The sequence below is a fragment of the Iodidimonas muriae genome, from assembly GCF_014647255.1.
Classification (GTDB): Bacteria; Pseudomonadota; Alphaproteobacteria; order Sphingomonadales; family Rhodothalassiaceae; genus Iodidimonas; species Iodidimonas muriae.
The window spans coordinates 116275-560831 of the sequence record NZ_BMOV01000001.1 but is presented as its reverse complement, the minus strand read 5'-3'; the positions used below and the strand labels follow the sequence as shown (position 1 = coordinate 560831).

The following is a 444557-nucleotide window of genomic DNA, read 5'->3' as shown; positions in this document are numbered from 1 at the left end:
TTTTGTGTTTTAAATCAGCCAGTTATGGGCTTATATGGCGGATTTCGTCAGAATCCCGGCCAACCCTCAAGAAGGGCTTTGGCCGTGGTGCTCTTGCCGCCGCCCCTTAAGCCTAAAATGAGTCGGCACTCTGCATCCCGTGTCATGCCGCCGTGTCTCCATCTGCGCTATTGGCGGCGGCATTGTCGTTCGCGGCCCTCTTGGCCTCGATGTCGTCACGGATAAGCGCTCGTTCCATGATCAGCGTTCCGGCCACCATTTTCACCAGTTCCACAACGTCTCCCCATTGTTTGTCTGCATCTCCGATCTTGGCCATCCAGACCAGATATTTACGGGTTGCCGGTAGGCCATTGAGGCGCTCGAATAGCTGATCCAGACCGGCCGCCGTCAGGTCGCCATATTGTCTCAAATCAAGGCTATTGAGCGGATAGCCTGTGGTCATTTCATGCGCGAATGATCCGCCCCTCAGCCCGGCAACAACCAGCAGCCTAAATCCCTTTTTCGCCAACGCCGTTTTCGCGTCCTCTGGATCTGGATCATCCTCGCCGTCCGTGTCCATGACGATAGGCCCGGTGTCCAGCCCGTCCCAATCAGGCTCCGGCGAGCCCGGCGCAATAACCTCGCCTTCAAGCGCCTCCTCCGGCTGCTCGTTTTCTGGCGGCAATTCGCTCTCGAAGGCTTCCGCGTCTCGTGCTTCTTCCTGTTTCTTGTTCTTCCTGAATGGCATTTTCTGTGACCTCGGTCTCTGTTTCGGTTTCGGTTGTTGTGTCTTGCTCACGGGCGGCGCGGCTCGCCTCGCGTGTCAGCGTCGCCCAGTCCACCGGGCAAGCGCCGCACCGAACCGTGACGCGGCGAGTTTTGCTGTTGATCCGCGCTAACGCATCTGCACCACACGCCGGGCATTCCATTGTCCATGATGTGCTCACCCCCGCCCCTCCATTCGATCCCGAAGCGCGGAAATTTCGGCTTCATAGGCCCGCATTACCGCGACGGCTTGTCGAAGGGCCTTCTTTGCCAGTGGCGCGGCTTGAAACGGGCTGCTCGCCCCCTCAAGTGCGGCCACGCTGGCGGTAAAATCTCGCAGTGCTTCATGCATTCGCTGTTTCTCCTTGAAGTTTTAGGTATATCTTTCGGCCCATCACGGCGGACATCTCGATCTCGACCAGCCCTAGAAAGTGTCGGCGGATATAGTCAGCCTTGAAGCCGTCTGGATCGACGATAAGCGCGGCCTCATCACCTGCCACGCCAAGAAAAGGGATTTCAGAAAACCACCGCCGCCACGCATCTGGCCCGATCTGCTGGCTGATCCGCTCGGCTGTGGCCTGCCATAACGCTCGGTCCTGATCGGTCACGCTCGGATGGACCGTGAAACTTGGCTCGATTTTAACCGGATTGGCACTATCCGCGCCTGCTCGCCGCGTCCGCCCGGATGCCCTGCGGAACCATCCGCGAGCTAACCCGATTGCCTGCTTTTCGCTTTGGCATTCCATGCCATGCGCCGCCAAATGGTCCACCCAAGCGCTAAACGTGGCATCAAATGTCAAATCTGGCCGGTGCTCATCTGCCCACGCTCTCATGCCCTCGCGAATGGCCTCTGGATCAAAAAAATTCGGCCCCCCGGCGTCAGCCGGGTTAACAGGGCCGCCCTTTTGTTCTTCGGGCGCGCCCGCGCCCGCGCCTTTTTTTTCTTTTAAGGGGTTTTTAAGGGGTGGGGCGCATGTGGTGCGCCCCTTTGTGTCGTCAGGTGCGCCCATGCACGTGGTGCGCCCATGCACGTGGTGCGCCCCTAGCCCGTGCAATATGTCCAGATTTATGCGCCACTCATTCGCTCGCGCACCCTTCGCACCTCGACCACCCGCTTCAACCAAAGCAAGCAAGCCCATATCTTCAAAATCACGTAGTGTCTGTTGGACAAATCGCCGGGATGCACCGCAATCGTTGACGATTGATCCGATTGATGGACGGCAGGACGTTCCATCATCGTTGGCACAATCGGCCAGCTTCAGCAGTACAAGCTTTTTCATGGCTGGCAACTGCGCGCGCCAAGCTGGCGATATCAGGTGAGCGCTCATTACAATCTCCGTTACAGTCAACTGTAATAAGCTATATTGTTAGAATGATTGTCAACCCGACAGTTCATTGCCAGTTCATATGGAAAACCAATATTTTGCCTTAAGGCGATTTTAAGCTATTATAACCGACTAACGGCCAGCAATGAGAGGCTTCAAAATGGATATCAATGCGTATTTAGATCAGGCAAAAGTGCATCAAGGCTTAAGTTCTGATAACCAACTTTCAAAGCGGATTGGAATTAGCCAAGCCACTATCTCCCAGATGCGTACAGGTCGGTCATGGCCGGGTGACGCCACCATGGTCCGCATTGCGGAACTGGCTGGCATTGATGCACGTGAGGCCCTGCTAGATCTGTCTATGTGGCGTTGCCGCGACACCGCAAGCCGGTCTGTCTATCAGGCTCTTATGAAAGACCTTAAACGCTCCCTTCGTGGTCCGGCGACGGCGGCAGGGATAGCGGCTATCTCATTGACAGCCTTAAGCAATCCGACAGCGACAGGCAGTCTTAATGTGGAGCACCAAAAAGCTGATATGGTTTATATTATGTAAAATTATTTGCCTGGATTATAAGGCTGAACGTGATCTGTGCGCACCCTTGGCAACACAGCCCCAATGCCCCCAAAAGCTTCATAGATTCACAACAGCCTCGCAGCGACCACAGGCCACCATTCTCTCAGCAGTTGCTGGCCGGTGCATCATTGGTGACAGTGTCCATCGCTCCGAATCTTGGGCGGAAGCTGGCGCTGGAGCGCAAAGTCTGGGGATCAAAAAAACCAAAGAAAATCCACGGTTCATAATTGAACGAGGCTTCAGCCACGATGGCCATGTCCCCATCGAGTAAATCCAAATTTCCTGGCAAGGTAACATTCCGCGCCCCTTGCGTGCCGATCTGGCTTCTAACGCTTAATTCGCCGCCAGCGCAGCGCTGCCAGTTCACCACATTTCCATTTCCACTGGTCCCGATGACGCCGCTGACGATCACCCGGCCATCGGTGCCTACATCAAAGGGTTTCGATACATGCTCGATGGCACCGAAAACATCATTGATTTCACTTTCGCTGATCCCTTGATCTGCCTGCGAAATCATATCTGCCATTGAAGCCGCCAAGGCCGACACCTTTTGATTTGCCAGCATGAAACGCCCCAATTCAAAAGCCCCGGCCAATAAAAGCAGCAAAATGGGCAGCACCAGCGCCGTTTCCACAAGGATCGAGCCGCTCCGTTGCGCCCAGAGCCACCGAAAGCGAATCGTCAAAGGCTGCATTAACTGCATATGGTTGGCGCTCCTGCGGCATTATTTTGTTGAACGAGACTGAACGGTTCATTTCGCACCGCTGTGGATGCACTCAGCCGAACAGATCCGTTTTGAGAGCCGGTGAACCAAGCAAATGCGGGCGTTAAAAGCCGAAGATTGACATTGGCGGTGTACACCACGATCGCCCCCGCACCACCAAGGCCGGCCATCCCCATATCCGAATCCCATTGACCATTTTGATTGATGTCGGAGAAGCACTCACCCAAATCGTAGCTATCATTGGAGTTTTCGTCGGCAAACGGTTCCGGCTCACCAATATCGCCAAAGCTGTCATAGGTTTGGGTCTCGATTTCCACGGGCCCGTCAAGGGAAAACTTTTCCATCAATTCTATAACCCGCCCGCGAACATAGTCTTCACGGGAGCTGCTATCCGGCGCGAACCCTGTCACCCCCCGGCGCGAGGCTTCCCGGACCGATCCTTCAAGCGTGGCATTGGCAAAAGCGATATGCCCCATTTCAACAATTCCCATGGTCAAACCGATAACGATGGGAAAGGCCAAGGCAAATTCGACTATGGCCGCCCCATTACGATCCTTGATCCAGCGATCGACAAGCCCTCGACAAAAGCATTTGACGCCCGGCATATGCATCATTGTCATATCCAAAATCCCAAGCCCCATATTTCAGTAAATAAGACCCAACAGTTCCACAAAGTCTCTAATATTGTCTTTCTGAATGCTTAAATTTCTTATAAATTCTGATGTTCCTCTTAACGTAGTTTTTAAGAACTGCTGTCAGGGTCACTCTGGGATATTGGCTTAACCTGGAGCGTGATCGTGGCATTGTGGAAAAATATAGGCGGCCTTTTCAAGCAACGCTTCTTGAACACAAGCAGTCTGACGGGGCTTTTACGGCAAAAACCGGACCGAGACCCTTTTGTCAAAAACAAATCCGGGTCCATGCTCACTTGGGTTGCGGTATCGCTGATCCCCCTGGTTGTTTCCGTTGGGGGAGCCACCGATATTGCCCGGGGCTTTGTGCTTCGTTCGCAATTAAGCACAGCACTTGATGCGGCTGCTTTGGCAGGCGGACGGGCCTTTAATCTGCCGACACGTGATGCGGATGTTCAGGCCTATTTCGACGCCAATCTGCCGCAAGGATTGATGGGCGCCGAGATCGGTGAACTTATAATCGAACCGATCCGGATACAAGGCGAGCCGGAACGCTTGCGTGTTTCCGCCTCAGCCTCCCTCCCCACCTTGTTCATGAAACTTGTAGGCATTGACGAGTTTGAAGTGGCCACCAGCTCTGAAGTGACCCGCGAGAATCTTGGCCTTCAGCTTACCATGGTGCTGGATGTTACCGGCTCCATGAATAGTAGTGGGAAAATTGGTGCTCTGCGCCGGGCCAGTCGGGATTTGGTGGATATCTTGTTTGGCGTGGAAACATTAAGCTCGAAACTGTCCATTGCCATTGTACCCTATGCGCAAGCCGTAAATGTAGGGGATCTGGGTGATGATTTTATCGACTGGTCGTATCTTCCCGAAGACTTGCGTACCCATACCGATTGGCGGCGGCGCTGGGGTGGATGTGTACAAGCCCGCTCTACCCCCGGAATTTTAAGCACTGACAAAACCGTTCTGGAAGCCGATGCTTATGATTCCAATCTGGCTCCGGTAGAGGTTGGCGGGAAGTGGAAGCCTTATATCTATCCTCATTGGGATACGGGACGTAATCCGCCAGGTTGGGAGCAAAATAGATATCGGCAACTGCCTTTTGGACCGGATATGGATCCAAGCAATCCCGGCTTCAAAGCTCCTGCTAACATCCCTTATGTAGATGATGACGATGCTTATCGTGATGGTAAAGGAACGGACGGGGATCCACTTAGCTTACCCAATGGAACATCAAGTGGCCCCAATAAAGACTGCCCATCCCGCGTTCTTCCATTTACCGGCACACGGTCTACGCTTGAAAATTATATCGATACGCAATTGACGACAAAACGCTACACAATTGGCAATCAGGGCCTGATATGGGGCTGGCGGATGTTGGACCCCGACCCGCCCTTCCCCAATGCTGTGCCCTATAACGACCCGGAAACCATCAAAGCCCTGATCATGATGACCGATGGAACCAACGAAATAGGCTCAGGTGCTTATACGGCCTATGGCCGTTTATCCGAAAGACGGCTGGGCACCACAAGTCGCAACACGGCCGTTCGCGAATTTGATAAACGTATGGAAAAAATCTGCCACGCCATGAAAGCAGGCGGTAAAAATGGCCGGGATCGTATTGAAGTTTATACGGTTATCTTAGGCACTGTCGCTACAAGCACGAATAGCAATTCCACACGCTTGCGCGGCATTTACCGAGACTGCGCTTCCCGCCCGGCCAATGCCTTTTTGGCGCCCAGCAATGCGGAATTGCAGTCGGCCTTCCGTACGATCGGCAATGATTTGGCCAATCTGCATCTCAGCCGATAAGCAATGATGTTTGAAACAGCTACGGGCGGAGCGTCAGGCGCTCCCCCGTAATTTCAAAGCCACCCAAACGATTAAGAAACGACATGCCCAACAAGGACATGTGCAAATCCCCTTCCGTTACGCTGGCGCGCACATTTTCGATGTGAATATGATCGCCGATAGAGATTTGGGGCAGAATAACCGGTGCGCCCATCACCACCCCATTGGCCGTATAATACCGTTCAAAAAACTGTTCCCGGCGCGGATTGATGCCCAGCTTTTGCGCATCCTTTGGCGATAGCACCACATTGCTTGCCCCGGTATCGACCAAAAAGGTGATTTCTCTGCCTGAAATATCGGCACGCACCAGAAAATGGCCGTTCCGATCACGCTCGAACACCATGGCATCGCCAGCACTATAACCGCGCTCGCTTGTGGCGACCCCCGCCACCCGATCCGCAACCATGCCGATCTCATGGCGAAACGCATAGGCCACCGCCAATACCAAAACAATTCCCGACCAGATGGCCACATTGCGGAAAAAATCCCGATAATGCAGGCGCAGGGAAAGGACAATCAGACCGCCGATGGTCACCAGAGTTGCAACAGCCAACACCTCACCGGTGCTATTGATCGACACGCCGGGAAAAAGCCAGCGCAGCGCAAACAGCAAAAATGCGATACCAAACAGCCAAAAAGCCAATTGCAACGTCATCTTGCCCTTACGAGGCTTGCTGCGCCCACCTGACAGGTGGCGGCTTTTGGGAAGGTGCTCTTGTCTCCATGGATCACTGGGCATCATCAAGATGTAGGAAAGTCTTCACGGCTTTGAAAGCCCAAAGCGATGGCGAAAAAAGAGGCAGGCACCAATATGCCCCACCAAAAATGCACCACCATTTCTATAGTCATTTGTTTTATATATATTTTCTGAAAGATATGTGTTTTTAGACAATATCCAGAACAAATCCGTCATAAGCGGGCTCGACCCCATCAGGCAGGGCATTTCGCAGCTGCGCATAATCCATGTCATTGCTCAAATGGGTGAGAATAGCGCGTTCGGGCTTGATCTGTTCGATCCAGCCAAGAGTTTTGTCCAAATGCGAATGTGTGCGGTGCGGTCTATGGCGCAAGGCATCAACGATCCAGACTTTCACCCCTGCCAACACCTCGAAACTTTCCGGCGGAAACGCATTCACATCGGTGGAATAGGCAATATCCCCAAAGCGAAACCCTAAAGAATAGATCGGCCCGTGTTCCTGCCAGAAAGGAATAGCGGTGATGTCGCCAATGGTTACCGGACCTGTGATTTCATGGCCGCTGCAAATGGATGGATAGCCGTGGCGGGATTTGAAAATATAATCAAAGCGATGACGCAGCCTTTTTAGCGTCTCGGTCGGAGCATAGACAGGGATTTCCGATTTGCGCTCCATATAATAGCCGCGCAAATCATCTATGCCATGGGTATGGTCTGCATGGTCATGGGTGATCAGAACCCCATCCAGATGCTGAACACCCGCCGCCAGTAATTGCGTTCGCATATCAGGGCCGCAATCCACCAGCAGCGTCGTCTCGCCTTGCTCGACCAATATGGAGGCGCGGCTTCGGCGGTTTTTCGGATTTTCAGGGTCGCATGTCCCCCAATCATTGGGCAATCGTGGAACACCGGTAGAGGTGCCGCAGCCAAGGATGGTGATGCGCATGGCTTAAACGCCCCCTCCCCCTTGCGGACGCTCTGCCTTGGAAAACAAACGGAAAAAATTATCGGTGGTTTGTGTGGCCAGCCGGTCAAAATCAACCTCGCGCAAATCGGCTACGAACCGCGCTGTTTTCTCCACAAATGCAGGCTCGCAGGTTTTGCCGCGATAAGGCACAGGGGCAAGGAACGGCGAATCCGTTTCCACCAGCAACCGGTCATCGGGGACCAGTTTTGCCGTCTCTTGAAGATCCGTTGCCTTTTTGAAGGTCACAATGCCCGATAGGGAAATATAAAATCCCAGATCCACCATCTGCTTCATAAAGGGCTGGCTGCCGGTAAAACAATGGATCACCGCTTTAAAGGGGCCTTTTTCAAGCTCCTGCGTCATGATCTCATAGGTATCGGCTTCCGCATCGCGGGTATGCACAATCAGCGGCAATCCGGTTTCACGCGCCGCAGCGATATGTTCCAGAAAACTGATCTTTTGTAGATCCCGTGGGGCGTTATCATAAAAATAATCAAGCCCGGTTTCGCCAATCCCGACGATCTTGGGATGTTGCGTCCGCTCGATCAGGCTTTGCGCGCCTATACCGGTTTCATTCTCTGCTTCATGGGGATGGATGCCCACGGTGCCAAACACATCGGGGAAGCGTTCTACCAGCGCCGTGATTTCTTCATATTCCCGCAACTTGGTGTTGATGCTGAGAAACGTACCAACGCCCGCCCGCCGCGCACGCTCAACCACGGCATCAACATCGTGCTTCAACCCCTCGTAATTCAAGTGACAATGGCTATCTACAAGCATCACATTGCCTCTTTTTCACTCAAGCGTGGGAACACCCCCGAAGGGCTGGGCAAGGGCATGCCCGATTTCAGCCGGCCCTGTTCTCCCAATTGATCAAAACCGCGATCCCGAGAGTCTATGCCAAGCTGATCCAGCAGTTTTTCCATGCTGTCCGGCATCACCGCTTGCGCCAAAATCGCCAGATTCCGCACCGCTTCGGCGGCGACATAAAGGACGGTCGCCATCCGGTCAGGATCGGTTTTCTTCAATGCCCAAGGCTGTTCAGCAGCCACATAACCATTGGCACGGGAAATCTGCCGCCAGATGGCCTCAAGCGCTTGATGAATGGCTTGATCGTCCAGATGCACCCGCACCTCATTCAGAACGGCGTTGATATCGCTCAACAACATCACATCCTGATCGGCAAGCACCGCGGGTGTTGGCACCTTCCCATCGCAGTTTTTGGCGATCATCGACAAGCAGCGCTGCGCCAGATTGCCAAAGTCATTGGCAAGGTCCGCATTGCAACGATTAATGAACCCTTCGCGGGAAAAATCGCCATCATTGCCGAATGGCACTTCCCGCATCAGGAAATAGCGCACAGCATCCAGCCCGAAATCTTCAACTAGGGCAAATGGATCGATCACATTGCCCACGGATTTGGAAATTTTCTGGCCTTCATTGGTCCACCAGCCATGGGCAAACACCCGTTTTGGCGGCTCCAGCCCAGCGGCCATCATGAATGCCGGCCAGTAAACCGCATGAAAGCGCAAAATATCTTTGCCCACCATATGCACATCGGCGGGCCAGAAGCGTTGATAATCGGCGCTTTCCGTATCGGGAAATCCCAAGGCGGTGATATAATTGGTCAGGGCATCGATCCACACATACATGATGTGATCGGGATCATCCGGCACCGGAACTCCCCAATTAAAGCTTGTGCGTGAAATAGACAAATCCCGAAGGCCGCCTTTCACAAAGCTCACCACTTCATTCATACGGCTTTTGGGCAGCACGAAATGCGGATTGTCTTCATAGAATTGCAACAACGGCTCTTGCCATTCGGACAAGCGAAAGAAATAGCTTGGTTCTTCAAGCCATTCCACCGGCGCTCCGCTTGGCGCACATTTTTGCCCATCGGGGCCATCAACCAGTTCGGATTCCGCATAAAACGCTTCATCGCGCACCGAATACCAACCGCTATAAGCGCCTTTATAGATATGGCCATTGGCCTTGATGCGCTGCCAGAGGGCTTGTGCCGACTGGATATGCCGGCTTTCCGTTGTGCGGATGAACTGGTCATTGGAAAAATGCATGCTGGCGGCAAGTTCGCGGAACCGCCCTGATACCCGATCGCAAAAGCTCTGGGGGTCCACCCCTGCAGCGGCGGCGGATTTCTCCACTTTCTGGCCATGTTCATCGGTTCCGGTCAGGAACATCACATCATAGCCATCCAGCCGTTTAAACCGCGCCAGCACATCGCAGGCCAGTGTTGTATAAGCATGGCCGATATGCGGGACGTCATTCACATAATAAATCGGCGTGGTGATATAATAACTTTTGCGCTCCGGCATGGCGGACCCTTGTCTCGATCCGAATGGATGTTACGCAGAGAATCGCCCTTGCGCAGCATCATCCAGCATCATCAGAAGAGAAATCAAAACTTGTTTGCGATCCAGATGCACCGCATCCGCTCGCATAATCAGGCGGCCCATCTTTTCCCACAGCTCTACCCAACGATCAAGGCCAAGTGCAGAGATAAAGCGTTGCCTTATGGCCGCCTCTCCTTCAACGATTTCCAAAGCCGTTTCCCCAATGCCCGCCGCGCGCACCATTGTTTCGACCCACATCAAAAGCAAAGCCGTTACGGTTTTATAATCGGCATCTGCAGATTTCAGGGCAAAACGGCCTGCAAATTTATAGGCATCGGGGATGGAAATCCCCGGCATGGTTTTCAGCAAGGCCACCAGATCACGATAATGGACAAGACCTTTTCCCTGAGCAAGGCTTACGGCCCGCCCCGGCGCTCCCTGAGCCAGGCGGGCCAATGCCAAAGAGTCTGACGGGTCCATATCCGGAAAGGCTTTTTGCAACACAGCCTCGACCCCCGTATCGGGCAAAGGCTGCAGCGCCACCTTGCGGCACCGCGACCGGATTGTGGGCAAAAGCCGACCCGGTGCATGGGCCACAAGCAACAGCAATCCCTTTTCGGGTGGTTCTTCAAGTATCTTCAATAAGGCATTGGCAGCATTACGATTAAGTTCATCCGCGCTATCGACGATACACACCCGCCACCCGTCTTCGGAAGCGGTTCTACCAAACAAGGCCTGCACCTTGCGCACATCATCCACAAGGATATCGCCGCGCCATTGCTTTTTGCGCTCATCCCAGCCGCGCTCTATGCACATGAGATTGCCGTGCCCGCCTTTGGCAATGCGTTGAAACAGCGGATCTTCTGCCGCCATTTCAAGGGATTGGGCTGGTTCCTGGCTTTCTTTGATTGGCTCGTCATCGCCAAACAAGGACGGGCCCATGGCCTGTTGCTGCGCCTGCCCCGTCTGTTTTTGGCTTTCGCGCAAAAGATAACGGGCAATGCGCCACGCCAATGTGGCCTTTCCCACGCCTTTGGGGCCGGTAATAAGCCACGCATGATGCATCCGCCTTGAGGCGAAGGCGTCAAGAAAGGCGCGCTCCGCCTGTTCATGGCCCACCAGATGTTCAGTAAGGCGTGGGTCCAAAGGGTCGAGGTCCGGAACGGCGGTGTGTCGAGGAGCCATTATCGTGTGCTCACCAATGTCTGTATATGGGGCCAGATCGCTTGCGCCACCTGCTCCTCGGTTCCACTGGCATCGATTAAACGGCAGCGCTCATGATGGGTTCGCGCAAGGGCAACAAAGGCATCGCGCAAGCGGGCATGAAAGGCATCGCCCATGCGCTCATAGCGATCCTCATCCCCCAAACGGCGATTGGCGCGGGCCAGTCCTTGTGTACTGGGAAGATCCAGCACAAGGGTAAGATCCGGCATCAAATCCCCAAGAGCAATGCGGTGCAGTTCATCCACCACCGGCCCGCCAATGCCTTGCAAGATCCCTTGATAAACGCGGGTGCTGTCCACATACCGGTCGGTGACCACCACAGCGCCACGATCAAGGGCGGGACGCACGGATTTTGCCACATGCTCCACACGCGCAGCCACATGCAAAAGGGTTTCGCTCATGGGATGCCAACGGCCCGGCTCCCCCGTTACCAGTAAGCGGCGAATATCTTCCGCCCCCGGTGCGCCGCCCGGCTCACGGGTGAGAATGACCTCATGCCCCAATGCACGCAAACGATCCGCAAGGATTCGGCTTTGTGTAGATTTTCCAACCCCCTCGCCGCCCTCAAGCGAAATGAACAAGCCATGGGCATGGGTCATGTGAACATCGTCCAGTGGGCCATAATCATAAAGGCGGCCATTATTGCCCCGCAGACCCAAAGAGAAGATAGCTCAATGCGGCCCCGATTTTACCAAAGCCGCCAATTTGCGCCACATCTGCTCCGGCGACCACGGGAATACGGCGATCTTCCAAGCCGGGTGCCGTGATCACGATGCTGGCCACGGGTTGTCCTTTTACAATGGGCGCAGGGATGGGCGCATCATAGCTCAGGGTCATTTTCAGTCCGGTCCGGTCACGCCGCGACAGGGTCAGCTTCAACGGGGATTCCACCACCAGCGGCACTTTTCCCTGAGAACCAAGCCATACATCCGCTTCACCGATCACATCATTGCCCTTGAACAGGCCATAGGTATCAAACGCCCGAAACCCATATTCCAGCAAGGATTGGCTTTCCCGCGCCCGGGCCGACATGCTGTCCAGCCCCGCCACCACCACGATCAGGCGGCGGCCATCACGAATAGCAGACCCTGTAAGGCCATAACCGGCCGCTTCGGTATGGCCGGTCTTCAAACCATCGGCCCCATCCATCCGATATAAAAGCGGATTGCGGTTCGATTGGGTGATGGGCTTTCCATTCCGGAAATCTGTTCCATGGGTAAAACTTTTCTCGGAATAAAAGCTGTAAAGCTCCGGAAAGTTCCGAACTGTCTGTTCCGCCAACACAGCCAGATCATGGGCCGTGGTATATTGATCCGGTGCCGGCCACCCCGAAGCATTCTGGAATTTGGAATTGTCCATCCCCAGTTCAGCGGCCTTTTCCGTCATCCAAAGAGCAAAGGCATCTTCGGTGCCCGACATCATTTCGGCCAAAACGGTGCAGGCATCATTCCCCGAAGATACGATGATTCCGTGCAGCAATTGGGAAACGCTCACCTCTTCCCCGGCACTTAGAAACATCAAAGAGCCTTCACTGCCGGCCCAACGCCGCCACGCCTCGTCGCTCACCCTTGTAGTATCGTCCAGCGACAATGCGCCTTCCCTGATCTGTTCAAACGCCAGATAAACCGTCATCATTTTTGCCATAGATGCGGGCGGGAACGGCGCATTGGCCTCTTTCTCAAACAGGATATCGCCGGTTTCCACTTCCAGCAAAACGGCATGGCGCGCCGCCGTATCGATCCCCTGCGCTGCAACTGTCAGCGGAAGAAGCAAAAGAACAAAGGCAGCAAGTCGTTTTATAACAATCATTTGAAAGCGCTTTTTCATGTTGGACGTTACAAAGACATTCCGGCGAAAGAGTTTCTGTTTCAGCCAAGCCGGTCTGTGAAGATGCGGGCCCCATAAAAACCGCGCTTGAACACGCGGTCAAGCATCTGTCTGGCATCCCGTTCGGATTTAAAAGGCCCTATACGCACACGGTAAACCACTCCTTCATGGGTGTCAGCCGTTTCAATGGAAATCTTACCGATACCGGAAAGCTGCTGGCGCAGTTTTCGGGCATTGTTCACATCGGAAAAAGAGCCAATCTGTACAAAAAGCGGGCCAAGGACCTGTTCATTGCTGGCAATCTGGCGCGGTTGAACGGTGGGCGCGTTCCTTGCATCGGCAATGCTGCCATCACTGCGCACCAATTGCACGCGCACCTTTGCGGTTCCTTGCTTTTCAAATCCCAAAAGCTGGGCCGCCCGGCGCGACAGATCCAGAATACGCCCCCGTGCAAAGGGGCCTCTATCATTGATGCGCACGGTAATGGCACGCCCATTGTCCAGATTTGTCACGCGGACATGGCTTGGCAAAGGCAAGGTGGGATGGGCCGCACTCACCTTGTTCATATCGAATACCTCGCCATTGGCCGTGGGGCGCCCATGAAATTTGGGTCCGTACCAAGAGGCCGTCCCCACTTCATCATAATCATGGTCATGGGCGGGATAGTACCAGATCCCCGCCACCTGATAGGGTTTGCCTACTTTTTGGGCGCCAGTCGGCGACGGCGGGCTGGAGGGAGCATAGACCCGCGGACCACCCCCACATGCCGCCACAGCAAGCGCCAGTATCAAGGGCGTTGCCAGCTTTGAAACACGAATCACTCCCCCACCCCGCATAGCTTATTCAGCGCTTTTTAAGGCATCGGCAAGATGACCAACAGCCATAGCATATAGATTTGAGCAATTATAACTCAAGATCGCTCGATAGTTCTTATAGGTGAGATAAGCGCGTCCTTCTGTACTACCCGGTTGTACCATCGATGCAGCAAAAGGAGCTTTGGGAAGCGCTTCGCCATTAAGGCGGCGCACACCCAGCTTCTGCCAGTCGGCCAGATCCAGAGATTTGCTGTGCGCCTTCAAGGCCCGGCCACAGGATTTCGGTGGCGTTGTTTGCGCCAGATCCCCTTCGGTGGGTGACATACCGGCAGGGATAAGAACCGCCCGTCCCCATGTCATGTCTCCGCGCCATCCATGGGACGCAAGATAATGGGCGATAGAGGCAAAAACATCGGCCTCGGTGGTCCAGATATCACGCCGTCCATCCCCATCGAAATCCTGCGCATAGGCATTGAAACTGGTGGGCATGAACTGGCTTTGCCCCATGGCTCCGGCCCATGACCCCATCATATCGGCGGCGGCGATATGGCCTTCATCAATGATCGTCAAGGCCGCAAAAAGCTGCTTTCTGAAAAATGCAGCCCGCCTTTGATCATAGGCAAGGGTCGCCAAGGATTGCACCACATTCATGCCGCCGGTATAGGCGCCATAATTGGTTTCAAGCCCCCAAATCGCAGCGATGAAGCGCGGTTGGACGCCATATTTTTCAGCCACCTTACGCAAACTGTCACGGTGCTTTGCCATCATTTCACGACCGCGTTTGATGCGGATATCCGAGACGCGCTTTTCCAGATATTGCTCGAAGGTCTGGGTGAATTCCGGCTGTTTGCGGTCCAGTTCCACCACCCGTTCATTGGGATGAATATCGCTCAACGCTGCATCAATGGTCGCCTGGGAAATGCCGCGCTCACGCGCTTCAAGGCGAACGCCTTCCAACCATTTGGCAAATACCGGGACGGACGGCTTTTCGGCCATGGCTTCTGTCTCGGATTGCGCCCATGCGCCAAGATTTGCGGAAGCGAACACCAAAAATGCGGCGATGCTGGCAAAAATTCTCATATTGGGGCTTTCCTCTCTTATCATTTTACGCCATATGGCGTGGCGATCTTCGTTCCTGCGCAATGGATGCGGCGCTTTTACGGCAGTGTCCACATTGCATAGGGGGATCGCAAGCCTTGTTGGCATTTCCCGACAAGTCTTGGCTCGGAAACATAATGTTGGTCTTGGCAAGTCCACAACATTGGGTTAGTCAGGGCGTCTTGCGGATGGGTGGCAGAGTGGTTGAATGCACCGGTCTTGAAAACCGGCAAGGGTGCAAGCCCTTCGTGGGTTCGAATCCCACCCCGTCCGCCATATTTTCAATAATATCAATAAGTTATGGAAATATCAAAGCACCTTCCCATTAATTTACCCATAAATACGCTTCGCTTCACGTTGGAAAAATTTTATCCCAATTCCATCGAGACGTTGTCCCGTTCGCGGCATAAAGATATTCCAAGCTTTGCTTGGTTCTTTCAGGCTTCAATTTTTGATATGTGAGCATAGGTATGGATGAGAACAATAGGTCTATAAAGGCAACCGATATCGGATCGCGAACGTCAAAGACTTCAAAGCCTAATGTGATAGGCTTCAAGAAACGCTTTGGACATTTTAAGGATATACTCACCTCTGCACGGAAGGCACCAATTATGTCTTCCGTTCTGGCTCTTTCTATCTTCATGCTCGGTATGGTCGGAGAAGAAGTCTGGACCTATCAATTTGATAAATTCAAACCTGAAAGCTGGAAAACAGAAACTGAAATTGCTGCCGATGCACTTTCAGTAAAAACAAATGAGATTGCAGGAACAATCTCCGACATCGAAGATATGATTAAAAAAATAAGCAATGGCGACCAGTTATCGTCCGAAGAGCTGCAAACCAAGATGTCTGAACTCCTTGAAGGAATTGACGGACTGAAACCTCAACTCGACAAAGTTGAAAATCTAAGACGGGACTTTTTCACTGCGACAGCACGGGAAAAATATCAGCAAATCGATCAATTAAGTTACTCAAAAATATCGGACTTTAACCTTCTGATGAACCAAGGGGCGACTGTTTGTAAAGAAAGATATTCTGTCGGTCTGAGTACGACTAGTGGTACGAGTCAGACTGATACGACACCTTACATTACCTTCAGGTCCCCGGAAGGCAAAGAGGTCCATGTTGTTAATATGCGCGTGGGAGACGGACTTCGACTGGAAGACGGTGATCGAATTTTTTCGATAACCTACAACAATTACGAACTAGTAGATGACTTTGGAGTTTACGGAATAAATGTGAACTGCCCATCGTAGAGTTCAGATTCGCGTGATGAAACTAACCTACTATCGCTGGGGACGTGCTCCTTTGAAAAGTCCGGTGTGTAGCTCCCTTTGGTGTGAATAGCCCTTAGATTCGTAGACGCTTTCTTCCCTAAATTTGAGGCAAGGAGGCCATCATGGGCAAGACCAATTTCAGCGACGATTTCAAGCGTGACGCGGTGCTTCAGATCACCGAACGGGGCTATCCGGTTCCGGAGGTTTCGCAGCGCCTGGGGGTAAGCCCTTATTCTCTCTACGCGTGGAAGAAGAAGTTCTCGGAGCCGTCTGGCGGCGGCGACAAGGACGGCGAGATCAGGCGATTGAAGCGCGAACTGACCAGGGTGACCGAGGAACGCGACACCCTAAAAAAGCCACCGCGTATTTCGCCATGGATGCAAAGTGAGATACGCGTTCATTGCCGAGCATCGACCCGTGTTCTCGGTGCGTGCGATGTGTCGCTGCCTGCGCATCCACCCGAGCGGCTTTTACGCCTGGCTCAAAGATCCGCAGAGCCAGCGGGCCCGGAAAGATGTCCGCAAGACCGAATTTATCCGGCAGGCACGGAAGAACAGCGGGAAGGTTTGTGGATATCGCCAACTGCATGATGACCTGCTGGATCAAGGGGAGACATGCTGCCCGAACCGGGTTGCGCGTCTTGCCCGGATGGCCGGCATCAAAGCCCGGATCGGCTACAAGCGCATCTCGAAAAAGAAAATGAATTACTGCGCCGCGAGGGTGAACTGACGGAAGCCGTCGATGTTATGCGGGAGATGTTCGAGGCGGTCGAATCTGGTGAGATGAAAATTGTAAACGGCAAACTGCACATACCCCGCTGGCCGGATATTGTCTCCCGCATTCAAAGAGATGAGCGCGACAGAGTGTCAACGCCCATCCGCAAGCTAATCGCGCTTCGTCTGTCTCGTTGTGCGACTGTCGAAACGGGTACATAACAGCGACGGGCCGGAGGTGGATGAAGACCCAAGGTTTGGTGAGTAGTCGGGCATAAAACTTGTGTGGTGGGCATTCGGGGCCGATTGTGCACCATTGCTGCATGCGCGCAACCTCGAGCAATATGATCCAAATTCGACGTTCTCGTAGAGGCTACAACCAAACATGTTCATCGACAAAAATTAACTGGCAATCGCATCTCGATTTCGCGCGATGGGATGGTGGTTAAGCTATCAACTGCTCTATGACACCCTTTAAATCGTCAGCCATGGCTTGATCCAATCCTGAGGGCACGCATTTTCCAAAACTCGTTTCGCTTTGGTGCCCTTCAGCTTCAGCTTGCTTCCGTATCTTCGTGCAGAGGGTCTTTCCCAAAACAACATGCTGTTGTCCATCTTTCGAATATTCCTGAACAACTTGTTCATCATTGAACGCCCCGATTGCACCTTTTTTACATTCAGCAATCTTATTTCGGATATCATTGCGCTTGGTGTTGCGAGTGGTAACATCAGCGTATTCTTGCTGCGCCGATGTGACCGCCGCGTCAATAAGTTGTTTTGCGGCCTGAACACCTATTCCGAAATGCGCAGCTACTGCCCCGGCATTTGCCCAATACGCTTCCACATCACTGTATTTTGTCAGCCAAACGCCAATGCCAACGTCTAAATACGGTTTCGAAAAAGCTTCCGCTTCTTCAGGCATCATAAAGTCCCGATCGCGGTGGATTGCCACTTTCATACCCTTGCCAAATAATACCTGTAGTGAAGCGCACCCTTTTGGATCAAGTAGCTTTCCTGAACCGTGCAATGGCCACAGTGCAACGTTGCGTTCCAAGTCGGGCCATTGCGACAGCAGAGAGCGCAACATATTGATCTTGGTGTCTTCAGTAAGCAGCAGCACGCGTTTGTCGAGCAAGCCCCATCCCATAAGCTGACGCCCAGAAGTATCTCCGTCGGGTTGGACTGCACCATCCTTCATCCAAATGACGCGCACGTCATTTGGCAAGGCACGCACAACGGACGGGCTATGTGTTGTCAAGATAACCTGCGTTCCGAAATCTTTGGCTGCCTTTGCCAAAACTCCAATCAACCGTTCCTGTGCGGTTGGGTGCAAATGCGCATCTGGCTCATCAACCAAGAGCAAAACCGGGCGGAAATATATCAGATAGGCAAATATTTGGATGACCTGCAGAAAACCGATCCCAGCGAGTTCTAATGGCTTGATCCTGTTCGGATCTGCGTCGGCCATGACCTCGGTTTGAAAAGAAGCTTGGATTGTCTGGTGTTTGTCTTCAATGAAGTCGACTTTCAGGGTGACCTGTCCCATAACTTCGGACACAAACCGCTGCAACATATCCAAGCCCGTTTCTTGTTGTCCGTAAGAATTAATGCCTTTCAGCAGAAGAAGAACATTTCGCAAGACAGTGTTTGCATCGCCCGCCGCCGCCTGACGGTGGACGATTAGTTTGGTTCGCTTTTCCTCAACGGACGCAATGCCAGCAAGTCCAGGGATGTAGGAACTGAATTCCTTGGACTGATCGCGTAAGGACTGCACAAATGGGTTGTTTGAAGGAACATGGACGCTCAAGCCTTCATTGCGAGCAGATTTGATCCACATGGAAGCAGCCAGGGCGTCTTCATTTGCGTCCGCTGGGGTTGCTTTTATTTCGACCTCCATCTGAGGAGAGCCTTTGAAGTTTCCGTATTCCGCACCGTGGCCCGCATTTCGGTATTCCGGTGATGGCATGTATGTAGCGTTCTTCTCAGAAAGAGTTGCGCCGTCAGATTTTCTGAAGTTACCGTTCTTTACTGCATTTGTGCCAACCGCCAAATTTCTGCCTGATTGAAACATCCAATGAAGCGCCTGCAAAACTGAACTTTTGCCTGACCCGTTTGCACCAACGATGACCGTCATCCGTGCGAGCTTGATGGTCGTCTCTTTAATTGCCTTGAAGTTTCTGATTGTGACTTCGTTCAGTTGCATTCGGCCCCTCCACTCTACCTTATACGGCATACAGAATTGGTAGCCCCTACGAGAGGCTTAAAACAACTCTTGCTCGTGAATGTCAGCTAATCTGTTTGCATGCGCAGCGTTCCAACTACAACTCCGGTGTCGGCTTCGGGCCGCTCACGTCGCTCGACACCATATGCGGCAATCTTCCCTTGCGCCCGGCAGGTCGGTCCCATTATGCTCTGTGGGTGATACACAAGACTAAACCAAGCCCACTTTCCGACCAAAAATAAACGTTATATTTCAGCTAGTTACGCGATAAATGCTCCGTTCCCTACCTCCGGAGCCAAAATCTCTTAATATTTTTAGTGATTTACGAGCTAGCCCCCGCATGGGGGCTTTCGTCATTTTGGCAGAACTCATCACGGAATCATCACCGTGGGCACGATTCAACGTGGCGCGACATTTCACGGGCAAAGATGCCCTGCTCGGGTGGTTTTACTGCTGGGCAGACAATTTTCGTTTGATATTCTGGTCTTTTGTCTAAATCCTGAGAATCCGACCCCGTGGAGCAGTATGCAGAAAACCGTATGTCAGAAGTGATGAAAGCCCTCAGAAACAGCACCGATGCGTTGGAGAACGACCTCGCCCGGGTCTACGATCATTGGCAGGAGGTCAATCGTAGCCAAGGCCAGCGGGCGGGCCTCGGGTATGAACCCCGGGACATCAACAAATCGGGTGTGGTCTCGGTCATTTCGCGCCGTGTCCTTAACGCCTCCACCGGGTTCGAGGAGGTTGACCCGGATCTGAGCTATGAAGCCTTGGTCATCAAATACCCGGAGGAGTTCACCCCGGTCGTGATCGACGCCGCGCAAGAACGGTTGAATCTTGGCGCGAGCAAGGTGCAGGAGTTTCGGCGACAAGACATTCAATTCTTCGTCAAATCCAGCGCAATCGACCTATTTGGGGAATCCAGCGTTCGACCCTCAGCCGGACGCTGGGTTGATCGGGACGCAATTCTGCCCGAGTTTCACAAAGAGAATAAAATATGCCGACGCAATCCTGAACAAGGGCTTCACGGGCCTTGTGTGGCTGCACGAGTTGGAGAAGGACGGTGAGCGCTGGCGGGGTTTGGCGGCCGTGGAGACGTTCTTCAAATCCCTGAAGGCCGAGCTGATCTGGCGGCACGCATGGGCGACGCGGAGAGAAACCGAGGCCGCGCTATTCCAATATATCAACGGCTTCTACAATCCGCGCCGTCGGCATTCAGCATTGGGCTGGAAAAGCCCCTTGGCTTTCGAAAGAAAGGCCGCTTAAATGAGCCTCAGGGTCGGAACAAAAGCGTGACAGGTCCATTATGAACGTCAATAACCGGAGAAGGCGACAGTCGACACTTGGCAATATCAGCCCCATGGCGTACGAAAAACGAGCCGCTTAGAGAGCACAGTCGTGTCCACTTTATTAACAAGTCCAAAGGGATCAACGACAAACCCCGATCGCGCAATTACGTGACGGCGCGGTGGTTTATACTTCACAAGCTCCGGCAAAGCTCACTTGCTGATCTGATAAACGTCCCGAGATCTTCTGTTCCTTGAGTATCCGGATGGTCTGTTCCTCGCCGAACTACGTTTTCATATATCTGTCTCTTATGGGACAGACTCTGCTTTTAGTCACCGAAATTATAGGGTGTAGGTCATGTAGCTACGTGGCAATCGATTGGTTTTCACAGACGAGCCAAACGGCCCTGATTGGTTCCAACTTCAACAACGTCGATCATGGCGTTTGATGCCGGATGCCTGATAAATATTTTTTACGACTGCGTCGTTAAAGTTTCACACCCGATGCTAGAGGGCTAGCGACCGGGTGTTCTTCTTTCTTTTCAATGACATGCAAAATTGGGAGCATGAAAAAAAGCTGCTATCATTTGGCTAACTGTTGATACTCTTGGGTTTTCTGGTGATTGGTGGCAGCGTAGATAGCGCGTTGCTCCCACCAACTTCGGCACCGTTACAGTTCCAGTTCGAAGTCTATGGTCTTCTCAACAACTCTTTCCAGTTCGTATTCGGGCTCGTGTTTATGTTCTTGTTTCTCGTGCTCAAGGGATGGCGCTTGATCCGGGACCGGTGCAATTTCCTGTTCCTGTGCTTTGTGGACTTCCCAGGAAAAGTTAAAGATCATAGAAGTTTATAATCCTGAATGGGCTTTGCCAATATATAGAGTAGGCAGCATATTATCCATTCCTTGAAATTGTTCAATGTTCGGTACGCACTGTCTTGGTGTCCACTATCGTAATTGCAGCTATCGTCATCTTCTGGTTCATGGACCTAAAGTTTTGCAGTGTCGAACTTTATAATGTTCATGGCTTTGCCGGAAATGGTCCGGCAATGCTTATCCCAGGCGTCCATTAGCTTGCGGCGTTTTTCCAGCAAGTTGCTTCTGAAATAAGCGGCCTCGGTCTTATCCTTGAGTTGGTGCGCGAGGGCCGCTTCGATAACTTCTCTGGGGAATGCCGTTGTTTCACCTGCCCAGTCACGGAAGCTGGAACGGAAACCGTGAGCGGTAATGTCCGTTTTGTCCAGGCGGCGTAGTAATTGCGTGAACGCCATGTCTGAAAGAGGCCGGTCTTTTTTGGTGCCGGGGAATATCAGATCGCTTTCGCGATATTTCTCCATAGTTTTGAGAATCTCGATTGCCTGAGAACACAATGGGACAATGTGTTCCTTTCCGGCCTTCATCCGGTCGGCAGGAATGGTCCAGGTCTTTTTCTCAAGGTCGATCTCATTCCAGATGGCGAGCCGTACTTCACCGCTGCGGGCTGCCGTTAGAATAAGGAAGCGTAGGCCAAGAGCACTTGTGCCATCGGCAGATGCCAGTTCTTGCATCAGCTCATATATGTCCTGATAAGGCAGTGCCTTGTGATGCTGTACGCGTTTTAATTTGGTGGGGGCTGGCAGTAGATGGTCCAGATGCCCTTTCCAGCGCGCCGGATTTTCTCCTTGCCGCAATTCTTGTACGGTCGCCCAATCCAGAATTCTCTCGATACGACCACGCACGCGCGTTGCGGTTTCTGTCTTTGTCGTCCAGATAGGATCGAGAACCTTTTTGACGAGATGCGTGTTGATGTCCTTCACCGACAGTTTGCCGATGATCGGATACACATAAGAGGAAAGTGTATTTTCCCACTGCTGGCGATGCTTCGGGTTCTTCCAGGCAGATGAATGGGTCTTCAAATAGTCGTTCGCGCAGTCTTCGAACGATTGGCTCTTCCGGTTTTCCGCCATAAGGGCACTTCGAGCGGACTTTCTATGTTCGATGGGGTCAATTCCGTCATGCACCAATTGTCTGCATTCCCGGGCCTTATCTCTAACCTCGGAAAGTGAGAAATCCCGTAACGACCCCAGACCCATGTCCCGGACTTTCCGATTCATCATGAAACGGTAAATCCAGCTTTTTGCGCCAGACTTGCTCACCTGCAGGTAAAGGCCGCCCCCGTCTGAATAGAGACCGGCTTTCGATTCAGATGCTGCTTTTCTCGCAGAGAGTTTGTGAATAGGTCGCACTATATATACCCATAAATCTACCCATTAATATGGGCCAGATTACTGTGGATCAGTATGAATGTCGATAAACATTAAAAATTAATAAGCCATTGAAAATAATTAATAATATAGATATTTATGGACAAATATGGATGTTGAAAATGCAGACACCCCGTCCGCCAATTATCTTATCTTCTTCAATGAATAACCATCAAGCAGCCCACATCATATCGGCAGGGGTGAAACTGGATGTCTTTAAAAAAGTAAATGGCCTGTTTGGCGATTGTTTTCGGCCTCATAGGGTGCGTTCTTGGTACCCTCTCGCTAATTCATTAAAATAGCCAGAAACCAAATATTCTCTACGTTTGGCATCGCCCTTCCTCAAAAAGTGGTGTCCACCATCTTGTTGGGGTGACCGACCAAACGGAAGCCTTCCTCGTTCCAAAAAGAGCGATAATTTCTATACAGAGTGTCTTTCCAGACCGCATCATAGTGCTGTCGGAAATTCTTGGGTGCTATCCGCCCTATCTGTGATTAAAACAGGGAACATCGGCAAAGCTGCTTGTACCGCCTGCCACGGCCATTTGATTTGGTCGGTGTCAGACTGTCGGCTTATGCCTTATTTTTTACCGAAGAATGACCAATATAATGCTAGATCTCGCACCGCTTGTCCTTTTTCATGACCAGCTTATTATCGTGCTCAACAAGCCTGCGGGCATTCCCGTTCATGTCGGGCCCTCCGGAAAGGACTGTCTGGAGGATTATTTCGACCAAATCCGCTTTGGCCTGCCCCGCCTCCCTGCTTTGGCGCATCGTTTGGATGCCGATACCAGCGGCTGTCTTGTTTTGGGCCGTCATCCCAAGGCCTTGCGCCGTTTGGGCCGTATTTTCAGCCAGGGACAGGCCCAAAAAACCTATCTTGCTATTACGAAAAACCGCCCCGAGCAAACCGAAGGCCGCATTGATCTGCCGCTTTTGAAGGTAAGCAGTAAAGCGAAAGGGTGGCGTATGCAGGTGGATGAAGCGGGAAAGCCATCCATTACCGAGTATCGGGTGCTGGGCGGACAAGATGGGCGATACTTATTGGAAATGTCCCCTCTCACGGGCAGGACACACCAAATACGTGTGCATTTGGCAGCCCTTGGCTGCCCAATTCTTGGCGAACCCAAATATGCCGATCGCGATCAAGACGAGTCTCATCTTCACCTTCATTCCCGCAGAATTCGGTTGCCTCTTTACGCAAATAAAGGCGAGATTGATGTGATCGCCCCTCTTCCCAAACATTTTGAGAAAGCCCTTAACAGGATGGCGCTAGGTAATTTTTTCCGTTAATCTACCCTTCACAATTTTTTAAAATTTCTGATATGGTTTCGGCCGCATCATATCTTGAGGTTGCAATTTCATGCTTCTTTCGTGTTAATTATCAACAGCTTTGTTTAAGGTACTGGAATTTATAGAGTGGTTCCCGATTGCGAGCTTACACGCCCTGTGCATTCGGATATGTCGCTTCGCGCGACAAGTGAACAGCTTACCAATTATTTTGAACTGGTAAGCCATGGCATGTGTATTTTCGACGGCTCCCTTCGCTTTTTATGGGCGAACAGGCAATTCCGGGATCTCATGGAATATCCGGCTTCCTTATGTAAACCGGGAACATCTATCGACGCATTTGTGGCTTTTGATTGCCGGCGCGGGCTTTATGGATCGGCCGACCCGGCCAGCATTGCATCGGAACTCAAGATCGAGCTGAGTGCCCTGAATAGCTCTCGTTTTGAAATTCAGTTGCCCAACGAACAGATTATCGCAATCGACCGGCGGCGCGCAGATGATGGTGCTTTCGTTTTTGTTTGCACCAATATCACGTCGACCAAAAGAAACGCCGAACGCAGCAATCAAGACAGTGCTATCATCCGGCAATTGGCTGATGCGGTGGTTCTCACCGATCTTCAATATCGCATCATTTTTAAAAATCCCGCTTATCTCAAGCTGTTTGGCGTAACCCTTGAAGAGAAAAAGCCTCATTATCTCCCGCCCCATGATATGACGGCGCATATTTCCTATGAGCACTTTATCGAGGATATGGAGCATGCGATCAGCACATTGGGGCGTTATGAATTTGAATTGATCCTGCCCCTACAGAGCGGTGACCAAAAGACCATCCACGGGACCTTGATGCCCCGGCGCGACCGCTCTGCCAATCATGTCGGCTATATCGGGCTTTATCATGATGCAACGCACCATGCCAAAGACCGGCATCGGCTGGACCGACAAGACCGAGTGATCGCCCAATTAACGGATTCCGTTGTGGTCGCAGATCATGCCGGGCGCGTGTTGGATTGCAATCCTGCGACAACAAAAATCTATGGTTATTCCCTTGAGGAACTGAAAGGTAAGCCTTTTCTTGAAATCATTCAACCCGTTGGAGAACAAGAAGAACCAGCCCGTATCGCTTCTGAGACATTGCGTTCAGGCCAAAGCTGGCATGGCGAGTTGAGCCTGCGCCACAAAGACGGGCACATTGTGATCACCGACTGCATAGTCCAACCCTTCTATGATGAGAATGGCAAACATATAGGTCGGATCGGTATTCACCGCGATATTACCGAGCGCCATCGAGCGAACATGGAAATCCACCGCCAGAATCTCATTATCGAACATATGTGGGAAGGGGTGATCGTCACCGATTGTGCCGGTAAAGTGGTGAAATATAATGCCAGCGCCAGCCGTATTCTGGGCCTTGGTTCCGAAACCCCGGAATCAGAAAAAGCGCACGATCTTTTGCAAGATATTGCACAGCAAGTGGCGCAATATGGGCGCTATGAAGGCACCTACCAGCTGGGTGAAAAAAATGGCGGTTTCATCCATATGGAATGTTTGGCCATGCCCGTTCTGGATCAGGCAGGCAAGATAGATCGGGTGGTCAGTGTGCACCGCGATGTCACCGATCGTGTTCGCAATCAACAAGAACAGAAAGCTCAGGCCGAACGGCTCGAGCGTTCACGGCGCCTGGAAACGCTTGGCCGTATCGCAGGCGGTATTGCACATGATTTCAATAATCTCCTGACCCCTGTTTTGGGATATGCGCATCTTGCCAAGGCAGACTTACCTGAAGGAAGCCAGCCCAGAAACGATATCATGCGGGTAATCAAAGGCATGGAGAAAGCCCGCGATATGGTGCGGCAGATTCTGACCTTCGGCCAGCGTATTGATGCACCAAAACAGCCCGAGCATTTTGACACGCTGATCGCTTCCAATCTCGATCTTTTGGAAGGAAGTCTCTCTGAATCCATCAAGGTCGTCTGGAAGCCCGGCTGTGGCGATGCCGTTATTGCATGCAATAAAACGGCCATTGGTCAGATCTTGATGAATTTATGCTGGAATGCGGCTCAGGCCATGCCCGAAGGTGGCACACTTCTGATTGAAACAGATCAGGGCGGTGACTGGTCCAATATCAAGCAGGATCATGATCTGGATGGAACGGCCCATGTGCGCTTATTGGTCGGCGATACCGGGCCGGGCATAGAACAATCGAATATCGATCTTATCTTTGAGCCTTTTTTCACCACGAAAAGCTCAGGAAGCAATACCGGGCTCGGCTTATCCGTTGTTCACGGCATTGTTCGCGCCCATGGTGGCGTTATCACCGCTTCAAACAGGCGACCCAAAGGGGCCTGCTTTGAAGTTTTCTTACCACAATATATGGATGCTTCTGGAGAAAGCCGTCCACAACAGGCCCCCGGTGCCAATGATGCACGCCATGGCCGGGGAGAAACGATCCTCATTGTCGATGATGACGATGATGTGCGGGAACTGATGGCCCGCATGCTGTTAAAATCTGGCTTCACCCCTTTGAGCGCCTCAGACGGCTTTCAGGCTTATGAGCTCTTGAATAAAAATCCAGACATTCGACTGGTTTTAACCGACCTGAACATGCCCGGCATGACAGGGGAGCAACTGGCCCGAAAAATAAGGGACGACGGGCGCAGCATCCCGATCCTGTTGATGAGTGCCATTATCGACGCCCGTATCGTGCGTGACTACCAATCATGGGGTGTTCATGCGCTTTTGCACAAACCGATCATTCCAGATGACTTAATTCATGAGCTTTTTTCGCACATCAATCCAACCAAAGATCAGGATTGTGCAGAAGAGAATATCTGTTGACCTTTACATGAAGATGGGGATTTTCATGGAGAATACCGCGATAAACCTTGCCAAAAGACCGCAAGCCATCGACGGCGCACGTATTTTAGTCGTTGAAGATGATGCAGAAATTGGCGATCTGGTGGAGCGCTGCCTTGCGGCAGAAGGCCACCATATACACCGTGCTGCAACCGGTGCAGATGCCTTGGACAAATCCAATGACATCCCCCTTGATCTGGCCATTGTGGATCTGGGATTGCCGGATCTGGATGGCATGATTTTGGTGCGTCAATTCACAAGCCGATACGGCATTCCCGTTCTGGTTCTAAGCGGTCTTGCGCAAACGGCTCAACGGGTGCGTGGTCTGGAAGAAGGGGCCGATGATTATATTCCCAAGCCCTTTGAACCCGAAGAACTCGTGGCCCGCGTTGGCGCCTCTTTAAGAGCACGACGCCAAGCATCCAGCGGCCCTACAATAAGTGGAAAGCGGATCAGGGTTGATGATTGGATTGTCGATATTTTACGGGAAACCCTGTTTGAACAGGATGGCCGCGCCATTCCCCTTTCCAATGCAGAGTTCAAGCTTTTGCAAGCCCTGCTCGATCACCCCAACAAAGTGCTGTCGCGCAAACATATCCTGAATATGACCCACACCGATATGGATGCGACGGAACGCAGTGTGGATATTCAGGTGACCCGCTTACGGCGCAAGCTGGAACAAAATGGCACACGCCCACAGCTGATCCGCACGGTACGCCGGTTGGGTTATATGTTGGTTGCAGACCGGATTGAACCCATCGATTAAGCCTGTTCACACGGCCTAACAAAACCATCCCCCAAAGAGCATTTTTCGTTTCTTTGGGGGCAAAAGACCGGTGCATGGCCTCTCAACAAAGAGCGCGACCTTACCTTAATCGCCTATTGGGGCCCGGTCATCTTTTCAATCTTCAAGAGCAAGCGTTTCTACATCGCTTTTTTCTGGCAAAACCACACAGGCCGCCTTCGCTTTTTGAAGCACATCACAAATATCGCGGCCCGCGCTATAGCCTGAAACCGGGCCGATCAAAAGCCGCCAGACCTCCTCTCCGTCATTGGATCGGGCCTGCTCGAAAAGCGGTACAAAAGAGGATAATACCTTCAAAGATTTTACACTTTCCCAGCCGCGCTGAAGCCGTGCTTCGCTGGAAAAAGACCCCAGTTGCAGGTGATAGCCGGGGATTTCCTCATCGCCCGTTTCTTCATCGGTGGTATCAATCACGCTTTCATCTGCAGCAGATGGCGTGGGGGCAATGGGTGCTTCGGCCATTTGCTCTGGCCCTGCCCGATCTTGCTTAACAAGCGTTTGATCGACCTTGTCTGAAACGGTGGCCATATCCTCAAGATTTGCAGAAGAAATCGGCGGTGTTTCCTGCGTACCAAGATCATCAGCAAGCTCTACAACCACCACGGCAGCATCCTGATCGGCTGTTTTCGCCTCTTCTTCGGTATCTTCAGCTATGATGGCTTCAGCCACACTGTCTTCTTGCTGCGGCAATTGGCCAAGAAACACCGCCTGTGCCCGATCTTGGGGGGCCAGATACGCCAGCCGATCATAAAATGGCTGATTAACCTTCACCTGTCCAACAGACATCACTTGAGATGCAATCAAGCCAGCTTCTTCTGCATTGCCCTCCATCGCCACAACCAAGGCAAGGTTTTCCTGCGCCGCGTTGCTGGGCGCCCCCCCCTCATTTTTATTTGCCGCACTTGCCCGTTCGCTCAACGAGCCGAGAATATCTTTGGCAGCATCAAATTCCCCTGAAATTGCAAGGGACAAAGCCATATTGCTCATAATATCCGGATTATCAGGGGAGCGAACCAGACCTTCCGCATAGGCTTTGCGCGCCATAAGTGGTTGCCCCATCAGATCATGGGCAATGGCGGCCAGATTATAGCTTTGCGCCGTTCCCCGGCCTTTTTTGTGTAGCCGGTCGAGCAATTCCAGTGTTTTTTGCGGGGCGTGGTCGCCAATAGAAAGCGCGGCCAATGTTATCAGGGCTTCATCGTGATACGGGTCCAGAGCCAAGGCCCGCTCCAGACTCTGCCTGGCGGCATCCCGTGCTCGCATTTCAAAAAAATTCCGCCCGATCGCGGCATGAATATCCGGATCTTTGGGATCTTCCTGAACGGCCTGACTATAAAATTGCATAGAGGTTTGCCATTCCCCGGCCTCTTGAAATTTCTTGCCAAGACGCTTGAGACGGGCAGCATCCATATCGGTAACACCAGCCGAGCGCCCCCGATCGGGAGCTTCAGGCTGTGTGGCGCACGCGCTTAACACAAGAAGGGCTGAAAAGCAGGCTATCGGAGCCAATTTCACCTTCATTCTTTCACGCTCCCCATATTTTCATTCCTTATTGTCTCGCGGATTGAGCAATTGAGCAATCTCTGCGTCAGAAAAACCGAATGTCGCCAAAATATCTGCGCTTTGCTCTCCGGGTAAAGGCGGGGGGCCCTGCACCCTGCCCGGTGTTTTCGACAAGCGCGGGGCCGGCGCAGGCTGGCGCAAACCATCTTGTTCGATGAATGTTTCCCGCGCCACCATATGCGGATGATCCGGCGCTTCCTTATAATCCAGAACCGGTGCGAAACAGGCATCGCTTCCCTCAAAAATCGCACACCACGCATCACGGCTTTTCTCGGCTATCCGTTGCGTGATGGCGGCCCGCATAGCCGGCCATTGCTTCATATTGAAAGGCTGCGCAAAGGCCGGATTGTCATGAAGCTCCATCCGCTTGACGAAATCAGCGAAAAATTGTGGCTCCAATGGCCCAAGCGACACATATTTCCCGTCAGATGTTTCATACACATCATAAAAAGGCGCACCACCGTCCAATAAATTCGCGCCCCGCTTGCTTTGCCACAAACCGTCAGCATCCAGCCGATATACAATGCTCATCAGGCTGGCCACACCGTCCACCATTGCCGCATCCACCACTTGTCCCTGCCCCGTGGTGCGGGCCGATAATAAAGCGCACAGCATCCCAAACACCAAATAAAGCGCCCCGCCGCCAAAATCCCCCACCAAATTCAACGGAATGGCCGGCTTTTGCCCTGCGGTGCCGATGGCAGCCAAAGCACCGCTCAAGGCAATATAATTGATATCGTGGCCTGCTTTTTGCGCCAAAGGTCCGCTTTGGCCCCATCCTGTCATGCGGCCATAAACAAGGCGCGGATTCACCTTCAAGCAATCATCGGGGCCAAGGCCCATGCGTTCCATCACGCCGGCGCGGAATCCTTCGATCAAGCCATCGCTTTGGGCCACAATCCGCAGCAAAGCCTTGCATCCGGCTGGGGATTTAAGGTCAAGCGCAACAGACTGTCGCCCACGATTAAGAATATCATGCCGGGGATTGCCAATCCCCTGAGACGCACCGGGACGGTCCACACGAATAACCCGCGCCCCCTGATCGGCCAGCAGCATGGCAGCAAAAGGCCCCGGCCCGATCCCGGCGATTTCAACAATCGTGATCCCTTTTAATGCGCCCATGACTTTCATTCCCTTATGAAATTCTTATCTGAGACTGCCTGACATGCCATGCTATGGCTAGAGTACGAACTGCCAGTTTCGGTTTTACTGCCAAAAGGAGAATTCTATGCGCAGCGAAAAGGTCACCTTCGAGGGTACACAGGGAAAACTTGCCGCGCGGCTTGATCTCCCCGAAGGGCGTCCGCGCGTTTATGCCTTGTTCGCGCATTGCTTTACCTGTTCCAAGGATGTGTTTGCAGCATCACGTATTTCCGCCGGATTGGCCGAGCTTGGAATTGCCACTTTGCGCTTTGATTTTACCGGATTAGGGGCCAGTGACGGCGAATTTGCCAATACAAATTTTTCCTCCAATATCGATGATCTGCTAAAAGCCGTTTCCTTCATGCGCGACAACTATGAAGCGCCGAAATTGATGATCGGCCACAGCCTTGGCGGAGCCGCCGTTCTTGCCGCGGCTGGCGGCATCGAAGAAGTAGAGGGTGTGGCAACGGTGGGAGCGCCCTTCGATCCCGAGCATATTCGTCATCATTTTGAAGATCATATCGAAACCATTGCGAAAAATGGCGAAGCGGAAGTAACCATCGGCGGACGGCCATTCCGCGTGAAAAAGCAGTTCCTTGATGACATTGCGGGCCACGATCAAAAAGAACGCATCGCCAATCTGAAAAAGCCTTTATTGGTGTTTCATTCACCGCTTGATCAAATTGTCGGCGTGGAAAATGCGGGAAATATCTTTGCGGCGGCAAAGCATCCGAAAAGCTTTATTTCGCTGGATAAAGCCGATCACCTGCTGAGTGCCAAGGAAGATGCGGCTTATGTTTCGCAGGTCATCGTTTCCTGGGCGCGGCGTTATGTGAAAGGGCTGGAAAACCCCGAATTGAAAAGCCGCTTCAAACCCAATGACGATCACACCATCGTTGCCGAAGCGGGAACCGGAAAGTTCACGCAAACGGTCAATTCCGGCGGCCATATCCTGATCGCCGACGAGCCGGAAAGCTATGGCGGCGACAATCGCGGTCCCTCCCCCTATGGCTATCTGTTATCCGGCCTTGGTGCGTGCACATCCATGACCATCCGCATGTATGCAGACCGCAAAAACATTCCGCTCGAGCATGTGTCCGTGCAGCTTAAGCACTTAAAGATTCATGCAAAAGATTGTGAAAATTGCCACACGGATAACGGCATGCTGGACAAGATCGACCGTGAAATTGAATTGATAGGAGATCTGAGCGACGAACAACGCATAAAGCTGTTGGAAATCGCTGATAAATGCCCTGTGCATCGCACCTTGCACAGCGAAGTGCTCATCGACACAAAACTGGCCGACGCCTGATTGTCGTCCGTCTCGTTATTCCCGGGCTTGATCTGGGAATCCAGCCTTTCTCATGAAACAAAAGCCTTCCGCCCGCTCAGGACTCCCGGATCAAGAACCAGATCCGGGAGTGACGGGTAAGGAAGGTTTTTTCATTATTTCTTCGGCGGTTCCACAACGCGGATATGCAGCTCGCGCAGTTGTTTTAGATCCACGCTACCCGGTGCACCCATCATCAGGTCTTCCGCCTTTTGATTCATCGGGAACAAAATCACTTCACGGATATTGGGTTCATCGGCCAGCAACATCACGATGCGGTCGATGCCGGGGGCCAAGCCACCATGGGGCGGTGCGCCATAACGGAAGGCATTAAGCATCCCCGAGAACTTTTCTTCCAGAACATCATTGGAATATCCGGCGATTTCAAACGCTTTCATCATGATATCGGGACGATGGTTCCGGATCGCGCCGGAGCTTAGCTCGATCCCGTTACACACAATGTCATATTGATAAGCGAGAATATCCAGAGGGTCTTTGGTTTCCAGCGCTTCCAGACCACCTTGGGGCATAGAGAACGGATTGTGCGAGAAATCCACGCGCTTTTCGTCCTCATCATATTCGAACATGGGGAAATCGACGATCCAGCAGAATTTATATTCATCCTGATCGATCAGACCCAGCTCTTCCCCGACCCGGGTCCGTGCAATCCCTGCCAGCTTTGCCGCTTGTGCAGGCGTTCCGGCAGCAAAAAACACGCCGTCATTGCCCGAAAGGCCAAGGAACGACAACAATTGGGCCGTTTTTTCTTCCCCAAGATTTTTGGCAATGGGACCGCCGGGTACACCATCCTTGATATTGATATAGCCCAGCCCCGCATAGCCTTCGGAGCGTGCAAAATCGTTCATCTTGTCAAAGAAAGCACGGGGGCGCGCGCCCGCACCGGGGGCGGGAATGGCCCGCACCACAGAACCTTGCTCGATCAGCTTGGCAAACAAGCCAAAGCCCCCGCCACGGAATTGTTCGGTGACATCAACAATTTCAATGGGGTTGCGCAGATCGGGCTTGTCATTGCCGTATTTCAGCATCGATTCCGCATAGGGAATACGCGGGAAAGGCGGTTTCGTTACCGGCTTTTTGCTGAATTCTTCAAACACACCATGAAGAACCGGCTCAATGGCATTGAACACATCTTCTTGGGTAACGAAGCTCATTTCCACATCGAGCTGATAAAATTCACCGGGGCTGCGGTCAGCTCGGGCATCTTCATCGCGGAAACAAGGAGCAATCTGGAAATACCGGTCGAAACCCGCAACCATGATCAACTGCTTGAACTGCTGTGGCGCCTGAGGCAACGCATAAAATTCACCGGGATGCAAACGCGACGGCACCAGAAAATCCCGTGCGCCTTCCGGCGACGAGGCGGTGAGAATCGGCGTCTGAAACTCCATGAAGCCTTCATCTGTCATGCGGCGACGGATGGACGAGATCACCTTGGAGCGCAAAACGATATTGCGGTGCATGGTTTCGCGGCGCAAATCCAGAAAACGGTATTTCAAACGGATGTCTTCGGGATATTCCTGCTCGCCAAACACGGGCATCGGCAATTCTTCCGCCGCGGACAGCACTTCGATCTTGTCGCAATAAACCTCGATCTCGCCGGTATCCAGATCCTTGTTCACCGTATCGGGCGTACGCTCGACCACATGACCATCGATACAGATCACAGATTCAGAGCGCAGCCCTTCTGCAACGCTGAAACTGGCACTATCCGTATCCATAACCAATTGTGTGATCCCATAATGATCACGCAGATCGATGAACAGCAAATTGCCGTGGTCGCGCTTACGGTGCACCCAACCGGACAGGCGCACGGTATCGCCCACATGGCTTTGGCGCAGATCGCAGCACCGATGCGTACGATATTGATGGATGGTTTTGGCAGTATCTGGATTGGACATAGAGATCACTCGAGCTTGTTTCCGGCGAGCCGGTTCTGGCAATGTGGTTTTGGCAGTCTTTCAATTGCGGGTAAAGCGCATGGATCGCCACTCTTTGTCAAGCATACCAACCGCCCTATCTTGTATTGTTCAAGGCTGGGATTGCAGACAAAAGATGTGTATAGCTCAATTTTTAACAGACAGAATTATCAGCACATGACCCTGATCACCGATACAGCCTCTCTGGAGGCACTTACAGAACGGCTCTCAAAAGCGGCCTATATCACTGTCGACACCGAATTCATGCGCGATAGCAGTTATTATTCAAAGCTGTGTTTGGTGCAGGTTGCCGATAGCGAAGGGGCCTTTGCCATCGATACATTGAGCGAAGATCTCGATCTCGGCTCTTTTTACGATTTGATGTTCAATCCTGATGTTTTGAAGGTCTTTCACGCCTGCCGGCAAGATATGGAAATATTTTTCCATGCCACAGGAAAACTGCCTGCACCCATTTTCGATACACAAGTGGCGGCGATGGTCTGCGGTTTTGGCGAATCCGCCGGTTATGAAACGCTGGTAAAGCAGATCGCCGGAAAATCGCTGGATAAAACCGCCCGCTTCACCGATTGGGCGCGGCGACCATTGTCTGACCGGCAGCTGGACTACGCCTTGGGGGATGTGACCCACCTTCGTGTGGTTTATGACAGGCTTTCCAGCCAACTTGTCTCCAGCAAGCGCGAGGCATGGGTGCTGGAAGAAATGGAAACTCTCACCAGCCCGGCCACCTATCGCCTGGAGCCACAAGATGCGTGGAAACGGATCAAATTCCGTTCTGGCACGCCGCGCTTTGTGGCCCGTTTGCAAGCCTTGGCCCAGTGGCGGGAGGAACAGGCGCAAAGCCGCGACATTCCCAGAAACCGCGTGGCAAAAGACGATATTTTGCTTGAAGTGTCCGCCCATCCCCCTTCAAGCCCGGAAGCACTGGATCATGTAAGGGGCTTGTCCAAAGGCTTTCATGCCAGCGCCACGGGGAAGGATTTATGGAAAGCCCTGCAAAATGCACAAGCTTTACCCGATAGCGCCCTGCCCGTTTTGCCAAAGAAATCGCGTGTTCCGCAAAAAACACCCCCCATCGCCGATCTTTTGAAGGTGTTGCTAAAAAGCCGATGCGATGAACTGGGCGTGGCGCCAAAACTCGTCGCCAATAGTGCCGATATTGAAGAATTGGCGCGGCAAGATGATCCGAAAATCAAAGCCCTGACCGGATGGCGTTATGATGTTTATGGCCGCGATGCCTTGGCTTTGAAAAACGGGGAACTGGCCTTGACGGCTGACGGATCTCTCATTGAAATCGTCGAGATCGAGAAAGACTGATCCGCAGCAGCACGCGCTCCGCGCCCTTTGTGGCCCTAAACGCTTATCTTCGTCACTCCTGGACTTATTCTGGGAGTGACGAAAGAAAAAGCGGCCATGCAAGAGCAAAACACAGCCTTCAAGAATCAATCATCGCGATATACTTTTTCCATTTTTTCATGCCGCTCCTGCGCTTCGAGCGTCATGGTTGCAATGGGGCGCGCATCCAGCCTTTGCAAAGAGATGGGATCGCCTGTCACCTCGCAATAGCCATATTCGCCCTGATCCAGCCGACGAAGTGCCGCCTCGATCTTGGCCACAAGCTTGCGCTGCCGATCCCGGGTACGCAATTGGATCGACCAATCGGTTTCCGAAGAAGCCCGGTCCGCTATATCTGGTTCTTTCAGGCTGTCTTGCTGAAGGTTCTCTAAGGTTTCGCGCGATTCTTTCAGAATTTCTTCGCGCCACGCCACAAGTTTCCGGCGGAAATATTCCTGCTGACGCTCGTTCATGAACTCTTCGTCCTTGGAGGGACGATAATCCGATGATAATTCTGTATCCATGCCGTCTATCCGCTCCTTATCTCAAAGGTCATCTGCGGAAGTTTTTACCCACAGGCACCGCACATATCCCCCTTAGCAGCCATAAGAACCACAAGCCCAACCCATGAGCATGGCATGTGCGACGCGCAGTTTTTATAAAGATTTAAGAGCAAAGCGGCAAGCGGTTAGAACCGCACCGGACCGATTCTTTCAAAATTTTGAAGAACCGTGTGCAAATAAGTCTAACTTGTTGATATGACTTGCTTATTGTTCCAGCTTGGCCAGTTCGACCTCGGCGCGCAATTCGATATCGTCCAGAATGGACATCAAAGCCGGGTCTTCTAAGCCTTCCCGTTGTTGGCGTGTTGCCTGTGCAAGTTGGCGCAGCTTGCCTTGTGGAATGGCCCCCAACAACAGGCCGCGGCGCACCTCTTCCAAAATATCGAGCATATCCCGCGCCCGGGCCAATCCTTTTGATTGAGCCCCCGCTGCATCCGGCGCTTCTTGTAAGGACAAGAGCGATTCCACCGCTGTAACAGGCGCCGATTGCGCCGCACGCGCGGTCCCCGTTGCCGCGCTGGAAGAAGAGGACTGCTCAATGGATTGCGCAAATGTCGCGCCATCGCCCGAAGCCTTTGAAGACTTGCGCGCGGATTTTGTCTGATCGGTTTTGCCAGAGCCATAAATACGCATGACCACAATCTACCCGCCACAGGCCCCCAAGAGCAAGACTTGCCGACATAACAGGTAATTTTCGCCGCCACGGCTTATCTTCCCGCGGAACGCACCATCTAACCACATGATTATAAATAATAATAATTTGGCACGAAAATCGCATAACAAGCGTGACCCAGTTTGGTTGCAAGAAATGCCCCCTGATTGGTTTGCTTTAATGAAAGAGATGCCGCTTATGTTCACGCCCCGCACATCAAGAATCAGTGGTTTCACACGCATATTGGCTTTGTATGGCCTTTGTGCCTCTCTTGTTTTGGCCCTTGGGGCGCCCGTATCAGCCAATGCAGCATCGCGGTTGAAAGATCTGGTGAGCGTGGAAGGCGTGCGCGAGAACCAGCTTGTAGGCTATGGGCTGGTTGTCGGGCTGAACGGCACGGGCGACACCTTGCGAAACGCCCCTTTCACCCAGCAAAGCATCGAATCCATGCTGGAACGGCTGGGCGTAAACACCCGTGACGCCGCCAATATGGTCACCGACAATGTGGCGGCCGTCATCGTAACCGCCGATCTGCCCGCCTTTTCCCGCCCCGGCAATCGCATTGATGTGCAGGTCAGCACCATGGGCGATGCGGAAGATTTGCGCGGCGGTGTGTTGATGGTCACTCCGCTATTGGGGGCCGATGGCGAAGTATATGCGGTGGCCCAGGGCCCCATTGCCGTTGCCGGATTCGCCGCCACAGGTGCTGCGGCCAATATCACCCAAGGCGTACCCACTTCGGGGCGCATTGCCAGTGGCGCGATTGTGGAACGGGAAGTTCCGTTTGAGTTTGCCAGCATGCAGCAGGTGAATTTGTCTCTCAAGAACCCTGATTTCACGACCGCCAAACGCATTGCTACCACCATCAATAATGCCATTGGAAGCAATGTTGCGCAGATGATCGACCCGTCCACCGTGCAGCTTGTCCGTCCCGCAGGGTTCGATGCGCCGCTGATCCAGATGGTTACGGATGTCGAGCAATTGACCGTCGAACCCGACACCCCTGCCAAGGTGGTCATTGATGACCGCTCTGGAATTATCGTGATGGGGGCCAATGTACGGGTCAGCACCGTGGCCATCGCCCAAGGCAATCTCACCATCCGCATCAGCGAAACACCGGTGGCGTCCCAGCCCAACCCCTTTTCCGATCAGGGCGACACGGTGGTCTTGCCCCGCACCAATATCGAGGTGGACACCGAAGCCGAAAACCGCCTTGCCTTGGTTGAAAACAGCGTCACCTTGCAAGATCTGGTGAATGGCTTGAATGCCTTGGGCATCGGACCGCGCGATATGATCTCGATCCTGCAAGCCATCAAGGCCGCCGGTGCCTTGCAAGCCGATATCGAGGTGATGTGATGAACGTGACCTTTGTGCAAACCGGCGGCCCGGATTTGGGACAAGCCGCCCTCGCCGGAGCAAAAGCCCGGATCGATGGCGCCCGGCAAACAGCGCTGGCATCAGCGAAAAGCAATGATATTTCGGCCCGTGAAGCCTCTATGCGGGAAGCGGCAGAAGGCTTTGAAGCCGTGTTTCTGGGGCAAATGCTTGCTCCCATGTTCAGTGGATTGTCCAGCGATGGCCCCATGGGCGGCGGCCATGCGGAAGAGGTCTTTCGGTCGATGCTGGTGGATGAAATGGGCAATGCCATCGCCAAAGCGGGCGGCGTGGGCGTTGCTGGCCCTGTCTATGAAAAACTGCTGTCCCTTCAGGAGATATGATCATGACCATGCAAAGCCGGACGGAGCAAAAGACCGATCTGCCCAAAACAGTGCATAAATTTCTGAGCATAACGGATCAATTGACAGCCCTGCTCGCCAAAGAAAACCATTATCTGGAAACCCGCCGCCCCCGCGAAAGCCGGGCATTGGTCGGGGAAAAACTACGGCTTACCCAGGATTATCGGGAAGCTCTTGGCCAATTACGGGTGGAAGAAGCCTCGGCCTTGGGGGAAAAGGGCTCGGACATACGCAAGCAGGTCGCCAAAAAAACAGAAATTTTCCGGTCAGAATTGGCCCGCCATGCAAAGCTGATCATTCGCTTGAAATCCATCAGCGAAGGCGTTGTAAAGGCCATCAGCGCCGAAGCCATGAAGCAGAAAAACCCCGTGCAGCATTATGGCAATAACGGGCGCATGACCGATAATCGCGGGCTAACGGCCTCGCTAACCCTTGATTGCAATATTTGATGTCTCGTTCAGGGCCAGTTCCACCGATGATGTCAGGTGCATCTGATTGGCAAGCGCTTTCAAACGTCGCTCCACCACATCATTGACGATGGTTTCAAAGCCGTCATCCACTTCCAGCACCAGATGATCGCCACTGCTTTTCAGGCGCACCCGCTTCAACAATTTGGATGTTCCGCCCGATACGCGATGACCCAAGCGCAGGGCGGCCCCTAAAACCAGCGCCTGCTTGACCTCTTCCGCCGATAAAAGGCTGCGGCACAAACGCGCCAATCGACTGTTTTGCGAGCCGCCATTGATTTGGTTCAGGGCCAATCCCACAAAACCGCGATCCCGGTGATCCACCCCCACAAACCGCCCGTAAAGAATTTCCATCATGGCACGTTCGGCCCGAAAATCCGGATGGCCGCGCCAGGCAATGTCGGAAAGCAGACAAGTGCCGTAATAAAGCCGTTCCATAAAGGCCGGGGCCTTCGAGCCTTTGAATACGGGCGCAATCCAGTCCATCAAGCGGTCGCCATGTTCTTTGAAGCGCCCGCCGATTTCAGCCATTTCCCGTGCCGCCGATATAAACGGATCTTCCTGCTTTTTCTGATCAGAAAGATGTTTATAGGCAATCCCTTCCCGCAGGCCCAGCGACGAGGTGATCACCCGCTTGGGCTTCATGATTTTCAGGATATTTTGCAAAATCAAGGCAGCAAGTGGCAGGGTTCCTGCACGCCGGGACGGCACATCGCGCACTTTGGCAAGGCTTTCGGGTTCTTGTGCGGCAATCAACCCCGCCAGATTTTCCGCCTCTGCGCCTTTGATGGAAAAACCATGTAAAATCTGCAAAACTGCATTTTTCTGCACAAGATTGACGCGGCTTACCGCGCGCCATGACCCGCCAACAATATAAAAATTCTTATCTTGGCGATTGACCAGCCAATCCACCGTTGCAAGTGCGGTGGCGATCTCGCCATCAATGGATGCCGTATCGTCGCCATATTCCCCCATCAGCCGCAATGGACCAATGGGCAAGGTGAGTCTTTCCTTACACTGCCCTTTTTCTACCTCGATCAATTCAAGGCTGCCGCCTCCCAGATCACCCACAATGCCATCGGCATCGGGAATACCGGATATCACCCCATAGGCCGATAAGGCAGCTTCTTCCTTACCGCTGATCACTTGCACCGGAATTCCGGTTTCCCGCTCTATTCTTTCAACGAATTCCGGCCCGTTTGAAGCATCACGCACCGCGGCCGTTGCCACCGCTTCGATGCGTTTGACGCGCATGGTTTTCAATAACAATCGGTAACGCCGCAAGGTGGCAATGGCGGAGTCAACCGCCTCATCATCCATGCGGCCCGTTTTTCCGACCATCCGGCCCAATCCGCACAGAACCTTTTCATTGAACAGGATATGCGGATGACGGCTCAATCTGTCGAATACCACAAGGCGAACCGAATTCGACCCGATATCAATCACGGCGAAATGGTCGCGCGGATCGTAGATAGCCTTTATCAGGGAGCTATGAGACACAAATTTCGTTTCACCCTTATGCGGTTCGGGGAGGCGCTTCCCACCGCAATCCATTGAAATTCCGGACCCTATTGAGCTGCGCGCCACCGGTCAAGAGCGCACCCATGCCTCATGATCCCCTTCAAGACTGCGATGCCGAAGCCACAGCGGATCCATCCGGCTTGGTGCTGCCGGAATCGTGGAAAGAAAAATCAACCTCCAGCTTTCCGGGGCGTTCGGATTCCAAGGCACTGCCGCGCCCGGAAAGGCTAGGATTTTTCATGAAATACATATGCGCCGAAAAGGGGTCTTCGCCCTCTTCCGGTTTTATTCTTTCATAAGCGCCTTCCGAATCCAAAGACCAGCTTTGCTGATTGTCCTTCAAATTCGCCACCAGAACCTGCCCCATGATCTGTTCGTGAACCGTGGGGTTTTCCACCGGCACCAAAGATTCAACGCGCCGATCGAAATTGCGCGGCATCCAGTCAGCGGAAGAAATAAACAATTTGGCATGGGGGGATGGCAGGCTGTGGCCATTGCCAAAACACACAATGCGGGAATGCTCCAAAAAGCGACCAACGATGCTTTTTACCCGGATATTGCGCGATAAATCCGGCAAGCCGGGCCGCAAACAACAAATACCGCGCACAATCAGATCGATTTCAACACCAGCCATGGAAGCTTCATAAAGCTTTTCAATAATGGTCTGATCCACAAGGGAGTTCATCTTGGCCCAAATCGTGGCCGGACGCCCGGCGCGGGCATGGGCGATTTCCGCATCGATCAATTTGATCAAGGTACGCCGGATATCAAAAGGCGACATCGCCAATTTTTCCATATTGCGTGGACGCGCATAACCCGTGACATAATTGAACAACCGAGCCGCATCCCGCCCAAGCCGGGGATCGGCGGTAAAAAAGCTCAGATCCGTATAAATACGGGCAGTAACGGGATGATAATTACCCGTACCATAATGCACATAGGTTTGAAGCGTGCCGCCTTCGCGCCGCACCACCATCGACACCTTGGCATGGGTTTTCAGATCGAGAAACCCGAACACCACCTGCACGCCCGACCGTTCCAGATCACGCGCCCATTTGATATTTTGTTCTTCATCGAAGCGGGCTTTCAGCTCTACTAACGCTGTTACCGATTTTCCCGCCTCTGACGCTTCTTTCAAGGCATCGATGATTTCCGATTGGGAGCCAGCGCGATACAGCGATTGCTTGATAGCCACCACATCGGGATCACGGGCGGCCTGACGCAAAAAAGCATGCACCACCTCGAACGATTCATAAGGATGATGAACCACGAAATCCTTGGCCCTTATGGCGCGAAAAATATCGCCGCCATGATCGCGCAATCGTTCGGGATAGCGCGGATTATAGGGTTTGAATTTCAAATCCGGCAAATCGTCGATAATCAATTGCTTGATTTCCCCGATCCCCAAAAGGCCATCCACCCGGCTGACCGTATCCGGATCGGCATCCAATTGATCGATCACCATTGCCGCCAGATCTTCCGGCATGCTTTTGTCGATTTTCAGCCGGATCACCCGCCCGCGCCGACGCCGCTTCAAAGCGGTCTCAAACAGGCGAATCAAATCTTCCGCTTCTTCTTCGATCTCCATATCGCTGTCCCGCACAATGCGGAACACACCACTTCCTTGCAGATCATAGCCGGGGAAAAGCTGGTCCAAAAACAGGGCGATCAATTTTTCCAAGGGCAAAAAGCGTATTTTTTCCGAAGGCAAACGGATGAAACGGGACACCTGATCCGGAATGGGCAAAAGCGCGCGTATCTCTTTGCCATCCGTGCTTCGGGTCAAGGACAGCACCAAAGAAAAGCCTAGATTGGGCAAAAACGGAAAGGGATGCGCCGGATCGATGGCCAAGGGGGTGAGCACCGGGAACACATTGGCGAGAAAATACGTCTCGAGCCATGCCCGCTCCTTGCGGGAAATATCCTCGGCCTCCAAAACGGACAAACCGCGCTTGTGCATTTCTTCACGCAACTGCCGCCAGCGCACCTGTTGTTCGGTGATAAGAATGTCCGCTAATGCATTGACACGTCTTAATTGCTGCGCTGGTGTCAAACCGTCACTGCTCACGGTTTCAATGCCGGAATCCACAAGCCCGCGCAGCCCCGCAACGCGCACCATATAGAATTCATCCAGATTGGTGGCGGAAATTGATAGAAACCGCAAACGTTCCAAAAGCGGATGATTGGTGTTGCCCGCTTCTTCCAGAACCCGTCGGTTGAAATTCAACCACGATAATTCACGATTGATGAATTTATATCCGGGGGCGGCCTTTTGGATAGCCGCACGCATTGTCCGTATGGGCTGCGCCATCCCTTGGCCCTGCGGATGCGGTTTTTCTGCCACATCTTGCCCTGTGACATCAGCCTGCTCTGCAATCAAAGCCTGGTCCGTCACTTTTGAGGACTGGTCAAGCGATTTGGATGCAGACATAAGGCAAAGCTCCCGAGAAAACACATATCCAGCCTAGACATGGCGCCCAAATCCCGCTGCGCAAGTATGAAGGCCATATCCCAAGGCCATTATGTCATAGAAATGACAGGTCGCTAAGAACAGCGCGGGCCAAAGGCAGCGTAATCGGTTTTTTGCGCGCCAAAGACGCCGCATCAAGAGCCGCCACGGTTTTTTCCATAGCGGCAAAAGACCGCTCGATGCGCGGGATCACATAATCCACCAGTTTCGGGTCGGCGTGCAATTGCCGGTCCGACAAGCGCTTCACCATCAAAGCAGCAAGTAAATCATCGTCCGGCGCTTCAATATTGGCGATGGGCGTGGCCAAAAGCCGGGACCGCAAATCGGGCAAAGTCACATCCCATTGCGCCGGTGCCACACGCCCGCTCAACAGCAAAAAGCCTTCCCGTTCGCGCATCCAGTTATATAGATGAAAGAGATCCACCGGATCGAGCCGTCCTTCTTTCAATGCCTGATCCGCATCTTCCACAATCACCGCCGGATGGGGACGCAACATCAGACGGCTTCTGGCCCCGACCTCTTCCGCCGTCACCATATCCGCATTGGAACGCGCCCGCCATACCGCCGCCAAATGGGATTTGCCGCACGCCGCAGGCCCGACAATCGCCAAAGCATGAGACGGCCAATCGGGCCAGCGATCCATCAATGCAACGGCTGCCGCATTGGACGAGGCAATGAAAAAATCTTCGCCGCGAAAGCTTTGCCGGTGCGGAAGATCAAGCGCCAATTGCATTATGATGGCTCCCCCGCCGTTACATCATTTTCAAGAACAGCCGATGACTCTTCCGCCGATGGGGTCTCAAAAGCCTTCCCTTCGGTTTCTTTCCGGTAATGCGCCATGGTCCGCCGTACCAACACCGAAACCACCGCCGCAACGGGCACCGCAATCATCACCCCGACAAAACCGGCCACTTCGCCGCCAGCAAACACCGCGAACAAAACCCAAACCGGATGCAGCCCCACATGATGGCCCAAAAGGCGTGGCGTTAAAATGGCTCCTTCCAAGGCTTGCACCACCAGCCACACACCGGCCACAAGGCCAAGCTGAACCCAATCCGGCCCCCATTGCCCAAATCCGACAATCAGGGCAATGGCCGCCGCAAACAACATACCTAAAAACGGTATGATTCCCAGCAATCCGGCCAAAAGCCCAAGGATCAGCCCATAATCCAATCCCACGAGCGACCAGCCAGCGGAATAAAGCACCGCCATTGCGGCCATGACGCTCAATTGCCCCCGTACAAAGCCCGATAGAACCCGATCGATTTCCCGTGCAATGCCCCGGATTGTCGGCGCTTCCGCCTTTGGCAAAAGGCAATTGCCCTGTTCAATAATTTTGTCATAGTCCCGTAGCAAGTAAAATGCCGCCATCGGGGCAATCAAGATCAACGCCAACAGATTGAAAAAGGCCAATCCTCCGGCAAAAAGCTGCCCGCCCAAATTTTTCACACTGCCAAGCCCTTGCTGCAGGGCCGAAGCCAGAACGCTTTGCGCTTCCCGACCGATATCGCTGCCAAACTCCGCCTTCAGATCCATCATCGCCATATCGATCTGGGCACGCACGGTTTCGATCACACCAGGCAAGGCCTTGATCAAGCCACTGATCTGGTTTTGCAAAAGCGGCCACAGGGCCACCAAAGCACAAAGACCGATCACCGTCCCAAGCCCGATCACAAGGCCGGCAGCAATCCCCCTGCCCATTCCCCAGCTTTCCAGCCGATCCACCAAAGGGTCCAACAAATACGCCACCGCAAACCCGACAATGAACGGCAGCAAAATCCCCCGTGTGAGATATGCAAAAAGCAAAAACACCGCCAGAACCAGCCACGGCACATAGCGCGTCAGCGCCGCACTGGGCCGCCGCGGTTCTTTCGTGTCTTTCATCGCCCCCCCTTGATCTGTCATCGTGGATCATTCCCTTGCACATTTGCCCCCATATCGCGGTCTTGTTGTTCCGAGGTAGGTTCCGACCGTGTCAGCACATAGCCTTGTTGGCGTTTTTGCAAAGACAGGCGTGCTTGAGACAGAGCCAGCGTCAATTGCTCAAGATCGCCAATATAGCGGAGCTCGAATTCGGATAAAGGCAATCCGATTTGCGTGACATCAAGGGACCGGATAAGCGAAATTCCCGACAAGCGATTGCGCAATGTGATCCAGTCCTCAAAGCTTTGCACCGGCGCAATCACCGAAATCAGCGATTGCCCCTGCCCTGCTGTGACCAATGTGCGCGCTTTCCATGCGGTGTCTGCCTCGGTCATAACATGGTCGGCAGCGCGGGCAAGCAAGGATTCCAATGGTTCATCCGGCTCGGCAACCACCACCCCTTGGCGCGCGGCCATACTGTCTGCTTCCGCCTCTGTCAGGGGGCCGATCCCGATCTGATAGGATATCTTGCGCCGGTTCTTTGCATAATCGAATCCCACCGTGGCTGTTGCCACCACCGCTTTTGACACCCCAAAGGCGTGGGCAACGGTGCCCAGCATATCCGGAGAGGCTTCTTCCAGAAGATGGGCCGAGGAAAAACGCCGGGCCGTGAAGCTGTTTTTTGCAAAGTGATAGGCAATCAGCCGGTTTTCCCGATCAGCCCCTGCCAAGGCCTGCCGCCATGGATGCTCATCATAAACATGCCGCACACCGCCCGATATAAACACCGGAATCAGCACATAAGGCCCCGCAGACGATTCGGTATAAGCAACCCCTGCCTTGGTGAAGATATCGCGCACGGCATCCGCCGAAAAAGTGACATCCACCTTTGCCAAATAGCGTGTGGCGGACGACCGCTCATCCCGAATATCAACGGCGCGGACCAACTGTTCCAACAAGGGGTCGCTGGCGGGAGGCAACAAACCGGCATCCTCTGCCGCCACCAGCTTTTTAATCAGCCGATCCCATGCGCGGGTTCGCGCTTCGGTCAAGGCAAGCTGGCGCGCCAAAGTGGCGGTTTTCGACGATTGATCCACCTCTATCCCGTGAACAGCAAACAGCCGGTCATCATCTTGTGCGCGCGCATCGGAAATGCCGGGGCTGACCCACAACCCGAACAGCCACAACAACATGATGAAAGGACCGGACAATTTCACATCTGTTCTCCTTTGGTTCGCCCCACTGTAACGCCTTGTTTGCAAGGTTGGAACCTTGATGCGCGATTTCGACAATCTGATGGCGCAGCGTTTTCGGGTCCAGCCCTCAAACCCGCGCTATATCATCATTGTCGCATCAACGCTTCGATTTCGCGTTTTAACGGGAAAGGGACTTGCTCTCGCTGTGGATTTCCCTTCATGTTGCTCACCCCTCGAATCGGTATCAGAGGACATGCCATCGTGACCGGAAAAAGCCCCCGATCCTATACCTATGCGGACTCTGGCGTTGATATTGCCGCCGGCGACGCCCTTGTAGATGCCATCAAGCCCGCTGCGGCCTCAACCCGCCGATCCGGTGCCGATGCGGCCCTTGGCGGCTTTGGGGCACTGTTCGATTTGAAAGCTGCCGGCTATCATGATCCCATTCTGGTTTCCGGCACCGATGGTGTGGGCACCAAGCTCAAAATCGCCCAGGCCGCGAACAAGCACGATAGCATCGGCATTGATCTGGTGGCCATGTGCGCCAATGATGTTCTGGTGCAAGGTGCGGAACCCTTGTTCTTTCTTGATTATTTCGCCACCAGCCGCCTGTCCGGTCCTCTTGCCGCAGATGTGGTAACCGGTATCGCCGAAGGATGCAGACAGGCCGGCTGTGCCTTGATTGGCGGCGAAACGGCAGAAATGCCGGGCATGTATAGCCATGGTGACTATGATCTGGCGGGCTTTGTTGTGGGGGCCGCCGAACGGGGCAGCCTGATCACCGGCGAATCCATCAAAGCAGGCGATCATCTGATTGGTCTGGCCTCCTCTGGCGTTCATTCCAATGGATATTCCCTGGTCCGCAAACTGGTGGCCGATTTGGCGTTGGATTACAGTGCGCCCGCGCCTTTCGATGGATCCCGAAGCCTTGGCGAGGCGCTGCTTACCCCGACAAAACTTTATATAAAAAGCTGTCTTCCCTTGGCCCGCAGCGGCGCCATCAAGGGGATGGCACATATCACCGGCGGCGGGTTGCTTGAAAATATCCCCCGGTGCCTGCCCAAGGGCGTGCGGGCTTTGGTTGATGCTTCAAGCTGGCCCTTCCCTGCGGTATTTTCCTGGCTACAAGAAGCCGGGCATATCACCCCCTTTGAATTGGCCCGTACCTTTAATTGCGGCATTGGCATGGTGTTGGTTGTGGCTGAATATGCGTTGGACAGCACTCTTGAGGCTTTGCGCGCCGCCAATGAAACGGCCTATGCCATCGGGCGCATCGAGCCGCAAAAAGACGGGGAAGCAAGATGTCGCATCTATGCCCACAAAAGCGCATGGAACAGCCGTGAAGGCTTCGATACCGATAATAAAGGGATTGAATAACCCATGGCCCGCATGAACCTCGGTGTTCTCATTTCTGGACGTGGCTCCAATTTACGTGCCTTGATTGATGCCTGCGCGGATGAAAATTTTCCCGCCCGCATCGCCGTGGTCATTTCAAATCGCAAAGATGCCAGCGGGTTGAGCTATGCCCGTGAAGCCGGAATCGACACGCTGGTGATCGAGCATACGGATTTCGACAGCCGCGCCGATTTCGACAATGCCTTGCATGTGGGGCTGACCGACTATGGGGTGGAGCTGGTGTGCCTTGCGGGCTTCATGCGTTTGCTGGACCCGGAATTTGTCAGCCGCTGGCACAACCGGATGATCAATATCCATCCCTCTTTATTGCCAAGCTATCGAGGCCTGAAAACCCATGAGCGCGCGCTGGAAGATGGTGTGCGTTTTACCGGCTGCACCGTGCATTATGTGCGCCCCGAAATGGACTCCGGCCCTATCATCATTCAAGCCGTTGTACCCGTTCTGGACGACGACACAGCGGCAACCCTGGGGCGCCGGGTACTGGGATATGAGCATCAGATTTATGTGGAAGCGGTGCGCCTGATTGCCTCGAAACAGATCAGACCTTCGGGAGCGCGGGTAACGGGCAAGGATCTGGATCTGCCGCAACAGGGCCTGATCAGCCCCATACCGGTTTCCGGGCCTTTGCCCGACAATTCATCCGGCTCCTGACCCTTTGGCCACAAAAAAGGCGCGGAGAAATTCCTCCACGCCTTCCGTCTCGGGTGACCGCCCAAAGCGGCATTAAATTCAGCCGACGATTTCAATGCCGGAGAAGAAATAGGCAATCTCGATAGCCGCATTTTCAAGGCTGTCAGAGCCATGAACGGAATTGGCTTCAATGCTTTCGGCAAAGCTTTTACGGATGGTGCCTTCCGCAGCATCGGCAGGATTGGTGGCGCCCATGATTTCGCGGTTTTTCAAAACAGCATTTTCGCCTTCCAGAACCTGCAAAACAACCGGACCGGATGTCATGAAGGCCACAAGATCGTTGAAGAACGGACGCTCTTTATGCACGGCATAAAAACCTTCGGCCTGTGCTTTGGTAAGCTGGGCACGCTTTTGCGCAACAATGCGCAAACCGGCGTCTTCCAACATGGCATTGATCTTGCCGGTGAGATTGCGGCGCGTGGCATCGGGTTTGATGATCGAAAAGGTACGTTCAAGAGCCATGATAGCGATGTCCCTGACTTTTAATTACTGGGGAAAAGGTTCGCGCGGCTTGTAAGCGATCGCAGCATTAACTGCAAGCATTTGCGCTTGTCTGTGCGCTTGGCTTTCTTCTTTTTGGGGCAAATGGTTTCCGTGCGCCCAAAAATGTACTAGAGCGGTCCCATCATGCTGCATATCAAAGATCTGACATACCGTATTGGCGACCGTCTTTTATTCGACCGCGCCACCACCCATGTGACACCGGGCCAGAAAGTGGGTCTGATCGGTCGCAATGGGGCTGGAAAATCCACACTTTTGGGGCTGATCACCGGCACCTTGTCGCCAGAGGGCGGGTCCATCCATATTCGCCCCCGCGCCGCCTTTACTCTGGTGGGCCAGGAAGCGCCCGATGGGCCACGCTCTTTGGTGGAAGCGGTGCTGGATGCCCATTATGAAATGCGCGATCTACAAAAAGAGGCAGAAACCGCAACCGATCCCCACCGAATTGCCGATATTCATACGCGACTGGCGGATCTCGAGGCCCATTCTGCCACAGCCCGCGCCGCCTCTATTCTATCCGGCCTTGGCTTTGATGCCGAAGCACAAGCGCGGCCCCTGAACAGCTTTTCCGGCGGGTGGCGGATGCGCGTGGCTTTGGCCTCTGCCTTGTTCACCCGGCCCGATCTGTTGCTTTTGGATGAACCGACAAACTATCTGGACCTGGAAGGCGTCATCTGGCTGGAAAGCTTCTTGCGCACCTATCCCTATACCGTTGTGGTGGTCAGCCATGACCGTTCTTTACTCAACCGTGCCGTGACCTCGATTCTGCATCTGGAACAGGGTCGGCTGGTTTCTTATGCCGGTGGCTATGATGCCTTTGAAAATGCCCGGCTGTTACGCAATGAACGCTTGGCCGCCATGAAATCGAAGCAAGATGCCCAAAGGCGGCATCTGCAGGCCTTTGTGGATCGTTTCCGCGCCAAGGCCAACAAGGCCAGTCAGGCGCAAAGCCGCCTTAAAATGCTCGAACGGCTAAAACCCATCGCCTCGGTGGTGGAAGAACACACCGTGCCGTTCAATTTCCCCAAACCCTCGCCTTTATCGCCGCCCCTGATAACCCTTGATGCCGTATCTGTCGGCTATCAGGAAGACAAGCCCGTCTTGCGCAATTTGGACCTGCGGATCGACCCGGATGACCGCATTGCGCTTCTAGGGTCTAACGGGAATGGCAAATCCACCTTTGCCAAGCTGATTTCCAAGCGCTTGAAGCCCATGACCGGCAAGCTGACTGTGCCGCGTACCCTGAAGGTGGGGTATTTCGCCCAACATCAGCTTGATGAATTGCGGGCCAAGGAATCCCCTTATGATCATATGGCCCGTGTTATGCCCGATAGCACCGAAACCAAGGTGCGGACCCGATTGGGCAGTTTCGGGTTTTCCGCCGATAAAGCCGACCGGGCCGTGGAAACCTTGTCAGGGGGGGAAAAGGCACGGCTGTTATTTGCCTTGATGGCCCATGCGGCCCCGCAAGTGATGATTCTGGATGAACCGACAAACCATCTGGATATCGATAGCCGCGAAGCCTTGATCCGCGCTTTGAATGAATTTGACGGGACTGTCATTTTGATCAGCCATGATCGCCGGTTGGTGGAAGCCTGTGCCGACCGGCTGTGGGTGGTGGAAAATGGCGGCGTCCATTCTTTCGACGGAAATATCGAGGATTACCGGCAAAAGCTTTTGAAAGCACGCGGCGCGCGCACGGATTCCAATGACAAGGATCAAGCCGCCAATGATCAACGTAAATCCGACCGTCGGGCAGCAGCACAAGCCCGTGCAAAACTGGCACCCTTAAAGCAAGCTCTGGCGGATGCGGAAGCGCATGTGGATGATCTGACGAAAAAAATCGCCCGCATTGACCGTGCTTTGAACAATCCGGGGCTTTATGATGGTACGGTGGCCAATGGAGCCGCCAAAGCCGCCCATTTGCAACAAGAACAGGCAAAGCTGACGCGCGACATGGACGCGGCAGAAGAACGCTGGCTTATGGCGCAAGAGGCTCTTGAAAAGATAAAGCAGCCCAAAGAAATGGCCGACAAATAGCGTTCGAACAAAGTGCTGCGCTTCTTCTTGTAACCCCTCTGGTTTCAATGAACCCAAATCAAAGCCGGTTCGAGATTGGAACGGGAATAATGCCCCTATCCGGCTGTCCAATCCATCAGCCAGATCGCAGCGATCAGACAGGCAGCGCCCACCGATAATCCCCCTGCAAAAAGCGCCATATATTTTCTTGAAACGGGCGCGGATTCATGGGTATCGAGGCGCTTAAGCACCCGCACAGCCTGACGCTGGGCCGTCACAAAAATGACGATGCCCATCAACATGAAAAGCGTAGCGATCAGTTTTGGAATCCAATTAGGTTCCAACTTCCCAAATAGGGCATTAAATCCCAAACCAATACCAATGGCCGCAAGACCGGTACGCATCCAACCACCAAAGGTGCGCTCATTGGCCATAATGGTTCTATCTTCCGCTAGATCGGTGCGCGTTTCGGCATATTCCGTGTGGATGTCGGCTTCATCCGTCATGGTCCGTATGCCCTTCTTTCTTTTCCAATTCTGGTCCAGCGGTTTTCATCTCGATCGGCACCGGTCCCTTGAATGTCAGCGTGCGGTAAGGGAATGGAATTTCAATACCAGCATCATCGAGAGCACGTTTTATAGTGCGCACGACCTTGTCGCGGGATTTGTGCATATCGATGGGGGTCGAGTGCGCCCACCACATCACCGTATAATCCACACTGGACGAGTTAAATTCGCGGGCGAACACATGAACGCCTTTGCTTTGCTCCACCTCCCCGGCTTTTTCCAACGCCTCTTTTATGACCGTCGCCGCCTTGTCCACATCCTCGCCATAAGCCACCCCGCAAACGATGGAGAAACGCCGCAGTTCCCTGTCGGTTCTTATATAGACCGGGTTCTTGTAAAGCATAGCATTGGGAAGGATTACCAATTGATCATCGGGCTGGCGGATATAAGTATCGCGGATGGCAATGCGTTCGATCTTTCCTTCCACCCCCTCGCATTCAATAAAATCCCCAAGGCGCATGGGTTCGCGTAGCATGATGAGGGCGCCCGCGATAAAATTCTCAAAAATATCCTTGAAGGCAAAGCCGATGGCCACAGAACCAAGCCCTAAAGCTGCCAAAAGTTTGCCTGGCGTGACGCTTGGGAAAACGATGGTCACAGCGATCAAAACGCCTGTCAGCCAGACCATCAAATGAGCCAGTGTTTTTAATAGTTCCCGCAAGGAGGCGCGAATTTTGGTACGGCGCAAAAGCCGACCCAGAAGATTGTTTATGAATTTTGCACTGGCCCAACTGAGAAGGATAACCAAAAAGGCAAGAGCCAGTTGAGGCAGGGTTTTGACCAGCTCCAGCCACATGGAAAGAAGTTTGTCGTTCAAAAGTGCGACAATTTCCATCTCTCCGCCCTCATCTTTATGTCGAGGCGCTTTTTTAAGAACGCACCGGACAATGGATCCAACAGAAGATCAAGGTCGATATTGGGCTGAATGCGGGCAGAAATACAAGAAGATAGCCAAAAGTGCCCTTAACAGTTCAGGCTTTCTGTTCCCAGCCCCCCTGCTCTTTTTGCTGCCAGTAGCTTCGTTTTTTTGTTTTATCTTTCCATGCCAGCCAATCCGCGCGGGCCTGGCTAACAATATCGTCATCCTGACCATCAAACATATAAAGGCACATCTGATACCCGCCAAGATCCTGCGGCGCCGGGGCTGCATTGATCAAAATCAGCGTATCGGCCCCATTGGGGCATGTGTCTTCCATTGTCAGATAAGCGGGCTGACGTTCAGGAAATCCGCTTTCTTTGGTGCCATGGGGTAAAAACGAAACCGGATCATAGGTCCACAAAGCCCGATCAAGGCTTTCCAAAGTGGAAGGATCGGGCACCTTTACGCAGGCCTTAAGGCCCCGGTCGAGCACCCGTTCCAGCAATTTGGGAAAAGCCACCTCCAACGTCTGACGCTGGAGGTGGTAAAAACGGACTTCAGCTACCATGGCCGTATATCCGTGAAGGATAGGATGTGCCGATCAGCCTGCCTGTTTTTTAAGAGCGATCCACGCATCCACATTTTCTTCCAGAATATCCAAAGGCAATGGCCCGTGGCGCAAGACCTCATCATGATAGCCACGCATATCAAAAGCATCGCCCAATTCCAAACGCGCTTTTTCACGCAAGGCCAGGATCTTTTCCTTGCCGATCATATAGGCCGTCGCCTGACCGGGCATAACGATATAACGCTCAATGGCTTTCACCACATCGCCTTCAGGATTGGGGGTATTTTCACGCAGATAATCAATGGCCTGTTCGCGGGTCCATTTCTTGTCATGAAGGCCGGTATCCACCACCAAGCGGCAAGCCCGCCATAGTTCCATCGCCAAGCGTCCGAAATCGGAATAGGGATCTTCATAAAAGCCCATTTCCTTGGGCAAATATTCCGAATAAAGCCCCCATCCTTCCGTATAGGCTGTGAAACGCGCCAGCTTCTGGAACATGGGCAAGCCATCCAGTTCTTGCGAAATGGCCAATTGCATATGATGGCCGGGAATACCTTCATGATAGGCCAGCGCTTCCATCTGATAGCTGGGCATATCCATCATATCATAAAGATTGGCGTAATAGGTGCCGGGCCGCGAACCATCCAAAGCAGGTTGTTGATAAAAAGCCTTTCCGGCGGCTTTTTCACGAAATGGCTCCACCCGCTTTACCACCAGATCGGCCTTGGGCAGGATACCGAACACTTCCGGCAAGCGCGTGCGCATGGTGTCGATCAGCGCCGTTGCTTCATCCAGATAACGCTGACGCCCCGCATCGGTATTTTCATAATAAAACTGCTCGTCGGTGCGCATGAATTCAAAGAAAGCCTGCAAATCGCCTTCAAAGCCCACCTGCTCCATGATCTTGCGCATTTCGCCATGAATGCGGTCCACATTATCAAGGCCGATCTGGTGGATCTCGTCTGCGCTCAGATCCGTGGTGGTGTAACTGGCCAATTGCGCCGCATAATAATCCGCGCCATCGGGCAGCTTCCACACGCCATCATCGGTGGTGGCAATTTTTTCCTGCCGCTCCATTTCCGCAATCAACCGCTCATAAGCCGGGCCGAACACATCTTTAAGCGCCGCGCGGGCACGGGCGGTCAGATCGGCGGCTTCATCTTCCGGCAAATCCAGTTTGGCAATTTTGCTTTCGATATCATCCATCAAAGCCGAATTTTCGTCACTATCACCAAAAGGAGCGCCGGTAATCACATTGCGGGTCGCCTCGATCACGATGGGATAGACGAATTTCGGCGGCATGATCCCCATATCTTCCCGCTCTTTCATATGGGCGATCAATTGATCTACCAGCCCGCCTACGCCTTCAAGCCGCGCAATATAGGCGTCTGCGTCCGAGGCTTCTGTCACCCCGTGGATATTGATCAAAAAGCTGGGAATTTGCTGCTGCCAGCCAAACATCTGGTTTACGGGATAGCTGTATTTACGCCATTTATAGCTTTCCACATCGCGGGAGGTCACGGTCTGGAACAAGCGATAGGAAAGCTTTGCCGACGGCTCCAATGCCTCGACATCAAAGGACTTCAGCGCTTCCAAGCGCGCCTTATTGATGGCCAGTTCCTCAGCTGCCGCCTCATCGGACAGATCGTCCCATTTCCCGTAATCTTCGGTCTTGCGGCCCATATAGGCCTGCGTCATAGGCGACCGCGCCACATCTTCTTCAAACGCCTTTTGGAAAAAGGCCATCAGCTTTTGGGTTTCGGTTTGCGCCTGCTCTGTTGCCGTTTCGCCACTTTGCTCCATGCCGCTGCGTTGATCATTTACGGCTTCATTGCTGCCTTGATCGCAAGCTGCAAGGCCGATCGCCAGAACAAGACTTGAGGCACCGCGAAAGAAAAAACGACGTTTAGATGGTCCCGGCATGGAGAGCTCCCTGTCTGTCAATTATTGCACAATGACACCATGCCCCGTTCAAAGCCCTTGGCCAACAAAACGGAAGCAGGGTCCATATGGTCTGTAAGAGAGACTAGACTGCGTATTTTCATGCAGCAAGGGAGATCGTATAATCTGTGGTTATAGGCCGCTGCCAGTGCCTGTGCCCCCTGCATTGGTAGAAACCACGGGGGTGAACTCGGCACGATAGGCCGATAAGAACGAACGAAATTGATCCACACCCCCAAGCTCACCAACTATGCGGCTGAGTTCGCCCTCCGGTGCGCCATCGGGGCTGGTTAAAAGATCGAACACGCCCGCATAGTCGCCATTTTTGATCAAAGGCTGATAACGGCTACGCAGCTGCGAAAGCCCCGTTCGATCATCGGTGAAGGAAAGCGCAAGGGCCCGCCGAATCAGGGTTTCCCGCTCTCTCAAGCCTAGCGTGCCCTCATTTTGCCAGCGATTCCCCAAAAGACGACTTGTGATGGCGGCAAGCTGCGGCCAATCATGGCTGGCCCAAAAAATATCGGCGCGTAATTCATCGGCCTCGCGTCCCGAAATATCTTCCAGCAATACGGTTGCTTCTTCATAGCGCTTGAGTTCCGCCAAAGCCCGCGACGATACCAAAGACCGTTGAACCATCACATCAGTGGGTAGAACGGTTTGGCGGGTGGCGCGCATAATTCGAAGGGTTTCTTCAGGGCGCCCATCAAGCAAATAAATCTTGCCCAATTGAGCGGCCACAAGCGCCTGCGCCGACCCTTCCAGACGATAGCTGACCTGATGCTCCAACAGATCGGCGGCCCGGTCCAGCAGATCAACAGACACTAAACGCGCCACCAATTGACGGATCATCCGGTCCCCCGGCTCACCCAAAGGTGTTAATTCCGAGAAATCATAAAACAGCCCCAAGGCCGCCAGAGGAGGCAACTCGTCGGCTTCCCCGTCCAAAAACAGGCGGCTGAAAATATCGGTCATCCGAGCCGCCAATAGCCGCGCCTTTGGCGTTTCGGAAAAAGCCGACGCCGCATGCTGCAATGTTTCCAGAGCCTGCCGGAATTGTCCCTGTTCTGCATATAGGCTGCTCAATGTTTCGAGCACATCCAATTCCAGAAGATCGCCCCGCCATGCAAAGCGCAAGCGCTCCAGCCGTTCGGTCGCTTCCGTGATGGAAATTTCGCCTTCCGCATATTCCAATTTGGTCAGGTCCAGCCGTGCCTGGGTGGACAAACGCCGATCCGATGCGGTGGCCGCATCTTGAAAGCGTGCTCTTGCCGTGGCGATATCTCCTTGCCGCTGCACCAGCTTTCCATAGGCATAATCCGTGGCCAGTGCCGCCGTTCCGTCCAGCCCCATATTCTGCAAGGTCACAATCTGGCCCGATGCCACATCATAAGCCTGTTGATCAAGGGCCGCACGGGCCATGGCCAGATGCATCCGGATCAAAAACGGGCGGTCATGTAGAACCAGCGCTTCACTGCCCCGCCGAAAATAAGACAAGGCATCTTTCATGCGTCCGGCTTTCTCCACCGCCAATGCCCGCCATAACCAGATATCGGATTCCGCATCCAGATCAGGGTCCAAAAACTGCTTCAACGCCTGCTCGGGGCGTCCAAGATCCAGCAAAACCACACCGGAAACCGCACGCCACAACATGGTTTGTTCAATCTGCGGGTCGGTATCCTTCAAAAGCTGAAGCATGGCATGGGCTTCGGGTGCCGCCCCATGAGCCGTATAAAAACGCGCCAGATCCCAGCGCAGCGCCTTTCGCTGTGCCGGATTGGCTTTTGACAGCGCCAAAAGCATGGCCTGTTCGTTTTTGGTATAGTCCGTTATCGGCCCTTTGCGCCAATTGGCAAGATCCAGCAAAGTTTGCGCAGATGCACCGCCCGCGCTGGCTTCAAATTTCAAGGCAAGATCCGGCTCCGATACCGCCAATCCATCCCGCGCCCCGATGCTCACGCCCGTGGAAAAGCGCACGATTTCAAGATCATCGGACAACGCCTTTATCACCAGTCCTTGAGCGCTGGCCAACAGGTCGAAATCCACATATTGATTGCGTTCGGCCAATCCGCGCCCATCATCGCCAAGCGGAAGAATATCCAGAACATCACCGATAACAGGGTCCGGAACCCGTAAGCGCCCGCCCACATCATCCGCCGTGACAAAAATCACGGTCCCTGCGTCACCGCGTTGTCGTTCAGGCTCCAAAGCCCTGCGGGGTATCGTTTCATTTTCGGCCATACGTAGCCGCCAGATGGCTCCGGTTCTGCGCACGGAAATCCCCGGATCGCCGCGCAACTGGAAGCGCACCACTTCAAAGCCCTGCACATCCATCTGTTGAACAACGCCAATATGCCCCGCCTGCCCCTGTGCAATTGCCGCCCGAACAGCAGATAAATCTATGGGCCGCTTGCGCTCGAACACCGCCCACAGCCAACCGGCACGCTTGAAGACCGCCGCCGTTGTTGCCCTTTGCCAGCCAAAGGCCATTTCCACCCCATCAGCGGTCACAGACAGGTTCACCGGCACCGCGCCCGGATCACCCGTGGGGGTAAAAATCATCATGCCCTGAGGGGCTTTTGCGGAATTTTGCGCTGTTTGTACTGGCAAGGCGCGCACAGACTGTGCTTGCGTCGAGGCAGGAGATGCGGCTTTGGCCCCTTCGGCAAGGAAATCCACCACAAGGCTGGAGCCGTTCAGGAAATGGCGCAAATTGCCTGTTCCCGTCACCTGAAGCTCGACCGTCACCGTGCCGTCTTCGGAGATCACCTTTGGATCATGGATGAACTTCAGCGGATATTGAACAAGATCACCAAAAGTGAATGCATATGCTTTGGAAAACTGAAGTTGGATCACACCATCGGACAGGCTGGCCTGATAGTGTGGGACATCGGGGAAATCAAACACAAGGCGGCTATAGTCCGCATGTTCCCCTTTGCGCACGGAAATGGCGGGCTCGTTCGCGGATATTTGCGCAGATCCCGACATGCTCTGAAAAACAAGCATCAACACAAGCGCCAAAAGCCAGATCGCTTTAGCGTTCATTGTTCGGCTCCGTTTTCCAGGCCAAAATCTCGATATCGACACGGCGTGCGAATTCCGGGCGCTGATCAAGCGGCACAGCGGGATCGATCCTGTCAAATTGCCCATCTCCATAGCCAAAAATCCTGATCGGTCGCTGATAGCCCGATTCTCTTAAAAGCTTTGCCACACTTTCCGCCCGACGCAAAGACAACTCCCAGTTGGACGCGAAAACCCGCCCTTTCACAGGGCTGGGATCGGTATGACCGGACACCACCAATTGGTTGTCCAACCGATTGAGCTGGCTTGCCAGATCCTCCAGCATTTGCCTGGCAGCCGGGGTTACCGTGGCCGCCCCGAGGTCAAAGGCCATATCGGCAGGCAGGCCCAAGATCACGCGGTCCGATGTTTGACGCACCAAAGAGCCCACCCCCTTCCCATAGGAAACACCGGACGTCCACCGGTCCGAAAACAGGGCCGACAGATAATCCGGGCTAGAGGCCCAAGGCACAAAACTGCGCAGCCTTTCGGCATCGGGCTTGGCGTCTTTTCCGATATGCGCCTGTTCCGGGTTGAATTGCTCGCGGAATGACGACACCACCGCTTGCCATTCTGAAAGCTGAACGGCGTTCATGGAAAACAGCAGCACAAAAAAAGTCAGCATCAAAGCCAGCAAATCCGCCAGACTGATCATCCATGATGGTGTCCCCGACGGGGCTTTTACAATAAGCACTGGGCGCTCGATCATCCCCCACCCCTCGAAAAATCCGGACGTTTTTCCGTGCGCAGACGGATGGCGATTTCGCGGCCCGGCGCCAAGGCATCAAGACCCACAACAAGAGACGAAGCGGGCACACCGGCGCGCACCATGGCTTGAGCCAAGCTGTTGGCGCGGCGATACGCCAATGCGCCATCGTCCCCTTTCTGGCCGAAAACAAAGGCGATGCTTCGATGGTCACCTTGCGGGACTTCTTGAACCAGTGCGGCCATTTTTTCAAAAAAGACACCCGCTTGTTCGCTCAAACGGGCACTTTTCGAGAAAAACAGCGCATTGGCTCCCACTTCATAGACAAGAATATTGCCGCCCTCTTCGGGATATGTCCGGGATGGCCCCAGAATCTCGGCAATATAATGACCGACTTGGGAAATATACTCACTATCGGATTGAGAATGTCGCCCCGGAGGAATAAGACCGGGCGTTTTCGCTTTCGCCTCAAAAGGCCGTTCAAACGCCTCTTCAAGGCTTTCCATCGCCGCTTTGGACCGCGCGGTTTCCTGATTGGAAATCACATTCATCACGATGAAAAACGCAATAATAATGAAATAGAGAGAGACAAACAGCCCCACGGTCGGATCGATCAATCGAGAAGTGGCCGGCTGCCCGGGGGTGCGCATGGCTCACCTCAATCGAAACTGGCAAGCAAGGCGTCGATATCGTCCTGAGAATTGCCCTTGCCATTCAATTGCGGCCCGTGCTTCAGGGCCTCTTCATTCACCACTTCGCCGCCTTCATCAAAAATACGCTCGTCTTCATCTTCATGCACCACCGTATCGCCAATGGCGAGGGCAAGGGCCGACAAGCGGTCTTCAATATGCCGCAGCACGCTCACCACTTTGGACACACGCTGCCCGGTAATGTCTTGAAAACTTGATGCCTCAAAAATCTCCGTTGAAAGCGTGAACAGCTTTTCGCCGTTTGGCCCTTCCACATCCCCGGCAATCTCGCCAAGGCTGTCGGCCGCATCCATGATCCGGCTTGCGGCTTCTTCGGTATGGGCAACCACCGCATCCAATTCATCACGGGCGGTTGCAATATGCTTATCGGTCATGGTTTTAGGGCGCATGGACGACAGTTCATCGCGGGCACGGGCGATGAAATCCAGGATTTCACGAACTTCCGAACCCACATCGGCAGGGGCCCCAACCCCTTGCCCATCCAGCGAAGACACCAGATTTGCAACAACAGCGCCGATTTCATCGACGGTTACAGCTTCACCTTTCGACGCCTTTATTTCGGCGAGCCTGTCCTCGATGGTCAAAGCCACAGCCCTGCTCATATATCGATGCTCCTGAGCGTTATGCGCCTTATGGACGCGCCTGATGAAACACAACCTTAAGCCAGTGTCGTTAAAAGCCCCTTAAAACGTGTTTAAGGCGCTGTTTTTTGACCAACAAGGTCTTCCACATCAGGAAGACGGGTGGTTGTCGCCAGTCGGGTGGTTAAAATTCTGGCCGCGTCCGTATCCATTTCCGCAAGCAAGGCTGCCATTTTACGATCCGACATACGGGTCGCTACCTGCTGTTGGATATCCATATCCAGCCGTTCAAAAATCGATGCGGCATCCTTTGGCTTCATGGTTTCATAAACCTTGACGATGCTATCGATCTGTTCATTTTCCTGTTCCTCATGGCGTGTCACAAGGACAGAAATTTCTTGTTCAATGCTGCGCAATTGCGAGATCTTCTGATCGATCCGGCGTTCTGTCGAGGCCAAAAGCTGTTCACGCAATGCCGCTTGTTGTTCCCGCTCTTCAAGCTGTTGGCGCCGTTTTCTCAAGTCTTGCAGCAAATCCATTTCCGACCGGCTGACCCCGCCCAATGTGGGGCTAGACCGCACTGCAGATGATCCGGCTTCCTCTGCTGCACCGCTTTGTGCGGATTGATCCTTGGGCAAGGTAGCTGGCGCGCCTTCATCCTGCGCTGGTGCAGTGGTGGTCGAAGCCGCGTTTTCTTGCGCACTGGCCTCGGTCACAAGGCGTGTTACATCCCCTAAAAGCGTGCCGGTTTTTGCCGCCAGAACCACCGAAGCGGTCAGGATGAAGACCGGCAAAAGACGTGGCTTGCCATAAGCTGAAACTGTAGACAAAAACTGGCCGCTCATCGTGCTTCCTTTAACGCCTTCAAAAGATCGGGACGGCCACTGCGGATCGGAGTCACATTTTCTTCCCCGCCATGTTTCGAGGTCAGCCTTTTCTCCAGCCGGTTTGCCAAATTATCACCCGCTTCCGTAATCAATGTCAGTTCATCGGCCAGCGCCCGCGCCTTTCTTGAAGCGGAGCCAAGATCATCAATGGCCTCTGCGCTTTCCTTGCGAAGATGCGAAACCGCGTCTTGCGCCTGCTTTGTGGAGCTTTCAAGCCGCCCCATCAAATCGGCCAATTCGCTTTGGCCTTTTCGCATATCGATCAAGCGACCATTCACACGAATACACGCAAACAGGACAGCCCCCAGCAGCATGATCAAAATGCCATCCATCAGCAATCCTGTCATTTCTGTCATATCCATGGCGTTATTCCTTTTGTGCCCGCCGTTTCAAACGATTGATGTCATCAACCTGTACGGCAAGGTTTTGACCCGATCGTCCCATCTTTCCACGGAACATCGGCACCTCTCCGCAGCGCATTTCCATGCTGTCTCCTGGTGAGACATTGAGAGAAATGGTCTGCCCCACCTGCAAATTCATCACATCGCGCAGGCTCATCAACTGCTCATCCAGAACGGCCCGCAACTGCAGATCGGCCGACCATAATTCCGTCGCCAGATGGGTTTCCCAAATGCTGTCACGGCCAAATTTTTCCCCCATGAAACGCTGCAACAGCAATTCGCGGACCGGCTCCAGCGTGGCATAGGGATAGAGCAATTCCAGACGCCCGCCGCGGTCTTCCATATCGATCCGGAGCTTGATCAGCACAGCCGCATTGGGCGGACGGGCAATGGTGGCAAAGCGCGGATTTGTTTCCAGCCGGTCGAAAGTGAAATTGGTGGGCGACAAGGGTTCAAAGGCCGCCGACATGTCCTTGAGGATCACGGCGATCATCCGCTCCACCAGCGTTTGTTCGATGGTGGTATAAGGCCGCCCTTCAATACGCATGGCCGCCGTACCGCGGCGCCCGCCCAGCAGCACATCGACGATGGAGTAAATGAGCGAGCTATCCACGGTCATCAGGCCGTAATTATCCCATTCCTCAACGCGGAATACCGCCAACATGGCAGGCAGCGGAATGGAATTAAGATAATCGCCGAAACGCACCGAAGTGATATTGTCGAGACTGACCTCGATATTATCGGAGGTGAAATTACGCAAGGATGTGGACATCATCCGAACCATACGGTCGAAGATAATATCCAGCATGGGCAGACGTTCATAGGAAACGAGCGCGCTATTGATGAGCGCCTGTATGCCATGCGCATCGCCATCGTCATCGTCGCCATCAAAGCCCAAAAGGCTGTCGATTTCGTCCTGATCGAGCACCCGGCCCGGTGCGCCGCCATTATAATCGTCGGTGTCGTCTTCCTCGTCGCCACCGGCCATGGCTTCCCATTCGGCGGCAACCGCATCGTCATCGGGTGCATCGTCGCCACCGGCCATCGCCTCCCATTCGGCGGCAACGGCCTCGTCGTCGATTTCCTCGTTTTCAGTTTCGTCAGCCATGATTGCCTTACTGGACCAGCATTTCCCGGAACAACACGTCTTTCACTTCCACCGGCGCCACCGAGCGGTTGATACGCACCAACAGTTCTTCCTTCAACCGATACAACCCTGCAGAGCCATTCAGGTCTTGCACGCGAAGCTCCCGCAGATACACCTGAAAATCATCAATGACACGGGGCATTTTTTCTTCCACCGCAGCGCGGGCGCTTTCCCGGTCTACCTCCAGGCTGACACGGGCGCGCAAAAACTGCTGCTGGCGTTCGCCGGTATTCAAATTCACCACGAATTCCGGCAGGTCGATAAAAATCAGTTCGACCTTTTCTTTGGCAGCAAGCTCTTCTGGATCAGGCTCTTCTTTTTTACTGCCCCCGAAAAAAAGCATCGCTGCAATAACGATGAGAACAACAAGACCAAGAGCCGCCCCACCAAAGAGGACAATCTTTTTCCCGCTCAGGCGCTTTTCCTCAAGCTCCCCAAGCTCATCCACGTCGAGATCGTCATCCATATCGTCGTTATCTGCCATATTCTTACCGTTCCAACGACCAGGACCAACGCATATCCCGGCCCCTTATGCCTATAGTTAATATCCAGAGTGTTAATAAGTCGTAAGGGTCGCAAAATCCAAATCATTCAACCCAACCGGCAATCTCTGCCGCCCGCCCCGCTATTTTGCGACCGTTTCGCGGTTCTCGCAGGGAAAAAAAACACAACACATTGCTTTTAAATGATTTTTTGTTCTGGCACGACCATTGCATTGTCGGGAGCAAACCAATCACGCCACATTGTGGAGACGGGGCATGGATACGTTACTTTCAGTCGGATTATCTCATCAAGGCGCCATGATGCGCCGCATGGATGTGATTGCGAACAACATTGCCAATGCCTCGACCACAGCTTTCAAGCGCGAACGGGTGGTGTTTCAAGACTATCTGTTCGAAATGAAAGGCGAAGGCCCCAAAGACCTGCGACAGGTTCAAATGGTGCTGGATTATGGCGTGGTTCCAGATATGAAAAACGGCGAGCTCAACCCCACCAACAATCCTCTGGATGTGGCCCTTGATAATGAAGGCTTCATGGTGGTGGAAAACGATCAGGGCGAGCGCCTTTATACACGCAATGGAAAGTTTCAGGTGTCTGTTGCCGGTGAATTGGTCACACAGACCGGCGAACGCATTTTAGGCACCAATGACCAGCCCATTCGCATCAATCCGGAAGATGTGAATATCGTTATTTCCGATGACGGCACGATCCGTTCCGATCTGGGGGAAATCGGCCAGATCCAGATGATCCAGTTCGACAATTATCAAGGCCTGGAGCGGCGCGGTGACAGCCTTTATTTCACCGATCGCCCCGAGCGTCCGACCGTTGGCCTGCGCCTTATTCAAGGGGCATTGGAAGGGTCCAATGTCAATCCCATCCAGCAAGTAACCAATATGATCAGCGTGTTGCGCAGCTACCAATCCATGGAACGCAGCCTGAACGATTATTCCGAAATGCGTGATGGCGCCGTCGATCGCCTGTCCCGCGTTCAAGCCTGATTGCCGCCCACATAAGCACAACGGGCATAAGGAGACGAAGAATGAAAGCATTAAGCACCGCCGCCACCGGCATGTTGGCACAGCAGATGAATGTGGAGGTAATCTCCAACAATATCGCCAATCTTAACACCACCGCCTTCAAGCGCCGCCGTGCAGAATTTCAGGATTTGCTTTACCAGACCATCGAACGGGTGGGCGCCAACTCCACGGCGCAAGGCAATGTGGTCCCTTCCGGTATTCAGGTGGGTGTGGGAGTGCGGGCCGCAGGTGTGTACCGCATCGCCACCCAGGGCAGCCTTGAACTGACGGACAATTCTTTGGATCTGGCCATCAATGGCAGCGGCTTTTTCCGCGTTCAAAGCCCTGACGGCGAAGAACTTTATACCCGTGCCGGCTCCTTCCAGCTTGATCAGGATGGCCGACTTGTCACACCGGCGGGGTTTGAAGTCTTGCCCGGCATCACCATTCCCCAAGAAGCCGTTGATGTGACCATCAATCAGGAAGGCGAAGTGCAGGTCTCCTTGCAAGGACAGGTCAATCCGCAAATTGTCGGCCAGCTTGATCTGGCGATTTTTCCCAATGAAGCCGGGCTTGAAGCCCTTGGCTCGAACCTGTTGCGGGAAAGTCAGGCATCAGGACCGGCCAGCGTTGCCACCCCCGGCACCGATGGCTTCGGGCTGATAGAACAAGGATTTCTCGAACGCTCCAATGTGGACCCGGTTCAGGAAATCACCAATCTGATCACCGCCCAACGCGCCTATGAACTGAATTCCCGTGTAATCACCACTTCCGATGAAATGCTGAATGCTGTCAATAGCTTACGCTAATTGAATTCAATCTGGAAAATCCAGAGCACTTGGAGAACACCCATGGCCCGTATCATTTTCTCGCGTTTTTCGATCCGGAAAACAGCATCGAGGCTGCTTTTGCCATTGCTTTTATTTTGCACCTCAAACGCTGCGATCGCGGCCATGACAAAACCCACAGTGACAGTGGATGGACCGGTGGTAACTCTGGGCGATGTGCTGCTGGATGCGAGGGCCGCTCAGGATCATGTCATCGCCGCGGCCCCGCAGCCGGGGAAATCCATGACCTTGTCGCGCTTCGATATCGACCGGGCCATGGCCAATGCCGGCCTTGCAGAAGGACTGGATGACAGCCGTGGATATGTCACCATCAGCCGCAGGGGGAAAAAAGTGCCGCCAGAGATTCTGGAAGCGCGGATCATGGACAAAATTGCCCAAAATGGAGGCCCGGACCGGTTGAAAATCCGCCTCACGGGTTTGCGGTCGCCGCTTTATATCGCGCCCCAAGCCGATTTGGGCGATATCGAGATTGAAAATCTTTCCCATGATGAGCGCAGCGGCCGATTTACGGCCACCATTGCCATCGCCCAGGAAAACGGCGTCTGGAACCGCACCACCCTTTCCGGCCTTGCCGAACCGGTGCGTCTGGTGCCGGTTCTGGTCCGCGCCTTGTCCGATGACGACATCATTTCCCGTTCCGATATCGATTGGATCGAACTGCCCGAACGACGCATCAATCGCACCATGATTTTGGAAAGCGCCGATCTGATCGGGCTATCCCCTACCCGCACAGTGCGTGCCGGAACCCCCTTGCGCATGAGCGAGGTTCAAAAGCCGGTTCTCGTGGAAAAAGGAGCGTTTGTAACCATGCAGGTCCGCCATGGCGGGTTGATGCTCAGCGCCACCGGCAAGGCCATGCAAGATGGCGCACTTGGCGATTTCATCCGGCTGATCAACACCAGCACCAACCGCACGATTGAAGCACAGGTGGCCGGGCTGGGTGTGGTCAATGTTTTGAGCCACGTCACTCTTTCCGCCAATCAATAAGATCAGACTTCAAGGGAGACACATCATGAACAGCCCCCTTTCCACTTTGCGCACTATTGGCGGTCTTGTGGCGTTGAGCACCGCCCTGAGCGCCTGCACGGTGGGCGATCGCCTTGCCAATATCGGCAAGGCTCCGGATCTTGCTCCCATTGAAAATGTCCAGGCCCCGGCAAAACAGCGCTCGATCTCTTTGCCGCAGCCGGCCCAAACCGCCCATGTAGGGCAAGCCAATTCCCTGTGGCGCACCGGAGCCAAAGCCTTTTTCCGCGACCAACGTGCCGGCCAGATCGGCGACATCCTGACCGTCGCAATAGAGATCAACGATCGGGCGGAAATAGAAAATGAAACCATCCGCTCTCGCAATAATGGCGAAACCGCCGGACTTGACGGCTTTCTGGGCTTTGAAGGCAAGTTGGACAAAGTGCTGCCGAATACGGTGAACCCGGCCGCCCTTGCGGATTTTGGCTCCACCAGCACCAGCACAGGGTCCGGCGAGGTGGACCGCTCGGAAGACATTAGCCTGACCATTGCCGCCATCGTTGTGGATGTCTTGCCAAATGGCAATCTCGTCATTCAGGGCCGGCAGGAAGTGCGGGTGAATTTTGAAGTGCGGGAATTGTTGATCGCCGGTATCGTGCGTCCGGAAGATATTTCCTCTGGCAATACCATCAATCATTCGCAGATTGCCGAAGCCCGCATTTCCTATGGCGGACGCGGACAGCTGACCGATGTGCAACAACCACGTTATGGCCAGCAGCTCTACGACATCCTGTTCCCGTTCTAAAAAACAGGGGCACGGCTTTTGGAAAAGCGAAAAGACCGGATGGCTGCTCAGTCGTCCGGTTTTATTTTGAAAAATTTTGCGTAGGCAATGGGGTCCATCCGCACGTGCAAATGTGTTGCCCCCGCATCGTCCACGCGTTGTTCCAACACATCCGCATTGCGATGCAGCCAAGAAACACTGGCCCCTTCCCATGGCTCCAGAACAATATGGTGAATACTGTCTTGCGCCCCCACAATGGCGTCGATCCGCTCCATCAGGGCCGGGATTCCATCGCCGCTGATAGCCGAAATCGCCACCATATCAATATCCCTGTCCGCACGATTGAACATCGCCTCTTGCTCGGCTTCGGACAAAAGATCGATTTTGTTCATGGCTTCGATCATCGGCGGTGCGCCCTCTTCTCCCGGTTTTACGCCAAGATCGGCCAAAACCGACAGAACATCCGCCTTTTGGGCTTCGGTATCCGGATGGGCCGCATCACGCACATGGACGATCAAATCCGCAGAGGTGACTTCTTCCAAGGTGGCACGGAAGGCGGCAATCAAATGCGTGGGTAGCTCGGAAATAAAGCCCACCGTGTCGGAAAGGATCACTTTGCGGCCCGTTACCAGATCAATGGCCCGCATGGTGGGATCAAGGGTGGCAAACAACATATCCGCCGCCAGCACCTTGGATTGCGTCAGGCGATTGAACAGGGTGGATTTTCCTGCATTGGTATAGCCCACCAGCGCCACAACAGGATAAGGCGCTTTTTGCCGCCTGCTACGATGGAGCTGCCGGGTGCGGGTGACCGTTTCCAATTGGCGGCGAATGGCGGTGATACGCTCGGAAATCATGCGCCGGTCCGCCTCGATCTGGGTTTCACCGGGGCCGCCGATAAAGCCAAATCCCCCGCGTTGCCGCTCCAGATGGGTCCAGCTTCGGACCAACCGTGATTTCTGGTAATTCAGATGGGCCAGTTCGACCTGAAGTTCGCCTTCCTTGGTGGCGGCCCGTTCACCGAAAATTTCCAAAATCAGACCGGTCCGGTCGATGACTTTGGTTTTCCATGCCTTTTCCAGATTGCGTTGCTGTACGGGCGTCAAATCGGCATCCACCACCGCCAGATCGATCTCCCGGCTTTCGATCAGGATGCGCAGTTCTTCCAGCTTACCCGTGCCTAGCAAGGTGGCAGGGCGCAGCGAAGACAATGGCACCACGGCCTGTTCCACAACATCGATATCAATGGCTGCCGTCAGGCCCACAGCTTCTTCAAGCCGGGCTTGCGGCGACCGCACCCGATCATCGGCCATAGATTTACCATGCCGGGATTTGCGCCAGGGGTGAATCACCAAGGCACGCGTGCGCCCACCGCCATCGGACATGGCGGTGAGCGGCTGATGGTCGCTAGAATTATCGATCACTGAGGCAACTTTGTTCAGCGGTCAATCGTCTTCGATATCCTTTTCAGGCTCGAATAAACTGATTGGACCTGAGGGCATGATAGTCGAAATGGCATGTTTATAAACCAACTGAGAATGCCCATCCCGGCGAAGCAGAACACAAAAATTATCAAACCAGGTAACGACTCCTTGCAGTTTGACTCCATTCACCAAAAAGACGGTGACGGATGTTTTTGATTTTCTGATATTGTTAAGAAAGACATCTTGAAGATTTTGAATTTTTTCTGACATTTTTCGCCGTTCTTTTTTTGTTAACCGTGCCGACAAGCCTGACATCTCCTTGGGCACAAAGAAGAGAAACCATCCGAGAAAACTCTCAAAGCATCCCATCTTGCAGAATTTCAGCCTCTCTTTATCGAGACGGGCCCGATAAATCGCCAAGCTGAAACATATCCCTTCTGCGCTCCCGGTTTTATCCAGGTCGCCAGCCCGTAGCCAGTTTGACACGTTTGCTGCAAAGCGGCAATTCGTTACGAAAAATTTGTTTCCGAGACGCCCCCGAATGTTATCCCCTCGCCGCCTTGTTTTGGTTTTTAAAAGAACTCAAGATGCACAGAGAAGAGCTGCTCCACGGTTTTGACAGACTCTGTAAGCGCCAAAACCACAACACGATCGCCCGGCGCGAACACCGTTTCACCGCGGGGAACGATCACTTCCGAGCCACGTGTAATGGCCCCGACCACCACACCGCGCGGGAATTTCACCTGCCGCAGATTTTTCCCTGCCACTGACGAGGCTTCCAGAATTTCCGCTTCGATCACTTCTGCGGCTCCATCGCCAATGGAATGGAGATCCCGGATACGCCCCCGACGGATATGACGCAAAATGGTGGAAACCGTCATTTCGCGCGGGTCCACATGCACATCGATTCCCATGGAATCAATCAAAGGCCCATAAACCGTATTGTTGATAAGCGTGACAGCACGGGCGCAGCCATTTTGCTTGGCCAACAAAGTGGCCAGAATATTCACTTCATCTTCATTGGTTACGGCCACCACCGTTTCCGCTTCCGACACATTGGCTTCACGCAGAATTTCCGGGTCCAAAGCATCGCCGTGAATAACCACGGTGCGACTCATCTTGTCAGCAACGAAAGCAGCCCGTTCTTCATCATATTCAATGATTTTTACATTCAAACGCGGCGTGCGGTTTTCCAATCGACGGGCCAAATTCAGCCCCACCGACCCGCCACCGATCACCACAATGCGCCGGGCGGCTTCTTCTTCATGGCCGAACACCCCCATCGCCCGCGCCACATGCTTGGTTTCCACCGCAATATAAACGCCGTCGCCCACCTCCATATGGTCGTCCGCCAGCGGTACGAATAATTTGCCACCCCGAAGGATTGCCAGAACTCGAACCCGCAAATCCGGGAACAATTCGGTCAATTGGCGTAACGGGGTATCCACCACAGGGCAGTGTTCATCCAGCCGCAGCCCCAAAACCCGCACCTTATCATCAGAAAACGGCAAGGTATCAAAGGCACCGGGAACCTCCAGCCGTCGGTAAATGGCATCCGCCACTTCCACTTCGGGCGAGATCACCACATCAATGGGCAGATTATCCCGGGTGAACAGATCGCTCCATTGTGGGTCCAAATAGCTTTGATTGCGGATGCGCGCTATTTTGGTTGGCACATTGAACAGGGAATGGGCGATCTGGCAGGCCACCATATTCACCTCATCGGAAATCGTCACCGCGATAATCATATCGGCGTCGCCCAAACCGGCTTGCTCCAACAGGTTTGGATCCGAAGCATGGCCTTCAAGAGCTTGAACGTCCAACATTTCACCGACCTTGCGGATCAGCTTTGCCGAGCGATCAATAATCGTGACATCATTTTTCTGGCCGGCCAGATAACGGGCGATATTCAGCCCCACCTGCCCCGCCCCACAAACAATGACTTTCATTCCATTTCCTTGCCTTGGGCTTTTTCGTCATCGATGGGCGTTGATCGGACCACCTTAAACGCTTTCGTCCTCACCCAAACGCCGTTCTTGTGTTGTCAGCCCCAAATTCTTGAGCTTCCGGTGCAAAGCACTGCGCTCCATACCGATAAAATTGGCTGTTTTCGATATATTTCCGGAAAAGCGGGTGATCTGGACGCGCAGATATTCCTTTTCAAACACTTCCCGCGCTTCACGCAAAGGAAGGGTCATCAAGGGCACGTCTCCACCGCCATGCAAAAGATCATCGGCATCGCTGGTGATATCCGCAGGCAGCATGCCCAGATCAATAGCATCCTTCCCATCGGGAGCCATGATCAACATCCGTTCGATCACATTGCGAAGCTGGCGCACATTGCCCGGCCAATCATAAGCCTGAAGTGCCGCCAGCGCAGGCTCGGCAAAATCAAGCGCAAGGCGCCCGTTCGCCGCAGCGACAGCCTTCACGAAATGGTCGGCCAAAAGCGGAATGTCTTCACGCCGCTCACTTAAAGACGGCACGCGGATCGGCACCACGGACAAGCGGTGAAACAGGTCTTCCCGAAACCGGCCCAATTCGATTTCCCGACGCAAATCCCGGCTAGATGCCGAAACAACACGGACATCTACTTGCACGCGGGTATTGGACCCCACCCGTTCAAAGGTTTGTTCGGTCAGTACCCGCAGGATTTTTGCCTGTGTGGTGGTGGGCATATCCGATACTTCATCGATAAACAAAGTACCGCCATGGGCGCGTTCAAACAAACCCGTTTTCACCAGACCGCCATCGCGCTCCACCCCGAACAGTTCCTGTTCCATGCGCTGCGGCTCCATCGAGGCTGCCGACACAATGACAAAAGGCGCACGAAACCGCTTGGACCGGGCATGTAACAACCGCGCCGCCACTTCCTTTCCCGAACCGGGAGGGCCGGAAAACAGCACCCGCGAATTGGTGGGGGCCACCCTTTCAATGGATTGACGCACCGTGTGAATGGCGGCGGAATCACCGGTCAGTTCAAACACCAGCCCCACGCGGCGCTTGAGATCTTCATTTTCCCGGCGCAATTCTTCCGCTTCCGTTGCCCGCGAAACAATGAACAGTAACTGGTCGGACTTGAACGGTTTTTCGATAAAATCATAGGCACCGCGCTTGATGGCGGAAACAGCCGTTTCCACATTGCCATGGCCCGAAATGATAACCACCGGCAAATCAGGATGGCGACGCTTGATAAGCTCCAGCACCTCAAGCCCATCCAAGCGGCTTCCTTGCAGCCAAATATCAAGAATCACCAAAGATGGTCGCCGCGCTTCCAATTGCGCCAAAGCACTGTCGCAATCATGGGCGACACGGGTTTGATAGCCTTCATCGCTTAATATACCAGCAACCAGATCGCGGATATCGGCTTCATCATCAACAATCAGGATATCAAGCGCCATCAGCGCGTACTCCTTGTTACTTTATGCGGCAAATTACTGCGCCGCATATGCGTCTTGTTTCTTTGGTTCGTTCAGTTTTTTACGAAGTCGGGTCATGGAAAAGCACAAAGACACAATAGCCCCGCCTTTGGGGCCATTGGCCAAAATCAACGTTCCTCCATGTTCTTCAGCGATCTTGTTCACAATGGCGAGGCCCAGCCCTGTGCCTTTTGCCCGTGTGGTCACATAGGGTTCAACCAAGCGATCCCGGTCTTCGGGCAAGCCGCGCCCATTATCACAAACAGCCAACGTCACAGCGTCTTCATCCTGCGTCAAAGAAATGGCAATCTCGCCGGGTGTTTTGTCACCATCTGAAAAGCGCCCGGAGATGGATTCATGGGCATTTTTTAACAGATTGGTCAGGGCCTGCGCCAACAACCGCCCATCGCACACCAAATCCACCGCGTCATCGGGCACGCTCAGATGATAGCGAATGTCATCATTGCCCATTTCTTGCAAGAATACCGTCTGGCGCACAATGTCGCGTAGATTTTCCTCGCGGAAACTGGGGGCTGGCATCCGTGCGAACGAGCTGAATTCATCCACCATACGCCGCAGATCGCCCACTTGCCGAATGATGGTATCGGTGCACTGGGTGAACACGCCGGGATCTGTCACCACTTCTCGTTCATATTTCCGGCGCAACCGCTCTGCAGAAAGCTGGATGGGGGTCAGCGGATTCTTGATTTCATGGGCGATGCGCCGCGCCACATCCGCCCAAGCGGCGGTGCGCTGGTCGCGCAATTGATCCGTCACATCATCAAAGGTGACCACAAAACCGCTGATCGTCTTGCCATCGGCTTCGGCGGCAACCCGCACCAACAAAGTCCGCGCCTGTTCCTTGCGCATCACAGTGATTTGCGCCTGCGCCGTGCCTTGCATGGATTTCGCGGCTTCATCCAGCAGAGGCCCCATTTGCGGCGCAATCACATGCAGCGGCGTGCCCACAACATCATCGGGTTTCAGCCCCAAAAGGTCGCAAGCCGAACGGTTGGGCAAATGGACCACCCCTTGCACCGTCACCCCGAAAACCCCGGCAGAAACCCCTTCCAGCACCGTTTCCAAAAAGCTGCGCCGGTCATCCAGTTCACGGTTGGTGCTGACCAGTTCCCGTCTTTGCGCTTCCAATTTGCGGGTCATGCGGTTGAAGGTACGCGACAAAACACCGATCTCGTCCGGTCCGCCCGGCCCTTCTGCTCGGGCGGTCAAATCCCCTTGTCGAATACGGTTGGCCGCTTCAACCAACCGGCTGATGGGAGCCACAAGCCGATTGGCAAACCACAGGCCGATCCATACCGCAGCCAGCAAGATCAACAAGGTCACGACGATAAAGATCGCATTGGATCGAATCTGCACCGAAGAACGCTGCCCCTCAAGCGTCCGGTAGGTTTCCACCGCCCGCCGCGCCGCCTCCACATGGGCCGTCACCCGGGGATCAACCCGACGCCCCACATATAAGAAAGCATCATAAAAGCCATCAAGACGCGTAAGGGCCCGCACCTGATCGTCACCGGGATCGGCAATCACCACCTGTTCGCCACCGCTAACCCGTTGCATGACCGTTTCCGGAACGCGATTGGCCGACAAATCCAGATTGAACGAATATTTCGCCAGAATACGCCCATTGCCGGTGAACACGATCACTTCTTGCAAAGACCGGAACAGCGCCTGTTCCTGAACCATGGTTTGCAGCAAAGTCCGGTCGCGTTCCGCCTGTGGGGCCGCCTGATTCAAATCATTGGCCATGGCGATCAGGTCCAGCTTGATGTTCTGCCGGTGCTCTTCGATATAGGCATCGGCAACTTCAAGGCTGTTATTGAGCGCCCCGCGCACGGAATCGGAAAACCAGTTCTGCACGCCATATTGCAAAAACAGCACCGACAATACCGCCATGATAACGGGCGGCACCGCAGCAATGGCCGCGAACAGCGCCACCAGACGCAAATGCAACCGCGATCCCGCCGATCCTTCCTTGCGGGCAAACCACACCCGCACCACCCGGCGCGCCACAAGAAAGGCAAGAGACACCAGCAGCATCAGATTGATCAGCAAAAGCGTGGCCACAAGGCCATCGGCCACATCCGCCGCAGCGCCTTTCCGGCTAAGCGCGATATATGTGGCAATGCCAGACCCCACGGCCACCATCGCCAGCGCAATTTCCAGCTTCAGGCCCAATCCCACACGCCGCGCCCATAAGCGCAGCCGCGTCATCCGCCTTGTGGCATGGCGCACAGCAGCGGGGTCGCCCCCAAGCTCACCCGCAGGTTTTTGCTCTGGACCAGCCTGTGCTCCGGATATTTGGTCAGAAATATGTGTCATTCTTTATCCATGCCATCGTCATGTGACCACACAGCAACAGGTGCAAGAATGCAACAACTTTATCATGATCGAACCAGAGCAAAGGGATCACCGCTGATACGTTACCGGCCTAAAACCCATTGCGGGCCACATGGATACCCAATTCGCGGATTTTCTTGCGTAAGGTATTGCGGTTCAATCCCAGCAGTTCAGCGGATTTGAGCTGATTTCCTTTGGTGGCCTTCAACGCCAATTCGATCAGAGGCCGTTCCACTTCGCGCACCACCCGCGCATGCAAGCCCGACGGCGGAAGATGCGTGCCATGGGCCTTGAAATATCGGGTCAAGTGATGCTCTACCGCATCTTTCAATCCGCTTTCGCGCCAAGTACCCGCCCCGTTTTCCGATTCCGGTTCGGCATCCAGAATCTGCGCAATGGTGGCCTCGCCGATGGTTTCTTCCGGTGCAAGAACACACAGTCTTTGTACCAGATTTTCCAGTTCCCGCACATTCCCCGGCCAAGAATATGCACACAAACGAGACAAGGCTTTCCCGTCAAAGCGTTTGCCCGGCAAGCCTTGGGCCACAGCCCGATTGTTGAAATGCGCCAACAGATCGGGAATATCGCTCAAACGCGCGCGCAGCGGTGGGATCGTCAAGGGCACAACATTCAAACGATAATAAAGGTCTTCGCGGAAACGATGCGCCGCGACCAAGGCCTTCAAATCTTTATTGGTGGCGGCGATAATGCGCACATCGGCACGAATGGGCGTGCTTCCGCCCACCATGGTAAATTCGCCTTCTTGCAAAACCCGCAACAGGCGGGTTTGTGCCTCTATCGGCATGTCACCGATTTCATCAAGAAACAATGTGCCGGAATTGGCCTGCTCGAACCGCCCGACAGCGCGGCTATTGGCGCCTGTGAATGCACCGCGTTCATGGCCGAACAGATCGCTTTCGATCAAATCTTTCGGGATGGCCGCCATATTGACCGCCACAAACGGCCCTTTATGCCTGTGCCCCATATCATGAAGGGCGCGGGCCACCAGTTCCTTGCCGGTGCCGGATTCCCCTGTGATGGTGACCGTCAGATCGGTGGGCATCAACCGCGCCATAGCCCGATATAAATCCTGCATCACAGCCGACCGGCCAATCAACGGTATATCCGCTTGCGCTTCATCCTTGGGGGTTTGCACCGCATTTTGCCGGGCTTCCCTGGCCGCGCTTAAAACCGTGCGCTCCAGTTCATCCAGATCAAAGGGCTTGGCCAGATAATCGAAAGCGCCGCGCTGTGTGGCCGTGACAGCCGTCATCAAGGTGTTTTGTGCACTCATCACAATCACCGGCATCTGGGGATGCAGGTCACGAATTTTGGGAAGAAGATCAAGGCCATTGCCATCAGGCATCAGCACATCGCTCACCAGAACATCAAATCCGGCGGCTAAAACATGCTCCCAAAGCTGTGTACTATTTTCGGCCAGCGTGACTGTACAACCACACGCCTCTAATGATTGCTTCACAACCAGCCGGATCGCCCGATCATCATCGGCCACCAAAACCCTGATCGGCTCATGCATTGTCTTCCCCCTCCGCCCCGGTCGCGGCAGCAAATAATAAGGTAAAGCGTGCGCCGCCACCCCCGGCAACCTGCTTTTCCATGCCTGCATCCAGTTCCACAATGCCGCCAAGTTCGGCCACCAGCTTGGCTACCATCGCCAGCCCCAGCCCGGAGCCACCTTCCCGATCCGTGACAAATGGCTCAAAAATATGCTCTTTCAGATCGGCATTGATGCCCGGACCGTTATCGGCAACCGTGACTTCTACCGGCAAATCAACAATGCCGCCTTCTGCCATCGGCATACGCAAACCATGACGATAGGCCGTCACCAGATGAATTTCACCACCCTTTTCCGGCACCGCCTCGGCGGCATTTTTCACCAGATTGAGAAAAATCTGCACCAGCCGGTCCCGTTCCCCGAAAACCGGCGGCAGGCTGGGATCATAGTGCTCAACGATGCGTATATGCTTGGCAAAGCCGCTGCATGCCACATCGCGCACATGGCTTAAAATCGTATGGATATTCACCGGACGGCGGGTAAAGGGGCGCACATCGGTAAAATTTTCCAACTGATCCACCAGCCGATGGATACGGTCCACCTCTTCACGGATCAAGATCGCCATATCCTTGCCCGAACCAGAGCTTTGTTTTTCTAAAAGCTGTGCAGCCCCCCGAATACCGGACAAAGGGTTTTTGATTTCATGCGCCAACATACCGGAAAGGCCAAAAACCGTACGCGCCGCCCCTTCCAGATTGGAACGCCGCTGCAACACACCGGGCAAGCGCCGTTCTTCAAAAACCAGCAATACGGCACCGGCCCTATCGGCAATATGCGCGGCCTGCACATCGGCCAACATGCCCGCCAAATGGCCGGTAAGGGATAGCTCCCGCGCGACCACCACGCCCGATCCGGCGCGGATGCGGGACAGCAAGGGCGTAATGGCATTATCCGTTCCGCCGAACAAATCGGCGATGGTCATTCGGCATAAACTGTCTTCACCCAAGCCGAACAGGCTTTCGGCGGCCGCATTGGCAAAGCCGATTCCGTCTGCTTCATCCACCACAAGCATGGCCAGCGGCAAAGCATTGAGAATGTCTTTTTGGGATTTTTCGGTCGGGCCAGAGGATGCCCCAACCGGCTTCCCCTTCCCCGGCCCGCCATCGGTTCTGGCCATTTTAAGCCGCAGCAGATTTCAGCAAGGGCTTATAGAAAGCCGCGACCGCATCCAGAACTTCGGAATAATCGGATATCTGATTGACCCGATTACGGAATTCGGCAGATTCAGGAAGGCCCTTCGTATACCAGCCCAGATGCTTACGCGCCAGCCGCACGCCCACCGTTTCCCCATAATGGGCGATCATATCGCGGTAATGCTCCAAAACCAGTTCCGCTTGCTCTTCAAGGTCGGGATCGGCAATGCGTTGCCCGGTTTTCAGATAATGCCGCACCTGATTGATAAACCAGGGCCGTCCGTAGGTGGCGCGGCCTACCATCACACCATCGGCTCCGGAAAGCTCCAGCGCTTTATCGGCATCTTCCACGGTGTTGATATCGCCATTGACGATCACCGGCACCGAAACCGCCTGTTTCACATTTTTCACAAAGGCCCAATCGGCATGGCCCCGATACATCTGGCAACGGGTGCGGCCATGCACGGTGATCATCTTGATCCCCAGATCTTCGGCAATGCGGGCAAGTTCCGGAGCGTTGCGGCTGTTATCATCCCAACCTGTGCGCATTTTCAACGTCACCGGCACCGACACCGCATCCACCGTGGCCTTGATCAGGCTTGCGGCATGGTCCAGATCCCGCATCAAGGCTGATCCGGCATAGCCATTCACCACCTTTTTCACCGGGCAGCCCATATTGATATCGATGATATCGGCCCCCAGTTCTTCGTTCAGCCGGGCCGCTTCCGCCATGCTTTCCGCCTTACAGCCCGCAAGCTGCACCGACACCGGACGTTCATCCAATGTGGCCTGCGCCTTTTTCATTGAGTCGCGGGTGGCGCGGATCATCGCCTCCGAAGCGATCATTTCCGTCACCAGAAGCGACGTGCCAAACCGCTTGACGAGACGCCGAAAGGGTTGATCCGTCACCCCCGACATGGGAGCAAGGATAACCGGGTCCTTTATCTCGACCGGTCCGATGGTTATAGAAGGCGCAAGTCGCGTCATGATGCGCGGTCCACTTTCATTTCCGAACATGCCTAAAGTTTGAGCACTCTATATGTCACAGTCACAGGTGAATGCAACAAATCCGCCACGCATTGCCGTTTTGATCGTTGCCGCCGGACGCGGATACCGGGCCGGTGGCGGCATCCCCAAGCAATATCGCAAGCTGGGAACCGATTATGTCTTGAGCAAAACCATCCGCGCTTTTGCCTGCCATGAACGCATTGATAGCGTGCGTGTTGTCATTCACCCCGATGACCGGGCCTTTTATGACGAGGCCGCCCGCGATTTTGACATTGCTCCACCAACCCATGGCGGCGCAACCCGGCAGGCATCGGTGCGTGCAGGGCTTGAATCTCTGGCCGATAGTGCGCCAGACATTGTGCTGATACATGATGCGGCCCGGTGTTTTATCTCGCAAGCCGTTATTGACCGGGTGATCGACGCGGTGGATGCGCAAACCGGGGCGATCCCTGCCCTTGCCGTGACAGACACCATCAAGCGGGCCAATGGGGATTATATTGAAACCACGGTGCCGCGTGACCTGCTTTGGCGTGCACAAACACCGCAAGGCTTTCCATATCGGCCGATCCTGAACGCGCATCGGCAGGTAGCGGACAAGAATCTGGATTTGACCGATGATGCCGCCGTTGCGGAATTTGTCGGCCTTAAGGTGCGTCTTGCCCAAGGGGATGAGGAGAATATCAAATTGACCAACCCGCAAGATTTTCAGACATCCCATTCTGTGGCCCTTGAGCCGCGCACCGGCAATGGCTTTGATGTGCACCGCTTTGAACCGGGGGACCATTTATGGTTATGCGGCGTGAAGGTGCCCCATAGCGCCAAATTAAAAGGCCATTCCGATGCGGATGTGGGACTGCACGCGCTTACCGATGCCATTTTGGGCGCATTGGCCGATGGAGATATCGGCACCCACTTCCCGCCCGACGATCCGCAATGGAAAGGGGCGGCCTCGGATAAATTTCTCAGCTATGCCGGTGATTTGGTGGCAAAAGCCGGTGGACGCATCACCCATTGTGACGTGACATTGATCTGCGAGCGCCCTAAAATCGGTTCCCACAAGAACGCCATGCGCACACGCATTGCAGAAATTCTTGGGGTAGCGGAGGCGCGTGTTTCAGTAAAAGCCACGACCACAGAAGAATTGGGGTTTACCGGCCGCCGCGAGGGTATCGCTGCGCAGGCAACCGCCACTTTGCTGCTCCCGTCTTTGGAATAGGAATATCCCCATGCCCCTTCTCGCCCGCGCCATCGCCACATTGTTCGGCATTGGTTTTTTAAAGCCCGGCCCCGGTACATGGGGGTCATTAGCCGCCGCCTTGCTGGCCTTTCCCATTGTGGAATATTTGGGCATTTGGTGGCTTGTTGCCGGTACATTGCTGGTGAGCACCATCGGCATTTGGGCAGCAGAAGGTTATGAACGGCTAAGCGGGCGGCACGATCCCAAAGAGGTGGTCATCGATGAAGTGGCCGGGCAATGGCTGACTTACCTGCCCATGCTGTTTTTCGCCAACATTTCCTTCGATTGGCGGTTTTATGCCCTTGGTTTCGCCTGTTTCCGTTTGTTTGACATCCTGAAGCCCTGGCCCATCCGCACGGTGGATCAACAACTTCCCGGCGGGGTGGGCACCATGGCAGACGATCTTTTGGCCGCCATACCCGCCGCCTTCTTGCTGTGGGGCCTATATTGGGGCGCGACTTTCATATAACATAAATTTATCGTTATTTTCTGAAAGCCCGAAACGGGAGGAAATCATGGCTGGCCCAGCGACTCATATCACCGGACTTGGGGGCGTTTTCTTCAAATGCGCCGACGCAGATAAAACCCGCGAATGGTACACAAGGGCATTAAGGATGCCCATTGATCCCAATTATGGCGGGGTGGGCTTTAAATGGCGGGATATGGATAATCCGGAGACAATAGGGCAAACGATCTGGAGCCCTTTTTCCGGAGAAAGCGATTATTTCGCACCATCGAAATCCGATTTCATGATCAATCTTCGGGTTGCCGATCTGGATGGGCTTTTAAAGCATCTGGAGTCCGAAGGCATCGAACGCGTGGGCGATGTAGTCGATGAGGTCTATGGGCGCTTTGCGTGGGTTATCGACCCCGATGGCCGCAAGATCGAGCTGTGGGAGCCCAAGGACGAGGAAGAAAACGCCTGCGAATGAGCACATTCCCCCCTTGTTTGATGGAGGAAGCGCGGGCGCTCGTCGCGGCCTGCCGCGCCCGTAAAATCCTTGTTGCAACAGCGGAATCCTGCACCGGCGGGCTGATCGGTGGCGTGATCACCGAAATCGCCGGATCGTCAGATATTTTCGACCGGGGTTTTATTACCTATTCCAATGAAGCAAAGATGGAATTGTTGGATGTTGCGCCATCCTTGCTCAAAACCCATGGAGCGGTATCAGAGCCTGTGGCCCGCGCTATGGCGGAAGGGGCGCTCGGCCATTCCCGCGCCGATATGGCCGTATCTGTTACCGGCATTGCAGGCCCCGGCGGTGGCACGCCGGACAAGCCTGTGGGCCTTGTGTGGTTTGGGCTGGCGCACAGAGGGGGCCAAACAATCGCACAAGAACACCGCTTCGGCGATTTAGGCCGTCACGACATTCGCCTTGAAACCGTTCGGCAAGCAATCCGCCTGTTAACGCCCACGCACTGATCTCCACCCTTGTTGGCGAAAACCCGGGGGTGGCCTTCGGTATAGCGAGTCTCACCGGCTTGTGTGCTGCATGTGGGGGAAATTGCCCTTATCTTGTATCTTATGAGTTCATATACGCGCCGCGCCGCCCTCACCCTTGCCTTGATGCTTTCCAGCCTGCCGTTCAAGGTGGACGCGCAGACCGTTTCGGCGGGCGACCGTCTCAATCTCGGTCTGGCCATGAAAATCGCCACGGAATTTGGCGAACAAGACTGGCCGCACATGGCCAAGGCGTCACGCACCACCTTGCTGATCGCTCCAGATGAACAGGCGATCATCTGTTTGGATGATGCCCCCGAAGGGTTTGAGCGACAGAGCGAAGACCTGCTGGATTGCCCGATTCATTTGACAAAAACGCCGCATAATCCTTATCGCATCCGCGCCTTCACCACCTTTGGCCGAACGCCGACCGTGATTATCGGCTCCCCCTATAGCGCCGAACCTTTTGCCCTATGGATCGGCATTTGGTTGCACGAACATTTCCATCAATATCAGATGTCCCGGCCCGATTACCGTGTTGAGGCGGAAAGTCTTGGCCTTGCCGAACCGGGCGATAGTGCCGGCGCATGGATGACCGATTATGATTTTCCCTTCGCAGACAAGTCTTTGAATGAAGCCTTTGATAAAGTTGGGCGCACCGCCCTTTCTGCATTGAAAGCAACAGACGACGGCGCCCTTCACAAGGGAGTGGAAGCCCATATTCATGCCTTGAACGATTTTGAGGCCATTGCCGGACCGCGCTCAACACGATGGGCCGCCTTTACAGCATGGCAAGAAGGCACAGCAGATGCGTTTCAGATCCATATGCTTATGAAAACGGCTGAAAACGCGCAGATTTTCGGTTTGGACGGCCAAAAATCGAATTTCCTAAGAACCGCCAAACGCCAACAGGCGCAAATGGAAAGCCGCCTGCGGTCAGCCGATCTGGCGCGGGATAAAGTTCTGGCCTTCTATGCGCTGGGGGCCGCACAAAGCCAAATTCTGGAACGATTGAATACGGATTGGAAAACCCGCTATAGAACCGAGCCTTTTACGCTGAAATTGCTTTTGGAACAGGCCATTTCCCGGCCATTGGGGCAGTGATCAGCTTGTGGAGCCCTGACCATAGATTTTGTCGGCCCGCTGCTCGAAAGCCCGCACCATGCGGCTCACGGCTTCTGTAAAAACGGCACCGGCCAAGCGCTCGAACAAATGGCTTTTAAATTCAAAGTCCACACAAAAATCAATGGCACAGCCACCATCTTCCACATCATGGAAGGTCCAGTCATTGTGCAGATAGCGCAAGGGGCCTTTGATATAATCCACCCGCACATGGCGCGGATTATCTAAAGTCACGCGGGAGGTAAAGCGTTCCTTGAACACCTTGAACCCCACGATCAAATCAGCCTGAAAACTGTTTTCCCGCCGGTCATATACCCGTGCGCGCACAAGCCAAGGCAAAAACTCCGGATATGCCTCCACATCGGCAACCAGATTGAACATCTGTTCCGGGCTATAGGGCAGATATTTGCGTTCTTCGTGATGAGGCATAAGGCTGGCTGAAACCCGGTTAGTCTTGTCTTGCCGTCTTGGCCAGCTTTTCTTCCCGCGCTTTACGCATACGCGCGAAATCCTCACCGGCATGATAGCTTGACCGGGTTAGTGGCGACGCGGATACCATCAAAAAGCCTTTGGAGCGTGCCAGCGATTCATAATTGGCAAATTCATCAGGGGTAACAAAGCGGTCCACCGCCGCATGGCGCGGTGTGGGCTGCAAATACTGGCCAATGGTCAGGAAGTCGATATCCGCCGAGCGCATATCATCCATCACCTGGCTGACTTCCAACCGTTCTTCCCCCAAACCCACCATGATCCCGGATTTGGTGAAGATCGACGGGTCTACCCGCTTTACCGTTTCCAAAAGCCGCAAGGAATTGAAATAGCGTGCGCCGGGGCGGATGGTGGGATAAAGGCGCGGCACCGTTTCCAGATTGTGGTTGAACACATCGGGGCGGGCTTCGGCCACCCGTTCGATCGCGCCGGTTTTATGGCGGAAATCAGGGGTGAGGATTTCAATGGTGGTATTGGGGGCGCGTTTGCGCAATTCCTCGATCACCCGCACGAATTGGGTTGCGCCGCCATCGTCAAGATCATCCCGATCAACCGAGGTGATAACGATATGCTCCAGCCCCATTTCACCGCAGGCTTCCGCCACATGCACCGGCTCCAATGGGTCCACCTTGCCCGGCATGCCGGTTTTGATATTGCAAAAGGCGCAGGCCCGCGTGCAAATATCCCCTAAAATCATCACCGTCGCATGTTTTTTCTGCCAGCACTCACCGATATTGGGGCACGCAGCCTCTTCGCATACGGTGTTCAGCCCCAAGCGCTTCATGAGCTTTTTGGTTTCGCCGAATTCCTTCGACATGGGCGCTTTCACGCGCAGCCAATCGGGCTTGCGTTTGTAGCTTTTATTGTCGCGGATGGGCGTTACATCACTCATAAAAAAATCCCGGTCCAAGGAACTGGCTATGGGGCCAACATAAGCCCCCTGCCCCTAAAAACAAAGAGGCAAGGTGCAAAGATCAGCCATGCAATCTGGTATGGCCACGCCTTTTAGTAATGGATGGCGCGGTCATAGGCATCGAGTACACTTTCATGCATCATTTCCGAAAGGGTCGGATGCGGGAAGATGGTGTGCATCAACTCGGCTTCCGTCGTCTCCAGCGATTTTGCCACCGCATAGCCCTGGATCAGTTCGGTCACCTCCGCCCCGATCATATGGGCCCCCAGAAGCTCGCCGGTTTTTTCATCGAATACGGTTTTGATAAAGCCTTCAGGCTCGCCCAATGCGATGGCCTTACCATTACCGATGAAGGGGAATTTACCCACTTTCACCTTATGGCCCGCTTCTTTTGCCTGCTTTTCCGTAAGCCCTACCGAGGCCACTTGTGGCCGCGCATAGGTACAACCGGGGATCAGGTCTTTCTTCATCGGGTGAAGGCCTTTGACACCGGCGATTTTTTCAACGGCGATGACCCCTTCATGGCTGGCTTTATGGGCAAGCCAAGGCGGGCCGGAAATATCCCCGATGGCCCAGATGCCATCAACACCGGTGCGCCCCCATTCATCGGCCACCACATGGCCGCGGTCCACCTTCACCCCGGCCTCTTCAAGGCCAAGATTTTCCACATTGCCGGTGATGCCGATGGCCAAAATCATCCGGTCCACGGTCAGTTGCGTGGTTTTACCGTCTTTGCCTTTGATATGGGCGGTCACACACTCGGACTTGGTGTCGATCTTTTCCACACTGGCGCCAAGGACGATCTTCATGCCCTGCTTTTCAAACTGCTTCTTGGCAAAAGCCGATACGTCTTCATCTTCCACCGGTAAAACGCGGTCCATCATCTCGATGATGGTCACCTCCGCCCCCATATCGCGGTAGAAGCTGGCGAACTCTACCCCGATGGCCCCGGACCCCACAACCAGCAGGGATTTGGGCATAACCTCCGGCGTCATGGCATGTTTATAGGTCCAGACCAGCTTGCCGTCGGCCTTCAAATGCGGCAGCTCTCGCGCCCGCGCACCGGTGGCAAGGATGATGTCTTTGGCTTGCAATTCGGTGGTTTTTCCGTCCGCCTTCACGGTGATCTTGCCTTTGCCCTTGAGCTTGGCTTCTCCCATGATGGTGGTTACTTTGTTTTTCTTGAGCAGACCCTTCACACCGGTATTCAGCTGCCCAGCCACCTTGCGTGACCGTGCAACCACTTTCTTAAGATCGAACCCTACCTCTTTGACAGACAATCCAAAATCGGCTGCATTATCCAGATAATGTTTAATCTCGGAGGTGCGCAAAAGCGCCTTGGTGGGGATACAGCCCCAATTGAGGCAGATGCCGCCCAGATGCTCGCGCTCGATGATCGCGGTTTTCAGGCCCAATTGCGCCGCACGAATAGCGGCCACATAGCCACCCGGCCCCGCGCCGATCACGATCAGGTCGAATTTTGTCTCGCTCATCTGTTTGTCCCTTTATCGTGTTCCGGCAATAATCACAAAAGCATGGTCATGGGATCTTCGATATAGCCCTTGAAGGCCTTGAGGAATTCGGCCCCGAAGGCCCCGTCCAGCACCCGATGATCCACTGCCAATGTCACCGTCATCACCAGTTTGATGGCCACCGCATCGCCATCGACCACAGCGCGCTTTTCCCCCGCACCAACGGCCAGAATAGCCCCTTGCGGCGGATTGATCACCGCCCCGAATTCGCGGATGCCGAACATTCCCAGATTGGAGATCGAAAAGGTGCCGCCCTGATAATCTTCGGGCATCAGCTTACCGTCACGCGCCTTTGTAGCCAGTTCCTTCATTTCACCGCTGATCTGGGCCAACCCCTTTGATCCGGCATCGCGCACCACAGGGGTAACAAGCCCGCCATCAACAGCCACCGCCACAGAAATATCCTGCCGTTTGAACAGATAAGCCTTATCGCCTGCGAACATGGCATTGGCCTGCGGCACTTTTTTCAGTGCCAAAGCAGAGGCGCGAATGATGAAATCATTGACCGATATCTTGACGCCCTCGCCTTCAAGGCGGGTATTCAGCGCCTTTCTTTGCGCCATCAACTTTTCAAGTTCCACATCTATGGTGAGATAGAAATGCGGCACATGGGATTTGGATTGGGTCATGCGCTTGGCGATAATCTTGCGCATCCCGGACAGCTTCACTTCATCATAAGGCACATCCGCCGGCGGTTCAAAGCCCGGCACATCAACCCCGGCCGGTGCCGGAGCCGATGGGACTGCCTTGTCCTGCGAGGCCGCCTTATCAGCAGTTGCAGGGGCCGCTTTGCCATCTTTGGCCGCTTCGATATCGGCTTTCACGATCCGCCCTTTTGGACCGCTGCCTTTGATCGCCGCAAGATCCAGGCCCAGTTGCTGAGCCATACGGCGCGCCAAAGGTGAGGCAAATACACGGCCACCATCATCGGATACGGGCGCCGCAGGCGCTTTGGCATCCGTCGCCTTGCTATCCGAGGCTTCCGGCTGCTTTACTGGGGCTTCGCTTTCCGATGCCTTTTGTGCAGACCCGTCAGATGCATCACCACCGGCCCCTTCAAGGGCGCTTTCGTCTTCACCGTCTTCCAGCAACAAGGCGATCACATCATTCACCGGCACATCTTCCGTGCCTTCCGCAACAACGATCTTGCCCACACGCCCTTCATCCACCGATTCCACTTCCATGGTGGCTTTGTCGGTTTCGATTTCGGCGATAATATCGCCCGATGAAACCTCATCCCCTTCTTTCACCAGCCATTTGGCCAGCGTTCCCGTTTCCATGGTTGGCGACAGCGCCGGCATAAGAATTTTAATGGGCATGAAACTGTTCCCTCTTCTGTGCGGGGCGACACGCTGATGATGCGCACCTGTTCGAACCTAGAGCATGCCCCTTTTTGCACAGGGGCGCGAAAAATCTCAATGCCGAGATTGAGTGTCCTGTCGGCATGGCAGGATGGGCTTTTTGATCCAGCGGGCTGATCTCGGGCCCGGTATCATCCGCCCTGTTCTGGCCTCTTTCTCCACTATGGATAAAATCCGAAAAATTTTTACCTTTTTCCATTTTATCAGATAGTTAGAAAAAAAGTGGCACATCAAAGGTGGTACAAATAGAGCAGAAAAGGAAACCCGCCCCACATGCAGGAACGGGCTTCCTTAAAATTCGGCCCCGCCAAGTTCAATCGCGGTAGCACACTTTTTTCACAGCCTTCACAATGCGATCCGGCGAAAGCAACCACAGCTTTTCCAGATTGGCAGCATAAGGCGTGGGCGTATCTTCATCGCTCACCCGCAATACCGGCGCATCCAGATAATCGAACGCATCTTCCATCAATCGCGCCGAAATCTCGCTCGCGATAGAGCAAACGGGCCAGCCTTCTTCCGCGACCACGCAGCGATTGGTTTTGCGCACCGATTGAACCACCGTCGGCAAATCCAAAGGCCGCAAGCTGCGCAGATCCACCACTTCCGCCTCGATGCCTTCTTCCGCCAAAGTTTCAGCCGCAGCCAAGGCCTCGCGCACAGCGATGGAATAGGCAACAATGGTCACATCCGAGCCTTGGCGCACCACTTTCGCCTTGCCGATGGGGAGCACAAAATCATCCAGTTTCGGCACATCGAAGCTTTGGCCGTAAATGATTTCATTTTCCAAAAACACCACCGGATTGGGATCGCGGATCGCCGCTTTCAACAAGCCTTTGGCATCCGCAGCAGAATAAGGAGCCACCACCTTCAGACCGGGGACGGAGGCATACCAGGACGCAAAATTCTGGCTGTGCTGTGCCGCCACCCGCGCCGCCGCCCCATTGGGGCCACGGAACACCACCGGCACATCCACTTTGCCACCGGCCATATAGCGCTGTTTGGCCGCCGAATTGATGATATGATCAATGGCCTGCATGGCGAAATTGAACGTCATGAACTCGATCACCGGCTTCAAGCCACCAAGTGCGGCCCCGGTGCCAAGACCGGCAAAGCCATATTCGGTGATCGGCGTATCAATCACGCGTTTATCGCCGAACTCTTCCAGCAAGCCCTGGGTAACCTTATAGGCACCTTGGTATTCCGCCACTTCTTCGCCCATGACAAACACCATGTCATCGCGGCGCATTTCTTCGGCCATGGCATCGCGCAGGGCTTCCCGCACCGTTTGCTTGACCATTTCCGTGCCGGCAGGAATTTCTTCTTCATCAGCGATCATCGGCTCTGCAGGGCGCGTCGGGCGCTCCGCCGGTTCGTCATTATCATCAGAGGCGCTATCGTCGGCTTTTGCCGCAGAGGCTTTTTCAGCAGCTTGTGTGCCAGCCCCGTCCAGCGCGGCTTTGTCTTCGCCATCTTCCAGCAGCAAGGCGATCACATCACCGACAGGCACATCTTCGGTGCCTTCGGCCACCAGCAACTTCCCGATGGTGCCTTCATCCACCGCTTCCACTTCCATGGTGGCCTTGTCGGTTTCGATTTCGGCGATGATGTCGCCAGCGGCAACACTGTCGCCTTCCGACTTCAACCATTTGGACAACGTCCCCGACTCCATGGTCGGCGACAGCGCGGGCATCGTGATTTCAATGGTCATAGCTGTCTCGCGCTCCTCAAGACTCGACGAGAATGTCGGTATAAAGCTCGGATGGATCGGGTTCAGGGGCATTGCGGGCATAATCCGCAACCTCCGACACCTCGTCCTTGATCTCTTTATCGATGGATTTCAGCATATCTTCCTCAGCACCGTCTTCCAGCAACCGCTTCTTGATAAACTCGATGGGATCGCGTTCTTCACGGGTGGTTTGCACCTCATCGCGTGTGCGGTATTTCGCCGGATCGGACATGGAATGGCCACGATAGCGATAGGTTTTCAATTCCAGAAGAATCGGCCCGTTTCCTTCGCGCACATGCTTCACAGCCGCATCGGCGGCCGCCCGCACTTCAAGCACATTCATGCCATCCACCAGCTTGCCGGGAATACCGAAGCTTTCTCCACGCTTGTAAAGCTCTTGCTGCCCCGAAGACCGGGCCACAGACGTGCCCATGGCATATTGATTATTCTCGATGATATAAATCACCGGAAGATTCCACAGCTTGGCCATGTTGAAGGCTTCATAGACCTGGCCCTGATTGGCTGCGCCATCGCCAAAATAGGTCAACACCACATTATCGGTGCCCTTATATTTGGCTGCAAAGGCAAGGCCCGTGCCCAAAGGCACCTGCGCGCCAACGATCCCATGCCCACCAAAAAAACCGGCTTTGGGATCGAACATATGCATCGACCCGCCCTTCCCCTTGGCAATGCCGCCAGAACGGCCCGTCAATTCCGCCATCACGGATTTGGGGGAGGCTCCGCTCACAATGGCATGGCCATGGGCGCGATAGCCGGTAATGATGCTATCCCCTTCTTTCAGAGCCGATTGAAAGCCAACAGCCACGGCTTCCTGACCAATATACAAATGACAAAATCCACCGATCAGGCCCATGCCATAAAGCTGGCCGGCCTTTTCCTCGAAACGGCGGATGAGTGTCATCTGTTTATAAAAGTCCAGCATCTCGTCGCGGCTGGCCTTATATTCAGGCAATGCCTTTGCGTTGCTGCCGGACGTTTTGCTGGATCGGGGGGGAGAAGTCTTTGCCATCAAGCGACCCGTCTTCAAGAGGAACAGGATATAAATTCGGTTACACAGGAAACGACTGTCCATTTCCAGCCCGGGACCTTTCCATCAGGTCGCCAAGCCGCTTCCATCAATATCGGTGAGGACGCTTGTTTTCAAAGGAAAAAGCGCCCGACTTCATGCGCAAGCCATACTGCAGCGCAGCAAAAAAACCACCGGATACCAAGCTAATAAGGGGTGATCAGGCGATCAGGGTCAAGCACAACAACCTCGTCGGGATGAACAAAACCAAGGGATCGACGCGCTTGTTCATCCAACATATCAGGATCGAGATTGTCCGGCCGCAAAAGAGCCACACGCGCCTCAAGTGATTGGCGCTTATCAGCCATGCTCTCAGCGCGTAACTCCAAAACCCGGGCTTTCTTCTCCAACTCCCGCAAAGCCAACAGGCCGTGTTCCCCCTGAATCGCATGAAACAGGAAATAGCCGAGCACCATGATCAACAAGGCGGGCACGACGGCACGACGCATGCGGCGCTGTATGGAAATGCTGGACCTCATAAGTGAATCGAATCACATGCGCCATGTTCGATCAAGAAAAAATTGTGGAGATTCAATTTTTTAGTCCTTGTTTTTAAAAATGGGGAACGAACGTCCAAGTCTTTGACAGGATTCAGAAAATCATAAAATAAACGCGCCACAGACATTTAATTTCACCAAAATAGCCTATTTTTCTTGACATTTTATCCTATTTGGATAATTTAAAGCCATCCAAAAACCTCCACGAGCTTATAATCAGGAGAATGCTTGATGGCATTACCGGCTTTCGATGCCTTAACGGGGCTTGTGGACCGTGTTTTCGGGGTGGTGGACAGCCTTGTCACCGATAAAGATCAAGCCGCAAGGCTCAAACACGAACTGCATATGACATTGTCGAAGCTGAATCTGGCACAGATGGCCGTCAATGCAGAGGAAGCCAAACACGCCTCTTTATTCGTTGCTGGCTGGCGGCCTTTTATCGGCTGGGTCTGCGGGGCGGCTTTGGCATGGCAGTTTATCCTTGCCCCCATCCTGCAATGGGGACTGACATTGGCAGGGTTGGAGCTGACCTATAGCCTGCCCCAAGTGGCCTCAGACAGTTTGATGGAATTGGTTCTTGCCATGTTGGGCATGGCGGGCTTGCGAACCTATGAAAAACGCAGCGGCGTTTCCCGTGAAAAGGTAAAGCACCGATAAACAAGCAGGCAAGGCAGCCCGCAAGCTGCCTTGCCTGATAAAGCTTTTGCCAAAACCTGTCAGCGCTGCTTCAAAGCATGCCCCCCGGCATAATCGGCTGCCGCCCCCAGCTCTTCTTCAATGCGCATCAATTGATTGTATTTAGCCAACCGATCAGACCGCGCTAATGACCCGGTTTTGATCTGGCCGCAATTGGTGGCCACCGCCAGATCGGCAATGGTGGAATCTTCTGTTTCACCGGACCGGTGCGACATCACCGCCGTATAGCCAGCCCGCTGGGCCATATCCACGGCCGCCAGTGTTTCTGTCAACGTGCCGATCTGGTTCACTTTCACCAGAATGGAATTGCCGACACCTTCTTCGATCCCCCGCGCAAGACGCGCCGGATTGGTGACGAACACATCATCCCCCACAAGCTGCACATTTTTGCCCAAGGCTTCGGTAAGCGCGGCCCAACCGGCCCAGTCATCTTCGGCCATGCCATCTTCGATGGAGACAATGGGATAGGACTGCGCAAGTGTTTGCCAATAGGCCACAAGCTCTTCAGAATTGAGGGATTTTCCTTCACCAGCAAGGACATATTTGCCGTCTTTGAAAAATTCTGTCGAGGCCGCATCAAGGGCAAGAAGCACATCTTCGCCTGCTTTATATCCGGCATCGCCAATGGCATCCATGATCACATCCAGCGCCTCGGTGGTGCTGCGGAGCGCCGGAGCAAAGCCGCCTTCATCACCAACAGACGTGGACAAACCCATGCCACCCAGCTTTTTCTTCAGGGCATGGAACACTTCCGCTCCCATTCGCACGGCATCGGCCATGGTCGCAGCCGTTGCCGGCATAATCATGAATTCCTGCACGTCGATGGCATTGTCGGCATGTTCGCCCCCATTGATGATGTTCATCATGGGAAGCGGCAAAATCCGCGCGGACGGGCCACCCAGATACCGATAAAGCGGCTGCCCCAAACCATCGGCTGCGGCCTTGGCAACGGCCAGGCTGACACCCAGAATGGCATTGGCGCCCAAACGGCCTTTATTTTCCGTGCCGTCCAGATCGATCATGATCTGATCGATTTCCACCTGATGTTCCGCATCAAGGCCAGACAGCGCATCGAACAATTCACCATTCACCTGATCGACGGCTTTCAACACACCTTTGCCGCCATAACGGCCGCCACCATCGCGCAGTTCCACCGCTTCATGGGCACCGGTTGAGGCGCCAGATGGAACGGCTGCCCGCCCAAACCCGCCATTATCAAGGATAACATCAACCTCGACCGTGGGATTGCCGCGTGAATCGAGGATTTCGCGGCCAATAATATCAAGAATGGCGCTCAAGACAATTTCTCCCAAAAATGGTGGAAAATAGGAAATATTATGCGTGTTATCCCTACTCCCAAGTGTCAGTTCCGGCAACCGTCTTGGCGTAATTTTCACAATTTCAAAGCAGATTTCGCCTCGTCAGACACCAAAGTGCGCTCAATGGGATGAAGATCATGCTGTGTGGCGATGGTAAGGCCAAATCCCGCCTCTTCAGGGATTACCAATCGGCGCTTTCCCGTACCGATAATTTCCGGCGTCACTGTAATCACCGGCGTTTGTCGGGTCTGGCGCAAGGCATCCGCCACCGTATCCGCCCGCGCCAGCTTCATCAGATTAAGGCGGGTGGGAAACATCAGGGGTTGCACGCCAGCCTCCCACGCTGCCAACAGATCACACGGCCTGCGCCATTCCAGATGCAAATTTTCAATACCGTCCGACGAGGCTTTCTGATCATAAGGCGCGCGCGCCAGATAAAAGCGCGTATCAAACCGCTTGGGTGAGAGTTCCGGCGTAATCCAATGGGCGAAAGGCATCAGATCCGCCAAAGGCAACCGTAAACCGGCAAGACGGACCAGGCTTTTAAAGGATAAAGCCCCTTGATGCAGGCGGTAGCGATAGCTGCGGGCCAGCCGTTGTCGCTGTTGTTCTGCCGGTAAGCGGTTGCGTATCCCCGTTCGGGCACAAATCAGCCCCGTTTCTTCAAAAACTTCGCGGATAGCGGCCACCCGAAACGGCCAATCGCGGGGCAAGCGTCGGCCTTCCCGTCCATTATGATCCGTTGCTTGCTGCAAGGCCGTGGATTTATCGGCAGCATCGACCCGCCCACCGGGAAACACCAACATGCCGCTGGCAAAGGTCATGGCGCGGCTACGTTCCACCATCAAGACCTCTAGCCCCTGCCCTCCATCACGTACCAGCAACACCGAAGCGGCGGGCTCGGCGTTCACCGGCTTAAAGCCCTGCGGCCAATTCATCGCTCACTCCTCTTGCACCACATCTATCACGCCATCCAATGAGCCAATGGCCCCGGCAAGGGCAGGCGTGACCCGATATAGTCCCGGTAGATCCACTGTCGCTTCACAGCCATTGGCAAGTTGCATGATGATGCGGATCTGCCCACGTCCGCCTTTGTGCCGCTCTGTTTGCTGGGCGATGATGGGGGCGACCTTGCCATTGCCCAGATAAATCTCCAGCCCGGCATCGGACTGCGCGGCCACCGTTTCCAAAGACATCATTCCTTTGGCCGACAGGCGGACCGCATCGTCATCGGGGCGCTGGCGCACCTCCACATCCAGAACGATAGGTTCGCCCTTTTCCACCAAAAGCCGCGCACTTTCCAAAGAATCCTCAAACACCATCACTTCAAACCCGCCCGAAGCATCGGACAAGCCAAACACCCCGAAGGGCCGGTTTTTCACTCGTGATTTGCGCTCGCCATAACTTTCGATCGCTCCGGCCATTTTCACCGTGGTGCCCACATAATCCGCGCCAGACGTCACTTCCGCCGCCGATTTCACACGGAAACGCCGCAACACAGTGGCATAGCCATCAAGGGGATGGGCCGACAGATAAAAGCCAATGGCCGAAAGCTCGCGGGCCAATTGTTCGGAATCCTCCCAAGGTGGCCGCGATAGCAAGGGCGGGCGTTGATCCATCCCGGTGCCGCTTGCATCGCCGAACAGGCTTACCTGTTTGCTGTTGCGCGTTTGTGCCGTCATCTGGGAATGGCGCAACAGCATCTCGGCACAAGCAGACATGCGCGCGCGGTTGGAGTCCAGACGATCAAAGGCTCCGGCCGCCGCCAATTGTTCGATCTGGCGGCGGTTGATCAAGCTGGGGTCCAGCCGCTCGGCAAAATCGAACACATCTTTAAAGGGACCGTTTTCGCGGCGTTCCGATACAAGCTGTTCCATGGCTTTTTCGCCCACCCCCTTGATCGCCGCCAAAGCATAGCGAATAGCAAGGCCAGCACGCGGATCATCCGGCGACACCGGATCTGCATCCGGATCGGCGGGGGCTTTCTCTACCTGGAACACCACATCGGACGCGTTCACATCGGGCAATAAAAGCGGGATACCCATTTTCGCCAATTCCTTTTTGAACATACCGAGTTTGTCGGTGTTGTTCATATCCAGTGTCATGGATGCGGCCATGAATTCGACCGGGAAATTGGCTTTCAAATAGGCGGTATGATAGGCCACCAGTGCATATGCTGCAGCATGGGATTTGTTGAACCCGTAGCCCGCAAATTTCGCCAACAAATCAAAAATTTCATTGGCTTTGGCCTCGTCCACGCCGTTCTTCGCCGCACCGTCCACAAAGCGGGTGCGCTGGCGGTCCATCTCGTCGACCTGCTTTTTCCCCATGGCGCGGCGCAAGAGATCGGCTTCCCCAAGGCTATAGCCCGCCATCACCTGGGCGATCTGCATCACCTGTTCCTGATAAATGGCGATGCCATATGTTTCCTCCATGATATGGGCGATCATGGGATGGGGATATTCTACCGTCTCCTTGCCGTGCTTACGGCTGATATAGGTGGGGATATTTTCCATGGGGCCGGGGCGGTAAAGCGCCACAATAGCGATGATATCTTCAAATTTATCCGGCTTTAGCCCCTTCAGCATGGCCCGCATGCCGGTGGATTCAAGCTGGAACACCCCGGCCGTATCCCCGCTGGACAACAGCTCGAAGGTTTTGGGATCATCCAATGGCACCGACGCCAGATCCACGGTGATGCCCCGTTCGGCAATATGCTGGACCGCATAATCCAGCACAGTTAGGGTTTTAAGGCCAAGAAAGTCGAACTTCACCAGCCCAGCCTGTTCCACCCATTTCATATTGAACTGGGTTACCGGCATGGGGGAACGCGGATCACGGTATAAAGGCACCAATTGATCCAGTGGCCGGTCACCGATCACCACCCCCGCTGCATGGGTCGAAGCATGGCGATAAAGCCCTTCCAGCTTCAGGGCACGATCAATAACCCCTGCGGTCAAAGGATCGTCACGGCGGGCTTCGCGCAGGCGCGGCTCTTCGGCAATGGCTTCGGCCAGTGTTTTGGGGTCTGCGGGATTGCTGGGCACCAATTTGCACAGGCGATCCGTTACCGGATAGGGCTGCTGCATCACCCGCCCCACATCGCGCAATACCGCCCGCGCCTGCAGCTTTCCAAAGGTGATGATCTGGGCCACATGGTCAAAACCGTATTTGTCCTGAACATAGCGGATCACCTGTTCGCGCTTGTCCTGACAAAAATCCACGTCGAAATCGGGCATGGACACACGTTCGGGATTGAGAAAGCGCTCGAACAGCAAAGAAAAGCGCAATGGGTCCAGATCGGTGATGCGCAAAGCCCATGCAACCAAAGACCCGGCACCGGAGCCACGGCCCGGCCCCACGGGAATACCGTGATCCTTTGCCCATTGAATAAAGTCCGAAACGATCAGGAAATAGCCGGGAAACCCCATCTTGTTGATGATATCCAGCTCATAATCGAGCCGTTCAAAATATGGCTTGGCTTTTTCGGAACGGGCCGCTTCATCATCAGATGCCGCATAAACGGCACTCTCTAATCGCTCTAACAGCCCCGCATGGGCCTGATCGCGCAGCATATCCGCTTCAGAAATATCGGCGCCGGCGGCGAAATTCGGCAAAATCGGCGCCACTTTTTCCACTTTGAAGGCGCAACGCTTTGCGATCACCAAAGTATTCTCGATGGCTTCGGGCAAATCGGAAAACCGGGCCACCATTTCCCGTGCCGACTTCAAACCGTGATCCGGTGTGAGCCGACGGCGTTCACGGGTTTCCACATAGGTGCCTTCGGCAATGCACAATAAGGCATCATGGGCTTCATACATGGACGCATCGGGGAAAAAACACTGATTGGTGGCCACAAGGGGCAAATCCCGCTCATAGGCCAGATCGAGAAAAGCCGCTTCGGTTTGTGACTCTTCCTCAAGCCCGTGGCGCTGGATTTCCATATATAACCGGCCGGGGAACAGGTCGGTCAGATCATCCAGCAGTGCCTTTGCCTTGTCCATCTGCCCATCGCGCAGCAAATGCCCCAATGGTCCCAAAGCGCCACCAGTAAAGGCGATAATACCTTCCGTGCGCCCATCTTCGCGCAAATCATCGATGGTAATATGCGCCGCTTCATGGCCATCGCTTTCCAGATGCGCTTTTGAAACCAACTTCATCAGATTGGCATAACCTACCGGATTCTGGGCCAGAAACACCAAGGCTTCAGGAGCCGGTTTGCGGCCAGACCGCGGCAGGGCCAGATAAGGATTTTCGATCGGTAGCGTCACACCCACAATAGGCTGGATCCCTGCTCCCGCCAGTGTTTCGGAAAACTCCAAAGCACCGAACATATTGGCAGTGTCCGTCATGGCGACGGCAGGCATCTTGAGCTCAGCACACAGGCTGGCAAGGTGCTTTATGTGGATCGCACCTTCCGACAGCGAATACGCCGTGTGAACGCGCAAATGGACAAATTCAGCATGAGACATGACTGTGGCTTAGGCCATTTTGACGTTCATTTCCAGCCGCCGATCACCGCACCCATGATGACCATGGCCACCACAGGCATGCCTTCATTGATCGTGAACAGCCGCATAGAGCGATTTTCAAACACATAAACCGGCAAAGCAGCAGGGACGGAAATCATCAAGCTGATAAAAAGCCCCATCAATGCGCCTGTGAACCAATTTTCCACTCCGGCCCATTTGCTTAATAAGGCCAGCCCGAAAGCCAGCACAATGGCCGCAAGAAAAGCATATCCAAGGGCCGGAAGCATGCTTCGGTCGTCCAATTCATCGGGTTTAAAGCGGTTTTCCTGAGCCCAGCTTTTTCCAAAGGCCAATGGCGAATACCAAAGCCCCGCCATCCCCAGATAGACGATGGCCGCAATAACAATGGCAAGATAATTCAATTGAAACAGAATCATAAAGGCCGCTCCTCTCCAGAGACAAGGCCGCATTATACCTGCTTTATGGTAGAATATAGAAGAAATAGAGAAAGGCATCGGCAAAAGCTGGACAGAGGACCAGCTTCAGACCAGTTTCCCACCCCGAATGGTCAAGGTGCGATCCATCCGTTCGGCAAGGCCGGGATTATGGGTGGCCACAAGGGCCGCCAGATTATGCTCGCGGGCCACATCCACCAGTTCGTTCATCACCCGTCCGGCCGTATCTTCATCCAGATTGCCTGTGGGCTCATCGGCCAACAAAACAGCGGGCCTGTTCGCCAAGGCCCGCGCAATGGCCACCCGTTGTTGCTCCCCCCCTGAAAGCTGTGCGGGGCGATGGGTCAAGCGATCGCCAAGGCCCAACCGTTCCAGCAATTCCGACGCACGCATATTGGCCGCTTTGGTTCCCGATCCGGCAATGATCAGCGGCATGGCAACATTTTCAATGGCGGAAAATTCCGGCAGCAAATGATGAAACTGATACACAAATCCCAAGGCATCAAGGCGCACACGGGTGCGGTTGCGTTCAGACGCATCGGCAAGGGATTGATCGGCGATATAAACCGCGCCGGAAGAAGGCCGCTCCAACAGCCCGGCAATATGCAGCAAGGTGGATTTCCCAGCCCCGCTTTGTCCCATCAGACCAACAATCTCACCGGGGGCAACCTCAAGGCTTACGCCGCGCACCACATCCAGAATGCGCGCCCCTTGCCGATAGGATTTCGACACAGATTCTATACGGATTGCGGCGCTCATTCGTACCTCAACACATCAACGGGATCGAGGCGGGCCGCGCGCAAGGAAGGCGGCAGCGTAGCAAGAAACGACAACACCAATGCCATGACAACGATCAACGCCACTTCAGACACATCAAGCACGGCAGGAATTTCCGACAAAAACCGCACTTCCGCATTCCACAAATCGGTGCCGGTCAGCGCTTCCAGCAGCGTTTTGATGCCCTGGATATTTTCGCAGAACAACACGCCCAAAAGCACCCCTAAAACCGTTCCCACAACGCCAACGCTGGCACCGGAAATAATGAAAATACGCATGATCGAGCCTTGGCTGGCCCCCATGGTGCGCAAGATCGCCACATCGCGCGCCTTGTCTTTCACCAGCATGATCAGGCTGGAAATAATATTGAACGCCGCCACCACGATAATCAAAGTGAGGATCAAGAACATCACATTGCGTTCCACATCCAAAGCCGACACAAGGCTTTGATTGGTTTGCCGCCAACTTGTGACAAAACCCGCCCCTCCCACAAGGCGATCAATGGCAGGCATATAGCTTTCCACATCTTCGGGATGCTCCACCATCACTTCGATATTGGTGACGGCATTCCCATAGCGGAAGAATGTTTGCGCTTCCGATAGCGGCATACCGATAAACAGATTGTCAAAATCATAAATCCCGACATCCAATGTCGCCGCCACCTGAAAAGACACACCGCGCGGCAAAGAGCCGAAAGGCGTGGCCGTAAAGCTCGGCGCGATCAAGGTCACTTCGTCGCCCGCAGAAACACCCAGCCCACGGGCCAAACGATAGCCCATGACAATGGTGCGTTCATAGGCCAGTTCATCCAAAGAGCCGCTACGCACCGTCATGCCTTCCAGCTTGTGGAAGTCCAGATCCTCATCTGTCAGCCCGCGCACAAACGCTCCGGATGCCCGACCGTCTTTGATGGCCATTACCTGCGCATGAATATAAGGCGAAGCCGATTTAACGCCGGGAACATCCAAAATGGCCCCGGCCATCGGGCCGTAATCCCGCAAATTGCCATCATAGGCAGAGACGATCACATGGCCATTAAAGCCCAGCAATTTCGCCACCAGTTCCTGCCGAAACCCATTCATCACCGACATCACGATGATCAAAGTGGCAACGCCCAGCATGATGCCAAGAAAAGAGAAAATCGCGATCAGGGAAATGAACCCGTCAGCACGACGGGCGCGTAAATAACGCATGGCAACAGACCATTCAAATCGTGAAAACACGCTGGCTTATCCCTTTCCGCCGGCCAGTTTGGCAAAGGCCGCATCGGGGGTCAGCTCTTCCCGTTCCCCTGTGGCGCGGTTTTTCAATTCCACGATCCCCGCCTTCAATCCACGCGGACCCAGCATCAACTGCCAAGGCAGCCCCACCAGATCCATTTTGGCAAATTTGGCACCGGCGCGTTCGGATGTATCGTCATAAAGCACATCCACACCGGCCCGGCCCAGCTTTTCATAAAGATCATCGCAGGCCGCCGTACAATCGGCATCATTGCTCCGCAAATTGATCAGGCCAACATGCCAAGGCGCCACATTTTCTGGCCAGATGATGCCATTGTCATCATGGCTGGCTTCAATGATCGCCCCCACAAGCCGCGACACGCCAATGCCATAAGACCCCATATGGACGGGTATCTTCTCGCCGTCCGCACCTTGCACAATGGCGTTCATGGGTTCGGAATATTTGGTACCAAAATAGAAGATATGCCCCACTTCAATGCCACGACCGGTGATCAGCTTATGACCTTCGGGAACCCCGTTTGCCGTGGGTTCGTGCATTTCCTCGGTGGCCGCATAGCGGCTGGTCCAATTATCAACGATAGGCTGCAAATCGCCGTCATAATCCGTATCGTCAGCCGGAATATCCAAGCTGTTGAAATCATGATCATAAAATACAGCGCTTTCCCCGGTGGGGGCTAAAACGATGAATTCATGGCTCAGTTCGCCGCCAATGGGGCCGGTATCGGCGCGCATGGGAATGGCCCGCACCCCAAGCCGTGCAAACGTACGCAAATAGGCCACGAACATGCGGTTATAAGAACGCCGGGCCGCCTCTTCATCCAGATCGAAAGAATAATTGTCCTTCATCAGGAATTCACGCCCGCGCATCACGCCGAAACGGGGGCGGATCTCGTCACGGAATTTCCATTGGATCTGGTACAGGTTTTTCGGCAGGTCTTTGTAGCTTTTCACGCAATTACGGAAAATGTCCGTCACCTGCTCTTCATGGGTGGGACCAAACAGCATTTCCCGCTCATGGCGGTCCATCATGCGCAACATCTCCGGGCCATAGGCATCATAGCGCCCCGATTGCTTCCACAATTCGGCCTGCTGCACCGTGGGCATCAGAATTTCCTGTGCGCCCGCGCGATCCTGCTCCTCACGCACGATGCGCTCCACATTGCGCAACACTTTCAGGCCCAAGGGCAACCAATTATAGATACCCGCTGCCGATTGCCGAATCATGCCACTGCGTAGCATCAACCGATGAGAAACAATCTGGGCATCGGCCGGTGTTTCTTTCATCACCGGCAGGAAAAGTTTGGAGAGGCGCATAACTGGCGGAACTTTCTAGCTAGACCGTAAACTTGAAACGGAAAGGGGTCGCGTTGATGACCGATACCGGCTTTTGATCCTTTTGCCAAATTGTTGCGCCAAAGCGCAAACGCAATCTTCAGCCCTTTCACGCAAGGAAACAGCAAATTTGTGACAATTGCGCAACAGACCGGAGAAAGTTTCTCTATTTTTCCCTCAGAATGCTTGGCAGGCCGTGACAGAATGCCGCCCGTTGCGTAGCATTCATTTCGTCGTTGGATGGGCTCGAAAAGAAGCTTTGATACGACCCAAGTTCAGGGAGGGGAAAACTCTGAATTATAATGATAAAATCGCATGAAGCGATTTAATTCCGGCTTTAGAAACCGGGTTTATTCAAGGGCAAGGCCTCATGCAGGTCTTGCCCTTTTTTAATGATTTTCAAGGCAAAAATCAGGCTGGAAAGCGGCTTTTATCCATTGGAAATCCCGCTCCAATCCAATGTGACGGCCAGATAAAACACACCCCACAAAAGTGCGGCAATCACCGATGTTGCCGCAACCTTACGCCAGATCATCGGCTTAACGGGGGCACTTTCCGGCGTTCCGGGCACCACATCCTCGTCCGATTCTTCTTGAGACTGCACGCCCCACGGCAAGGCCATGAAAAAAATCAGCCACCAAAGAACAAGATAAACCAGCAATCCGGTTACAATGCTCATGATCAGACCTGCTCTATTTCAACGAGGGTTCCCATAAAGTCTTTGGGATGAAGGAACAAAACGGGCTTTCCATGGGCACCGATTTTCGGTTCTCCATCGCCCAAAACCCGCATGCCCTGCGCTTTCAGCTTGTCCCGCGCCGCATGGATATCGTCCACCTCGTAACAGAGATGATGGATGCCGCCCGCAGCATTGCGCTCGAGAAATTTGGCAATGGGGCTGTTTGCGCCCAAAGGATAAAGCAATTCGATCTTGGTATTGGGCAGGTCCACAAACACCGTGGTAACCCCATGATCGGGCTGGTCCACCGCTTCAGACACCGAGGCGCCAAGCGTATCGCGGTACACCGAAACAGCCGCATCCAGATCCGGCACTGCGATGGCCACATGGTTAAGCCGTCCGATCATCGCTTCTCTCCCTTATTGCCAACATCTTGCCTTTTTGAATGACCAGCCTTCAGACCAGCTCATCTTCGAACTGCACCACCCGCACATCCACTTGCGGATTCTTGCCGGTTTGCGTCCGAATCATCCGGCGCACGGCAATACGAATCGTTTCCGACAGGCGCTTTTCATCCATCCTGTCATTGCGTGAAAGACGCGACAGGCTTTTATCAATTTCCAGGTGCAGGTCTTCTTCCAGCGTGCTGTCGCCTTCCATACCGGGAATGCCCTGAGCAATGATTTCCGCATCCCCAAGGGGGGCTCCGTCCTCATCAACCATCAGAACAACCGCCAAAAAGCCGTTTTCCATCAATCGACGGCGGGCCTGCAGTGCCTCGCAAGCAACGGGAACCACCAGCTTGCCATCCAGAATCAAACGGCCACTGGGGGCTTGATCCACAATCTCTACGGGGCCGGGAGCCAAACGGATGATGTCGCCATTTTTGGGAGCCAATGTTTGCTTCACGCCCAAGGACGCTGCAAAAGCCGCATGATGTTTCAAATGCCGCGCCTCGCCATGCACCGGAATGGCGATCTGCGGCTTGATCCATTCATACATGCGCTTCAGTTCCGGACGCCCCGGATGACCCGATACATGAATATCCGCATCCCGCTCGGTGATGATATCCACATCCAAAAGCGCCAGCTTGTTCATCAAGCGCCCCAAGACCCGTTCATTACCGGGAATGATCTTGGAGGAAAAAATCACCGTATCGCCGGATGCCAAGGACAAATGCCGATGGTCCCCCGCCGCAATACGCGCCAACGCCGCCCGCGGCTCCCCCTGCCCGCCGGTGCACAATAACAGCACCTTATTGCGGGGTAGATGTTTCGCCTCTTCTTCCGAAACGGTTTGCGGCCAATCGGGCAAATAGCCGGTTTTCCGGGCGGCATCCACAATCCGGTGCATGGAACGGCCCGCCAATACAATTTTCCGGCTATGGCGATTGGCCACTTCCGCCACGGTTTTCAACCGTGCCGCATTGGATGCAAAAGTGGTGATGACCACGCGGCCCTCAAGCGTTCCCACCAAATCCAACAAGGCCTGTTTCACGGATTCTTCCGACCCCGACCGGCGGCTGTTAAACACATTGGTGCTGTCGCCGATCATGGCCAAAACACCCTCATCGCCGAGCTTATCCAATTCTGCAGGCGATGATGGCACGCCGATCTGCGGCTCATCATCCAGTTTCCAATCCCCGGTGTGGAACACCACGCCGTGCGGTGTTTCGATCTTCAGGCCATGGCCTTCGGGAATGGAATGGGCCAAGGGCACATAGGTGACGCGGAAGCACCCGGCGTCCAACGATCCGCCCACCGGCACCACATGCAGCGTCACCTCGTTCAGAATCCCGGCTTCCGCCAGCTTTCCCTTCACAAGTTCGGCAGTGAACGGCGTGGCATAGATGGGACAGCGCAATTTCGACCATAAATAAGGCACAGCGCCAATATGGTCTTCATGGCCATGGGTCAAAACCAGAGCCACAAGATCATCGCGGCGATCTTCGATAAAGCCCGGATCGGGAAAAATCAGATCAACGCCCGGCAGCCAATCATCGGCAAAGGTCATGCCGCAATCCACCATCAGCCATTGGCCCTTGCAGCCGAACAAATTCATATTCATGCCGATCTCGCCTGATCCGCCCAAGGGGCAAAACACCAGATCGTCTGTTTTCATACCGTCGAATGTCATCAATAAACTTTCAGTCTTCATCCAGCACAGGGACGCATTTATGGCTGTTTCGCTCGAACAGCAGCCGCATACCGGAAATTGTGAGATCATGATCCACATGGTCGATACTATCGGCACGACCATAGAATATTTTTGCAAGCCCGCCCGTTGCGATCACTTTCATATCGGGCGCATGTTCTCTTCTTAAGCGCATATTGATGCCGTCGATCAGTCCGACATACCCCCAAAACACACCGGACTGCATGGCCTCCAAAGTGGAAAGCCCGGTCACACGGTCGCTTGTGGGAGCCTCAACAGCAATCCGCGGCAATTTGGCAGCCGCTTCATGCAACGCTTTTAAAGACAAATTGATGCCGGGGCTAATCACCCCGCCCAAATAGGCGCCATCCTTGCCAATCACATCGAATGTGGTGGCGGTCCCGAAATCGACGATCACCAAAGGACCACCATAGATTTTATCCGCAGCCACCGCATTCACCAGGCGGTCGGCCCCCACTTCATCGGGATTATGCACACGCACATCAACGCCCAAATCCACCTTTGGATCGCCTACCACCAAAGGATCGCATTTAAAATAGCGGCGACATAACAGCACAAGATTGAGTTTACCTTGTGGCACGACAGTGGCCACCACGGCACCGTCAATATCAGCCACCGTCATATCCGATAATTTCAAAAGTGCGGAAATCCACACCATATATTCATCAGCCGTGCGTTTCTCCTCGGTAGAAATTCGCCATTTCCGGACGATCTTTTCTTCATCGAGAAGCGCGAAAACCGTATTCGTATTGCCTTGATCAATGGCCAAAAGCATGCGTCATGCCCCCTTCGCCAGAGGAAATACATCCCCTGCAGTTATCCGCTTTTGTGTCTGGTCTGGCAGGTCCAGCAATAAAGCGCCATCGCGATCCAAACCGGCAAACCGTCCCGTCAAGCTGCGATCATCCAACCGCACTTCTATCGCACCGCCAAGGCCGTACGCCCACATCAACCAATCACTGCGGATCGGCTCGAAACCAAAGCGTTCCCATTGGGACCGACGTGCCTGCAAGCGCAAGCTCAACACATCAAGAAACGCCATCGGGTCGATCTTTCGCCCCAAAGCTGCGCATAAAGACGTGGCAGGCCGTTCCACATTTTCAGGGGCTTCGGCCAGATTGACGCCCAGCCCGATCGCAACCCAGTCCCCTTCACTTTCCAGAAGGATACCGGCCAGTTTCACACCATCCAGCAACAGATCGTTGGGCCATTTACACCGCAAGCGTACCGCCAAGTCTTCTTCGAAATAAGAAAGCGCATCATGAAGCGCAAGGGCCGCAACAAAAGAGAGCTGGGCCCGTTCTGTCCCCGGACGGTTCGGGGTCAAAAGGCAGGTAACAAACAGATTTCCTGCTTTTGATTGCCAGACGCGCCCCCGGCGTCCGCGGCCTTGCGTCTGATGATCTGCGACAATCCATAAGGGGCCGGCCTCCCCCGAACGTGCGCGCCGCCGTGCCTCTTCATTGGTGCTATCAAGAGACACAAAATGCTGGCAACGCTCACCCGAAGGAAGCCTGATCATCCCGATCGTCAATTAGAACAACGACTGCGCGGCAAGGCCCGCTGCAAGCGTAAGGGGCCAGATCAGCAGCAAATGCAAGGGCGAATTGAGAGCCGCCGTAACAAAGCCCACATAGGCAATACCGCGATCTTTCAATGGTTCGATATTTTCATTCGGTTCGTCGAAATACATCAGCTTCACGATCCGAAGATAATAAACCGCAGCAACGGTGGAGGTGACAAAACCCACAACCGCAAGCCAGTACATCCCTGCCTCGACCACCGCCATAAACACATACAGCTTGGCGAAGAAGCCCGCGAGCAAGGGAATCCCCGCCAGCGAGAACATCAGGGTCGCCATGATGGCCGCTAATGCCGGGCGGGTTTTTGCAAGGCCCGCCAGATCGCTGATATCCTCGGTCAGGCCGTCTTTGCGGCGCATGCCAAGAATAACGGCAAAGGTTCCTGCCGTCATCAGCATGTAAATCGCCATATAGACCAGAACGCCCTGAACCCCGTCCACTGTGCCGGTGGCAAGGCCGGCCAGGGCAAAGCCCATATGCGCAATGGAGCTATAAGCCATCAAGCGCTTGATGTTGGTCTGCATCAATCCGGCGAACGCCCCCAGAATCATGGAAGCAACCGACAAGAAAACCACCACCTGCTGCCATTGCTGCGTCAGATCGGGGAAAGAGACGATCAGAGCCCGAACGAACAACGCCATGGCCGCAACCTTCGGGGCTGTCCCGAAAAAGACCGTGATCGGTGTCGGCGCACCCTCATAGACGTCGGGCGCCCACATATGAAATGGCACGGCAGATACCTTGAAGGCAAAGCCGGATATCAAAAACACAAGACCGAACAAAAGCCCAAGGCCGTTGGTGCCGCTGCCAATGCCATAAGCGGCGATCTCTGCAAAAGACGTGGAGCCGGTAAAGCCGTAAATCAGCGAAATACCGTACAGCATCATGCCGGAGCTCAAGGCCCCCAGAACAAAATATTTCAGGCCCGCTTCCGTAGATCGCAGCTTGTCGCGATTGAACGCGGCCAACACATAAAGCGCCAAGCTTTGCAGCTCCAGCCCGATATAAAGGGCCAGCATATCATTGGCGGACACCATCATCATCATGCCCAGAACGGCCAGAACGACAAGAACCGGATATTCAAAACGGGCAATGCCGCGTTCACGCATGAATTGGCCGGAAAGACCAAGGGCAAATACAGCCCCCGTCAATACCACCGACTTCATAAACAAGGCGAAGGCATCGGTCACAAACATTCCGCCGAATGCCAATTTTTGCTCTGCACCAGAGCCGATCATCACCAAAAAAGCCACGGCAAAGAGGCCGGATGCCAGCCATTTCAACAAACCATAGCTTTTATCGCCGCTAAACACGCCGATCATTAAAAGCCCCATGGCACCCACCGCGAGGATCAGTTCCGGCAGAACGGTAAGGACGTCTGACATGTTCAATGCGATCCTTTATTCTCATGGTCGACAGACGGCACAGCGGCCTGTCCGGTCAGCGGTTCGGTCATGGTTGTTGCAGCCACGTCTCCAACAGAGCCGCGATGGGCGCTCAACAAAGCCTCGACCGAAGGGTTGATAACATCGAAGAAGGGTTTCGGGTAAAAGCCCATCCACAAAACCACAGCAATCAACGGCGCGAAAATCGCAATCTCGCGGCCATTCAGATCCACCATGGCTTTCAGATCTTCTTTGAGCAATTCTCCAAAGAACAGACGGCGATATAGATACAGCATATAAGCCGCACCCAAAATCACCCCGATGGCAGCCACAAAGGCTATCCAGCTATCGCGCAGATATGCCCCGGTCAGTGCCAAGAACTCACCCACGAAGCCACTGGTGCCGGGAAGGCCCACAGCGCCAAGTGTAAAGATCATAAAGACCACGGCATATTTGGGCATGATATTCACCAGCCCGCCATAGCGTGAAATTTCCCGGGTATGTAGCCGGTCATACACCACGCCAACGCACAAGAACAATGCCGCAGAAACAACGCCGTGGCTCAGCATCTGGAAAATGCTGCCTTCAAGCCCTTGATCGTTCAGCGCGAAAATACCGATGGTCACAAAGCCCATATGCGCCACAGAGGAATAAGCAATCAGCTTTTTCATGTCCTCTTGCGCCAAGGCGACCAACGAGGTGTAGACCACGGCAATCATCGACAGCCCGAAGACCAACCAGGCAAAATACTCGGAGGCTTCCGGGAACATGGGGATAGAGAAGCGCAAAAAGCCATAGCCCCCCATTTTCAAAAGCACACCGGCCAAAATCACCGACCCTGCCGTGGGCGCTTCCACATGGGCATCAGGCAACCATGTATGCACCGGCCACATGGGCATCTTCACCGCAAAAGACGCAAAGAACGCCAGCCACAGCCATGTCTGGACATGGGCAGGGAAATCCGCCGCCATCAATGTGGGAATATCGGCCGTTCCCGCATCAATATACATCCACAAGATCGCCACCAGCATCAACAGGGAACCAAGCAGCGTATAAAGGAAGAATTTGAAGGATGCATAGATCCGTCGAGCGCCGCCCCACACACCGATGATCAGGAACATCGGGATAAGGCCACCTTCGAAGAACAGGTAGAACAGGAAGATATCTAAGGCGCCGAACACGCCAACCATCAATGATTCCATCACCAAAAAGGCAATCATATAATCTTTGACGCGTTTGGTGATGGACTGCCAGCTTGCCAGAATACACAAGGGCATCAGGAAGGCTGACAATACGATGAACAGCATGGAAATGCCGTCCACGCCCATTTTGTAGCGGATATTTTCACCGATCCAGGCATGGGATTCCACAAGTTGGAACCCCGCTTCGCCCACATCGAACATCCCCCACATGATCACCGCCAAAAGCAGTTCAGCCAAGGTGGTGAACAACGCCACATAGCGAATATTCTGTTGAGCCTGCTCACTGTCGCCACGAATGGTCAGGATCAGGAGTGCGCCAAAAAGCGGAACAAGCAATAGCGCGGTCAGGATGGGCCAATCAGCCATACCTTAAAACCCTCCCCCGGTAAGAACAAAATAGCTGATAACAATGGCAATCCCGATCAGCATGGCAAAGGCATAGTGGTAAACATAGCCAGACTGCAGGACACGGATCCGCTTTGCAGCCGCCAGAACGGTTGCCGCAATTCCATCCGGACCAAAGCCGTCGATGGTTTTCTGATCCCCGCGGATCCAGAGCACCCGGCCAAGCCAGAAGGCAGGGCGTACGAAAATGCGGTCATAAAGCTCGTCAAAATACCATTTGTTGAGCAGGAACTTATAAGCGCCGGGGAAGGTTGCAGCCATGGATTTGGGAATACCCGGCTTCACCACATAAAACAGCACCGACAACAAAAAGCCCAAGGCCATCATGCCCGTAGGCAGCCACTTGATCCAACCGGGAATATGATGGGCTTCATCCATCACATCACCATGGGAGGTGACAAGAGCCCCTGCCCAGAAATCAAAGCGGTCATGACCAATGAAATAATCCGAGAACACGAAACCGGCAGCAATGGCACCCACAGCCAGAATGGCCAGCGGCACCCACATCACAGCCGGGCTTTCATGCACATGGCTCATCACCTTTTCATCGGCACGCGGTGTGCCGTGGAAGGTCATGAACACCAGACGCCAGCTATAGAAACTGGTCATGAAAGCGGCCACGACAGTCATCAGGAAGCCGAAACTGCCCATGCTGTTATGGGTGGCAAACGCCGCTTCGATAATCATGTCCTTGGAGAAGAACCCGGCGGTATAGGGAAAGCCCGTCAGGGCCAATGTGCCCACCATCATCATCACATAGGTCAGCGGAATCATCTTCGACAATCCGCCCATCTTGCGCATGTCTTGCTCGTCAGACATGGCGTGGATCACCGACCCCGCGCCAAGGAACAACAGCGCTTTGAAAAAGGCATGGGTGAACAGGTGGAAAATCGCAGCCCCATAAGCCGATGCGCCAATGGCAACGAACATATAGCCGAGCTGGGAACAGGTGGAATAGGCAATCACCCGCTTGATATCGTTTTGCACCAGACCAACAGAGGCGGCGAAAAAGGCCGTTGCGCCACCAATCACCATAATCAGCGTCATGGCACCGGGCGCCAGTTCCAGAATTGGCGACATACGCGCCATCAAGAACACGCCCGCCGTCACCATGGTGGCGGCATGGATCAATGCCGAAACGGGGGTCGGGCCCTCCATGGCATCGGGCAGCCATGTGTGCAGGAATAGCTGCGCGGATTTCCCCATCGCCCCGATGAACAACAAAACGGCAATGGTGGTCAGCGCATGGACCTCATAGCCCAGGAAGATGAACCGCGCATCGGCAACCCCGTCAAGGCTTGCAAAGATATCCGCAAACACCACGCTGCCGGTCAGCATGAACAGCGCAAAAATACCCAGGCTGAAGCCGAAATCGCCAACCCGGTTGACAACGAAAGCCTTGATGGCAGCGGCATTGGCACTGGGCTTTTTGAACCAGAAACCGATCAGAAGATAAGAGGCAAGCCCCACGCCTTCCCAACCAAAGAACATCTGCACCAGATTGTCAGAGGTCACCAGCATCAGCATGGCAAAGGTAAACAATGACAAATAGGCGAAGAAGCGGCTGCGGTGCGGATCATGGCTCATATAGCCAATAGAATACCAGTGGACCAAAGCCGACACGGTGTTGACCACCACCAGCATGACAGCCGTCAATGTGTCGATATTCAGCACCCAATCGAACGACAATGTGCCTGAACGCACCCATTCCAACACCAGAATTCGGTATTGGTTATGATCGAAGGCAACGTCTTTCAGGGCAAAGGCCGAAAGAACGGCAGACAATGTAACGAGACCCGTGGTCACCCCCATGGCCCCGCGATCCCCCAAACGCCGACCAAACAGCCCGGCGATCAGGAAGCCCAAAAGTGGGCCAAAAACGATAATATGGAACTGCGACATCAATATCAGCCTTGCATCTGATTGATCTGTTCGACCTCGATATTTCCGCGATTTCGGAAATACACCACGAGGATCGCCAGCCCGATCGCGGCTTCAGCCGCCGCAACCGTAAGAACAAACATGGCAAAAACCTGCCCTGCCAAATCGTTGAGGAAAGACGAGAAGGCAACAAAGTTGATATTCACCGCCAGCAGCATCAACTCGATAGACATCAAGATGATGATGACATTCTTTCTGTTCAGGAAAATTCCGAAAATTCCCATTGTGAACAAAAGTGCTGAAACGATGAGATAATGGCCGAGACCGATCTCCATGAGTGCGTCCTTGCTTCGAGCTTTCCCAATAGCAGGCGAGGCTTAAAGCCCCTCGCCCACCTTGACTTTCTTGATTTCGATAGCCGTCTGTGGCGTCCGGCGGTTTTGCTGCGAGATATTCTGACGCTTCACGCCCTCACGGGTACGCAAGGTCAAGACAATCGCACCGATCATGGCAATCAACAACACGATCCCCGCCGCCTGGAAGGCATAGATATATTGTGTGTATAAAACCGCGCCCAATGCCTCGGTATTGGTCAGATCAGGTGCAGCGGCCACAGCCGGGGTTCCAATGATTTCCGGAGCCACCTGCCACACGCCCACCACCATGATCAGTTCCACCAGAACGATCAGGCCAATCAACGCGCCAATGGGCAGATATTGCAAAAACCCTTCGCGCATTTCGGTGTAATTGATGTCCAGCATCATCACCACGAACAAAAACAGCACCGCCACCGCGCCCACATAGATAATGATCAGCAGCATCGCCAGAAATTCAGCGCCCAGCAGCAAAAACAACCCTGAGGCATTGAAAAAGGCAAGGATCAAAAACAGCACGGAATGAACCGGGTTTTTCGATGCGATCACCATAAATCCGGAAAACACAGTGATCGACGCAAACAGATAGAATGCCAAAGCGGTCAAACTCATACCGCCCCCTCCTCTGTCTTATTTGCGATAGATGCGGTGCACATGATGCGCCCCCTGATAATCGGCATGAACAGCCCGTTGTCGTTTATCCGCGCGGCAAAACCGGCGGCCTGATGTCTAGCGATAAGGTGCGTCTTGCGCAAGATTTGCTGCAATTTCACGCTCCCAGCGGTCGCCATTGTCCAAAAGTTTGGCCTTGTCATACAAAAGCTCTTCGCGGCTTTCCGTGGCAAATTCAAAGTTCGGTCCCTCAACGATGGCATCCACAGGGCAGGCTTCTTGGCACAAGCCGCAATAAATGCACTTCACCATATCGATGTCATAGCGCGTGGTGCGGCGGCTGCCATCTTCACGCGGTTCCGCTTCAATGGTGATGGCAAGAGCCGGGCAAATGGCCTCGCACAGCTTGCACGCAATACAGCGCTCTTCCCCGTTGGGATACCGCCGCAATGCATGTTCTCCGCGAAAACGTGCCGAAAGGCGCCCCTTTTCATAAGGATAGTTCAGCGTTGTTTTCGGTTTGAACATATAGCGAAATGTCAGCGCCATCGCTTTCACGAATTCCACCAAAAGGAAGCTGCGCGCCGTTCTGTCTAGGAAGGCAATCATGATTTATCCGGCCCTCTCACTTACCGATATAGCCAAAGGCTACGCCCCAGCCGGTGTAGAACACCACCGCTGCCAACGAAACCGGCAAAAATACTTTCCAGCCCAAGCGCATCAACTGATCATAGCGATAGCGCGGAACTGTCGCCTTCACCCAAGCGAAGATGAAGAAGAAGAAACAGATCTTGGCGATCATCCACAAAGGCCCGGGAATGAAATCCAGTGCCGGGATCGGAGCATACCATCCGCCAAAGAACAGCACCGAGCTAAGGGCGCACATCAGCAAGATATTGCCATATTCCCCCAACCAGAACAGCGCAAAGGCCATGGAGCTGTATTCCACCTGATAGCCCGCAACCAGTTCCGCTTCCGCCTCTGGAAGATCGAATGGCGGACGGTTGGTTTCCGCCATGGCCGAGATCAGGAAGATCACGAACATCGGGAAGAACCACAAGAAGTTCCAGTTCCATATACCGCCGGACTGCATATGCACAAGTTCGGAAAGCGACGGTGACCCTGCATAGCTGATCACGGTAACCAGCACAAAGCCCATGGACACTTCATAAGACACCATTTGCGCCGCAGACCGCAGCCCGCCAAGAAACGCATAGCGCGAATTGGAAGCCCAGCCCGCCATGATGATGCCGTACACACCAAGCGAGGAAATGGCGAAAATATAGAAGATCCCCACATTGATATCGGCCAGCACCGCGCCTTCACCCCAGGGGATCACTGCCCAGCCGATCAAAGCCAACACAAAGGTCAGCATCGGCGCCAGAATGAAGATACCCTTATTCGCGCCTGCGGGAACAATGGTTTCCTTGATGAAAAGTTTCAAACCATCGGCAAAACTTTGCAGCAAGCCAAAGGGGCCCACCACATTGGGGCCGCGGCGAAGCTGCATGGCCGCCCAGATCTTACGATCCGCATAGACTGCAAAGGCAACCCCAACCAACAAAGGGGCCACAATCACCAAAATCCAGGTGATAATAGAGAAAAACCAGGCGGCATCAGTGCCGCCATAAAGACCGGCGAGCCATTCAACCATGGGTTCCTGTCGCCTCCCCTTTGCTGCGTTTCAACGCGCTACATTCCGCCATCGTGTCTGAGGCCCGCGCAATCGGATTGGTTTGATAAAAATCATGGATCGGCAAGGCAATCGGTCCCCGCGCAATGTCGCCCGGTTCCCCGAAATCACCCCATGCCGCCTTAGGCAGGCTGTCGATGTCCATAAGATGCGGCAGCTCTTTATAAAGGGCGGCCCGCAAGGCATCAAAGCTGTCGAACGGCAGGGTTTTCCCCAAAACATCCGACAAGGCACGGAAAATGGTCCAATCCTCACGCGCATCACCCGGCGGGAAATTCGCCCGCTCGCCCATCTGCACACGGCCTTCCATATTGATATAAAGGCCGGATTTTTCCGTATAGGCTGCTGCAGGAAGAACCACATCCGCATGGCGCACGCCATGATCGCCGTGGCTGCCAATATAAACGGTGAAGCAATCCTGAAGCGCCGAGCTGTCAATCTCGTCCACACCCAGCAAGAACGCCGCTTTTACCGTGCCTGCTTTGGCATCATCCAAAATACCGCGCACGCCACCCGGAGCGACCAATCCAAGGTCCAGCGCTCCAACACGCGAAGCAGCGGTGGGAAGGACATTAAAACCGTTCCAGTCTTCGGTAATCAGGCCGAATGTCTCGGCAATATCATGGACGGCTTTCAGGATGTGCGCGCCGTCTTGCCGCGCCAAAGCACCCTCGCCCACGATAATCATCGGGCGTTTGGCAGCTTGGAGGCGATCGGCCAGAGAATGCTTGCCCGCAAGAATATCCGCGAGAATCGCCGCATCGTCGCCCGCCTGCTCAACCGGATAGGTGAGATCATGGGCCGGACCGATATTGGACACTTTCAGACCGCGATGGCGGGTGGATTTCAGAATGCGGGCATTGACGATGGTGGCCTCATGCCGTGGATTGGTGCCCACAAGCAAACAGAAATCCGCCTCTTCAATGCCGGCAATGCCGCTATTGAACAGATAGGATGCCCGGTTCGACACATCATAAGCCGCACCGGATTGCCGCGCTTCAATGCGTGTTGCGCCCAGGCCCTTAAGCAATTCGCGGAACGCATACATACCTTCCAGTTCATTGAGATCGCCGACAAGACCTGCAATCTGCGTGCCGTCCAACCCCGCCAGACCGGTATTGATCGCCGCAAAAGCCTCGACCCAGCTTGCTTCCACCAGCGTCCCGTCTTTCTTCACATAAGGACGGTCGAGACGGCTCTTTAAAAGGCCGTCATAGGCAAAGCGGGTTTTGTCGGAAATCCATTCTTCATTCACGTCGTCATGGTTGCGCGGCAATATCCGCATCACCTGACGCCCACGGGTATCGATGCGGATGTTCGAGCCAACCGCATCCATCACATCGATGGACTCTGTTTTCGCCAATTCCCAAGGACGGGCATTGAAAGCATAGGGCTTGGAGGTAAGGGCTCCCACCGGGCAGAGATCAATCACATTGCCCTGAAGCTCGCTTTCCATCGCCTGCTCAAGGAAAGTGGTGATCTGCATATTCTCGCCGCGATAGATGGCGCCCAGTTCCGTTGTGCCGGCGACTTCCTCGGAAAAGCGAATGCAACGGGTACAATGAATACAACGGGTCATGATGGTTTTCACCAATGGCCCCATATTCTTTTCCGTTACCGCCCGCTTGTTTTCGTCAAAGCGGTTTTTGCCCCGGCCATAAGCCATGGTTTCATCTTGCAAATCGCATTCGCCGCCCTGATCGCAGATGGGGCAATCCAGCGGATGGTTAATCAGCAAAAATTCCAGCACACCTTCGCGGGCTTTTTTCACCTGCGGCGTATTGGTGTGGATGACCATGCCATCCCCCGCAGGCATCGCACAGGAAGCGATGGGCTTGGGGGAGCGTTCCATCTCCACAAGACACATGCGGCAGTTTCCTGCGATGGACAGCCGCTCATGGTAGCAAAAGCGAGGAATTTCCGCGCCTGCTTCTTCACAGGCCTGCAACACCGTCGATCCGGGTGCAACCTCGATTTCCTTGCCGTCAATTGTCAGCTTCGGCATTGGCTCTTCTCTGTTACAGCGCCCGACACTGGGCGACTCTCCGTCGAACTTACTCGGCAGCCTCGATCTGGCGACCATGATACACATCGATCCGGCGCTCTATTTCCGGCCGGAAATGACGGATCAATCCCTGAATGGGCCACGCCGCCGCATCGCCAAGCGCGCAAATGGTGTGTCCCTCGACTTGCTTGGTAACATCCAGCAGCATGTCGATTTCTTCTTTTTCCGCCTGCCCCACGGCCAGACGTTCCATAACACGCCACATCCAGCCGGTGCCTTCCCGGCATGGCGTGCACTGGCCGCAGGATTCGTGCTTATAAAAATAGCTCAACCGTGCGATGGCTTTCACAATATCGGTGGTTTTATCCATCACGATAACCGCCGCCGTGCCAAGCCCGGACTTCACTTCTTTCAAAGAATCGAAATCCATCAAGACATCATCACAAATGGATTTGGGCAGCAAAGGCACTGAAGATCCGCCGGGAATAACGGCCAGCAGATTGTCCCAGCCACCGCGCACGCCCCCTGCATGTTTTTCAATCAGTTCACGCAGCGGAATACCCATTTCTTCTTCCACATTGCACGGCGTGTTCACATGCCCTGAAATACAGAAGATCTTGGTGCCGGTATTGTTCGGGCGACCAAGGCCCGCGAACCAACTTGCCCCGCGACGCAAAATGGTCGGCGCAACAGCAATGGATTCCACATTGTTCACGGTGGTCGGGCAGCCAAACACGCCCACATTGGCAGGGAAAGGCGGCTTCAGCCGTGGCTGGCCTTTTTTCCCTTCAAGGCTTTCAATAAGTGCCGTTTCTTCGCCGCAGATATAAGCGCCTGCGCCGCGATGCACATACACATCGAAATCATAGCCGGAACCGCATGCGTTTTTGCCCAGAAAGCCTTTTTCATAGGCCTGGGCCACTGCAGCATTTAGCCGTTCCGCCTCGAGATAAAATTCGCCGCGCACATAAATATAAGCGGCTTTCGCCCGCATGGCATATCCGGCGATCAATGCCCCTTCCACCAGCTTTTGCGGATCATGGCGCATGATTTCACGGTCTTTGCATGTGCCCGGCTCGGATTCATCGGCGTTGATCACCAGATAGCTGGGACGCCCGTCCTTTGATTCCTTGGGCATGAACGACCATTTGACACCCGTGGGAAAGCCCGCACCGCCACGCCCGCGCAATCCGGATTCTTTCATCTGGTCGATGATCCAGTCCTGCCCTTTGGCGAGAATATCTTTGGTGCCGTCCCAATCGCCACGCTTCATGGCGGCATCGATGCCCCAAGACTGGAAGCCATAGATATTGGTGAAGATGCGGTCTTGATCTTTCAGCATCACATCACTCCTTTGCCGCATCGGCGGACATCATATCCCGCAAAACGGTCGGCCCACCTTCCGGCGCGGAAAACTGACGATCCTTCTGCGGACCGGGCTTCGGCGTTTCACCACGTTTCAGGGCTTCCAAAATGGCCTTGGTGCTTTCATAGGTCAGATCTTCATAAAAATCGTCATTGATCTGCACCATGGGCGCATTGCAGCACGCCCCCAAACATTCCACTTCCGTCAGATGGAACAGCCCATCTTCGGTGGATTTGCCCTTTTCAAGCCCCATATCGGTGCAGGCACGCATCACCTCGTCGGAGCCACGCAACCAGCACGGCGTGGTGCCGCACAATTGCACATGATGGCGGCCAATGGGCTTCAAATTGTACATGGTGTAAAAGGTTGCGACCTCGATCACCTGAATTTTCGGCACAGACAGCAACTCGGCAATATGTTCGATGGCCTCCCGGCTAACCCAACCTTCATTTTGCCGTTGCGCCAGATAGAGAAGCGGCATCACCGCAGAGCGTTGCCGCCCTTCGGGATATTTCGCAATAATGGCCTTCACTTCGTCCTGATTTTCATCGGAAAAACGAAACGGACCGCCGCTTTTGGTCACTTCAAGCATATCGATCAAACTCCCTCAGCGATCCACTTCACCGAACACAATGTCGATGGATCCAAGAACCGCCGGCACATCGGCCAGCATGTGGCCTTCAAGCATCATGTCCATGGCTTGCAAATGCACAAATCCCGGCGCGCGGATCTTGCAGCGATAGGGCTTGTTGCCGCCATCGGACACCAGATACACCCCGAATTCGCCCTTCGGCGCCTCTACGGCGGCATAGACCTCGCCCTCGGGCACTTTGTAGCCTTCGGTATATAATTTGAAATGATGGATCAACGCTTCCATGGAGCGCTTCATCTCACCCCGGCGCGGCGGAGCCACTTTCCGATCTTCCGTCAGCACTTCACCGGCGGGAAGCTCGTTGATGCATTGGCGCATGATCTTTAAAGACTGCCGCATTTCTTCGACGCGCAGGATAAAGCGATCATAGCAATCGCCATTCTTGCCCACTGGGATGTCAAAATCCATCCGGTCATAGACATCATAGGGCTGGGATTTGCGGAGATCCCAAGCAAGACCCGTAGAGCGAAGCATGGGGCCGGACATCCCCCAATCCATCGCCTGTTCCTGCGTCAGAACACCGATATCCACATTGCGTTGCTTGAAGATGCGGTTTTCCACCAGCAGAACTTCAATATCCTCGATCACTTTGGGGAAGGTTTCCGTCCACGCCCAAATATCGTCGATCAGGTCTGGCGGCAAATCCTGATGCACCCCGCCGGGACGAAAATATTTCGCATGCATCCGCGAACCAGAGGCACGCTCATAAAATTCACACAGGGTTTCGCGCTCTTCAAAGCCCCACAGAATCGGCGTCAGCGCCCCCACATCCATGGCATGAGTTGTCAGATTCAGGATGTGGTTCATGATCCGCGTCAGTTCCGCATAAAGCACACGGATATATTGCCCACGCAAAGGCACCTCGATGCCCAACGCCTTTTCAACCGCCAGAGCATAGGCATGCTCCTGGTTCATTGGCGCGGCATAATCCAGACGATCAAAATACCCGATGGCCTGCATATAGGTCTTGTGCTCGATCAGCTTTTCCGTGCCGCGATGCAACAATCCGATATGCGGGTCCGTGCGCTCGACCACTTCCCCGTCCAGTTCCAGAATCAAACGCAAAACACCATGCGCGGCAGGATGTTGCGGGCCGAAATTCAGATGATAGTTCTTGATTCGGCGGTCATGGCTCACTTGGCTGGTCATGCCTTATCTTTCTCCGCTTCGGCCGCTTTCTCGTCGCCGGGAAGGATATATTTGGCGCCTTCCCACGGGCTGAGGAAATCGAAATTCCGGAATTCCTGCGTCAGTTTGACAGGTTCGTACACCACGCGCTTTTGCTCTTCATCATAGCGCAGCTCGACATAACCACTGAGCGGGAAATCCTTGCGCAGGGGATGGCCCTGAAATCCGTAATCCGTAAGGATTCGGCGCAGATCAGGATGGTTTGAAACCATCACCCCATACATGTCCCACAATTCGCGCTCGAACCAGTTGGCAGACGAATAGACCGACACTACCGAAGGCACCGGCGTCTGCTCATCCGCTTCCACCTTCACCCGGATGCGCTGGTTCAGATGCATCGACAACAGGTGATAAACCACATCAAAACGCATGGGGCGCATGGGCCAATCCACACCGCACAGATCCACCAGAATGCGGAATTTACAATCGGGATCGTCACGCAAAGCGGTCAAAACCTTGACGATCTGATCGGTTCTGGCGGTTATGGTCAACTCGTTATTGGCCACGGAAAAACCCGTGACCTCATGTTCGAGAATCGCCTCGATATGCTTGCCAAGCTGCTCTAGCGTCGTGACGGTCATCATCCCATCTTTTTCCTTGATCTCTCCGGCCTCTTTCCCATTGCGCCCGCTTAGCGGTGCAAGGTTCCCGTCCGGCGAATTTTCCGTTGAAGCTGCAAAATGCCGTAAAGCAGCGCTTCAGCCGTTGGAGGGCAACCGGGAACATAAATATCCACCGGCACAATGCGATCACAGCCCCGCACAACAGAATAGCTGTAATGATAATAGCCGCCACCATTGGCACAGGAGCCCATGGAAATCACATAACGCGGCTCGGACATTTGGTCATACACCTTGCGCATGGCGGGGGCCATTTTGTTGCACAATGTTCCGGCCACGATCATCACATCCGATTGACGCGGGCTGGCGCGTGGAGCCGCACCAAAGCGTTCCAGATCGTAGCGCGGCATACTGCTGTGCATCATCTCAACGGCGCAACAAGCAAGCCCGAAGGTCATCCACCACAGGCTACCGGTGCGTGCCCAGTTGATCAGATCATCAGCCTTGGCAACCAGGAACCCTTTGTCGGACAATTCCGCCTGCACATCACGGAAAAACGCATCATCATGCGGGGCCAGCACAGAACCGGCTCCCTTGGGAGATTCTGGGGCAACTCCGGGCATAGCACCCTGAGCCGATGCCTTCATCATGGCGTCTACTCCCATTCCAACGCTCCCTTTTTCCACTCATACACAAAACCGATGGTCAAAACGCCCAGGAAAATCATCATCGACCACCAGCCGAACATCCCCAAGTCGCCCAAAGAAACAGCCCATGGGAACAGGAATGCGACTTCCAGATCAAAGATGATGAATAGAATGGCCACCAGATAAAAACGCACATCGAACTGCCCGCGCGAATCTGTAAAAGCCTCGAACCCCGATTCATAGGCGGAGACTTTCTCGCTGTCCGGGTGCTGCTCGGCCAAAAACCAAGCAGCTCCAACAAAAACCACCGAGAACGCGATCGCCACACCAAGGAAGATGAGGATCGGCAGATAATCTAGCAAAAAAGTTTCCACGGAGCGCTCCGTATAGAAGTCCGAAACATCTGGCGGTAACATAACGCCCCACCAGAGCCTCAAAAAAACGACAAGCCATATGGCCAAACAATAGACTGCCAGCGCTATAGCAAACCTACGCCAGCTTTCAAAGCCCGGCATATGAATAACGGCAAGTTCGTGGCAGAAAAAGCCTCTTTTCCCAAACAGCCATCATGTCGCATGATTGTGAAGCGCCAATCACCTCGCTTCAAAGAAAGCAAGGCGCGATATGATCGGGAAATGACAGGGAAAAGTGGCGGGAGTGACGGGACTTGAACCCGCGGCCTCTGGCGTGACAGGCCAGCGCTCTAACCAACTGAGCTACACCCCCGCAAGAAAGCGGTTGTCGGCATCTTTATCGCATTAAAAGCCATAAAGAGTCACCGTTTCGACGACGACGTGGCGGGAGTGACGGGACTTGAACCCGCGGCCTCTGGCGTGACAGGCCAGCGCTCTAACCAACTGAGCTACACCCCCGTGGTGTGCGTCGAGGCCCGTTGAAATAGGGGGCGAAAGCGAAGCTGTCAACGCAAATATGCCCTTTCTTTCAAAGCAATCGCATAAACAGATTTAGAGCGTGAAAAATTTTCCCGCTTTTCAGGGCTTTTTCAAGGATTCATCAGCCAATCTGGCCCCGGCGATCATGGTCAGGATCACCGCTCCCGCAAAGCAATAAAGGCCGGGCTGAGAAAATGCCGTGCCCAATCCGCTGGATTTTACCGAAAAGACAAACAGCGCCAGCACCAGCACATCCAGCATAGACCAGCGCCCCAAACGCGCCAAAAGCTGAAGAAGATGGTTCGTGTGGGCCGTGGGGCGCCACCAGATCACCGCCAAAAGGCAAAGCTTGGTAATGGGAAACAGAATCGTAAACAGGATCAAAACACCACCTAGCAAAAACTCCCGACCCTGCAAAAGCCCCCAACTCACCCCCAACAAAGACGATTCCGAAGAAAAAAACAGGAATTTTTTCACATAAAGCACCGGCAAGACATATCCGCAGGCGAACAACAGCGCCGCCAAAGCGAGAATCGCCCCCGTCACGCGGCAAGGTGCCGAATCAGAATATGTGGCAAGTGAAGAGGTGCCGTCTGTTTGCCGACCAGTTTGGCGCATATCCCTGCCCTCTCTCCATCACGTCCTGTCTGCCGCCCGCTCCGACCGTCTCATGATTGCCACAGCCCGCAAAGATCTGCCAGCTTTACCCGATAGCCACTTGATTTCAGCGCGCGGCCTGTTAACACTTGTGAAAGAATTGAGTTGGGGAGGAGCACCTGAACAATTCGGTCGGCAAGCTGCGCCAGACAAAAGAAACAAGCGTCAGATGGCAAAAGACCAAAAAGCGCTTGGCCCTTTATCGTCATAAATGGCTCTCTGCACCAGATCGAATCAAGGCTGCTCATAAAGCGGAATGTCATCTGACATTCCGCTTTTTTCATGAACGGCTCAGAGCTTTGCCTTGGCCAGCGAAAAGCTCACGATATAAATCACCGCCGAAATCAACAGGCCCGACCATAAAAGCCCGGTCATCTTGTCCAACGCCATCGGGATAAGATCGGGAAGGCTCGCCGCCAAAGCGCAAGACACGCCAACCAGCACCGGTTTCTTGTGCTTTATCAAGCGCAGCACAATAAAGGGCAAAATCAGTTCCAGAGCCCCTGCAACCAGCCACAGGAAGCCCCAGCCCTGCTCAAACCACGCGGCGACATATTGCGGCGTTTGCACCATGAAAATCAAAATATCAATGGAATGACGGATGGCCGTCCCCAAAGGCACCTGATTGCCATAGATCAGCCCCAACCAAAAACCGATGCCATTCACCAGGGCAATCATCACCAAAAAGACAAGGGACACAGCCACGATGCTTGTACCCTGCCCTTTGCCGCCCGTCATGTCGCTATGAGTCGCCATAAACCCCTCCAATATCAGCAATATCATATCATTCTGTGACTGTGCTTGGATGATGCCTTTTGACGCCCAGTGCAAAGCAATCCTACACACAATCTCTGGAGCAGACCGGCGCCCAAAAGGCAAAATGGTTTTGATGCCCCAAAGGCGTGGCCTGCAACGAAGGCTTCGCGAAAAGGCCCGTCAACGCCGCAAGATGCGACGGATAATATAGTGGCTGTATTTTGGGAAAATGGTGGGCGGTGACAGTCTCGAACTGCCGACCCTCTCGGTGTAAACGAGATGCTCTACCAACTGAGCTAACCGCCCCACAAGTAATGCCCCGTCTCATAGCGGAGGCTTGCAGCGAAGACAACCGTTTTTGAACGGTCAGATAAAAAAAACGGCCGCTTGTGCAATACAAACGGCCGTTTCCGGATACAAATCCCTATCAGGACCTGATCAATTCACCGCGTCCTTCAGCTGTTTACCAGCTTTGAACTTGGGTTGTTTGGACGCAGCAATCGCAATCGGTTCACCCGTACGTGGGTTGCGGCCCTGCGACGCAGCGCGATGTGCAACCGAGAAGGTGCCAAATCCGACCAGCCGTACTTCGTCACCCTTGGACAGGGCATCGGAGATGCTGGAAAAAACGGCGTCAACGGCTTTCGTTGCATCCGCTTTCGAAAGATCAGCCGCCTCGGCGACATTCGCGATAAGTTCGTTCTTATTCAAGGTTTACCCCCTCGTGCTGTTGTGAGGTTCCTCCGTGGGTCAGCGGAGGCAGTGTAGTGCGGACTTTTTTAAACTGTCAAAAAGAAAACCGCAGGTTCCTGCGGTTTTCCACAGCTTTCATGAGGATGTCCCGAAAAGGGACAAGACCCTCATGCTTAATGGGTCACGGTTACCCCCGACGCGACCTCCGCATCATCACCCGCTATGGGCTTGATTGCGTTCGATTTTTCCTCATCCTCTTCGGTCCATTCGATGGGGACGAGGGGACGAGTCAGCGCTTTTCGCAGAACTTCGTCCACATGGGAAACGGGAATAATTTCCAAGCCCCGTTTCACATTATCAGGGATTTCTGCCAGATCTTTTTCATTTTCGGCAGGAATCAGAACGGTCTTGATACCAGCGCGCAGGGCCGCAAGCAGCTTTTCTTTCAGCCCGCCAATGGGCAGAACCCGCCCACGCAGCGTCACTTCGCCGGTCATGGCAATATCGCGCCGCACAGCAATGCCGGTCAGAACCGAAACGATCGACGTGACCATGGCAATACCCGCAGAGGGGCCATCCTTGGGGGTTGCCCCTTCGGGAACATGCACATGGATATCGATCTTTTCAAAGGCCGTGGGCTTCACCCCATAGGTCACCGCACGGCTATGAACGAAGGAGCGGGCAGCCTGAATGGATTCCTGCATCACATCGCCCAACTTACCGGTGGTAAGCACACGCCCCTTCCCTCGGGTCGTGACGGCTTCGATCGTCAGGATTTCGCCACCCACTTCTGTCCAGGCAAGACCGGTGGTCAGGCCCACCTGATCTTCCGTTTCCGCTTCACCATAACGATAGCGACGCACCCCGGCATAATTGCCAAGATTCTGCACCGTCACTTGAACGCGCTTGCGCTTGCCTTCAACGATTTCCTTCACCGCCTTGCGCACAAGACGGGCAATCATCCGCTCCAGATTACGCACCCCGGATTCACGGGTATAATAACGGATCAGATCGCGCAAAGCCGCATCCGAAATAGACCATTCCGAGCTTTTAAGCCCATGATCTTTAATCTGTTTCTTCAGCAGATGGCGCTTGGCAATTTCGACCTTTTCATCTTCCGTATAGCCCGACAGATGAATGATCTCCATACGGTCCAGCAAAGGCTGCGGCATGTCCAAAGTGTTGGCCGTGGTCACGAACATCACATCGGACAGATCATAATCCACTTCCAGATAATGATCGTTGAAATGTGAATTCTGCTCAGGGTCGAGAACCTCCAGCAAAGCGGAAGCGGGATCGCCCCGGAAATCCTGCCCCATCTTGTCGATCTCATCGAGCAAGAACAGCGGATTGGCCGACCCGGCCTTCTTCAAATTCTGCATGATCTTACCGGGCATAGACCCGATATATGTGCGCCGATGTCCACGGATTTCCGCTTCATCCCGCACACCACCCAAGCTGAAGCGGATGAAATTCCGCCCCGTGGCCTTGGCAATGGAGCGCCCCAAGGACGTTTTCCCGACGCCCGGCGGGCCCACAAGACACAGGATCGGGCCTTTGATCTTGTTGGCGCGTTGCAGCACCGCAAGATATTCGACGATCCGCTCCTTCACCTTTTCCAGACCATAATGGTCTTCATCCAGCACATGTTCAGACCAATGGATATCTTTCTTGACGCGGGTGCGCTTGCCCCACGGCATAGACAGAATCCAATCCAGATAATTGCGCACCACGGTGGCTTCCGCCGACATGGGGCTCATGGATTTGAGCTTCTTCAGCTCCGCAATGCATTTCTCGCGGGCTTCCTTGCTCAATTTGGTTTCGGCAATGCGCGCTTCCAGCTCTGCGGTTTCTTCCCGACTTTCGTCGGTTTCGCCCAGCTCTTTCTGAATCGCCTTCAATTGCTCGTTCAAATAATATTCGCGCTGCGTTTTTTCCATCTGACGCTTCACACGGCCACGGATCTTTTTTTCCACCTGCAGCACGCCGATTTCGCCTTCCATGAAGGAAAAAACCTTCTCAAGACGTTCGGTCACTTTGATGGTGGACAGCAAATCCTGCTTGTCGGAAATTTTCAGAGCCAAATGCGACGCCACCGTATCCGCCAGTTTCGACGGATCGTCGATCTGATTGGCAGACACCAGCACTTCCGGCGCAATTTTCTTATTGAGCTTCACATAAAGCTCGAACTGCGCCAGCACCGAGCGTTGCAGCGCTTGCAATTCTTTATCCGCGCCGGTTTCTTCTTCCACATCCACAATGGACGCTTCAAAAAAATCATCATTCTCAACGAATTCGGTGATACGGGCCCGGCCAGATCCTTCGACCAGAACTTTTACCGTGCCATCGGGAAGGCGCAGAAGCTGGAGCACATTCGCCAATGTGCCCATTTCATAAATATCGTCCGCTGTCGGGTCGTCCTCGCCGGCATTCTTCTGGGAGACAAGCAGGATGGGTCGATCATCCTTCATGACTTCCTCAAGCGCACGCACACTTTTTTCACGCCCCACGAACAAAGGGACAATCATGTGCGGAAAGACAACAATGTCTCTCAGCGGCAGGACAGGATAGGTCTTGTCCATGCTATTTCCGATCTTCTTTCAAACACCAATGGGCGCGGTCCGTCACATGAAAGCGCAATGAGCCCCATGAAATGACCCGCGTGACTTACATCTGAAATGGCATTCTCTCGCAACCATTCAAGAGCAAAGGGCTCTGATCACGCAGAAGTCCCTGCCTCATCCCGCCGCTCTGCATAGATAAAGAGCGGCTTGGCAGCAGAATCCACCACATCGTCATTAATGACAACTTCCTCCACACCATCAAGCGACGGTAGATCGAACATGGTTTCCAGCAAAATGTCTTCCATGATCGACCGCAAACCACGTGCCCCGGTTTTACGGGCAATGGCGCGCCGTGCAACGGCACGTTTTGCTTCATCGGTGAAGGTCAGAGCGACCTCTTCCATCTCGAACAAGCGTTGATATTGCTTGAGCAAAGCGTTTTTCGGAGTCGAGAGGATTTCCACAAGGGCATCTTCATCCAGATCTTCCAATGTCGCAATCACGGGAACGCGACCGACAAATTCCGGAATCAATCCGAATTTCAGAAGATCTTCGGGTTCGGCATGCATCAAAAGCTCACCAACCGAGCGATCCTCGGGCGAGGAGACGCTGGCCCCGAAGCCCATGGATTTGCCCTGCATACGTGAAGACACAAGACGATCGAGGCCCGCAAAAGCCCCGCCGCAGATGAACAGGATATTGGTGGTATCGACCTGCAGGAATTCCTGTTGCGGATGCTTGCGCCCCCCTTGCGGCGGAACGCTGGCAACGGTGCCTTCCATGATCTTCAGCAGGGCCTGTTGCACCCCTTCGCCCGACACATCGCGGGTGATGGAAGGATTGTCGGACTTGCGGCTGATCTTGTCCACTTCATCAATATAAACAATACCGCGTTGGGCACGTTCCACATTGTAATCGGCGGATTGCAAAAGCTTGAGAATGATGTTTTCCACATCCTCGCCCACATAGCCGGCCTCTGTCAGGGTGGTGGCATCGGCCATGGTAAACGGCACATCCAGAATACGGGCCAATGTCTGGGCCAGCAGGGTTTTGCCGCAACCGGTGGGGCCAATCAGCAAAATGTTCGATTTTGCCAGCTCCACATCGCTGCTTTTTGCTGCATGATTCAACCGCTTATAATGATTATGCACCGCCACCGACAAAACGCGTTTCGCCTTTGGCTGACCGATCACATAATCATTGAGGACATCGAGAATTTCCTGTGGCGTTGGCACGCCATCGCTGGATTTCGCAATTCCCGATTTGCTTTCTTCGCGGATGATATCTGTGCACAGTTCAACACATTCATCACAGATGAATACCGTCGGCCCCGCAATCAGTTTACGAACTTCATGCTGGCTCTTCCCGCAGAAAGAGCAGTAGAGCGTATTTTTCGAATCTCCGCCGCTCAATTTCGTCATCGGACTTCCCTAAGTCTTCCAATAAGTCTTCATCGTAGAACAGCGCGTGACCATGCAGCAACCGCTTTATCAGGCCAAATCGCAATCCCGTGGCCTTCGGTGCCCGTCACAAGAACAGCACCCAACCGACCAATGGCCCTATTCTACGCCTTTTAACCTTGCTGCCAGCTTAAAATGACCGTGAATCTAACAATCATTCTGCGTCATCTGGGCGTTTTTCCAAAACCTCATCCACAAGACCCCAGTCCTTGGATTCTTCCGCGCTCATCCAGCGGTCGCGATCCAACGCTTTTTCAATCTCTTCCAAGGGTTGGCCCGTATGGTCGACATAAATATTGTTCAGGCGTTCACGCAATTTCAGAATTTCGCGGGCCTGAATTTCAATATCCGTTGCCTGCCCCCGAAAGCCGCCAGACGGCTGATGCACCATCACGCGGGCATTCGGCAGGCAAAAGCGCATGCCTTTTTCACCGGCAGCCAGCAAAAGCGACCCCATGGAAGCCGCTTGCCCGATGCACAGCGTTGCCACTTTCGGACGGATATATTGCATGGTGTCATAAATCGCCAAGCCCGAGCTCACCACGCCACCGGGAGAATTGATATAAAAGGAAATATCTTTTTTCGGATTATCGGCTTCAAGATACAGGAGTTGGGCAACGATCAGGCTGGATATATTGTCTTCCACCTGCCCGGTTAGAAAAATGATTCGCTCTTTCAAAAGGCGCGAATAAATATCGAACGCCCGTTCGCCGCGATTTGTCTGCTCGACCACCATCGGCACGAGCTGACTTGTAAATTGGTCCACGATATCGACCATAGATGCTGCGCTCCCGTTGATTCATGCGACCGGTTTTACACCGGTCAGGGTCTTTAAAGAAAGCCTTTAGAAGAAAGAAGGCCGCAGCAAGCCAATGCCCTACTGCGGTCTTCTGTCAACAAAAATGACAAGCAAAGGGCTCAGCTCTTAGAGTCGTCCTTGCTGGCCGCTTTTTTTGGTGCTGCCTTTTTGGCAGCAGGTTTCTTGGCCGCAGCTTTCTTGGCCGGGGCTTTCTTTTCAGCCGCTTTCTTTTCAGCTGGCTTCTTCTCGGACGCTTTTTTTGCTGCAGGCTTTTTCGCTGCAGTTTTCTTGGTCGCGGATTTTTTCGCGTCTTTGGCCTGGTTTTCTTCTTCCTCATCGTCCTCGCGCACGGCTTTGCGCAGGTCTTCAAGGCTTATCTCGGTATCTTTGAGATCGGCCATTTCAAGGATGAAATCGACAACCTTGTCTTCATAAAGCGGCGCGCGGAGCTGGGCCATGGCCTGCTCGTTCTTGGTGTAGAATTCAAACACCTCGCGCTCTTGCCCCGGATAGCGACGGGCTTCATCGGCCACACGGCGCATCAGTTCATCACGGTTGATTTCAACCTTATTGGCCAAGCCAAGCTCGGACAACAACAGACCAAGACGCACACGACGTTCCGCAATATTGCGGTAATCCGCACGATCTTCTTCCGACTCCGGCTCGTCTTTATCAGCCAGTTCGGATTCGGTGGCCTCACCGGACATCACGGCATCGCGTTTGATCTGCTGCCAGATATCACGATATTCCAGATCCACCATCCCCTGAGGCACCGCGAAATCATAGGAATCAGCCAGTTTATCGAGCAATGCGCGCTTCACTTTGGCCCGCGACAGGGTTTTTGCTTCCTGCTCGAGTTGGGTTTTCAGCGCTTCTTTCAACTGATCAAGGCTTTCAAGACCGAAATTCTTGGCCATGTCGTCGTCGATTTTGGTGTCGGCAGGCTTCTTCACCTCTTTCACTTCGACATCGAAGCTGGCGTCTTTCCCGGCAAGCTCTTCACTGCCATAAGGATCAGGGAAGGTCACCTTCACAGTCACCTTGTCACCGGTTTTGGCGCCGACAAGCTGATCTTCAAAGCCCGCAATGAACTGGCCAGACCCAAGCTCAAGCTGGAAATCTTCGCCCTTGCCGCCTTCAAATTCTTCACCGTCCACCGAACCGACAAAATCGATCACAACGGCATCGCCGGTTTTCGCTTTGTAAGTTTTTGCAGCGGTTTCAAAACTTTTGGACTGACCGGCCAATGTTTCGATCGCAGCATCAACATCCGCATCCGAAGGTGTTGCGATCAAACGCTCAAGTGCTGGTGCCTTGAAGTCTGACGTATCCACATCGGGCAAAATTTCAGTGGACAGGGTAAATTCGAACCCTTTTTCCTCATCAACTTCGCCAACATCCACCTTGGGCTGCAAGGCCGGACGGATTTTCTTTTCGCGGAAAAGCTGATCGGTGCTTTCGCGGACCGATTCTTCCACCGCTTGCCCAAGCGCCGCTTCGCCGTGAATTTTCTTCAACAGCGCGACCGGCGTTTTGCCCGGGCGAAACCCTTTCATCCGCACCTTGTGGCGCAGATCATTCAATATATTTTGAACCCGCTGGTCGAGATCAGCCTTTTCGATGGTGATCTTGTATTCCCGCGTCAGTCCGTCGTTTTTCAATTCGTTGATTTGCATGCGCTCACTCGTGGCCTATGGGATGACCATCTCAAATCTAATAGTGGTGCGGGCGAAGGGACTTGAACCCCCACGTCCTCTCGGACACCAGAACCTAAATCTGGCGCGTCTACCAATTCCGCCACGCCCGCTGATGAAAACCTATCGTTATTAACGATTTTGCTTCCCGGTCGGGGCCGTTTTTCTTCGGCACCGCAAACCGGTACGGCAGATCGGCGTCTCCTTAGCACAGGCTGTTACGGAAAAACCAGTCCGATTGCACAAACTTGGTCATCCTGTGGAAAACAACACGCACCCAAAGCGCTTCACACGCGTCTTTTATGGCACTTTTTCAGCGAAAAACACTGCTTTTTAAACCTTGCTCCATCTCTTTTGAAACAACAGGCAGGGCCGCGATCAAATCGCCCGCCACCAATCCTCGTCCAAAATTTCGCGCCGCCGCCCCATGACTCCAGACCGCACAGCATGCCGCAGCCATTGCAGGCATCCCTTGCGCCAACAGCCCCGCAACGCACCCCGTGAGCACATCACCGGAGCCGGCAGTGGCAAGATCGGGCGGTGCCGCCGTTTCAATAACCGCACAGCCATCAGGGGCAGCAATGACAGTATCCGGCCCCTTGTGAACGAGAATCGCCCCCGCCCGATGCGCCGCCGCCCGCGTGATCGCCAATTTTCCTTCTGACCTATTTGTGGCTGTTTTCTGTGCGCCAAACACCCTTTGGAACTCTCCTCCATGGGGTGTCATCACCACATCGCATTGGATGGCGGCAAATAAAGCATCGGCCTGCCCTTCAAAACTGGTGAGCGCATCGGCATCCAAAACCACCGGCTTTCTTTGTGCCAAGGCCAGATGCACCTGCCGCCTTAAAGCCTCACCAACGCCTGCGCCCGGCCCTATCGCCAACACTGTGCGTCGGTGATCCGCCATCAAAGCGCCCAGCTCTGAGTCGTTATCATAAGGGGCAACCATCACTTCGTCCAAAGCCCCTGCCTGAATGGCATAGCCTTCGGATGGGCTAGCAAGGGTGACAACCCCCGCTCCCATGCGCAAGGCAGCGCGCGCTGCCATGCGGCTGGCACCAAGGGCCGGAGGACGCCCTCCCAAGACCAAGGCCGAACCATGCTGGTATTTATGATTGGACGGAGATTTTCGCGGCCAGCGGTCACGCCACAGATTTGGAGAATTTTCAAAGGTCATAGGCGCTATGTGATCAAGCACGCATGCCGGAATACCGATATCATGCACCACCACCCGACCACAGTGATACCGGCCGGGAACAAGCACATGCCCCGGCTTCTTGCGAAAAAAAGTAACCGTCAGATCCGCCTGGAACACGGCCCCTTCCGCCTGCCCCGTATCACCGGAAAGGCCCGATGGCACATCCACAGCCAACCGGAAGGCATTGCACCGATTGGCATCCATCACCATCTGCTGCGCCCTGCCCTTTATAGGCCCGCGCAGGCCGGCGCCAAATACCGCATCGATCACCAGATCTGCATCTTCCAACAAGGATGGGTCATAAGCTGACGTCATGCCGTCATAGCGTTGTGCCATCGTGAAGGCATCGCCTTTCAGTGCCGCGATATCTCCCTCGAACACCACATGCACATCACATCCGGCTTCGCGCAAATAACGGGCCGCAACCCAGCCATCACCGCCATTATTGCCCGGACCACACAGCACCAGAACCCGCCTTATGCCGGTGCGAGCCAACGCCAATTGCGCAACACCCATCCCCGCGGCGTCCATCAGGTCCTCGCCGGAATGGCCCATAGCCATCGCGGCCCGGTCAGCAGCGGCCATCTGGGCGCAGCTTAAAAGAGCTTCATCGCTTCGTGGATTGAAACAAGCCATGACATATTATCCCTTGATCGCTTCAACCAAGACTACGGGTTGAAGCTGTCTGGGCAAATATCAAAGCAAAAAAGAGATGGTGGGGCGAGCGACGGGACTTGAACCCGCAACCTCCTGGACCACAACCAGGTGCTCTAACCAAATTGAGCTACGCCCGCCATCGGCATGGAAGGCGCTCGTATTAACGAGGAATAATTGGCGCGTCAAGCAGCCAAAATTCCCTTTTTCAATCAGCACAAACCACTATGCTGCTTAAATCATGTGCAGCTGCATTATTTTTATGCAAAAATAGCGTGCAAATTGGCCGCGCATCTTTTTCAAGCGGCCCCAAAAGCCTTGTTTTCCGGGAATGTCCCGATTTGGCACGGAACCTGCTATCTCTTTCATGGGTAGCTTGGCGAGGCTTTTTGAGAGGCACATACGGCGCACTGTCCAGAAATCTTGCCAGCCGCACGCGAACCAACAGATCAGGGCTTTTCGGACATATGTCGGATATTTGCCAAACCCTGAAAGAAATCGACCGGAATGACAGATGAAAAAGATCGAAGCGATCATAAAGCCGTTCAAGCTCGATGAAGTGAAAGAAGCCCTGCACGAGGTGGGGGTTTCCGGTATCACAGTGATAGAAGCACGCGGCTTTGGTCGCCAAAAAGGCCACACAGAGCTTTATCGAGGCGCAGAATATGTGGTTGATTTTGTGCCCAAGGTGAAGCTGGAAATCGTGATCGACGATGCCAAGCTGGAAGCCGCTGTGGAAGCCATCCAGAACGCCGCGCATACTGGCCGGATCGGTGACGGCAAGATTTTCGTCACCGCCATCGAGGATGCCATCCGTATTCGCACCGGCGAAACCGGGCCAGACGCCATCTAGGCAGCAAACAACCCGTTCTTTTCAATTCACCCGACCCGACCACTCCCCTCCCGGGATCAAAAGCAGAGAAAGATTATGTCGAATTATTCTGACCTGTCCGCCACCGAACTCTTGCAGATCTGCAAAGACGAGGACCTCACATGGATTGATCTGCGCTTCACCGATCCGCGCGGAAAATGGCAACATCTGACCATGGATTCTTCCTTCATGGATGAAGACACTTTGGAAGAAGGCCTGATGTTCGATGGGTCATCCATTGCCGGCTGGAAAGCCATCAACGAATCCGACATGATTTTGAAGCCGGATCTGAGCTATGTCACCACCGATCCCTTTACGGCCCAAGGCACAGCGGTGGTTTATTGCGATATTCTGGAGCCTTCCACCGGGCAACCCTATGGCCGCGATCCGCGTTCCACAGCAAAACGGGCCGAAGAATATCTGAAATTCACCGGAATCGGCGATACGGTCTATATCGGGCCGGAACCGGAATTCTTCGTGTTCGACGATGTGCGCTTCAAGGTGGATTATTCCGGTGCCATGTATCAGCTTGATGATATCGAAGGCCCTTATAATTCCGACAAAATTTATCCCGAAGGCAATATGGGCCACCGCCCCCGTGTGAAGGGTGGATATTTCCCTGTGGCACCGGTGGATTCCGCCTTCGATCTGCGCGGCGAAATGGTTACCATTTTGCGCGAAATGGGCGTCAGCATGGACAAACATCACCATGAAGTGGGCGCCAGCCAGCACGAATTGGGCATCACCTTTGGTAAGCTCACCGAAATGGCCGACAAGATCCAGCTTTATAAATATGTGGTGCACCAGGTCGCCCATTCCTACGGCAAAACCGCCACTTTCATGCCCAAGCCGGTGAAAGATGACAATGGATCGGGCATGCATGTGCATCAATCCATCTGGAAGGACGGCAAGCCTTTGTTCGCAGGATCGGGCTATGCGGATCTGTCGGATACAGCCCTTTATTATATCGGCGGCATTATCAAACATGCCAAGGCGATCAATGCGTTCACAAACCCTTCCACCAACAGCTACAAGCGCCTGACCCCCGGCTTCGAAGCTCCGGTTCTGCTGGCCTATTCGGCGCGCAACCGCTCCGCTTCTTGCCGTATCCCTTATGTGTCAAGCCCCAAGGGCAAACGGGTCGAGGTGCGTTTCCCCGATGCCACTGCCAATCCCTATCTGGCTTTTTCCGCCATGTTGATGGCCGGTCTGGACGGTATCGAAAACCGTATTCACCCCGGCGATGCCATGGACAAGGACCTTTACGCCTTGCCACCCGAAGAGCTGACAGGCGTGCCTACAGTTGCCCGATCCTTGCGCGAAGCACTGGAGGCCCTGCAATCGGATAGTGATTTCCTGAAAAAAGGCGATGTGTTCAGCCAAGACCAGATTGACGCTTATGTGCATCTGAAATTCGAGGAGGTCACGCGGTTTGAACTCAGCCCGCACCCCATCGAGTTCGATATGTATTACAGCTCGTAAATTTGCTTTTGCCACAATCCATCAAGACGCCTCGCACTTCTGGTGCGGGGCGATTTTTATGCCCTTAAAAGAGATCGGGAATTTGCATAAAAAAAGGCCGGAAATCCACTGGGGACTTCCGGCTAAAGTAGGATCCTTTGGGGAGGATAGCCTCCGGAGAGGCCAAAATCATATTGCACTGCATCACCAATTATTGCAATGCAAAAATTCCATTTTATATGCTTTTTTTATCATGCAATTTTCATGGCTTACCATACGCTGCATAGCACAAGAAAACGCGCTTTATGCAAGGTACATTGGCAGCGTGAAGAGCATTTTGTCACATACAGGGAGAAAAGCGGTCGGGATCGAGAAGCGTGGAGCGCGATACAAGACGGCGCTCGCTTTTCTCACGATGATGACGGATCACCACATGCGGAAATCCCACGCCCCGGGGCTGAACGATTCGCTCGACAACCCAGATATTTTCCCAGTTTCCACTTTCGATAAAGCTGTCACCCACATCAACCCGATGCCGTTCGCCTGAAAGGGATATGGGCCGCTTTAATCCAAACGCACGTGCCAAGCCTGATATTTGAAGCATTACAGAACTCCATTCCTGAGCACAAAGCTTAGCACAATTCCACATTAAGATTTGTGACAAAGGAAAGCCAAAATTTGGCCTCAAAAAACACGCCCACAGCACAAGGAGTTGAAGTGTTGTTAAGAAAAAGGAAAGGCAAGACTATTACGGTCTGTTTCAATGATAAACGCTCTAAAAATATCCGACTCGGCCCCCCATGCCCGGCCTTTGACAGCGCGCCAAGCAGCGTTGAAACCCCGCCTGACCGCGGCAAACATCAATGAAAAATCATTTCTGGCAACGGATTATCTTAATCATTTCAATGAAGTGGTAATGCTTCTTGAGATGGTACCTGATATGCTGGACATGTTGGAAGACTGTGCCGACTGGTCACCCAAAACCTATCAAAAACATTTCGCCGATAGCGGATTTGCCGATAAGGCATTGGCCATAGAGGCTTATGAGAATGCGCCTGAACCAAGCCGCACCCTGTTCGACAATCTGACACAAAGGCTCAACACGCTCATTCTGGATGCGGTGGCCGATATTACAGCGCTTGTGGGCGACCAAGAGGCGCTATCCTATCGTCTCGATGCCTATCTGTCGGACATGCGAATGCTTCTTTCCGCTCTTAACGGGGTGATCCACGGCAAGACCCATATGGATGAAGACCTCAACCATATGTCCAGCGCCATATCGGAAAAAGACCCAAGTGCAGACACCACCGAAGCTGCAAGCCAGGCCGACATCGACGCTCTGTTTGATTAAGTCGGCTATATAACGAACTGTAATCGCATTACTTTTTCTGCTCCTGCGCCCATTTTAACCGGCTGATAGGCTGTCTTGTGTTTTGCCGTTGCAAGATAGTGTTGCCATCCCTCCCCCCATTTCCCCTATATTGGCTCACCAGTTTCCTCTTTTTTGACACGACAAAGAAAGACTCCGACTCCATGGCTGACCTGTTTCAGGATGTATCGCACACAAAATCCGACTATTCGGCGCAAGACATCGAGGTTCTGGAAGGGCTGGAGCCGGTTCGCCAAAGGCCGGGCATGTATATCGGCGGCACCGATGAACGGGCCTTGCATCATCTGGTGGCCGAAGTACTCGACAATTCCATGGATGAAGCCGTTGCAGGCCATGCCAGCCGGATCGAAGTGGATATGGCCGATGATGGCAGCATCACCATCAGCGATAACGGCCGCGGGATTCCGGTAGACGAGCACCCGAAATATGCCCCCAAATCCGCTTTGGAGGTGATTCTCACCACATTACATTCGGGCGGAAAATTCAAAGAAGGGGCCTATGCCACGTCTGGCGGGCTGCACGGCGTCGGAATTTCGGTGGTGAATGCCTTGTCGGTGCAAATGGATATTGAAGTGGCCCGCGACCGGACCCTTTATCGGCAAAGCTATTCTCGCGGATATGCACAAGGGCCGCTGGAATGTCTTGGGCCTGTGCAAAACAGACGCGGCACCAAAATCACCTTCCTGCCGGACCCGGAAATTTTTGGCGAAAAAGCAGCTCTGAAAGCCGCCCGTGTCTATCGTCTGGCGCGTTCCAAGGCCTATCTGTTTCGTGGTGTGGAAATCCGTTGGCGCTGTACCGAGGCTTTGGCCCATAAAGGCGATGATACGCCACAAGAAGACACGCTGCATTTCCCCGGCGGCTTGGCAGATTTCCTGTCGGAAAGCCTGAAAACCCGCACAATGGCAACCGAAACCCTCTTTGCGGGGGTCGCCTCATTCCCCGAAAAAGCAGGGAAAGTGGAATGGGCTGTGGGCTGGCCGGAATTTGGCGAAGGCATGTTGTCTACCTATTGCAACACCGTCCCCACCCCCCAAGGCGGCACCCATGAAAGCGGGCTGCGCATGGCGCTATTGAAGGGCATGCGGGCTTATGGGGAAATGACAGGCAACAAACGCGCGGCCCAGCTTGTGGCGGATGATGTCTTCGCCTCTTCCGCCGCGATGCTGTCCGTCTTCATCAAAAACCCGCAGTTTCAAGGCCAGACCAAAGACAAGCTTTCAACGCAGGAAGCGCAGCGCCTTGTGGAAAATGCCATCCGCGACGAATTCGATCATTGGTTGGTGGAATCGCCCGAGCGCGGACAAAGCCTTTTGGGCTGGGCCATTGAACGGATGGATGAGCGCCTGCGTCGCCGCGCTGAACGTGAGGTCAAACGCGCTTCTTACACCTCGAAGCGGCGCTTGCGGCTGCCGGGCAAGCTTACCGATTGCTCACAGGATTCCGCGGAAGGCACCGAGATTTATATCGTCGAGGGCGACAGCGCCGGTGGCTCTGCCAAACAAGCCCGCGACCGCAAAACACAAGCCGTTTTGCCCATTCGTGGCAAGATATTGAATGTGGCCAGTGCCACGGCACAAAAAATCGCCGCCAATCAGGAAGTGCAGGATCTGACACTGGCCTTGGGCTGCGGCGTTCGGGAACATTATAATCCGGAAGCCCTGCGCTATGAAAAAGTGATCATCATGTGCGATGCCGATGTGGATGGTGCGCATATCGCAACATTGCTGATGACATTCTTTTTCCAGGAAATGCCGCAAATGGTGCGCGATGGACGGCTTTATCTGGCGCAGCCGCCGCTTTATCGGCTGGCAAAGGGCGGTGTGGTGCATTATGCCCGCGATGATGCCCATAAGGATGAGCTCATGGCCACGGTTTATGCGGGCAAGAGCAAGGTTGAAGTTTCACGTTTTAAAGGTCTTGGCGAAATGCCGCCTGCCCAATTGCGCGACACCACCATGGCTCGCGCCAGCCGGTCATTATTGCGGGTTACCCTGCCGCAACCGGGCGAAAACTTTCAGGCCACAGCCAGCCTTGTTGGCAAGCTGATGGGCAAACGCCCCGAAGAGCGCTTCGCCTTCATTCAAGAACATGCGGAATTTGTAGACGAGGAAGCGTTGGACGTTTAACGCGCCCCAATCGCCTCGAAGCCGAAAAGTTCAGCCTCAAGATGGCCCGGGAACACCGCACCATCTTGAATACTCTCGATTAAATCAAGCCCGCCAGCGGACTGGACGGGTCTGCATAGCGCTTTTTCGGCATCCGCCCCGCAAGATAGGCATGGCGCCCCGCCTCCACCGCATGTTTCATGGCACGGGCCATGCGCACCGGATCTTTTGCTTCGGCAATGGCGGTATTCATCAACACACCATCACAGCCCAATTCCATGGCAATGGCCGCATCCGATGCGGTGCCCACGCCTGCATCCACCAAAACCGGAACGGTGGATTGTTCAACGATCAGGCGGATATTGACCGGATTTTGAATACCCAATCCCGATCCGATAGGAGCCCCCAAAGGCATGATGGCCACACAGCCCATATCATTGAGCTCGCGGGCAAACAAAGGATCATCGCTGGTATAAACCATCACCTTGAAGCCTTCGCTGATCAGCACTTCGGCCGCTTTCAAGGTTTCACGCATATCGGGATAAAGTGTTGCCTTATCACCCAGAACTTCAAGTTTCACCAGATCCCAGCCCCCGGCTTCACGGGCCAGCCGCAAGGTGCGCAAAGCATCATCGGCCGTAAAGCACCCGGCGGTATTGGGCAGATAGGTGATGGATTTGGGATCAAGATAATCCGTAAGCATGGGCTGGCCGGGATCGGACACATTGACCCGCCGCACCGCGACCGTGACGATTTCCGCCCCGGAGGCCGCTACGGCCTCGGCCGTTTGTTCAAAATCACGATATTTTCCGGTCCCAACGATCAAACGTGAACCATAAGTTTTTCCTGCAATCTGCAAGGGATCGGTCACTCTATATCCTTCCGAAACTGCGCTCTGCTGTCCGCCACCGACAAAATGAACGATTTCCAATTGGTCACCATCGACGATGTGTGTATCGTCGAACATTGATTTGGGAACAATTTCACGATTGCGCTCCAACGCCACCTTGCGTGGGTCCAACGACAGAGCGTCAAGAAGCCCACGTGCCGTCAAAGGCGCATTGAAAGAGCGGTTTTCGCCATTGATCGAAACAGTAATCACGCATACACCCAAAATTTGAAAGCCGTGGTTTCAAGTGATAGTCACCATTCAGGCAACGGGCAAGATCGCTTTGTTCCATAATTCGCTGCTAACACTTTTCTGCCGTGGCAGAAGTCTTTATACAGGCAAGCAGCCACAAGATGGAGGGTGCCGTTTTGTTGCGTTGCACACAGGCTCAGGGTCGAAATTGAATGCCACATATCCTTGTTCTGAACGGTCCCAATCTCAATCTTCTCGGCGTAAGGGAGCCTGATATTTATGGCTCTGAAACCTTAGCCGATGTGGAAGCAAGCCTTGTGGCTTGGGGAAAAGACAACGGGATCAGCTTTGAATTACGGCAAAGCAACCATGAAGGCGACCTGATCGATTGGCTGCACGAAGCCCGCGATGAAGCCGATGCGGTGATTCTCAATCCCGGCGGATTGACCCATAATTCGGTATCACTGGCCGATGCAGTCTCCGCTTTGGAAAAACCGGTGATTGAAGTCCATCTATCAAATATTTTTGCGCGCGAGGCATTTCGCGCCCATTCCACCATCAGCCGTGTGGCCGCCGGTGTGATCACCGGGCTGGGAACCACCGGCTATCTTCTCGCTGCCCAAGCGCTTGCAGCACAGCTTTTCAAACAAGAAGAAGGATGACGCACATATGTCCAAATTGAAGGACACCAAGGATCTAATCCGGGAACTGGCCGAACTCCTTGAAACATCAAGCCTGAGCGAAATCGAAGTTGAAGACGAGGATGTGCGCATCCGCGTTGCACGCCAAGCACAGGTCCATCATGTGAGTGCCGCCCCGGCGCATCCGGCTCCCGCACCTGCAGCGGCCCCTGTTGCCGCAGCACCGGCAGCCGCCGCACCCAGCCAAGGCCCTGCCGAGCATCCCGGTGCCGTGCCCTCCCCCATGGTGGGGACCGTTTATCTGGCTCCGGAACCCGGTGCCCCGACCTTCGTGAAGGCCGGCGACAGCGTAGCGGAAGGCGATACTTTATTGATCGTAGAGGCCATGAAGGTAATGAACCCCATTGCGGCGCCCCGTTCTGGTACTGTGACGCGCATATTGGTCTCCGATGCGCAACCCATTGAATATGGCGAGCCACTGGTAATCATTGAATAACGGTGGCACAGACAATGTTTCAAAAAATACTGATCGCCAATCGCGGTGAAATCGCCTTACGAATTCATCGTGCCTGTCAGGAAATGGGCATCCGCACCGTTGCGGTCCATTCCACCGCCGATGCCGAGGCCATGCATGTGCGTTTGGCGGATGAATCGGTGTGTATTGGCCCTCCTCCATCGGCGGACAGCTATCTCAATATTCCGGCCATCATTGCAGCGGCGGAAATCACCGGTGCCGAAGCCATTCATCCCGGCTATGGCTTCTTGTCGGAAAATGCCCGATTCGCTGATATTGTCGAGGAACATAATCTCACATTCATCGGCCCGACACCGGAGCATATTCGCACCATGGGTGATAAAATCACCGCCAAGGACACCATGAAACGCCTTGGTGTTCCGGTGGTTCCCGGCTCTGAAGGCGGCATCACCGATGACGACACCGCATTCGAGGTGGCACAATCCATCGGCTATCCGGTGATCGTAAAAGCGGCGGCAGGCGGCGGCGGTCGCGGCATGAAAGTGGCCCATAGCCGGGAAGATCTGTCTCACGCTTTGTCTTCAGCCCGCACGGAAGCCAAGGCTGCCTTTGGCGACAATGCGGTCTATCTGGAAAAATATCTGGGAAAACCGCGCCATATCGAAGTTCAAATTCTGGGCGATGGCCAAGGACGCGTCATTCATTTGGGAGAGCGTGACTGTTCCTTGCAGCGCCGCCACCAAAAGGTTCTGGAAGAAGCGCCCTCGCCCATCATTACCGAAGCCCAACGCATGGACATCGGCGCACGCTGCGTTAACGCGCTTTCCAAGCTGAAATATCGCGGTGCGGGAACCATCGAGTTTTTATATGAAGATGGCGGCTTTTATTTCATCGAGATGAACACCCGTTTGCAGGTGGAGCATCCAGTCACGGAAATGATCTCGGGCATTGATCTGGTGCGCGAACAAATCCGGGTGGCAATGGGCGAGCCCTTGCGTTTCACCCAGGAAGAAATCCGTCTGCATGGCCATGCCATTGAATGTCGAATCAATGCGGAAGACCCGATGACCTTTGCGCCATCGCCCGGCACTGTCTGCGATTATCATGCACCGGGCGGCCTGAGCGTGCGGGTCGATTCGGCGCTTTATACGGGTTATCGGGTTCCCCCTTATTATGACAGCCTGATTGCCAAGTTGATCGTCCATGGGGAAAGCCGTGAAGATTGCCTGATGCGCCTACGCCGTGCTTTGGATGAATATGTGATTGGCGGCATCAACACCTCGATTCCACTGCACAAAATTCTGATGGACGAGCCTGATTTCCAAAAAGGCGATTACACCATCCATTGGCTTGAAAAGTTTTTGAAGGAGCGCAACGCTTGATCTTTTGCAAAACCCTGATGTTTGCGAGAGAATCGACTTTGACCATCCAAATATCCCCGCACAGCCTGTTATGGGCTGTGCGATAATGAGGCGAAAATGTCACGTCTAACGCCAGACATTCTCCTTCGTGCCTATGCCTGCGGCCTGTTCCCCATGGCCGATCATAGCAACAGCCCCGATGTATTCTGGATCGACCCGGAACAGCGCGGCATCTTGCCTCTTGATGGCTTTCACATTCCGAAGCGTTTGCGCAAAACCATACGCCAAGATCGTTTTCAGATTCGGATCAACACCGCTTTCCGTCAGGTCATGGAAGCCTGCGCCCAACCTGCCCCGGGGCGGGAAAATACGTGGATCAATGAAGAAATCCTGTCCACATACAGCCAGTTACACGATCTTGGGGCCGCCCATAGCGTGGAATGTTGGCGCGATGGCGTCCTTGTGGGCGGGCTTTACGGGGTGGATTTGGCCGGAGCCTTTTTTGGCGAAAGCATGTTTCACTTTGAAACCGACGCCAGCAAAGTTGCCACTGTCCATCTGGTAGCACGCCTGAAATGGGGCGGTTACCGTTTATTGGATACGCAATTTGTAACCGAGCATCTGGAACAGTTCGGTGCGCAAGAAATCCCGCGCGAAACCTATCAGCAGATGCTGAAAAAGGCGCTTGGCGTGAAGGGGGATTTTTATTCCATGCCCGAAGGACTGATCGGCTCGGACGTTTTACAAGCGATCACCCAAACATCATAAACAGGATGTTCAAGGGCATGCAGGCCAGGGCTGGAGGCCAGCATCCATCCGGTAAACAACCGCCGCCGTTCCTGATCATGCTGTTCTTCTATTTCAAGAAACGCAAAGGTTTCCGGCGGCTCTTCCGGCGGGCGCGATTGGCAATGCCGCGCGGTAATTAGCAGACTGCCAAATTGCACTTCCTGATCTTGCGGCAGCTCCAGTTCCGTAATGCGGGCTGTCACCTTATCAAGGGCACGGGCAATGGTAATGGTATTTTCTGTGGGACCTTTGGCGGTTGTTGTGGAAGGAACATCGCGCCAATCCTGCGCCACAGAAAAGGCAGGGGCCACCACCGCGCCACCTGCCACGCAGAATAAAAGCCCCACCTTCTGGAAAAGGCGTGTCGGGAAATGCCGGGGCTTATTCCTCACTGCTTCCCGCATCGCCACTATATACTGCCTTGGAAATCAGCCCGAACAGATCAATCGGACCCTGGGTGAAAGCCACTTCATCACCGGGTTGAAGATAGTCTGGCACGCCACCGGGCTGCACATCCACATAGGTATCGCCCAAAAGACCATCCGAAGTGATCTTGGCAAAGCTGTCGGTCGGCAAAGACAGGGATTTATCCACCGTAAAGCGGATAACGGCCTGAAAGCTTTCCGGGTCCAGCCGCTGCTCGGTCACCGTGCCGATCTTGATGCCAGACATGCGCACATCCGCCCCCATGGACAGGCCGCCCACACGATCAAACCGCGCTTCCAAAGGATAACCATCACCGCCACCAACGCCTGTCGTTGAATAAGCCACATAAAGGAACACAGACGCCACCACCAACACAACGGCACCGATCAGCGACTCAACCAAGTTTCCACCCACGGGGTTCTCCATCTTTCTTCAGCATCACTCCGGCTATGATCGTTTCATGATAACAAATCAAAGCCGGAGGCATATTTCATCAGATCACATAGCGTCTCCCTTGATCAGGGAGTCCATGCCTCATAATCACCGGTGGCCGCAGGCCGCTTTCCGCCCGAATGAAGGCTACCCGCAGGGCGGTATGCCTCTTGCGTTCCTGTCAGATTAGGCAGATGCGGCTTTTCCCAAGGCTTGGGCGTAATGGCCTGTTCTTCGGGAAGATCATCGGTGGTGCGATGCAGCCAGCGATGCCATTGCGGCGGCACCCGGGAGGCATCGGCCACGCCATTATAAATAACCCAGCGACGTTTGCCGTCCTTGGCAAGATAATAGACATTGCCCTGCTCATCTTCGCCAACGCGTTTACCGTGACGCGCGGTGAACAGCGACGTGCCCATTGTGGCTCCGTTCCACCAGGTGAAAATTTTGCTAAACACACTCATTGACCGGACATATCCCTTTTTGCGCGGCCCATTATGCCGCCCGAAAGCGCCGGGACTATGGCAAGTTCAAAGCCAAAGGTCCAGATGCAGTTCGCATCCTGCCACAGACAAAAAAGAAAAGCCGCTCAAAGCTGCGCGAGCACGAACATTTTCAACGCCCGGCTCCCCCCGTGAAACCGCAATCTGCGGGCAAAGCCTTATAGATCACAGAGTCGGGAGAAATGGATCGTGATGTCCTTCATTTGTCAACGTCATTGATTCAAAAACGAGGCTTGCGATACCCCTCAAAAGGACTAGACTTGGTGTTTGTTCGCGCCGACATGGCCATATATATGGCTGTAAGGGCTGTAAGCCGCGAATCCTGTAAAGAAATAACAGCGTCTATCCAAGGCTAAGGGGAAAGTCATGCGTTTTGAGCGTCGTTTTACGAAAGCGGGGGTTTCCCCCTATGCGGACATCGAGTTTCGCATGGCCACCTCAGAGATTCGCAATCCTGACGGCACCACCGTTTTCCATATGACCGATGTGGAAGTGCCGCGCTCTTGGTCACAAGTGGCCACAGACATCATTGCGCAGAAATATTTTCGTAAAGCGGGCGTGCCCGCGGCTTTGAAGGCCGTGGAAGAATCGACCATTCCAAGCTGGCTATGGCGCAAAGTTGCCGATGAAAAAGCACTGGAAGCACTTCCCAAAGCCAAGCGCTTTGGATCTGAAACCAGCTCCAAACAGGTCTTTGACCGTTTGGCCGGCACATGGACCTATTGGGGCTATAAAGGCGGCTATTTCGATCAGGAAGAAGATGCCCAGATCTTTTATGATGAAATGCGCTATATGCTGGCCCGCCAGATGGCCGCGCCCAATTCCCCGCAATGGTTCAATACCGGCCTGCATTGGGCCTATGGAATCGACAGCCCCGGCCAAGGGCATTTCTATGTGGATTTCGAAACCGGCGATCTTGTGCGGTCCAACAGCGCCTATGAACATCCGCAGCCCCATGCCTGCTTCATCCAGAGCGTATCCGACGATCTGGTGAATGATGGCGGCATCATGGATTTATGGACCCGGGAAGCGCGCCTGTTCAAATATGGCTCCGGCACCGGAACAAATTTCTCGAATATTCGCGGTGCGAAAGAATCCCTGTCCGGTGGCGGGCAATCTTCGGGCCTGATGAGCTTTCTGAAAATCGGTGACCGCGCGGCCGGAGCCATCAAATCCGGCGGCACCACAAGACGCGCCGCCAAAATGGTGGTTGTGGATGTAGACCATCCCGATATCGAATCCTTCATCAGCTGGAAGGTGCAAGAAGAACAGAAGGTTGCAGCTCTCGTCTCCGGGTCCAAGCTGTGCGAGATGCATCTAAACCGCATCATGGATGCGTGCCATTCGGCGCGGGAAAGCTTGGATGACGATGCATTCGAACCAAAGAAAAACCCTGATCTGAAGCGCGAAGTTCTGGCTGCCCGCAAGGTGATGATACCGGAAAATTATGTGCAGCGGGTTATTCAATTCGCCCGCCAAGGCTATCGGCGGCTGGATTTCCAAGCCTATAATACGGATTGGGATTCGGAAGCCTATGTCACGGTTTCGGGGCAGAATTCCAATAATTCCATCCGCGTTACCGATGCATTCATGAAAGCCGCCAAGGAAGGCAGCGACTGGTCTTTGACCCGCCGCACCGATGGCTCTATTGCGAAAACCGTGAATGCCGGTGAGCTTTGGGATCAGGTGGCCTATGCGGCCTGGTCCTGCGCCGATCCGGGGATTCAGTTCCACAGCACCATCAATGATTGGCACACATGCCCGGCATCGGGGGAAATCCGCGCCTCCAATCCCTGCTCGGAATATATGTTCCTCGATGACACCGCCTGCAATCTGGCATCGCTCAATCTGTTGCAGTTCCGCAGCGAAAATGGCGATTTCGAGGTGGAAAACTTTGAACATGCCGTGCGCCTATGGACATTGGCGCTGGAAATTTCCGTGCTGATGGCACAATTCCCGTCGCCGCGCATTGCCGAGCTGAGCTATCGCTACCGCACTTTGGGCCTTGGCTATGCCAATATCGGCGGCCTGCTGATGTCTTTGGGTCTGTCTTATGACAGCGATGAAGGCCGCGCATTGTGCGGCGCCATATCGGCCTTGATGACCGGCACCTCCTATGCCACCTCTGCCGAGATCGCATCCGAGCTTGGTCCCTTCCCCGGCTATGCAGACAATGCGGAGCATATGCTGCGGGTGATGCGCAACCACCGCCGCGCCGCTTATGGCGAACATGATGGCTATGAAGGCCTGGCCACCAAACCGGTGCCTTTGGATGTGGAATGTTGCCAGGATCAGGCATTGGTCGCGGCTGCCACCGCCGCTTGGGATCGCGCCATCGAACTGGGTGAAATGCACGGCTACCGCAATGCGCAATCCACCGTGATCGCCCCCACCGGCACAATCGGGCTGGTGATGGATTGCGATACCACGGGCATCGAGCCGGATTTCGCGCTGGTCAAATTCAAGAAACTGGCAGGCGGCGGCTATTTCAAGATCATCAACCGCATCGTGCCGCAATCGCTGGAGGTTTTGGGTTACGCACCGCAAGAAGTGCACGACATGATCGACTATGCGGTGGGCCACGGTACACTGGATGGCGCCCCCCATATCAATCATGAAACCTTGAAATCCCGCAATTTTGCCCAGGCGCAGATCGATGCCTTGGAAGATGGCCTGAAAAGCTGCTTCGATATTCGTTTCGTGTTCAATCGCTGGACGCTGGGCGACGAATTTTGCAAAGACGTTCTTGGCTTTAGCGATGCCCAGCTTGAAGATATCTCCTTCGATATGCTCAAAGAACTGGGATTCAGCCGTCAGGCTGTGGAAGAAGCCAATCTCTATGTCTGCGGTGCCATGACTCTGGAAGGCGCACCGCATCTGCGCAAAGAGCATCTGTCCGTCTTTGATTGCGCCAATCCATGCGGACGAATCGGCAAGCGCTCTCTCTCTTGGGAAAGCCATATCCGCATGATGGCCGTGGCCCAGCCCTTTATTTCCGGCGCCATTTCCAAAACCATCAATATGCCCAATCTGGCATCGGTTGAAGAATGTAAGCGGGCCTATGAACTGAGCTGGTCTTTGGGACTGAAAGCCAATGCGCTCTATCGGGATGGCTCGAAGCTCTCCCAACCATTGTCCGGCTCTTTGCTCTCTGATGAAGATATCGAAGATCTTGCCGATGACAGTGTAGCCGTGGGCGAAAAGGCACAGATCGTTGCCGAACGAATCGTTGAACGCATCATTGAAAAAGAAGCGCCAAAATCGCGCAAGAAACTGCCCCAGCGCCGCAAAGGCTATACACAGAAAGCCATTGTCGGCGGCCATAAGGTGTATTTGCGCACCGGCGAATATGATGATGGAACCGTTGGCGAAATCTTCATCGATATGCACAAGGAAGGGGCCGCCTTCCGGTCCTTGATGAACAATTTTGCCATCGCCATTTCCATCGGCTTGCAATATGGCGTGCCTTTGGAAGAATTCGTCGATGCCTTCACCTTCACCCGCTTTGAGCCTTTTGGCCGGGTGGAAGGCAATGACGCCATCAAAATGTCCACCTCTATTCTGGACTATCTCTTCCGCGAACTGGCAGTATCCTATCTTGGTCGCAATGATCTGGCCCATGTGGAACCGGATGATATGCGCCATGATACCCTTGGCGAGGGTATCTCCGAAAAGCTGCCCCAAGAAGGCACCGAAGCGGCATCGCAAGCCTCTGCCGCACTAGATAAAGTTCTTGGGCTCGCCTCCACCGGTTATGTGCGCTCGAATCTTTATGTGCTGAATACAAACAAGCAGAAAACCACCCGGACTGATGTGGTTGAATCCCGCGCAACGGGAACAGAATCCGCGGCCCCTGTCGCAAGCGCGACCGATACGGTGACCATCACCAGCACAAGCACCAAAACAACAGCAAGCGCCCAATCCGCAACCATCTCCCGTCAGGCAGAAGCGCGGATGAAGGGATATGAAGGCGATTCTTGCGGCGAGTGTGGCAACTTCACATTGGTCCGGAATGGCACATGCCTGAAATGCAACACCTGCGGCGGCACCAGCGGCTGTTCCTAAATCCTGAAGCCCTTTTGCTTCAAAATGATACAGTTTCAAGGGAGGCCATTGCGGCCTCCCTTTTTTTTGATCCAGCCAGAGACATCTTTAGGTCAAGATTTAGAAAATCTTTAGACGAGCACGCCAGACTGCTTTCAGAAGATGCTCAATGAGTCGTCATTTAAAGAGCATCCTGAAGAATCGGGACTTCAACTATGGCAGAATCCATGCTCAGGATAAATCGCGATCCGGAAACGCCTGATATCGGCTCTGATATCGACCCCTATGCCCTTTTAGGCCATTTGTCTCTTGGTGTTGTGGTCTGTGAAATTGACGAACGGCGGGGTAATCCGATCCTTATCGCCAATGAGCAGGCCAAAAGCCTGTTGATGATCACCGACACATCGATTCGCGATTGGTGCCTTGACGATGTTTCCGTTCTGGAGTTCGGAGAACCGTTATTGAGCGAGTTTCACCGGGCCGTCAAAACCCAACGCCCTGTGCATTATGAATGGGATCTGGAGTTTAACGGGCAGACCCGGAATTTTGCCTGTGAAATCACGCCCTTGGAAACAGCATGTGGGCAATCACCGCGGGTGATGTGCACCTTGGCCGACAGAACCGCAGAAAAGCGTGCGGGAGCCAATCTGCTACATCACGCCTTGCATGATGGCCTGACGGGACTCCCCAATCGCAGCCATTTTCTCAATCGGCTGGAAGAAGCGGTGGCCCGTTGCCATGGGGAAGAAAACCGCGCTTGTGCCGTTCTCATGCTCAACGTGAATCGGTTCCAATTGATCAATGAAAGCTTTGGCCATCCGGCCGGTGATGCTTTTTTGATCGATCTTGCCAATTCCTTGCGCGGGTGCCTGCGCGGTACGGATATTCTGGCACGATTCAATGGGGACGAATTTGCCATCCTGATCGATGATATTAGCGGACTGGACGATGCAACCGGATTGGCCGCACGTATTCATCAAATGATGGAAGCGCCCCGCATGGTGAGTGATTCCGAAGCCTATATGTCTGTAAGCATTGGTATTTCCACCACTCAAACCAGCCATATGCATCCGGAGAATATGATCCGCGATGCAGATATTTCCATGCATCGGTCCAAAAATCTGGGGCGGTCGCGCACCGAAGTCTTTGCCCGCGATACCCATATCGTTCGCACCGGACAAATCCAGCTGGAAACCGACCTGCGCAAAGCCATTGAAAATGAAGAGCTGGAATTATTCTATCAACCGATCATCGATCTGGAACAAGGCCGCACCATCGCTTTTGAGGCCCTCACCCGTTGGCATCACCCCGAGCGCGGTTTTGTTTCACCGGTGGACTTCATTCCATTGGCGGAAGACACCGGATTGATTTTGCCTTTGGGGCGTTGGGCCATGTTGGAATCATGCCGCCAGTTGCGTGCGTGGCAATCATCCTTTGCGGGCACGAAAGATCTGTTCGTCAATGTGAACATGTCGGCCGTACAATTCTTGCAAGACGACATCCCCGCGACCGTTGCCCAATGCCTTAAAGAAACCGGCATTCAGGGGCGCAATTTACGGCTGGAGCTTACCGAAAGCGCCTTGGTGGCTGATCCCGATGGCGCGGCAGAGTGTCTGCACGCCATCAAACGCCTTGGCCCCACACTGGCATTGGATGATTTCGGAACGGGCTATTCCTCTCTCAACTATCTTAATAACTTTCCCATTGATTGCATCAAGATCGACCGATCCTTTGTGGGACGTGTGGATCGCGACGATCAGTCGGCAAAGATTATCCGCATCATCACCATGCTTGCCGATACGCTGAAAATGTCTGTGGTCGCTGAAGGGATTGAAAATAGCGAACAGCATATGATGATGCGTTCTCTGGGCTGCCGTTACGGGCAAGGCTTCCTGTTCTCCCGCCCGCTTCCCAAGGAAGAAGCCACGGCTCATTTGAAAGCCTCCCTCAAATAAGACGGGCCGGCGCGGGATCATCTGGCATAAAAGCACAATGAGAAACCCCTCACCTGCTCTGGAAAATGATTATCGCGGTCATTTTCCAGGGACTTGATTGCAGGTGCCCTCTCTCCGACATATCCTATAGGCTTGTCCTTGGGGATTTGGCCCCATACGAACTGCCAGTCGGAACAAAAGGGAGACACGCGATGGTCGACACCCCAGAAACGCCGAAAACGTCAAAAACGCCGGAAGCCGCCAATTCGCCAAACGACTCTGGAACACCGTCCTCTGCCTCGCCTTCTGCTCAGGCTGATAAGGCCGTACAATCCTCGAAACCAAAGACCGCCAAAACGGAAACGGGCACGGATACAGGCGCCGCATCCAAACCAAAGCCTGCCGCAAAAAAGGCCACCGCAAAGGCAAAGGCTACGACGACAAAGGCAAAACCTGCCGCCAAAAAGACCACAACAAAAGCTGCAACAACAAAGGCAAAGCCTGCCGCCAAAAAGACCACAGCAAAGGCTGCGGCGACAAAGGCCAAACCCGCCGCGAAAAAAACCGCAGCAAAGAGCCAGCATGAGTCCGTTTCAGCACAGACGGCCTCCGCAAAAAGCCGGCCACGCTCCGATGAAAAACCCAAAGACACCCCATCGGACAACAAGACAAAAGAACAACAAGCACAGTGGGACGAAGATACGGACCGGACAGAGCGTCAAGATAAAGCGCTGGATCTGGTATGGCGGCTGCTTGCGCTGCTGGCCTTTTCCTTTGTGTCTTATGTCTTGCTGGTCGTTTCATGGGTCGTTGGGGCAGCACAATTTATAATGATCGCCATCAGGGGGAAAGAGCATCCGCAACTGGTCGGATTCATGGCCCAAATCTCCGCCTATCTGGCGCAAATTCTTGGCTATATGTCAGGAAGAACCGACGCCACCGACCTGCCCTTTCCCTTCAGCGACCTTCCGAAAGTTGCTGAAACACCAGCGCCAGCACGGGATGAGGACGACACCCCGGACGGCGACAAGAAATATCACCCGTTTTAAAGCATAAGACTGTGAGGTCGGCTGGATGCCCGGCCTCACAGCCCCATCACGCAACACCATGCGTATCCTTTAATCACTAACCGTCAATGCCTTGAAAAACATACGGCAATGGGTAATCCCCTGAACATCGGGCGCATGGGTTTCCGAACATTCAAACTGCAGTTCGATCAGAGCATGGCCGGGGATCAGCAGATCCGCATCGTGTAACCGCTCAATCACCGCCGCCGCCATCTGCCGAATGGCCATATCCCCCTTTGGTGTTTCAAGATCCAAAGTCAGTGTGTGTTCCTGACCATCGAATGTTGCGGAATGCCAACAGGCCGTATTGCTTGCCCCCAATTTTATTGATGTATGCGCCTGATCATTCCTGCCATTTTCCCGCCCCCCATTTTCGCCGCCTTGGCCACAAACCTTTTTACCATTTTTCCCTTGAGGCCCGTCACCGCAGGGACGGCGGCTTTCTTTGCCGATCGCTTCAGGCCCACCAACATATGACAAAACCGCCTTATCCTCCCTCAAAGCGGCAAGGATTGCCCGATGGAGTCCCCAAGATGCATCCACAGTCATTCAGATTGCTCCCTCTATTATGAATAAAAAAAGCCGATGCGGGAGGCATCGGCGGAAATCCACTATCCGGATTTATCCATATTGGTACATTATTTATCCCGAATGTCAAGATTTAGGTTTTTCCATACACGCATAAACACGCATAGCATGCCCTAATTGCTTGCGCGCCCAACCATTTCTCTTTTGATATTTTCTGTCAATTTTTGAAAAAGAAACCCCTTGGGCGATCGGTGAAAACACCGCATCCAAACGCGCCTTATCTCCTTCGAAGGCTTTAATCAAAGAGGCGATTCTTTCCTGGCTTTCGATCTGGCAAACCGCAAAAGAAATAGATTTATCTATATGATTTACATTAATTTTATCGTTAGAAAAATCCCCTGATGTCCCATATCCTGAGGAAAGTATGCGACGGATATCCCGCTCCATCATCCACAAGAGTCGCCGCTCATATTCCCCCAGATATCGCTCAATAGCCCCCAAGCCAGACCGGACTGAACAAACGGAATTCTGCACAAACCCACTCCTTGCAATGCGAAATGCTTACACTACCATCAGTAGGCATAACCTTATGGCGGGTTTTTCCGATAAACAAGAGGATATTTCCTATTGTTCATTTGGCTTTGATATATTAAGCTGTCCATATGATGGATCGAACTGACGCAGATTTGGCGGCCCGCCAACGGCTGGACATGCTCATCGCCCAAACACCGGGCGAGAGCTATTCCTCTGTTTCCGCGCTTATTGGCCGCAACCATTCCTACATCCAGCAATATATTCGCCGCGGGCAACCCAAGCGGTTACAAGAAGCCGATCGTCGAAAAATCGCCGACTATTTCAATGTGGCGGATCATGAATTGGGCGGCCCCCGGCAAGATCTTGCCCCGCCTTCCGGTTTTTACGAGGCAGAGCACCAAAGTCTGGTATTTGTTGATCGCTATGATGTGCGCCCCAGCGCAGGCCATGGCTCCATCGTCGATCATGATAGCCCCTGCGGTGAAGTGCCGTTTCGCATCGACCATCTAAAATCGCTCACCCCTACGCCGCCAGACCGCTTGTCCGTGCTGACGGTAAAGGGGGATTCCATGTACCCCACCCTGGCGGATGGCGATGAAATTCTGGTGGATCAAGACGAGCGCCAGCCGCACCGCGATGCCATTTATGTGCTGCGGCTGGAAGATGCCCTGCAGGTGAAGCGGGTGTCTGTTAATCCCATCACCGGACGGCTGACCATCAAAAGCGATAATCCGCTTTATGAAAGCTGGAGCGATTGCGACCCACAGAGAACCGACCTTTTAGGCCGGGTAATCTGGGTTGGCCGCCGCCTATAACATTACGGGGCTTTATCCTTGGTACCGGCGGCAATCAGCCCCCGATATAAAACACCGCTGGGGGTGAAATCCGTGAATACCCCATCAACACCGATCCTGAAAATCTGGGCATATTCATCTTGCGACGATTGAAAGGGTGCAGAAAGCCTGTCATCACGCATGGTCCAGATATGAACGGCCAGCCCCAGATCATGCGCTTTTTTAACAAAGCCCGTATCTTTCCCCGATGAATCGAGCACCAGCGCTTTCGATGGCCCTACCCCATCGGCAAATTGGGCGGCCTCCTCTAAAGAAACCGATGGGCTCAGGGCATCGGCAGCGGGGTCGATCTCGTTTTTCGGGAACACCAGCATGATCAGCCGAAAGTCCGTTGCATCACGCAATCTTTTCAGAATTCCCGGCTCAAACGATTGAATAAATAGCGGCGCATCGCGGTCTTGATAGCCATGGCGTTCAAGCGCTTCCAAAAGCGGCGGTACGAAATCTAATCCCAATGAGGCATAATGATCCGGATGTTTGGTTTCGGGATACACCCCCACTTGTTGCCCGCCTTGCGCTTCATGCTCTGCCACCAGCGACAGGATTTCGTCGAAAGTGGGGATCGAAAATTGCCCATCAAATGCTGTGGAGCGCCCCGGAAAGGCCTGCCTGGCGCGAAGGGTTTTGATTTCTGCCAATGTGAAGTCCTCGACAAACCAGTCTTCTCTGCCATCGATGGTTTTCTTGCGGTCGGCAAATTCGGGATGATCGGCAATATCGGTGCTGCCCGACAGATAATAATCATGCCGTGCCACCAACTGGCCATCCTTGGTCAACACCAGATCCGGCTCGATGAAATCGGCTCCCAATTCAATGGCAAGGCTGTAGGCCTCAAGCGTATGTTCGGGCAGATATCCAGAGGCACCGCGATGCGCGATAACGATCGGTCGATCCCCCGAAAGTGTGGGATAGGGCCACGCAAAAGCCTGAGCAGCCGTCATGAGCAAACTCCCCATAAGAAAAAGACGCAAGATCATCGCTATACCAGTCCTTTAAAGATAACCACCGCCATCATGGCCCATATGGCAACCGGAGGAAAGACACCACCCACGGGAATTTGAGGGGCCTGCGCTTTGCCATCCAGAACCGCAATGCTATATGCAGTGGCGTTCATGAAGGAGCCGCCCCATGCCCGATACCGCATTGGCATCGCAAAAATTTACCGATCCCGTTCGCACAGCCAAGGGCGAAACACGCGCCACCGTGTATTTGCGGACCCTGGAAACCCTGTGGTTCAATACCGGCACCTTGTGCAATCTGGCCTGCGCCAATTGCTATATTGAATCAACGCCGAAGAATGACAGCCTTGTGTATCTCAGCGCTGCCGAGGTGGAGCGTTATCTGGATGAAATCGCCCTCACCGGCCTTGGCACCCGCGAAATCGGCTTGACCGGCGGCGAGCCTTTCATGAATCCCGATTGCATTAAAATCATGGATATGGCGCTAAGCCGGGGCTTCAAATTGCTGGTCTTGAGCAATGCCATGAAACCCATGCAGCACAAACAGGCCGCCTTGCTGGATTTGCACAAGCGCTTTGGCGATCAATTGTCCTTGCGCATTTCGGTGGATCATTTCACCCCGGAATTGCACGAGGAAGAGCGTGGCCCGCGCAGCTTTGCCCCGATGCTGGAAGGATTGGAATGGCTGTCACGGAACGGTTTCAATCTCAGTGTTGCAGGCCGGACCCGCTGGACAGAAAATGAAGCGGATCTGCGCCGTGGTTATGAAAAATTGTTCAAGGCCCATGGCATAGAAATAGATGCCCATGATCCTGTGCAATTGATCTTGTTTCCAGAAATGGATGATGAGGCCGAAGTACCGGAAATCACCACAAAATGCTGGAATATCCTGCACGTCAATCCCGATGACATGATGTGCGCCACATCGCGCATGGTGGTAAAGCGCAAGGGCGATGACCGGCCAAGCGTTCAAGCCTGCACGCTTTTGGCCTATGATCAGCGCTTCAATCTAGGCGAAACACTGGCTGAAGCCGCGCAAGACGTACCCTTGAACCATCCCCATTGCGCCAAATTCTGCGTTTTGGGTGGCGGCTCTTGTTCCGGTTAATCGCGCCTTCAAGCCAAACGCCGTGTGCCGCTTATGGCATTGGAGGCAAGAACGGCTGGAACGGTCAGCACCGCCCAAAGCGCACAGCCAAAAAACAGCGCTGAAAACCCCACGCCGCCATCCAGCAGCCAACCCATAAGAGCTGGGGCAAGAGAGGTGGAAAACACCATCATGCCGCTTGTCAAGGCACGGATCGCCCCCAAATGGCGCAGGCCATAAAGTTCCGCCCACACGGCGGTGGCACAAGGATAAAAAAGGCCCGTGCTTATCCCTGCCAGGGCCATGAAAAGATGCGCCACAACCGGTTGATCGAAGCTGCCGGCAATAATCAGCCCAAGAGCATAGGGGAGCATGGCAAAGATCAAAACCCGCCGCGCACCCAGCCGGTCCACAAGCCGGCCCGCCACCAAAATCCCTACAACCGTGGCCACGGCATAGCTGCCGAACGCACTGGCGAACAAAGGGCGCGTCCAGTCCTTTGCCTCGACCAGCGGCACCTGATGAAAGAAAAATCCGGTATTGATGAAAGGCGGCGCAACCATTGCCACCAGCAGCAAATAAAATGCCGGATCGCGCAATACCTGCGATCGGGTCCAGTCCTTTGCTGTACCGGCACGCCCCGCCGGGTCCATCATTGCCCCTTCGCTATTGCGGCTATGGGCCAGCCACAGCAACAAAGGCAGCATCAAAAGCAACATCAGCCCCACACCCAGCCACACAGTGCGCCATCCCAACGCCAACATCATCGCCACTGCCAAAACCGGAAACACCGCCTCCCCTGCGGCATGGCCCATAGAGGCAAAGGAAATGGCCTTGCCGCGATCTTTGGTGAAATCTCGCGCCATGGTGGTCGAAGAAGCGTGGGTCATCAGCCCCTGCCCGCACAAACGCAGCAGATAAATCACCACAAACAGAAAAATCACGGACCGTAGGGGCAAAAGCCCCAACCCCAATGTGGCCAGCGCAAAGGCGGAAATCACCCCTGTCAAATAGACCGGCAGAGAAAATCGGTCTATCAAAGCGCCAAAATACAAAACGGAAAAACCACTCAAAAGAGTCGCCAAAGAATACACCGTTCCAAAGCCCGCAACACTCAGGTCAAAGGCCGTGCGGAATTCTTTCCCGAACAAGGAAATGAAATAGGTTTGCCCGAAAGATCCGAACAAGGTCAGACCAAAGCCAAGGCCGAGACGCTTGGGATGGCGGCAAATAAACTGCAGATAAGTCATCGTGTTTTTATCCCGGCTGGCATCATATTCGCGCCCTGCAAAGAAAGGAGAGACGCCCATACATGCACCGCCTTGATGGCCTTGGGAAGGGTGCCAATACACAATCAGATTGCCGTCATTAAAAGAGGGATGGCGAGTTTATGCTTTTCTAAAAGCATCAATCCGCGTATGAAAGGCGACAAAGTGGCAAAATGCCGCCCCTTCATCCCAAGGTCAAAAGCTGGCCCAAGGGCTAAGGGTACCCGTTCAGCTTTTGAAAGCCTGTCTGCATGACTCTCCCCGATACAATCGCCCCGGCGCTTCAAAGCGCGCTGGAAAAGCGTGGCTATTCTTCCCTTACGCCCGTTCAAGACCTTGTCCTGTCTCATGGACAAAGCAACACCGACCTTCTGGTTTCCGCCCAAACCGGCTCAGGAAAAACGGTGGCCTTTGGCCTTGCCATTGCCCCGACATTGATGATGGATGCGGACCGCTTTGAGCCGCGTGCCGAAGCGCCTTTGGCCTTGGTGGTTGCCCCCACCCGCGAGCTGGCACAGCAAGTTTGCCGCGAGCTGGAATGGCTTTATGCCCTGGCAGGTGCCAAGACCCTCTCTTGCGTAGGGGGCATGGATATGCGCACCGAACGCCGCGGCCTTGATATGGGCCCGCACATTGTTGTGGGAACGCCGGGCCGCCTGCGCGACCATATCGAGCGGGGTTTCCTTGATCTATCGCACATCAAGGCGGTGGTTCTGGATGAAGCCGATGAAATGCTGGATATGGGCTTTCGTGACGATCTGGAATTCATTCTCGATGCCGCACCGAAAAGCCGCCGCACCTTGCTGTTTTCCGCCACCGTTCCCAAGCCCATCGCCGCCTTGGCAAAACGCTATCAACGCGATGCGGTCCGGCTGGCCACTTCGGAAGAAAAAAAGCAGCATGTGGACATCAGCTATTATGCCCATCCGGTGGCGCCCAATGATCGGGAAAACGCCATCATCAATCTTTTGCGGTTTCACGATGCGCCCAGTTCTCTGATTTTCTGCTCGACCCGGGCTGAAGTGAATCACCTGTCCAGCCGGCTGACCAATCGCGGGCTTTCGGTTGTCACCTTGTCAGGCGAACTCAGCCAAAGAGAGCGCAGCCATGCCTTGCAGGCCATGCGCGATGGTCGGGCGCGGCTGTGCATTGCCACCGATGTGGCGGCGCGCGGCATTGATCTTCCCAGCCTTGATCTGGTGATCCATGCGGATTTGCCCAAGGCCGCCGATACCTTTCTGCATCGTTCAGGCCGGACCGGCCGCGCCGGACGCAAAGGGGCCTGCGCGCTGATCGTCCCTTATAACCGCCGCCGCAGCGCCGAGCGCCTTCTTGGCAATGCCCGCGTCGATGCCAAATGGGGGCCGCCACCTTCGGCCAATGATATCATCAGCCGCGATTATGAGCGGATTTTGTCTGACGAAAGTCTGCAAAGCCCGCCATCTGACAAAGAATTGGCCATGGTGCAGGATCTTTTGGACCAGCATGGCCCGGAAAAGGTGGCAGCCGCTTATTTGCGGGTGCAAAAGGCCAAATATCCGGCTCCTGAAGAATTGCTGGGAACAGGGCCGGAACCGGATCGCGATCGGGAACGCGCCCCAAGGCGTGCCGATCACTCCAATTTCCAGACCGGTGCATGGTTCCGCCTAAGCGCCGGGAAAAAGCACAATGCCGATCCGCGTTGGCTGTTGCCTTTGATCTGCCGTTCAGGCCATGTGACCAAAGGGGATATTGGCGCCATCAAAATCTTCGAGCGCGAATCCCGTTTTGAAGTGTCGATGGAAGCAGCGGACCGGTTCCGCGAAGCTGTGGCTCGCGGTATCGGTGAAAAGAACATCACCATCACCGAAATCGACCGCCCCTTGAAAGATGATGTGGGCGAAAGCAGAAAGCCTCGCAAATCGGGAAAGCCTCCCTTCAAAGCCGCAGGTGCGCGCAAACAAGGCGGCAAGCGCCCTGCCGTTGCCGCCCGCAAAGCCTTGGGCAAGGGAAAAACCCGCGGGAAAAACAAAAAACCGGGCGTTGACGCGCGCTAACCGGACAGAAGCCTTGGCAAGCAATGCCCGGTCTTGCATCCAATTGCAGGGCCGGGCATTTTGCGTTTCAGATAGCCACAATCCACAGCGGCATTGCACTGAATGCCCTTTGCCGCCATACTTACCGGATCGTGTGTGAGTTCCTACCGGGAGGAAACGCCCACAGCGGCGAAGATCGCAAGGGGCTATCCGCAAAAACAAATATTCGCCAATCCTGTTTGGCCACGGATCGCGCGCCTCCATTTTCAACGGTGCATAAAGACAAATATTCTTGCTACACTTCCCTTTCTTGAAACCGGAATCATAAGGGAGAACCATCATGGGTGACGCAAGTTCCAGCCTTCACGCCCCGCGCGAACGTCTCAGCAAAGAAACCCTGCATTTTCACCATGCTATCGTTTCCTTGATGGAAGAATTGGAAGCGGTGGATTGGTACCGCCAACGCGCCGACGATTGCGACGACGATGCCTTGAAAGATATTTTGTTGCACAATATGCGCGAAGAAATGGAACATGCCGCCATGGTGCTGGAATGGCTTCGCCGCAACAATTCCGACTTTGAAAAACAACTCAAAGACTTTCTGTTCACCGACAAGCCCATCGCCCATCACGGATAATAAAACCCGCTAAATTGGTAACGAAAACGAACAGACCATCCCCCGCCTTCACACGATCCCTGAAGGCGGGTTTTTTATTGCACCTGCCCCGATATGATTTGGGGGCATTCACATCCTGAACTATGTTCATTGAGGAAAGCTTATTGCACTTGTCCTTACCAAACCACGATGCCCAGAAGATTACCCCGTTGAAGTTCCCGCGGATTATTGGCTGGGCAATCACAACTTTTCTAACGATGATGTTCACCTTGGTAGCCTTAAAATGGAAGCTGTAAAGCTCATTTTGCGACCTTGGATCAAAACGCAATCTCCAGAAAAAATGGAGCTTAACGAGATTGCCACCGCCAAGCGCACATAAAGCCCAGCCCGGCCTTAGCCGGGACACGCCCACAACAATCGGGGGCATCTTGGGGGAAAGAGCCGAAACAACTGAAAGAAAAAGAATTACAAAGAATAATATATAAGTTGTATTACTGTACTATGATGTAGTTAAATATGAATAACTATACGAACTCCTGCATATTTCCTGAAAACGTAAAGATGATAAAGATGATACGAGAAATATTTTTTATCGCCGCAATCTCCGCTTTGTTGCTCCCGCATAATGGCTGGGCCATCGATGTTCCTTATAGCGCAGAAAACCCGGCATCCGGCCAAACATACGACGCACCAAGCAAATCAGGTGCCGAACAATCTGATCAATCAACAAACGAAATCCGGATGGCCGCCGAGCAAGGTGATGCTGAGGCACAGTTCGAACTCGGGGGGATGTATTACGCGGGTCAAGGAGTTCCGAAGGATGATGCCAAGGCGGTTCGATGGTTTCGGCAGGCCGCCGAGCAGGGTCATGTTGAGGCACAAAACAATCTCGGGGTGATGTATTACGGGGGGCAAGGGGTTCCGAAGGACGATGCCAAGGCCGTTCGCTGGTATCGACAGGCCGCCGAGCAAGGTCATGCTGAGGCACAATACAGTCTCGGGGTGATGTATGCTACGGGTCAAGGAGTTCCGAAGGATGATGCCAAGGCGGTTCGATGGTTTCGGCAGGCCGCCGAGCAGGGTATTGCGGATGCACAATACAATCTCGGGGTGATGTATTACGGGGGGCAAGGGGGGCCGAAGGATTATGCCGAGGCGGTTCGCTGGTTTCGACAGGCCGCCGAGCAAGGTCATGCTGAGGCACAATACAGTCTCGGGGTGATGTATAACACGGGGCGAGGAGTTCCGAAGGATTATGCCGAGGCGGTTCGCTGGTTTCGACAGGCCGCCGAGCAAGGTCATGCTAAGGCACAGTTCAATCTCGGGGTGATGTATGCTAAGGGTCAAGGGGTTCCGAAGGACGATGCCAAGGCGGTTCGCTGGTTACGGCAGGCCGCCGAGCAGGGTCTTGCTGAGGCACAGTTGAAACTCGGCGCGATGTATGCTGAGGGTCAAAGAGTTCCGAAAGATGATGCCGAGGCGGTTCGCTGGTTTCGACAGGCCGCCGAGCAAGGTGATGCTCAGGCACAGTTCTTACTCGGGGGGATGTATGCTGCGGGGCGAGGAGTTCCGAAGGATTATGCCAAGGCGGTTCGCTGGTTACGGCAGGCCGCCGAGCAGGGTCTTGCTCAGGCACAGCTCAGTCTCGGGTTGATGTATGCTGAGGGGCGAGGAGTTCCGAAGGACGATGCTGAGGCGGTTCACTGGCATCGACAAGCCGCCGAGCAAGGTGATGCTCAGGCACAATTCAGACTCGGGGTGATGTATACTCTGGGTCTGGGAGTTCCGACGGATGGTGCCGAGGCGGTTCGCTGGTTTCGACAGGCCGCCGAGCAGGGTGATGCTCAGGCACAATTCAGTCTCGGGTTGATGTATGCTGAGGGTCAAGGAGTTCCGGAGGATGATATAGAAGCCTATGCGTGGATAAATATCAGTGTGGAGCAAGGCGACGAAAATGCGAGAAAAGCTCGATCTCTTATTGAAAAGAAACTTTCTCCTTCTGATCTCATCAAAGCGCAGGAACGCTCCAATGAGTATTTCAGGCGCTACGTCCCCACCCCGGTAAGGGACTAGTGGGAAAGGCGCAACGGATGAGTTCCATAAAAGCGCCTCGAATCCACAGGATTTCCGCCATTCTCACTGGGACCCATCCGTCTGATTTTATCCACTAGCTCCCACTAACCACATCCGCTCGGCAATCGCCTGCTCTTCGGCCCCCACGGCGTCGGCTAGACATGATTGCAAAGGAGCTTCACCTCAACCGTCTCCATTACTCTCCGGTAATCGGGTGACGGGAACAGGTGGCCATAGCGCTCCATGCCCATTTGGCATTGAGGGAAGCCCTGATGAGCGCATCATAATAGGCAATTTGCATCCACCTCACCCGGATTCTTCATCTATTACCCACAGCTTAAGGCATGAATAAGAATCATTCTAATACGATCATGCTTATTGCTGGATAACGCCTCAGATGCGCGCCGTCTATTTTGCGATTTTTGTGTTTCCGTATTGCTTCCGTGAAACAAAAAAGCACCTGACCATTTCTGGTCAAGTGCTTGAAATCTTTGGTGAGCCGTGCAGGATTCGAACCTGCGACCTACTGATTAAAAGTCAGTTGCTCTACCAACTGAGCTAACGGCCCCCAAGAAACAGCGCGACAGAATTTGCGCCGTTGCCGTGGAAGTGCGGCGGACCATAAGTGCGCGAACCGGTGCGGTCAAGCCCTTGAGAGCACTCTTGTAAAAAAACTTTTCACCGCCCCTTTTTTTGCCGCCTTCGCCTACAGGGAATCGCTCGCATGGGCCCATGGTTCCGCCAGAGCTGCGGCGCGCCAGCCTTGGAAATCCGGCCAATCATGCACATGGGCCACATAGCGTTTTGCGCTTTTTCCCAATTCCACATCATAAGACCGCAACCGCGTGGCAAGGGGCGTAAAAAACGCATCGGCAATGGAATAATCGCCATATAAAAACGGCCCGCCCGATAGGCGCAGGGCTTCGTCCCACAGGGCTTCAACGCGGGCCACTTCGGCCTTGGCTTCATCGCTTAGCGCCACCGCCTTTGGCGCACGCTTCAGGTTCATCGGCATTTCCGCACGGACTTTGGCAAAACCCGAATGCATTTCCGCCACCGCCGAGCGGGCATGGGCGCGCAAAAATGACGCTTGTGGCCACCAATGCCGCCCTTTCGGGAAACGCTCTGCCAGATGATCGCAAATGGCCAAGCTGTCCCAGATGGTGATCTCGTCATCAATCAGAACCGGCACGCGATTGGCGGCGCTGAACTGGCTGATTTCCGCTTTGAAATCCGGCGTATCAAGCACGATCAGCCGTTCATTGAACGTCAAGCCGTTCGCCTTCATGGCCAGCCAGGGCCAAAGCGACCAGCTTGAATAATTCTTATTCCCGATAATGAGGGTCAGTTCCGACATGGCGCGCCTCCGACAAACCAAATGGATGCCTCATCATAGGCTCAAAGTGGGTCGATGTCGCCACCACGATATGTTTCAAGGAATTGGGCGGCAAAATCAGCCAGACAGCCTTGCTCGATGGCATCACGCAGGCGCTGCATCAGGGCCTGATAAAAGGCGATATTGTGCCAAGTCACCAGCATCGGGGCCAAAATTTCCTCACACCGCACCAGATGATGCAAATAAGCGCGGGAATAGTGCGTGGCCGGGCTTGGCACATCGGGATCAAGGGGCCGCGGATCATCCTTGTGCCGGGCATTGCGCAGATTGATCGGTCCGCGCCATGTGAAGGCCTGTGCAGTGCGGCCAGAACGTGTCGGCATCACGCAATCGAACATATCAATGCCCCGCATCACAGCCCCGACAATATCATCGGGCTTGCCCACCCCCATCAGATAGCGCGGCTTTTCCGCAGGCAGCATGGGCGCGCAGAAATCCAGCGTGGAAAACATCGCCTCTTGCCCCTCGCCCACGGCCAAGCCGCCCACCGCATAGCCATCAAAGCCAATATCTGCCAAGGATTTGGAGGATTGTTCGCGCAAATCTTCAAAGACACTGCCTTGCTGGATGCCAAACAACGCCGATTTTCCCGATTGCTGTGCAGAGCTATCAAAAGCCTCACGGGAACGACGCGCCCAGCGCATGGACAGATCTTTCGATTCTTTTGCCTGCTCATAGGTGGCCGGAAACGGCGTGCATTCATCAAAACACATAATGATATCCGAGCCTAAAAATCGCTGGATTTCGATAGAGCGTTCCGGCGTTAGCATATGGCGCGAGCCATCAATATGGGACTGAAAGGCAACGCCTTCTTCCGTCAGCTTGCGCAGCTTGGCCAGGGACATCACCTGAAATCCGCCGGAATCCGTAAGGATCGGCCGATCCCAATTCATGAACTGGTGCAAGCCGCCCAATTCGGCGATTCGCTCTGCCCCGGGGCGCAACATCAAATGATAGGTGTTGCCAAGAATGATATCCGCACCGGTTTGGCGCACACTTTCAGGCAGCATGGCCTTGACCGTGGCCGCCGTTCCCACCGGCATAAAGGCCGGCGTGCGAATCTCGCCGCGCTGCATGGTGATGGTCCCGCGCCGGGCTTTGCCATCGGTTTTATGAACATCAAAAGAAAAACGGGTCATGGGGCCTCGGTCAAAGAAGGGGGAAACAGCAAGCAGGCATCGCCATAGGAATAAAAGCGATAGTCATTGGCGATTGCATGGGCATAGGCCGCCTGCATGCGATCAAGTCCACAAAAGGCCGAAACCAGCATGAACAATGTGGATCTCGGCAGATGAAAATTGGTCATCAGCACATCAACGGCGCGGAATTTATAGCCCGGTGTGATGAAAATATCCGTATCGCCGCGGAAAGGCTGGATGCGGCCCTGTTCGTCCGCCGCACTTTCCAGCAAGCGCAAAGAGGTGGTGCCAACGGCAACGATTCGGCCGCCGCGATCCCGCACCTCGTTCAATTGGCGGGCAACCTCTGGCGTGATCTCCCCCCATTCCGCATGCATCCGGTGATCTTCGGTATTATCCACCTTCACCGGCAGAAATGTTCCCGCCCCCACATGCAGGGTCAGCGTTGTTTGCCCCACCCCGCGCGCCTTCAAACCGGCCAAAAGCCGATCGGTAAAATGCAAGCCCGCCGTGGGGGCTGCAACGGCCCCCTTTTTCTCGCTGAAAATGGTTTGATAATCGTCCAGATCACGGGCATCGGCGGGGCGCTGGGCGGCGATATAAGGCGGCAAGGGCATAACCCCATGCTGCTGAAGTGCGGTTTCCACATCGTCTGCCAAAAAGCGCACGGTAACTTCCGCACCATCGCGCTGTTCAACCTGCGCAGACAGGCCATCAAATTCCAAAAGATCACCGGGGCGGCATTTCTTCGCCGGACGCGCAAAAGCAACCCAACGGGCCGCATCCAGACGCTTATGCAGCGTGATCTCTATCTTTGCTTCACCGCGATGGCCAAAAAGCCGCGCCGGAATGACACGGGTGTCATTGCTGACCAACAGATCACCGGGCCGCAACAAGTCTGGCAGGTCCGATACATGACGATCATCAAGGCCGCCCCCACCATCCACGCGCAACAAACGCGCCTGATCACGCGGGCTGACCGGCCGCAACGCGATCCTGTCGCGGGGCAATTCAAAATCAAACAGGGAAATATCCATGGCTGGCTTTTAAAGCACAGACCAATTGGGCCGCAACGCTTATTCGCTTTCTGCCTATGAGTTTGGCGTTTCCGCAGGCGTCTTCGTGCTTTCCTGCTTATCAGCCAACACACCGCGCAGGATAATCCGGATCAAGCTATCCGACACATCGGCGAAATAATCTTTGGTCAAACGCGGCATATTCATCACCGCTTTGATCTGCGGTTGGAAATCCGCATAGTGCTGCGTTGCCGCCCAAATCAGGAAAATCAGGTGATATGGGTCTACCGGCAGCAATTTCCCATCATCAATCCAGCCCCGAATGACACCGCTTTTGCTTTCCACCAGTTCCCGCAGATTAGTTTCCAGATACTCTTTCAAAAAGGGCGCGCCTTGCAGCACTTCATTGGCAAACACCCGCGATGCAATGGGCGAGCGGCGCGACATTTCCACCTTGAAACGGATATAGCGGCTTAATTCTTCTTCGGGATCGCCTTCGGGGTCCAGATGGGCCAAAGGCGTGAGCCAAGTTTCCAATGTTCGCCTTAAAACCGCAACATAAAGATCCGTTTTGCGCTTGAAATAATAATGCAGATTGGGCTTCGACATATCGGCTTTTTCGGCAACCTTTTCGATGGTCGCTCCATGAAAGCCATAGGCCGCAAACACCTCTTGCGCGGCATCTAATATGCGTTTTTCATTGCGCGCCTGAATACGGGTTTTCCCCGCCTCATCCGCACCATTCTGTGGCCGTACCATCTGGATATCATGATCCATAAAGCGCCTCATCCCCCGCCCTTGTTTATGCCATGGCCATAATCATGGCTTCTTTGGCACCCTTTGCCCACACGATCTTTATGTTAAGCCTATCGCTCCATTGGGTCCATTCACCAAGAGCGCGACCAATTAGTCAAGGTCATTCCGGTGCGGCATGCCGGGCTGGGCCCCGTGCCGTACTGTGGCACGCGCCCCCACCTTGCAGGCAAAATCAAGGGCTTCTTGATATTCCACGGAAGACATCAGCGCAATCGTAAGGGCGGCGCAAAAGGCATCCCCTGCCCCCGTGCTGTCCACAACCTGCACCTTGGGCGGAGTGGCGCGGGCGATCACCTTGTCGCCTTTCATCAAAAGCGCCCCTTTGGCCCCCAAGGTCAGCGCCTTCAGGCCCTGGAAGCCATCCAATTGGCCGTCCAGCGCCTGCGCTTCGATTTCATTCATAATCAACACATCCACCCTGCGAAGAACCGCAGGAGAGATCGGTGCCACCGGAGCGGCATTGAGCACAAACAGCCCCGTTTTCTGTTGGGCGACGGCTTCTTCAATCACCGCCATTGGCACTTCAAGCTGGCACAAAAGCGCCTCGGCTTGCGGCAATTTCAGGCTCTCAGCGGCAAAACGGCGATTGGCACCGGGGGCCACAACGATCTGGTTTTCACCCCCCGCATCCACAACCACCAGAGCCACGCCCGTGGGGCAATCGTCCAGAAACATGCAGTGTGAAAGGTCCACGCCATCCGCACGCAAAAGGGCCAAAGCCTCGTCGGCCGCCGAATCGTTGCCCACCCGTGCGCACAAGCAGACATCGGCCCCCAAGCGCCGGGCCGCCAGCGCCTGATTGGCCCCCTTGCCACCGGGAAAGCGGCTCAGCTCTGCGCCGGTCACCGTTTCACCGGCCACCGGCAAACGATCAGCCCGTGCCACAATGTCCAGATTAACAGATCCCAAAACCGTCAAGCGTGGCGGTTGATTTTTCACATCAGCCTTGGCCATCACCCATCTCTTCAAAAGGAAAGCGGGCCAATCGCTCGGTCAATAAGGCGAAAAACCCGTCCGCATCCACATCATAAAGCCAACGAACATTTTTAGGACGATCGGTCACCGCCCAAAAATCCACCGCCGTATGCCCCAATGTCAGCGCCGAATGTGTTTCCACAGACACATTGCAAAGCTTCGATTGAAACAGCTCCGGCTTTAAAAGCCAGGCGATGGTGCATGGATCATGCAAAGGCGCGCCGCCAGACCCGTATTTTTGCGTATCGAAACGATTGAAAAAGGCCAGCATATTGTAAACTGCTTGCGGCACCGCGCCATCTAGCGCCTTGATAGGCGCCAAGCGTTCCTTGGTGGCCAGCACTTTGTGGGTTACGTCCAACCCCGCCAAAGTGATCGGGCGGCCACAATCAAAAACAATTTTTGCCGCTTCCGGGTCCACCAGAATATTGAATTCAGCCGATGGAGAGAAGTTCCCCCCTTCGCGCATGGCCCCACCCATGGCAACGATTTCGTGGATCTTCGGCAAAATATCCGGGGCCCGCATCATGGCCAGGGCCAAATTGGTCAAAGGCCCGCTGGGCACCAATGTGATGCTGTCGTCTTCTGCGGCCAAAAGGGTTTCAATGATGAAATCCACCCCATGGCCATCCGCCAAAGGTGCTGTGGGATCAAAAACATCAATCCCATCAATACCGGTTTGCCCATGCACATTTTCAGCAGTAATCAATGGCCGCATCAAAGGCCGGTCACAGCCTGCATAAACCGGAACATCGCCCCGCCCGGCCAATTGACAGATCATGCGGGCATTACGCTCCGTGCGTTCCAGCCCCACATTGCCCGCCACTGCCGTAATGCCCAGAATCTGGAGATCTTCGGGAGAGGCCAGCGCCATCAGCAGGCTAACCGCATCATCCTGGCCCGGATCACAATCCATGATAATGCGGCGCATCCCCGAAACCCCTTTTATTAAAATGGCAAAAGCAGGCTGGCCATGGCGGCGCTCATCAGGTTCGACAAAGAACCCGCTGCCACCGCACGCAAGCCATAACGGGCAATCAGATCACGCTTTTCGGGGATCAGGCTGCCAAGCCCACCCAAAAGAATGGCGATGGACGATACATTGGCAAAGCCGCACAAAGAAAATGTAACCACAGCTTCTGTACGCGGGCTGATGCTATCAACGATCTGCCCCAGATGCAGATAGGCGACAAATTCATTGAGAATCAGCTTTTCCCCAAACAGCGCACCAGCAATTTGTGCTTCCGACCAGGGGATCGACAAAAGATACATCACCGGCGCAAACAGATAGCCAAGAATAAGCTCTAGGGTGAGGTCACCATAACCAAACCAGCCGCCAATGCCGCCAACAATCCCGTTGAACAGGGCAATCAGCGCGACAAAAGCCAGCAACATCGCCCCGATATTCACCGCCAGTTTCACGCCATCCTGCGCCCCCACAGCCGCCGCCAAAATCACATTGGCATGGGGTTTGTCGCCATCTGCCTTGGTGGGCTCCAGATCTTTCGTTGCGTCATCGCCTTCTTCATCGGGCATCAGCAATTTGGCCATCAAAAGCCCGCCGGGTGCCGCCATGAAACTGGCCGCCAAAAGATAATCCAGCCGAATACCCATCTGGGCATATGCGGCCAAAACCGTGCCCGCAACAGAGGCAAGCCCCGAAACCATTACGGTAAACAGCTGAGCATCGGTGAGCCGGCCAAGATAAGGACGAATGACCAGGGGTGCTTCGGTTTGGCCAACGAACATATTGGCCGCCGCATTCAAGGATTCGATATTTTGTGTGCCGATGATGCGCCGCAAGATTCCGCCAACAATCTTCACAACCCATTGCATGATATGCAGGTGATACAGAACCGCCATCAGTGAGGAAAAGAAGATGATAATGGGGAGAACATTGATTGCGAAGCTCAATGCACCACCCCCGTGGGCCAGCCAGCCAAAAACCATATCAATCCCCACATTGGAGAAGTTGAGGATGGCCTGAACCCCACCGGACAGTGTTTGAATCATGGCTTTCCCGGCCGGGACATATAACACAAAAGCCGCAATGGCCGCCTGCAATCCAAAAGCGCTTAAAACCACCCGTGGCCGAATGGCCCGCCAATTGGTTGAAAGGGCAACGGCCAAAGCCAAAATGGCCATGATGCCCAGCAGGCTTATCAAATTCCCCAAAGTCTCTCTCCCTCTATGGCCGCTTCTGTTTTGGCCTTCTTGCCCTCGCCTTTCAGGCTAAGTCTAGGCGCTGGTCAGTATGTCATAAATCACCGGGCTGTCCGCTGGTTCTTTATCCGAAATATGCGTTGCCGCGCGTAGATTTTCCGCTGCACGATCAGCATTATCCTTGCTTGCGGCATGAACGAAGGCCAAAGGCCGGTCCGGCCCCACTTTTGCACCAATCGGGGCAATGCGATCAAAGCCCACCGAAAGATCAAGCACATCATCCACCGCCCTGCGCCCCCCGCCCAGTTCGATAATCGCATTGCCGATGGCCCGCGCATCCACAGCAGACACATAGCCTTCCGTTTCGGGCAGAACCGGCACCACCACCGATGCCTTGGGCAAATAATGCTGATACCGCTCGATAAAGTCCGCAGGGCCGCCCAAAGCCGTCACCATTTTGGCAAACACCTCCGCCGCGCGGCCCGATGTTACCGCTTCATTGGCGCGTTCGGTGGCTTCTTCGCGGTTATCGGCAAGACCGCCAGTGATCAGCATTTCCGCGGCCAAGGCCAACACCACCTCATCCAGCCGGCTTTCACGGCGGCTATTGGTCAGATACTCTACCGTTTCTTCAATTTCGACGGAATTGCCCGCCGTATCGCCCAAAACCTGCGACATATCCGTGATAAGGGCATGGGTTGTCAGATCAGCGGCTTTGGCGGTTCCGATGATGCTACGCGCAAGGGCGCGGGCCTCTTCAATGCTTTCCATGAAAGCGCCGGTTCCCACCTTGACATCCATCACCAAAGAGCGATTCCCGGCGGCAATTTTTTTGGACAGGATCGAGGCCGTAATCAAGGGAATCGATTCTACAGTGCCCGAAATGTCGCGGATGGCATAAAGGCGGCGGTCCGCAGGTGCCAGATCCGATGTCTGGCCGATAATGGCACACCCGACCTCTTTTGTGACCTTGCGGAAGACATCAAGACCCGGCGTCGGATTATATCCCGGAATACTGGCAATTTTATCAAGGGTACCGCCCGTATGGCCAAGGCCGCGTCCGGAAATCATCGGCACATAACAGCCGCAGCTTGCAGCGATGGCCGCCAGCATAAAACTTACCTTATCGCCCACCCCGCCAGTGGAATGTTTGTCCACAACCGGGCCATCGAGATCTTCCTGGCTCCAATCCAGCATCACACCGGATTTCGCCATGGCCAATGTCAAGGCTCCGGCTTCTTCAAAGCTCATGGATTTCAGGAAAATCGCCATGGCGAGAGCGGATACCTGCTCAGCCGGAAGGCTGCCATCGGCAAGGCCGGAGACGAATGCATCGATTTCCTCGGCCGACAAAGCCCCACCATCCCGCTTTTTACGGATCACATCTTTGAATAGCATTTTGGTCTCTCCGTCCCGATTTTCCACGGCCAAAAATCTGACCCGCGCACATAGCAGGCTTTGGGACCATAACCCCATCACCTGTTATGGCAAGCCAGTTTGAAGCATTTGGACAAACTAGACAGATTTTTTAACAACTAGTCAAATTTTATACATCTCGATTCAATGCGCGCCCCCCATAAAAGCATCGCGCAAAGCCGTGCTGTTTTACCCTCATGAGAAATAAACCCACAACACAGCTACCGCCGCAACAACGCCAAGGCTCAGCCAGATATCGCGCGTCCGCCCCTTTGTGGGAATGGCCGTACCGTCACGGAAAACCGCATGCCAAGTCAGATCCTGTTCCGGCTCTGCATCGGGAAAGATCAAACTCCCCACAACCAAAACCAGAAAAGACACAAGGAACAAAATGATGGCCACATGCAGGAAATTTTCCACAGCCAATGTCAGCCAAATTCCGTGAAGGGCATCTTTGTTCAGTTCCAGAATCAACCGTCCAATGCCAAGCACGGCCCCGACTCCCAAGGCCCATCCGGCTCCTTTGGCACTGGCACGGGGCCACAATATCCCCACCAGAAACACGGCGGCGATGGGCGGCGAAATATAGGCCTGCACACTTTGTAAATAGGTATAAAACTGCCCGGAAATGCGGCTCATGAACGGAATCCACAAAAGCCCCAGGCCCACCAGTGCTGCGGTGGACAAACGCCCCACCAGAACCAGTAAGCGCTCGCTCGCGTCTTTATGGAAGCGTTTATAAATATCCATGGTGACAATGGTGGAGCAGGAATTGAATACCGAAGACAGGGAACTCATTAAAGCCGCCAAAAGCCCGGCCACCACCAAGCCCTTGAAACCCACAGGCAGCAATTGCGCCACCAAAGTAGGAAGAGCCGCATCGGGGCTATCCAGAACAAACAGGCCGCGCTCCGCCAGTGTGGCCGCAATGATGCCAGGCACAACGAACAAGAACAGAGGCAATTGTTTCAGCCAGGCCGCAAAAATAGTACCGCGCCGCGCTTGCTCCAATCCATGGGCCGAAAGCACCCTTTGCACGATATATTGATCCGTACACCAGTACCACACACCCAAAATGGGCGCGCCAAACAAGATGCCTGTCCATGGAAATTCCGGGTCGCTCATGGGGCGCCACAGGCTGAATGCCGCATCACCCGCTTCCACCCGCAAAGCGGACCAGCCACCAACGGCCTGCAGCCCGATCACCGTTACCGCAACGGCCCCCAACAGCAGCACAATCATCTGCAAAACATCGGTATAAAGAACGGCCCGCAACCCGCCCCAGATAGTATAAAGGCCGGTGGCCACCACAACAATCACGGCCCCCGTCCAGAAATCCAGCCCCATCAGGCTTTGAAACACAATGCCGCCCGCCGCAATGGTCACGGAAATCTTGGTCAGCACATAGCCAATGATCGAAATGATGGCGAGATAGAATTTTGCCCCTTCCGAATACCGCTTTTCCAGAAATTCGGGCATGGTGAATACGCCGGAACGCATATAGAAGGGCACAAAAAGCCAGCCCAAAAGCAAAAGGATCAAGCCGGCCAGAATTTCAAATTGCCCCACGGCAATGCCGCTGGCCGCCCCTGTTCCCGCCAGCCCGACCAGATGCTCCGATCCGATATTGGAGGCAAATAACGAGGCCCCCACCACGAACCATCCTGCATTGCGGCCCGCCAGAAAAAAATCTTGGCTATCGGCTTTTTTGCGGCGGCGGGTGGCCATGATCGCCACCCCAAAAACCAGCACGAAATAGGCCGCAACAACGCCCCAATCAAAAACTTCCATGTCCCCTCCCCTTCTTTCCCGAACCGTTACAGGTTGTTTTCATTTTTTGTATTCTTTGCACAAAATATCGGATTGGCATCCACATTTCTTATAAAGATGCTTATTTTCTATCCTTATTGAATGCAAAACAATTTGCAGTTTTTTCCTCAAAATCGGCCAATCGCACGCCGAAAGCAAAAACAAAGCCCTATCCCGCACGCCATGAATAAGGGGCGCCTCTCGCCTTGAGCGCTCAATTAAGCTATAGCGCCGCCTTTGCCGACATCCGCCAAGGTCTTGCCATGCCACAGTTCCAGACTGCCCGATCCCCCATTGCCATCATTGGTGGCGGCCCCGCTGGCTTGATGGCTGCCGAAACCTTGGCACTGGCCGGCTTTTCGGTGACAGTTTATGAGCGCATGCCCACCGTGGGCCGCAAATTCCTGATGGCCGGACGTGGCGGGCTGAACCTGACACATAGCGAAAATCTGGAGCACTTCCTTGATCGCTATGGCCCGGCACGTCGCTGGCTAGAGCCGATCATCCGGGCTTTTCCGCCCAATGCTGTGCGCCAATGGGCCGATGATCTCGGAGCGGAAACGTTCGTCGGCAGCTCCGGACGGGTGTTTCCCAAGGCCATGAAAGCCTCGCCATTATTACGGGCATGGCTGGGGCGGTTGCGCGCGCTGAATGTGGAGATACGGACCCGCACAGAATGGCGCGGCTGGGATGAGAGCGGCGCACTTTTACTGCACAGCCAAGAAGGCGACAGCATAAAGCTGCGGCCCGCAGCAACCATTTTGGCTTTGGGGGGAGCCAGTTGGCCCCGTCTTGGCTCCGATGGATCATGGCGCGCGCCTTTGGAACATCTTGGCGTAACCGTTTCCGCCCTTGAGCCAGCCAATTGCGGTTTCACCATCCCGTGGTGCCCCTATATAAGTGAGCGATTCGCCGGAACGCCCTTGAAAACATGTATGTTTTCCGTAGATGGTCACGCCATCCGGGGCGAGGCAATCATCACCCGCACAGGCATAGAAGGCGGCGCGATCTATGCCCTATCGGCTCGATTGCGTGATCAGATTCGCCAAAAAGGCCAGGCACGGCTGACCCTTGATCTGCGACCCGACCTAAGCCATTCGGACCTTCAAATGCGCTTATCCCGTGTGGGCAGAAAGCAAAGCCTGTCCAACCGGCTTCGCAAAGCCGCGAAATTATCGCCGCTAGCCATCGCTTTGGTCCTTGAACATCTGAATAAAGCGCCCCGAACCAGTTCACATGATGAAATTTCAAATCTTATAAAGTGTCTTTCTTTTGATGTTACAGGAAGCCAGCCCATTGACCGGGCAATTTCCACTGCCGGTGGAGTGTCCTTCAGAAATCTTGACGACCAACTGATGCTCCGAGCCTCCGCCGGAATTTTCATCGCCGGGGAAATGCTCGATTGGGATGCGCCCACAGGCGGCTACCTGCTTCAGGCCTGCCTTTCCTCCGGATTTTCCGCCGCTCAGGCCGTTAAAAACTGGCTGAATAACGCCTCTTAAAGAGGTAAAAATCTTAAAATATCTCTACCACCAGTATGCTTTTAAAGCGAAATAATTCAGCAGCTATCGTAATATTTACGAATAATTTACATATCGTAAGGCATCCAGTCATTCTCACGCTGGTAGAAAAAATAATTTTACTAATACCATATGTATTATACGAGGGGTCGTCTTCATGTGGAAAATCGGGAATTGGCTTTCCAATCAAAAGTTCGGGATACGCTTGGCTCTTGGCTTTAGTACCATCGGTGTTTTGATGCTCTTCATGGGAGCATTTTCGGTCAATGGAGCCTTCACTCTCTCTGCTGTAACCGAAAATCTCCACCAACATCCCTATGCGGTTTCCAATGCCACGCGCGACGTGCAAACCGCCATTTATGCCATCCATCGAGACATGAAGGATGTGGCCCTTTCCCGCGATCCATCCGAGATCGAAACGGCCATGACCTCAATCAATCAACATGAGAAGAATGCGCTTGAAGCCTTTGATATTATCGAAGAACGCTTTCTCGGCGACAAAACGGATATCAAAGAAGCCAAAAAGGCATTCCTGAGCTGGAAGCCCATTCGGGATCGCGTCATCGATCGCGCGCGCAATGGGGATTATGAAGGGGCTGCACGCATCACCCGTGAAACAGATGCGACTTTCATGAAGACATTGTTTTCCGAGATTGATGAGGTGGTGGCCTTCGCATCGAACAAGGGTATCGAGTTCATGGAACAGGCAGACGATACCCGTGCGCAAACTCTATGGTCCATCTCCATTTTTGTCCTGATCACTTTTGCTGCCGGAGCGGCGATCGCGATCTTCTCTTCGAAAAATATCACACGCCCCCTCAATCGCTTACGCGAAGTGATGGAAAGTCTGGCTGGTGGGGATCTTACGATCAAAATTCCGTTCAATAAAAACCGCGATGAAATTGGCGACATGGCCCGTACGGTCGAAATTTTCCAACAAAACGCCATTGCCAAGGCGCAAGCCGAAGCAGAAGCCAAAGAAGCTGCAGAACAACTCGCCCGCGAGGAAGCCGAACGCAAAGAACTGGAAGCCGAGCAACAAGCAAGAGAGCGTGAAGAGGCTGAAACCATCCGCCGCCGCGCCAAAGCGCTGGACACACTGGTTCAGCAATTTGAGCAGCAGGTATCCGAAATCACCAATGCTCTGTCCACCGCCTCAACGGAAATGTCTTCCACCGCAGAAAATCTGACCGATGTGGCTGATGGCACTGCCCGGCGCGCCGAAATCGTGCGTGGTGCCGGCGAAGAAGCCTCGCAAAATGTCACCACCGCCGCCAGTGCCGCAGAAGAGCTTACGGCGGCTGTTGCCGAAATCAGCCGCCAAGTGGCCAATGCCAACATCGTTGCCGGGGAAGCCAGCGAACAGGTTCAATCCAGTACCAAAAATGTCGATGCGTTGTCAGGGGCCGCCGATCGGGTGGGGGAAGTGGTGACGCTGATCAACGCCATCGCCGAACAAACCAATCTTTTGGCGCTGAACGCCACCATTGAAGCGGCGCGTGCAGGCGAAGCCGGAAAAGGCTTTGCCGTTGTGGCAAGTGAAGTGAAATCCCTCGCCTCGCAAACCCGCAACGCCATTGAGGAAATCGGTACATTGGTCATGGAAATTCAATCGGCAGGCAGCGAAGCCGCCAGCACCATGACCAAAATGAACGATGTCATCGCCAAGGTAACCGAAGCCAATTCCACCATAGCCGCCGCTGTTGAACAGCAATCGGGGGCCACAAGCGAAATTGCTGAAAATATGCAGCATGCCTCCGATGGAACGGTCAGCGTGGCGCAAGAAATCAACGGCGTCGCCGACGGGGCTGCAGAAACCGGTTCCGCCGCCACACAGATGCGGGCCGCAGCAGCCTCTTTGTCTGAAATGACAACGAATCTGAAAACCCACATCGATCAATTTATTGATGGCGTAAAATCTGTATGAGTTCTCTGAATACCGGCCCAAGAGTCTCTCCTTTTTCAAAAACCCTGCTCGCATCCAGTCTGCTTGCGCTTTCCGCGTCTCATGCCATGGGCGCACAACAGGCGACAGCCCGGCAATCCGATGCACAAGCTGGCACCGAATGTGCCAGCGAAAAGGCTGTGAACGGGGCGTATCAAGGGGTCTTTTACGCCAATGATTTTGGCTATCTGGACGCATCCTGCATTGCTCCGAACGATCCACGCGGGGCTGTGGAAAAGGCAACGGATGCGCTGAAGAACATCGATATCGCACCGGCTATTTCCCTGTCTTTGGGAGGGGAAATGCGGCTGCGCTATCATAATGAGGATAATTTAGGCTCCAGCCGCCTTGACGGGCGCGACAATGCGTTTGCCCTCACACGCGTCCGCGCCTATGCGGATGTGCAGATCACCGATTATTTCCGGGGATATGTCGAGATGGTCGATGCCCGGAAATCCGGCGGCGCTTTGCCTGCGCGCGGTGTGGAAGTTGTGCGGACCGATGTTTTGAATGGCTTTGGCGAATTTCATGCCCCCCTTGCCAAGGGCCGCGCCATGGTGCGTGCCGGCAGGCAAGAGCTTCTATTTGGTGCGCAAAGACTGATTTCTCCCCTTGACTGGGGCAATACGCGGCGCAGCTTTGACGGCTTTCGCGCCAGCTATAAAACCGATACTTTTGCCATTGATGGATGGTTCGTCAATCCGCGCGTGATTTCCGATAAATCCAGCAGCCGCAATTCAAAAACCGATTTCTCCGGAGTCTATGGGCAATATTTTGGCCTGCCCGGCCATGCGGTGGAGGTTTATGCGCTCAATCTTGATGTGGATGACCCCGCCGCCTTGCAATCACAGCTTTGGACCATCGGCGGGCGCGTAGCCGACCAAAAAGGTGTTCTGCGCTGGGAAGTGGAAGCGGCAAAGCAAACCGGCGACAACACAAATGGTGATATTTCCGCATGGATGCTCACCATGACTGCAGGTCTGGATTTTTCCAAATCTCTGCCTTATTCGCCCAAAATATCCGTGGCTTATGATCGAGCCAGTGGCGATGGCGATGAAACAGACGGCAAGACCAGAACCTTCAATCAGCTTTTTCTCCTTGCCCATGCCTATCTGGGCAGCATGGATCTGATCGCGCGGCAAAATATCGAGGCCTTTTCCGCAAAGCTCAGCGCCAAACCGCATAAGCGGGTCAAAACGTCCCTCGCCTTTCATGACTTCAATCTCGCAAAGGCAACAGACGCCCTTTACAATGCAGGGGGCGCGGCCATTCGCCGTGATGCCACAGGGGCTGCCGGTTCCAATGTGGGCCAGGAACTTGATGCCACCCTCACCTACACACCCAGCCGCTGGTATAATCTGCAGCTTGGCTATGGGCGTTTTTGGGCCGGCCGATTTGTAAAAGAAACCAATGGGGATGGCGTTTCAGGAAATGCCGATTTCTTTTATTTACAATCGACGATCCGCTTTTAAGCGATCCCGAACAGGCCAATAAAAAAGCAGGGCGTTTTTGCCCTGCTTTTCTTTTAAGCTGGTTCAACGCCTCTTAGGAAAAAGCCTGTATCCCGGTAATGGCACGGCCCAAAATCAACGCATGAATATCATGGGTGCCTTCATAGGTGTTCACCGTTTCCAGATTTACCATATGACGGATCACATGATATTCGTCTGAAATTCCGTTTCCGCCATGAATGTCGCGAGCCATACGCGCAATATCCAATGCCTTTCCGCAGCTATTGCGCTTCAACAATGAAATGGTTTCCGGAGCCAGTTTTCCTTCGGCCTTCAACCGCCCGGCCTGAATACAGGCGGCAAGTCCCAAGGTAATTTCCGTAAGCATATCCGCCAGTTTCTTTTGTACCAGTTGCGTGCCAGCCAGAGATTTTCCGAACAATTTGCGCTCGAGCGCATAATCCCGTGCGGCATGAAGGCAGAATTCCGCAGCCCCCAATACGCCGAAAGCAATCCCGAAACGGGCATTGTTCAAACAACCAAACGGCCCCGCAAGCCCGGCCACATTGGGCAGCAGATTGGCTTCGGGAACAAACACATCATCCATCACAATTTCACCTGTGACCGAGGCACGCAGGCTCATTTTCCCTTCAATTTTCGGCGTTGAAAGCCCTTCCATACCGCGTTCGAGAACGAACCCTTTGATCTTTCCCCCATGCGCATCGCTTTTCGCCCACACAACGCACAAATCGGCAATGGGAGAATTGGTGATCCACATTTTCGCACCATTCAGGCGATAGCCGCCGTCCACCGCTTTGGCGCGGGTTTTCATCGAGGCCGGATCAGACCCGGCATCAGGCTCTGTCAGCCCGAAACAGCCCACATAGTCACCCGTGGCAAGTTTGGGCAGCCATTTTTCCCGTTGTTCCTCGGTTCCATAAGCCCAAATGGGATACATCACGAGAGAGGATTGCACGCTCATGGCAGACCGGTAGCCCGAATCCACGCGCTCCACTTCCCGAGCGATCAAGCCATAAGCCACCGACGAGACACCGGCACAGCCATAGCCTTCGATGGTTGAGCCAAGCAAACCGGCCGCGCCCATCTCGTTCATAATCGCACGATCAAAGCGCTCATGCCGATTGGCATCCAGAATCCGCGGCATCAACGCAGATTGCGCAAATGTCCGCGCCGAAGACTGCACAAGGCGCTCTTCCTCGCTCAGCAGGTCATCGAGCAACAATGGATCTTGCCAATCCATGGAAGGCCAACGGGTCGGGCCGGGAGAAGACAAATGGGCCGTATCGGACATGGGAGAACCTCACTCAAATAGAAAACGGCAATCACCATAAAGCTGGCAACAACCATATGGAACCTTCCACCTCATGAAGACACAAAAAAGTTTAGGCTTAAACAATAATCTTCATACGCCCCCCCATAGCGATCAAGGAGGCCACAGAGGCTTAAAACGCATCTTCCCCCTTTATACCCGGCCCGGCGCTTTCATGAACAGAGGATATCCTGCGCACCTTTCGAGGCCTCTCACATATTGCAAAAAAATTTGCATTTTTTTTCCATGGATATGGATTGATGCTCTGAGGAATAAACGAATCAATGGAAATTGCGAACGAGCCCCGTCTTTCGTTTACATGATTCTTGCACAGAAATGGGAACGATATCGATAATTTTGGGAAATTTCCGCCACGCTCACGCAAAATGACCAGCCATTGCAGGTCAATAGCGCCGCCCGCACTCCATTCATATCCTGTTGTATTTTCTTGATATTTTAAAATCTATCACAAAAAATATTCGACGATAGGCTGGCTCGCACTGCAGCATTTTGCATCCCATTTCATTTTTTTTACAAAAACATTTGCAAAGACTGATGATTTTTGTGCAATCTTTTGATTGTCAGTTTTCAGGCCTGTGCCCCTTGGGTCGGCTTTCCACCCTTTGAACTACTCATGAAGGGGGGGAACTCGACATAAGCGACTGGCATGCCGGACATCCAAGAAAAACCTCGCCACCAAAGGTGAGGAAGGGGAGGAAAATGAAAATTTCAAGTCGCACCATGCTGCTACTGGGCACATCGTCCGTATTGGCCATGCTTCACTTCACAGCGCATGCACAAACGCAGGATACAGAGCTGTCTTCAGATCCGGACGATCCTCAGCTAGAAGAAATCGTCGTCAAGGGCTTCCGCAGCAGTATCGAAAACTCTATTGCCGCCAAAAAAGGCTCTTCCTCCATCGTCGAGGCAATTTCCGCAGAAGATATCGGCAAACTCCCCGATGTTTCCATCGCCGAATCTCTTGCCCGCCTCCCCGGACTGACCACTCAACGTGTCGATGGACGTGGCCAGGTGCTTTCCATCCGCGGTCTTGGCCCGGATTTCTCCACAGCCTTGCTGAATGGCCGAGAGCAGGTATCCACCGGCGACAATCGCGGCGTCGAATTTGACCAATATCCGTCCGAATTATTATCCGCAGCCGTGGTTTACAAAACCCCGGATTCCACACTCATCGGGCAGGGTTTGACGGGCACCGTGGACCTTCGCACCATCCGTCCCCTGCAGGTAAAAGAGCGGATTTTATCCGTTAGCGCGCGCTATGAATTCAATGAAGACAGTGCGCTCAATTCGGATCAGCCCGGCTCGGGCTATCGCGCCTCCGCGATTTATGCCGATACCTTTCTGGATAAAACGCTGGGGATCGCCCTTGGGATCGCCCATCAATCCACCCCCACCCAAAGCGAACGCTTCAATGCTTGGGGTTTCCCCAATATCGAGGGTGATCTGGATGTGAACGGCACCGCACCTTTCGTGCTCGGTGGCGCCAAGCCTTTTGCCCAATCAAACGACCTGAACCGTTTCGGCGTGATCGGCACCATTGAATACGAACCATCCGATACCTTCAGCACCAGCTTCGATTTCAACTATTCCCATTTCGATGAAACGCAGTCCCTGCGCGGCATCGAATTCCCTCTTTACTGGTCTGCAGCGCAATTGCAGCCGGGCTTTACGGAAGTGGATGGCCTGATCACCGAAGGCACCTTTACCGATGTAAAGGGCGTGATGCGCAATGACTTCAATGATCGCAATGCCGATCTGTTCGGCGCCGGCTGGAATACCAAAGTCCATCTGTCGGATGTCTGGAGCATTGAAACCGACATCAGCTATTCCCGCGCCGACCGCAAAGATTTCCTTCTGGAAAGCTATACCGGCACCGGCCCTGCTGGCGAGGGGGCTTTGGACACGCTGGATTTTGCGATCCAGGACAATGGCGTGGTCAAATTCGATACCGTGCTGGATTATAGCGATCCCAGCCAATTCCTGATCACCGATCCTCAAGGCTGGGGCGGCGGTGCACAGCCCAATCCGCTGACGCAGGCGGGCTTTATCAATGCGCCAGACACCGAAGACGAACTGACCCATCTGCGCTTTTCCACGGAACGGCTAAGCGCCATTGGTCCCATCGCCGCCATTGAGGTTGGCGTGGATCTGAGCCGCCGCGACAAGGAACGCAACATCACCCAGCAATTCCTTGTACCGCAAGGCGGGGCCAGCGCCATTCCCGTTCCCACCGAAGCCCTGCTGGATAAAGGCACAGATCTGAGCTTTATCGGCATTGATGGACATCTGAGTCTTGATCCGCTGTTCTTGTTGAACAACGGCTTTTTGGAAACCGTTGGCACCAGCCTGTCCTCCTTCGATGTTCCGCAAGATTGGAAAGCCCGGGAAGATGTGTTTGTGGGCTTTGTGAAATTCGATGTGGATACGGAAATTGCCTCGATCCCCGTCACCGGTAATTTCGGAACGCAGGTGGTTTATACCGACCAGACCTCCACCGGATCGCGCATCGAAACCGCCGATCTTGGCGCAGGCACCAGCGAACCAAGGCTGGTTCCGGTAAAAGAAGGCGATAAATATACACGCTTCTTACCCAGCATGAATCTAAGCTTCGATGTGGGGCATGATGCGGTTGTGCGCTTCGGCGCCGCCCGCACATTGGCCCGCGCCCGCATGGATCAATTGAACGCCAGCCTTTCGCTTAGCACCAACGACACGCGCTTTACCTCCACCGACCCCAATCAATCATTCTTTAGCGCCAGTGGTGGTAATCCGGCCTTGAAACCCTTCATCGCCAATTCGGTGGATCTGTCGTTTGAAAAATATTTCTCTCGCGCCGGTTATGTGGCCATAGCGGCATTCTATAAAGACCTGCAGGATTTCGTGAATCCCAATGATGCCTTCCTGTTCGATTTCGAGGGCTTTGTGGACAGCACGATCCCACCGGAACTGCAAAGCTCTCTCGGGACCACTTTGGGCACCATTTCCGGCCCCACCAACAATGGCAGCGGCAATATTGGCGGGATTGAATTCACCCTGTCTGTGCCTTTGGATCTCATCACCACGGCCTTTGATGGCTTTGGGGTAATCAGTTCCATGTCCTGGACCGACAGCAAGGTAACCTTGGGGGATAATCCCGATCCAATTCCGGTTCCGGGGCTTTCCAAATGGGTTGTAAACTCAACGGTTTATTATGAAAAATATGGTGTGAACGCCCGCGTCAGCCACCGTTATCGCTCTAAATTCCTTGGCGAAGTGTCGGGCATCAGCGCCACCCGTATTCTGCGGTCGTCCAAATCGGAATCCATTTTCGATGCGCAGATCGGCTACAGCTTTGAAACCGGCGCATTGGAAGGGCTTAACATTACCTTTCAGGCGCGCAATCTCACCGACGAGCCTTTCGTAACTTTCGAAGGGGATGATGGCCGCCGGGTGATCGACCAGCAAAGCTTTGGCCGCACCTATCTGATCGGCCTGTCCTATAAATTTTAAGGGCCAAAACACACGGGACCAAAAGCCCCCCCTGCCGGTTTTCCGGTGGGGGGACTTTTCCTGAAACACCACCGCATCTTTTAACGCCGCGCACGATCTTTAAACAAAGAACATAAAACATGGGCTCCGCATGCCATTGAGGCTTGCTGTTCTATGGGTATTATCAAAGCCGATCATTATCATTTGGGAAACGAGACAGCCCCATGACCACAGCACAGATATCCGCCGATCCCGTCACGCGCATTGTTATCATTGGCGGCGGAACGGCTGGATGGATGGCGGCAAGTGTGCTGTCCAAGGCTTTGGCGGGCCGTGTTTCCATTCAATTGATTGAATCTGATGCCATCGGCACCGTGGGCGTGGGAGAGGCAACCATTCCCCAGATCCGGCTGATCAACCACTATCTGGGGCTGGATGAAAACGCCTTTCTCAAGCACTGCAAAGGCACCTTCAAATTAGGGGTCCAGTTCAATAATTGGGGCCGGATCGGTGACAGCTATATGCATGCCTTTGGCGATCTTGGCTTGCCGCTTGGGCCGCTCAGCTTCCCCCATTATTGGCTACGCGCCCAGCAAGAAGGAGTGGGCGGCGATCTATGGAATTATTCACTGAATTATCAAACGGCCATGCAGGGCCGGTTTTCCCGTCTTGAAAAAGTTGGCACCAGCCATTTGGGCGGCATCAAATATGCCTTTCATTTCGATGCGGGGCTTTATGCCCGCTATTTACGGGCCGGCTGTGAAAAGCGTGGCGTCAGCCGCACGGAAGGGCGCATTGTCAAAACCAATCTGCGCGGAACGGATGGCTTTATCGAAAGCGTGACACTGGAAAGCGGCGCCACTATCGCCGGTGATTTGTTTGTCGATTGTTCAGGGTTTCGCGGGCTGTTGATCGAACAGGCGCTCAAGACCGGCTATGAAGACTGGAGCCATTGGCTGCCGTGCAACCGTGCCGTCACCGTTGCCAGCGAACCAACCGGACCGATGCGCCCCTATACCCAGGCAACGGCCCGGCAATCGGGCTGGCAGTGGCGTATTCCTTTGCAACATCGTGTGGGCAATGGCCATGTTTATAGTGCCGCCCATATCAGCGATGACGAAGCCGCCCATCAATTGCTTCAAAATCTGGAAAGCCCTGCTCTCTCTGACCCCAAAACACTGCGCTTTAAAACCGGAAGAAGGCAACAGGCGTGGAACCGCAATTGTGTGGCTTTGGGCTTGGCCGCGGGCTTTATGGAGCCTTTGGAATCCACCAGCATCCATCTTATTCAATCAGGCATCAGCCGCCTTGTGTCGCTGTTTCCGGACCGGCATTTTGATCCCAGCCTTATCGATCATTATAACCGGCAAACACAATTTGAATATGAGCGCGTCCGCGATTTCCTGATCCTGCACTTCAAAGCCACCCAGCGCCGCGACACAGCCTTTTGGCAGACCTGCGCCAATATGGACATTCCCCACAGTTTGCAAGAAAAGATCGACCTTTTTTCCACCACGGGGCGGATTATCCGCGAAGGTGAAGAATTGTTCACGGAAATGGGTTGGATTCAGGTCTTCACCGGCCAGCATATCAAAGCCCAACGCCATCATCCGCTGGCCGATAACATCACACAATCCCAGCTGACCGAATTTTTGGGCAATATCGAAAAGCTGATCACCCATACCGTGCCAAGCCTGCCCCGCCATGCGGATTTCATCACCCACAACTGCCGGGCCGCTGCATAGATCACAAGGCGCACGGTTTTGGCCTCTGAATCTGATGCCGTTGCCCACGCCCCGCCAAATGCAAATTAATGCAAATATCTTTCATTCATCAAAAGCATGCCGCATAAAATTACTTAAATAACTATATAACAACAAAAATATAGAATTTCTGACGAAAAATTTTTGCAAAAATTGCATGAATCTGCTTAACTGACAGCCATATTTTTTCCATCGCAAAGGGGTTGGCTATGGTTGCGGCACTGCGCTCCCATTTTATCGGCAAAACAAAAATATCTGGAAATTTTGGCAGCTTATCCGGCCTCGCTGCCGTGTTTTCCGCCTGTCTGCTCTCTGCCCTTCCCGCTTATGCTGTGGAGATCGCCTCGCCCGATGGACGCATTGTGGTGGATGTAGACACGCAGAATGGCATTCCGGGCTATTCCGTTACATTCAATGGCAAGCCGGTTCTGGATTTCAGCCGTTTAGGGCTTCAGTTCCAAAAAGCCCCGGATTTCGTTGAAGGATTCGATATTGCCTCTGTCAAAACAAAAACCACAGATCTGGTTTGGACCCAGCCATGGGGTGAAGAAAAAGATATCCGCGACCACCACAAGGAAGCGCGGATCGTCTTTCAATCGCAGACCGGACCGGACCGCCAGATGACAGTGACCTTTCGGGTCTTCGATGACGGGGTGGGATTTCGCTATGATATCCCCGCACAAGCCGGTGTGGATGCCATTAAAATCACCGATGAACTAACGGAATTCACCTTCCACGACAATCTGAAGGCATGGTGGATCCCTGCCTACAAAGACAACCGTTATGAATATCAATATGCGGCGTCCAGTATCGATTCTTTAGATGTGATCCACACCCCTGCCACCTTTGAAGGCGATAAAATCGCCATAAGCATCCATGAAGCGGCATTGACCGACTATGCCAGCATGACATTGCGGCGCCCCATGATGCATGGGCAAACCTTGAAAGCCGATCTCGTTCCCTGGGCCGACGGCATCAAAGTTTACGCCAATGCCTCATTCAAAACCCCGTGGCGTACCATTCAGATTGCCGACACGGCCTATGAACTCGCCAATTCACGGATGATCCTGAACTTGAATGAACCCAATGCTTTGGGCGATGTATCCTGGGTAAAGCCGGGGAAATATGTAGGGATTTGGTGGTGCGCGCATATCCGCACCTGCACATGGGAAACCGGCGAAAAACACGGAGCCACCACCGAAAATACCATGCGCTATATGGATTTCGCCGCCAAATATGGCTTTGATGGTGTGCTGGTGGAAGGCTGGAATATTGGATGGGATGGCAATTGGTACGAAAATGGCGATCTGTTTCGCTTCACCGAACCAACGCCGGATTTCGATATTGAAAAAATCGCTGCCCATGGCCGCAAAGTAGGCGTTCCGCTGATCGGGCACCATGAAACCAGCGCCAATATCGTCAATTACGAAAACCAATTGGACGCGGCCTTTGCATTCAGTGAAAAACACGGCATGCGCGCCGTAAAAACGGGCTATGTGGGAAGCCGACTCAATGACACGGAATGGCATCACGGCCAATATATGGTGCGGCACTTCCAGAATGTGGTGGAAACAGCCGCCCGCCATCATATCGCCATCGATGCCCATGAGCCCATCAAAGACACCGGTCTGCGCCGTACCTATCCCAATATGATGACCCGCGAAGGGGCGCGGGGCGGTGAATATGATGCCTGGAGCCATGCAGCACAGGGCAATCACCCCGATCATGCAACGATTTTGCCCTATACCCGCATGCTTTCCGGGCCAATGGATTACACGGCGGGCATTGTTGATCTGCGCTTTGGCGAACAAGAAGAAAAAGGCGTGTCGTCAACAGTGGCCAAGCAATTGGCGTTGATGGTGGTTATCTACAGCCCGCTGCAAATGGCTGCCGACCTGCCTGAAAATTATGAAGGTCATCCCGGTTTTCAATTTATCCGCGACGTTCCCGCCGATTGGGAAGACAGCATCGCCCTTGATGGCCGCATCGGCGATTATTTCGTGATGGCGCGCAAAGACCGGAACAGCCCGGATTGGTATCTGGGGGCGGTTAGCGACGAACAGGCCCGCACCATCACTGTTCCTTTAGACTTTCTGGATAATGCCACCACCTATCGCGCCGAGATCTATGCTGATGGCGAAGGGGCGCATTGGCTCGACAATCCGCAACCGATTGCTGTCAAAACAAAAACCGTAACGGCTGAAGATAGCTTGAGCCTGGAATTGGCACAGGGCGGCGGACAGGCCATTCGCTTCACGCCCTTGGCGGCCCGATAATCAAGCGCGCATAGCCTCCCCTCCACTGGCTCCGTACAAAAGTTGTACGGGGCCTTTTTTTATAAAGGGTAGCCTATGGCCGGACCGGATCTGCCCCCTAAAATCCCATCAAGGACAGCACTTCACGCCGCGCCTTATCATCCTCTCGGAATACACCGGTCATCCGGCTGGTTGTCATCACCACATCCGGCGTTTCAACGCCACGACAGGTCATGCAGCCATGCGTTGCTTCGATCACCACTGCAACACCTTGCGGCTCTAGAACTTCAGAAATACAGTCGCCAATCTGCGCTGTCAGCCGCTCTTGCACCTGCATACGCCGCGCATAAGCATGAACGACCCGCGCCAATTTTGAAATACCGACCACCTTGGTGTTTGGCAAATAAGCCACATGCGCTTTCCCGATGATGGGGGCCAAATGATGCTCGCAGTGCGATACAAAAGGAATATCGCGCAACAACACCACTTCATCATAGCCCGAAACTTCTTCGAAGGTGCGCGCCAGATAGACCACGGGATCTTCCTGATAACCCCGGAAATATTCCAGAAAGGCTTTTGCCACCCGCTTCGGGGTATCGCGCAGCCCTTCCCGATCGGGGTCTTCCCCGGACCAACGGATCAACTCGCGGACAGCATCTTGAGCGCGTGCTTCAGCGTCATCTCCGCGCTGGTGAAGAGGGTCTTTCATAATCGCAATCCCGAAATTCAGAGTATAATCTGATGGCTTGTTTCTGATAGGATCACCAAAGATCACCACCCGATTGCCACACCAATTCAGCTGCATATAGCATGGGAATGCTCAAGGACATAATTTTTGGCAGACTGTGACCTATGGTTTGATTTTGTAAATGTTTTTCCCTTATTGTCTGCAATACATTTCCGCCCAAAAACGGACCCTTAACCATATACGGGATGTTATCGATGCGCCTTTTTAAACATGGTCGAGACAAGCAAAGCCGACAGAAAGAAACCAGCGCCGGCTTCACCCTTATGGAACTTTTGGTGGTTTTGGCCATTCTCGGGCTTTTGGCCTCTTTTGCGGTGCCCCGCGTTTTGAAATATTTTTCCAGCGCCAAAACCGATACAGCCGCCATCCAGATCAACAATTTATCTGCCGCTTTGGATCTGTATCGCCTTGAAACGGGCCGCTATCCCACAACATCCGAAGGCTTGAAAGCGTTGATCGACGAGCCCGATGGCGCACGGGGCTGGGATGGCCCTTATATCGACAAGCGCGAAGGGATCATTGATCCTTGGGGCCGGCCTTATCATTATCGCTATCCCGGCGAAATGGGCACGGATGTGGATATCTTCACATTGGGGGCCGATGATGCACCGGGCGGAGAAGATGAAAATCAGGATGTCACAAACTGGAGCACCGAGTGACAACCCGAAAACCGAACCACATGACAGCATCACAGCAGCGCCGCCGCGCATCACAAAGCGGCATAGCGCTTATTCTGGTACTTTGGGTGCTGACGCTTTTGTCTTTGATCGTCGGCAGTTTTCTGTTCATGACACGGGGAGAAACCCGCACGGTTATCGCCCGTCAGGATGCGGCCAAAGCGCAGGCTTTGGCGGATGGCGGGGTTTATTGGGCCATCGCTCAGCTTTTAACGCCGGTTTTCAATGATGATGGCGTTGCCTTTGCCCTTCCGGTGGATGGCCGCCGCGTTTCCCGCACGCTGGCATCTGGCCAGATGGTTTTAACTATTCAAGATGTGGGCGGATTGATCGACGTGAATGCCGCCGATGACATTCTCTTACGCAGCCTCTTTCTGTCTTTGGGGCGCGAGCCCGAAGAGGCCGCACAGCTTGCCGATCGGCTGATCGATTTTCGGGATCTTGATGACCGGCCACAGGCCAGAGGCGCGGAACGTGCCGATTATAAAGCCTTGGGGCTGCCCTATGACCCACGCAATGCCCCCTTGCTTTTGGCCAATGAAATAAGCCAAATACCCGGATTCGATCGGGATTTTGTAACACGCGCCACGAATTATCTTACCGCTTATTCCGGTTCACGCGCGGTCGATCCCACTGTTGCCCCTGTGGAAATTTTGAACAGTATCCCCGGCCTTTCCAAAGTGGATGTTGAACAATTCATCGCCTCCCGCAAGGGCTCAAGCCGTTCGCTCCCACATGAAGCAACCAATCCTTATCTCACCGGTTCCCCCAACAGCACATTTCGCATCACAGTGAATGCCAGCACCGCCCGCGGATCATGGTTTCAGCGCATTGCGGTGGTGCAAATCTCCGGCGGGGCCGATCGCTTTCAAATCCGCCATTGGGAACAGGGCCGGATCACCGAATAGGCTGCCCCGCATCAAGCCATATCGTGAAAAATGATTTCTCAGGACGCAGGAGGCAAGCGGCGGCGATCAACAAAAACCGGACGTATCTCCAAGGCCGGTGCCACAGTCTCGCCGTGCTCATCTTCAAATGTCACCGCGATCAAAAGGGGCAATGTCTTGCGATCAACCCAGTGTTTTGTCCATTGCGGTTGAGCTCCGGCAAGCGGTTCATCCTCGTGATAGCCATAATAGGCAAACTGAACGACCATCCGATCGTCCAATAATTGGCGCGGGCGTTCTTCTTCATGAAACACATCTACAATTTCACGGGGACGTACCAGCCACCAATCAAGTTGAAGGCCGCCCTTTTGCCCTGCGGGGCCAAGCTGGAACAAATACAAGCCCCCCACCCCGATGCCCGACGGCAGGGGTGAGACAAAGCGCATTTCTTTGTCCGTCCCGCGAAACGCCACGTCTTGCGTTTCACCATCAAAAGAAATCACCATCGGACGAATTTGTTCCAGCCGCGCGCGTAGAAAAGCGCGGATGGCATCTTCATCTGTCTGCTCAGTGATCCGGATATCACCCGCCTGCCACGCTTTTCCAGTAAAGCGCAGGGCCGAAAACAACGCAGCAGATAAAATCCCGATGATGGTCAGCGCAATGATCAGTTCCATCAGCGTAAAGCCTTGCTGGCCTTTTCGCCGCGGGGAATTCTTGCGCTCCCACCCCATGGCATTTTGCTGAGCCTTGATCATTGTGCACCATCGCCCAAGCGGAAACTGGTCAGGGAAAATTCCGTCTCATCCGCACTAAAAACCTCTATGGTGATTTTTAAAAGCTGTAATTGTCCTCCGGCAATATCGCCGGTTTCCAAAGAATCCGTATTCTGCGAAAGCTCGATCCTCCAGCGGTGATCCGGCTCTTCCCCTTGATAAACACCGGGGGCAAGCGGGATGGTCACCCCCACCGCTTGCAGATGATTTTGCGCATAATCCACAAGCATTTGCTGCTGGCTGGCGGCATCGATACTCCGCAAGCCGCGCCCCATCCCCTGCATCAACGCCACAAGCATGATGGTGGCAATGGTAAACGCCACCAGCACTTCGATCAGGGTAAACCCTGCCTCAGCGGATCGGGCAGGCTTATGAAAGCCTTTCCCGTTCCGGCTTATTGACCGCCGTTCAGGGCGCATTGCTCCCATCCTTTTGGGATGGCGCGACTTGATCGTCGGTCACACCGAAGCGTTCTTGCAAACGCTTGAACCCTTTCATCCGGCGGCGCAGCTCTTGCGTGACTTCCCGCGCTTCGCTGCTGTCGCGTACCACTTGCGGGGTCAGCAAGACCAAAAGTTCCGTCCGTTCATTGGTGGTGGATTTGCTTTTGAACAGATTTCCAAGCCACGGAATATTCATCAAAATCGGAACGCCGGTATTTACGTCCGAGGCCCGATCGCGGATCAACCCGCCAAGGGCAATGGTTTCCCCCGTTTGCACGGCCACCGAAGAATTGATGGCCCGCTGCTGAATCGTTGGTGCATCGATCCCCGATGATGTGGTCGGCACCACATCCGATACCTCTTGCGATACCTCCAACACCACAAGGCCGCTGGCATTCACATGGGGGGTCACTTCCAGAATAACCCCCGTATCCTGAAACTGGATGGAATTGACAATCGGTGCATCGGGATCTTGGGTGGAGACAGATTGTTGCACCGGAACCGGCACCTGATCCCCCACTTGCAAGCGCGCCGTTTTGTTATCCAGAACCATCAATTGCGGCGAAGACACCACGGTCACATCGGTGATAGAACTCAGCGCATTCAGCGCCACACGGGCATCCCCGCTTTCAAAGAAATAGGAAAAGCCGGGGAAGGAAGGGGCCACTGCCCCGGTGTTTACATCGGAGAAGCTGATGTCTTGCCGGTTGCCGCCACCCGCTTCAAAAAACCACCGCAGGCCATGATTAAGCTCGTCATCCAGAGTAACTTCGGCGATGGTCGCCTCGATCAACACTTGCAAAGGGGTGATATCCAGCCGCTTCAATGTCTGCTCGATCATGCGATATTCTTGCGCCGTGGCCAGAACAAGCATGGCATCATTGCGTTCATCGGCGATCAAACGCGGGCCATTGCCCCCTTCCTGCCCGAAAGCGGCCGACTGGCCAGCGCGATCATTGGACCGGCGGTTGTTTGATGAAGCGTTGCGATTGCTGGTCGCTGAACCGCCAAAGCCCCCGGCGGACCCCGTGTCACGGCTGCCTAAGCCGCCATCAGAACCATCCGACCCCGAAAAACCAGACAAAGACCCACCGTCCCGCCCCGGTGCAAGACCGGTGGAGACTGAGCCGCTATCCCCGACGGTGCGGACATCGAACAATTCCCCCAGCACCTCGCCCACTTCCGATGCCCGTGCGTTTTTCAGATGATAGACATAAAGCTGGCGTTGCCCGTCGCTTCCGCCGCCACGGTCCAACCGTTCCGTCCATTGCCGGGCGTTTTCCAGATAAACCGGCTGTTCACTGATCGCCAAAAGCGCATTCATCCGCTGGATAGGCAAAAACCTGATCACGCCATGTGTCGGGCCGGGTGTTTCACCATCCTGGGCAAAAATCGCTTCCATTTCCACCAGCACATCCCCCACATCCGCATGGGACAAAGGCAAAAGTGCAAAGGACATGCCGGCCATCCAATCCACATCGAACAGCTCGACCATCGAAACGATATCCGCCGCTTCCCCGCCGGGGCCACGGAACAGCAACAAATTGCGCTCCGTATCCGCTTGCAGGCCCCGCCCCGGTGTCAAGAACGGTTCCAAGGTGACCTGCATTTCATCGGCCGAGGCGAATTGAATGGGGATAACATGAATGCCAAAGCCATCCTGACGGGCCTTTTGCCCCGAAAGCAAAGGCGCCATGCCTGTGGTCGCCTGCAAAGGCAGCACATGATACACGCCATCACGCACCACAAGAGCCGCGCCATTGATGGCCAGAACATCTTCCAAAGCCGCGATCACTTTATCTTCCGGCAAAGCGCGTGCACTGCGCGCTGTGATCGTGCCTGTGACCGCATTATCCACAAGATAGGGCAAGCCAAGGGCATCCCCCAAAACCGCATCCACCACTGAGCGGATATCGGCATTGGAGAAATTCAGCGTATAAGCGCCGTCCCGTTCATCCACGCTGCCCTGCCCCGTTTTGGTAACAGCGGTAAAGCGGCTATGGCCCTTATAGATTTCGGCCGTTTTGGGCGGCAAAGCCCGTTCATCTTGCTGATCGTTGATCCCGGCAATCTCTGCCGTGGACATATCCGCCCCCCGATCCACACGGTTTTGCGCGGGCCCGAACAGGCCCGGCGGCGGAGCGGCGGTTTCATCGGAATGGGAACCACGCACCAAATCTTGCGAACAGGCCGCCACCAGAAAAGCAAGGCTCAAAGGTGCAACACCCCGCCCCCCAAACATCCGGACAGACCCTAAAAAACTGGCTCTCTTGCTCTTCTTGCTGTTCATATTCTGCCATTCATACATATCTGTTCAGGTTCTTGATCCCCGACGGCTCAGCCGGTCATTGTCGATACTTTGTCGTGAAGCCGGAACCGGATTGCCATTGGCATCACCGTGTCGGGGGGCAATAACGGCGCGGGGTTTCACCAGATGTGCCGGCATGCCCAGATGATGGGAATCTGTGACCATGCCGGCGGCATCGGGGGCAAATTTCAGTTTCAATGTCATGCGCTCCCCTCCTTTCGAGAGGGTCGCTTCAAAAGAGGACAAAGAAACGAGTTCCCATCCACGATAGGATTTTCCGAGACGAAGGCTCACCATATGTGTTGTGGCATTGTCGCGCAGGATTGCCGCTTCACGCCCCTTCACCATCACCACGCCGGTCAGGGATAATTCAGTGGACTCAGCCTCGTCTGACGACCGGCCGGATGCCCGCATCGGCGGTGGCGTGCGTGTTGTGGAAAACATATTCTGTTCAACGATGGGCGCGGTATCGATCGCCACAGCGAATGATGCACCGCCGCCCATAATATCGCGGGTTTCCGGCACATCGTCCTTATCCACGGCAATATTGTCACTGTCACCGCCGGAAGACGGGCTGCGCAAGGCCAGAAGCAGCAAAATCAGCGCCAGAACAGCCAAGGAAAGGGCCGGTACCATACGGGGCCAAAGACGCCGGATCATGCCTCTTCTCCCAAACGATAAGCAGATACCGTCAGATCAACGAGAAAATCCTGCGCAACCGCCATCGTATCTGCCCCCACCTCGGTCCGTTCCAGACGCGTACGCAATTTCACCGCGTCAACGAAAACCGCCGGTTGGCCTGTTTCCAGTTGTTGTAAAAGCTGTGCCAATCCACGGATATTGGTCAGAAACTGCACCCGCAAGCGTACCCGGGAAAGGCCCTCCGCCTTATCCACCGGCAGGCTTTGGACAGACCGCACATCGCCCCCATTTGAAGATATCGCCTCGCCCAAATAGGTTTGTAGCCGTGCGGCCGCCAAAGCATCCGACAAGCCTTTCAGAAAAATGCCGCTTTGTGCCTGATGTGCGCGCACCTGCCGGGTCAGGTCTTCAACGCTACGCGCCGATTGGGCAACAGCACGATAGCCGCGCAACAGGCGCTTGTCTTGATCATAGGCCTCTATTTGTGCGCGATAGCCGCTGAAAATGGGTGCCACCAAGGATTCATAGACAAACAGAAAGACCACCAGCAAAAGCAAGACCGCCAGCCCTTTATGCAAAAGGGTTTTTGAAGGAGCCATCATCGCACCGCCCCCTGTGGTTCGAGGTTGGATTTGGCCTTGGGCTCCTCTTTGTCCCCGTCCATTTGGGATGAAGCGACCTCCGCCCCGGTTTCCATCGGTTCAATGACCGCAGCCAAGCTGAACCGTTCGCGCCCGACCCGCTGATCCGGCGTCACCGGAGAAATAAATCGGGCCTGAAAAAAGCGGGGAGAATCTTCAATGGCCGTCAGAACGACAGAGGCGGTTTGCGCATATCCTGTGACCGTGACCTCGCGCCCTTCATAGCTGAATTCGATCAAGAACGCGTCTTCGGGCAAGGCCTTGGTCATATCCGCCAATATCCCGACCACCATCGGTTCAAAACGCCGCCTTTCCAGCAATTGCGTTTGCCGCGCCTCTATATCTTGCAATTCGCGGCGCAATTCATCCACCGCCAAAGCCTCGGCCCGCGCCCGACGCACATCGTCGGCAATGTTTTCGCGGGCGGCTGTAACACGATTCATAGGCAGCCACGCCGCCAATAACGCAAGCCCGACCACCGCCAAGGCCAAAAAGCCCGTTGCGCGGCGCCATGGTGCAAATGGATTGGGCTGTTCCGATTGCGGCAATATATTGCTCTGCCCCGATGGGGAAAGCACTTGGTCCGGCCCGTATCCCACCTCTTTCAAGGAGGCCAGCAACGGTTCAAGATCCGTGCGCCGGACAAGATCCAGTTCAACCTCTATATGGCCGCCGCGATAATCGACATTGCGTTCCATCACCCCGAAATAAACCTGATCCGGCGTAAAGGGGGTTTGGCGATCCAGATCATATTCCACCGCTTCACGCAGGCTTTCCCGCGCGGCAATGGGCAAGCGGAGCCTGCGGGTCAACACCCAGTGCTCCGGAATTTTCAAAATAACATCATCAACATGGGGAGGATCTTGCGCCAGTGCAGAATGCAGCACATCGCCAAGAGCCGCTGGCGTAAGGGCATCAAAGGGCATTTGGGTCAGCAACCGTCGATCGTCACCATCCACCAGAACCACGCTGAGCAGATTGCCTTCGATTTCCAAAAGCAGGCTCCGCCGCCAGCGCTTCAGCATGGCAAGCACAGACTGCGGCGCCAAGTCCGCCAGCTCGCCAAGCCACCAGTGCCAGAAGCGACGAACCATCGGCCCGCCTTGACTCAATTCAATGCGCATCAAGCCCTATCCCGTTTACGCAACAATCGACTCGATGGATACACTCTTTTCGAGTAATTGAAAATAACGATACATCTTTTTGTATTTAAATTCCGTTTACACACGATCCGCATCCTCTTGGACGCGCACACGCCCGGTTAGCCAGTCGATTTCAATAACCGCAGATCGTGGCGTAGTGCCCTGCCCCGTCTCGATTAAAACGCGTCCGCCCGGCGACGTACCATCGGGATAAAACACATAGCGCACCTGCCTTTCATCCCGGTCAATGTCTGTCACATCCACCAGATTCTCAAAGCGCAGACCTTGCGGCAATGCTTGGGGGTCACCATTGGGAAATTGATACAGAGAGTCGTCCAGATCGAGCACCAGCACTTGCGTGGCTCCACTTGCGATAGCCGCCGCCCGTGTCTGGCGCATGGCGGCGGCCAGATTGTGCACCGCATGCCGAAATTCCAAACCCGGCAAGGCATGGTGAAAGCGCGGTGTGGCAACGGCAATCACAAGCCCCATCACCGCCATCACCACCAACAGCTCGATCATGGTGAAGCCATTGGGCCGCCTTTGAACGGGATATGGGCGCTTGTGCATCATCCCCCCCCTTAAAATGGCAAATCATAAGAGGTCAGAATAGCGGACAAGATCGATCCGATGATCCCCGCCACCACAAAGCCCAGAAACAATGTCACAAGCGGCACCAGCATAGACACCAGCTTGCGTGTTTCCCGGCTGATTTCGCCCTCATAAATGCGGGCGATGGTCAGCAACATCACCTCCAGCTTGCCGCTGGTTTCGCCAACTCTCAAAAGTCGCAACGCCAAAGGGGGAAGGATACCGCTTTCTTCCAGCGGACCGGTCAACCCCTCGCCCCGACGCAATCGAGGCAACACCTGCTCTACCGCCTTGGCCAGTTTTGAATTGGACACCGTGCGTCCGCTCATTTGCAATGCGGGAACCACTTCAACTCCATTGGTCAGCAAAGCCCCCAAAGTGCCGCAAAAACGGGCCGCTTCGATTTTGCGCAGCAAAGGCCCCACAACGGGAATATCCAGCATCCAGCCATGCACTTTATCGCGCACCGTCTGATTTTGAGACACAAGGCGTAAAAAGATGAAAAGGCCAAAGGCCAAAAGCGGCAAAGCCCACCAGAATTCGCGCAATGCCCGCGAAGCGCCCATAACAAACCGCGCCGATGCGGGAAGTGCCGCCCCGGCCCCTGCAAATAAAGGCTCGAATTCCGGGATCACCCCCAAAAGCAAAACCAAAACAGCCCCGCCCGAAGCCATCAGAATCAAAATGGGATAATTGAGGGCCGATTTAATATCCTGTTTCAAAGCGCGGGCGCGTTCCAGATTATCCGCAAGGCTCATCAACACCTGATCCAATGTGCCGCCCGCCTCTCCAGCCCGCACTAGACCGATATAATGCCCCGGAAACAGATCGGGCTCGGCCCCCAGAGCATCGGCAAATGTGGACCCTGCGCGAATTTTTTCCAACAATCCGGCAGCGGCTTTTGCGCCAGCGGACTGGCCATTTTGCTGCTGGGCCAGCATGGACAGCGCCTGTTCCAATGGCAGCCCTGCATCCACAAGGGTTGCCATTTCGCGCGTGAACAGGGCCAGCCCCTCATCCCCCAAATGGCGTTCTTTATTTAGTGTCAGGGAAAAACCCAGACCGCCAAGGCCACCTGCGGTGCGCCCGCCAGCGCTCCCCCGCTCTTTGATATAGATGGGCTGCAGCCCCTGACGGCGTAAATCATCCAGCAGATTGGCACGATCAGGGCAAATCTGTTGGCCATCCACCAGCTTGCCTGCACCATCCACCGCGCGATAGCTGAAAACAGCCATGATGGCTTAGCCCTCCTGTGCTGTTCTGAGAACTTCTTCCACAGAAGTTTCCCCCAAAAGAGCCTTGCGCAAGCCATCTTCATAAAGCGTGCGCATTCCTGCCGCCACGGCCGCCCGATGAACCGCCCGTTCGTCTCCATCCTTCAATATGATTCGCCGCAAGTCATCGGTCATGACCAATGTTTCCAAAATACTGGTGCGGCCACGATATCCGCTTTGGCCACACTGTTCACACCCCTTCGGGTGATAAAGCGTATCCCCCACGCCGCCGCCCAAGCGATCCAGCCCCAGCTTTAAACTGGTTTCTTCATCCACGGAATAAGGCGTTTTGCAGGCATCGCACAATCGACGGACCAGCCTTTGCGCGGCCACGCCGTTCAGGGTTGCTGTCACCAGATAGCTTTCCACCCCCATATCCAAAAGCCGCGTAACAGAGGCCGCCGCGCTGTTGGTGTGCAAGGTGGATAAAACCAGATGTCCGGTCAGCGCCGCTTGCGAGGCAATCTGTGCGGTTTCCAGATCACGGATTTCACCGATCAGAACAATATCGGGATCTTGTCGCAGGATCGCGCGCAAAGCGCTGGCAAAGGTCAGCCCGATCGTTGGCTTCACCTGAATCTGGTTTACCCCGTCCAGTTGATACTCCACCGGATCTTCCACGGTGACAATTTTACGCTCGGCATCATTAAGAGACGACAGGGCAGCATAAAGCGTGGTGGTTTTCCCCGATCCTGTCGGCCCGGTGACAAGGAAAATACCATTGGGACGCGCCAAGCCTTCCTTCAGCCGCTGCAGATTGTCTCCTTCAATCCCCAAAGATGCAAAATCGAGGCTGACGGAATCCCGGTTCAAAACACGCAGCACCACCCCTTCCCCGAACAAAGACGGCAAGGTGGAGACACGCAAATCAATCGCAGAGCCGCGCACCGCCAGCTTGATGCGGCCATCCTGCGGCAAACGCCTCTCGGCAATATTGAGCTTCGCCATGATCTTGAGGCGCGAGACGATCGCCGCTTTCAGCCGTGCCGGCGGCGCCTCTCCATCTTGCAAGACACCATCCACGCGATAGCGCAAGCGCAACCGGGTTTCATATGGCTCCAGATGAATATCCGATGCCCGCAGGTCGATGGCATCGCCAATCATCCGGTTCACAAGGCGGACCACCGGAGCCTCACTTGCCTGATCGCGCAAGCGCTCGATATCTGTCTCAAGGCCATCATCAAACCCGTCCAATCCATCATCGCTATTGGACGCTGTTTCCCGTTGGGGACCATAGAGCCGCTCAATGGCCTGTTCAATTTCACTGGGAAGCCCGACCATGACCCGAACAGACCGGCCGGTCAGAAGCGCCATGGACTCAATGGCAAAGCGATCCCCCGGATCGGCCATGGCCAAAACCAGTTCCTCGTCGGACAAAGCCAAAGGAACGAGTCGCGCATGGCGCAAGAATCGAATCTTAAAATCGGCACCATCAACAGGATCAACCGGATAACCCGCCGACTCGACAAGATTCAATCCGTAGCATTGTGCCAATGCATTTGCCAAATCGCGTTCCGACATCAAGCCCAGCTTCAATAGCAAAACGCTCAATGATTCACCGGTGCTCTCGCTAACGCGTTGCGCGCGCTCCAACATAGCCGACTGCAAATGCCCGTTATCCGCCAGATAAGTGGCGAATTGATCGGACATGGAATTCTTCGTCGCCATCGCCGGACCTTTCCTTATGGGCGTGCGCCAGAATACACCCTTTACGATTACGATTTGGTTAATTTTCTCTTAATAAATAGATTAACAACAAATTTAGTCTGACATATTTACAATTTCGCACAACTTCAAAACACTACCATTAATATACAAAGTGAAACAGCAGTGCAAAGCATGAAACACTAAAACTCACATTCTTGTTAACAGTACAAACCAAAAATGTCTATATAATCTATTGATATGTAAGGATTTTTGTATTTCATATATTTTATATGGAAAAAACTCTCCCGTTTGCAAATTCGAAACTTGTGTAGGGCAGAATTATGAGGAAATATGTTGAAATCGAGATAGGCACTTTATAGTTGCACAACGAGGTTTAGTTTTGATAATCTTATTCACGCAATGATCGCATGGTACGGACCATCACCATTCCCTTGCTGGGGGCTCTACTAAGAGGGGGGAAGCGATCTTGCTGAAACGATCGAGCCGAGGGGTCATGTGAACACAACGTGCAAATTGCACGTATCGGCGAAGGTCAAAAACCACCCGTTGAAGCAGCCGCTTCAGCGGCAACGCGGATCTATACGTCAACCTGGAGAAATCCTTATGTTCAAAAGGCGAGATGCTTTGAAATTGGGGGCCGCCGCCGCAGGCGCAGGCCTTGCATCAAAGTATGCTATGAGCGCTCCACCACAGCATGTTATCGAGCGCCAACCGGGGAACTTCCCACAAAGTGGGCTGATTTTCCCTCAAACATTCAGGCCGTCCTGGGTTTCGCGCCCCAGTCCGAAGGTTACCCCCTTCACGGCTCCATTGTTCCGGATGCCTGTTGCCCAATCTGTGCCGCAGTCAGATCTTCTGGACCCTAGCCTTGGCGGCATGGCGCCCGACCCCGAACGGCATCAGCTGTACGACAAATTCACGCCTCAGAAATTCTATTATGAGCGCATGCAGGAATCGCGGTGGTCCTACCATCCGCAACCTCCTTTCGATCAGGGATCGTGGCATTACACCTTCACTGGACCGAATTTCACCAATATCGCCCCCGGGCCGACCTATAAGGCCCGATATGGCGAGCCCGTGTTTGTTCGTCGTTTGAATGAACATCCGGAAATTGGCACAGGGAATGTCAATTTCGCCGTTCCCAGCTTTTCGATCCATTTGCATAATGGCCATACGGCTTCTGAATCCGATGGTATTCCGCAGGATTATTTCGAGCCGGGTGAATTCTGGGACTACCATTATGGTAACTTCCCTGCCGGTGACCAAACCGGACGCGATGATCGCGAGCGCATGACCACCCTGTGGTATCATGACCATCGTCTCGATTTCACTGCCACCAATGTGTATGCGGGTAATGCCGGTTTCTATCTCTTGTTCGACGAGAAAGATTCCGACAATGAAAGGGATACGAATCCGCACGCCTTCCGTCTTCCCAGCGGCGAATACGACATTCCGCTGATTCTGCATGATGTGCAGTTCGACGAAAACGGCCAGGTTGTCTGGGACTTCTTCTCTCCCGACATTCAGGAAATCGACGGCGAATATCTGCCAAGCTTCCAGCACGCCACCTTCGGGATGCTGGGCGATACCATGACGGTCAACCGCACCATCCAGCCTTATCTTGATGTGAAGCGCCGCAAATACCGCTTCCGCATCCTGAATGGTGGGCCGAGCCGCCTCTATGAGCTGCATCTTGCAACTGATAGTGCTGACCCGAATGCCCAGCGTGCAACCAACTGGCTCATTCTCTCCAACGACGGAAACCTTCGTGAAACGCCGATCGAATCCGAAACGTTGAAGCTTTGGGTGGCCAACCGTAATGATGTGATCATTGACTTCTCCAATTTCAATCCCGGTGACAATGTTTACATCGTCAACCGCCTTGGCATGCGTGAAGATGGCGCAGGGCAAGACGGTACCCAGCTTGATGAGGGTCATCTGATCATGCAGTTCCGCGTGCAGGCGGGCGATGTGGAAGATCCTTCGCAGATTCCCGACTTCATGCGCCGTCAGCCCGACATCAACTTCAATGAGGTGCGGCGCGAGCGGGTTTGGGACTTCGACTATGACAGCGGACTGTTCACCGTGAATGGCGAGCTTATGGACCCCAACCGGACCGATGCGAAGATCGAACGCGGTTCGGCGGAAATCTGGACATGGCGCAATACCGGCGATAGCTGGGCGCATCCGGTGCATTCGCACATGGAGGAATTCCAGATCTTCGAAGTCAATGGGAAACCGGTTGAACCTTTCAGCTTCCTGGACACCAAGAAAGACGTGGTGGAACTCGGACCGGGCGACGAAGTGAAATTCTTCGGTCGTTGGCGCGATTTCCTCGGTCCATACATCATGCATTGCCACAATGTGGTGCATGAGGATCACGCCATGATGGTGCGTTGGGATCTTGTGGAGCCGGGCGACGGCGACTGAGCCCCTTCCAGGAAATTTTCTCGAAAAGGAAAACAGTTCGATGTCTACGACAAGACGACAATTGTTGAGCGGCGCCGCCCAGTGCGGCCCCAATGAGAGCCTGACGCCCACTTCGGTGCATCAGCTCAATCTAAATGAACGCTGCGGTTTCCCGGATGTGCATGCCATGTCTCATAAAGGCGAACCCGTCCGTTTCTTTGAAGATCGCATCCAGAACAAAGTGTTCATGGTCAATTTCTTCTCGATCGACGACGACAAAATGCACGTCCAGACCGAGCAGATTGCGAAAATCGTTGAAGGTCTTGGGGATAAAGTTGGCCGCGATGTGTTCCTCACCTCGATCACCGTTGATCCGGTGAACGACACGGTGGAACGCCTGGCTGAATTTGCCGCCAAGCACAACGCACCGGATGGATGGGTGTTCATGCGTGCAAGCGGCGAAGAACCTGCCATGCTTGCCCAGCGCCTGTATCACTTCAACCGTGGTGCCAGTGCTGGCATGGGCCGCCTTGTATTCTACGGCAATGCCACCGGCAATGCCCGGATCTGGGGCACCTTCCCTGCCAAGATCACGACGCAGGATGCCGTTCACCGCATCTCCTGGATGCTTCCCCGCAAAAAGCCGGCGTCTCCGCAGATGGCAGGCCCCGCCCTTCCGGGCAAGAGCGCCTATGCGTGGAACCACAGAGCAACGCTTTAAGCGCTGCTCGATTGGCTCAAACGGAATGAATGGAGTGACGTAATGAGAACGAAACTCGAAAGGCGCATGACCGCCGTTCTCTTGCCAGCCTTGTTGCTGGCGGGGACCGGAACGGTATTCGCCCAGGATGGGGCGCCCTACCAGCCCCTGCCCGCAGACCGGACAATGGACGTCATCAATGATGGCACCAAATCGGTCTATAAAACAGGCTCTGCTGAAGGTCTGTCGGGCGCTGGCCACCCCTTTGCTCCTTCGGAGACAATGGGTGCAGACAGCACAAACCCATCCAACCTGTTGCCTACGATTTATGGCAATGCGCTGGATTCTGCGGGGAATGAAATTCCCAACACCCTGCCTTCGACCGCAGAGAACCCCTATAATCTGCATCCCGATCCAGTTGTGAGTGTGCTGAGCGATGACCGCGGCCCTGAAGAAGACCTGGCCCGTGTTATCAAGCGCTTGAAAGAAGCCACAAACTGGCGTGAATTGTGGGCAACCCTGCAAACCCGCTTCCGCGGCGGTCTTCGCGTTCCTGCCGATCCGCGCCGTGGTGACCGTGAGGTCATTGGCCGTGGCAATGGCGCAGGAAAGATCGGTGAACGGGTCGCCGTTCGCGTTGATCAGGACGATGTTCAATTCGCCATCGATATCCTTGAAGGCAATGAAATCGACCGGGTCTATAGCGGCATGCCTTTGTTGAACTACAAAGGCCCCGAACAGATGAAAGTGGTGGATCCAGAAACCAAATCCGTCACCGTGCATCAGGTCTGGACCCGTAATGCGGTTATGTCCGACACCTTCGGCATTGATCCGTCCAATGTCCTCGACGAGGAATGGACCATCCACTATGTCATCGACGTGGTGGCCCGCGGTCATGAAGACTTTGCCCCCTTCGTGATGTATTTCGACGATCCCAATCTGCGGGATGGGGCTGCTGTTCCGTCCGTGGCTCTGGACGGCACCTTCTTCCCCATGAATGAAGGCAAGCGCTATGAGTTTGAGTACAAAATGGCCCCCGGGCGGTTTTGGAATCTGACTTATCACTGGGGCTGGCGCGTCCATCCCCAGCGCATTCAGGCCATCGAAAACACCCTCAAGGTCGCTGCTGGTAAAACGCTCGACCAGTGGGAAATCGATGTCTTCGGCGCGGCACCGTCCTCAAGCGAAGAAGCCAAGCTGGCCGCCATCTCTATGATCGGCGATCTGGCTCCGGCCAAGCGCATGTGGATCGCATTGAAGGCCCTGAAGGAATACAACTTCAATGGTCGTGATGCGAACAGTACCGCCCGTTTGCTGGTGGAAGAAATCGAAGCCGCGTTCTTCGATTGGAAGAACCGCAATGTTCTGCCCCGCGGTGTTCATGATGATCCCGATTCCCATGTCACGTTGTTCTATGTGAACAACACCATTTATGGATCGGTAAATGGTCATGATGGTGCCACCCATGCCCAGCCTCGCTGGGACGAGTGGGTCACCCGTGGCTCCACATTGAAAGTGAAGTTGCTGAACGGTGATTACTTCCCTCATGCCTATATGAACATCGATTTCGGTGGTCTGCGTGGCTGGGAAAACACCTTCCACAACACCCTGCCATTGAACGGTCAGGGCCCGTGGTTCACCTTCGGGCGGACCAACTGGATGCCCAACACCATCAATCCGGCTATTGTGCCCCCGGCCGAATTGCCTGAAGGCGGTTACACGCAAAATGGCATCTTCGGTTCCGCTGCGACCATGGAAGGCTTGGGCGACCTGGCCACCACCATGGAAGAAGCACGGGCGATGACACGTGGTGAAAAAGCTACTCTCATCCAGCAAGAACTGTTGTTGGCCAGCCAGTTGTCTTCCAGCAATACCAATGTTGATGGCCTTGGTGAGCATGATGTGGAAATCGAATATCGGTATGACCCGGCCCAGCGCCTGCGCTTCTACCAGTTCGATCCCTTCCATCATGGTGTAGCGATCTGGTCGGTGCACTAAGGTTTGCGCTTAAATATTCAGACTGTCGGGCTTCGGCCCGGCAGTTTTTTGCAAATTTTCAAGACGGGCTTCTTTATTCCAGACGACCTCTAAACCAATAGACGATCTTTTATCTGAAGGAAGGACGCACATGACGATTTCCCACAACCGCCGTTCGGGGCTTTTCGCTCTTTCCTTGGCCGCCCCGCTTTTTCTGTTTGCTCTTCCCGCCGCAGCGCAAGATGCCCATGCTGGCCATGACATGCACAAGGGCCATGATATGAAATCGGGCGCGCATGAAATGGGGCATGGCTCACAAAAATTCATCATGTTCGATGGACCAGCCAAGCCCAGTGCCAATTACAAGGTTACCAGCGCGGCTTATCGCACCCCCGATGTAACGCTTTACGATCAATCGGGAACGGCCCGCTCTCTCAAGGATATGCTGGATCAGCCCGGCCCGGTGGCTTTGCAATTCATTTTCACCAGTTGCGCTACGGTTTGCCCGGTTTTGTCGGCCAGTTTCTCCCAAGCCTCCCATGAAATGGCAGACCTTGCCCCCGGAACCCGGTTGCTTTCTATCTCCATCGATCCTGAATATGATACGCCCGAAAGATTGGCCCGCTATGCACAGCGATATAATGCTGGCGAAAACTGGACCTTTCTTACCGGTTCACTCGCAGATATCCGGACGGTGATCGGGAATTTCGATGCGCTTTTGGAAAGCAATAACAAGATTTACCATCGCCCCTATACCTATCTGCGCAGCAAGGCTGGTGATGAGTGGACACGGCTGGACGGATTGCTGAGCAAAGCGGCTCTGGTCAAAGAATTCACCACCGTTCTTCAGCATGAAACGGCCGCACGATAAAGGAACCCCGGATTGTGACATCTCTTCGTATTTTTTCGCTTTGTTCCGCGCTTCTCGGCGCTGTTGCAACGGGCGCGTTCCCTTCCGCTACGGCGCAAAACAACACCGCTGACAAAGGCGATATCACTTTGGGCCGGGCACTTTATTATGAAGGGATCGGGGCCGATGGCGCTCCGATTTCAGGTGTCACAGCAGGCGATCTCAGCATTGATGGCAGTCAGATGACCTGCGTCAGTTGCCATCGCCCATCCGGTATGGGGTCCAGCGAAGGGGGTACCTATGTCCCTCCCATCACCGCATCCTATTTGTTCGAGGACCGCGTTTCCAATCGGGCCCTGCGCAATGAGCGGTTCAAGGAATATTACAAGGAACCGCAAGGGCCACTCTTTGTTGATGGCGCCCGCCGTGGGCGGCTGCGCGAAGCCTATGATCAGAAAAGTCTGGGCCATGCCATTCGTGCAGGCATTGACCCTGCGGGCCGTGAGCTCGATTTTATCATGCCCCGCTATGCGCTGTCTGATGCGGATGTGGCCAATCTGACCGCCTTTTTAAAAAGCAATTATGCGGATGTTGATAAAGGCGTCAGCGAAAAGCGGTTGCAGGTGGCGACCATCATCGCTGGTGATGTGTCCGACGAGCGGGCGGAGGCCTTTTCCAGCCTCGTCACCGCTTATGCAGATTGGATCAATAAAGACATTCGCACCGATCTGGCACGCCCCGGCTATTCCCCTTATTACCGGTCTGAATTTCTCGATTCCTATCGGGAATGGGATGTGAGCGTATGGCGTTTGACCGGTAGCGAAAACACATGGCAAGCGCAACTGGATGCCCTTTATCAGGACCATCCGGTATTTTTTGTGGCCAGTGCCTTGGTGGAAGGCGATTATACCCCCGTCGCCAATTTTTGCGATGAAAAGCGCGTGCCTTGCATTTTACCTGTCACCGACCTTCCCGCTGATAAAGTGGGAGAAGACAGCTTCACCATCTATTTCTCGCGCGGGTTGATGCTGGAAGCCGATGTTCTGGCTACCCATCTGGCCGGCACAGAAAAAGTGGGCCGTATCCTGCAAATCCATAGCGATGATGCAGAAGGAGCACGCCCTGCCGCGGAATTCAGCGCAGTCCTTGATACAAAGCTGGAAAATGCCTCGCTAAAAACCAAAAAGGTCAAGTCGGCCAAAGCATTGACCAAAGCCATTGAGCGGGCTTTGAAGGATAAAAAGTCCTTCGATACGCTGGTGATCTGGCCAGGCCATCATGTGGATGCCGCAGCAAAGGCGTTAAACAGTATAAAAGCGGATGAAAAACGCCCCATCTATGTGGCTTCAACCGCCATCGACGCTGTTCGCAAAGACGTGGATGCATCGAAGCGGGCCTTGTTGTTGGCCACTTATCCTTATGACAAGCCCAGTGCATATCATGCGGATTCTTATCGCATCCGTGCGTGGCTACGGGCCCGCCGTTTGGCCATTCCCGATTGGCCTATGCAGTTGCAGGCCTATTATTCCATGAAATCCATACAGTTCGCTGTCGAACATATGCTGAGCGATTATTATGGGGCCTATTTGCTGGAATTGATCGAGCATAATATCGGCACCGCGTTCGATCCCGGCCCCCATCCGCGCCTTTCCCTAGGGCCGGGCCAGCGCTTTGGCTCGAAAGGCGCCTTGATCGTGCGCTTTGATGATAGCAACCGCAAAGGCGTTGTCCCGGTTAGCGACTGGATCGTTCCATGAACAAAGACATGCCAAAGAAATCACGGCGGGGGATGGGGCTTCTCATCCTCGGCGTTGCCATCATTCTGGCCGTGGGCTTTTATCTTTATATAAACAACCGGTCGTCAGAGACGGCCCTTGCCACCAATGCGGATGCGCTTCCAAAAGCGGATATGGAGGTAGATCTGGATGCCCCTGTGGGCGGCCCCTTCATTCTGACCGGCACCGATGGAAAACCGGTTTCCGCCGATGATTTTCGCGGCAAATATATGTTGATGGTCTTTGGTTATACCTTCTGCCCCGATGTTTGCCCCATGTCGCTTCTGGCCGTCTCCAACGCCCTTTATGACATGGAAAAAAAATATCCCGATCTGGTTTCAGCCATTGAACCGGTTTTCGTCACGCTGGACCCAGAGCGCGATACGCCGGATGCCCTTTCCGATTATCTTCAAAGCTTTCATCCACGTATCACCGGGCTTACCGGCCCGTTGCCCGATATCAAGCGCATGGCCACAGCCTATGCGGTGCGGTTTTCCAAAACCGAAGCCGATGCATACAGCACCTATCTGATCGACCACAGCACCAACATCATGCTGATGGGACCGGACGGAGCATATTTGACGCATTTCTCTCCGCAAACGCCGCCGAGCCTGATGGCCAGCGCCCTTGCCAGCCGGGTAAAACGCAAGGACTCTTGAAATCAATTCACATTGATGTCAATTGGCATTGGTTCCGATCTAAGTTAGAGATCATCTCTCAGGCAAAACCGCCTTATGGTCTCATCTTACAGGTCTATTGTGTCGCCCAAAACTCTGGCAAAATTTGGCGCTGCTTTCGCCTTGGCCGCTGCCATTCTATATGGCTTCATTCCCGAAAGCGGACATGGAGAGCAAAATCGCATTTTGCTAACCGGCTCGTCCACCATTGCCCCTTTAGCAGCCGAGCTGGCCCGCGCTTATGAAAAAGCCCATCCGGGAACCCGCATTGATGTGGAAACCGGCGGCTCTTCGCGCGGCATTTCCGATATCCGCCGCGGACTTGCCGATATCGGCATGGTCAGCCGGGCGCTGAAGCCAACCGAATCCGATCTTGTAAGCCATCTGGTCGCCCGTGATGGCGTTGCCTTGATCGTACACAAGACCAATCCTGTTGACGGCCTGACAAGCGATCAAACCAGCGCCCTTTATACCCGCAAGATTGCCAATTGGTCGGCCTTTGGTGGCCCCGACCAAAAGGTGGTTCTGGTCCATAAGGCGCAAGGCCGTTCCACTTTGGAAATATTCTTGAAATATTTTGGGCTGTCGGACGACGATATCCGCCCCGACGTGGTGATCGGCGACAATGAACAAGGCATCAAAACCGTGGCCGCCAATCCTTCGGCCATTGGCTATGTCTCTATCGGCACGGCGGAAACCGCCATTGAACATGGCAATGCCATCAAGCTACTCCATCTTGATGGCATTGCCGCCAGCACCGCCCATGTGGCTGATGGCCGTTTCCCCATGACTCGCGCCCTGAATTTTGTGACAAAGGACACATCCTCCCCCAAAGCCGCAGATTTTATTGCCTATGCGCAATCCGATTCCGCCGATGCGCTAATCCGGAGCCTTGCTTTTGTCCCGCCAAAGCGCTGACCGGTTGCTGTCCATAGGGCTGATGGCCGCGGGCCTTCTGTCTGGTGTTTTGCTGTTGTTCATTGTTTTGTTCATCAGCATGGAAAGTTGGCCGGTCCTGCACCATACGTCCCTGAGCACGCTTTTAACCAGTACGGATTGGCGCCCCTCTATGGGTGGGTTCGGCTTGCTGGCCATTCTTGTCGGCAGCCTGTCCGTCAGCTTTCTGGCGTTGCTTCTGGCGGCGCCGCTGGGGCTGGCAACCGCATTTTATCTCAGCGTTTATGCGCCACCCAAAATAGCGGCATTCGGACAAAAGCTGATCGAAGTGATGGCCGGCATTCCTTCGGTGGTGTTTGGCCTTTGGGGGCTGGTGACATTGGTCCCCATCATGGTGCATCTCTCACCGCCCGGCACCAGTCTGTTAACGGCAGGCATTGTGCTGGCCATCATGATCGCCCCCACCTTGACGGTGTTTTCCCTACTGGCCATTAAAAGCGTGCCAATGGCAACGGTGCAAAGCGGACGCGCTCTCGGACTGGGGCGCGGCACGATCCTGCGCACCATCATTCTGCCCCAGGCCCGCCCCGGTATTGTTACTGGCATATTATTGGCCCTTGCCCGCGCTTTGGGAGAAACCATGGCGGTGATGATGGTGGCCGGCAATGTGGTGCATATTCCCACATCGCTTTTAGACCCTGTCCGCACACTGACCGCCAATATCGCCCTTGAAATGGGCTATGCGCTGGAGGCACATCGCGCGGCCTTGTTCATGAGCGGGCTTTTGGTGATGCTGATAACATTGGTCATTGTCATGGCGGCGGGATTTAAAAGCGACGGCACGGACAAAGCCCCATGAAGCGCTCTGTTTCCAACCGCATTCTTGCCACCTCTTTTGCCGGCGGAGCGTTCTTGCTGGCGGCCTTGTTCCTGTGGATTTTGGGCGACATTTTATGGCGTGGTCTGGCGGGGATCGATCTGGCGTTCCTTATCCAGAACCCGCTCAATGCCGGACGCAGCGGCGGCATCCGCAGTGTGCTGGTGGCGACCCTCTATATCATCAGCCTCAGCATCGTGATTGCGGCCCCTTTGGGGTTGCTTGCGGGCATGTTCCTGAGCGAATTATGCCATGTTTATCCGCGCATTTCCCGATTGATCCGCCAAAGCCTTGATACCCTTGCTGGTGTGCCCTCCATCATATTCGGGCTGTTTGGCAATGCTGTCTTTGCCCAATATCTGGGGTTTCGCGTTTCCATCCTGACGGGTGCCTTGACTTTGGCAGTCATGATTTTGCCATTTCTCATCCGCTCGGTGGAACACAGCTTGCGCAGCCTGCCCGCTTATTATCACCGCTCGGCGCAAGCCTTGGGATTATCGCGCACCACCATAATGGGGCACATCTTGCTGCCTGCTGCCCTGCCCGGCCTTAGCACCGGGCTTGTTTTAGGCATCGGACGGGCTTTGGCGGAAACCGCCGCCTTGGTGTTTACCAGCGGCTATGTTGCCCGCATGCCCGGATCGGTGTTCGATTCCGGCCGCGCCCTTTCCGTCCATATTTTCGATCTGGCCATGAACGTGCCCGGAGGATCGACCAATGCCTATAAATCTGCTGCTGTATTGGTGGCGCTGCTGCTGATCATCAATCTGGCGATCATGGCCCTTGGCCATATGCGCAATCGCCGTCGTGGAGAGCCCAATGGTTGCTGATGCCCCCGCCAGTCCTTATGCACTTGAAACCAGTCCTTATGCACTGGAAACCAGCGCATTAAATGTTGCCTATCACGGCAAGCGTGCATTGTGCGATGTGTCTTTAAAGGTGCGCCCCAACAGCATCACCGCCATTGTCGGGCCATCAGGCTGCGGTAAATCCAGTTTTCTGACGGCACTGAACCGCCTTGATGAAACGATACCGGGCTGCACCGTTAGCGGCGATGTGCGGTTGTTTGGCACTTCTTTGCACGATCATCCCATGCCCTTGGAGGATCTGCGCAGGCGGGTGGCGATGATCTTCCAAAGGCCCACGCCTTTCCCTTTATCCATCCGCCGCAATATGGAAATCCCCATTTTTGAACATTTCGGGCCCAATCGCGCCCACTGTGCCGAGCGGATGGAAAGCGCACTTGAAGCCGTGGGGTTGCTGGATGAAGTGAAAGACCGGCTGGACTGTAACGCCACCCTTTTATCCGGCGGCCAGCAACAAAGGCTGTGTCTGGCCCGTGCCTTGGCGTTAGAGCCGCATATCCTTTTGCTGGATGAACCATGCAGCGCGCTCGATCCCTTGGCCACGGAAAAGGTGGAAACGCTGCTGAAATCGCTTAAACAACGGTTGAGCCTGGTGTTGGTGACGCATAACATGGCGCAGGCTCAGCGCCTTGCCGACGATATGGCATTATTCTGGGTGAAAAATGGCTGTGGATATGTCGCAGAAGCGGGGCCGGCAACGGCTTTACTCCACACCCCTCAAAGCGCCGAAGGTCGGGATTATTTTTCGGGCCGCCTTGGCTAATGTCATGGCCAACCGGGCGACATAATCGGGCGGATGCGCCCTATGAAAGAACGGGAACCTGATGACAACACCATCCCTGCCCACCACTGCCTGCGTTGATCGACTAAAACTGCTGGCCGATCCCACCCGCCTTGCCATTGTGCGGCTATTGACCGATGGCCCGATGATCGTCAAGGACATTAACGAACATCTGGCGATGGAACAGAATTTGCTGTCCCACCACCTGAAGGTTTTGCGTGAAGGCGGGTTATTGGAAAGCGAACGGCAAGGCAAAGCCGTGGCTTACCGCCTGACCAAAGGCGTCCATAATGCAACCGAAGGCGATGCCATTGATCTGGGCTGCTGCAAACTCAGCTTTTAGCACCAGATCCCGGCCCCCTTCGGCTTCCTCCCTCCCTGTGCCGATTACGCAACCTTATGGCCATCGGCAAAGAAACGCGCCAAAAGACGCTGCATATTTTCAAAGGCCTTGTTGGCTTCCGTAATGGTTTCATCATGGCTCAGGGCATGTTTGGCAATGCCTGCCGCCAGATTGGTCACCACTGAAATGCCCGCCACTTTCATCCCCGCATGATGGGCCACAAGACATTCCGGCACTGTGGACATACCAATGGCATCTGCCCCCCATTGCGCGAACATCCGCACTTCCGCAGGCGTTTCAAAATTCGGCCCCGCCACTTGCAGATACACACCGGAATGAAGCGTCACATCTTCGGCTTTTGCCGCCGCCTGCAACTGGCCGCGCAGGTCGGCATTCCACGCATCGGACATATCGAAAAAGCGGTCGCCAAAACGATCATCATTGGGGCCGATCAACGGATTCTGGCCCGAAAAATTGATATGATCCTCGATCATCATCAAAGACCCCGGTCCCATATCCAGATGGGTGCTGCCCGCGGCATTGGTGATAACGATCTGTTCCACTCCAAGGGCCTTCAGCGTGCGGATGGGAATGGCCAGCCGGTGGGCCGGATATCCTTCATAAAGATGCATACGCCCCTGCATACATACCAGCGGCGCCCCATTGATCGAGCCAATCAGCAACTTGCCCGAATGACCGGCCACGGTGGACACGGGAAAACCGGGAATATCGCCATAAGGAATGACGCTATCCATCTGCATGGTTTCGCCAAAGCGCCCCAATCCACTGCCCAAAATCAGCGCGGATTTGGGAAAAGGCCCGGAATGGCGTTCACGAATGGCACGCACGCAGGCGTCGATATCATAGTCTGTCATAGGGAATGTCTCCAAAAGCAGTGGTCTTGTGGGCCACCGAAGATCCGGCGTTATGAAGAAAGAGTGTTGTGATGGTGCTGGTCCATAAAAATAGACCGAAGGTCGGTGCTGTCATTTTCTTCTGCAAAAGACAGGCTGGAAAGGCAGGAGTCCAGATGGGCGCAAATGCGCTTCACAGCGCTTTCTGAATCTTTTTGGGCAATGGCTTCTACAATGCGCGCATGATCATCATCGCACAGGCTTTCATCATTTTTGCCATAAAGGCTGATGATCAGCGATGTTTGCGCCACCAATTCCTCTAGAAAGCGCCGCATCCGGCTGTTTTTGGTGATATTTGCCAATTCCAGATGAAACGCGCCGGACAGGCGAATCACATGCAGCCGGTCGCCAGACCGTCTGGCCTCGGCCTCCATCGCAACATGAGCGTGCAGATGCTCGATATCCGACGGCCCGGCGCAGGCCACACATTGGCGCGCGATCCATTCTTCAACGGCACGGCGGGCTTCAAAAATCTGTCGGGCATCTTCCGGGCTTGGGCTGGCCACAAAGGCCCCGCGATTGGGACGAATATCCACCAGCGTTTCATAAGACAAACGCATCAGGGCGCGGCGGATCACCGGACGATTAACGCCGAAAATCTCGCACAGCATCTGCTCTCCCAGTTTGGTGCCCGGCTTCAAGCGCTGTTCGAAAATAGCGTTAGAGATATCAAGATAGACCCGTTCCGACGGTTCTTGCTTACCCATTGTCTCTTTTTTGATCACCATATCCGGGCTGCGTGCAGATTGTTTCAGGGGTGATAAATCCCTCTCCTGACGCTTTTCCATGGTTCAAATATCCGTTCGCAAATAATTTTGCTGTCAAAACTCTCAAAGATTGTTAACAAAAAAACGGTTCTCTGGACAAGCCTTGTGTTTTGGGCGCACATTTACAAGCTCGTAAACTCATAAATGGCGATAGCCGTGATTGCCATTGGCATGACACTGCATTGTTTTACGAATCCAATTTTGACTTTTCGGTCAAATTTTGGCACTGTGCGGTATTGTCGCTATATTTCTCTCGCTGCAAGGAATTGATGTGCGCGCGATCGTGGCTGTTCTTGACTCATTTGGCATCGGCGAAGCGCCTGATGCCGCCCAGTTCGGTGATGTGGGGGCGAACACCTTTTGCCATATCGCCGCCCAATGTGCCGAAGGCCACGCCAATCAGGCCGGCTTACGACATGGGCCCTTGATCATCCCCAATTTGCTGGATCTTGGCTTGGGCCATGCCGCCAAGAATGCCGGAGGTCAGGTGCCCTTTGACCTGCCCACAACCCCCAAGGCCCGCTATGGTGCTGCGGCAGAGCGCAGCCGCGGCAAAGACACACCCAGCGGACATTGGGAAATGATGGGCCTGCCCGTCCTGTTCGAGTGGGGATATTTTCCAAAAGAGGCCCCCTGTTTTCCCGATGCGCTGATTGAAGCGCTGGTGCGTGAAGGGGACCTTCCCGGCGTTTTGGGCAATTGCCATGCCTCTGGCACCACCATCATTGCCGAGCTGGGGGAAGAGCATATCAAAACCGGCAAGCCCATCGTTTATACATCGGCTGATAGTGTGTTCCAGATTGCGGCCCATGAAACCTATTTCGGGCTGGACCGGCTTTATGATCTGTGCGCCATCGCCCGGCGTCTGGTGGACGAGTATAATATTGGCCGCGTCATCGCCCGCCCCTTTTTGGGGGAAAGCCCCGAAACATTCGAGCGCACGGGGAACCGCCGCGATCTCGCCACGCCGCCCCATGAAGATACGCTTCTCGATATCGGCAAAAAAGCGGACCGCGAGGTGATCGGTATCGGCAAGATCAGCGATATTTTCGCCGGGTCCGGCATCACCCGATCCGTAAAGGCCCATGGCAATGATGCGGTGTTCGATGCCTTGATGGCGGAAATGGAAACCGCTCCCGATGGCGCGATCATTTTTACCAATTTCGTCGATTTCGACATGCTTTATGGCCATAGGCGGAATGTGGCGGGCTATGCCGCTGCTCTGGAAGCCTTCGACAAGCAATTGCCCATCTTGAAAGCCGCCATGAAGGACGACGACATCGCGGTGCTGACCGCCGATCATGGCTGCGATCCCACATGGCCCGGCTCGGATCACACCCGCGAATATATTCCGGTCATTGCCTTTGGACCACATATTGCCCCTGCCGATATTGGCTTGCGTGAAAGCTTTGCCGATATTGGACAATCTTTAAGCCAGCATCTTGACCTGCCGCCTCTGGCCGCAGGCAAAAGCTTTTTGTGACGACCGCCAAGGAAAGGTCTACTTTCGTGAGTGAACAAAAGGTCACGCATCTGACACCCCATGACAATCGCCAACCCTATGGCGTTGGGCATAACCTTATTGTCCGCAATGAAGGCATTCCCTTTGATGCCGGTCTTGTGGAAGATATCCGTATCAATCTGTCGGCGGTGGAACGCCGCGTCGCAAGCCTGAAGGGCCGCCGCACCGTCAAGAAAGACTGGCAGGCTGCATGGCTTTTGAAGGCGATCAGTTGCATTGATCTGACCACTTTGTCTGGCGATGACACGCCGGGTCGGGTGCGCCGCCTGTGCGCCAAAGCCAAGGCGCCAATCCGCGCCGATCTGGTGGAAGCGTTGGGCGTTGCCGATAAAAACATCACCGTTGGTGCGGTCTGTGTTTATCATGAAATGGTGGCCACCGCTGTTGAGGCTCTGACCGGCACCAATATCCCCGTAGCGGCTGTTTCCACCGGCTTTCCGGCAGGGCTTTCGCCCTTCCATCTGCGGTTGGCGGAAATTCAGGAATCCGTGGCAGCGGGGGCAAAAGAAATTGATATCGTCATCACCCGCCGTCATGTGCTGACCAGCAATTGGCAAGCGCTTTATGAAGAGGTGAAAGCCTTTCGGGATGCCTGCGGCGATGCCCATATCAAGGCCATTCTGGCCACCGGCGAATTGGGCTCGGCCAGCAAAGTGGCGAAAGCCTCGATGGTGGCAATGATGGCCGGGGCGGATTTCATTAAAACCTCGACGGGGATGGAAAAAGTCAACGCCACGCAGCCTGTCAGCCTGATCATGATGCGCGCCATCCGCGACTATTATGAACGCACCGGCTTCAAGATCGGATATAAGCCCGCAGGCGGCATTTCCACAGCCAAGGATGCGGTGCAATATCTGATTATGGTCAAAGAAGAATTGGGCACGGATTGGCTCGATCCGGATCTGTTCCGCTTTGGCGCCTCCCGCCTGCTTACCGATATCGAGCGTCAGCTCGAACATTTCGTCACTGGCCGTTATTCGGCCGCTCACCGTCACCCGATGGGATAAGGGCTCGTTATGTCCACAAAAGTAGCCGAGATTTTTGAGACCATGGCCTATGGTCCCGCGCCGGAACAATCGGATTATGTGCAAGAATGGCTCGATGGCCATCCCGATGGTTTCGATCTGTTCATTGGCGGCAAATGGGTTGCGCCCGAAGATAAGAAAAAAACCATTGAAAGCCGTGATCCGGCCACAGGAAAGCCCTTGGCGCGCTTTTCCATCGCCGGCAAAGCGGATGTGGATAAAGCCGTTGAAGCGGCCCAAAAAGGCTTTGCCAAATGGTCGAAACTTTCCGGCCATCAAAGGGCGCGGCATCTTTATGCGCTGGCCCGCCTGATCCAGAAAAACAGCCGCTTTTTAAGCGTTCTTGAAAGCATGGACAACGGCAAGCCGATCCGCGAAACCCGCGATCTGGATATCCCGTTGGCCGCCCGGCATTTTTATCATCATGCGGGCTGGGCGCAATTGATGGACAGCGAACTGGCTGGCTATGAACCGCTGGGCGTTGTGGGCCAGGTAATCCCGTGGAATTTCCCGCTTTTGATGATGGCATGGAAAATTGCACCTGCCATTGCCGCGGGCAATTGCGTGGTGCTGAAACCCGCCGAATATACCAGCCTCACCGCTCTTTATTTTGCCGAAATGTGCCGCGAAGCGGGCTTGCCCGATGGCGTTGTGAACATCATCACCGGCGCGGGCGACACCGGCGAAATGCTGGTCCGCCATGAAGCGGTGACAAAAATCGCATTCACCGGCTCCACCGATGTGGGCCGCCTGATCCGCAAGGCCACCGCAGGCACGGGCAAAAAGCTGACACTGGAACTGGGCGGAAAATCGCCATTTCTGGTCTTTGACGATGCGGATCTCGACAGCACCGTTGAAGGGCTTGTGGATGCCATCTGGTTCAATCAGGGGCAGGTGTGCTGCGCCGGATCGCGGCTGCTTGTTGAAGAAGGTGTGGCAGACCGGCTGATTGAAAAGGTGAAACACCGGCTCAATCATTTCCGCTTGGGGTCACCCTTGGATAAAGCGGTGGATATGGGGGCCATTGTCGATCCTGTCCAGCGGGACCGCATCGACAGTCTTGTCAATCAGTCGGTCACGGAAGGCGCCGTCAAATGGCAGCCTGATGTCCCCTGCCCCACGGAAGGATGCTATTATCTGCCCACCCTTCTTACCGATGTATCACCCGCCAATGTGGCGGCACGGGAAGAGATTTTCGGGCCGGTTCTTACCGTCACCACCTTCCGCACCTTGGCGGAGGCTACCGAGCTTGCCAATAATTCCCGCTACGGCCTGTCTGCCAGTGTCTGGTCGGAAAATATCAACCGGGCTTTGGAAATTGCCGGCATGGTCAAGGCGGGCGTGGTGTGGATCAACTGCACCAACCAGTTCGACGCCGCTTGCGGTTTCGGCGGCTATCGGGAAAGCGGCTTTGGCCGTGAAGGCGGCCGGGAAGGCATGTTTGAATATCTCAAACGGTCTGATGAATGGCGCAAATCCGGGTCCGACATTGTAGACAACGCCAAACTACCGGAAATTTCCACAAAGCATGTGGATGTGATCGACCGTACGCCGAAAAATTATATCGGCGGCAAGCAAAAACGCCCCGATGGCGGCAATAGCCTTGCTGTTGCGGGCCATGACGGAAAATTTGTGGGCCGCGTTGGCGATGGCAACCGCAAGGACATTCGTGATGCGGTAGAAGCCGCCTTCAAGGCCGAGGGATGGTCGAAAGCCACCGCCCATAACCGCGCACAAATCCTTTATTATATTGCGGAAAATCTATCGATCCGCGAAGAGGAATTTGCCCAGCGTCTAAGCCTGTTGACCGGTGCATCTGCCAAGGCCGCCAAAGCCGAGGTGGACGCCTCTATCGCCCGCTTGTTCAGCTATGGTGCATGGGCCGATAAATTCGATGGGCTGGTACACACACCGCCCATGCGCAATATCGCCCTTGCCATGAACGAGCCTTTGGGTGTGATGGGCGTTGTTTGCCCCGATACCGCCCCGCTTTTAAGCTTCATTTCGCTGATCGCGCCCCATCTGGCCATGGGGAACCGCTCGGTCGTGATCCCGTCCCAGCGCTATCCGCTCATCGCCACCGATTTCTATCAGGTTCTGGAAACATCGGATGTGCCCAGCGGGGCCATCAATATCGTCACTGGCGACCGTGAAGGCTTGGCAAAAGTGCTGGCCCAACATGATCAACTGGATGGCATTTGGTATTTCGGCAGCGCAGAAGGCAGCGAAATGGTGGAACGCCTGTCTGCGGACAATCTGAAGCGCACATGGGTGAACAATGGCAAGGCCCGCGATTGGGCTTCAAACACCCAAGGCGAAGGCCGCCAATTCCTGCGTGAAGCAACGCAGGTGAAAAATGTCTGGCTTCCCTACGGCGATTAAGACCATTCCAGCTATATGTCTGGGCGGGCATGTTCGTGAATGAATGTCCGCCCAGACTGTGGATATCGCCACGCAAAGCCACATGGTCGGGGGATATGGCCCAAGCGGGTAAAGCACGGCTCTTGCCAGTATCCTGTTATCGCTTTAGCACTCATAAAAAGAGGCTAGGGGCTTAAAGGAATAGCGTGATGGATCTGATGCCGACTGACGATGCGCTTTTGAATACCTTTCCGGCTACGGAGCTTGTCCGCTGCAACACAGCAGACGAAGCGATGGATCAGTTGACCGCGCTCTATGAAGATGCGATCGCCCTGATCAAGGAAGATTTCGAAGCCTTTCAGGAAAATCGGCTGGAAGGCCCGTCCCGCCCCGCATTCTATCCGTATCTGGCCGCCATTGTTAAGCCGGAGTCTTTATCTCGCACAAGCAATCTGGCTTTCGGCAATATCAACGGGCCGGGCTTTCACGGCATGCAGATCACCCATCCGCATGTGTTCCGCGATTATCTGTTGGATCAGATGTCCTCTTTGATCCGCAAACATGATGCGGTATTTTTTGTGGGGAAAAGCACCACCCGTATTCCGCTGACCTTTGCTTTGGAACGCGCCGCCTCTGCCCTTACACCAGAGCGCCGGGTCGAGATCAAAAGCCGCTTCAATCTGCCCAATCTGATTGCCACCAATGACGATATCGTCGATGGCAAACGCATTAGCGGGGTAGAAAGTGTTGCCCCTTTGTCGCTGTTTTCCGCAGAGCGCATTGATTATTCATTGCATCGCATCCGGCACTATACCGCCACCGATCCGCAGCACTTCCAACATTTCGTGTTGTTTACCAACTATCAGCGCTATGTGGATGAATTCATTGAGTTTGGCCGCGCAGAGGTGGAAGCGGGGCGCTATCAGATGCTGATAGAGCCGGGGAACAGGATCACGCGCCGCGGCAAGCCCCCATCGAAAGATGTGATCGCCAAGCCGCCGCAAATGCCGGCCTATCATCTGGTACGCGAAGGGCGCACCGGCATCACCATGGTCAATATCGGCGTTGGTCCGTCCAATGCCAAAACGGTCACCGATCATCTGGCGGTGCTCCGCAGTCATGTCTGGTTGATGGTGGGCCATTGCGGTGGCCTGCGCGGCAGCCAAAGGCTGGGCGATTATGTGCTGGCCCATGCCTATCTGCGTGACGATCATGTGCTGGATGGCGCTTTGCCCACCGCCATTCCCCTGCCCACCATTGCCGAAGTGCAAGTGGCACTGGCCGCCGCTGTATCCAGCGTTACCGGATTGAACGGGCGGTTGTTGAAAGAACGCCTGCGCACCGGCACCGTTGTCACCACCGATGACCGGAACTGGGAATTGCGCATTGACGAATTGGCCTTGCGCTTCAATCAATCCCGCGCCATCGCCATCGATATGGAATCCGCCACCATCGCAGCCAATGGCTATCGCTTCCGCGTTCCCTATGGCACCTTGCTGTGCGTGTCGGACCGCCCTTTGCATGGCGAGGTCAAGCTGCCCGGTATGGCCGATGCCTTTTACGAACAAAGTGTCAGCCAACATTTGCAGATCGGTATCCGGGCCATGGAGCTATTGCGGGACGAAGCCGCCATTGGGACCCTGCATTCACGCAAACTGCGCAGCTTCGACGAACCGGGCTTCCGTTAAACAAAAAACGCCGCATATTGGCTTTCTTGCAGCCTGATTGCGGCTGGAAACCTTTTGTCCGTCCTAAAATTTCAGGGGCGGACATTTTTTTGCAGTGCCCTATATTTCAAATATTGCGCCTGTGGGATACATTATTACGCATATTCCCCCCAAACAACGAAAGCTCATTTCGAGCATCACATGGCATAATACAGTTTGATCGGGCTTCCAGAATTTGTTGCCCGAAGCGCAATAGACAAGGCTCACACAGGCCCGGGAACCCGTCGATGTATATGCAAAACGTCACACTAGATGACAAATACCAGCTTAAATCTGGCCGGGCGTTTTTGACCGGCATTCAAGCGCTGGTTCGCCTGCCCATCGTCCAGCGCTGGCGGGATATGGAAGCAGGGCTGGATACCGGCGGCTTCATTTCAGGCTATCGTGGGTCGCCCCTTGGCACCTATGATCTGGAACTGATGCGCGCCAAGCGGTTTCTTGATCCCTTGAATGTGCATTTTGAGCCGGGCTTGAACGAAGATCTGGCCGCCACCGCCGTATGGGGCAGCCAGCAATCCAATCTGGCAGGCCAGGGCAAGCATGACGGTGTCTTCGGCATCTGGTACGGCAAAGGCCCCGGCGTGGACCGCACCATGGATGTGTTCAAGCACGCCAATGCGGCAGGCACCATGGAACATGGCGGCGTTTTGGCCATTGCGGGCGACGATCATGCGGCCAAATCCTCCACCCTTCCCCATCAGACCGATCATAATTTCATGTCGGCAATGATGCCGGTTCTCTATCCTGCCGGGGTGCGGGAATTTGTGGAATTCGGCCTTTTGGGCATCGCCATGTCCCGCTTCACCGGCGCATGGGTGGCCTTTAAAACCACCTCCGATACGGCGGAAACATCGGCCTCCATTGATTTGAATGGTGAGCGTCGCAAGATCATCATGCCAACGGATTTCGAGATGCCCCAAGGGGGTCTGCATATCCGCTGGCCCGATCCGTGGCGCGGTCAGGACACCCGTTTGCAGCGCTATAAAGGCTTTGCCGCCCATTCTTTTGCGCGCGCCAATGGCATCGACAAAATGATCTGGGACAGCCCCAATGCCCGCTTTGGCATCATTGCTTCGGGCAAGGCCTATCTTGATGTGCGCCAAGCCCTTCATGAAATGGGCATCACCGAAGACGTGGCCCGCGAGATCGGCCTGCGTCTATACAAGGTGGGCATGGTATGGCCGCTAGAGCCGCAAGGCGCGCGCCGCTTTGCCGAAGGACTGGATGAAGTTCTGGTTGTGGAAGAAAAGCGTGAGATGATCGAGTATCAGCTCATGCAGCAACTTTACAACTGGAAGGAAAACGCCCGTCCGAAAATCGTTGGCAAATACGACGATGAAGGCCGGTGGCTGTTGCCTCCCGATAACGAGCTGGATATTTCGCTGGTGGCACATGCCATTGCGGCCCGTCTGGCACGGTTCCACGACACACCGTTGATCCGCGACCGTCTTGCCTGGTTTGAAGCGCGGAAAGCGGCGGCGGAAAGCTATGAGCCGACAACGGCGCGCACGCCCTTCTTCTGCTCTGGCTGTCCCCATAACAGTTCCACCAGATTACCCGAAGGTAGCCGGGCGCTTGCGGGCATTGGCTGTCATATCATGGCCATCAATATGGATCGCCATAATGAAACCTTCACCCAGATGGGCGGCGAAGGAACGCCGTGGATCGGCACCCACCGTTTCACCAATGAAAAGCATGTTTTTGCCAATCTGGGCGATGGCACCTATTCCCATTCGGGGATCTTGGCCATTCGCGCCTCTGTGGCCGCAAAGGTGAACATCACTTATAAAATCCTTTATAATGATGCGGTGGCCATGACCGGTGGTCAGGAAGCCGAAGGACATCTGAGCGTGCCGCAGATTGCCGCTCAATTGGTGGCGGAAGGTGTGGGCCGTGTTGTGATCGCATCGGAACGCCCGCAGATTTACAAAGAAGCCAGCCTGCCTGCGGGTGTCGATGTGTTCGACCGCAGCCATATGATGCGCCTGCAAACAGAACTGCGCGACGTTAGCGGTGTGACCGCCATCATTTATGATCAAACCTGTGCAGCGGAAAAACGCCGTCGCCGCAAACGTGGCAAGATGGAAGATCCCAATAAGCGCGTGGTCATCAACGAACTGGTCTGTGAAGGCTGTGGCGATTGCTCCGTCCAGTCCAATTGCGTCTCGGTAGAGCCTTTGGAAACGGAACTGGGCCGCAAACGCCAGATCAACCAATCCACCTGCAACAAGGACTTCTCCTGTGTGAAGGGTTTTTGCCCGTCCTTCGTTACCGTTGAAGGCGGGACATTGAAAAAATCCAAAGCGGGTGGCTCCGGCACCGATCTTCCCGATGTGCCGCTTCCCACCCTGCCCACATTGGACGACAGCTACTCCATTTTGGTGACCGGCATTGGCGGCACTGGCGTTCTCACCATCGGGGCGCTGCTGGGCATGGCCGCGCATCTGGAAAACAAGGGCTGCTCGGTTCTGGATATGGCCGGTCTTGCGCAAAAAGGCGGGGCGGTTCTATCGCATATTCGCCTGTTCGCCGATCCTGACCGCGAAGCCAGCGCCAAAATCATCACCGGCGGCACCAATCTTTTGCTGGCTTGTGATAGCGTAGTGGCTGCAGGCAAGGATGCCCAAACCACCTTGTCGGAAGAACGCAGCCATGCGGTGATCAACACCACCCTGACCCCGGTTGCGGATTTCGTGCGCAACCGCGATCTGGATTTCAAGGAATTGGCGGTTCAAAAAGCCATCAAGGACCGCACCCTGGAAAATGGCCGATACAGCCTTCCCGCTACCGGATTGGCTACCGCCTTGATGGGGGATTCCATTGCCACCAATATATTCATTCTCGGCTATGCGTGGCAAAAAGGCCTGATCCCGCTGACTTTGGAAAGCATCACACAAGCCATTCATCTCAATAAAGTGGCCATCGAAAGCAATCTGCGCACCTTCCATTGGGGCCGTGTTGCCGCCCATGATCTGGAAGCCATCAAAACCGTGATCGATGCAGTTGATACCGGAGTCACGCGCTTCAAGGCCGAAACGCTGGATGATGCGATCAATTACCGGGCAGATTTTTTGAAAGGCTACCAGAATGGCCGGCTGGCCAAGCGCTATCGCGCTTTGGTGGCTGCAACACGCAAAGCGGAAGAAAAAGCCCGCCCCGGCTCAACGGAATTGACGCAGGCTGTTCTGCGGAATTACTTCAAGCTGCTGGCCTATAAGGACGAATATGAAGTGGCCCGCCTTTATACATCGGGCGATTTTGAAAAGCGGATCAGCGCCCAGTTTGAAGGCGATGTGCGCCTGAAATTTCATATGTCACCGCCCATCTTCTCGCGCCCCGATCCCTTGACCGGCCGCCCGAAGAAAAGCGAATTCGGACCGTGGATGTTCAAAGGCTTCAAGCTGCTGGCCAAATTCAAGGCTTTGCGCGGCACGCCCTTTGATCCATTTGGCTATGCCGATGAACGCAAAATGGAACGGCGCCTGATCAAAGACTATGAAGCCATGATGCAAGATGTTCTGGCGCGTATGGATAATGACACGCTGGATGTGGCTGTAGCCCTTGCCTCCGTTCCCGACCAAATTCGCGGTTATGGACCGGTGAAGGCAGACAGCGTGGCAATCGCGGAAAAGAAAAAAGCCGAACTTCTCGATGCCTTCCGCTCTCCCGGGGCGGAAAATGCACGGATCATGGCGGCGCAATGATTTCGGACAGATAATTGATCCAAGGCCAATAAACGACATTCAACGCAGCATAAAAAAGCATATGGCTGCGCACATTATGGAAAGGGAGCTCCATGCCTGTATTTTCGACACGCGCCTTCAATAAACACGAACAGGTCGTGTTCTGCAGCGATCCGCTCACCGGGTTACGGGCGATCATCGCCGTTCATTCCACCGTGCTTGGCCCGGCCGTCGGCGGCTGCCGCTTTTGGGATTATGCCGCAGCGCACCGCAATGCCTCTTTGGATGTGGCGGATGTCCGCGCGGAAGAAGATGCCATTTTCGATGTGCTGCGCCTGTCGCGGGGCATGAGCTATAAAAACGCCATGGCCGGCTTGCGTTTGGGCGGCGGGAAATCGGTGATCATCGGTGACCCGAAAACCATCAAAACCCCTGAACTGCTGCAATCCTTCGGAAGATATATCCAGCGTTTGGGCGGGTCTTATTACACCGCCGAAGATGTGGGAACGAAGCCGCAGGACATGGAAACCATCCATGGTACCACCGATTATGTGGTTGGCCTTGAAAGCGGGGAATTCGCCACTGGTGACCCCTCTCCCCATACTGCCAAAGGGGTATTCACCGGCATAAAGGCCGCTGTTCGCCACAAGCTGGGCCGCACGGATCTTAACGGCCTTACCGTGGCCATTCAGGGCGTCGGCAATGTGGGCCGCGATGTGGCCAACCATCTGCGCGCCGCTGGGGCCAAAATCATCATCACCGATATCGTGCAGGAAAATATCGAACGTGTTCTGGCGTCCGGTGAAGCCGAAGTGGTTGCGGGCGACAAAATCCACGCTGTGGATGCCGACGTATTTGCCCCTTGTGCGCTGGGTGGTGTGTTAAATGCCAAAACCATCCCGCAGATCAAAGCCAAAATCATCGCAGGGGCCGCCAATAATGTGCTGGATGATGAAGTTGCCGATGATCGGGAACTGACGAAGCGCGGTATTCTTTATGCCCCCGATTATATCATCAACGCCGGCGGGATTATTTCGGTGGAATCAGAGGTGCATAAAGAGCATCTCGATGATGCGGCGCGGGCCCGCAAAGTTGCCCATATCGCAGAGACGCTGACCGAAGTTTTTGAAGCCAGCGACAAGCAAAAACAGCCCACTGGCAAAATCGCCAATGAATTGGCCGAAAAACGCATCGACGATAAACGGCGGGCCTTGCGTTCAGCAGCCGAATAAGGCGCAATACAGGGGCACTGCCTCTTGCCTATTTGATCGACTGTTGTAGAAAGCCATGCAGAATGCCGCTGCATGGCTTTCTTTTCCAAAGGATTCTTGTGATGACAGACCTTCGTTACCTTCCTTCCGAAGACGGCTTTCTGGGCCTTGATGATGAAGACGGCGTAGCACTTGAAAACGCTCGCGCGGTCATCGTCCCCTTCGGGCTTGAGGCTACGGTTTCCTACGAAGGCGGAACCGCAAAGGGACCGCAGGCCATGCTGGACGCCAGCCACGAGGTCGAGCTGTTTGATGAAGAATTCTGGATGGAGCCGGTGCACCATTATGGCGTGGCCACATTGGAACCGCCAGTGATCGAAAAGCCGGTGGAAAAAGCATTGGATCAGCTGGCTGCCATTACCGGCGAAATTCTGTCGCAAGACCGTTTTCCCATGGTGTTTGGCGGGGAACATTCCATCACCCCCGGTGCCATCCGCCCGTTTTTGGAAACGGTGCCGGATCTGGTGATCCTGCATTTCGATGCCCATGCGGATCTGCGCGATGGTTATGAAGGCGAACGCTTCAGCCATGCCTCGGCCATCCGCCGGGTGCTGGATGATCCGTCGGCAGAAGTGGTGTCGGTGGGGATTCGCAATATCTCCCAAAGTGAAATTCCGTTTCTGGAAGAAAACCGCCACCGCATCCACATGCACTGGGCAAAAGACAAAGCCTTATGGACATTGGATAAGATTGTCGAACCCTTGCGCGATCGCCCAATTTATCTGACCTTTGATCTGGATGGCTTTGATGGATCGGTGATGCCCGCCACCGGCACGCCGGAACCGGGTGGACTGTTCTGGGACGATGTGATGGCCATCATCCGCAAAGCCGCCGAAGTGGGCGATATTATCGGGGCGGATATCAATGAACTCTCCCCCCGCCCCGGCCTGCATGGCTGTGATTTTCTGGCCGCCAAACTGGCTTATAAAATCCTGTCCTATGCTCATTTGGGCACGCCAAAAAATAAAGGTGCCCGTCCGGCCAGCCAATCGCTCCATTGAGCCAGACAGTCACCATATTCAGAAAGGCACCCTATGACCACCAAAGACCTCAGTTGGGATGACTTCATGCGGGTTGATCTGCGCGCCGGAACAGTGGTCAGTGCCGAACCATTCCCGCAGGCCCGCAAACCCGCCTATAAACTGGTGGTGGATTTCGGTCCGGAGATAGGAATGCGCAAAACAAGCGCACAAATCACCGATCATTACCAGCCGCAGGATCTGGTGGGGCGGCAGGTTCTTGCTGTGGTAAACTTTCCGCCAAAACAGATCGGACCGTTCATGTCGGAATGTCTTGTGACCGGAATTTATGCCGAAGATGGCTCCGTGGTGCTTGCGGTTCCCGATAAACCGGTCCCCAATGGAGCCCGTCTTGGATAGGCTATAAGCCAAGGTTCACGCGACAAGACCGCATTTTCGATCAGGCAAAGAGTGATTTATGACCCGTCTCAAAACATCCATTCAGCCCGGCACGGACGCGTTTGAGGCCAATGCCGACCATATGCGCGGCCTTGTGGATGATCTGTCCACACTTTGTGAAAAGATTGCCAAAGGCGGCCCCGAACGCGCCCGCGACAAGCATCTGGCACGCGGTAAATTGCTGCCCCGCGATCGCATTGCCACGTTGCTCGACCCCGGATCACCCTTTCTGGAACTGTCGCAGCTTGCAGCATATGGCATGTATGACGCAGATATTCCGGCGGGCGGTATCATCACCGGCATCGGGCGGGTCTCCGGCGTGGAATGTTTGATCGTGTGCAATGATGCCACGGTAAAGGGTGGGACATATTTCCCTATCACCGTGAAAAAGCATCTGCGGGCCCAGGATATTGCCCGCGAAAACAACCTGCCCTGCATTTATCTGGTGGATTCCGGCGGGGCCAATCTGCCCAATCAGGACGAGGTGTTCCCCGACCGCGATCATTTTGGCCGGATTTTCTATAATCAAGCCAATTTGTCGGCCATGGGTATTCCGCAGATCGCCGTGGTTATGGGCAGTTGTACCGCAGGCGGGGCCTATGTTCCTGCTATGGCTGATGAATCCATCATCGTCCAAAATCAGGGGACCATCTTTCTTGGCGGCCCGCCTTTGGTGAAAGCGGCAACAGGGGAAGAGGTTTCGGCGGAAGATCTGGGCGGCGGCGATGTGCATGCCCGCGTCTCCGGTGTCAGCGACCATCTGGCCGCCAATGACACCCAGGCCTTAATGCAAGCACGGCGGATCGTTGCCAATCTCAACCGGCGCAAAACCCCCGATCTGGATATCCGCGAATCCCGCCCGCCCCTTTACGACCCCCGTGAGATTTACGGCATCATTCCCAAAGATACCCGCCAACCCTATGATGTGCGCGAAGTGATCGCCCGCCTTGTGGATGGCTCGGAGTTCGACGAATTCAAAAAGCTCTACGGCACCACATTGGTCACCGGCTTTGCACATATTCACGGCTATCCCGTTGGAATTATTGCGAATAATGGTGTTTTGTTTTCGGAATCCGCCTTGAAGGGTGCGCATTTCATCGAACTGTGCTGCCAGCGCGGCATCCCTTTGGTGTTCTTGCAAAACATCACCGGCTTCATGGTGGGCCGCAAATATGAAACCGGCGGCATCGCCAAGGATGGCGCCAAAATGGTAACGGCGGTGGCCTGCGCCAAGGTGCCGAAATTCACCGTGCTTATCGGCGGCTCTTACGGCGCGGGGAATTACGGCATGTGCGGACGTGCCTATAGCCCGCGCTTTATGTGGATGTGGCCCAATGCCCGCATTTCCGTGATGGGCGGCGAACAGGCAGCCAATGTTCTCGCCACCGTGAAGCGCGATTCCATGGCCGCCCGTGGCGAAGACTGGAGCCAAAGCGCTGAAGAGGCCTTCAAAGCGCCCATCCGCGATACCTATGAAGCGCAAGGCCATCCCACTTATGCTTCAGCCAGATTGTGGGACGATGGGGTCATTGATCCCGCCGATACTCGCACCGTGCTGGGCCTTGGCTTATCGGCAGCCCTGAACGCCCCCATTGAAAAAACCCGTTTCGGCATTTTTCGTATGTAGGACATGGCCCACAGGGCTGATGACGAAAAAGCACCCACAACTGAAAGGACCGCGCCATGTCCGCCAATATTTTGATCGAAAAAGACGATCGCGGTGTTGCCACGATCCGCATGAACCGAGCACAGGTTCATAATGCCTTCAATGACGCACTGATCCGCGAACTGACCCATGCCTTCAAGGACGTCAGCGATGATGATGATGTGCATCTGGTGATGTTGCGCGGGGAAGGCAAAAGCTTTTGCGCCGGAGCGGATCTGGATTGGATGAAAACCGCCGCCAACTATTCCGAAGCGCAAAACCATGCGGATGCCCAAAGGCTTTCGGAAATGCTGCACCATGTAAATACCTGCCCGAAACCCGTTATTGCCCTTGTCCAGGGGGCGGCCCTGGGCGGAGGAGCCGGTCTTGTGGCCTGTGCCGATATCGTTCTGGCCGTGCGCGATGCCCGCTTTGGGTTTTCCGAGGTCCGGCTGGGGCTGACACCGGCCACCATCAGCCCTTATGTGCTGGCTAAAATTGGCGAAAGCGCCGCCCGGCGTTATTTTCTGACCGCCGAACGATTTGGTGCCGAGGTTGCCCGGGAAATCGGGCTTGTGCATGAAACCGTCGGCTCTGAAAACGACCTGAATGGGGCAGCCGACCGCGTTGTCGATCAGCTTTTGGCAGGCGCACCCAAGGCACAAAACGCCGCCAAGGATCTGATCTTTACCGTTAAAAACCGGACCATCGACACCGCCTTGCGCGATGAAACGGCGGCACGGATTGCCGCACGACGTACATCTACAGAAGCGCGGGAAGGCATGGCGGCTTTTTTTGAAAAGCGCAAACCGTCATGGACAAAAGAAGGGCAATGACCTGATATGACCCGTTTGTTCAACAAGATCCTTATTGCCAATCGCGGCGAAATCGCCTGTCGCGTTATCCGGACAGCCCGCGCCATGGGTATTGGAACGGTGGCCGTTTACTCTGATGCCGATGCTCATGCGCTGCATGTGGACCTGGCCGATGAAGCGGTACATATCGGGCCGGCCCCCGCCGCACAAAGCTATCTATGCGCCGATAAAATTCTGGATATAGCCAAGCGCTTGCATGTGGATGCCATTCATCCCGGCTATGGCTTCCTATCGGAAAATGCCGATTTTGCGCAGACTTGCGAAGATGCCGGGATTGTCTTTATCGGCCCCACCGCCGATAGCATCCGCAAAATGGGCCTCAAAGACGAAGCCAAACGGCTGATGACGCTGGCCGGTGTGCCGGTGGTGCCCGGTTATTTAGGGGCAGATCAAAGCGAAGCCCATCTGAACGCGCAAGCCCGTGAAATCGGCTATCCGGTGCTGATCAAAGCGGTGGCCGGCGGTGGCGGTAAAGGCATGCGTCGGGTTGACAATGAAAAGGATTTTGCCGCCAGCCTGAAAGGGGCCAAGCGCGAAGCTGCCGGGGCCTTCGGCAATGATCATGTGCTGATCGAAAAATATATCCAGAAACCACGCCATATCGAAGTGCAGGTCTTTGCCGACGGGCGCGGCCATGGAGTGTATCTGTTCGAGCGCGATTGCTCTCTTCAGCGCCGCCACCAAAAGGTGGTGGAAGAAGCTCCGGCACCGGGCATGTCGCCCGCATTGCGCCGCAAAATGGGCGAAGCAGCCGTGGCCGCGGCCCAGACCATCGGCTATCGCGGTGCAGGAACGGTGGAATTCATTGTTGATGTGGAACACGGCCTGGACGGTGCCCCCTTCTATTTCATGGAAATGAATACGCGGCTGCAGGTGGAGCATCCCGTCACCGAAATGATCTCGGGTGAAGATCTGGTGGAATGGCAGATCCGCGTGGCCGCAGGAGAGCCTTTGCCGCTGGATCAGGGCGATCTGGCCATTGACGGCCATGCCATAGAGGTGCGGCTTTATGCCGAAGACCCCAGCCGCGATTTTTTGCCCGCCACCGGCACATTAAACCGTTATCGCCCGCCCATGGATGAAGATTTCACCCGTGTGGATACCGGCGTGCGCGAACATGATTCCATCAGCGTGCATTATGACCCGATGATAGCCAAGATCATCACATGGGGCGAAGACCGTGAAGCCGCGCTTCACCATATGGCCCAAGCGCTTTCGGAAACGGAAATCGCGGGGCTTGCCACCAATCTGCCGTTCCTGAAGCAAGTGATCGCCCATCCCGAATTTGCATCCGGCAATGTGGATACCGGCTTTATCCCGCGTCATGCCGATGCGCTATTGCCCGAAGCGGCGCCCGCCAGCGACATTTGCCTTGCCCTTGCCACCCTTGGCATTCTGGCCGCCCGTGAAGATCGCGCTTTCAATGAAGCGGCCCGATCCAATGATCCTTTCTCGCCCTGGCATGATCCCAGCGGCTGGCAAGCCAATCTGGCCTCATGCGAATGCCAAGACTATATAGACGGAGCGGGCACATCCCGGTCTGTGAAGATCACCATCACGGATCAAGGCTATCGGCTGGAGATCGGCGGTCAACGCTATGATGCGCAAATCCGTGCCCATATGGAAGAAGGCGAGATTGAAGCCGAAATTTCCGGGCAGATCTATCGCGCCACCATTTTGGTAAATCCCGAACAGGTGCAGGTAATTTTCGCAGGCAATACGGAAACCCTGAAACGCCTGTCCGCCAAATTCGATCCGGAAGAAGATGCCGATGGGCCGGGTGCCATCACGGCCCCCATGCCGGGGAAAATCCTCGATATTCTGGTGTCCGATGGGGATTTTGTGGAAAAGGGACAAGCCTTGCTGGTGCTGGAAGCCATGAAGATGGAGCACACCCTTACCGCGCCACGTGATGGAACGGTCTCTAATCTGTCAGCAAAAACAGGCGACCAAGTGTCGGATGGTGCGGTGCTTGTCACCATCAGCGATTAAGGGCGACCCAATTAAAAAACCGGCTTCCCGGATCACGTCCGGGAATGACGAGAGGGGTAAAAGCCCTGCCCCTCATCCGTCACCCCCGGGCTTGACCAAGCATTCGCCAGCCTAATCCACATCCTCTACCGCCGCATCACTCCCGTGGATACGGGCCGCAAGGGCAGCAGCAAGGAAGGCATCAATATCGCCGTCCAGCACTTTATCGGGCTGGCTGGTTTCCACGCCGGTGCGCAAATCCTTCACCATTTGATAGGGCTGCAACACATAAGACCGCAATTGATGCCCCCATCCGATATCCGATTTGGTGGCATTGGTGGCGGCGGCTTCGTCCTCGCGGCGTTGCAATTCCCGTTCATAAAGGCGGGCTTTTAACATCGACATGGCGCTGGCGCGGTTTTTATGCTGCGAGCGTTCGCTTTGGCAGGCCACCACGATCCCGCTTGGGATATGGGTGATACGCACCGCACTATCGGTGGTGTTCACATGCTGGCCACCGGCACCCGAAGAGCGATATGTATCCACCTTCAGGTCTTTATCGATGATATCCACCTCGATATTATCATCCACAACCGGATAAACCCAGACAGAGGCAAAGCTGGTATGGCGGCGGGCCGAGCTGTCATAAGGCGAGATCCGCACCAAACGGTGCACGCCGGATTCGGTTTTCGCCCAACCATAGGCATTTTCCCCCTTCACCAAGAGGGTGGCCGATTTGATCCCGGCTTCTTCGCCTGCGGAATATTGGATAATCTCGCCTTTAAAGCCGCGTTTTTCCGCCCAGCGCATATACATGCGCAGCAGCATTTCGGCCCAATCCTGACTTTCGGTACCGCCTGCGCCGGAATGCACTTCGATATAGCAATCGGACCCATCGGCCTCGCCCGAAAGCAGGCTTTCGATTTCTTTCTTTCCGGCAAGAACCGCCAAATCCTCCAGCACGGAAATGCTTTGCGCTTCCAGATCTTCGTCACCTTCTATTTCGGCGAGCTCGATCATCTCGATGGTGTCATCCATCTCGCGCTGGATGTCTTTGCATGCAGAAATGGAATCTTCCAAACGCGTGCGTTCGCGCATCAATGTCTGGGCGCGTGACGGATCGTTCCAAAGCTCGGGATTTTCTACTTCGGCGTTCAGTTCTTCAAGTCGGTCCAGGGCAGCATCCCAGTCAAAGATGCCTCCTCAGCAGTGCGAGCGACTGCTTGATTTTATCGACCAATGTTTGGGCTTCTGCGCGCATAAAGTCCTCATATCTTCATCACGGAAACAGGCACATACAGATCAGTATAACCCGCCCGTGCCTTTTCTCAGCCTGCCGTCTAACGCCCCGGAACCCGGTCCGTCAAGCACGGCGACTTGCCCGGGGACGGGCTCGGTGCCCGGGATAAAGGCTTCCAATATGACATTATTGTCCCCGGGGCGGGCTGGAACGCCGGTTTGCGCATCAACCCGCACCAACCGGACCCCTTCGGGAATACGGAAAGGAATACCGGTTTTTCCTTCAAAGGCTCCGGCCATGAAATCCTTGAAAATGGGCGCAGCAGCGCTAGAGCCCTCTTCTCCCGGCCCCAAAGAGCGTGGACGGTCAAAGCCCACAAACACCCCCACGGCCAAATCCGGCGCAAATCCCACGAACCATGTATCGAACGATTCGTTGGTGGTGCCGGTCTTGCCCGCAAGGGGAATACCAAGCGACCGAATACGGCGACCGGTTCCACGCTCAACAACACCTTCCAGCATGTGCGTTACCTGATAGGCAATGCGCGGATCGATGATCTGTTCACGATTGTCGGGCAGATCGGGCGGTGCCTGACCTTCCCAAGCCTCGGCCTTGCAGCCGGTGCACTGGCGCATATCATGGCGCATAATGGTTTCGCCATAACGGTCCTGAATACGGTCGATCAAAGTCGGCTCGATTTTCTTGCCGCCATTGACCAGCATGGCATAGGCCGCGGTCAGATCCAGCGGCGTCACCTCTCCGGCTCCCAGTGCATGGGCCAGATTGGGCTCCATCCCCACACCAAGGCCAAAGCGCTGCGCCATATCCATCACTTTGCCCATACCGATATATTGCGCCACCCGCACAGTCATCAGATTGCGGCTTTTCTCCAGCCCCAAACGCAAGGTGGACGGGCCATAAAAACGGTTCGATGAATTGCGCGGTTTCCACTTTCCCTGCCCGTCGCCCTGATCGATCACAAAAGGCGCATCCAGCACCAGAGAAGATGGTGTAAAGCCCTGCTCCAAGGCTGCCGCATAGACAAAGGGCTTGAACGCCGAGCCGGGCTGACGATGGGCCTGCGTTGCACGGTTGAACTGGCTGGCGGTAAAATCGAAACCGCCGACAAGCGCCAGAACACGCCCTGTATGAGGGTCCAGCGCCACCAGCGCTCCCTCGATTTCCGGCACCTGACGCAAGCCATAAGAGGCCACCAACCCCACCGGGCGTCCATCCTCGGTGAAAAAGCTATCCAGCCGCATCTGATCGCTTTGATCGGCCAAATGCTCCACCGCAATCACATCGCCGGTTTTCAGCACCTGATCGGGATCTTCAGGGGGGTGCGTTACCCGTTCACCGGGCAGCCAACGCCGCGCCCATGCCATTTCCGAAAAAGGAATAAAGCCATAGCTTCCATCGGTCAGGCCCACCACGGCCCCTTCGGCCCGCACATCATGCACAAGAGCCAATTGCCAGCTTTCAATACCAAGCGGCGTTGGCACATTGGACAGCCGCGTCGCCCAATCGCCTTCAATGGACCGACTCGTTATTGCGCCGCGCCAGCCATGCCGCCGGTCATAGGCGATCAAGCCATCACGCAAGGCTTTTTCGGCAATAGCCTGCAGTTTCGGCTCCAAAGTGGTGCGCACAGACAGACCGCCGCCATAAAGATTTTTGCTGCCATAGTCCTGCGCAAGCTGGCGGCGCACGGCTTCTTCAAAATAATCGGCACGGAAGCTGGCTTCACCGCTGCGGGGCCGCACATCCAAAGGAGCCGCCTGCGCTTCGCGCATTTCGTCTTTTGAAATATAGCCGTTTTCTTCCATCTGGGACAAAACCCAATTGCGACGGGCAATCGCCGCTCCTTTGCGGCGGATGGGATGGTAATTATACGGGGCTTTGGGAAGGGCTGCCAGATAGGCGCTTTCCGCCAAGGTCAGCTCATCCACCGATTTATCGAAATAATTGAGCGAGGCCGCCGCCAGACCATAAGACCCGTATCCGAACAGAATCTCGTTGAGATACAATTCCAGAATACGGTCTTTTGAAAATGCCCGTTCGATACGGAACGCCAAAATCGCTTCCTTGATTTTGCGTTCGTAGGACACTTCATTGGTGAGCAGGAAATTCTTTGCCACTTGTTGGGTGATGGTGGACGCCCCCACAGGCCGACGGTTGGTAAGCACATTGCGGACATTGGTGGCCATGGCCCGGGCAATGCCGAAAAAATCCACACCGGGATGATGATAGAAATTTTTGTCTTCTGCCGACAAAAAGGCATGGATAATTTGCTTTGGCACCACATCAATGGGGATAAACAGGCGCTTTTCAGTGGCAAATTCCGTCACCAAAGACCCATCGCCTGCATGCACCCGCGTCATCACCGGCGGTTCATAATCGGCCAATTGGGTATAATCAGGCAAATCGCGGCCATAGGTCATCAGGGCAAAAAGCACTGCCCCGCCCACCAGCAGCAAACCCAGGAAAAAAAGCACGCCTGTGCCTGCCAAGCCCCAGACAATAATCCGTTTTTTACGACTCATCTTTGCCTGTCATTCCATATCAGTCCGTTTCGCCCCAAATGCCGTCCACAGACGATAGCTCCTTGAACGCCACAATCGGTTCGACAATAAAGACGCAATATGGCTCCTCTATGTCCATCAAAGACATCGTTTTTTTGCCTTGAACGCCAGTCTGGCCAGTTTATCAAAATTGCTCGCGATCCACGGATTCAAAATACCGGTCGATCCCGGATAACAAGCCGCTGGCCAGCCGCGCCTGTCCCTCTTTCGAGCCAAGCATCCGCGCATCTTGTATATTGGACATATAGCCCATTTCCACAAGAACCGACGGGACATCCGGTGCTTTGAGCACCACAAAGCCCGCAAAACGGTGCGAATTGCGGCGCAAAAGCACGCGTTTTTTCAGTTCAGGGATCAGATAATTGGCAAAACGTGCGGAATAATTCATCGATTCACGCTGGGCCAAGTCAATCAGGATACTGGCAACTTCCGGCGCTTCATCGGCCAAATCCATGCCGGCCAGAATATCCGCTTTATTTTCACGCCGGGCAAGGGCTGCCGCTTCCCGGTCAGAAGCGGTTTCAGACAATGTATAAACCGTGCCGCCCCGCACACTGCGATTATCCAGACTATCCGCATGCAGCGAAAGGAAAAGGTCGGCTTTCTTGCGTCGCGCAACCTCGACCCTATCCCGTAAACGCAGATAAATATCCCGATCACGGGTCAAGACCGGCAGATAGCGCCCCGATGCCTTGATCTGGCGGGCGGCTTCCATTGCCACGGCCAGCGTGATGTCTTTTTCAGGCCGCCCCGCCGCACCGGGAGCACCGGGATCGTTCCCCCCATGCCCCGCATCGATCACGATAACCCGCTTGTCTTTGGACCTGCGCACCGATTGGCCCGGCGCCAGCACGCTTTGGGTCGGCGCCCGATGCGCAACGGCAACGGGTTTGCGCACATTGGCAAGAAAATCGGCGCGGCTGGTGGGGCGAATATCAAACACCAGACGATACCCATTGCCCCCTTGCGGTGGCAGGGTAAACATCCGGTCAAGGCTTCCTGGCGCTTGCAAATCCAGCACAAGACGCGAGGTATCATTATCAAACAGGCCGTAGCGATAGCGCTTCACCAGCCCTTTGCCTTCCCCGATCCCCTGACTATCAATATGAAATTCAACGGCGGGAAGGTCGATCACCAGCCGATAGGGATCGGAAAGAGTAAACACCTCGGCCTGGATATCACTATCCACATCCACCACAAAGCGGGTGCGGTCGCCATTTTCTCCCAAACGCAAGCCGGTAACATCCGGCGCTGCCAAAAGCCCACCCACAGGCGGAAAAAGGAAAAGCGCCAAAGCCGTCAGAACCGCCAGCAGGCAGCGAATCAAGAGAGTCTGTTCGCCCGGTTTCTTTTTTCCCACGCCTGTTTTCTCATATCTTGAGGACGGCATGTCCAGTTTCAGTCCCCTTATCCGATCATGCCAGAGTTAATGAATTGCCTATAGCGCAGAAAATGTCGTTTTTCCATCTTTGGGGACCATTTGCGCCATAACACCCACAAAAGATTGCATAGTGATGAAAATCAACACACAAAATGATTGTAACGGGCTTGGCAAGTGACTAGATTAGGAACACAAGTTCTCGCAGCCGCATGCTTTTACAATCCAGAGTATGCGACTTGCGCCGGTTCTGAAATGCCGAATTCTACGGCAAACGGCCTTAACCCTATGGGGTGAATGTCCTACAGAATCGGTGACTTGCCTTACGGCCCAAACCAATGGTTACAAATAACGTGTCATACCAACTCTCATCCCCCAAAACGCCTCGACAGGCGCGGGATGTTTGCGCCTTGGTTGCCAATGACAACCGGACCATTTGGGCTACTCCCTTCTCACATACTCAATCTTACCCGCCCGCCAGCGCGCCCGGACAATTCCGGAAGTCGGCGCGGCGCGGCGTTCGGAGAATATATCAATGTCAACGCGCATGCTTATCGACGCGCGCCACCCGGAAGAAACCCGGGTCGCCGTTATTAAAGGCAACAGGGTAGAAGAATTCGATTACGAAAGTGTCGCCAAGCGGCAATTAAAAGGAAATATCTATTTGGCAAAGGTGACGCGCGTCGAGCCGTCCCTTCAGGCCTGCTTTGTCGATTATGGCGGAAATCGCCACGGCTTCCTTGCTTTCAGCGAAATTCATCCCGACTATTATCAAATCCCCACCGAAGACCGGGAAGCCTTGCTGGCTGAAGAAGCTCAAGTCGAGCCATCCAAAACGGATGAGACGGAAGCGCCTGCCTCTGAAAGCAAGGCCGACTCCGCCTCTGACAATGCGGAAACATCAGAGCTGGACGACGATTCCGAACCGGAAGTCGAACAAATCTCTGGTGAAGACGACTATGAAGATGTGGGCCGCCGGCGTGCACAGGCTTTGCGCCGCCACTATAAAATTCAGGAAGTAATCAAGCGCCGCCAGATTTTGCTGGTGCAAGTGGTCAAAGAAGAACGTGGCACCAAAGGCGCCGCGCTGACCACCTATTTGTCTTTGGCGGGGCGCTATTGCGTGCTGATGCCCAACAGCCAAAATGGTGGCGGCATCAGCCGGAAAATCGCCAATTCCGCCGATCGGAAAAAGCTCAAGGATGTGATGGCGTCGCTCAACGTGCCGGAAGGCATGGGTTGCATCATCCGCACCGCAGGCCTTAACCGCACCAAGGTCGAGATCAAACGCGATTTCGATTATCTGGTCAGGCTGTGGGATGGCATCCGCGAACGGACCCTCGAATCTGTTGCTCCCGCTTTGATCCATGAAGAAGCCGATCTGATCAAGCGATCGATCCGCGATCTTTATTCCCGGGAAATCGACGAAATCCAGGTGGAGGGCGAGAACGGCTATAAGCTGGCCAAATCCTTTATGCGCCTGTTGATGCCCAGCCATGCCAAACGCGTTCAACATTATAAGGATCGCATCCCGCTGTTTCACCGCTATCAAGTGGAAAACCAGCTGGAGGCCATGTACTCGCCCATCGTTCAGCTGAAATCCGGCGGCTATATTGTCATCAATCCCACAGAAGCGCTCATCGCTATCGATGTGAACTCCGGTCGCTCCACCAAAGAGCACAATATCGAAGAAACCGCCTATAAGACCAATCTGGAAGCCGCCGATGAAGTGGCGCGGCAATTGCGCCTGCGCGATCTGGCCGGTCTTGTCGTCATTGATTTCATCGATATGGAAGACCGCGGCAATAACCGTTCCGTTGAAAAACGCATGAAAGATGCGCTAAAATCGGACCGGGCGCGTATTCAGGTGGGTCGGGTCTCATCCTTTGGCCTGATGGAAATGTCGCGCCAGCGCCTGCGCCCCAATCTTCTTGAAGCCTCCATGAGCACCTGCCCGACCTGCAATGGGACGGCGGTGGTGCCGTCTGTTGAAATGGCCTCGCTCAATATCTTGCGGGGACTGGAAGAAGAAGGCATCCGCGAGCGCAGCGCCGAACTGACTGTGCGGGCTCCTGCTTCTGTGGCCTTTTACCTGCTCAATCAAAAGCGCGACATGCTGATTGATCTGGAACAACGCTACGGCTTCACACTCAGCATCACGGCCGATGCCAATCTTGGGGCCTCTCCTTGGGAGCTGGATCGCGTTGCAAAAGATCCCGATCAGCCCGTCTCTTCTGGCAGAGATCAAACCGCGGTCCATGCCCAACAGCAGACCGAAGCGGTGGTGCAAAGCCAGCCCGCCGTCTCCGACGGGCCAAGCGAATCCCGGGAAAACCGGGATAATCGTGTAAGCTCCGATGAAGATGATGAAAGCGGTCGCAAGAAAAAGCGGCGGCGGCGGCGGCGTGGTCGGCGCGGTCGCGGCGGTGACGATCAGCAGCAATCCGCACAAAGCACCAATGGCACCGATCAACCCTCGATTGCCAGCAACGACCAAGCCCATGCGGCTGACGGCGAACAACCCTCTGTATCCGAGGTAACGGAAGCATCCGCGCCACAGACAGAGGAAACAAAGGCTGGTTCGGACACAGAAAGTGGCGGGCGCCCCCGGCGGCGTTCACGGCGGCGGCGGTCCCGCACATCATCCGAGCAACCGGATAATCGTGAGGAAAAAGAATCGGTGCAGGCCGATGCTGCAGACGATGCGCCAATGGCAAGTGGCGAAGCGGAAGGTTCGTCAAGCCAGAATGAAGAGGCTCTGGCCGACAAAGCGGCGTCAAACGGCGATGACACCACCGAGGCCAAGCCCCGCAAACGCCGCCGCGTAAGGCGCAGAACACCGGCAGCGGCTGCAGCGGACGATCAACCCGCTCAGTCCACTGAAGCCACGGAAACCACCGATGCGCCCCAAAAGGCCGACATGTCCCAAGGCACTGTCGAAGCGCCGGCAGACAAAGTGGCCGAAAAAGCCGATGCACCGGATGCCGAGGTTGAAAAACCACGCCGGCGGCGCAAAGCGCCTGTCCGCAAAACCGCCGCCAAGGAAAAGGCTGCGGCAACGGATGAAAGCACGCCCCCTGCATCTGATGCGACAAGCAAAGATGGCGGAGACGAAAAGCCCAAGGCGCGGCGCACGCGAACGAGAAAACCTGCCGCGCCAAAAACGGCCCCCGATACCGCACCTCAAAAAGAGGCTTCCGAAAGCGGTAAGGACGAGCAAAAAGGTGCGGAAAAACAAGGCTCTGCCCCTTCTGCGCCGGTCACCCCTGCGACTGAGATTGAAGCGAAGGCTGCGCCAGTCAGTGACGCCCCTGCTTCCGCATCAAAGCCCCGGGAAGATGCCAGAGGAGAATCAGCGGCCCTCTCTGCTCCGGCACCGATGAAAGAAGACGTGATCGAACGTCAGATCATCACCCCCGAGGGTAAAGAACACGAAAAAGTCACCACGACCGACAGTTCGGAAAAAACGGAACGCAAGCGGGGATGGTGGCAACGCGCCCTTGGTCGCTAAAGCCACGAAATACGCTACAAGACGACCGACAAGGCGGGAGATGCATGCCATCATCCCGCCTTGTTGCTATGCTGAAATATGTTTCTCGATAAGCGCATAAGGCCTGTCTGCCATGCTGATTGCGTTGACGGCTCTTATATCGCCCTTCTAAGATTGCTGCGAGTTTTACGTTGTGGAGCCAGTGTGTGTCGTTGATCATCAGACTGTCCGTTTTGGTTATCTTCCTGCTTTCGCTGACCGTGCGCCCGGCCGCAGCTCAGGGAATCCGAACCCTGCGCGATGCAGAATTCGAACATTTCCTGCATGAAATTTCCGATCCGATTTTCGAAGCAGGCGGCCAACGCCCCGAAGACGTGCAGATCTTTATCGTCGACGACACCAATCTGAACGCATTCTATGCAGGCGGTCAGGCGATTTTCGTACATACGGGCCTGATCTTGCAGACCGATAATGTGGATCAGGTGATCGGCGTTATCGCCCATGAAACCGGCCATATGACCGCCGGGCATGTGCAACGGTTCGATGAAGCGCTGGCCCCTGCCGGAAATATCTCTATCCTTGGTCTGGTCTTGGGGGCTGCAGCCATTGCGGCAGGCGCACCGGAAGCCGGCATTGGCCTGATCACCGGCGGCCAAGGAGTGGCGCAACGGACGGTTTTGAAATTCCGGCGCGTACAGGAAGCCTCGGCCGATCAGGCGGCCATGCAGTTTTTGAGAACGGTCAAAATGTCGGGGCGCGGGCTTTTGGAAGTGTTCGAAAAATTCCGCTATCAAGAGCTTTTACGCTCTCCCAATATCAATCCCTATGTTCTGACCCATCCCCTGTCCGGTGATCGTATCGCCAATGTGGAAGAAAGGATGAAGGCCTCTCCTTATTGGGATGTGCCGACCGATCCCGTCTTGCAGGCCAAATACGAACGGATCAAAGCCAAGCTGCAAGGCTATATCTGGCAACCGGAAAGCACCCTTGGCCGATATCCTCCCAGCGATACCAGCGTTCCGGCGCGCTATGCCCGTATCTATGCCTATAACAAGGCGCTGGAATGGGATATGGCCATGGCAGAAGCCGACAGCCTGATCGCAGAATCGCCGGACGATCCCTTTTATCACGAAATAAAAGGCCAGATATTGCTGGAAAACGGGCATGTTGATGATTCTTTACCCGAATTGAAGAGAGCGGCTGAACTGGCCCCCTTCGAGCCTTTGATTCTGACCTTATATGCGCAAGCTCTCGTGGCCCGCGAACAGCCCGACACCGACAGGCTGGCCATGCCCATATTGGAAAAATCGGTCCGGCTGGACCCATATAACAGCTTTGGCTGGTATCAATTGGCGATCATCTATACCCGCAATAACATGCCCGCCCTGGCGGACCTTGCCACAGCAGAACGCTATATGCTGATGCGTAATCCGGGCCGGGCCGCCATGCACGCCAATCAAGCCGTCCAAGGCCTTGAACCGGGAACGCCCAAATGGTTGCGCGCCCAGGATATTCGTCAGGCCGCGGGCCTTGCGCTTGAGCAAAGCGCCAACCGCCGCCGCTAAAGGATCACGTTCATGCCACATGCACCCGACGCCCAAAAGGGCAGTCGCCTTCCACTTTTTCTTGCGATTTCTGCCCTTTTTCTGGCGATAATTGGCGGGGGCCTATCGCTGGTGACCTTACGCGCCCTCGCCATGATGGACGGTGGCGACAAGGCCCAATTGGAACAAACCATCCGCGCCTATCTTCTGGAAAATCCGGAAATTTTGCCTCAAGCCATTGCTGTTTTGCGCCAACGCGAAGAACGCGCCGAACAGCAACGCTTGCAATCTTTTGCCACCGATCGCTGGGAGGATATCAGCCAAGACCCCTTCTCGCCGGTGGTTGGCGATGAAAATGCGCCGGTAACAGTGGTGGAATATTATGACTATCGCTGTTCCTTTTGCCGGCGGGCCCATCCCGATATGGTTCGGCTACTTGACGAACATGGCGACACGATCCGTTATGTGTTCAAGCAATTCCCGGTGCTTGACCGCGAAGGGCCGGATGGCGTGTCGCACTTTGCGGCCCGCGCCGCCATTGCCATGTCGCGGCAAGGCGATTTCCTTGAATTCCACGACAAGCTGATGACCCATGAAGGCCGCTTGCACAAAGGGGCGGTTCTGGATATCGCGCGGGAATTTGATGTTGATATGGCGCAGTTCCGCAAGGATATGGATAATCCGGCCATCATGGATTATTTCAACAGCACCATTCAATTGGCGCGTATGATCGGCATCACCGGCACCCCCACCTATGTGATCAATGGCAAGGTTTTGGCAGGCGCCCAAGGCTATGATGCCATTCTGGCACTTGTTCAGGATCAAAGCTGACAAAGCCAAAGTCCCCATTCTTGCGCCAAAATAGGGGCCAGCCGGTGATGGCGGCTTGCCCCTTGCCTTCAAACGCGACAAAGTTTGCCGTGTTTTTCCCCTCTCATCTTTAGGGATATTTTTTATGGCCGACCTCCCCTTTCCCGAACTTTGCAGCAAAGTTGGACAAGAACTGGCTCTATCCGACTGGTATGATGTGACCCAAGAGCGCATCAATGCCTTTGCCGATGCCACAGGCGACCATCAATGGATCCATATCGATGTGGCCCGCGCCAAGGCGGAAAGTCCCTTTGGCACCACCATTGCCCATGGATTTTTCACCTTGTCTTTGCTGCCGGGATTGATGGGCGACTTCTTCGGAGATTATGCGGTGCGCCAAGGCATCAATTATGGCTGCGATACGGTGCGTTTCCCCGCCCCCGTGCCATCTGGTTCAAAAGTACGCGGACGGTTTGTTCTCAAAGCCGTAGCGCAAGGGCCGCAAGGCTCTCTCAAATGTATTGTCGGGTCCACGGTCGAAATTGACGGCAGCGACAAACCCGGCTGCGTTGCCGATCAAGTTTTTCTGCTGTTTCCCTGAAAGGATCACCATGACTGCCCTTTTTTCGCTGCAAGATAAAGTCGCTATCGTTACCGGATCATCGCGGGGCATTGGCCGTGCCATCGCCCTTGCCATGGCCGATTGCGGTGCCAAAGTGGTGGTGTCGTCACGCAAGGCCGCCTCTTGCGAGCCGGTGGCCGAAGAAATCCGTGCCAAAGGCGGCACGGCGGCGGTGATTCCGTGCAATATCTCGGACAATGCCCAATTGGCCAATCTTGTGGAAGAAACCCGCAAGACCTTCGGACGCATCGACATTCTGGTATGCAATGCCGCGTCGAACCCGGTTTATGGCTCCATGGCCGATGTCTCTGACGATGCGTTCGACAAGATCATCGGCAATAATGTGCGGTCGAACATCAAGCTCTCCCATATGGTCTTGCCGGAAATGGCGGAACGCGGCGACGGGGCCATTGTCCTTGTTTCCTCTATTGCCGGCCTTTCGGGCAGCAAGAATCTCGGTGTTTATGCCATTTCCAAAGCCGCAGATTTTCAGGTGGCCCGCAATCTGGCGGTGGAATGGTCGCCCAAGGGGGTACGCATCAATTGCCTGGCACCGGGGCTGATCAAAACCGATTTTGCCAAAGCGCTGTGGGACGATCCGAAGTCCCGCGCCTATGTGGAAAAGATCACGCCCGCTGGCCGCATTGGCGATCCCGAGGATATGGCCGGTGTTGCTGTTTTCCTGGCAAGCCCTGCGGCGCGTTATATTACCGGCCAGACCATCATCGCTGATGGCGGCGCCACCATCGCCGATGTGTTCTAAGCGATAGCGTTCTCCCATCAAAAAGGCCGCACCCGATTGAGGGGCGCGGCCTTTTTATTTGAATGATTTACCAACGGATCAATCAAACAGACGGTTGAAGTGGCGCGGTTTTCGGTCCTTCCAATGCCCTTGATGATAAGCATCCGATGCGATCAGCGGCACCACGGTGGTGGCTTCGGCGAACACCATCTGTTCATAGACCGTTTCCACCTTGCCCCAGCTTGACGCTTCTTTCAGCGTTGAAGAGGAACAAGCCCCGTCGCGGCTGTCGGCCACGGTGATCTGGATGGCGTATTTGTGCATTTCCGCATCTACACCGAGAATTTCGGCGCATACCACCGTATCTTGCACAAAATTCTTCGGCACACCGCCGCCCACCATGAACAAGCCTGTGGAGCCGGCTTCAATCTTGATATCCGTCAATTCGCGGAAATCAGCGATGGAATCTATGGTCAGATAAGGCTGCTTTTCCTTCATCCGTTCCACCTGATGCTTCACAAGGCCAAAGCCTGCGGAGCTATCGGTAAAGGCCGGGCAGAAAATAGGCACATCATGATCGAAGCATGTTTCGATCAGGCTGTCTTTTTTCTTGGCATTGCTTTTCAGCCAACGTCCCATTTCATGGATGAATTCGCGGCTGGAATAAGGCCGAGCTTCCAAGCTGTTGGCGATTTCCAGAATGGTATGATCGCAGGCTTGCAGCTCTTCTTCATCGATAAAGGTATCATAGATGCGGTCGATATACATGCCGCGCAATTCGTTATCATCAAGGGTGGAATCCCCTTGATAGTGCTTGAAGCCCAGCGCTTCGAAAAAGTCCATATCGATGATCGATGCACCGGTGGAAACGATGGCATCCACCATCCCCGCCTTTACCAGATCGCGGTACACATGCATGCAGCCCCCCGCCGACGTGGAACCGGCCAGAGTCAGGATCACCGAACAATCCTTATCCGCCAACATGCGGTTATAAATTTCAGCTGCGCGTGCCGTATCGCGTGAGGTAAACGACATTTTTCCCATGGCCGCAACCAAAGGCCGCGCATCAAAGGCGGTGATGTCGATATGTTCCACCGGCTTTGACAAAAGCTCGGCCTTGCGATTGGTATTGATCTCTGTGTCAGCCATGCTGCGTCCTCTTTTGACTTTACTATGTATTGGCCATTGCGGTCCCAAGGGTCAGTGGCAAGGAAACCACATTGGTGCCTTGCGCTTCCCTAGGGCCAACGGCCACGGTCAGGTCGGAATGAAATCCGTTAAAGCGGGTGCGCATGGAAATGCCATAAGCCCCCAAATGCCCGATCTCGATCCAATCCCCTTCGCCAATATCGGCGGGCAACAAAAACGGCCCTTCCATTACATCCATGCTGTCACAGGTGGGCCCGAAAAAGCGAAAGGCTTCCATGGTTTCCTGGCCATGAGCCGCCTCTTTTCTGTTTCGCACATCCACCCGCCGCACGGGATAGCGCCAGCCAATGGACCCGGCATCGAACAATGCACCAAAGGTACCATCATTCAAATAAAGTGCATTGCCTTTGCGCAATTCCACCTTCACCAGAACAGAGCCGCCCTCGCCGACCAAAGCCCGCCCCGGTTCGCACAAAAGGTCCGTGTCGCCAAAACCATTGTCCGCCACCGCTTCCATGATAGCCTCCATGAAAGCCTCCAATGGTGGCGGCGCCATATCCGGATAAGCCACCGGAAAACCGCCTCCCACATCAAGGCTATCAATGGTCACACCGGCCTGATCCACAAGGGCGCGCACTTTTTCAATCGCCCGCGCATAGCTTTCCGGATTCATACATTGCGATCCGACATGAAAGCTCACGGCCAGAGATTTCGACGCTTTGCGGGCCGCACGCAACAAAGACACCGCTTCATCGCCTGCAATGCCGAATTTGCCCGACAAATCCAGCGCCGCATCCCCTTTGGGCAAGCCCAGGCGCACAAACAAGGACAGGTCCGACGCCTGAGTTTCTTCCAGAATTTTGGCCAGTTCGTCTTCGCTATCCAATGCGAAATCCCGCACACCGGCAAGATAAGCATAACGGATGGCCCGGCGGCTTTTCACCGGGTGCATGAAATACAAACGGGCCGAGCGGTCGATCCGGCGCACGGCATCGATTTCCTCGATCGAGGCCACATCGAAATTGCGAATACCGGCCATGCTCAAGGTTTCCAGCACCGCAGGGGTGGGATTGCACTTCACCGCATACATCACCTGACCGGGAAATCCGGCCAGAAAGTCCCGCGCCGCCCCTTCTATGGTTTGGCGATAAAGCACATGAATGGGCTGATCGTCGGCAATGGTCGAAACCACTTCTTCGACGGTCGAAAACATCGGCACAGCCGTATCAAAGCCGGTTTCAACAGCAGGGGGGGCGAAAGCATAAAGGGCGGTCATGGCATCAGTCCTGAGTGAACGCGAAGGGCTCGCTACCAAAAGATACGCGAACGAAAAGTTCACCAACCGCATGCCCGCTCATAAATGCAGAGACGGAACAGGCGGCGACGGCAATGCTCCTTATGGGGGAGCTATTTCCGTCTCGGACTATGTTTGTCGAGAACCACAAATCTGAATCGCCAGAACCCTCGGTCATTGGCGAGTATCTTAAGCCCGCGAGAGGAAATTCCACCCGGGCAGCGCACTTCGTTGGAGGCCATTGGCGACTCCCTTTATCAATCAGTGCTGGCTCATTGAAAAAGGCCGCCAGCCCAACCAACAAAAAGAGCACGCGTCGTTACGTAACCAATCCAACGGGACAGAGGCACGTGCGCGTACGTGACGCCCATATGACTGATCCTTTCCGCATTTACAAGCGGCAATTTTCAAAAATTGAAATCCGGGATCGCATCACGGCCTCGCCCCCTCCGGCCCAAGCTGCCAACAGTCTTGCGAAGACCGGGTGAAAGCGTAGACTATTCAATCGAAAATAGGCCTGAGCCAAGCCACCGGGAGATAGCTATGTTTTATCGCCATATTCTTGTCAGCTTAGGGGTTTTGGGGATGATTTCGGCCCTTCCCCACCAAGCGGCCTTTGCCCAGGACCATATCTATTCTTTGGTGATTCACGGAGGTGCAGGCACCATCACCCGTGACAGCATGACCGATGAAACCGAAGCGGCCTATCGTATCGCCCTTAGCGATGCCCTGATGAAAGGGCGCGCGGTGCTGGAAAGCGGAGGCACCGCCCTTGATGCCGTAACCGCAAGCATCATGGTGATGGAAGACAGCGATCTTTTTAACGCCGGCAAAGGGGCGGTGTTCACCCATGACGGGCGCAATGAACTGGACGCCGCCATCATGGATGGCCGCACCTTGAATGCCGGAGCCATCACCGGCGTTACCCGGGTGCGCAATCCCATCACGCTGGCCCGCGCCGTGATGGAGCAATCGCGCCATGTGATGCTGGCCCGTGAAGGGGCGGAAGCCTTTGCCCGCGACCATGATATCACGCTGGTTTCTCCCACTTATTTCCATACGGAACGCCGCTATCAGCAACTTTTGGCCGTGCAAAAGAAAGACAAGGAAGCCTTGCTGCTATTGAGCACGCCCGGCGATCATGAATTCGGCACCGTGGGCGCTGTGGCGCTGGATAAAGACGGCAATATCGCCGCTGGCACCTCCACCGGTGGATTGACCAACAAAATGTGGGGCCGCATTGGCGATAGCCCGATCATTGGTGCGGGAACCTATGCCAATAACAAAAGCTGTGGCGTATCGGCCACCGGCACAGGCGAATATTTCATCCGCGCAACGGTGGCCCGCGAAATCTGCGCCCTGATGGAATATAAAAGCTATTCCGTGCAGCAAGCCGCCGATCAGGTGATCCACCAGAACCTCACCCAATTGGGCGGTGATGGCGGGGTGATCGCCCTCGCCCATGACGGAGCCATTGCCTATAGCTTCAACACCGAAGGCATGTATCGCGGCCAATTAACCAGCACCCATCCCGAACCAAAGGTCGAAATCTATAAAGACTGAGCCTCGCTATGCTCATCTGACGGCGGCGTCGGTTCGTCATGGTCATGCAGCTGAAAGGCCGCCATGGTGGTGCGCGGCGTTAGTTGGAAGTCTTCCTTCTCGGCATCCGGTGTCGGGGCCCGCAACATCCGCAGGTAAAAAATCGACAAAGCGCCAAGCCCGTGCACAGCGGCTATGAAAACAAATAGCATTTCCGCCCCATAATGGTCGATCAGAAATGCCGTTGCCAAAGGCCCGAATAACGAACTGGCCCCATAAAGAAACAACAGCCCTCCGGAAATGCTGACAAAATTTTCCGGTCTTGCATGGTCATTGGCATGGGCAATGCAAATTGGCTGAATGGTGAAGGCAAAACCGCCAAACAGGCACCCAAGAGCCAATGTTCCATAAAGCGATTTTCCGGCCACCAGAACAAGTCCAACACCGCAAACAAAAGCCCCCGCGCTGATCAGCCCTGCCACCAACCGCCGGTCATGGCGATCGGACAAATACCCCATGGGCCACATCAGCACCGCGCCGCCGAACAAAGTAAGCGCCATGAACAGGCTGATCTGATCCACATTCATGCCGTTACGGGCCGCAAAAATCGGTCCAAAAGCCCAAAAGGCACTATTTGCAAAGCCCACCGCAATGCTGCCCGCCACCGACACCCGCGACACATTCAGCAAAGAGCGCATCCGAAGGCGTGGTTGCGGTACGGGCACGGGTAACGGGGCCCGCGTCAGGGCAACCGGGATAGCGGCCAAAGCCGTGAATATGGCGACCAGTGAAAAAAGCTGAAAACCGCCTATTGGATAGGCCATCAGTAAAAACTGGCCAGCCGCCAGCATGGTCATGCCGATCAAGGCATAAAGAGACAGCACCGCGCCGCGTGCAGAATTGGGGGCCCGTTCATTCAGCCAGCTTTCAATGGCCATATAGGCAATGGCCAGACAAACGCCGGTCCCCACACGCGCCAGCATCCAAAACACTTCGCCAATGGCCAAAGGGTAAAGCAAGGCAAAGGCACAAATACCCGCCAGCACGGCCGTGAGCACCCGCACATGCCCCACGCGACCAATCAACGGGGCGCCGATGATGCAGCCGATCAAATAGCCAGCGAAATAGCCCGATCCCAAAAGCGCGATGGCAAGATCACCGAAATTTTCTGCCTCGGCGCGCACAGGCACCAGCGTAAATTGCAAGCCATTGGCCAATTGCAAAATTGCCGCACATAAAAGCAGTGCAAAAATAGAGAAAACAACCGGGCGCATAGAACTTGCAGCTTTCACAGAAATCACCTGTTCCTATCAACCGTCCTATCCGGTCCATTGATAAGATGCAATTTCTGTAACGCCGGTTTCACACTATTCAGGCAAGAACCGAACCCCACACAGCCCGATCCGGTGCGGTTTTAATGTTTGGTGCTGCCGTTCATTTCCCGCAATGACAAACGGGCGCGGAACAATCTGCTTTTAACGGTGCCCACAGCCAGCCCAAGCCTTTGGGCCGCTTCTTCATATTTAAAGCCATGCACCCCCACCATCATCACCACATTCTGCTCCGACTGGCTCAGACGATCAAAATCGCGGACAAATTCCCGCGCTTCCATATTCCAAGGCTGCGGAGCCGGATGCGACAATCCTTCCGTCCAATCCTCCACGGGCACATGGACCCCGCGTCGTTTGGTGCTCCGGCACCCGTCAATATGCAGATTATGCATGATCGTGAACATCCACGATCGTAAATTCGACCCTTCCCGGAAGCGGTCCACCCGGGTGATCGCGCGCTCCAGTGAATCCTGAACCAGATCTTCGGCTTGATCCAGATCCCGTGTCAGAAAGCGGGCATAGCGGCGCAGATGCGGTATCTCGTGCTTCATCTGGTCGAGAATAGCGTGTTCCATCGTCCGTTCTCCCATCTTGAACAGAGACAGTAGATGAAAAAATACGTCAAAAGAATGGTAATTAATTTTTAGTTAAATTCAATGTATTAATAAGCACAGGAAGCGCTGATCTCTCGTTCTTATCAGACATGTTCATGAAACATTCTATCTTGATAAAAACACAGGGCTTGATTTTTTCAGGGAACAAAAAAGGCGCATGACAAAAGCATGCACCTTTCTGATTTTCCGCTCGTCGTATCAAAGCCCGATGGGCTTTTTCGGCTTAGGCTTTGGCCAGATTTTCCGCCACATAGTCCCAATTCACCAGCTTTTCGATGAAGGTTTTCAAGAAATCGGGACGGCGGTTCTGATAATCCAGATAATAGGCATGTTCCCAAACATCAGCCACCAAAAGCGGCGTGGCACCATGCACCAGCGGGCTTTCCGCATTGGCTGTTTTCATGATTTCCAGCTTGCCATCTTTCAAAACCAGCCAAACCCATCCAGAGCCGAATTGCGCGCCCCCTTCGGCCACAAATTTTTCCTTGAAGGCATCCACAGACCCAAACGCCTCCACAATTTTGGCTTCCAGCGCCGCAGGGATCGCGCCCCCGCCATTGGGAGACATGCACTTCCAGAATTCGTTATGATTGAAAATCTGGCCGGCATTATTGAACAGCTTGGCATCCTTGCCAAAGCTGGACACGATCAACGACTCGAGCGACTGCCCTTCTTTATCGGTTCCCTTGATCAGATCATTGGCAACTTCAACATATTTCGCATGATGCTTGCCATGATGAAATTCGAGGGTTTGTGCTGACATATGCGGCTCAAGCGCATCTTTTGCATAAGGGAGTTTGGGCAATTCGAACATAAATCGTCTCCGATCAAAGAAATCCAAAACACAATGCCGGCCACCGTTTCATGCCATGATTGCCGCCGAAACCCCGGGGCAAAACCACATGCAGAAACAGAAGACCCAAGCATCATCACCGACAGAAACCTAACGGCTCAGAGAACACATTGTTCACAATGCCGTAGCATACAAGGGATAATTCCCGAAGACATGAAAAAAGCGCCTCATCTTTCCCGATAAAACAAGAATTTAGTCGGATTGATCTGGCTCAATCACAAAAGCCCCGCCTGGCCCTAGATTGCTTTTCGCCAGCAGATGCTTTGCAATAGATTCGGAACGAATATCTGTGCGAACCGTTAGCTTGAAATACGCCCGAACCATCATTCTTCAGGAGATCGAAACATGGCCACAGAAAAAAAATATACCGATGAAATGGACGCCCTTAAAACCGATGTCCAGAAACTGCGTGCCGATATTGCGGCTCTTGTCGGAGCCTTCGGTGACGATGCCAGCGCCAAAGGCCAGGAAGCCCGTGAAGCCGCCGCACGGCATTTGCGTGAAGCCCGTGCAAAAAGCGAAGCCGGTTTAAAGCAGATTGAAGGCAGCATCGAACAGAACCCGCTTACCGCTTTGGCGATTGCTTTGGGCCTTGGCTTTCTGGTCGGCGCACTTTTGAACCGGCGCTGACAATGATTGGGGGCAATCTTTTCAGAGCCGCCGCTGCAGATGCCGCCAAGCGTTTGTTGCTGATCCTGGTCGCCGCTGTGTTAATCGCCGTTGTTGCCATTTTATTATGCGGGGCGTTGGTGGCGGCTTTGGCTTTATATCTACCCATCTGGGCAGCCCTGTCCATTACCGCTGTAATTTTGCTGATACTGGCATTGGCTGCGGTGCATATGGCCCTTGGCCAGGAAAAAGAAAAAACCAAGGATCACACTCAAGCGTCTGCGGCCTCTTCCGCCAGTGCGCAAGCGGTCGATATCGGGGAAATGATCGGCAAAAGCATGAAGGATCGTCCGAAAACGACCCTTGGCGTTGCTTTGCTTATGGGCGTGGCATTGGGGGCCAATCCATCTTTGCGGCGGGATCTGATCGACCAATTAAAGAATTGGGATGGCGGATCGCCCCCCGTTCATTAATTGCCTTTATAAAAAACCAGCGCTTCAGGCAGATGCTTCTTGATGCGCTCGATGCGGTCTTCCGGCAAGGGGTGAGTGGACAGGAATTTCGGGGGCCGCTCACCGCCTACTGCCGCAAAATTTGCCCAAAGATCAACTGCAGCACGGGGATCATAGCCTGCTTTGGCCATATAAATCAGGCCAATGCGGTCGGCTTCGGATTCCTGGCTGCGATTGAACGGCAAGCTGACCCCCAAAGTTGCCGCATTGGATACCAGCCCCACCATTTCCTGACTTTGGGTGGCGGCACCCAAAACCGAAAGACCAAGCTGCGTTGCCATATCGCGGCTCATGCGCTCGGCGGAATGACGCGCCATCACATGGCCAATTTCATGGCCCAGAACGGCGGCCAGCTGCGCCTCTGTTTTGGCAACATCAAACAGGCCTGTATTCACCCCCACCTTGCCACCGGGCAGCGCAAAAGCATTGGGTGTTTCATCGCGGAACAAGGTAAATTCCCATTCGAATCCCTCTGCCCCTTCCACCACCTTGCTGATGGCTTCCCCCACACGCTCTACCATCCGGGCTTCTTGCGTTCCGGTAACAATCGGCGTTTGTTGCTTGATCTGTTGATAGGCTTCCAGGCCCAAGGCCGTGCTTTGTTCTGGAGACACCAGAATCAGTTGCCGCCGACCGCTTACAGGAGCGGTGGTGCACGCCGTCACCAAAAGCACCAAACCAAGCGCACCGCACAGGCTATATGTCCCAAACCGGCCATTTCTCAACATCATCTCACCCTTTGGATAATCCCACAGTCTCCAACACTATCCGCAACGGACATCAGGCAAAAGAGGATTGATCATATCGGCTTGTAAATGATGCAGAAAAAACCCCGTCACATGGTCAAGGCCATAGCATCAGGGTCGGTCAACACAGACCGGACCGTGGATAAGAACCGCGCCGCATCCGCCCCATCATTCAGGCGATGATCAAAGCTCAACGAAAATGGAACGATAAAGCCCGCTTCCACATGATAATGGTCCAGATCACCGATAATCACCGGTTCGATCTTGCCCCGCCCCATGCCCAATATGGCCGATTCAGGATAGTTGATGATGGGGAAAAAGCCGGTCCCCCCCAATGCACCCATATTGGTGATGGAAAATGTCCCGCCCTTTAAATCGGCAGGACCGGCTTTGCCCGCCCGCACCCGCTCCGACAGGTCTTTCAAGGCTGCGGCCAATTCAACAATGCCCAGCCGATCCGCATCCCGAAGCACCGGCACCAACAGGCCACGATCGGAATCCATGGCAATGCCCATATGGATATAGTCTTTTTCGACAATCTCTTCCCGGACCATATCAAGGCTGGCATTGAAACGCGGATGCTGCTTCAAGGCGATGGTCACGGCCTTTACCACAAAGGGCAATAAAGTAAGGGGCGGCCCGCCTTTTTCCACCAAAGCCATTGCGTGGCGCTTACGCCGGCGTTCCAACCCGGTCAGGTCGATGCGTTCTTCCAGCATCACATGGGGGATTTCCGCCCATGCCTTTGCCATATGCCGTGCTGTGGCCTTGCGGATCGATTGCAAGGCTGTGCGGCGCACCGGCCCGAATTGTGAAAAATCCGGCAAGGGGGATGCTGTGATGCTCCCCTGTCCTTCCCTTATCTGCGTGCCTTTTTCATAAGCCTCCACATCGGCGCGCGTGATATGGCCCTTGGACCCTGTGGGCCTTATATCAGCAAGGGAAATATGGCGCTCTTTTGCCAAGCGGCGCGCTGTGGGCGCTGCCTTTATGGAGCCAGTATGGGCGGGCGCATCGTCCCTCTTTTGCGCAGATGGTCCCGCTTCATTTTCCTGCTTGATTGAAGGGGCGTCAGACGCAGCCTCTCCCTTTGATGCAACCGCCTTTTCATCGGTTTCTACGGTCATCAAAACATCGCCCACTCGAACGATGTCCCCGATTTTTACGGGAATATCAGCCACCGTTCCGTGATAAGGAGAGGGAAGCTCGATGGCGGCTTTATCAGATTCCACCACAAAGGCGGTGTCGCCATCTTCCACCACATCGCCGGGCTTCACCAATATGTCCTGAACCTCAACCTCGTGAATGCCTTCACCGGGGTCTTGCAACCTGAAATCCTGTCGCATGGAGCCTCCGTTCAGATAGTTAGGGTTTCGCGCGCTTCATCATAAATCCGCAAAACGCTGGGCAGATAATGCTGTTCGCGGGCGAAAAATGGTGGGTGAATGTCATAGCCTGTGACCCGTTTCACTGGCGCTTCCAGATGGAAAAACGCCTTGTCATTGATCCGCGCACATAGCTCCGCCCCCACCCCGAAACTGCGCGATGCTTCATGCACCACCACAGCCCGGCCGGTTTTTTTCACCGATTGGATGATGGTCTCTTCATCCAAAGGCGAAATGGTCATCAGGTCGATCACCTCGGCCTCGATCCCGTCACCGGCCAGCTTGGTTGCCGCGTCCACCGCCCGGGGCAACATGGCCCCATAAGCAATCAGCGTAAGATCCTTACCCACACGCACCACATCCGCCTTGCCGATCTTGATAGGCTCGGCCACATCGGGAACGTCTTCTTTAAAGGCGCGATAAAGGGCTTTGGGTTCATAGAAAATCACCGGATCGGGATCGCGGATCGCCGCGGCCAAAAGCGCCCGCGCCTTTATGGGGCCAGACGGGATCACCAATTTCAGACCCGGCGTGTGCGCCCAATAGGCTTCGCGGCTTTCGGAATGGTGTTCCAAGGCCCGCACCCCCGCGCCATAAGGCATGCGGATAACCATAGGGACAGAAAAACGCCCATTGGTGCGCCAGCGAAACCGCGCCACATGATTTTCAATCTGGTGAAACGCCTGATAGGAAAAGCCGGAAAACTGCATCTCGGCCACCGGCTTCATCCCGTTCAGCGCCATGCCCACCGCCATGCCAATGATCCCGGCTTCAGCCAATGGCGTGTCCAGCACACGGGCCGCCCCGAAATCTTCTATCAATCCTTGGGTGGCGCGAAAAATTCCACCATCCACCCCCACATCTTGCCCCAACAAGATCACAGCGTCATCCTCTGCCAATGCTTCGCGCATGGCCAGGTTAACCGCTTGAATCATCGTAAGTTCAGCCATGGGCCCGCTCCCGTTTCAAACGTTCACGGAAATAGGCTTTCTGCTCGGTAATATGTGGATAATCCTGCGCATAAAGCGCATCGAAAATGCCCATCGGATCGCCGGCATCCAGCTCTTCGATGCGTTCTTGGGTTTCTTGCCAATCATGTTTCAACGCATCGCGGAAAGTCTCGCGCATGCCCTTTAGGGTTTTGTCATCGATCAGCCCCTTTGCCTTCAGATATGTCTCGAAGCGGCTGATGGGATCGCGCTTGCGCCACGGGGCCACATCGTCTTCCGTGCGATATCGGGTGGGGTCATCGGCGGTGGTATGCACCTCCATGCGGTAAGTCACACATTCCAAAAGTGTGGGAATCTGTTCATTTCGGGCACGGTCCACCGCTTCTTTCGCAGCAACCCATACCGCCAATATGTCATTTCCATCCACGCGCAGGCCGGGAATACCGTAAGCGACCGCTTTTTGGGCGATGGTTTTGGATCGGGTCTGCTTGGCTAAAGGCAAGGAAATTGCCCATTGATTGTTCTGACATACAAATACTACCGGAAGATCTAAAACACCGGAAAAATTCAATGCCTCGTGGAAATCGCCTTCCGATGTGGCGCCATCCCCATGGAATGTCATCACAATATCATCTTCACCGCGATATTTTGTGGCATAAGCCACCCCGGCGGCATGGAGCAATTGTGTGGCCACCGGCACGCAAAGCGGCAAATCCCGCGCGTCTTCCGGAATTGCCACACCTTCATTATATCCGGCGGCAAACAACCAAATATCGCGCGGCTTTGCCCCACGCCAAATCTGGGCGGCAATTTCACGAAAAGACGGCACCAGCCAATCGGACGGGCGCAAATGTGCCGCCGCTCCAATTTGCGCCGCTTCCTGACCTTTGATCGGCGCAAAGGTGCCTATGCGGCCCTGCCGCTGCAGCTTCAACATGCGTTCGTCAAAGCAACGGCCATACAGCATGGCCCTGTGCATTTCCAAAAGGTCGGTTTCTGGTATATCGGGCTCGAGCGCTTTATCGACCGCACCGGTCTCATCCAGAATGGACAGATGCGTGACAGTGCCCAGCCGCTCCACGGCGTGCCTTGGCATAACGATCCTCCGAAAAGTCCCCAAAATGGAAGCCGCTTATATGTGCTGCTTTCCTTTTCACGACTCCATCTTGGCCTTTATCGGCACAGACCTCAAGACATCAAAAAAAGCCGCTATTTTGCCCGGTTTTTCAGGACTTTTGCTGTTAAATCATCAAGGCATGAGAGCCATATCAGTCCAAGCGGCGAACATTTTGATCCGGCAATGCCGCCAAAAGCTCGGATATGGTGCACTTCAAAACCGGATGAATCCACTCTGGCGCGATATCGGAAAAAGGTTTTAATACAAATTGTCGCTGATGTAATCTTGGATGCGGAAGGATCAAGCCATCCGGAGCCTTGGATGTGCGCCCTGCCCGCTCCCAACTCTCCTCATCGGGGACCACCAGACTGTCAAAGTCCAGAAGATCCAGATCCAATGTGCGTGCCTGCCATCGTTGGGTGCGCTCCCGCAAAAATAAGGCCTCGACCTTATGTAATTGATTTAAAAGACTCCGGGCATCCTTTTCCCAGATAATATGTGCCACTGCATTGACATAATCAGGCTGTACAAAAGGACCGATAGGCGCTGTAGTGTAAAAAGGGGAAATTTCCTTGATAGTAACGCCAAAGTTGGGAAGAAGAGAAAGCGCAGAACGTAATGTTTTTTCAGAATTGCCCGCTTTAGTAGAAAGATTACTGCCTAACCCAATATATGCCATCATTTGCCCGATTATTCTTTTCAGATAGTTTCTGTTGCAGGTTGATCGAAAAATTTCTATGCCTTGCTGCCGGTCACTTTATGATCTGCATGATTCAGGCACTTTAAAAACGGACGTAACCTCATGATATTCTACCCTGACGAAAAAATCGGCGTTTTTATCGACGGTGCCAATCTTTATGCAACGGCCCGTTCGTTGAACATGGAAATCGATTATAAAAAGCTAAAAACTTTTTTTGCAGAACAAGGGCGTCTCGTTCGCGTTTTCTACTATACCGCGATCTTGGACGATCAAGACTACTCTCCCTTACGTCCGCTGATCGACTGGCTGGACTATAATGGCTTCACATTGGTCACCAAGCCCACCAAAGAATTTACCGATGAACATGGACGCCGCAAGGTCAAAGGCAATATGGATATCGAAATTGCCGTTGATATGCTGGCGCTTTCGGAATCCCTTGATCATGTGGTGCTGTTCTCGGGCGATGGCGATTTCCGCCGCCTGATCGAAGCGATCCAAAGGAAGGGCGTGCGGGTAACCGTGATTTCCTCCAACACCACACAGCCCTCTATGGTGGCCGATGAATTGCGCCGCCAGGCAGATCAATATGTGGATCTTGCCAAGATCCGCGACCATTTCTCGCGCCCCCGCCAGGCACAGCAAGATGCGGATATTGGCGAACCTTATGAAGACGACGATGGCTATTACGATGATGACGAGGATTATGAAGACGACCCTGCATGAGCAAAGCGGACCCGAGCGTGACTGCGAGCCTGAACGAATGCTACCCTGCCAATCCGCCAGCCGATTGCGCTCTGTGTCCTCGCTTGGTGCAGTATCGGGAAGATAACAGGCGGAAATTTCCCGATTTCTTCAATGGCGCCGTCCCCAGCTTTGGCGATCCGGATGCAGAGATTCTGATTGTCGGCTTGGCCCCCGGTGTGCGCGGGGCAAACCGCACAGCCCGACCTTTCACAGGGGATTATGCGGGCAATCTTCTTTATCCCACTTTGGTGAAGTTCGGTTTTGCCACAGGCACCTTCAAAGCCGATCCCGAAGATGGATTGCGTTTAAACCGCGCCATGGTCACCAATGCGGTGCGCTGCGTGCCGCCGGAAAACAAACCAACCGGGGCCGAGGTCCGCACCTGCCGTCCTTATCTTTTAAGCGCGATGGACGCGCTGCCCAATCTCAAGGTGCTGTTCATTCTGGGCCGCATCGCCCATGACACGGTTCTCACAAGCCTTGGGCAAGTGCGCTCAAAACATCCCTTTGGCCATGGTGCTGTGCACCGGATCGGGGACCTTGTCCTTGTGGATAGCTATCATTGCTCGCGGTATAATGTGAATACCGGCAGGCTCACCACCGAGATGTTCGAGCAAGCCTTTGAAAAAGCCGTCGAGGCTGTCGACTAAAAAGAGCGGCGTCAGGTAAAAAAGCTGCGGTTAAAGAGAAATCGTGGCCTCAACCGGCCTCCGCCTGTTTTGATTTGCAACGCCGGTGATACCGTGCTGCCTTGGCGCGGTTGCCGCAACTGTGCATGGAACACCATCGCCGCCGTCCCGCCTTGCTGCTATCCAGAAACAACCAGTGGCACCGGTCATTTCCGCAAGATCGCAGGCGGTCATGGTCCGCTTGAAAAATCAAATCCATCACCGATTGGGCCACCGGCCAAAGTGGTCGTGCAAGACTTGTCCCCTCCTTCCAGCACCATTTTGGCCCCTTATCACTCCAGACCAGGGTTTGAGCCGCTTGTGCCTCCATGTGCCAGACATTGACCACGGCAATGCTGTCCGAATCCGGCGCGTGCCCTTCTGCGCAGGCACTTATAATTGCCTTGATCCCCTTTCGCAAAAGACGAGCCTGTTCCATGATTTGCCCGACCTCTTCCGCATTATCTTGCGCCATATCGCGCAAAGCATCCACCTCCCTATCAAATAGAGAACCGGCTGCGACGCTCCAGCGCATCAATTCCATATAGCCATCAAGCCTGTCTTCGGCTCGCTCCGCCTTACGTCGTAGCGGTGCGGAATTAACGAAATCCAACGCTACGGCACCACCGATAAAATCATCCTCGCCCCATATATACGGCGACTTGGAGGCGTTATCAGGCATGTGTGTTTCGGTCATTACAATATCTAACCTTTAAAGATAATTTTATTGGTTTGAACTCCTCATGAACTCAATATATAACCTGTATATGGCTTTTTAAAGGTGGAGACAATCAATGCCCTGCGCAACAGACAAGACGTTCACCGCTCCCACGCGCCACGCACAGGCAGAGCGCCGCTGGCGGCGTTTAAGCCGCAACCGGTCTTCCAGCCTTCGCCATGGCGGATTCTGGATCACATGAGGCTGGGAAATGAACCAAAGGGTGCCGCCTGAACACTTTCAACGGCACCCTACTTTACGTTTTATTCCTAAAACAGGCGCTTCAAATTCCGCGCCGCTTGACGGATGCGGTGTTCGTTTTCCACCAGTGCAATACGCACATGACCGTCGCCATATTCCCCGAAACCCAAGCCCGGCGACACCGCCACCTGCGCTTCATTAAGCAAAAGCTTGGAAAAACCCACCGACCCCATATGGCGATATTTTTCCGGGATCGGCACCCATGCAAACATGGTGGCAGGCGGTGATGGCACGTCCCAACCAATGCGGGCAAAAGACGAAACCAGCACATCCCGCCGCGCCTGATAAATTGCCCGATGCTCGGCCACACAGTCCTGCGGGCCGTTCAAAGCGGCTGTGGCCGCCACCTGAATGGGGGTGAACGCACCATAATCCAGATAGGATTTCACCCGCGCCAACGCCCCGATAAGCTTGGGATTTCCGGCGGCAAAGCCGATACGCCAGCCGGGCATGGAATAGGTTTTGGACAGGGAAGAAAATTCCACCGCCACATCTTTTGCGCCCGGCACTTGCAAGATCGACGGTGGCGGATTGCCATCGAAATAAATTTCCGCATAGGCAATATCGGACAGGATATAAAGCCCCTCACGCTTGGCGAAGGCCACCATGTCCGCATAAAAATCCAGATCCACTATTTTTGCCGTGGGGTTGGACGGGAAATTCAGGATCAGGGCCGATGGGCGCGGCACCGAATGGCGGCAAGCCTTTTCCAATTCCCCCACGAAATTATCCAATGGCAATAGCGGCACATGGCGTACCGAAGCGCCGGCAATGGTAAAGCCGAAGGCATGGATGGGATAGCTGGGATTGGGGCATAAGATCACATCGCCGGGGGCTGTGATGGCCTGCGCCAGATTGGCCAATCCTTCCTTTGATCCCAATGTGACCAATGTTTCCTTGTCCGGGTCCAGATCCACCCCGAAACGACGCTGATACCAGCCCACCAGTGCCTTACGTAGCCCCGGAATACCGCGACTGGTGGAATAGCGATGGGTTTTGGGGTCCTGCACTGCTTCGGTGAGTTTATCCACCACATGGCGCGGTGTGGGCAGATCGGGATTGCCCATCCCGAAATCAATCACATCTTCCCCGCGCGCCCTTGCCGCCGCCTTTAACGCATTCACTTCGGCAAAGACATAAGGCGGCAAGCGCCGGATGCGGTAGAAATCGGATGTCATGGCGTCAATCTTTCACGATGGCTTATGCGCCGCCCATTCGGGCCTTTCCGAAAAAGGCGGCGCGGAAATGGGAACGCATTCAGGGGCGGATATGGCCCGTTCCCCGAACATGATAATGATAGCTGGTCAGATGTTCGGCCCCCACCGGCCCGCGGGCATGCAGGCGACCTGTGGCAATGCCAATTTCAGCACCAAAGCCAAATTCACCGCCATCGGCAAATTGGGTAGAGGCATTGTGCATGACAATCGCGGCATCCACATCCCGCAAGAAGCGATCGGCCACCTCCTGATCGCTTGCCAGGATACATTCCGTATGGCCGGTGCCATGTTGGTCGATATGCTGCAGGGCTTCATCCACCCCGTCCACCACATGAACGCCGATCACCGCATCCAGCCATTCCTGATCCCAATCGCTTTCGTCTGCCGCTTCGATTTCGGGACAAATGCTTTTGGCCGTTGCATCACCGCGCACCCGACATCCGGCCGCGCTCAAGGCGTGAACAAGACCGGGAAGCATCTCGGAGGCAATGGCCCGATCAATCAGCATGGTTTCCGTGGCTCCGCAGACGCCGGTGCGGCGCATCTTGGCGTTCACCACCACCTCTTGCGCCATTTTCGGGTCCGCAGAGGCATGAACATAGCTGTGATTCACCCCCATCAAATGGCCAAGAACCGGCACCCGGCTTTCCTCTTGCACCCGCGCCACCAAAGACCGGCCACCACGCGGGATCAACAGATCAATATGCTCGGTCATGCGGAACAATTCGCCCACGGCGGCACGGTCCTGTGTCGGCACGATATTCACAGCTTCAGCAGGAAGCCCGGCCTTTTCCAGCCCGTGACGCACCGCCTGTAAGATCCGCTCCACCGATCGACGGCTTTCGCTGCCCCCACGCAAGATGGTGGCATTGCCGGATTTCAAACACAGCGCGGCCGCATCCGCCGCCACATTGGGACGGCTTTCAAAAATCACCGCAACAACCCCCAAAGGCACCCGCACCCGGTCAAAGTGCATGCCATCGGCCCGGTCCCAGGATTGATCGATGGCACCCAAAGGATCAGGCCGTTCCGCAATGGCATCCAGCCCTGCGGCCATGCCATTGATCCGTCCTTCATCAAGCGCCAGTCGGTCGATAAAGGCATCATCCTTTCCCATCTCGCGGGCTTGTGCCACATCGGCGGCATTGGCTTCCAAAAGGTCGGCCTCAGCCTCCCGGATGGCGGCGGCGGCCGCTTTCAAAGCATTTTGGCGCACCGCATGGGAGCTGCGTTGCAAGATTTTCTGGGCAGCCTTTGCGGCATCCCCCAAAGCGATCATCTGGTCGTGCAGGTCAAGATCAGTCACAGTTTTCTTCACACTCCTACTCATTGGGCTTGCTCCATCACATCTGGATGAATGGTCATGGCGAGATTATCCCGGTGGATCAGCGCATCGGGGCCTTGATAGCCCAATAGCGCCTCGGAATGTTCCGAACGCTTCCCGGCAATGATACGCGCATCATCTGAATCATAGCTGATCAGTCCTATGCCAATATCCTGCCCCATTGCGCTGCGTACGCGCACAGGATCACCGAGCGAGAAATCGCCTTCCACCGCTGTAACGCCAACACTTAAAAGACTGTTTCCCGCATAAAGCGCTTTGACGGCTCCGGCATCCACCATAATGGTTCCGCTGGGCTCTACTGTGGCAGCAATCCACTGCTTGCGCACCGTCAATGGTTCGGACGAAGGGACAAACCATGTGGCACGCGCCTCTCCGCGCACCAAAGCCCCCAAAGCGCCACGTTTTTGGCCATTGGCAATGGCCATATAAGACCCGGCCCCAAGCGCTAGGCTGGCCGCCGCAATTTTTGCCGCCATTCCACCGGTGCCAAGGCTGCTGCCCGCACTGCCGGCTTTCGCCTTTATTTCCGGCGTAATCGCCGTCACCACCGGAATATGGGCCGCATCGGGCACCGAACGGGGATCAGCCTCGTAAAGCCCGTCCACATCCGATAACAACACCACCAGATCCGCACTGATCAATTGCCCGACCCGCGCCGCAAGGCGGTCATTATCGCCGAATTTGTGCTTATCAAAAGCCACCGTATCGTTTTCATTGACGATCGGGATGATCGACCGGGTCAACAACGCTTCCATTGTGGCCCGCGCATTCAAATGGCGCAGCCGGTCTTCCGTATCGCCCGGTGTCAATAACATCTGCGCCCCAACGGCCCCATGCCGCGCCAACGCCCGGCGATAGGCATCAAACAACCGGATTTGCCCGACGGCGGCGGCGGCTTGCCGGTCCGACAAATCGCGGATCACGCCGCCCAAGGCCGCCCGCCCAATGCCCACAGCCCCGGATGTGACAAGAGCCACCTGCTGACCCCGCGCCCGCATGGCCACAATATCGGCGGCCAATGCATCCAACCAGCGACGGCGCAAACGACCGCGATCCACAAGCAAGGCCGAGCCAACCTTGATGACCACGCGCTTTGCTTTCAACAGCCTGTCTGTTGGAACTTCCTGTTCGTGCTGCATACGCGAAATTCCTCGCCATTCCTTCTTCATCTTGCTAAATTTTAGCTTCTTTGGTAATTTTTATCTATTATCTGTGTTGACAGCGACAGAAACATGCATATCCTGCACTCATGAATATTGCAACGCACACAGAACGCCTTCAAGCGCATTTCCCGACGCTGACCAGCGGTAAAGTGGTGGCCTTAACGGCCCCCATAACCGCACGTTTTGTGCCAAGCCTTTTCGCTCAAGCCCTACTTGTGGGGATTACCGTGGTGCTGCTTTTCAGCAACATAATGGGGATGCCTTCCTGACAATCTGCGATCAGACAAGGAACACCAGCCCCGCCTCGCCACCGCAGCGGGGCTTTTCTTTGCCCAAGGACGAAAGATGACGGACAAAAAACGACCAAGTGATGCGATCACATCCCAAGCCCCGGCCCGTGCCATGTTGCGGGCCACGGGCATGGACGACGAGGCTTTGACGCGGCCCATGGTGGGCGTGGTCAGTACATGGACGGATGTTTCGCCCTGCAATCTGCATCTGCGCACCCTTGCCCTGCCCTTGAAAGATGGAATCCGCGAAGCGGGCGGAACTCCGGTCGAGTTCAACACCATCGCTGTTACCGATGGAATCGCTATGGGAACGCCGGGGATGCGCGCCTCTTTGATTTCCCGTGAAGTGATCGCTGACTCCATTGAACTTGCGGTTCGTGGTCACTGTCTTGATGCGGTCGCGGTGCTTGTCGGCTGTGACAAAACCATTCCGGCGGCAGCAATGGCGCTTGCGCGTCTCGATTTGCCCGGCATCATTTTGTATGGCGGCTCCATACATCCAGGCAAACATAAGGGGGCCTTCATCACGGTTCAAGAGGTGTTCGAAGCCGTTGGTGCACGTGCAGCGGGAAAAATCGAACAATCCGAACTGGATGAGATCGAGCGGGTGGCCTGCCCCGGCGCCGGAGCCTGCGGTGGCCAATTCACCGCCAACACCATGGCCATGGCCCTGACCATGCTTGGCCTTTCCCCCATGGGAGCCAATGATATTCCCGCCACCGATCCCGAAAAACCGGCGGCGGCGAACCGTTGCGGCAAGCTGTTGATGGATATGGTCAACAAGGACATTCGCCCCAGCAGCCTGATCACCCGCGAAAGCATTGAAAATGCCGCCACCATTGGTGCAGGCACCGCAGGGTCCACCAATCTGGTGCTGCATCTTCTGGCCATTGCACGAGAAGCCGGCATCACCATGCCCATTGATCGCTTTGACGAAATTTCAGCCCGCACACCGGTGATCACTGATCTCAAACCGGGCGGCCGGTTTTCGGCGGTGGAAATGAGTGAAGCAGGCGGCACAGCGCTTGTTGCGCGGCGCTTGATGGAAGCGGGCCTGTTGTCCGATGGCCCCACCGTCAGCGGCAAAAACCTGTTTTCAGAAATAGAAAAGGCCCCCGAAACCCAAGGGCAAGAGGTGGTCCGCACCGCAGACAATCCATTCAAACCACGCGGCGGCTTTGCCATTTTGCGCGGCTCCCTTGCCCCTGAAGGGGCGATCGTCAAGCTGGCGGGCCATGACCGCGACAGCTTCACCGGCCCGGCCCGGATATTCGATGGCGAAGAAGCCGCATTCCAAGCGGTGCAGGACGGAAAGATCAAGGCAGGCGATGTGGTGGTAATCCGCAATGAAGGACCGAAAGGCGGCCCCGGCATGCGCGAGATGTTGGCCGTTACCGCCGCCATTCAGGGTCAGGGTCTTGGCAATGATGTGGCACTGATCACCGATGGCCGCTTTTCCGGTGCCACCCACGGCTTCATGGTCGGGCATGTGGCCCCCGAAGCGGCCACCGGCGGGCCCATCGGGCTTTTGGAAGAAGGCGATCCCATCACCATTGATGTCGCCAACCGCCGCCTGCATGTGGAGGCCGATCTTGCGGCCCGCCGCATCGGCTGGAAAGCCCCACCGCCCACCGTCTGGACCGGCACTTATGCAAAATATGCGCGTCTCGTTTCTTCCGCATCCGAAGGAGCCGTGACGGCGTTTCCCTACTCCGCCATACAAATGCAAACACAAGAGGACTGAATCCATGAAAATGTTCCATGATAGTGATGTCGACCACACTGCGCTCAAAGGCAAAACCATTGCGATTATCGGCTATGGCAGCCAAGGCCGTGCCCATGCCTGCAATCTGAAAGACAGCGGCCACAAAGTGGTTGTTGGCGTGCGTGAAGGCGGCAAGGGCTGGCAAAGGGCGCGGCAGGATGGCCATGATGTGGCCGAGCCCGGCGACGCCGCAAAGGCTGGCGACCTCATCGCCATTCTCACGCCCGATATGTCACAAGAAGCGCTGTACCGCGATGTGATTTCCGGTGCCTTGCAACCGGGCGACACCTTGCTGTTCGCGCATGGTTTTTCCATCCATTATGGCCGCATCACCCCGCCTGAAGGCATTGACGTTGTGATGATTGCCCCCAAGGCGCCGGGCGATCTGGTGCGCCGCGAATATGAACGCGGACGCGGTGTTCCCTGCCTTTTGGCCGTGCATCAAGATGCAACGGGGTCGGCAAAGGCCCGCGCCCTTGCCTATGCACATGGCCTTGGCGGCACCCATGCAGGTGTGTTGGAAACCACATTCCCGGAAGAAACCATCACCGATCTGTTCGGCGAACAGGCGGTTCTGTGCGGCGGCATGAGCGAACTGGTTTTGAAGGGCTTTGAAACCCTGACCGAAGCCGGATACCAGCCGGAAGTGGCCTATTTCGAATGTCTGCATGAACTGAAATTGATCGTTGACCTGATGCAGGAAGGCGGCCTTGCCAAAATGCTCAGCTTCATTTCCGAAACGGCAAAATATGGCGATTTCGTCTCCGGCCCCCGGGTGGTGGACGACAGCACCAAAGAACGCATGAAAGCGGTGCTCACCGATATTGAAAACGGCACCTTTGCCCGCGAATGGATTTTGGAAAATCAGGCGGGCCTGCCGCGCTACAAGGCCATGCAGCAAAAGGATCTGAACCATCCGATCGAGAAAACCGGCAGCGCCTTACGCGCCCGCATGGCTTGGTTGAACCCTCAGCATAACGCAGAAAAACAAGCATCATGACCCACACCGCCTCCGCCCCTTTGGCGCCCCCCATGCACGAAACAGACCGTTTCACGGGCGCACATATGCTTGTACGCGCCTTGGAAGCGCAAGGGGTGGAGGTGGTTTTCGGCTATCCCGGCGGAGCGATCATGCCGGTTTATGATGCCCTTCCCGGCTCCACCCTGACCCATATTCTGACCCGCCATGAACAAGGCGCCGCCTTTGCCGCCGATGCGTATGCCCGCGTTACCGGCAAACCCGGCGTATGCCTAGCCACATCTGGCCCTGGCGGCACCAATCTGGTCACCGGCCTTGCCAATGCGTGGCTCGACAGCGTGCCTATGGTGGCCATCACCGGCCAGGTCGCCCGGCCCTTGATGGGCACAGATGCCTTCCAGGAAGTGGATATATTCGGCATCACCCTGCCCATCGTAAAACATAGTGTCATTCTGGACGATCCCGCGCAAATCGGCGAAGTGGTGGCGGAAGCCTTTGCCATTGCGGCTTCTGGCCGTCCCGGTCCGGTTTTGATTGATCTGCCAAAGGATGTGGCGGCCAGTGTCACGGTGCCGGCCAATGCGCCTTATGGAGAGCCAATGCCCCTGCCCCGCGCCGATAAGGATGCCCTTGAGCACGCGGCCGACATGATCCGCAAGGCCCGGCGCCCCCTTGTTTATGCAGGAGGCGGCATTGCTTTGGGAAAGGCCACCACCGCCCTGCGCCGCTTTATTGCCCGTACATCCATCCCTGTTGTTGCCACCTTGAAAGGGCTGGGCGCCCTGCCAACGGATGCGCCGGAATTTCTCGGCATGTTGGGAATGCATGGCAGCAAAGCCGCCAATCTGGCGGTCCAGAATTGCGATCTTCTGATTTGCTGCGGGGCGCGTTTTGATGATCGGGCCACCGGCCGTCTCGAAGGCTTTGCGCCCCATGCACGCATTTTACATATGGATGGAGACTGGGCAGAAATCAGCAAGCTCAAAACGGCCGATCACGGGCTTGTGGGGGATCTTGCCCATATGCTGAACAGCCTGCATCCCGGTGCCTTGGCCATCAATGACTGGATCGATGATTGCGCCCAAGACAAAAAAAACCACACATGGCCCTATGATGCCCCCGGCGACGGGGTTTATGCCCCTGCGCTTTTGAAAGACTTGTCCCAAGCCGCCGGTGACGATCTGATTATCACCTGCGATGTGGGGCAGCATCAGATGTGGGCGGCGCAGCATTGCCGCTTTTCCCGCCCCGAAGCGCATCTGACCTCCGGCGGCCTCGGCGCCATGGGGTACGGCATCCCCGCAGGAATCGGTGCGCTTTATGCCGAACCGGATGCGCAGGTGGTCACCATCACCGGCGATGGCTCTATCATGATGAATCTTCAGGAGCTGGCCACACTCAATCGCTATCACCTGCCCTTGAAAATCGTGCTGCTGGATAATCAGGCGCTGGGCATGGTGCGCCAATGGCAGGAACTGTTTTTCGACGGAAATTACAGCGAGATCGATTTATCGGACAATCCCGATTTCGCCGATCTGGCTCGCGCCTTCGGGCTGGAAGCCTTTACAGTCCGCACGCAAGCATCCGTGCCCGCTGCGATCAAACGCTTGTTGAGCAGCGATGGCCCGACATTGATGCATGTACGAATTGACCCGCAAGCCAATGTGTGGCCGCTTGTGCCGCCCGGCGCCGACAATCACCAAATGATGCAAGAAGAGGTGACCCCATGACCCTGAATATGTTGTTGATGCTTGATCCTTCCCACGGGGCGCTTCTAAGGGTTCTTGGCACCATCGAACGGCGTGGCTGGGTCGTGCGCGATATGACCATGCGCAGCACCGACTGTGAGGAACGTGCCGTTCGTATTTTCGCGCACCGCAAAGCCCTGCATGCCGGTTCGGCAGAAACCCTCATGCGGCATCTTGCCAAATTGATCTGCGTGCGCGAGGTTGCCCAAGAAACACAGACGCGGCCTGTGGCTGCCGCAACGGTCACGGCCCTTGGCAACCGGACCTCATCGGGATCACAAAGCCCATATTACGCGATCGGAGCGGTATGATGACTGCAAATGACAAGGTTCTGATTTTCGACACCACCTTGCGCGATGGTGAACAGGCTCCGGGTTTTTCCATGGACCATGATCAAAAGCTTCGCATGGCCCGTGCCCTTTCCGAATTGGGGGTGGATATCATCGAAGCCGGATTTCCTGCTGCATCAAAGGGCGATTTCCGCGCAGTCAATGACATCGCACGCCAAACGTCAGGGGCTACTATCTGCGGTCTGGCCCGCGCGGTAGAAGGCGATATTCGCGCCACCGCCGAAGCTGTGGCCCCTGCCGCCAAAAAGCGCATCCACACCTTCATCGCCACCAGCCCCATTCACCGCGAACACAAGCTCAATATGGATAAGGCCACCGTTTTGGCCCGTGCCGTTGAAGCGGTGCGTATGGCGCGATCATTTGTGGATGATGTGGAGTTCAGCGCCGAAGATGCGCTACGTACCGAGCCCGATTTTCTCATCGAGGTGTTTTCTGCCGTGATCGAGGCGGGTGCACGCACCATCAATATCCCCGATACGGTGGGCTATGCCACGCCGGAAGATATATACCGGCTGTTTTCCGATCTGCGTCTGAAAGTAAAAGGCGCGGAAAATGTGGTGCTGTCCGCCCATTGCCATGATGATCTGGGCCTGGCTGTGGCCAATTCCCTGGCTGCGGTGCGGGCCGGAGCGCGACAGGTGGAATGTGCCATGAACGGCATTGGTGAACGCGCGGGCAATTGCGCCACCGAAGAAATCATCATGGCATTAAAAACCCGTGCCGACAGCTATGCGCTGGGAACCGGTATCAACACCAGAAAACTTTATGGCGTATCGAAGCTGCTGTCCGGCGTTACCGGCCATGCGGTGCCGCGCAATAAAGCGATTGTCGGTGAAAATGCCTTTGCCCATGAATCCGGTATTCATCAGGATGGCATCCTGAAGAATGTGGAAACCTACGAAATCATGAAGCCCGAAGATATTGGCGTGCCCAAAAGCCAGTTGGTGCTGGGCAAGCACAGCGGGCGGCATGCCTTTGCCGAACGCGCCCGCGCCTTGGGCCATGATCTTTCCCCCGACCAGATTGACGAGGCCTTCACAGCCTTCAAAACGCTGGCTGATCGCAAGAAAGTCATCACCAATAGCGATATTGAAGGGCTGATTTTAGGCAAGGAAATGGGCACACAAGGCCCATGGCATCTAAAAACCCTACAAGTCTCGACCGGATCGGGTGACGGGGCCTTGCATATGGCCGCCGTTCATCTGGTCCATGATACCGGCCGCGCCGTACGCGAGGCATCCATGGGCAATGGGCCATTAGATGCCGCCTTCAAAGCCATCAAGCGGGCCACCAAAGCCTCGGCCACCTTGGCAGATTTTTCTGTGCGCTCCATTGGTGCCGGGGCCGATGCGCAAGGCTGGTCGGATGTGCGACTTGTGCATGACGATGTTTCCGTGCATGGCTCCGGTGTGGATACGGACATCGTCCATGCCGGAGCGAAAGCCTATCTGGATGCCCTCAATCGTTTAATCCGCGAAGCAAAACCCGATCCAAAAACGACCGCGCCCGCCTCATCCGCGCGCGCCCTGTCCGCATAAGGAAGACCATCATGGCCCTCACTCCCACCCGCTTCATATGGAAAAACGGCTCTCTCACCCCATGGGAGAACGCCACCACCCATATTCTCACCCATGCGCTTCATTATGGCTCCGCTGTGTTCGAGGGCATCCGCTGTTATGAAACCCCCGAAGGGCCGCGCGTCTTTCGGTTAGGCGATCATATCACCCGCATGTTCCAATCGGGCCGAGTGTATCATATCGACATCCCCTTCACCCATGAGGAGCTGTCGGCTGCCTGCAAAACCGTTTTGTCCAGCAACGAACTGGCCAGCGCCTATATCCGCCCCATCGCCTATAAGGGCTATGGCTCTATTGGTGTGGTGGGTCTGGACAGCCCCATCGATGTGGCCATCGCCGCATTCCCTTGGGGCGCCTATCTGGGCGAAAGCGGTTTGGCAGACGGCATTGATGTGTGCATTGCAAGCTGGCAGCGCATGGCTCCCAACACGGTTCCTACCGGATTGAAGGCTGCAGGCAATTATCTTTCCAGCCAGTTGATCTCCATGGAAGCCAAATCGCGCGGCTTTGCCGAAGGGATCGGCCTTGGCACCGATGGATTGGTCAGTGAAGGGGCAGGCGAAAACCTGTTCGTCGTTCATAAGGGCAAGCTTTTCACGCCCCCCGCCGCCGCCTCGATCCTTGCGGGGATCACCCGCGACACCATTATCACCTTGGCGAAAGATCGCGGCATCGAGGTTGTGGAACAAGCCATCCCGCGTGAGATGCTCTATATCTGCGACGAGATGTTCTTCACTGGAACGGCGGCGGAAGTAACGCCTATTCGCTCCATTGACCGCTTTTCCATCGGCACCGGCGAACGCCCCATCACACGGCAAATCCAGGACGCCTTCTTCGGGTTGTTCAATGGCCAAACCGAAGACCGCTGGGGCTGGCTGGAGCCTGTGGAAACCAACGCCCAGCTCGCCTCTGCTGCCATATAAGGCTTAGGGTTTCATGTCACATCGTATATTGCTTTTGCCCGGTGACGGTATCGGCCCCGAAGTGGTCAAGGCGGGCTGTTATGTGCTCGATCATCTGGCCACCGCCACCAATTTTGATATTTCCTATGAAACCGGCCTCATCGGCGGCGCTGCCATTGATGCCACAGGCGTGCCCATGCCCGCCCAAACGCTGGAAGCGGCCCGCCGCGCCGATGCGGTGCTTTTGGGGGCTGTGGGAGGGCCGCAATGGCATGGCCTGCCCGGCGACAAACGCCCCGAAGCCGGGCTTTTGGCCCTGCGCGCCGCCTTGGGTGTGTTTGCCAATCTGCGCCCCATTCGCGTGCGCCCGCAAGCCGTTGAACAGTCCCCCATCAAGCGCGAGATCGCGGAGGGCAGCGATATTTTATTCGTGCGCGAACTGACTGGAGGGCTTTATTTCGGCGACAAAGGCACCGAAGGCGATGCCGCCTATGATGTTTGCCGCTATAGCCGCACCGAGATCGAACGAGTGGTGCGTCTGGCTGCCGATGCGGCAACCGACCGCCGTGGACGCCTGACATTGGTGGACAAAGCCAATGTGATGGAAACCAGCCGTCTTTGGCGCGCTGTAACAGAAGAGATAATCGCGCAGCATTATAAAGATCTGGAATTGGAAATTTTGCTGGTGGATGCCGCCACGATGCATCTTCTTACCCGCCCGCGGGATTTCGATGTGATTGTCACGGAAAATCTGTTTGGCGACATTCTCACCGATGAAGCCAGTGTATTGACCGGCTCTATCGGGCTGATCCCGTCCGCCTCTCTTGGGACGACCGGTGCCGGGCTTTATGAACCAGTGCATGGCTCGGCCCCCGATATCGCCGGGCAAGGAAAAGCCAATCCCATCGGCATGATCGAAAGCATTGCCATGATGCTGGAATCAAGCCTGAACCGCGCACCTGAAGGACGGCTTTTACGCAAGGCAGTGGGCGATGCGCTGGGTGAAACAACAACCGCCGATCTGGGCGGCACGGCCAGCACCATGGATATGGCCCGTGCGGTTACAAAAGCGCTGGATAAGGCTTTTACCACCCAATAAGCCCCATTCATCCGGCTTTTCCCTGCTTTTACCCGTTGATACGAAAGACAGATCATGACCGAGAATGTGCTCGACACCCGATCCGAAGACGACGACAAACCGAAAAAACAGATCAGGCTGGGCATTGCCGGTCTGGGCACGGTGGGCTGCGGCCTGTTGGCGGTTCTAAAGAAAAACGGCGACCTGATCGCCAATCGGTCCGGATGCGAATTTACCATTGGCGCTGTCACCGCGCGGGACAGACAAAGAAAACGCGAGGTGGATATCAGCGCCTATCACTGGTGCGACAATCCGGTGGACCTTGCCGATCCCGATAAAGTGGATGTGGTGGTGGAACTGATCGGTGGGTCCGATGGCCCCGCCCTTGCCCTTGCCCGCGCAGCCCTTGGCAAAGGCCTGTCTTTTGTGACGGCCAATAAGGCCATGATCGCCCATCATGGGGCTGAATTGGCAAGTTTGGCAGAACGCACCGGAGCCTCTTTGCGGTTTGAAGCCGCCGTGGCGGGGGGCATCCCCATTGTCAAAACCATAAAGGAAGGGCTGGCCGCCAACCGTATCGACCGCATGCACGGCATCTTGAACGGCACGGGCAATTACATCCTTACGATGATGGAAGAAACCGGGGAAAGTTTCGAGAATGCCTTGGCCAAAGCGCAAGCGCTTGGCTATGCGGAAGCTGATCCCAGCTTCGATATCGACGGGGTGGATACGGCGCATAAAATCGCCATTCTCACCAGCCTTGCCTTTGGCACGCCGCCCACCATGGACGATTTGCCCATAGAGGGTATTCGCAATATCAGCGATATCGACATTGCCTATGCCAAAGATCTGGGCTTTCGCATCAAACTGTTGGGCATTTCCCGCCTGACCAAAGAAGGAAAACTCGACCAACGCGTTCATGCTTCGATGGTGGAAGCCTCGGAAGCGCTGGCAAAGGTCAGCGGGGCGTCCAATGCCATTGAAGCCCATGGCGATTTTGTCGGCCCGTGCATGATCGAAGGTTTGGGGGCCGGTGCTGGCCCCACGGCCTCTGCCGTGATGGCGGACCTTATTGAATTGGCGCGGGGAAATACCGGCTCCACCTTTTCTCTGCCTGCGTCCAAACTCGCCCCTCTGCCCCTTTTGGAAAGCGGCGAACGGACAGGCGAATTTTATGTCCGCCTGCGGGTAAGCGATAAAACCGGTGTTATGGCCGATATTGCCTCGGCTCTGCGTGATGAAGGCGTGTCGGTGGAGCGCTTGATCCAGCGGACCCGCGCTTCCGATGACAGCGTGCACCTGATCATGACCACTCATAAAACCTCAGAATCCCGGATGGCTTGCGTCCTTGAGCGTTTTTCCGACCTTTCTTCCGTCTTGGAAAAACCGTGCATGCTGCGTATCGAGCCCATTTGATTGCATCGTCGTGTCCATGAAATGGCCTTTTTTCGATGCTTGGCTTTTGAATCAATTCAAACAAGAAGGGGATCTCATATGACCATCGGGAAGACCATGCGCACATTGGTCGGTGCGTTGAGCCTTATCGGTCTGTTTATTGGCGGATCTGCTTTCACAGCCCATGCGGCATCGAAAGAGAAAATCGACCGCCGCGTTACCGAGGTCATGAGCAAATTCCGCGAAGATGTGGATGGCGCAGACTCCTTGCTTGCCAAAGCATCGGCGGTGCTTGTCTTTCCAAGCATCAAAAAGGGCGGAATTGGCCTTGGCGCCGAATATGGCGAGGGGGCACTTTTGATCGATGGGAAAACGGTGGATTATTATTCCACCGCAGCGGGGTCCATCGGGCTTCAGCTTGGCGGGCAAGTGCGCAGCCAGATCCTGCTGTTCATGGCGCCAGAAAAACTTGATGAGTTTCGTAAAAGCGATAAATGGGAAGTGGGCGTGGATGGCTCCGTTGCCGTTGCCACGGTGGGGGCCGGTGGCTCCATCGATAGCACCAATATCGATGCACCGATCCTTGCCTTCATCTTCAACAATAAAGGGCTGATGTATAATTTGTCCCTTGAAGGCTCGAAGATGTCGCGTATTGAACGCAATTAAGGCCCTGATTGAACGAAGGCCCCATCACACTCATAGAAAGAAGGCGGCTCGACACCGCCTTCTTTTTTATTCTGGTCCTGCCAAAAGCTTTAAGCTGCTTTGATATCCAGCAGGAATTTCTCGATATCTTCTTTGATTGCTTCTGAAACGGCTGAAAGCTCTTTCGATGCCGCCTTCACTTGATCTGCTGCGGCGCCCGTGTCACGGCTTCCTTCCGCAACTGTTTTGATCCGTGCCGTCACATTATGGGTCAATTGGGCCGCCCGCTGTGCACCCGTGGAAATATCGGCTGTCGCAGCATTTTGCTGTTCTGCAGCCGAGGCAATTTCCACAGCAATTGCCCCCACTTCATCAATGGATTTGGCAATTTTATTGATGGCCAGAACTGCGCCATCAATTGCTGCACGCATACCACGGATCTGACCTGCAATATCTTCCGTTGCGCTGCCGGTTTGTTTTGCCAAGCTTTTCACCTCGCTGGCGACCACAGCAAAGCCCTTTCCGGCCTCACCGGCCCGTGCGGCTTCAATGGTGGCATTCAACGCCAGAAGATTGGTCTGTTCAGAAATCCCAACAATGAACGAAAGGACTTCATCAATCTTCTCGGCACTGGCATTCAATTCCTGCACAGATATATCCGAGCGATTGCTTTCCTCCACAGCATGATCTGCCGCTTGTTTGGCGCGATCGACTTGCCGGGCAATTTCATTGATAGACGCACTCAGTTCTTCCGTGGCCGCAGCCACTGTCTGCACCGTTGACGATGTTTCTTCGGAATTATTCGCAACTTCTGCACTGTCGCGGTTTGCAACAGATGCCGTATCGACAAGGGTATCGGCTGTGGAATCCAGCTCTGTCGAAGCCGATGCCAAAGTGTTTAAGATACTGGCGATTTTAGATTCAAAGCCGGAAATGAGGCTTTCGATCCTTTGGGTTCGGGCCATCCGTGCCTCGTTTTCAGCGCGTTCGCGGGCCAGTTCCTTCTCTGCGGCACCCCTTTCCGCCGCCTCGCGCGCCAATCGATCCTGCTCTTGGCGTTCGGCCGCTTCTTTCGCCTCCTGATCAAGCCGATCCTTTTCAATGGCATTTTCCCGGAAGACCTCAACGGCCCGCGCCATCTGGCCGATTTCGTCTTTCTGGTCTGCGCGCGGGACTGTCACATCTTTATTGCCATTGGCCAGTTCGTGCATCACCGAAGTCATCTGACCAATCGGGCGCACGACCCGACGCAAAATAAGGAACATGCCCCCCACAGAAACAGTCAGCGTCGCGAGCATAAACAAGACAGCCGTATATAATTGCCGCGATCCGGTGTCATTGCGCACCATGGCATCATCCTCGGAAATCGAGGCGGCCACCTTTGAAATGAGAAGCAAGCCATCAATAGCGGCTGTAGATTGCCTGATCCACTCTGGTGCTGTTATCGAATAAGGCTGCCCTGCCAAGCCGGCTTTGTAGACCTCTTGGCGGAGATTTTCAAACCGGCCAAAGAAATGGGCGTCCGCATCGGCAATTGCTGCACGTAACTTGTCATTGGCGATACTGCCTTTGGCGAGGTCCTGCACCTGCTCCCAAGCCAGTTCCACTTGCCCGCGATAGCGAGCAAGGGTTTGTAATTCGGCCGTTCCAATGGCACTGCCATCCGCCAAATGCGCCCCGATCATCGCCCGTTCCCGTCCGGAAAATTCGCCCATCATCCAGGAAAAATGCTTCAAGGCCAAAAGATTGGCCACAATTTCAGCATCGGAAATCTTAAGGCTGACGGTAAGGCGTAAATCCTTACCCTTCAGGATCAGATCGGTCATTGTCGGCACCCATTTCGCCTTCAGAGCAGGATCGCGATCCACCTTTGGATTGTGGATTTGCCGATCAACCTGCTGGCGCAGATCCATTACAGCCCGATATGCCTTTTCCATCCGAGCGAGAGCCGTTTGTCCCCCGGCGAAATCATGGGATGCAATCTCTTCAAGGGCCACTCGATAGGCGGAGTCGGCAGATTCGCGGCGGCCATCAATGATCGCCCGACGTTCAGAGCTCACCGGATTGGTATCGGCCAAGGCTGTGTTGGTTATGCCGCGTTCCACGGCCCAATGTTGGGCTGCCAGCAACAGATTCTGGCCGATGCGGTTGGTGACAAGAATGTCTCTGGCTTGCTGCTTATCACGCCATGCGGAGTAAAGATCACCCCCGGTAAGAGCCGTTAGTCCACTGGCCAAAATGATAATTAACGTGATGAGAATGGTTTTGATGGAAATATTCATATTATCCCTGCCTGATAACGCCCCCATCAGCTGATATTTTCATATCGTGAATTTTATTTAAAAAATTATAAATATTCTTAAAAAAACAGGAAAACCACTTAAAGGCGAATAAAAAAAGGCGGCCGAAGCCGCCTTTCTTATCACTGACTGATCTTTCGGATCAGAATTGGTAGCGTACACCGAACTGAATGGCCCAAAGCGAGCTGTTCACATCGATATCATTGTTCAATCCCGGATCGAAATCACGGAAAACGAACTGCGAACCATCATCGCTCAAGCCCACACCAAGAATGGGAACGCCTTCACCCACATTGCCTCGGTCGAACCGACGCGACACATTCGAGCCATTGTCGATGAGGTTGAGGAAGTTTTCGATGTCGACAAAGACTTCAAAGCTGTCATTCCCGAAGAAGCCAGGCAGATCTTGCGAGAAGCGGATATCCATATCCTTGATCCAAGGATCGCGGAACTGGTTACGCGGTGCAATCTCACCGGCAAACTTGCTCAAGCCGCTGGTTGCGATCAGATCAAACAAGGCTTGCTGATCTTCGGCGCTCAACTGGCTCAAATCCACGCGGGGATCATTGGGGCCGGTTGGCACATAGAAAAGATGCCGTGCTTCATCATCGCTATCACCAAAGACTTCATCCGCATCAGCATCGAACACATAGCTGAAGGCGCGACCCGACCGGGCACTGAAGAACATGGAGAAGGTGCTCTGCAAGCCATCAAAGAACTCTTCCGACACGCTCGCTGCAACCGTAATATTATGCTTGTTAGCGAACTGCGACGGACCCAAAGCCGGTTGGTTGATGACACTGACCGCGACTTCTTCAAAGTTGGAAGAGGCCGTGGAACTGGTGGACGGGTTCACTTCCGACGCATCTGTATAGGCATAACCGAAGGTCAGGTTAACCGAGCCAGGTACGTTAAACATGTCATGCTCGAACAGCTTGGACAGAATGACAGATGCTGTGGTTGAGCTGCCATCTTTGCCATCCACATTGGTGAGAACGATATCTTCATCATCGCCACCAGATGCACAAGCCGCTAGATCCACATTGGAGAAGCCGCCGCGAAGATCGCCATTGAAGGTGGCATTACAACCCGGCAAAAGCGGATTGATCGGGCTGAAGATTGGACGGCCATCCGGAGCCAATTCACCTGTTGGTGTCAGCGCCAGATTCACGAAATCCGGTGCATTGCGACGCTTGCTGTAGATCAAGTCAAACTGGAAATTCCAGTCATCAAAGAACCCGCCGGCAGCATTATCAAAGTCAGTATAATGCGAGAACCCGACATTGAAGCGAGCCAGAGACGGAATGGAGAAATCAGGGTCAACCGCATTCACAGTACCATTATTGCCCGTTGCCTGAGCGATCTGGTCTTGTGTTAGGCAGTTGGGAATGCCGGTGAAATTACCATTGCCATCAAGGACCTGAAGATCTGCATCCGTACAGCTTGGCGACGTTCCGAAGCGCGTATTAACCGTACCGATGGCGCCACCGAAATTCTGGAAGTTATTGGCGAACCACACGGTCGGATCACCGCCGGAGAAGATACCAACGCCACCACGGAATTGGGTATCACCCCAAAGGGTTTCACCGGCATCGTAGCTAAAGCCAAAGCGCGGCTGCAAGATATCAAGCCCGTTGAAAGCCTGCGTATTATCAAAGCCGAACTTTTCTTCGAATTTCGGATTGCGCAGCGGACGATCACTGGAAGCGTACCAATCGTAGCGCAGCCCGAATTGAAGTGTAAGACCGTTCAGCGCTTCCCATTCATCCTGAACATAAAGCGTGTGAATCGAACGGCTAAATTCCGCGGCTGCATCATTGATATCACCGGTAAACGATCCGCTACCCGAAATATTGCGGGCAATACCAGCTTGGAAATTTTCAAGGCCATCGAAGGTAATCGTTCCGGTTGCATCCTGTGCAAACAGGTTGAACACATCCAGTTGATCCAGTTCATAGCCAGCGGTGAAATAATGATCTCCCCACAAATAATTGGCTTTGAACTTCAATTGGTCCGTTTGAACTTTCAGATCATTCGCAGAACGGCTGAAACCGGGGCCGCTAACGATGGACCCGCTTGCCCCATTGGCAGGATTGACCACATTGAGAATTTCGATACGTGGAATAGGCGTTGCATCTTGCGCTTCCCCGCCACCGACCGGGCCTTGGATATCGGTGATATCAATGCGTGATGCCCGGATTTCCGTTGAGAAATTGTCCGTCCAGTTGGAGAACACCCGAGCCGAATAGGATTCCGTTTCCGACCCTTCAATTTCAAAATTGTCGAGGAAGGTGAAATCCGTAAACGCCGTGAAAGCATCATCGGGATCCTGACGCTCTTCCCGCAAACGGGAATAGGTGAAGGAGGCGCGATGATCATCGGTGATTTGCCAATCCAAACGACCAAGAATGCGACGACTTTCATCAGGCAGATTACGGGCAACACCCAGTGTATCGCGGTTATAAACGGTTTCAAACGTATTGGCGATGCTATCGGCCATTGCTTCGGTCAGGAAAGGCAGTTCCTGCGCAAAGCCCGCACCAGACGGGCCGGTATCAACGATCACGCCGCCATCTTGCACTTCTTCATAAGCGCCGAAGAACCACAATTTGTCTTTGATGATCGGGCCACCAAGCGTTGCGCCCCAGTTCCAATCGCGGAAACCACCCTCACGAGCCTGTCTTCCATCAATCTTGGAGCCGGTCAAGCCGCCGGAATTGAACACCCCAAAGGCAGAACCATGGAATTCATTATCACCGGATTTGGTCACCACATTGATGTTACAGCCGGTAAAGGAGCCATATTCCACATCAAAAGGCGCAAATTCAACGGCCGTTTCCCGAACAGCGTCGAAAGGAATCGGCATGTTATTACGGCTTGGGAAGCCCGAGGCATTCAAGCCAAAGCTATCAGAGGTCCGCACACCATCAATGGTGAAGCTGTTGAAGCGGTTGTTGCCGCCAAGACAGCTGATGCTGTCATTATTGCCGCCATCAATGGTGACACGCGGATCGATGCGGATCATATCGCGAATATCGCGGTCGATGGACGGGAAGTTTTCAAGCGTATCAAGACCGAATGCAGCGCTCGGCCCCAAGGCCAATTGTGTCACAACAGAGGCCGCAGCCGTAATCACGATTTCTTCAATATCGCCGGAGCTCAACTGAATATTCAGATTGGCGGCAGAAGACAGGCTGATAAACACGCCCTCGATCTGTTCCGTTTGATAGCGGTCGGATTCGATCAGAACCGTGTAAGGACCACCCACTTCCAATCCGGAGAAGGAGAAACGCCCTTGCCCCGCCGTGGTGCCAGTCGCCGAGCGCCCGGTGCGCGTATTGGTGATCGTGACTTGCGCGCCAGATACGGCATCACCATTTGGCGATGTGACCGTGCCTTGAATGGCAGAGGTCGTTTGCTGCGCCTCCACCTGCTGCACGACCATCATGGCCGGCACGGAAGCGGTGAGCAAAAGCAAAGCCTTTGCCGCTCCCATATAGTTTTTCCTAAACCCGTTCATTTGGACGTTTTCCTCCTGCTTGATACGTCGTGTCGTGAGAACCTTTGCGAACGAACACGAATGTCCCCGAGGTCGATGAATGGACCATGCGCAGATTTTTTTTACAGATCCATGACATGCCAACATTCCGATCTAACGGCTGCATTATTTTTATAACCGTTTGGGCAACCTATCGTCTAACTGTCCCCACATACAACGACTTTTCTATGCCGCTTATTGTCGGCACGCGCCCCATTCGATCGCGTTGCAAGGCCGCATTTTCGCGGAAAATGACGTGAAAATAAACCAGATGGAAAACAAAAAAGCATTTTTTCGTTGTTTTATAAAATGTTACAAACCCCATATCCTCTCGTTTTAGAAAAATGTGGCGCAACGGGCCTTTTCATTGAAATCGGTTTCATTTTCTTGAGGCGCCCTCGTCAAACATCGCAATTTCTCGGCATCTGTTGCCAAATTCCCACAGTCGCGGATGGGCTCGAAACCACCGCCCACTCCCCACCGGACCCCTGCCAAAACCCGCCGATAAACGGGCCAAAAACACAAAAAAGACCCGGCCCTTTTATAAAAAAGGCCGGGCCGTTGATTCGCTCCCCCTGACGGGGCTATGCAGCAGAAATCAGAAATGCTTGGAGAATTTCACCCCGAATTCGCTGCGATCATTATTGCGGATAATCTCGGTGAAACCGGAAAATGCCTGATCCAGACGGCCCACATCATATTGTTCATTGAACACATTGTCGCCGTAGATGGTGGCTGACCAGTTGTTTGCCGCATTTTCATAGCGGATCGAGAAATTCACCAGATCACGGGCATCCAGCTTGTTCTGCTCATTATTGACCGACTGGCCGAACATGGAACTGCGATAGGAATAATCAGCCCGTACGGTGACCAAATCACCATTGCCCATGAAATACTGATATTGCGGCCCAACATTCACAGTCCATTCCGGTGTCAGGGACGGTGTATCGCCCACAGCTACGCCAACGGTGCCCGGCTCGATGCGTTTGATTTCGCTATCCAGATAGCCCACCGAGGTCTGAAGGCTGAAACCGCCGAACTGCAAGGTATTCTCGAACTCGAACCCCAAAGCTTCCGACTTCCCGGCATTGGCGGTGATGGTCACGAAGCCGGCAGGGGATGGGCTGGAGAACGGCAAGGCCAAATCGGTATATTCAGTAAAGAATACCGCGACAGAAGACTGCATGAAATCGAACGGACGGCCCTTGAAACCCAGTTCATGATTGCGGGCAATCGTGGGATCAAAATCCACAAAAGTGTTCGGACCACCGAACGGACGCGGCGGGAAGCCACCACTTTGATAGCCCTTCGATTCCGCATAATAAACATTCAGATTATCGGTCAGATCAAAGGTTGCGGATGCATCCCAAGTGACCTCGTTCCAGTTTTCCGAACGGAACACACGCTGCGCCGATCCCGGATTGCCATCGCCCGTTCCATCAGGGGCCGGCAAGAACCATGGGAAGTTGGTGAACAGGGCATCGGCACTCTTTTTATCATAGGTATAGCGAATACCACCGGCCAGTTTCAGCCGATCAGTAACCTGATAGCCCACATGGGCAAACCCGGCATAGCTGTTGGTTGTCTGGTTGATATCAAAGGTATCGCCCGGCGTGATGAAGGTATTGGGGCCGGAGAAAGTGTCCCCTTCCTCGCGGAAATAATAAAACGCCGTCACAAAATCGAACTTGCCATATTCGCCGTTCAACTGGGCTTCAAAGGAGAACTGGTCCGCCTCGCCTTCTTCGGGGAAGGATTGGAAATCCTGGAAGGCGGTTTCATCATCCAGACCGCCCGTATAATCCGAATAGCGATAGCTGCCCAAAATCTTGAAGCTGAGATTGTCATCAATAAGGAAATCAGCCGTCAAGGAAGTGCCGAACCCCGAATTGGACTGATTGAGAAGATTGCCCTCGGCGGTGTTGGTGTCATCGGGATCGGCCGTAATATCACCAGCGCTGATGGGGCCACCGGGCAGATCAACGGCCGGACCGATGGGATCGGTAAAGAAGCCAAGGCCGGTTTCCGCGAACACGCCGGGACGATCAAGGCCGGGAATGATTTCCGCTGTGGAGGGTGATTGTCCATTTTCACCCTGAACCGCATCGGCGGTCCACATCAAAGACAAACGGTCGCTGGCTTTCCAATCGATCGCCACGCGCCCCGATGCCTCGAACAATTCACCGATTTCCCGCGTCGGCTCAACGATATTGAGCGCTTTGCCAAATCCGTCACGCCGGGTGATATTCCCGGTCACTGACATGCCCAAATTGTCTGCCAGTTCGAAATTTCCATAGAAATTACCAGCGACACGGGCACGCGTACCGGCCTGGATTTCAAACTGGAAGGTTTCTTCATCACCCGGCTTCTTGGTGATGATGTTCACCGCACCACCGATGGTATTCCGGCCATAAAGCGTGCCTTGCGGGCCGCGCAGAACCTCGATGCGTTCCACATTGGTGAGGTTAAGATTGGCGCCCATCTGGCGGCCAAGATACACCCCGTCCACATACACGCCAACGCCCGGATCGGTGGTGATGATATGATCTTGCAAACCGATACCGCGAATGAAAATAGCCGCATGGGCAGGATTGCCGACCCCGAAGCGGGTGACGTTCAAATTGGGAACGGCGCGGTCAATATCCGACACACTGTCAAGGCCGCGCATGGCCATTTCGTCGCCGGAAAGAGCCGTGATGGCCATGGGCGTTGAATAGACCCCTTCCGACCGGCGCTGCGCCGTCACGACAATTTCTTCCAAGGAAAAGACTTTTGGCGCGTCAGATGCCTGATCGTCCTGGGCCATGGCCCCGCCTGTAAAGGCCAGACTGGCAACGGACAGGCTGGCGGATGCAACCGATCCCAATAACGTACTGCGCAAGGCATGCCGCGAAACAAATGACTTCATAGCGTTTTCTCCCATGAATTGTTTTGGCGGCATTCGCAATTCAAACCATACAAAGAATCGCGCACCGCAGCCTTATTGGCTTTTCCGGTCAAGCCGTAACATTTCCTTTTTTTTCGAGCAATAAATTTATCAATTAGTAAAAGGCTCAGAAAAGAAATCAGACCGGGGCAATTGCCTTCACTAATGCAATAAAACAGTGAGCTTTTTTCCATAAAACGCAACGCCCTTGCGTAATTTTCTGATCAAATGGCCAAAAATTTCTTGAATAGGCCAAAAACTTGTTCAATGCTGTATCCATGGCTTCGAAATCATGGGTCCATAAGACAATGACAATCCATAATGGGTCGTCGAAAAACACGATCCACTCTGGCCCACTGTCCGCCCCAAAGCCGTCGAGGAAAGAGCATGACTGCCAGTAGACCGAACCGCCCATCTTCCCCATCACGCGCGGAAAAAATCGACGCAGCATTCCGTGATCTTCATCCCGCATTGACTTCCGGTGCGGCTGTCACCGAAGCCAGTCGCTGCCTTTATTGTTATGATGCACCGTGCATCCGCGCCTGCCCCACGGGGATCGATATTCCCACCTTCATTCACCAGATCCGCTCGGGCAATCTGGAAGGTTCGGCGAAAACCATCCTTGCTGAAAACATCATGGGCGGCACCTGCGCCCGCGCCTGCCCCACAGAAGTGCTGTGCGAAGAAGCCTGCGTGCTGAACAAAGGGGAAGACAAACCCATCCAGATCGGTGATCTGCAACGCCATGCCGTTGATCATCTGATTGAACAGACCCATGCTGGCGCACCCCATCCCTTTCAACGCGCTGCTGCCACCGGGCGATCCATTGCGGTGGTGGGGGCCGGCCCTGCAGGTCTTGCCTTTGCGCACAGGGCGGCCATGCTGGGCCATGATATCACCGTTTATGAATCGCGCCCCAAGCCCGGTGGATTGAATGAATATGGGCTGGCGGAATATAAAATGGTGGATGATTTCGCGCAGCGCGAAGTTGCATTTCTGTTGGGTATCGGCGGCATCAAAATTCGGCATGGCCGGGCTTTGGGGGAAGATATCCAGCTTGAAGCCCTGCGCCAGGCCTATGATGTGGTGTTCATCGGCATTGGCCTTGGGGGCGCTGCCCGGCTTGCTATCGCCGGCGAAGAACTGGATGGCGTGGAAGATGCCCTGAGCTTCATTGAAACCCTGCGCCAGACAAAGCCGAAATCCAAAACCCCCGTGGGCCGTACGGTGGTGGTCATCGGCGGCGGCAATACCGCCATTGATGCAGCCATTCAGGCGAAAAAACTTGGGGCAGAAAGTGTTACCCTTGTTTATAGGCGCGGCGAAGATGCCATGAGCGCCACCGGTTTTGAACGCAATCTTGCCCGGCTCAATGATGTGCAGATCCGGCTCTGGTCACGTCCCAGCGCCATTGAAGGCAATGGCCGGGTGGAAAGCATCGTATTTGAAAAAACCGCCCTCAATGGCGGACGCCTGCAAGGCACCGGCGAAGTCTACCGTTTGCCCGCCGATCATGTGTTGAAGGCCATCGGCCAAAAATTACGCCCCATGGGGCTTGATGGGCTGGCGGCAGAAAACGGCAAAATTCAAATCGGGCCTGATTATCGCACATCCCTTGACGGCGTCTATGCGGGTGGAGACTGTGTTTCAACGGGCGAAGATCTCACGGTGCAAGCCGTTGAAGATGGAAAGCGCGCCGCCGAAGCCGTTCATCAGGCTTTGGCCGCACAATCAGTGGAAAGGGTCTGATCATGGCCGATCTTTCATGTACAATCGCCGGAATTCCGAGCATCAACCCCTTCTGGCTGGCCTCTGCGCCCCCGACAGATAAGAAATACAATGTGGTGCGTGCCTTCGAGAAAGGCTGGGGTGGCGTGGTATGGAAAACGCTGGGGGAAGACCCGCCCGTGGTGAATGTGACCAGCCGGTACGGGCTGCACAAGGATTTCAAGGGCGCAACTCTTGGCATCAACAATAATGAGCTGATTTCCGACCGGCCCTTGGCGGTCAATCTGCGCGAAATCGAAGAATGTCGCCGCGAATGGCCCGACCGGGTGATCATCGGTTCGATGATGGCGGTGATGGAAGAGCGGGCATGGAAAGATCTGGCCATCCGCATCGCCGCAGCCGGCGTTCACGGGATCGAGCTGAATCTGGGGTGTCCGCACGGCATGTGCGAGCGGGGCATGGGGTCTGCCATCGGTCAGGTGCCGGAAATGGTGGAAAAAACCACCCGCTGGGTGCGCGAAGTGGTGGATATCCCCGTCTTCACCAAGCTCACCCCCAATATCACCGATATTTTAGTGCCTGCCGAAGCTGCGCTTCAGGGCGGTGCCCATGCGGTGTCCCTGATCAATACGGTCAATTCCATCATTTCGGTGAATCTGGACCATATGGCCCCCAATCCGATGATTGATAACAAGGGCACCCACGGCGGCTATTGCGGTTCGGCGGTAAAACCCATTGCGCTCAATATGGTGGCGGAAATCGCCCGTAATCATCAGACCCGCGATCTGGAAATCTCGGCCATTGGCGGCATCAATACATGGCGCGATGCGGCGGAATTCATCGCCCTTGGCGCTTCCGGTGTGCAAGTCTGCACGTCGGCGATGCTTTATGGCTTCCGCATCGTGGAAGATATGATTGACGGGCTGTCCAACTGGATGGATGAAAAGGGCTATCGCACGCTGGATGATTTCCGCGGCAAGGCGATCCCCAACACCGTCAATTGGAACGAACTGAATATGAACTTCGATCTGAAAGCCCGGATCGATGAAAAAAGCTGCATTGAATGTGGCCGCTGCCATATCGCCTGTGAGGATACCTCGCATCAAGCCATTCGTATCGAAGCCAAAGATGGTGGCGGACGGCGCTTTGTGGTGATTGATGACGACTGTGTTGGCTGTAATCTGTGCCAGCATGTCTGCCCGGTGGATGGATGTATCGACATGGAAGAGGTGAACAACGGCCTACCCGTTCTTACCTGGCCCGACCATCCAAAGAATCCGGCCAATAAAGCCGCAGCAGAATAAGGCGCCAACCATAATGGCCCGTCCATATATGGAAGACCGCCTTTAATTTTGGGGAAGAGTGATGGATTTACCGCCGAACAATAATCTGGACGCCTATTGGATGCCTTTCACGGCCAACCGGCAGTTCAAGGCGCATCCCCGCATGTTCGTGGGCGCCGAAGGCATGTATTTCAAAACCAGCGATGGCCGCGATGTTTTGGACGGCATTGCCGGGCTGTGGTGCTGCAATGCCGGGCATAAGCGCCCCCGCATCATTGAAGCGGTGAAAAATCAGGTGGAGGAACTGGATTACTCCCCCGCCTTCCAGATGGGCCATCATAAAGCCTTTGACCTGGCAGACCGGCTGGCGCGGTTGATGCCCGGTGATCTCAACCATGTCTTTTTCACCAATTCCGGCTCTGAATCGGTGGAAACGGCGCTCAAAATGGCCATCGCTTATCACCGGGCGCGCGGAGAAGGCCACCGCACCCGCCTGATTGGCCGGGAAAAAGGCTATCATGGGGTGAATTTTGGCGGCATGTCGGTAGGCGGAATGCCCGCCAACCGCAAGATGTTCGGCTCGTTGGTCAGCGGCGTTGATCATCTGCGCCACACCCATGGCATTGCCGGCAATGAATATAGCCGGGGCGAACCGGAACATGGCGCGGAACTGGCCGACGATCTGGAGCGTCTGTGCCAATTGCATGACCCTTCCACCATCGCCGCGGTGATTGTCGAGCCGGTGGCCGGTTCTGCTGGCGTGATCATGCCGCCCAAGGGCTATCTGAAACGCCTGCGTGAAATCTGCACCAAGCACGGCATTTTGCTGATTTTCGATGAAGTCATCACCGGTTTTGGCCGCCTTGGCACCCCCTTTGCTGTCAATTATTTCGGTGTCCAGCCTGATCTTGTCACCACTGCCAAGGGATTGACCAACGGCGTTGTGCCCATGGGGGCGGTGTTTGCGTCCGACACCATCCACGATGCCTTCATGACTGGCCCGGAAAACATGATCGAATTTTTCCACGGCTATACCTATTCCGCCAATCCCATGGCCTGCGCCACCGCCCTTGCCGCCCTTGATACCTATGAAGAAGAAGGCCTGTTCACACGGGGCGCGGACTTGGGCGATTATTGGGCCGATGCCATGCACGGCTTGCGTGGTGCGCCTTATATCAAAGACATCCGCACCATGGGGTTGATCGCCGCTATCGAACTGGACCCCATTGAAGGGGCTCCCACAAAACGCGCCTTCAACGCCTTTTTGAAAGCCTATGACAAAGGCCTGTTGATCCGCACCACCGGCGACATCATTGCCCTGTCTCCGCCCCTGATCATTGAAAAGTCGCACATCGATATGGCCGTTGAAACCGTGCGCCGTGTTTTGGAAGAAATCGAATGACACCCATTCCCCATCTGATCGGCGGAAAGCCGTATGTTCTTGAAAACGCACAGACCGTTCCTGTGTTCAACCCCGCGACCGGTGAGGAAACGGCCCGTCTCGCCATGGGCTGCAGCCATGAAGTGGATGCGGCTGTAAAAGCGGCACAAGAAGCCTTGAATGACTGGTCGCAAATGCCGCCGGCCCGCCGGGCGCATGTGTTGTTCGCCCTTCGCGATGTGATGCACAAACGCCGCGACGATATTGCCCGCACCATCAGTGCCGAACATGGCAAAACCCATGATGATGCCTTGGGCGAAGTGGCCCGCGCTTTGGAAGTGGTGGAATTTGCCTGCGGCATTCCGCATCTGTTGAAGGGCGATTTCTCGCGCCATGTGGCCCGCGATCTGGATGCCTGTTCGGAACGCCAGCCCTTGGGTGTGGTGGCGGGCATCACCCCATTCAATTTCCCGTCGATGGTGCCTTTGTGGATGATCCCCATGGCGCTGGCCTGCGGAAATTGCTTTATTCTGAAACCCTCGGAACGCGACCCGTCCAGCGCCAATCTGATCCATGAGCTGTTTGAAGCGGCGGGCCTGCCCAAGGGCGTTTTGAATGTGGTTCATGGTGGCAAGGCCGCGGTGGATGCCATTTTGGACCATCCGGGCATTTCCGCTGTCAGCTTTGTCGGCTCCACCCCCATTGCAGAATATGTCTATGCCCGCGGTTGTGCGGCTGGAAAGCGGGTGCAAGCGCTGGGTGGCGCGAAAAACCACATGGTCATCCTGCCCGATGCGGATCTGGATCAAGCCGCCGATGCCTTGATGGGCGCAGGCTTTGGCTCGGCCGGGGAACGCTGCATGGCCATTTCCGTTGCCGTGCCGGTGGGAGAAGAAACAGCCAATCGTCTGGTGGAAAAACTGACACCCCGAGTGCAGTCCCTGAAAATCGGTCCCAGCACCGATAAAGATGCGGAAATGGGGCCATTGATCACAAAAGCACACCGCGACAAGGTGGCGGACCTGATCTCGAAAGGCGAAGCAGAAGGCGCGCGCGTTGTGGTGGATGGCCGCGGCTATAGTCTGCAAGGCTATGAAGGCGGTTTCTGGATGGGCGGCACCTTGCTTGATGGCGTCACAAAAGACATGACTGTTTACCGCGAAGAGATTTTCGGCCCGGTTCTGTCTGTTTTGCGGGCCGGAAGCTATGATGAAGCCGTGGGCCTGATCAATGACCATCAATATGGCAATGGCACCGCCATTTTCACCCGTGACGGTGATGCCGCCCGCGATTTCACCCGCCGGATCGAGGTGGGGATGGTGGGCGTGAATGTGCCTATTCCTGTGCCGGTGGGCTATCACAGCTTTGGCGGCTGGAAACGCTCGATCTTTGGCGCACACGGCATTTACGGCCCGGAAGCCGTACATTTCTATACCCGTCTCAAAACCGTTTCAGCACGCTGGCCCACGGGCATACGGGCCGGTGCAGAATTCACCTTTCCCAGCAATGGTTAAAACGACAGCATCTTTCAAGGAGCACGCTTTATGACTAAATTGCGCGGCGGACTAATTCAGATGGGGCTGAAGGCCTCAACCGATAAAGATCCGGAAACCATCCGCAAAGCCATGATCGAAGCCCATATCCCGCTGATCGAAGAAGCCGGTGAAAAGGGCGTGCAGGTTTTGTGTTTTCAAGAGGTGTTCACACAGCCCTATTTCTGCCCCAGCCAGGATACCAAATGGTATGATGCGGCAGAGGCCATTCCCGATGGCCCAACCACAAAGCTGATGCAGGACTATGCCAAGAAATACGAGATGGTCATCGTGGTGCCCATCTATGAAGCCGATGAAGTAACCGGCGTTTATTACAATACGGCAGCGGTGATCGATGCCGACGGCACCTATCTTGGGAAATATCGCAAGACCCATATCCCGCAGGTTTCCGGTTTTTGGGAAAAATTCTTCTTCAAGCCCGGTTCATCCGATTGGCCGGTCTTTGAAACCCGTTATTGCAAGCTGGGCGTTTATATTTGCTATGATCGCCATTTCCCCGAAGGCTGGCGGGCGCTGGCGCTGAATGGCGCGGAATATATCGTCAACCCTTCGGCCACCGTTGCCGGATTGTCAGAATATCTGTGGAAGCTGGAACAGCCCGCCTCTGCGGCCGCCAATGGCTGCTATATCGGTGCCATCAACCGGGTGGGCACGGAAGCGCCGTGGAATATCGGTGAATTCTATGGCCAAAGCTATTTTGTCAATCCGCGGGGACAGATCGAAGCCATCGCAAGCCGTGACAAAGACGAATTGATCATCCACGATATGGATATGGACAAAGTGCGCGAGGTGCGCAATTTGTGGCAATTCTTCCGCGACCGGCGACCGGATAGCTATTATCCCCTTGTTGCAGAAGAATAAACCGAACCAAATAACAAGCGGGGGCACGCCATATGGATGCAGAGAGTTCGCCACAGACTGACAAGCCGGGGGCCCTGTCCCACGATCAGCACGATCCGGCCTTATGGAATGCCGATCTTGCACCCAGTGCCCCCGATGAACGTACATGGGACTGGAAAGCCTTTGCGTCTCTATGGGTCGCCATGGTGGTCTGCGTTCCGGCTTATCTTCTGTCTGGCAGCCTTGTCAGCGAGGGGATGAGTTGGTGGCAGGCGGTTCTCACTGTCTTTCTTGGCAATCTGATCGTTCTGGTTCCAATGATTTTAGTCGGGCATGCCGGTGCAAAACACGGCGTGCCCTTTCCCGTTTTGCTGCGCTCGTCTTTCGGGACGGTGGGGGCGCGGCTGCCTGCTTTGTTGCGTGGCTTTGTGGCTTGCGGCTGGTTTGGCATCAATACCTGGGTGGGCGGATCGGCGATTTATGTGATCCTCAACACCCTTACGGGCGAGGCACTGAAAGGCGCAGCCCTGCCCTTTCTTGGGATCGATCTGGCGCAAACGCTGTGTTTTCTGGCCTTTTGGGCTTTGCATGTGTGGTTCATCCGGCACGGCACGGAATCCATTCGCTGGCTGGAAATGCTGGCGGCCCCCTTCCTGATCGCCATGTCTGTGGCGCTGTTTGTCTGGGCGTGGGTTGAAGCGGGAAGCTTGAGCGCCATGCTGTCCACCAAATCGCAATTCGTGGAAGGCGGGGCCAGAGAAGGACAATTCTGGCCCATTTTCATTGCCAGCCTTACGGCAATGGTAGGATTTTGGTCCACCATGGCGCTTAATATTCCCGATTTCACCCGCTATGCCAAAAGCCAAAAAGATCAGATGCTGGGGCAGGCATTGGGATTGCCTTTGCCCATGGCCCTCTTTGCGCTGATTTCCGTGGCCGTTACCTCTGCCACCACGGTGATTTACGGAGAGGCCATCTGGGATCCGGTGCAACTGGCCGCACGCATGGGCGGTATGGGCGTGGTATTTGCACTGGCGGCGCTTGTTCTTGCCACACTGACCACCAATCTCGCGGCCAATGTGGTGGCTCCGGCCTATGGCTTTTCCAATCTGGCCCCCAAGCGCATTTCCTTCCGCATGGGCGGCTATATCACCGCCGGTATTGGCATCGCCATGTTCCCGTGGAAGCTGATGGAAAGTGCCGGCACTTATCTGTTCACATGGCTGGTGGGCTATTCGGCACTCTTGGGGCCTGTGGTGGGTATTTTGATCGTCGATTATTTCCTGATCCAGAAAACCCGGCTGAAAGTGGACGATTTGTTCGCGTCCGATGGGGTTTATAGCGCCAAAGGCGGCTGGAATTTGGCGGGGCTAAGCGCCTTGATCATCGGGGTGCTGCCGTCCCTGCCCGGCTTTTTATCGGCCACGGAAATCATCGCCAATGTGCCTGCACTGTTCCAGTCCATCTACAGCTATGCATGGTTCGTCGGAGCGGGCACAGCTGGCCTCGTCTATTGGATTTTATCCCGTTTGCGTAAAGGAGTTTGACCATGTCTATCTTGATCAAAGGCGGAACCGTTGTCACCGCGGATCAAACGCGGCGGGCCGATATATATGTAGAAGACGGTGTGATCAAAGCCGTCGGCCTTGATATCGACGCCCCCTCTGATGCCGAGCTCATCGATGCAGGCGGGCAATATGTAATCCCCGGCGGCATCGACCCCCACACCCATATGCAGCTTCCCTTCATGGGTACCGTGGCCTCGGAAGATTTTTATACCGGCACTGCGGCGGGTCTTGCAGGCGGCACCACGATGATCATCGATTTCGTGATCCCCAGCCCGCAACAACCCTTGATGGACGCCTATAAGCAATGGCGCGGCTGGGCGGAAAAAGCCGCCGCCGATTACAGCTTCCATGTGGCGGTCACATGGTGGGACGACAGCGTTCATGCAGATATGGGAACATTGGTCGCCGAAGAAGGCGTCAACAGCTTCAAGCATTTCATGGCCTATAAAAACGCCATCATGGCCGGGGATGATATTTTGTTCCCCAGCTTCAGCCGCGCCATGGAATTAGGGGCCATTCCCACCGTGCATGCGGAAAATGGCGAGATGGTTTATCAGCTTCAACAAAAGCTGCTGGCCGCAGGCATTACCGGCCCCGAAGGCCATCCCCTCTCCCGCCCGCCAGAGGTGGAAGGCGAAGCAGCAGCCCGCGCCATTCGCTTTGCCAATGTGATCGGCGTGCCGCTTTATATCGTGCATGTATCGGCCAGCGATGCGTTGGAAGAAATCACCCGGGCGCGCAATGCGGGCCAACGGGTCTTTGGCGAGGTATTGGCCGGTCATTTACTGGTGGATGACAGCGTCTACCGCCACCCCGATTGGCAGACCGCCGCCGCCCATGTGATGAGCCCCCCCTTCCGCGACAAGAAACATCAAGACGCCCTGTGGCGTGGCTTGCAATCGGGCAATCTGCAAACCACCGCCACCGATCATTGCTGTTTTTGCGCCGATCAAAAAGCCATGGGCAAAGATGATTTCTCGAAAATCCCCAATGGCACCGCCGGCATCGAAGACCGCATGGCCGTGCTATGGACCCATGGCGTGAACACAGGCCGTCTGACCATGGAAGAATTCGTTGCCGCCACCTCCACCAATGCGGCAAAAATCTTCAATATCTATCCCCGAAAAGGCACCATCGCCGTGGGGGCCGATGCAGATATTGTGATATGGGACCCGGAAGCGACCAAAACCATTTCGGCGAAAACCCATCATCAAAATATCGACTTCAATATCTTTGAAGGCATGGAGGTCAAAGGGCTGGCCGCCCACACCATCGCCAATGGCAAGCTGGTCTGGTCCAATGGCGAGCTGCGCGCTGAAAAAGGCGCGGGCCGCTATGTGAAACGCCCGGCCTATCAATCCGTGTTCGGAGCCCTTGAAAAGCAAGCGGAATTGGCCCGACCATCAAAAATAGAACGCTAAAAGGACCGCGACCATGAGCACCGATGACAGTTTGCTAGACAGCGCCAAACGCGCCCGCGACAAAGCCCATGCCCCTTATTCCAGCTTTCATGTGGGAGCCGCCGTTCTGGATGAGAATGGCCGCATCCATGCGGGCTGCAATGTGGAAAATGCGGCTTATCCTGAAGGGATCTGTGCCGAGGCCAATGCCATCGGGTCCATGGTGACGGAAGGCGGCACCCGGATCAAACGCATTGCCATTCTGGGTGGGCCTGCCGGAAAAGGCCTTGAAAACTGCACACCCTGCGGCGGCTGTCGCCAGAAAATTCTGGAATTCGCCGATAGCGAGACAGTGATTGTTCTGGAAGGCGAAAACGGCCAAAGGCGCAGCTTTACCATCAAAGACCTGCTGCCGGAATCTTTCCGCCTTTTATAAGCCATACGCAACACCTGCCGACCCCCGAAGAAGGGTCGGCAGGTCATCTATGCTTTCCGGTCAAGGAGTCGGCGGTGTTGTCTCGTCGTCTTTTTCAGCGGCACCGCCCGCTTCGCTATCGGGGAAACGGAATAACTGGCCGGGATAAATCAGATCGGGATCAACGATCTGTTCGGAATTTTCCTGAAAGATCATGGTGAAGCGGGTGCCACGCCCATAAAGTTTACGGGCGATCATCCAAAGCGTATTGCCCGGCTGCACCACCACACGGCTTTCTGCCAAAGCAGGGTCCAGCGCCTGGCCCGTGGTGAAGGGTTGTTCCACCCGCAATTGCACCTCGCCTTCGGTCAAAACCTGATCCACCCGCAGCACATGATCGCCATCCACCATTGCGTCCGCACTTTGGGCTGTCCAGCGGCCATCGTCGTCACTGCGTACTTCCACAAGGAAGCTATTATCCAGATAAATACGTATGGTGGCACGGGGCAAAGAGCGGCCCGAAAGCACCGTTTGACCATTGGCACCGAAATCGATGGTATCCACAGCAAGGCTGTCTCCCACCTCACCGGGTGCGGCCAAACCGGGCTTTTGCATCACCCGACTGCCCCCTTCACCGGATCTGGATGTCAGAACAGCAACCACGCCTTCGCCTTCACGCTCGGCAAAGCGTTCGGGAACCAGCGGTTCAGGGATGGCAACCACCACAACATTCTCGGATGATACGGCCTGCTGCCCATCCAATGTGGCGCGCAGGGACATTTCCGCAGTGCCCGTTTCAAGCGGCTCTTCCAAAATCATGACCCATTCGCCATTGCGGTCGGCGCGCACATCCGCCACCACTTTGCCGTCTACCAGCACTTCCACAAGGCTATCAGGCGCGGCACGGCCAGCCAGAACCCCCGTACCACCACGAGAAATCCGCACCACATCAAAAGATGGAGCGGCTTCGGCAAGGCTGACAGATTCGCCCGCACTTTGTTGGTTGGCCTGATCGGGGGCCACGGTCACGTCATCTTTGGGGCCGCTCAGATTGTAAATCGCCAAAGCGACAATCACCGCCACAGCGATAATCATGGCGAGCATCGGCACCCACAAGCGACGGGATTTCCCATCCTCGGCCTGCCAATCTGGAGATTTTTTCGGTCTGTTCAAACTCTGCTCTTTCCAGCACGTACACTCATCGTTCATGCTATATGAGGACGGATCATACACCATTAAACTGTCTGTCACATGAATGTGCCCGACAACGCGGCTACTTTCACGAAAAATCAAAACAAAATGAGCATAATTCACCCTGTGCCAGCATCCTATCCCTTAATATTTCTATCTCTTAAAAGGAGACCATATGGCAAAGGTTAAATCCGTTTGTATCTATTGCGGTTCACGATCCGGGGCGCACCCCGGCTATGCCGATCTTGCAAAAGCCACCGGCGAAGCCATTGCAAGCGCAGGGCTAACACTTGTTTATGGCGGCGGGCAAGTGGGTCTGATGGGCATATGCGCGCGCTCTGCCACAGCCATGGGTGGCCGGGTGGTTGGCATCATCCCGGAGCATTTGGACAAGGTGGAAATCGCCCAGACCGGCCTGACAGAGCTGCATATTGTAAGCGATATGCACAGCCGGAAGCGCATGATGTTCGATCGCTCCGATGCCTTTATCGTTCTTCCCGGCGGCATGGGAACGCTGGACGAATTTATCGAGGTACTCACCTGGTCGCAGCTCGATCTTCATGACAAGCCGATTTTCTTGCTCAACCATGATGGATATTGGGAGCCGCTTCTTGCGCTTTTGAACCATGTTGTGGACCAGGGATTCGCCAATCCCAAAAATCTCGGCCTGTTCAAAACCGTACGCAGTCTCGACGACATATTCCATGAACTGGGCCGGATGGCCGGCTCTGAACATGCAGCACGCGCCGACCTGTTCTGATCATGATCTGCTTTGAAGCATCTTTTCGGATCGCATGACAACTGCTAGGGTGCGCGCGAATTTACCGGGAGGTCGCCTTTTGCAGCCGCCCGACGGTTGCTCTTGTGCGCAACCTATTCTGTTAAACACCAGCCAAGGACAGACTTAATGGCAAAAATCAAAGTCAAAACGCCCGTTGTCGAGCTTGATGGCGATGAGATGACCCGGATCATCTGGAAATGGATTCGTGAACGTCTTGTTCAGCCCTATCTTGATGTGGACCTGAAATATTACGATCTTTCGGTTCAAAAGCGTGACGAAACCAACGACCAGATCACCATCGATGCAGCCAATGCCATCAAGGAATATGGCGTTGGTGTGAAATGCGCCACCATCACCCCCGATGAAGCCCGCGTTGAAGAATTCGGCCTCAAGAAAATGTGGCGGTCGCCCAATGGCACCATCCGCAATATCCTTGGTGGTACCGTGTTCCGCGAGCCGATCATTATCCAGAATGTGCCGCGCCTTGTTCCCGGCTGGACACAGCCCATGGTGATCGGCCGCCATGCCTTTGGTGACCAATATCGCGCCACGGATTTCAAGGTGCCCGGCCCCGGTCGCGTCACCATGACCTACACCCCCAAAGATGGCGGTGAACCGGTCGAATATGAAGTGTTTGAATTCCCTTCAGCCGGTGTGGCCATGGGCATGTACAATCTGGACGATTCGATCCGCGATTTCGCCCGCTCTTCGTTCAACTACGGTTTGCAGCGCGGCTTCCCGGTCTATCTGTCCACCAAGAACACCATCTTGAAAGCCTATGACGGGCGCTTCAAAGATCTGTTCCAGGAAGTGTTCGACGCCGAATTTAAATCGCAATTCGATGCCAAGGGCCTCACCTACGAACATCGCCTGATTGATGACATGGTGGCTGCCGCCATGAAATGGTCTGGCGGCTTTGTTTGGGCCTGCAAAAACTATGATGGCGATGTACAATCCGATACCGTGGCGCAAGGCTATGGCTCTTTGGGCCTGATGACCTCCGTGTTGCTGACCCCCGATGGAAACACCGTGGAAGCCGAAGCGGCTCATGGCACCGTCACCCGCCATTATCGCCAGCATCAGCAAGGCAAAGCCACCTCCACCAACCCCATTGCCTCGATCTTCGCATGGTCACGCGGCCTGAAATATCGCGGCAAGATGGATGATACACCGGCGGTGGAAGAATTCGCCGATGCGCTGGAAAAAGTGTGCATTGAAACCGTTGAAAATGGCAATATGACCAAGGATCTGGCGCTGTTGATCGGCCCCGATCAGAACTGGCTGACCACAGAACAGTTCTTTGAAAAGATCGATGAAGGATTGAAAGCCAAGCTTTCCTGAGCGGCTTTCAAAAGCATATGAAACGGGTGGGAGGCACATGCCTTCCACCTGTTTTTTTATGGCGAAACCCTATCGGGGACGCGCACTGCCGATATAATTGAAGCCCAGTGTTTTCGGGGTTTTGGGCAAATAAAGGCGATCGAGATGCTCCAGAGAAAACCCCGCTTGGGTGATAAGCTGATCGGGCCGCCGCGTTAAATGGCACCCACCAGCAATTTTTGGCCAGAACCAGCGTTCCAATCGTCCTTGCCAGCGGGCCACCGCCTCATCGGGAGCGGCGCCATGTTCGGCAAATAATAATCTGCCGTTTGGGCGCAACACCCGACGCATTTCCAAAAGCGCCTGCAAGGGATCGGGAATGGAACACAGGCTGTAGGTGACCAACACCGTATCCATACTGGCATCTTCGAACGGCAGATTTTCTCCCGAAAGTGCGGCCATTTCCACCGGAAAGGCCACTTGACCGGCGCGCTGTGTTGCCTTTTCCAGCATGTCCCCCGCAGGGTCCACGCCCACCACCGACGACACCTTATCAGGATCGTAAAAGGGCAGATTGTGCCCCGTCCCCATACCGATTTCCGCCACCTGCCCCAAAGCCCGAGGCACCAGATTCTGACGCTGCACCCTTACAGGGTCCGCTGCGCAGGCATGCTCGATCAAGACCGGCAGAATATATGTGTTGTAAAATCCCATGGAGAAACGCTGCCATAAGGGGCGCAAATACGCCAATAAAATCCCTTGGGGAGTCATCAATCAGCGCGTTCGGCCTTGATAGGCCAAGTCACCGCCTGTTTAGGGCTGCAAGGTCTGGCGTTGTTCATAAAAAAGCCCCGGCTCCATTTGGCACCGGGGCTTTCATTTCTTTTAAAAGCCGTGGCTTATTCGCCGACGCTTTTCACGGTGATTTCACCCAGATCAAGGGCACGGATGCTCTCTTCAATTTTGGCGCGATCGCCAATCACCATCCATGTCAGTTTATCAGGATGCAGTACCTCGCTGGCGGCACTTTCCACATCCCCAAGATCAAGCGCTTCATAACGGCCTTTCAGGCTTTCCTCATAATCCAAAGGACGGCCAAAACGCGCATTGGACAACATGGCATTGAGCACATTGCGTGCTGTTTCAAACTGGCCGGGAAGGCTGCGCACATTGTTACGCACAACCATTTCAAGCTCGGTATCACTTGCAGGCTTGTCGCCGGTGATAGCGTTCAGTTCCCGAACCAATTCGGCCATTGAATCAGCGGTTCTATCGGTTTGCACCGGTGCATACACAAAGAAAGGCCGCTGACCGCGTGCGTCCTGCATGAAGGTATAAGCACCATAGGCCCAGCCCTTTTCTTCCCGCAGATTCATATTCACGCGCGCCGTAAACTGGCCACCCAGAATGTCGTTCATGGCCGTGATGGCGATATTGTTGTCCACGCCAGTGGGCGGTGCCAGATGGCCAGCCAGAATCAACGATTGTGGCGATCCGGGACGATCAACAATGATTATCTGGCTTTGATCAGGCATAGACACCTGGTTCAGCGTTTTTGTGCCCTTTGCAGTGGAAGGAGCCTTCCAATCGCCGAATGCCTTTTCAAGCACAGGGCGAATCTCTGCCAAAGTGGTATCCCCCACCACGAAGATGGTCGCATTGTCCGGGCGCAACCACGCGCTGTGGAAGGCCTGCAAATCTTCGCGGGTCATGGACATAACAGCGTCGATGGTTCCCGTTCCGGTGAAGGGAATGCCATAGGCGTTGTCTTTGCCATACATGATCGGCGGAAGCTGGCGCAAAGCAATAGAGATCGGCTGGTTTTCTTCTTGCCGGATGCCAGCCAAACGCTGCTGACGGAGCCGGTCCAACTCGGCCTGATCAAAGGCCGGATTGCGCACCACATCCGCCATCAGATCAATAGACGCTTTCAACTCCGTTTTGAGCGCATTCATGCTCACTGTCGAGGTATCAAGATTTGAGCCAGTGCGAAGCACGGCTCCCAATCCTTCAAGCTCTTCCGCGATATCAAGAGCAGAGCGCTTTTTGGTGCCTTCATCCAGCATAGCAAGCGTCAAGGACGCCGTGCCCAGCTTTTTGCCCTGATCCGCCGCATAGCCCGCATCGAACATCATGGCGATATTCACCAAAGGAACCGTGGGGCGATTGGCCACCACAAGCTCGATCCCGTTCGACAAACTCGCGGTTTCCACAGCCGGAAAATCAAGCTCTGGTGTATCATCCACAGCCGGAACGCCGGTTGAACGATCCACGCCTTCGCTGGCCGCAGCAAAATCCCCAAACGGAATCACATCAAGCTGGAAGTGATTGCGCCCCAACCATGTGCGGGCCGTTTGAGCAACGCTTTTGGCGCTTGCATCGGCAATATAGGCCATGCGTTTTTTGTAAAAGCCCGGATCATCGGCATAAAGCGCACCTTCGGCCAAAGTCACCGCTTTGCCGCCAAAGCCGCCCACTTTTTCAAGACCACGCACTTCACCGGAAATCAGACCGATTTGCGCCCGTTCAAGCTCGGCTTTCGATGGGTCTTTTGCCAAGAAATCCGCCACAATTGCATCAAGGCGATCGCTAACTTCCTGTACGGATTCGCCATCTTTCACATCCACTTGGATGAAAAACAGGCTGGAAAGTTCGAACGGAAACAGGCCCACCTGAATATTGGTGGCAATCTGGCGATTATAGACCAAATCCCGATAGAGCCGCGAGGTTTTGCCGCCGCCCAGAATTTCCGCAGCCACATCCAGGGTATTTGCAGCCTCGGTGGTGCGTCCCGGAACCGCCCAAACCCGGTAGATACGGGCTTGCGGAACACGGTCTTGCATCACTTCATGCACATTGGAAGCCAGTTCAGGAATACTGGACTTGCCTTTTACCAGCGGTGGTCCGGCGGGGATATCGCCGAAATAACGTTCCACCATGGGCCGGGCTTCTTCCACATCAATATCCCCAGCCAAAACCAGAACGGTATTGTTCGGACCGTAATAGGTATTGAACCATTCTTTCACATCATCAAGAGATGCGGCATCCAGATCTTCCATCGAACCGATGGTGCTGTGATGATAAGGATGGCCAACGGGGAAAACGCCCGATTGCAGCATATCGAAGGCACGGCCATAGGGTTCATTTTCGCCTTGGCGTTTTTCATTTTGCACAACGCCGCGTTGATTATCGAGTTTTTCTTGGGTCACGGCTCCCAAAAGATGCCCCATGCGGTCGGATTCAAGGAACAGAACCCGCTCCAACGCCGGGGTTGGCACCGTTTCGAAATAATTGGTGCGATCAAGCCATGTGGTGCCGTTTACATCGGTCACCCCCACTTCCTGAAGCGGCTCGAAAAATTCGGCATCATGGTTTTCAGAACCATTGAACATCAAATGTTCAAACAAATGCGCAAAGCCGGTCTTCCCGGCAGGCTCGTCCTTGGACCCCACATGGTACCAGACGGACACCGCCACCAAGGGCGCTTTGCGGTCTTCATGCACAACAACCGTCAGGCCATTGTCTAGCGTGAAACTTTCATAGGGTATGTCCACATCGGGCATCTCGACGGCCAATGCGGGTAAGCCAAAGCACAGCGATGCAGCAAGCACCGTGCGTCTGGCCAGTGAATATAATCCCATATTATCCCCTTTCATTCTATAACCGCGCTCAAGGCGCAACCTGTGCTTATACTGCTCTTTCAAAGCCCATAAAAACAAGGCTCCCAAAGGTTTTTAAACTTTAGTTAGGGCCAACCATCCGTGGCATTCCATCTATATCACACGCCTTAAAGCCACACCGGCAAGAATCTCCGCCAACCACCGCGCCGCCACAAGCGCCGTTATGTCGCTTATATCTAATGAGGGATCGAATTCTGTCAGGTCCACCGCCCGCACTTTTTTGTGCCGTGCAATCTGCCGGGCTGCTTTGAAAAACGCCGCCGCACTTAAGCCGCCGGGCCGTGCGCCGGGGGCGCCGGGGGCTTCATGGCGGGCAATCACATCAATATCGAAATCCACATAAATCACATCCACATGGCGTTCCAGATGATCCAGCGCCCGTTCAAGGCAAGCGCCCATGCCATCGGCTAAAATCTGCCCCATGCTTTGCACATGGATACCCGCCGCTTTGGCCTTTTCGTGCATACGCCTGGTATTGGCAAAAGGCTGCAAGCCGATCTGGGCGATGTTTTTTCCAGGCAATCCATCATCAAGCAAAGCCTGCACCGGATTACCATTGGTCAATCCGCAATCGGTATCACGCAGATCGAAATGGGCATCCAGCGTCAGCAGGCCCACCTGATCCAGCGGCACACCAAGCCCTTGCGCCAATCCCAAAACACCGGGACGGGTAATGGCATTATTGCCGCCCGCTAAAATGCTCATATCATGGCGGGCGCACAAATCGGCCACAGCCTTGCGCACCGGCTCGAAGGCATCAAGGGGGCTGGTGACCTTCAACATCAGATCCCCCGCATCATGCACCGCCAAATCGCCCAGATCGAGGCCACTTTCCAGATCATAGCTGCTCAGACGCGGCAGGGTTTTTCGCAGCACCGCCGGTCCCAGATCGCAGCGCCCCGGTGTCAAAGACCGTTCCCCCAAAGGAACGCCCAGAAACGCCACAGCCGCATCAGGCTGATCGCCCAACAGGCTTGCCATAGAGTGCCAGCCTCTGGCTTCTGATGCCATATTTGTCATCATTGTTCCTTTCCCTTTATGTTTTCTATGGGATGTTTGACCAATGGCTCGCCATCTGTATAGCTGTCTATAACAAGGGATGAAGATAGCATGTGGGACCGGCTTTATACCAATGGCCATGTTGCAAGCATGGACCCGAATAATAGCGCCGCTTTTGGGGCGATCCATGATGCGGCGCTTGGCATAAAAGATGGGCGCATCATATGGATCGGCAAAGGCGCGGATCTGCCGGACAGGCCCGCCGCATTGGCCCATATGGTCACGGATATTAAAGGCGCATGGATCACGCCGGGGCTGATCGATTGCCACACCCATCTGGTTTTCGGCGGCAACCGGGTGCGCGAATTTGATCTGCGCCTCAATGGTGCCAGCTATGAAGACATCGCCAAAGCAGGCGGCGGCATTGCCGCAACGGTCAAAGCCACCCGCGCAGCAACGGAAGATGATCTGTTTGACAGCGCCCTAACCCGCCTTGACCAGATGCGGGCGCAAGGGCTGACAAGCATCGAGATCAAATCCGGCTATGGGCTGGATCGGGACACCGAGCTTAAAATGCTGCGGGTGGCGGGTAAACTGGCCAATGCGCGCCCCATAACCGTGCGCCGCACCTTTCTTGGCGCCCATGCTGTACCGCCTGACGGACAGCGGGATGCCGATGCCTATATTGATTGGCTGTGCACCCATATGATCCCTGATGTCGCTCGACAAGGCTTGGCCGATACGGTGGACGGCTTTTGCGAAACCATCGGCTTTACCCCCGAACAGATCGACCGGCTGTTTAAAACCGCCAAAGCCCATGGTTTGGCGTTGAAGCTGCACGCAGAACAGCTCAGCAATCAACAAGGAGCCGCCTTGGCAGCGCGGCATGGGGCCTTGTCTGCCGACCATCTGGAATATCTGGATCAAACTGGTGTGGCGGCTATGGCCAAGGCAGGCACCTTGGCGGTGTTGCTGCCCGGTGCCTTTTATGCCTTGCGCGAAACGAAGCTCCCGCCGGTGGATGACTTGCGCCGCCATAAGGTGCCCATCGCCATCGCCAGCGATTGCAATCCCGGCTCGGCACCGCTTTTATCCCCCCTTCTGACGCTGAACATGGCCTGCACTCTGTTTCGCCTCACCCCTTATGAAGCACTGGCGGGCATGACCATCCATGCGGCCCGCGCCCTTGGCTTGCAAGACGACACCGGCATGCTGCGTGTGGGCATGGCAGCGGATCTGGCCATTTGGGCGATCTTTGAACCGGCAGAGCTTTGCTACTGGATCGGCGGCAATCCCCTGATGAGCAGCCTGCACCAAGGCAAGGAAAGCATCGCCCCATGACCAAAGACCCCGCCTCCTCCACACAGCAGGCCGGTCAGCCGCTTTACAAGCAGGTAAAGTCCCACCTGCTGGACCTGATCGACAGCGGCACCTTGAAACCCAATGATCGTGCTCCATCGGAAGCCGATCTCGTGGCGCAATTCGGGGTGTCGCGCATGACCGCCAATCGCGCCCTCAAAGAACTGAGCGAGGCGGGATATGTCAAACGGGTGCCGGGGCTTGGCACCTATGTGGCCGAGCGCCGCGCCCATGGCGCCTTGCTGACCATCCGCGACATTTCCGACGAACTTTCGGAAAAAGGGGCCCGGCATCGCGCCCATATATTGCTGCATCAGCGCGAGGCAGCCGATGAAGCCATTGCCGCGCAGTTCCACATAAAGCCCGGCGCGGCGCTGTTTCATGCAAAAATTCTGCATTTAAAAGACGACCTGCCGATTTTGCTGGAAGACCGCCATGTTCTGCCCGCCATCGCACCGGATTATCTTTCGCTCGATCTGGAACAGGAAACCTCTTATCGCTATCTGATGACCGTGGCCCCCCTGCAAGAAGTGGAGCATGAAATCCGCGCCATTGCCGCCACTCCCGATCTACGCACATTGCTTGAACTGGCACCCGACGAGCCTTGCTTGTTTGTGCGGCGGCGCACCTGGACACGGGGCAAGGTCGCGTCCTGCGCCGATCTGATCCATGCCGGATCGCGCTATGACATCACGGGCCGCTTCAAACCCTGACGCGAAACACAAACGGGGCCGACCAGACACCGGATTGCATTTTTCAAGAAAGTATATACAGGTATAGACAAGCATCGATCGACCGCCACAGTAGGAGGCATCCGCCATGAGCCATTCGGACATCCGCCATAACAGCCGCATCGTAAAAGCCCCCACAGGAACAAAATTACAGGCAAAAAGCTGGCTTACCGAAGCGCCCTTGCGCATGTTGATGAACAATCTCGACCCCGATGTGGCGGAACATCCGCAATCCTTGGTGGTCTATGGCGGCATCGGGCGGGCGGCGCGCAATTGGGCGGCCTTCGATAAAATCGTTTCTGTTCTGAAACGGTTGGAGGAGGATGAAACCCTGCTGGTGCAATCCGGCAAGCCGGTGGGCGTGTTCAAAACCCATCAAGATGCCCCGCGCGTTTTGATCGCCAATTCCAATCTGGTGCCCCATTGGGCCACATGGGAGCATTTCAACGCCCTCGACCGCCTTGGATTGATGATGTACGGCCAGATGACCGCCGGATCATGGATTTATATCGGCTCTCAGGGCATCGTGCAGGGCACCTATGAAACCTTTGTGGAAATGGCCCGCCAGCATTATGGCGGCGACCTGTCTGGCCGCTGGATATTGACCGCCGGCCTTGGCGGTATGGGCGGCGCGCAACCGCTGGCTGCCACCATGGCGGGCGCCTCCTGTCTGGCGGTGGAATGTCAGGCGGACCGCATCGAAAAGCGATTGCAAACCCGCTATCTGGATCGCCGTGCCGACACTTTGGATGAGGCATTGGCCATGCTGGAAGATGCCCGCAAATCAGGCGAAGCCATATCCATTGGTCTCTTGGGCAATGCGGCAGAGATATTGCCCGATCTGGTGAAGCGCGGCATAAAACCCGATGCGGTCACAGACCAGACATCGGCCCATGATCCAGCCAATGGATATTTGCCCGCTGGCTGGTCCGTAGAACAATGGACCAAAAAGCGCGACACCGCCCCCCATGAGGTGGAAGCCGCGGCCCGTGCCAGCATGGCCCTTCATGTAAACGCCATGCTGGCCTTTCACGATCAGGGCATTCCCACCTTCGATTATGGCAATAATATCCGTCAGGTGGCCTTGGATGAAGGGGTGGAACGCGCCTTCGATTTTCCCGGATTTGTGCCCGCCTATATTCGTCCGCTTTTTTGCAAAGGCATCGGGCCATTTCGCTGGGTGGCTTTATCGGGCGATCCGGAAGATATTGCCCGCACCGATGCCAAGGTGAAAGAGCTGATCCCCGATGATCCGCATTTGCACCGCTGGCTGGATATGGCCGCCGACCGCATTGCCTTTCAAGGCTTACCGGCCCGCATTTGCTGGGTAGGCTTGGGCGATCGCCACCGCCTTGGCCTTGCCTTTAACGAAATGGTGCGTAAAGGCGAATTGAAAGCGCCCGTGGTGATCGGCCGCGACCATCTGGATTCCGGTTCCGTGGCCAGCCCTAATCGGGAAACCGAAAGCATGAAAGACGGCTCCGATGCCGTATCCGACTGGCCCTTGCTGAATGCATTGTTGAACACGGCTTCGGGGGCGAGTTGGGTGTCTTTGCATCATGGCGGCGGCGTCGGCATGGGCTATTCCCAACATGCGGGCATGGTCATCGTCTGCGACGGCAGCATGGATGCTGATAGAAGGCTGGAACGGGTATTGTGGAATGATCCGGCCAGCGGCGTAATGCGCCATGCGGATGCGGGCTATGACAGCGCCATAGCCTGCGCCCGAAATCACCATCTTGACCTGCCATCGCTGGAGGATTGAGCCATGAACGCCCTTAAAATCACCCCCGGCCGCACATCATTGGATCACTTGCGCCTTTTATGGGCGGGCGGCCATATCCCCGGCCTTCCCGATGATGCGTGGCGCGCGATTGATGACTCCGCCGCAGCCATCACCCGCATTTTGCAATCGGGCCGCACGGTCTATGGCGTCAATACCGGCTTTGGGCTGTTGGCACAAAGCCGCATCGACGGGGATCATCTGGCCGATTTGCAAAACAATCTGGTGCTGTCCCATTGCTGCGGTGTGGGAGAGCCTTTGGACGGCGCTGTTGTGCGTCTTGCCATGGTTCTCAAGATCATCGGTTTGGCACGCGGGCTTTCAGGTGTGCGCCCGCTTTTGATCAAACGGCTTTTGGCGCTTTTAAACGCCGAAGCCATGCCTGTGATCCCGGCACAAGGCTCGGTGGGTGCATCCGGTGATTTGGCCCCCCTTGCACATCTGACCGCAGCAAGCATGTTGGGTGTGGGGGAAATCATGCTGAAAGACGGCACCCGCCTGCCCGCCGAAGACGCCCTGAAAACCTTGGGGCTTTCCCCTGTCGAGCTTGGCCCGAAAGAAGGGCTGGCGATGATCAACGGCACGCAGATCTCCACCGCCCTTGGGCTTGACGCACTGTTTCGTGCCGAACGGGTGTTCGATACGGCGCTTGTGGCCGGGGCCATGTCGGTGGATGCCTTGAAAGGCAGCGATGTGCCCTTCGATCCGCGCATCCATGAAGGCCGGGGGCAACCCGGACAAATCCGCGTTGCCGCACGTATGCGGGCTTTGCTTGAAAAGAGCGACATTCGGGCTTCCCATGCCGATTGCGACAAGGTCCAAGACCCGTATTCCCTACGCTGCCAACCGCAAGTCATGGGCGCTTGCCTTGATATGCTGGAATTTTGCGCGCGCATCTTGGAAACCGAAGCCAATGCCGTTACCGACAATCCGCTGATTTTTGCCGATAGCGATGAAGCCCTTTCCGGTGGCAATTTCCACGCCGAACCGGTGGCTTTGGCCAGCGATGCCCTCGCCAATATACTGTGCGAAATCGCCTCTATCTCCGAACGGCGTCTGGCCATTCTGGTCGATCCCAAGATGAGCGGCCTGCCCGCTTTTCTGGTCAATAATAGCGGCCTCAATTCCGGCTTCATGATCGCACAAGTCACGGCAGCCGCACTTGTCGCGGAAAACCGGATGCTGGCCCATCCCGCCAGTGTAGACAGCATCCCCACATCCGCCAATCAAGAAGATCATGTGTCCATGGCCACCCATGGGGCGCGGCGCACCATTGCCTTGGCCAAAAATGCCGCATCGGTGGTGGCTATCGAGATTTTGGCTGCCGCCCAGGGCCTTGATTTCCACGCACCGCTCAAACCGTCGCTGCCCTTGCAAGCCGCCCATGCCGCAGTGCGCGCCCACATCCCTGCTTATGATAGGGATCGGTATTTCGCTCCGGATATTGATAAGATCCGCGCAATGGTGGAAAGCGGCAGCCTTGTGCCTGCGGATCAGGCCATCGCCAACCGCAAAACATGATCTGGCCGTGTAACCACCCTGCCAAATTCAACACTTGTATCTTCTGCCACATAAAGGAATCCTGAGACTCTTGTAAATTCGGACAGATCTTGAGATGGACAATCCCTATATCGCCCTTGGATCGCTTCTGGCCATTTCGGCCCTTGTGCTGCTGAACTGGCTGCTGGGCGGCTGGAGCCGGGCAAAGATGACAACCAAAGATCAGGCGATCGCACGCTATGGGCAGGATTTCTGGGAGCAGACCCCCAATGAAGCGGTGCTGGATCAGGAAGGCCGAGCGGCCTTGCTAACGCTTTCGGGCACATCGGCCCTGGGCCTTGTGGTTGCACAAGGTGGGCATTTCATCACCCGTCATCTGGATGTCCACTCATTACGAGCCGTGCAAAAAGACGGCGACTCCGGCCTTGTCATCCAGCTTCAAGACTTTGCGCTGCCCCGCATCCGCATTATATTGGAAACGCCAAAGCAACAAGATCTATGGCATGATCGCTTGACCATGCTTGTGCACCAAAAGCACCCGATGCCCACCCCTCGAACAAAAGGGGCTGCCTGATATGATGGACCTGCCCAATCCCGTTCTTTATGCCATCCCGGCCTTTGTGGTTTTGATCATTGCCGAAATGGTCTATGGCCGCCTGACCGGACGCACCCTGTTCGAGCCAAAAGACACGGCCACCAGCCTTGCCATGGGCTTGGGAAGCCAGATCGCGGGATTGATATTCGGCGGCCTTGTGCTGGCTCTTGGTTTTTATATCTGGGAGCATTATCGCCTGTTCGATCTGGGCTTTCACTGGTGGACGTTCCTTCTCGCCTTCATTCTGGACGATCTCGCTTATTATGCCTTCCACCGCGCCAGCCACCGTATTCGCTGGTTCTGGGCCGCCCATGTAATCCATCACACAAGCCAGCATTACAATCTGTCCACCGCCCTTCGCCAAACATGGACCGGCGTGCCTGCCCTCACCTTTATTTTCAGCCTGCCGCTGTTTGTGCTGGGCTTTCATCCTTTGTTGATCGCCTTTATTTCCGGCATCAATCTGATTTATCAATTCTGGATTCACACCGAAGCCATCACCCGCATGCCCCGTTGGTTTGAAGCCATTTTCAACACGCCGTCCCACCATCGGGTGCATCACGCCACCAATCCGCGCTATCTGGATGCCAATTATGCAGGCGCCCTGATTATCTGGGACAGGATGTTCGGCACCTTCGTTCCCGAACTGGATGAAGAAAAATGCCGCTACGGCACTGTCAAACAGCTTGGCACCTTCAATCCTTTGAAAGTGGCCTTCCATGAATGGGTCGGTATTTTTTCCGATGTGATCCGCACGAAAAACTGGCGGCACTGGCTGGGCTATGCTTTCGGTCCGCCGGGCTGGAGCCATGATGGCTCACGCATGACCTCTGAGCAAATCAAGGAAAGCTGGGCCGCACATCAAAACCGCCAGACACAACCGGATCAACAGGTGCGACAATCACCGGACAAGAACCCTGCAAAGCCCGTCCCGGCGGAATAACAGCTCTGCGGCCTTTCCCGCCATTGCCCTTGTTTCCTGTTTTGTTCTCATTTATCTTGGGGCCCATGCTTGACATGACCGGCTGATCGCGCCACCTGCCAATCTCCTTCTCTTCTGCGTATAGGGCAATATGTTAAAAACACTTACCGTTCGCGGCGCCCGTGAACACAATCTCAAATCCGTGGATGCGGATATTCCCCGCGATAGCCTTACGGTGATCACCGGTCTTTCGGGATCAGGGAAATCCAGCCTTGCTTTCGATACCATTTATGCAGAAGGCCAGCGGCGCTATGTGGAAAGCCTGTCGGCCTATGCGCGGCAGTTTCTGGAGTTAATGCAAAAGCCCGATGTGGATCATATCGAAGGGCTGTCCCCGGCCATTTCCATCGAACAAAAAACCACATCGAAAAACCCCCGCTCTACCGTGGGAACGGTCACGGAAATCTATGATTATATGCGCCTCCTGTGGGCGCGGGTGGGTATCCCCTATTCCCCCGCGACCGGCGAGCCGATCACCGCACAAACCATATCGGATATGGTGGACAAGGTGATGGCGCTTCCCGAAGGAACGCGGCTTTTCCTGCTGGCCCCCATCGTGCGTGGCCGCAAGGGCGAATATAAAAAAGAATTCAAAGACCTGCAAAAACGCGGTTTTCAGCGGGTAAAGGTGGATGGAGCCTATTACGAAATTGATGAAGCGCCAACGCTGGATAAAAAATACAAACACGATATCGATGTGGTGGTGGACCGCATCGTGGTCCGCGACGGGCTGGAAACCCGCCTTGCCGACAGCTTTGAAACCGCGCTTGAACTGGCCGATGGGCTGGCTTTTGCGGAATATGCTTATCGGGATGGCGAAGAACCGAAAGACGGGCCGGAGCGCATCACCTTTTCCGCCCGCTTCGCCTGCCCTGTTTCAGGCTTTTCCATTGCCGAGATCGAACCGCGTCTGTTCAGCTTCAACAGCCCGCATGGCGCCTGCTCCAGCTGTGACGGCTTGGGGATAAAGCTGATTTTCGATCCCGATCTTGTGGTGCCCGATGCCACAAAAACCCTTGCATCGGGGGCGATTGCCCCTTGGGCCAAGTCCATTGCGCCTTATTATAAACAAACGCTGGAAGCGCTGGCAAAGCATGGTGGCTTTACCATGCGCACCCGCTGGGATGATCTGGATGATGCCCAGAAATCGCTGATTCTTTATGGCTCGGGCAAAGAAGATGTGGCCATTCGCTATGATGATGGTCACCGCAATTATACCGTTGACCGCCCCTTTGAAGGGGTCATCAAGAATATCGAACGGCGCTGGCGCGAAACCGAAAGCTCTGCGGTGCGTGATGATCTTGCGCGTTTTCAAACCAGCGCAATATGCGAAGCCTGTCAGGGACACCGCTTGAAACCGCAAGCCCTGGCCGTCAAAATCAATGGCTGCCATATCAGCGAGGTTACGGCCCTTTCCATCGCCAAAGCCCATGACTGGTTTAGCAATCTGCCCGAATATTTGAACGAAAAGCACAAAACCATCGCTGAAAAGGTGTTGAAGGAAATCACCGAACGGCTGGGTTTTCTCAATAATGTGGGGCTTGAATATCTGACCCTTGCCCGCTCGTCCGGCACCTTATCGGGGGGAGAAAGCCAGCGCATCCGGCTGGCTTCGCAAATCGGATCGGGGCTGACAGGCGTGCTTTATGTGCTGGATGAACCCTCTATCGGCCTGCATCAGCGCGATAATAACCGCCTGTTGGAAACGCTGCGCAATTTACGGGATATGGGCAATACGGTCATCGTGGTGGAACATGATGAAGATGCCATCCGCACCGCCGATTATGTGATCGATATGGGCCCCGGTGCCGGAGAACATGGCGGACGCATTGTGGCACATGGCACGCCCGAAGCCATCATGGCCTCCAAACGCTCCATGACCGGCGCCTATCTTTCCGGACGCAAAAATATCCCCGTGCCCGAAAAACGTCGCAAAGGCAACGGCAAGTCATTGAAAATAAAAGGGGCGCGTTCCAACAATCTCAAGAATGTAGATGTGTCCATTCCTTTGGGTACGCTCAGCTGCATCACCGGTGTATCCGGTTCGGGGAAATCCACCCTCACCATCGAAACCCTGTATAAAGCGGTGGCGCGGCATCTCAATAATGCCCGCGCCCATCCCGGCGACCATGATGCCATCAAGGGTTTGCAGCATCTGGATAAAATCGTCGATATCAATCAAAGCCCCATCGGGCGCACACCGCGCTCCAATCCCGCTACCTATACCGGCGCGTTCACCCCCATCCGCGACTGGTTTGCCGGCCTGCCCGAAGCCCAAAGCCGTGGCTATAAGCCGGGCCGCTTCTCGTTCAATGTAAAGGGGGGGCGCTGCGAATCCTGTCAGGGAGACGGGGTCATCAAGATCGAAATGCACTTTCTGCCCGATGTTTATGTCACCTGCGACCAATGCAAAGGCAAGCGCTACAACCGCGAAACACTGGAAATTACCTTTAAAGACAAATCCATCGCTGATGTTCTTGATATGACCGTTGAAGACGCAGCGGTGTTTTTCAAGGCGGTGCCCTCGATCCGCGACAAGATGTTGATGCTGGAACGGGTGGGCCTTGGCTATATCCGCGTGGGTCAGGCGGCCACCACCTTATCGGGCGGTGAAGCGCAACGGGTGAAGCTGGCAAAAGAGCTTTCAAAACGCGCCACGGGAAAAACCCTTTATATTCTGGATGAGCCCACCACCGGCCTGCATTTTGAAGATGTGCGCAAATTGCTGGAGGTGCTTCAGGCATTGGTGGAGCAAGGCAATACGGTGGTGGTGATCGAACATAATCTGGAAGTGATCAAAACAGCCGACTGGCTGGTGGATATGGGGCCGGAGGGTGGCGATGGCGGCGGTGAACTGGTGGCCGAAGGAACACCGGAGGCGGTGGCCAAAATCGCCCGCAGCTATACCGGCCAATATCTCAAGCCCTTATTGGAAGGCGACCACGCCGCCGCACAATAAACCGCTTATAAAAACCGATCGTTTTCAACCTTTGGTCCGCATTTAAAGCCCCTATCCGGCCTAACCGTCTTCATCTGTCGAAAAGGTGAGCGATTAGGGCTTGCGATGGGCTTGAGTTGCACCACATCTTGCGGCACAAGAGACAAAGTTTTTCAAAGAGCCGCAAGGAACGATACATGGCATTTGCGACCCAAGACGCCGTCAAGGAATATTATGGTCAGGATCTCAAAAGCAGCGCTGATCTGAAAACCAGCGCCTGTTGTCCGGCAGAAGCCATGCCACCCCATGTGCGTCGCCTGCTGGCCAATGTGCATGAAGAGGTCCGCAACCGCTTTTATGGCTGCGGCTCGCCCATTCCGCCTGTTCTGAAAGGCGCACGGGTTCTTGATCTGGGCTGCGGAACCGGTCGGGACAGCTTTATCCTGTCACAACTGGTTGGCGCGGATGGCGAAGTGATCGGCGTTGATATGACCGACGAACAGCTTGCCGTGGCCCGCCAGCATTTGGGCTGGCATATGGACCGTTTTGGTTATGACCGCCCCAATGTCCGCTTTGAAAAAGGCTATATCGAAGATCTGGCCGCCCTTGGCCTGCCCGATAACAGCCTTGATGTTGTGGTGTCGAACTGCGTGATCAATTTGTCGGCGGATAAAGAAGCGGTGTTCCGTGAGATTTTCCGTGTTCTGAAACCGGGCGGCGAGCTTTATTTCTCCGATATTTTCGCCGGTCGCCGTATTCCCCAAGCCCTGCGCGAAGACAAAGTGGTGGTGGGCGAATGTCTTGGCGGGGCGCTTTATACAGAAGATTTCCGCCGCATGATGCGCAAGGTGGGCTGCCTTGATTATCGGGTGATGAGCCGTGCGCCGGTCGATCTCAACGATCCCGAAATCATTGAAAAAGCCGGAATGATCGACTTCTGGTCTATCACTGTCCGCGCCTTCAAACTGCCTTTGGAAGATCTGTGCGAGAATTTCGGACAGGTGGCCTGGTATAAAGGCACCATCGAAAACCATCCGCACAGCTTTGCGCTTGATGACCATCATTTGTTCCAGACCGGCCTTCCCATGCCGGTCTGCGGCAATACGGCTATGATGCTCAAAGACACCCGCTTTGCACCGCATTTCCGTGTGGATGGCGACATGTCCACCCATTATGGGCCGTTCGATTGCACAACATCGGCGGCGACCACAGAAAAAGATGTGGGAAGCTGCTGCTAATAGCGCCTTCTGGCATCATCAAAAAAACAGGGCCGCGGGACATCTCCCCGGCCCTTTTTCGTCGCTTGAATACAGCCGCGTATGCTTTATTTCCGCTCGGCCCAAGTGAGAGATTTGATCACCCCGCGCAGGGTCTGGATTTCCTGAGTGGTAAGAGACGCATTCTGGAACAGGGATTTCAACGCCCGCATTTGCGTCGGCTTGCGGTCTGCCGAACGGAAATAGCCGCGTTTATCCAACGCCTCTTCAAGCTGGTCATAAAGACCTTGATAATGGGCTTTGGGCGCCGGATCTTCTTGCCGTCTGTCTATGCGCGGCTTTGTGTCATCCTTGGCCTTGAACCACTCATAAGCTGCCAAAATCACGGCTTGCGCCAGATTGAGGCTGGAAAAATCCGGATTCACAGGCACGGTCATCACCGTATCCGCCAAGGCCACATCTTCATTATCAAGGCCAGAGCGTTCCGGCCCGAACATCAGCCCGGCCCTCCTTTCCAACCCATGGATTTCAGCCACCGCCTGTTGCGGTGTCACCACCGGTTTCACCATATCGCGCGGGCGTACCGTTGCCGCATAAACCCGGCCAAGATCGCCAATGGCATCAGCCACCGTGTCATAAAGCCTCGCCCCATCCAGAACGCAATCCGCACCAGATGCCGCAGGGCCAGCCGCCGGATTGGGCCAGCCATCACGGGGTGCCACTAGCCGCATCTCGGTAAGGCCGAAATTCAGCATGGCCCGCGCAGCCTTGCCGATATTTTCGCCAAGCTGCGGACGCACCAAAATCACAACGGGCGCAAGATCAGTCATTGCCGGTCCGTTCCCAATCGGTGGTGCCATCGGGGCGATCCAGCAAACGGATACCGGCGGCATCCAGCTGATCGCGCACCTTGTCGGCTCGGGCGAAATCGCGGGCCTTGCGGGCTTCTTTCCGTTCCAGAATCAATGCCTCGATCGCATCTGCATCCAAACCGCCTGCCCTGTTGCTCTTGAACCATTGGTCCGGATTTTCCTGCAACAATCCCATGAACTGCGCCCCGGCCAATAATTGATCCACGCTTTCCGGCTTTGCCAAGGCTTCCAAAGCGGCGATGGCCCTGGGGCTGTTAAGATCATCCTCTAGGGCTGCGACCACCGTTTGCGGTATGATTTGTGCAGCTTCAACCCCTGCAATCAAGCGGTACCAACGATCCAGCCGACGCTTGTTTTCCGCAATACCGTCTGTGGTGAAATCCAGCGGCTGGCGATAATGGGCCGACATCAGTGTCAGCCGGATGGCCTCGCCGGGGAAATCCGCCAACAGATCATGGACTGTGTGGAAATTCCCCAGCGATTTCGACATTTTCTCGCCGCCCGACAGCACATAGCCATTATGCACCCAAGTGCGCACAAAAGGATGGCCATGGCAGCATTCGCTTTGCGCCAATTCGTTTTCATGATGGGGGAAAATCAAATCCTGTCCGCCGCCATGAATGTCGATTTCCGTTCCCAAATGCGCCTTGATCATGGCCGAACATTCCAGATGCCAGCCGGGGCGTCCCTTGCCCCACGGGCTCTCCCAACCGGGCTGATCCGCATCACTGGGTTTCCACAGCACAAAATCCGCCGGGTCTTTTTTATAAGGGGCCACCTCCACCCGTGCGCCGGCCACCATTTCATCCCGCGGGCGATGGCTAAGCTTGCCATAATCGGGCATGGCGGGCACATGGAACAGCACATGCTCCTGAGCCGCATAGGCAAAGCCCTTATCCATCAGATCCGCGATCATGGCGATCATCTGCGCGATATGATCGGTGGCATGGGGCTCGATACTGGGCGGCAAGACATGAATAGCCGCCATATCCTCGCGGTAAATTCGGGCAAATTTTTCGGTGATCGTCGCAATGGGGGTGCCGCTTTCAGCAGCGCGGGCGATGATCTTGTCATCAATATCGGTGATATTGCGGGCATAGGTTACATGCCCCTCGCCATAAACATGGCGCAACAGCCGAAACAGCAAATCGAACACCACCGGCGGACGTGCATTGCCGATATGGGCAAAATCATAGACCGTTGGCCCGCACACATAAAGCCGCACATTTTTGGGATCGATGGGCTGGAACGGCTCTTTCTTGCCGCTCATGCTGTTGGTGAGATGAAGGCTCATGCCCGCTCCCCTTTGAGCCGTGCTTGCGCCCGTGCACGCCCGATCAAGGGCAAAAGCGTTGCCATTTCCGGCCCGTGATCCTCACCGGTCAGTGCCTGCCGCAGGGGCAAGAACAGCGCTTTTCCTTTGCGGCCTGTTGCTTGCTTGATGGCACTGGTCCAAGCCTTCCAGCTATCCCCCGCAAGGGTTTGGGGCAAAAGCTCTGCCGCCTCCGCCAGAAAGGCGCAGTCATCATCCATAATCACCGGGTCCAACGGCCCCAAAACCACCTTGCGCCAGCGAGCCACATCGTTGAAATGTTCCAGATTGCCGCGCACGGCCAACCAGAAATCTTCCCTCAAATCCGCCAAAAGCGCCCGATCCTTCACATCCTGATAGGAAAGCTGATGCAGAATTTTGGCATTCACCTGATCCAGTTCGTCTTCATCGAAAATGGCCGAAGATTTCGAGAATTTTGAAAATTCGAACCCATCACGCAAGGGAGCGACATCCACAAATGGCTCGATAGGATCAGAAGACCCGAGGCGGGCGATAAAGCTGATGATGGCCTGCGGTTCCAATCCGGCTTCATCGCGCAAGGCGGCAATGGAGCCACTGCCCGCACGCTTGGAAAATTTGTCGCCGCCTTTGCCCTTCAACAAAGGATAATGGGCAAAAAGCGGAGCCGTGCCGCCCAGCGCTTCAAAAATCTGGATCTGCTGGCCGGAATTGGTCACATGATCTTCGCCGCGAACCACATGGCTGATGGAAAAATCCATATCATCCACGGTCGAGGGCAGCATATAAAGGAAAGTGCCATCGGCCCGGATCAGAACCGGATCGGACAGGCTTGCCGGATCAATGGATTGCGGCCCACGGATCAGGTCCGTCCACTCCACCCGCTGATCGGTATCCAGCTTGAAGCGCCAATGGGGTTTCTTGCCCTCGGCTTCCAGCTTTTCCCGATCCGCCTGTGTAAGCTTCAAGGCCGCCCGATCATAAACCGGCGGCAGGCCGCGCCCAAGCTGCAAGCGGCGCTTGATGGACAGTTCTTCCGCCGTTTCATAGCAAGGATAAAGCCGCCCTTGCTCCTTCAAATGCTCGGCCGACGCATGATAGCGCTCCAGCCGTTGCGATTGCCGGGCTTCCTGATCCCAATCAAGGCCAAGCCAACGCAGATCATGGCGGATCGCCTCGATATAATCATCGCGGGAGCGTTCGGCATCCGTATCATCAAAGCGCAACAGAAATTGCCCCCCTTGCTGACGGGCAAACAGCCAGTTCAACAAGGCGGCGCGAACATTTCCCACATGCAAAAGGCCGGTGGGAGACGGGGCAAAGCGTACATTTACAGACATGGGCGTCGGGTTGTCCTGAAACCATTGGTGATTGGGAAGCGGCGATCGCGGCCAAAACTTTTACGGGTGATTTTCACGCCCGGTGCAGCCTGACGGCGTTTATATTCAGCGACATAAAGCAAATGCTCAACCCTTGCCACTGTCTTTGCATCATGGCCACGCGCCACAATTTCGGATGCGGGCATGCTCCGCTCGACCAGACAGGCCAGAATGTCGTCCAACACATCATAGGGCGGCAGCGAATCTTCATCTTTTTGATCGGCGCGCAATTCTGCAGTCGGTGGCTTGGTGATAACACGGGCGGGCATCACCGGACCTTCGGGGCCAAGGGCATGAAGTGGCGTGCGGTGATTACGCCAGTGCGACAAAGCAAAAACGGTAGACTTGTAAACATCCTTCAGCACCGAATACCCGCCGCACATATCGCCATAAAGCGTGGAATAACCCACACTGACTTCCGATTTATTGCCGGTGGTGAGCACCAGATCGCCAAATTTGTTGGACATGGCCATCAAGATCACGCCGCGCAGCCTCGACTGGATATTCTCTTCGGTAATGTCTGGCGCATAGCCTTCAAAAACCGGCCCCAGCATCTGATCGAAGGCGGCAACACCCGGCTCGATGGCCACGCTATCAAGGCGTATCCCCAAAAGATCGGCGCATCCTTGCGCATCTTCAAGGCTTTCCGGGCTGGTATAGCGCGATGGCATCATCACCGTGCGCACCCGGTCTTTTCCCAAGGCATCCACAGCGATCGCCGCCGTCAGCGCAGAATCAATCCCGCCCGACAAGCCGATCAGCACACCGGGAAAGCCGTTTTTCCCCACATAATCGCGCAGCCCCAAAACGGTGGCTTGCCAGATCGCCTCCAGATCATCGAACAATGGTGCTTTACGCCCCTCTTGCGGGCGCAAGGCTGTCCTGTCTCCAATCTGTTTTGGAACACAGTCCACAATTTCCATATCCGTTGAAAAGCCCGCAAGGCGCACCATCACCTCGCCCTGTGCATCCAGGCAAAAGGACGTTCCATCGAAAATCACTTCGTCTTGTCCGCCCAGCTGATTGACGAACATAAGCGGCAATCCGGTTTCGGCCACACGCTTACGGGATTCCATCAAGCGCTCGTCGCTCTTATCGGTTTCAAAAGGCGACGCGGTGGGCACCAGCAGAATTTCGGCCCCTGCCTGTGCCAAATCGCGCGCCGTATGGGGAAACCACATATCTTCGCAAATCATCACCCCAAGGCGGTGACCACGCACCATCACCGGTTCTGTCTTTGAGGCGGCAGCGAAAATCCGCTTTTCATCAAAAATACCGTAATTGGGCAGATCGCGTTTGCGCACCTTATGGGTGATCGCGCCCCCATCCATCACCAAAGCGGTATTATAAAGCCCGTCATCAAACAGCCAAGGCGACCCCACAATCAATGCCGGGCCGCCATCCGCTGTTTCTTTGGCCAGCATCTCGGCGCACTGCATGGCGCACCGCTGGAAGAATGATTTCAGCACCAGATCTTCTGTGGGATAGCCCACAAGGCTCAGTTCAGGAGTGATAACTAGATCAGCCCCCAAAGCAGCCGCTTTGGCCCGTGCCGTGCGAATTTTTTCCACATTGCCATCAATATCCCCCACCACAGGGTTCAATTGCGCAAGTGCGATGCGAAAGGGATGTGCGTTCATGCAGGCTTGTTTAGCCGGTCATCGCAGCCGCCACAAGATGGCTCAGGCGCTTTCACGCACCTCGGCCCCTTGCTTAACGGCGCGCCGCCCCTCTTTCAACAATTCCGCAATCTGGAAGGCCATCTCGAGGCTTTGGTCCGCATTCAGCCGGGGATCGCAATGGGTGTGATAGCGCGAAGACAATTTGTCTTCGGTAATGGCCATGGCTCCGCCGGTACATTCGGTCACATTCTGCCCCGTCAGCTCCAGATGAATACCGCCCGGATAGGTTCCTTCGGCGCGGTGAATGGCAAAGAACTGCCGCACTTCCCGCATCAACTGGTCAAAGCCACGGGTTTTCAGCCCGACCGAGCTTTTCACCGTATTGCCGTGCATGGGATCGCAACTCCACACCACCCGACGGCCATCGCGCTTCACCGCACGGATCAAATTCGGCAAATGCTGCTCGACCTTATCGGCGCCAAAGCGACAAATCAGGGTCAGGCGGCCCGGCTCGTCAAAGGGATTGAGCAGATCGACCACACGCAGCAATTCATCCGGCTGCATGCTTGGCCCCACCTTTACAGCGATGGGATTTTCAATACCCTTTAAAAATTCTAGATGCGCCCCGTCCAATTGCCGGGTGCGATCACCACACCACAGCATATGGGCCGAGCTATCCACCCATCCGCCGCCCGATGGTTCATGGCGGGTCATGGCTTCTTCAAACCCCAGCAGCAAACATTCATGGCTGGTGAAAAAATCCGTGCCCTTCAGTTCATGGGCCGCATCGTCCCCGACCCCGCAAGCGCGCATGAAAGCCAATGATTCGCCAATGCGGTCCGCCAAATCCTGAAAGCGTTCCGCCGCCGGGGAATTGGCAACAAAATCCAGATTCCAGCGATGCACCCGATGCAGGTCCGCATAGCCCCCGCTGGCATATGCCCGCAAAAGATTAAGGGTTGCCGCCGATTGATTATAGGCGCGCATCAAGCGATCCGGATCGGGCATCCGGGCCGCCGCATCGAACTGGATGCCATTCACATTATCGCCGCGATAGCTGGGCAGCTCCTGATCGCCTTGCCGTTCCATATCGCTGGAACGCGGTTTGCCAAATTGCCCGGCCATGCGCCCCACCTTCACCACGGGGCACGCCGCCCCGAAGGTAAGGATAACCGCCATTTGCAGCAAAACCCGGAAGGTATCGCGGATGGTATCGGGGTGAAATTCTGCAAAGCTTTCCGCGCAATCCCCACCCTGAAGCAAAAAGGCACGGCCATCGGCAACCCGGCCAAGCTGGCGCTTCAAAGCCTTGACCTCACCCCCGAAAACCAATGGCGGATACCGTGACAAATCGCTTTCCACAGATGCCAGTTTATCCTTGTCGGGATAATTGGGTTGTTGGGCTGCGGGGCGGTTACGCCAACTATCAGGGGTCCAGCGTGTTGGCATATTTCAAAAACTCCACTCAAAACGCATGATCATAACAAGCGGCCATCATAAGCAAGACCGCCGAACTTGTCAGCCCTGCCAAAGGCCTTAATTGCGTTTTGTGCTCATCAAAACCAGTTCTTCGGCGCTGCTGGGGTGAATGGCCACGGTTTTATCCAAATCGGCCTTGGTAAGCCCCATCTTGATCGCAACGGCAAATCCCTGAATGATCTCGGGGCTATCGGGGCCGATCATGTGGATGCCCACCACCTTGTCGGTTTTGCAATCGACGATAATCTTGGCATAGGCCCGTTCATCGCGCCCGGCCAGCGTGTTTTTCATGGGCCGGTAATCGGATTCATACACATCCACATCACCCAGCTTGTCTATGGCCTGATCCTCGGTCATGCCAACAGTGCCAATGGGTGGATGGGAAAACACCGCCGATGCCACATTATGATGATCGGGAGAAACCGGCGTGCCTTTAAACCGGGTCAGGGCAAAGGCATGGCCTTCCTTGATGGCCACGGGCGTCAGCGCGATGCGGTCCGTCACATCGCCAACAGCATAGATATTCTCCACATTGGTGCGGGAATAATCATCCACCGTCACCGCCCCATTGGTATCAAGAGCAACCCCGGCCCGCTCCAATCCCAAACCTTCGGTATAGGGGCGGCGGCCAATGGCATACATCAGCTGGTCGGCTTTCAAACTCTCGCCGGAATTCAGCGTTAGCGACAGCCCGTCACCGGTTTTTTCGATGGCCTCCACATCCGTGTGGCACAGGATCTTGATGCCTTTATCCTGCATGGCTTTTTGCAGCCGAATCCGCAAATCCTCATCAAAGCCACGCAAAATACGGTCCCGCCGGTATACAAGGGTGACATTGGACCCCAGACCATTGAAAATTCCGGCAAATTCAACAGCAATATAGCCGCCACCAACGATGACAATGTCTTTGGGCAGCTCTTTCAAATGAAACGCTTCATTAGAGGTGATGGCATGCTCCACACCGGGGGTGCGCGGCAGATTCACCGTCCCGCCGGTGGCCACCAGAATCGTATCCGCCGTGACGGTTTTATCGCCCATCCGCACGGTATGCGCATCCTCAAGCGTTGCCCGGCTTTCAAACACCTCGACATTATTGGACGCCAGCATTTTCTTATAAAGGCCGTTCAGCCGGTCAATTTCCGCATCTTTTGCTGCGATAAATTTCGTCCAGTCAAAGTTCGGCGTAACAGCATCCCAGCCAAAGCCCACCGCATCTTCAAAATCTTCATGGAAATGCGCCGCATATGTCATCAGCTTCTTTGGAACACAGCCGCGAATGACACAGGTTCCGCCCACCCGATATTCTTCAGCAACAGCGACCTTCGCACCCAAGGAAGCGGCAATCCGGCTGGCACGCACGCCGCCTGAGCCTGCGCCAATTACGAAAAGATCATAGTCATAAGGGCTCTGTGTCATATACCGATCCTGCAGTTGGGCTTGTGCTTTGCGCAAACAGATAAGAGACCGCGCTCATAATGACAATCACATCGAAGTGAATTCATATGCGGCCACGCTAACTCACCAAATGCAGATAATAGCGATGGCGATCATATTGGGCGATCACATCAGCAATAATCTGTTCCTTGGAATAGCTGATCACATCATAGGGATCGCTGCCTTCGCCTTGATAAACTTCGGCGCGATAAAAGTGCGAGGCTTTCGACCGTTTTGGCTCGAATTCCGGAAAAGCAAAGCTGGGTGTTTCATAACTACGCAAATGCACAGCATATTCAAAGGGATAGGCTTGGCCCGCATCTTCTTCCACCAACAAGCTCACCCGATCTTCTTGATGATTCACCGATGCTTCAACGCCGCGCAGTGAAAGTTCACGCGCCACTTCCAGCAATGCCGGATGGGCAATATCGGCCATGAAGACAGTGGCCTGTGCCTGTTTGGGATAATGCAAAATGCTACGAAGTCTTTGCTTCCACGGCACACCAACGCCATCCACCGCCAAAGACGAGGCCACGCGATGGCTGGCTTTTCGCGCCCGTTCATCGCGCAGACCGCGATAAAGCCCCCAGCACACCACGAGAATAACAAGGGTAAAAGGCAAAGCACTGGCCAAAGACGCCGTTTGTAGCGCAACCAGCCCTCCGGCCAACAGCAAGACAGCCGCCACAATGCCTTCCGTTACGGCCCAGAAAATCCGTTGCCAAACCGGCGGTTCCTTATCCCCGCCTGAGGTGATGATATCGATCACCAAGGAACCAGAATCCGACGAGGTCACAAAAAACGTGATCGCTAGCGCCGTGCCTAAAATCGAGGCAATGCCGGAAAAAGGCAAAGCTTCCAAAAACTGGAACAACGCCACCGGCATATTGGTGGTCACCACTTCCCCCAATTTAGAAATGCCTTCCATATCGAAAAAGATGGCGGAATTGCCAAAGACAGTCATCCACAAGAAGGTGAAGCCCGATGGCACCAGCAACACATTGATCACAAATTCCCGAATGGTCCGACCACGGGAAATCCGGGCAATGAACATGCCCACAAAAGGCGACCAGGCAATCCACCATGCCCAGTAGAACAAAGTCCAGTCGCTGATCCAATGATTTGGTTCATAGGCAAACAAGGTGAAGGTCCGGGTTACCAGACTTCCCAGATAACCACCGATATTTTGAACGAAAGCCTGCAGCAAAAACAAGGTCGGGCCAGCGAGCAGAACAAAAACCAACAAGCCAATGGCCAGGATCAGATTGATTTCGCTCAGCCGTTTGATGCCTGAATCCAGACCAGCCACCACAGACGTGGTGGCAGCCCCGGTGATCAAGGCAATAAGCAAAAGCTGCATCCATTCATTTTCCGGCACGCCGAACAGATGATTCAGCCCGGCATTCACCTGCATCACCCCCACACCAAGGGAGGTCGCAACGCCGAACATGGTGCTCACCACCGCCAGAATATCCACCGCATGGCCGATGGGGCCGTGGATGCGCTCCCCTAAAATGGGATAAAGGCTGGACCGGATGGTTAAAGGAAGTCCGCGTCGATAGCCGAAATATGCCAAAGACAGGCCCACCACGGCATAAATCGCCCAAGCATGAATACCCCAATGGAAGAAAGTGATTTCCATGGCCTCGCGGGCCGCCTGTGCCGTTCCGCCTTCAATAGTGGGAGGCGAGAAATAATGGGAAATCGGCTCTGCCACGCCGAAAAACATCAAGCCGATGCCCATGCCTGCAGAAAATAACATGGCCATCCACGAGGCATAGGAAAAATCCGGCTCCGAAGAATCCGGCCCCAACCGGATATCCCCGAAAGAACTCATGGCCAAGCCAAGAACAAACACCAGAAAGAATGCCACCGACAGCACATAAAACCAGCCGAATCGTTCGACAATGCCGGATTGCAACGTTTTGAATATGGTCGAGGCATCTCCGGAATCCAACGCGGCAAAGCATAGAGTTGCGAAAATGATCAATGCCGAAATAAAGAAAACCGGCTTATTGACAGACTCAAATATCTTCCAGTTCCAAAACGCCACGGAAGCCCCTCTTGTGCGCAAAAAAAGATGATGGCGCTATGTACGACAGAAATGGGTCCGGGTGCAAATCTATGGAAATATTTATCCTGATCTCCCTCATTCACAGCGATATTATGCAAGATCAAACCGCCATAGCCGCTGATCCATAAGGAATGTGACGGATTATTATCCGTGAGCTTTTCAAAGCCGATTCTATGCACCGATCCCGCGCAACCGGCACCCTAGACTATCGATAAAACCAGATCGGTTTTGAGGAGGTTTCAGCCCATATCCGCCATGGGCTGTAAGCTGATCTCCGCACCTTGCTTTCCTGCCAGAAATGCTTCGATCAGGCCGATGAGCTTGATTCTGTCGATGGGTTTGGAGATATAATCGTTCATCCCGCCACTGATTAGCTGATGGCGATCCCCCTCCATGGCATCCGCCGTGATGGCAATAACCGGCACCTGCGCTTTTTTTGTGCCAAGAGCGCGAATTTCCCGCACCGCCATAGGCCCGTCCATCACCGGCATATGCACATCCATCAAAATCAGGTCGAAGGATTGCGCAACCACCAGTTCCAAAGCCTGTGCGCCATCTTCCGCAAACACCAGATCATAGCCCTGACCATGCAACATCTCGCGCATCACCAGCCGGTTTGTTTCATTGTCTTCAGCGATCAAAAGACGTGCCCGGCTCGCTTGCTCATTCTTAACAGTCGACGCGCCCTGTAAAACTGCGCCCTTATCATCCCCGTCCGGTCCAGCCACATTGATTGCAGAGTCCACCAAGGGCAAGGCAAACCAGAAATCCGTCCCTTCCCCCAAGCGGCTGACAAAATCGATCTGCCCGCCCATCAAACCGACAAGATGCCGGCAGATAGACAATCCAAGGCCCGTGCCCCCATATGTTCGGGTTGCCCCGGTTTCCACTTGGGTAAAAGGCTCGAACAACTGCGATTTATGCGCTTCGGAAATTCCAATGCCTTGATCTTTCACCCGAAAAACAACGGCTGGCGTCTCCAACACCGTATCGTCTTTACACACGGAAACGCGCACCGCCCCATGGGACGAGAATTTAATGGCATTGGAAATCAGATTGGATAACACCTGACGAATGCGGCCCGGGTCCCCCACAATATGCAGAGGCAAATTCGGGGCGACCTGCATTTGAAGCGCCACCCCTTTATCATTGGCTTTCGCCTGCCAAAGATCGGCCAGATCCGTTAGCAGATCCCGCAAGGCGAAGGTTTCCACCTGAATATCCAGCTTTCCGGCCTCGATCTTGGACATGTCCAGAATATCGTTCAAAAGCGCCAACAGCATATTCGCTGAATTGAGAATGGTTTCCACCTGACGCTTTTCTTTCGGCTCCATCCCGGCTCTCAAAAGCACCTGTGCCATGCCCATAATGCCATTGAGCGGTGTGCGCACTTCATGGCTTGTCATCGCCAGAATATTGGATTTCACTTCATTGGCATGCTCAAGCTCTTGTTGCGCCAACAACAATTCGCCACTCCGGATCTCGGCCTCTGCGGTGGCACGGGCCTTAGCGCGTAACAAAATCGTCAATCCGACAATCACCCCCAAAAGCAAGAAGGTGCCGATCAATGCCGCATTGCGCCATGTTGATTCAGAAGCCAATCGCAAGGCGCTGATTTCCTGGTCCCGTTGCAACAGGGCAATTTCCTGCTCCTTGCGTTCCAGATCCATCTGCGCTTCCAAAACCTTGCCCAATTGGTTCACTTCCGCCGTATTGATGGCTTCCCTGAATTTCTGGCTTTGGCTTTGATGCTCATAGGCCAATTTATAATCATCGGTCGCCGCATATAGCCGTGCAAGAATCCCGTGCAAATCACGCAACCGCGCCCGTTCGCGATTTTCCTGGGCTTGTTCAAGACCGCGCGTGGCATAATCGACGGCCAGATCCAGTGCGCCTTTTGCTTCATGAACGCGCGCCATATTCAGCCACGCATTGCTCACCAAAGATCCAACCCCAAGCGCATCGGCTGCCGTGATGCCGCGCTCGATATAGAGAAGGGCATCATCATATCGGCCCAGATTGACCAGGGCTTCGCCAATATTGTCATCGACATAGGCAGACACCAAAGGGTTGTTCAGTTCCTCGATCAACGGGCGTGCGGACATCAAAAGATCATAGGCTTTTTGTGCCTGTCCGCTGGTGACATAGGCATAGGCCAGGTTATTGATAATGCGCGCGCGCAAGAAGCTGTCATCGGCCTGTTCGGCGCGGATCAAGGCCCGCTGATAATTGGAAATGGCATTATCCCATTGGCCGATTTCCTGATAAATGCCCGCCCCGCTGGCATGGGCTGCAGCCATGCCCTCATTATCCCCAAGCGCATCAAAAACGCCCCAGGCGGCAAAATAATCGGTCAAGGCCGACGCCATATCACCCAGATGTTCATGCGCCCGCGCTTTCGCCGTCAACAAGTCCGCATGAAGTCTGGATTTGGGGTCCAAATCGGCCGCCTCAAACAGCCCAAAAGCGTAGGTAGCCACCCTCAGCGCGTCATTATTCTGACCAAGCCGGCTTAAGACCGAGGATTTGAGCATATATAAGCGTATTGTGCTGACATCCACATTCCCGCCCTGCTTTGATGGCAGAATCGAAATTTGCTCATCAATTAACGCCATGGCCCGCAAAGGCTCGCTATCCACAAGTTGGGATGCCTGTTCAATGACCGCCATGGAAATGCCGGACGCAGGGTCATCAGGGCTTTCAGCTTGAGCGTGGGCCTGATGGTCAATGACCGGCGATCCGGCGATCACCGCATATGCCAGCATGCATAAAATTGCGCGAAACCAATGTATTTTCATTTATAACACCCGGCGGCCCATGAATATCTTATCTGTCCAAATAGGCGCCAAGACATAACAGTTGCAGGTAAACGAAATACAAAGACAGCCCAATGCTCTTTTTTCTGCCGTCTTTCAATTTCAACGGGCTAAGAATAGAAACCCGTCGATAGTCATATCCAAAATCTGACAGGCCTCTTTAATGGGTCGGTGCAAAAATCCGAGGACCAATGAACAAGAAAATCTTTCACGTCGATACAGTCATCTTCGATCTGGATGGCACCCTTGTCGATACGGCCCCGGATCTGTGCGCCGCCATGAACCATGTGCTCGAAGATCTGCGTCGCCCTCACCTTGAGCTTCAGGCCGTGCGACATATGGTCGGCCACGGTGTGCGCAAGCTGATCGAAGCCGGGCTAAAAGCCACAGGTGGCATCCCGAAAGATCGGGACATGGATGCGGAACAGGCGCTCTTTCTGACCCATTATCGGCACAATATTGCCCGCCTGAGCCAACCATTCCCCGGCGCCATGGATCTGATAAAGCGTTTGAAAGATAATGATATCGCCCTTGGCCTTTGCACCAATAAACCGCAGGATTTGACCCTTCGGCTTTTGGATGCGCTGGATCTTCACCCTTATTTTTCCTCGATTATCGGCGGCGATGCCCTGCCCCATTGCAAGCCGCACCCCATGCACATCAATCAGGTTCTGCACGAGCTTGGCGCTCAGAGTGACGCCTTGATGGTGGGAGATACCCAAACCGATGTGGATGCCGCACGCGCCAGCGACATTCCCGTTGCCGTGGTCAGTTTTGGTTATAGCGCCCGTCCGGCGATAGAATTAGGCGCCGATGGCGTTGCGGAGTCTTTCGCACATCTGTCGCAAATGATTAAGATCAAGACGCATAGAAAAACAAGGCGATGATATGAGCACAGGCAAGATCATCGAAAGCGGCTTCCGGATACTGCCGATACAGATATTGGTGGTGGTTTTGCTCTTTGGGCTGCACCTTTTAGGACTGGTGGATGTGCTTCCCGCACTGATTATTGCAGCCGTGATCGGCATAGCCTTCTTCTGGATGGACCGGCGCTACCGCATAGTGGTGAACCGGCTGACCGATGCCTTGAAAACCGCCCGCTCTACCCAAAGGAATCTGGCCCCATTGCGGGCCAAAATCGCCGAAGGGATCGACGCGCCTTTGCTCTTGATCGACCCTTTGCGCAAGGTACTGGATGCCAACCGCCCGGCCCGCACCCTTTTTGGCAATAATCTGATCGGTCGGGATGTCAGCCTTTATGTGCGCCATCCCGATATTCTGGAAGCGCTGGGAAAAGTGATGCAAGGCGCTCCCATTGCCCGCCTTGAAGCCTCTTTGACGGGGGCGGTTGAACGTATTTTTTCCATCAGCGTATCGCGGGTGGATAACAGCCGCCACGCATCGGATAGCGACGGAGAAAGCACCGAGCCTGCATTTTACGTGGTCATTTCCATGCACGACATCACGAAAATGCGGGTGGCCGAACGCATGCGTGCCGATTTTGTCGCCAATGCCAGCCATGAATTGCGCACGCCTTTATCGTCTGTGATCGGCTTCATTGAAACCATGAACGGCCCCGCCAAAGGCGACGAAGCCGCCCAAGAGCGGTTTTTGGGCATCATGGAAGAAGAATCCCGCCGCATGGTGCGTTTGATCGACGATCTGTTATCCCTTTCGCGGATCGAACTGGACAAGCATGTGCAGCCCAAAAGCAGCGTGCCGCTTGAGCCCATTTTAAAAGGCGTTGCCGCATCTTTGGAGCCAACCGTCCAGAAACGTCATATGGCCATCAATATTCTTGTGCCGGATTCCCTTGAACCGGTGCAAGGCGATGCCGACCAAATCCACCAGATGTTGCAAAATCTCACATCCAATGCGCTGAAATACGCCTATGAAGGCAGCACCGTGACCTTATCTGCACAGCCGGTGGACCGCATCCCCGAAAGCGGACAACGCGGCATCGCCATCAGTATCACGGATCACGGCCCCGGTATTCCGCCCGAACATCTCCCCCGCCTGACCGAGCGCTTTTATCGGGTCGACGCGGCGCGATCCCGAAAGCTGGGGGGCACGGGGCTTGGCCTTGCAATCGTAAAACATATCGTGTCGCGCCATCGCGGCCATCTGGATATCCGCAGCATATTGGGGAAAGGGACCACCGTCACCATCTCCCTCCCTATATATCAAGGCCCCCGTGAGCCGGAAGACCATCCCTGAAAGGATCAGCTAAGACACGCAATCTGCTCGCTGGACCGTCATATGACTGTAATCGGAATGTCTTAAACAGACGCATGTGCATTCGTGCCAATTGTGGCAGAGGAGCCGACATGACCGATATTCACACAATAAAATCCTATGATGACGAACTGGACCAGTTGCGGGCCATCCTGAGCGAAATGGCAGGTCTGGCAGAAATGCAGCTTGCCAATGCCGTGACGGCGTTGATGGCCCGCGATATAGAACTGGCGGAAAAAGCCATCGCATCTGACAAAAAGATCGATTTGCTGGAACAGCGTGCCGAAGAAAAAGCCATCGAAGTGATCGCACGTCGTGCACCACTGGCCGATGACCTGCGTGAATTGGTGGCAACGATAAAAATCTCCAACGCCTTGGAACGGATTGGCGATTATTCCAAAAATATCGCCAAGCGAACCACCGTATTGGTCAATACCCTCCCCATTCGCCAGATCAGCGTACTGCCCGAAATGGCGCAAGAAGCGCAAAGAATGATTACCGATGTGCTTGATGCGTTTATCCAGCGCGATAGCACCCGCGCCATAGATGTCTGGACACGGGATGAGCGCATTGATCTGCTTTATGATAGCCTGTTCCGCGAATTGCTGACCTATATGATGGAAAAGCCGCAGATCATCACCGCCTGCACCCATTTGCTGTTTATCGCAAAAAATATTGAGCGGGCGGGCGATCAGGCCACCAATATTGCAGAAATCGCCTATTATGTGATCGAGGGGCGCCCCATGAAAGACGCACGCCCCAAACGGGATGACACCGCCTTTGCCCGCGCTTCAAAAGACGAACAGTCCCATCCGGATCAACAGGATAGCGCATCATGAAGCCACGCATTTTACTTGTTGAAGACGATATCAACCTGACCGAGCTCGTCCGGTATAATTTGGAACGGGAAGGATTCGATGTGGTTTTCAGCAATGATGGCGAAGAAGGTATGATGATGGCGATGGAGCAGCCGCCGGATCTGATTTTGCTGGATTGGATGCTGCCCAATCTATCGGGCATCGAGATCTGCCGTCGCCTGCGTCGCAATGGAGACACCGCCAATATCCCCATCATCATGCTCACCGCGCGCACCGAAGAAGGTGACCGGGTGCGGGGACTGGAAATCGGGGCCGACGATTATGTCACCAAACCTTTCAGCCCCCGCGAGCTGATTGCCCGCATCAATGCCGTCTTGCGCCGCGTGCGGCCGGGTTTGTCCGGCAAGGTACTGACCTTTTCCGGCATCAGCCTCGACAGTACCACCCACAAAGTTCTGCGCGATCATAAGCCGGTGCATTTGGGGCCCACGGAATTTCGCATGCTTCGGCATTTTCTGGAAAATCCGGGGCGGGTCTTTTCCCGTGAACAGCTTTTGGATGCCGTATGGGGGCATGATGTTTATGTGGAATTGCGCACCGTGGATGTGCATATCCGCCGACTGCGCAAAGCCTTGAACAGCAATGGTGCCAACGACATCATACGCACTGTCCGCTCTGCAGGCTACGCCCTTGATACTGAACAATAAAAAACAAAATATCCAACCAGATTATAACAAGATATTACCAGCCGGAAAGCCACCTTTCCGGCCCCATTAACCACTTGTAAACGAAATTGTGAAACAATTGAAATTGAATAAAATTTTATATTGCTTCCGTTTCCGGTATGTCCCTTCGAGCAGTGGCTGAGTCTCTTCAATCCAGAAAACTTTAGCAGGATAGTCCGATGGACAAGCTTACCAGACAGTCTTCCAGAACAATCGATCAAGACGTCGCCTATCTCGGCCAATCTCAGGATAATCGCCTTGATGTGGGGCTGGCCTTCGTTCTTGTCGTCGGCCTGTCTCTTGGTCTTTGGGCAACCGTTTTGTCATTCATCTTTTGATTTCTGTCTAAAGCCGATATGCTCTTTATCGGGCGGTGGTAAATCCGTCCGATTTTCTTGCCTATAAAGCAGGTCCAATGAGCAATATTCTCGGCGTTCTTTTTACATCAGATCATCTTCTTCTTGGCCTATTAGCGGCGCTTATCATCGTTGCGCTTTTGGGGCTGATTGTGATGTTTCGTCTTTCCGACAAGCTGCGCGACATTGAAAACGCGCAAAAATATCAGCACAAAGAGCTCATGAAAGAAGTGGCCTTGAACAGCCCCATTCGGGCAGCCATCGCCGCTGTTATCGCCGCCCAGGGGAACAAGCCCCCGACGCTTCAGGATTTTCAGGCAGAGGTTGGCGCGCTCACCGAAAACTGGGCGGAAATCGAAGCACTTGCGGAACAGGCCCAAAGCCAGCTTGCAAAAATGGTGGATGAAGCGGCAGATGGGAACGCGCGAGACTCCGCTTGAAACGGCGACGCATCATCTGTCGCATCCAGACAAAAAGAGCCCTATGGGCGCGATGATGCGGCGTGGCTTTCTTTGCCCGCGTTTTTTGTCATGCTCCACTGGTTATAAATCTCCAATGGTGTTGCAGCATGCCCGCCCAATGTTTTGAAAAAGAATTCAAAATAACGATCCATTTGATCCAGAAAGCGCGTCAGATCCGCGGGGCTTTGCACATAAGGCGTATGGCCCGGCGCTAAGGACGGGCTGTGATAGGTGTAGCTGAACACCCGAAAGCCATCTTTCACCATCGCTTTTGTCAGCCTTATATGGTCACGGGCATCCTGTCCTTCCGGGCTTAATCTTATCCGTTCCAAAAGCCCAAGGCGGGCGCACATTCCCGGCAGGTGCATACGGCGTAAAAAAGGCGTTTGAATCCGAGGATAAAGCCACCGCCCCTGCCCGCGCAACACCCCCGCAAAGGCATTGGACAAAGGCAATTCCAAAATATCCGCGGCAGGTGAAAATGCGCGCAAATGCGGTGTTTCATGAAGAAAATTCGGCCCCTGATCGTCACTGAAATCCGTATAGGGCACGATGGAACAATCCACTTTATAGCCCAATCGGGCCAAAATCTCCGGCGTGTTTGGCCCAAGGCCATAGCGACCGGCTTTATAGACCAAAGGGCGTTTTTTGAAGGCGTCCTCGATTGTCGCGGTCAAAATCCGCAGCTTTTCATATTCAAGTGCCGCAACAAGATTTCCGGGATAGCTGTGCGCGCGGCTTATCTCTTCTTCAAAGGGCGGCGACACCCAAGGATGAAGATGAGCCCCGATAACGGCCTCTCCCCGATCCTGATAGGATTTCAAAAGCATCACCGCATCCGGATCGCTGGCCACGGGATGATCGATCACATAGGTGGGAATGATACCATAGCGGGCAAAAATAGCCTGCGCCTTGTCTTGCGCCGCAATAGAGGTGACCGCACGGGCTTCCCGACGAAAAGGACCGTCCCAATCGAACTCTTCTTCCGTATCGATAATCACGCATAATTGCGGGGTCTCTTGCATCATTGAGTCCGGCTTTTCTCTTGTCATGTGATCTTTTGTCATTGCGCCTTCGCTGTTCAAATTTTTCTCGCCGCATGGCGCCCTATCCCGATCCTTGTGCCATGCTACACAAAGGCGGGGCAATAACACAGTCTCGTTGCGCTAAACCCGTGAACGCGTTAGGTTTCAATTTGAAACGGGGAAACGGCACGGCCCTTGAAAAAGGGGCGCCAAGCAAAAAGCGCGAGGCCGGGGCGACAGGGAACATCATATCCACCATGACATTGCTGTATCTAACACACCGCATCCCCTATCCACCGAACAAAGGGGATAAAATCTCCACATTCAATATGATGCGCCATCTGTCAAAATCCCATGACATCCATCTTGGCACCTTCATCGATGCAGATGAAGATTGGCAATATGTGGAGAAGCTCCACGACTATTGCAAAAGCGTCTGTGTTGAAAAGCTGGACAAAAAACGGGGAATGATGGGGGCGATCAAAGGCCTGTTGCGCCATGAACCATTGTCTGTGGCTTATTACAAAAATAAGCGCATGTCCCAATGGGTGGACCATATTCTTGCCCATGAAAAGCCCGATGCCATTTTGATGTATAGTGGCTGCACCGGCCAATTTGTTTATGGCAAAACCGCAGCGGGGCCGCGCACCATTTTCAATGCCGAAGATGTGGATTCAGAAAAGTTCCGCTCTTATGCCGAAGATAAAAACCGGTTTAAAAAATGGTTTTTTCAGCGCGAAGCGCGGCTATTACGCGACTATGAATGCCGCATGGCCAAGGCCTTCGATCAAACGGTGTTTATCTCTGAAGCCGAAGCGGCGTTGTTTCGCACCCTCTGCCCTGAAAGTGCCGAAAAAATCACCCATCGCACCCAGGGCGTGGATGTGGATTATTTCGACCCCGATCTAGATTTTGCCGATCCTTATCCTGAAGGCACTCGCGCCATCGTTTTCGTCGGTGCGATGGATTATTGGCCCAATATCAAGGCCGTTACCTGGTATGTGGACGAGGTTCTCCCCCAAGTACAAAAGCGCCATCCCGATATTTTGTTTGCCATTGTCGGCATGTCGCCCACCGATGCCGTGCGCCGCCTTGCCGAGCACCCCGGCGTTTTGGTGACCGGCAGTGTGCCCGATGTGCGCCCCTATGTGCAGCATGCCTGGGGGGTGTGCTTGCCGCTTACCATCGCCCGCGGCATCCAGAACAAGGCGCTGGAAGCCATGGCCATGGGAAAACGCATCATTGCCACGAAAGATGCCTTGGCCGGTATCCGCCCTTGTCCGGAAACCAAAGCCTTGGTGGCCCAGAACAGTGCGGATCTGATTGCCCATTCCTGCGCCCTTCTGGATGAAGACAAAGCGCAAATCAAAGAAGCGCGGCGTTTTATCATCGATCATTATGGCTGGGATGCAAATCTCAGTAACTATGAGACCCTTGTTTTTGGACAGAATTCCAGCGAAAGGATCTAGAGATGCGGTTATGGCCGGTTATTCTGTCTGGGGGCTCTGGCACACGCTTGTGGCCCTTGTCCCGCGCCTTTCATCCCAAGCAGTTCCTGCCGGTTCTTACCGATCTTGCGATGATCCAGGAAACCGCTTTACGCTTGTCCGATCCACAGCGCTTTGCCCCGCCCTTGCTGATCGCCAATGACGACCACCGCTTCATGGTGTCGGAAAAAATGTTGGAAATCGGTATCGACCCTTTGGCGATCATATTGGAGCCCATCGGCAAAGGAACCGCGCCTGCGGCCATCATGGCGGCGTTACGCATTGCCCAGGAAGATGAAAACGGGCTGATTTTGCTGGCACCGTCCGATCATTCCATCACCGATCCGGATGCCTTTCAGCGGGCCATTGAAACCGCCATTCCGGCGGCAGAAAACGGCCAGATCATCACTTTTGGCATCACCGCCAGTCATCCGGAAACCGGCTATGGCTATATCGAAGCGGGTCAGAAAATCACCGGACAAGACGGTGTTTATCATGTGGAGAATTTCCACGAAAAACCTGATCTTACCGGAGCCAAGCACTATCTGGAACAGGGGAATTTCTTCTGGAACAGCGGGATCTTCCTTTTCCGCTGCGATAGCATCATACAAGCGTTTGAAACCTTTGCACCGGAGATTTTATCCGCCTGCAAAGCCGCGCTTGAACAGGCAGAAGTGGATTTGGGGTTCGAGCGCCCCAATAGCGAAGCCTTTCAAAAAAGTCCGGCGGATTCCATCGATTGCGCCATCATGGAAAAGGCTGACAATATCGCCGTGGTGCCGGTGGATATGGGCTGGAGCGATCTTGGTTCTTGGGCCGCCATGTGGAACGAAGGCAGCAAAGACGATCAGGGCAACAGCCTGAAGGGCGATGTGCTCACCCTTGATACCAAGAACAGCTTGGTGCGTGCAGATGGCCCCTTCGTCGCCACAATCGGCGTAGAGGATCTGGTCATTGTAACCACCAAAGATGCCGTATTGGTGGCCCACAAGGATCGCAGCGAAGAGGTGAAAGCCATTGTGGATCGCCTGAAGGCTGCCAAACGGACCGAGCATTTGCACCATCCGCGGGTTTACCGCCCGTGGGGGTCTTATGAAACAACAGACAATGGCGAGCGTTTTCAAACCAAGCGCATCATTGTAAAGCCCGGCCAGAAGCTTTCTTTGCAAAAGCACTATCATCGGGCCGAACACTGGATTGTGGTACAAGGAAGTGCCTTGGTTACCCGCAATGAGGAACAAATCCTGCTAACGGAAAATGAATCCATCTATATTCCGCTGGGAGCGCTCCATCGTCTGGAAAATCCGGGAAAAATTCCCCTGCATCTTATCGAGGTGCAATCCGGTGCTTATCTTGGAGAAGACGATATTGTGCGCTTTGACGACGATTATGGCCGCGGCTGATCGCGCCATTGATCGGCTGGCACGGCATTGGATTGGAAAACACAAGCAGGAGCGCCTTTATGGTTCGGCTGTCCATTATCGCCGCCGCCTTGATTATCGGCACCAGCCCGCTTGCCTATGCGCAAAACCCAAGCCCTGAAGATATTTGCGCGGCCCGTCAATCCGACCCTTCGCCGCGCTTTGCACGGTTGCGGCAATTATGCAAAAACTGGGATGCGTCCACCAAAGCCGATCAGGCAAGCTGGGCCGCAAGCATCCTTGCTCTGGAGCAGCGCCTTAGCGCTATGGACGCGCAAGCAAAAAGCCCGGAAACATTCCCTGCGGAAAATATCAATCCCCCGCAGGCCGCGACCCCTGATGCCTCTTTAAAAAAACAAGCGGACCAACAAAAAGGGAAAAAACAAGGCCCAACGAAACACGCCGCCAAGACCCGCTTGAAATCTCCGCCCGAAACACAGCCGGTCATGGCCGATTTTTCGGGCGGTGAAAAGCCTGCCACCCCATCATTGGATCTGCCTGCCCTTCAGGATTATATTGCTCAAGCATGTGATTTTGAGGCGCATCTATGGTGTAAGCTAAAGACAGCGAACAGCCTGAAAAATGTGGCCTGGCCAACAAATGTGGAAGGCGAGCCCCTTTTTCGCAATCCCAATCACGCCATTCGGGCTTTTGCCGGAGCCACATTCGATGGCCAACGCCTGTATTTCCATGGCGGTGGTCATTCTGCATCCTATCAAAACAGCGTTTATGCGCTTGATCTTGCCACTTTAAAGTGGGAGCGCCTTTATGATCCCGATCCCTTGGATGATAGAGGTGCTTTTCTCAACAAACATTTCGGCGTCCCATTGGAGGATGAATGCCATTTCCCCACCAAAGAGCATGCACCGGCTGCCGGACATACTTGGGGAACCCCCATATTAATCGATCATCAAATCCATGCCTGGCCGTCCGCTTGGGGATGCTCGAAATACGCCACCTCTTACGGGCCCATTGTGCATAGCATTTTCGATCTTGAAAAAAGGGAATGGGTCGCACGGCGGCCCTTTAAAAAGGGGATGTTCAGCATATCCGCAGCCAGCCCCATTCCCGGGCGCGCCTTGCTTTTGTCCGTCAAGAAAAACCCGGCCCTTATAGAGATCGACCTTGAAACCGATGCCATCACCCGAAGGATCGATCGATTGCCTTATCAATGGGGCAATCATGCCATTGCTATTTTGGTTGGCGATACACTGGTTTCTTTTAACGGCAAGGATATTTATACAACGACCATCACCCACGATACATTTGGCCCGATGGTGCGTGCGGGAGCCATCCCCGCCCATGTGGAATACGACGATGCCTTGCGCTATGCCAATGGCTATTTCTATCTTTGGGATGGCAGCGGCAATCTTTACAGAACCCGCGATTTCAAGGCTTGGGCCAGCTTCAATGACGGGTCCGGACCGCGCGGTCTGAAAAGCCTTTTCAACAAATTCTTTTATATCCCGAAATTAAACGCCTTTTTGGGGCTCAGCAATGATCAGGATATTTGGCTGGTCCGCCCGCCTGCTGAAACTTCCAAGGCCCAAGCCAGCTTGCCCGATGGCTTTGTCTGCTCCGATTTCATCGCCGGAAAGGAATGTCAGAATTTACAAAGTCTGGTAGAAGATGGTGGCACGATCGATTTGCCCAAAGGGATTTATGCCCAATGCGCTTTGATCAAATCCCCGACCATTCTCAACGGCAATGGCTCTATCATCCAGGATATGGCGTGCAGAAACAAAGCGGCCCTCATTATCAATGCAGACAGCACCATCCGTGATATTGGCTGCCGCAATATCTTTGTAAATGATGGCAATGGCGCTTGTATTCGCCAGCAAACCAAGACCCTGACCCTTGATCATGTAACCTTTGAAAACGCCCAATCCGGCGTGCTCACCAATAAAGACATTCACAGCCTTACGGTTAAAAACAGCACATTCCAAAATCTGGGCGGCGATTGCAAAGTCAAATGCGGCCGGGCGCATGGGATCTATTACGGCACCAATGGCGGCACCTTGACGATCCAGAACAGCCAATTTCTATCCGCCCGACATGAAGGCCATCTGGTTAAATCCGGCGCGGCGAAGCTCGTCATCGAAAACAGCCTGTTCGATGAACGCAAAGGCGATGGCAGCCGGGTGATCGATGCCTTCAATGGGGGCATAATCTCTCTGGATACTGTCGAGATTTTCGCTAAAAACGGCGATGGAAACCGCGATGTGATCGGCTTTGGCTATGAACGACGCGCGCCCCTGCCCACCCATTCCATCACCATTACAGATAGCCGCATCGATTGCGCCACCGGCTGGCTTGTGCATGGCAAAATCGATGTGGAACCAAAGATCATCAATAGCCCGGCACGCAATTGCCGCGATGTGCGTTAAACGGAAAGCTTGCCTCTGGCTCCGCCATGAAGGGCCGGCACATCACCGAAATGATTATACCAGCGCTTCCTTTGCTTCCGGATGGCTTAAAAAGCGCGACGGGCTGGCGGTACGGCCATAAGCCCCTGACTGGAAGATCGCCACCAAATCCCCCACATCGGCGCGCGGCACAGAAATTTTATCGGCCAACAAATCGATGGGCGTGCACAAGCATCCCACCACATTCACGGTTTCCACCGGCTCTTCCCCATAATGGCTGGCGATGGCTACGGGATAATTGCGCCTTATGCCCTGCCCGAAATTGCCTGTTGCCGCAAGCTGGTGATGCAAGCCACCGTCGGTCACCAGATAGACCTGCCCCCGTGAAATCTTGCGGTCGATCACCTTGCACACATAGACCCCCGCTTCCCCGACGATATAGCGGCCAAGTTCCACGATAACGGCGGTTTTCGGCAAGGCGCGGCCCAGTTTTTCCACCGTTTCATGTAAGCGCGCGCCCACCAAAGGCAAATCAAAGGCTTTATCCTTAGGCGTATAGGGAATACCGAAACCGCCACCGATATTCAGATGGCGAACCGGTGTTAAGGCATGGTCGGCCAAACGAATAGCCAGATCGGCAATCTGGTCTTCCGCCACAGCCACCGCTTCTGCGCTCAGATTTTGCGAGCCGCCAAAAATATGAAAGCCTTCAAAAGCCAAACCCAGACCGGCCAATTGCGACAGCATTTCGGGAACCATTTCCGCATCCACGCCAAACTGGCTGGGGCCGCCCCCCATATGCATGCCCGAACCGCGCAATTTGAAATCCGGATTTACCCGCACCGCAACACGCGGCGTCATTCCCAAACTGTCCCCCGCTTTGGCGCAACGATCCATCTCGGACAAGGATTCAAGCTCCACCACAATTCCGCCCGCAATGGCCCGCTTTAATTCTGCATCGGTTTTGGCCGGGCCGGCAAAGCTGATATGCGCGTTGGACATGCCCGCATCCAGCGCCACATCCAGTTCATTGGCAGATGCAATATCAAAGCCATCCACAAGCCCCGACAAATGCTGCACCACTGCCGGCATGGGATTGGCCTTGATGGCATAATGCAGCCGCACGGCCTTTGGCAGGGCCGCGCGCAAGGCGTTCACCCGTGCTGTTATCTTTTCCCGGTCATAGGCATAAAAGGGCGTTTGCCCCAATCGCTGCGCCAATTGCCCAACGGGAATACCGCCAACCAGCAAATGGCCGTCTTCAAACGCCCAGTCTGCAAAGGCCGGATGGTGTTGGGCCATCCGTTCGGCGTCTGCTTTCATCTCCACCATCGTGCTTATACCGCCTTTTTTATGTCTTTAGACATGCATTGGGCCTGAAGGGCCTTACGGTCGATTTTACCATTGGGGGATCGGGGCAGACTTTCATGCACATCCACCCGATGCGGCACCATGAAGCCGGGCAAAACATTCCGGCAATGGGCCACAAGGTCTGCGGCATCGAACAAGTCTTTGTTCTTTGGCACCACGGCCACAATAATTTCATGTCCCAGCGTATCATGGGGAAGGCCAAAAGCCGCGCTTTCAAAAACCAAACCACTGTCGAACAAGGCTTCTTCCACTTCTGTGGGGGAAACGCGATAACCCGATGTCTTGATCATATCATCGGTGCGGCCAACGAAATAGAGATAGCCTTCCGCATCAATGCGCACCAGATCCCCCGACCACACGGCCAGTTCCGGCACCTGCACTTCGGCCACGGCTTTTGGCACGGGCTTATAGCGTTCGGCGGTGCGTTCCGCATCATTCCAATAACCCAAAGCCACCAAAGGCCCGCGATGCACAAGCTCTCCTTCCTCGCCTGCCTGAGCAAGATTGCCATCGGATTTCACCACCAGAATTTCCGCATTGGGTATGGCCTTTCCAATGGAATCAGGGCGAATATCCACCTGCGCCGGATCAAGATAGGTGGACCGGAAAGCTTCCGTAAGACCGTACATCAAATAAGGATCGGCATTGGTAAAAATCGCCCGCAGCTTTTGCAGCACATCGCGCGGCATACGCCCGCCGGTATTGGCGAAATACCGCATTTCGCGTCCGGCCTCCTCCGGCCAATCCACCGTCAGCAATTGCATCCATAAAGGCGGCACCGAGGTCAGCCCCGTAATGCCTTCCCGGGCACAGATGCGCGGCACATCACGGGCCAGCAAATAATTATGCAGCACCACAGCGGCCCCCGCGTGAAAACCGGTGGTAAGCTGGCTGAATCCGGCATCAAAACTTAAAGGCAGCAGCGATAAAATACGGTCATCGGCATGGTTTTTCAGATAGGTGGCAACACTTTCGCCGCCCACCACCATATTACGGTGCGACAAGACCACGCCTTTCGGCTTTCCAGTGCTGCCAGAAGTATAGAAAATCGCCCCCACATCGCTATCGCATTGTGGCCCTGCCGGTAAGGCCTTCCCTTGCGCCAAAAGCTCTGTCCAATGCAGCACGCATACCCCTTTGATGGGCATGTCGGGCACCGCATCCACACTGACCACCACTTGCACATCCGATGCGGAAAGCGTTTCGGCCATTGCTTCGATGCGGGTACGCGACGATATCAATATCCGTGCGGCGCAATCTCGCAGAATATGCCCCACCTGTTGTGGCTTCAAAACCGGATTGCAGGGCACAAAAATCCCGCCCGCCATCGCACTGCCGAAAAAAGCCGATACTGTCTCGATACGCTTGTCCAGATAGACAGCAACCCGGTCAAAGCGCTTTAACCCGACAGCACAAAGTCCGGCGGCCACCTGCTCCAGCTCAGCCGCCAGCGCTCCATAGGTCCGGCTCACTTTCCCGGCCTTGAGCGCAAGCCGTTCCGAACCCCCATCCGCTTTGGAAAGGATCAAATCCTGTAAATAACACCGCATACCCACATGCCCTTGATATTCTACAAGGTTCAACTGTAACGGATCATATCCTCACAGGCCAATGACAACTTGGCCTTTAATGCGGTGAAAAATGGATTTCCGGCCTATGACCCCGGCGCAGGCCTAAATGCACAAAAGGCCGCCGCGAGCCAAGCATCAGTTGCACAGGACCAAAAGACAAAAAAACCAATCCACCGCAGGGAACCGCCCCCATACGGGCATGGCTGCGCAAAGACGCCGCATTAAAAGCCGATATCCGGCTCATGGTCCACCGGATCGACTGTCGATGCAAATCCTCATTCACCGCATCCCAAAGGGCGGCAAAGGCAAATCCCAGGCGATGATCGGGGTGGATATACACATCAAAATCCCACACACAATCCGGGGCCAAAAGAAAACGGGCGCGCACCTCGTCTTCTTCATAGGCGCCCTTTACCAGCCATAGCCATGCAATCAACCGGTCTTCTTTGAACAGCCCATAGCATTGGGCGCCCTGAGAAAACCGATCATCCAAAATCTTCTCGTCAATGAAGGTGGCGGCAAGCATTGGGTCTTGTGGCTTTAGAAGACGGCAGGAAAACCGCGCCCGACGCGCCGCACCAAGCGAGGCACGGTCCGGCACGGGCTGCCGGACCAAGCGATAGGCATAAAGCGAAACCGGCAAGGATTGCGCGGCGAATAAACGGTGCAAAAGATAAAGCACAGCCCATCCCGCACCCAATTCCCGAACCAAGGCCAGCAAGCGTTTCATCCGTTATTCCGTGAACTTAAAGGAAAAGACATGTGAACTATGGACAAAAAACCCTCTCCAAGATAGGACACAAAGTAACAGGTTTTGGCCAGAGTCTGCCTAGACACGGCCAAGAAATACAGGGGAAACGATTATGAGCGCTTTTGATAAAGTTCGCGATGTTCTCACGCAGGCGCTTGGCCTTGGCCCACGCGGGGAAAAGCTTCAACCGTCCACCCCCTTGATGGGCGGCATCCCCGAATTCGATTCCATGGCCGTGGTGACAGTGGTATCCGAATTGGAAGACCGGTTCGACATTTTGTTTGAAGATGATGAAATCAATGGCGAGGTTTTTGAAACTGTTGGCAGCCTGAGCAATTTTGTCGAAACAAAACTAGCCGCGTGCTGATCCAATGACCGGGCCTTTGGCTGCCCCCCCAAAATTATCGGCCTCTTTCCCTGTCGGTCCAAACGGCCCCCTGTTCGTTCTGGAGATTGCCTCCATATCTGCCGCACCCCGCGCAACGGTGCTGCTTATGCCACCCTTTGCCGAGGAAATGAACCGCTCCCGGTACATGCTGGCACAAACCGGACGGGCCTTGGCCCGACAAGGCTTTCGCGTTTTGCTGGCCGACCCGAGCGGCACCGGAGACAGTGCAGGCGATTTTGAACAGGCCAGTTGGGACCGCTGGATCGCCGATCTTTCTTTTCTGCGTGATATGGCGCGCCTTGATACAGAACCTTTATGGATCGGCGGCGTGCGGACAGGGGCCTTGTTGGCAGCCACCCTTGCGCATCAAGAACCAGGCGGTATTGACGGGCTTTTGATGATCCAGCCGGTTCTATCGGGAAAACGTTTTCTGACCCAATTTTTGCGGCTTCGCGTTGCCGCTGCCATGAGCCGGGGGCAACGCGAAAGCACCGCCCAGTTGATGGACATCTTGAAAAATGGCGAAAGCGTTTCTGTGACCGGTTATCCCCTTGGACCGGATATGGCCGAACAATTAACCCGCCTTTCGCTTAAAGACATGCCGCCCCCACCGGACTTGCCCATGGAATGGATTGAAATCGGCAGCGATGAACGGGAGGCAGGTGCCATCGCGGATATCCTGCCCCCAAGCTGGCGAACCGCCGACCGGCAGGCCCGCTATCACCAAGATCAGGCCTTTTGGGCCTTGCCCGAACCTGTGGCCCCAGCAAAAACCATCGCGCTGATCCAAACCGCCTTGATGAGCCATCACCCATGAGCACCCGCCTTTCCCCCATGGATGTGCAAGAATCTGCCCATATTTTGCAGTGCGGTAAAGACCAATTGGTGTCCGTTTTGCATCGGGCAGAAAACCCGTCCAACCGCGCTGTTTTGATCATTGTGGGCGGGCCGCAATATCGCGCCGGCGGGCACCGCTATTTCGTAAAACTGGCGCGGCGTTTGGCGCAAGAAGGCTATAGCGTTCTGCGTTTCGATTGTCGTGGCATGGGTGACAGCGATGGCACCCATCCCGGTTATGAACATCTTGAAAAAGATATGTCCACGGCCCTTGAGGCGCTGTTCAGATTGCTTCCCCAAACGAAGGAAGTCGGTTTATGGGGGCTATGCGACGGGGCATCTGCCAGTGTGCTTTATTGCCACAAAGATTCCCGTATCGGGCGGCTAATGCTGCTGAACCCTTGGGTTCGTGACGATGAAGCCTATGACCGGGTCTTGCTGCGGCATTATTATGCCAAGCGCTTGTTTGATAAAGAATTTTGGCTGAATTTGTTACGCGGGAAAGTCAATCCCCTGCACTTTCCCCGGCTTCTTTTAAAGCTGGCTCGCCAAAAGCTGGCACCGGTTAAAAATGGCCCCTCCCAAGACAGCCCTTCAGATCAGGCATCGCCCATGGCCGCGAAACTGGTTCAGGCTTTAAGCGCCTTTAAAGGCCCGGTTCAGTTGGTTCTAAGCGGCAATGATCTGACCGCCAAAGAATTCGAGCAAGAAGCAAACCGCATCAAAATATGGCGCGCCCTTCAAAACGCGCCCAATTTTCAAACGCTCGCGCTGACAGAGGCAGACCATACATTCTCTACCCCTGAATGGTCGCAAGCGGTCACCGAAAAAACCCTTGAATGGATTTCCGGCCCCTAAATCTATCCCCTATAGCCCTAGGCCATGCCGGGCTTGCGATCTTGCAGCCACAATTCCAGCATGATCAAATCCCACACGATATAATCCGTTTCCGCCGTTTTTTCCCGAGCATGGGCAGCGATAACGCCCTCCAGAAAATCAGCCCGAAACACACCGCGTTTCCCAAGGCTTTGCAAGCAATCCACCGCAATATCGCGTAAAGGCGGATAGCTTTTTGTCCATTCGGAAAAAGGCATCCCGAAGCCTTGCTTTTGCTTGTTCAAAATCGCATCGGGCAAAAAGCCCTTCATGGATTCTTTGAAAAAATGCCGCAAGCGCGTGCCCGACAATAAAAGCCGCGAGGGCACTTTCGCGGCAAAATCGATCAGATCATCATCCAGCATAGGATAGGCCACATCGATATCCGCCAATAGACAGGCCCCGTTTACCTTGCGAATATCATTATCGGCCAAAGTGATCCGCATATCCATATGCAGCATGGAAGCCAGCATATCGTCGGTTTCCGACTCTTTATAATGCTGCGCCCATAGATCATAGGGCTCTTCCACATTGATTTGGGCCAGCGTTTCCTCTGTAAAAACGCGGCTCAACTGGCTCCGATGATAGATGCCGGGATTGTGCATGCGTTCGGGCATGGGCAACCGCGCCCGCTGGGAATATCGTTTGGCTTTGCCGATAGGGCCAATGGCCAGCGGATCTGGAATATGGTCGAAAACCGGTTCTCCCAACGCCCTCAAAAGCGGCGGAACCTTTTGATAATAAGAGAGAATAGTTTGATCGGCATAGCGCTGGTTTCCCGCAAACAGTTCGTCACCGCCATCGCCCGCCAAAAGCAAAGACACATCCTCTTTCGCCATATGTGCGCAGAATGTGGCCGGAATCACGGAAGAATTGCCGAATGGCTCGTCAAACACCCGCACGATCTTGGGCAAAATATCCACGACATCTTGCGGCTTCAGGCAATATTCCCGATGCGCCAGCCCAAAATGCCGGGCCGCCAGCTGCGCATATGGGCCTTCATTATAGCGATCTTCTTCAAATACAATGGTATAGGCTGGTGCCGGCCGGTCCAAGGATGCGCCCAAAAACCCACAAACCGTGGAGCTATCCAGCCCACCGCTTAAAAACGCACCGACAGCACCGGTGTCTTGGGCGGCGACGCCCGCATCTATCGCGCGGTCAACACTTTTTGCCAAATGCGCCTTCAAATCTGCGCTCAAGGCCTCCATATCCCCTGCCCCATCGGGCTGATAGGGCGTCTGCCAATAGCGATGGATCGACGTGCTTTTGGAACGCCCGGAACCACGCCCAATGCTGTGGCTCAGGCTATGGCCGCTCAGAAGTTTGTTGATGCCGCGATAGACGGTGCCCGGCGCAGGCGAGACATAATTCATGGCATAGCGATAAAGCCCTTGCGCATCCACCTTGGGGTCAAGGGAAGGATAAGCAGCCACCGCATCGGTGGTGGTGGCAAAGACACAACCATCGGGCACGTCTCCATGGCACATGGGATCAATACCCACACGGTCAATCGCCAAAAACAGGCTGCGGACTTCCTTGTCGATCACAGCCAGCGAAAAAGGCCCCTTTATCTGCTCCAGACAGGCGCGGCCTTCCCGTTCCCAACAGGTGGCGATGCTTTTGGCACGGCCCAAGGCCCGCGCTTTTGCTTCATCCCTATCATCCGCCCAACGCGGCATTCCCGTAATCGCCACAACAAACCGGTCGCCCGCATGAAGACGATCATCTTCGCGGGCCAAAACAGCAAGACCCGCCCAGCCATCCTCCCATTGCAACAGGCGCTCTCCCGCACGAAGAACAAGCCCATTCGCCATATGCGAAAGTTTTGAGCGGCCATCCAAGCCAGCCCGATCATCAATCCACCCACATAATCCCGGCACGGTTCGACAGCCCCTTTGTTACGACCCATTCCCAAGCATCTGACAAACCCACAGCATATGGGATAACAAAAAAACAGCCACTGCTTTCGACTATTTTCCTTATATATAATGGTAAAATAGCACAAGCGACTGCCCAGCTTCGATTCTACTCGGAATTCCCGTCTTTTCTCAATGAAAAGCCCTTGCATTCTTACAAGAAAATACCGCTCTATAGGGCCAAGCGGGAACGAAACAGGCATTATGGGCGGCATGGGCAAATCTCAGCAAAGCGCGAACCCGAAAACCATCATGATTTTCGGGTCCCCCCGATCTGGCACCACATGGCTTGGCAAAATTTTCGACAGCCATCCCCAAAGCCATTATCTGCATGAACCGGAAATTGCACAGCCCACCCAAGTGCCGGTTTTCCCTCCGGATGAAGCCTTGGCCATCTCGCAGCTCACCACCGATATCAGCAGTTGGCTAAATGCACGGGATGTGCGCACCACAGGAACGCGCCCCATCATCCGCAAAAAGGGGGAAAGTGCCTTCCACCATGCCTTGCGACAGGCCAATATATACGCGCTCAAGGGGATGGAGCGGCTAATCCCGTCCATGGCAATGGCCGGGCCCGTTTTACAACCCCCAAGCAAAGCGCGGACATTAGTGGTCATCAAAACGGTCAATATGTTGGGGCGGGCCACTTTATGCCTTCAAGCCGTGCCGCATCTTCAGGGAATCCATCTGGTACGGCACCCCTGTGGGCAGATCGCGTCTATATTGCGCGGTATCGAAAAATTTGGCGAAAGGTTTGAACTTTCCAATAGCGCCCTACCCTATTCTCCTATGGGCAAAAGAGAAGGGCTGTCATCACAAGATCTGGCCCATCTGTCTCCCGTTGAAATTTTGGCGTGGAAATGGGCGGCCTTCAATGATGCGGCCTTTCAATCTCTTTCTGACTCTGACCGCGCAATTATCGTGAGCTATGAAGAGATGACCTGCGATCCTTTGGGCAGCGTGCAAAAGATGTTTACGCAATTGGGGTTAGACTGGGTATCGAATGTCGAGGCCTTTATCCGCGCCTCCTCTGAAGGTGCAGAGCATGACTCGCATTATGGATTAAAGCGCGATCCACGCCTTGCCGCTTTGCGTTGGCAATCGGAATTATCGGCGGATACGGTCCAAACCATTGAAGCGATTTGCCGAAAAACCGCCGTGGGGCGCTGGGCCTTCTCCCTGGATACAGGCGAAAAGACAGATGATATGACCATAAACACGCCCTCTTTACCCGCAGGCTGATCAAAGCATCTCCATGTCACAGCCCACACCGTCCGTGCCGTCTTTAAAACGCTCCCTTGCCTATGTGTTCGGGGGCCGCTTCATGCGTGCACTGATCCAAATTGCCAGCGCTGCAATCATTGCCCGGCTTCTTACCCCTGAAGAAATGGGCGTTTTTGCCGTTGCATCCGCCTCTATCGCCATCAGCACGGCCTTGGCGGAATTTGGTATCCATCCCTATCTGGTGCAGGTAGATGCGCTTTCCAAAGCCATTGTGGGGCGGGCCTTCGGATTGATGGGCCTGATCAATTGGAGCCTTGCATTCCTTCTTTTCTTTGGGCGCGGCGTCATTGCCCAATTTTACGGCAATCCGGAGATTGAAAATGTCATCGCCGTTTTGTCGCTCAATTTTCTCTTCAACCCCTTTGTCACCATCGGCCTTGCCCTTTTGATGCGCGAGCTACGCTACGGAAAGCTCACCATTATCAATATCATGGCGGGCGGCGCGGGATCGGCCATATCGGTTTTGCTTGCCTTACAGGATTTTGGCCCCATCTCCCTGGCCTTTGGCTCCGTTATTATGAAACTGGTGCTGATTATCGGCATTTTCCGGCTCAAGCCGATGTATCTCAGCTTTCGGCCCCGCTTTCATGGCCTAAAAGAAATTATTGGATTCGGCTCTTGGGCTGTGGGGGCGAGCCTTGTGCAAAGCGCAGGCAATCAATCCCCCGAATTGATCATCGGACGTGGGCTCGGTCTGGAAGCGGCGGGCCTGTTTGATCGCGGCATGACCGTAACCCGGCTGGTCAATCAGCAGATCGCCGGAAGTCTCAGCACCGTACTCACGCCATTTTTTGCACAGGAACGGCGTGACAAGCAGGATTTGAAAGCACGCTTTTTAATTCGCCTGCAAACCACAGCCGGGGTGATTTGGCCCCTGATGTTGATCATGGCAGGCAGTTCCTATTCGCTGATCCTGTTCCTATTCGGCCCACAATGGACCCAAGCGGCGCCGGTTGCGGGTATTTTGGCTATCAGCGCCACCTTACATATGCCCTTCGGCATTGGCCGCCAGCTTTTGCTCTCCCATGGCAAGGTCAAACAGATTTTCCTGATCGAAACCTCGATGCAACTCGCCAAGGTGGCCTTGATCGTGCTGGCCGCACGCCATGGCCTGCCTTATATCGCCGCCGCCCTGATGGGCCCGGCCATCATTTTCATCATTTTAGCCAATTATCAGGTGTCCCGCGTTCTCTCCCTTCATGCAAGCGATTGGTGGGCAGCCCTAAAACCAAGCCTGTTGGTTACATTCGGGGTTGGCCTAACCATGGGGGCGGTGGTTTATGGGCTTGGCTATGCGCCAAAGGGCCTGCCAATTCTCAATCTGGCGATATATGGCAGCGCCGGCCTTGTAGGGTGGTTGATCAGCCTATGGCTTGTGCGCCATCCCATGCGCCTTGAAATAACAAGGATCTTCAAAAAAATAATAAAAAGAAATAAATCGCAGTAGAGCAACAAACAATCATCAAGGCTATTTAATAATCATAGCCAAGTTCGTTGATATCATACCAATAATATTTCTCCACGAGTTGTCGGGATCTCTTATTATAATATTTTCTATAATCCGCGTTTCCTTGGCTGTTCTTTTTCGGCAATTCTTTTTGTGGAATACCGATATGTTCACAGATCTTGAGATAATCCTCTTCAAAATTTTCGATCCGTCCCACGAAATCCAGCAATAGCGCACCGTTTTCATCGGTGATGTCAGGCCAAATTGGGGCTGTATGGGTGGCCACATGCCGCTCTTTGCCAATCTTCTCCCAAAATTCCGGCAATCGTTCCAAGAAATGGTCGAACCGATAATGCGATATCACCTGACGCGGCCATGTAAAGGTCCAGTTGCGGGTCAGATAGCGCCAAGATGAAACCGCGCGCCCATAGGGATTGCGCACAATGGCAAATTTGAAGCGATTGGAGAATTCCTGCTCGGGATAAAGGAATTTTTTGGCAAACAGCAAACGCTTGAATTCATAATCCCCCAAAGGCACCCGGTAATTGTTCAGATTATCGTTCCAACAATCCCGCGGCAGGGCAATGAACGGCGTGGGCGCGCCAAAGCGGTCCACCTGCTTATAGGAACTGCCCAAAGCATCCCGCAGGCTGGTTCCCCCGGCTTTACGGATATGTAGCCATATATAAGGCTTGCTCATGCCAGTCCTTTTACGCGGACAAGGTGGCAACGGCACGGCGGGCACAAGCGGCATAGCGCCCCCCATAGAAACGCCAGGTGCCCAGAAAATGCACCAAGGCCGCTTTGGTCACGTCGGTATCCTCGCGGTGATTGGTATATTTCGGCATTTTCAAAATCAAGGGATTAGGGGAATTGGCCACAAGGCTGTTCACCGTTACCTGTTCAGAACCCCATTTGCGCCATTCATCCCGATCAATATGCTGTTCGATCTTTTGGCAGAAGGCTTCCACATCCGCCCATTCGTACAGCCCTTTTTGATAACCCGCAAAACCCGAACAGCCGCGCACATAGCGGAAATTATCGGCATCGGGGAATTTCACAAAAGACCGTTCGGCCTGAATCTGGATATGATCGGATGTGAACCCGCTGGCATGTTCCAAAGCCTGCTCTGGCGTCCAAATTTCTTCACAATCAAACGAGCCCAGAACAAAGGACCGATTTTTCGCCACGCACGCCTTGATTTCCGGCAATTCATCCAAGGCCACAACATCGGAATCCAGCTTGATCACATAGCGATTTTTCGAGGCATCAATGGCGCACCGTAATCCGCGCCATGCAATATAATCGGGACATGCCCCCGTATCCACGGTGGCGGCATCCCGGATCTCTGGATTGCCGAGATGTTGTTTGAGCAAAGCCTTGTCGCTATCGGTCAGCGACCCATCATTGACGATAAGAATATCCCCGCCGCCGATGCGCGGATAAAAGGATTTCATCGCCACCAGATACATGATCACATCGTCATGGCACAAATTGGACATGATCAGGATCGGCGCGTCCTTGTGTGTGATGGGGGGCACGTCCAAAATATGCCGCGCCTGACGTGCAAATCTGCGTTTTTTGAGCGATTTGCGGAGTTTATAAAACATCTCGTCCCTGTCCCTGTCTTCAAGCCTTAAAGGCTGTGATATGTCCCGATTGTTGATATGAGATCAGCTTGGCCCGAGGAAAACTCAGAGCTGCGGCACCTGTGCCTTTATGAACGGGGTTTACACCAATGTGACAGATCTCTGCCCAAAAGCGCTCCCAGTTTTTCCACTTCCAAAGCCAAATCTGCGGCCAATTGATTATGCACATGATCTGGCATCGGCGGACGTGGTTGGAACTGCGTGTTGAACCGCTTAATTCTGTCCTTTACCGCCACCCGCCATTCGCGCTTGGGCAATAACAAGCGGCTGAAAGCAGACACCCAATCTGGTGTGTAGCGTAAGAAATTGGTGATTTTTGCACTGCGCGCCCGCTTATTTGCATTTTCAACCTGGAAATTTGGGTGAAATTCTGGGTCCACACCCAAAAAATTCAAAATGCCGCGATAAGTTCCGGCCAAATCCGCGCGCACATCTTCATAGAAAACAATGTGGATTTGTTCACGGGGAAAATGCTCAAAAAACCGTTCAATCTGTTCGGAAAAAGCCACCACATCCCGATAATGCAGCACCCTCTCCCGATAATCCGCGCGCGCTTCATTAAAATTGGCCTTACGCTCATTTTCCAACGCCAAGGCTGTTTCCAAATCCGTTTCCTGCTCGAACGCTTCATACACAATCTGTGAATGATGCGAAGCAATCACCTCAATGGGGTCCCGCAGCATGATGAGAATTTTTGCATCCGGTTGATAGGCACGAATAGCTGCAGCCGCCGTTTTGGACAAAAGATAAAAGACCGAGCTTTCCCCGACAACAGGCTCATCACTTACATCTTTAAAAAAACCAAAATAGCGCTCCGCAGGACACTCCATAGCCCCGTGATACAGATCCTTGGCGAAATGGTGCGGTTCCTTGGCTGGCGACATGAAAATCTGTGGATGCTGCGCCAAATATGTATCCATCGCCGTGGTGGCGCATTTGGGCGCCCCCACAATAAAGAAATTCGGCACAGCCCGCCCCTGCACCAAACATCCTGTGATGACAGGCTTTGCCCCTGATACATCCCCCTGTTTCTCGATTACCGTCATAACCCCTTCGCCCTGCCCCACAAATGCTACCCAATATAAGCCCTATACGGCTTCATATTCCCGCCGCACGCCCTCTAAAAAGCTCATGTCGAAAAGATAATGCCCGTTAATTTGGAAAATGCTTCTGTATCTTCCCGCAAATAATCTGCCACAACCTCTTTCTCGTCGTCTTTCATTTTTGGAAGAGATCGGGTCAAAGCACCCCGCGCGCCATCGATAAAAGAAGATGGCAAAAGCCGACGCGCCATATGGGTCATGCGCTTCATGCCCTGTTTAGCCCCGGGAAGGCGCATAAGCCGCTGCATCCCCGGCGAATATTGATAGCTGACATTGCGGCGCTCGGAATTGATCGATGCCGACCGGTCCACCGCCAAGCCCGCATGGCTCCATGCCCGTTGCACGGCCTCTTGCGGATTGGTCGTCACATCACTGGACGACAGGATCAAGAAACGATCCATATCGAAATACTGTAGATAACATTGAAGCTGAAAATGATAGCGGCTGATATCCAGATAGAAGGAATTTTCCGCAATCGCTTTTAAAAATGGGCGTGTTTCCTCCCCCGCGCGGACGCTATGCCAATAGCCCGCATAGGTGCGCGCAACAGGATCGCGGACAATATAAATAAAGCGCGCATTGGGGCTGGCTTTATAAATACGCTCTGGCACACCAAATCGCGGATTATCCTGTCTTTGCTCATCGGGATTGATGGGGGCACTGGAATAGCTTGTCGACGCATCCAGCAGAACTGCATCTTCAGCTTTGGTGAATTTGTTTTTATACCAATCCAGCCCGGCATTGCGATTTACAGTATAATAATCGGGCTCCTTCGGATTTGAAACGACCACAGATGAATGTTGCCCCACAGCCTGCGCAAAAAAAGTGGTCGCGCTTTTTTGTGCGCTGATAATAAACAATCGGGGCGGAAACCCGGTATTTTGCATCATTTTATATTATTCTTCGCTGTATCTTCAGATTGCGGGGCCGGATATTCGACCAAATAATGCATCATCACCTTTCGAAATCCCACAGCCCGCCACCGCATGGTATCGCCAACGATATACACGCCCATCCATGGCAAATCTGCAGGATGGCCGCAACGCACCTCATCGCGATAATACCAGGGATTGTCCCAGATCGAAAAAGCATTGAACGGGTGCACCTCACTATTCGACCAACTCAACTGGCGAAACCGGCACCAATAACGCAAACCGATCCACGTATTGCCCCCATATCCCACACCATTAAGGGGAAAGTTTTCATTCAGCCATGCGCTTAGCTCTGGCGTATCAATAACCGCAAGGCGGCCTTTTCGCCCCTTGAAAGACAGGCGCTGGGCTTTGGCATTGGCAGTTTCCCAATTTATTCCATTTTTCAAGCCCACATCTCTGGCAAGCTGATAGTAGCTGCCGGTTGCTTCATTGAAAATCGGTTCAGAGCTCCATGTAGGGTCACCTTTCCGGATGGACTCTTCAAGAGATTGCCGCCAATCCGTTTCCGAAGCCATGGAAGATTGCGCCCACAAAACGCCCGATGCCCCCCATAAGCACATGCTTAGGCAGAGAGTAAAAATCGTACGTTTAGCCATGATCATCGTTCAAACCCATGTTCAACATTTAAAGCATGGTATATGTGATAGGAACGGAATTCAAACAATCAGCGCCTTATCAAGAATTTTACATCTTTGGCGGGGTGGCACGCATTTTTTAAGCCCTGCCCACTCTCGACAAGTTCCAAGGCCCGTGCAAAGATTTTTTTACAGTTCGCAATAGCGATTGGAGCCGATAAAGCCATGATTGATCAGCTTTCTATTCTTTTGGGAGTTTTTGGGATTCTGTATATCGTTTTTTGGTTAGTTAAAAATGATGGGGTCAAATCAATCCAAGACCAGAAGGGCTTCATTAAAATGCGCTCAAAGCCCAAAGAAAATCCTTTGAAGGCGGCCACGAAAAACACACGAAAACGGCCATATGCAGCACGGCGATAAGCCCCGTCATATAAGCTATAAAGCAACCCGGAACACGTAACAAAAGCACCTGCGTCGCCGTAGAAAAGACAAGTCAAGGACACTGCATGACACTTTCATCCCTTTTTCTTCTTGTCTGTGTTCTCATCTTGGTGCCATTGATTTTCATCTCCCCCGTGGTCGGCCTTTATTCCTATCACTGGATCTCCCTTCTTAATCCGCACCGACTTGTTTATGGGGCGGCCTACACCTTCCCTTTCGCTATGGTGCTGGCCGGACTGACCATTGGTTCATGGCTGATTTCGGCAGAGCAAAAAAAGATCACCCTCACCCCTCCTGTCATTATTCTGTTGATTTTTGCCCTGTGGGTCACCTTCACCAGTTTTTTTGCGCAAGTTCCTGAAAGCGTCTGGACCTATTGGGGACGGGCGGAAAAAACCTTTCTCATGACCTTTATCACTGTCATCCTGGTGACATCGCGTGAGCGCATTCACGCTTTGGTTTGGGTTCTCGTTCTCTCCGTCGGCGTTTTGGGTATTCGCAGCGGGATTCCCACTATTCTTACGGCGGGCAGCCATCATGCCTATGGCCCCCCGCAAAGTTTCATTACCGATAACAACGCCTTGGCGCTTGTTTTGGTGATGACGCTGCCGATGATTCGCTATCTTTATCTTGAGACCCAGAACAAATGGATTCGCTATGGGCTTCTGGGGGTTTTTACCTTGGCGATTTTTGCCATCATCGGCACCACATCGCGGGGTGGTTTTTTGGGACTGGTGGCGGTTGGAACAGCCCTTGTCTGGAAATCACGCCAACGCACGACCATTTTCTTTCTGGTCATCGTTTTTGGAGCCGCTCTGGCAGTTTTTGTCCCCCAAAAATGGGTGGACAGGATGGAAACCATCGAAAATTACGAAGAAGACGCCTCGGCTATGGGGCGTCTCAATGCATGGACGTTCGGCTACCGATTGGCTAGGGAAAATCCTCTGACCGGTGGTGGCTTTCGCCCTTATCTCGATAGCGACCTCTATATGCGCCTTGTTCCCAATGCGTCACGTCCGCGATCTTTACACAGCATTTACTTTGAAGTCTTGGCGGATCATGGCTTTATCGGCCTCGGGATATTCCTTACGCTTCTCTTGGCCACATGGAAGGCTTTTGCAAGGGTCCGCCGACTGACCAAAGAAAAATCGGATCTGATGTGGGCCAATAATCTGGCCTCTATGGGACAAGCCTCGCTGATGGGATATATGGCGGCGGGGGCCTTTCAAAATCTGGCCTATTTCGACCATATTTATACGGTCATCGCGATTTCGGCCGTCCTCCTTGCCTATCTTCAGAAACAAGAGGCTGAAGAACCCGCGCACCAAGAATTCCACGAAAGCGATAAGGAAAAGCGCTTCACCCGCCGCCCATCCATTGCGGGGCGCAGAGCAAAACCATCAAGCCAGTCCTCATGAAAAAGCCGGTCACACACCATTTTTTGGTGCCTGACGGATCAAGCGATCCGCAAGGCTCGTGACCTTTCTGGCATTGCCGTCCCATGTGAAATCGCGCTTTTCGATCAGATCATGGGCCGCCTGCCCCAAAGCACGGCGTTTGACGGTGTCTCGTGCCAAAACAGCAATGGCATCGCTTAGCGCTTTATCGTCCTTCGGATCGATCAGCAGGGCTGTTTCACCATCTGTAACCAATTCACGGATATTGGACCGATCCGGCGCGATCAATGCACATCCTGCCGCCAAATATTCAAACAGTTTCAAAGGCGAAGCATAATCGGTCACATCGGGTTGCAAGGCCACATCGATCGCCCCCAAAAGAGCGGGGATCTCTTCATGCGGGCGAGCACCGGTAAAGGTCAATTGCGCGGCAATGCCAAGATCTTGCGCTGTTTGGCGCAAAGCTTCGCTGGCCGGGCCTTCCCCCACAATAAGCAGATGCAGATCGGGGTCGGCCAAATGTGCAAAAGCATGAAGCACCCGATCCAGCCCATGCCATTCCCGAACATAGCCCACAAAGCCAAACACGGTTTTACCGTCCAAGCCCAGCTTGGTGCGCAGCGTGCCATTTCGAATATCACGATAAAGCTCGGGCCGCACGCCATTGGGGATCACATGGATGCGGTCCTCAGCCACACCTTCCCGGCGCACATAATCCGCCAGAGCATCGCTCACCGGCAACACCGCATCCGCCCCTCGCCAGACCTTGCGTTCCATCGCACGGGCCAGCCCCTGAAGCTGCAAATTCCCTAAAAGGGCCCGCTCATGGCACAAAGGCGCATTCACCTCGATGAGATAGGGTATGCCAAGCCGGCGTTTCAGCCACAGGCCCGCCAGCAAAAACGAATTATAACGTTCATAAATAAAATCCGGAGAAACCGCATGGGCCTCCCGCTTCAAAGGCGGATACGCTTTGAAATTGTAACCCGCCTCCAGCACTTCGCCCAAAACGGCAGGAAAGTGCGCCCGCAAATCCCCCAATCGTCCGGTCAGCGTTTGTTTGCCATCGGATTTTGCGGCTTGCGGCCCCACCATATGAACCTGATGGCCTTGGCGATCAAAGGCACCGACCAACTCCTTCACATGCACCTGCATGCCGTCGGCGGCCAGAATTCGATGATGATATAAAATTCGCATGTTGGACCGCGCGCTATTTCAGGGTAGGAATTTATCTTTAGGGATCAGTGGAATTAAGGGCAAGAACTCGTTACCTTTTTCTAAGGGCGGGCTGCTAGGGGAACTTAAAGACCATGTATCGTCAATTTGAAACGCACGTCCGTCAAAGGACGGGAGATCAGCAAAAGCACGACAAGAAGGCGTGGCAAAGACCATTGTCGGCCAAGGCCGCGCATTATACCGCGCTTTATGGCTCCACGGCTTTGGCCTTCGGCCTGTTGGCACTTTTCCCTCAAAAGGCAGCCTTTGCGGAAGATACGTCTTTCACCATCCCGTTTGTTCTTCAATCATCAAGCCCCGAAGTGGTCGGTTCCGGCCCGGCTGATACGGGATATATCTATGAAATCGGCCCCGAAGATGAATTGAGCATCATTATACGCGGTGATAGCGATATATCCGGCGATTTTCAGGTGCGTCCCGATGGCCGGATCGCCCTCCCCCTTTTGGGGGATATGGAGGCCGTTGGCCGCACAACGGATGATTTGGCCGCCCATCTGGAAGACGCCCTTGCCCGTTATTATACCGCCCCTGATGTAACCGTCACCGTGACACTGGCATCGGGCACCTATGACGACCGTATTCGCATCATCGGCAATGCCTTGCCGCCGCGTACAGTCCCTTATCGGTCGGATCTCACCGCTTTATCGGTTTTGACCACCATTGGCGGGGTACCGAAAACCGCCGCGGCCAATAAAGCGGCCATCATCCGCCGGGAAAATGGTCAGGAACGGCGCATTCCCTTGCGGTTGGGGGATATCCAATCCGGCAAAAATCTGGGAGCGGATACGCCTTTGAAGCCCGGCGATATTCTTTTTATCCCGGAAAGCTTTTTGGCTGGCGAGCGCAGTATCGAGCCTTCCATGACGGTGTCGCAAAGTTATAGCGACAATCTCAATCTGCGCCCCAGCGGATTTAAGGAAGACTCCTTCATCACCGAATTGGTGCCGGCCGTTCGCGTGGCTTATGATACGGCGCGTCTTCAGGCGGACCTAACGGCGCAATTACGCTTGCAATATCGCACGAATACCGATGACGAACTGACCATCGCCCCCGATATGTTGGGGGCAGCTTCAACCGAATTGGTTGAAGGATTGCTGTTCACCGATGCCGCCTTGTCTATTTCCCGCCAGCAAACGGATACCCGGCGGGGACAATCTGCAACTGTCAGCAATATCGCCAATACCGAAGTGGTCCAAAGCTATCGCCTTAGCCCTTATGTGACCAACCGGCTTGGGGATATTGCCACCATGGAAACCCGCTATCGCACCGGATTGGTGCTGATCGGAGCCAGTGACCCGGATCCGTTCAATCCCACCTTGCTAGCCGGACAAGAAGCGACAGACACTTGGGAAAATACCGGAATTGTGACCATTCGTTCGCAAAATCAGCGCCAAGCGCTGAATTAGGAACTGACCGGGAGCTATTCCTATTTCGACCAAAGCAACCAGACAGACCGCGAACGCACCAGCATCGTCGCTGAAGCAACCTATGATCTGAGCGAAAGTTTCACGCTGATCGCCCGTGGCGGCTACCAAAAATTCAATGGCGGCGGCTCGGGTCGGGAAGTTGACGACCCGCTTTATATGGGGGGCTTTCGCTGGACTCCTTCACCGCGCACCCGATTGGAAATCACCGGCGGTCAACGGGACGGCACAAAAACCGTCAATGGATCGTTCAACACCGCCATTGGGCAAACTTTTGAATTGAGCCTGTCTTATGACGAACGGGTGCAGCTCGATCAGGAACGTTTGCTGGACGCTCTCCCCACCACACCGGGGGACATTGACCCATTGCAACCGCCCGGTTTGCCTTTTTCCCTACGCAATACGGCCACCAAGACCGAATCCGCGTCGGCGCGTCTTTCCGGGCGCTTTGGAACGACCACGATCAGTATGAATGGCAGTTGGCAGCGTAATGAAATCGAGCTCGCAAGCGGGAACACCACCGATGAAAAAACACTCCGCGGCCAGATCAGCCTGACCCAACCCATCAACCGCGACCTGACCTTCAATGCCTCTGGCTCCATAACGGATCGGGATTTTTCGGCGGCGGCAATCAATAGTCAAGCCCGCGACGATACGGATTATCGCGGCAATGCATCGCTGACCTATACCGGATTTCAACGGCTTGCCCTGACCCTCAGCTATGGTATCTCGACGCGGGCTTCATCGTTGGATATTCAGGACTTTACTGAAAATTCCATCAGCCTGTCCGCAACCATGCGCTTTTAAAATCCAGCTTTGGGCCGCTATCAAGCCGATGTGCGGCCTTTTTTCGCCAAAATGCCGGTAAACAGATCCATCTGCCCACGGCTGGTTTCCTCCCAGGAAAACCCTTCCGCATAGCCGCGCACATGGGCAGCGGATGGCGGAGCTTTGAGAACATCCTCTATCGCTGCGGCCAGAGCCTCTGCCGTTCTTTGGGGAACGATGCGCCCGGCCACAGGGCTTTGCACCACTTCAGGCGACCCATTGACCGCCGTCGCCACAACCGGCGTCCCGCAGGCCATGCTTTCCAAAAGCACATTGGGCCACCCTTCCCGCGACGAGGCCAAAACGAACACATCCGCAGCGCTATAAATGGCCGAAAGCTGTGCATGGGGGATCAGCCCCAGAAAATGCACACGGTCGGCCACATTCAAATCTTTGGCAAGCTGTTTCAAAGCCGCTTCTTCCGGTCCTTTTCCTGCGATCAAAAGGCTCCCGCGCCCCATATGGGCCAGCGCCCTGATCACCAGATCATGGCTTTTGCGTTCGATCAAATGCCCCACAGAGGCCAGCACCGGGCCTTTTATGCCCAAAGAAGTCCGCAGCGACGAAGCCCTAGCTTCATCACGGGAGAACCCGATCAAATCCACACCATTGCGCAGAACCGTCACCCGATCGCGGTCGATACCAAGAGCCGCCAGATCATCAGCAAGCGCTGCACAAACCGTAATCAACCCGTCGGCCCGTTCAGCCGCCTTCCGGATCATGCGGCGAGGCAATTTGTATTTCGGGATCAAATTCAGATCCGTACCACGGCCCGTAATCGTAAAGGGAAGATCAAATTCCCGCGCCAACAAGGATGCCGCCACCCCGTCAGGATAAAAATAATGGGCGTCGAGCAAATCAAACCGATGTCCTTCGCTCAGCAATCGACGCACCACCCGCCGCGCTGAAAGATAAAGCGTATAGGGTGTAAGCAGCATGCCCATTTTCGGCACCACCATATATCGCGGATGATAGATGCTCAGGCCGTGCCTTTGCTCGAAACCAGGTACCCCCGCATAATCCGCATAGACCCCGAATTTTGGATGACGGGACGGAAACCACGGCACAGGTGCCACAATATGCGCATGATAACCGCTCATGGCCTGCAAATGGCGCAGCCGGTTTTCAACAAACACGCCATGATGGGGCTGGCGCGCATTGGGAAATAATGTGGAGAAAACGAGCAGGTTCATTCAACGGTCCAATGCATCTTGGTAAAGCGCCCCATAGGCGGCCACCATCTGCGGCAAATCATAATGCGTAACGGCCTGTTGGCGACACAATTCCCCCAGCTTTTGCCGCAAGGGCCAGTCCCGGGCCAAGTGCATCAATCCTTGCCGAAATCCCGATGCATCCTCTTGCGGATACACAAAAGAGCGGGCTTTTATGGGTACTATCCGTGCAATATCCCCCGCATCATAGGCAAGCACCGGCAAGCCCGCCGCCATGGCTTGCAACAGCGCATTGGGCATCTGCTCGGTTTGTGATGTCATGGCGAACAGATCGGCTTCAAACAGCATGGGTCGAATATCCGCCACATGGCCCTTGAACTGCACATGCCCGGCAATCCCTAATGCTTTGGCTTGATCTTCAAGGGCGGGCCGACATTGGCCTTCGCCCAAAAGTATGAGCTGCGCTTCGGGATTGGTTGGCAAAAACTGCGCAAAGGCCGTCAACAGCCGGTCAAGCCGCTTCTCGGGGCGCAAAGGGGCGACAGACACCACATTGAACCGGTTTATGTGATCTGCCTGTTTCCCGGGCCGCCTGAACCACGCCGTATCCACGCCATTGGGGATAAGCATCAAGCGCTTTGGGAGCACCCATTTTTCAAAAAGCGCAAGGCGATAAAGACTATGCGACGGCACCACCAGTTTATGCACCTTCGACAAGGCAAGGCGGCGCATCAAAGAGCGGCGTCGTAATGGTTTTTCCGCCTCTTCCGGCCCAAAACCGCTTTCAAAATGCAGATGTGGAAGAGCGGTGAAACGCCCGGCCAGCGCCCAATCCATCGCCCCCCAATTATAGGTGCACAGCAGATCCGGCGCGAGACGTCGTAAGAACCGGCGAAGAGCCAAAACAGACCCAAGGCCGGATTGCGCAAATTCAGGATCGACAAAGCCTGCTTCAACCATGTCGGACAGGTGCAAAGAGGCCGATTGATTGCCATCCAGTGCCAAAATCTGGTGCCGGTAAGCGCCGCCCAATTGCTCCATGATCTTGGCAATGCGCAGTTGCACACCGCCGGGGGCAAAGGTGGGGAAAACATGCAGAACCAGTGGTGCAAGACCAGAGGTATTTTTTACCCTTTTGTCCCGTCCGGAAACCGCCATGCCTTCCTTAACGCGCCCCATCGGACCAGATCACCACACGCAGGGTTTGCAACACGATGGACAGATCAAAAACCAGACTGAAATATTTGATATAGAACAGGTCATATTGCAGCTTTTGCCGCGCGTCTTCCGTTGAAGCCCCATAGGGATAATTCAGCTGCGCCCAACCGGTAATCCCTGGCCGCACGCTATGGCGCTCTTGATAAAAGGGGATGTCATCGGTGAGCATCTTCACAAACATCGGCCGTTCAGGGCGCGGCCCCACAAAGCTCATATCGCCTTTCAAGACATTGAGAACCTGCGGAATCTCATCAATGCGGGATTTGCGAATCCAGCCACCGATCCGGGTCACGCGCGGATCGGATTTCTGGGCCCACTGCGCCTCACCATCTTTTTCCGCATCATCCCGCATGGAACGGAATTTGATCAATATGAACGGCTTGCCGCCCAGCCCCACCCGTTCTTGCCGATAAAAGGCGCCGCCGGGGCTTTCCAAACGAATGGCAATGGCGGTGATGATCAACAAGGGCATGGTGAAAATCAACAAGGCGAGACTAAGCAGAATATCGAAAATTCGTTTCAGAATCCGATGGAAAGGGCTGGACCGAAACCCACCACTTTGGAAAAACCAACTGGGCTTCAAGGCATCCAGATCGATCCGTTCCTGAACCCGCTCACAAAAGGTTTGATATTCGGTCACATTAATGCCGCTCAGGCGGGAATTGATCAAAGCCGTCAAGGGCAGTTGTCCCCGGCGTTCTTCCATCGCCACCACGATTTCATCCACATCCTGACTTTTTGCATAGGCGGCCAGATCGTCCGGCATATCAACGATCTGGTCCTGATCCACCCGCGGCGATAGTTTTTCAAGCGCCACAAAGCCAATGGTTGAAAACCGGTTGGACCGCCCTTCCTGCTCCAGTTTTTGAATCCGCGCGGCCTGCCCGCCGGTACCCAAAACCAGCACCCGTGTTTTAAGCTGCGATAATTTTGTCAGGCGCACAAAGGCCAGGCGCAAAAGCAAAACGCTGGGAAACGCCATGGCCAGCGCAAGAAGCAGGATATCAGGCGGAAGGCGCAAATAGCCGATCATATAAACCATGATCGCATAGGCCGCATATCCAATGGCAAAAGCCGCCAATACGCGCACCATCAGATCCGCATAGCCGGTTGAAATGTGCCAAGTAAACAGACCAACCGCCAACATCATCAGTTCAATAAGGATACAAACGGACGCCACACTTATCGCCGTGCGGGGCATGCTGTCCAAGAGTGACTGATTGTCCAGCGCCCAAAAGCTCACAGCAAAACACATTGCCATCACCATACATTCGATGATCGCCAATGCATAAAATGGTCGTGCGTTGTTAGATAAAGCCATGATCCCCCGAATACACCCCTGTCAGCTTTTGAACAAATATATGCCACATGGCGTGTTAATATTTAACGCAATTCTTTGCGTAAATGCTTTTTCGTAAAAATATCTTAATTTTGATCTTTTCCAGACAACCGGCAAAATACAAAAGACACTTCCCTTAAACAGCAACTTTCTGAGTTTCCTTTGCTTTTTTCCCATGAACACGATCCAGAAATCCCGCAAACATCATCAACGCCCATAAAGGCTGGCTGTGATCGCGGACGCCGGACATATGGCTTTCCACCAGCTGGTGAAGGCAGGCCTGATTAAAAAAGCCACTTTCAAACAATGCGCCGCCCAACACCGCTTCACGCACCCGCGCTTTCAAAGGGCCGCGAAACCAACGGGCCAGCGGCACCGCAAAGCCCATTTTGGGCCGATACAGCACATCATTGGGCAGCATTGGCTCCAAGGATTTCTTGAAGATGTATTTGCCTTCACGGTTTCTCAGCTTCAGCGATGGCGCAACAGAGCCGGACCATTCCACAAACTGATGATCCAGCAAGGGCACCCGCACTTCCAAGGAATGGGCCATGCTGGCCCGATCCACTTTTGTCAGGATATCGCCGGGCAAATAGGTTTTCATATCCACATATTGCGCCCGCGATAAATGATGGTCGGTGGGGGCTTTTTCCATATGGTGCTGGATCAGCTCCACCGCCCGATAGCCTTGCAGATCGCGTTTAAAAGCCTCGGAATACAGGGATTCCCGCACATCATTGGACAGAATGGAAACGCTGTGGAAATACCCTTCCGCCGACGATCGGGCCAAGGCCTGAAGGGTGGATTTGGCGCGCAATGGGCGGGGGGCCCAATCCATCTTGGGATAAATCCCGCCGGCAAGGCCAAAAAGAGGCCCGCGCAAAGCTTGCGGCAAAACTCTGCGGACGCGCTCTTCATAATCATGCCAGCGATAGCGCCGATAGCCCGCGAACACTTCATCACCGCCATCCCCCGACAAAGCCACAGTCACATGCCGCCGCGCTTCCTCGCACACACGATAGGTGGGAAGCGCCGAACTATCGGCAAAAGGTTCGTCGTAAATCTGCGGCAAGTGCATCAGAAGATCGAAATCTTCCGGGTCTACCAAGCGTTCATGATGTGTCGTTTTGAACTGCTTGGCTACTTTTCGCGCATATAGGGACTCATCATAATCCTTGTCGCCAAACGAAATAGAGCATGTATTCACCGGGTCCGGCTGCGCTTTGGCCATCATCGCCACCACCGCGCTGGAATCGACACCGCCGGACAAGAACGCCCCCAAAGGCACCTCTGACACAAGGCGAATACGCACCGCCTCTTCCAGATTGGCGCGCAAAGCGTCCGCCTGCTCGCCTTCCGGAATCCCGTCATTTCGGTCGAACCGCATATCCCAATAAGCATGGGGGCTGGCCGGTGCCTTTCCACGCTGTTGCACCAGAATATGGGCCGGTGCCAGTTTCTGTACCGATTTATAAATGGACCGCGGATCAGGCACATAACCTAATGCAAAGAAATCCTCCACCGAGCGCGGGTCCAGTTCACGCCCCAAGCCGGGATAGGGCAGCAAGGATTTCAACTCGGACCCGAAAATCAAGAACCCATCATCTGTAAAGGCATAATAAAGCGGTTTGATGCCTAGCCGGTCACGGGCCAGAAACAGCGTTTGGCGGTTTTTATCATAAAGGGCAAAAGCAAACATGCCGCGGAAATGTTCCACGCAAGACGGGCCCCATTCTTCCCAGGCATGAACGATCACTTCCGTATCGCTGCGGGTCTGAAAATGATGTCCTTTTTCTGAAAGCGTCCGGGCAAGTGCGGCGAAATTATAAATCTCGCCATTATAAACAACGCATATGGTTTCATCTTCATTGAACATGGGCTGATGCCCGCCAGCCAGATCAATAATCGACAGGCGGCGATGGCCAAGCCCGACCCCCGGTTCAACATAAAATCCGTCATCATCGGGCCCACGATGGCCGATGGCATCATTCATCTCCCGCAGCATCGCGCGGTCAACGGAGCGTCGATCCCCAAGATCGAAAATACCTGTAAGTCCGCACATACTGCTTTGCCTTGCCTATTGTATATCTGTTGTCACAAAAGGAGCGAATCCACCTGCGTTCAGGCTTTCATGAAGCCCCGCCGCATTTAGAAAATCACCAACGATCGCAACATCTTCCGGCGTTTCCACCAGCATGGATACCGCAACGATCATGCCTTCGGCACGTCCGCCCGACAGCTTTGCCGCAAGGCTTGCCACCTTTACATCCGCCTGCCGCGCCGTCACATCATCGGACAGCACATACCAATACCAGACATAACGGCGCCCCCCAGTGCCTTCGGGGACAATCAGATAACTGGCGGGCACCAGCCCATAGCCAAAGACATCCTCTTTTGTGATCCCGGATTTTATCGCTTCCAGATCTTTGCTGCCGGTGAGGTTGTTGCGACCGGCGATCAGTTCCTTGCCGGGGGCTTCATCCCCATAATAGGCCGCGAACAAAGACACCCTATGATCGCCATTGGAATACAGCCATGTGGCCTGACCATCGGCCCCGACAAAGCTACCCTGCCATTGCCCCGGACCAGCGCGGCCCAGCAACTGCCAGTCGCCCGATGCTGCGGGGGCATGTAGGGTTACCGGAGAAATGGCATCGCCCCGCATCATATCGAACGCATAAAGCCGCAGCCCAAGGCTGATGAAAAGGGCTGCCATAAAGACCCCCAGAATATATCCCATAGAGGCCGATCGGGCGGCCCCTTCTTCCCGGGGCAATGGCTGTGCCGGACCCTGAGGGAGCGGATCGCGCATCATCCACGCAATGCCGAATAAAAGCAGCATCACAAACGATAGGAACACAAAGCCATAAACAAGGTGATCCACCCCCACAGCCAATTCAAAGTTGCTTAAATGGGCGATCATCACAATGCCATAAGCACGCACCACATTGGCCAGTATCGGCACCAGAACAGACAGCAGCATATAAAAAGACCGCTTGGCCCAGCTTTGGAACATGGTGCCTGAAATCAAGACTCCCAATGCCAGACTGGCGATCAAAAACCGTACGCCGGCACAGGCTTCCGCCACAAGGAATGTGCCGCCGGGGATCACAATGATCCAATTTTCATGAAACACCGGCACGCCGCTCCACCGCAAAAGCGCTGTGGAATAATCCGCCGTCAATTGCTGCAAGGGCTGGATGGCAAAATCGCCAAAAGGAACCATGAAAAACAGATAGCCAAGGGGAAACATCAAAACACGGGCGACAGAAACCCCCATGATGGCCAGCACGGCCCCCTGTATGAACCCGACCACCGCCAAATGCTGCAAAACATTGGCGGCCATCAATTCCCCTACCAGCCATAAAAGGCCCGCACCGAAAATCCAGCCCACCCCGAAAAGAGACGGGCGCACAGGAAGCTGCGCCAATAAGTGCCGCTTGTCCCACGCCAGATATATCGCCACCGGAGCGATCAAAAAGCCATGGCCATAGGTGGCGGAATTCATCCACACAGTGACCATAGACCAGACAGCCTTATGGAAAATCAGCCCCATCATCACAAGCAAAACAGCCGTCACGCCCCATCCACGGCGCAGCGCATCTTTTGATGATTGGGCAAGTGCTTGCTTTTCTATCGGCATGTCACGCATCAGCTTCGCCCCCTTCAGCCCAATGATCTTGACAAAAATGGGCCCATCTTATTGGCAAGCCACAAAGGCATTTTCTGCCATGCCTTGATGGCAAGGCGATATTTTGGATTGAGCGGATTGTTTTCAGGGACCGATTTGGCGGCAATCAAACGATATTCATAATGCAATGGCTCTGGCTCGAAGCCCCAATATTTCTTGAAATTATAAGATCCGGTGCCGCATTTGCTGCGGCCGAAATCAAAGATCCGGTCGCCACGTGCCGCCGCCCGGCGCATCACCTCCCAATACATGAAATCATTACCGGCAACGGCCCGTGCGGCCATTGATCCACCACCATAATAAGGCAGGACAACGCCATTATAACGAAAGGACATCACACCCGCGACGGTTTCCGCCGCCGATTTGATCAGCAATAATTCGCACTGATCGCCGAACACCTCTTTCAGCACCCGAAAATACATTTGGGAAAACACCGGCGTACCCAGATTATGCACACTTTGCGCATAAATCCCGTGAAGGGCATCCGGATCGGCGGTTTCTTCTCCCGCCAAACCGAGTTTGATGCCTTTGCGCACCATAGCGCGCTGCTTTCTGGGAATAGCCTTCAGATTGTCGTCGTCTTTGGCCGAGATTTCTTTTTGAAACGTGACATAAAGATCCGAGCACCGCTCCCAATGATGATCATCATCATGCAAAGGAGCGCGCAGGCGATATTCCAAATGCCCCACCCCCAGTTTTTGCGCCAAAGTGGTGGCGGCATCATCAAGGGCAGCCAAGGCAGCCGGGTCCGTAACCAAAGGCCCGCCCACAACACAAAAGGCGGTAGAAACCAGGCTGCTTCCAAACAGGCGGCTCTTGAGATGCACCAAAGGCAAAACCCCAAGAATGACGCCATCGCGTTCAGCAATCAGAAAATGCGTCTCATGCCCGAAGGCACGGTGCATCACCGTTCGCCAGCCAGACAAGTGAAAGAAGGTGCCATCGGAATGGCTCCGCACAAAGCGATCCCATTGATCGTGACGATCATCGGTCAGGGTGGATAATTTGATCGCCTGCATTCCGTGCATTCACTGCTCCTGCCGCGTCAAAAAAATCTCGTCCATCCGCCGCCAAGGCCCTGTGCTTAACAGCCGATCCAATCGGGGATACATCTTTGAAAGATTGGTATAATGGCGGAACCGGGTTTTCATCCCTATGCCATCCATATGCGGCTGGCTTGGGTCCACCTCCCATGGGTGAAAATAGAAAATGCAGGGCATCCGGTCGCGACGGTTCACACGCCGCATCATCCAACGGGACAGGCCATAAGGCAAAAGCCGGAAATAGCCGCCGCCCCCACAAGGCAATCGTTTACCGGCAATTTCTATGGTGCTGATGGGTATTTCCAGAAAATCGCTCCCTTCAAGGGGGTGATACGCCCCGCGCTCCGCATCGGGAATGCCATAATGATCATGCTTGATGGGATAAATGCTGGAGCTATAGGCATAGCCTTCTTCCGCAAGCACCCGATGCGCCCAATCGGTTTGCTTGGTCATGGAAAAGCTGGCGGCACGATAGCCGCGCACGGCCACGCCTGCGGCATCTTCCAACAAGGCTTTGGCTTTGCGGATATCGGCGCGAAATTCGTTTTGGCTTTGCGATGACACACGCATATGCTGCATACCGTGGCTGGCAACTTCATGGCCGCGTTCGGCAATGGCGCGCACCAAGGCAGGATACCGTTTTGCCACCCAGCCCAAGGTGAAAAATGTGGCGGTGGCTCCGTGGCGATCGAACAAATCCAGAATCCGGTGGGTGTTTTGCTCCACCCGACACGCAAATCCATCCCAGTCATCGCGCGACACCACAGGCTCCATAGCGGACACCTGAAAATAATCCTCCACATCCACGCTCATGGCGTTGAGGATCGGCGAGCCGGCAGACAAGCGATCTTGATGGCCTGCTTCATAGTGCCCGGTTCGATTGGTCATGCAGCACCTCGCTTGCCTGATTCACTTTCAAGGCGGGCTTGAAGACGCGCAATATGCGCTTTATGGGCATCCAGTTCACGGCGCAACCGGGCCATGGTATCAAGCAATGGCTTGGGGTTCGGCATCACCACCTCCATAGGCGGGTGCGGCACTGCTTGCGGCATTTCCGGCACAATTTCGGGAGCGGCTTGCGGGTTTTGATCCGCCCGAGGCGTCACCTGCTTTGCAGCATTTTCATCGGTGATGCGATGGGCATCATTGAGGTCCAGCGGCTCATCGATACCGTCATCGGTGTCTATGGGGGCCGGTGAATCGATCAAATTCTCCGCCCGCATTTCCGCCGTTACCCGGTCCACCACCGTGCCGTCAATTTCCGGACATTCTTCCAAAAAGCCATAAAGCAACAGCCGGTCACACAAACGGTTGATTTTTCGCGGAACCCCGCCCGTTTCCCTATGAATGCGCTGATAAGCGCCTTTGGTAAACGGCCCCGCCACACTACGCCCGGCTTGATGCAAGCGATGTTCGATATAAACAGGCACTTCCGCAGCCGTTAGCGAGGACAAATGATAAGAGGCAATCACCCGTTGGCGGATCTGTTCACAGGCAGGACTGGCCAAACGGGCACGAAATTCCGGCTGCCCCACCAGCAATTGCTGCACCAATGGGCGCTCGCGGTTCTGGAAGTTCGATAGCATGCGCAGTTCTTCCAAGGCGCCCGCCGACAAATTCTGCACCTCGTCTACAATAAGCAAAACCGATTTCCCGGCCTGTGCAATACGTAGAAAATAGCTGTTGAGATCACGTAAATAAGCCGCCTTGGTGGCCCCGCTTTTGCGTAATTCCAATTCGCTGGCAATCAATTCCAGCAAATTTTCCGCTTCCAGTTGGGTGGTGCTAATTCTCGCCACCACAATATTTTTCAGGTCCCCATGGCTTAGCAAATATTCGATCAAGGTGGTTTTACCCGCCCCCACATCGCCCGTGACGATCACGAACCCTTCTAATTTGCTCAATCCATAGGTGATGGTGGCCAGCGCCCGCTTGTGAACGCTGCTGTCGAAAAAGAAATTGACGTCCGGCGTAATCTGGAACGGTGGTCGATCAAAGCCGTAATATTCAAGATACATAAATACCCTCACAGCCCATCAGATGATCGTTCCCGGCCCCAAGCCACCAAATTTGGCGCCCCCAATTGCGCACATATTCCCAAGGCCATGCGCCCCCTATCGCTTCTCGGTCGCAGGGTGATCGTCCTCCACATCCCGATAGCCGCGATAGCCATAATAGGGATAATGTTTGTCCCCAAGGCCCGGCGTGCTTTTGTTCAAAACAAGCCCCAGCTTGCAGGTTGACGGCACCAGTTCTACAGCCTTTTCAATGGCTTCTTTCTGTGTGGAATCGGCTTCCACCACAAAAACGGCCTGCCCCATCAATTCTGCCAGAACCGCAGGTTCCGAACAGGACAAAAGCGGCGGCGTATCGAAAATAATCAGCCGGTCAGGATAGCGGTCCGCCATTTCCTGAGCGATTTGCTGCATTCTTTGGCTCGCCAAAAGCTCTGTGGACATATCATCGCGGCTGCCCGGACCAATCACCGACAATCGGTCGATATTGGTGCGCATGATGATCTCGCTCATATCCAGATCCGGATTTTTGAGAAGATCCATCAGCCCCGGTCCGCGTCCCAATCCCAATCGGTCAAAAATGACAGGGCGCTCGAAATCCGCATCCACCAGCAAGACATGGAAATCCACCTCGCAAGCAAGGCTGATGGCCAGATTAAGCGATACGAAGCTTTTGCCTTCACCGGGAAAAGCGCTCGACACCATGATCAGATTGGCCCGGTCCACCTCTTGAAACCAGAAGGTTTGCACCACGGTGCGCTTGATCAAGCGCATTTCTTCCGCCAGTTGCGACCGCATGGATTTCGGCGTCAGATAGCCGTGCGCCGCCAGCGCATCCAGATCGATATGCACATGCTGACTGCTTTCGCTTCCCTCTGTGGAAGAAAACACTGCAGCTCCATCCGGCTTTTTCCGGTGGGCATGGGAACCAGACCCGGAAGCCGGCCCTGTCCCTTTGCGATCCTTATAAAGACGCTCCGCCGCACGCTCGATCAAGGATGCGCCTTCAAGTCCTTTGCCTCTTCGCCCTTCGTCATCTCGCATGCATTGTCTCACAAGACTGTTTCACTGAATATGGTCCCTGAACGTGCAACCGTCAGGCTCTATTTATGACACGATCGAAAAGGGTAATCGGGCGATCGCCAAACAAGATCGGGAATTTGAACCGTTCCAGAAGCAAGACAAGTCCTCCGCCAATAAAGACAAGGAAACACAGCAAATAGGCCAAGCCCCTGCTTCTGGGCAGGCCAAAGCGGCTTTCGATGAAGACCAGAATCATGAACACCAGCAGCAACGCTGCAATACCGCCCAGCAAACGGATTTTATCCATCCGTTTATTGCGCTCATCATTCAATCCGCCAACAACGGTGAGAGCGCCGATCACCGGAATGTCGAAATCACGACGCAAATGATCGACCGATCCATAGGTTACCCGCGCCATCGCCAGCACCCAAGCAACCCCCGCGCCAGCAATCACACTGCCGACAAGAACCACGGCCAGAAACAAACCCCGAGGCGGGCCATCCGGCAATAAGGGGATCGACGCCGCTTCGATGATCCGGAAATTCACCCGGCTTCCGGCCTGTTCACGATCCGCAGAAATCCGCGCGGATTCACGGCGGGACAACAGGGTTTCATAATTTTTGCGGATCACATCATAATCGCGGGTCAGGCGCTTCAATTGCGCTTCCACTTCAGGCACCTGGAACACCCGCTCCTCAAGGGCAGCCACTCTATCGTCCGCCCGATGCAATTGCTCTTTCAATGTCTCGGCATTGGAGCGTTCGCGGATAAGTTCCAGCCGCAAATCAGAATAGACCGGATTGGGAACGGCTGGCTCCCCGGGGCCTGCCTGCGCGGGCCCTGCGCTGCCAAAAGCCGATGACATGGCTTCATATTCTTTCCGCAAATTGGCAAGCTGCCGGTTCAAGGTCACCACATCGGGATGCTGATCGGTATAACGCGCCCGCATCGCTTCCAAAGAAGCCTGCACGTCAATGATCCGCGCTTCGATATTGCTTGGCGGCCCCGATCCCCCCGCACTGTGGGAAATCAATTGCGGCGTTTCGGCCAATTCACGCTCCAGCAATTTCTGCCGTGCCAGCGTATCTTCCAAAGCGCCCTTTATACTGGCGCGCGCGGCTTTTGCTTCGGCAAGGCTTGTTTGCAATCCTGTTTGCCCGGGCAAAAACGCGGCATTGTCTTGCTGGAACCGGGCCAGATCACGTTCTGCCGTATCGAGCTTTCGTTCATAATCGGAAATCTGGCGTTGCAAAAAATCCTGGGCATTATCCATATCGGCCCGGTTTTGCCCCAGATTGTTTTCCACGAACAATGTTGTCAAAGCCTGCACCACATCCCTTGCCCGATTGGGGGACGGGTCCACAAAGCTGATATTGAAGAGATTGTCGCGCTCCGACCTTAAAGCAATACGCGATTGCAGACGCTCGACCAGCGCTTCCATCTGGGAGGGCGTATCCGCCTCGATATCCATATCCGTCATCCGCGCCAATTGCTCCATATTCGGGCGACTGAGCAATGTACGACGCATGATTTCTACTTGCCGGTTCACATCGTCTTCCACCGCAACGCCAGCCAGCAAAGGACGCAAGACCGTTCCCGTATCCACATAAATGCGCGCGGAAGACCGATATTGATTGGGCAGCGAGGCAACACCCATCCAGCCAAGAGCCGCCACCATGGTGCTGATGGAAAAAATCAGCCAGCGCCGACGCCATAACGCCCCACCATAAAATAAGATTTGCTGATAAAGGTCCGTCATCTCGTTACTCACTTCCCATCATATGGAAAATCCGGCGCGCCATAGCCGAAAATACCTGCACCGAAAACACCTGCCGCCTTGCTCATCTGCCAATGCCCGGATGTTTTGCCATTGCAGCGACCTCGCCTCAAAGAAACGTCTCCGGAATGATAATGATATCGCCCGGCAGGACCATCGTATTCGCCTCGATATCGCCGCCTTTCAACAGGCTGTCCAAACGCACACGATATTCTTTCTGTTCGCCATCGACCCAACGCACCAATGTGGCCCTGTTGCCCGCCGCAAATTCCGACAGGCCGCCAACGGCAATCATCACATCCAGCAATGTCATATTGGCGCGATAAGGAATGGCCGACGGGTTCGTCGCCGCGCCCACGACCCGCACCTGCTGTTCAAATGTCCCGACAAAGCCGGTCACCATCACCGTAACCAGTGGGTCTTGCACAAATACGCTGAGCGCTTCTTCGATATCGCGGGCCAATTCGGTTGGCGTTTTACCGGCCGCTTCCAGATCATCGATCAAAGGCAATGTGATACGACCATCGGGCCGCACCTGCGCACTGCTTGCCAGATCTTCATTGCGCCAAACGAAGATACTAAGCGAATCGCCGGCACCAATCCGATAAAGCGGCGACTCCAAACCGGAAGACTGCAATCCGACAGACGGCAAAGTATTTTTTGCCGCACAGGCCGAAAGAACAGCCACCATCATCAGCGCACATATCGTTTTAGCCATATCTAATATTTCCTGTCCAAACCCATATCGCATTACCACGCCCTCCACACACCTATCACAGGGGCGTGATATTTTCCATCATGCTTATGATCTTATAAAGCCTAACTGTTTGCGCTATGTGTCATTTTGAGAAAATCTCATTTTGATACAAATCTTCAACCTGAAATTCATAAAACTCCGTTAAAAAAGAATATTCAATTAATTTGATAGATATTGAAAAATTATGTAAAAAATTTCTGTCGGTCACACAAAAATGCCAAATTTATTAAGCACTAGTAAAATCCACTTGCAGTTCGTCATAGTCTTTTAGGAAGAATTAAGGACCGTACGATAGGGTTCAATGAAAGAATAAGAGTCGTGAACTCTCATTCATCCTTATCGGTCAATAGAAAATGGCAGTCCGATGATTACTCAGGAAGCACAACTGGCGAATGCGTCACAGCAAAAAACAGTGACGGAATTCAACTTGACTGAGCTATATTACAAATGGTTCGACGTGGTGCGGTGCGATACACCCCACCTGATAAAACGGTCACAAAAGCTGCGATATCAGGTTTATTGTATCGAAACGGGATTCGAAAGTTCTCAAAACAATCCGGGTGGCCTTGAGAAGGATCCTTCCGACGAGCACGCATTCCACAGTTTGTTGCTTCACCGTCCCTCCTCCATCGTTGCCGGAACGGTCCGCCTGATCATCCCCAATCGAGAGAGGAACTGCTCCGGGCTTCCCTCACTTGAGGTTTCCGAAGCACTCAGGACAATGCCCGCCTCGATTCTTCCCCCTGAAACCACCGCAGAAATCTCCCGGTTTTCCGTCTCGAAAGATTTTCGAAAACGCCTTGGTGATGGGCTTTATCCATCCAATATCAAAAAGAATTCTCCGGAATTTCTCGGCCGCCGCGCCCTGCCAAGCATCACATTGGGGCTGATGCGCGCCATTGTGGAAATGACCCGCGATGCAGGAATGACCCATGTAACAGCAGTGGTAGAGCCAGCCTTGATCCGTTTGTTGCAGCGGCTTGGTATCCGGTTCGAGCGCACCGGCGAACGTGTGACCTATCATGGCACCCGCTATCCTGTTTATCGGAATATGTCGGACCTTCTTGAAGAAATTTATGAGCATCGCCCTGAAATCTGGCACGCAATTACGGATAGTGGCCGGATCTGGCCCCGGGCCAATCCGGAGAAACGCATCCTGAGTGCATAATGGGGCCGTGTCTTATGGCCACCCACCCACCCATCCAGACACAAATGCCGCAATCAATTATGGAAAGCAGAGCACAGCGATAATGACAAAAAGCGAGCATATTCCCTCTGCACATTTCGATTATGAGATAGCATTTGGCCGCACGCTTGGCTGGGTAAGCCAAACAGAACTTCATATTCTGCGGAGAAAACGGGTTGCCATTGCCGGGCTTGGCGGTGTGGGCGGCTCTCATGCTTTGATGTTGGCCCGATTGGGGATCGGAGCGTTTCATCTGGCGGATTTCGACCGCTTCGATCTGGCCAATATGAACAGGCAGGCCGGCGCTTTTTCTTCAACGATCGGGGCGCCGAAATGCGCGATTATCGCCAATATGGTGGCGGATATTAATCCCGAAGCGCAGATCACCCCTTTCCCCGAAGGCATAACCGACAGCAGCATTGATGCATTTCTTGATGGTGTTGATCTGTTCGTTGACGGGCTCGACTTTTTTGTGCTCGATATTCGCCGGAAACTGTTTGCCCGCGCCCGGGAAAAAGGCATTCCGGCCATAACGGTGGCCCCTTTGGGGCTGGGCTCGGCATGGCTGATCTTCACCCCCGACAGCATGAGCTTTGAAGAGTATTTCCGCTTTGATGGCGCAAGCACCGAACAGCAATATGTACGATTCATGATCGGATTGGCCCCGGCGGCTTTGCATCGCCCGGCCCTTGTGGACCCCAGCCGAGTGGATTTTTCCGCCAAAGCGGGGCCATCCACCCCCATGGCATGCGGCATGGCCAGCGCCATTCTTGGGGCCGAAGCCTTGAAAGTGCTTTTAAAACGCGGCTCTTTGCGTCCGGCCCCGTGGTTCCACCAATTCGATCCCCATGGATTGCGCTTCAAATCCGGCCGCACCCAAGGCGGCAATGCCCATCCCGTGCGGCGGATCAAAATTGCGCTGGCCCAGCATTGGATCAAACGAATTGCCCCGCGTGAGGATATTTATGCGTCCAGCGTCGCAGAAGATGCCCCGACACTTTATAAAATCCTCGATCTCGCCCGATGGGCACCGTCCGGAGACAATGAACAACCTTGGCGGTTCGATGTTCTGGACGACCATCATATACGCGTTCATTTACACTATGAGCCGGGGGCCAATATCTATGAATACGCCAATGGTCGCCCCATCTGGCTGGCGGCTGGCGGCCTTTTGGAAACGCTCCGCATTGCGGCAAGCAAATTCGGTTTTACATGCGACTGGACCGTCGAGAACGAAAATGAGCCGGAACAGGTTCGGCTTTATGTGACATTCAAAAAAGATGACACGATCCCCGTCAGCCCGCTGGCCCCTTTCATCATGTCCCGCACGGTGGATCGTCGGCCCTATCGGCGGGACAGCCTGGACGCGCATGAGAAGAAAAGCCTGGAGGCAGCGCTTTTTGACACATTCTATATCGAATGGTTTGAAAGCCGCAAAGACCGCTGGGCCTCCACCCGTTTGAATATGCTGGCCACGAGGCTGCGATTGACCATCGAGGAATGCCATAAAGTCCATCAAAAGGCGATCCACTTTGAAAACAACCATGCCGCTTATGGCTTGCCGGCAAAAGCCGTGGGGCTGGATCCCATGACCATTGCCATCATGCGCTGGGCCAATGCAAAATGGTCACGCTCTAAAATCCTGAACCGGTTTTTGGGCGGCGCATGGGCCGCCAGCTTGCAACTGGATATTTTACCCGGCCTCAATTGTGCGGCGCATTTCTTCATAAGGTGGCGAGAAGACCGACCAGACAGGCCGGTGAGCGACTGGATCGAGGCTGGCCGCACATTACAGCGCTTTTGGCTGACGGCAGAATCCCTTGGCCTTAGCCTGCAGCCAAGTTTTGCGCCATTGATCTTCGGCCATGGAGCCGCCCATCAACATCGCTGGTCCGAACGCCGCACAGCCGAAAAAGCCCAAGCCATCGGGAAAACTTTTGAGACACTGCTGGGATGCTCAACCGATGCGGTGGTTTTTCCCGGTCGTATCGGCCGTGGCCGCTCCCTTGTGCAATCCCGCTCTGTCCGGCAACCCTTAAGCGCCCTGATGGTGAACGGATCCGGCTTTGGGGCTGGAAATCCTTAGAATTTGACGCCAAGGCATCGGGCATCTCAACCCGCCAAAACGGAAGAAAAAGGCAAGATCCCGGAAATCCTTTTGATGCCAGACCGGCATCTCCTTGCGCATCGCTTGCAAGCTAGACGCCACATCCCCGGATAAAGGCCGTCGAACCCGGCTTTTCAAAGCCACCATGAAAGGCATCACCATGGTGGAATATAAGGTGGCATCTTTCGCAAAATGGACCGCCGCCGCTTTTTGCCAATCGGATAGATGAAAAGCCGCCCGCAGCGAATTCAAATAATCAATGGTGAACAATTCCGGCTGACGATCGGCATATTGATACGCAAAATAATCAATGGACCGTTCCGATTTCAAATGCCCGAAATCCACCATATAAAGCCCCCCACCCGGCTTTAAAATACGGCGCGCAGCTTCCAGACATTTATGAAATGCACGGAGATTGGGAAGCTGATGCAGCACCACCGTAGACATCACGGCGTCGCAACTGGCATCGGGAAGATCGGATAATGCGGTGATATCGCCTTTTTGGAAGGACACATTTTTCAACCCTTGCTCTTTGCAATGGGCGCGGGCGCGGTCCAACATTTCATCAGAGAGATCAATCCCGATGAAATTGGTTTCGGGGTTCAGGCGGGCCACCATGGCCAATTGGGTTGCCGGACCACAACCAAGATCCACCACGGTTTCATTGGGGCGGATAACGGAACAGATGTGCGCACAATGATAAAGATAGACCGGGGCCATAACCCCGTCTTCGCGGCCCGCCCGGGTGAAGGCGGCAACCTTTTCGGGGTCTTCCATCACCAGATCCGGCTCTGGCACACGCGCGCTGGTTTCCGAACTAACCAGTTCTCGCGCAAATGTCTTCAATAAGCCAAATTCAGACACAGCCACCTCCAATATCACCGGCGAAAGAAAAGCAATCGAATCCTATCCCTTTACCGTCACCAGTATAAGCGGGAAATGTTAGGAAAAAGAAAAAGGGCCCGCACTTTGCGAGCCCTTCCTTTCGTGACGTTCCCCGTGGATGTCAGGCGTTACGACGACGCCGTGCAACACCCGCTCCCATCAGCATGAAGGCACCACCCAAAAGGGCCAGCGTGCTGGGCTCCGGAACAAAGACGATGGAGCCATCTTCATTCACACAGAAATCTACGGCGCTTTGACCATTGGCGGGTTGGCCAAGATTGCCACCCAAGAACGAACCCGTCGGGCAGGACACGGCACCAATGCCAGCACCGCTATCGAAATTGGAGTCGGCCATCGCCATCAATACCGGATCGCCATTGCCGTTCACCTTATCCAGCAGATCCACACCGGTCTTGCTATCAATCAAGACACCGGCAAGGGCATCGACAAGCTGGAAGTTGATATTGTCCGAACCGTCACCGGTGGTGAAATCAAACACGCCACCTTGTTGGGACAACATTTCAAAAGTAGCAAATTTCACACCATTGGCCGCAGTATCATGGGCGTTATTCAACACGAACTGGCTACCATCGGTGCCAATATTGTCCACATACAGCTCCAGCAAGCACTGGCCGGCATCCAGACAAGCGGTATGACTGAAATTCGCATCCGTCAGATCAATGTCTGTGAACACACCATCGGCGCGGAAGCGGAAGGTGATTTCAAACCCGTCAAGCCCGCCAAACTGACCCGCAAAATTCAAAAGCAAGGGGTTCATGCTGCCAAGGTCATTATTGGTGAACTGCGTTGCCTGGCCACTGCCAAAAGCACTGAAGGTCTCACCAATATCGGGAAGGCCATTGCCATTGCTATCCCCGGTTTGAGCCTGCACCCGAGCAAGAAAGTTGACTTGGTCAACATTCTCAATGACATACATGTCGTCATTTCCAAGACCATCCAGACCGCGAAGGTCAAAAGTGATCCCGTCCATAAGAAGCCCAGCATGTGCCGGCGCGGCCATCCCTGCCACTGCCAATGCAACCGATGCTGCTAAAATTTTCGTGCGCATTTCTGTTCCCTCTAACATTTGAGTCCTGAGATACGCAGGGACAAACCCGACGTTGCCTCGCCACTATAAAAGCAATCATCATGCCAATTAGAAATTCTCTAATAATAACAAGCAATTTTGCGTTCGGCACTTTCTTCCATGCTCCACAACAAGCCTGAACTGTAAATCTTTCCGACAGTTCCCCGCCGATTAGACACAAAGAAAAAGGGCCCGCACTATGCGAGCCCTTCCTTTCGTGACGTTCCCCGTGGATGTCAGGCGTTACGACGACGCCGTGCGACACCCGCTCCCATCAGCATGAAGGCACCACCCAAAAGGGCCAACGTGCTGGGTTCTGGAACAAAGACGAGGGACCCATCTTCATTCACGCAGAAGTTCGTTGCATTCTGAGTGGCTGGTTCGCCAAGTGTTCCACCGAAGAAGTCCCCATCAGGGCAAGACACGGAACCAAAGCCAGCACCACTGTCGAAATTGGAGTCGGCCATTGCCATCAAAATCGGGTCGCCATTGCCGTTCACCTTATCCAGCAAATCCGCACCGGTCTTGCTATCAATCAAGACGCCGGCAAGGGCATCGATAAGCTGGAAGTTGATATTGTCCGATCCGTCACCGGTGGTGAAATCAAACACACCGCCTTGCTGGGGCTTCACTTCAAAGGTGGCGAATTTCACACCATTAGAGGACGTCGCATGCGCATCGTTCAACACGAACTGGCTGCCATCAGCACCAATATTATCCACATACAGTTCAAGCAGGCACTGACCGGCATCCAGACAAGCGGTATGATCAAAATTCGCATCCGTCAGATCAATATCCGTGAACACCCCATCGGCGCGAAAACGGAAAGTTATTTCAAACCCGTCAAGCCCGCCATTGGTTCCGGCAAAATTAAGGAGCAAGGGGTTTAGGCTGCCCGTGTCGTTATTGGTGAACTGCGTTGCCTGACCACTGCCAAAAGCGCTGAAGGTTTCACCCACATCGGGAAGGCCATTATTATTCGTGTCACCCGTAAAGGCTTGGACGCGAGCGAGAAAGTTGATCTGATCAATATTCTCAATAAGATACATGTCATCATTGGCCAGACCATCAAGACCACGAAGGTCGAAGGTGATCCCGTCCATGAGAAGCCCAGCATGCGCTGGTGCGGCCATCCCTGCCACTGCCAATGCAACTGATGCTGCTAAAATTTTCGTGCGCATTCCTTTGCCCTCCACTTTGAGCCTTGGGTTATGCCGAGACAAACCCGACATATTCCCCCCCATCAATGCACACAGCATGCCAACCTTTCTTTCAGCATATGCAACAGATCACTATATTACGTTTTTTATTTGTTTAATTTCCAAAAATTAATCATTTGTAAACCAATCCGACGCTGCATTTTGCTATTGCGGCCCTATTGGCCACTCTAGAATCGGGAATAGAAAAAGGACTTGATTAAAACCAACATATATCAATTACTTATCCGATATTTTAGCCTTCTTTCCATCTGTCGGAATATTTTACAGATATCAACCAATAAGCTGATATTAAAAGATTTTCTGTGAATTTCGGATATGTGAAGACGCCATCTCTGCGCCTTTGGGCCGGAACAGCGCTGTAAAAAAACGGCCCCCCGTTTTATCACGGGTGGCCGTTCAGATTTCAGCTGATCCGCTCGGTTAAAGGGTCGATAGCAATTCCCGCGCTTCTGCTTGGCCGGAGAAACCATCGCGCCCCGCCAAATCCTGAAGCAATGTGCGGGCTTCGCTGGTGCGACCCCGCGCCAGATAGGCCTTCGCCAGATGCAAGGCGATATCCGGATCATGCGACGCTGCTTCAAAGGCTGGTTGAAGCGCTTCTATAGCCCCGTCCACATCACCGCGAGCCAAAGCGATCACGCCATAGGTATCCTGGATCGCAGGGGCATTGGGTGCCAGTTTCATGGCCTTTGTTGCATTTTCATAGGCTTCGTCAAGATCGCCTTTTTCCCAAAGAACCCACGCGAAATCATTGAAATATACAGGGTTCTTCGGATTTTCCCGTGTCAGGATACGATATTGTTCTTTTGCATCTTCGGCCCGGTTTTCCTGAAAGTAAAACTGTGCAAGCTGCAATCTGGACATGGGTTCTGAACGACCTTCCAGAACATGGATGGCATCTTTTTTATCCTCAGCCACCCACAGGCTGCGCGCCAAAGTGACTGCCCGCAAAGGTGTGGGGTCCGTTTCATAGGCTTGACGATATTTACGTGAGGCGTCCTTTGCTTTGCCATCGCTCAAAGCGACAAAGCCTTCCAGATCATAAAGAGCCGCATTGGGTGGCGAGATCGCTTTCAACGCCTCAAGCTCCGATTTGGCCCCATCCATTTCACCCCGCAAAGCCAATAAGCGAATAAGGGCGGTGCGCGCCTCCAGCTTATTGCCATCCAGATCAATGGTACGACGCATGGCATCGATTGCGGCCTCGTCGCTTCCCGCTTCAGCCAAGCTTCGCCCAAGGAGATAGCGCGCATCGGCATTATCAGGAAGCTGCCCGATCATAGACTGGAACACATCGACCGCTTTGCGGTGCTCGCCCTGCGCCCGATAGGCCAGCCCGACCGTTTCCAAAGCAGCCGGATTTGCAGGGTCCATTTTCGAGGCACTTTGGGCCTCGGTCAGGGCTTGTCCCGGTTTCCCCAGCAACAACAACATCCGGGCATAGGCAATGCGCGGCTCGATGGCATCCGGCGCGGCATCTACCATTCGTTTGAGAATGGCTTCGCTTTCCGCCACATCCCCCGCCAAGGCTTTCATCTGCGCCAAAGCCATGGCGATCTGGACATTGTCCGGTCTCGCTTCATGGGCGGTTTCCAAAACGGTTAAAGCCTCGTCTCCCCGGCCTTGCGTTCTCAGAAGAGAAACAAGCGCATTCACGGAAACCCAAGACCCCGGCTCGATCTCCAGCGCCTTTTCAAACTGCTCCACAGCCGCTGTTTGTTGCCCATCTTGCACAAACGCCAAACCAGCAAGCGAATAACCCGCAGCGCTGTTTGGCGATTTCTGCCGCAAGCCTTGCGCGATGTCCAATGCCTGCTGTGTATTTCCGGCCCGCAAATGCACGATCCCAAGACGAATCTGCTCTTCCGTTGTGCGGTCCTCCCCAGTGGAGGGAATCCGTTTCAGGATATCATCCGCCCCGTCCTTATCACCGGCAGACAGCTTCAAAGTGGCAAGCCCCGTGGCCAAGGACAGATTATCCGGCTCGTTTTCCAAAACGGTTTGCATATAAGAAACAGCCTTATCCAGCTGTCCCGATTGCAAAGCTGCCGCCGTGGCAAGGCGCAAAGATGCGGCATCATCACTTTCTTCCGCAGACCTGCCCGCAGCTTCCAAGGCATCATCGGCGCGGCCCAAACGCAAGCTGGACCAGGCCAAAGCCCTGCTGGCCACCAGCGGAATCTGGTCATCATTGGCAAAGCGCTGCAAATAGGTAACGGCCACTTCATCATTGCCAAGTGCGCTATTGGCCACACCCGCCACCAAAAGCGCCGGACGATTCCGGGGTGCAGAAGACAGAACCCGCTCTGCCGCCGATTTTGCCAGTTCGAAATCCTGCTGCTGAAGGGCGATCAAAGAGCGCAGATAAACCGCCTGCATCGTAGAGATTCCACGCCGCGCCAAAGCCTCGAGAGTCGCCAAAGCCTCATCAAGTTTTTCCTGATCGATCAAGACCGTGGTCAATGTCAAAGACGCTGGCGGAGAGGTGGGGTCGATTTCAACGGCTTTGGAGAAATATCCTTCCGCCGCAACCATATCGTCTTCACGGATTGCCAGCCGTCCTGCCAAAAGATTAGCCACAAGGCTATCCGGATCGACTTCCAATGCTTGTTGCGACAAACGGGCGGCTTCTTCCGGGTCCCCTTCTAAAACGGCAATTTGCCCAAGGCGTGCCAGATGATTGCCGGTCATCGGATCTGCACCGTTCAGCAACTCACGCGCTGACGCATAGCGCCCCTGCCCCACCAGCGCATCCGCATGATAATCTATCACTTCCGGCAGGATTTGTGCCTCTGCCGGAGCCGCTTCCACCAAGCTCAAGGCATCCACATATTTGGTGGCCAGAACATGACTAAGCATCAAAGGAGCCAGATAGTCTTCTGGTGCAGCCCCCAGATCCCGTGCGCGAGTCAGCTCTTTCTCGGCTTGTGCGAGCTGGTAGTTTTCCAGATAAATCTTCCCGAGAAGCAAACGTGCCGGAGCGAATTGTGCCGATTCTTGCAAGGCATTCTTCAATTCGATCACAGCCGCCGACACTTCATTGGCCTGATATTTTGTCTGTGCGGATTCGTAATATTTTTGTGCGCGGCTTTCCGGGTCCCCGGGTGAGCAGGCTGCCGTCCCCAAAACCGCAGCAAACATCAAAGACGCACCGATCGACCGGACTAAACTTGATTTTTTCATTCTACCCTCATCGCCTTATCAACAAGCACCAAATCATGCGGCGCCATCTGTTCCCCTTCTGTCAAGAGAGGCAGATCCTACCCCCCCTGTCTTTGCAGAATATAAGCCTAGCATATTGTTTGCCTATAATGTTCACCAAGTCACAGCCATAACAGGAAAAACACACAAGATATGGCGTTCGACTTGCGTAATGTCACACACTGTTAGAAGGTAACGTTTGCCTTATGGCGCAAGAACAGGGGATCTTACGGCATGATATATCAGTGGTCATTTATCTTGACCGCTTTCGGTTTTTTCGGGCTCGCTGTTCTTTTGTTGGCAAAAGGATGGCGCAACGGGCAAACGCGGCTTTTCGCTTTGGCGGCCATTATCCACGCCCTATGGGCGGTAAGCCAAGTTATTCTTGGCTATCCGTTCGTTGGCTGGCTGGCTCTGGTGTTGCATACGGCCCATTTTGTCTGTTGGGCCCTGTTTTTGGCCAGCCTTTTGCCCTCGTCCGCAAAGGGACTGCCGCATATTATTCGCATTGCCACCCCGGTTTTGATTCTGGCAAAAATCGGCGCGCTTTTTCTTTTGGGCCTGCCGCCGCATCTGGCAAATCTGGTTGGCCAGTCCATTTACATTATCGACCTGTTGGCCATTGTCATCACCTTGGCCGCTGTGGTGGGGGTTTTCCAAGCCGCCAGCGAATATGAACGCTGGGCATTGAAATTCATCTGCATTCCCCTTGGCATTGTGTTCACATATGAATTGTTCGTCCATGCACAGATTTTTGCCGTATCCGGGCCACGCAGCGAATATTTCACCCTGCGGGGGCTGCTGAACCTTGTGGCGGTTCCGCTTTTGCTGATCGCGGCCTCGCGGCACAAATTCTGGCGCGATCCCTTTTTCGTTTCCCGCCAAACCGCTTTATATTCCCTGACATTAATCGGCATCGGTTTTTATCTGATGCTGGTGGCCCTTTCGGCCCTGATTATTCCAAAAATCTCCGCTCAGGCCTCACTGCCCTTACAAACGGCGCTGCTTTTCATCGCCTTGATGCTGCTTCTTTTCCTTCTGTCTTCGGGCAGTGCCCGCGCCAAGATAAAGCTGTTCGTGGCGCGGAACTTTTATGCCCGCAAATATGATTACGCCCATGAATGGCGGCGTTTGATGGGAACCCTTTCTGGCGAAAACGACCTCACAAGCCCTTTGGAAAGCCGGATCATCCGGGCCTGCGCAGAAATTCTGGAAATTCCCGGCGGGGCGCTGTGGGTGATCGAATATGACCGCCCGCGCTTACAGGCAACATGGAACTACAAATCCCGGCACGCCATTTCAGATGCGTATAATCCAAGCCATTTCCTGAATGAAGAAGGCGCCCCTTTATGTCTTTACGGAAGCCGCCTGAAAGCCTCGCCCTTTGCCCGCGACGATGGCGCATGGGTGGTGGTTCCCCTGCCACATAACCAATCGATCATCGGGTTTCTGACCCTTTCCAAACCGCGCACAAAAAACCGTATCGATTGGGAAGATGAAGAACTGGTTTTGCTGGTGGCCCGGCAATGCGCCAGCTTTCTAGCCGAAGCCAAGGCCGTTGCCAGCCTTGAACAAACCCGGCAATTTGCCCGCTTCAACCGGCAATATGCCTTTGTGGCCCATGATATCAAAAACATCATCAGCCAGCTTTCCGTGATGCTGAAAAATTTCGATCGCCACGCCAATAATCCCGAATTCCAGCGCGATATGCACGAAACCATCGCCAATAGTGTCGGGCGCTTACAAAAGCTGATCCAGCGCCTGTCGCAGCTTGAAGAAGGCGGCGGCTCGGCCGAAGAACCGGAAGACATTGCCGTCCACGGACTGTTGCACGAAGCTGTCGCCCAATATGGCAAAAACCATCCAGCGACCTTAAGCATCCATGTGTCTCCGCGGGCGAAAAATATTCAGGTTCGTGTTCCCAAAGAGCGCTTTTCGGCCAGCATCGGGCATCTTTTATCCAACGCCTTGGAAGCCAGCGGCGAGGCGGGTAATGTTACGCTTTCTCTTGACCTTGTCGGTCCCAATGCAATCATTGATATCAGCGATGACGGCGCAGGCATGACATTGGATTTTATACGCGACAAACTCTTTGCACCTTTTCATTCCACCAAAAACAGCGGATTTGGCGTCGGCGCTTTTCAGTGCCGTGAATTTGCCCGGGAACAAGGCGGCGACCTGGAGGTTGTCAGCAGCCCCGGATCTGGCACAACAATGCGGCTGGTTCTCCCGGCCCTCTCCTAACAGAAAGTTGGCATCAGGCTATGCGTGAAAAATCAGATAGGCTTTTGATTGTCGATGACGATCCCGGTATTCGCCGCCAGCTCAAATGGGCTTTCGGGGATATGAAAACCGTTGAATGTGAAGACCGTCCGTCCGCGATAAAAGCTGTCCGAAAAGAAGCCCCCGCCGTGGCTTTGCTGGATCTTGGCTTGCCACCGGATGCCGATGGCCCAAGCGAAGGTTTGACGGCCCTACAAGATATCCTGTCAGCATCACCCGATACCAAGGTCATTGTAATGACCGGCCAGAAAGAGCGCAGCTATGCGCTGAAATCCGTGGCCTTGGGCGCATATGATTTTTATGAAAAGCCTCTTGATCTGGATCAGCTTGAACTGATCGTTCAACGGGCCCGCAAATTATTCGAGCTTGAACAGGAAAACCGCGCGCTTCAGGCCGAAAACACCCAAAGTTCCATTCCCGGACTGGTGACCGCCGACAGCAAAATGCAATCTGTTTGCGAACAGATCAAACGATTGGCCAAAACCGATGTATCCGTGCTGATTATCGGCGACAGTGGAACCGGTAAAGAGCTGCTCTCCGCAGGGGTGCATAGCCTAAGCAAACGGGTCAAGGGGCCTTATATCGCCATCAACTGCGCGGCCATTCCGGAAAATCTGCTGGAATCGGAGCTGTTTGGCTATGAGCGCGGAGCCTTTACCGGCGCCCACAAAACCACCATGGGAAAGATCGAACAAGCCCATCAGGGCACCTTGATGCTTGATGAAATCGGCGATCTTCCCCTTCCTTTGCAAGCCAAGCTGTTGCGCGTTTTGCAAGAACGGGTGATCGAGCGTGTTGGCGGAAGAAAACAGATTTCTGTGGATTTCCGGCTGGTTTGCGCCACCAATCGGGATATGGAAACCGCCATTAAAGAAGGTGATTTCCGCGAAGATCTTTATTACCGCATTGGAGAAGCGGTGGTCTTTGTTCCGCCTTTGCGTGAACGCCCCGAAGATGCCGTGTTGATCGCCCAGACCTTCCTTGAAAAATGGAGCCGCGAGCAAGGCCTTAAAAATGCAGGCTTTGGCAGCGATGCCTTGGCCGCCATTTCCAACTATTCCTGGCCCGGAAATGTGCGGGAATTGCAAAGCCGCATCAAACGCGCCGTTGCCACCGCCAATGGGCGCATTGGCGCTGCGGACCTTGATTTGGCAAACACCCCCACCGAAGCGGTCCCCTCCATCAAAGTTGCGCGCCAAAAAGCGGAACGGGATGCCATCCAACGGGCCATGGCCCAAGCCGACGGCAATATTTCCGAAGCGGCGCGATTACTGGATGTGAGCCGCCCCACCCTCTATCAATTATTGACAGATCACGGCTTGCGTTAAGGCCCTTCGCCCCACAGTGTGACAACACAAAAACGGCCTGTTTGGTGCGGCACAGCTGACCGCTATCTTTCGCCATAGTAAAAGGGCGAGGAAGCCTTTTGGCCCTCGCCCTTTATACCGCCCCTCCACAAAGCATAGACCGGATTATCGGCTCAAACGCCGCCGCTGCACGACCCCCAACCCCATCAAGCCAAACCCGAACAAGGCAAGGGACAAAGGCTCTGGAATAGTGGTGGTCTGCGCCAGAAAAAGCGACGCATGGGACAAGGCATTGGTCCTCCCATTGGAACGCGTGACAGGCAAAGAAAACCACCCGCCCTTCACCGAGGTTACGCCATCAAAGAAATAAGCGCTGAAGCCGTTGCCATGTTTGAAGCTGACCACGAACGGTCCGCTGATAGGAGCAAGACCGGCAAAAATCCCCCAATGGCCATAGTCTTCCCCTTCATCAGCCCAAAAGTCGCCGCTATCCGATTTGCCGGCAAAAACCCAATCCAGATCGCCAAACACATCATCATCATTCAGCATGCCAAGCATCCGCGCGCCACCGCGGGCGGCATCATTGCCGCTGATACGGCCAATACAGCGCGAAAAGCCAACAGACACCCCGGAGGCATCAACCACCGTGGCATTGCCGGTTGTGCAGCTTGTATCTGCAACAACGGGCTTTGCCTGAACAGACGCAGGCAAAAAAGCCACGATCAGGCTCAGCACACTTATCAAAGAAAAAGATTTCATTATCACTCCGGCGGCCATTTTGGGCTGCTATTCTTAATTTTCTATCAATTCACCTGGCAGACAACCCAAGCAACTTCTATGCCACCTAGAAGTGCCGCGAAAAACAAGCCATCCAATCTACCATAACGGATAAAATGTCAGATTTTATGACAGCTTATGGCTATCCAGCCTAGAACTGTAAAATTTATAGACACATTTTCCTATTCCGGCCTTTTGCCTCCCTCTCCCGCTTTAGAGCTATTCTTTCAAGGAGATGTTTTTAATTTTCATAAAAATCAAAGCAAATGGAGATTTTTTCTTCACAAATATCCTGTTTATTGATGGGCAATATTCATGCACAGGGCGTTGTTATGAAAAAGATTGTACTTTCAGGATTTGCTTTTGGACTGCTTGGCACAGTGCTCGGATTGGCTCTTGGCGCCGCCCTTGGCGCTTATGGTAATGCGTTTCAGCCAATGGATCGAGATGTCTTGTTCTTTAGCCTCTCTGGCGCAATGTCGTGCTCTTTCATCGGCTGGTTTTTGGTAAAGCCCGGTTCTGGTGAAAATGATGAGCCGCATCTTTCACGCTAAGGCGCTGAAACGCGGTCACACAATAAAAGAAATAACGATCATCACGCACGCCCAGCCAAGAAGGCTGGTGCAAATCCATAAAAACAGGGCACCCCTACGACTGAACTGCCGTCCGATTTTATGGTTCTCGGAGTTTTTCATCAGGCTCCCAAATCGCGTTGATTGTGCACAGCCATAAATATACGCAAACAGACATCGCTCCATTAAATCCATGCATTTATTGTGCCAATATCGCAAAAATTAATATCTGGTAAATATCTGCATTTTTGTGTAAATTCGAGAGCTGGAATCCACATAAAGTGTTCATGAGGGAACGTCACGATGTCTCATATGCGTCTGGCCTTGGCCGGCTTTTTATGCACGGCGCTTGGGGCTTTGTCTGTTTTTTTTGTGGCCCATCTATGTGGCATATCCGGCATTGCGTGCATGCTTGCCGTTGGTGGAGGCGCTGCTATGGGCAGTGTTTTGGGCTGGCTTTTGATCAAGCCCCCTTTGACCCAAAAATACGCCGCCTGATCCACAGCCGGGCATTATCACACGCCGCCACACTCAAATATCCACGATTTTTTCAGCGGTCTTTACAGGATGCGCCGATCCGGTCTGCCGCAAAGTCCGATATATCCTTCAAGAAACGGGCCCGACCGTGATCTTGTAAAAGCAGATGGTAGCCATCTTCATAAAGTCTGGTTTCTGTAACGGCTTGCGGCAGGGCATCCACCAGCGCCTGCATCGCGGGAACCGGCACGATCTGGTCTTGCTCCCCGATCATCACCAAAGTCGGTAAAGTCAGGCTTTCCGCGCTTTCCAAGGCCGATTGCATCAACTCCACAAGCCCATATATGGCATCCACCCGCGTTGCTTTAATAACAAATGGATCTCGGCCCATGGCAATCAGGGCTTCCCGATTATCCGAGGCTATCCGGCCCAGCCCCCGCCCTGTCAGTTGCATTTGCGGCGCCAGATGCGCTGTCAGCCACAGGCTCATGCGGTAAAAAAACGGCATTTCAGACCAGCCCCAAACCGCGGGGGACACAAGGACCACAGCATCAACAAGGTCCGTCGCTGCAGGGGTTCGGGCCGTAAGCAAAGCCACAGCGGCTCCCATGCTCTCTCCCAATAAAATGATCGGTTGATCCGGATGGCGGGCCTTCACCGCCTGTATAAAGCCCAGCGCATCTTGAACCAAAAGGGTTTCCCCCGCCCAAAGTCCGGGCTGTGCACTTTCCCCGAATCCGCGCTGGTCATAGGCAAAAACCGAAAGCCCTTGCTGCGCCAAAATCGGCCCCGGCCAAGCAAAGCTGGACCGATAATCATTAAAGCCGTGAAGCGCTATGACCACGGCACACGACCGAGGCGCAGGCCATTGGGTATAGGGAAGCTGCGCCCCATCGGCTGCCACATAAAGATCGCGCGTCAAATATGGCCGCTGCGGTTCTTCTGTAATGGGCTTTTGAACCGCTGGCGCACAGGATGCCAGCACCAAAAGCATAAAAACGCAGCCCCATATTCTCACACCGTCTCTCCTTCCCTGCCAAGGATATCCGCCACTTTTCGACGGAGCATCGGCACCACATCCCGATCAAACCACGGATTGCGTTTCAACCATCCGATATTACGCGGGCTGGGATGCGGTAAAGGCACATAAACTGGTCCATAGGCTTCCCAATTGCGCACGGTTTCCGTCAAGGACGCCTTTCGTAAAGAGCCCAGATGATAGCGTTGGGCATAAGCCCCAATGACCAGAATCAGGCTTTGTTCGGGTAAGGATGCAAACAGTTTATCGTGCCAAAGTGCCCGACATTCCGGGCGTGGCGGGCAATCGCCGCCGTTTTTATTCCGTCCAGGATAGCAAAACCCCATGGGGACGATATTCACCTTCAGCGGATTATAAAAATCTTCCATATCAATGCCCATCCATTGGCGCAAACGCGCGCCCGATGGATCGTCAAAAGGTTTGCCGCTTTTATGCACGGCCAATCCCGGCGCCTGCCCCGCGATCACCAAACGCGCTTTGGTGCTTGCCTGCACCACCGGATTAGGGCCAAGCGGCAAATGCGCAGCACAAGCCGTGCAGGCCCTAATTTCAGCAAGAAGAGGTGCCAAGCTTGGTTTGGCTTGTTTATCGCTAATATTTGAATTCACTCATATATCCGCTAAAGTATGGGTGGGTCGGCATCAAGCTGATTTGGGTTTCTTCCTATTGGGTGAGGATTATTGCAAAATCTAAACCAATCGCGGCCACTTTCACCAGCCTTGCTGGAACAGCAGGCCCTGGCCGACAGATTTCTGGCTGTCCGCACCCAGACGCAGGCCTTGGCGGCACCGCTGTCGGCGGAAGATGCACAAATTCAATCCATGCCGGATGTCAGCCCGACAAAATGGCATTTGGCGCATAGCACATGGTTTTTTGAAACCTTCATTCTCAAAGCCCTTGATGCCACCTACAGGATATTCGATGCGGATTTCCATTTCCTGTTCAATTCCTATTATGAAGCGGAAGGCCCGCGCCATCCCCGCCCACAACGAGGGCTGTTGAGCCGCCCGCCCCTGTCGCAGGTTCTGGACTATCGGCGTCATGTGACGGATGCTGTAAATGCCCGTATTGAAGACTGGGCCGATCGTGAGGACTGGCCCGATATCGCCGCCCTGATCGAGCTGGGCTGCCACCATGAAGAGCAGCATCAAGAATTGTTGCTTACCGATATCAAGCATGTTTTGTCGTGCAATCCTTTGGCGCCGGGCTATGCCAGCCCCTTCCCCAAGGCCATGCAGGATATCCCCGCAGCCACATGGCAAAAAATCCCCGAAGGACTGACAGAAATCGGCCACCGCCCGCCCGGCTTCGCTTTCGACAATGAAGGGCCACGGCATAAAGTCTGGCTTCATGAGGCAGCTTTGAGCAGCCGTCTGGTCACCACCGGAGAATTTCTGGAGTTCATCGAGGATGGCGGCTACCAAAACCCGATGCTTTGGCTGTCCGAAGGCTGGGATTGGGTGAAATCCAAAAACCGCTCCGCCCCGCTTTATTGGTCACGCCAAGAGGATGATTGGCAAATTTTCACGCTTTATGGACGCCAGCCCATCAATTGGTCTGAACCTTTATGCCATATCAATTTATATGAAGCCGATGCCTTTGCCACATGGGCCGGAGCCCGCTTGCCCCGGGAAGAAGAGCTGGAATATGCCACCATCGCCAGCCTGGCCGCGCAAGAAGACCATATAGCCCTCCACCGCGCGGAAGAGTCGCCCCGCCTTCATCCCAGCCCGGCCCGCCAGATAGGCAGCACCCCCTTCACCCAACTTTCCGGTGCCGTGTGGCACTGGACTGCATCGGCCTATAGCGCTTATCCCGGCTTTTGCACCGCTGCCGGAGCCATTGGCGAATATAATGGCAAATTCATGTGCAACCAGTATGTCTTACGCGGTGGCTCTTGTGTTACGCCGAAGGATCATTGGCGTCCCAGCTATCGCAATTTTTTCCCCGCGCATGCCCAATGGCAATTTAGTGGTCTTCGTTTAGCCAAGGATATTTAATGCCCTCTACAACCACGCCTCTGGCTGCCTATATTGATTTGGCACCAGACCTTGAAACGTTCGAGCATGCTGCTTTAGCGGGCTTGAAAAGCACTCCCAAAGCGGTATCGGCAAAATTCTTTTATGACGAGCGGGGATCGCGTCTGTTCGAGGATATTTGCAAGCAGCCGGAATATTATCCCACCCGCACAGAACTGGCGATTCTGGAGAAAAACCGGTCAGATATCGCCCGACATATCGGCCCTGAAGCTTTGGTGATCGAATTCGGTGCGGGCGCTTTGGAAAAAGTCCGCTTGCTGCTTGAGGCGCTGGACAGCGCCTCAGGATTTACCGCCATCGATATTTCCGGCGACCATCTGCGCGAAGCCGCCCAGGAATTGGCCACCGATTTTCCCGATATTCCCATCACCGCCATTTGCGCGGATTATACCAGCCTTGATGCCTTGCCCGGAGAAGCCAATAACAATGTAGGCCGCAAGGTGGGGTTTTTCCCCGGCTCCACTATCGGGAATTTTTCCCCGCAAGATGCCCAGCGCTTTCTCGGCACTGTGAAATCCCTTGTGGGACATGCCGGGCTTTTGGTGATCGGCGTGGATCTGAAAAAAGACAAGACGGTTCTGGATGCCGCTTATAATGATGCCGCAGGGATAACGGCGCAATTCAATCTCAACCTTATCCGGCGGATCAATACGGAACTGGGCGGCCATTTTGACGAAAACAGCTTCCGCCACAAAGCCTTTTATAATGCGAATATGAGCCGTGTTGAAATGCATCTGGAAAGCCTGAAAGATCAAACGACCGATCTTGCAGGCCATCCGATTTCCTTCAAGGCGGGGGAAACCATCCACACGGAAATCAGCTGCAAATATTCCATTGCCGATTTTCAGGACTTGGCAAAAAAAGCGGGCTGGTCCCCGGTCACGGTTTATACCGACGAACAAAAACTATTCAGCCTGCATGTCTTGAGCGCGGATTGATCCCGCGCCCATCCATGCCAAACCCGGCCACAGCCGGTTTTTCAGGCCACAAGTTCCTCATGGCGGCGAATATGGAATATACGATCACCAAATAGTGCATTGATCATATGCAGGCGCTTGAAAAACGTGCCGATATCCAGTTCTTCGGAAACCCCCATGCCTCCGTGAAGCTGCACCGCATTGGCAACAACAAAGATGCCGTTTCGCGCGACTTCTGCCTTCGCGGCAGACACGGCCCGTGCGCGTTCCACAGGATCATCGCCATCCGCACGGATACTGGCCACATAGGCCAGTGACCGCGTTTGCTCCAGCCCGATCACCATATCCGCCAGCCGGTGCTGCAAAGACTGAAATGCCGCCAGGGGCTGGCCGAATTGCTTCCGCTGCAGCAGATAGGCACGGGTTTTCTCCACCGCCGCATCCATGATGCCCACCGCTTCCGCACAGACCGCCGCCGTTGCCCGGTCAATAACCGCATTGATAAAGGGCAAGGCCCCGTCTTCCGGGCCTAAAAGTGCCTCTGGCTCCAAAGCCACCGCATCGAATGTCAGTTCTGCGGCGCGATTTCCGTCGGTGGTGCGATAATCACGGACCGTCAGGCCTTCCATCCCGCGTTCCAGCAAAAAGCAGGAAAGTCCCCGTTCATCCCGAAGCGCCCCCGATGTACGCGCCAAAACCACAAACACATCCGCCGAACCGCCCCCTAAAACGACGCTTTTTTCACCACTTAACCGCCAGCCTTTGCCATCAATCTCGGCCTTGGTGTTGATATCTGCCAGATCATAGCGCCCTTGTGGCTCTACATAAGCCAAGGCAGCCAAAGTTTTACCCTCCATAATGGCCGGAAGATAACGCTTGCGCTGGCTTGGCGACCCCATAGAGCTGATGGCCCCGCCAGCCATTAAAATGGTGGAGAGATAAGGCTCCAGAACCAATCCGCGGCCAAATTGCTCCATCAAAAGCATCACATCCACAGCACTGCCACCAAGACCATCATCTTCTTCTTTGAAGGGCAAAGCCAACCAGCCCAATTCGGCAAAGCTGCGCCAATGGTCGCGGGAAAAGCCTTCATCTAAAGCCGCAAGCCCCCGCCGTTTTTCAAAGGCATAGCTTTCCCGGATAAACCGTTCTGCGCCCGATTTGAGCATGGTCTGTTCATCGCTTAACGCAAAATCCATCTCACCATCCTAGCCTTGTTATCCGGGACATCATCCGCCCATGATTTGCACGGACGGCGTTGCCTTTCAACCCGCCGCTTGCTTCAGGGGCTTTTGCACTGGCATAGTCTGATATAGCACCGTAGGCGGGGTTTCCTTGCACGGTATGGGGATCCATCAAAACAATGCACTGCAAATCACCTTGCACCAAAATCTGCGTATTGGACCCTGTGTTGGGGCTGTGTATGGGCTGTTGGCGCACCGCTTTGGAGATCCGCATGTGGGGACGTGCGGACGGGCCACAAAAACATGCCGTCCTTGTGGCTTTGCCCAAGCGTCGGCCGGGAAAAATTTTGCGGGGGCAATAAGATGGATCTGGGAATACCGCCGGCGTTAGACCAATCCTTATGGACAGTGCTGATCGCCATTCTTGCCAATCTCACCTTGTGCAGTTCCAGCCGCATCAGCCGGTTTTTTTCACGGCCATTGGTTTTGGCCGGACGAATGATCAATATGATCGAACGGCGTTATAACCACCCTTCCGTCAATGAGGGGGCCCGCCGCATCGATTCTATTTCCATAGCGGTTTTCCTGCTCATTTTCGGCTTCCTGTGCGGACTGGGCCTTTCGCTTCTTTTGCAACAGATCCCCTTTGGCTGGATCATAGATGCCATGCTGATTGCCGCTGTTTTGGGGCTTCGGCCCATGCTGGAACGTATGCGCCTGATCACGCGGAGTCTGGAATCCAGCCTTGAAGAAGGCCGAGCGACCATCACCCTTATCACCGGACGGGACACCGCCAATCTGGACAAACATGGCTTGTCCGCCGCCGCCATTGAAAGCATCGCCATGGGGTTTTCCCAAGGCTTTATCGCGCCCCTTTTGTGGTACGCATTGGGCGGGCTTCCCGCACTTTTTGCCTTCAAATTGATCGACACCGCCAGCATCATGATTGACGAACGGTCCGATCATGCCCGCAGTTTCGGCTTTGCCCTGCGCTATGGCTCCGCCATTTTTCTGGCCCCGGCGATTTTTCTAAGCCTGCCATTCCTGTTTCTTGGCAGCCTGATCACCAGAGGTACAGGATTGGCGCGCGGTCTTCATATGGCCTGCGCCCGAAAACGCTATGCATGGCCAACCTTCAGCTTGTCTGTGGCTCTTTTTTCCGGATTTTTAGGGACCCGTTTGGGCGGCCCCGTATGTATTGGAAGCTATCAACGCACGGGCGATATTTTCGGAGAAGATATGCCGTCTCCCTCCATCTCCAGCATCAACCAAGCCCATAAATTGGCGGCCCGTTCAGCCCTGATATACACGCTGTTTTTGCTTGCCTTGGCCATTTATATGGTTACGGCCTAATCCATTGATTTCTTGAAAAAATACGTCATAAAATCGGCAGGGATGTGGGGGCACATCTTGAACAGGCCGAAACGCTTTCATGAGGGGATGATATGGAGGGGGCAGAGCCCGTGCATTTTGCACTAACGGGCTTGATATGGATCGTTGCGGTTATTCTTGCCGTTTCGGGGCTTGATGATCTGTTTATCGATATCAGCACCCATGTGCGGATGCTGGCCCGGTCCCTTACCGTTTATCGGACCTCCCAAAGAGCCTGCTCGCAAAGCCTTCCAGATATCCCCCAATCCCCCATCGCCATTTTCATCCCGGCATGGCAGGAAAGTGATGTGATCGGCCCCATGCTGACACGCCTTCATGATACGGTTCGGTATGAACATTATCATGTTTTCTTGGGCGTTTATCCCAATGATGAAGCCACCGCCCGCGCGGCACGATCCGTGGACCCTTTGGGAAAATGGCTGAAAATCATCATACTGGACCATCCCGGCCCCACCAGCAAAGGCGATTGCCTTAATGCGCTTTGGCGCGCCCTTCACCAAGATCCTTGCCATAAGACCATCAAGCAGATTGTTTTGCATGATGCAGAAGATGTGGTGCATCCGGAAGAATTGAAGCTGTTCAATTATCTGTCTGACCGTGCCCATATGATCCAGCTTCCCGTGGTCCCCCTGCCCATCGGTTTACGCCATCTTGTCAGCGGGCATTATCTGGATGAATTTGCAGAAGCCCATCAAAAAGATCTGGTTTTCCGGGAAAGATTTGCAGGCGGTGTGCCTTGTGCCGGTGTTGGCTGTGCCTTTTCCCGTCAGGCTTTACAAGATGTGGTAGACATGCATCAAAACCACGGTCCTTTTTCACAAAATAGCCTGACAGAAGATTATGAACTGGCCCTGATCCTGCTGCGTCTGGGTCATCGCAGCATTTTCGTCCGGCTACCTGAAAGCAAAGACGGGCAAATGGTCATCGCCACCCGCGAATATTTCCCCGCAGTTTTCAAGCTGGCTGTCCGGCAAAAAGCCCGCTGGTTGATCGGCATTGCCCTACAAGCATGGGCAAGTCAGGGATGGCCCGGAAACTGGGCCACCCGATATATGCTGATGCGGGACAGAAAGGCCATTCTCACCGCTCTTGTCAGCGTTTTTGCCTATGTCGTCATGGCCCTTATTCTCGTTTTTGAAGCCACGAAAGCGCTGCACCTTCACAATGCTCGCCCCTTGATCCAGGCCGGATCGCCCTTGGCCTTTTTGCTGATTGGAAATCTCGCTCTGGTGTTTAACCGCGTGGCCCACCGCATGCTCTATGCGACCCGGCTTTATGGCTGGCAACACGGCATGATATCGGCCCCGCGCATGGTGGTTGCCAATTTTATCAATTTTGCAGCGGCCATGCGGGCACTGCGCCTTTATACCGCCCATCGGCTGCTGGGCACGCCTTTGCACTGGGAGAAAACCGCACATATCTTCCCCGAAAATGACGAGGCAATTCATGGGAAATAAAGAATTGCCTTTGCATTGGTTTGCCCTGATGGCCGCGCTGTGGCCTGTTTTGTTCAGCCCCGCAAAGGCATTGGCCGATCCGTGCGATCCAATGATGGAAACGACAGCGTGCGCCTATCAGCTTTTGCAAAAAGGCCAGCATGAAGATGCGGCACTCTTTTTTGAACGGGCATTGGAACAGGAACAAAACCCGAAGCGCCGCCTTCAAATCGCGCTCGATCTGGCCCATCTGTATAATAATCTGGGAGCCTATGCCAAAGCGGCGCAGACATTCCAGCTTGCCTATGCGTTACAACCCGAAACGCAGACTTTGAAAGCGCTGGGCTTTGCCTTGGTTGCCTCAGGCGATGTGCAAGCGGCCCGTGTTGCTTTTGAAAAAGCCACAAAGGCCAGCCCGTCAGACAGCTTTTTGCACCGCCAATTGGGATATCTGTGCCGTCAGTTGCATGACCGCGCCTGTGCGATCGAGCAGTTCAAGGCCGCCATCGACCATGAAGAAGATCCGGACACCACCGAGCTATTGAAGCGGGAAGTGCGCGCCTTGTCACAAACGCTTTGGGGATCTGCCAGCCTTTTATGGCGGACCAATGCCACCCCCGGGCAAGAGCTGCGTTTCGGTGACCGGGTGTTAAGCCAAAGTCAGGGAATTTTGGAAGGTAATGCCCGTATTCCCCTTGATCTGGGATCGCCAGACCGTTGGATTGCCGGCTTTTCACGGATTTTATGGACCATCGATGGCGCGGCGCCCACCCCCCATGATGAAAGCCTGCAAGGTGGTGTGGGCTTGAAACTGAAACCTTTTGCCAGCCAATCCATTATCATCGGGGTGGAGCGCCTGATTTCTCTTGGGGCCTTTTCCCGGGATGACTGGCTGTTTCGCGCCTCGGCCTCCAAAGGCGCGGGCTTTGAACGCCCTATCGGGCAAAAAGGAAAGTCGTGGCTTTTCTGGTCCATTTACGGCGACATTGCCGCCATCGGATTATCGAAAACAGATCTACAACTCAGCGGTGAAGCCAGACTGGGCCGCGCAACCGAATTCGGCCCCATACAGATAACGCCCCATCTGGTTTTATCGGGGCTTTGGCAAGATGATGCTTTGGGGCGATCATCCTTGTTGGAAGGCGGTCCCGGCCTCACGATCAGCCTGCCCATTGGGGCCGGTGTTTATAAAGCCCCTATGCAAAAAATCGACATGACCGTGCAATATCGCAACAATATCGCAGGTACATCACGCAACCCCAATGGCGTAACCGTAACATTGAGCCTTAGTTTTTAAGGCCCAAATGCCGTTGACGGGGGTGATAGCCACCGCAGCGCGAACAAAAATACACATCCCGACCATCATTCATCAGCGGAGCGCGGTTTTGGGATTTTTTTTGCGCCGTTTGCTCCAAAAGTTGCACCACGGCCTCTTGATCCTGATCGTTCAATGCCTCAAGCGCGTAACGAACGCGCATAAGAGACTTGGTCATTTCCAGTTTATTTGCGCACATAAATTACTCAAAAAATATCTACAGACACATTAAATTCTGCAACCGATTGGATAAAGCTACCAGATTAACCTTCTGCATCACAAATAAAAAGATGCAGAAGGAAATTTCAGCACTCGTAATAAATGTATATTTACTGAAACCGACTGTCATCCACTTCCAAAGCGAGCCAGTCATCCCCATCATAAACAAAGCGGGCCGTTACCATATGCACACGCGGCTCGCCTTTTCCAAAGCTCATCCAGACACGGCTATCACATACATAGCCCGGGCGTTCTTTTGCCGCCACGCACGCAATCTTTTTTGCATGATCGAATTCACCCGGAGAAAAACGGGCCATCTTGCGTGAAAAAACCACAGCGCTTTCATCGAAGGCTTCTTCCATTGCCCGCAGTCCTTCTTGCAGGCCGATACGCGCCTTGTCCAGCACATCACAGGGAACACGAAATGTTTCCGTCGTTTCCTCTCCATTGGGCTTGCGGATGATCATCTGCATTTCGGTACAGTCTTCCCGATCGCGGGGCTGCACGATCTGCACCTCCTCCTCATCCGTCTCGTCGTCCAAAGTCTCGTCAAAGGTTTCACGGATTTCCCGCTCCACCTGAAAATCCAGTGGCCCAACGGCCTGCGCCATCAGGTCGTAATGATGGCGCAGCGCGGCTTCAACCTGTTTGTTATTGGGCCCCGATTGCTCCCCGAATTCCGCGCAAGAGGCAAGGCTGCCGCCCCCAAGAACAATCGGGATAATCATCAACAAACGCGAAGAAAGCATCAGGCCACCTCTTGTTTTGTCTTCAAAAATTTCAGGTCGGGCCAATCGTCCTGACCTTTATTAAGGTGCCAATGATTGCGGGCCAGATATACGGGTTGCCCCGTATGGTCTTCGGCCAAAGCCGTGCGATTGGCGTCCATGAATTGCTTGAGCACCTTAGGGTCGGACGCTTCCACCCAACGGGCAGTATAAAGCTCTGTGGGCTCGAAACGAACAGGAATATTGAATTCGGTGCGAATACGGTCAGCCAACACATCGAATTGCAGGCTGCCCACCACGCCAACGATCCAGTCGGCCCCCAGATAGGGCTTGAAGACAGACGCCGCGCCCTCTTCGGCCAATTGCTCCAGAGCGCGGGCCAGATGTTTGGCGCGCATGGGGTCTACGGGCCTTACCCTTTGCATCAATTCCGGCGCAAAGCTTGGAATTCCGGTGAAGCGAATCTCTTCGCCTTCTGTCAGGGTATCGCCAATTTTATAGCCGCCATGATTGGGGATACCGATGATGTCCCCAGCCACCGCCGCTTCCGCAAGTTCCCGGTCCTGCGCTAAAAAAAGCTGGGCATTATGCACCGACAAGGTTTTCCCCGTGCGCACATGCTTGAGCTTCATACCGCGTTTGAACCGCCCCGAAACAAGCCGCACAAAGGCCATACGATCGCGGTGTTTCGGGTCCATATTCGCCTGAATTTTAAACACAAACCCCGATAGCTTCGGCTCTTTTGAATCAACCTGGCGCTCCACAGCGGCTTGCGCCCCCGGTGACGGTGCAAAATCCCGCAGGCCCGACAACAAATCACGCACACCGAAGCTGTTGAAGGCGCTGCCAAAGAACACCGGCGTCAGATGACCTTCCAGATAGGCTTGCCGGTCAAACGGCTTGCACAGCCCGCGCACCATTTCCACCTGCTCGCGTAAACTATCGACGCGATCTTGCGGCAGATATTCGCTCAAACGCGGATCATCCAGCCCTTCAAGTGCAATCCCTTCCGAGCGGATGTTCTTATCGGCCGCCTGCATCAAAATCAGACGATCATTGATCAGATCGTAACATCCCTTGAAATCCCGGCCCATGCCAATGGGCCATGTGGCGGGCGTTACGTCCAAGGCCAGTTTTTGCTCGATCTCATCCAGCAAATCAAAGGCATCAAGGGCTTCACGGTCCATCTTGTTGATGAAGGTAACAACCGGCATATCGCGCAGGCGGCACACCTCGAACAGCTTATAGGTCTGGGCTTCGATCCCTTTGGCCGCATCCAGCACCATCACGGCACTATCCACCGCTGTCAGCACCCGATAGGTATCTTCAGAGAAATCTTCATGGCCCGGCGTATCCAGCAGATTGAAAGTGCTGTCCTGCCAGCTATAGGTCATCACCGATGAGGCAACGGAAATGCCGCGCTCTTGCTCCACCTTCATCCAGTCGGACCGGGCCCGCCGCCTTTCGCCGCGCGCCTTCACTTCTCCGGCAAGCTGAATCGCGCCGCCAAACAGCAACAGCTTTTCGGTCAGCGTGGTTTTCCCCGCATCGGGATGCGAAATAATGGCGAAGGTTCGGCGGTTGCTGATTTCTTCTTCAAGAGTCATCGAATGGTCCTTTTATCACGTGCGCGCAATCTATGCCGTAAACTCATAAATGGCGATAGTCGTGATAACCGGATAGGTCGATTTGACCAGAATAAGCCAGTTCAGACAGGCTGTTTGCCTGCCAAATTGCTTAAAATCGTTCGGATAAAGCGGCTATTTTACCGTGATGGTGATTTTCTCTGACATCACAGGCGGATCAAGCGGCACATGATTGGCATCGCCCATCACAAGCTGCAGGGTATATGTCCCCGGCTCCAGATTTAATGTGGTTTGCGTTTGTCCACCGCCAAAATGCTTATGCTGATCATCGGCGGGGATGGAATAGGCCATATCCTCGTCCGACAATTCCGCATTGATCAGCAAATGATGATGGCCGGTGCCCGGCTTATCGACACCCGCCGGAGCCACGCCCATATTTTCAAGCCCAAAAATCACCAGAACGGGGCTGGTGACGGTCTGCCCATCTTCCAGATTCACGATATAGGCACGGGGGGCAGGATTTTCGCTGGCTTTATGATGATCTGCCACCGCCGGACCGGATATGGCAGATAGGCTCGCGCTTACGGCCACAGCCAAAGCCGCCCCAATCGATTTTGTTTTCAAACCTGTTGCCATCACTCTCTCCTGCCCGGCTTTTCCCACTGGCCCCATACCAATGCGATCGTCTGGGACCATAACGAAAAGAACCGGCTTTTGTCCAACAAAGAGCAAGGACAGATGGCCTCTTTTCAAGGCGTCGCCCTTAAACCCGTTTGCGCCGACGCAGAGAGAAAACGCCAGCAAGCCCGGTCAGCAAGAACAAAGCGGTTTGCGGCAAAGGAACCTCGGTCACCACATAACGGCTGGCAAACAGCCAGTCTTGCGACGTGGTATGAAAGGGAGACGCCGTCAAACCCGTAAGGCCCATCCATCCCCACCCGACAGGAAAGCCGCAATGCTCGGATTGCGGGCAATCCAGCCGATGATTATTGGATTGGAAGCTGAACAAACGCCCTGAATTGTCGCCCCACGCAATCAAGCCAACGCTGGCGCCGGCATCAATCCCCAAAACGCTTTGCTCGAACGTGATAGACCCAAGCCCTTTTTCACTGGCCCCGCGCCCCCTGTCGGAAATGGTGATATCGGGATTAAGGGGATCGAAATCGGCAGCGGCATCAAACCCCGTATAAACGAAATTGAACGACACGGCAGAAGACGCAACATGGCTGCCACCGCCCAAATCCAAACCACCAATACCGGTGCCGGAGATGCTGAATGTATTGAGCAATGGATCATCATGGAGAACCACATCGGCGATCACCGTATCAAAGGCGAAGGTCCAGCTATCGCTAACCCCGCCAGATCCGGTCAAATACCGCCCGATGCCATCCAGCCGCAGTCCATAAATCGGCGGGGCCTGATTGCCATCAGGATGGCTGAACAGATCATAGCTATGGCTGGTGATGATCGTGGCATTGGCGTCTGACGCTGTCGCAATACCCAAACAGGCCATGGTCGCAATGATCGTCGATGCTATGGCTTTCATGCCGCACTCCCCTAAAACAACGCTTATGGGAGACATCAGCAAACTACGCGCCAACTCTATTTTTTAAAATTAAATCCTTTTAGATCATTATCTTATAGAATCCTGTTCCAAGAGAACCCCGTTTTCTTAGAAGACTTGTAAAGACTGACGACAGGGGGCGTCTCATTTCGGGACAATGCTTATAAAACCGGGCTGCCACGCTTTTTTTCGGGCCGGCGCATTTTAAAGACGAAAAGAGCGGCACAAAACAAGTGCAACGCCATGACAAACACCGCCTTTCCATGATAAGAGCAGCCCATGTTCATTTCATTTTTTCAAACCTTGAGACAAGCGGGCGTTCCGGTTTCTCTCAAGGAATATCTGATGTTGATGGAAGCGATGGAAGCAGGGCTTGCCTCTTTTTCCGTTGAGCAATTCTATTATCTGTCGCGCTCGGCTTTGGTGAAGGATGAAACCCATCTGGACAAATTCGACCGGGTCTTTGGCCATGTGTTCAAAGGTCTGGATTCCATGAGCGAAGCCGACAGCATTGACCTGCCCGAAGACTGGCTGAAAAAACTGGCGGAATTGCATCTCAGCCCCGAAGAAATGGAAAAAATCAAATCTTTGGGCGATTTCGACACCATCATGGAAACGCTGAAAAAGCGCCTTGAAGAACAAAAAGAGCGCCATCAGGGTGGCAATAAATGGATCGGCACCGCCGGTCGGTCCCCTTTCGGGGCTTATGGCTATAATCCTGAAGGCGTGCGCATCGGCCAAAAGGAAAGCCGCCATCGCCGCGCCATCAAGGTGTGGGACAAACGGGAATTTCGCAATCTGGACGACAATGTGGAATTGGGCACCCGCAATATCAAAGTAGCGCTACGCCGCTTGCGCCAATTTGCCCGCACCGGATCGGCAGATGAACTGGATCTGGATGATACCATCGGGTCCACGGCAAGAAAGGGCTATCTGGATATCAAAATGCGGCCCGAGCGGCACAATGCCGTGAAGGTTTTGCTCTTTCTGGATATTGGCGGCTCTATGGATGATCACATCAAGATCACCGAGGAATTGTTTTCCGCAGCACGGGCCGAATTCAAACATCTGGAATTCTTTTATTTTCACAATTGCCTTTATGAAAGTGTCTGGAAAGACAATCGCCGCCGCCATCAGGAACGCATGGAAACCTGGCAGGTGCTTCACACCTTTCCCGCCGATTATAAGCTGATTTTCGTGGGCGACGCGTCCATGAGCCCTTATGAGATCGTTTATCCCGGCGGCTCGGTAGAGCATTGGAACGAAGAAGCTGGTGACGTGTGGATGCGCCGGGCCTTGGATGTCTATTCCAAAGCGGTGTGGCTAAACCCGATCCCAAGCCAGCATTGGTCTTATAGCCAATCCATTTCCATGCTGCGTGACCTGATGGATGACAGGATGTTCCCCCTCACCCTTGATGGTATCGACCGTGCCATCCGCGCTTTGGTTTAAGGCCAAAAGCCTACCTTAAGAGCACAGCCTAGCGCACCTCTTCATTGGTCTGGATGCAGCAACTATCATTGCCCATTCCATTTTGCTGCTTTTGCAAAAAGCTATAAAGATCCGCATCGGATACATGCTGCAGATTTTCCGCCAAGCGCAAAAACTCGCATGTCTGGGTCTGCGTTTGTGCCGCCCCGTCCTCCACCACATGATAGCTTATCGACACAGTGTGGAGCTGAGCAGGAACCGCTTCCAAGGCAAACAGGATATTGGGAATATTATCGGGCCGCCGCTTGAAAAGCGCATTGGGATCATAGTTCGGAAAAATAGTCCGCTGGGCCTCAAGCGGGGTCAAAGGCCTATCGGTGATGGCCGTTTCAAGCCATTCAATGTCTGTTCCTTTTTCGAACCCCGCAGAAATCCAACCCTTACAGAATTTGGCATCCGCACTGTCACAAGCTGACAGCACCAAACAAAGCCCGCAAAAACCAACAATCCGCATATATCGCATAGACCCGCTCTCTACAAACACCCCCACAAAAATATCCCCTTAAGGCCCCAATCTTAATACGGCGCCCTGCGGAAATGTCCGTCACATTTCACTTTCAAGCCCTTCTTTGATGGCGTTCAAATCCGTGTCCATCGCCATCCAGCGTGGCGCCCGCCCCCCATCTTCATCATTGGAAACCCGTTCGCGCAGCCAGCCGATCTGTTCGCGCAGAATTTGGCGGCCTTCATAATCATTGCGTTCAAACAGGCCCGCCCCGCTTATGGCCATGGCTTCATAAAGGGTCATCAAGGGAACACCCGTTGTCCCCACTTTGCGCAGCAATTCCACGGCCAAGCCATCAAGATTGCGGGCTGTGGCGCGAATTTCTTCCACCGGCGGACCAAAGCCGCTTTTGCTTTTCAGCGTATCGAAAGCTGCCCGTTCGCTGGATTGCGCCACTGCCTCATCCACGCTGGTAATCGAGCCGCGCAAGGTATCCCGGCCGGGGGCGCGGGTGGAAAATTTATAGCCCTTGCGATTGGCCAAAGCCGGACGGCCTGCCTGCTTTTCCGCAATAATCCGTGCAAGCGCTGCCGCCACCTCTTCGGGGAAATCGGCCAAAACAAACACATCTGTGGAAATTTCCCCATGCCGTTCCCCGACCATCATAGCGATGGGACGATCCCCTTCGATCACGGTTATGGGAAAGCGCAATTCCGGAGCAATGCCCGCCGCTTCAAACAAAGAAGGGCTGATCTGGTCCACAAGCCCTTGTGCTTTTTTGGTAACGTCCGATGCGAAAGCCGTGGACGCGACAGCCCCGGTCAAACCAAGAACCAGCGCTGCGATAAACCCGTATTTTCTTGAAATGATGCGTCTCCCACTTGCTTTGACCCGGAATTCCCCGAGCCTTTTTCTTATAAGCGGTTCAGGCCGATACGTCACGATGCTTGGCACCGCACGCGCATTTTGTTGATCCGGTTATTTCTTGATCTGCAGTGCCAAAGTTTTGCGCAGCGCCTTTCCATAAGGCGGTAACGCCCCGATCAGTTTCACCAGATTGATTTTCGTCTGACGATAAACCGGTTTTGCATGGCTAAAGGTCTGGAACCCTTCCCATCCATGATAGCTGCCCATACCCGACGGCCCGATACCGCCAAAGGGCAGATCTTCATGGCCCACATGCCACACCACATCATTCACCGTTACCCCACCTGAAAATGTGCATTCAAGAACATGGCGTTCTTCCGATGCATCCGATCCGAAATAATAAAGACCAAGCGGACGATCATGGCTGTTCACATAATTGATGGCGTCTTCCACATGGTCATAAGGCACAAAGGGCAAAAGCGGACCGAAGATTTCCTCTTGCATGATGGCCATATCGTCACGCACATCCGACACCAGATGCAGCGGCAAAATATTGGAATTTTCCTCGTCCATGAACTGTTCACCGGCAGGATTGACCACCGTAATCTCCGCCCCCTTGGCGCGGGCGTCCTCGATATACGCCAAAAGACGCGCCTTATGCCGCCCATTGATGATGGAGGTATAATCGCTATTGGATTTTACCGTGGGATAAAGCCGCGCCGCCGCATCCGCCACGGCCTGTTTTGCTTCCGCCAGTTTGGCTTTGGGAACCAACATATAATCGGGTGCCAAACAAATCTGCCCGGCATTCATCATTTTTCCCACCACAACCCGTTCGGCCATCTGCGCAAGATCTGCGCTGCCTGAAACCAGAACAGGCGATTTCCCCCCAAGTTCCAATGTCACAGGAGTCAGATTTTCCGCCGCGGCCCGCATCACATGCCGCCCCACCGACGTGGCGCCAGTGAACAACAAATGGTCAAAAGGCAAAGCGGAAAACGCCTGCCCCACATCGGCACCGCCCGTCACCACGCTGATTTCTTCGCCGCTGAAATATTGCGTGAACAAACGCTCCATCAGATCCGATGTTTGCGGCGTGATTTCCGACGGCTTGATCATCACCCGATTGCCCGCCGCCAATATGCCCGCCAAAGGCCCAAAGGTAAGATTGACCGGGAAATTCCAAGGGCTGATCAGGCCAACCACGCCTTTTGGCTGATATTCGATGTGCGCTTTTGCACCCAATAATCCAAGGGGAAATTCCAAACGGCGCTTTTGCGGCTTCATCCATGCACGCAGATGCTTTTGGGCGAATTTGAACGCCTTTACGGCCGAGGCTATATCGGTGAATTTCGACATCAATTGCGGCCGTCCGGAAAAATCCGCAGCCATAGCCTCTACCAGATCATCTTGATGGTCCACCAAAATGGCCGTGCCGCGCCGCAAACGATCCAGCCGCGTTTCCAAAGTGACCGGCGCTTCCTTGCGAAACGCTGCGCGTTGGGCATCCAGAACATCCAGCATGGCAGCACGCATGGCCATAAGGGTTTGATCGTCATGATCCACTGCCATTGGCGTTCCCATTCATCGTCTCCTTGAAATCCGGGGCCTTGAAACGAACAGATTATAAAATGAGCATAGCAGCTCATTTTTCCATATAAGATCTTTATAGCCCATTATAATCCATAACGCGGCTGGCGATTATGTGAGGCCGATGGTCAAAGCCCCGAAAACGGGGAAATCGGGGAGCGCTTTATTCCCGCCACGATCCTGTGCATCCTTTTAAAGACCGTCCGCCACGAGGCTTGCCCATGATTCGCCCAATCCTTTTATGCCTTTTATGCTTGCTGCCCCTATCGGGACAGGCGCAAAACACGCCCCCCGGTCAGGAGCTAAGCCCCGGCGCCTTTCCCCCGCCCCCTGTTACCCAAGATGGCTTACCGCTTTTGGAAGCACGGCCCAATTTTGCCAATATCAATGCATTGGGAGCGTTCATCGATGGTGTGGTGGAAAGCCGGATATCCCGCGATCATTTGGCGGGGGTTACGGTGGCGGTGGTCAAGGACGGGAGAATCATCACCCTGAAAGGCTATGGCACGGCAGGGAATGGCCAAAAGGTACAGGCCGATAAAACCTTGTTCCGGCTGGGCGGGATTTCCCAAAGCTTTACATGGACGGGCCTGATGCAGCTTGTGGAAAGCGGGCATATTCCCTTGGACGCTCCCATAAACAGGCTTCTTCCTCCCGAATTGGCGATGCCAGTGGCCCCCACCGGCCCCCTGTTGGTGCGGCATCTATTGGCCCGCACATCGGGATTGGAAAGCACCTCATTTGGGCACACAATCCGCACAACAGCTCAAAGCATTACCGATCTTGGCACCTATCTTCAGCGCTATCGTCCAAAATCCGTTCGGCCTGCCGGACAATTTACCGTTCCGTCCCCTTATGCCGCCGCATTGGCCGGAACCATTCTAAGCCATGTAACGGGACGGAATGTCGCCAGCTATATGGAAGAACAGATCTTCGCGCCCCTTGGCATGACGCACACAAGCCTCCGCGAGCCCTTCCCCCAATCTGCCCGTGAAAGCCACGTCTTGCCCCCGGCCATGAACGACATATTGGCAAGCATGCTGTCGCAGGGTTTTGCCGTTCAAAATGGCCGGCCGGTGCCGCAGGATTTTGATTATCGAAGCCATTATGGGCCTGCCGCATCCGCATCCGCGACGGCTTTGGACATGGCGCGCTTCATGTTGGCCCATTTGAATGACGGCGCATATGAAGATGGCCGGATCTTACAGGCGGACACTGCGAAAATGATGCGCACCCACCTGTTCAGCAATGCACAGGGGATGCCCGGCACGACCCACGGCTTTCGTGAATATAATTTGCCCGGCGGGCTTCAAGGCATTGGAGAGGAAGGGCACACCCTTTTCTTCCGTGCCAAAATGGTGATGGTGCCGGATCTGGATCTGGGTCTTTTCATCGCCACCAACACAAGCAGCGGAACGGATCTGGTATCGGCGTTTGCCGACCTGCTTGTCGCGCGCTATTTCGCACCTGACCGTGCAACAGCCAATCAGGATGCAAGCACGGGCGCTGCCACCACAAGCAGGCCGCGCCCCATCACCAAAGCCGATGCCCGAAATCTGACCGGCTATTATCTGTCTCTCGACCGCCCTTTCACCCTTGTTGAAGCCCTGTTTCGCGCCCCTGCCGCCAGTTATCGGCTGTCCCTTGACGATCAGGGCTATATAAGCCTTCGCAATGGCACAAAGACCCGCACTTATGGCCAGATAGCCCCCCTTCGGTTCCAATCGGTAAACGGGGAAGATCGCCTTGTTTTTCTGGCCGATAGCCAAAGCGACATCACGTATTTGATACGCAGCGATGCCCTGAGCCCCCTTCAGCATAAGGGAAAAATCGCGCCTGTGACGGGCTTTTATGGGCTGAGCCTGATGCTGGCCGTTGCCTCGATCATGGCGCTGTTTTTGGGCTGGCACTGGCGCAAACGCAGTATTTCTCAAACCCCATATGAGGCTGTCGCGGAAAAATTGATACCGCTTATGGGACTGTTGTGGCTGTTCTTCCTTGCCTTCTTCGCCACAAATCTTTGCTCTGTTGCCCTCAACCCACAGACGGCACTGGCCGATTTTCCGCCCGCCAGCCTTATCATTGCGCTTTGGCTGGCGCTTGGTGCAGCAAGCGTGACATTATTGAGCCTTGCATGTTTCTATCCTCTGTGGCGCTATCATTCCTGGCCTTTATGGCAACGACTGTGCCACATGGCGATTACGCTGATAGCGCTCTGTTATGTGGTGTCACTATCGCAGTGGAACGCGCTGGGTTTTCATTATTTCTAAGCGGACATAAAGCAGATGAACAAATCATTCAGATATACGGCTTTCGCCCTTGCCACTCTTTTGTCGGCAACCGCACAGGCTCAATCCGACAAAAGTGACGGCACCGATCCATGGTGGTCATCGGGCAAGGCAACCATTCAAGAAAGGCTGGCCGTTACCAAAAATGAAAACCGGGCCAAGAATGTGATCCTGTTCATCGGTGATGGCATGGGTATTTCAACCCTGACCGCCATGCGCATTTTCGATGGCCAGACACGCGGCGAAAGCGGTGAAGAAAATGTCATGCCTTATGAGCATTTTCCAAATGTCGCCCTTGTCAAAACCTATAATGACAATGCGCAAGTCGCCGATTCCGCAGGAACTGCCTCTGCCATCATGACCGGCGTAAAAACCCGTCTCGGTGTGGTCAATATGGCTTCCACCCACCCTGTGGGGCAGTGCATTGACGGGAAAACCGGCCACCGCGCCTCCTTTGCCCAGCGTGCAGAACAAGCCGGGAAAGCCACCGGCGTCGTCTCCACAGCACGTCTCACCCATGCAACGCCATCCACCGTTTATGCCAATAGCCCCTCGCGCAATTGGGAAAATGACAGCGACATGCCCAAAGAGGCCCTTGAGGCCGGATGTAGCGACATTGCCGCGCAATTCGTTGCCTTTGACGATGGCGACGGGATTGAAGTGGCGTTGGGCGGCGGACGGGCCAATTTCCTTCCCAACACCACCCCGGACCCGGAAAAATCAGGGGCTATGGGATGGCGCAGCGACGGCCGGGATCTGACCAAGGAATGGCAGGAAAAATTCGACCGCGCCGCTTATGTCACCTCTGCAGACGAACTCAATGCGCTTGATCTTTCAAAGGTGGATCATCTTTTGGGCCTGTTCGAACCTTCGCACATGAAATTCGAATCAGACCGGCAAAAGGATGAAGCGGGCGAGCCCTCATTGGCGGACATGACCTCCACCGCCATCGACATTCTATCCCGCGATGAAGACGGCTTTTTCCTGATGGTAGAAGGCGGGCGCATCGATCACGCCCATCATGATGGAAATGCCAAGCGCGCCTTGCAAGATGGTCAGGCATTCGCCCAAGCCGTTCAAATGGCGCTTTCAAAGGTTGATCTGGACGATACCCTGATCCTTGTCACCGCCGACCACAGCCATGTGTTCACCATCGCCGGCTATCCTACACGCGGCAATCCCATCCTCGGATTGTCCACCCCACCCGCAAAAGATGGCTCACCGGGCACAGAGCCTGCTTTGGCTGAAGACGGCAAGCCCTATACCACGCTGGGTTATTGGACTGGCCCCGGCGCCGTCACCGGTGAACGCCCCTTGGTGACATCGGAAGAAGCGCAGGATCTGGACTATCACCAGCAAGCAATCATCCCGACGCGGTCGGAAAATCACGGTGGTGAGGATGTGGCCTTGTTTGCCGCAGGCCCATGGTCGCATCTGGTCGGCGGGGTTATCGAGCAGAATGTGATCTATCACATCATGGATTATGCGATGGGATTGTCTGAAGAACAGTCCTCAGACTAAGTCCCGGTCCCTTTTAAAGGGCAAGCCGGTCACTCGGTAATTTCAAGCGGTAAATCTTCAGGGCGTCCAACAAGATAGCCCTGAAGAAAATCTGCCCCCATCGCTTTCAAAAGCCGGGCTGTGTGATCATCTTCAACGCCTTCGGCGATCACCTGCACCCCCGATTGCTTGGCGGCATCCACCATATTGGCCACCAGATTCCAGGTGGGCGGTTCTTCCCTGATCCGGCTGGTCAAGCCTTTATCCAGCTTGATATAATCGGGCGACAACCCGATCAGCATCGACAAATTATTGAAGCCGCTACCAAAATCATCCAGTGCAATGCGATAGCCCGCACTGCGGCAGAAATTGATCATGTTCGACAGCTCGTTGATATCATCAACGGCTTCGCTTTCAACAATTTCAAATACCACCCGATTCGGCTCGATATTGGCCGCTTCAATCAGGTCCAGCGTGTCTGTAAATGATGATTGCGCCACGGAAACGCTATGGGGAAGAACATTGATGAACAGCTTTTCTTCAATGCCAAAACGCGCGCCGGTACGCACAGCACTGTCCCGCGCACAGGCATCCAACCGCGCCAAAAGCGATTCATCGCGGGCGGCTGTGAACATATCCACCGGGGGCACCATCGATCCATCGGTCTTCAGGCCGCGAAACAGAAATTCATAGCCATGCACCCGTCCGCTTGCGATCTCGATAATCGGCTGCATCTGGCTTTTAAAGCGCCGCTCGTCCAAAAGTTTTACCAGCCAACGCGACGAGTGATGGTGCACAAGATTTTCAACGGTCTGGATATTTCCAAAATCACCCAGTTCCGGAGCTTTACCATTTAAAATCAGGGCTTTGGTGTGTCGCCTTTGATCCAGATCCAATCGCTCGCCCAGCACCTGAGCCAATAAGGCCACATCATCGGCAAAGACCCCGACCACGCTGTGGGCGTTGGTAGCAAAGCTGGCAAACCCCTTTGCCCGCAATTCCCGCGCCAAAAGCTCCGCCGCATCCGCATCGGTTGCCCATAGCAAAGCCCGAACCGATCCCGGTCCTGCAATGGGGAAATCTGTCTGCGCCGCAGACATCCTCATATGCAACCCCTACGCAAAATAGGACCCATCATGGTAAAGAGAGCAATCATCATTCAGCTATTTCAGTTGGCTTCTAGCGTGCATTTTTATGAACAGTTTCCATAAATCTACCGGTCAGACTTAAAGAAAGTGTTAGCGAAATCGCTTTTCAAAAATGCGGATAATCTTGAAATATCTCTTTGATATAAGGAGTTGTCGCTTTTTTTGACATCAATAAGGACAAAAGAATTTGTGACTTTTCCGGCGAAAATGCCCCGGCGGGGATCAATCCCCGGCCGATCAGATCAATCTCCGCCCCCCGATAGCCATAAGTCGATTGAAGAATCCGGCCGCCCCCGGTTTGGCTGGCCAGAACAACAGGGCATTTGGCAGCCAGCATTGCCGCTCTATCCGCCATTTTCTCGCTCAAATGTCCGCCGCCAAAGGCCGCAATCACCACGCCCGCACGATCCGCCGGCAAATGATCCAGCAACAACCCGTCATCATCAAAAGATGCAGAGATCAGCGGCACCCGCGGTGGCCGGTCCATCTCAAGGGACATATGCGGCATTCGTCCGGGACGGGCCAGCATCATCACGCGCCCTTCCACCAACCGCGCCACAAGCCCCATATTGCGCGACCGGAACGCTGCCGTGCTGGCAGTATCGTTTTTTTCCGCCGCATAAGCCGCATGAAGCTCGTCATTCATGCACAGCAACACACCGCAAGACGCCAATTCGGGCGTTGATGCCGCCTGCACCGCTGCCAACAGATTGCCCGGCCCATCCGATGATGGCAGCGATGGATGCCGCATGGCCCCCGTAACGATCACGGGCACATCCACATCCAGCAATAATGACAGGACAAAAGCGCTTTCGGCCAAGGTATCGGTGCCTTGGGTCACGACGATGCCATCAGCCCCGTCTGCCACCGCCTCCCGGATCTTTTTCACCAATGTCCGGATATGCCCATAGCCGATATTGGCACTGCCAAGGCGGGCCAGCTCGCAAACGGTGATCGCGGCGATTCCATCCAAATTCGGAACAGCCGCAATCAGGTCATCACCCGACAAAGCCGGAACCACCCCGCCATTGGTTCCCACCGTCATTGCGATGGTGCCACCAAGGGTAAACAGGGCAATTTGGGGCTTTGTCATGTGGGTTTTCTACCAGTCAGATCTGCCTGTTACAGCCCCAGGGCTTCTTCGGCCGACACATAATCCGTACCCAGATCATGGGCCACGGCTTCATAGGTCAGCTTGCCGCGATAGACATTAAGGCCGTTGCGCAAATGCGGATCATCGGCCAGCGCCTTTTTATATCCCTTGTCCGCCAAAGCGATCGTATAGGGCAACGTTACATTATTAAGCGCAAAAGTAGAGGTGCGGGCCACACCGCCGGGCATATTGGCGACGCAATAATGCACCACATCATCCACCATATAGATGGGATCATTATGGGTGGTGGCTTTGGACGTGGCAAAACAACCGCCCTGATCAATGGCCACATCCACCAGAACCGAGCCGCGCTTCATACGGGAAACCAATTCCCGGCTGACAACCTTTGGCGCCGCCGCACCGGGCACCAAAACGGCGCCCACAACCAGATCCGCATTGAGCACATGCTCTTCAACGGCATCAACGGTAGAAAACACCGTATTCAGCTTGGAGCCGAACTGGAAATCCAGTTCCTGCAGACGGCGGATGGATTTATCAAGAACTGTCACATGGGCTTCCATACCCATAGCCATGCGGGCCGCATTGGTGCCAACCACACCACCGCCGATAATCACCACTTTCGCAGCGCTCACACCGGGAACACCGCCCAAAAGCATCCCGCGGCCACCTTGGCGCATTTCAAGGCAATGGGCTCCGGCCTGAATCGACATACGCCCGGCCACTTCGCTCATGGGGGCAAGCAATGGCAAACCGCCGCGTGCATCGGTTACGGTTTCATAGGCAATGGCAACGCAACCGCTGTCGATCAGCCCACGGGTTTGATCGGGATCGGGCGCCAGATGCAGATAGGTGAACAAAATCTGGTCGGGGCGCAGCATTTTCAGTTCCGAAGGCTGCGGTTCCTTCACCTTCACGATCATATCGGCACGGGCGAACACCTCTTCTGCCGTATCGACGATCTCGGCACCGGCGGCGATATAGCTGTCATCGTCCAGACCAATCTCGAATCCGGCATTTTTCTGAACAATCACCTGATGACCGTGGGTTATCAGCTCGCGCACGCTCGTCGGCGTAAGCCCGACGCGAAACTCCAGATTCTTGATCTCTTTCGGGACACCAATCAGCATGTTTTATCTCTCCGTTGGCTATGAACGAGGTTATCGCCCTGTTTTCTGTAGGATTTATACAATCACCGGCAAGCGCTGTCTTTCCTTACGAGCGCATTTGTCCCATCTGCTGCAACTTTAATGGAAAGCTGCCAATGGGGTTCCGCCTGAGAAAGAATACTTCGTTTTTGCCCCCACGTTTTAAAACCTGCCCCGCCACCCGTTCACAAGACCATGATCATCGAATCAGCAATCCCTTGGCAGATTGTCGCAAGGGCCACCATAAATGCCGGAGTCGCAATCCATAAGGGAATGGTTTTGCCCGAACTGGAGCACAGCCGCTTGACCTTCCCAAGCGTAGCTGTAAGCCTGCCTGTACATACCCCCAGACCGTCATCCTTCTCATGTCATCAGGTAATGGCCCATGTTCCCTTCACGCTCGATTGCACCCAGTCTATTCAGCGCGGCCTGTCTTTTGCTTCTTGCAGGCTGCGATAACGCCGATAACAGCCACCAAAACGCGCAGCAACCACAAGCCTCAAGCGCGGCTTCCGGCTTTGACCGCGCCGCCACCGAACAGCTTTTGCATCAGCACATCAAGATTTTGGCATCGGATGCGTTTGAAGGCCGCGCACCGGCCAGCGTCGGCGAGGAAAAGACCGTTGTCTATCTGATCGAACAGTTCAAAGCGCTTGGTTTGAAGCCGGGATTTGGCGACAGCTATACCCAAAGCGTTCCGCTTGTCGAACTGACAGCAAAACCAGAAGACGGCCAGTTTCAGGCGTTTTTCACCAAAGACGATGAGAAGACCGGTCTTGACTATGGCAGCCAGATCGTGGCCTGGACCAAACAAGAACGCGTACAGGTCGAGATAAGCGACTCCGACATTGTGTTCGTGGGCTATGGCATCACCGCCCCGGAATATGAATGGGACGATTATGAAGCTGAGGATGTGACCGGGAAAACGGTGCTGATTCTGGTCAATGATCCCGGCTTTGAAACAGAAAACCCCGATCTGTTTACCGGAAAGGCCATGACCTATTATGGCCGCTGGACCTATAAATATGAAGAAGCCGCCCGCCATGGCGCCGCCGCCGCTATTCTGGTTCACCAAAGCGAACCGGCGGGCTATCCTTGGGCTGTGGTGCAATCAAGCTGGACAGGCCCGCAATTCAGCCTCGTTTCCCCCGATGGCGGTTCGAGCTTTGCCGCGGTCGAGGCGTGGATCAGCGAACAAACGGCACAAACGCTTTTCGCACAGGCTGGCATGACTTTGGAAAATGCCAAGGCCGCCGCCCTTTCACCCGAATTCAAGGCACAAAGCCTGCCGCTTACTTTTTCCGCCACATTGAATAACAGCCTGCGCCATACCCAATCCAATAATGTGATGGCCGTATTGGAAGGCAGCGCAGCCCCCGATGAAGCCATGCTTTATATGGCCCATTGGGATCATATCGGTATGGACCCCGCCCTGACCGACGACCCGATTTATAATGGCGCACTGGATAACGCCACCGGCACCGCAGGGCTGCTGGCTCTGGCCAAAGCCTTTTCTGCTCTGGATGAAAGCCCGCGACGCAGTGTTGCCTTTCTGGCGACCACCGCCGAAGAGCAAGGGCTTTTGGGATCGGCTTATTATGCGCAAAATCCGGCAATTCCGGCCCATAAAACCGTGGCGGCCATCAATATGGATGGCGCCAATATCCATGGCCCTATGAAGGATATTACCATCATTGGCGAAGGCCAGAATGATTTGCAGGATCTCTTGACCATTGCTGCAAAACAACAAAACCGCACGCTGTCTTTTGAGCCAACGCCAGAACACGGCTATTTCTATCGCTCCGACCATTTCAATCTGGCGAAAATCGGCATTCCCGTTCTTTACACCGATAGCGGCACCGACAGCCGCGCACATAGCCGCGACTGGACCTTGGAACAAAACAGCGCCTATATCGACCGCGCCTATCACAAACCGGCAGATGAATATGATCCGGATTGGGATCTCTCTGGCGCCGCAGAAGATCTGGAGCTGTTTTATACCATCGGCCTTGATCTTGCCTCTTCAAACGATTGGCCGGGCTGGAAAGACGGATCGGAATTCCGCGCCGCCCGCATGGAAACCGGCCCCCAACCCAAGGACAGCATGAAATGAAACGCGCCTTTCTCGCCTCTCTTGGCCTTTTGGCCCTTTCCGCATGCGACAATAGCAATACCGGCCCTGCCGGAATGTCCGAGGATGAACACGCAAAACGGGCCGTTGAACTGGCCCATGAGATGCTGATCGTCGACACCCATATCGACGTGCCTTATCGGCTCAACGCCCGGTATGAAGATGTAAGCAAAGCCACCGAAACTGGCGATTTCGACTATCCCCGCGCCGTGGCTGGCGGCTTGGATGCGCCCTTCATGTCCATTTACACCCCGGCCAGTTATGAATTTGAAGGGGCAGGCAAAGCCTTTGGCCATGCAAACAGCATGATCGATCTGGTGGAGAAAATCGCGGCGGTCGCGCCCGATAAATTCACTCTGGCCCACAACCCGGACGCGGTTTTATCCGCCAAACAGACCGGAAAAATGGCCTTCGTTCTGGGCATGGAAAATGGCGCGCCCATTGAAGGCGACCTTAAAAACCTTGAGCATTTCTACCAGCGCGGTATTCGCTATATCACGCTGGCCCATTCCCGCTCGAACCATATTGCCGACAGTTCCTATGACGAGGAACGCCCCAATGACGGCCTGTCGGATTTTGGCGTTGATGTGGTGCGGGCCATGAACGATCTGGGCATCATGGTGGATGTCTCGCATATTTCCGATGCGGCCTTTTGGGATGTGATCGATAACTGCGCCGTTCCGGTGATTGCCAGCCACAGTTCGGCACGGCATTTCACCCCCAATTTCGAACGCAATATGTCGGACGACATGATCAAGGCGCTGGCCGATAAGGGCGGCGTTATCATGATCAATTTCGGCTCGGCTTTTCTGACCGAAGAGGCCAATGCCTATGGCGGAGCACTGGATGCAGCCTTTGAAAGCTGGCTGTCTCAATCCGATGCCGAACCGACGGATAGCATGCAAGAAGACTTTGAAGCCCGGTATAAAATGGAGCACCCCTATCCTTATGCCACACTCAATCATGTGTTGGATCATATCGACCATGTGGTTGAAATCGCCGGCATCGATGCCGTCGGTATCGGCTCCGATTATGATGGCGTGGACGATACCTTGCCCATCGGATTGAAGGATGTCGCCGCCTATCCCAATCTGATCGAAGGGCTATTGGCACGCGGCTATGATGAAGCGGCCATCGCCAAGATCATGGGCAACAATCTGATGCGGGTGTGGCGCGCCATTGATCGTTACAGCAAAGAAAAAACCAAAGGCGCATGATGACAGACACGGCACAGACACAAACACAGGGGCCGGGGCAGGATCCGGCACAGGACCGGGTTTTGCGGATCGGCCTTTTGGGGGCGGCGCGGATCACCCCGCGCGCCATTATTGTACCATCGGCCCTGCATGGTGATATCGATCTGATGGCCGTGGCGGCACGCGATCGCGCAAAAGCCGAAGCCTTTGCCGAAGAACATGGCGTGCTGACTGTGGCCGATGACTATGAGGCCCTTGTCACCCATCCTGACGTGGATCTCGTCTATAATGCCTTGCCACCATCCAGCCATGCCCATTGGTGCATCAAGGCCATGGAAGCGGGCAAGGATGTGCTGTGCGAAAAGCCCTTTGCCATGACCGGCGATGAAGCTCAAGCCATGGCGGACACCGCCCGGCGTACCGGCAAGCGGCTGATCGAAGCCTTCCATTATCGCTATCACCCGATGTTTTCCATGCTGATGGCCTTGGTTGCCAGCGGCCGTTTGGGCACATTGGAACATATCAGCGCCAGCCTTGGCAGCCCCATCAGCGAAAACCCGCGCGAACTGCGCCGTATCAAGGCTTTGGGCGGTGGCGTTTTGATGGATATGGGATGCTATACGATGCATTGGTGCCGCACCCTTACCGGCCATGAACCCAGCAACATCGCTGCCGAAGCCCATATCAGCGGCGAGGTGGATGATGCTCTGGGCGCGGAATTCCTGTGCGGAAATGTGGCATGCGCCATGACCGTGCGCATGGACCCGGATGCCGAACGCGGCTCGGAATTGCTGGTCGAAGGCAGCGAAGGCCGTATCCTTGTCCGCAATCCTTTGGCTCCGGATCGGGGGAACAGCTATTTACTGGAAACCCTGTCCGGCAGCGAAGAAGGAGAGATCAACGGCCCCACCACCATGGAGTGCCAATTGATGGCCGTAAAACGCGCCCTTTATGAAGGGACGCCGCTGCCCACCGAAGGGGCGGACAGCATCAACAATATGCGTGCTCTGGATCAAGTCCGCGCCGCTGCAAATCTTTGCTGACAGTGATGCGAGACTTTGGACAAGCCCGCCAAACAACGCTAAACACGACTTAGAAAATCACACCCAAAACCGGGACCATCGCTATGTTTTTTGAATTCCCCACCCTGCGCTTTGATCACGGCGAAGAGCTGGACATGCTGCGCGAAACGGCGCGGCGCTTCGCGGAAGAGAAAATCGCTCCCCGCGCCGCTGAAATCGATGCCACCAACACATTCCCGCGCGATCTGTGGCCAGCCATGGGCGAACTGGGCCTGTTGGGGATCACCGCACCGGAAGAATTCGGCGGGGCCGATATGGGCTATCTGGCCCATTGCATCGTCATGGAAGAAATCAGCCGTGCATCTGCTTCTGTGGGCCTAAGCTATGGCGCACATTCCAATCTATGCATCAACCAGATTGTCATTAACGGCACGCCCGAACAAAAGGCAAAATATCTGCCGAAACTGATTTCCGGCGACTATGTGGGCGCCCTTGCCATGTCAGAGCCGGGGGCCGGATCCGATGTGGTGTCCATGAAAACCCGCGCCATCAAGCACAATGATGGTTATGTGATCAATGGCAACAAAATGTGGATCACCAATGGTCCCGATGCGGATGTTTTGCTTGTTTATGCCAAAACCGAACCGGATGCCGGCTCGAAAGGCATTTCGGCCTTTTTGATCGAAAAGGACTATGCAGGCTTCAGCACAGCGCAAAAGCTGGACAAATTGGGGATGCGCGGTTCCAACACCTGCGAACTGGTGTTTGAAGATTGCAAAGTGCCGTTCGAACAGCTTGTGGGCGAAGAAAACAAGGGCGTGAAAGTGCTTATGTCCGGCCTTGATTATGAACGTGTGGTGCTGGCCGGCGGGCCATTGGGCATCATGCGTGCCTGCCTTGATGTTGTTGTGCCCTATGTGCATGAACGCAAGCAATTCAATCAGGCCATTGGCGAATTTCAACTGATGCAAGGCAAGATCGCCGATATGTACACCACCTTCGGGGCCTGCCGCGCCTATGTTTATGCGGTGGCACAGGCTTGCGACCGCAAGGAAACAACGCGCAAGGATGCTGCGGGCTGTATTCTTTATGCCGCCGAAAAAGCAACGCAAGTGGCGCTGGAAGCCATTCAGGCGCTAGGCGGCAATGGCTATATCAATGAATATCCCACCGGCCGCCTGCTGCGCGATGCCAAACTTTATGAAATCGGGGCGGGAACATCGGAAATCCGCCGTATGCTCATCGGCCGCGAACTGTTCAGCGAAACCGCCTGAGCGAACGATATCTTCAAGGAAGGGCGCTCTTTATAAAGAAACAGCCCTTCCTAAATCTTTCCCAGACTTCAATAATCCCCAAATCAAATTCAGGATGACGGCGGATGGATGATAGCAGAGCTGCAACCGGAGGAGCTCTCTCTCATCTTCCGTCAGCGGCTATTGAATTTCTCAAGCTTCTCCGCAAGTGTTTCCATACCAAGGGCGGCGCGACGCGCATCAACGCCCTCGGGGTCTTGCATCGGGGCTGGCACATAGACACCACCGTCTCGCAAAAACTGCGTCCCATAAAGCTGATCACGGCCTTGATATCGCTCATGCCGATCATACATGGCGGCATAATGCCAGCCGGTCAAACGCCCCTGCTCGACAGATTCTTTCACCTTGGGCAGAATCAAAGCCATCAAATCGGGATCCGTCTCCGGCGGCATATGTTGAACCACAAACCAAACAGCCTGTTCTGCTTTATCAGACCAGAGCGGAGCCGACACATAGCCATATTGCTCCAGAATATCGCTTACACGTTGTAAATTTTCTTTATCAACCGGAGTAATATAATCTCTAAAAATCTCCGCCCAACAATCGTTGGATTCCTTTCCTTCTTTACCAGAGCAAAAAAGCGTGATCCCACTGCGTGAAAATTGATCGAGATCGAACCGAAGCCCCAATTCCTGATCGATACAAGCAATATCCTCTATCGCGCACTGCACATCCGCCAGAACCGCGCGTTGTTCCTTGTAGCTTTCCTTGAATGTCTGAAGGGCGGCAGGGTCCTGAGCAAACCCGGCAGAAGAAAAAACCATCAAAAAAAGCGCACCGAAAATTCGATAAATCATGCCGTTTCCTTTTTACGCATATCTATCCTCACCAATACCAGAGCTTGGTTCGGAATCTATGCTGGCATCGACATAAAATTATGGAAATAAAGAACCTTAATCCTAAATCAAATTCGGGATGATGGCAGGGAGGCTTTTGAAACCCGCCCTACCGCCTTTGGGTTTTGCGCTGTGTGGTTGAAGGGCCATAAGCGGTGCTGAGATAATCAAGGATTATCGTGCGGCTCTCCGCATCCAGTTCCGCCATGCCTTGTTCTTTTGTCATCCAATCCAGCAAATACGCCCAGCGATCCCGGCTCAAGCGCTGCTGGGTTACAAGTTTGGTGGAATGACAGCCCGAACACAGATAATAGCTGGTTTCCCTACCCTCGCCCGCCACCATGGCAGCCATATCGGGCGGCATATCCATCTCGTCGTCTGTCTTTTGCGGCTCTTGCGCAGAAGCGGGGGCTGCGGCGAAAAAACACGCCCAAAGGCCAATGATCAAAAGCTTCATTCCGTCACCGTAACGGCAATGCGATGATAGAAATTATTGAGATACCCTTTGGGGTTCCAGCCGATGGTAAAGGGCTGCGAAACCCCATGGTCATCGGTGGCTTTTGCCCAAATTTCGTAATAGCCGGGCTTTGGGAAAGTGAGACTTGCCCGCCAGTGCTGCCATGCAAAGGGATTGGCCGGTTCATCCAGATCGGCGCGTTGCCATGTGGCCCCGAAATCATGGCTTACATGCATCTTGGACACTTTGCCGTTCCCGGCCCATGCGTGGCCACGCACCTCCAATGAAGAACGCGACAGCTTGATACCATCCACCGGATGGGTAATCAGGGATTTTACCGGCATGGCCTCGATAATTTCGAAATCTTCCACCGGCACATCCGTTCCCGGTGCCACCGGATAGCGCGGTATGCGGTAACTGGTGCCTGTCATTTTCGCACCATCATGCACCTGATCGCGCAAGGTGATGCGGGTCAGCCATTTTTGGGAACAGCTTCCCGGCCATCCGGGAACAACAAGCCGCAAAGGTGCGCCATTCATCGGATGGATGTCGCCGCCATTCATCCCGAAAGCGATCAGATTATTCGGGTCCATGGCTTTTTCGATCGGCACGCCGCGCGACAGGGGCCGTTTGGCGCGATCGCCCGACAAATGCATATCCGCCCCCTCATGGGCGGTATAGATCGCTTCCTTTTGCACGCCTGCGGCTTTCAATACATCTGCAAGGCGCACCCCCGTCCATTCCGCACAGGCAACCGCCCCCACTGTCCATTGATTGCCACTGGCACCGGGATCGAAAAAGGCCCGGCCATTGCCGCCACATTCAATCACCAATTGCCGGCTGACCACCTCGAAATCGCGGCGCAAATCAGTGATGGAAAGCGCCAAGGGCCGGTCCACAAAGCCATCGACCCGCATTTCCCAACCATGTGCGGCCATATCTTGTGGCGGAATACCGTTATTGCGGATGAAATGCCGCGAAATGGGAGTGATGGTATCATCAAGCAAATGCGCCGGGGTTTCCGCATTCATTGGCCGGTCATTAAGAATCACCAGCCCGTCCTTGCCGGGAACCACGCTGGCATCGGCCAAGGCCTGGGGGATCAATCCTGCAGGGAAATTGCGGTGAAACACCATGCCCGATCCAAGGGCCGCACCCAAAGCCGCAAGCCCTGCACCACGCAGAAATCCGCGCCTGTCCGCATGGCTTTTTCGCCCGAACACTTGCTGATCCGCCTTGATCGGATCTTTGGCATAAAAGTCTGAAATGGGGGTTTTTTCTTGCTCTGACATATCCGCCCCTTTGCCAAAAGCGCCATAAAAGAATGAGATGTCCAATTATGCCCGCTTTCGCGTCAAGGTAAAGTCACCACTGGGCCACGACATCGCGAGCATATTTTTGATGGCGCGTCTTTTTGCATTTTTCTTGTCAATATTGCATGAAAATGCAAAAATTTTTCAAAACAACGAGAATTCACTGACGATCAAGGGGCGGATCATGGATGTTTTAAAGAAATATGGCGCGGAAAAGCCATTCGGAATCTTCAATAAAAACCTGTTTCTAGCCCCTGTTCTGGCGCTTGGTTTGGCCGCATGTGGCGGGGCAAAAGATCATGCAGATGAGTCTGAAAATTCTGTTGCATCCGGCCATAGCAGTAGCCAGAGCATAAAGGCTGCAGCCACTCCCCCCGCGCCATCCATATCCGATGTCCGCGCCCGCCCCATTGAAGACGACATTGTCTATTTTCTGCTGCCGGACCGATTTTTCAATGGCGACACAGGCAATGATCGCGGTGGCATATCGGGCGGCAAGCTGGACCATGGCTTTGATCCCACCCATAAAGGCTTTTATCATGGCGGCGACATACCCGGCGTTTTGCAAAAGCTCGATTATCTTGAAAATCTAGGGGTTACAGCCATCTGGATGGCCCCGATTTTCAAAAACAAGCCGGTGCAAGGTCCCAAAGGCCAGGAATCCGCCGCTTATCACGGCTATTGGATCACCGATTTCACACAAATCGATCCGCATTTCGGCACCAATCAGGATCTCAAGAATTTGGTGAGCGCCGCCCATCAGCGCGGCATCAAGATCATTTTCGATATCATCACCAACCACACAGCGGACGTCATTCAATATCGTGAATGCCAAGGAACGGGCGACTGCTCCTATCGCAGCCTTGCCGACTATCCCTATACCACTCTCGGCAGCCCCGATGGCCCCGCCATCAACAAAGGCTTCAAAGGCGATGGACCGGCATTACAAACGGCGGAAAACTTCGCCCATCTAACGGATACACGCTGGGCCTATACGCCCTTTGTGCCCAAGGCAGAAACCGATGTGAAAGTGCCGCACTGGCTTAATGACCCGATTTACTATCACAATCGAGGCAATTTCGGCATGGAGGCAGAAAGCGCCTTGAATGGCGATTTTTCCGGCCTTGACGATCTTTTCACCGAACATCCCCGCGTTCTTTCGGGCATGACGGAGATCTACAAATACTGGATCGAAGAATTCGGCATCGATGGCTTCCGTATCGACACCACTCGCCATGTCAATATGAGCTTCTGGCAATCCTTTATTCCTGAAATTCGCGCTTTTGCCGCCTCCAAAGGCATCGAGAATTTCTATGTATTCGGCGAGGTTTATGATCCGGACCCCAACAATCTGAGCCGTTTTGTCCGCGAAGGGAAACTACCCGCCGTGCTGGATTTCGGCTTTCAATCCGTTGCCCAAAAAGTGCTGGTGGAAAACGGCCCCACCCGGCTGCTTGCACAGCTTTTCGACCAAGACACTTTATACGACACGGATTGGAGCCATGCAGGGCTGTTGCCCACCTTTCTGGGCAATCACGATATGGGACGGTTGGGGCATTTCCTGATCAGCCAGTTCGGCGCCGATGCCGATGAAGACATGCTGATGAAACGCGTCCGCCTTGCCTATGCCTTGATGTATTTCGCGCGCGGCGTGCCGGTGATTTATTATGGTGACGAGCAGGGCTTTACCGGCGATGGCCGCGATCAGGATGCGCGGGAAGATATGTTTCCCAGCCTTGTGGATATTTATAACGACAACCGCTTGCTTGGCAGCAGCCAAAGCACGGCCATAGATAATTTCGACACCAAGCATCCCCTTTACCGCACATTGGTTGAGTTTGCCGCGCTATATCACCGCCATCCGGCCCTGCGCCAAGGAAAGCAGATCACCCGCTATGCCAAAGATAGCCCCGGCCTTTTTGCCTTTTCCCGCAAAGACCGCCACTCCGGCAAAGAGGTTCTGGTGGTGCTCAACACGGCACGCAATGCGGACAGCGCCGGATTCCATATGGACGGGGATATAGGCGCAAAGCGCTGGGTGCGCCTGATGGGCGATGGATCAGTTGCCGCAAAAGGGGACGGCGCATCCGTTACCGCCACCTTGCCCGCTTTGTCTTTCGGTCTCTGGACCTCTGCCGATGAAGAATAAACGTATCCGACACGCCACCGGCTGATGCAAAAGAAATTGCAAAATTTCTGCAAATATTGCCCTTCCTTGCAAATTTCTATATCGAACCATCCCACAGGCTTCCACTGAAACAGGCGCATATGACAAAACAACCACAATCAAAAACGGATGCTTGCAAGGCAGAAGCAGCTTGGTGGCATGGCGCCGTCATTTACCAGATCTATCCCAGAAGTTTCAAAGATGCGTCCGGTGACGGGATTGGCGATCTGAAGGGCATTTTAGGGTATCTGGATCATATTGCGGATCTGGGCGTGGACGGGATCTGGATATCTCCGTTTTTCACCTCGCCAATGCGGGATTATGGCTATGACATTGCCGATTACTGCAATGTGGACCCCATTTTCGGCACCCTGGAAGATTTCGATGCGGTCTTGGAAAAAGCCCATCAATTGGGCCTGAAGCTGATCATCGATCAGGTCTATTCCCACAGTTCCGATCAACATTCATGGTTTAAAGAAAGCCGTTCGAGCCGCACAAACCCCAAGGCCGATTGGTATGTGTGGGCCGATCCCAAAGCCGATGGCAGCCCGCCCAATAATTGGCAATCCCTGTTCAAAGGCCCGGCATGGACATGGGATGGCCAGCGCAAGCAATATTATCTGCACAATTTCCTGAGCGAACAGCCCGATCTCAATCTGCACAATGCGGATGTGCAGGCGGCCATTTTGGAAAGTGCCCGTTTTTGGCTGGATCGCGGCGTTGATGGCTTTCGCCTTGATGCGGCAAATTTCTATATGCACGACCCCCAATTGCGCGACAATCCGCCCAGCGGCCTCAAAGGCTCGCGCCCCTATGATTTCCAAACCCATCTCTATAACCGCTCGCAACCGGAAAATTTCACATTCATCGCCCGGTTGCGCGCCTTGCTTGACCGCTATGACGATCGGTTTACCGTTGCGGAAATTGGCGACCACAGCTCTTTGGATGAATTGATTTCCTATGTGAATGGCCCCGACAGGCTGCACACCGCCTATAGCTTCGTGTTCATCGAAAACAAAAATCTTAGTGCCAAGCTGATACGCGATGCACTGGAAGCATGGCAGGATACAGAGCAAAGTGCGTGGCCAAGCTGGGCTTTCAGCAATCATGATGCGCCCCGCGTTGCCTCGCGCTGGGGGGCACAATCCAAAGACGGCGCACCGGCTGAAACCGATCCGCGCTTTGCCGCCATGCTCAACAGCCTTTTATGCTGCCTGCGCGGCACGGCCTTTGTTTACCAAGGTCAAGAATTGGGCCTGCCGCAAGCGCATGTTCCATTTGAATATCTGCGCGATCCCGAAGCCATTGCCAATTGGCCCGATACTTTGGGACGCGACGGGGCCCGCACCCCCATGCCGTGGGATGCCTCTTCCCCCCAATGCGGTTTTTCCACCGCCCGGCCATGGCTTCCCATAGACCCCCGGCACGCACAACTGGCCGCAAATACGCAATATAACGACCCCAACTCCCCCTTTTCCCAAATGAAGGCTTTTTTGCGCGCCCGCAAAAACCATCCGGCTTTGATCCATGGAACCATCCGGTTTTTTGAAAGCCCGGAACCCATTTTGGCCTTTGAACGCACAGATGGCAGCGAGCGGCTGCTCTGCGCTTTCAATTTGGGAGAAAAGGCCGTGGATTGGCATCCGCAAATTGCAGCCTCGTGGACTGCAACCGATTTGCCCGGCTGCACCGGCACGCTGGAAGACGGACGCATCCATCTCCCGCCTTATGGCCAGTGCATTTTATCAAGGAAATGAAACGGAAAAAACGCCGGATGAAAAGGAATCAAGCGCCGCAGGATTCGCGCACGATCAGTTCCGTGGGCAACAGTTCCGACCGGACACCCTGACCATCGAGAATACGCAACAGCTTGCTAACCAGTAACCGGCCCGCTTTTCCCACATCCTGACTGATAGTGGTCAGTGCCGGGCTGGAATAGGCGGCCATGCGCACATCATCATAGCCCACAACCGACACATCTTCGGGCACGCGCATGCCGCTTTTCATCAGGCCGCGCACGGCACCAATAGCGATCAGATCACTGGCGGCCACGATACCGTCGAATTCTGTGCCGCTTTCCAACAGGGATTCCACCGCTTCCATGGCGGACTCCAGATAGAAATGCGCAGGCCGCACAAGATCAGGGTCAAAAGCAAGACCCGCATCTTCCAAAGCCTGCTTATAGCCTTCAAAGCGCAAACGCAGCTCCGGCGGCTCCACATCACCGATAAAGGCTATGCGCCGCCGCCCCAGCCTGACCAAATGGCTGGCAGCCCGGTGGCCGCCTTTCAGATTGTCACTGCCAACGGTGCAATATTTCTGATTGGGCAATCGCGCCCCCCACACCACAAACGGTACGCCCCGATCCGCCAAGCTGTTGAGATCCTCATGCACTGTGCTTTGGCCCAGAAAGATCAACCCGTCCGACCGGCCGGAGCTTAGCAGCGATAACATGCCGTCCAGATCGCTTGGCATCACATGGGAGATCAACAGATCACAATCGCGCTCGATCATCTGATCCGCCAGCCCACCCAATAGATCGAGCAAAAACGGATCGGAAATGCGCTGATCCCGGCCCTGTGGCGGCGGGATGACCGCAGAAATCGTCCGCGAGGTGGGGCGCACAGGGTCCAGTTTGTCGCGCAGGCGGCCTGCATAATTATGGGTTTGCGCAATCTGGCGGATACGCGCCTTTGTGCGTTCGCTCACCAGATCGGAGTTGTTCAGCGCCCGCGACACTGTGGAAATGGATACGCCTGCCAATTCAGCCAGATCTTCCAGCCGGTAAAGCGGACGATCCCCGAATGTGGCTCTTTCAACGAATGTTTTTTTGTCCATAAAGAAGTGTCAATCAGCCCATATGCAACGCCTGCCGGCCTCATCTTCCAGCAGTATTCAAGGGCAGATTATCAACTCTTGCCGCGTTTGCAAATCAACAAGTTAAGCCCCGATTTTTTACAAAATCCGCAGACTGGAATTTTCCCCCTTACCCGTTCAAGCCGCCGCCGTTTTAGCAGAAAACCGGTCAACACTGCGGCGGAACACATATAAACATCCCAGAATGACCGCCATGGGAAAGATCGACAGATAAAAGGCCGTCTGACCATCAAAGGCTTCAAAGACCCGTCCTGTAATCAGCGATCCCGTGGTGCCGCCCAAAGCCGAAAAAATAACAATCAGGCCCGTCATGGAGGAATGTTTTGCCGTGGGCAATGTGCTTAAAATCACCGAATTGATGGCCGGATAAATGGGCGCCATAAACAGGCCGATCATCGGAAAAATAAAGGCGGCAATGGGCGCTTCAAGCCAATTGCTCACCGTTTGGCCTTCCAGTCCTTCGGTCAAAGGCAATGTCAAGATCACCAGGGCCGCCATGGCCACCACACAAATATTAAGCACCGGATACCAATTGATTTTGCGCAAAACAACCCCGGCGCTCAACCGCCCCACGGCCAAAGACGCGGCAAAAATGCTGGTGGCCTGCACACTCATATCCGAGGGCAAATTGAGCACCTTGTTGTTGAAATTGGGAAGCCATGTGCCGATGCCTTGCTCGATCAAGACATAAAGAAAGGCAGAAAGCACAAACACCAGAACCATAGGCAGGGCCACAAGGCGCAGCATCTTGCGAAAATCATCGACAATGCCGGTACTTTCCGCCCGGCTGCCACGTTCATCCATTGGTGTTGAAGCCAAAAGCACAATATTGAGCGCACACAGGCCCGCCAGCACCCAATACACATCCAGCCAACCCGGCCCGCTATCCGATCCATCACCGATAAAGAACCCAAATACCCAATAGCCGCCCAAAACCCCCACCATGAACATGCCTTCAAGCACATTCATGAAGCCCGCATGTTCATATCGGTCTTTTGCAATCAGCCCGATGGAGGAATAGACCGACACCTTCACCAAGGCAAAGGCGATGCCCACACACATGAACATCATCTTGGTGGCAAAAAAGCTATTGGCGACAGGCATGGAAAGACAGGCCAGCATCACCAAAAATAGTCCGACGATCATGGATTTGCGATAACCAAAGCGCGGCAAAAAAGAAGCCACCAGAAACGACACCACCGCAATGGAAATATCCTTGAACCCTTCCAACACCGCCGCCGAGCTTTCAGACACCCCGAAACTGTTGATGGATTGCAAGATCACCGTTCCAACGGAATTCAACAAAATCGCAAAGGTAATATATGTTGCGATCAAAGACAGCTTGATGCGAATGGCCGGCACGGTGTCAGTCTCCCCTTGATAGACGCGGCTTCTATAATCTCTGCTCCTGCGTCAGGGCGCAATAACCGCCAGATGCAAAAACGTGGACCGAGCCTTTATTCAACCATAGTGGCATAGAATTTCATTGCTATTTATGCAGTCTATTGCATAATGAAATCCATTTCATTAAGTCCATTACTCAGAGATAAGTCAAGAAAACTGTTTCCGCACGAGAATGAGATCACTCATCACCGGATAAGCCTGCTGTGAAATTGGGGAGACTTAGATTGGATATATCAGAGCGCGGTTTTGATCCATTGCATGATCTTCCCTATGATCTGGAAGACTGGGCGCTGGTGGAAAACGGCATTGATCTTGCCCTTCGTGACCGTAGCGAATCCTTGTTTTCCCTTGGGAATGGCTTTATCGGCGTCCGTGGTGGCTTTGAAGAAAGCCTTGATGGCAAAGGCTTGGGAACGGCATCCGTTTATTTGAACGGCGTTTATGAAACCATGCCGATCCATTATCACGAAATGGCCCACGGCTTCGCCCAAAGCAGCGACACCCGCCCCCCTGCCGCCAATGCCACCGGTTTTGTCGTTTATGCCGATGGCGTTGCTTTGTCTTTGGCCTCGGCATCTGTTTTGTCTTCCATGCGCAAGCTGGATTTCAAACGCGGCATTCTAGAACGCCATATTCGTTGGAAGCTGGCATCAGGTGCCGTGATCTCCCTGTGTTATGAACGGCTTGTCAGCATGAAGCGGGCTTCGATCTTTGCTCAAAAGCTGTCTGTCGCTATGGAGCAAGGCACCGCAGACATCGCTATCCATACCCATATTGAAGCGGTTCACAAGGCCGGTGCAGCCCAATCCGTGGATGCGGCCCATATGCCTGACGCCCCCCATGATCCGCGCCTCGGTCCGGCCTTCGCACAAACGCCGTGGCAGCTTGAAAAAGTTTTAAAAAACGGCACGGCATTCGGCTATGCCCACCGCCTGAAGAAAAGCGGCATACCGGTGGCTGTTGCTGTGGACCATCATGTGCTCAAAGGCGATTTCAGCCTGTCGGAAGTGAGCGAAACCGACATCGGCCTTACCCAACGGTTTCAGGCAAAAGCCGGCCCAGACGCCCCCTTGAGCCTTGTGAAATTCGTCAGCTATCACAGCGATACCACCGCCCATAGCCAGAACAGCCCCAACGATGCCGCCTTATATGATCTGGCGCAGGCACGCGACGCCGGCTTCGACCGGTTATGCGCCGAACAAGGCGCTGACCTTGCCCGGTTCTGGGAAGGAGCGGATCTCGAAATTGAAGGGGCTCCCGTCGATAGCGCTGCGGTGCGCTTCAATATCTTTCAGGTGCTGCAGGCCGCAGGGCGCGGCGGAGAAACCTCGATCTGCGCCAAGGGCCAGACCGGCGAAGGCTATGAAGGCCATTATTTCTGGGATGCTGAAATTTTCGGCCTGCCTCTTTTGGGACACAGCCGCCCTGAACGTGCCCGCGACATGCTGGTGTACCGGCATAGCAGTCTGGAAGCCTCGCGTCGCCATGCCCGCGAAATGGGCCACGAACGGGGAGCCCTGATTGCATGGCGCACCATTTCCGGTCGGGAATGTTCCGCCTATTTCCCCGCCGGTTCGGCGCAATATCACATCAATGCCGATGTGGCTTTTGCCATCGAACACTATATGGCGCTGACCGACGACACAGCTTTTTTACACGATCACGGAGCGGAGATACTGTTTGAAACCGCCCGCATCTGGCCGCAAATCGGCTTTTTCAATCCACGCAAAGGCGGGGCTTTTTGTATCCATTGTGTCACCGGACCCGATGAATATACGGCTTTGGTGAACAATAATTTCTACACCAATGCCATGGCCCGCCAGCATTTGGATTATGCCTATCGGGTGGCCCATGCGCTTATGGCCGACGCCCCCGATGTTTTTGCGCGGATCGCCAATGCCATCGACCTTCATGAAGACGAAATCACCGAATGGCGGCGGGCGGCAGACGCCATGTATCTCCCCTATGACGAGACATTGGGTATTCATCCGCAAGATGACAGCTTTCTGGATAAAAAACGCTGGGATATTGCAAACACGCCCAAGGATAAATTCCCCCTTCTTTTGCATTATCATCCCCTGACCATATACCGCCATCAAGTCTGCAAACAGGCCGATACAGTGCTGGCCATGGTGCTGTTAGGCGATCAATTCGCACCTGCGGACAAAGCCCGCGACCTTCGCTATTATGAAGATGTAACGGTGCATGATAGCACTTTGTCTGCCTGTGTGTTTGGCATGCTTGCCAGCCAGGTGGGGCGTTTGGAACAGGCCCATGAATATTTCCGCCATGCGGCTTTTGTGGATCTGGGCGATCTTCATAAAAACACCGGACACGGGCTGCATATGGCCTCGCTTGGCGGAAGCTGGATGTGCCTTGTCAACGGCTTTGCAGGCTTGCGCTTTGTTGAAGGCCGCCCTGTCTTTTCCCCTGTGCTGCCCGATCAATGGCAAGGCCTGTCTTTTCGGATCAGGGTGCGCGGGCGGATCATTCTGGTCCAGATTGGAAAGAACCGGTGCTGCTATCGCCTGATCAGCGGCGCCCCCCTGACCATTCAACATCATGACCAGCCATTGGAGCTGAAGCCCGACGAGACAATGGAGGCTTCCCCCCTCGGAAAGGAGCCCGCATGAGCCAGACTTACAAAGCGGTTCTGTTCGATCTGGATGGCGTGCTGGCCGACAGTGCGCGGGAACATTATGCAGCATGGAAGCGGCTGGCCGATGAATTGGGTCTGGCCTTTGACGAACAGAAAAACGAACGGTTGAAAGGCGTAAGCCGGATGGCCTCTCTCGATATTTTGCTGGAAGATGCCCCCCGCTCCTATTCCGATGCGGAAAAACACGCGCTTGCAACACGAAAAAATGGCTATTACCAAGCGATCATCCAAAAAATTACCCCCGATGCGCTGCTGCCCGGCGCCCGTCAGGCATTGGAAGCCTGCAAGGCATTGGGGCTGAAAACGTCCTTGGCATCGGCCAGCCGCAACGCGCCCCTTCTGATCGATCGGCTGGGCATTGGCCCCTTGATGGATTTCATTGCCGATGCGGGGGCTGCAAAACAATCAAAACCCGCGCCCGATATTTTCCTGATGGCCGCAAAGGGCGTTGGCGTGCCGCCAGAGCGCTGTTTGGCGCTGGATGATGCGGCGGCCGGCGTTCTATCTGCAAAAGCCGCAGGTTGCTATGTGATCGGCGTGGGAGATACGGATATTTTGGCCGCGGCCGATGCGATTATCCCCGATATCGCCGCCTTCGATCCCAAATCTTGTCTGGACTAGAATAGGCCCCTTGGGCTTCAGCTTGAAGCGCGCACAATCAGGCGCGTTTCCAGCATGGTGGATTGCGGGCTACGCCCCTCAATGGCCAGCATCAGCTTTTCCACCAGCAAAGCCCCGGCCACATGCACATCCTGCCGCACGCTGGTCAGGGGGGGATGAAAATGCTCCGACGCCGGAATATCATTATATCCCACCACCGATACATCCTCTGGCACAGAAAGCCCCGCGGCCCGAAAGGCGCTGATCACCGCCATTGCAGCCGTATCGCTGGCGGCAAAAATCGCATCCGGAACCGGCCTCGGCCCCTTTACCATTTCCGTTGCGGCACGATGGCTCGCACCATAGGAAAAATCGTCCAAAGACATATCGCTCACCACCAGATTGGCGGCACGCGCCCCCATTTCCTCGGACAATGCCTTGATAAACCCTTGGCGGCGCAGATTGATCTCCGCATGATGCGTATCGCCAATAAACAAAAAGCGCGACCGCCCCTGGTCCAAAAGATGCTTGGCCGCCAAAAACCCGCCTTGAAAATTGTCACTGCCAACGGCGCAATAGGGCAGCGTTTTTTCCACCGCCCCCCACACAACGAAGGGCACAGCGCGTTCAGCTAGCGCGATCAGATCATCACGCCGCCCGCCTTCACCTAGAAAAATAATCCCGTCCGCCCCCCGCGACGTGGTGATCGACCCTAAAGATTCCACCGAGCTATGGGCGGGGGAGCAGAGCAACAAATCCTGATCGCGCTGCCCAAGCGCTTCCGACACCCCGGCCAACAGATTGAAAATGAACGGATCGGAGATGCGATTTTCCCGGTGCGAGCTGAAATCCAGCACGACGGCAATCGTATTGGCACGGCTTTCGCGCAATTTCTGCGCATTGCGGTTGATCACATAGCCATGTTTCGTGGCCACATCCAAAACATGGCGGCGCGTTTCCTCGGTAACCAAAGGGCTATTGCGCAAGGCACGTGAAACGGTCGGCTTCGACACATTGGCCAGCCGCGCAATGTCTTCCATGGTTTTGGCACGTTTAATTGCCATTCATCCTTACCTTTTTCGGCCAGATCAAGCATTTGTCTTAGACAGCTTTTTCCCACAAGCCAAGCCGTGCTTCTGGTGACCTTCATCGGACCGCCAATGCCCCACCCCTTTTTGATATAAACCAATGATTGACACCCATATGCAACACAATAGAAAATTATTTTTCCAAAATGAAATCCATTTCAAAAAATTATTGAAATTGATTTCATAACGCCTTATCCATGAAAATTAATAAATGTACTCGTGGTCTTATGATCTCGTGAAATATTGATGCTGTTCTAAAATTCAGCACTGAGGCGCTGCCTAGTCGTTGCAACAAAAATTTTCGTAACGATCGAACGTGGCTTTGATAAACCTATGGGGAGAAGACAATGAAACCCAAGTCCAACGATCTCACAGCTGTACGCCTAGCTGTTCGCGGCCTCTTTCTATCTTCCGCTGCAGGTGCAGCCCTGCTGATCGGCGCGTCTGGCGCTTTGGCACAAGATACCGCCGACCAACAAACAGACCGGGAAAAAGACAACTCCCTCAGTTTGGAAGAAATTGTGGTCACAGGCCGTCCCGGTGGCGCCGGATTGAGAAAACTCGATGCCAGCTACGCCATCACCACCATGAGCAACACCGCGATCGACAAATTCGCTCCCAAAAGCACCGCCGATCTGTTGAAGGCCATTCCCGGTGTCTGGGCTGAAAGCTCCGGCGGTGAAGCCGGTGCCAATATTTTTGTGCGCGGTTTCCCCGGCGCAGGTGATGCGGAATTTGTCACGCTGCAAATCGACGGCATGCCCATTTTCCCGCCGCCAACCCTGTCTTTCCTTGAAAATTCCGGCCTGTTTCGCATCGATGAAACGGTGGAGCGCATGGAAGCCCTGCGCGGTGGCCCCAGCCCCGTCTTCTCTAACGGCCAGCCCGGCGTAACCGTCAACTTCATCCAGAAACAGGGCGGTCCGGAAACCGAAGGGATCGTGAAACTTTCGGGCACCAGCTTTGGCGAAAAGCGGGTGGATATGCAGCTTAGCGGCCCCATTACCGACGATCTGTTCTATAGCGTCGGTGGTTTTTACCGCACATCCAACGGCATCCGCGACGCCGAATTCAACAGCGAACGGGGCGGCCAATTCAGCGCCAATATCACCAAGCTGTTCGATAATGGTCAGATCAACCTTTACACCCGTTTCCTTGATGATCGCGCCGCATGGCTGTTGCCGATCCCGCTGTTGTCAGATGAAAACGGCAATATCGAAGAATTCCCCGGCTTTGATCGCGGAACCGGCAACCTAATCGGCAATGCCAACCGTTTGGGTGTTATTGAAACCGGCATCAATGGTGAAACCCGGCGGCTTGATCTGGCCGATGGGCGTGGTTCCGAAACCTTCATGATCGGCGGCAGCTCGGAATTTGAATTCGACGGCGGCTGGACCATTCGTGAAAAATTCAATTATATGTCCGGTGATGCGGATACCATTGGCCTCGTCCCCGCGGATACGCCGCGTACCCTTGGTGATTTTCTCGCCGGGATCGATCCTGATGCACAGGTGGGCAGTGCCACATTCGTCGATTCTGGCGATGCGGTCGGCCTTGACCAGCAGGTTCTGACCGCAGGCATGTGGTCCGTTGAAAAAGACATCCAGTCCTTTACCAATGATTTTTCTGTGGCAAAGGAATTGTTTGAAGGCAACAGCTTCACCGTTGGTGTGTTCTTCTCGGATTATTCTTCAAATGATGTATGGTTCCTGGGCAATAACCAGCTATTGGCGGCCGAAGAAAATGCCCGTCGCATCAATGTCAATTTCGCCGATGGCCGTCAGGTCACCCGCGATGGCTTTGTAGGTGCGCCCTTCTTTGACGTGAATGCTGCTTATAATGGCCGCAATATCGCCGCCTATTTCGCCGATGAATGGCAGATTACCCCGGATTTGCGGATCGATGCCGGGTTCCGCGTTGAAAACCAGAATGTGGATGCCACCCTTGAGAATGTGGACTTCGGCGTCGATCTGGATGGGGACCCCAACACATTGTTCAACAACAATGCGGCCATCCTCAATGGATCGTTCAGAACCATTGATTTCGATGAAACGGAAACCTCCTGGACCGTGGGTGCGAACTATAATCTGACGCAGGATATGTCGGTATTCGCCCGCATCAATAATGGCCAGAAATTCCCTCATTTCGATAATCTACGCGATGGTGCCGATACTATTCAGAAGATCGATCAGTATGAACTGGGTTTCAAAGCGTCCACAGATATGGTCAGCGTCTTTGCCACTCTGTTCTACAATGATTTCACCGGACTGCCCGATCAGCGCTTCATCGACGGCCAAAATGTGGTGATCATCAGCGGCTCCAATGCCATCGGTGTGGAAGGCGAATTTGTCGTCCGACCGTTTGATGGCCTGTCGCTGGCCCTGACCGGTACATGGCAGGATGCCGATTTCGACGGCAATAGCAGCAATGCGGGCAACCGCGTGCAACGCCAGCCGAAGCTGCAACTGCGCTTCACCCCCACCTATGACATCGAGCTGCCTTGGGGATATGCGACCCTTTACGGCACCTTCACCCATGTGGGTGATCGTTTCTCCGATCCTGAAAACCAGCAGGTTCTCGACTCTTATCAAAAGCTGGATGCCGGCATTATTATGGATGTGGACAACTGGACCTTCCAGGTTACAGCCGACAATCTGACCGACAGCCACGGCCTGACCGAAGGCAATCCCCGCGTATTGGGTGCGCAAACGGGAACGGCCATCTTCGCCCGCCCGATTTTGGGGCGGTCCTTCCGCTTCAGCCTCAGCTACAATTTCTAAGGCTGACGAACACCTTTCTGAAAGGTCCGGAGATCCCCTCTCCGGGCCTTTTTCTATGGAAAAGTGCCGGCTAGAACGACAGTCCGGCAACGCTGGAGCACAATCTCCACCCTCACGGGATTGACCTTTCACCGAACGGTCCCCATTTTACCCATCTCTTTCTCGATCTTGGGCCCCTTTGTCTGTGACAGGGCCATTGCTTGCGCCCTTCACTTTTGTACCACCGGCTTTGGATTGTTTTATGCGATCATCCCAACCTCGCGTGTTTTTCGGGACCCTCCTGACCCTGACCGCTTTTGCCGCCAACTCCGTTTTGTGCCGCATGGCCCTGCAGCAAGAAGCCTTGTCCCCCGCCACATTCACCGGCCTTCGTTTGCTATCCGGTGCCGTGATGCTGGCTCTGTTGATGGGGATGCGGCCACAAGGATGGAGCCAGATGCGCACACATCTCTCGGTATCGTCTGCGTGCGCTCTTTTGGTTTATGCCGCAGCCTTTTCCTATGCCTATATCGTGCTCGACACTGGCACCGGAGCATTGATCGCCTTTGCTGCCGTGCAATTGAGCATGATCGGTGGCGCCGTGATGGCCGGTGCGCGATTGTCCAAACAGGAATGGTTGGGGGCCGTGATCGCCATGGGTGGCCTCACATGGTTTTTGCTCCCCGGTGCCAGCGCGCCAGACCCTTTTGGAGCCGTTCTGATGGGCATAAGCGGGCTGGCCTGGGGCGTCTATTCCTTGAAAGGCGGCAAAAGCCGCAATCCTGTGGCAGCCACGGCGGGCAATTTCATCGTCGCAACGGTGGTCGCCCTGCCAGTATTATTTTTATTGGGTGATATGGGTGACATTTCCACCAAAGGTGCCGGACTTGCCATTGCCTCTGGTGCGGTCACATCCGGGCTGGGCTATGCCATCTGGTACGCGGTGCTCCCGCTGATGCGCCCCCATATCGCCGCTATTTCCCAATTATCGGTGCCCCTGATTGCCACATTGGGCGGCGTGCTGTTCGTGGGAGAAACCATAAGCCTGCGCTTTGCCATCGCCAGCCTGATTGTGCTGGGCGGGCTGATGCTGGTGGTGATGAACCGCAGGGCTGTGCAGAAAGCCTAGCGCCTCTCATCCGCACTTTCTTCGCGAATAGCCTTGAAGGGCGTATTGTCCGCCCATTGCGGCCAGTCGCGGCTTTGAGCAAGTTGCCATCCCACTTGATAAATAGCCTCTACATCCAGCACCACGCCGCGCCAATCCCAATCCGTCATCACTTCGTCCGAAGGCTTGTGATAACGGTTTGCCACGTAATCCGCCTTGGCTTTGGTGACAAAATCGCGCCCCTTTTCTACATGTTCGGTACCGGTATCGATATAAAGTGCGGGCACGCCTTTTTTCGCTAGCGCAAAATGGTCAGAGCGGAAATAAAAGCCCTGTTCGGGATTGGGATAAGCCGATAACCTACGCCCCTGCTCTGTCGTCACGCTTTCCAATACGGCCTCAATATCCGATGACCCGCGTCCCACCACCGTTATATCCGCCATTTCCCCTAGGGGCAGCACAACATCGGTGTTGATAAGGGCCGCCGTTTTTGCGAGGGGAAAGGCTGGATTGTCCGCATAATGATAGGCACCTAAAAGCCCCTGTTCTTCGGCGCCCACAAACAAAAACAGCACCGAGCGCGCAGGCCTTTGCGGTGAGGCCGCCATTTTTTCCGCCACCTCTAAGACGCTAGCCACGCCAGCGGCATTGTCGGCCGCGCCATTATAGATTATATCTCCCTCCACTGCGGGCCCCTCGCCCAGATGATCCCAATGAGCAATATAGACCACCGCTTCATCAGGATGGGAAACGCCTGTTAGCACCGCACCGACATTTACTGTCTTTGATCGCTCAAGTGTGTTTTGAACAGAAACATCGGCTTTTAATCCCATGGGTACAGGCTTGAAACCGGGTTTTGCCGCCGCTTGTTTCAAAGACTGATAATCAAGCCCGGCATCTGCAAATATTTCTTCAGCGACAAAGCTCTGCACCCAACCTTCTATGGCAACGCGCCCGGCATTCTCGTCAGAACGCACCAGATCGAATTGCGGGCCTGACCAGCTGTTTTCCACTACGCTCCAAGGATAGGATGCAGGAGCCGTCTCATGAATGATGATTGCGCCGTCCGCGCCCTGCCGTGCCGCCTCCTCATATTTATAGGTCCAGCGCCCGTAATAGGTCATGGCATTGCCGGTGAAGAGCTCCGGGTCTTTCGTGGAGAAGCCGGGATCATTCACCAAGATGACAGCGGTTTTACCTGCCATATCCAAGCCGGCATAATCATCCCAGCCATATTCCGGTGCGGTGATCCCATAACCCACGAACACCAGATCGCTATCTTTTATGCCCGCTTCTTTAACCACCCGTGTCGTCCACACCATCATTTCGGAGCCATAGTCATAGCGGCGCTCCAACTTTGGGCTGGTGATCTGCAAAATGGCATCTGGTCTCGCGGCGATGGATACCAAGGGCACATTCTGCACATAATGGTCCTCGAAAGCCGGGTTAAGGCCCATGCGCTTGAAAGCCTCGGTCAGATAAGCGACGGTCTTGTCCGCCATCGGACCCGAGGGGGGCCGCCCGCCAAAGGCATCGCTTGCCAATATTGCAGTGCGGTCCGCCAGATCCTCCACCGTGATCTCTGGTGAGTAGCTATGTTGGGCCGCGCTGTCATCTTTTTCGGAACATCCGGATAAAGCAGCCAGTGTGACCAAAAAGACCCGTCGGATAAAGGAAAGGGGAATCGGTGGCATCAGCTATCTCCTGCATAGATCAGGGGCGGATGGCCACACCATCCGTCCCTTTTCATATAACGCATTGCTTCCCAGTAATTCGACTTATCTCGACGAAGATTGGACTCTTACGTCTTGGTTGAACCACTAGAATTGTACGGTGACCCCAGCATAGAAGAAGCGCCCGATCTGGTCATAGACCACCGCATCATTACCAAAGCTGCGGGTTTCAGGCACACGGGCAAGAATGGGAGGCGCATTGTCGAAGAGATTATCCACACCCACATAGATTTCCGTCTGTTCTAGCAGCCGATAACGTATTTGCAGGTCGGTATACCATTCCGAGCCGGTGCTGTTGGGATCGCGGAAATCCGGATTTTCAGCAAGATCGAAACGCTGGCTTGAAATAAAGCGTTCATAAAGACTAACGGTAAGATCTCCCAATTCATATGTAGCGCGCAGATTGACCGTCCAGTCCGGATCGCCCAGTTCTCCAGCCTCCCGGTCTGGTTCCGCCTGCCCTTCCTGCGCGAAAAAATCCAGTTTATCAAGATAGGTCGCCACAAGATTGAGATCCAATCCACCCGGCACAGCGTCCCCCGTGACCATGCCCAAATCGAGGAAGTAGCTGGCCTCGATGTCAATGCCCGCAGCCTTCAGCGATGCCACATTGATTAACTGGCTGGAGATGCTATCAAAATTTCCGTCAGAACGGCGCACAATACTTTCGCAGAAGGGATTATTGATGGAGTCCGCATCGACACAGTTATTGGCCACCGCCTGAACCGGGAAGCTGTTCACCGCATCATCGATCTCAATATCCCAATAATCCACCGTCAAGCTGAAACCCGGCACCATGCGCGGCGTGATGACCGCCCCCACTGTCAGCGTATCGGCGGTTTCCTCCTTGAGATCCGGATTACCACCAGTCAATACACGGGTTGTCACTGCCCCAGCATTGGAGATGAAATCTGGTGACAGACCAAGCGCTGCACAATTGGCTGCCCGATTGGGCGAGCCGGAATTGATATTGCTCACATCACACGGGTCTTCAAGAAAAGGATTTTCAAGTCGTGTGGGGGCGAACAACTCGCCGATATTAGGAGCACGCACCGCCTGACTCACCACGGCCCGAAAGCGGAGATCGCGTACCGGCGCCCAATCACCGCCCACTTTCCAGGTGGTGGCGCTGCCGATGGTAGAATAATCGGCATAGCGCACAGCAGCCTCGATATTGACCTCTTCGGCAAAGGGCACTCCGCGCAAAACCGGAATGCTGATTTCCCCGAACAGTTCCCACACATCGAAATTTCCTACGGTGTCTTCGATAACGCCGCCGGGGAATACATCGCCGCTATTGCGCAAGAAACCCTCTTCAGTGGCGGTGCTTTCCCGCCGATACTCCGTGCCCAAGGCAAAGCCTAGCGGTCCGGCGGGCAGATACATGAAACCGGCGCTATCACCCGTGATAGTGGCATTCACCACTTGCTGCGTCAGACGACCTTCGGTGATGAAGTCTACATGGCTAAAGGCCAGCGCATCCGCTGTGGCGGCATTAGGCCCCAATACATTGAGCGGCACACAGCCACCCGATGGATCGCGACAAACGATATTTCCATCGGCATCGCGCACGGCATCCAGTTGTTGATTGAAACGCGACAACACCTGTTCGTTCATAAATTCCGTGCTGTTATCCGAGCGGCCATATTGATAATGGACCGTGTAATCAAGGTTGGAGGTGATATCACCCTTCAAACCCACCTCAAGCTGTACCGTATCACGGTCCGAGCGCGAGCGGCGCTGGCCCTGATCCACATTGGTGCGTGAGACAAAAAAACCTTCGGCTCCATTATCGGCAAGAATATTGTTTAGGTCTTGTGGCACAAAGGGATTATCAGCGAGGATAAAAATCGGTGAAAAGGAAGGCAAGCTAAAGGTGGGCTGGCCCGCGGTGGCGCTTTCGCTCTGAGCATATTTGGCGTTGGCAAACAAGGTGACCTTGTCGTGCAGATCATAGTGCATCCCGCCTGAGACGATTAACCGCTCGATGGGTACCTGCAACAGATCGAAACGCGACAGATCAACGAAATCGCCGCCTTGGCTCAGAAACGATTCCGGCAAGGCTCCAAGGTCCTGCGAAATCAGATTGCCATTGGCATCAAAGGTAAAGGGCCCGCCCGCTGCAACGAAAAGATCCGCCCCATCCGGGCCCACCACCTGGCCGCCGCCAGGGGTGCCAATAAAACCCGTATTGTCGAATAAAATCTGATCGGGGATGCCGTCGTCCGGGCCGGTATTGGCGGGATTGGTGGCAAAGCGGAAATTTTCGCTGGCATAGCCACGATCCGTGGCATTTACCCGTTTGGTTTTGTCCCAACTTGTGTTGAAAAAGACATTGCCTCGATTGTCAGCGAAATTGGCTCCCGCCGTCAAGCTGAGTTGATAGCTTTCCCCGTCCCCTTCATCAGTGATCCCCATCTGCCCGTCAAGCTTCAAGCCCTCGAAATCGTCCCTCATGATCAAATTGACCACGCCCGACACCGCATCCGCCCCATAGACGGCGGATGCACCACCAGTAATCACCTCAACCCGTTCTACCATGGACGTGGGAATGGTATTCACATCTACCGCTGTGGTTCCGGGACGACTTCCCACATGGCGCCGTCCATTCACCAAAACCAGCGTACGATCAATGCCCAAACGACGCAGATTAAGAAAATTGGTTCCTGCCTCCTGCGGATCGTCATTGCTGTTAGCTAAAGTCTGCGTGGCACCGATGGCGGGCAATTCATTTAATGTGTCGGCAAGGCGGGCATCGCCCGACAAGGCGATCTTCCGGGCATCAAGCACGGTCACAGGAATAGGGGTAGATGTGCCCGAACGCCGGATGCGTGAGCCTGTCACCACCACTTCTTCGATAAGGGCGGCGCTCTGTTCGCCCGGTGACGCCCCCACAGACGGCACCGCTTGCGCCTGCCCCAGCGATGATACCGGGCCCGAAGAAGCCAGCTTTGTTAGCCCTTGCCCCACAATTCCGCTATCTTCTCTCGCTGCACTTTTGGTGAGGATAGCAATGGTTTTTTCATCCACCTGCCGAAAATCCAGCCCGGTCCCCTCAAGCAAAAGACGAATGGCATCTTCAGGGACATAATGGCCCTTAACCGCCCGCGCCTCCATATCTGCAGTCTCCCGAGCGAGCCAAGCAAGCTGAAAACCAGATTGTTGCGCAAAATGTCGGAGCGCGCTCTCCACCGGCTGAACGTCTATTTCGAAATGTTGGCTCTGGGCCGGTGCAACATCAGCACCCCCGGCCTGCGCCGCACCGCTCAAAAGGCCAAAAGCCAGTGCCAATACGGATGTGCCGACCTTCAATGATGTCATTGATCCTCTCCTGAAATATCCGCCCATTATGTAGAGCACGCCCTTTATGACCGCTCTTTATATGGCGCTACTTTTCTTTGACGTTTTAAAAGATCTTTTCGGGTACCTTTCGCTTTTCTTTTCTTACAGAAAAGCCGGACACGACATCAGGTTCATCGCCTACCCCTGTTTTCACAGGGCCTTGATGAGGATCTTTGATCGCCCGAATACCAGAACTTCCACAGGGGCCATTGCTTCCAGCGTCCGGGCGAAGGTTTCCGGGTCTCGAGGGTCGAACACGCCGCTGATAGACAGATCATCGAGACTTCGATCACTGAGGATCAGTTCCATGCTGTTATAGCGATTGAAATCTGCCACCACATCAATCAAGGGAGCAGCCTCGAACAGCAGTCGCTTCTGCCTCCAAGAGATAAATCGCTCGGGCACGACAGAGGCGGTTTTCAGCATCGACGGGTGATTGCCCGCCTCCTCCTTGTTTAGAATAGCCTGCTCATTGCGCCCAAGGCTTTCCTCCAATGATGGAGACGCCTTTCCGGCTTTGGACGTAAACTGACGGACGAGTACTCTGCCTTCAATCACCGTGACGGCAATATCCGCATCGCGCAAACGCACATTGAATTCGGTACCCACCGCCTGAACACGGGTCTGGTCCGCATTTACTAGAAACGGCCTCTGCGGGTCTTTTGCCACGTCGAAATAAGCTTCTCCGCGCAGCAGCCTGATCTCCCGCACATGGCGACCATATCGAACCTCTATCTCCGATTGGGTGTTCATCTCAACCACAGAGCCATCGGACAGAGACACGAGACGACTTTCCCCCTTACGGGTCGAAAAATGCTCCACCCCGGGCCCAAAGGCCCATTCCAGTGGATCATCTCCAACCAACACGATAGCACCAAGGCCGAGGAACAAGGCAATCAAAACCGCCGCGGCAAGATGGCCCACGCGCAAAAGGCGGCCCGAACGGTGCCGGACAGGCGCCGATTTTGCCCTTCCATCTACCTCTTGCGGAAAAAGAGTAATTACATCGCTTGCGGGGTCAAGCGTCCCACCAAACATAGCTGCTTCAGCCCACAAGGCATGGACAAGATTATATTCCCGCATATGCGCCGGATCTTTTGTAATCCAATCGGCGAACGCCTTTTTCTCGGCAGAACTGGCCTGCCCCGAGTCCATGACAATACACCAATGGGCGGCATTTTCGCGCAGAGCCTGTTGCTTGTTCTTGGTCATAAATATGCCTGTTCTGCCATCAGTACCTGTCCACATCTTCGGACACAGGCATGTGAGTGCGCAAATGCGCCAATGCCTTTATTAGATATTTTTTCACCATATTGTCCGAAATGCCGAGTCTCTGACCAATTTCTCCATAAGTCAGACCCTCACAGCGGCTGAGAAGGAAAGCCTTCTGGCATTTTGGGGACAACTCGTTCAAAAGCAAACGCATCTTGAGCAGGCGGGCACGATAATATGCCGCTGCTTCGGGTGAGGGTTGGGCAGTCGGAAGCTCTTCTGGCAGGCTCCCTGACCCCTCCATATGGTTTTGCCGCCGTACCATACTGCGCAAATGATCCAACATCATATTGCTGGTGGTGCGGTAGACATAGGCGGAGGGATTAGCCACCTTGTCTGGAGACTCTACGGCCGACAGCCGCAGCCACACATCTTGAAGAATATCCTGGACATCCTGACTTTCTCCAAGCCGGGCGCGCAGCATGGCATAAAGCCCATCCCGCTTATCGAGAAAGGTATCAAGCAACCGGTTTTTCCTGTCCACAATACGCGTGATCACACCTCTCCCGCAACAAATCGGCTGGACGACCACACTACCATAACAGATCCTAAAACCCTGTCGGTCTCCAGCTGTGCATCCCAGCTGACGTGCCTGTCCATGAATGAGACGTGTAAGAGGAGGGCAACGGGTACCCTGTGGAGAAAAAATAAAACCTTTATTTTGACACGCCACAGAAGGCGGCTTTTCAGACTTTCTTGAAAATCAGGGAAAAATTATTGGCAGGCATGGGAATTTTTTCATGCAGATGCAGGCCGTGTTTCGCGGCACATTCTGCCACGGTACCCATATCACGCACGCCCCATGCCTGATCCTGATCGGTGAGCCAACGCTCGAAGGCCTCATTGCTGGGGGCCGTGTGGGCACCATTAATTTTATAAGGCCCATAAAGATAAAGCACACCGCCTTCGGGCAAGAGCCGCCCTGCTCCGGCCATCAGTCCCTCTGTCACGGTCCAAGGGCTGATATGGATCAGATTGATGGCGGTAATGGCCGTGATGGTTGGGCTGCTTTTCAACAAGCCATCAGGCCATGCGGGGTCGCTGGCATCCAGACGGATCGGATCGCGCAAGGTTTCGCACGGCATCTCTTTTTTCCATGCCGAAATCGACGCGATATTATCCGCCATCAAATCGCTGGGCTGCCAAATACGCGGCGCCAAGCACGGAGCAAAATACACCGCATGCTGACCGGTGCCGGAGGCCAGCTCAAGCACTTGGCCATGGGCAGGCAGATGGTTTTTCAACACATCCAGAATGGCATCGCGGTTGCGCTCTGTCGCCGGTGCATGGCGCTTTTCCGTCATGACAATCTCTTTCCGCCAGACATCCCGCTTATCGCAGGGTGTAAATCACCGCATAGCCCACCAACAACACCAGAACCCAAAGGACAGAGGTGCCAATGGCCCAGCTGGACCCCAAACGCCTTTCATGCCCCACAAGCCCGGAAATCGTTGCCTGACCCTTGCCCAAAAAGCCCTGAACAGCAGCGCTTGCCCCCTGATAGCCAGACGAGATAACGCGTGTCAGAGCGCCGCCCACCGCCTTACCGCCCTTGCGGTAGATCCAGTCGGTATCCAAACACACCGTTCGCGTGCGCCGCATAAGAGGCAAAAGCAAGAAGAACGCAAGGCCCGAGAACAGCAAAAGCTGAAGATAGAACACCAGCTTATAGCCTTTATAGGCGTGGAAATCCGTTGGATAGGGCAACATGGCATAAAGCGGCTCTGGATAGACCCCTAGAAGAATACAAAGGGCAGATAGCAACGCCATCGCCAGCCCCATATTCCAAGGCGCATCCTTGGGCCGCATACCGCTGTCTTTTTGGAAAAACACAAACCACGGGAACTTGATCCCGGCATGCAAAAACACCCCGGCAGAGGCTGCTGCCAGAATGAACCACACCACCGGCAGATGCTCCAAAGCCGCCGCTTCCGAGATCATGGTCTTGGTGGTAAAGCCCGAAGTAAGTGGAACACCGGAGATGGCCAGCGCACCAATAATCCCGCAAAAGGCTGTAATCGGCATGGTGCGGAACAGGCCGCCCAGATCAGTACAGCGGCTTTTGCCGGTACGATGCAACACCACGCCCGCGCTCATAAGCAAAAGCGCCTTGTAAATGATATGCGCAAAGGCATGGGCGGCGGCGCCATTGATGGCCATTTCCGTACCGATTCCGATGCCGGTGACCATGAAGCCCACCTGATTGACGATGGAATAGGCCAAAATCCGCCGGGCATCATTTTCCAAAAGCGCATACATGATGCCGTAGACCGCCATATAAAGACCGACGAACACCAGAACCTTTTCACCGGGAAACAGCAAAATCAGCGCCAGCACAGCGGTTTTCGTGGTGTAGGCGGACAGGAAAACCATGCCCGTGGGGCTGCTTTCCGGATAGGCATCGGGCAACCAAGACGACAATGGCGGTGCAGCAGCATTGATCAGAATACCGATCAGGACCATCCAGCTTGCAAAATCCGTGGCCTTCATCGCCGCCACATCCACAGAGCCGGTCTGCACATAAAGCGCCGCAATCCCGACCATCAGGATCACACCACCCAGAAAATGCACAAGGGCATAGCGAAAAGCAGCCGCACGCGCCGCAGCGCTGCCACCGGACAAAATCACGATGGTCGAGAAAATCGCCATCCATTCCCAGAACAGGAAGAAGCTGATCAAATCACCGGAGAATGCCACCCCGATGGACCCGCCCGCATACGCAAAGGCTGCGGCCAGTTCAACGCCTCGTGCTGTGCGAAAGGAATAAAGCCCACCCGCAAAGGCCATGATGGAAAACACTGTGGCAAACAATCGGCGTACCGAGCTGCCTTCGATCAATTCGATATTATAGCCCAAGAAAGGGGCGCTTAAAGACACACCATCGGGCACCTGGAAGACCGCCCACAAAGTAAGCAGCGGTGCCGCCAGAACAATCGCGGTGCGCACAGTCCCGCGGGTCAGCGCAATCAAAAGCGCCGCAACAATCATAATCAGGCCAGGAGGCACCATATCAATCGTCATAATGGCCCTCCGGGCGTTTAAGGATATAGCCAAGCAGCTTGGCGACCACCACCATCAGCGCACAGGATGAAAACCCGAATATCGCCGCAAAACCCAGCCAGCCATCGATGCCGAAAGACGCGTGCGGCTCGACAAAAAGCTGCGCCACCACGGTCGCTGCCAACATCGCAATGAACAGGATCCACAAAATACGAATGGTGGAAGGACGCACCAGCCAATGATTGTCCGGTGCGGGTCCCGATTGCTTCTCGGTCATAGCAGCGTCTCCACTAACTGCATCTCAAGGTCGACCACCGGCCCGTTGAACACAAAAAAGGCGATGGTCAAAAGAGCCGTTGTTCCAAGGGCCAGGCGGATCGGCCAGTTGGCCTCTCCATGCTCACGGGGGGGAGCAACATTTTCGGTCAGGAAAAACGCCCGATACAGGATTGGCAGGAAATAGGCCGCATTCAGCACTGTCGATAGAATGATCGTACCGATGGCCAGATAATTCTCTGTCTGCAAGGCCCCGCCCAGCATGTACCATTTGGACACGAAGCCGGCCATGGGCGGCACGCCGATCATCGACAGTGCACCGATAGCAAAAGCCCCCATCGTCAGCGGCATCCGCAGACCAATGCCATTCATCTGGGTAATGTCGGTCTTTTTCGACGCGGTGTAGATGCTTCCGGCGGCGAAAAACAGCGTGATTTTACCAAATCCGTGGGCGGCAATATGAAGGGCGGCCCCCACCTGCGACAGCGGTGCCAAAATGGCCGTTGCCAACACGATATAGGACAACTGACTGATGGTGGAATAGGCCAGCAAACGCTTCAAATTGGTTTGGCGCAAGGCGATGAGGCTCGCCATGATCACCGTAAAGGCTGCCACCGGAACCAGCCAGCCCGAAGACGGCGTGGCAAAGAGAAAATCCACCCCGAACACATAGATGATGATCTTCACAATGGTGAACACACCGGCTTTCACCACCGCCACCGCATGGAGCAAGGCAGACACCGGCGTTGGCGCAACCATGGCGGCAGGCAACCAGCGATGCAGCGGCATCACCGCCGCCTTGGCAGCCCCATAAACATAAAGGCCCAGCATCAGCCCGACGGCAGGACCGGCCAAATGCCCTTCCAAAATACCTCCGGGCACGAAATCCAATGTCCCTGTCAGCGCATAAGTCCAGATAATCGCAGGCAAGAACAGGCCGATGGACGCACCAATCAGGATACCGAAATATACCCGGCCCGCCCGCATGGACGCTTCATCCCCCTTATGAGTCACTAGGGGATAAGTGGAGACTGTCAGGACTTCATAAAAAATGAACAGAGTCAGCAGATTGGCTGAAAATGCCACGCCCATGGCGGCAAACAGGGCCACCGCGAACAGCATGAAAAAGCGGGTCTGATGGGCTTCATTATTGCCGCGCATATAACCCATGGAATAGATCGTGCTCACCACCCACAAGAGCGATGCAAGCGCGGCAAACAACAGCCCCAAAGGCTCGGCTTTGAAGGCAAAAGGAACATTGGGCAGAATTTCGAACAGCACCAGTTCCGGGCGTTCCCCTGCCAAGGCACCGGGAAGCAAGCTCCAGACAGCGAAGGTCAAAGCAAGGGCTGCAAGCACGCTGCCCGTTTCGCGCAGATTTGGCCAGCGCGATGCCATGCCCACCAAAACAGCACCCAATAAGGGGATAAGAAGAATCATGCCCAAAAGCATGCCATGGCTATCAAAACCGGTCATTTCGCATGCTCCAGCAAGATATTCGCAGCATTTGTGGCCAGATCCACCGGTATGCTCGGATCAAGCCCGAAATACACATTGGCCAGAACCACAGCCCATAATGGTACCAGCATCATCAGCGGCGCTTCTTGATGCTTTGACGCACCGGCTTGCGGGCTTTGGAAATAAGCCACTTCAACAACCCGCCAGATATAAACCACGGCCATCAGGGAACTGATCAAAATGGCCGCGATCAAGACAATACCCAATGTGCCCAGATCCAAGGCCGCCTGAACCAGATACCATTTCGAAATAAAGCCCGCCGTCAACGGCATGCCGATCAAGCTCAGCCCCAGCAGAACAAAGGCCCCCATGGTCCACGGCATGGTCCGGCCTGCGCCTTTCAGATCATCAAGAGTGCCCCCGCCCAATCGCAAGACGAGCGCCCCCATGGCCAAGAACAGACCGCCCTTGATCATGGCGTGGTTGAACATATGGATAACGCCCGCTGACACGCCGCCAAGGCTGATCATGCTGGCCCCGAGAAGGATATAACCGATCTGGCCCACAGACGAATAACCAAGCATCCGCTTCACATCGCGCTCATATATGGCGACGGCGGATCCAATCAGCATGCCCAGCAAGGCCAGAGACATCAAAACCGTAGAGAACTGCACATCGTGATGGGCGAACGCACCGCCGAAAATCATAAAATCAAAGCGCAACATCACATAGACCGCCGCCTTGGTCGAGCAAGCGGAAAGGAAAACGGCCACAGCCGAAGGCGCCCTCGCATAGGCATTGGGCATCCACACATGCAGTGGGAACACCGCGGCTTTCACGGCAAGACCAATGGTCACAAAGGCTGCCGATAACAAAATGGGCCGCAGATACGGGACATCGCCCAAACGGGCATGCAGGTCGGCGATATTGAGCGTCCCGGTCATCATATAGGCAAGACCAACGCCGATCAGATAAAAAGACGCGCCAATGGTGCCCATCACCAGATATTTGAAGGTGGCTGGCAAGGCACGGCGGTCTGGCCCGTTGGCGATCAACACATAACCGGCAAGGGACGATATTTCCATGAACACGAAAATATTGAAGGCGTCGCCGGCAACGGCGATCCCGCTATAAGCCGCCAGCGCCAAAAGCCAGGCGGCAAAGAACAATGGCTGGCGATCGCTCGGGATTTGCGCATCAATGGATGCCTTGCCACTGATCAGCGCCAATGTCGATGCGCCTGAAATCACCAGCAGCATCACCACCGAGAAGGAATCAACCCGCACCTCGATCCCGTAAGGCGCGGGCCAGCCCCCCACCTCATAGGAAATCATCCCCTGCGCCGAGACAATAACCGTCAGGGCCACAGCCGTTGCAAACACCAGGGCGCTTACAAGGCTTGCCATAATCCAGGCAAGGGAACGATTAGGCATCAAAGCTGCGATGGGTGCCGACAATAGCGGAACGATTACCGGCAAAACAGGATACTGAGCAGCCAGCATCATTGATCTCGATCCATTGAGATGACCTTGTCTTCTTCGATAGTGCCATAGGCTTCGCGGATTCGCACAACCAGCGCCAAACCCAGCGCTGTGGTGGAAATACCCACCACAATAGCGGTCAAAATCAACACCTGCGGCACCGGATTGGAATAGATGATATCTTTTGCGGCCCCATGGGGAATGATCGGTGCCGTTCCACCGTCCACCTTATCCATGGAAATATAGAGGAGGAAAATAGCGGCCTGAAAGATATTCAGCCCGATCAATTTCTTGGTGAAGTTCGGCTTGGTGATGACGGCATAAAGGCCAATCAACAGCAAAATGGCAAACACCCAATAATTATATAAACCCAGAATTTCCATCAGCGGTGCTCATGTCCGGCAAAAGCGTGATAAATGGTCAGCATCACAGACGCCACAGCAAGCCCAACGCCGAATTCAATCAGCATGATGCCAAGATGCTGGCCATGCACGGGATCGTGCGAAAGTACGGAATAATCGAGAAGATTGCCGCCCAGCAGCAAGGTTGTCCCGCCCACACCGGCATAGATAAATGCCCCGAGGCAGGCCATACCAAACAACAAGCGCGGCGGCATCTGGCGGCGTGCGCGGTCGCCCCCGCTTAGCAAGGCGTAAAGGATCAGCGCCGCGGCAATGATGGTACCCGCCTGAAAACCGCCGCCGGGGCCAAAATCGCCATGGAACTGCACATACAATCCGAAAAGAATGATCAACGGGATCAGCAGCTTGCCCACAATATGAAGAATTTTCTGGTGGCTCAGCCCGTCATTGACCGCGTTTTCTTCACTATTGTTGCGGGGAAAGCCCAATAGGGACAAAACGCCAATGGCTGCCGTCAGCACCACGAACACCTCACCCAAAGTATCATAACCGCGGAAGCTGGCCAGCACCGCCGTCACCACATTGGGCACATGGATCAATTCGGGCGTTTTTTCCAAATACCACGGTGCCACATGCTGATGCACCGGCGCACTGCCATCACCCAAAATGGGAAATTCCATGGTGCCCAGCAAAATCACCACCGCCGTTGACGCGACAGCCAAAAGCGCAAGGCCGAATTTGCGGCTGGCGCTATGTTCATGCTCGGAACTGAGCGCGATTGCCCCCAGGAAAAACACCGTAGCGACACCGGCTCCCACCGCCGCTTCGGTCAGCGCCACATCGGCCGCATCCAAAACAAAGAAATTGGCCGCCATCAGAAAGCTGAAAATGCCGGTCAGCATGGCCGCTGCGAACAAATTGCGCGTCTCGACAACAGCCAAGGCAACAACAACCATCATGGTGAGAAGAAAAAGACTAAAAACGATGATCATGGGGTCAGTCGCTCTCTATATCCACATCCAGCCCATCATCCTTGGCGGTGATGGCCGAATGTGCCAGTGCATAGCCGGCGGTGGGGCTGGTAAAGAGGAGGAACAATAAGATTGCCGCCAGCTTCACACCCGCAAGTGTCAGTCCGGCCTGAAGCATACATCCGACAATGACCAGAATGGCGCCACCGGAATCCGCCAAACTTGCCGCATGAATCCGGGTAAAAAGATCGGGAAAGCGTACAAGCCCGATGCCACCGATCAGCACCACAAGCGCTCCGCCAAGCAAGCAAATCCAGCTGATAATATCAATCACCTGTTCCATCATTGCGCCCCCCCCTTCACGGCATCGCTGGCTTGATCCTCTTTTGCCCGGTTCCGCGCCCGCCGTTCAACAAATTGCAGCACAGCAATCACGCTGACAAAATTGATCAAGGCATAAGCAAGAGCCAGATCCAGAAAATCAGGCCGTCCGGAAAGGAAGGACAGAACCGCCAAAAACAGCACTGTCTTCGTGCCGAACATATTGGCTGCCAATATCCGGTCATAGACCGACGGCCCTAGAACGGCACGCAGGATCGCTAAACACATGGTAACCAGAATGGCGAGACTAGCCCCCAAAAACATGCCCTCAATCCTCTCCCTTAAAGCCTGCAGTGCGACGGTTCATATCCTGAAGTCCGTCCACAGCGCCCGGTTTATCAAGGCAATGAACCCAAATGGCCTCATCCCCCAAATCGCAGGTCACCGTACCGGGGGTCAGCGTAATGGAATTGGCGAAAATCACCCGCCCCATATCCGTGTGGCTCATATTTTCCAGACGGACAAAGCCGGGATTGAGAGACATTTTCGGCGACAAAATAACCTTGATCACCGCGATGTTCGATTTTGCAATCTCGACCAGCAACCACAGCCAATAGGTGATGATCGGCAGACCAAGCTGAAGAGGAACCGTATTTTTGTTCACAATGCCCAGATGCCGCGCAAGAAGTATCGTAAAGACACAAGAGGCAAGCCCCAAGGACAACAAAAGCGGCTCAAAGATCCCCGACCATAAAAGCCAAGTTCCACAAAGCGCCATGAAAAGCATCAGACTACGTAGCATGCCCAGAAACCGCCATTTTACCTATAGGATCAACACAAACCATCATGGCTGTGCCGTAACAGATGCGCCCGGGCAGATTCACGCTCCAGAACACCGTGTCAGGATATGGCTACACATCCACAGCGCCATTGTAAACCGCCCGATGCGCGCAGCCTTCAGCTCGGTTAGAATTTTGATATTCTCCGCCCCATCCCTGTAATTAGAAAAGGGGCATATTATGCCCCTTTTCTGCAAGATTATCATTTTAGCTCAAGAGAGACCGTCCCAGACTCTACCAGACAACATTTTCAATATCGGTGAAGTCGATGCTGCTGCCATCGGAAAGTGTGATGGTTCCGCGCCCGTCATCGCCCAATGCAAGGAAACTACCCTCCACATCATTGCTGTTGAACGTCTCGCCATTTTGCAATTCGATGGTCCAGTCCTGACCACTATTCACAGCAGCCGACAGGTCAATGCTATCGGTCCACGACCCGCCACCGCCATCAATGCGGTCATGGCCCGCATTCTCATCGATAAGGAACAGATCGTCACCACTGCCACCGATCAATATGTCGTTTCCTGAGCCTCCCTCTAAAACGTCATTGCCATCGCCACCATCCAAACGATCATTCCCGGCCCCGCCAACAAGATGGTCAATCCCCTTCTCGCCAACAAGCCCATCATTGCCATCCCCTCCGATCAGAAGGTCATCACCATCTCCGCCCACGAGCCAGTCATTGCCCGCGCCGCCACTAAGATGATCATTGCCGGCGTCACCGTCGAGACGGTCATTGCCCACGCCGCCAATAAGGTGATCATTGCCGTCGCCGCCATCTAGACTGTCATTACCAGAACCGCCCGACAAAATATCATTGCCAGAGCCACCCTCTAGCCGATCACTGCCAGAGCCGCCGAAAAGAATGTCATCACCGTCATTGCCTTCCAGATGATCATTACCAGAACCACCCGACAAAATATCATTGCCAGAGCCACCCTCTAGCCGATCCTTGCCAGAGCCGCCGAAAAGAATGTCATCGCCGTCATTGCCTTCCAGATGATCATCGCCCGAGCGCCCGATCAGAAGATCGCTTTTACCAAGGCCAATAATATGATCATCGCCTGAACTGCCCATCAACAGATCACTTCTGTCTGTTCCTGTTTTGATATTGACGGCGGAAGCCCCCCCTTCTGTACCACGCCCCGTCTCTTCAACAGGGAGCGTCACCTGAATTGTGGCGCTATCCGTACCGCCGTTTCCATCAGAAACCTCAACGACCAAAAGCCGGTCTGTATCCCCTTCGCTGCCAAGTTTTGAAGGATCAGCCACCGTGACAACACCGGTGTTGGGATCGATGGCAAAAGCGCCATCGTCATTGCCTTCGGCAAAGCCAAAAACAAGGTCGGTATCGCCATCGGAATCCACGGCATCGAAATCAAAAATTTCGGCCCCGGCAACCGCACCTTCAGACAGATCAATAGCGATGACCCCATCATCGGGAATGGTTTCCGGAATTTTATCAAAGCCCACGGATTTTATCGTGAAATCCGAATTATCGCCGGATGGTTTTCCTGTTACATCAACGGCTTCAATGACCACAGAAGCAACGGCACGCCCCCCTGTATCCAATGTGTAGGCAACCGAAGAGCCCGACAGCCGCGTGCCTTCATCCAGATTGAGCATGCCGGATGCGATTTCATGGCCATCGGCATCATAAGCCGTCCATTTTCCTTGTTCTCCGCCGGGAAATTCCCGTTCAATCTGACGTTCGGTGACAATCTCGACATTGGTCACTGGTTCGTCAAATGTAAGCGTCAGTTTTTCCGAGGTCTGGGTTTTGGGATCGAAATCGATCTGGCTGTTCAGTCGCACGCCATGAATACCAATTCCATCGCGGCTCGACACAAACAGATCCGCCGCATTACCATCGATGCCCGTGGCATCAACGGTTACGAAATCGCCCAAACGAGCCGTAGAGCTATTATCGGGATCGATTGTCATGGTGCGTGCATCAAGATCAACACTGATGTCGCCATCTTGATGAGCCGTTAAAACAGGCGCATCATTGGTGCCCTCAACGGTTACGACCACACGCTCCGACGCAATGCCGCCATTGCCATCATCCACCTGATAGGTGAAGAACACGTCACGGCTTTCGCCGGGTGCCAGATCCTGAAAGTCCTCACCAGGATCAAAGCTGTAGCTGCCATCGGCATTGACCACCACAGACCCTTCCGCAGGGCCATCGAGCAGGCTGAAGGTCAGATCGTCCCCCTCGGCATCCAAGGCAAAAAGCCGCCCATCGACTGCGGGGCCATCTTCGAATGCAGCAGCGGCAGCGGGAAAAGCCAGCGGCGCATCATTGGCGCCCTCAACGGTGATGGTGACCGTCGCGGTATCCGTACCGCCATTACCATCATCCACCTGATAGGTGAAGGTCACATCACGGCTTTCGCCTTCTCCCAAATCCTGAAAGCCATCAGCAGGGTCGAAACTATAGCTGCCATCGGCATTGACCACCACAGACCCTTCCGCAGGACCATCAAGCAGGCTAAAGGTCAGCGTGTCGCTGGCATCCACATCATTGGCCACAAGCTGGCCGGAAACCACACTACCATCTTCTTCTGCACTGTTGCGCGCAGCTTCGGCTATGGGCGCATCATTGGTGCCGGTAACGGTGATGGTCACCGTCGCGCTATCCGTGCCGCCATTGCCATCATCCACCTGATAGGTGAAGGTCACGTCGCGGCTTTCACCTTCACCCAGATCCTGAAAACCATCAGCAGGGTCAAAGCTGTAACTGCCGTCGGCATTGACCACGACAACCCCTTCCGCAGGGCCATCAAGCAGGCTGAAACTTAGCGTGTCGCTGGCATCCACATCACTGGCCACAAGCTGGCCGGAAACCGCACCACCATCTTCCTCTGCACTGTTGCGCGCAGCTTCGGCTATTGGTGCATCATTGGTGCCGGTAACACGCACTGTGGCCGTCGCCGTGGCACTGCCGCCTTTCCCGTCATCCACCTGATAGGTGAAGGTCACATCGCGGCTTTCGCCCACTGCCAGATCCTGAAAACCATCGACTGGATCAAAGCTATAACTGCCATCAGCGTTGACCGTTACAACCCCTTCCGCAGGGCCATCGAGCAGGCTGAAGGTCAGATCGTCGCTTTCCAGGCTGGATGCATCAAGTTGGCCAAAAACCGCCGGGCCATCTTCTTGCGCTTCCAAAGATGCCGGATTTGCCACAGGGCCATCCCCAGTCCCCGTTACGGTGATGGTCACCGTCGCGGTATCCGTGCCGCCATTGCCATCATCCACCTGATAGGTGAAGGTCACGTCGCGGCTTTCACCTTCACCCAGATCCTGAAAACCATCAGCAGGGTCAAAGCTGTAACTGCCGTCGGCATTGACCACGACAGCCCCTTCCGCAGGGCCATCAAGCAGGCTGAAACTTAGCGTGTCGCTGGCATCCACATCATTGGCCACAAGCTGGCCGGAAACCGCACCACCATCTTCCTCTGCACTGTTGCGCGCAGCTTCGGCTATTGGTGCATCATTGGTGCCGGTAACACGCACTGTGGCCGTCGCCGTGGCACTGCCGCCTTTCCCGTCATCCACCTGAAAGGTGAAAGTCACATCACGGCTTTCACCCACGGCCAGATCCTGAAAACCATCGGCAGGGTCAAAGCTGTAACTGCCATCGGCATTCACCACCACAGCCCCTTCCGCAGGGCCATCGAGCAGACTGAAAGTCAGATCGTCGCTTTCCAGGCTGGATGCATCAAGTTGGCCAAAAACCGCCGGGCCATCTTCTTGCGCTTCCAAAGATGCCGGATTTGCAACAGGGCCATCCCCTGTCCCGGTAACGGTGATGGTAACGGTCGCGCTATCCGTGCCGCCATTGCCATCATCCACCTGATAGGTGAAAGACACATCACGGCTTTCGCCCTCTGCTAAATCCTGAAAGCCATCAGCAGGGTCAAAGCTGTAGCTGCCATCGGCGTTGACCGTTACAACCCCTTCCGCAGGGCCATCGAGCAGGCTGAAAGTCAGATCGTCCCCCTCGACATCCGAGGCGAGAAGCCGCCCACCAACTGCCGGGCCATCTTCCACCGCGCTGTTGCGCGCGGCTTCGGCTATGGGCGCATCATTGGTGCCGGTAACGGTGATGGTCACCGTGGCGGTATCCGTACCGCCATTGCCATCATCCACCTGATAGGTGAAGGTCACATCACGGCTTTCACCCTCTCCCAAATCCTGAAAACCGTCGGCAGGGTCAAAGCTGTAACTGCCATCGGCATTGACCACCACAGCCCCTTCCGCAGGGCCATCGAGCAGGCTGAAACTTAGCGTGTCGCTGGCATCCACATCACTGGCCACAAGCTGGCCGGAAACCACGCCACCATCTTCTTCTGCATTATTGCGCGCAGCTTCGGCTATGGGTGCATCATTGGTGCCGGTAACGGTGATGGTCACCGTCGCGGTATCCGTACCGCCATTGCCATCATCCACCTGATAGGTGAAGGTCACAT

The 444557-nt window shown here is 54.4% G+C and carries 367 protein-coding genes, 7 tRNA genes and 4 pseudogenes; 155 read left to right on the top strand and 223 right to left on the bottom strand.

Annotated features, from left to right (window positions below):
- Positions 1-142: 142 nt before the first annotated feature.
- From IEX96_RS02420 to IEX96_RS02410, 3 genes are all read right to left on the bottom strand, one after another.
- Complete coding sequence (locus tag IEX96_RS02420) at positions 143-778, bottom strand: hypothetical protein (protein WP_150005951.1); 636 nt, start codon at positions 776-778, stop codon at positions 143-145.
- Between the two features lie 144 nt (positions 779-922).
- Positions 923-1096 (bottom strand): hypothetical protein, encoded by a 174-nt coding sequence (locus IEX96_RS02415; protein WP_188873414.1) that lies wholly within the window; start codon positions 1094-1096, stop codon positions 923-925.
- Positions 1089-2072: a helix-turn-helix domain-containing protein gene (locus IEX96_RS02410; RefSeq protein ID WP_188873413.1), complete on the bottom strand. Its 984-nt coding sequence runs from the start codon at positions 2070-2072 to the stop codon at positions 1089-1091. The genes IEX96_RS02415 and IEX96_RS02410 overlap by 8 nt, the downstream gene beginning before the upstream one ends.
- A 157-nt stretch (positions 2073-2229) precedes the next feature.
- On the opposite strand from IEX96_RS02410, the gene IEX96_RS02405 reads away from it, so the two are divergent.
- A complete protein-coding gene (locus IEX96_RS02405) occupies positions 2230-2622 on the top strand; it encodes a helix-turn-helix domain-containing protein (RefSeq protein ID WP_188873412.1) in 393 nt (130 codons plus the stop codon).
- A gap of 124 nt (positions 2623-2746) precedes the next feature.
- On the opposite strand, the gene IEX96_RS02400 is transcribed toward IEX96_RS02405, so the two are convergent.
- Entirely contained in the window at positions 2747-3346 is a 600-nt protein-coding gene (locus tag IEX96_RS02400; protein WP_150005948.1) for a TadE/TadG family type IV pilus assembly protein, read from the bottom strand.
- Entirely contained in the window at positions 3337-3987 is a 651-nt protein-coding gene (locus IEX96_RS02395) for a TadE/TadG family type IV pilus assembly protein (protein ID WP_188873411.1), read from the bottom strand. The genes IEX96_RS02400 and IEX96_RS02395 overlap by 10 nt, the downstream gene beginning before the upstream one ends.
- A 222-nt stretch (positions 3988-4209) precedes the next feature.
- On the opposite strand from IEX96_RS02395, the gene IEX96_RS02390 reads away from it, so the two are divergent.
- On the top strand, positions 4210-5814 hold the full coding sequence (locus IEX96_RS02390; RefSeq protein ID WP_150005946.1) for a pilus assembly protein TadG-related protein: 1605 nt from the start codon (positions 4210-4212) through the stop codon (positions 5812-5814).
- Between the two features lie 19 nt (positions 5815-5833).
- Here the strand turns inward: IEX96_RS02390 and IEX96_RS02385 are convergent, their stop codons facing one another.
- From IEX96_RS02385 to IEX96_RS02345, 9 genes are all read right to left on the bottom strand, one after another.
- The gene (locus tag IEX96_RS02385; RefSeq protein WP_188873410.1) at positions 5834-6508 is read right to left on the bottom strand and encodes a retropepsin-like aspartic protease family protein; all 675 of its coding nucleotides are present in this window, start codon (positions 6506-6508) and stop codon (positions 5834-5836) included.
- A 229-nt stretch (positions 6509-6737) separates the two neighbouring features.
- Positions 6738-7493 carry an MBL fold metallo-hydrolase gene (locus IEX96_RS02380; protein WP_150005943.1) on the bottom strand — a complete coding sequence of 252 codons (756 nt, stop codon included), beginning with the start codon at positions 7491-7493 and terminating at the stop codon, positions 6738-6740.
- Positions 7494-7496: 3 nt separating this feature from the next.
- On the bottom strand, positions 7497-8294 hold the full coding sequence (locus IEX96_RS02375) for a TatD family hydrolase (protein ID WP_150005957.1): 798 nt from the start codon (positions 8292-8294) through the stop codon (positions 7497-7499).
- On the bottom strand, positions 8294-9847 hold the full coding sequence (gene metG / locus IEX96_RS02370; protein WP_188873409.1) for a methionine--tRNA ligase: 1554 nt from the start codon (positions 9845-9847) through the stop codon (positions 8294-8296). Before metG ends, IEX96_RS02375 begins: the two co-directional genes overlap by 1 nt.
- 30 nt (positions 9848-9877) lie before the next feature.
- Positions 9878-11050: a DNA polymerase III subunit delta' gene (locus IEX96_RS02365; RefSeq protein WP_150005942.1), complete on the bottom strand. Its 1173-nt coding sequence runs from the start codon at positions 11048-11050 to the stop codon at positions 9878-9880.
- Positions 11050-11688: a dTMP kinase gene (gene tmk, locus IEX96_RS02360; protein WP_150005941.1), complete on the bottom strand. Its 639-nt coding sequence runs from the start codon at positions 11686-11688 to the stop codon at positions 11050-11052. The genes IEX96_RS02365 and tmk overlap by 1 nt, the downstream gene beginning before the upstream one ends.
- A 40-nt stretch (positions 11689-11728) precedes the next feature.
- Positions 11729-12898, bottom strand: coding sequence for a D-alanyl-D-alanine carboxypeptidase family protein (locus IEX96_RS02355; RefSeq protein ID WP_229773474.1), 1170 nt, complete (start codon positions 12896-12898; stop codon positions 11729-11731).
- Between the two features lie 59 nt (positions 12899-12957).
- On the bottom strand, positions 12958-13737 hold the full coding sequence (locus tag IEX96_RS02350; protein ID WP_150005940.1) for a septal ring lytic transglycosylase RlpA family protein: 780 nt from the start codon (positions 13735-13737) through the stop codon (positions 12958-12960).
- 18 nt (positions 13738-13755) lie between these two features.
- Positions 13756-14811, bottom strand: coding sequence for a lytic murein transglycosylase (locus tag IEX96_RS02345; RefSeq protein ID WP_188873408.1), 1056 nt, complete (start codon positions 14809-14811; stop codon positions 13756-13758).
- A gap of 204 nt (positions 14812-15015) precedes the next feature.
- Here IEX96_RS02345 and IEX96_RS02340 point away from each other — a divergent pair.
- The 4 genes and pseudogenes from IEX96_RS02340 (at position 15016) to IEX96_RS02325 (ending at position 17041) form a co-directional block, all read left to right on the top strand.
- Positions 15016-15105: transfer RNA gene (locus tag IEX96_RS02340), tRNA-Ser, on the top strand.
- Between the two features lie 335 nt (positions 15106-15440).
- Positions 15441-16085, top strand: a complete 645-nt coding sequence (locus IEX96_RS02335; RefSeq protein ID WP_150005938.1) for a hypothetical protein — start codon at positions 15441-15443, stop codon at positions 16083-16085.
- Positions 16086-16228: 143 nt separating this feature from the next.
- Positions 16229-16790: pseudogene (locus IEX96_RS02330) on the top strand (transposase); the annotation flags it as partial.
- Positions 16721-17041, top strand: a complete 321-nt coding sequence (locus tag IEX96_RS02325; RefSeq protein WP_188873434.1) for a hypothetical protein — start codon at positions 16721-16723, stop codon at positions 17039-17041. The pseudogene IEX96_RS02330 and the gene IEX96_RS02325, both read left to right, overlap by 70 nt.
- A gap of 223 nt (positions 17042-17264) precedes the next feature.
- Here IEX96_RS02325 and IEX96_RS02320 read toward each other — a convergent pair whose 3' ends face one another.
- Positions 17265-19022: an ATP-dependent nuclease gene (locus tag IEX96_RS02320; protein WP_188873407.1), complete on the bottom strand. Its 1758-nt coding sequence runs from the start codon at positions 19020-19022 to the stop codon at positions 17265-17267.
- A 533-nt stretch (positions 19023-19555) separates the two neighbouring features.
- Here IEX96_RS02320 and IEX96_RS02315 point away from each other — a divergent pair.
- Positions 19556-20107 (top strand): hypothetical protein, encoded by a 552-nt coding sequence (locus tag IEX96_RS02315; protein ID WP_150005936.1) that lies wholly within the window; start codon positions 19556-19558, stop codon positions 20105-20107.
- Between the two features lie 16 nt (positions 20108-20123).
- Positions 20124-20306, top strand: a pseudogene (locus IEX96_RS02310) (IS3 family transposase); the annotation flags it as partial.
- Positions 20307-21313: 1007 nt separating this feature from the next.
- Here IEX96_RS02310 and IEX96_RS02305 read toward each other — a convergent pair.
- Both IEX96_RS02305 and IEX96_RS14270 read right to left on the bottom strand, forming a co-directional pair.
- The gene (locus tag IEX96_RS02305) at positions 21314-22270 is read right to left on the bottom strand and encodes a tyrosine-type recombinase/integrase (RefSeq protein ID WP_229773473.1); all 957 of its coding nucleotides are present in this window, start codon (positions 22268-22270) and stop codon (positions 21314-21316) included.
- A gap of 27 nt (positions 22271-22297) precedes the next feature.
- Positions 22298-22549: pseudogene (locus IEX96_RS14270) on the bottom strand (Arm DNA-binding domain-containing protein); the annotation flags it as partial.
- Positions 22550-23176: 627 nt separating this feature from the next.
- On the opposite strand from IEX96_RS14270, the gene IEX96_RS02300 reads away from it, so the two are divergent.
- The 3 genes from IEX96_RS02300 (at position 23177) to IEX96_RS02290 (ending at position 27476) form a co-directional block, all read left to right on the top strand.
- A complete protein-coding gene (locus IEX96_RS02300) occupies positions 23177-23860 on the top strand; it encodes an RluA family pseudouridine synthase (protein ID WP_229773472.1) in 684 nt (227 codons plus the stop codon).
- A 168-nt stretch (positions 23861-24028) separates the two neighbouring features.
- A complete protein-coding gene (locus IEX96_RS02295; RefSeq protein WP_188873406.1) occupies positions 24029-26692 on the top strand; it encodes a PAS domain S-box protein in 2664 nt (887 codons plus the stop codon).
- Positions 26693-26717: 25 nt separating this feature from the next.
- Positions 26718-27476: a response regulator transcription factor gene (locus tag IEX96_RS02290; protein ID WP_188873405.1), complete on the top strand. Its 759-nt coding sequence runs from the start codon at positions 26718-26720 to the stop codon at positions 27474-27476.
- A gap of 135 nt (positions 27477-27611) precedes the next feature.
- Here IEX96_RS02290 and IEX96_RS02285 read toward each other — a convergent pair whose 3' ends face one another.
- Both IEX96_RS02285 and IEX96_RS02280 read right to left on the bottom strand, forming a co-directional pair.
- A complete protein-coding gene (locus tag IEX96_RS02285) occupies positions 27612-29036 on the bottom strand; it encodes an SPOR domain-containing protein (RefSeq protein WP_150005930.1) in 1425 nt (474 codons plus the stop codon).
- 21 nt (positions 29037-29057) lie between these two features.
- Positions 29058-30200: a CaiB/BaiF CoA transferase family protein gene (locus IEX96_RS02280; protein ID WP_150005929.1), complete on the bottom strand. Its 1143-nt coding sequence runs from the start codon at positions 30198-30200 to the stop codon at positions 29058-29060.
- A 106-nt stretch (positions 30201-30306) separates the two neighbouring features.
- On the opposite strand from IEX96_RS02280, the gene IEX96_RS02275 reads away from it, so the two are divergent.
- Positions 30307-31533, top strand: coding sequence for a bifunctional alpha/beta hydrolase/OsmC family protein (locus IEX96_RS02275; protein ID WP_188873404.1), 1227 nt, complete (start codon positions 30307-30309; stop codon positions 31531-31533).
- A 134-nt stretch (positions 31534-31667) separates the two neighbouring features.
- Here the strand turns inward: IEX96_RS02275 and aspS are convergent, their stop codons facing one another.
- Entirely contained in the window at positions 31668-33443 is a 1776-nt protein-coding gene (gene aspS / locus IEX96_RS02270; protein WP_188873433.1) for an aspartate--tRNA ligase, read from the bottom strand.
- 222 nt (positions 33444-33665) lie between these two features.
- On the opposite strand from aspS, the gene rnd reads away from it, so the two are divergent.
- On the top strand, positions 33666-34823 hold the full coding sequence (rnd, locus tag IEX96_RS02265; protein ID WP_150005928.1) for a ribonuclease D: 1158 nt from the start codon (positions 33666-33668) through the stop codon (positions 34821-34823).
- A gap of 125 nt (positions 34824-34948) precedes the next feature.
- On the opposite strand, the gene dksA is transcribed toward rnd, so the two are convergent.
- Both dksA and IEX96_RS02255 read right to left on the bottom strand, forming a co-directional pair.
- Positions 34949-35365, bottom strand: a complete 417-nt coding sequence (dksA, locus tag IEX96_RS02260; RefSeq protein WP_150005927.1) for an RNA polymerase-binding protein DksA — start codon at positions 35363-35365, stop codon at positions 34949-34951.
- Positions 35366-35608: 243 nt separating this feature from the next.
- The gene (locus tag IEX96_RS02255) at positions 35609-36037 is read right to left on the bottom strand and encodes a flagellar assembly protein FliX (protein ID WP_150005926.1); all 429 of its coding nucleotides are present in this window, start codon (positions 36035-36037) and stop codon (positions 35609-35611) included.
- 208 nt (positions 36038-36245) lie between these two features.
- Here IEX96_RS02255 and IEX96_RS02250 point away from each other — a divergent pair, with 208 nt between their 5' ends.
- From IEX96_RS02250 to IEX96_RS02240, 3 genes are read left to right on the top strand one after another with little or no spacing between them, the layout of a single operon-like run.
- Complete coding sequence (locus IEX96_RS02250) at positions 36246-37412, top strand: flagellar basal body P-ring protein FlgI (protein ID WP_373293729.1); 1167 nt, start codon at positions 36246-36248, stop codon at positions 37410-37412.
- The gene (locus tag IEX96_RS02245; RefSeq protein ID WP_150005925.1) at positions 37412-37774 is read left to right on the top strand and encodes a rod-binding protein; all 363 of its coding nucleotides are present in this window, start codon (positions 37412-37414) and stop codon (positions 37772-37774) included. The genes IEX96_RS02250 and IEX96_RS02245 overlap by 1 nt, the downstream gene beginning before the upstream one ends.
- A 2-nt stretch (positions 37775-37776) precedes the next feature.
- A complete protein-coding gene (locus IEX96_RS02240; protein WP_150005924.1) occupies positions 37777-38241 on the top strand; it encodes a hypothetical protein in 465 nt (154 codons plus the stop codon).
- Here the strand turns inward: IEX96_RS02240 and IEX96_RS02235 are convergent.
- From IEX96_RS02235 to IEX96_RS02215, 5 genes are all read right to left on the bottom strand, one after another.
- Complete coding sequence (locus tag IEX96_RS02235; protein WP_188873401.1) at positions 38218-39759, bottom strand: Ppx/GppA family phosphatase; 1542 nt, start codon at positions 39757-39759, stop codon at positions 38218-38220. The two genes, IEX96_RS02240 and IEX96_RS02235, sit on opposite strands and share 24 nt — an antisense overlap.
- Before the next feature lie 121 nt (positions 39760-39880).
- A complete protein-coding gene (locus IEX96_RS02230) occupies positions 39881-42091 on the bottom strand; it encodes an RNA degradosome polyphosphate kinase (RefSeq protein ID WP_188873432.1) in 2211 nt (736 codons plus the stop codon).
- 214 nt (positions 42092-42305) lie between these two features.
- A complete protein-coding gene (locus IEX96_RS02225; protein WP_150005922.1) occupies positions 42306-42983 on the bottom strand; it encodes an HdaA/DnaA family protein in 678 nt (225 codons plus the stop codon).
- The gene (locus IEX96_RS02220) at positions 42983-44155 is read right to left on the bottom strand and encodes an AI-2E family transporter (RefSeq protein ID WP_150005921.1); all 1173 of its coding nucleotides are present in this window, start codon (positions 44153-44155) and stop codon (positions 42983-42985) included. Before IEX96_RS02220 ends, IEX96_RS02225 begins: the two co-directional genes overlap by 1 nt.
- On the bottom strand, positions 44152-45330 hold the full coding sequence (locus tag IEX96_RS02215) for a hypothetical protein (protein ID WP_150005920.1): 1179 nt from the start codon (positions 45328-45330) through the stop codon (positions 44152-44154). Before IEX96_RS02215 ends, IEX96_RS02220 begins: the two co-directional genes overlap by 4 nt.
- A 240-nt stretch (positions 45331-45570) precedes the next feature.
- Between IEX96_RS02215 and purM the strand changes: the two genes are divergently transcribed.
- The gene (gene purM / locus IEX96_RS02210) at positions 45571-46686 is read left to right on the top strand and encodes a phosphoribosylformylglycinamidine cyclo-ligase (protein ID WP_229773469.1); all 1116 of its coding nucleotides are present in this window, start codon (positions 45571-45573) and stop codon (positions 46684-46686) included.
- Positions 46687-46689: 3 nt separating this feature from the next.
- Positions 46690-47376 carry a phosphoribosylglycinamide formyltransferase gene (gene purN, locus IEX96_RS02205; protein WP_150005919.1) on the top strand — a complete coding sequence of 229 codons (687 nt, stop codon included), beginning with the start codon at positions 46690-46692 and terminating at the stop codon, positions 47374-47376.
- A gap of 78 nt (positions 47377-47454) precedes the next feature.
- Here the strand turns inward: purN and ndk are convergent, their stop codons facing one another.
- Complete coding sequence (ndk, locus tag IEX96_RS02200; protein WP_150005918.1) at positions 47455-47877, bottom strand: nucleoside-diphosphate kinase; 423 nt, start codon at positions 47875-47877, stop codon at positions 47455-47457.
- Positions 47878-48042: 165 nt separating this feature from the next.
- Between ndk and IEX96_RS02195 the strand changes: the two genes are divergently transcribed.
- Positions 48043-49956 (top strand): ABC-F family ATP-binding cassette domain-containing protein, encoded by a 1914-nt coding sequence (locus tag IEX96_RS02195; RefSeq protein ID WP_188873399.1) that lies wholly within the window; start codon positions 48043-48045, stop codon positions 49954-49956.
- 95 nt (positions 49957-50051) lie between these two features.
- Here IEX96_RS02195 and IEX96_RS02190 read toward each other — a convergent pair whose 3' ends face one another.
- The 12 genes from IEX96_RS02190 to IEX96_RS02135 all read right to left on the bottom strand — a co-directional run bounded on the left by IEX96_RS02190 (position 50052) and on the right by IEX96_RS02135 (position 61842).
- Positions 50052-50441, bottom strand: a complete 390-nt coding sequence (locus tag IEX96_RS02190; RefSeq protein WP_150005917.1) for a YidH family protein — start codon at positions 50439-50441, stop codon at positions 50052-50054.
- Positions 50431-51336, bottom strand: coding sequence for a mechanosensitive ion channel family protein (locus IEX96_RS02185; protein ID WP_150005916.1), 906 nt, complete (start codon positions 51334-51336; stop codon positions 50431-50433). The genes IEX96_RS02190 and IEX96_RS02185 overlap by 11 nt, the downstream gene beginning before the upstream one ends.
- 136 nt (positions 51337-51472) lie before the next feature.
- Positions 51473-51928, bottom strand: a complete 456-nt coding sequence (locus IEX96_RS02180; RefSeq protein WP_150005915.1) for a DNA polymerase III subunit chi — start codon at positions 51926-51928, stop codon at positions 51473-51475.
- Between the two features lie 33 nt (positions 51929-51961).
- Positions 51962-53851 carry a DUF885 domain-containing protein gene (locus IEX96_RS02175; protein ID WP_188873398.1) on the bottom strand — a complete coding sequence of 630 codons (1890 nt, stop codon included), beginning with the start codon at positions 53849-53851 and terminating at the stop codon, positions 51962-51964.
- A gap of 150 nt (positions 53852-54001) precedes the next feature.
- Positions 54002-56911: a tetratricopeptide repeat protein gene (locus tag IEX96_RS02170; RefSeq protein WP_150005914.1), complete on the bottom strand. Its 2910-nt coding sequence runs from the start codon at positions 56909-56911 to the stop codon at positions 54002-54004.
- Positions 56901-57635, bottom strand: a complete 735-nt coding sequence (locus IEX96_RS02165; protein ID WP_150005913.1) for an OmpA/MotB family protein — start codon at positions 57633-57635, stop codon at positions 56901-56903. The genes IEX96_RS02170 and IEX96_RS02165 overlap by 11 nt, the downstream gene beginning before the upstream one ends.
- Positions 57632-58282 carry a hypothetical protein gene (locus IEX96_RS02160; protein WP_188873397.1) on the bottom strand — a complete coding sequence of 217 codons (651 nt, stop codon included), beginning with the start codon at positions 58280-58282 and terminating at the stop codon, positions 57632-57634. Before IEX96_RS02160 ends, IEX96_RS02165 begins: the two co-directional genes overlap by 4 nt.
- An 8-nt stretch (positions 58283-58290) precedes the next feature.
- Entirely contained in the window at positions 58291-58944 is a 654-nt protein-coding gene (locus IEX96_RS02155) for a protein phosphatase CheZ (protein WP_188873396.1), read from the bottom strand.
- Positions 58945-59036: 92 nt separating this feature from the next.
- Positions 59037-59768, bottom strand: coding sequence for a MotE family protein (locus IEX96_RS02150; protein ID WP_150005910.1), 732 nt, complete (start codon positions 59766-59768; stop codon positions 59037-59039).
- Positions 59765-60172 carry a DUF6468 domain-containing protein gene (locus IEX96_RS02145; RefSeq protein ID WP_150005909.1) on the bottom strand — a complete coding sequence of 136 codons (408 nt, stop codon included), beginning with the start codon at positions 60170-60172 and terminating at the stop codon, positions 59765-59767. The genes IEX96_RS02150 and IEX96_RS02145 overlap by 4 nt, the downstream gene beginning before the upstream one ends.
- Positions 60173-60176: 4 nt before the next feature.
- On the bottom strand, positions 60177-61319 hold the full coding sequence (fliM, locus tag IEX96_RS02140; protein WP_188873395.1) for a flagellar motor switch protein FliM: 1143 nt from the start codon (positions 61317-61319) through the stop codon (positions 60177-60179).
- Between the two features lie 7 nt (positions 61320-61326).
- Entirely contained in the window at positions 61327-61842 is a 516-nt protein-coding gene (locus IEX96_RS02135; protein ID WP_229773468.1) for a flagellar basal body-associated FliL family protein, read from the bottom strand.
- A 274-nt stretch (positions 61843-62116) separates the two neighbouring features.
- Here IEX96_RS02135 and flgF point away from each other — a divergent pair, with 274 nt between their 5' ends.
- From flgF to flgH, 4 genes are all read left to right on the top strand, one after another.
- On the top strand, positions 62117-62857 hold the full coding sequence (gene flgF / locus IEX96_RS02130) for a flagellar basal-body rod protein FlgF (RefSeq protein WP_188873394.1): 741 nt from the start codon (positions 62117-62119) through the stop codon (positions 62855-62857).
- Between the two features lie 41 nt (positions 62858-62898).
- The gene (gene flgG, locus IEX96_RS02125; RefSeq protein WP_149999354.1) at positions 62899-63684 is read left to right on the top strand and encodes a flagellar basal-body rod protein FlgG; all 786 of its coding nucleotides are present in this window, start codon (positions 62899-62901) and stop codon (positions 63682-63684) included.
- Between the two features lie 144 nt (positions 63685-63828).
- Complete coding sequence (flgA, locus tag IEX96_RS02115) at positions 63829-64710, top strand: flagellar basal body P-ring formation chaperone FlgA (RefSeq protein ID WP_188873392.1); 882 nt, start codon at positions 63829-63831, stop codon at positions 64708-64710.
- Positions 64711-64735: 25 nt separating this feature from the next.
- Positions 64736-65494 carry a flagellar basal body L-ring protein FlgH gene (gene flgH, locus IEX96_RS02110; protein ID WP_150005906.1) on the top strand — a complete coding sequence of 253 codons (759 nt, stop codon included), beginning with the start codon at positions 64736-64738 and terminating at the stop codon, positions 65492-65494.
- Positions 65495-65541: 47 nt separating this feature from the next.
- On the opposite strand, the gene hflX is transcribed toward flgH, so the two are convergent.
- From hflX to dusB, 8 genes are all read right to left on the bottom strand, one after another.
- Positions 65542-66858 carry a GTPase HflX gene (gene hflX, locus IEX96_RS02105; protein WP_188873431.1) on the bottom strand — a complete coding sequence of 439 codons (1317 nt, stop codon included), beginning with the start codon at positions 66856-66858 and terminating at the stop codon, positions 65542-65544.
- Between the two features lie 60 nt (positions 66859-66918).
- On the bottom strand, positions 66919-67167 hold the full coding sequence (gene hfq, locus IEX96_RS02100) for an RNA chaperone Hfq (RefSeq protein WP_150005953.1): 249 nt from the start codon (positions 67165-67167) through the stop codon (positions 66919-66921).
- A gap of 302 nt (positions 67168-67469) precedes the next feature.
- The gene (trkA, locus tag IEX96_RS02095) at positions 67470-68846 is read right to left on the bottom strand and encodes a Trk system potassium transporter TrkA (RefSeq protein ID WP_188873391.1); all 1377 of its coding nucleotides are present in this window, start codon (positions 68844-68846) and stop codon (positions 67470-67472) included.
- A 54-nt stretch (positions 68847-68900) separates the two neighbouring features.
- Positions 68901-70298 (bottom strand): nitrogen assimilation response regulator NtrX, encoded by a 1398-nt coding sequence (ntrX, locus tag IEX96_RS02090; RefSeq protein WP_150005905.1) that lies wholly within the window; start codon positions 70296-70298, stop codon positions 68901-68903.
- Positions 70299-70331: 33 nt separating this feature from the next.
- Positions 70332-72656 (bottom strand): sensor histidine kinase NtrY-like, encoded by a 2325-nt coding sequence (locus IEX96_RS02085; RefSeq protein ID WP_229773466.1) that lies wholly within the window; start codon positions 72654-72656, stop codon positions 70332-70334.
- A gap of 109 nt (positions 72657-72765) precedes the next feature.
- Positions 72766-74211: a nitrogen regulation protein NR(I) gene (gene ntrC / locus IEX96_RS02080; protein ID WP_150005904.1), complete on the bottom strand. Its 1446-nt coding sequence runs from the start codon at positions 74209-74211 to the stop codon at positions 72766-72768.
- Complete coding sequence (locus tag IEX96_RS02075) at positions 74204-75367, bottom strand: two-component system sensor histidine kinase NtrB (protein ID WP_150005903.1); 1164 nt, start codon at positions 75365-75367, stop codon at positions 74204-74206. The genes ntrC and IEX96_RS02075 overlap by 8 nt, the downstream gene beginning before the upstream one ends.
- Before the next feature lies 1 nt (position 75368).
- A complete protein-coding gene (gene dusB / locus IEX96_RS02070; RefSeq protein ID WP_188873390.1) occupies positions 75369-76370 on the bottom strand; it encodes a tRNA dihydrouridine synthase DusB in 1002 nt (333 codons plus the stop codon).
- A gap of 52 nt (positions 76371-76422) precedes the next feature.
- On the opposite strand from dusB, the gene IEX96_RS02065 reads away from it, so the two are divergent.
- The 5 genes from IEX96_RS02065 (at position 76423) to IEX96_RS02045 (ending at position 80173) form a co-directional block, all read left to right on the top strand.
- Positions 76423-77607, top strand: coding sequence for a bifunctional 2-C-methyl-D-erythritol 4-phosphate cytidylyltransferase/2-C-methyl-D-erythritol 2,4-cyclodiphosphate synthase (locus IEX96_RS02065; RefSeq protein ID WP_150005902.1), 1185 nt, complete (start codon positions 76423-76425; stop codon positions 77605-77607).
- Between the two features lie 10 nt (positions 77608-77617).
- Positions 77618-78097, top strand: a complete 480-nt coding sequence (locus tag IEX96_RS02060; protein WP_150005901.1) for a phosphatidylglycerophosphatase A family protein — start codon at positions 77618-77620, stop codon at positions 78095-78097.
- 46 nt (positions 78098-78143) lie between these two features.
- Positions 78144-78560, top strand: a complete 417-nt coding sequence (locus IEX96_RS02055) for a VOC family protein (RefSeq protein ID WP_150005900.1) — start codon at positions 78144-78146, stop codon at positions 78558-78560.
- On the top strand, positions 78557-79051 hold the full coding sequence (locus tag IEX96_RS02050) for a CinA family protein (RefSeq protein ID WP_150005899.1): 495 nt from the start codon (positions 78557-78559) through the stop codon (positions 79049-79051). Before IEX96_RS02055 ends, IEX96_RS02050 begins: the two co-directional genes overlap by 4 nt.
- A gap of 102 nt (positions 79052-79153) precedes the next feature.
- The gene (locus tag IEX96_RS02045; protein WP_188873389.1) at positions 79154-80173 is read left to right on the top strand and encodes a hypothetical protein; all 1020 of its coding nucleotides are present in this window, start codon (positions 79154-79156) and stop codon (positions 80171-80173) included.
- On the opposite strand, the gene IEX96_RS02040 is transcribed toward IEX96_RS02045, so the two are convergent.
- The 7 genes from IEX96_RS02040 to IEX96_RS02010 form a co-directional block, all read right to left on the bottom strand.
- Positions 80174-80620, bottom strand: a complete 447-nt coding sequence (locus tag IEX96_RS02040; RefSeq protein ID WP_188873388.1) for a type II toxin-antitoxin system RatA family toxin — start codon at positions 80618-80620, stop codon at positions 80174-80176.
- Positions 80621-80639: 19 nt separating this feature from the next.
- Positions 80640-81572, bottom strand: a complete 933-nt coding sequence (gene lipA, locus IEX96_RS02035) for a lipoyl synthase (protein WP_150005895.1) — start codon at positions 81570-81572, stop codon at positions 80640-80642.
- Between the two features lie 113 nt (positions 81573-81685).
- Positions 81686-83086 carry a dihydrolipoyl dehydrogenase gene (lpdA, locus tag IEX96_RS02030; RefSeq protein WP_188873387.1) on the bottom strand — a complete coding sequence of 467 codons (1401 nt, stop codon included), beginning with the start codon at positions 83084-83086 and terminating at the stop codon, positions 81686-81688.
- Positions 83087-83118: 32 nt separating this feature from the next.
- Positions 83119-84444 (bottom strand): pyruvate dehydrogenase complex dihydrolipoamide acetyltransferase, encoded by a 1326-nt coding sequence (locus IEX96_RS02025; protein ID WP_150005894.1) that lies wholly within the window; start codon positions 84442-84444, stop codon positions 83119-83121.
- A gap of 355 nt (positions 84445-84799) precedes the next feature.
- Entirely contained in the window at positions 84800-86194 is a 1395-nt protein-coding gene (locus IEX96_RS02020) for a pyruvate dehydrogenase complex E1 component subunit beta (protein ID WP_150005893.1), read from the bottom strand.
- Between the two features lie 16 nt (positions 86195-86210).
- The gene (gene pdhA, locus IEX96_RS02015) at positions 86211-87242 is read right to left on the bottom strand and encodes a pyruvate dehydrogenase (acetyl-transferring) E1 component subunit alpha (protein WP_188873386.1); all 1032 of its coding nucleotides are present in this window, start codon (positions 87240-87242) and stop codon (positions 86211-86213) included.
- Positions 87243-87445: 203 nt separating this feature from the next.
- The gene (locus tag IEX96_RS02010) at positions 87446-87748 is read right to left on the bottom strand and encodes an FtsB family cell division protein (RefSeq protein ID WP_150005892.1); all 303 of its coding nucleotides are present in this window, start codon (positions 87746-87748) and stop codon (positions 87446-87448) included.
- Positions 87749-88027: 279 nt separating this feature from the next.
- On the opposite strand from IEX96_RS02010, the gene IEX96_RS02005 reads away from it, so the two are divergent.
- Positions 88028-88453, top strand: coding sequence for a 3TM-type holin (locus IEX96_RS02005; RefSeq protein ID WP_150005891.1), 426 nt, complete (start codon positions 88028-88030; stop codon positions 88451-88453).
- Between the two features lie 59 nt (positions 88454-88512).
- On the opposite strand, the gene eno is transcribed toward IEX96_RS02005, so the two are convergent.
- The 40 genes from eno to IEX96_RS01805 all read right to left on the bottom strand — a co-directional run bounded on the left by eno (position 88513) and on the right by IEX96_RS01805 (position 128006).
- Positions 88513-89790, bottom strand: coding sequence for a phosphopyruvate hydratase (gene eno / locus IEX96_RS02000; RefSeq protein WP_150005890.1), 1278 nt, complete (start codon positions 89788-89790; stop codon positions 88513-88515).
- Between the two features lie 95 nt (positions 89791-89885).
- Entirely contained in the window at positions 89886-90749 is an 864-nt protein-coding gene (locus IEX96_RS01995; protein ID WP_188873385.1) for an NUDIX hydrolase, read from the bottom strand.
- A gap of 3 nt (positions 90750-90752) precedes the next feature.
- Entirely contained in the window at positions 90753-94283 is a 3531-nt protein-coding gene (gene dnaE / locus IEX96_RS01990; RefSeq protein ID WP_188873384.1) for a DNA polymerase III subunit alpha, read from the bottom strand.
- 26 nt (positions 94284-94309) lie between these two features.
- On the bottom strand, positions 94310-94720 hold the full coding sequence (locus tag IEX96_RS01985) for a DUF1761 domain-containing protein (RefSeq protein ID WP_188873383.1): 411 nt from the start codon (positions 94718-94720) through the stop codon (positions 94310-94312).
- A 105-nt stretch (positions 94721-94825) separates the two neighbouring features.
- Positions 94826-95497, bottom strand: coding sequence for an ABC transporter ATP-binding protein (locus IEX96_RS01980; protein ID WP_150006128.1), 672 nt, complete (start codon positions 95495-95497; stop codon positions 94826-94828).
- Positions 95494-96708, bottom strand: a complete 1215-nt coding sequence (locus IEX96_RS01975; protein WP_373293734.1) for a lipoprotein-releasing ABC transporter permease subunit — start codon at positions 96706-96708, stop codon at positions 95494-95496. The genes IEX96_RS01980 and IEX96_RS01975 overlap by 4 nt, the downstream gene beginning before the upstream one ends.
- Before the next feature lie 36 nt (positions 96709-96744).
- Complete coding sequence (gene proS / locus IEX96_RS01970; RefSeq protein ID WP_188873382.1) at positions 96745-98070, bottom strand: proline--tRNA ligase; 1326 nt, start codon at positions 98068-98070, stop codon at positions 96745-96747.
- 448 nt (positions 98071-98518) lie between these two features.
- Complete coding sequence (locus IEX96_RS01965; protein ID WP_150006126.1) at positions 98519-98767, bottom strand: DUF1467 family protein; 249 nt, start codon at positions 98765-98767, stop codon at positions 98519-98521.
- Positions 98768-98769: 2 nt separating this feature from the next.
- Positions 98770-99174, bottom strand: a complete 405-nt coding sequence (gene mce / locus IEX96_RS01960) for a methylmalonyl-CoA epimerase (protein ID WP_150006125.1) — start codon at positions 99172-99174, stop codon at positions 98770-98772.
- Positions 99175-99223: 49 nt separating this feature from the next.
- Entirely contained in the window at positions 99224-100924 is a 1701-nt protein-coding gene (locus tag IEX96_RS01955; RefSeq protein ID WP_229773465.1) for a ribonuclease J, read from the bottom strand.
- Positions 100914-101717, bottom strand: a complete 804-nt coding sequence (locus IEX96_RS01950) for a type III pantothenate kinase (protein WP_150006124.1) — start codon at positions 101715-101717, stop codon at positions 100914-100916. Before IEX96_RS01950 ends, IEX96_RS01955 begins: the two co-directional genes overlap by 11 nt.
- A 3-nt stretch (positions 101718-101720) precedes the next feature.
- Entirely contained in the window at positions 101721-102464 is a 744-nt protein-coding gene (locus IEX96_RS01945) for a biotin--[acetyl-CoA-carboxylase] ligase (RefSeq protein WP_150006123.1), read from the bottom strand.
- A gap of 12 nt (positions 102465-102476) precedes the next feature.
- Entirely contained in the window at positions 102477-103910 is a 1434-nt protein-coding gene (nuoN, locus tag IEX96_RS01940; protein ID WP_150006122.1) for an NADH-quinone oxidoreductase subunit NuoN, read from the bottom strand.
- A gap of 2 nt (positions 103911-103912) precedes the next feature.
- Positions 103913-105478: an NADH-quinone oxidoreductase subunit M gene (locus IEX96_RS01935; RefSeq protein WP_188873381.1), complete on the bottom strand. Its 1566-nt coding sequence runs from the start codon at positions 105476-105478 to the stop codon at positions 103913-103915.
- Positions 105479-105481: 3 nt separating this feature from the next.
- The gene (gene nuoL, locus IEX96_RS01930) at positions 105482-107419 is read right to left on the bottom strand and encodes an NADH-quinone oxidoreductase subunit L (RefSeq protein ID WP_150006121.1); all 1938 of its coding nucleotides are present in this window, start codon (positions 107417-107419) and stop codon (positions 105482-105484) included.
- Positions 107420-107424: 5 nt separating this feature from the next.
- Entirely contained in the window at positions 107425-107733 is a 309-nt protein-coding gene (gene nuoK, locus IEX96_RS01925) for an NADH-quinone oxidoreductase subunit NuoK (protein WP_149999324.1), read from the bottom strand.
- Positions 107734-107775: 42 nt separating this feature from the next.
- Complete coding sequence (locus IEX96_RS01920) at positions 107776-108384, bottom strand: NADH-quinone oxidoreductase subunit J (protein WP_150006120.1); 609 nt, start codon at positions 108382-108384, stop codon at positions 107776-107778.
- A gap of 117 nt (positions 108385-108501) precedes the next feature.
- Entirely contained in the window at positions 108502-108993 is a 492-nt protein-coding gene (gene nuoI, locus IEX96_RS01915) for an NADH-quinone oxidoreductase subunit NuoI (protein WP_210431130.1), read from the bottom strand.
- Positions 108994-109009: 16 nt separating this feature from the next.
- Positions 109010-110038, bottom strand: coding sequence for an NADH-quinone oxidoreductase subunit NuoH (gene nuoH / locus IEX96_RS01910; RefSeq protein ID WP_150006119.1), 1029 nt, complete (start codon positions 110036-110038; stop codon positions 109010-109012).
- On the bottom strand, positions 110031-112082 hold the full coding sequence (nuoG, locus tag IEX96_RS01905; RefSeq protein ID WP_150006118.1) for an NADH-quinone oxidoreductase subunit NuoG: 2052 nt from the start codon (positions 112080-112082) through the stop codon (positions 110031-110033). The genes nuoH and nuoG overlap by 8 nt, the downstream gene beginning before the upstream one ends.
- Positions 112083-112131: 49 nt before the next feature.
- Positions 112132-113424: an NADH-quinone oxidoreductase subunit NuoF gene (gene nuoF / locus IEX96_RS01900; protein WP_188873380.1), complete on the bottom strand. Its 1293-nt coding sequence runs from the start codon at positions 113422-113424 to the stop codon at positions 112132-112134.
- 4 nt (positions 113425-113428) lie between these two features.
- Positions 113429-114040 (bottom strand): NADH-quinone oxidoreductase subunit NuoE, encoded by a 612-nt coding sequence (gene nuoE / locus IEX96_RS01895; RefSeq protein WP_188873379.1) that lies wholly within the window; start codon positions 114038-114040, stop codon positions 113429-113431.
- Positions 114041-114055: 15 nt separating this feature from the next.
- Entirely contained in the window at positions 114056-115249 is a 1194-nt protein-coding gene (locus IEX96_RS01890) for an NADH-quinone oxidoreductase subunit D (protein ID WP_150006116.1), read from the bottom strand.
- Positions 115246-115872 carry an NADH-quinone oxidoreductase subunit C gene (locus tag IEX96_RS01885; RefSeq protein ID WP_229773464.1) on the bottom strand — a complete coding sequence of 209 codons (627 nt, stop codon included), beginning with the start codon at positions 115870-115872 and terminating at the stop codon, positions 115246-115248. Before IEX96_RS01885 ends, IEX96_RS01890 begins: the two co-directional genes overlap by 4 nt.
- Positions 115873-115919: 47 nt before the next feature.
- A complete protein-coding gene (locus IEX96_RS01880) occupies positions 115920-116471 on the bottom strand; it encodes a NuoB/complex I 20 kDa subunit family protein (protein ID WP_150006134.1) in 552 nt (183 codons plus the stop codon).
- A gap of 32 nt (positions 116472-116503) precedes the next feature.
- The gene (locus IEX96_RS01875) at positions 116504-116869 is read right to left on the bottom strand and encodes an NADH-quinone oxidoreductase subunit A (RefSeq protein WP_149999317.1); all 366 of its coding nucleotides are present in this window, start codon (positions 116867-116869) and stop codon (positions 116504-116506) included.
- 275 nt (positions 116870-117144) lie between these two features.
- Positions 117145-117221 (bottom strand) — tRNA-Asp (locus IEX96_RS01870).
- Between the two features lie 69 nt (positions 117222-117290).
- Positions 117291-117367, bottom strand: a tRNA-Asp gene (locus IEX96_RS01865).
- Between the two features lie 120 nt (positions 117368-117487).
- Positions 117488-118006, bottom strand: coding sequence for a paraquat-inducible protein A (locus IEX96_RS01860; RefSeq protein ID WP_150006115.1), 519 nt, complete (start codon positions 118004-118006; stop codon positions 117488-117490).
- Between the two features lie 50 nt (positions 118007-118056).
- Positions 118057-118329, bottom strand: a complete 273-nt coding sequence (locus tag IEX96_RS01855; protein ID WP_150006114.1) for a hypothetical protein — start codon at positions 118327-118329, stop codon at positions 118057-118059.
- A gap of 7 nt (positions 118330-118336) precedes the next feature.
- Positions 118337-118801, bottom strand: a complete 465-nt coding sequence (locus IEX96_RS01850; protein ID WP_188873378.1) for a hypothetical protein — start codon at positions 118799-118801, stop codon at positions 118337-118339.
- 230 nt (positions 118802-119031) lie between these two features.
- Positions 119032-119107, bottom strand: a tRNA-Val gene (locus IEX96_RS01845).
- A gap of 132 nt (positions 119108-119239) precedes the next feature.
- Positions 119240-119512: a non-specific DNA-binding protein Hbs gene (gene hbs, locus IEX96_RS01840; RefSeq protein WP_149999314.1), complete on the bottom strand. Its 273-nt coding sequence runs from the start codon at positions 119510-119512 to the stop codon at positions 119240-119242.
- Between the two features lie 155 nt (positions 119513-119667).
- Positions 119668-122076: an endopeptidase La gene (lon, locus tag IEX96_RS01835; RefSeq protein WP_188873377.1), complete on the bottom strand. Its 2409-nt coding sequence runs from the start codon at positions 122074-122076 to the stop codon at positions 119668-119670.
- Between the two features lie 137 nt (positions 122077-122213).
- Positions 122214-123479 carry an ATP-dependent Clp protease ATP-binding subunit ClpX gene (gene clpX / locus IEX96_RS01830; protein WP_150006112.1) on the bottom strand — a complete coding sequence of 422 codons (1266 nt, stop codon included), beginning with the start codon at positions 123477-123479 and terminating at the stop codon, positions 122214-122216.
- A gap of 193 nt (positions 123480-123672) precedes the next feature.
- Positions 123673-124296, bottom strand: a complete 624-nt coding sequence (clpP, locus tag IEX96_RS01825; RefSeq protein ID WP_150006111.1) for an ATP-dependent Clp endopeptidase proteolytic subunit ClpP — start codon at positions 124294-124296, stop codon at positions 123673-123675.
- A gap of 140 nt (positions 124297-124436) precedes the next feature.
- Complete coding sequence (tig, locus tag IEX96_RS01820; RefSeq protein ID WP_188873376.1) at positions 124437-125993, bottom strand: trigger factor; 1557 nt, start codon at positions 125991-125993, stop codon at positions 124437-124439.
- A gap of 44 nt (positions 125994-126037) precedes the next feature.
- Positions 126038-126124 (bottom strand) — tRNA-Leu (locus IEX96_RS01815).
- Positions 126125-126324: 200 nt separating this feature from the next.
- Complete coding sequence (locus IEX96_RS01810) at positions 126325-127848, bottom strand: NAD(P)H-hydrate dehydratase (RefSeq protein ID WP_229773463.1); 1524 nt, start codon at positions 127846-127848, stop codon at positions 126325-126327.
- Between the two features lie 80 nt (positions 127849-127928).
- A tRNA-His gene (locus IEX96_RS01805) sits at positions 127929-128006 on the bottom strand.
- Between the two features lie 374 nt (positions 128007-128380).
- Between IEX96_RS01805 and IEX96_RS01800 the strand changes: the two genes are divergently transcribed.
- Together IEX96_RS01800 and glnA are read left to right on the top strand one after the other, a co-directional pair.
- The gene (locus tag IEX96_RS01800; RefSeq protein ID WP_149999309.1) at positions 128381-128719 is read left to right on the top strand and encodes a P-II family nitrogen regulator; all 339 of its coding nucleotides are present in this window, start codon (positions 128381-128383) and stop codon (positions 128717-128719) included.
- Positions 128720-128794: 75 nt separating this feature from the next.
- Positions 128795-130219, top strand: a complete 1425-nt coding sequence (gene glnA, locus IEX96_RS01795; protein WP_188873375.1) for a type I glutamate--ammonia ligase — start codon at positions 128795-128797, stop codon at positions 130217-130219.
- Between the two features lie 319 nt (positions 130220-130538).
- Here the strand turns inward: glnA and IEX96_RS01790 are convergent, their stop codons facing one another.
- The gene (locus IEX96_RS01790) at positions 130539-130802 is read right to left on the bottom strand and encodes a hypothetical protein (RefSeq protein WP_150006110.1); all 264 of its coding nucleotides are present in this window, start codon (positions 130800-130802) and stop codon (positions 130539-130541) included.
- 312 nt (positions 130803-131114) lie between these two features.
- Between IEX96_RS01790 and IEX96_RS01785 the strand changes: the two genes are divergently transcribed.
- A complete protein-coding gene (locus IEX96_RS01785; protein WP_188873374.1) occupies positions 131115-131549 on the top strand; it encodes a hypothetical protein in 435 nt (144 codons plus the stop codon).
- Positions 131550-131731: 182 nt separating this feature from the next.
- Positions 131732-133717: a DNA topoisomerase IV subunit B gene (gene parE / locus IEX96_RS01780; RefSeq protein WP_188873373.1), complete on the top strand. Its 1986-nt coding sequence runs from the start codon at positions 131732-131734 to the stop codon at positions 133715-133717.
- Between the two features lie 79 nt (positions 133718-133796).
- Here parE and thiS read toward each other — a convergent pair whose 3' ends face one another.
- Positions 133797-134795, bottom strand: coding sequence for a sulfur carrier protein ThiS (gene thiS / locus IEX96_RS01775; RefSeq protein ID WP_373293733.1), 999 nt, complete (start codon positions 134793-134795; stop codon positions 133797-133799).
- Between the two features lie 194 nt (positions 134796-134989).
- On the opposite strand from thiS, the gene aroQ reads away from it, so the two are divergent.
- The 4 genes from aroQ to aat all read left to right on the top strand — a co-directional run bounded on the left by aroQ (position 134990) and on the right by aat (position 138022).
- The gene (gene aroQ, locus IEX96_RS01770; RefSeq protein WP_150006108.1) at positions 134990-135439 is read left to right on the top strand and encodes a type II 3-dehydroquinate dehydratase; all 450 of its coding nucleotides are present in this window, start codon (positions 134990-134992) and stop codon (positions 135437-135439) included.
- A gap of 7 nt (positions 135440-135446) precedes the next feature.
- The gene (gene accB / locus IEX96_RS01765; protein ID WP_150006107.1) at positions 135447-135914 is read left to right on the top strand and encodes an acetyl-CoA carboxylase biotin carboxyl carrier protein; all 468 of its coding nucleotides are present in this window, start codon (positions 135447-135449) and stop codon (positions 135912-135914) included.
- Positions 135915-135928: 14 nt separating this feature from the next.
- Positions 135929-137275: an acetyl-CoA carboxylase biotin carboxylase subunit gene (accC, locus tag IEX96_RS01760; RefSeq protein WP_150006106.1), complete on the top strand. Its 1347-nt coding sequence runs from the start codon at positions 135929-135931 to the stop codon at positions 137273-137275.
- A gap of 96 nt (positions 137276-137371) precedes the next feature.
- Complete coding sequence (gene aat, locus IEX96_RS01755) at positions 137372-138022, top strand: leucyl/phenylalanyl-tRNA--protein transferase (RefSeq protein WP_188873372.1); 651 nt, start codon at positions 137372-137374, stop codon at positions 138020-138022.
- On the opposite strand, the gene IEX96_RS01750 is transcribed toward aat, so the two are convergent.
- The 3 genes from IEX96_RS01750 to IEX96_RS01740 form a co-directional block, all read right to left on the bottom strand.
- Positions 137959-138435 (bottom strand): DUF2155 domain-containing protein, encoded by a 477-nt coding sequence (locus IEX96_RS01750; RefSeq protein WP_229773462.1) that lies wholly within the window; start codon positions 138433-138435, stop codon positions 137959-137961. The genes aat and IEX96_RS01750 overlap by 64 nt on opposite strands.
- The gene (mlaD, locus tag IEX96_RS01745) at positions 138425-138883 is read right to left on the bottom strand and encodes an outer membrane lipid asymmetry maintenance protein MlaD (protein ID WP_150006105.1); all 459 of its coding nucleotides are present in this window, start codon (positions 138881-138883) and stop codon (positions 138425-138427) included. Before mlaD ends, IEX96_RS01750 begins: the two co-directional genes overlap by 11 nt.
- A 104-nt stretch (positions 138884-138987) precedes the next feature.
- Entirely contained in the window at positions 138988-139365 is a 378-nt protein-coding gene (locus tag IEX96_RS01740) for an NADH:ubiquinone oxidoreductase subunit NDUFA12 (RefSeq protein ID WP_188873371.1), read from the bottom strand.
- 405 nt (positions 139366-139770) lie between these two features.
- Here IEX96_RS01740 and IEX96_RS01735 point away from each other — a divergent pair, with 405 nt between their 5' ends.
- The 3 genes from IEX96_RS01735 (at position 139771) to IEX96_RS01725 (ending at position 146431) form a co-directional block, all read left to right on the top strand.
- Positions 139771-143469 carry a vitamin B12-dependent ribonucleotide reductase gene (locus tag IEX96_RS01735; protein ID WP_188873370.1) on the top strand — a complete coding sequence of 1233 codons (3699 nt, stop codon included), beginning with the start codon at positions 139771-139773 and terminating at the stop codon, positions 143467-143469.
- Positions 143470-143675: 206 nt separating this feature from the next.
- Positions 143676-145403, top strand: a complete 1728-nt coding sequence (locus IEX96_RS01730; RefSeq protein WP_188873369.1) for an EAL domain-containing protein — start codon at positions 143676-143678, stop codon at positions 145401-145403.
- Between the two features lie 191 nt (positions 145404-145594).
- Positions 145595-146431 (top strand): DUF4389 domain-containing protein, encoded by an 837-nt coding sequence (locus tag IEX96_RS01725; protein ID WP_150006103.1) that lies wholly within the window; start codon positions 145595-145597, stop codon positions 146429-146431.
- A gap of 69 nt (positions 146432-146500) precedes the next feature.
- Here the strand turns inward: IEX96_RS01725 and gp17 are convergent, their stop codons facing one another.
- The gene (gp17, locus tag IEX96_RS01720; protein ID WP_150006102.1) at positions 146501-146998 is read right to left on the bottom strand and encodes a tail completion protein gp17; all 498 of its coding nucleotides are present in this window, start codon (positions 146996-146998) and stop codon (positions 146501-146503) included.
- 105 nt (positions 146999-147103) lie between these two features.
- Entirely contained in the window at positions 147104-147511 is a 408-nt protein-coding gene (locus tag IEX96_RS01715) for a hypothetical protein (RefSeq protein WP_150006101.1), read from the bottom strand.
- 128 nt (positions 147512-147639) lie between these two features.
- Between IEX96_RS01715 and IEX96_RS01710 the strand changes: the two genes are divergently transcribed.
- Positions 147640-148326, top strand: a complete 687-nt coding sequence (locus tag IEX96_RS01710; RefSeq protein WP_229773460.1) for a S24 family peptidase — start codon at positions 147640-147642, stop codon at positions 148324-148326.
- A 2-nt stretch (positions 148327-148328) separates the two neighbouring features.
- On the opposite strand, the gene IEX96_RS01705 is transcribed toward IEX96_RS01710, so the two are convergent.
- Together IEX96_RS01705 and IEX96_RS14175 are read right to left on the bottom strand one after the other, a co-directional pair.
- Positions 148329-149306 carry a glycerophosphodiester phosphodiesterase family protein gene (locus IEX96_RS01705; RefSeq protein WP_188873368.1) on the bottom strand — a complete coding sequence of 326 codons (978 nt, stop codon included), beginning with the start codon at positions 149304-149306 and terminating at the stop codon, positions 148329-148331.
- Positions 149307-149344: 38 nt separating this feature from the next.
- The gene (locus IEX96_RS14175; protein ID WP_268238488.1) at positions 149345-149479 is read right to left on the bottom strand and encodes a hypothetical protein; all 135 of its coding nucleotides are present in this window, start codon (positions 149477-149479) and stop codon (positions 149345-149347) included.
- A gap of 14 nt (positions 149480-149493) precedes the next feature.
- On the opposite strand from IEX96_RS14175, the gene IEX96_RS01700 reads away from it, so the two are divergent.
- On the top strand, positions 149494-150432 hold the full coding sequence (locus IEX96_RS01700; RefSeq protein ID WP_150006099.1) for a radical SAM protein: 939 nt from the start codon (positions 149494-149496) through the stop codon (positions 150430-150432).
- A gap of 8 nt (positions 150433-150440) precedes the next feature.
- Here IEX96_RS01700 and IEX96_RS01695 read toward each other — a convergent pair whose 3' ends face one another.
- The gene (locus IEX96_RS01695; RefSeq protein ID WP_150006098.1) at positions 150441-151721 is read right to left on the bottom strand and encodes an MFS transporter; all 1281 of its coding nucleotides are present in this window, start codon (positions 151719-151721) and stop codon (positions 150441-150443) included.
- Positions 151722-151930: 209 nt separating this feature from the next.
- Between IEX96_RS01695 and IEX96_RS01690 the strand changes: the two genes are divergently transcribed.
- The 3 genes from IEX96_RS01690 to IEX96_RS01680 all read left to right on the top strand — a co-directional run bounded on the left by IEX96_RS01690 (position 151931) and on the right by IEX96_RS01680 (position 156383).
- Positions 151931-153715 carry a DEAD/DEAH box helicase gene (locus IEX96_RS01690; RefSeq protein ID WP_150006097.1) on the top strand — a complete coding sequence of 595 codons (1785 nt, stop codon included), beginning with the start codon at positions 151931-151933 and terminating at the stop codon, positions 153713-153715.
- A 319-nt stretch (positions 153716-154034) separates the two neighbouring features.
- Positions 154035-154331: a ferritin family protein gene (locus IEX96_RS01685; protein WP_150006096.1), complete on the top strand. Its 297-nt coding sequence runs from the start codon at positions 154035-154037 to the stop codon at positions 154329-154331.
- 549 nt (positions 154332-154880) lie between these two features.
- Complete coding sequence (locus IEX96_RS01680; RefSeq protein WP_229773459.1) at positions 154881-156383, top strand: SEL1-like repeat protein; 1503 nt, start codon at positions 154881-154883, stop codon at positions 156381-156383.
- A gap of 492 nt (positions 156384-156875) precedes the next feature.
- On the opposite strand, the gene IEX96_RS01675 is transcribed toward IEX96_RS01680, so the two are convergent.
- From IEX96_RS01675 to IEX96_RS01630, 10 genes are all read right to left on the bottom strand, one after another.
- Positions 156876-156951, bottom strand: a tRNA-Lys gene (locus tag IEX96_RS01675).
- Between the two features lie 138 nt (positions 156952-157089).
- Positions 157090-157740 carry a glutathione S-transferase family protein gene (locus IEX96_RS01670; protein ID WP_188873367.1) on the bottom strand — a complete coding sequence of 217 codons (651 nt, stop codon included), beginning with the start codon at positions 157738-157740 and terminating at the stop codon, positions 157090-157092.
- Between the two features lie 41 nt (positions 157741-157781).
- Positions 157782-158918, bottom strand: a complete 1137-nt coding sequence (gene tgt / locus IEX96_RS01665; RefSeq protein WP_150004799.1) for a tRNA guanosine(34) transglycosylase Tgt — start codon at positions 158916-158918, stop codon at positions 157782-157784.
- Complete coding sequence (gene queA, locus IEX96_RS01660) at positions 158915-159955, bottom strand: tRNA preQ1(34) S-adenosylmethionine ribosyltransferase-isomerase QueA (protein ID WP_150004798.1); 1041 nt, start codon at positions 159953-159955, stop codon at positions 158915-158917. Before queA ends, tgt begins: the two co-directional genes overlap by 4 nt.
- Positions 159956-160009: 54 nt before the next feature.
- Entirely contained in the window at positions 160010-160711 is a 702-nt protein-coding gene (locus tag IEX96_RS01655; protein ID WP_229773458.1) for a TetR family transcriptional regulator C-terminal domain-containing protein, read from the bottom strand.
- 129 nt (positions 160712-160840) lie between these two features.
- A complete protein-coding gene (locus tag IEX96_RS01650) occupies positions 160841-161704 on the bottom strand; it encodes a ribokinase (protein WP_150004797.1) in 864 nt (287 codons plus the stop codon).
- A complete protein-coding gene (locus IEX96_RS01645; RefSeq protein WP_150004796.1) occupies positions 161691-162656 on the bottom strand; it encodes a nucleoside hydrolase in 966 nt (321 codons plus the stop codon). Before IEX96_RS01645 ends, IEX96_RS01650 begins: the two co-directional genes overlap by 14 nt.
- Positions 162657-162673: 17 nt before the next feature.
- Positions 162674-163900 carry a NupC/NupG family nucleoside CNT transporter gene (locus IEX96_RS01640; protein WP_150004795.1) on the bottom strand — a complete coding sequence of 409 codons (1227 nt, stop codon included), beginning with the start codon at positions 163898-163900 and terminating at the stop codon, positions 162674-162676.
- A gap of 63 nt (positions 163901-163963) precedes the next feature.
- Positions 163964-165286, bottom strand: coding sequence for a thymidine phosphorylase (gene deoA / locus IEX96_RS01635; RefSeq protein ID WP_150004794.1), 1323 nt, complete (start codon positions 165284-165286; stop codon positions 163964-163966).
- Positions 165287-165499: 213 nt separating this feature from the next.
- Entirely contained in the window at positions 165500-167095 is a 1596-nt protein-coding gene (locus tag IEX96_RS01630) for a sodium:solute symporter (protein WP_150004793.1), read from the bottom strand.
- A 224-nt stretch (positions 167096-167319) separates the two neighbouring features.
- On the opposite strand from IEX96_RS01630, the gene IEX96_RS01625 reads away from it, so the two are divergent.
- The 3 genes from IEX96_RS01625 (at position 167320) to IEX96_RS01615 (ending at position 172050) form a co-directional block, all read left to right on the top strand.
- Positions 167320-168615, top strand: coding sequence for a BaiN/RdsA family NAD(P)/FAD-dependent oxidoreductase (locus IEX96_RS01625; protein WP_229773457.1), 1296 nt, complete (start codon positions 167320-167322; stop codon positions 168613-168615).
- 175 nt (positions 168616-168790) lie between these two features.
- Positions 168791-170560 (top strand): methyl-accepting chemotaxis protein, encoded by a 1770-nt coding sequence (locus tag IEX96_RS01620; RefSeq protein ID WP_150004792.1) that lies wholly within the window; start codon positions 168791-168793, stop codon positions 170558-170560.
- On the top strand, positions 170557-172050 hold the full coding sequence (locus IEX96_RS01615) for an alginate export family protein (protein ID WP_150004791.1): 1494 nt from the start codon (positions 170557-170559) through the stop codon (positions 172048-172050). The genes IEX96_RS01620 and IEX96_RS01615 overlap by 4 nt, the downstream gene beginning before the upstream one ends.
- Before the next feature lie 73 nt (positions 172051-172123).
- Here the strand turns inward: IEX96_RS01615 and IEX96_RS01610 are convergent, their stop codons facing one another.
- Positions 172124-173341: an acyl-CoA dehydrogenase gene (locus tag IEX96_RS01610; RefSeq protein WP_188873366.1), complete on the bottom strand. Its 1218-nt coding sequence runs from the start codon at positions 173339-173341 to the stop codon at positions 172124-172126.
- A 738-nt stretch (positions 173342-174079) separates the two neighbouring features.
- On the opposite strand from IEX96_RS01610, the gene IEX96_RS01605 reads away from it, so the two are divergent.
- The 3 genes from IEX96_RS01605 (at position 174080) to IEX96_RS01595 (ending at position 180887) form a co-directional block, all read left to right on the top strand.
- Positions 174080-176869, top strand: a complete 2790-nt coding sequence (locus IEX96_RS01605) for a TonB-dependent receptor (protein ID WP_150004790.1) — start codon at positions 174080-174082, stop codon at positions 176867-176869.
- A 203-nt stretch (positions 176870-177072) separates the two neighbouring features.
- A complete protein-coding gene (locus tag IEX96_RS01600) occupies positions 177073-178593 on the top strand; it encodes a tryptophan halogenase family protein (protein WP_150004789.1) in 1521 nt (506 codons plus the stop codon).
- 227 nt (positions 178594-178820) lie between these two features.
- The gene (locus IEX96_RS01595; RefSeq protein WP_150004788.1) at positions 178821-180887 is read left to right on the top strand and encodes a glycoside hydrolase family 97 protein; all 2067 of its coding nucleotides are present in this window, start codon (positions 178821-178823) and stop codon (positions 180885-180887) included.
- Between the two features lie 97 nt (positions 180888-180984).
- Here IEX96_RS01595 and folE read toward each other — a convergent pair whose 3' ends face one another.
- On the bottom strand, positions 180985-181575 hold the full coding sequence (gene folE / locus IEX96_RS01590; protein ID WP_150004787.1) for a GTP cyclohydrolase I FolE: 591 nt from the start codon (positions 181573-181575) through the stop codon (positions 180985-180987).
- A 233-nt stretch (positions 181576-181808) separates the two neighbouring features.
- On the opposite strand from folE, the gene gspG reads away from it, so the two are divergent.
- Together gspG and IEX96_RS01580 are read left to right on the top strand one after the other, a co-directional pair.
- On the top strand, positions 181809-182273 hold the full coding sequence (gspG, locus tag IEX96_RS01585) for a type II secretion system major pseudopilin GspG (protein ID WP_150004786.1): 465 nt from the start codon (positions 181809-181811) through the stop codon (positions 182271-182273).
- Between the two features lie 20 nt (positions 182274-182293).
- The gene (locus IEX96_RS01580) at positions 182294-183199 is read left to right on the top strand and encodes a type II secretion system minor pseudopilin (RefSeq protein ID WP_150004785.1); all 906 of its coding nucleotides are present in this window, start codon (positions 182294-182296) and stop codon (positions 183197-183199) included.
- Between the two features lie 38 nt (positions 183200-183237).
- On the opposite strand, the gene IEX96_RS01575 is transcribed toward IEX96_RS01580, so the two are convergent.
- The 9 genes from IEX96_RS01575 to gspE form a co-directional block, all read right to left on the bottom strand.
- Positions 183238-183936, bottom strand: coding sequence for a prepilin-type N-terminal cleavage/methylation domain-containing protein (locus tag IEX96_RS01575; RefSeq protein WP_188873365.1), 699 nt, complete (start codon positions 183934-183936; stop codon positions 183238-183240).
- Complete coding sequence (locus tag IEX96_RS01570) at positions 183933-184373, bottom strand: type IV pilus modification PilV family protein (RefSeq protein WP_188873364.1); 441 nt, start codon at positions 184371-184373, stop codon at positions 183933-183935. Before IEX96_RS01570 ends, IEX96_RS01575 begins: the two co-directional genes overlap by 4 nt.
- A complete protein-coding gene (gene gspD / locus IEX96_RS01565) occupies positions 184363-186687 on the bottom strand; it encodes a type II secretion system secretin GspD (RefSeq protein ID WP_188873363.1) in 2325 nt (774 codons plus the stop codon). The genes IEX96_RS01570 and gspD overlap by 11 nt, the downstream gene beginning before the upstream one ends.
- A gap of 24 nt (positions 186688-186711) precedes the next feature.
- Positions 186712-187365, bottom strand: a complete 654-nt coding sequence (locus IEX96_RS01560; RefSeq protein WP_150004780.1) for a hypothetical protein — start codon at positions 187363-187365, stop codon at positions 186712-186714.
- Positions 187362-187949, bottom strand: a complete 588-nt coding sequence (gspM, locus tag IEX96_RS01555; protein WP_150004779.1) for a type II secretion system protein GspM — start codon at positions 187947-187949, stop codon at positions 187362-187364. Before gspM ends, IEX96_RS01560 begins: the two co-directional genes overlap by 4 nt.
- Positions 187946-189082, bottom strand: coding sequence for a PilN domain-containing protein (locus IEX96_RS01550; RefSeq protein WP_150004778.1), 1137 nt, complete (start codon positions 189080-189082; stop codon positions 187946-187948). The genes gspM and IEX96_RS01550 overlap by 4 nt, the downstream gene beginning before the upstream one ends.
- Before the next feature lie 126 nt (positions 189083-189208).
- Positions 189209-189700 (bottom strand): GspH/FimT family pseudopilin, encoded by a 492-nt coding sequence (locus IEX96_RS01545; RefSeq protein WP_188873362.1) that lies wholly within the window; start codon positions 189698-189700, stop codon positions 189209-189211.
- 11 nt (positions 189701-189711) lie between these two features.
- Positions 189712-190956, bottom strand: coding sequence for a type II secretion system F family protein (locus IEX96_RS01540; protein WP_188873361.1), 1245 nt, complete (start codon positions 190954-190956; stop codon positions 189712-189714).
- Positions 190957-190962: 6 nt separating this feature from the next.
- Entirely contained in the window at positions 190963-192663 is a 1701-nt protein-coding gene (gspE, locus tag IEX96_RS01535; protein WP_150004775.1) for a type II secretion system ATPase GspE, read from the bottom strand.
- Between the two features lie 819 nt (positions 192664-193482).
- Here gspE and IEX96_RS01530 point away from each other — a divergent pair.
- The 11 genes from IEX96_RS01530 to IEX96_RS01480 all read left to right on the top strand — a co-directional run bounded on the left by IEX96_RS01530 (position 193483) and on the right by IEX96_RS01480 (position 204815).
- Positions 193483-195093, top strand: coding sequence for a multicopper oxidase family protein (locus IEX96_RS01530; protein WP_229773456.1), 1611 nt, complete (start codon positions 193483-193485; stop codon positions 195091-195093).
- A gap of 40 nt (positions 195094-195133) precedes the next feature.
- Entirely contained in the window at positions 195134-195793 is a 660-nt protein-coding gene (locus IEX96_RS01525; protein ID WP_150004774.1) for an SCO family protein, read from the top strand.
- Between the two features lie 42 nt (positions 195794-195835).
- Positions 195836-197770, top strand: a complete 1935-nt coding sequence (locus tag IEX96_RS01520; RefSeq protein ID WP_150004773.1) for a hypothetical protein — start codon at positions 195836-195838, stop codon at positions 197768-197770.
- A 130-nt stretch (positions 197771-197900) separates the two neighbouring features.
- A complete protein-coding gene (locus IEX96_RS01515) occupies positions 197901-198620 on the top strand; it encodes an SCO family protein (protein WP_150004772.1) in 720 nt (239 codons plus the stop codon).
- 14 nt (positions 198621-198634) lie between these two features.
- Positions 198635-200356, top strand: coding sequence for a c-type cytochrome (locus tag IEX96_RS01510; RefSeq protein ID WP_150004771.1), 1722 nt, complete (start codon positions 198635-198637; stop codon positions 200354-200356).
- Positions 200353-201033, top strand: a complete 681-nt coding sequence (locus IEX96_RS01505; protein ID WP_150004770.1) for an SCO family protein — start codon at positions 200353-200355, stop codon at positions 201031-201033. The genes IEX96_RS01510 and IEX96_RS01505 overlap by 4 nt, the downstream gene beginning before the upstream one ends.
- Before the next feature lie 99 nt (positions 201034-201132).
- Positions 201133-201969, top strand: a complete 837-nt coding sequence (locus IEX96_RS01500) for a phosphate ABC transporter substrate-binding protein (protein ID WP_229773455.1) — start codon at positions 201133-201135, stop codon at positions 201967-201969.
- Positions 201950-202807 carry a phosphate ABC transporter permease subunit PstC gene (gene pstC / locus IEX96_RS01495; protein WP_229773454.1) on the top strand — a complete coding sequence of 286 codons (858 nt, stop codon included), beginning with the start codon at positions 201950-201952 and terminating at the stop codon, positions 202805-202807. Before IEX96_RS01500 ends, pstC begins: the two co-directional genes overlap by 20 nt.
- Positions 202804-203655 (top strand): phosphate ABC transporter permease PstA, encoded by an 852-nt coding sequence (gene pstA / locus IEX96_RS01490; protein WP_150004768.1) that lies wholly within the window; start codon positions 202804-202806, stop codon positions 203653-203655. Before pstC ends, pstA begins: the two co-directional genes overlap by 4 nt.
- Complete coding sequence (locus tag IEX96_RS01485) at positions 203645-204454, top strand: phosphate ABC transporter ATP-binding protein (RefSeq protein ID WP_150004767.1); 810 nt, start codon at positions 203645-203647, stop codon at positions 204452-204454. Before pstA ends, IEX96_RS01485 begins: the two co-directional genes overlap by 11 nt.
- Positions 204455-204515: 61 nt before the next feature.
- Entirely contained in the window at positions 204516-204815 is a 300-nt protein-coding gene (locus IEX96_RS01480) for an ArsR/SmtB family transcription factor (RefSeq protein ID WP_149999257.1), read from the top strand.
- A 44-nt stretch (positions 204816-204859) separates the two neighbouring features.
- Here IEX96_RS01480 and IEX96_RS01475 read toward each other — a convergent pair whose 3' ends face one another.
- A complete protein-coding gene (locus IEX96_RS01475) occupies positions 204860-205690 on the bottom strand; it encodes a purine-nucleoside phosphorylase (RefSeq protein WP_150004766.1) in 831 nt (276 codons plus the stop codon).
- A gap of 50 nt (positions 205691-205740) precedes the next feature.
- The gene (locus IEX96_RS01470) at positions 205741-206436 is read right to left on the bottom strand and encodes a GntR family transcriptional regulator (RefSeq protein ID WP_188873360.1); all 696 of its coding nucleotides are present in this window, start codon (positions 206434-206436) and stop codon (positions 205741-205743) included.
- Between the two features lie 331 nt (positions 206437-206767).
- Between IEX96_RS01470 and IEX96_RS01465 the strand changes: the two genes are divergently transcribed.
- From IEX96_RS01465 to IEX96_RS01415, 11 genes are all read left to right on the top strand, one after another.
- Entirely contained in the window at positions 206768-207979 is a 1212-nt protein-coding gene (locus tag IEX96_RS01465) for a phosphopentomutase (RefSeq protein ID WP_150004764.1), read from the top strand.
- A gap of 98 nt (positions 207980-208077) precedes the next feature.
- Positions 208078-209025, top strand: a complete 948-nt coding sequence (gene deoC, locus IEX96_RS01460; RefSeq protein WP_373293732.1) for a deoxyribose-phosphate aldolase — start codon at positions 208078-208080, stop codon at positions 209023-209025.
- Positions 209026-209034: 9 nt separating this feature from the next.
- The gene (locus IEX96_RS01455) at positions 209035-211425 is read left to right on the top strand and encodes an aldehyde dehydrogenase family protein (protein WP_229773452.1); all 2391 of its coding nucleotides are present in this window, start codon (positions 209035-209037) and stop codon (positions 211423-211425) included.
- Between the two features lie 197 nt (positions 211426-211622).
- Positions 211623-213092 carry an AMP nucleosidase gene (locus IEX96_RS01450; protein WP_150004820.1) on the top strand — a complete coding sequence of 490 codons (1470 nt, stop codon included), beginning with the start codon at positions 211623-211625 and terminating at the stop codon, positions 213090-213092.
- Between the two features lie 266 nt (positions 213093-213358).
- Positions 213359-216835 carry an indolepyruvate ferredoxin oxidoreductase family protein gene (locus IEX96_RS01445; protein ID WP_188873359.1) on the top strand — a complete coding sequence of 1159 codons (3477 nt, stop codon included), beginning with the start codon at positions 213359-213361 and terminating at the stop codon, positions 216833-216835.
- A gap of 92 nt (positions 216836-216927) precedes the next feature.
- Complete coding sequence (locus tag IEX96_RS01440; RefSeq protein ID WP_150004763.1) at positions 216928-218046, top strand: Glu/Leu/Phe/Val family dehydrogenase; 1119 nt, start codon at positions 216928-216930, stop codon at positions 218044-218046.
- 101 nt (positions 218047-218147) lie between these two features.
- Entirely contained in the window at positions 218148-219086 is a 939-nt protein-coding gene (gene speB / locus IEX96_RS01435; protein WP_150004762.1) for an agmatinase, read from the top strand.
- Between the two features lie 33 nt (positions 219087-219119).
- Entirely contained in the window at positions 219120-219464 is a 345-nt protein-coding gene (locus IEX96_RS01430; protein WP_150004761.1) for a tRNA-binding protein, read from the top strand.
- Between the two features lie 58 nt (positions 219465-219522).
- Complete coding sequence (locus tag IEX96_RS01425; RefSeq protein WP_188873358.1) at positions 219523-221130, top strand: carboxyl transferase domain-containing protein; 1608 nt, start codon at positions 219523-219525, stop codon at positions 221128-221130.
- 56 nt (positions 221131-221186) lie between these two features.
- Positions 221187-221984 (top strand): enoyl-CoA hydratase-related protein, encoded by a 798-nt coding sequence (locus tag IEX96_RS01420; protein ID WP_150004760.1) that lies wholly within the window; start codon positions 221187-221189, stop codon positions 221982-221984.
- A 6-nt stretch (positions 221985-221990) separates the two neighbouring features.
- Positions 221991-224015: an acetyl-CoA carboxylase biotin carboxylase subunit gene (locus tag IEX96_RS01415; RefSeq protein WP_194446488.1), complete on the top strand. Its 2025-nt coding sequence runs from the start codon at positions 221991-221993 to the stop codon at positions 224013-224015.
- Positions 224016-224126: 111 nt separating this feature from the next.
- On the opposite strand, the gene prfB is transcribed toward IEX96_RS01415, so the two are convergent.
- The 3 genes from prfB to IEX96_RS01400 form a co-directional block, all read right to left on the bottom strand.
- Positions 224127-225255 (bottom strand): peptide chain release factor 2 gene (gene prfB, locus IEX96_RS01410; RefSeq protein ID WP_149999250.1). Its coding sequence is split into 2 segments (ribosomal slippage): positions 224127-225185 and positions 225187-225255, totalling 1128 coding nucleotides; the frame shifts between segments, so codons are not numbered across the junction.
- A gap of 41 nt (positions 225256-225296) precedes the next feature.
- The gene (locus tag IEX96_RS01405; protein WP_188873357.1) at positions 225297-227777 is read right to left on the bottom strand and encodes a penicillin-binding protein 1A; all 2481 of its coding nucleotides are present in this window, start codon (positions 227775-227777) and stop codon (positions 225297-225299) included.
- A 163-nt stretch (positions 227778-227940) separates the two neighbouring features.
- Positions 227941-229176: an N-acetylmuramoyl-L-alanine amidase gene (locus IEX96_RS01400; RefSeq protein WP_188873356.1), complete on the bottom strand. Its 1236-nt coding sequence runs from the start codon at positions 229174-229176 to the stop codon at positions 227941-227943.
- A 553-nt stretch (positions 229177-229729) separates the two neighbouring features.
- Here IEX96_RS01400 and IEX96_RS01395 point away from each other — a divergent pair.
- From IEX96_RS01395 to IEX96_RS01375, 5 genes are all read left to right on the top strand, one after another.
- Positions 229730-232705 carry a ribonuclease E/G gene (locus IEX96_RS01395; protein ID WP_229773450.1) on the top strand — a complete coding sequence of 992 codons (2976 nt, stop codon included), beginning with the start codon at positions 229730-229732 and terminating at the stop codon, positions 232703-232705.
- 185 nt (positions 232706-232890) lie between these two features.
- Complete coding sequence (locus tag IEX96_RS01390) at positions 232891-234249, top strand: M48 family metalloprotease (RefSeq protein WP_188873355.1); 1359 nt, start codon at positions 232891-232893, stop codon at positions 234247-234249.
- A gap of 12 nt (positions 234250-234261) precedes the next feature.
- On the top strand, positions 234262-235059 hold the full coding sequence (locus IEX96_RS01385) for a DsbA family protein (protein ID WP_150004755.1): 798 nt from the start codon (positions 234262-234264) through the stop codon (positions 235057-235059).
- A 124-nt stretch (positions 235060-235183) separates the two neighbouring features.
- Complete coding sequence (locus tag IEX96_RS01380; RefSeq protein WP_149999245.1) at positions 235184-235639, top strand: MaoC family dehydratase; 456 nt, start codon at positions 235184-235186, stop codon at positions 235637-235639.
- A gap of 10 nt (positions 235640-235649) precedes the next feature.
- On the top strand, positions 235650-236423 hold the full coding sequence (locus IEX96_RS01375; protein ID WP_150004754.1) for an SDR family NAD(P)-dependent oxidoreductase: 774 nt from the start codon (positions 235650-235652) through the stop codon (positions 236421-236423).
- Between the two features lie 78 nt (positions 236424-236501).
- Here IEX96_RS01375 and IEX96_RS01370 read toward each other — a convergent pair whose 3' ends face one another.
- Positions 236502-237551, bottom strand: coding sequence for a 1,9-bis(guanidino)-5-aza-nonane synthase (locus tag IEX96_RS01370; protein ID WP_150004753.1), 1050 nt, complete (start codon positions 237549-237551; stop codon positions 236502-236504).
- 22 nt (positions 237552-237573) lie between these two features.
- Positions 237574-238827, bottom strand: a complete 1254-nt coding sequence (locus IEX96_RS01365) for a type III PLP-dependent enzyme (protein WP_150004752.1) — start codon at positions 238825-238827, stop codon at positions 237574-237576.
- A gap of 561 nt (positions 238828-239388) precedes the next feature.
- Here IEX96_RS01365 and IEX96_RS01360 point away from each other — a divergent pair.
- Positions 239389-240408, top strand: a complete 1020-nt coding sequence (locus IEX96_RS01360) for an isoaspartyl peptidase/L-asparaginase family protein (protein ID WP_150004751.1) — start codon at positions 239389-239391, stop codon at positions 240406-240408.
- Here the strand turns inward: IEX96_RS01360 and IEX96_RS01355 are convergent.
- The 3 genes from IEX96_RS01355 to IEX96_RS01345 form a co-directional block, all read right to left on the bottom strand.
- Complete coding sequence (locus tag IEX96_RS01355; RefSeq protein ID WP_188873354.1) at positions 240396-241679, bottom strand: MFS transporter; 1284 nt, start codon at positions 241677-241679, stop codon at positions 240396-240398. The two genes, IEX96_RS01360 and IEX96_RS01355, sit on opposite strands and share 13 nt — an antisense overlap.
- 122 nt (positions 241680-241801) lie before the next feature.
- Positions 241802-242293: an RNA polymerase sigma factor gene (locus tag IEX96_RS01350; RefSeq protein WP_188873353.1), complete on the bottom strand. Its 492-nt coding sequence runs from the start codon at positions 242291-242293 to the stop codon at positions 241802-241804.
- Between the two features lie 262 nt (positions 242294-242555).
- Positions 242556-243146: a superoxide dismutase gene (locus IEX96_RS01345; protein WP_149999238.1), complete on the bottom strand. Its 591-nt coding sequence runs from the start codon at positions 243144-243146 to the stop codon at positions 242556-242558.
- Between the two features lie 384 nt (positions 243147-243530).
- Between IEX96_RS01345 and IEX96_RS01340 the strand changes: the two genes are divergently transcribed.
- Together IEX96_RS01340 and IEX96_RS01335 are read left to right on the top strand one after the other, a co-directional pair.
- Positions 243531-243815 carry an ElaB/YgaM/YqjD family protein gene (locus tag IEX96_RS01340; protein ID WP_149999237.1) on the top strand — a complete coding sequence of 95 codons (285 nt, stop codon included), beginning with the start codon at positions 243531-243533 and terminating at the stop codon, positions 243813-243815.
- 2 nt (positions 243816-243817) lie between these two features.
- Positions 243818-244267, top strand: coding sequence for a hypothetical protein (locus IEX96_RS01335; protein WP_150004749.1), 450 nt, complete (start codon positions 243818-243820; stop codon positions 244265-244267).
- Here the strand turns inward: IEX96_RS01335 and IEX96_RS01330 are convergent.
- The 5 genes from IEX96_RS01330 to folK all read right to left on the bottom strand — a co-directional run bounded on the left by IEX96_RS01330 (position 244264) and on the right by folK (position 249186).
- A complete protein-coding gene (locus IEX96_RS01330; protein WP_210431075.1) occupies positions 244264-245037 on the bottom strand; it encodes a M48 family metallopeptidase in 774 nt (257 codons plus the stop codon). The genes IEX96_RS01335 and IEX96_RS01330 overlap by 4 nt on opposite strands.
- A gap of 104 nt (positions 245038-245141) precedes the next feature.
- A complete protein-coding gene (locus IEX96_RS01325) occupies positions 245142-246398 on the bottom strand; it encodes a dihydrolipoamide acetyltransferase family protein (RefSeq protein WP_188873352.1) in 1257 nt (418 codons plus the stop codon).
- An 11-nt stretch (positions 246399-246409) separates the two neighbouring features.
- The gene (locus IEX96_RS01320; RefSeq protein WP_150004746.1) at positions 246410-247387 is read right to left on the bottom strand and encodes an alpha-ketoacid dehydrogenase subunit beta; all 978 of its coding nucleotides are present in this window, start codon (positions 247385-247387) and stop codon (positions 246410-246412) included.
- Positions 247380-248483: a pyruvate dehydrogenase (acetyl-transferring) E1 component subunit alpha gene (pdhA, locus tag IEX96_RS01315; protein ID WP_150004745.1), complete on the bottom strand. Its 1104-nt coding sequence runs from the start codon at positions 248481-248483 to the stop codon at positions 247380-247382. The genes IEX96_RS01320 and pdhA (IEX96_RS01315) overlap by 8 nt, the downstream gene beginning before the upstream one ends.
- A gap of 172 nt (positions 248484-248655) precedes the next feature.
- Positions 248656-249186, bottom strand: coding sequence for a 2-amino-4-hydroxy-6-hydroxymethyldihydropteridine diphosphokinase (gene folK, locus IEX96_RS01310; protein ID WP_229773449.1), 531 nt, complete (start codon positions 249184-249186; stop codon positions 248656-248658).
- A gap of 120 nt (positions 249187-249306) precedes the next feature.
- Here folK and IEX96_RS01305 point away from each other — a divergent pair, with 120 nt between their 5' ends.
- Both IEX96_RS01305 and IEX96_RS01300 read left to right on the top strand, forming a co-directional pair.
- Positions 249307-249927, top strand: coding sequence for a LabA-like NYN domain-containing protein (locus IEX96_RS01305; RefSeq protein ID WP_150004744.1), 621 nt, complete (start codon positions 249307-249309; stop codon positions 249925-249927).
- Entirely contained in the window at positions 249924-250598 is a 675-nt protein-coding gene (locus IEX96_RS01300) for a uracil-DNA glycosylase (protein ID WP_150004743.1), read from the top strand. The genes IEX96_RS01305 and IEX96_RS01300 overlap by 4 nt, the downstream gene beginning before the upstream one ends.
- 49 nt (positions 250599-250647) lie before the next feature.
- Here the strand turns inward: IEX96_RS01300 and IEX96_RS01295 are convergent, their stop codons facing one another.
- Complete coding sequence (locus tag IEX96_RS01295) at positions 250648-251298, bottom strand: CGNR zinc finger domain-containing protein (protein ID WP_229773448.1); 651 nt, start codon at positions 251296-251298, stop codon at positions 250648-250650.
- A gap of 112 nt (positions 251299-251410) precedes the next feature.
- Between IEX96_RS01295 and IEX96_RS14170 the strand changes: the two genes are divergently transcribed.
- Entirely contained in the window at positions 251411-251536 is a 126-nt protein-coding gene (locus IEX96_RS14170) for a hypothetical protein (RefSeq protein ID WP_268238487.1), read from the top strand.
- A 67-nt stretch (positions 251537-251603) separates the two neighbouring features.
- On the opposite strand, the gene IEX96_RS01290 is transcribed toward IEX96_RS14170, so the two are convergent.
- From IEX96_RS01290 to proB, 3 genes are all read right to left on the bottom strand, one after another.
- Positions 251604-252773: an LL-diaminopimelate aminotransferase gene (locus tag IEX96_RS01290; RefSeq protein ID WP_150004741.1), complete on the bottom strand. Its 1170-nt coding sequence runs from the start codon at positions 252771-252773 to the stop codon at positions 251604-251606.
- 79 nt (positions 252774-252852) lie between these two features.
- Positions 252853-254142, bottom strand: a complete 1290-nt coding sequence (locus IEX96_RS01285; RefSeq protein WP_150004740.1) for a glutamate-5-semialdehyde dehydrogenase — start codon at positions 254140-254142, stop codon at positions 252853-252855.
- The gene (proB, locus tag IEX96_RS01280) at positions 254139-255296 is read right to left on the bottom strand and encodes a glutamate 5-kinase (RefSeq protein ID WP_150004739.1); all 1158 of its coding nucleotides are present in this window, start codon (positions 255294-255296) and stop codon (positions 254139-254141) included. The genes IEX96_RS01285 and proB overlap by 4 nt, the downstream gene beginning before the upstream one ends.
- Before the next feature lie 369 nt (positions 255297-255665).
- Here proB and ilvD point away from each other — a divergent pair, with 369 nt between their 5' ends.
- The 9 genes from ilvD (at position 255666) to IEX96_RS01235 (ending at position 266070) form a co-directional block, all read left to right on the top strand.
- Positions 255666-257354, top strand: a complete 1689-nt coding sequence (gene ilvD, locus IEX96_RS01275; RefSeq protein ID WP_150004738.1) for a dihydroxy-acid dehydratase — start codon at positions 255666-255668, stop codon at positions 257352-257354.
- Positions 257355-257358: 4 nt separating this feature from the next.
- Positions 257359-258375 (top strand): ketol-acid reductoisomerase, encoded by a 1017-nt coding sequence (gene ilvC, locus IEX96_RS01270; RefSeq protein ID WP_150004737.1) that lies wholly within the window; start codon positions 257359-257361, stop codon positions 258373-258375.
- A complete protein-coding gene (gene ilvG / locus IEX96_RS01265) occupies positions 258372-260084 on the top strand; it encodes an acetolactate synthase 2 catalytic subunit (protein WP_373293727.1) in 1713 nt (570 codons plus the stop codon). Before ilvC ends, ilvG begins: the two co-directional genes overlap by 4 nt.
- On the top strand, positions 260081-260413 hold the full coding sequence (locus IEX96_RS01260) for an ACT domain-containing protein (RefSeq protein ID WP_150004736.1): 333 nt from the start codon (positions 260081-260083) through the stop codon (positions 260411-260413). Before ilvG ends, IEX96_RS01260 begins: the two co-directional genes overlap by 4 nt.
- On the top strand, positions 260413-261990 hold the full coding sequence (locus IEX96_RS01255) for a 2-isopropylmalate synthase (protein ID WP_150004735.1): 1578 nt from the start codon (positions 260413-260415) through the stop codon (positions 261988-261990). The genes IEX96_RS01260 and IEX96_RS01255 overlap by 1 nt, the downstream gene beginning before the upstream one ends.
- Before the next feature lie 11 nt (positions 261991-262001).
- Positions 262002-262952 (top strand): branched-chain amino acid transaminase, encoded by a 951-nt coding sequence (locus tag IEX96_RS01250; RefSeq protein WP_150004734.1) that lies wholly within the window; start codon positions 262002-262004, stop codon positions 262950-262952.
- 13 nt (positions 262953-262965) lie between these two features.
- Positions 262966-264030, top strand: a complete 1065-nt coding sequence (gene leuB / locus IEX96_RS01245) for a 3-isopropylmalate dehydrogenase (protein WP_188873351.1) — start codon at positions 262966-262968, stop codon at positions 264028-264030.
- Between the two features lie 54 nt (positions 264031-264084).
- Positions 264085-265425 (top strand): homoserine dehydrogenase, encoded by a 1341-nt coding sequence (locus IEX96_RS01240; RefSeq protein ID WP_150004732.1) that lies wholly within the window; start codon positions 264085-264087, stop codon positions 265423-265425.
- A 78-nt stretch (positions 265426-265503) separates the two neighbouring features.
- Positions 265504-266070: a lipid-binding SYLF domain-containing protein gene (locus IEX96_RS01235; protein ID WP_229773446.1), complete on the top strand. Its 567-nt coding sequence runs from the start codon at positions 265504-265506 to the stop codon at positions 266068-266070.
- 89 nt (positions 266071-266159) lie between these two features.
- On the opposite strand, the gene IEX96_RS01230 is transcribed toward IEX96_RS01235, so the two are convergent.
- The 4 genes from IEX96_RS01230 to IEX96_RS14000 form a co-directional block, all read right to left on the bottom strand.
- Positions 266160-268331, bottom strand: a complete 2172-nt coding sequence (locus IEX96_RS01230) for a methyl-accepting chemotaxis protein (protein WP_188873350.1) — start codon at positions 268329-268331, stop codon at positions 266160-266162.
- Between the two features lie 160 nt (positions 268332-268491).
- A complete protein-coding gene (locus IEX96_RS01225) occupies positions 268492-271845 on the bottom strand; it encodes a TonB-dependent receptor (protein WP_188873349.1) in 3354 nt (1117 codons plus the stop codon).
- 640 nt (positions 271846-272485) lie between these two features.
- Positions 272486-274795, bottom strand: coding sequence for a TonB-dependent receptor (locus IEX96_RS01220; protein ID WP_188873348.1), 2310 nt, complete (start codon positions 274793-274795; stop codon positions 272486-272488).
- A gap of 157 nt (positions 274796-274952) precedes the next feature.
- Positions 274953-275264, bottom strand: coding sequence for a hypothetical protein (locus IEX96_RS14000; protein WP_229773445.1), 312 nt, complete (start codon positions 275262-275264; stop codon positions 274953-274955).
- 20 nt (positions 275265-275284) lie between these two features.
- Between IEX96_RS14000 and IEX96_RS01215 the strand changes: the two genes are divergently transcribed.
- The 8 genes from IEX96_RS01215 to cdd all read left to right on the top strand — a co-directional run bounded on the left by IEX96_RS01215 (position 275285) and on the right by cdd (position 285002).
- Complete coding sequence (locus tag IEX96_RS01215) at positions 275285-276562, top strand: NAD(P)-dependent oxidoreductase (protein WP_229773444.1); 1278 nt, start codon at positions 275285-275287, stop codon at positions 276560-276562.
- Between the two features lie 2 nt (positions 276563-276564).
- Positions 276565-277845, top strand: a complete 1281-nt coding sequence (gene preA, locus IEX96_RS01210) for an NAD-dependent dihydropyrimidine dehydrogenase subunit PreA (RefSeq protein ID WP_150004725.1) — start codon at positions 276565-276567, stop codon at positions 277843-277845.
- Between the two features lie 61 nt (positions 277846-277906).
- Positions 277907-279226 carry an omega-aminotransferase AptA gene (gene aptA / locus IEX96_RS01205; RefSeq protein WP_150004724.1) on the top strand — a complete coding sequence of 440 codons (1320 nt, stop codon included), beginning with the start codon at positions 277907-277909 and terminating at the stop codon, positions 279224-279226.
- Positions 279223-280719, top strand: coding sequence for a CoA-acylating methylmalonate-semialdehyde dehydrogenase (locus tag IEX96_RS01200; protein ID WP_150004723.1), 1497 nt, complete (start codon positions 279223-279225; stop codon positions 280717-280719). Before aptA ends, IEX96_RS01200 begins: the two co-directional genes overlap by 4 nt.
- Before the next feature lie 30 nt (positions 280720-280749).
- Entirely contained in the window at positions 280750-281619 is an 870-nt protein-coding gene (locus IEX96_RS01195; protein ID WP_150001888.1) for a nitrilase-related carbon-nitrogen hydrolase, read from the top strand.
- 32 nt (positions 281620-281651) lie between these two features.
- Positions 281652-283145, top strand: a complete 1494-nt coding sequence (locus IEX96_RS01190) for an NCS1 family nucleobase:cation symporter-1 (RefSeq protein WP_150004722.1) — start codon at positions 281652-281654, stop codon at positions 283143-283145.
- Between the two features lie 2 nt (positions 283146-283147).
- Positions 283148-284587: a dihydropyrimidinase gene (gene hydA, locus IEX96_RS01185; protein WP_150004721.1), complete on the top strand. Its 1440-nt coding sequence runs from the start codon at positions 283148-283150 to the stop codon at positions 284585-284587.
- A 13-nt stretch (positions 284588-284600) separates the two neighbouring features.
- Entirely contained in the window at positions 284601-285002 is a 402-nt protein-coding gene (cdd, locus tag IEX96_RS01180; RefSeq protein WP_150004720.1) for a cytidine deaminase, read from the top strand.
- A gap of 60 nt (positions 285003-285062) precedes the next feature.
- Here cdd and IEX96_RS01175 read toward each other — a convergent pair whose 3' ends face one another.
- Positions 285063-286154: a LysM peptidoglycan-binding domain-containing protein gene (locus tag IEX96_RS01175; protein WP_188873347.1), complete on the bottom strand. Its 1092-nt coding sequence runs from the start codon at positions 286152-286154 to the stop codon at positions 285063-285065.
- 193 nt (positions 286155-286347) lie between these two features.
- Here IEX96_RS01175 and IEX96_RS01170 point away from each other — a divergent pair, with 193 nt between their 5' ends.
- Positions 286348-286932, top strand: coding sequence for an LOG family protein (locus tag IEX96_RS01170; protein ID WP_188873346.1), 585 nt, complete (start codon positions 286348-286350; stop codon positions 286930-286932).
- Positions 286933-287079: 147 nt separating this feature from the next.
- Positions 287080-288294: an NADP-dependent isocitrate dehydrogenase gene (locus tag IEX96_RS01165; protein WP_150004718.1), complete on the top strand. Its 1215-nt coding sequence runs from the start codon at positions 287080-287082 to the stop codon at positions 288292-288294.
- A gap of 69 nt (positions 288295-288363) precedes the next feature.
- Here the strand turns inward: IEX96_RS01165 and IEX96_RS01160 are convergent, their stop codons facing one another.
- The 3 genes from IEX96_RS01160 to IEX96_RS01150 form a co-directional block, all read right to left on the bottom strand.
- On the bottom strand, positions 288364-289044 hold the full coding sequence (locus tag IEX96_RS01160) for a class I SAM-dependent methyltransferase (RefSeq protein WP_229773476.1): 681 nt from the start codon (positions 289042-289044) through the stop codon (positions 288364-288366).
- 128 nt (positions 289045-289172) lie between these two features.
- Positions 289173-291914 carry a M16 family metallopeptidase gene (locus IEX96_RS01155; protein ID WP_188873345.1) on the bottom strand — a complete coding sequence of 914 codons (2742 nt, stop codon included), beginning with the start codon at positions 291912-291914 and terminating at the stop codon, positions 289173-289175.
- A 132-nt stretch (positions 291915-292046) separates the two neighbouring features.
- Positions 292047-292976, bottom strand: coding sequence for an agmatinase family protein (locus tag IEX96_RS01150; protein ID WP_229773443.1), 930 nt, complete (start codon positions 292974-292976; stop codon positions 292047-292049).
- Positions 292977-293063: 87 nt separating this feature from the next.
- On the opposite strand from IEX96_RS01150, the gene hutI reads away from it, so the two are divergent.
- The 8 genes from hutI (at position 293064) to IEX96_RS01110 (ending at position 304078) form a co-directional block, all read left to right on the top strand.
- On the top strand, positions 293064-294293 hold the full coding sequence (hutI, locus tag IEX96_RS01145; RefSeq protein WP_150004717.1) for an imidazolonepropionase: 1230 nt from the start codon (positions 293064-293066) through the stop codon (positions 294291-294293).
- Positions 294290-295024, top strand: coding sequence for a histidine utilization transcriptional repressor HutC (gene hutC, locus IEX96_RS01140; protein ID WP_150004716.1), 735 nt, complete (start codon positions 294290-294292; stop codon positions 295022-295024). Before hutI ends, hutC begins: the two co-directional genes overlap by 4 nt.
- Before the next feature lie 106 nt (positions 295025-295130).
- Positions 295131-296807 (top strand): urocanate hydratase, encoded by a 1677-nt coding sequence (gene hutU, locus IEX96_RS01135; RefSeq protein ID WP_188873344.1) that lies wholly within the window; start codon positions 295131-295133, stop codon positions 296805-296807.
- A gap of 3 nt (positions 296808-296810) precedes the next feature.
- Complete coding sequence (gene hutH, locus IEX96_RS01130) at positions 296811-298346, top strand: histidine ammonia-lyase (protein ID WP_188873343.1); 1536 nt, start codon at positions 296811-296813, stop codon at positions 298344-298346.
- A 94-nt stretch (positions 298347-298440) separates the two neighbouring features.
- The gene (locus tag IEX96_RS01125; protein WP_150004715.1) at positions 298441-298899 is read left to right on the top strand and encodes a hypothetical protein; all 459 of its coding nucleotides are present in this window, start codon (positions 298441-298443) and stop codon (positions 298897-298899) included.
- 4 nt (positions 298900-298903) lie between these two features.
- Positions 298904-299863, top strand: a complete 960-nt coding sequence (locus tag IEX96_RS01120) for a sterol desaturase family protein (protein ID WP_150004816.1) — start codon at positions 298904-298906, stop codon at positions 299861-299863.
- A gap of 130 nt (positions 299864-299993) precedes the next feature.
- Positions 299994-302861, top strand: coding sequence for an excinuclease ABC subunit UvrA (uvrA, locus tag IEX96_RS01115; RefSeq protein ID WP_150004714.1), 2868 nt, complete (start codon positions 299994-299996; stop codon positions 302859-302861).
- Between the two features lie 176 nt (positions 302862-303037).
- Positions 303038-304078, top strand: a complete 1041-nt coding sequence (locus tag IEX96_RS01110; RefSeq protein WP_149999200.1) for a methyltransferase domain-containing protein — start codon at positions 303038-303040, stop codon at positions 304076-304078.
- An 86-nt stretch (positions 304079-304164) separates the two neighbouring features.
- On the opposite strand, the gene IEX96_RS01105 is transcribed toward IEX96_RS01110, so the two are convergent.
- From IEX96_RS01105 to IEX96_RS01070, 8 genes are all read right to left on the bottom strand, one after another.
- Entirely contained in the window at positions 304165-304887 is a 723-nt protein-coding gene (locus tag IEX96_RS01105) for an RNA methyltransferase (RefSeq protein ID WP_150004713.1), read from the bottom strand.
- Positions 304880-306223: a cysteine--tRNA ligase gene (cysS, locus tag IEX96_RS01100; RefSeq protein ID WP_188873342.1), complete on the bottom strand. Its 1344-nt coding sequence runs from the start codon at positions 306221-306223 to the stop codon at positions 304880-304882. The genes IEX96_RS01105 and cysS overlap by 8 nt, the downstream gene beginning before the upstream one ends.
- Entirely contained in the window at positions 306220-307560 is a 1341-nt protein-coding gene (gltX, locus tag IEX96_RS01095) for a glutamate--tRNA ligase (protein WP_150004712.1), read from the bottom strand. The genes cysS and gltX overlap by 4 nt, the downstream gene beginning before the upstream one ends.
- Entirely contained in the window at positions 307551-309239 is a 1689-nt protein-coding gene (locus IEX96_RS01090) for an NAD+ synthase (protein WP_150004711.1), read from the bottom strand. The genes gltX and IEX96_RS01090 overlap by 10 nt, the downstream gene beginning before the upstream one ends.
- 42 nt (positions 309240-309281) lie before the next feature.
- Entirely contained in the window at positions 309282-310670 is a 1389-nt protein-coding gene (locus tag IEX96_RS01085; RefSeq protein WP_150004710.1) for a class II 3-deoxy-7-phosphoheptulonate synthase, read from the bottom strand.
- 87 nt (positions 310671-310757) lie between these two features.
- Positions 310758-312116, bottom strand: a complete 1359-nt coding sequence (gene gor / locus IEX96_RS01080) for a glutathione-disulfide reductase (RefSeq protein WP_150004709.1) — start codon at positions 312114-312116, stop codon at positions 310758-310760.
- Positions 312117-312213: 97 nt separating this feature from the next.
- A complete protein-coding gene (locus IEX96_RS01075) occupies positions 312214-314187 on the bottom strand; it encodes a BCCT family transporter (protein ID WP_188873341.1) in 1974 nt (657 codons plus the stop codon).
- A 260-nt stretch (positions 314188-314447) separates the two neighbouring features.
- Positions 314448-317006 carry a hybrid sensor histidine kinase/response regulator gene (locus IEX96_RS01070; RefSeq protein ID WP_188873340.1) on the bottom strand — a complete coding sequence of 853 codons (2559 nt, stop codon included), beginning with the start codon at positions 317004-317006 and terminating at the stop codon, positions 314448-314450.
- A gap of 209 nt (positions 317007-317215) precedes the next feature.
- On the opposite strand from IEX96_RS01070, the gene IEX96_RS01065 reads away from it, so the two are divergent.
- The 6 genes and pseudogenes from IEX96_RS01065 (at position 317216) to IEX96_RS01040 (ending at position 321598) form a co-directional block, all read left to right on the top strand.
- On the top strand, positions 317216-317911 hold the full coding sequence (locus tag IEX96_RS01065; protein ID WP_150004705.1) for an HAD-IA family hydrolase: 696 nt from the start codon (positions 317216-317218) through the stop codon (positions 317909-317911).
- A 586-nt stretch (positions 317912-318497) separates the two neighbouring features.
- Positions 318498-319241, top strand: a pseudogene (locus tag IEX96_RS14380) (sensor histidine kinase); the annotation flags it as partial.
- A 110-nt stretch (positions 319242-319351) separates the two neighbouring features.
- Entirely contained in the window at positions 319352-320098 is a 747-nt protein-coding gene (gene phoU / locus IEX96_RS01055; protein WP_150004702.1) for a phosphate signaling complex protein PhoU, read from the top strand.
- Positions 320095-320784, top strand: a complete 690-nt coding sequence (phoB, locus tag IEX96_RS01050) for a phosphate regulon transcriptional regulator PhoB (protein WP_188873338.1) — start codon at positions 320095-320097, stop codon at positions 320782-320784. The genes phoU and phoB overlap by 4 nt, the downstream gene beginning before the upstream one ends.
- A gap of 197 nt (positions 320785-320981) precedes the next feature.
- Entirely contained in the window at positions 320982-321140 is a 159-nt protein-coding gene (locus IEX96_RS01045; protein WP_188873337.1) for a hypothetical protein, read from the top strand.
- A gap of 77 nt (positions 321141-321217) precedes the next feature.
- Positions 321218-321598, top strand: coding sequence for a hypothetical protein (locus IEX96_RS01040; protein ID WP_150004700.1), 381 nt, complete (start codon positions 321218-321220; stop codon positions 321596-321598).
- A gap of 41 nt (positions 321599-321639) precedes the next feature.
- On the opposite strand, the gene IEX96_RS01035 is transcribed toward IEX96_RS01040, so the two are convergent.
- Complete coding sequence (locus tag IEX96_RS01035) at positions 321640-322647, bottom strand: polysaccharide deacetylase family protein (RefSeq protein ID WP_188873336.1); 1008 nt, start codon at positions 322645-322647, stop codon at positions 321640-321642.
- Positions 322648-322814: 167 nt separating this feature from the next.
- Here IEX96_RS01035 and IEX96_RS01030 point away from each other — a divergent pair, with 167 nt between their 5' ends.
- The 3 genes from IEX96_RS01030 to IEX96_RS01020 are packed head-to-tail and all read left to right on the top strand — an operon-like array spanning position 322815 to position 327939.
- A complete protein-coding gene (locus tag IEX96_RS01030) occupies positions 322815-324113 on the top strand; it encodes a TIGR03087 family PEP-CTERM/XrtA system glycosyltransferase (RefSeq protein WP_188873335.1) in 1299 nt (432 codons plus the stop codon).
- Between the two features lie 2 nt (positions 324114-324115).
- Positions 324116-325534 (top strand): mannose-1-phosphate guanylyltransferase/mannose-6-phosphate isomerase, encoded by a 1419-nt coding sequence (locus IEX96_RS01025; protein ID WP_150004698.1) that lies wholly within the window; start codon positions 324116-324118, stop codon positions 325532-325534.
- A gap of 59 nt (positions 325535-325593) precedes the next feature.
- The gene (locus tag IEX96_RS01020; RefSeq protein ID WP_188873334.1) at positions 325594-327939 is read left to right on the top strand and encodes a hypothetical protein; all 2346 of its coding nucleotides are present in this window, start codon (positions 325594-325596) and stop codon (positions 327937-327939) included.
- Positions 327940-327993: 54 nt separating this feature from the next.
- On the opposite strand, the gene IEX96_RS01015 is transcribed toward IEX96_RS01020, so the two are convergent.
- From IEX96_RS01015 to IEX96_RS01005, 3 genes are all read right to left on the bottom strand, one after another.
- Positions 327994-329241, bottom strand: a complete 1248-nt coding sequence (locus IEX96_RS01015) for a pyridoxal-dependent decarboxylase, exosortase A system-associated (RefSeq protein WP_373293731.1) — start codon at positions 329239-329241, stop codon at positions 327994-327996.
- A 14-nt stretch (positions 329242-329255) separates the two neighbouring features.
- A complete protein-coding gene (locus tag IEX96_RS01010; RefSeq protein WP_150004696.1) occupies positions 329256-330839 on the bottom strand; it encodes an acyl-CoA ligase (AMP-forming), exosortase A system-associated in 1584 nt (527 codons plus the stop codon).
- A 76-nt stretch (positions 330840-330915) separates the two neighbouring features.
- Positions 330916-331590: a GNAT family N-acetyltransferase gene (locus IEX96_RS01005; protein ID WP_150004695.1), complete on the bottom strand. Its 675-nt coding sequence runs from the start codon at positions 331588-331590 to the stop codon at positions 330916-330918.
- A gap of 133 nt (positions 331591-331723) precedes the next feature.
- On the opposite strand from IEX96_RS01005, the gene IEX96_RS01000 reads away from it, so the two are divergent.
- Genes IEX96_RS01000 through IEX96_RS00990 form a run of 3 tightly spaced genes read left to right on the top strand, consistent with a single transcriptional unit; the run spans position 331724 to position 333694 of the window.
- Entirely contained in the window at positions 331724-331978 is a 255-nt protein-coding gene (locus tag IEX96_RS01000) for an acyl carrier protein (RefSeq protein WP_149999186.1), read from the top strand.
- 16 nt (positions 331979-331994) lie between these two features.
- The gene (locus IEX96_RS00995; protein WP_188873333.1) at positions 331995-332816 is read left to right on the top strand and encodes a serine aminopeptidase domain-containing protein; all 822 of its coding nucleotides are present in this window, start codon (positions 331995-331997) and stop codon (positions 332814-332816) included.
- Positions 332813-333694, top strand: coding sequence for a hydrolase 1, exosortase A system-associated (locus IEX96_RS00990; RefSeq protein ID WP_150004693.1), 882 nt, complete (start codon positions 332813-332815; stop codon positions 333692-333694). The genes IEX96_RS00995 and IEX96_RS00990 overlap by 4 nt, the downstream gene beginning before the upstream one ends.
- Before the next feature lie 17 nt (positions 333695-333711).
- On the opposite strand, the gene IEX96_RS00985 is transcribed toward IEX96_RS00990, so the two are convergent.
- Positions 333712-335595: an asparagine synthetase B family protein gene (locus IEX96_RS00985; protein ID WP_150004692.1), complete on the bottom strand. Its 1884-nt coding sequence runs from the start codon at positions 335593-335595 to the stop codon at positions 333712-333714.
- A 249-nt stretch (positions 335596-335844) separates the two neighbouring features.
- On the opposite strand from IEX96_RS00985, the gene IEX96_RS00980 reads away from it, so the two are divergent.
- Together IEX96_RS00980 and IEX96_RS00975 are read left to right on the top strand one after the other, a co-directional pair.
- Complete coding sequence (locus IEX96_RS00980; RefSeq protein WP_188873332.1) at positions 335845-336873, top strand: sulfotransferase family protein; 1029 nt, start codon at positions 335845-335847, stop codon at positions 336871-336873.
- A 13-nt stretch (positions 336874-336886) separates the two neighbouring features.
- Positions 336887-338362 carry an oligosaccharide flippase family protein gene (locus IEX96_RS00975; RefSeq protein ID WP_188873331.1) on the top strand — a complete coding sequence of 492 codons (1476 nt, stop codon included), beginning with the start codon at positions 336887-336889 and terminating at the stop codon, positions 338360-338362.
- 25 nt (positions 338363-338387) lie between these two features.
- Here the strand turns inward: IEX96_RS00975 and IEX96_RS00970 are convergent, their stop codons facing one another.
- From IEX96_RS00970 to IEX96_RS00950, 5 genes are all read right to left on the bottom strand, one after another.
- Complete coding sequence (locus IEX96_RS00970; protein ID WP_188873330.1) at positions 338388-339062, bottom strand: sulfotransferase family 2 domain-containing protein; 675 nt, start codon at positions 339060-339062, stop codon at positions 338388-338390.
- A 10-nt stretch (positions 339063-339072) separates the two neighbouring features.
- A complete protein-coding gene (locus IEX96_RS00965) occupies positions 339073-339972 on the bottom strand; it encodes a hypothetical protein (RefSeq protein ID WP_150004688.1) in 900 nt (299 codons plus the stop codon).
- Positions 339973-340079: 107 nt separating this feature from the next.
- Positions 340080-341057 carry a sulfotransferase family protein gene (locus tag IEX96_RS00960; RefSeq protein WP_150004687.1) on the bottom strand — a complete coding sequence of 326 codons (978 nt, stop codon included), beginning with the start codon at positions 341055-341057 and terminating at the stop codon, positions 340080-340082.
- An 83-nt stretch (positions 341058-341140) separates the two neighbouring features.
- Positions 341141-342004, bottom strand: a complete 864-nt coding sequence (locus IEX96_RS00955; RefSeq protein ID WP_150004686.1) for a sulfotransferase — start codon at positions 342002-342004, stop codon at positions 341141-341143.
- A complete protein-coding gene (locus IEX96_RS00950) occupies positions 342001-342564 on the bottom strand; it encodes a C-type lectin domain-containing protein (protein ID WP_150004685.1) in 564 nt (187 codons plus the stop codon). Before IEX96_RS00950 ends, IEX96_RS00955 begins: the two co-directional genes overlap by 4 nt.
- 566 nt (positions 342565-343130) lie before the next feature.
- Between IEX96_RS00950 and IEX96_RS00945 the strand changes: the two genes are divergently transcribed.
- Complete coding sequence (locus IEX96_RS00945; protein ID WP_150004684.1) at positions 343131-344483, top strand: putative O-glycosylation ligase, exosortase A system-associated; 1353 nt, start codon at positions 343131-343133, stop codon at positions 344481-344483.
- A gap of 9 nt (positions 344484-344492) precedes the next feature.
- Here the strand turns inward: IEX96_RS00945 and IEX96_RS00940 are convergent, their stop codons facing one another.
- Positions 344493-345659 carry a glycosyltransferase family 4 protein gene (locus tag IEX96_RS00940; protein ID WP_150004683.1) on the bottom strand — a complete coding sequence of 389 codons (1167 nt, stop codon included), beginning with the start codon at positions 345657-345659 and terminating at the stop codon, positions 344493-344495.
- A 194-nt stretch (positions 345660-345853) separates the two neighbouring features.
- Here IEX96_RS00940 and IEX96_RS00935 point away from each other — a divergent pair, with 194 nt between their 5' ends.
- Together IEX96_RS00935 and IEX96_RS00930 are read left to right on the top strand one after the other, a co-directional pair.
- On the top strand, positions 345854-347104 hold the full coding sequence (locus IEX96_RS00935; RefSeq protein WP_229773440.1) for a TIGR03016 family PEP-CTERM system-associated outer membrane protein: 1251 nt from the start codon (positions 345854-345856) through the stop codon (positions 347102-347104).
- A 177-nt stretch (positions 347105-347281) separates the two neighbouring features.
- Positions 347282-347929 carry an outer membrane beta-barrel protein gene (locus tag IEX96_RS00930; RefSeq protein WP_150004681.1) on the top strand — a complete coding sequence of 216 codons (648 nt, stop codon included), beginning with the start codon at positions 347282-347284 and terminating at the stop codon, positions 347927-347929.
- A gap of 20 nt (positions 347930-347949) precedes the next feature.
- On the opposite strand, the gene IEX96_RS00925 is transcribed toward IEX96_RS00930, so the two are convergent.
- From IEX96_RS00925 to IEX96_RS00875, 11 genes are all read right to left on the bottom strand, one after another.
- Positions 347950-349143 (bottom strand): glycosyltransferase family 4 protein, encoded by a 1194-nt coding sequence (locus tag IEX96_RS00925; protein ID WP_150004680.1) that lies wholly within the window; start codon positions 349141-349143, stop codon positions 347950-347952.
- Positions 349144-350301 carry a glycosyltransferase family 4 protein gene (locus IEX96_RS00920; protein ID WP_150004679.1) on the bottom strand — a complete coding sequence of 386 codons (1158 nt, stop codon included), beginning with the start codon at positions 350299-350301 and terminating at the stop codon, positions 349144-349146.
- Positions 350288-351661, bottom strand: a complete 1374-nt coding sequence (locus IEX96_RS00915; RefSeq protein WP_150004678.1) for a TIGR03013 family XrtA/PEP-CTERM system glycosyltransferase — start codon at positions 351659-351661, stop codon at positions 350288-350290. The genes IEX96_RS00920 and IEX96_RS00915 overlap by 14 nt, the downstream gene beginning before the upstream one ends.
- Positions 351662-351815: 154 nt before the next feature.
- Positions 351816-353741 carry an XrtA/PEP-CTERM system amidotransferase gene (locus IEX96_RS00910; protein ID WP_150004677.1) on the bottom strand — a complete coding sequence of 642 codons (1926 nt, stop codon included), beginning with the start codon at positions 353739-353741 and terminating at the stop codon, positions 351816-351818.
- A gap of 15 nt (positions 353742-353756) precedes the next feature.
- Entirely contained in the window at positions 353757-355331 is a 1575-nt protein-coding gene (gene xrtA, locus IEX96_RS00905) for an exosortase A (RefSeq protein WP_150004676.1), read from the bottom strand.
- 14 nt (positions 355332-355345) lie between these two features.
- Positions 355346-356398 carry a FemAB family XrtA/PEP-CTERM system-associated protein gene (locus IEX96_RS00900; protein ID WP_188873327.1) on the bottom strand — a complete coding sequence of 351 codons (1053 nt, stop codon included), beginning with the start codon at positions 356396-356398 and terminating at the stop codon, positions 355346-355348.
- Positions 356399-357226 carry an XrtA system polysaccharide deacetylase gene (locus IEX96_RS00895; RefSeq protein WP_150004814.1) on the bottom strand — a complete coding sequence of 276 codons (828 nt, stop codon included), beginning with the start codon at positions 357224-357226 and terminating at the stop codon, positions 356399-356401.
- A gap of 71 nt (positions 357227-357297) precedes the next feature.
- Complete coding sequence (locus tag IEX96_RS00890) at positions 357298-358431, bottom strand: ExeA family protein (protein ID WP_150004675.1); 1134 nt, start codon at positions 358429-358431, stop codon at positions 357298-357300.
- 96 nt (positions 358432-358527) lie between these two features.
- A complete protein-coding gene (locus IEX96_RS00885; RefSeq protein WP_150004674.1) occupies positions 358528-359472 on the bottom strand; it encodes an XrtA-associated tyrosine autokinase in 945 nt (314 codons plus the stop codon).
- A gap of 52 nt (positions 359473-359524) precedes the next feature.
- Positions 359525-361210 carry an XrtA system polysaccharide chain length determinant gene (locus IEX96_RS00880; protein WP_150004673.1) on the bottom strand — a complete coding sequence of 562 codons (1686 nt, stop codon included), beginning with the start codon at positions 361208-361210 and terminating at the stop codon, positions 359525-359527.
- Between the two features lie 127 nt (positions 361211-361337).
- A complete protein-coding gene (locus IEX96_RS00875; protein ID WP_150004672.1) occupies positions 361338-361946 on the bottom strand; it encodes an XrtA/PEP-CTERM system exopolysaccharide export protein in 609 nt (202 codons plus the stop codon).
- Positions 361947-362349: 403 nt separating this feature from the next.
- Between IEX96_RS00875 and IEX96_RS00870 the strand changes: the two genes are divergently transcribed.
- The gene (locus tag IEX96_RS00870) at positions 362350-363153 is read left to right on the top strand and encodes a PEP-CTERM/exosortase system-associated acyltransferase (RefSeq protein WP_150004671.1); all 804 of its coding nucleotides are present in this window, start codon (positions 362350-362352) and stop codon (positions 363151-363153) included.
- 82 nt (positions 363154-363235) lie between these two features.
- Complete coding sequence (locus IEX96_RS00865; protein WP_188873324.1) at positions 363236-365257, top strand: ThiF family adenylyltransferase; 2022 nt, start codon at positions 363236-363238, stop codon at positions 365255-365257.
- Here the strand turns inward: IEX96_RS00865 and IEX96_RS00860 are convergent.
- From IEX96_RS00860 to prsT, 4 genes are all read right to left on the bottom strand, one after another.
- Entirely contained in the window at positions 365207-366142 is a 936-nt protein-coding gene (locus IEX96_RS00860; RefSeq protein ID WP_150004669.1) for a class I SAM-dependent methyltransferase, read from the bottom strand. The two genes, IEX96_RS00865 and IEX96_RS00860, sit on opposite strands and share 51 nt — an antisense overlap.
- A 142-nt stretch (positions 366143-366284) precedes the next feature.
- Positions 366285-367232 carry a PEP-CTERM sorting domain-containing protein gene (locus IEX96_RS00855; protein ID WP_188873323.1) on the bottom strand — a complete coding sequence of 316 codons (948 nt, stop codon included), beginning with the start codon at positions 367230-367232 and terminating at the stop codon, positions 366285-366287.
- A gap of 254 nt (positions 367233-367486) precedes the next feature.
- Positions 367487-368431: a PEP-CTERM sorting domain-containing protein gene (locus IEX96_RS00850; protein WP_188873322.1), complete on the bottom strand. Its 945-nt coding sequence runs from the start codon at positions 368429-368431 to the stop codon at positions 367487-367489.
- 459 nt (positions 368432-368890) lie between these two features.
- Entirely contained in the window at positions 368891-371653 is a 2763-nt protein-coding gene (gene prsT, locus IEX96_RS00845; protein WP_150004666.1) for an XrtA/PEP-CTERM system TPR-repeat protein PrsT, read from the bottom strand.
- 276 nt (positions 371654-371929) lie between these two features.
- Here prsT and prsK point away from each other — a divergent pair, with 276 nt between their 5' ends.
- A complete protein-coding gene (gene prsK, locus IEX96_RS00840; protein WP_188873321.1) occupies positions 371930-373915 on the top strand; it encodes an XrtA/PEP-CTERM system histidine kinase PrsK in 1986 nt (661 codons plus the stop codon).
- A 20-nt stretch (positions 373916-373935) separates the two neighbouring features.
- On the top strand, positions 373936-375282 hold the full coding sequence (gene prsR / locus IEX96_RS00835) for a PEP-CTERM-box response regulator transcription factor (protein WP_150004664.1): 1347 nt from the start codon (positions 373936-373938) through the stop codon (positions 375280-375282).
- Positions 375283-375426: 144 nt separating this feature from the next.
- Here the strand turns inward: prsR and IEX96_RS00830 are convergent, their stop codons facing one another.
- On the bottom strand, positions 375427-376020 hold the full coding sequence (locus IEX96_RS00830; RefSeq protein ID WP_188873320.1) for a PEP-CTERM sorting domain-containing protein: 594 nt from the start codon (positions 376018-376020) through the stop codon (positions 375427-375429).
- A 284-nt stretch (positions 376021-376304) separates the two neighbouring features.
- Here IEX96_RS00830 and IEX96_RS00825 point away from each other — a divergent pair, with 284 nt between their 5' ends.
- Both IEX96_RS00825 and IEX96_RS00820 read left to right on the top strand, forming a co-directional pair.
- Positions 376305-376592: a hypothetical protein gene (locus IEX96_RS00825; protein WP_150004662.1), complete on the top strand. Its 288-nt coding sequence runs from the start codon at positions 376305-376307 to the stop codon at positions 376590-376592.
- Positions 376593-376913: 321 nt separating this feature from the next.
- The gene (locus IEX96_RS00820) at positions 376914-377108 is read left to right on the top strand and encodes a hypothetical protein (protein ID WP_150004661.1); all 195 of its coding nucleotides are present in this window, start codon (positions 376914-376916) and stop codon (positions 377106-377108) included.
- Between the two features lie 52 nt (positions 377109-377160).
- Here the strand turns inward: IEX96_RS00820 and IEX96_RS00815 are convergent, their stop codons facing one another.
- Positions 377161-378105, bottom strand: a complete 945-nt coding sequence (locus tag IEX96_RS00815) for an alpha/beta hydrolase (RefSeq protein ID WP_229773438.1) — start codon at positions 378103-378105, stop codon at positions 377161-377163.
- Positions 378102-378695, bottom strand: a complete 594-nt coding sequence (locus IEX96_RS00810) for a uracil-DNA glycosylase family protein (RefSeq protein ID WP_229773437.1) — start codon at positions 378693-378695, stop codon at positions 378102-378104. The genes IEX96_RS00815 and IEX96_RS00810 overlap by 4 nt, the downstream gene beginning before the upstream one ends.
- Positions 378696-378806: 111 nt before the next feature.
- Here IEX96_RS00810 and egtB point away from each other — a divergent pair, with 111 nt between their 5' ends.
- On the top strand, positions 378807-380126 hold the full coding sequence (egtB, locus tag IEX96_RS00805) for an ergothioneine biosynthesis protein EgtB (protein WP_229773436.1): 1320 nt from the start codon (positions 378807-378809) through the stop codon (positions 380124-380126).
- Positions 380126-381103 carry an L-histidine N(alpha)-methyltransferase gene (gene egtD / locus IEX96_RS00800; protein WP_150004658.1) on the top strand — a complete coding sequence of 326 codons (978 nt, stop codon included), beginning with the start codon at positions 380126-380128 and terminating at the stop codon, positions 381101-381103. The genes egtB and egtD overlap by 1 nt, the downstream gene beginning before the upstream one ends.
- A 41-nt stretch (positions 381104-381144) precedes the next feature.
- Here the strand turns inward: egtD and IEX96_RS00795 are convergent, their stop codons facing one another.
- A complete protein-coding gene (locus tag IEX96_RS00795) occupies positions 381145-382281 on the bottom strand; it encodes an acyl-CoA dehydrogenase family protein (RefSeq protein ID WP_150004657.1) in 1137 nt (378 codons plus the stop codon).
- A 164-nt stretch (positions 382282-382445) separates the two neighbouring features.
- Between IEX96_RS00795 and IEX96_RS14265 the strand changes: the two genes are divergently transcribed.
- The 4 genes from IEX96_RS14265 to IEX96_RS00775 all read left to right on the top strand — a co-directional run bounded on the left by IEX96_RS14265 (position 382446) and on the right by IEX96_RS00775 (position 386391).
- Positions 382446-382628: a DUF1289 domain-containing protein gene (locus IEX96_RS14265; protein ID WP_150001931.1), complete on the top strand. Its 183-nt coding sequence runs from the start codon at positions 382446-382448 to the stop codon at positions 382626-382628.
- A 1-nt stretch (position 382629) separates the two neighbouring features.
- Positions 382630-383619, top strand: coding sequence for a cobalamin biosynthesis protein CobD/CbiB (locus tag IEX96_RS00785; protein ID WP_188873318.1), 990 nt, complete (start codon positions 382630-382632; stop codon positions 383617-383619).
- A 92-nt stretch (positions 383620-383711) separates the two neighbouring features.
- Positions 383712-385115: a glycosyl transferase family protein gene (locus IEX96_RS00780; protein ID WP_150004655.1), complete on the top strand. Its 1404-nt coding sequence runs from the start codon at positions 383712-383714 to the stop codon at positions 385113-385115.
- Complete coding sequence (locus IEX96_RS00775) at positions 385105-386391, top strand: NfrA family protein (RefSeq protein WP_188873317.1); 1287 nt, start codon at positions 385105-385107, stop codon at positions 386389-386391. Before IEX96_RS00780 ends, IEX96_RS00775 begins: the two co-directional genes overlap by 11 nt.
- On the opposite strand, the gene IEX96_RS00770 is transcribed toward IEX96_RS00775, so the two are convergent.
- The 5 genes from IEX96_RS00770 to IEX96_RS00750 form a co-directional block, all read right to left on the bottom strand.
- Positions 386381-386587 carry a hypothetical protein gene (locus tag IEX96_RS00770; RefSeq protein ID WP_229773435.1) on the bottom strand — a complete coding sequence of 69 codons (207 nt, stop codon included), beginning with the start codon at positions 386585-386587 and terminating at the stop codon, positions 386381-386383. The genes IEX96_RS00775 and IEX96_RS00770 overlap by 11 nt on opposite strands.
- Before the next feature lie 151 nt (positions 386588-386738).
- Positions 386739-387377, bottom strand: a complete 639-nt coding sequence (locus IEX96_RS00765) for a hypothetical protein (RefSeq protein WP_150004651.1) — start codon at positions 387375-387377, stop codon at positions 386739-386741.
- On the bottom strand, positions 387377-388963 hold the full coding sequence (locus IEX96_RS00760; RefSeq protein WP_188873316.1) for a peptide chain release factor 3: 1587 nt from the start codon (positions 388961-388963) through the stop codon (positions 387377-387379). The genes IEX96_RS00765 and IEX96_RS00760 overlap by 1 nt, the downstream gene beginning before the upstream one ends.
- A gap of 153 nt (positions 388964-389116) precedes the next feature.
- A complete protein-coding gene (locus IEX96_RS00755; protein WP_150004650.1) occupies positions 389117-389578 on the bottom strand; it encodes a DUF4399 domain-containing protein in 462 nt (153 codons plus the stop codon).
- Positions 389579-389705: 127 nt separating this feature from the next.
- Complete coding sequence (locus IEX96_RS00750; RefSeq protein WP_150004649.1) at positions 389706-390488, bottom strand: VPLPA-CTERM sorting domain-containing protein; 783 nt, start codon at positions 390486-390488, stop codon at positions 389706-389708.
- A 297-nt stretch (positions 390489-390785) separates the two neighbouring features.
- Between IEX96_RS00750 and IEX96_RS00745 the strand changes: the two genes are divergently transcribed.
- Complete coding sequence (locus IEX96_RS00745) at positions 390786-391958, top strand: vWA domain-containing protein (RefSeq protein WP_188873315.1); 1173 nt, start codon at positions 390786-390788, stop codon at positions 391956-391958.
- A 28-nt stretch (positions 391959-391986) separates the two neighbouring features.
- Here the strand turns inward: IEX96_RS00745 and IEX96_RS00740 are convergent, their stop codons facing one another.
- From IEX96_RS00740 to IEX96_RS00730, 3 genes are all read right to left on the bottom strand, one after another.
- Positions 391987-392460 (bottom strand): hypothetical protein, encoded by a 474-nt coding sequence (locus tag IEX96_RS00740; protein ID WP_150004648.1) that lies wholly within the window; start codon positions 392458-392460, stop codon positions 391987-391989.
- 81 nt (positions 392461-392541) lie between these two features.
- Positions 392542-393267 (bottom strand): hypothetical protein, encoded by a 726-nt coding sequence (locus IEX96_RS00735; protein ID WP_188873314.1) that lies wholly within the window; start codon positions 393265-393267, stop codon positions 392542-392544.
- Between the two features lie 153 nt (positions 393268-393420).
- Complete coding sequence (locus IEX96_RS00730) at positions 393421-394893, bottom strand: coniferyl aldehyde dehydrogenase (protein ID WP_229773434.1); 1473 nt, start codon at positions 394891-394893, stop codon at positions 393421-393423.
- Between the two features lie 227 nt (positions 394894-395120).
- On the opposite strand from IEX96_RS00730, the gene IEX96_RS00725 reads away from it, so the two are divergent.
- The gene (locus IEX96_RS00725; protein ID WP_188873313.1) at positions 395121-397169 is read left to right on the top strand and encodes a serine hydrolase domain-containing protein; all 2049 of its coding nucleotides are present in this window, start codon (positions 395121-395123) and stop codon (positions 397167-397169) included.
- A gap of 15 nt (positions 397170-397184) precedes the next feature.
- Entirely contained in the window at positions 397185-398708 is a 1524-nt protein-coding gene (locus IEX96_RS00720; RefSeq protein ID WP_150004644.1) for an alkaline phosphatase family protein, read from the top strand.
- 29 nt (positions 398709-398737) lie between these two features.
- On the opposite strand, the gene IEX96_RS00715 is transcribed toward IEX96_RS00720, so the two are convergent.
- The 3 genes from IEX96_RS00715 to ald form a co-directional block, all read right to left on the bottom strand.
- Complete coding sequence (locus IEX96_RS00715; RefSeq protein WP_150004643.1) at positions 398738-399793, bottom strand: EAL domain-containing protein; 1056 nt, start codon at positions 399791-399793, stop codon at positions 398738-398740.
- A gap of 148 nt (positions 399794-399941) precedes the next feature.
- A complete protein-coding gene (locus IEX96_RS00710; RefSeq protein WP_188873312.1) occupies positions 399942-400928 on the bottom strand; it encodes an asparaginase in 987 nt (328 codons plus the stop codon).
- A 29-nt stretch (positions 400929-400957) separates the two neighbouring features.
- Complete coding sequence (gene ald / locus IEX96_RS00705; protein ID WP_150004640.1) at positions 400958-402076, bottom strand: alanine dehydrogenase; 1119 nt, start codon at positions 402074-402076, stop codon at positions 400958-400960.
- Positions 402077-402479: 403 nt separating this feature from the next.
- Here ald and IEX96_RS00700 point away from each other — a divergent pair, with 403 nt between their 5' ends.
- The 4 genes from IEX96_RS00700 (at position 402480) to IEX96_RS00685 (ending at position 407717) form a co-directional block, all read left to right on the top strand.
- Positions 402480-404207, top strand: a complete 1728-nt coding sequence (locus tag IEX96_RS00700) for a M28 family metallopeptidase (protein WP_150004639.1) — start codon at positions 402480-402482, stop codon at positions 404205-404207.
- Positions 404204-405442, top strand: coding sequence for a dipeptidase (locus IEX96_RS00695; RefSeq protein WP_150004638.1), 1239 nt, complete (start codon positions 404204-404206; stop codon positions 405440-405442). Before IEX96_RS00700 ends, IEX96_RS00695 begins: the two co-directional genes overlap by 4 nt.
- Positions 405439-406464 (top strand): Gfo/Idh/MocA family protein, encoded by a 1026-nt coding sequence (locus IEX96_RS00690; RefSeq protein ID WP_188873311.1) that lies wholly within the window; start codon positions 405439-405441, stop codon positions 406462-406464. Before IEX96_RS00695 ends, IEX96_RS00690 begins: the two co-directional genes overlap by 4 nt.
- Before the next feature lie 83 nt (positions 406465-406547).
- Positions 406548-407717 (top strand): isovaleryl-CoA dehydrogenase, encoded by a 1170-nt coding sequence (locus IEX96_RS00685; protein ID WP_150004635.1) that lies wholly within the window; start codon positions 406548-406550, stop codon positions 407715-407717.
- 152 nt (positions 407718-407869) lie between these two features.
- On the opposite strand, the gene IEX96_RS00680 is transcribed toward IEX96_RS00685, so the two are convergent.
- The 3 genes from IEX96_RS00680 to IEX96_RS00670 all read right to left on the bottom strand — a co-directional run bounded on the left by IEX96_RS00680 (position 407870) and on the right by IEX96_RS00670 (position 410341).
- Entirely contained in the window at positions 407870-408553 is a 684-nt protein-coding gene (locus IEX96_RS00680; protein WP_150004634.1) for a DUF6624 domain-containing protein, read from the bottom strand.
- Between the two features lie 148 nt (positions 408554-408701).
- Complete coding sequence (locus IEX96_RS00675; RefSeq protein WP_150004633.1) at positions 408702-409049, bottom strand: aldehyde dehydrogenase; 348 nt, start codon at positions 409047-409049, stop codon at positions 408702-408704.
- On the bottom strand, positions 409046-410341 hold the full coding sequence (locus tag IEX96_RS00670) for a sulfite oxidase (protein WP_188873310.1): 1296 nt from the start codon (positions 410339-410341) through the stop codon (positions 409046-409048). The genes IEX96_RS00675 and IEX96_RS00670 overlap by 4 nt, the downstream gene beginning before the upstream one ends.
- Positions 410342-410546: 205 nt before the next feature.
- On the opposite strand from IEX96_RS00670, the gene IEX96_RS00665 reads away from it, so the two are divergent.
- Together IEX96_RS00665 and IEX96_RS00660 are read left to right on the top strand one after the other, a co-directional pair.
- Complete coding sequence (locus tag IEX96_RS00665; protein ID WP_150004632.1) at positions 410547-412511, top strand: alpha-amylase family glycosyl hydrolase; 1965 nt, start codon at positions 410547-410549, stop codon at positions 412509-412511.
- A gap of 119 nt (positions 412512-412630) precedes the next feature.
- Positions 412631-414286: an alpha-glucosidase family protein gene (locus IEX96_RS00660; RefSeq protein ID WP_188873309.1), complete on the top strand. Its 1656-nt coding sequence runs from the start codon at positions 412631-412633 to the stop codon at positions 414284-414286.
- Positions 414287-414314: 28 nt separating this feature from the next.
- Here IEX96_RS00660 and IEX96_RS00655 read toward each other — a convergent pair whose 3' ends face one another.
- Both IEX96_RS00655 and IEX96_RS00650 read right to left on the bottom strand, forming a co-directional pair.
- Entirely contained in the window at positions 414315-415367 is a 1053-nt protein-coding gene (locus tag IEX96_RS00655) for a LacI family DNA-binding transcriptional regulator (RefSeq protein ID WP_150004631.1), read from the bottom strand.
- A gap of 156 nt (positions 415368-415523) precedes the next feature.
- Positions 415524-416768 carry an MFS transporter gene (locus IEX96_RS00650; RefSeq protein ID WP_150004630.1) on the bottom strand — a complete coding sequence of 415 codons (1245 nt, stop codon included), beginning with the start codon at positions 416766-416768 and terminating at the stop codon, positions 415524-415526.
- Between the two features lie 266 nt (positions 416769-417034).
- Between IEX96_RS00650 and IEX96_RS00645 the strand changes: the two genes are divergently transcribed.
- On the top strand, positions 417035-419443 hold the full coding sequence (locus IEX96_RS00645) for a glycoside hydrolase family 65 protein (protein ID WP_188873308.1): 2409 nt from the start codon (positions 417035-417037) through the stop codon (positions 419441-419443).
- Positions 419440-420090, top strand: coding sequence for a beta-phosphoglucomutase (gene pgmB / locus IEX96_RS00640; RefSeq protein WP_150004629.1), 651 nt, complete (start codon positions 419440-419442; stop codon positions 420088-420090). Before IEX96_RS00645 ends, pgmB begins: the two co-directional genes overlap by 4 nt.
- A gap of 17 nt (positions 420091-420107) precedes the next feature.
- On the opposite strand, the gene IEX96_RS00635 is transcribed toward pgmB, so the two are convergent.
- Positions 420108-421133: a LacI family DNA-binding transcriptional regulator gene (locus tag IEX96_RS00635; protein ID WP_229773433.1), complete on the bottom strand. Its 1026-nt coding sequence runs from the start codon at positions 421131-421133 to the stop codon at positions 420108-420110.
- Positions 421134-421504: 371 nt separating this feature from the next.
- Between IEX96_RS00635 and IEX96_RS00630 the strand changes: the two genes are divergently transcribed.
- Together IEX96_RS00630 and IEX96_RS00625 are read left to right on the top strand one after the other, a co-directional pair.
- Positions 421505-423937, top strand: a complete 2433-nt coding sequence (locus tag IEX96_RS00630) for a TonB-dependent receptor (RefSeq protein ID WP_150004628.1) — start codon at positions 421505-421507, stop codon at positions 423935-423937.
- Between the two features lie 241 nt (positions 423938-424178).
- Entirely contained in the window at positions 424179-425045 is an 867-nt protein-coding gene (locus IEX96_RS00625) for a DMT family transporter (RefSeq protein ID WP_150004627.1), read from the top strand.
- Here IEX96_RS00625 and IEX96_RS00620 read toward each other — a convergent pair.
- The 15 genes from IEX96_RS00620 to IEX96_RS00550 form a co-directional block, all read right to left on the bottom strand.
- Entirely contained in the window at positions 425042-426718 is a 1677-nt protein-coding gene (locus tag IEX96_RS00620) for a M28 family metallopeptidase (protein WP_229773432.1), read from the bottom strand. The genes IEX96_RS00625 and IEX96_RS00620 overlap by 4 nt on opposite strands.
- A gap of 126 nt (positions 426719-426844) precedes the next feature.
- Positions 426845-430078: a TonB-dependent receptor gene (locus tag IEX96_RS00615; protein ID WP_188873307.1), complete on the bottom strand. Its 3234-nt coding sequence runs from the start codon at positions 430076-430078 to the stop codon at positions 426845-426847.
- 171 nt (positions 430079-430249) lie between these two features.
- The gene (locus IEX96_RS00610) at positions 430250-431311 is read right to left on the bottom strand and encodes a FecR family protein (protein WP_188873306.1); all 1062 of its coding nucleotides are present in this window, start codon (positions 431309-431311) and stop codon (positions 430250-430252) included.
- Positions 431312-431330: 19 nt separating this feature from the next.
- Entirely contained in the window at positions 431331-431870 is a 540-nt protein-coding gene (locus IEX96_RS00605) for an RNA polymerase sigma factor (RefSeq protein ID WP_150004623.1), read from the bottom strand.
- A 187-nt stretch (positions 431871-432057) separates the two neighbouring features.
- Positions 432058-432675 carry a DUF938 domain-containing protein gene (locus IEX96_RS00600; RefSeq protein ID WP_188873305.1) on the bottom strand — a complete coding sequence of 206 codons (618 nt, stop codon included), beginning with the start codon at positions 432673-432675 and terminating at the stop codon, positions 432058-432060.
- A gap of 28 nt (positions 432676-432703) precedes the next feature.
- Entirely contained in the window at positions 432704-434392 is a 1689-nt protein-coding gene (locus IEX96_RS00595; protein ID WP_150004621.1) for a Na(+)/H(+) antiporter subunit D, read from the bottom strand.
- Complete coding sequence (locus tag IEX96_RS00590; RefSeq protein ID WP_150004620.1) at positions 434382-434648, bottom strand: hypothetical protein; 267 nt, start codon at positions 434646-434648, stop codon at positions 434382-434384. The genes IEX96_RS00595 and IEX96_RS00590 overlap by 11 nt, the downstream gene beginning before the upstream one ends.
- Positions 434645-436123 carry a proton-conducting transporter transmembrane domain-containing protein gene (locus tag IEX96_RS00585; protein WP_229773431.1) on the bottom strand — a complete coding sequence of 493 codons (1479 nt, stop codon included), beginning with the start codon at positions 436121-436123 and terminating at the stop codon, positions 434645-434647. Before IEX96_RS00585 ends, IEX96_RS00590 begins: the two co-directional genes overlap by 4 nt.
- Positions 436120-437610, bottom strand: a complete 1491-nt coding sequence (locus IEX96_RS00580) for a monovalent cation/H+ antiporter subunit D family protein (RefSeq protein ID WP_150004619.1) — start codon at positions 437608-437610, stop codon at positions 436120-436122. Before IEX96_RS00580 ends, IEX96_RS00585 begins: the two co-directional genes overlap by 4 nt.
- Positions 437607-437969: a cation:proton antiporter subunit C gene (locus IEX96_RS00575; RefSeq protein WP_149999112.1), complete on the bottom strand. Its 363-nt coding sequence runs from the start codon at positions 437967-437969 to the stop codon at positions 437607-437609. The genes IEX96_RS00580 and IEX96_RS00575 overlap by 4 nt, the downstream gene beginning before the upstream one ends.
- Positions 437969-438940, bottom strand: a complete 972-nt coding sequence (locus IEX96_RS00570) for a DUF4040 domain-containing protein (protein WP_150004618.1) — start codon at positions 438938-438940, stop codon at positions 437969-437971. The genes IEX96_RS00575 and IEX96_RS00570 overlap by 1 nt, the downstream gene beginning before the upstream one ends.
- A 4-nt stretch (positions 438941-438944) precedes the next feature.
- Positions 438945-439265 carry a monovalent cation/H(+) antiporter subunit G gene (gene mnhG / locus IEX96_RS00565; RefSeq protein WP_150004617.1) on the bottom strand — a complete coding sequence of 107 codons (321 nt, stop codon included), beginning with the start codon at positions 439263-439265 and terminating at the stop codon, positions 438945-438947.
- Positions 439262-439564, bottom strand: a complete 303-nt coding sequence (locus IEX96_RS00560) for an MrpF/PhaF family protein (RefSeq protein ID WP_188873304.1) — start codon at positions 439562-439564, stop codon at positions 439262-439264. The genes mnhG and IEX96_RS00560 overlap by 4 nt, the downstream gene beginning before the upstream one ends.
- A 4-nt stretch (positions 439565-439568) precedes the next feature.
- A complete protein-coding gene (locus IEX96_RS00555) occupies positions 439569-440042 on the bottom strand; it encodes a Na+/H+ antiporter subunit E (RefSeq protein WP_150004616.1) in 474 nt (157 codons plus the stop codon).
- 271 nt (positions 440043-440313) lie between these two features.
- The coding region (locus IEX96_RS00550) for a cadherin-like domain-containing protein (protein ID WP_188873303.1) at positions 440314-444557 on the bottom strand (4244 nt) is incomplete at its 5' end.

What these genes read in the sequence shown, in the direction of transcription:
- IEX96_RS02415 (WP_188873414.1), bottom strand. Translation starts at nt 1,096, where the DNA reads ATGCATGAAGCACTGCGAGATTTTACCGCCAGCGTGGCCGCACTTGAG.
- IEX96_RS02410 (WP_188873413.1), bottom strand. Translation starts at nt 2,072, where the DNA reads ATGAGCGCTCACCTGATATCGCCAGCTTGGCGCGCGCAGTTGCCAGCC.
- IEX96_RS02405 (WP_188873412.1), top strand. Translation starts at nt 2,230, where the DNA reads ATGGATATCAATGCGTATTTAGATCAGGCAAAAGTGCATCAAGGCTTA.
- IEX96_RS02400 (WP_150005948.1), bottom strand. Translation starts at nt 3,346, where the DNA reads ATGCAGTTAATGCAGCCTTTGACGATTCGCTTTCGGTGGCTCTGGGCG.
- IEX96_RS02395 (WP_188873411.1), bottom strand. Translation starts at nt 3,987, where the DNA reads ATGACAATGATGCATATGCCGGGCGTCAAATGCTTTTGTCGAGGGCTT.
- IEX96_RS02385 (WP_188873410.1), bottom strand. Translation starts at nt 6,508, where the DNA reads ATGACGTTGCAATTGGCTTTTTGGCTGTTTGGTATCGCATTTTTGCTG.
- IEX96_RS02380 (WP_150005943.1), bottom strand. Translation starts at nt 7,493, where the DNA reads ATGCGCATCACCATCCTTGGCTGCGGCACCTCTACCGGTGTTCCACGA.
- IEX96_RS02375 (WP_150005957.1), bottom strand. Translation starts at nt 8,294, where the DNA reads ATGCTTGTAGATAGCCATTGTCACTTGAATTACGAGGGGTTGAAGCAC.
- metG (WP_188873409.1), bottom strand. Translation starts at nt 9,847, where the DNA reads ATGCCGGAGCGCAAAAGTTATTATATCACCACGCCGATTTATTATGTG.
- IEX96_RS02365 (WP_150005942.1), bottom strand. Translation starts at nt 11,050, where the DNA reads ATGGCTCCTCGACACACCGCCGTTCCGGACCTCGACCCTTTGGACCCA.
- tmk (WP_150005941.1), bottom strand. Translation starts at nt 11,688, where the DNA reads ATGACCCATGCCCATGGCTTGTTCATTTCGCTTGAGGGCGGCGAGGGG.
- IEX96_RS02355 (WP_229773474.1), bottom strand. Translation starts at nt 12,898, where the DNA reads ATGATTGTTATAAAACGACTTGCTGCCTTTGTTCTTTTGCTTCTTCCG.
- IEX96_RS02345 (WP_188873408.1), bottom strand. Translation starts at nt 14,811, where the DNA reads ATGAGAATTTTTGCCAGCATCGCCGCATTTTTGGTGTTCGCTTCCGCA.
- IEX96_RS02335 (WP_150005938.1), top strand. Translation starts at nt 15,441, where the DNA reads ATGTCTTCCGTTCTGGCTCTTTCTATCTTCATGCTCGGTATGGTCGGA.
- IEX96_RS02325 (WP_188873434.1), top strand. Translation starts at nt 16,721, where the DNA reads ATGCTGCCCGAACCGGGTTGCGCGTCTTGCCCGGATGGCCGGCATCAA.
- IEX96_RS02320 (WP_188873407.1), bottom strand. Translation starts at nt 19,022, where the DNA reads ATGCAACTGAACGAAGTCACAATCAGAAACTTCAAGGCAATTAAAGAG.
- IEX96_RS02305 (WP_229773473.1), bottom strand. Translation starts at nt 22,270, where the DNA reads ATGGCGGAAAACCGGAAGAGCCAATCGTTCGAAGACTGCGCGAACGAC.
- IEX96_RS02300 (WP_229773472.1), top strand. Translation starts at nt 23,177, where the DNA reads ATGCTAGATCTCGCACCGCTTGTCCTTTTTCATGACCAGCTTATTATC.
- IEX96_RS02295 (WP_188873406.1), top strand. Translation starts at nt 24,029, where the DNA reads ATGTCGCTTCGCGCGACAAGTGAACAGCTTACCAATTATTTTGAACTG.
- IEX96_RS02290 (WP_188873405.1), top strand. Translation starts at nt 26,718, where the DNA reads ATGGAGAATACCGCGATAAACCTTGCCAAAAGACCGCAAGCCATCGAC.
- IEX96_RS02285 (WP_150005930.1), bottom strand. Translation starts at nt 29,036, where the DNA reads ATGAAGGTGAAATTGGCTCCGATAGCCTGCTTTTCAGCCCTTCTTGTG.
- IEX96_RS02280 (WP_150005929.1), bottom strand. Translation starts at nt 30,200, where the DNA reads ATGGGCGCATTAAAAGGGATCACGATTGTTGAAATCGCCGGGATCGGG.
- IEX96_RS02275 (WP_188873404.1), top strand. Translation starts at nt 30,307, where the DNA reads ATGCGCAGCGAAAAGGTCACCTTCGAGGGTACACAGGGAAAACTTGCC.
- rnd (WP_150005928.1), top strand. Translation starts at nt 33,666, where the DNA reads ATGACCCTGATCACCGATACAGCCTCTCTGGAGGCACTTACAGAACGG.
- dksA (WP_150005927.1), bottom strand. Translation starts at nt 35,365, where the DNA reads ATGGATACAGAATTATCATCGGATTATCGTCCCTCCAAGGACGAAGAG.
- IEX96_RS02255 (WP_150005926.1), bottom strand. Translation starts at nt 36,037, where the DNA reads ATGCGTATTTATGGCTCTGGCAAAACCGATCAGACAAAATCCGCGCGC.
- IEX96_RS02250 (WP_373293729.1), top strand. Translation starts at nt 36,246, where the DNA reads ATGCCGCTTATGTTCACGCCCCGCACATCAAGAATCAGTGGTTTCACA.
- IEX96_RS02245 (WP_150005925.1), top strand. Translation starts at nt 37,412, where the DNA reads ATGAACGTGACCTTTGTGCAAACCGGCGGCCCGGATTTGGGACAAGCC.
- IEX96_RS02240 (WP_150005924.1), top strand. Translation starts at nt 37,777, where the DNA reads ATGACCATGCAAAGCCGGACGGAGCAAAAGACCGATCTGCCCAAAACA.
- IEX96_RS02230 (WP_188873432.1), bottom strand. Translation starts at nt 42,091, where the DNA reads ATGGCGCAGCCCATACGGACAATGCGTGCGGCTATCCAAAAGGCCGCC.
- IEX96_RS02225 (WP_150005922.1), bottom strand. Translation starts at nt 42,983, where the DNA reads ATGCAATTGGCGCTTGATCTTCCGCACCGGCAAAGCTTTCGCGGCGAA.
- IEX96_RS02220 (WP_150005921.1), bottom strand. Translation starts at nt 44,155, where the DNA reads ATGACAGATCAAGGGGGGGCGATGAAAGACACGAAAGAACCGCGGCGG.
- purN (WP_150005919.1), top strand. Translation starts at nt 46,690, where the DNA reads ATGGCCCGCATGAACCTCGGTGTTCTCATTTCTGGACGTGGCTCCAAT.
- ndk (WP_150005918.1), bottom strand. Translation starts at nt 47,877, where the DNA reads ATGGCTCTTGAACGTACCTTTTCGATCATCAAACCCGATGCCACGCGC.
- IEX96_RS02195 (WP_188873399.1), top strand. Translation starts at nt 48,043, where the DNA reads ATGCTGCATATCAAAGATCTGACATACCGTATTGGCGACCGTCTTTTA.
- IEX96_RS02190 (WP_150005917.1), bottom strand. Translation starts at nt 50,441, where the DNA reads ATGACGGATGAAGCCGACATCCACACGGAATATGCCGAAACGCGCACC.
- IEX96_RS02185 (WP_150005916.1), bottom strand. Translation starts at nt 51,336, where the DNA reads ATGGAAATTGTCGCACTTTTGAACGACAAACTTCTTTCCATGTGGCTG.
- IEX96_RS02180 (WP_150005915.1), bottom strand. Translation starts at nt 51,928, where the DNA reads ATGGTAGCTGAAGTCCGTTTTTACCACCTCCAGCGTCAGACGTTGGAG.
- IEX96_RS02175 (WP_188873398.1), bottom strand. Translation starts at nt 53,851, where the DNA reads ATGCCGGGACCATCTAAACGTCGTTTTTTCTTTCGCGGTGCCTCAAGT.
- IEX96_RS02170 (WP_150005914.1), bottom strand. Translation starts at nt 56,911, where the DNA reads ATGAACGCTAAAGCGATCTGGCTTTTGGCGCTTGTGTTGATGCTTGTT.
- IEX96_RS02165 (WP_150005913.1), bottom strand. Translation starts at nt 57,635, where the DNA reads ATGATCGAGCGCCCAGTGCTTATTGTAAAAGCCCCGTCGGGGACACCA.
- IEX96_RS02160 (WP_188873397.1), bottom strand. Translation starts at nt 58,282, where the DNA reads ATGCGCACCCCCGGGCAGCCGGCCACTTCTCGATTGATCGATCCGACC.
- IEX96_RS02155 (WP_188873396.1), bottom strand. Translation starts at nt 58,944, where the DNA reads ATGAGCAGGGCTGTGGCTTTGACCATCGAGGACAGGCTCGCCGAAATA.
- IEX96_RS02150 (WP_150005910.1), bottom strand. Translation starts at nt 59,768, where the DNA reads ATGAGCGGCCAGTTTTTGTCTACAGTTTCAGCTTATGGCAAGCCACGT.
- IEX96_RS02145 (WP_150005909.1), bottom strand. Translation starts at nt 60,172, where the DNA reads ATGGATATGACAGAAATGACAGGATTGCTGATGGATGGCATTTTGATC.
- fliM (WP_188873395.1), bottom strand. Translation starts at nt 61,319, where the DNA reads ATGGCTGACGAAACTGAAAACGAGGAAATCGACGACGAGGCCGTTGCC.
- IEX96_RS02135 (WP_229773468.1), bottom strand. Translation starts at nt 61,842, where the DNA reads ATGGCAGATAACGACGATATGGATGACGATCTCGACGTGGATGAGCTT.
- flgF (WP_188873394.1), top strand. Translation starts at nt 62,117, where the DNA reads ATGGATACGTTACTTTCAGTCGGATTATCTCATCAAGGCGCCATGATG.
- flgG (WP_149999354.1), top strand. Translation starts at nt 62,899, where the DNA reads ATGAAAGCATTAAGCACCGCCGCCACCGGCATGTTGGCACAGCAGATG.
- flgA (WP_188873392.1), top strand. Translation starts at nt 63,829, where the DNA reads ATGACAAAACCCACAGTGACAGTGGATGGACCGGTGGTAACTCTGGGC.
- flgH (WP_150005906.1), top strand. Translation starts at nt 64,736, where the DNA reads ATGAACAGCCCCCTTTCCACTTTGCGCACTATTGGCGGTCTTGTGGCG.
- hflX (WP_188873431.1), bottom strand. Translation starts at nt 66,858, where the DNA reads ATGTCCGATGGCGGTGGGCGCACGCGTGCCTTGGTGATTCACCCCTGG.
- hfq (WP_150005953.1), bottom strand. Translation starts at nt 67,167, where the DNA reads ATGTCAGAAAAAATTCAAAATCTTCAAGATGTCTTTCTTAACAATATC.
- trkA (WP_188873391.1), bottom strand. Translation starts at nt 68,846, where the DNA reads ATGAAAGTCATTGTTTGTGGGGCGGGGCAGGTGGGGCTGAATATCGCC.
- ntrX (WP_150005905.1), bottom strand. Translation starts at nt 70,298, where the DNA reads ATGGCGCTTGATATCCTGATTGTTGATGATGAAGCCGATATCCGCGAT.
- IEX96_RS02085 (WP_229773466.1), bottom strand. Translation starts at nt 72,656, where the DNA reads ATGACACATATTTCTGACCAAATATCCGGAGCACAGGCTGGTCCAGAG.
- ntrC (WP_150005904.1), bottom strand. Translation starts at nt 74,211, where the DNA reads ATGCATGAGCCGATCAGGGTTTTGGTGGCCGATGATGATCGGGCGATC.
- IEX96_RS02075 (WP_150005903.1), bottom strand. Translation starts at nt 75,367, where the DNA reads ATGGCCAGAACCGATGGCGGGCCGGGGAAGGGGAAGCCGGTTGGGGCA.
- dusB (WP_188873390.1), bottom strand. Translation starts at nt 76,370, where the DNA reads ATGACGCGACTTGCGCCTTCTATAACCATCGGACCGGTCGAGATAAAG.
- IEX96_RS02065 (WP_150005902.1), top strand. Translation starts at nt 76,423, where the DNA reads ATGTCACAGTCACAGGTGAATGCAACAAATCCGCCACGCATTGCCGTT.
- IEX96_RS02060 (WP_150005901.1), top strand. Translation starts at nt 77,618, where the DNA reads ATGCCCCTTCTCGCCCGCGCCATCGCCACATTGTTCGGCATTGGTTTT.
- IEX96_RS02055 (WP_150005900.1), top strand. Translation starts at nt 78,144, where the DNA reads ATGGCTGGCCCAGCGACTCATATCACCGGACTTGGGGGCGTTTTCTTC.
- IEX96_RS02050 (WP_150005899.1), top strand. Translation starts at nt 78,557, where the DNA reads ATGAGCACATTCCCCCCTTGTTTGATGGAGGAAGCGCGGGCGCTCGTC.
- IEX96_RS02045 (WP_188873389.1), top strand. Translation starts at nt 79,154, where the DNA reads ATGAGTTCATATACGCGCCGCGCCGCCCTCACCCTTGCCTTGATGCTT.
- IEX96_RS02040 (WP_188873388.1), bottom strand. Translation starts at nt 80,620, where the DNA reads ATGCCTCATCACGAAGAACGCAAATATCTGCCCTATAGCCCGGAACAG.
- lipA (WP_150005895.1), bottom strand. Translation starts at nt 81,572, where the DNA reads ATGAGTGATGTAACGCCCATCCGCGACAATAAAAGCTACAAACGCAAG.
- lpdA (WP_188873387.1), bottom strand. Translation starts at nt 83,086, where the DNA reads ATGAGCGAGACAAAATTCGACCTGATCGTGATCGGCGCGGGGCCGGGT.
- IEX96_RS02025 (WP_150005894.1), bottom strand. Translation starts at nt 84,444, where the DNA reads ATGCCCATTAAAATTCTTATGCCGGCGCTGTCGCCAACCATGGAAACG.
- IEX96_RS02020 (WP_150005893.1), bottom strand. Translation starts at nt 86,194, where the DNA reads ATGACCATTGAAATCACGATGCCCGCGCTGTCGCCGACCATGGAGTCG.
- pdhA (WP_188873386.1), bottom strand. Translation starts at nt 87,242, where the DNA reads ATGGCAAAGACTTCTCCCCCCCGATCCAGCAAAACGTCCGGCAGCAAC.
- IEX96_RS02010 (WP_150005892.1), bottom strand. Translation starts at nt 87,748, where the DNA reads ATGCGTCGTGCCGTCGTGCCCGCCTTGTTGATCATGGTGCTCGGCTAT.
- IEX96_RS02005 (WP_150005891.1), top strand. Translation starts at nt 88,028, where the DNA reads ATGGCATTACCGGCTTTCGATGCCTTAACGGGGCTTGTGGACCGTGTT.
- IEX96_RS01995 (WP_188873385.1), bottom strand. Translation starts at nt 90,749, where the DNA reads ATGAATTGGCCGCAGGGCTTTAAGCCGGTGAACGCCGAGCCCGCCGCT.
- dnaE (WP_188873384.1), bottom strand. Translation starts at nt 94,283, where the DNA reads ATGTCTCATGCTGAATTTGTCCATTTGCGCGTTCACACGGCGTATTCG.
- IEX96_RS01985 (WP_188873383.1), bottom strand. Translation starts at nt 94,720, where the DNA reads ATGATTCTGTTTCAATTGAATTATCTTGCCATTGTTATTGCGGCCATC.
- IEX96_RS01980 (WP_150006128.1), bottom strand. Translation starts at nt 95,497, where the DNA reads ATGAGCGCCGCAATCCGTATAGAATCTGTGTCGAAATCCTATCGGCAA.
- IEX96_RS01975 (WP_373293734.1), bottom strand. Translation starts at nt 96,708, where the DNA reads ATGCGTTATTTACGCGCCCGTCGTGCTGACGGGTTCATTTCCCTGATC.
- proS (WP_188873382.1), bottom strand. Translation starts at nt 98,070, where the DNA reads ATGCGCCTCTCCAAACTTTTCCTGCCGGTGATGAAAGAAACACCGGCC.
- IEX96_RS01965 (WP_150006126.1), bottom strand. Translation starts at nt 98,767, where the DNA reads ATGAGCATTGTAACCGGATTGCTGGTTTATCTTGTTCTTTGGTGGCTG.
- mce (WP_150006125.1), bottom strand. Translation starts at nt 99,174, where the DNA reads ATGATCGGACGGCTTAACCATGTGGCCATCGCAGTGCCGGATCTGGAT.
- IEX96_RS01955 (WP_229773465.1), bottom strand. Translation starts at nt 100,924, where the DNA reads ATGAAGACTGAAAGTTTATTGATGACATTCGACGGTATGAAAACAGAC.
- IEX96_RS01950 (WP_150006124.1), bottom strand. Translation starts at nt 101,717, where the DNA reads ATGCTTTTGGCCATTGATCAAGGCAATACGAATACGGTTTTCGCGCTT.
- IEX96_RS01945 (WP_150006123.1), bottom strand. Translation starts at nt 102,464, where the DNA reads ATGATCAGGCTTCCTTCGGGTGAGCGTTGCCAGCATTTTGTGTCTCTT.
- nuoN (WP_150006122.1), bottom strand. Translation starts at nt 103,910, where the DNA reads ATGTCAGACGTCCTTACCGTTCTGCCGGAACTGATCCTCGCGGTGGGT.
- IEX96_RS01935 (WP_188873381.1), bottom strand. Translation starts at nt 105,478, where the DNA reads ATGGCTGATTGGCCCATCCTGACCGCGCTATTGCTTGTTCCGCTTTTT.
- nuoL (WP_150006121.1), bottom strand. Translation starts at nt 107,419, where the DNA reads ATGTCGCAGTTCCATATTATCGTTTTTGGCCCACTTTTGGGCTTCCTG.
- nuoK (WP_149999324.1), bottom strand. Translation starts at nt 107,733, where the DNA reads ATGGAGATCGGTCTCGGCCATTATCTCATCGTTTCAGCACTTTTGTTC.
- IEX96_RS01920 (WP_150006120.1), bottom strand. Translation starts at nt 108,384, where the DNA reads ATGAGTTTGACCGCTTTGGCATTCTATCTGTTTGCGTCGATCACTGTG.
- nuoI (WP_210431130.1), bottom strand. Translation starts at nt 108,993, where the DNA reads ATGATTGCCTTCCTAGACAGAACGGCGCGCAGCTTCCTTTTGGTGGAA.
- nuoH (WP_150006119.1), bottom strand. Translation starts at nt 110,038, where the DNA reads ATGGTTGAATGGCTCGCCGGTCTTTATGGCGGCACTGATGCCGCCTGG.
- nuoG (WP_150006118.1), bottom strand. Translation starts at nt 112,082, where the DNA reads ATGCCGAAGCTGACAATTGACGGCAAGGAAATCGAGGTTGCACCCGGA.
- nuoF (WP_188873380.1), bottom strand. Translation starts at nt 113,424, where the DNA reads ATGCTGAAAGATCAAGACCGCATCTTCACCAATATCTATGGCTTCCAG.
- nuoE (WP_188873379.1), bottom strand. Translation starts at nt 114,040, where the DNA reads ATGCTTGAAGTGACCAAAAGCGGCGGTCCGTTTCGTTTTTCCGATGAA.
- IEX96_RS01890 (WP_150006116.1), bottom strand. Translation starts at nt 115,249, where the DNA reads ATGACCAGCCAAGTGAGCCATGACCGCCGAATCAAGAACTATCATCTG.
- IEX96_RS01885 (WP_229773464.1), bottom strand. Translation starts at nt 115,872, where the DNA reads ATGATGACCGTCACGACGCTAGAGCAGCTTGGCAAGCATATCGAGGCG.
- IEX96_RS01880 (WP_150006134.1), bottom strand. Translation starts at nt 116,471, where the DNA reads ATGCCCGGAGTTGCCCCAGAATCTCCCAAGGGAGCCGGTTCTGTGCTG.
- IEX96_RS01860 (WP_150006115.1), bottom strand. Translation starts at nt 118,006, where the DNA reads ATGCGCCAAACTGGTCGGCAAACAGACGGCACCTCTTCACTTGCCACA.
- IEX96_RS01855 (WP_150006114.1), bottom strand. Translation starts at nt 118,329, where the DNA reads ATGAAAAAAGCGGAATGTCAGATGACATTCCGCTTTATGAGCAGCCTT.
- IEX96_RS01850 (WP_188873378.1), bottom strand. Translation starts at nt 118,801, where the DNA reads ATGGCGACTCATAGCGACATGACGGGCGGCAAAGGGCAGGGTACAAGC.
- lon (WP_188873377.1), bottom strand. Translation starts at nt 122,076, where the DNA reads ATGGACAAGACCTATCCTGTCCTGCCGCTGAGAGACATTGTTGTCTTT.
- clpX (WP_150006112.1), bottom strand. Translation starts at nt 123,479, where the DNA reads ATGACGAAATTGAGCGGCGGAGATTCGAAAAATACGCTCTACTGCTCT.
- clpP (WP_150006111.1), bottom strand. Translation starts at nt 124,296, where the DNA reads ATGGTCGATATCGTGGACCAATTTACAAGTCAGCTCGTGCCGATGGTG.
- tig (WP_188873376.1), bottom strand. Translation starts at nt 125,993, where the DNA reads ATGCAAATCAACGAATTGAAAAACGACGGACTGACGCGGGAATACAAG.
- IEX96_RS01810 (WP_229773463.1), bottom strand. Translation starts at nt 127,848, where the DNA reads ATGGCTTGTTTCAATCCACGAAGCGATGAAGCTCTTTTAAGCTGCGCC.
- IEX96_RS01800 (WP_149999309.1), top strand. Translation starts at nt 128,381, where the DNA reads ATGAAAAAGATCGAAGCGATCATAAAGCCGTTCAAGCTCGATGAAGTG.
- glnA (WP_188873375.1), top strand. Translation starts at nt 128,795, where the DNA reads ATGTCGAATTATTCTGACCTGTCCGCCACCGAACTCTTGCAGATCTGC.
- IEX96_RS01790 (WP_150006110.1), bottom strand. Translation starts at nt 130,802, where the DNA reads ATGCTTCAAATATCAGGCTTGGCACGTGCGTTTGGATTAAAGCGGCCC.
- IEX96_RS01785 (WP_188873374.1), top strand. Translation starts at nt 131,115, where the DNA reads ATGCTTCTTGAGATGGTACCTGATATGCTGGACATGTTGGAAGACTGT.
- parE (WP_188873373.1), top strand. Translation starts at nt 131,732, where the DNA reads ATGGCTGACCTGTTTCAGGATGTATCGCACACAAAATCCGACTATTCG.
- aroQ (WP_150006108.1), top strand. Translation starts at nt 134,990, where the DNA reads ATGCCACATATCCTTGTTCTGAACGGTCCCAATCTCAATCTTCTCGGC.
- accB (WP_150006107.1), top strand. Translation starts at nt 135,447, where the DNA reads ATGTCCAAATTGAAGGACACCAAGGATCTAATCCGGGAACTGGCCGAA.
- accC (WP_150006106.1), top strand. Translation starts at nt 135,929, where the DNA reads ATGTTTCAAAAAATACTGATCGCCAATCGCGGTGAAATCGCCTTACGA.
- aat (WP_188873372.1), top strand. Translation starts at nt 137,372, where the DNA reads ATGTCACGTCTAACGCCAGACATTCTCCTTCGTGCCTATGCCTGCGGC.
- IEX96_RS01740 (WP_188873371.1), bottom strand. Translation starts at nt 139,365, where the DNA reads ATGAGTGTGTTTAGCAAAATTTTCACCTGGTGGAACGGAGCCACAATG.
- IEX96_RS01735 (WP_188873370.1), top strand. Translation starts at nt 139,771, where the DNA reads ATGCGTTTTGAGCGTCGTTTTACGAAAGCGGGGGTTTCCCCCTATGCG.
- IEX96_RS01730 (WP_188873369.1), top strand. Translation starts at nt 143,676, where the DNA reads ATGCTCAGGATAAATCGCGATCCGGAAACGCCTGATATCGGCTCTGAT.
- IEX96_RS01725 (WP_150006103.1), top strand. Translation starts at nt 145,595, where the DNA reads ATGGTCGACACCCCAGAAACGCCGAAAACGTCAAAAACGCCGGAAGCC.
- gp17 (WP_150006102.1), bottom strand. Translation starts at nt 146,998, where the DNA reads ATGACTGTGGATGCATCTTGGGGACTCCATCGGGCAATCCTTGCCGCT.
- IEX96_RS01710 (WP_229773460.1), top strand. Translation starts at nt 147,640, where the DNA reads ATGATGGATCGAACTGACGCAGATTTGGCGGCCCGCCAACGGCTGGAC.
- IEX96_RS01705 (WP_188873368.1), bottom strand. Translation starts at nt 149,306, where the DNA reads ATGACGGCTGCTCAGGCTTTTGCGTGGCCCTATCCCACACTTTCGGGG.
- IEX96_RS14175 (WP_268238488.1), bottom strand. Translation starts at nt 149,479, where the DNA reads ATGAACGCCACTGCATATAGCATTGCGGTTCTGGATGGCAAAGCGCAG.
- IEX96_RS01700 (WP_150006099.1), top strand. Translation starts at nt 149,494, where the DNA reads ATGCCCGATACCGCATTGGCATCGCAAAAATTTACCGATCCCGTTCGC.
- IEX96_RS01695 (WP_150006098.1), bottom strand. Translation starts at nt 151,721, where the DNA reads ATGGGCGTCTCTCCTTTCTTTGCAGGGCGCGAATATGATGCCAGCCGG.
- IEX96_RS01690 (WP_150006097.1), top strand. Translation starts at nt 151,931, where the DNA reads ATGACTCTCCCCGATACAATCGCCCCGGCGCTTCAAAGCGCGCTGGAA.
- IEX96_RS01685 (WP_150006096.1), top strand. Translation starts at nt 154,035, where the DNA reads ATGGGTGACGCAAGTTCCAGCCTTCACGCCCCGCGCGAACGTCTCAGC.
- IEX96_RS01680 (WP_229773459.1), top strand. Translation starts at nt 154,881, where the DNA reads ATGATACGAGAAATATTTTTTATCGCCGCAATCTCCGCTTTGTTGCTC.
- IEX96_RS01670 (WP_188873367.1), bottom strand. Translation starts at nt 157,740, where the DNA reads ATGTCGGAACTGACCCTCATTATCGGGAATAAGAATTATTCAAGCTGG.
- tgt (WP_150004799.1), bottom strand. Translation starts at nt 158,918, where the DNA reads ATGACCCGTTTTTCTTTTGATGTTCATAAAACCGATGGCAAAGCCCGG.
- queA (WP_150004798.1), bottom strand. Translation starts at nt 159,955, where the DNA reads ATGGATATTTCCCTGTTTGATTTTGAATTGCCCCGCGACAGGATCGCG.
- IEX96_RS01655 (WP_229773458.1), bottom strand. Translation starts at nt 160,711, where the DNA reads ATGGATCATGATATCCAGATGGTACGGCCACAGAATGGTGCGGATGAG.
- IEX96_RS01650 (WP_150004797.1), bottom strand. Translation starts at nt 161,704, where the DNA reads ATGGCCAAGGCTGATGTGAAAAATCAACCGCCACGCTTGACGGTTTTG.
- IEX96_RS01645 (WP_150004796.1), bottom strand. Translation starts at nt 162,656, where the DNA reads ATGCGCCGCATTATCATGGATTGTGATCCGGGCCAGGATGATGCGGTT.
- deoA (WP_150004794.1), bottom strand. Translation starts at nt 165,286, where the DNA reads ATGCTATTCAAAGATGTGATCCGTAAAAAGCGGGATGGTGGGGCTTTG.
- IEX96_RS01630 (WP_150004793.1), bottom strand. Translation starts at nt 167,095, where the DNA reads ATGGAAGTTTTTGATTGGGGCGTTGTTGCGGCCTATTTCGTGCTGGTT.
- IEX96_RS01620 (WP_150004792.1), top strand. Translation starts at nt 168,791, where the DNA reads ATGTGGAAAATCGGGAATTGGCTTTCCAATCAAAAGTTCGGGATACGC.
- IEX96_RS01615 (WP_150004791.1), top strand. Translation starts at nt 170,557, where the DNA reads ATGAGTTCTCTGAATACCGGCCCAAGAGTCTCTCCTTTTTCAAAAACC.
- IEX96_RS01610 (WP_188873366.1), bottom strand. Translation starts at nt 173,341, where the DNA reads ATGTCCGATACGGCCCATTTGTCTTCTCCCGGCCCGACCCGTTGGCCT.
- IEX96_RS01605 (WP_150004790.1), top strand. Translation starts at nt 174,080, where the DNA reads ATGAAAATTTCAAGTCGCACCATGCTGCTACTGGGCACATCGTCCGTA.
- IEX96_RS01600 (WP_150004789.1), top strand. Translation starts at nt 177,073, where the DNA reads ATGACCACAGCACAGATATCCGCCGATCCCGTCACGCGCATTGTTATC.
- IEX96_RS01595 (WP_150004788.1), top strand. Translation starts at nt 178,821, where the DNA reads ATGGTTGCGGCACTGCGCTCCCATTTTATCGGCAAAACAAAAATATCT.
- folE (WP_150004787.1), bottom strand. Translation starts at nt 181,575, where the DNA reads ATGAAAGACCCTCTTCACCAGCGCGGAGATGACGCTGAAGCACGCGCT.
- gspG (WP_150004786.1), top strand. Translation starts at nt 181,809, where the DNA reads ATGCGCCTTTTTAAACATGGTCGAGACAAGCAAAGCCGACAGAAAGAA.
- IEX96_RS01580 (WP_150004785.1), top strand. Translation starts at nt 182,294, where the DNA reads ATGACAGCATCACAGCAGCGCCGCCGCGCATCACAAAGCGGCATAGCG.
- IEX96_RS01575 (WP_188873365.1), bottom strand. Translation starts at nt 183,936, where the DNA reads ATGATCAAGGCTCAGCAAAATGCCATGGGGTGGGAGCGCAAGAATTCC.
- IEX96_RS01570 (WP_188873364.1), bottom strand. Translation starts at nt 184,373, where the DNA reads ATGCGCCCTGAACGGCGGTCAATAAGCCGGAACGGGAAAGGCTTTCAT.
- gspD (WP_188873363.1), bottom strand. Translation starts at nt 186,687, where the DNA reads ATGAACAGCAAGAAGAGCAAGAGAGCCAGTTTTTTAGGGTCTGTCCGG.
- IEX96_RS01560 (WP_150004780.1), bottom strand. Translation starts at nt 187,365, where the DNA reads ATGATCCGGCGTCTTTGGCCCCGTATGGTACCGGCCCTTTCCTTGGCT.
- gspM (WP_150004779.1), bottom strand. Translation starts at nt 187,949, where the DNA reads ATGATGGCTCCTTCAAAAACCCTTTTGCATAAAGGGCTGGCGGTCTTG.
- IEX96_RS01550 (WP_150004778.1), bottom strand. Translation starts at nt 189,082, where the DNA reads ATGGTTCGTCGCTTCTGGCACTGGTGGCTTGGCGAGCTGGCGGACTTG.
- IEX96_RS01545 (WP_188873362.1), bottom strand. Translation starts at nt 189,700, where the DNA reads ATGCACAAGCGCCCATATCCCGTTCAAAGGCGGCCCAATGGCTTCACC.
- IEX96_RS01540 (WP_188873361.1), bottom strand. Translation starts at nt 190,956, where the DNA reads ATGGCTGTTTTCAGCTATCGCGCGGTGGATGGTGCAGGCAAGCTGGTG.
- gspE (WP_150004775.1), bottom strand. Translation starts at nt 192,663, where the DNA reads ATGGCGACGAAGAATTCCATGTCCGATCAATTCGCCACTTATCTGGCG.
- IEX96_RS01530 (WP_229773456.1), top strand. Translation starts at nt 193,483, where the DNA reads ATGCCTGTTGCCCAATCTGTGCCGCAGTCAGATCTTCTGGACCCTAGC.
- IEX96_RS01525 (WP_150004774.1), top strand. Translation starts at nt 195,134, where the DNA reads ATGTCTACGACAAGACGACAATTGTTGAGCGGCGCCGCCCAGTGCGGC.
- IEX96_RS01520 (WP_150004773.1), top strand. Translation starts at nt 195,836, where the DNA reads ATGAGAACGAAACTCGAAAGGCGCATGACCGCCGTTCTCTTGCCAGCC.
- IEX96_RS01515 (WP_150004772.1), top strand. Translation starts at nt 197,901, where the DNA reads ATGACGATTTCCCACAACCGCCGTTCGGGGCTTTTCGCTCTTTCCTTG.
- IEX96_RS01505 (WP_150004770.1), top strand. Translation starts at nt 200,353, where the DNA reads ATGAACAAAGACATGCCAAAGAAATCACGGCGGGGGATGGGGCTTCTC.
- pstA (WP_150004768.1), top strand. Translation starts at nt 202,804, where the DNA reads ATGAAGCGCTCTGTTTCCAACCGCATTCTTGCCACCTCTTTTGCCGGC.
- IEX96_RS01485 (WP_150004767.1), top strand. Translation starts at nt 203,645, where the DNA reads ATGGTTGCTGATGCCCCCGCCAGTCCTTATGCACTTGAAACCAGTCCT.
- IEX96_RS01480 (WP_149999257.1), top strand. Translation starts at nt 204,516, where the DNA reads ATGACAACACCATCCCTGCCCACCACTGCCTGCGTTGATCGACTAAAA.
- IEX96_RS01475 (WP_150004766.1), bottom strand. Translation starts at nt 205,690, where the DNA reads ATGACAGACTATGATATCGACGCCTGCGTGCGTGCCATTCGTGAACGC.
- IEX96_RS01470 (WP_188873360.1), bottom strand. Translation starts at nt 206,436, where the DNA reads ATGGGTAAGCAAGAACCGTCGGAACGGGTCTATCTTGATATCTCTAAC.
- IEX96_RS01455 (WP_229773452.1), top strand. Translation starts at nt 209,035, where the DNA reads ATGTCCACAAAAGTAGCCGAGATTTTTGAGACCATGGCCTATGGTCCC.
- IEX96_RS01450 (WP_150004820.1), top strand. Translation starts at nt 211,623, where the DNA reads ATGCCGACTGACGATGCGCTTTTGAATACCTTTCCGGCTACGGAGCTT.
- IEX96_RS01445 (WP_188873359.1), top strand. Translation starts at nt 213,359, where the DNA reads ATGTATATGCAAAACGTCACACTAGATGACAAATACCAGCTTAAATCT.
- IEX96_RS01440 (WP_150004763.1), top strand. Translation starts at nt 216,928, where the DNA reads ATGCCTGTATTTTCGACACGCGCCTTCAATAAACACGAACAGGTCGTG.
- speB (WP_150004762.1), top strand. Translation starts at nt 218,148, where the DNA reads ATGACAGACCTTCGTTACCTTCCTTCCGAAGACGGCTTTCTGGGCCTT.
- IEX96_RS01430 (WP_150004761.1), top strand. Translation starts at nt 219,120, where the DNA reads ATGACCACCAAAGACCTCAGTTGGGATGACTTCATGCGGGTTGATCTG.
- IEX96_RS01425 (WP_188873358.1), top strand. Translation starts at nt 219,523, where the DNA reads ATGACCCGTCTCAAAACATCCATTCAGCCCGGCACGGACGCGTTTGAG.
- IEX96_RS01420 (WP_150004760.1), top strand. Translation starts at nt 221,187, where the DNA reads ATGTCCGCCAATATTTTGATCGAAAAAGACGATCGCGGTGTTGCCACG.
- IEX96_RS01415 (WP_194446488.1), top strand. Translation starts at nt 221,991, where the DNA reads ATGACCCGTTTGTTCAACAAGATCCTTATTGCCAATCGCGGCGAAATC.
- IEX96_RS01405 (WP_188873357.1), bottom strand. Translation starts at nt 227,777, where the DNA reads ATGAGTCGTAAAAAACGGATTATTGTCTGGGGCTTGGCAGGCACAGGC.
- IEX96_RS01395 (WP_229773450.1), top strand. Translation starts at nt 229,730, where the DNA reads ATGTCAACGCGCATGCTTATCGACGCGCGCCACCCGGAAGAAACCCGG.
- IEX96_RS01385 (WP_150004755.1), top strand. Translation starts at nt 234,262, where the DNA reads ATGCCACATGCACCCGACGCCCAAAAGGGCAGTCGCCTTCCACTTTTT.
- IEX96_RS01380 (WP_149999245.1), top strand. Translation starts at nt 235,184, where the DNA reads ATGGCCGACCTCCCCTTTCCCGAACTTTGCAGCAAAGTTGGACAAGAA.
- IEX96_RS01375 (WP_150004754.1), top strand. Translation starts at nt 235,650, where the DNA reads ATGACTGCCCTTTTTTCGCTGCAAGATAAAGTCGCTATCGTTACCGGA.
- IEX96_RS01370 (WP_150004753.1), bottom strand. Translation starts at nt 237,551, where the DNA reads ATGGCTGACACAGAGATCAATACCAATCGCAAGGCCGAGCTTTTGTCA.
- IEX96_RS01365 (WP_150004752.1), bottom strand. Translation starts at nt 238,827, where the DNA reads ATGACCGCCCTTTATGCTTTCGCCCCCCCTGCTGTTGAAACCGGCTTT.
- IEX96_RS01360 (WP_150004751.1), top strand. Translation starts at nt 239,389, where the DNA reads ATGTTTTATCGCCATATTCTTGTCAGCTTAGGGGTTTTGGGGATGATT.
- IEX96_RS01350 (WP_188873353.1), bottom strand. Translation starts at nt 242,293, where the DNA reads ATGGAACACGCTATTCTCGACCAGATGAAGCACGAGATACCGCATCTG.
- IEX96_RS01345 (WP_149999238.1), bottom strand. Translation starts at nt 243,146, where the DNA reads ATGTTCGAATTGCCCAAACTCCCTTATGCAAAAGATGCGCTTGAGCCG.
- IEX96_RS01340 (WP_149999237.1), top strand. Translation starts at nt 243,531, where the DNA reads ATGGCCACAGAAAAAAAATATACCGATGAAATGGACGCCCTTAAAACC.
- IEX96_RS01335 (WP_150004749.1), top strand. Translation starts at nt 243,818, where the DNA reads ATGATTGGGGGCAATCTTTTCAGAGCCGCCGCTGCAGATGCCGCCAAG.
- IEX96_RS01330 (WP_210431075.1), bottom strand. Translation starts at nt 245,037, where the DNA reads ATGATGTTGAGAAATGGCCGGTTTGGGACATATAGCCTGTGCGGTGCG.
- IEX96_RS01325 (WP_188873352.1), bottom strand. Translation starts at nt 246,398, where the DNA reads ATGCGACAGGATTTCAGGTTGCAAGACCCCGGTGAAGGCATTCACGAG.
- IEX96_RS01320 (WP_150004746.1), bottom strand. Translation starts at nt 247,387, where the DNA reads ATGGCTGAACTTACGATGATTCAAGCGGTTAACCTGGCCATGCGCGAA.
- pdhA (WP_150004745.1), bottom strand. Translation starts at nt 248,483, where the DNA reads ATGCCAAGGCACGCCGTGGAGCGGCTGGGCACTGTCACGCATCTGTCC.
- folK (WP_229773449.1), bottom strand. Translation starts at nt 249,186, where the DNA reads ATGATGGCATATATTGGGTTAGGCAGTAATCTTTCTACTAAAGCGGGC.
- IEX96_RS01305 (WP_150004744.1), top strand. Translation starts at nt 249,307, where the DNA reads ATGATATTCTACCCTGACGAAAAAATCGGCGTTTTTATCGACGGTGCC.
- IEX96_RS01300 (WP_150004743.1), top strand. Translation starts at nt 249,924, where the DNA reads ATGAGCAAAGCGGACCCGAGCGTGACTGCGAGCCTGAACGAATGCTAC.
- IEX96_RS01295 (WP_229773448.1), bottom strand. Translation starts at nt 251,298, where the DNA reads ATGCCTGATAACGCCTCCAAGTCGCCGTATATATGGGGCGAGGATGAT.
- IEX96_RS14170 (WP_268238487.1), top strand. Translation starts at nt 251,411, where the DNA reads ATGCCCTGCGCAACAGACAAGACGTTCACCGCTCCCACGCGCCACGCA.
- IEX96_RS01290 (WP_150004741.1), bottom strand. Translation starts at nt 252,773, where the DNA reads ATGACATCCGATTTCTACCGCATCCGGCGCTTGCCGCCTTATGTCTTT.
- IEX96_RS01285 (WP_150004740.1), bottom strand. Translation starts at nt 254,142, where the DNA reads ATGAGTAGGAGTGTGAAGAAAACTGTGACTGATCTTGACCTGCACGAC.
- proB (WP_150004739.1), bottom strand. Translation starts at nt 255,296, where the DNA reads ATGCAGCACGAACAGGAAGTTCCAACAGACAGGCTGTTGAAAGCAAAG.
- ilvD (WP_150004738.1), top strand. Translation starts at nt 255,666, where the DNA reads ATGACGGACAAAAAACGACCAAGTGATGCGATCACATCCCAAGCCCCG.
- ilvC (WP_150004737.1), top strand. Translation starts at nt 257,359, where the DNA reads ATGAAAATGTTCCATGATAGTGATGTCGACCACACTGCGCTCAAAGGC.
- ilvG (WP_373293727.1), top strand. Translation starts at nt 258,372, where the DNA reads ATGACCCACACCGCCTCCGCCCCTTTGGCGCCCCCCATGCACGAAACA.
- IEX96_RS01260 (WP_150004736.1), top strand. Translation starts at nt 260,081, where the DNA reads ATGACCCTGAATATGTTGTTGATGCTTGATCCTTCCCACGGGGCGCTT.
- IEX96_RS01255 (WP_150004735.1), top strand. Translation starts at nt 260,413, where the DNA reads ATGACTGCAAATGACAAGGTTCTGATTTTCGACACCACCTTGCGCGAT.
- IEX96_RS01250 (WP_150004734.1), top strand. Translation starts at nt 262,002, where the DNA reads ATGGCCCTCACTCCCACCCGCTTCATATGGAAAAACGGCTCTCTCACC.
- leuB (WP_188873351.1), top strand. Translation starts at nt 262,966, where the DNA reads ATGTCACATCGTATATTGCTTTTGCCCGGTGACGGTATCGGCCCCGAA.
- IEX96_RS01240 (WP_150004732.1), top strand. Translation starts at nt 264,085, where the DNA reads ATGACCGAGAATGTGCTCGACACCCGATCCGAAGACGACGACAAACCG.
- IEX96_RS01235 (WP_229773446.1), top strand. Translation starts at nt 265,504, where the DNA reads ATGACCATCGGGAAGACCATGCGCACATTGGTCGGTGCGTTGAGCCTT.
- IEX96_RS01230 (WP_188873350.1), bottom strand. Translation starts at nt 268,331, where the DNA reads ATGAATATTTCCATCAAAACCATTCTCATCACGTTAATTATCATTTTG.
- IEX96_RS01225 (WP_188873349.1), bottom strand. Translation starts at nt 271,845, where the DNA reads ATGGGAGCGGCAAAGGCTTTGCTTTTGCTCACCGCTTCCGTGCCGGCC.
- IEX96_RS01220 (WP_188873348.1), bottom strand. Translation starts at nt 274,795, where the DNA reads ATGAAGTCATTTGTTTCGCGGCATGCCTTGCGCAGTACGTTATTGGGA.
- IEX96_RS14000 (WP_229773445.1), bottom strand. Translation starts at nt 275,264, where the DNA reads ATGCTGCGTCGATTTTTTCCGCGCGTGATGGGGAAGATGGGCGGTTCG.
- preA (WP_150004725.1), top strand. Translation starts at nt 276,565, where the DNA reads ATGGCCGATCTTTCATGTACAATCGCCGGAATTCCGAGCATCAACCCC.
- aptA (WP_150004724.1), top strand. Translation starts at nt 277,907, where the DNA reads ATGGATTTACCGCCGAACAATAATCTGGACGCCTATTGGATGCCTTTC.
- IEX96_RS01200 (WP_150004723.1), top strand. Translation starts at nt 279,223, where the DNA reads ATGACACCCATTCCCCATCTGATCGGCGGAAAGCCGTATGTTCTTGAA.
- IEX96_RS01195 (WP_150001888.1), top strand. Translation starts at nt 280,750, where the DNA reads ATGACTAAATTGCGCGGCGGACTAATTCAGATGGGGCTGAAGGCCTCA.
- IEX96_RS01190 (WP_150004722.1), top strand. Translation starts at nt 281,652, where the DNA reads ATGGATGCAGAGAGTTCGCCACAGACTGACAAGCCGGGGGCCCTGTCC.
- hydA (WP_150004721.1), top strand. Translation starts at nt 283,148, where the DNA reads ATGTCTATCTTGATCAAAGGCGGAACCGTTGTCACCGCGGATCAAACG.
- cdd (WP_150004720.1), top strand. Translation starts at nt 284,601, where the DNA reads ATGAGCACCGATGACAGTTTGCTAGACAGCGCCAAACGCGCCCGCGAC.
- IEX96_RS01170 (WP_188873346.1), top strand. Translation starts at nt 286,348, where the DNA reads ATGGCAAAGGTTAAATCCGTTTGTATCTATTGCGGTTCACGATCCGGG.
- IEX96_RS01165 (WP_150004718.1), top strand. Translation starts at nt 287,080, where the DNA reads ATGGCAAAAATCAAAGTCAAAACGCCCGTTGTCGAGCTTGATGGCGAT.
- IEX96_RS01160 (WP_229773476.1), bottom strand. Translation starts at nt 289,044, where the DNA reads ATGACTCCCCAAGGGATTTTATTGGCGTATTTGCGCCCCTTATGGCAG.
- IEX96_RS01155 (WP_188873345.1), bottom strand. Translation starts at nt 291,914, where the DNA reads ATGGGATTATATTCACTGGCCAGACGCACGGTGCTTGCTGCATCGCTG.
- IEX96_RS01150 (WP_229773443.1), bottom strand. Translation starts at nt 292,976, where the DNA reads ATGATGACAAATATGGCATCAGAAGCCAGAGGCTGGCACTCTATGGCA.
- hutI (WP_150004717.1), top strand. Translation starts at nt 293,064, where the DNA reads ATGTGGGACCGGCTTTATACCAATGGCCATGTTGCAAGCATGGACCCG.
- hutC (WP_150004716.1), top strand. Translation starts at nt 294,290, where the DNA reads ATGACCAAAGACCCCGCCTCCTCCACACAGCAGGCCGGTCAGCCGCTT.
- hutU (WP_188873344.1), top strand. Translation starts at nt 295,131, where the DNA reads ATGAGCCATTCGGACATCCGCCATAACAGCCGCATCGTAAAAGCCCCC.
- hutH (WP_188873343.1), top strand. Translation starts at nt 296,811, where the DNA reads ATGAACGCCCTTAAAATCACCCCCGGCCGCACATCATTGGATCACTTG.
- IEX96_RS01125 (WP_150004715.1), top strand. Translation starts at nt 298,441, where the DNA reads ATGGACAATCCCTATATCGCCCTTGGATCGCTTCTGGCCATTTCGGCC.
- IEX96_RS01120 (WP_150004816.1), top strand. Translation starts at nt 298,904, where the DNA reads ATGGACCTGCCCAATCCCGTTCTTTATGCCATCCCGGCCTTTGTGGTT.
- uvrA (WP_150004714.1), top strand. Translation starts at nt 299,994, where the DNA reads ATGTTAAAAACACTTACCGTTCGCGGCGCCCGTGAACACAATCTCAAA.
- IEX96_RS01110 (WP_149999200.1), top strand. Translation starts at nt 303,038, where the DNA reads ATGGCATTTGCGACCCAAGACGCCGTCAAGGAATATTATGGTCAGGAT.
- IEX96_RS01105 (WP_150004713.1), bottom strand. Translation starts at nt 304,887, where the DNA reads ATGACTGATCTTGCGCCCGTTGTGATTTTGGTGCGTCCGCAGCTTGGC.
- cysS (WP_188873342.1), bottom strand. Translation starts at nt 306,223, where the DNA reads ATGAGCCTTCATCTCACCAACAGCATGAGCGGCAAGAAAGAGCCGTTC.
- gltX (WP_150004712.1), bottom strand. Translation starts at nt 307,560, where the DNA reads ATGTCTGTAAATGTACGCTTTGCCCCGTCTCCCACCGGCCTTTTGCAT.
- IEX96_RS01090 (WP_150004711.1), bottom strand. Translation starts at nt 309,239, where the DNA reads ATGAACGCACATCCCTTTCGCATCGCACTTGCGCAATTGAACCCTGTG.
- IEX96_RS01085 (WP_150004710.1), bottom strand. Translation starts at nt 310,670, where the DNA reads ATGCCAACACGCTGGACCCCTGATAGTTGGCGTAACCGCCCCGCAGCC.
- gor (WP_150004709.1), bottom strand. Translation starts at nt 312,116, where the DNA reads ATGACACAGAGCCCTTATGACTATGATCTTTTCGTAATTGGCGCAGGC.
- IEX96_RS01070 (WP_188873340.1), bottom strand. Translation starts at nt 317,006, where the DNA reads ATGAAAATACATTGGTTTCGCGCAATTTTATGCATGCTGGCATATGCG.
- IEX96_RS01065 (WP_150004705.1), top strand. Translation starts at nt 317,216, where the DNA reads ATGAACAAGAAAATCTTTCACGTCGATACAGTCATCTTCGATCTGGAT.
- phoU (WP_150004702.1), top strand. Translation starts at nt 319,352, where the DNA reads ATGACCGATATTCACACAATAAAATCCTATGATGACGAACTGGACCAG.
- phoB (WP_188873338.1), top strand. Translation starts at nt 320,095, where the DNA reads ATGAAGCCACGCATTTTACTTGTTGAAGACGATATCAACCTGACCGAG.
- IEX96_RS01045 (WP_188873337.1), top strand. Translation starts at nt 320,982, where the DNA reads ATGGACAAGCTTACCAGACAGTCTTCCAGAACAATCGATCAAGACGTC.
- IEX96_RS01040 (WP_150004700.1), top strand. Translation starts at nt 321,218, where the DNA reads ATGAGCAATATTCTCGGCGTTCTTTTTACATCAGATCATCTTCTTCTT.
- IEX96_RS01035 (WP_188873336.1), bottom strand. Translation starts at nt 322,647, where the DNA reads ATGATGCAAGAGACCCCGCAATTATGCGTGATTATCGATACGGAAGAA.
- IEX96_RS01025 (WP_150004698.1), top strand. Translation starts at nt 324,116, where the DNA reads ATGCGGTTATGGCCGGTTATTCTGTCTGGGGGCTCTGGCACACGCTTG.
- IEX96_RS01020 (WP_188873334.1), top strand. Translation starts at nt 325,594, where the DNA reads ATGGTTCGGCTGTCCATTATCGCCGCCGCCTTGATTATCGGCACCAGC.
- IEX96_RS01015 (WP_373293731.1), bottom strand. Translation starts at nt 329,241, where the DNA reads ATGAAAGCAGACGCCGAACGGATGGCCCAACACCATCCGGCCTTTGCA.
- IEX96_RS01010 (WP_150004696.1), bottom strand. Translation starts at nt 330,839, where the DNA reads ATGCGGTGTTATTTACAGGATTTGATCCTTTCCAAAGCGGATGGGGGT.
- IEX96_RS01005 (WP_150004695.1), bottom strand. Translation starts at nt 331,590, where the DNA reads ATGAAACGCTTGCTGGCCTTGGTTCGGGAATTGGGTGCGGGATGGGCT.
- IEX96_RS01000 (WP_149999186.1), top strand. Translation starts at nt 331,724, where the DNA reads ATGAGCGCTTTTGATAAAGTTCGCGATGTTCTCACGCAGGCGCTTGGC.
- IEX96_RS00990 (WP_150004693.1), top strand. Translation starts at nt 332,813, where the DNA reads ATGAGCACCCGCCTTTCCCCCATGGATGTGCAAGAATCTGCCCATATT.
- IEX96_RS00980 (WP_188873332.1), top strand. Translation starts at nt 335,845, where the DNA reads ATGGGCAAATCTCAGCAAAGCGCGAACCCGAAAACCATCATGATTTTC.
- IEX96_RS00975 (WP_188873331.1), top strand. Translation starts at nt 336,887, where the DNA reads ATGTCACAGCCCACACCGTCCGTGCCGTCTTTAAAACGCTCCCTTGCC.
- IEX96_RS00970 (WP_188873330.1), bottom strand. Translation starts at nt 339,062, where the DNA reads ATGAGCAAGCCTTATATATGGCTACATATCCGTAAAGCCGGGGGAACC.
- IEX96_RS00965 (WP_150004688.1), bottom strand. Translation starts at nt 339,972, where the DNA reads ATGTTTTATAAACTCCGCAAATCGCTCAAAAAACGCAGATTTGCACGT.
- IEX96_RS00960 (WP_150004687.1), bottom strand. Translation starts at nt 341,057, where the DNA reads ATGACGGTAATCGAGAAACAGGGGGATGTATCAGGGGCAAAGCCTGTC.
- IEX96_RS00955 (WP_150004686.1), bottom strand. Translation starts at nt 342,004, where the DNA reads ATGATGCAAAATACCGGGTTTCCGCCCCGATTGTTTATTATCAGCGCA.
- IEX96_RS00950 (WP_150004685.1), bottom strand. Translation starts at nt 342,564, where the DNA reads ATGGCTTCGGAAACGGATTGGCGGCAATCTCTTGAAGAGTCCATCCGG.
- IEX96_RS00945 (WP_150004684.1), top strand. Translation starts at nt 343,131, where the DNA reads ATGACACTTTCATCCCTTTTTCTTCTTGTCTGTGTTCTCATCTTGGTG.
- IEX96_RS00940 (WP_150004683.1), bottom strand. Translation starts at nt 345,659, where the DNA reads ATGCGAATTTTATATCATCATCGAATTCTGGCCGCCGACGGCATGCAG.
- IEX96_RS00930 (WP_150004681.1), top strand. Translation starts at nt 347,282, where the DNA reads ATGGGGGGCTTTCGCTGGACTCCTTCACCGCGCACCCGATTGGAAATC.
- IEX96_RS00925 (WP_150004680.1), bottom strand. Translation starts at nt 349,143, where the DNA reads ATGAACCTGCTCGTTTTCTCCACATTATTTCCCAATGCGCGCCAGCCC.
- IEX96_RS00920 (WP_150004679.1), bottom strand. Translation starts at nt 350,301, where the DNA reads ATGGGGCGCGTTAAGGAAGGCATGGCGGTTTCCGGACGGGACAAAAGG.
- IEX96_RS00915 (WP_150004678.1), bottom strand. Translation starts at nt 351,661, where the DNA reads ATGGCTTTATCTAACAACGCACGACCATTTTATGCATTGGCGATCATC.
- IEX96_RS00910 (WP_150004677.1), bottom strand. Translation starts at nt 353,741, where the DNA reads ATGTGCGGACTTACAGGTATTTTCGATCTTGGGGATCGACGCTCCGTT.
- xrtA (WP_150004676.1), bottom strand. Translation starts at nt 355,331, where the DNA reads ATGCGTGACATGCCGATAGAAAAGCAAGCACTTGCCCAATCATCAAAA.
- IEX96_RS00900 (WP_188873327.1), bottom strand. Translation starts at nt 356,398, where the DNA reads ATGCACGGAATGCAGGCGATCAAATTATCCACCCTGACCGATGATCGT.
- IEX96_RS00895 (WP_150004814.1), bottom strand. Translation starts at nt 357,226, where the DNA reads ATGAGCGTGGATGTGGAGGATTATTTTCAGGTGTCCGCTATGGAGCCT.
- IEX96_RS00890 (WP_150004675.1), bottom strand. Translation starts at nt 358,431, where the DNA reads ATGTATCTTGAATATTACGGCTTTGATCGACCACCGTTCCAGATTACG.
- IEX96_RS00885 (WP_150004674.1), bottom strand. Translation starts at nt 359,472, where the DNA reads ATGCGAGATGACGAAGGGCGAAGAGGCAAAGGACTTGAAGGCGCATCC.
- IEX96_RS00880 (WP_150004673.1), bottom strand. Translation starts at nt 361,210, where the DNA reads ATGACGGACCTTTATCAGCAAATCTTATTTTATGGTGGGGCGTTATGG.
- IEX96_RS00875 (WP_150004672.1), bottom strand. Translation starts at nt 361,946, where the DNA reads ATGGCTAAAACGATATGTGCGCTGATGATGGTGGCTGTTCTTTCGGCC.
- IEX96_RS00870 (WP_150004671.1), top strand. Translation starts at nt 362,350, where the DNA reads ATGATTACTCAGGAAGCACAACTGGCGAATGCGTCACAGCAAAAAACA.
- IEX96_RS00865 (WP_188873324.1), top strand. Translation starts at nt 363,236, where the DNA reads ATGACAAAAAGCGAGCATATTCCCTCTGCACATTTCGATTATGAGATA.
- IEX96_RS00855 (WP_188873323.1), bottom strand. Translation starts at nt 367,232, where the DNA reads ATGCGCACGAAAATTTTAGCAGCATCGGTTGCATTGGCAGTGGCAGGG.
- IEX96_RS00850 (WP_188873322.1), bottom strand. Translation starts at nt 368,431, where the DNA reads ATGCGCACGAAAATTTTAGCAGCATCAGTTGCATTGGCAGTGGCAGGG.
- prsT (WP_150004666.1), bottom strand. Translation starts at nt 371,653, where the DNA reads ATGAAAAAATCAAGTTTAGTCCGGTCGATCGGTGCGTCTTTGATGTTT.
- prsR (WP_150004664.1), top strand. Translation starts at nt 373,936, where the DNA reads ATGCGTGAAAAATCAGATAGGCTTTTGATTGTCGATGACGATCCCGGT.
- IEX96_RS00830 (WP_188873320.1), bottom strand. Translation starts at nt 376,020, where the DNA reads ATGAAATCTTTTTCTTTGATAAGTGTGCTGAGCCTGATCGTGGCTTTT.
- IEX96_RS00825 (WP_150004662.1), top strand. Translation starts at nt 376,305, where the DNA reads ATGGAGATTTTTTCTTCACAAATATCCTGTTTATTGATGGGCAATATT.
- IEX96_RS00820 (WP_150004661.1), top strand. Translation starts at nt 376,914, where the DNA reads ATGTCTCATATGCGTCTGGCCTTGGCCGGCTTTTTATGCACGGCGCTT.
- egtD (WP_150004658.1), top strand. Translation starts at nt 380,126, where the DNA reads ATGCCCTCTACAACCACGCCTCTGGCTGCCTATATTGATTTGGCACCA.
- IEX96_RS00795 (WP_150004657.1), bottom strand. Translation starts at nt 382,281, where the DNA reads ATGGATTTTGCGTTAAGCGATGAACAGACCATGCTCAAATCGGGCGCA.
- IEX96_RS14265 (WP_150001931.1), top strand. Translation starts at nt 382,446, where the DNA reads ATGCACTGCAAATCACCTTGCACCAAAATCTGCGTATTGGACCCTGTG.
- IEX96_RS00785 (WP_188873318.1), top strand. Translation starts at nt 382,630, where the DNA reads ATGGATCTGGGAATACCGCCGGCGTTAGACCAATCCTTATGGACAGTG.
- IEX96_RS00780 (WP_150004655.1), top strand. Translation starts at nt 383,712, where the DNA reads ATGGAGGGGGCAGAGCCCGTGCATTTTGCACTAACGGGCTTGATATGG.
- IEX96_RS00775 (WP_188873317.1), top strand. Translation starts at nt 385,105, where the DNA reads ATGGGAAATAAAGAATTGCCTTTGCATTGGTTTGCCCTGATGGCCGCG.
- IEX96_RS00770 (WP_229773435.1), bottom strand. Translation starts at nt 386,587, where the DNA reads ATGACCAAGTCTCTTATGCGCGTTCGTTACGCGCTTGAGGCATTGAAC.
- IEX96_RS00765 (WP_150004651.1), bottom strand. Translation starts at nt 387,377, where the DNA reads ATGCTTTCTTCGCGTTTGTTGATGATTATCCCGATTGTTCTTGGGGGC.
- IEX96_RS00760 (WP_188873316.1), bottom strand. Translation starts at nt 388,963, where the DNA reads ATGACTCTTGAAGAAGAAATCAGCAACCGCCGAACCTTCGCCATTATT.
- IEX96_RS00755 (WP_150004650.1), bottom strand. Translation starts at nt 389,578, where the DNA reads ATGGCAACAGGTTTGAAAACAAAATCGATTGGGGCGGCTTTGGCTGTG.
- IEX96_RS00750 (WP_150004649.1), bottom strand. Translation starts at nt 390,488, where the DNA reads ATGAAAGCCATAGCATCGACGATCATTGCGACCATGGCCTGTTTGGGT.
- IEX96_RS00745 (WP_188873315.1), top strand. Translation starts at nt 390,786, where the DNA reads ATGTTCATTTCATTTTTTCAAACCTTGAGACAAGCGGGCGTTCCGGTT.
- IEX96_RS00740 (WP_150004648.1), bottom strand. Translation starts at nt 392,460, where the DNA reads ATGCGATATATGCGGATTGTTGGTTTTTGCGGGCTTTGTTTGGTGCTG.
- IEX96_RS00730 (WP_229773434.1), bottom strand. Translation starts at nt 394,893, where the DNA reads ATGGGAACGCCAATGGCAGTGGATCATGACGATCAAACCCTTATGGCC.
- IEX96_RS00725 (WP_188873313.1), top strand. Translation starts at nt 395,121, where the DNA reads ATGATTCGCCCAATCCTTTTATGCCTTTTATGCTTGCTGCCCCTATCG.
- IEX96_RS00720 (WP_150004644.1), top strand. Translation starts at nt 397,185, where the DNA reads ATGAACAAATCATTCAGATATACGGCTTTCGCCCTTGCCACTCTTTTG.
- IEX96_RS00715 (WP_150004643.1), bottom strand. Translation starts at nt 399,793, where the DNA reads ATGAGGATGTCTGCGGCGCAGACAGATTTCCCCATTGCAGGACCGGGA.
- IEX96_RS00710 (WP_188873312.1), bottom strand. Translation starts at nt 400,928, where the DNA reads ATGACAAAGCCCCAAATTGCCCTGTTTACCCTTGGTGGCACCATCGCA.
- ald (WP_150004640.1), bottom strand. Translation starts at nt 402,076, where the DNA reads ATGCTGATTGGTGTCCCGAAAGAGATCAAGAATCTGGAGTTTCGCGTC.
- IEX96_RS00700 (WP_150004639.1), top strand. Translation starts at nt 402,480, where the DNA reads ATGTTCCCTTCACGCTCGATTGCACCCAGTCTATTCAGCGCGGCCTGT.
- IEX96_RS00695 (WP_150004638.1), top strand. Translation starts at nt 404,204, where the DNA reads ATGAAACGCGCCTTTCTCGCCTCTCTTGGCCTTTTGGCCCTTTCCGCA.
- IEX96_RS00690 (WP_188873311.1), top strand. Translation starts at nt 405,439, where the DNA reads ATGATGACAGACACGGCACAGACACAAACACAGGGGCCGGGGCAGGAT.
- IEX96_RS00685 (WP_150004635.1), top strand. Translation starts at nt 406,548, where the DNA reads ATGTTTTTTGAATTCCCCACCCTGCGCTTTGATCACGGCGAAGAGCTG.
- IEX96_RS00680 (WP_150004634.1), bottom strand. Translation starts at nt 408,553, where the DNA reads ATGATTTATCGAATTTTCGGTGCGCTTTTTTTGATGGTTTTTTCTTCT.
- IEX96_RS00675 (WP_150004633.1), bottom strand. Translation starts at nt 409,049, where the DNA reads ATGAAGCTTTTGATCATTGGCCTTTGGGCGTGTTTTTTCGCCGCAGCC.
- IEX96_RS00670 (WP_188873310.1), bottom strand. Translation starts at nt 410,341, where the DNA reads ATGTCAGAGCAAGAAAAAACCCCCATTTCAGACTTTTATGCCAAAGAT.
- IEX96_RS00665 (WP_150004632.1), top strand. Translation starts at nt 410,547, where the DNA reads ATGGATGTTTTAAAGAAATATGGCGCGGAAAAGCCATTCGGAATCTTC.
- IEX96_RS00660 (WP_188873309.1), top strand. Translation starts at nt 412,631, where the DNA reads ATGACAAAACAACCACAATCAAAAACGGATGCTTGCAAGGCAGAAGCA.
- IEX96_RS00655 (WP_150004631.1), bottom strand. Translation starts at nt 415,367, where the DNA reads ATGGACAAAAAAACATTCGTTGAAAGAGCCACATTCGGGGATCGTCCG.
- pgmB (WP_150004629.1), top strand. Translation starts at nt 419,440, where the DNA reads ATGAGCCAGACTTACAAAGCGGTTCTGTTCGATCTGGATGGCGTGCTG.
- IEX96_RS00635 (WP_229773433.1), bottom strand. Translation starts at nt 421,133, where the DNA reads ATGGCAATTAAACGTGCCAAAACCATGGAAGACATTGCGCGGCTGGCC.
- IEX96_RS00630 (WP_150004628.1), top strand. Translation starts at nt 421,505, where the DNA reads ATGAAACCCAAGTCCAACGATCTCACAGCTGTACGCCTAGCTGTTCGC.
- IEX96_RS00625 (WP_150004627.1), top strand. Translation starts at nt 424,179, where the DNA reads ATGCGATCATCCCAACCTCGCGTGTTTTTCGGGACCCTCCTGACCCTG.
- IEX96_RS00620 (WP_229773432.1), bottom strand. Translation starts at nt 426,718, where the DNA reads ATGCCACCGATTCCCCTTTCCTTTATCCGACGGGTCTTTTTGGTCACA.
- IEX96_RS00615 (WP_188873307.1), bottom strand. Translation starts at nt 430,078, where the DNA reads ATGACATCATTGAAGGTCGGCACATCCGTATTGGCACTGGCTTTTGGC.
- IEX96_RS00610 (WP_188873306.1), bottom strand. Translation starts at nt 431,311, where the DNA reads ATGACCAAGAACAAGCAACAGGCTCTGCGCGAAAATGCCGCCCATTGG.
- IEX96_RS00600 (WP_188873305.1), bottom strand. Translation starts at nt 432,675, where the DNA reads ATGACGGAAAAGCGCCATGCACCGGCGACAGAGCGCAACCGCGATGCC.
- IEX96_RS00595 (WP_150004621.1), bottom strand. Translation starts at nt 434,392, where the DNA reads ATGACGATTGATATGGTGCCTCCTGGCCTGATTATGATTGTTGCGGCG.
- IEX96_RS00590 (WP_150004620.1), bottom strand. Translation starts at nt 434,648, where the DNA reads ATGACCGAGAAGCAATCGGGACCCGCACCGGACAATCATTGGCTGGTG.
- IEX96_RS00585 (WP_229773431.1), bottom strand. Translation starts at nt 436,123, where the DNA reads ATGACCGGTTTTGATAGCCATGGCATGCTTTTGGGCATGATTCTTCTT.
- IEX96_RS00580 (WP_150004619.1), bottom strand. Translation starts at nt 437,610, where the DNA reads ATGATGCTGGCTGCTCAGTATCCTGTTTTGCCGGTAATCGTTCCGCTA.
- IEX96_RS00575 (WP_149999112.1), bottom strand. Translation starts at nt 437,969, where the DNA reads ATGGAAATTCTGGGTTTATATAATTATTGGGTGTTTGCCATTTTGCTG.
- IEX96_RS00570 (WP_150004618.1), bottom strand. Translation starts at nt 438,940, where the DNA reads ATGATCATCGTTTTTAGTCTTTTTCTTCTCACCATGATGGTTGTTGTT.
- mnhG (WP_150004617.1), bottom strand. Translation starts at nt 439,265, where the DNA reads ATGATGGAACAGGTGATTGATATTATCAGCTGGATTTGCTTGCTTGGC.
- IEX96_RS00560 (WP_188873304.1), bottom strand. Translation starts at nt 439,564, where the DNA reads ATGTTTTTGGGGGCTAGTCTCGCCATTCTGGTTACCATGTGTTTAGCG.
- IEX96_RS00555 (WP_150004616.1), bottom strand. Translation starts at nt 440,042, where the DNA reads ATGCTACGTAGTCTGATGCTTTTCATGGCGCTTTGTGGAACTTGGCTT.